Origin of the sequence: Nocardiopsis oceanisediminis (genome assembly GCF_048595525.1) — a bacterium.
GTDB classification, from domain to species: Bacteria; Actinomycetota; Actinomycetes; order Streptosporangiales; family Streptosporangiaceae; genus Nocardiopsis_A; species Nocardiopsis_A oceanisediminis.
Genome location: NZ_JAFMZJ010000001.1, coordinates 5335992 through 5795406 on the forward strand (window position 1 = coordinate 5335992; position 459415 = coordinate 5795406).

At 74.5% G+C, this 459415-nt stretch carries 395 protein-coding genes, 3 tRNA genes, 3 pseudogenes, 1 CRISPR repeat array and 1 riboswitch (1 of these 403 running past the window's edge); of the genes and pseudogenes, 187 read left to right on the forward strand and 214 right to left on the reverse strand.

Translation table 11 applies throughout. From position 1 onward, the window contains the following. The first annotated feature begins 52 nt into the window (after positions 1–52). Positions 53–715, forward strand: a complete 663-nt coding sequence (gene trhA, locus J0910_RS23300) for a PAQR family membrane homeostasis protein TrhA (protein ID WP_420162063.1) — start codon at positions 53–55, stop codon at positions 713–715. Positions 716–989: 274 nt separating this feature from the next. Here trhA and J0910_RS23305 read toward each other — a convergent pair whose 3' ends face one another. Next, positions 990–2378, reverse strand: a complete 1389-nt coding sequence (locus tag J0910_RS23305) for a glycine--tRNA ligase (RefSeq protein ID WP_420160673.1) — start codon at positions 2376–2378, stop codon at positions 990–992. Between the two features lie 195 nt (positions 2379–2573). Beyond that, positions 2574–2873: an antibiotic biosynthesis monooxygenase family protein gene (locus J0910_RS23310; RefSeq protein WP_420160674.1), complete on the reverse strand. Its 300-nt coding sequence runs from the start codon at positions 2871–2873 to the stop codon at positions 2574–2576. Between the two features lie 140 nt (positions 2874–3013). On the opposite strand from J0910_RS23310, the gene J0910_RS23315 reads away from it, so the two are divergent. Beyond that, complete coding sequence (locus J0910_RS23315; RefSeq protein ID WP_420160675.1) at positions 3014–3784, forward strand: copper homeostasis protein CutC; 771 nt, start codon at positions 3014–3016, stop codon at positions 3782–3784. Between the two features lie 127 nt (positions 3785–3911). Here J0910_RS23315 and J0910_RS23320 read toward each other — a convergent pair whose 3' ends face one another. After that, complete coding sequence (locus J0910_RS23320) at positions 3912–7604, reverse strand: CDP-glycerol glycerophosphotransferase family protein (RefSeq protein WP_420160676.1); 3693 nt, start codon at positions 7602–7604, stop codon at positions 3912–3914. A gap of 598 nt (positions 7605–8202) precedes the next feature. On the opposite strand from J0910_RS23320, the gene J0910_RS23325 reads away from it, so the two are divergent. From J0910_RS23325 to J0910_RS23340, 4 genes are all read left to right on the forward strand, one after another. Next, complete coding sequence (locus J0910_RS23325) at positions 8203–8583, forward strand: DUF6703 family protein (protein WP_420160677.1); 381 nt, start codon at positions 8203–8205, stop codon at positions 8581–8583. Positions 8584–8688: 105 nt separating this feature from the next. Next, on the forward strand, positions 8689–9540 hold the full coding sequence (locus tag J0910_RS23330) for a metal ABC transporter ATP-binding protein (protein WP_420160678.1): 852 nt from the start codon (positions 8689–8691) through the stop codon (positions 9538–9540). Continuing rightward, positions 9533–10441: a metal ABC transporter permease gene (locus J0910_RS23335; RefSeq protein WP_420160679.1), complete on the forward strand. Its 909-nt coding sequence runs from the start codon at positions 9533–9535 to the stop codon at positions 10439–10441. The genes J0910_RS23330 and J0910_RS23335 overlap by 8 nt, the downstream gene beginning before the upstream one ends. After that, positions 10438–10842 carry a Fur family transcriptional regulator gene (locus J0910_RS23340; protein WP_420160680.1) on the forward strand — a complete coding sequence of 135 codons (405 nt, stop codon included), beginning with the start codon at positions 10438–10440 and terminating at the stop codon, positions 10840–10842. The genes J0910_RS23335 and J0910_RS23340 overlap by 4 nt, the downstream gene beginning before the upstream one ends. Before the next feature lie 115 nt (positions 10843–10957). Here the strand turns inward: J0910_RS23340 and J0910_RS23345 are convergent, their stop codons facing one another. From J0910_RS23345 to recO, 4 genes are all read right to left on the reverse strand, one after another. Next, complete coding sequence (locus tag J0910_RS23345; RefSeq protein ID WP_420160681.1) at positions 10958–11755, reverse strand: SGNH/GDSL hydrolase family protein; 798 nt, start codon at positions 11753–11755, stop codon at positions 10958–10960. Positions 11756–11883: 128 nt separating this feature from the next. Further along, on the reverse strand, positions 11884–12675 hold the full coding sequence (locus J0910_RS23350) for an SGNH/GDSL hydrolase family protein (RefSeq protein ID WP_420160682.1): 792 nt from the start codon (positions 12673–12675) through the stop codon (positions 11884–11886). Next, complete coding sequence (locus J0910_RS23355) at positions 12672–13511, reverse strand: isoprenyl transferase (RefSeq protein WP_420160683.1); 840 nt, start codon at positions 13509–13511, stop codon at positions 12672–12674. Before J0910_RS23355 ends, J0910_RS23350 begins: the two co-directional genes overlap by 4 nt. 387 nt (positions 13512–13898) lie before the next feature. Beyond that, a complete protein-coding gene (recO, locus tag J0910_RS23360; protein WP_420160684.1) occupies positions 13899–14642 on the reverse strand; it encodes a DNA repair protein RecO in 744 nt (247 codons plus the stop codon). A gap of 160 nt (positions 14643–14802) precedes the next feature. Here recO and J0910_RS23365 point away from each other — a divergent pair, with 160 nt between their 5' ends. Then, entirely contained in the window at positions 14803–15603 is an 801-nt protein-coding gene (locus tag J0910_RS23365; protein ID WP_420160685.1) for a CAP domain-containing protein, read from the forward strand. Between the two features lie 99 nt (positions 15604–15702). Here the strand turns inward: J0910_RS23365 and J0910_RS23370 are convergent, their stop codons facing one another. Beyond that, a complete protein-coding gene (locus J0910_RS23370) occupies positions 15703–16029 on the reverse strand; it encodes a putative quinol monooxygenase (RefSeq protein WP_420160686.1) in 327 nt (108 codons plus the stop codon). Between the two features lie 57 nt (positions 16030–16086). Here J0910_RS23370 and J0910_RS23375 point away from each other — a divergent pair, with 57 nt between their 5' ends. Continuing rightward, on the forward strand, positions 16087–16380 hold the full coding sequence (locus tag J0910_RS23375) for an ArsR/SmtB family transcription factor (RefSeq protein WP_420160687.1): 294 nt from the start codon (positions 16087–16089) through the stop codon (positions 16378–16380). Between the two features lie 78 nt (positions 16381–16458). Here J0910_RS23375 and leuA read toward each other — a convergent pair whose 3' ends face one another. From leuA to J0910_RS23395, 4 genes are all read right to left on the reverse strand, one after another. Continuing rightward, positions 16459–18171, reverse strand: a complete 1713-nt coding sequence (gene leuA / locus J0910_RS23380; RefSeq protein ID WP_420160688.1) for a 2-isopropylmalate synthase — start codon at positions 18169–18171, stop codon at positions 16459–16461. Between the two features lie 430 nt (positions 18172–18601). Further along, the gene (gene gcl / locus J0910_RS23385; protein WP_420160689.1) at positions 18602–20320 is read right to left on the reverse strand and encodes a glyoxylate carboligase; all 1719 of its coding nucleotides are present in this window, start codon (positions 20318–20320) and stop codon (positions 18602–18604) included. 171 nt (positions 20321–20491) lie between these two features. Beyond that, positions 20492–21382: a 2-hydroxy-3-oxopropionate reductase gene (locus tag J0910_RS23390; protein WP_420160690.1), complete on the reverse strand. Its 891-nt coding sequence runs from the start codon at positions 21380–21382 to the stop codon at positions 20492–20494. A 68-nt stretch (positions 21383–21450) separates the two neighbouring features. Further along, positions 21451–22251: a hydroxypyruvate isomerase family protein gene (locus J0910_RS23395; RefSeq protein WP_420160691.1), complete on the reverse strand. Its 801-nt coding sequence runs from the start codon at positions 22249–22251 to the stop codon at positions 21451–21453. A gap of 445 nt (positions 22252–22696) precedes the next feature. Here J0910_RS23395 and uraD point away from each other — a divergent pair, with 445 nt between their 5' ends. From uraD to J0910_RS23420, 5 genes are all read left to right on the forward strand, one after another. Further along, positions 22697–23245, forward strand: coding sequence for a 2-oxo-4-hydroxy-4-carboxy-5-ureidoimidazoline decarboxylase (gene uraD, locus J0910_RS23400; RefSeq protein ID WP_420160692.1), 549 nt, complete (start codon positions 22697–22699; stop codon positions 23243–23245). Further along, positions 23242–23586 (forward strand): hydroxyisourate hydrolase, encoded by a 345-nt coding sequence (uraH, locus tag J0910_RS23405; RefSeq protein WP_420160693.1) that lies wholly within the window; start codon positions 23242–23244, stop codon positions 23584–23586. The genes uraD and uraH overlap by 4 nt, the downstream gene beginning before the upstream one ends. A 232-nt stretch (positions 23587–23818) precedes the next feature. Beyond that, positions 23819–24715 carry a factor-independent urate hydroxylase gene (gene pucL, locus J0910_RS23410; RefSeq protein ID WP_420160694.1) on the forward strand — a complete coding sequence of 299 codons (897 nt, stop codon included), beginning with the start codon at positions 23819–23821 and terminating at the stop codon, positions 24713–24715. 249 nt (positions 24716–24964) lie between these two features. Continuing rightward, positions 24965–26431, forward strand: a complete 1467-nt coding sequence (locus J0910_RS23415; protein WP_420160695.1) for a nucleobase:cation symporter-2 family protein — start codon at positions 24965–24967, stop codon at positions 26429–26431. Between the two features lie 251 nt (positions 26432–26682). Beyond that, positions 26683–28287, forward strand: coding sequence for a nucleobase:cation symporter-2 family protein (locus J0910_RS23420; RefSeq protein ID WP_420160696.1), 1605 nt, complete (start codon positions 26683–26685; stop codon positions 28285–28287). A 1444-nt stretch (positions 28288–29731) separates the two neighbouring features. Here the strand turns inward: J0910_RS23420 and allB are convergent. Both allB and J0910_RS23430 read right to left on the reverse strand, forming a co-directional pair. Further along, positions 29732–31084, reverse strand: a complete 1353-nt coding sequence (allB, locus tag J0910_RS23425) for an allantoinase AllB (protein ID WP_420160697.1) — start codon at positions 31082–31084, stop codon at positions 29732–29734. A gap of 48 nt (positions 31085–31132) precedes the next feature. Further along, complete coding sequence (locus tag J0910_RS23430; protein WP_420162064.1) at positions 31133–32395, reverse strand: DUF6986 family protein; 1263 nt, start codon at positions 32393–32395, stop codon at positions 31133–31135. Between the two features lie 451 nt (positions 32396–32846). On the opposite strand from J0910_RS23430, the gene J0910_RS23435 reads away from it, so the two are divergent. Beyond that, on the forward strand, positions 32847–33581 hold the full coding sequence (locus J0910_RS23435; RefSeq protein WP_420162065.1) for an IclR family transcriptional regulator: 735 nt from the start codon (positions 32847–32849) through the stop codon (positions 33579–33581). Positions 33582–33978: 397 nt separating this feature from the next. On the opposite strand, the gene era is transcribed toward J0910_RS23435, so the two are convergent. From era to J0910_RS23465, 6 genes are all read right to left on the reverse strand, one after another. Then, on the reverse strand, positions 33979–34947 hold the full coding sequence (gene era / locus J0910_RS23440) for a GTPase Era (protein WP_420160698.1): 969 nt from the start codon (positions 34945–34947) through the stop codon (positions 33979–33981). Positions 34948–35037: 90 nt separating this feature from the next. Further along, positions 35038–35388, reverse strand: a complete 351-nt coding sequence (locus J0910_RS23445; protein ID WP_420160699.1) for a cytidine deaminase — start codon at positions 35386–35388, stop codon at positions 35038–35040. A 60-nt stretch (positions 35389–35448) separates the two neighbouring features. After that, complete coding sequence (locus J0910_RS23450; RefSeq protein ID WP_420160700.1) at positions 35449–36867, reverse strand: hemolysin family protein; 1419 nt, start codon at positions 36865–36867, stop codon at positions 35449–35451. Continuing rightward, positions 36813–37301: an rRNA maturation RNase YbeY gene (gene ybeY / locus J0910_RS23455; protein ID WP_420160701.1), complete on the reverse strand. Its 489-nt coding sequence runs from the start codon at positions 37299–37301 to the stop codon at positions 36813–36815. Before ybeY ends, J0910_RS23450 begins: the two co-directional genes overlap by 55 nt. A 19-nt stretch (positions 37302–37320) precedes the next feature. Beyond that, positions 37321–38334 (reverse strand): PhoH family protein, encoded by a 1014-nt coding sequence (locus tag J0910_RS23460; protein WP_420160702.1) that lies wholly within the window; start codon positions 38332–38334, stop codon positions 37321–37323. Between the two features lie 131 nt (positions 38335–38465). Beyond that, entirely contained in the window at positions 38466–38819 is a 354-nt protein-coding gene (locus J0910_RS23465; RefSeq protein ID WP_420160703.1) for an HIT domain-containing protein, read from the reverse strand. 439 nt (positions 38820–39258) lie between these two features. Here J0910_RS23465 and J0910_RS23470 point away from each other — a divergent pair, with 439 nt between their 5' ends. Together J0910_RS23470 and J0910_RS23475 are read left to right on the forward strand one after the other, a co-directional pair. Next, complete coding sequence (locus J0910_RS23470) at positions 39259–39789, forward strand: SigE family RNA polymerase sigma factor (RefSeq protein ID WP_017594620.1); 531 nt, start codon at positions 39259–39261, stop codon at positions 39787–39789. Beyond that, the gene (locus tag J0910_RS23475) at positions 39786–40535 is read left to right on the forward strand and encodes a hypothetical protein (protein WP_420160704.1); all 750 of its coding nucleotides are present in this window, start codon (positions 39786–39788) and stop codon (positions 40533–40535) included. Before J0910_RS23470 ends, J0910_RS23475 begins: the two co-directional genes overlap by 4 nt. 154 nt (positions 40536–40689) lie before the next feature. On the opposite strand, the gene J0910_RS23480 is transcribed toward J0910_RS23475, so the two are convergent. The 3 genes from J0910_RS23480 to hrcA all read right to left on the reverse strand — a co-directional run bounded on the left by J0910_RS23480 (position 40690) and on the right by hrcA (position 43734). Continuing rightward, positions 40690–41436, reverse strand: a complete 747-nt coding sequence (locus tag J0910_RS23480; RefSeq protein ID WP_420160705.1) for a 16S rRNA (uracil(1498)-N(3))-methyltransferase — start codon at positions 41434–41436, stop codon at positions 40690–40692. A gap of 138 nt (positions 41437–41574) precedes the next feature. After that, a complete protein-coding gene (gene dnaJ, locus J0910_RS23485) occupies positions 41575–42717 on the reverse strand; it encodes a molecular chaperone DnaJ (RefSeq protein WP_420160706.1) in 1143 nt (380 codons plus the stop codon). Positions 42718–42720: 3 nt separating this feature from the next. Continuing rightward, positions 42721–43734 (reverse strand): heat-inducible transcriptional repressor HrcA, encoded by a 1014-nt coding sequence (gene hrcA, locus J0910_RS23490; protein ID WP_420162066.1) that lies wholly within the window; start codon positions 43732–43734, stop codon positions 42721–42723. 164 nt (positions 43735–43898) lie between these two features. Between hrcA and J0910_RS23495 the strand changes: the two genes are divergently transcribed. The 4 genes from J0910_RS23495 to J0910_RS23510 all read left to right on the forward strand — a co-directional run bounded on the left by J0910_RS23495 (position 43899) and on the right by J0910_RS23510 (position 46841). Then, complete coding sequence (locus J0910_RS23495) at positions 43899–44525, forward strand: hypothetical protein (RefSeq protein WP_420160707.1); 627 nt, start codon at positions 43899–43901, stop codon at positions 44523–44525. A gap of 78 nt (positions 44526–44603) precedes the next feature. Further along, entirely contained in the window at positions 44604–45410 is an 807-nt protein-coding gene (locus J0910_RS23500) for a DUF3097 domain-containing protein (RefSeq protein WP_420162067.1), read from the forward strand. A 92-nt stretch (positions 45411–45502) separates the two neighbouring features. Continuing rightward, positions 45503–46192 carry a DUF4870 domain-containing protein gene (locus J0910_RS23505; RefSeq protein ID WP_420160708.1) on the forward strand — a complete coding sequence of 230 codons (690 nt, stop codon included), beginning with the start codon at positions 45503–45505 and terminating at the stop codon, positions 46190–46192. A gap of 67 nt (positions 46193–46259) precedes the next feature. Further along, entirely contained in the window at positions 46260–46841 is a 582-nt protein-coding gene (locus J0910_RS23510) for a DUF4870 domain-containing protein (protein ID WP_420160709.1), read from the forward strand. Between the two features lie 54 nt (positions 46842–46895). Here J0910_RS23510 and hemW read toward each other — a convergent pair whose 3' ends face one another. The 5 genes from hemW to J0910_RS23535 form a co-directional block, all read right to left on the reverse strand. After that, positions 46896–48128: a radical SAM family heme chaperone HemW gene (gene hemW, locus J0910_RS23515; protein WP_420160710.1), complete on the reverse strand. Its 1233-nt coding sequence runs from the start codon at positions 48126–48128 to the stop codon at positions 46896–46898. 50 nt (positions 48129–48178) lie between these two features. Next, the gene (locus tag J0910_RS23520; RefSeq protein ID WP_420160711.1) at positions 48179–49051 is read right to left on the reverse strand and encodes a sugar ABC transporter permease; all 873 of its coding nucleotides are present in this window, start codon (positions 49049–49051) and stop codon (positions 48179–48181) included. Continuing rightward, positions 49051–50634 (reverse strand): ABC transporter permease subunit, encoded by a 1584-nt coding sequence (locus J0910_RS23525; RefSeq protein WP_420160712.1) that lies wholly within the window; start codon positions 50632–50634, stop codon positions 49051–49053. Before J0910_RS23525 ends, J0910_RS23520 begins: the two co-directional genes overlap by 1 nt. A gap of 3 nt (positions 50635–50637) precedes the next feature. Continuing rightward, positions 50638–51906, reverse strand: coding sequence for a sugar ABC transporter substrate-binding protein (locus tag J0910_RS23530; RefSeq protein WP_420160713.1), 1269 nt, complete (start codon positions 51904–51906; stop codon positions 50638–50640). A 257-nt stretch (positions 51907–52163) separates the two neighbouring features. Further along, positions 52164–53780, reverse strand: coding sequence for a glycoside hydrolase family 13 protein (locus J0910_RS23535; RefSeq protein WP_420160714.1), 1617 nt, complete (start codon positions 53778–53780; stop codon positions 52164–52166). 103 nt (positions 53781–53883) lie between these two features. Here J0910_RS23535 and J0910_RS23540 point away from each other — a divergent pair, with 103 nt between their 5' ends. Then, positions 53884–54924, forward strand: a complete 1041-nt coding sequence (locus tag J0910_RS23540; protein WP_420160715.1) for a LacI family DNA-binding transcriptional regulator — start codon at positions 53884–53886, stop codon at positions 54922–54924. Positions 54925–54986: 62 nt separating this feature from the next. Here the strand turns inward: J0910_RS23540 and lepA are convergent, their stop codons facing one another. Next, positions 54987–56828, reverse strand: coding sequence for a translation elongation factor 4 (lepA, locus tag J0910_RS23545; protein WP_420160716.1), 1842 nt, complete (start codon positions 56826–56828; stop codon positions 54987–54989). Positions 56829–57029: 201 nt separating this feature from the next. Here lepA and J0910_RS23550 point away from each other — a divergent pair, with 201 nt between their 5' ends. The 7 genes from J0910_RS23550 to holA all read left to right on the forward strand — a co-directional run bounded on the left by J0910_RS23550 (position 57030) and on the right by holA (position 66145). Continuing rightward, the gene (locus J0910_RS23550; RefSeq protein WP_420160717.1) at positions 57030–58055 is read left to right on the forward strand and encodes a hypothetical protein; all 1026 of its coding nucleotides are present in this window, start codon (positions 57030–57032) and stop codon (positions 58053–58055) included. A 209-nt stretch (positions 58056–58264) separates the two neighbouring features. Continuing rightward, on the forward strand, positions 58265–58534 hold the full coding sequence (rpsT, locus tag J0910_RS23555; protein WP_017594605.1) for a 30S ribosomal protein S20: 270 nt from the start codon (positions 58265–58267) through the stop codon (positions 58532–58534). A 154-nt stretch (positions 58535–58688) separates the two neighbouring features. Further along, positions 58689–59696 carry a hypothetical protein gene (locus J0910_RS23560; protein ID WP_420160718.1) on the forward strand — a complete coding sequence of 336 codons (1008 nt, stop codon included), beginning with the start codon at positions 58689–58691 and terminating at the stop codon, positions 59694–59696. Between the two features lie 503 nt (positions 59697–60199). Beyond that, the gene (locus J0910_RS23565) at positions 60200–61411 is read left to right on the forward strand and encodes a ComEA family DNA-binding protein (RefSeq protein WP_420160719.1); all 1212 of its coding nucleotides are present in this window, start codon (positions 60200–60202) and stop codon (positions 61409–61411) included. Positions 61412–61884: 473 nt separating this feature from the next. After that, positions 61885–64233, forward strand: coding sequence for a ComEC/Rec2 family competence protein (locus tag J0910_RS23570; protein WP_420160720.1), 2349 nt, complete (start codon positions 61885–61887; stop codon positions 64231–64233). A gap of 103 nt (positions 64234–64336) precedes the next feature. Then, a complete protein-coding gene (locus J0910_RS23575; protein WP_420160721.1) occupies positions 64337–65119 on the forward strand; it encodes an alpha/beta fold hydrolase in 783 nt (260 codons plus the stop codon). Positions 65120–65176: 57 nt separating this feature from the next. Next, positions 65177–66145 carry a DNA polymerase III subunit delta gene (gene holA / locus J0910_RS23580; RefSeq protein WP_420160722.1) on the forward strand — a complete coding sequence of 323 codons (969 nt, stop codon included), beginning with the start codon at positions 65177–65179 and terminating at the stop codon, positions 66143–66145. Between the two features lie 248 nt (positions 66146–66393). On the opposite strand, the gene J0910_RS23585 is transcribed toward holA, so the two are convergent. Further along, positions 66394–67602, reverse strand: a complete 1209-nt coding sequence (locus tag J0910_RS23585) for an amidohydrolase family protein (RefSeq protein ID WP_420160723.1) — start codon at positions 67600–67602, stop codon at positions 66394–66396. A 545-nt stretch (positions 67603–68147) separates the two neighbouring features. Continuing rightward, a complete protein-coding gene (gene hflX, locus J0910_RS23590) occupies positions 68148–69572 on the reverse strand; it encodes a GTPase HflX (protein ID WP_420160724.1) in 1425 nt (474 codons plus the stop codon). 312 nt (positions 69573–69884) lie between these two features. Between hflX and aceB the strand changes: the two genes are divergently transcribed. The 4 genes from aceB to J0910_RS23610 all read left to right on the forward strand — a co-directional run bounded on the left by aceB (position 69885) and on the right by J0910_RS23610 (position 76429). Next, entirely contained in the window at positions 69885–71489 is a 1605-nt protein-coding gene (gene aceB, locus J0910_RS23595) for a malate synthase A (protein WP_420160725.1), read from the forward strand. Between the two features lie 94 nt (positions 71490–71583). After that, entirely contained in the window at positions 71584–73077 is a 1494-nt protein-coding gene (locus tag J0910_RS23600; RefSeq protein WP_420160726.1) for an FAD-linked oxidase C-terminal domain-containing protein, read from the forward strand. Positions 73078–73599: 522 nt separating this feature from the next. Further along, the gene (locus tag J0910_RS23605) at positions 73600–74898 is read left to right on the forward strand and encodes an FAD-binding oxidoreductase (RefSeq protein ID WP_420160727.1); all 1299 of its coding nucleotides are present in this window, start codon (positions 73600–73602) and stop codon (positions 74896–74898) included. Positions 74899–75121: 223 nt separating this feature from the next. Next, on the forward strand, positions 75122–76429 hold the full coding sequence (locus tag J0910_RS23610) for a (Fe-S)-binding protein (RefSeq protein WP_420160728.1): 1308 nt from the start codon (positions 75122–75124) through the stop codon (positions 76427–76429). Here the strand turns inward: J0910_RS23610 and J0910_RS23615 are convergent. The 4 genes from J0910_RS23615 to dapF all read right to left on the reverse strand — a co-directional run bounded on the left by J0910_RS23615 (position 76426) and on the right by dapF (position 80838). Continuing rightward, a complete protein-coding gene (locus tag J0910_RS23615; RefSeq protein ID WP_420160729.1) occupies positions 76426–76869 on the reverse strand; it encodes a hypothetical protein in 444 nt (147 codons plus the stop codon). The genes J0910_RS23610 and J0910_RS23615 overlap by 4 nt on opposite strands. A gap of 370 nt (positions 76870–77239) precedes the next feature. After that, on the reverse strand, positions 77240–78916 hold the full coding sequence (locus J0910_RS23620) for an ABC transporter family substrate-binding protein (RefSeq protein WP_420160730.1): 1677 nt from the start codon (positions 78914–78916) through the stop codon (positions 77240–77242). A gap of 144 nt (positions 78917–79060) precedes the next feature. After that, complete coding sequence (locus J0910_RS23625) at positions 79061–80029, reverse strand: ABC transporter permease (RefSeq protein ID WP_420160731.1); 969 nt, start codon at positions 80027–80029, stop codon at positions 79061–79063. Continuing rightward, complete coding sequence (dapF, locus tag J0910_RS23630) at positions 80026–80838, reverse strand: diaminopimelate epimerase (protein ID WP_420160732.1); 813 nt, start codon at positions 80836–80838, stop codon at positions 80026–80028. Before dapF ends, J0910_RS23625 begins: the two co-directional genes overlap by 4 nt. Positions 80839–80915: 77 nt before the next feature. Between dapF and miaA the strand changes: the two genes are divergently transcribed. Next, a complete protein-coding gene (gene miaA / locus J0910_RS23635; protein WP_420160733.1) occupies positions 80916–81923 on the forward strand; it encodes a tRNA (adenosine(37)-N6)-dimethylallyltransferase MiaA in 1008 nt (335 codons plus the stop codon). A gap of 58 nt (positions 81924–81981) precedes the next feature. Continuing rightward, the gene (locus J0910_RS23640) at positions 81982–82734 is read left to right on the forward strand and encodes a VOC family protein (RefSeq protein ID WP_420160734.1); all 753 of its coding nucleotides are present in this window, start codon (positions 81982–81984) and stop codon (positions 82732–82734) included. A 22-nt stretch (positions 82735–82756) separates the two neighbouring features. Here the strand turns inward: J0910_RS23640 and J0910_RS23645 are convergent, their stop codons facing one another. Continuing rightward, positions 82757–83437, reverse strand: coding sequence for a class III extradiol dioxygenase subunit B-like domain-containing protein (locus tag J0910_RS23645; RefSeq protein ID WP_420160735.1), 681 nt, complete (start codon positions 83435–83437; stop codon positions 82757–82759). A 158-nt stretch (positions 83438–83595) separates the two neighbouring features. Here J0910_RS23645 and J0910_RS23650 point away from each other — a divergent pair, with 158 nt between their 5' ends. Together J0910_RS23650 and J0910_RS23655 are read left to right on the forward strand one after the other, a co-directional pair. Further along, complete coding sequence (locus J0910_RS23650) at positions 83596–84339, forward strand: TetR/AcrR family transcriptional regulator (protein ID WP_420160736.1); 744 nt, start codon at positions 83596–83598, stop codon at positions 84337–84339. A gap of 54 nt (positions 84340–84393) precedes the next feature. Then, a complete protein-coding gene (locus J0910_RS23655) occupies positions 84394–85683 on the forward strand; it encodes a cytochrome P450 family protein (protein ID WP_420160737.1) in 1290 nt (429 codons plus the stop codon). A 72-nt stretch (positions 85684–85755) separates the two neighbouring features. On the opposite strand, the gene miaB is transcribed toward J0910_RS23655, so the two are convergent. Continuing rightward, positions 85756–87228 (reverse strand): tRNA (N6-isopentenyl adenosine(37)-C2)-methylthiotransferase MiaB, encoded by a 1473-nt coding sequence (gene miaB / locus J0910_RS23660; RefSeq protein ID WP_420162068.1) that lies wholly within the window; start codon positions 87226–87228, stop codon positions 85756–85758. A gap of 232 nt (positions 87229–87460) precedes the next feature. Here miaB and J0910_RS23665 point away from each other — a divergent pair, with 232 nt between their 5' ends. Then, a complete protein-coding gene (locus J0910_RS23665; RefSeq protein WP_420160738.1) occupies positions 87461–89620 on the forward strand; it encodes a S9 family peptidase in 2160 nt (719 codons plus the stop codon). 17 nt (positions 89621–89637) lie between these two features. On the opposite strand, the gene rny is transcribed toward J0910_RS23665, so the two are convergent. From rny to J0910_RS23700, 7 genes are all read right to left on the reverse strand, one after another. Beyond that, a complete protein-coding gene (gene rny, locus J0910_RS23670; protein ID WP_420160739.1) occupies positions 89638–91224 on the reverse strand; it encodes a ribonuclease Y in 1587 nt (528 codons plus the stop codon). A gap of 336 nt (positions 91225–91560) precedes the next feature. After that, a complete protein-coding gene (locus tag J0910_RS23675; protein ID WP_420160740.1) occupies positions 91561–92115 on the reverse strand; it encodes a regulatory protein RecX in 555 nt (184 codons plus the stop codon). Then, positions 92108–93250, reverse strand: coding sequence for a recombinase RecA (recA, locus tag J0910_RS23680; RefSeq protein WP_420160741.1), 1143 nt, complete (start codon positions 93248–93250; stop codon positions 92108–92110). Before recA ends, J0910_RS23675 begins: the two co-directional genes overlap by 8 nt. Positions 93251–93483: 233 nt before the next feature. Beyond that, complete coding sequence (locus J0910_RS23685; protein WP_420160742.1) at positions 93484–93678, reverse strand: DUF3046 domain-containing protein; 195 nt, start codon at positions 93676–93678, stop codon at positions 93484–93486. Next, complete coding sequence (locus J0910_RS23690) at positions 93675–94808, reverse strand: MFS transporter (RefSeq protein ID WP_420160743.1); 1134 nt, start codon at positions 94806–94808, stop codon at positions 93675–93677. Before J0910_RS23690 ends, J0910_RS23685 begins: the two co-directional genes overlap by 4 nt. A gap of 139 nt (positions 94809–94947) precedes the next feature. Next, on the reverse strand, positions 94948–95172 hold the full coding sequence (locus J0910_RS23695; protein ID WP_420160744.1) for a DUF5957 family protein: 225 nt from the start codon (positions 95170–95172) through the stop codon (positions 94948–94950). A 334-nt stretch (positions 95173–95506) separates the two neighbouring features. Beyond that, entirely contained in the window at positions 95507–96712 is a 1206-nt protein-coding gene (locus J0910_RS23700) for an ROK family transcriptional regulator (RefSeq protein ID WP_420160745.1), read from the reverse strand. A gap of 266 nt (positions 96713–96978) precedes the next feature. Between J0910_RS23700 and J0910_RS23705 the strand changes: the two genes are divergently transcribed. From J0910_RS23705 to J0910_RS23725, 5 genes are all read left to right on the forward strand, one after another. Then, positions 96979–98265, forward strand: coding sequence for an extracellular solute-binding protein (locus J0910_RS23705; RefSeq protein WP_420160746.1), 1287 nt, complete (start codon positions 96979–96981; stop codon positions 98263–98265). 147 nt (positions 98266–98412) lie between these two features. Then, complete coding sequence (locus J0910_RS23710; protein ID WP_420160747.1) at positions 98413–99405, forward strand: carbohydrate ABC transporter permease; 993 nt, start codon at positions 98413–98415, stop codon at positions 99403–99405. Then, positions 99402–100313 (forward strand): carbohydrate ABC transporter permease, encoded by a 912-nt coding sequence (locus tag J0910_RS23715; RefSeq protein WP_420160748.1) that lies wholly within the window; start codon positions 99402–99404, stop codon positions 100311–100313. Before J0910_RS23710 ends, J0910_RS23715 begins: the two co-directional genes overlap by 4 nt. Positions 100314–100470: 157 nt before the next feature. Next, positions 100471–101940, forward strand: a complete 1470-nt coding sequence (locus tag J0910_RS23720; protein WP_420160749.1) for a glycoside hydrolase family 3 protein — start codon at positions 100471–100473, stop codon at positions 101938–101940. A gap of 281 nt (positions 101941–102221) precedes the next feature. Continuing rightward, positions 102222–102674 (forward strand): RrF2 family transcriptional regulator, encoded by a 453-nt coding sequence (locus tag J0910_RS23725; protein ID WP_026120536.1) that lies wholly within the window; start codon positions 102222–102224, stop codon positions 102672–102674. A gap of 156 nt (positions 102675–102830) precedes the next feature. On the opposite strand, the gene J0910_RS23730 is transcribed toward J0910_RS23725, so the two are convergent. From J0910_RS23730 to dapA, 8 genes are all read right to left on the reverse strand, one after another. Continuing rightward, positions 102831–103187: a helix-turn-helix domain-containing protein gene (locus J0910_RS23730; protein ID WP_017594566.1), complete on the reverse strand. Its 357-nt coding sequence runs from the start codon at positions 103185–103187 to the stop codon at positions 102831–102833. Between the two features lie 157 nt (positions 103188–103344). After that, a complete protein-coding gene (locus J0910_RS23735) occupies positions 103345–103845 on the reverse strand; it encodes a CinA family protein (RefSeq protein WP_420160750.1) in 501 nt (166 codons plus the stop codon). Between the two features lie 4 nt (positions 103846–103849). Then, positions 103850–104434, reverse strand: a complete 585-nt coding sequence (pgsA, locus tag J0910_RS23740; protein ID WP_420160751.1) for a CDP-diacylglycerol--glycerol-3-phosphate 3-phosphatidyltransferase — start codon at positions 104432–104434, stop codon at positions 103850–103852. Further along, the gene (rimO, locus tag J0910_RS23745; protein ID WP_420160752.1) at positions 104431–105867 is read right to left on the reverse strand and encodes a 30S ribosomal protein S12 methylthiotransferase RimO; all 1437 of its coding nucleotides are present in this window, start codon (positions 105865–105867) and stop codon (positions 104431–104433) included. The genes pgsA and rimO overlap by 4 nt, the downstream gene beginning before the upstream one ends. A gap of 1530 nt (positions 105868–107397) precedes the next feature. After that, positions 107398–110046 carry a RodZ domain-containing protein gene (locus J0910_RS23750; protein WP_420160753.1) on the reverse strand — a complete coding sequence of 883 codons (2649 nt, stop codon included), beginning with the start codon at positions 110044–110046 and terminating at the stop codon, positions 107398–107400. 208 nt (positions 110047–110254) lie between these two features. Beyond that, entirely contained in the window at positions 110255–112774 is a 2520-nt protein-coding gene (locus tag J0910_RS23755) for a DNA translocase FtsK (protein WP_420160754.1), read from the reverse strand. 115 nt (positions 112775–112889) lie between these two features. Next, on the reverse strand, positions 112890–114575 hold the full coding sequence (locus tag J0910_RS23760) for a ribonuclease J (protein ID WP_420160755.1): 1686 nt from the start codon (positions 114573–114575) through the stop codon (positions 112890–112892). Next, a complete protein-coding gene (gene dapA / locus J0910_RS23765) occupies positions 114572–115549 on the reverse strand; it encodes a 4-hydroxy-tetrahydrodipicolinate synthase (RefSeq protein WP_420160756.1) in 978 nt (325 codons plus the stop codon). Before dapA ends, J0910_RS23760 begins: the two co-directional genes overlap by 4 nt. Before the next feature lie 170 nt (positions 115550–115719). Here dapA and J0910_RS23770 point away from each other — a divergent pair, with 170 nt between their 5' ends. The 3 genes from J0910_RS23770 (at position 115720) to J0910_RS23780 (ending at position 117993) form a co-directional block, all read left to right on the forward strand. After that, a complete protein-coding gene (locus tag J0910_RS23770; protein WP_420160757.1) occupies positions 115720–115998 on the forward strand; it encodes a type II toxin-antitoxin system Phd/YefM family antitoxin in 279 nt (92 codons plus the stop codon). Next, positions 115995–116414 (forward strand): type II toxin-antitoxin system VapC family toxin, encoded by a 420-nt coding sequence (locus tag J0910_RS23775; RefSeq protein ID WP_420160758.1) that lies wholly within the window; start codon positions 115995–115997, stop codon positions 116412–116414. The genes J0910_RS23770 and J0910_RS23775 overlap by 4 nt, the downstream gene beginning before the upstream one ends. 232 nt (positions 116415–116646) lie before the next feature. Continuing rightward, positions 116647–117993: a short-chain fatty acid transporter gene (locus tag J0910_RS23780; RefSeq protein WP_420160759.1), complete on the forward strand. Its 1347-nt coding sequence runs from the start codon at positions 116647–116649 to the stop codon at positions 117991–117993. A 73-nt stretch (positions 117994–118066) separates the two neighbouring features. On the opposite strand, the gene J0910_RS23785 is transcribed toward J0910_RS23780, so the two are convergent. Continuing rightward, positions 118067–118450 (reverse strand): phage holin family protein, encoded by a 384-nt coding sequence (locus J0910_RS23785; protein ID WP_420160760.1) that lies wholly within the window; start codon positions 118448–118450, stop codon positions 118067–118069. A gap of 163 nt (positions 118451–118613) precedes the next feature. On the opposite strand from J0910_RS23785, the gene J0910_RS23790 reads away from it, so the two are divergent. Together J0910_RS23790 and J0910_RS23795 are read left to right on the forward strand one after the other, a co-directional pair. Continuing rightward, positions 118614–119183, forward strand: a complete 570-nt coding sequence (locus tag J0910_RS23790) for a GNAT family N-acetyltransferase (RefSeq protein ID WP_420160761.1) — start codon at positions 118614–118616, stop codon at positions 119181–119183. Between the two features lie 412 nt (positions 119184–119595). Further along, positions 119596–120477, forward strand: coding sequence for a 1,4-dihydroxy-2-naphthoate polyprenyltransferase (locus J0910_RS23795; RefSeq protein WP_420160762.1), 882 nt, complete (start codon positions 119596–119598; stop codon positions 120475–120477). A 533-nt stretch (positions 120478–121010) separates the two neighbouring features. Here J0910_RS23795 and J0910_RS23800 read toward each other — a convergent pair. The 11 genes and pseudogenes from J0910_RS23800 to J0910_RS23850 all read right to left on the reverse strand — a co-directional run bounded on the left by J0910_RS23800 (position 121011) and on the right by J0910_RS23850 (position 132271). Next, positions 121011–121850 (reverse strand): urease accessory protein UreD, encoded by an 840-nt coding sequence (locus J0910_RS23800; RefSeq protein WP_420160763.1) that lies wholly within the window; start codon positions 121848–121850, stop codon positions 121011–121013. Next, entirely contained in the window at positions 121850–122623 is a 774-nt protein-coding gene (ureG, locus tag J0910_RS23805) for an urease accessory protein UreG (RefSeq protein ID WP_420162069.1), read from the reverse strand. The genes J0910_RS23800 and ureG overlap by 1 nt, the downstream gene beginning before the upstream one ends. Before the next feature lie 10 nt (positions 122624–122633). After that, positions 122634–123326 carry an urease accessory protein UreF gene (locus tag J0910_RS23810; RefSeq protein WP_420160764.1) on the reverse strand — a complete coding sequence of 231 codons (693 nt, stop codon included), beginning with the start codon at positions 123324–123326 and terminating at the stop codon, positions 122634–122636. A gap of 66 nt (positions 123327–123392) precedes the next feature. Continuing rightward, the gene (locus J0910_RS23815) at positions 123393–125105 is read right to left on the reverse strand and encodes an urease subunit alpha (protein WP_420160765.1); all 1713 of its coding nucleotides are present in this window, start codon (positions 125103–125105) and stop codon (positions 123393–123395) included. Further along, on the reverse strand, positions 125102–125791 hold the full coding sequence (locus J0910_RS23820; protein WP_420160766.1) for an urease subunit gamma: 690 nt from the start codon (positions 125789–125791) through the stop codon (positions 125102–125104). The genes J0910_RS23815 and J0910_RS23820 overlap by 4 nt, the downstream gene beginning before the upstream one ends. Positions 125792–126165: 374 nt before the next feature. After that, positions 126166–126909 (reverse strand): 4-hydroxy-tetrahydrodipicolinate reductase, encoded by a 744-nt coding sequence (gene dapB / locus J0910_RS23825; RefSeq protein ID WP_420160767.1) that lies wholly within the window; start codon positions 126907–126909, stop codon positions 126166–126168. A 296-nt stretch (positions 126910–127205) separates the two neighbouring features. Continuing rightward, positions 127206–128171, reverse strand: coding sequence for an L-histidine N(alpha)-methyltransferase (gene egtD, locus J0910_RS23830; protein ID WP_420160768.1), 966 nt, complete (start codon positions 128169–128171; stop codon positions 127206–127208). Between the two features lie 104 nt (positions 128172–128275). Then, positions 128276–129025, reverse strand: a pseudogene (gene egtC / locus J0910_RS23835) (ergothioneine biosynthesis protein EgtC); the annotation flags it as partial. Continuing rightward, complete coding sequence (egtB, locus tag J0910_RS23840; protein WP_420160769.1) at positions 129025–130407, reverse strand: ergothioneine biosynthesis protein EgtB; 1383 nt, start codon at positions 130405–130407, stop codon at positions 129025–129027. The gene egtB and the pseudogene egtC, both read right to left, overlap by 1 nt. After that, entirely contained in the window at positions 130404–131696 is a 1293-nt protein-coding gene (gene egtA, locus J0910_RS23845; protein ID WP_420160770.1) for an ergothioneine biosynthesis glutamate--cysteine ligase EgtA, read from the reverse strand. The genes egtB and egtA overlap by 4 nt, the downstream gene beginning before the upstream one ends. Before the next feature lie 119 nt (positions 131697–131815). Beyond that, positions 131816–132271: a GNAT family N-acetyltransferase gene (locus J0910_RS23850; RefSeq protein WP_420160771.1), complete on the reverse strand. Its 456-nt coding sequence runs from the start codon at positions 132269–132271 to the stop codon at positions 131816–131818. A 204-nt stretch (positions 132272–132475) separates the two neighbouring features. Here J0910_RS23850 and J0910_RS23855 point away from each other — a divergent pair, with 204 nt between their 5' ends. After that, positions 132476–134452: an acyl-CoA dehydrogenase family protein gene (locus J0910_RS23855; RefSeq protein ID WP_420162070.1), complete on the forward strand. Its 1977-nt coding sequence runs from the start codon at positions 132476–132478 to the stop codon at positions 134450–134452. A gap of 618 nt (positions 134453–135070) precedes the next feature. On the opposite strand, the gene J0910_RS23860 is transcribed toward J0910_RS23855, so the two are convergent. Together J0910_RS23860 and J0910_RS23865 are read right to left on the reverse strand one after the other, a co-directional pair. Next, positions 135071–136159 carry an acetate/propionate family kinase gene (locus J0910_RS23860; RefSeq protein WP_420160772.1) on the reverse strand — a complete coding sequence of 363 codons (1089 nt, stop codon included), beginning with the start codon at positions 136157–136159 and terminating at the stop codon, positions 135071–135073. A gap of 130 nt (positions 136160–136289) precedes the next feature. Beyond that, positions 136290–138668: a phosphoketolase family protein gene (locus J0910_RS23865; RefSeq protein ID WP_420160773.1), complete on the reverse strand. Its 2379-nt coding sequence runs from the start codon at positions 138666–138668 to the stop codon at positions 136290–136292. A 175-nt stretch (positions 138669–138843) separates the two neighbouring features. Between J0910_RS23865 and J0910_RS23870 the strand changes: the two genes are divergently transcribed. Then, positions 138844–139407, forward strand: a complete 564-nt coding sequence (locus J0910_RS23870; RefSeq protein ID WP_420160774.1) for a hypothetical protein — start codon at positions 138844–138846, stop codon at positions 139405–139407. 57 nt (positions 139408–139464) lie between these two features. Here J0910_RS23870 and J0910_RS23875 read toward each other — a convergent pair whose 3' ends face one another. The 5 genes from J0910_RS23875 to J0910_RS23895 form a co-directional block, all read right to left on the reverse strand. Next, positions 139465–140112: a TetR/AcrR family transcriptional regulator gene (locus J0910_RS23875; protein WP_420160775.1), complete on the reverse strand. Its 648-nt coding sequence runs from the start codon at positions 140110–140112 to the stop codon at positions 139465–139467. Between the two features lie 425 nt (positions 140113–140537). After that, a complete protein-coding gene (locus tag J0910_RS23880; RefSeq protein ID WP_420160776.1) occupies positions 140538–141695 on the reverse strand; it encodes an acyl-CoA dehydrogenase family protein in 1158 nt (385 codons plus the stop codon). Positions 141696–142146: 451 nt separating this feature from the next. Continuing rightward, positions 142147–144150, reverse strand: coding sequence for an ATP-binding protein (locus J0910_RS23885; RefSeq protein WP_420160777.1), 2004 nt, complete (start codon positions 144148–144150; stop codon positions 142147–142149). Positions 144151–144448: 298 nt separating this feature from the next. Next, the gene (locus tag J0910_RS23890) at positions 144449–146044 is read right to left on the reverse strand and encodes an acyl-CoA carboxylase subunit beta (protein ID WP_420160778.1); all 1596 of its coding nucleotides are present in this window, start codon (positions 146042–146044) and stop codon (positions 144449–144451) included. Further along, complete coding sequence (locus J0910_RS23895; protein WP_420160779.1) at positions 146041–147774, reverse strand: acyclic terpene utilization AtuA family protein; 1734 nt, start codon at positions 147772–147774, stop codon at positions 146041–146043. The genes J0910_RS23890 and J0910_RS23895 overlap by 4 nt, the downstream gene beginning before the upstream one ends. A gap of 148 nt (positions 147775–147922) precedes the next feature. On the opposite strand from J0910_RS23895, the gene J0910_RS23900 reads away from it, so the two are divergent. Then, complete coding sequence (locus J0910_RS23900) at positions 147923–148474, forward strand: isochorismatase family protein (RefSeq protein WP_420160780.1); 552 nt, start codon at positions 147923–147925, stop codon at positions 148472–148474. Positions 148475–149945: 1471 nt separating this feature from the next. Here the strand turns inward: J0910_RS23900 and J0910_RS23905 are convergent. The 11 genes from J0910_RS23905 to J0910_RS23955 all read right to left on the reverse strand — a co-directional run bounded on the left by J0910_RS23905 (position 149946) and on the right by J0910_RS23955 (position 162064). Beyond that, on the reverse strand, positions 149946–151247 hold the full coding sequence (locus J0910_RS23905; RefSeq protein WP_420160781.1) for a thymidine phosphorylase: 1302 nt from the start codon (positions 151245–151247) through the stop codon (positions 149946–149948). 132 nt (positions 151248–151379) lie between these two features. Continuing rightward, positions 151380–151784, reverse strand: coding sequence for a cytidine deaminase (locus J0910_RS23910; RefSeq protein WP_420160782.1), 405 nt, complete (start codon positions 151782–151784; stop codon positions 151380–151382). Then, complete coding sequence (locus J0910_RS23915; RefSeq protein ID WP_420160783.1) at positions 151781–153040, reverse strand: ABC transporter permease; 1260 nt, start codon at positions 153038–153040, stop codon at positions 151781–151783. Before J0910_RS23915 ends, J0910_RS23910 begins: the two co-directional genes overlap by 4 nt. Beyond that, entirely contained in the window at positions 153037–154602 is a 1566-nt protein-coding gene (locus tag J0910_RS23920; protein WP_420160784.1) for an ABC transporter permease, read from the reverse strand. The genes J0910_RS23915 and J0910_RS23920 overlap by 4 nt, the downstream gene beginning before the upstream one ends. Further along, positions 154599–156461, reverse strand: coding sequence for an ABC transporter ATP-binding protein (locus J0910_RS23925; protein ID WP_420160785.1), 1863 nt, complete (start codon positions 156459–156461; stop codon positions 154599–154601). The genes J0910_RS23920 and J0910_RS23925 overlap by 4 nt, the downstream gene beginning before the upstream one ends. Before the next feature lie 112 nt (positions 156462–156573). Continuing rightward, positions 156574–157638: a BMP family lipoprotein gene (locus J0910_RS23930; protein WP_420160786.1), complete on the reverse strand. Its 1065-nt coding sequence runs from the start codon at positions 157636–157638 to the stop codon at positions 156574–156576. 313 nt (positions 157639–157951) lie between these two features. Next, a complete protein-coding gene (locus J0910_RS23935) occupies positions 157952–158737 on the reverse strand; it encodes an alpha/beta fold hydrolase (protein WP_420160787.1) in 786 nt (261 codons plus the stop codon). 228 nt (positions 158738–158965) lie between these two features. Further along, on the reverse strand, positions 158966–159298 hold the full coding sequence (locus J0910_RS23940) for a biotin/lipoyl-containing protein (protein WP_420160788.1): 333 nt from the start codon (positions 159296–159298) through the stop codon (positions 158966–158968). Further along, on the reverse strand, positions 159295–160278 hold the full coding sequence (locus J0910_RS23945; protein ID WP_420162071.1) for an alpha-ketoacid dehydrogenase subunit beta: 984 nt from the start codon (positions 160276–160278) through the stop codon (positions 159295–159297). Before J0910_RS23945 ends, J0910_RS23940 begins: the two co-directional genes overlap by 4 nt. A 65-nt stretch (positions 160279–160343) precedes the next feature. Further along, positions 160344–161375, reverse strand: a complete 1032-nt coding sequence (locus tag J0910_RS23950; protein WP_420160789.1) for a thiamine pyrophosphate-dependent enzyme — start codon at positions 161373–161375, stop codon at positions 160344–160346. Positions 161376–161707: 332 nt separating this feature from the next. Continuing rightward, on the reverse strand, positions 161708–162064 hold the full coding sequence (locus tag J0910_RS23955) for a hypothetical protein (RefSeq protein WP_420162072.1): 357 nt from the start codon (positions 162062–162064) through the stop codon (positions 161708–161710). A gap of 266 nt (positions 162065–162330) precedes the next feature. Here J0910_RS23955 and J0910_RS23960 point away from each other — a divergent pair, with 266 nt between their 5' ends. After that, positions 162331–162864, forward strand: a complete 534-nt coding sequence (locus J0910_RS23960) for an Lrp/AsnC family transcriptional regulator (protein ID WP_420160790.1) — start codon at positions 162331–162333, stop codon at positions 162862–162864. A 172-nt stretch (positions 162865–163036) separates the two neighbouring features. Here J0910_RS23960 and J0910_RS23965 read toward each other — a convergent pair whose 3' ends face one another. The 6 genes from J0910_RS23965 to deoC all read right to left on the reverse strand — a co-directional run bounded on the left by J0910_RS23965 (position 163037) and on the right by deoC (position 170232). Next, on the reverse strand, positions 163037–164719 hold the full coding sequence (locus tag J0910_RS23965; protein ID WP_420160791.1) for a phospho-sugar mutase: 1683 nt from the start codon (positions 164717–164719) through the stop codon (positions 163037–163039). Between the two features lie 258 nt (positions 164720–164977). Then, the gene (locus tag J0910_RS23970) at positions 164978–165775 is read right to left on the reverse strand and encodes a purine-nucleoside phosphorylase (protein ID WP_420160792.1); all 798 of its coding nucleotides are present in this window, start codon (positions 165773–165775) and stop codon (positions 164978–164980) included. A 349-nt stretch (positions 165776–166124) separates the two neighbouring features. Further along, on the reverse strand, positions 166125–166721 hold the full coding sequence (locus tag J0910_RS23975; protein ID WP_420160793.1) for a GNAT family N-acetyltransferase: 597 nt from the start codon (positions 166719–166721) through the stop codon (positions 166125–166127). 75 nt (positions 166722–166796) lie between these two features. Beyond that, positions 166797–167771 carry an aldehyde dehydrogenase family protein gene (locus J0910_RS23980; RefSeq protein WP_420160794.1) on the reverse strand — a complete coding sequence of 325 codons (975 nt, stop codon included), beginning with the start codon at positions 167769–167771 and terminating at the stop codon, positions 166797–166799. Then, a complete protein-coding gene (locus J0910_RS23985) occupies positions 167764–169188 on the reverse strand; it encodes an aldehyde dehydrogenase family protein (RefSeq protein ID WP_420162073.1) in 1425 nt (474 codons plus the stop codon). Before J0910_RS23985 ends, J0910_RS23980 begins: the two co-directional genes overlap by 8 nt. A 102-nt stretch (positions 169189–169290) precedes the next feature. Next, complete coding sequence (gene deoC / locus J0910_RS23990) at positions 169291–170232, reverse strand: deoxyribose-phosphate aldolase (RefSeq protein WP_420160795.1); 942 nt, start codon at positions 170230–170232, stop codon at positions 169291–169293. A 328-nt stretch (positions 170233–170560) separates the two neighbouring features. Here deoC and J0910_RS23995 point away from each other — a divergent pair, with 328 nt between their 5' ends. From J0910_RS23995 to J0910_RS24005, 3 genes are all read left to right on the forward strand, one after another. Beyond that, positions 170561–171967 carry an APC family permease gene (locus J0910_RS23995; RefSeq protein WP_420160796.1) on the forward strand — a complete coding sequence of 469 codons (1407 nt, stop codon included), beginning with the start codon at positions 170561–170563 and terminating at the stop codon, positions 171965–171967. A gap of 101 nt (positions 171968–172068) precedes the next feature. Next, entirely contained in the window at positions 172069–172752 is a 684-nt protein-coding gene (locus J0910_RS24000) for a hypothetical protein (protein WP_420160797.1), read from the forward strand. Between the two features lie 212 nt (positions 172753–172964). Next, complete coding sequence (locus J0910_RS24005) at positions 172965–173435, forward strand: PTS sugar transporter subunit IIA (protein ID WP_420160798.1); 471 nt, start codon at positions 172965–172967, stop codon at positions 173433–173435. Positions 173436–173528: 93 nt separating this feature from the next. Here the strand turns inward: J0910_RS24005 and J0910_RS24010 are convergent, their stop codons facing one another. Beyond that, positions 173529–175130 carry an MFS transporter gene (locus J0910_RS24010; RefSeq protein ID WP_420160799.1) on the reverse strand — a complete coding sequence of 534 codons (1602 nt, stop codon included), beginning with the start codon at positions 175128–175130 and terminating at the stop codon, positions 173529–173531. A 237-nt stretch (positions 175131–175367) separates the two neighbouring features. Here J0910_RS24010 and J0910_RS24015 point away from each other — a divergent pair, with 237 nt between their 5' ends. Continuing rightward, on the forward strand, positions 175368–176054 hold the full coding sequence (locus J0910_RS24015) for a TetR/AcrR family transcriptional regulator (RefSeq protein WP_420160800.1): 687 nt from the start codon (positions 175368–175370) through the stop codon (positions 176052–176054). Positions 176055–176413: 359 nt separating this feature from the next. On the opposite strand, the gene J0910_RS24020 is transcribed toward J0910_RS24015, so the two are convergent. Then, positions 176414–178903, reverse strand: coding sequence for an ABC transporter permease (locus tag J0910_RS24020; RefSeq protein ID WP_420160801.1), 2490 nt, complete (start codon positions 178901–178903; stop codon positions 176414–176416). A gap of 2 nt (positions 178904–178905) precedes the next feature. Beyond that, entirely contained in the window at positions 178906–179109 is a 204-nt protein-coding gene (locus J0910_RS24025) for a hypothetical protein (protein ID WP_420160802.1), read from the reverse strand. Positions 179110–179329: 220 nt separating this feature from the next. On the opposite strand from J0910_RS24025, the gene J0910_RS24030 reads away from it, so the two are divergent. Beyond that, entirely contained in the window at positions 179330–180100 is a 771-nt protein-coding gene (locus J0910_RS24030) for an enoyl-CoA hydratase-related protein (protein WP_420160803.1), read from the forward strand. 55 nt (positions 180101–180155) lie between these two features. Here the strand turns inward: J0910_RS24030 and J0910_RS24035 are convergent, their stop codons facing one another. The 7 genes from J0910_RS24035 to J0910_RS24065 form a co-directional block, all read right to left on the reverse strand. Further along, on the reverse strand, positions 180156–180341 hold the full coding sequence (locus J0910_RS24035; RefSeq protein ID WP_420160804.1) for a hypothetical protein: 186 nt from the start codon (positions 180339–180341) through the stop codon (positions 180156–180158). A gap of 134 nt (positions 180342–180475) precedes the next feature. Then, on the reverse strand, positions 180476–180694 hold the full coding sequence (locus J0910_RS24040) for a hypothetical protein (protein WP_420160805.1): 219 nt from the start codon (positions 180692–180694) through the stop codon (positions 180476–180478). 160 nt (positions 180695–180854) lie between these two features. After that, the gene (locus tag J0910_RS24045; protein ID WP_420160806.1) at positions 180855–182105 is read right to left on the reverse strand and encodes a heparan-alpha-glucosaminide N-acetyltransferase domain-containing protein; all 1251 of its coding nucleotides are present in this window, start codon (positions 182103–182105) and stop codon (positions 180855–180857) included. A gap of 100 nt (positions 182106–182205) precedes the next feature. Beyond that, a complete protein-coding gene (locus tag J0910_RS24050) occupies positions 182206–184179 on the reverse strand; it encodes an acetoacetate--CoA ligase (RefSeq protein ID WP_420160807.1) in 1974 nt (657 codons plus the stop codon). Positions 184180–184377: 198 nt separating this feature from the next. Continuing rightward, positions 184378–184710: a CRISPR direct-repeat array (repeat unit 28 nt; unit sequence GGTCCATCCCCGCATGCGCGGGGCTCAC). Positions 184711–184946: 236 nt separating this feature from the next. Further along, positions 184947–185333 carry a hypothetical protein gene (locus tag J0910_RS24055; protein ID WP_420160808.1) on the reverse strand — a complete coding sequence of 129 codons (387 nt, stop codon included), beginning with the start codon at positions 185331–185333 and terminating at the stop codon, positions 184947–184949. Between the two features lie 884 nt (positions 185334–186217). Beyond that, positions 186218–186397: a DUF397 domain-containing protein gene (locus J0910_RS24060; protein ID WP_420160809.1), complete on the reverse strand. Its 180-nt coding sequence runs from the start codon at positions 186395–186397 to the stop codon at positions 186218–186220. Then, positions 186394–187170, reverse strand: coding sequence for a helix-turn-helix domain-containing protein (locus tag J0910_RS24065; protein WP_420160810.1), 777 nt, complete (start codon positions 187168–187170; stop codon positions 186394–186396). The genes J0910_RS24060 and J0910_RS24065 overlap by 4 nt, the downstream gene beginning before the upstream one ends. 111 nt (positions 187171–187281) lie before the next feature. Between J0910_RS24065 and J0910_RS24070 the strand changes: the two genes are divergently transcribed. From J0910_RS24070 to J0910_RS24090, 5 genes are all read left to right on the forward strand, one after another. Then, positions 187282–187596: a hypothetical protein gene (locus tag J0910_RS24070; RefSeq protein WP_420160811.1), complete on the forward strand. Its 315-nt coding sequence runs from the start codon at positions 187282–187284 to the stop codon at positions 187594–187596. Between the two features lie 327 nt (positions 187597–187923). Further along, entirely contained in the window at positions 187924–188220 is a 297-nt protein-coding gene (locus J0910_RS24075; RefSeq protein WP_420160812.1) for a hypothetical protein, read from the forward strand. A gap of 276 nt (positions 188221–188496) precedes the next feature. Next, positions 188497–189921, forward strand: a complete 1425-nt coding sequence (locus J0910_RS24080; protein WP_420160813.1) for a replication initiator — start codon at positions 188497–188499, stop codon at positions 189919–189921. A gap of 406 nt (positions 189922–190327) precedes the next feature. Then, the gene (locus J0910_RS24085) at positions 190328–190507 is read left to right on the forward strand and encodes a helix-turn-helix domain-containing protein (protein WP_420162074.1); all 180 of its coding nucleotides are present in this window, start codon (positions 190328–190330) and stop codon (positions 190505–190507) included. Next, on the forward strand, positions 190504–191976 hold the full coding sequence (locus J0910_RS24090; protein ID WP_420160814.1) for a tyrosine-type recombinase/integrase: 1473 nt from the start codon (positions 190504–190506) through the stop codon (positions 191974–191976). Before J0910_RS24085 ends, J0910_RS24090 begins: the two co-directional genes overlap by 4 nt. Before the next feature lie 403 nt (positions 191977–192379). On the opposite strand, the gene bioD is transcribed toward J0910_RS24090, so the two are convergent. Both bioD and J0910_RS24100 read right to left on the reverse strand, forming a co-directional pair. Beyond that, on the reverse strand, positions 192380–193057 hold the full coding sequence (gene bioD, locus J0910_RS24095) for a dethiobiotin synthase (protein WP_420160815.1): 678 nt from the start codon (positions 193055–193057) through the stop codon (positions 192380–192382). After that, the gene (locus J0910_RS24100) at positions 193054–194469 is read right to left on the reverse strand and encodes an adenosylmethionine--8-amino-7-oxononanoate transaminase (RefSeq protein ID WP_420160816.1); all 1416 of its coding nucleotides are present in this window, start codon (positions 194467–194469) and stop codon (positions 193054–193056) included. Before J0910_RS24100 ends, bioD begins: the two co-directional genes overlap by 4 nt. Positions 194470–195005: 536 nt before the next feature. On the opposite strand from J0910_RS24100, the gene J0910_RS24105 reads away from it, so the two are divergent. Continuing rightward, entirely contained in the window at positions 195006–196211 is a 1206-nt protein-coding gene (locus J0910_RS24105; RefSeq protein WP_420160817.1) for an aminotransferase class I/II-fold pyridoxal phosphate-dependent enzyme, read from the forward strand. 693 nt (positions 196212–196904) lie between these two features. Here J0910_RS24105 and J0910_RS24110 read toward each other — a convergent pair. Continuing rightward, a complete protein-coding gene (locus J0910_RS24110; RefSeq protein WP_420160818.1) occupies positions 196905–197423 on the reverse strand; it encodes a Uma2 family endonuclease in 519 nt (172 codons plus the stop codon). A gap of 315 nt (positions 197424–197738) precedes the next feature. Between J0910_RS24110 and J0910_RS24115 the strand changes: the two genes are divergently transcribed. Continuing rightward, positions 197739–198842, forward strand: a complete 1104-nt coding sequence (locus J0910_RS24115) for an SGNH/GDSL hydrolase family protein (protein ID WP_420160819.1) — start codon at positions 197739–197741, stop codon at positions 198840–198842. A 58-nt stretch (positions 198843–198900) separates the two neighbouring features. Here the strand turns inward: J0910_RS24115 and rocD are convergent, their stop codons facing one another. Beyond that, positions 198901–200178 (reverse strand): ornithine--oxo-acid transaminase, encoded by a 1278-nt coding sequence (gene rocD / locus J0910_RS24120; RefSeq protein ID WP_420162075.1) that lies wholly within the window; start codon positions 200176–200178, stop codon positions 198901–198903. Between the two features lie 428 nt (positions 200179–200606). Here rocD and J0910_RS24125 point away from each other — a divergent pair, with 428 nt between their 5' ends. The 3 genes from J0910_RS24125 (at position 200607) to thiD (ending at position 204529) form a co-directional block, all read left to right on the forward strand. Beyond that, positions 200607–202316 (forward strand): acyl-CoA synthetase, encoded by a 1710-nt coding sequence (locus J0910_RS24125; RefSeq protein ID WP_420160820.1) that lies wholly within the window; start codon positions 200607–200609, stop codon positions 202314–202316. A 304-nt stretch (positions 202317–202620) separates the two neighbouring features. Next, positions 202621–203580: a DUF368 domain-containing protein gene (locus J0910_RS24130; protein WP_420160821.1), complete on the forward strand. Its 960-nt coding sequence runs from the start codon at positions 202621–202623 to the stop codon at positions 203578–203580. Positions 203581–203637: 57 nt separating this feature from the next. Then, positions 203638–203736: riboswitch (TPP riboswitch) on the forward strand. After that, positions 203726–204529 (forward strand): bifunctional hydroxymethylpyrimidine kinase/phosphomethylpyrimidine kinase, encoded by an 804-nt coding sequence (gene thiD, locus J0910_RS24135; RefSeq protein ID WP_420160822.1) that lies wholly within the window; start codon positions 203726–203728, stop codon positions 204527–204529. It overlaps the preceding riboswitch by 11 nt. A 145-nt stretch (positions 204530–204674) precedes the next feature. Here the strand turns inward: thiD and J0910_RS24140 are convergent, their stop codons facing one another. Together J0910_RS24140 and J0910_RS24145 are read right to left on the reverse strand one after the other, a co-directional pair. Beyond that, complete coding sequence (locus J0910_RS24140; RefSeq protein WP_420160823.1) at positions 204675–204923, reverse strand: DUF6457 domain-containing protein; 249 nt, start codon at positions 204921–204923, stop codon at positions 204675–204677. A 381-nt stretch (positions 204924–205304) separates the two neighbouring features. Beyond that, the gene (locus J0910_RS24145; protein ID WP_420160824.1) at positions 205305–206579 is read right to left on the reverse strand and encodes a pyridoxal phosphate-dependent aminotransferase; all 1275 of its coding nucleotides are present in this window, start codon (positions 206577–206579) and stop codon (positions 205305–205307) included. A gap of 131 nt (positions 206580–206710) precedes the next feature. Between J0910_RS24145 and J0910_RS24150 the strand changes: the two genes are divergently transcribed. Next, complete coding sequence (locus J0910_RS24150; RefSeq protein ID WP_420160825.1) at positions 206711–207658, forward strand: LysR family transcriptional regulator; 948 nt, start codon at positions 206711–206713, stop codon at positions 207656–207658. 417 nt (positions 207659–208075) lie between these two features. On the opposite strand, the gene J0910_RS24155 is transcribed toward J0910_RS24150, so the two are convergent. The 3 genes from J0910_RS24155 to J0910_RS24165 form a co-directional block, all read right to left on the reverse strand. Continuing rightward, positions 208076–208405, reverse strand: coding sequence for a hypothetical protein (locus J0910_RS24155; protein WP_420160826.1), 330 nt, complete (start codon positions 208403–208405; stop codon positions 208076–208078). A gap of 162 nt (positions 208406–208567) precedes the next feature. Then, positions 208568–209881 carry a glycosyltransferase gene (locus J0910_RS24160; RefSeq protein ID WP_420160827.1) on the reverse strand — a complete coding sequence of 438 codons (1314 nt, stop codon included), beginning with the start codon at positions 209879–209881 and terminating at the stop codon, positions 208568–208570. Then, entirely contained in the window at positions 209826–210809 is a 984-nt protein-coding gene (locus J0910_RS24165) for a DMT family transporter (protein WP_420160828.1), read from the reverse strand. The genes J0910_RS24160 and J0910_RS24165 overlap by 56 nt, the downstream gene beginning before the upstream one ends. A 596-nt stretch (positions 210810–211405) precedes the next feature. On the opposite strand from J0910_RS24165, the gene J0910_RS24170 reads away from it, so the two are divergent. Both J0910_RS24170 and J0910_RS24175 read left to right on the forward strand, forming a co-directional pair. Beyond that, a complete protein-coding gene (locus J0910_RS24170; RefSeq protein WP_420160829.1) occupies positions 211406–212311 on the forward strand; it encodes an Lrp/AsnC family transcriptional regulator in 906 nt (301 codons plus the stop codon). A gap of 169 nt (positions 212312–212480) precedes the next feature. After that, positions 212481–214358: a serine/threonine-protein kinase gene (locus J0910_RS24175; protein WP_420160830.1), complete on the forward strand. Its 1878-nt coding sequence runs from the start codon at positions 212481–212483 to the stop codon at positions 214356–214358. A gap of 179 nt (positions 214359–214537) precedes the next feature. Here J0910_RS24175 and J0910_RS24180 read toward each other — a convergent pair whose 3' ends face one another. After that, positions 214538–216724, reverse strand: a complete 2187-nt coding sequence (locus tag J0910_RS24180) for a hypothetical protein (protein WP_420160831.1) — start codon at positions 216722–216724, stop codon at positions 214538–214540. Between the two features lie 172 nt (positions 216725–216896). Here J0910_RS24180 and J0910_RS24185 point away from each other — a divergent pair, with 172 nt between their 5' ends. Next, entirely contained in the window at positions 216897–218486 is a 1590-nt protein-coding gene (locus tag J0910_RS24185) for a beta-N-acetylhexosaminidase (protein WP_420160832.1), read from the forward strand. Positions 218487–218588: 102 nt separating this feature from the next. On the opposite strand, the gene J0910_RS24190 is transcribed toward J0910_RS24185, so the two are convergent. Continuing rightward, positions 218589–219494 carry a glycerophosphodiester phosphodiesterase gene (locus J0910_RS24190; protein WP_420160833.1) on the reverse strand — a complete coding sequence of 302 codons (906 nt, stop codon included), beginning with the start codon at positions 219492–219494 and terminating at the stop codon, positions 218589–218591. A 271-nt stretch (positions 219495–219765) separates the two neighbouring features. Between J0910_RS24190 and J0910_RS24195 the strand changes: the two genes are divergently transcribed. Next, entirely contained in the window at positions 219766–221226 is a 1461-nt protein-coding gene (locus tag J0910_RS24195) for a hypothetical protein (RefSeq protein ID WP_420160834.1), read from the forward strand. An 812-nt stretch (positions 221227–222038) separates the two neighbouring features. On the opposite strand, the gene J0910_RS24200 is transcribed toward J0910_RS24195, so the two are convergent. The 6 genes from J0910_RS24200 to J0910_RS24225 all read right to left on the reverse strand — a co-directional run bounded on the left by J0910_RS24200 (position 222039) and on the right by J0910_RS24225 (position 230688). Next, complete coding sequence (locus J0910_RS24200) at positions 222039–223148, reverse strand: hypothetical protein (RefSeq protein WP_420160835.1); 1110 nt, start codon at positions 223146–223148, stop codon at positions 222039–222041. Beyond that, the gene (locus J0910_RS24205; RefSeq protein WP_420160836.1) at positions 223148–224317 is read right to left on the reverse strand and encodes a homogentisate 1,2-dioxygenase; all 1170 of its coding nucleotides are present in this window, start codon (positions 224315–224317) and stop codon (positions 223148–223150) included. Before J0910_RS24205 ends, J0910_RS24200 begins: the two co-directional genes overlap by 1 nt. A gap of 174 nt (positions 224318–224491) precedes the next feature. After that, on the reverse strand, positions 224492–226219 hold the full coding sequence (locus J0910_RS24210; RefSeq protein ID WP_420160837.1) for an FAD-dependent monooxygenase: 1728 nt from the start codon (positions 226217–226219) through the stop codon (positions 224492–224494). A 539-nt stretch (positions 226220–226758) separates the two neighbouring features. Continuing rightward, positions 226759–227940 carry a C40 family peptidase gene (locus J0910_RS24215; protein WP_420160838.1) on the reverse strand — a complete coding sequence of 394 codons (1182 nt, stop codon included), beginning with the start codon at positions 227938–227940 and terminating at the stop codon, positions 226759–226761. 220 nt (positions 227941–228160) lie between these two features. After that, entirely contained in the window at positions 228161–229828 is a 1668-nt protein-coding gene (locus J0910_RS24220) for a bifunctional 3'-5' exonuclease/DNA polymerase (protein ID WP_420160839.1), read from the reverse strand. A 341-nt stretch (positions 229829–230169) separates the two neighbouring features. Then, positions 230170–230688, reverse strand: a complete 519-nt coding sequence (locus J0910_RS24225; protein ID WP_420160840.1) for a MarR family transcriptional regulator — start codon at positions 230686–230688, stop codon at positions 230170–230172. 70 nt (positions 230689–230758) lie between these two features. Between J0910_RS24225 and J0910_RS24230 the strand changes: the two genes are divergently transcribed. Beyond that, on the forward strand, positions 230759–231967 hold the full coding sequence (locus J0910_RS24230; protein ID WP_420160841.1) for an FAD-dependent oxidoreductase: 1209 nt from the start codon (positions 230759–230761) through the stop codon (positions 231965–231967). A gap of 107 nt (positions 231968–232074) precedes the next feature. Here the strand turns inward: J0910_RS24230 and J0910_RS24235 are convergent, their stop codons facing one another. Continuing rightward, positions 232075–232980: a 2-hydroxyacid dehydrogenase gene (locus J0910_RS24235; protein ID WP_420160842.1), complete on the reverse strand. Its 906-nt coding sequence runs from the start codon at positions 232978–232980 to the stop codon at positions 232075–232077. A gap of 178 nt (positions 232981–233158) precedes the next feature. Here J0910_RS24235 and J0910_RS24240 point away from each other — a divergent pair, with 178 nt between their 5' ends. Next, positions 233159–233788: a PadR family transcriptional regulator gene (locus tag J0910_RS24240; RefSeq protein ID WP_420160843.1), complete on the forward strand. Its 630-nt coding sequence runs from the start codon at positions 233159–233161 to the stop codon at positions 233786–233788. 43 nt (positions 233789–233831) lie between these two features. On the opposite strand, the gene J0910_RS24245 is transcribed toward J0910_RS24240, so the two are convergent. Both J0910_RS24245 and J0910_RS24250 read right to left on the reverse strand, forming a co-directional pair. Next, positions 233832–234674 carry a TrmH family RNA methyltransferase gene (locus J0910_RS24245; protein ID WP_420160844.1) on the reverse strand — a complete coding sequence of 281 codons (843 nt, stop codon included), beginning with the start codon at positions 234672–234674 and terminating at the stop codon, positions 233832–233834. Positions 234675–234715: 41 nt separating this feature from the next. Next, positions 234716–235273: a hypothetical protein gene (locus J0910_RS24250; RefSeq protein WP_420160845.1), complete on the reverse strand. Its 558-nt coding sequence runs from the start codon at positions 235271–235273 to the stop codon at positions 234716–234718. Between the two features lie 316 nt (positions 235274–235589). On the opposite strand from J0910_RS24250, the gene J0910_RS24255 reads away from it, so the two are divergent. The 8 genes from J0910_RS24255 to J0910_RS24290 all read left to right on the forward strand — a co-directional run bounded on the left by J0910_RS24255 (position 235590) and on the right by J0910_RS24290 (position 245009). Further along, on the forward strand, positions 235590–237320 hold the full coding sequence (locus J0910_RS24255) for a substrate-binding and VWA domain-containing protein (protein ID WP_420160846.1): 1731 nt from the start codon (positions 235590–235592) through the stop codon (positions 237318–237320). A gap of 182 nt (positions 237321–237502) precedes the next feature. After that, positions 237503–239266, forward strand: coding sequence for a substrate-binding and VWA domain-containing protein (locus tag J0910_RS24260; RefSeq protein ID WP_420160847.1), 1764 nt, complete (start codon positions 237503–237505; stop codon positions 239264–239266). Between the two features lie 214 nt (positions 239267–239480). Then, positions 239481–240197, forward strand: coding sequence for a hypothetical protein (locus J0910_RS24265; protein WP_420160848.1), 717 nt, complete (start codon positions 239481–239483; stop codon positions 240195–240197). Positions 240198–240268: 71 nt separating this feature from the next. After that, positions 240269–242230 (forward strand): hypothetical protein, encoded by a 1962-nt coding sequence (locus J0910_RS24270; protein ID WP_420160849.1) that lies wholly within the window; start codon positions 240269–240271, stop codon positions 242228–242230. Between the two features lie 218 nt (positions 242231–242448). After that, positions 242449–243054, forward strand: coding sequence for an oligoribonuclease (orn, locus tag J0910_RS24275; protein WP_420160850.1), 606 nt, complete (start codon positions 242449–242451; stop codon positions 243052–243054). 73 nt (positions 243055–243127) lie between these two features. After that, positions 243128–243203 (forward strand) — tRNA-His (locus tag J0910_RS24280). 261 nt (positions 243204–243464) lie between these two features. Continuing rightward, positions 243465–244667, forward strand: a complete 1203-nt coding sequence (locus J0910_RS24285; RefSeq protein ID WP_420160851.1) for a hypothetical protein — start codon at positions 243465–243467, stop codon at positions 244665–244667. 30 nt (positions 244668–244697) lie between these two features. Then, positions 244698–245009, forward strand: a complete 312-nt coding sequence (locus J0910_RS24290) for an Rdx family protein (RefSeq protein ID WP_420160852.1) — start codon at positions 244698–244700, stop codon at positions 245007–245009. Positions 245010–245075: 66 nt separating this feature from the next. Here J0910_RS24290 and J0910_RS24295 read toward each other — a convergent pair whose 3' ends face one another. Continuing rightward, a complete protein-coding gene (locus J0910_RS24295) occupies positions 245076–245345 on the reverse strand; it encodes a hypothetical protein (protein ID WP_420160853.1) in 270 nt (89 codons plus the stop codon). Positions 245346–245782: 437 nt separating this feature from the next. On the opposite strand from J0910_RS24295, the gene J0910_RS24300 reads away from it, so the two are divergent. The 20 genes from J0910_RS24300 to J0910_RS24395 all read left to right on the forward strand — a co-directional run bounded on the left by J0910_RS24300 (position 245783) and on the right by J0910_RS24395 (position 263735). Continuing rightward, positions 245783–246886 carry a hypothetical protein gene (locus tag J0910_RS24300; protein ID WP_420160854.1) on the forward strand — a complete coding sequence of 368 codons (1104 nt, stop codon included), beginning with the start codon at positions 245783–245785 and terminating at the stop codon, positions 246884–246886. Positions 246887–246959: 73 nt separating this feature from the next. After that, positions 246960–247733, forward strand: a complete 774-nt coding sequence (gene cpaB, locus J0910_RS24305; protein WP_420160855.1) for a Flp pilus assembly protein CpaB — start codon at positions 246960–246962, stop codon at positions 247731–247733. Continuing rightward, positions 247733–249409, forward strand: a complete 1677-nt coding sequence (locus J0910_RS24310; protein ID WP_420160856.1) for a CpaE/TadZ family protein — start codon at positions 247733–247735, stop codon at positions 249407–249409. Before cpaB ends, J0910_RS24310 begins: the two co-directional genes overlap by 1 nt. 105 nt (positions 249410–249514) lie before the next feature. Beyond that, positions 249515–249907, forward strand: coding sequence for a TadE/TadG family type IV pilus assembly protein (locus J0910_RS24315; RefSeq protein ID WP_420160857.1), 393 nt, complete (start codon positions 249515–249517; stop codon positions 249905–249907). 72 nt (positions 249908–249979) lie between these two features. Then, positions 249980–251311, forward strand: a complete 1332-nt coding sequence (locus tag J0910_RS24320) for a TadA family conjugal transfer-associated ATPase (RefSeq protein WP_420160858.1) — start codon at positions 249980–249982, stop codon at positions 251309–251311. After that, entirely contained in the window at positions 251308–252237 is a 930-nt protein-coding gene (locus J0910_RS24325) for a type II secretion system F family protein (RefSeq protein ID WP_420160859.1), read from the forward strand. Before J0910_RS24320 ends, J0910_RS24325 begins: the two co-directional genes overlap by 4 nt. An 18-nt stretch (positions 252238–252255) precedes the next feature. After that, positions 252256–253164, forward strand: a complete 909-nt coding sequence (locus tag J0910_RS24330) for a type II secretion system F family protein (protein ID WP_420160860.1) — start codon at positions 252256–252258, stop codon at positions 253162–253164. 7 nt (positions 253165–253171) lie between these two features. Beyond that, a complete protein-coding gene (locus J0910_RS24335; RefSeq protein WP_420160861.1) occupies positions 253172–254404 on the forward strand; it encodes a sensor histidine kinase in 1233 nt (410 codons plus the stop codon). A 79-nt stretch (positions 254405–254483) separates the two neighbouring features. After that, positions 254484–255182 (forward strand): response regulator, encoded by a 699-nt coding sequence (locus tag J0910_RS24340; protein ID WP_420160862.1) that lies wholly within the window; start codon positions 254484–254486, stop codon positions 255180–255182. Between the two features lie 183 nt (positions 255183–255365). Then, complete coding sequence (locus tag J0910_RS24345; RefSeq protein WP_420160863.1) at positions 255366–255656, forward strand: Flp family type IVb pilin; 291 nt, start codon at positions 255366–255368, stop codon at positions 255654–255656. Between the two features lie 134 nt (positions 255657–255790). Continuing rightward, positions 255791–256915 carry a VldE C-terminal domain-containing protein gene (locus J0910_RS24350; RefSeq protein WP_420160864.1) on the forward strand — a complete coding sequence of 375 codons (1125 nt, stop codon included), beginning with the start codon at positions 255791–255793 and terminating at the stop codon, positions 256913–256915. Positions 256916–257055: 140 nt separating this feature from the next. Further along, complete coding sequence (locus J0910_RS24355) at positions 257056–258078, forward strand: OmpA family protein (RefSeq protein WP_420160865.1); 1023 nt, start codon at positions 257056–257058, stop codon at positions 258076–258078. A 10-nt stretch (positions 258079–258088) separates the two neighbouring features. Next, a complete protein-coding gene (locus J0910_RS24360) occupies positions 258089–258616 on the forward strand; it encodes a hypothetical protein (RefSeq protein WP_420160866.1) in 528 nt (175 codons plus the stop codon). A gap of 195 nt (positions 258617–258811) precedes the next feature. Next, entirely contained in the window at positions 258812–259252 is a 441-nt protein-coding gene (locus J0910_RS24365) for an aggregation-promoting factor C-terminal-like domain-containing protein (RefSeq protein WP_420160867.1), read from the forward strand. A gap of 100 nt (positions 259253–259352) precedes the next feature. Next, positions 259353–260558 (forward strand): ICP22 family protein, encoded by a 1206-nt coding sequence (locus tag J0910_RS24370; protein WP_420162076.1) that lies wholly within the window; start codon positions 259353–259355, stop codon positions 260556–260558. A 2-nt stretch (positions 260559–260560) separates the two neighbouring features. Continuing rightward, on the forward strand, positions 260561–261037 hold the full coding sequence (locus J0910_RS24375; protein WP_420160868.1) for a hypothetical protein: 477 nt from the start codon (positions 260561–260563) through the stop codon (positions 261035–261037). 22 nt (positions 261038–261059) lie between these two features. Then, positions 261060–262004, forward strand: coding sequence for an FKBP-type peptidyl-prolyl cis-trans isomerase (locus J0910_RS24380; protein ID WP_420160869.1), 945 nt, complete (start codon positions 261060–261062; stop codon positions 262002–262004). 218 nt (positions 262005–262222) lie between these two features. Beyond that, positions 262223–262465 (forward strand): DUF7683 domain-containing protein, encoded by a 243-nt coding sequence (locus J0910_RS24385; protein WP_420160870.1) that lies wholly within the window; start codon positions 262223–262225, stop codon positions 262463–262465. Between the two features lie 50 nt (positions 262466–262515). Continuing rightward, complete coding sequence (locus J0910_RS24390; protein ID WP_420160871.1) at positions 262516–262884, forward strand: hypothetical protein; 369 nt, start codon at positions 262516–262518, stop codon at positions 262882–262884. Further along, a complete protein-coding gene (locus J0910_RS24395; protein ID WP_420160872.1) occupies positions 262881–263735 on the forward strand; it encodes an HTTM domain-containing protein in 855 nt (284 codons plus the stop codon). Before J0910_RS24390 ends, J0910_RS24395 begins: the two co-directional genes overlap by 4 nt. A gap of 71 nt (positions 263736–263806) precedes the next feature. Here J0910_RS24395 and J0910_RS24400 read toward each other — a convergent pair whose 3' ends face one another. The 3 genes from J0910_RS24400 to J0910_RS24410 all read right to left on the reverse strand — a co-directional run bounded on the left by J0910_RS24400 (position 263807) and on the right by J0910_RS24410 (position 264651). Then, on the reverse strand, positions 263807–264004 hold the full coding sequence (locus J0910_RS24400) for a hypothetical protein (RefSeq protein WP_420160873.1): 198 nt from the start codon (positions 264002–264004) through the stop codon (positions 263807–263809). 130 nt (positions 264005–264134) lie between these two features. Next, entirely contained in the window at positions 264135–264275 is a 141-nt protein-coding gene (locus J0910_RS24405) for a hypothetical protein (RefSeq protein ID WP_420160874.1), read from the reverse strand. A gap of 154 nt (positions 264276–264429) precedes the next feature. Further along, positions 264430–264651, reverse strand: coding sequence for a transposase family protein (locus J0910_RS24410; RefSeq protein ID WP_420162077.1), 222 nt, complete (start codon positions 264649–264651; stop codon positions 264430–264432). A gap of 102 nt (positions 264652–264753) precedes the next feature. Here J0910_RS24410 and J0910_RS24415 point away from each other — a divergent pair, with 102 nt between their 5' ends. The 5 genes from J0910_RS24415 to J0910_RS24435 all read left to right on the forward strand — a co-directional run bounded on the left by J0910_RS24415 (position 264754) and on the right by J0910_RS24435 (position 267485). Beyond that, entirely contained in the window at positions 264754–265293 is a 540-nt protein-coding gene (locus tag J0910_RS24415; RefSeq protein ID WP_420160875.1) for a hypothetical protein, read from the forward strand. 4 nt (positions 265294–265297) lie between these two features. Next, complete coding sequence (locus J0910_RS24420) at positions 265298–265834, forward strand: hypothetical protein (RefSeq protein WP_420160876.1); 537 nt, start codon at positions 265298–265300, stop codon at positions 265832–265834. Positions 265835–266046: 212 nt separating this feature from the next. After that, complete coding sequence (locus J0910_RS24425) at positions 266047–266283, forward strand: hypothetical protein (protein WP_420160877.1); 237 nt, start codon at positions 266047–266049, stop codon at positions 266281–266283. A 43-nt stretch (positions 266284–266326) separates the two neighbouring features. Continuing rightward, positions 266327–266860 carry a hypothetical protein gene (locus J0910_RS24430; protein ID WP_420160878.1) on the forward strand — a complete coding sequence of 178 codons (534 nt, stop codon included), beginning with the start codon at positions 266327–266329 and terminating at the stop codon, positions 266858–266860. 145 nt (positions 266861–267005) lie between these two features. Further along, positions 267006–267485 (forward strand): hypothetical protein, encoded by a 480-nt coding sequence (locus tag J0910_RS24435; protein WP_420160879.1) that lies wholly within the window; start codon positions 267006–267008, stop codon positions 267483–267485. Between the two features lie 127 nt (positions 267486–267612). On the opposite strand, the gene J0910_RS24440 is transcribed toward J0910_RS24435, so the two are convergent. The 3 genes from J0910_RS24440 to J0910_RS24450 form a co-directional block, all read right to left on the reverse strand. After that, positions 267613–268098, reverse strand: a complete 486-nt coding sequence (locus J0910_RS24440) for a hypothetical protein (protein WP_420160880.1) — start codon at positions 268096–268098, stop codon at positions 267613–267615. Positions 268099–268185: 87 nt separating this feature from the next. Further along, on the reverse strand, positions 268186–268383 hold the full coding sequence (locus J0910_RS24445) for a DUF397 domain-containing protein (RefSeq protein ID WP_420160881.1): 198 nt from the start codon (positions 268381–268383) through the stop codon (positions 268186–268188). Further along, positions 268380–269228, reverse strand: coding sequence for a helix-turn-helix domain-containing protein (locus J0910_RS24450; RefSeq protein ID WP_420160882.1), 849 nt, complete (start codon positions 269226–269228; stop codon positions 268380–268382). Before J0910_RS24450 ends, J0910_RS24445 begins: the two co-directional genes overlap by 4 nt. A gap of 146 nt (positions 269229–269374) precedes the next feature. Here J0910_RS24450 and J0910_RS24455 point away from each other — a divergent pair, with 146 nt between their 5' ends. From J0910_RS24455 to J0910_RS24475, 5 genes are all read left to right on the forward strand, one after another. Then, entirely contained in the window at positions 269375–269854 is a 480-nt protein-coding gene (locus J0910_RS24455; RefSeq protein WP_420160883.1) for an ATP-binding protein, read from the forward strand. Positions 269855–269932: 78 nt separating this feature from the next. Next, complete coding sequence (locus tag J0910_RS24460; protein ID WP_420160884.1) at positions 269933–270376, forward strand: hypothetical protein; 444 nt, start codon at positions 269933–269935, stop codon at positions 270374–270376. 986 nt (positions 270377–271362) lie between these two features. Further along, on the forward strand, positions 271363–272118 hold the full coding sequence (locus J0910_RS24465; RefSeq protein ID WP_420160885.1) for a polymorphic toxin-type HINT domain-containing protein: 756 nt from the start codon (positions 271363–271365) through the stop codon (positions 272116–272118). A 125-nt stretch (positions 272119–272243) separates the two neighbouring features. Beyond that, positions 272244–272621, forward strand: coding sequence for a hypothetical protein (locus J0910_RS24470; RefSeq protein WP_420160886.1), 378 nt, complete (start codon positions 272244–272246; stop codon positions 272619–272621). 271 nt (positions 272622–272892) lie between these two features. Continuing rightward, positions 272893–273123: a polymorphic toxin-type HINT domain-containing protein gene (locus J0910_RS24475; RefSeq protein WP_420160887.1), complete on the forward strand. Its 231-nt coding sequence runs from the start codon at positions 272893–272895 to the stop codon at positions 273121–273123. A 332-nt stretch (positions 273124–273455) separates the two neighbouring features. Here the strand turns inward: J0910_RS24475 and J0910_RS24480 are convergent, their stop codons facing one another. After that, complete coding sequence (locus J0910_RS24480) at positions 273456–273641, reverse strand: hypothetical protein (RefSeq protein WP_420160888.1); 186 nt, start codon at positions 273639–273641, stop codon at positions 273456–273458. Between the two features lie 316 nt (positions 273642–273957). Between J0910_RS24480 and J0910_RS24485 the strand changes: the two are divergent. The 3 genes and pseudogenes from J0910_RS24485 to J0910_RS24495 form a co-directional block, all read left to right on the forward strand. Beyond that, positions 273958–274020: pseudogene (locus tag J0910_RS24485) on the forward strand (hypothetical protein); the annotation flags it as partial. Continuing rightward, positions 273998–274462, forward strand: coding sequence for a deaminase domain-containing protein (locus J0910_RS24490; protein WP_420160889.1), 465 nt, complete (start codon positions 273998–274000; stop codon positions 274460–274462). The pseudogene J0910_RS24485 and the gene J0910_RS24490, both read left to right, overlap by 23 nt. After that, complete coding sequence (locus J0910_RS24495) at positions 274459–274917, forward strand: hypothetical protein (RefSeq protein WP_420160890.1); 459 nt, start codon at positions 274459–274461, stop codon at positions 274915–274917. Before J0910_RS24490 ends, J0910_RS24495 begins: the two co-directional genes overlap by 4 nt. A 7-nt stretch (positions 274918–274924) precedes the next feature. Here J0910_RS24495 and J0910_RS24500 read toward each other — a convergent pair. After that, positions 274925–275128 (reverse strand): annotated as a pseudogene (locus J0910_RS24500) (transposase family protein); the annotation flags it as partial. A 155-nt stretch (positions 275129–275283) separates the two neighbouring features. On the opposite strand from J0910_RS24500, the gene J0910_RS24505 reads away from it, so the two are divergent. Then, a complete protein-coding gene (locus J0910_RS24505; protein ID WP_420160891.1) occupies positions 275284–275781 on the forward strand; it encodes a hypothetical protein in 498 nt (165 codons plus the stop codon). A 96-nt stretch (positions 275782–275877) separates the two neighbouring features. On the opposite strand, the gene J0910_RS24510 is transcribed toward J0910_RS24505, so the two are convergent. Further along, on the reverse strand, positions 275878–276114 hold the full coding sequence (locus J0910_RS24510) for a hypothetical protein (RefSeq protein ID WP_420160892.1): 237 nt from the start codon (positions 276112–276114) through the stop codon (positions 275878–275880). A gap of 211 nt (positions 276115–276325) precedes the next feature. Between J0910_RS24510 and J0910_RS24515 the strand changes: the two genes are divergently transcribed. From J0910_RS24515 to J0910_RS24525, 3 genes are all read left to right on the forward strand, one after another. Continuing rightward, positions 276326–277552 (forward strand): hypothetical protein, encoded by a 1227-nt coding sequence (locus J0910_RS24515; RefSeq protein WP_420160893.1) that lies wholly within the window; start codon positions 276326–276328, stop codon positions 277550–277552. A gap of 11 nt (positions 277553–277563) precedes the next feature. Beyond that, positions 277564–278052 carry a hypothetical protein gene (locus J0910_RS24520; RefSeq protein WP_420160894.1) on the forward strand — a complete coding sequence of 163 codons (489 nt, stop codon included), beginning with the start codon at positions 277564–277566 and terminating at the stop codon, positions 278050–278052. Positions 278053–278445: 393 nt separating this feature from the next. Further along, the gene (locus tag J0910_RS24525) at positions 278446–279501 is read left to right on the forward strand and encodes a hypothetical protein (RefSeq protein ID WP_420160895.1); all 1056 of its coding nucleotides are present in this window, start codon (positions 278446–278448) and stop codon (positions 279499–279501) included. A gap of 85 nt (positions 279502–279586) precedes the next feature. On the opposite strand, the gene J0910_RS24530 is transcribed toward J0910_RS24525, so the two are convergent. Then, positions 279587–279919, reverse strand: coding sequence for a hypothetical protein (locus tag J0910_RS24530; protein ID WP_420160896.1), 333 nt, complete (start codon positions 279917–279919; stop codon positions 279587–279589). 5 nt (positions 279920–279924) lie between these two features. After that, complete coding sequence (locus tag J0910_RS24535; protein ID WP_420160897.1) at positions 279925–281133, reverse strand: hypothetical protein; 1209 nt, start codon at positions 281131–281133, stop codon at positions 279925–279927. A gap of 238 nt (positions 281134–281371) precedes the next feature. Here J0910_RS24535 and J0910_RS24540 point away from each other — a divergent pair, with 238 nt between their 5' ends. The 9 genes from J0910_RS24540 (at position 281372) to J0910_RS24580 (ending at position 289278) form a co-directional block, all read left to right on the forward strand. After that, a complete protein-coding gene (locus J0910_RS24540; protein WP_420160898.1) occupies positions 281372–282808 on the forward strand; it encodes a C2 family cysteine protease in 1437 nt (478 codons plus the stop codon). Positions 282809–282817: 9 nt separating this feature from the next. Further along, positions 282818–283483 carry a hypothetical protein gene (locus J0910_RS24545; protein ID WP_420160899.1) on the forward strand — a complete coding sequence of 222 codons (666 nt, stop codon included), beginning with the start codon at positions 282818–282820 and terminating at the stop codon, positions 283481–283483. 120 nt (positions 283484–283603) lie between these two features. After that, on the forward strand, positions 283604–284728 hold the full coding sequence (locus tag J0910_RS24550; protein WP_420160900.1) for a hypothetical protein: 1125 nt from the start codon (positions 283604–283606) through the stop codon (positions 284726–284728). Then, positions 284722–285123: a hypothetical protein gene (locus J0910_RS24555; RefSeq protein WP_420160901.1), complete on the forward strand. Its 402-nt coding sequence runs from the start codon at positions 284722–284724 to the stop codon at positions 285121–285123. The genes J0910_RS24550 and J0910_RS24555 overlap by 7 nt, the downstream gene beginning before the upstream one ends. A gap of 320 nt (positions 285124–285443) precedes the next feature. Next, entirely contained in the window at positions 285444–285704 is a 261-nt protein-coding gene (locus tag J0910_RS24560) for a hypothetical protein (RefSeq protein WP_420160902.1), read from the forward strand. Beyond that, positions 285701–286225, forward strand: a complete 525-nt coding sequence (locus tag J0910_RS24565) for a hypothetical protein (RefSeq protein WP_420160903.1) — start codon at positions 285701–285703, stop codon at positions 286223–286225. Before J0910_RS24560 ends, J0910_RS24565 begins: the two co-directional genes overlap by 4 nt. A 119-nt stretch (positions 286226–286344) precedes the next feature. Further along, positions 286345–286785 (forward strand): hypothetical protein, encoded by a 441-nt coding sequence (locus tag J0910_RS24570; RefSeq protein WP_420160904.1) that lies wholly within the window; start codon positions 286345–286347, stop codon positions 286783–286785. Positions 286786–287096: 311 nt separating this feature from the next. Further along, positions 287097–288548 (forward strand): hypothetical protein, encoded by a 1452-nt coding sequence (locus tag J0910_RS24575; protein ID WP_420160905.1) that lies wholly within the window; start codon positions 287097–287099, stop codon positions 288546–288548. Between the two features lie 316 nt (positions 288549–288864). After that, the gene (locus tag J0910_RS24580; protein ID WP_420160906.1) at positions 288865–289278 is read left to right on the forward strand and encodes a hypothetical protein; all 414 of its coding nucleotides are present in this window, start codon (positions 288865–288867) and stop codon (positions 289276–289278) included. A 2-nt stretch (positions 289279–289280) separates the two neighbouring features. Here the strand turns inward: J0910_RS24580 and J0910_RS24585 are convergent, their stop codons facing one another. Then, positions 289281–289433 carry a glycine zipper domain-containing protein gene (locus J0910_RS24585; RefSeq protein ID WP_420160907.1) on the reverse strand — a complete coding sequence of 51 codons (153 nt, stop codon included), beginning with the start codon at positions 289431–289433 and terminating at the stop codon, positions 289281–289283. 261 nt (positions 289434–289694) lie between these two features. Between J0910_RS24585 and J0910_RS24590 the strand changes: the two genes are divergently transcribed. Beyond that, a complete protein-coding gene (locus J0910_RS24590) occupies positions 289695–291020 on the forward strand; it encodes a C2 family cysteine protease (protein WP_420160908.1) in 1326 nt (441 codons plus the stop codon). A gap of 42 nt (positions 291021–291062) precedes the next feature. Further along, a complete protein-coding gene (locus J0910_RS24595) occupies positions 291063–291506 on the forward strand; it encodes a hypothetical protein (RefSeq protein WP_420160909.1) in 444 nt (147 codons plus the stop codon). 482 nt (positions 291507–291988) lie between these two features. On the opposite strand, the gene J0910_RS24600 is transcribed toward J0910_RS24595, so the two are convergent. The 3 genes from J0910_RS24600 to J0910_RS24610 form a co-directional block, all read right to left on the reverse strand. Then, the gene (locus J0910_RS24600) at positions 291989–292396 is read right to left on the reverse strand and encodes a hypothetical protein (RefSeq protein WP_420160910.1); all 408 of its coding nucleotides are present in this window, start codon (positions 292394–292396) and stop codon (positions 291989–291991) included. After that, positions 292393–293934 (reverse strand): hypothetical protein, encoded by a 1542-nt coding sequence (locus tag J0910_RS24605; RefSeq protein ID WP_420160911.1) that lies wholly within the window; start codon positions 293932–293934, stop codon positions 292393–292395. The genes J0910_RS24600 and J0910_RS24605 overlap by 4 nt, the downstream gene beginning before the upstream one ends. Before the next feature lie 158 nt (positions 293935–294092). Continuing rightward, the gene (locus tag J0910_RS24610) at positions 294093–294887 is read right to left on the reverse strand and encodes a hypothetical protein (protein WP_420160912.1); all 795 of its coding nucleotides are present in this window, start codon (positions 294885–294887) and stop codon (positions 294093–294095) included. Between the two features lie 181 nt (positions 294888–295068). Between J0910_RS24610 and J0910_RS24615 the strand changes: the two genes are divergently transcribed. Next, positions 295069–295959, forward strand: coding sequence for a hypothetical protein (locus J0910_RS24615; RefSeq protein ID WP_420160913.1), 891 nt, complete (start codon positions 295069–295071; stop codon positions 295957–295959). Positions 295960–296189: 230 nt separating this feature from the next. Then, entirely contained in the window at positions 296190–298424 is a 2235-nt protein-coding gene (locus J0910_RS24620) for a fused MFS/spermidine synthase (RefSeq protein WP_420162078.1), read from the forward strand. Between the two features lie 144 nt (positions 298425–298568). Here J0910_RS24620 and J0910_RS24625 read toward each other — a convergent pair whose 3' ends face one another. The 6 genes from J0910_RS24625 to J0910_RS24650 form a co-directional block, all read right to left on the reverse strand. Then, entirely contained in the window at positions 298569–300014 is a 1446-nt protein-coding gene (locus tag J0910_RS24625) for a WGR domain-containing protein (protein ID WP_420160914.1), read from the reverse strand. 205 nt (positions 300015–300219) lie between these two features. Continuing rightward, positions 300220–300582, reverse strand: a complete 363-nt coding sequence (locus J0910_RS24630; RefSeq protein WP_420160915.1) for a hypothetical protein — start codon at positions 300580–300582, stop codon at positions 300220–300222. Positions 300583–300623: 41 nt separating this feature from the next. Then, positions 300624–301190, reverse strand: coding sequence for a hypothetical protein (locus J0910_RS24635; protein ID WP_420160916.1), 567 nt, complete (start codon positions 301188–301190; stop codon positions 300624–300626). Positions 301191–301559: 369 nt separating this feature from the next. Continuing rightward, the gene (locus J0910_RS24640) at positions 301560–302210 is read right to left on the reverse strand and encodes a hypothetical protein (protein ID WP_420160917.1); all 651 of its coding nucleotides are present in this window, start codon (positions 302208–302210) and stop codon (positions 301560–301562) included. Between the two features lie 89 nt (positions 302211–302299). Further along, entirely contained in the window at positions 302300–303247 is a 948-nt protein-coding gene (locus J0910_RS24645; protein WP_420160918.1) for a saccharopine dehydrogenase, read from the reverse strand. Next, positions 303244–304704: an MFS transporter gene (locus tag J0910_RS24650; protein WP_420160919.1), complete on the reverse strand. Its 1461-nt coding sequence runs from the start codon at positions 304702–304704 to the stop codon at positions 303244–303246. The genes J0910_RS24645 and J0910_RS24650 overlap by 4 nt, the downstream gene beginning before the upstream one ends. A 39-nt stretch (positions 304705–304743) precedes the next feature. Here J0910_RS24650 and J0910_RS24655 point away from each other — a divergent pair, with 39 nt between their 5' ends. Then, positions 304744–305433, forward strand: coding sequence for a TetR/AcrR family transcriptional regulator (locus J0910_RS24655; protein ID WP_420160920.1), 690 nt, complete (start codon positions 304744–304746; stop codon positions 305431–305433). Positions 305434–305461: 28 nt separating this feature from the next. Here J0910_RS24655 and J0910_RS24660 read toward each other — a convergent pair whose 3' ends face one another. The 7 genes from J0910_RS24660 to J0910_RS24690 all read right to left on the reverse strand — a co-directional run bounded on the left by J0910_RS24660 (position 305462) and on the right by J0910_RS24690 (position 314364). Further along, positions 305462–306790, reverse strand: a complete 1329-nt coding sequence (locus J0910_RS24660) for a hypothetical protein (RefSeq protein WP_420160921.1) — start codon at positions 306788–306790, stop codon at positions 305462–305464. A gap of 640 nt (positions 306791–307430) precedes the next feature. After that, positions 307431–308426, reverse strand: a complete 996-nt coding sequence (locus J0910_RS24665) for an alpha/beta hydrolase fold domain-containing protein (protein WP_420160922.1) — start codon at positions 308424–308426, stop codon at positions 307431–307433. A gap of 557 nt (positions 308427–308983) precedes the next feature. After that, positions 308984–309883, reverse strand: coding sequence for a phosphotransferase (locus J0910_RS24670; RefSeq protein WP_420160923.1), 900 nt, complete (start codon positions 309881–309883; stop codon positions 308984–308986). A gap of 489 nt (positions 309884–310372) precedes the next feature. Beyond that, positions 310373–311704: a tetratricopeptide repeat protein gene (locus tag J0910_RS24675; RefSeq protein WP_420160924.1), complete on the reverse strand. Its 1332-nt coding sequence runs from the start codon at positions 311702–311704 to the stop codon at positions 310373–310375. Positions 311705–312151: 447 nt separating this feature from the next. Continuing rightward, positions 312152–312751: a mycothiol-dependent nitroreductase Rv2466c family protein gene (locus tag J0910_RS24680; protein WP_420160925.1), complete on the reverse strand. Its 600-nt coding sequence runs from the start codon at positions 312749–312751 to the stop codon at positions 312152–312154. Positions 312752–312800: 49 nt separating this feature from the next. After that, entirely contained in the window at positions 312801–313598 is a 798-nt protein-coding gene (locus tag J0910_RS24685) for an SDR family NAD(P)-dependent oxidoreductase (protein ID WP_420160926.1), read from the reverse strand. Positions 313599–313863: 265 nt separating this feature from the next. Next, on the reverse strand, positions 313864–314364 hold the full coding sequence (locus tag J0910_RS24690; protein WP_420160927.1) for a hypothetical protein: 501 nt from the start codon (positions 314362–314364) through the stop codon (positions 313864–313866). 154 nt (positions 314365–314518) lie between these two features. Here J0910_RS24690 and J0910_RS24695 point away from each other — a divergent pair, with 154 nt between their 5' ends. Then, on the forward strand, positions 314519–314911 hold the full coding sequence (locus J0910_RS24695) for a MerR family transcriptional regulator (protein ID WP_420160928.1): 393 nt from the start codon (positions 314519–314521) through the stop codon (positions 314909–314911). A gap of 53 nt (positions 314912–314964) precedes the next feature. Here J0910_RS24695 and J0910_RS24700 read toward each other — a convergent pair whose 3' ends face one another. Both J0910_RS24700 and J0910_RS24705 read right to left on the reverse strand, forming a co-directional pair. Further along, the gene (locus tag J0910_RS24700; protein ID WP_420160929.1) at positions 314965–315477 is read right to left on the reverse strand and encodes a GNAT family N-acetyltransferase; all 513 of its coding nucleotides are present in this window, start codon (positions 315475–315477) and stop codon (positions 314965–314967) included. Between the two features lie 555 nt (positions 315478–316032). Then, positions 316033–317655 carry an OmpA family protein gene (locus tag J0910_RS24705; RefSeq protein ID WP_420160930.1) on the reverse strand — a complete coding sequence of 541 codons (1623 nt, stop codon included), beginning with the start codon at positions 317653–317655 and terminating at the stop codon, positions 316033–316035. 163 nt (positions 317656–317818) lie between these two features. On the opposite strand from J0910_RS24705, the gene J0910_RS24710 reads away from it, so the two are divergent. Continuing rightward, a complete protein-coding gene (locus J0910_RS24710) occupies positions 317819–318772 on the forward strand; it encodes a DUF1152 domain-containing protein (protein WP_420160931.1) in 954 nt (317 codons plus the stop codon). A 317-nt stretch (positions 318773–319089) separates the two neighbouring features. On the opposite strand, the gene J0910_RS24715 is transcribed toward J0910_RS24710, so the two are convergent. Then, a complete protein-coding gene (locus tag J0910_RS24715) occupies positions 319090–320691 on the reverse strand; it encodes a PepSY-associated TM helix domain-containing protein (RefSeq protein ID WP_420160932.1) in 1602 nt (533 codons plus the stop codon). A 243-nt stretch (positions 320692–320934) separates the two neighbouring features. Further along, positions 320935–321537 carry a hypothetical protein gene (locus J0910_RS24720; protein ID WP_420160933.1) on the reverse strand — a complete coding sequence of 201 codons (603 nt, stop codon included), beginning with the start codon at positions 321535–321537 and terminating at the stop codon, positions 320935–320937. Between the two features lie 266 nt (positions 321538–321803). Between J0910_RS24720 and J0910_RS24725 the strand changes: the two genes are divergently transcribed. The 5 genes from J0910_RS24725 to J0910_RS24745 all read left to right on the forward strand — a co-directional run bounded on the left by J0910_RS24725 (position 321804) and on the right by J0910_RS24745 (position 326802). Beyond that, complete coding sequence (locus J0910_RS24725; RefSeq protein ID WP_420160934.1) at positions 321804–322703, forward strand: DUF3592 domain-containing protein; 900 nt, start codon at positions 321804–321806, stop codon at positions 322701–322703. A 193-nt stretch (positions 322704–322896) separates the two neighbouring features. Then, a complete protein-coding gene (locus tag J0910_RS24730; RefSeq protein WP_420160935.1) occupies positions 322897–323739 on the forward strand; it encodes a nitrilase-related carbon-nitrogen hydrolase in 843 nt (280 codons plus the stop codon). 75 nt (positions 323740–323814) lie between these two features. Further along, positions 323815–325221 (forward strand): dihydropyrimidinase, encoded by a 1407-nt coding sequence (gene hydA / locus J0910_RS24735; protein ID WP_420160936.1) that lies wholly within the window; start codon positions 323815–323817, stop codon positions 325219–325221. Positions 325222–325258: 37 nt separating this feature from the next. Next, the gene (locus J0910_RS24740; protein WP_420160937.1) at positions 325259–326269 is read left to right on the forward strand and encodes a TIGR03842 family LLM class F420-dependent oxidoreductase; all 1011 of its coding nucleotides are present in this window, start codon (positions 325259–325261) and stop codon (positions 326267–326269) included. Between the two features lie 314 nt (positions 326270–326583). Next, positions 326584–326802: an EF-hand domain-containing protein gene (locus J0910_RS24745; protein WP_420160938.1), complete on the forward strand. Its 219-nt coding sequence runs from the start codon at positions 326584–326586 to the stop codon at positions 326800–326802. Positions 326803–326960: 158 nt separating this feature from the next. On the opposite strand, the gene J0910_RS24750 is transcribed toward J0910_RS24745, so the two are convergent. The 3 genes from J0910_RS24750 to J0910_RS24760 all read right to left on the reverse strand — a co-directional run bounded on the left by J0910_RS24750 (position 326961) and on the right by J0910_RS24760 (position 330294). After that, positions 326961–328556, reverse strand: coding sequence for an alpha-amylase family glycosyl hydrolase (locus J0910_RS24750; RefSeq protein WP_420160939.1), 1596 nt, complete (start codon positions 328554–328556; stop codon positions 326961–326963). Between the two features lie 257 nt (positions 328557–328813). After that, positions 328814–329356 (reverse strand): isopentenyl-diphosphate Delta-isomerase, encoded by a 543-nt coding sequence (gene idi, locus J0910_RS24755; protein ID WP_420160940.1) that lies wholly within the window; start codon positions 329354–329356, stop codon positions 328814–328816. 383 nt (positions 329357–329739) lie between these two features. Then, complete coding sequence (locus J0910_RS24760) at positions 329740–330294, reverse strand: RDD family protein (RefSeq protein WP_420160941.1); 555 nt, start codon at positions 330292–330294, stop codon at positions 329740–329742. A 534-nt stretch (positions 330295–330828) separates the two neighbouring features. Between J0910_RS24760 and J0910_RS24765 the strand changes: the two genes are divergently transcribed. The 4 genes from J0910_RS24765 to J0910_RS24780 all read left to right on the forward strand — a co-directional run bounded on the left by J0910_RS24765 (position 330829) and on the right by J0910_RS24780 (position 335676). Beyond that, positions 330829–331476 (forward strand): response regulator transcription factor, encoded by a 648-nt coding sequence (locus J0910_RS24765; protein ID WP_420160942.1) that lies wholly within the window; start codon positions 330829–330831, stop codon positions 331474–331476. Between the two features lie 179 nt (positions 331477–331655). After that, positions 331656–332981: an outer membrane protein assembly factor BamB family protein gene (locus tag J0910_RS24770; protein WP_420160943.1), complete on the forward strand. Its 1326-nt coding sequence runs from the start codon at positions 331656–331658 to the stop codon at positions 332979–332981. Between the two features lie 186 nt (positions 332982–333167). After that, the gene (locus J0910_RS24775) at positions 333168–334628 is read left to right on the forward strand and encodes an SDR family NAD(P)-dependent oxidoreductase (RefSeq protein WP_420160944.1); all 1461 of its coding nucleotides are present in this window, start codon (positions 333168–333170) and stop codon (positions 334626–334628) included. Positions 334629–334737: 109 nt separating this feature from the next. After that, positions 334738–335676 (forward strand): exonuclease domain-containing protein, encoded by a 939-nt coding sequence (locus J0910_RS24780; protein WP_420160945.1) that lies wholly within the window; start codon positions 334738–334740, stop codon positions 335674–335676. Positions 335677–335777: 101 nt separating this feature from the next. Here the strand turns inward: J0910_RS24780 and J0910_RS24785 are convergent, their stop codons facing one another. From J0910_RS24785 to J0910_RS24805, 5 genes are all read right to left on the reverse strand, one after another. Next, positions 335778–337502 carry an ABC transporter family substrate-binding protein gene (locus J0910_RS24785; protein ID WP_420160946.1) on the reverse strand — a complete coding sequence of 575 codons (1725 nt, stop codon included), beginning with the start codon at positions 337500–337502 and terminating at the stop codon, positions 335778–335780. Between the two features lie 65 nt (positions 337503–337567). Then, complete coding sequence (locus tag J0910_RS24790; RefSeq protein ID WP_420162079.1) at positions 337568–339703, reverse strand: dipeptide ABC transporter ATP-binding protein; 2136 nt, start codon at positions 339701–339703, stop codon at positions 337568–337570. A gap of 20 nt (positions 339704–339723) precedes the next feature. Beyond that, the gene (locus J0910_RS24795) at positions 339724–340629 is read right to left on the reverse strand and encodes an ABC transporter permease (protein WP_420160947.1); all 906 of its coding nucleotides are present in this window, start codon (positions 340627–340629) and stop codon (positions 339724–339726) included. Positions 340630–340669: 40 nt separating this feature from the next. Beyond that, positions 340670–341653, reverse strand: coding sequence for an ABC transporter permease (locus tag J0910_RS24800; RefSeq protein ID WP_420160948.1), 984 nt, complete (start codon positions 341651–341653; stop codon positions 340670–340672). Between the two features lie 478 nt (positions 341654–342131). Beyond that, entirely contained in the window at positions 342132–343247 is a 1116-nt protein-coding gene (locus J0910_RS24805; RefSeq protein WP_420160949.1) for an NDMA-dependent alcohol dehydrogenase, read from the reverse strand. 625 nt (positions 343248–343872) lie between these two features. Between J0910_RS24805 and mftE the strand changes: the two genes are divergently transcribed. Both mftE and mftF read left to right on the forward strand, forming a co-directional pair. Then, positions 343873–344598, forward strand: coding sequence for a mycofactocin biosynthesis peptidyl-dipeptidase MftE (mftE, locus tag J0910_RS24810; RefSeq protein ID WP_420160950.1), 726 nt, complete (start codon positions 343873–343875; stop codon positions 344596–344598). Between the two features lie 1214 nt (positions 344599–345812). After that, the gene (gene mftF, locus J0910_RS24815) at positions 345813–347246 is read left to right on the forward strand and encodes a mycofactocin biosynthesis glycosyltransferase MftF (RefSeq protein ID WP_420160951.1); all 1434 of its coding nucleotides are present in this window, start codon (positions 345813–345815) and stop codon (positions 347244–347246) included. Between the two features lie 192 nt (positions 347247–347438). Here mftF and mgrA read toward each other — a convergent pair whose 3' ends face one another. Both mgrA and J0910_RS24825 read right to left on the reverse strand, forming a co-directional pair. Continuing rightward, on the reverse strand, positions 347439–348518 hold the full coding sequence (mgrA, locus tag J0910_RS24820; RefSeq protein WP_420160952.1) for an L-glyceraldehyde 3-phosphate reductase: 1080 nt from the start codon (positions 348516–348518) through the stop codon (positions 347439–347441). Between the two features lie 166 nt (positions 348519–348684). Continuing rightward, positions 348685–350745 (reverse strand): PhoX family protein, encoded by a 2061-nt coding sequence (locus tag J0910_RS24825; RefSeq protein WP_420160953.1) that lies wholly within the window; start codon positions 350743–350745, stop codon positions 348685–348687. Positions 350746–351375: 630 nt separating this feature from the next. Between J0910_RS24825 and J0910_RS24830 the strand changes: the two genes are divergently transcribed. Next, positions 351376–351831 (forward strand): ATP-binding protein, encoded by a 456-nt coding sequence (locus J0910_RS24830; RefSeq protein ID WP_420160954.1) that lies wholly within the window; start codon positions 351376–351378, stop codon positions 351829–351831. 85 nt (positions 351832–351916) lie between these two features. Here the strand turns inward: J0910_RS24830 and J0910_RS24835 are convergent, their stop codons facing one another. The 3 genes from J0910_RS24835 to cmtR form a co-directional block, all read right to left on the reverse strand. After that, positions 351917–352090, reverse strand: coding sequence for a hypothetical protein (locus tag J0910_RS24835; protein WP_420160955.1), 174 nt, complete (start codon positions 352088–352090; stop codon positions 351917–351919). Positions 352091–352275: 185 nt separating this feature from the next. After that, on the reverse strand, positions 352276–355509 hold the full coding sequence (locus J0910_RS24840) for an efflux RND transporter permease subunit (RefSeq protein ID WP_420160956.1): 3234 nt from the start codon (positions 355507–355509) through the stop codon (positions 352276–352278). Positions 355510–355891: 382 nt separating this feature from the next. Next, on the reverse strand, positions 355892–356239 hold the full coding sequence (gene cmtR / locus J0910_RS24845; RefSeq protein WP_420160957.1) for a Cd(II)/Pb(II)-sensing metalloregulatory transcriptional regulator CmtR: 348 nt from the start codon (positions 356237–356239) through the stop codon (positions 355892–355894). Between the two features lie 106 nt (positions 356240–356345). Between cmtR and J0910_RS24850 the strand changes: the two genes are divergently transcribed. From J0910_RS24850 to J0910_RS24875, 6 genes are all read left to right on the forward strand, one after another. Then, complete coding sequence (locus J0910_RS24850; RefSeq protein ID WP_420160958.1) at positions 356346–357269, forward strand: cation diffusion facilitator family transporter; 924 nt, start codon at positions 356346–356348, stop codon at positions 357267–357269. A gap of 325 nt (positions 357270–357594) precedes the next feature. Next, complete coding sequence (gene nhaA, locus J0910_RS24855; RefSeq protein ID WP_420160959.1) at positions 357595–358851, forward strand: Na+/H+ antiporter NhaA; 1257 nt, start codon at positions 357595–357597, stop codon at positions 358849–358851. 148 nt (positions 358852–358999) lie between these two features. Beyond that, positions 359000–360412: a TrkH family potassium uptake protein gene (locus tag J0910_RS24860; RefSeq protein WP_420160960.1), complete on the forward strand. Its 1413-nt coding sequence runs from the start codon at positions 359000–359002 to the stop codon at positions 360410–360412. Between the two features lie 48 nt (positions 360413–360460). Next, complete coding sequence (locus J0910_RS24865) at positions 360461–361129, forward strand: potassium channel family protein (RefSeq protein WP_420160961.1); 669 nt, start codon at positions 360461–360463, stop codon at positions 361127–361129. A 65-nt stretch (positions 361130–361194) separates the two neighbouring features. Further along, on the forward strand, positions 361195–362160 hold the full coding sequence (locus J0910_RS24870) for a metal ABC transporter substrate-binding protein (protein ID WP_420160962.1): 966 nt from the start codon (positions 361195–361197) through the stop codon (positions 362158–362160). A 220-nt stretch (positions 362161–362380) separates the two neighbouring features. Beyond that, positions 362381–362614, forward strand: coding sequence for a DUF397 domain-containing protein (locus J0910_RS24875; RefSeq protein ID WP_420160963.1), 234 nt, complete (start codon positions 362381–362383; stop codon positions 362612–362614). 154 nt (positions 362615–362768) lie between these two features. On the opposite strand, the gene J0910_RS24880 is transcribed toward J0910_RS24875, so the two are convergent. The 4 genes from J0910_RS24880 to J0910_RS24895 form a co-directional block, all read right to left on the reverse strand. Next, a complete protein-coding gene (locus J0910_RS24880) occupies positions 362769–363638 on the reverse strand; it encodes a helix-turn-helix domain-containing protein (RefSeq protein ID WP_420160964.1) in 870 nt (289 codons plus the stop codon). A gap of 218 nt (positions 363639–363856) precedes the next feature. Further along, positions 363857–364480, reverse strand: coding sequence for an ATP-binding protein (locus tag J0910_RS24885; RefSeq protein ID WP_420160965.1), 624 nt, complete (start codon positions 364478–364480; stop codon positions 363857–363859). 365 nt (positions 364481–364845) lie between these two features. After that, entirely contained in the window at positions 364846–365607 is a 762-nt protein-coding gene (locus tag J0910_RS24890; protein ID WP_420160966.1) for a glycerophosphodiester phosphodiesterase, read from the reverse strand. 328 nt (positions 365608–365935) lie between these two features. Continuing rightward, positions 365936–366688, reverse strand: coding sequence for an amidohydrolase family protein (locus J0910_RS24895; RefSeq protein ID WP_420160967.1), 753 nt, complete (start codon positions 366686–366688; stop codon positions 365936–365938). A gap of 329 nt (positions 366689–367017) precedes the next feature. Between J0910_RS24895 and fabG the strand changes: the two genes are divergently transcribed. From fabG to J0910_RS24915, 4 genes are all read left to right on the forward strand, one after another. Next, the gene (fabG, locus tag J0910_RS24900; RefSeq protein WP_420160968.1) at positions 367018–367779 is read left to right on the forward strand and encodes a 3-oxoacyl-ACP reductase FabG; all 762 of its coding nucleotides are present in this window, start codon (positions 367018–367020) and stop codon (positions 367777–367779) included. 42 nt (positions 367780–367821) lie between these two features. After that, the gene (locus J0910_RS24905) at positions 367822–369027 is read left to right on the forward strand and encodes an acyl-CoA dehydrogenase family protein (RefSeq protein ID WP_420160969.1); all 1206 of its coding nucleotides are present in this window, start codon (positions 367822–367824) and stop codon (positions 369025–369027) included. Continuing rightward, positions 369024–370130 (forward strand): acyl-CoA dehydrogenase family protein, encoded by a 1107-nt coding sequence (locus J0910_RS24910; RefSeq protein ID WP_420160970.1) that lies wholly within the window; start codon positions 369024–369026, stop codon positions 370128–370130. The genes J0910_RS24905 and J0910_RS24910 overlap by 4 nt, the downstream gene beginning before the upstream one ends. A gap of 98 nt (positions 370131–370228) precedes the next feature. Continuing rightward, complete coding sequence (locus tag J0910_RS24915; protein ID WP_420160971.1) at positions 370229–371050, forward strand: SAM-dependent methyltransferase; 822 nt, start codon at positions 370229–370231, stop codon at positions 371048–371050. Between the two features lie 160 nt (positions 371051–371210). Here the strand turns inward: J0910_RS24915 and J0910_RS24920 are convergent, their stop codons facing one another. The 6 genes from J0910_RS24920 to J0910_RS24945 all read right to left on the reverse strand — a co-directional run bounded on the left by J0910_RS24920 (position 371211) and on the right by J0910_RS24945 (position 378068). Continuing rightward, positions 371211–372233 carry a threonine aldolase family protein gene (locus J0910_RS24920; RefSeq protein ID WP_420160972.1) on the reverse strand — a complete coding sequence of 341 codons (1023 nt, stop codon included), beginning with the start codon at positions 372231–372233 and terminating at the stop codon, positions 371211–371213. Between the two features lie 110 nt (positions 372234–372343). Further along, complete coding sequence (locus J0910_RS24925) at positions 372344–372943, reverse strand: energy-coupling factor transporter transmembrane component T family protein (protein WP_420160973.1); 600 nt, start codon at positions 372941–372943, stop codon at positions 372344–372346. Continuing rightward, a complete protein-coding gene (locus tag J0910_RS24930) occupies positions 372940–373650 on the reverse strand; it encodes an energy-coupling factor ABC transporter ATP-binding protein (protein ID WP_420160974.1) in 711 nt (236 codons plus the stop codon). The genes J0910_RS24925 and J0910_RS24930 overlap by 4 nt, the downstream gene beginning before the upstream one ends. Positions 373651–373738: 88 nt before the next feature. Beyond that, positions 373739–374410: a biotin transporter BioY gene (locus J0910_RS24935; protein WP_420160975.1), complete on the reverse strand. Its 672-nt coding sequence runs from the start codon at positions 374408–374410 to the stop codon at positions 373739–373741. A 1057-nt stretch (positions 374411–375467) separates the two neighbouring features. Then, complete coding sequence (locus J0910_RS24940; protein WP_420160976.1) at positions 375468–376520, reverse strand: lactonase family protein; 1053 nt, start codon at positions 376518–376520, stop codon at positions 375468–375470. A 516-nt stretch (positions 376521–377036) separates the two neighbouring features. Then, the gene (locus tag J0910_RS24945; RefSeq protein ID WP_420162080.1) at positions 377037–378068 is read right to left on the reverse strand and encodes an Lrp/AsnC family transcriptional regulator; all 1032 of its coding nucleotides are present in this window, start codon (positions 378066–378068) and stop codon (positions 377037–377039) included. A gap of 201 nt (positions 378069–378269) precedes the next feature. Here J0910_RS24945 and J0910_RS24950 point away from each other — a divergent pair, with 201 nt between their 5' ends. Both J0910_RS24950 and J0910_RS24955 read left to right on the forward strand, forming a co-directional pair. Continuing rightward, positions 378270–379832: an AbgT family transporter gene (locus tag J0910_RS24950; protein ID WP_420160977.1), complete on the forward strand. Its 1563-nt coding sequence runs from the start codon at positions 378270–378272 to the stop codon at positions 379830–379832. 71 nt (positions 379833–379903) lie between these two features. Beyond that, positions 379904–381067, forward strand: a complete 1164-nt coding sequence (locus tag J0910_RS24955) for a M20 family metallopeptidase (protein ID WP_420160978.1) — start codon at positions 379904–379906, stop codon at positions 381065–381067. A 372-nt stretch (positions 381068–381439) separates the two neighbouring features. Here J0910_RS24955 and hrpA read toward each other — a convergent pair whose 3' ends face one another. Together hrpA and dhaM are read right to left on the reverse strand one after the other, a co-directional pair. Further along, positions 381440–385390, reverse strand: a complete 3951-nt coding sequence (hrpA, locus tag J0910_RS24960) for an ATP-dependent RNA helicase HrpA (RefSeq protein ID WP_420160979.1) — start codon at positions 385388–385390, stop codon at positions 381440–381442. Positions 385391–385494: 104 nt separating this feature from the next. Then, on the reverse strand, positions 385495–385893 hold the full coding sequence (gene dhaM / locus J0910_RS24965) for a dihydroxyacetone kinase phosphoryl donor subunit DhaM (RefSeq protein WP_420160980.1): 399 nt from the start codon (positions 385891–385893) through the stop codon (positions 385495–385497). A 129-nt stretch (positions 385894–386022) separates the two neighbouring features. Between dhaM and dhaK the strand changes: the two genes are divergently transcribed. Both dhaK and dhaL read left to right on the forward strand, forming a co-directional pair. Then, positions 386023–387021 carry a dihydroxyacetone kinase subunit DhaK gene (dhaK, locus tag J0910_RS24970; protein ID WP_420160981.1) on the forward strand — a complete coding sequence of 333 codons (999 nt, stop codon included), beginning with the start codon at positions 386023–386025 and terminating at the stop codon, positions 387019–387021. 108 nt (positions 387022–387129) lie between these two features. Continuing rightward, entirely contained in the window at positions 387130–387762 is a 633-nt protein-coding gene (gene dhaL, locus J0910_RS24975) for a dihydroxyacetone kinase subunit DhaL (protein ID WP_420160982.1), read from the forward strand. 190 nt (positions 387763–387952) lie between these two features. Here the strand turns inward: dhaL and J0910_RS24980 are convergent, their stop codons facing one another. After that, a complete protein-coding gene (locus J0910_RS24980) occupies positions 387953–388822 on the reverse strand; it encodes an arylamine N-acetyltransferase family protein (RefSeq protein WP_420160983.1) in 870 nt (289 codons plus the stop codon). A gap of 103 nt (positions 388823–388925) precedes the next feature. Between J0910_RS24980 and J0910_RS24985 the strand changes: the two genes are divergently transcribed. Continuing rightward, positions 388926–389369 (forward strand): MarR family winged helix-turn-helix transcriptional regulator, encoded by a 444-nt coding sequence (locus J0910_RS24985; RefSeq protein WP_420160984.1) that lies wholly within the window; start codon positions 388926–388928, stop codon positions 389367–389369. 15 nt (positions 389370–389384) lie between these two features. Here the strand turns inward: J0910_RS24985 and J0910_RS24990 are convergent, their stop codons facing one another. After that, a complete protein-coding gene (locus J0910_RS24990; protein WP_420160985.1) occupies positions 389385–390590 on the reverse strand; it encodes a DUF418 domain-containing protein in 1206 nt (401 codons plus the stop codon). A gap of 98 nt (positions 390591–390688) precedes the next feature. Between J0910_RS24990 and J0910_RS24995 the strand changes: the two genes are divergently transcribed. Further along, positions 390689–391336 carry a TetR/AcrR family transcriptional regulator gene (locus J0910_RS24995; protein ID WP_420160986.1) on the forward strand — a complete coding sequence of 216 codons (648 nt, stop codon included), beginning with the start codon at positions 390689–390691 and terminating at the stop codon, positions 391334–391336. Between the two features lie 462 nt (positions 391337–391798). Here J0910_RS24995 and J0910_RS25000 read toward each other — a convergent pair whose 3' ends face one another. Both J0910_RS25000 and J0910_RS25005 read right to left on the reverse strand, forming a co-directional pair. After that, positions 391799–392821: an NADP-dependent oxidoreductase gene (locus J0910_RS25000; protein ID WP_420160987.1), complete on the reverse strand. Its 1023-nt coding sequence runs from the start codon at positions 392819–392821 to the stop codon at positions 391799–391801. A gap of 154 nt (positions 392822–392975) precedes the next feature. Further along, the gene (locus tag J0910_RS25005; protein WP_420160988.1) at positions 392976–394001 is read right to left on the reverse strand and encodes an LCP family protein; all 1026 of its coding nucleotides are present in this window, start codon (positions 393999–394001) and stop codon (positions 392976–392978) included. A 320-nt stretch (positions 394002–394321) separates the two neighbouring features. On the opposite strand from J0910_RS25005, the gene J0910_RS25010 reads away from it, so the two are divergent. The 3 genes from J0910_RS25010 (at position 394322) to J0910_RS25020 (ending at position 399779) form a co-directional block, all read left to right on the forward strand. Further along, positions 394322–395878 (forward strand): MFS transporter, encoded by a 1557-nt coding sequence (locus J0910_RS25010; RefSeq protein WP_420160989.1) that lies wholly within the window; start codon positions 394322–394324, stop codon positions 395876–395878. 226 nt (positions 395879–396104) lie between these two features. Further along, positions 396105–398663, forward strand: coding sequence for a PEP/pyruvate-binding domain-containing protein (locus J0910_RS25015; protein WP_420160990.1), 2559 nt, complete (start codon positions 396105–396107; stop codon positions 398661–398663). 429 nt (positions 398664–399092) lie between these two features. Next, positions 399093–399779, forward strand: coding sequence for a TetR/AcrR family transcriptional regulator (locus J0910_RS25020; protein WP_420160991.1), 687 nt, complete (start codon positions 399093–399095; stop codon positions 399777–399779). Positions 399780–400322: 543 nt separating this feature from the next. Here J0910_RS25020 and J0910_RS25025 read toward each other — a convergent pair. The 4 genes from J0910_RS25025 to J0910_RS25040 all read right to left on the reverse strand — a co-directional run bounded on the left by J0910_RS25025 (position 400323) and on the right by J0910_RS25040 (position 403227). After that, on the reverse strand, positions 400323–401168 hold the full coding sequence (locus J0910_RS25025) for a polyphosphate polymerase domain-containing protein (protein WP_420160992.1): 846 nt from the start codon (positions 401166–401168) through the stop codon (positions 400323–400325). Continuing rightward, positions 401165–401773, reverse strand: coding sequence for a DUF4956 domain-containing protein (locus J0910_RS25030; protein WP_420160993.1), 609 nt, complete (start codon positions 401771–401773; stop codon positions 401165–401167). Before J0910_RS25030 ends, J0910_RS25025 begins: the two co-directional genes overlap by 4 nt. A 132-nt stretch (positions 401774–401905) precedes the next feature. Next, complete coding sequence (locus J0910_RS25035; RefSeq protein WP_420160994.1) at positions 401906–402586, reverse strand: TetR/AcrR family transcriptional regulator; 681 nt, start codon at positions 402584–402586, stop codon at positions 401906–401908. Beyond that, positions 402583–403227, reverse strand: a complete 645-nt coding sequence (locus J0910_RS25040) for a TetR/AcrR family transcriptional regulator (protein ID WP_420160995.1) — start codon at positions 403225–403227, stop codon at positions 402583–402585. Before J0910_RS25040 ends, J0910_RS25035 begins: the two co-directional genes overlap by 4 nt. 131 nt (positions 403228–403358) lie before the next feature. On the opposite strand from J0910_RS25040, the gene J0910_RS25045 reads away from it, so the two are divergent. Then, positions 403359–403775 (forward strand): VOC family protein, encoded by a 417-nt coding sequence (locus tag J0910_RS25045; protein WP_420160996.1) that lies wholly within the window; start codon positions 403359–403361, stop codon positions 403773–403775. A gap of 52 nt (positions 403776–403827) precedes the next feature. On the opposite strand, the gene J0910_RS25050 is transcribed toward J0910_RS25045, so the two are convergent. Next, on the reverse strand, positions 403828–404877 hold the full coding sequence (locus J0910_RS25050) for a 5'/3'-nucleotidase SurE (protein ID WP_420160997.1): 1050 nt from the start codon (positions 404875–404877) through the stop codon (positions 403828–403830). Between the two features lie 261 nt (positions 404878–405138). Here J0910_RS25050 and J0910_RS25055 point away from each other — a divergent pair, with 261 nt between their 5' ends. Then, a complete protein-coding gene (locus J0910_RS25055) occupies positions 405139–407160 on the forward strand; it encodes an oxidoreductase (RefSeq protein ID WP_420160998.1) in 2022 nt (673 codons plus the stop codon). Positions 407161–407266: 106 nt separating this feature from the next. Next, complete coding sequence (locus J0910_RS25060) at positions 407267–407854, forward strand: PadR family transcriptional regulator (protein ID WP_420160999.1); 588 nt, start codon at positions 407267–407269, stop codon at positions 407852–407854. A gap of 842 nt (positions 407855–408696) precedes the next feature. Here J0910_RS25060 and J0910_RS25065 read toward each other — a convergent pair. The 3 genes from J0910_RS25065 to J0910_RS25075 form a co-directional block, all read right to left on the reverse strand. Further along, a complete protein-coding gene (locus J0910_RS25065; protein ID WP_420161000.1) occupies positions 408697–409521 on the reverse strand; it encodes an aldo/keto reductase in 825 nt (274 codons plus the stop codon). A 90-nt stretch (positions 409522–409611) separates the two neighbouring features. Then, on the reverse strand, positions 409612–410625 hold the full coding sequence (locus J0910_RS25070; RefSeq protein WP_420161001.1) for an NADP-dependent oxidoreductase: 1014 nt from the start codon (positions 410623–410625) through the stop codon (positions 409612–409614). A 63-nt stretch (positions 410626–410688) separates the two neighbouring features. Then, complete coding sequence (locus J0910_RS25075) at positions 410689–411270, reverse strand: TetR/AcrR family transcriptional regulator (protein WP_420161002.1); 582 nt, start codon at positions 411268–411270, stop codon at positions 410689–410691. A 255-nt stretch (positions 411271–411525) separates the two neighbouring features. Here J0910_RS25075 and J0910_RS25080 point away from each other — a divergent pair, with 255 nt between their 5' ends. The 5 genes from J0910_RS25080 to J0910_RS25100 all read left to right on the forward strand — a co-directional run bounded on the left by J0910_RS25080 (position 411526) and on the right by J0910_RS25100 (position 415225). Beyond that, positions 411526–412284, forward strand: coding sequence for an IclR family transcriptional regulator (locus J0910_RS25080; RefSeq protein WP_420161003.1), 759 nt, complete (start codon positions 411526–411528; stop codon positions 412282–412284). Between the two features lie 143 nt (positions 412285–412427). Next, on the forward strand, positions 412428–412754 hold the full coding sequence (locus tag J0910_RS25085; RefSeq protein ID WP_420161004.1) for a putative quinol monooxygenase: 327 nt from the start codon (positions 412428–412430) through the stop codon (positions 412752–412754). A 144-nt stretch (positions 412755–412898) separates the two neighbouring features. Continuing rightward, positions 412899–413483, forward strand: coding sequence for a TIGR03086 family metal-binding protein (locus tag J0910_RS25090; protein WP_420161005.1), 585 nt, complete (start codon positions 412899–412901; stop codon positions 413481–413483). A gap of 349 nt (positions 413484–413832) precedes the next feature. After that, positions 413833–414471 (forward strand): DUF998 domain-containing protein, encoded by a 639-nt coding sequence (locus J0910_RS25095; RefSeq protein ID WP_420161006.1) that lies wholly within the window; start codon positions 413833–413835, stop codon positions 414469–414471. Then, on the forward strand, positions 414455–415225 hold the full coding sequence (locus J0910_RS25100; RefSeq protein WP_420161007.1) for an alpha/beta fold hydrolase: 771 nt from the start codon (positions 414455–414457) through the stop codon (positions 415223–415225). Before J0910_RS25095 ends, J0910_RS25100 begins: the two co-directional genes overlap by 17 nt. Before the next feature lie 338 nt (positions 415226–415563). Here the strand turns inward: J0910_RS25100 and lysX are convergent, their stop codons facing one another. Then, a complete protein-coding gene (lysX, locus tag J0910_RS25105) occupies positions 415564–418824 on the reverse strand; it encodes a bifunctional lysylphosphatidylglycerol synthetase/lysine--tRNA ligase LysX (RefSeq protein ID WP_420161008.1) in 3261 nt (1086 codons plus the stop codon). A 566-nt stretch (positions 418825–419390) separates the two neighbouring features. Here lysX and J0910_RS25110 point away from each other — a divergent pair. Then, positions 419391–420128 carry a CPBP family intramembrane glutamic endopeptidase gene (locus J0910_RS25110; RefSeq protein ID WP_420161009.1) on the forward strand — a complete coding sequence of 246 codons (738 nt, stop codon included), beginning with the start codon at positions 419391–419393 and terminating at the stop codon, positions 420126–420128. A gap of 75 nt (positions 420129–420203) precedes the next feature. Here the strand turns inward: J0910_RS25110 and J0910_RS25115 are convergent, their stop codons facing one another. The 4 genes from J0910_RS25115 to J0910_RS25130 form a co-directional block, all read right to left on the reverse strand. After that, the gene (locus tag J0910_RS25115) at positions 420204–420854 is read right to left on the reverse strand and encodes a class I SAM-dependent DNA methyltransferase (RefSeq protein WP_420161010.1); all 651 of its coding nucleotides are present in this window, start codon (positions 420852–420854) and stop codon (positions 420204–420206) included. 104 nt (positions 420855–420958) lie between these two features. Continuing rightward, the gene (locus J0910_RS25120; protein ID WP_420161011.1) at positions 420959–421720 is read right to left on the reverse strand and encodes a class I SAM-dependent methyltransferase; all 762 of its coding nucleotides are present in this window, start codon (positions 421718–421720) and stop codon (positions 420959–420961) included. A gap of 79 nt (positions 421721–421799) precedes the next feature. Then, entirely contained in the window at positions 421800–422492 is a 693-nt protein-coding gene (locus J0910_RS25125; protein ID WP_420161012.1) for a response regulator, read from the reverse strand. Then, a complete protein-coding gene (locus J0910_RS25130) occupies positions 422489–424189 on the reverse strand; it encodes an ATP-binding protein (protein WP_420161013.1) in 1701 nt (566 codons plus the stop codon). Before J0910_RS25130 ends, J0910_RS25125 begins: the two co-directional genes overlap by 4 nt. 183 nt (positions 424190–424372) lie before the next feature. Here J0910_RS25130 and J0910_RS25135 point away from each other — a divergent pair, with 183 nt between their 5' ends. The 5 genes from J0910_RS25135 to J0910_RS25155 all read left to right on the forward strand — a co-directional run bounded on the left by J0910_RS25135 (position 424373) and on the right by J0910_RS25155 (position 428570). Continuing rightward, entirely contained in the window at positions 424373–425362 is a 990-nt protein-coding gene (locus J0910_RS25135) for a Bug family tripartite tricarboxylate transporter substrate binding protein (protein WP_420161014.1), read from the forward strand. Beyond that, the gene (locus J0910_RS25140; RefSeq protein WP_420161015.1) at positions 425362–426006 is read left to right on the forward strand and encodes a tripartite tricarboxylate transporter TctB family protein; all 645 of its coding nucleotides are present in this window, start codon (positions 425362–425364) and stop codon (positions 426004–426006) included. Before J0910_RS25135 ends, J0910_RS25140 begins: the two co-directional genes overlap by 1 nt. Beyond that, positions 426006–427562, forward strand: a complete 1557-nt coding sequence (locus J0910_RS25145) for a tripartite tricarboxylate transporter permease (protein ID WP_420161016.1) — start codon at positions 426006–426008, stop codon at positions 427560–427562. Before J0910_RS25140 ends, J0910_RS25145 begins: the two co-directional genes overlap by 1 nt. Before the next feature lie 135 nt (positions 427563–427697). Further along, positions 427698–427826 carry a hypothetical protein gene (locus tag J0910_RS25150; RefSeq protein WP_420161017.1) on the forward strand — a complete coding sequence of 43 codons (129 nt, stop codon included), beginning with the start codon at positions 427698–427700 and terminating at the stop codon, positions 427824–427826. Positions 427827–428030: 204 nt separating this feature from the next. Next, positions 428031–428570: a hypothetical protein gene (locus J0910_RS25155; protein WP_420161018.1), complete on the forward strand. Its 540-nt coding sequence runs from the start codon at positions 428031–428033 to the stop codon at positions 428568–428570. A gap of 27 nt (positions 428571–428597) precedes the next feature. Here J0910_RS25155 and J0910_RS25160 read toward each other — a convergent pair whose 3' ends face one another. Continuing rightward, positions 428598–429230, reverse strand: coding sequence for a GNAT family N-acetyltransferase (locus tag J0910_RS25160; RefSeq protein ID WP_420161019.1), 633 nt, complete (start codon positions 429228–429230; stop codon positions 428598–428600). A gap of 121 nt (positions 429231–429351) precedes the next feature. Here J0910_RS25160 and J0910_RS25165 point away from each other — a divergent pair, with 121 nt between their 5' ends. From J0910_RS25165 to J0910_RS25180, 4 genes are all read left to right on the forward strand, one after another. Then, positions 429352–430518 (forward strand): sensor histidine kinase, encoded by a 1167-nt coding sequence (locus tag J0910_RS25165; protein WP_420161020.1) that lies wholly within the window; start codon positions 429352–429354, stop codon positions 430516–430518. 482 nt (positions 430519–431000) lie between these two features. Next, positions 431001–431702 carry a carbonic anhydrase gene (locus J0910_RS25170; RefSeq protein WP_420161021.1) on the forward strand — a complete coding sequence of 234 codons (702 nt, stop codon included), beginning with the start codon at positions 431001–431003 and terminating at the stop codon, positions 431700–431702. A 380-nt stretch (positions 431703–432082) separates the two neighbouring features. Next, a complete protein-coding gene (locus J0910_RS25175) occupies positions 432083–432253 on the forward strand; it encodes a glycine zipper domain-containing protein (protein WP_420161022.1) in 171 nt (56 codons plus the stop codon). A gap of 59 nt (positions 432254–432312) precedes the next feature. Then, entirely contained in the window at positions 432313–432660 is a 348-nt protein-coding gene (locus J0910_RS25180; RefSeq protein WP_420161023.1) for a VOC family protein, read from the forward strand. A 10-nt stretch (positions 432661–432670) separates the two neighbouring features. Here the strand turns inward: J0910_RS25180 and J0910_RS25185 are convergent, their stop codons facing one another. From J0910_RS25185 to J0910_RS25210, 6 genes are all read right to left on the reverse strand, one after another. Beyond that, complete coding sequence (locus J0910_RS25185) at positions 432671–433375, reverse strand: response regulator (RefSeq protein ID WP_420161024.1); 705 nt, start codon at positions 433373–433375, stop codon at positions 432671–432673. A 110-nt stretch (positions 433376–433485) separates the two neighbouring features. Then, positions 433486–434055 carry a K(+)-transporting ATPase subunit C gene (gene kdpC / locus J0910_RS25190; protein WP_420161025.1) on the reverse strand — a complete coding sequence of 190 codons (570 nt, stop codon included), beginning with the start codon at positions 434053–434055 and terminating at the stop codon, positions 433486–433488. Position 434056: 1 nt separating this feature from the next. After that, positions 434057–436240, reverse strand: a complete 2184-nt coding sequence (kdpB, locus tag J0910_RS25195) for a potassium-transporting ATPase subunit KdpB (RefSeq protein WP_420161026.1) — start codon at positions 436238–436240, stop codon at positions 434057–434059. A 13-nt stretch (positions 436241–436253) separates the two neighbouring features. Next, on the reverse strand, positions 436254–437966 hold the full coding sequence (kdpA, locus tag J0910_RS25200; protein ID WP_420161027.1) for a potassium-transporting ATPase subunit KdpA: 1713 nt from the start codon (positions 437964–437966) through the stop codon (positions 436254–436256). Continuing rightward, positions 437966–438055 carry a potassium-transporting ATPase subunit F gene (locus J0910_RS25205; protein WP_420161028.1) on the reverse strand — a complete coding sequence of 30 codons (90 nt, stop codon included), beginning with the start codon at positions 438053–438055 and terminating at the stop codon, positions 437966–437968. The genes kdpA and J0910_RS25205 overlap by 1 nt, the downstream gene beginning before the upstream one ends. Beyond that, a complete protein-coding gene (locus tag J0910_RS25210) occupies positions 438052–438204 on the reverse strand; it encodes a hypothetical protein (RefSeq protein ID WP_420161029.1) in 153 nt (50 codons plus the stop codon). Before J0910_RS25210 ends, J0910_RS25205 begins: the two co-directional genes overlap by 4 nt. Positions 438205–438426: 222 nt before the next feature. Here J0910_RS25210 and J0910_RS25215 point away from each other — a divergent pair, with 222 nt between their 5' ends. Further along, a complete protein-coding gene (locus J0910_RS25215; RefSeq protein ID WP_420161030.1) occupies positions 438427–441009 on the forward strand; it encodes a sensor histidine kinase in 2583 nt (860 codons plus the stop codon). 258 nt (positions 441010–441267) lie between these two features. Here the strand turns inward: J0910_RS25215 and J0910_RS25220 are convergent, their stop codons facing one another. Beyond that, entirely contained in the window at positions 441268–442065 is a 798-nt protein-coding gene (locus J0910_RS25220) for a hypothetical protein (RefSeq protein ID WP_420161031.1), read from the reverse strand. A 152-nt stretch (positions 442066–442217) separates the two neighbouring features. On the opposite strand from J0910_RS25220, the gene J0910_RS25225 reads away from it, so the two are divergent. Continuing rightward, positions 442218–442751: a DinB family protein gene (locus J0910_RS25225; RefSeq protein WP_420161032.1), complete on the forward strand. Its 534-nt coding sequence runs from the start codon at positions 442218–442220 to the stop codon at positions 442749–442751. A 161-nt stretch (positions 442752–442912) separates the two neighbouring features. Here the strand turns inward: J0910_RS25225 and J0910_RS25230 are convergent, their stop codons facing one another. Further along, entirely contained in the window at positions 442913–443305 is a 393-nt protein-coding gene (locus J0910_RS25230; RefSeq protein ID WP_420161033.1) for a hypothetical protein, read from the reverse strand. A gap of 392 nt (positions 443306–443697) precedes the next feature. Between J0910_RS25230 and J0910_RS25235 the strand changes: the two genes are divergently transcribed. After that, positions 443698–444033, forward strand: a complete 336-nt coding sequence (locus J0910_RS25235) for a YnfA family protein (RefSeq protein ID WP_420161034.1) — start codon at positions 443698–443700, stop codon at positions 444031–444033. 196 nt (positions 444034–444229) lie between these two features. Here J0910_RS25235 and J0910_RS25240 read toward each other — a convergent pair whose 3' ends face one another. The 11 genes from J0910_RS25240 to J0910_RS25290 all read right to left on the reverse strand — a co-directional run bounded on the left by J0910_RS25240 (position 444230) and on the right by J0910_RS25290 (position 457774). Next, positions 444230–445585 carry a tetratricopeptide repeat protein gene (locus J0910_RS25240; protein WP_420161035.1) on the reverse strand — a complete coding sequence of 452 codons (1356 nt, stop codon included), beginning with the start codon at positions 445583–445585 and terminating at the stop codon, positions 444230–444232. A gap of 54 nt (positions 445586–445639) precedes the next feature. Then, positions 445640–446629 (reverse strand): LysR family transcriptional regulator, encoded by a 990-nt coding sequence (locus J0910_RS25245; RefSeq protein ID WP_420161036.1) that lies wholly within the window; start codon positions 446627–446629, stop codon positions 445640–445642. A gap of 13 nt (positions 446630–446642) precedes the next feature. Beyond that, a complete protein-coding gene (locus J0910_RS25250; protein WP_420161037.1) occupies positions 446643–447857 on the reverse strand; it encodes an acyl-CoA dehydrogenase family protein in 1215 nt (404 codons plus the stop codon). A gap of 11 nt (positions 447858–447868) precedes the next feature. Continuing rightward, the gene (locus J0910_RS25255; RefSeq protein WP_420161038.1) at positions 447869–449125 is read right to left on the reverse strand and encodes a CaiB/BaiF CoA transferase family protein; all 1257 of its coding nucleotides are present in this window, start codon (positions 449123–449125) and stop codon (positions 447869–447871) included. After that, positions 449122–450552: an MFS transporter gene (locus J0910_RS25260; protein ID WP_420161039.1), complete on the reverse strand. Its 1431-nt coding sequence runs from the start codon at positions 450550–450552 to the stop codon at positions 449122–449124. The genes J0910_RS25255 and J0910_RS25260 overlap by 4 nt, the downstream gene beginning before the upstream one ends. A gap of 173 nt (positions 450553–450725) precedes the next feature. Then, positions 450726–450798, reverse strand: a tRNA-Lys gene (locus J0910_RS25265). A gap of 98 nt (positions 450799–450896) precedes the next feature. Next, on the reverse strand, positions 450897–453905 hold the full coding sequence (locus J0910_RS25270) for an AfsR/SARP family transcriptional regulator (RefSeq protein WP_420161040.1): 3009 nt from the start codon (positions 453903–453905) through the stop codon (positions 450897–450899). 444 nt (positions 453906–454349) lie between these two features. Continuing rightward, positions 454350–454422: transfer RNA gene (locus J0910_RS25275), tRNA-Lys, on the reverse strand. 106 nt (positions 454423–454528) lie between these two features. Beyond that, positions 454529–454714 (reverse strand): AbrB/MazE/SpoVT family DNA-binding domain-containing protein, encoded by a 186-nt coding sequence (locus J0910_RS25280; protein WP_017594757.1) that lies wholly within the window; start codon positions 454712–454714, stop codon positions 454529–454531. Positions 454715–454815: 101 nt separating this feature from the next. Beyond that, positions 454816–455775: an N-acetylglucosamine kinase gene (locus J0910_RS25285; RefSeq protein WP_420161041.1), complete on the reverse strand. Its 960-nt coding sequence runs from the start codon at positions 455773–455775 to the stop codon at positions 454816–454818. A gap of 379 nt (positions 455776–456154) precedes the next feature. Next, positions 456155–457774, reverse strand: coding sequence for an AfsR/SARP family transcriptional regulator (locus J0910_RS25290; protein WP_420161042.1), 1620 nt, complete (start codon positions 457772–457774; stop codon positions 456155–456157). Positions 457775–457929: 155 nt separating this feature from the next. Here J0910_RS25290 and J0910_RS25295 point away from each other — a divergent pair, with 155 nt between their 5' ends. Then, complete coding sequence (locus tag J0910_RS25295; RefSeq protein WP_420161043.1) at positions 457930–458883, forward strand: MurR/RpiR family transcriptional regulator; 954 nt, start codon at positions 457930–457932, stop codon at positions 458881–458883. 16 nt (positions 458884–458899) lie between these two features. Here J0910_RS25295 and J0910_RS25300 read toward each other — a convergent pair whose 3' ends face one another. Then, positions 458900–459415, reverse strand: the end of a protein-coding gene (locus tag J0910_RS25300; protein WP_420161044.1) for a DUF885 family protein. It continues 1035 nt past the right edge of the window; only the last 516 of its 1551 coding nucleotides appear in the window; its start codon lies beyond the right edge, outside the window; it ends in the stop codon at positions 458900–458902.

Sequence of the window (459415 nt, forward strand, 5' to 3'; positions counted from 1 at the left end):
AGAGCGGAGCGGAACCGCGACAGAGCGGGCGCCCGCCGCCCCCGACACCCCTCTGGACAAGGCCGCCGAGCTGCTCGACGCGGTCAAGCCCCGGCTCCGGGGGTGGCTGCACCTGGGCACCGCGCCGCTGGCGCTGGCCGCCGGCATCGTCCTGGTCTGCCTGGCCCCCACCACCGCCGGGCGGATCGTCAGCGCGGTGTACGCGCTCACCGCCGTACTGCTCTTCAGCACCTCGGCCGTCTACCACGTGGGCCGCTGGTCCCGGCGCGGGGTGGCGGTGCTGCGCCGGCTCGACCACGCCAACATCTACCTGATCATCGCGGGCACCTACACCCCGTTCGTGATCCTGGTGCTGGACGGTGCGCTGCGCACCGCGATGACCGCGCTCATCTGGGGCGGCGCCCTGGCCGGGGTGCTGTTCAAGATGTTCTGGCTGAACGCGCCGCGCTGGCTGTCCACCGCGCTGTACCTGGCCATCGGCTGGGTGGCGGTGCTCTTCATGCCGCAGCTGGTCTCCGGGGTGCACCCGGCCGCCTGGATCCTGGTGCTCGCCGGCGGCCTGCTGTACAGCGCCGGCGCGGTGGTCTACGGGCTGAAGCGGCCGGACCCCGCGCCGCGCTGGTTCGGCTTCCACGAGATCTTCCACTCGATGACCGTGGCGGCCTACATCTGCCACTACATCGCAGTGTCCATGGTGGTCTACGGCCAGGGCTGAGCCCCGCCGACCGCCCGCGAAAGGGCCCCGGCGGAACCTGAACGGGTTCCACCGGGGCCCTTTCCAGGTCGGCTCCCGGCGCTCTGCAGACGGTCGCCCGGGAGTCACGATTCGCTTACGCGGTCGGACACCTCGCCCCGACCCCCTTACCAGGCGGGGCCGCGCGGGTTAGCTTTAGAACCAGTTCTTCCGAGCGGGTAGCGCCGGAAGAGCGAACCGCGGAGGCGGCCGGAGACCAATCCCCCCGGGTCCGGCCGCCTCCCCCGTGCGCCGGTCAGCAGCCGGGCAGCCGCTCGATCAGGTAGGTCTCCACCCGGTCCAGGGAGACCCGCTCCTGGGCCATGGTGTCCCGCTCGCGCACGGTGACCGCGTCGTCCTCCAGGCTGTCGAAGTCGACCGTGACGCAGAACGGCGTGCCGATCTCGTCCTGGCGGCGGTAGCGGCGGCCGATCGCGCCGGCGTCGTCGAACTCCACGTTCCACCGCTTGCGCAGCCGCGCGGCCAGGTCGCGCGCCTTGGGCGACAGGTCGGCGTTGCGGGACAGCGGCAGCACCGCGGCCTTGACCGGGGCCAGCCGCGGGTCCAGGCGCATCAGCGAGCGCTTCTCCATCTTGCCCTTGGCGTTGGGCGCCTCGCCCTCGTGGTAGGCGTCCAGCATGAACATCAGCATGGCGCGGTCCACGCCGGCCGCCGGCTCGATGACGTAGGGGATGTACCGCTCGCTGTTCTCCTGGTCGAAGAAGGACAGGTCGGTGCCGGACTTCTCGGAGTGCGTCCGCAGGTCGTAGTCGGTCCGGTTGGCGACGCCCTCCAGCTCGCCCCACTCGGCGCCCTGGAAGTTGAACCGGTACTCGATGTCGACGGTCCGCTTGGAGTAGTGCGAGAGCTTCTCCTGCGGGTGCTCGTACAGCCGCAGGTTCTCCTTGTCCACGCCGAGGTCGAGGTACCAGTTCATCCGGGTGTCGATCCAGTACTGGTGCCACTTCTCGTCGTCGCCCGGCTTGACGAAGAACTCCATCTCCATCTGCTCGAACTCGCGGGTCCGGAAGATGAAGTTGCCCGGGGTGATCTCGTTCCGGAACGACTTGCCGATCTGGCCGATGCCGAACGGGATCTTCCGGCGGGCGCTCTGCTGCACGTTGAGGTAGTTGATGAAGATGCCCTGCGCCGTCTCCGGGCGCAGGAAGGCCAGGCCGCCCTCGTCCTGCACCGGGCCCAGGTGCGTGCGGAGCAGGCCGTTGAACATCTTCGGCTCGGTGAAGGAGTGCTTGGCGCCGCAGTTGGGGCAGGCCAGGTCGGCCAGGCCGCCGGCGGGCTCCTTGCCGTGCTTCTCCTCGTAGGCCTCGATCAGGTGGTCGGCGCGGAACCGCTTGTGGCAGGACTGGCACTCGGTCAGCGGGTCCACGAAGGCCTGCACGTGGCCGGAGGCCTCCCAGACCTCGCGGGCGAGGATGACGCTGGAGTCCAGGCCGACGATGTCCTCGCGCTCCTGGACCATCGCGCGCCACCACTGCCGCTTGATGTTCTGCTTCAGCTCCACGCCCAGCGGGCCGTAGTCCCAAGAAGCGCGCAGGCCGCCGTAGATCTCGCTGGAGGGGTACACCAGACCCCGTCGCTTGGCGAGATTGACGAGCTTGTCCATTGCCTCAGATTTAGCGGCCATCTCTCTCAGACTCTCCATCCGGCTGGCGGTCGGCGGATCGCTCTTCGGCGATTCTCGGTCGTTGAACAACGAACGGGCCCACCCAGGGGCCCGAGCGGCACCGTGCGCGGGCCGCGTCCCCGCAGCCCGCGGGGGCCGCTGCGGCCCCGGGTGCCCCAACGACGATACGCCTGCCAGGGGGCCCGTGCGACCGTTTCACCCGCACCCGGGCGTGGGGACCGACACGATCTCGTAGGCGCTGGGCTCGTCGAGGGCCGTGGCGAGCAGCGGGACCGCGGCCGTCTTGACCTCGAAGTCGCTCAGCGCCCGGCGGTAGTGGCCGGCGCCCTCCCACTCGGTCACCACGGTCCACAGCCCCGGGTCGTCGGCGGCCCGCCCCACCCGCGAGGAGATGAAGCCGGGGCGCGCGCCGAGCACCCGCAGCGCCTCCGCGGCGCGGGCGGTGAAGTCCTCGGCGTCGGCGGGGTCGACGGTGTGGCGGGTGATGACGATCACCGGACCATTGTCGCACCGCCGGGCCGGGGCCGGGACGCGCGGGGGCGGGTGCGGGCGCCCCGCCCCGGCCGCATGGTCTACTGGTCTAGACCGCGGCGGGGGCCGCCCCGTCGGAACCGAGCAGAACGGGGGCCCCGCCCATGTCGGAGAGAGTCCGGTTCGAGATCGTCGTCGAGGGCGCGGCCGGCGCGATCACCGCGGAGCGCGCCGGAGCGGACCGGGTCGAGCTGGTCAGCGCACTGGTCGACGGCGGCCTCACGCCCAGCCTGGGCACCGTCAAGTCGGTCATGGAGGCCACCGCGCACATCGGGGTCTTCCCGATCATCCGGCCGCGCGGCGGCGACTTCGTCTTCGACCGGTACGAGGCGTCCGCCATGGAGTACGACGTCCGCGTCCTGGCCCGCGCCGGGGTGGACGGGGTGGTGATCGGCGCGCTCACCCCTGAGGGGCGGGTGGACCGGCCGGTGGTGCAGCGCCTGATGGAGGCGGCCGAGGGGCTGTCGGTCACCTTCCACCGCGCCTTCGACGTGGCCGCCGAGCCGCTCGCCGTGCTGGACGAGCTGATCGAGCTGGGCGTGGACCGGGTGCTGACCTCGGGGCAGGAGGGCACCGCGGCCGAGGGCGCGCCGCTCATCGCCGAGCTGGTGCGGCGCGCCGAGGGGCGGATCGCGGTGATGCCGGGCGGCGGGGTGCGCGCCGGGAACGCGGGCGAGATCGTCGCCCGCACCGGCGTGCGGGACCTGCACTTCTCCGGGATGGACACGGTCCCCTCGCCCTACCGGCACCGCAATCCGCGGGTGTCGATGGGCGGCGGCACCGTGCCGCCGGAGGACGTGCGCACGATCAACTCCGCGGAGAAGATCGTGCCGGTGATGCGCGCCGTCCGCGAGGTGCCGGCCGCCAGCGCCTGAGCCCGCCCTCCCCGATGATCTCGACGTTGCGGGGGTGTCAGAGCGCTCTGACACCCCCGCAACGTCGAGATCATCGCCCGGTCCGCCCGGCCGCGGACCCCTGCGGGCCCGCGGCCGGGCGGTGCGCTCACTTCTCGCCGAACACCCGGTCGACCACCCGGGCGGCGGCGTTGCCGTCGTCCAGCGGGCAGAACCGCTCGGTGAAGGAGCGGTACCGGTCGGCGTGCGCCTCGGCCACCTCGCCGATGTCCTGCAGCGCCCCGATGACGTCGTCGGACTCCAGCAGCAGCGGGCCGGGGGCGGTCTCCTCGAAGTCGAAGTAGAACCCGCGCAGGTTGTCCCGGTAGCCCTCGATGTCGTAGGTGAAGAAGAGCATCGGGCGGCCGGTGTTGGCGAAGTCGAACATCATCGACGAGTAGTCGGTGATCAGCACGTCGGTGATCAGGAAGAGCTCCATGATCTCCGGGTAGAGCGACACGTCGTAGACGAAGTCGCGGCCGACGATGGGCACGCTGTCCACCACGCGCGGGTGCCGGCGGACCAGCAGCACGTGGTCGTCGCCGAGCTTGTCGTACATGCGCTGCAGGTCCAGGTGGAGGTCGAGCTTGTGCTTGCCGCGCGTGTAGTACTTGTCGTCCCGCCAGGTCGGCGCGTAGAGCACCACCTTCTTGCCCTCGGGCAGGCCCAGGGCCCGCCGGGTCCGCTCGGCGACGGCCTCCCGGTCGGGGGAGAAGAAGATGTCGTTGCGCGGGTAGCCGGTCTCCAGGATCTCCCCGTCGAAGCGGAACGCGCGGCGCAGGATCGGCGTCGCCCACGGGCTGGGCGAGACCAGGTAGTCCCACTGCGCGGTCTCCCAGGCCAGCTTCTCGTGGTAGTCCCGGGACTTGCCGCGGATGTTCTCGATGTCGAAGCCGATCCGCTTCAGCATCGACCCGTGCCAGGTCTGCACCACCACCTGGTCCGGGCGGCGGGCGAACCAGGCGGGCTGGCGGGAGTTGGTGACCAGGTAGCGGGAGCGGGCCAGCGCCTCGTAGAAGCCCCGGCCGTTGTGCCGGACCGCGGACAGGTCCGCGGGCAGGTTCACCTGGCCGTCCTTGACCAGCCAGGACATCGGGTAGTCGGCCCACCGGCCGCCGCGCCGGCGCAGCTCGGCGTAGATGCTGTGCGGGCTGTCGGAGAACTGCCGGCCGGTGTAGCTGTCGAACAGCACGCCCTCGGCCACCGGCTCCTCGCGCAGCGCCGGGTAGACCGTCTCGCGCAGGGTGCGCTGGGCGAACGAGCCGCGCTCCTCCGGGCGCAGGTCGCTGCCGACCCGCAGCACCGGGGTGTCGAACCCGGAGTCGCCGAAGGAGTACTCGCGCTCGGGCGTCTCCAGCCGCAGCGGGAGGCTGCGCACGAAGCCCGGGTCGAGCTCGGCGCCGACGTCGCGGGTGCCGCCGTCGGTCGGTTCGACCCGGCCCCACAGCTGGTAGGAGCCGGCGGACAGGGGCAGCGTTCCGGAGAGCGTGGCGATCGCCGAGGGGGAGAACGAGGCGGTGAACTCCGCGCCGTCCCGCTCCAGCGCCACCCGGTGCTCCTCGTCCCGGCCGCGCGCCTTGAAGACCAGCTTCATCGGGGAGCCCGCGGAGTAGCGGCCGCGGAGCACCAGCTCCTCGCCGCGCCACTCGGCGCCGTCCACCACCGGGTGCGACCAGCCGGCCCGGAGCCGCAGGTGGCCGGTGTTGGTGCGCTGCACCGCCACCTCGCGCTGGCCGTCGCCGACCGGGTGCGGGCCGGTCTCCGCCTCGTCCGGGAGCACCAGCGGGAGCTCGGAGCCGTCCGGGGCGACCAGCGACGCCCGCCAGTGCTCCTGGCGGAGCAGGCCGGGGCCCTCGTCGACGGCGGCGGAGAGCAGGTCCGCCGCGGGCACCCGGGCGGTGAACCCGGCGTCGCCGGGGACGACCGGGTACTCCAGCGCCGCGGTGCCCGGTGTCCGGCAGAGCCGCAGGGTGCGCGCGCCGGCCGCCGGGGGCGTCACGAACTCGCCGCTCAGCTCCAGCTCGGGGCGGCCGCCCGCGGCGTCCAGCCGGTGCCCGGTGACCCGGGCGCGCACCGGCGCGACGGCCAGCGCCAGGTGGCCGTCGCGGTTCCACTGCGGGCGCACCCACACGTCGCCCTCGACCCGCCGGTAGGACGGCCGCTGGGCGGGGCCGGCCACCGGGTTGGCGATGATCCGGCGGCGCACCAGGCCGCGGTTGACCACCACCAGCTCCAGCTTCCAGTCGGTGGCCCGCCACTCCCCGGAGAGGCGGAGCCGGGCCGGGTCGACGGTGATCTCGAAGCCGCCGTAGTCGTGCCGGGCCGCGTCGGGCACGTCGGGCAGCCGGTACTCGGCGGCGCGCAGCACCTTGACCGGGACCGGCAGCCGGCGCCCGGTGTCGGAGTTGACCGCGAACGCCACCACCTGCTGCTGCCAGCGCCGGCCGGCGCGCAGGCCGAGGATGCCCACCCGGCCGCCGACCACCAGCCTGCCGTCGCGCCACTCCACCCGCTCGGTCTTCTGCCGCACCTTGAGCTCGTTGCGCAGCCGGTAGACCTCGCGCGGCACCCCGGCCTCGGGGTCCTCGAAGAACGGGTAGCGGATGAAGTACTGCAGCCCGCGGCGGACCACCGGGGCCTTCTTCAGCTCGACGCTCTTCTGGAAGGTGACGGCCTCCAGCAGCCGCTCGGTCTGCCGCTTGCGGACCAGGAAGTAGTTGAGCCGGTGCAGCGGGGCGAGCCGGTCCAGGACCGCGCGCGAGACGGTGTCCAGGTAGGCGTTGGCCAGGTCGAGGAAGCGCTCGCGCCCCTCGTCCTCGGCGTCGTCCAGGAGCAGCAGGATGGAGCGCACGTCGCTGCGGAGCGCGCGGGAGTCCCACAGGTCGCGGTCGGCCGGGTCGAGCGAGGCGGCCAGGGCGGCGAGGGCGCGCAGCCGCTCGCCGATCCGCTCGGTCCCGCTGAGCCGGGAGGCCTGCTCGCGGTCGCGGCGGAGCAGGACCGGGGCGGGCAGCACGTCGACGGTGCGCGCGGCGATCATCCGGCGGACCACCTCGAGGTCCTCGTCCTCCTCGCCCAGTCCGAGGGGGGCGGTGCCCTCCCAGAACGAGCGGCGCCACAGCTTGTTGCCGAGCAACCGGTCGCCGAGGAGCGAGGAGGTGGCGTGCACGTCGACGCCGGTGCGCGCCTTGCCGAAGATCTTGCGGTGCGCCGCGGACTGCCGGGCGCCCAGGTCGTTGAAGCGGTAGACGTTGCCGGTGACCACCTCGGAGCCGGAGTCGTCCAGCCGGCCGGCCAGGTAGTCCAGCGCGTAGGAGGAGAGGGCGTCGCTCCCGTCGAGGAACATCAGGTACTCGCCGGCGGAGGCGGCGGCGCCGGCCTCGCGGGCCGCGGCGCGGGAGGCGGCCGGCTCGTCCAGCAGCACGGCGGAGGCCCCGGCCGGCGGCTCGGCGGCGAACTCCCGCGCGGTGATCAGGCCCTCGGCGCGGGCGGGGCCGACCGACTCGCTGTCCGCACCGCCGTCGGCCTCGTCCTCGCCGCCCTCTTCGGCCTCGGAGTCCTCCGGCTCCTCCTCGTCGGCGGAGCCGTTGTCGACGGCCGCCTCGTCCTGGTCGCCGGAGCCGTCCGCGGCGTCCTCCCCGCCGGGCCGGCCGGACTCCCGCTCCCCGGCCTGCCCGGCGGCCACGGGGGCGAGCACGATCTCGACGCCGCGGCCCCCTGCGTCCTGTCCCGCCAAGGAGTCCAGGCAGTGGCGCAGATGCGGCTCTGTGACGTCGAAGGCGACGATGACGCTGAGCTTCGGCACGGAAAAACAGTCTCCCGGTATTCATCGCTGCGGAGCGGGGGCACAGACAGGGGCGGCCGGATCGCACGGGGCCGCCGGATCGGCGGCGACCCTAGGGCTCCGGGCCTAAACGGCCGGTAAGAACGCGGTCGCGGTACGCGCCCGTTCCCGCCGGGCCGCCGCCCGCGGCCCACGGGCCCGCCTTTCTCCCTATCCGAGGATCCTAGCGAGAACTCCCGGCTGTTCACGCCCGCCGCCCCCGGTCCGGCGCCGGAAACGCCTCTGCGGCGGGGGCTCCGGATCCGGTGTTCCGCCCCCGCGGGCGGCGGCGCCGGGAGCGCCGGAGGAGCGGCGGGCCCCGCCGCCCCTCGCCCCCTTCGGCCCCTCCCGCAGGCGCCCTCGGGCGCCCCGCCTTCGGGCGGACCCGGCGGGGCGGCGCGTTTCCCGGCGCCGGGGCGGAGCCTGCGGGCGCCGCCTCCTCCCCGGCCCGGCCCGCCCCCGGACCTGCGGAGGCCCGGGGGCGGGCCGGAAGGGGCCGGGATGAGGGGCCGCGCCGGGCCTTGCGGTATATAGGCTGCCTCCAGGGGACGGTGCGACAGCGATCGGGCGGAGGAGCCGCGTGGTGGCCAAGGGCGACGGCAGGGATCGGCGCGGCGGCCGGGAAGGCCGGGGCTCCCGGCCGCTCCCGCAGGGCGATTCGTTCTACACCCCGGGCGCGGGCCGGCTCCGCCGGGAGATCGAGCGGCGCAGCGCCGTCCCGCTGGTCTGGCTGCACCAGGCGCCGCGGTGGATCCTGCCGGCCGGCATGGCCGGGGTGTTCCTCGCCGGGCTGCTGCTCTCCGGGCCGGCCGGCGCGCTGCTGCTGGGCCTGCTCGCGCTCTTCTTCTCCTGGCTGGCGTTCCTGGCCTGGCCGTCGCTGGGCGGCGGGGAGCGCGCGATGCGGGTGGTGGTGATCGGCGTGCTGCTGGTCTTCGGGGTGCTGCAGAGCGGCGCGGTCTGAGGGCGGCCGGGGGCCGGTCCCAGGGGTCCCGGCGGCCCCTCCCGCACCGCGGTGCGGCACCGGCCGCTTTTTGACAATCATTTTCATTTTCGGCATACTTGGCCGGTGACCTCAGAAACCACCACCGCGCGCGGGACGGCCGCCGGGGACCCCGCGTCCGCGCCCCCCGCCTTCCGGGTGGAGGGGGCCGTCGTCGCCTACGACCGCGACCCGGTGCTGCGCGGCGTGGACCTCACCGTGCCGCGCGGGCAGACCCTCGCCATCCTCGGCGCCAACGGCTCGGGCAAGTCCACCCTGATGCGGGCCATGCTCGGCATCACCCCGGTCGCCGCCGGCGCGGTCGAGGTGCACGGCACCCCGCTGCGCCGGTTCCGCGACTGGGGCCGGATCGGCTACGTCCCGCAGCGGCTCTTCGTCGGCGGCGGCGTGCCCGCCACGGTGCGCGAGGTCGTCGCCTCCGGCCAGATCGCGACGCGGCGGCGGCTGCACCGGGCCACCCGGGAGGAGCGCGCCGCGGTGCAGGAGGCGCTGGAGGCCGTCGGGCTCGCCGACCGCGCCCGCGCCGCCGTGCACGAGCTCTCCGGGGGCCAGCAGCAGCGGGTGCTGATCGCCCGCGCGCTGGCCGGCCGCCCGGACACCTTCCTGATGGACGAGCCGATGGCCGGGGTCGACGCGGAGAACCAGCTCGCCCTGGCCTCCGCCATCGCCCGGCTGCGCGAGGACGGCGCCACCGTGGTCCTGGTGCTGCACGAGACCGGCCCGCTGGAGACGCTCATCGAGCGGGCCGTGGTGCTCTCGCACGGGGAGATCTCGCACGACGGGGCCGCCCCCCGCCCCACCGGCGACTGCGCCCGCCCCGGGCACGACCACGTCCACCCGCACGAGGACGGCGCCGGGCCCGCCGGCGGCGTCGCCCTGCCCATGGTCACCGGCGCCGAGGTGCCCCGCCGTGACTGAGATGCTCTCCTACGACTTCATGCAGCGGGCGCTGATCGCGGCCGCCCTGGTCGGCCTGGTCGCCCCGGTCATCGGCACCTTCCTGGTGCAGCGGCGGCTGGCGCTGCTCGGCGACGGGATCGGCCACGTGGCGCTCACCGGTGTGGCGCTGGGCTTCCTCACCGGCACCTCCCCGGTGCTCACCGCCCTGATCGTGTCCGCGCTGGGCGCCGCCGCCATCGAGCTGGTCCGGGTGCGCGCCCGCACCGGCGGCGACGTGGCGCTGGCCCTGCTGTTCTACGGCGGCATCGCCGGCGGCGTGCTGCTCATCGGCCTGGCGCCGGGCGCCAACAACGCCACCCTGACCGCGTTCCTGTTCGGCTCGGTGAGCAGTGTCAGCGAGGAGGACATCGCGGTGGTGATCGGGCTGGCGGTGCTCGTCGTCGCCCTGATCGCCTACTTCGGCCGGGAGCTCTTCGTGCTCTGCATGGACGAGGACACCGCCCGCGCCGCCGGGCTGCCGGTGCGCTTCCTGAGCCTGCTGGTCTCCATCACCGCCGCGGTCACCGTGGTCATCTCGATGCGGGTGGTGGGGGTGCTCATGGTGAGCGCCCTGATGGTGGTCCCGGTGGTCGCCGCCCAGCAGCTCACCCGGAGCTTCCGGGTGACCGCCGCGCTGGCGGTGGCGATCGGGGTGCTGTCCGCGGTGGGCGGGCTGAGCACCGCCTTCTACGTCGACGTGGCCCCCGGTGCGGCGATCGTCCTGCTCACCCTGGCGGTGTTCGCGGTCGCCGTGGCCGCCGGCCGGCTGGTGCGCTCCCGGGGCGGGCGCGCCGCCGGGGAGCGGGCCGCCCCCGGAAGCGGGAAGGGCGCCGCGGTCGGTACGATGCCCCAGGACGAGCCGGGGAGCGTAACCACGTGAGTACACGACGAGAGGCAGTCAAGCAGGCCCTCGACCACAGCACCGGATTCCGCAGCGCCCAGGACCTCTACGCGGACCTGCGCGCCGAGGGGTCCAAGATCGGACTGACCACCGTCTACCGGGCGCTGCAGAACCTGCACGACTCCGGTGAGGTCGACGTGCTGCGCAACGACGACGGCGAGGCGGTCTACCGGGCCTGCGCGAGCGAGAGCCACCACCACCACCTGGTCTGCCGCGGCTGCGGCAAGGCCGTGGAGGTGGAGGGGCCCGCGGTGGAGAAGTGGGCGGAGAGCATCGGTGCCCAGCACGGCTTCACCGAGGTCACGCACACCGTGGAGGTCTTCGGGACCTGCGCGGAGTGCGCCTCGGCCCGCCGGGAGGGGTCCGAGAAGCGGACGTGAGAGGCGGGTCCGCCCCGGGGCGCAGGCCGCCCCGGAGGCGGAGGCGGCTGAGCCCGCCCGGTCGGCGACCGGGCGGGCTCAGCCGCCTTCCGGGGCCGTGTCCCGGCCCGCCCGCTCAGCGCAGCGGCTCCAGCCGCGGGCGCTTGGGCTCCAGGCCGTCGCCGGAGGAGCGGCCGGTCAGCCGGCGGCCGATCCACGGCACCAGGAACTCGCGGGCCCAGTGCAGGTCCTCCTGGCGGGCCGAGCGCCAGTCCTTCGGCGGCTCGTCCGGCCAGGGGGCGTCCCAGCCCGGCTCGACCTGCAGCCCGAGGATCTCCGCGACGCGCAGGCCGAGGCGGCGGTGGCCCTCCTGGGAGAGGTGCAGCCGGTCCCAGCTCCACGCCCGGTGGTCGTGGAGCATCTTCATCGACCACAGGTCGGCCACGGTGCAGTCGTAGCGGTCGGCGACCGCCCGCACGTGCATGTTGTAGGTGGCGATCCTGCCCCGGAGGTGCCGCATGACCGGCTGGAACCCGGTGTCGAAGCCGGTGAAGACGACCACCGAGGCGCCGGTGGCGCGGAGCCGCCCGACCGCGCCCTCGAAGACCTCGGCGACCTGGTCGGGGTCGGCGCCGGGGCGGATGATGTCGTTGCCGCCGGCGCAGATGGTGACCAGGTCCGGCCGGAGCTCCACCGCGCGCGGCAGCTGGTCCCGGACGATCTGGCCGATGAGCTTGCCGCGCACCGCCAGGTTGGCGTAGCGCACCTCGGGGACCTGCCCGGCGAGGTGCTCTGCGAGCCGGTCGGCCCAGCCGCGGTAGCGGCCGTGCGGCGTCCGCCCGCTGTCCGGATAGGGATCGTCCATGCCCTCGGTGAAGCTGTCACCGAGAGCAACGTAGGAGAGGATGTCCTGCCCAGTGTCGATGCCGCTCATGGGTACCGATGATGCCTCCCGGACCCCTGGTTACGCGACAGTAGGTTACGGTCGCGCGGCCTTTTGTAACAGCCGTCACGGTCCCCCGGCGCCCCGGGCCGGCGGCCGGGGGCGGTCGGGGGCGCCGCTCACTCCCCCGCGGCCGGGGGGACCGGGGCCGGGTCGGGCCGCTTGGCGGTGACGCCGTCACCGGAGGACCGGCCGGTCAGCCGGCGGCCGATCCACGGCACCAGGTACTCCCGGGCCCAGCGCAGGTTCTCCCGGCGGGCCCGGCCCGGAGCGGAGGGCGGGACCGGGGGCCAGGGCGCGTCCGGGTCGCCGTCGGCGGGCACGCCCAGCGCCCGGCAGACCTTGAGGGCGAGGCGGCGGTGGCCCTCGGGAGACATGTGCAGGCGGTCGGCGTCCCAGGCGCGGGGGTCGGTCAGCGCGGTCATCGACCACTGGTCGACCAGGTGGCAGCCGTACCGGTCGGCGATCGACCGGACGTCCAGGTAGAACCGGGCGAACAGCCCGATCCGGGCGCGCATGTACCCGCCGGCGATGTTCACCCCGGTGAACAGCACCACCTCGGTGCCCTGCGCGCGCAGTCGCCGGACCGCGTGCTCCAGGATCCGGGCCGGCGGCTCGGGGCGGGCGCCGGGGCGGAGCAGATCGTTGCCGCCGGCGCACAGGGTGGCCAGGTCCGGCCGGAGCTCCAGGGCCCGGGGCAGCTGGTCGGTGATGATCTGGCGGATGAGCTTGCCGCGCACCGCCAGGTTGGCGTAGCGCACCTCGGGGACCTGCCCGGCGAGGTGCTCGGCGAACCGGTCGGCCCAGCCGCGGAACCGGCCGTCCGGGCCCGGGTCGCCGACGCCCTCGGTGAAGCTGTCCCCGATCGCGACGTAGGTGAGCGTGCTCCGGTCCAGGTCGAGGCCGGTCATGCCCGCTCCTCCGGGACCGGCGGCGCCGGGTCGGCCGGGACCGGGTTGGGCACGGCCCCGCCGTAGCGGCGGTCCCGGGAGGCGTAGACCTCGCAGGCGTGCCAGAGGTGCCGCCGGTCGAAGTCGGGCCAGAGGGTGTCCAGGAAGACGAACTCGGCGTAGGCCGACTGCCAGAGCAGGAAGTTGGAGAACCGCTGCTCGCCGGAGGAGCGGACGAACAGGTCGACGTCGGGGACGTCGGCGGCGTACAGCCGGGAGGAGAGCGCGTCCTCGTTCACCTTGGACGGGTCGATCCGGCCCTGGGCGACGTCCTCGGCCAGCCGGGCGGCGGCGTCGGCGATCTCCGCGCGGCCGCCGTAGTTGACGCAGAACTGCAGGGTGAGCGCGGTGTTGTCCTTGGTCATCTCCTCGGCGTCCTGCAGCTCGGAGATGACGCTCTTCCACAGCCGGCCGCGCCGCCCGGACCAGCGCACCCGGACGCCCATCGCGTGCAGCTCATCGCGGCGGCGCCGGATCACGTCCCGGTTGAAGCCCATCAGGAAGCGGACCTCCTCCGGGGAGCGCTTCCAGTTCTCGGTGGAGAAGGCGTAGGCCGAGAGGTTGGAGATGCCCATCTCCAGTGCGCCCTCGATGACGTCGAACAGCGACGCCTCCCCCGCCTTGTGCCCTTCGGTGCGGGGCAGGCCGCGCTGCTTGGCCCAGCGGCCGTTCCCGTCCATGACGATCGCGACGTGCTTGGGCACCAGCGCCTTGGGCAGCTCCGGCGGGCGCGCCCCGCTCGGGTGCGGCGAAGGCGCGGCGTAACCGCGACCGGAACCGGACGTGAAAAGGCTCACTTGGCTTCCTCCCGGGACGGCGGCCCTCGATGGCTGGGATGTCGGACGCCGGAACGGCCCTCGGTTCCGGAAGGGGCCGCGCCCCCGGAACCGGGCGGCTCCGCCGGGGCGCCCGGCGGCCGCTCGCCCTCCGGGCCGCGCCGGCACCGGTTCGGAGCCGCCGCCCGCGGCCTCGGGGCGGTGCTCGCACGATACCGCACCCGGTGCCCCGCTCCCCCGCCGAGGGCGGCCGCTCCGCCCCCCGGACCCGCGGTTCATCACTCTCCGGAGCGGGACGGCGACCGCTCCCCTCCCCGGTCGGCGGCCGCCCGGCCGGGGCGGTGCAAGCCCCCGCGGGGCCGGTCGCGGAGGACGCGGGGCGCCGCCGGTGCCCCGGGCCGCTCCGGGTCACTCCGCCGGGGCCGAGCGCTCCACCAGGCGCAGCGAGCGGATGCCGTTCTCCAGGTGCCACTGGAGGTAGGCGGCGACCAGGCCGCTGCATTCGGAGCGGTGCCGCTCCTCGCTCGCGTCGGCGGCCGGCCAGTCGCCGCCGAGCAGCGCGCCCATCAGCCGCACCGACTCCGGGGCGGGGTTCACCGCCCCGTGCGGCCGGCAGACCGAGCAGACCGCCCCGCCGGCGTGCACCGCGAAGCCGCGCAGCCCGCTCCGGGCGCCGCAGCGGGCGCACTCGTCCAGTGCGGGCGCGTAACCGGCCACCGCCAGCGAGCGCAGCAGGAAGGCGTCGAGCACCAGCCGGGGGGCGTGCCCGCCCTCGCCCAGGGTGCGCAGCGCCCCGATGAGCAGCAGGAACTGGCGGAGCGCCGGGTCCTTCTCCACTGCGACGATCTTCTCCGCGGTCTCCAGCATGGCGGTCGCCGCGGTGTAGCGGGCGTAGTCGGCGACGATCGGCTCGCCGTAGGCGCGCACCGTCTCGGCCTGGGTGATGACGTCCAGCGTGCGGCCGGTGTAGAGCTGCACGTCGACGTGGGTGAAGGGCTCCAGGCGGGCGCCGAACCGCGACTTGGTGCGGCGCACGCCCTTGCCGACCGCGCGCACCAGTCCGGTGCGCCGGGTCAGCAGGGTCACGATGCGGTCCGCCTCGCCCAGCTTCTGGGTGCGCAGGACGACGCCTTCGTCACGGTAGAGGCTCACCCCGCCATTGTCCCGGATCCCGCCGACAGCGGGCGACCGGCGCCCGCACCCCGCTGAACTGGCACATCTCCAAAGAAGGTCGGCAAACCGAGCATATTGCCCTACATTGCTCTACGATCACGCACACCCCGCTGATCCACCAGACCCCTGGAGACCTCTCATGGGACGAGGACGTCGAAGGCACCGGCACCGGGAACCCCGGCCGCCGCGCCGCGGCAGGAGCGCGCTCATCGCCGCGGCGCTCGCCCTCCCCGTCGGCCTGGGCACCGCCGGCGCGCTGGTCCTGGCCGACCTGTCCGAGGACGGCGGCGCCCTCTCCGCCGACCCGGGGCGGGCCGCCCCGGACGCGGCGCTGCCGCCGGCCGCCGGCGACTTCTTCGACGGCGGCTCCGAGGCGCCCGCCGCGGACGAGGGCGGCGGCGCGGAGCGGCCGGAGCGGGGCGGGCAGGGCGCCTCCGCCGGGAGCGGCGAAGCGCAGGGCTCCGTCTCCGCCTCCGAAGAGCCCGAAAGCCCCGAGGAGGACGGGTCCGGCTCCGGGTCGGACGGCGGCTCCGCGGACGGGGGCGGCGGGGGCGGCTCCTCGTCGGCCTCGGGCTCCGGGCAGGGCGGCGAGGTCGTCTCCCTGGTCAACGAGGAGCGCGCGGAGGCCGGCTGCGGCCCGGTCAGCGTCGATTCCCGGCTCACCGACGCCTCGGAGAGGCACAGCCGGGACATGGCCGACCGCGACTACATGTCGCACCACACCCCGGAGGGCATCGGCCCCGGCGAGCGCGCCGAGGAGGCCGGCTACTCCGCCTGGGGCGGGGAGAACGTGGCCGCCGGCTACTCCTCCCCGGAGGCGGTGATGGAGGGCTGGATGAACAGCGAGGGCCACCGCGCCAACATCCTCAACTGCGACTTCGTCTCGATCGGCGTCGGCGAGGCCGACGCGCACTGGACGCAGAACTTCGGCTACGAGTGACGGCGGCGCGATCCACCGGGGACCGGCGCCCGTGACGGGCGCCCGGCCGGGGCCGGCCGCTCCGTCCGGCGTACCGGCGCGGATGCGCCGGTCCCGGGGTCAAGGGGTCGCGCTGAGCGGCGTGAGCCAGTGGATCTCCAGGTCTTCTCGCAGGTAGTCCATGCGGTGTCGCTGGAAGTGCGCGAGTTCGGGACGCGCGAGATGCGCGCGCAGGTCGTCGGCCGAGCGCCACAGTTCGTAGAACACGAACGTGCCGGGATCGGCCGCGTCCCGGTGGACCTGGTACTGCATCGAGCCGGGCTCGGCCCTGGTCGGCTCCACGAACGACAGCAGCAGCCGCTCCAGCTCGTCGGCGCGCTCGGGCTTCGGCCGGGCGAAGCCGTAGATGCCGACCGGCCCATCCCCATCAGGTACGACGATTTTCATACCTGCCGACGGTAGCCGCCGGCAAGGTATGATGCAAACCGTACCTAGGAGTGAGCCATGGATCTGGGCAAGGTGTTCCGCGCACTGGCCGACGACTCCCGCCGCCGGGTGGTGGTCGAACTCGCCGCCGACCCCGAAGGCCGGGAGCGCGCCTGCGGCTCGTTCGACCTGCCGGTGAAGAAGGCCGCGCGCACGCACCACTTCCGGGTGCTGCGCGAGGCGGGGCTGATCGTGCAGCGCGACCACGGCAACGGGAGCGCCGTCTCGCTGCCCAGGCAGGACATCGAGCGCCGCCTGCCCGGTCTGCTGGAGCTCCTGTCCGAGGAGTCGGAGTCCGGCGGCCGCGCATGAACGGGGGCGCCGCCGATGTGGTCGGCGGCGCCCCCGTGCGCTCGCCGGCCGGCGCTCCGCCGGCCGGCTCCGCGCGGATCAGCCCTGGGCGGCCCGGGCGCGGTTGACCGCGCTGCACACCGCGCGCAGCGAGGCGGTGGTGATGTTGTGGTGCATGCCCACGCCCCACACGGTCACCCCGTCGACGTCCGCCTCGACGTAGGCGGCGGCGCGGGCGTCGGTGCCCTCGCTCAGCGCGTGCTCCTTGTAGTCGACCACCCGGAACTTGACGTCGACCCCGGTCAGCGCGTCGCAGAACGCCGACAGCGGGCCCTGGCCGGTGCCGGTGATCTCGCGGATCTCGCCCTCGACCCGTACGTCGGCGCTGATCCGGTAGCCCTCCTCGGTGTTGGTCGAGCGGTGCGCCAGGATCCCGACCGGGCCGTCCTCGCTCAGGTAGGCCTCGGAGAAGATCTCCCAGATCCGCTCGCCGCCGAACTCGCCGCCCTCGGCGTCGGTGTGCTTCTGGACCTCGTGGGAGAACTCGATCTGCAGCCGGCGCGGCAGGTCCAGCGCGTGGTCCCGCTGCAGGATGTAGGAGACGCCGCCCTTGCCGGACTGGCTGTTCACCCGGATGACCGCCTCGTAGTCGCGGCCCACGTCCTTGGGGTCGATCGGCAGGTAGGGGACGCTCCAGGGGTGCTCGGAGACCGGGACCCCGGCCGCCTCGGCGTCGTCCTCCAGGGCGTTCAGCCCCTTCTTGATCGCGTCCTGGTGCGAGCCGGAGAAGGCGGTGTAGACCAGGTCGCCGCCGTAGGGGTGGCGCGGGGCGACCGGCAGCTGGGTGCAGTGCTCCACGGTGCGCCGGATCTCGTCGATGTCGCTGAAGTCGATCATCGGGTCGACGCCCTGGCTGTACAGGTTCATGCCCAGGGTGACCAGGTCGACGTTGCCGGTCCGCTCGCCGTGGCCGAACAGGCAGCCCTCGACCCGGTCCGCGCCGGCCATCACGCCCAGCTCGGCGGAGGCGATGCCGGTGCCGCGGTCGTTGTGCGGGTGGACCGACAGGCACACGTGCTCGCGCCGGGTCAGGTTCCGGCTCATCCACTCGATCTGGTCGGCGTAGACGTTGGGGGTGGCCCGCTCGACCGTGGCCGGCAGGTTCAGGATGATCTCCCGCCCGGGGCCGGGGTTCCAGACGTCCATCACCGCCTCGCAGACCTCCAGCGCGAAGTCCAGCTCGGTGTCGATGAAGATCTCCGGGGAGTACTCGTAGCCGAAGTGCGCGGTGTCGCCCAGGTACTGCTCGGCGAAGCGCATCACGTGCCGGGTGCCCTCGACCGCGATCGCCTTGCAGGCCTCGCGGTCCACCTTGAACACCACCCGGCGGAAGAGCGGCGCGGTGGCGTTGTACAGGTGCACGGTGGCGCGCTCGGCGCCGACCAGGGACTGCACGGTGCGCTCGATCAGGTCCTCGCGGGCCTGGGTCAGCACCGAGATCTGCACGTCGTCGGGGATGCGGCCCTCTTCGATCAGGGACCGGACGAAGTCGAAGTCGGTCTGGCTGGCCGACGGGAAGCCGACCTCGATCTCCTTGTAGCCCATCCGGACCAGCAGGTCGAACATCTCCCGCTTGCGGTCGGCGTCCATCGGCTCGATCAGGGCCTGGTTCCCGTCCCGCAGGTCCGTGGAGAGCCAGCGCGGGGCGGCGTCGATGGTCTTGGCGGGCCAGGTGCGGTCGGGCAGGTCGACCGGCTTGAAGGGAGCGTAGCGCTGGAAGGGCATACCACTCGTCTGCTGCTGCGGCACCATGGAGAAAAGGCTCCTCATAGGACGTTTCCCCGGATTCGGGGACACGGGGTCGTGGCCGACCTGAACACGCCGAAGCCCCGCGGCGAGGGAGCCGACCGTTTAACGACCCCCGCCGCGGCCGCTAAGGAGGAGCAGCTCGCGCAGCATAACGTGGGCCACGTTAGCAGACTCCCCGAGCGCGGGGCCGCACCGGCCCCGCGGAACCCCCGGCGGAACCGGAACGCCTCCGGTCCCCGGTTCCTTCCCGGCCGCCCGGTGCGCGGGCATGCGTGCGGGGCGCAGCGGTGGTCCGGCCAAGTGACCACCGATGCGCCCCGCCGGGTCCGGACCGCAGCGGTGGCCCGGCCAAGTGGCCACCGTTGCGCCCGGTGCGGGGAGACCGGCCGGGCCCTGCGGCGCCGGCGCGGCTCCCCCGTTCATGTGCCGCCCGTCAGGCGGTCTCCGGCTCCGGCTCGAACTCCTTCACCGCGTCGATCGCCGGACCGTGCGGCGTGTTCGCCTCGCGCTCGATCATGATCTCCACGAGCACCGGGCGGGAGGTCGCACGCGCCTCCTTGCGGGCCCACTCGATCGCGTCGCGGACCTCGGCCGGCTCGAAGACCCGGCGGCCGGAGCAGCCGTAGGCCTCCATCACCTTGACGTTGTCCGTGCCGTAGTCGTCATAGTGGATGTCGACCTGGTAGTTCATGTCGAACGGGATCTCGGCCTGGCGGATGAGGCCGAGGTACTCGTTGTTCAGCATGATGATCACGAACGGCACGTTGTACTGCGCCGCGACCGCCAGCTCCTCGACCATGTACTGGAAGCCGTAGTCGCCGACGATGCCCACGACCTCGGCGTCCGGCTCGGTGTCCTTCAGCGCCTTCTTCACGCCGATGGCCGCCGGGATCTCCCAGCCGAGCGGGCCGGCCTGGCCGCAGATCTGGTAGTGCCGCGGCTTGTAGGCCTTCTGGTGCTGGCCGCCCCAGATCTGGTAGAGGCCGATCGCGGTGACGAAGTAGGCGTCCTCGTCGAAGGCCTCGTTGATCTCCTTGTAGACCCGCGGGGCCTTGATCGGGACGGAGTCGAAGTCCTCCTTGCGGCCCAGCGTGCGCTTGAGCTCGCCGATCCGCTCGATCCAGGCGCCCACGCCGGCCTCGGCCTTGCGGCGCTTGGCGGCGTCGATCAGCGCGCGCAGGAACAGCCGGGCGTCGGAGACGATGCCCAGGTCCGGCTCGAAGACCTTGCCCAGCTGGGTGGCCTCGATGTCGACGTGGATGAACGTGCGCTCGCCCCGGTAGACGTCGATCTTGCCGGTGTGCCGGTCGGCGAACCGGGCGCCGACCGCGAGCACCAGGTCGGACTCCAGGAAGGAGGCGTTGCCGTAGCGCTGCGAGGTCTGCACGCCGGTCATGCCCGCGTACAGCTCGGAGTCCTCGTCGAAGGAGCCCTTGCCCATCAGGGTGACCTGGACCGGGACCCGCAGCAGCTCGGCCAGCTCGGCCAGCTCGGCGGAGGCCTCGGCGAGGATGATGCCGCCGCCGGCCAGGATCAGCGGGCGCTCGGCCTCCAGCAGCAGGTCCAGCGCGCGCTCGACCCGCGGCTGGTGCGGCCGCACCTCGTTGAGCTGCAGCGGCGCGTCGATCTCCGGGTCGTACTCGATGAGCTGCTGGGCGACGTCCAGCGGGATGTCGATCAGCACCGGGCCGGGACGGCCCTCCTGGGCGATCCGGAACGCCTCGCGGAAGACCCACGGAGCGCTGCCGGCCTCCTTGATCTGCACCGCCCACTTGGTGACGGGCTTGGCGATGGAGACGATGTCGACCGCCTGGAAGCCCTCCTTGTCCAGCAGGTCGGTGCGGTTCTGGCCGGTGATGCACACGATCGGGATGGAGTCGGCCATCGCGGTGTACAGGCCGGTGATCATGTTGGTGCCGGCCGGGCCGGAGGTGCCGATCGCCACGCCCACCTTGCCGGTGGTGCGGGACCAGCCGTCGGCCATGTGGGTGGCGCCCTCCTCGTGCCGGACGGTGAGGTGCTCGATCCCCCCCACCTGCTCCATGGCCTTGTAGAGGGGCAGGATCGCGGCGCCGGGGCAGCCGAAGGCGGTGGTGACGCCCTCGTCCTTCATGACCTCGACGGCCGCGTTCATCGCGGGCATCTGTACCATTTGCTTGAACCCTTCAGTGCTAGGGGGGTCATGGGCCCGCAGGCGGGACATCGGGTGCGGCCAACACCCGGGCCTGGGGCGGACGCGCGTATCACGGCTAAGCCGCGACCGCCTTCGGCCGTCCCGCCCGCGGGATCCCTTCCGGAGCGTTCCGGGCGGCTCCGCCCGCGCTTACTTCTCCTGGCTGGAGAGCTGCTCGACGATCTTCAGCAGCGCCGAGTGGTCCAGGCCGCCGTGGCCCTGGGCCTTGAGCGCGCCGATGAACTGGGCCACCACGGCGCCGAGCGGGATCGCCACGCCGGCCTCGCGGGCGGCGGTGGTGACGATCTTCATGTCCTTGTCGTGCAGCGCGATGCGGAAGCCCGGGTCGAAGGAGCGGTTCCGCATCCCCTCGCCCTTGCGGGTCAGCACGGTGCTGCCGGCCAGGCCGCCGTTGAGCACCTTCAGGCCGGCCTCGGTGTCGACGCCGTGCGCCTCGAGGAAGACCAGGGCCTCGGCGACCAGCTGGATGTTGCCGGCCACGATGAGCTGGTTGGCGGCCTTGACGGTCTGGCCGGCGCCGGACGGGCCGACCAGCACCGGGGTGGTGCCCAGGACCTCGAAGATCGGCAGGGCCGCGTCGAAGTCCTCCTGGGCGCCGCCGACCATGATGGACAGCTTCGCCTCGATGGCGCCGGCCTCGCCGCCGCTGACCGGGGCGTCGAGGACCCGGAAGCCGCGGCGGGCGCCCTCCTCGGAGACGGAGCGCGAGACGTCGGGGCGGATGGTGCTCATGTCGATCACCAGCGCGCCGGCCGGGGCGTTGGCGTAGACGCCGTCCTCGCCGAGCAGGGCCCCCTCCACGTCCGGGGAGTCGGGGACCATGGTGATGACGACGTCGGCGCCGGCCACGGCCTCGGCGATCGAGTCGGCGGCCTTGCCGCCCTGCTCGGCGAGCTTCTGGGTGCGGTCCGGGGTGAGGTTGTTACCGGTCACCTGGTAGCCGGCCTTGACCAGGTTGACGGCCATGGGCAGGCCCATGATGCCGAGGCCGATGAAGGCGATGTTCTGCTTGGCGGACATGTGGCTGGTTCCTTCCTGGGGAGGTCTGGTTCGGGGGCCGCTCGGACCGCTGGGGGCGCTGGGGCCGCTCAGCGGCCGAGCCAGCCGAAGCTCTCCGCGGTGGGCACGGTCGGCTTGTACTCCAGGCCGACGAACCCGTCGTAGCCGCCGGCCTGGGCCGCCTCGAGCAGGTCGAGCAGCGGGAGGTCGCCGGTGCCCGGCTCGCCGCGCCCGGGGGCGTCGGCGATCTGGATGTGGCCGAATTCGGCGGCGTGGTCCCGGACGGCCGCGGCGACGTCGTCGCCGTTGACCGCGAGGTGGAAGAAGTCGGCGAGGAGCGCGACGTTGCCCGCGCCCGCGGCCTTGGCCCGCTCGACGACGGCCAGGCCGTCGGCGGCGGTCTTGATCGGGTAGGCGTCGGAGCCGCTGACCGGCTCGATGAGCACGGTGCCGCCGATCGCGGCGACCGCCTCGGCGGCGGCGGCGATGCTCTCCAGGGCGACCGCGTCCTGCTCGGCCGGGTCGACGCCCTCCTGGCGCAGGCCGTAGAGCGCGTTGAACGCCTTGGTGCCGGTGCGCCGGGCGATGCCGACCACGACGTCCAGGTTGTCGCGGAACTCTCCGGCCCGGGAGGGCTGGGAGAGCACCCCGCGGTCCGGGCCGGGCAGCTCGCCGGCGAAGAAGTTCAGCCCGGAGAGCTCGACCCCGGCGTCGGAGATCGCGGCGACGAAGGCGTCGACCTCGGTGTCGGAGGGGACCGGGGAGGCGAACGGCCACCAGAACTCGACCGCGTCGAACCCGGCCTTGCGGGCTGCGGCGGGGCGCTCGTTCAGCGGCAGCTCGGTAAAGAGCAGCGAGCAGTTCACCGTGTAGCGCAGCGAGTGGCCCATGGCTTGCTCTCCTCAGCAGAGTCGGTGGCGGTGAATTTCATGATGCGGAATCTGTTTTTCGCTTGAAGGAATGATGCGAGTCTGCGCCGCGAACCGCGGCTTGTCAACCGCCCCTCCGCCGGACACTCCACCCGCACCCCCTCCACCCCCCTGGCGGACAAGGGGTAGCCAGTGGGATCTAGCTCACAGAAACTCACACACACGGCGCTCACCTGCCGCGCCTCCCCCGCCCGCCGGCGGGGCGATCCGGGAAGTGGTGTTGACAACCACACTGTGACCGGGGCTACAGTCCAACATGTAAAAGAAAGTTTCTGCACTACGAAATCCGACCGTCTCCCCTGTGGCCGCCGCGTTAACGCGCGCTCCAGCCACGGCGCGCGGCCGCACCGCGCCACCGGATCGGGGCCCGGCCCCGGCAGACGGACGGAACAGGACAGAGGGGACCATGTCCGACACCTCTTCGGGCTCCTCCGCAGCGGACCGGAACGGCGGTCCGGGGCTGGCGCGCATCAACGCGCTGACCTCGGACGACTTCCGCGCGGAGTTCGCCCAGTGCCTCAACGTGGACCGATGGACCGCGGCCCTGGACGCGGAGCGGCCCTTCGCCTCCCGTGAGGCCCTGCTCGCCGCCGCGGACGCGCACGCCGCGCAGATGAGCGACGGCGAAGTGGACACCGCGATCTCCCGGCACCCGCGGATCGGCGAGAAGGCGAGCGGCTCCGACACCGAGTCCCGGTGGTCGCGCGGCGAGCAGTCGGCCGTCACCGCCGGCGGCGACGCCGCCGCGCAGGCCTTCGCCGAGGCCAACGCCGCCTACGAGGCCCGGTTCGGCCACATCTACCTGGTGTGCGCCTCCGGCCGCTCCCCGGAGGAGCTGCTCACCGACCTCAAGGAGCGGATGGGCAACTCCGCCGAGCAGGAGAAGCGGGTCGTCGCAGGAGAGTTCCGCAAGATCGCGCTGCTGCGCGTGGAGAAGGTACTGGACAACTCATGAGCCACGTCACCACACACGTCCTCGACGCCGCCCTGGGCCGCCCGGCGACCGGCGTCGAGGTGAGGCTGGAGGCCGCCGCCGACGAGGCGCGGACCTCCTGGAAGCCGGTCGCGACCGGCGCCACCAACGAGGACGGCCGCGTCCCGGACTTCGGTCCGGACCAGCTGGAAGCGGGCGTCTACCGGGTCGTCTTCGACACCGCCGGCTACTTCGAGCGCACCGGCCAGCGCGGGTTCTACCCCGACGTGACCATCGCGTTCGAGCTCGCCGACACCGGGGCGCACTACCACGTCCCGCTGCTCCTCAGCCCGTTCGCCTTCTCGACCTACCGGGGGAGCTGAGGCCTCAAGGAGTCGACCGGAATCGACATCCCATCCGAGTGCGGTGACAGGTCCTTCCGCATGACCACAGCGGTCCTCCCTCGTCGCACGCCGCGCGACCCCGCGACGGCGCCCCCGGGCGCCCCGGGCGCGCAGGCCCTTTCTGTGAACCGCCCCGCGCCACTTCCCGCGCGAACGCGGACGGCGGCCGGGCGGCGAAGCCTCATCTCGACGCACAGGACGGAGACGATCCATGGGGATCCGACTCGGAGACAACCAGTACGGCAAGGCCGAGGTGCGCATGGTGCACGTCGACCGCGGCACCGCCGTGCACAGCATCAAGGACATCAACTACACCTCCCAGCTCCGCGGTGACCTGGAGTCGGTGCACACCGAGGGCGACAACTGCAAGTGCCTGCCCACCGACACCCAGAAGAACACCGTCTACGCCAAGGCCAAGGAGTGGGGCGGCGTCGGCGCCATCGAGGACTTCGCGCTGAAGATGGCCCGGCACTTCGTGGACGAGCACGAGTACGTGTACGGCGCCCGCCAGGAGGCCGAGGAGTACTCCTGGGAGCGGATCGCCACCTCGGCCGGCCCGCATGACCACTCCTTCGTCCGCAGCGGCGGCGAGGTGCGCAACACCGTGGTCAACAAGGACGGCGACAAGGAGTGGGTGGTCTCCGGCTTCACCGGGCTGACCGTGCTCAAGTCGACCGGCTCGGAGTTCCACGGCTACCCGAAGACGAAGTACACCACGCTGCCGGAGACCGACGACCGGATCCTGGCCACCGACGTCACCGCCCGCTGGCGCTACATCGGCACCGACGTCGACTGGGACAAGACCTATGCCTCGGTGAAGGCCCTCATGCTCGAGGCCTTCGCGAACACCCACAGCCTCGCGCTGCAGCAGACGCTGTACGCGATGGGCGAGGCCGTCCTCGAGGCGCACCCGGAGATCGCCGAGGTCAAGTTCTCCATGCCCAACAACCACCACTTCCTGGTGGACCTCTCCGCGTTCGGCCTGGACAACCCGAACGAGGTGTTCTTCGCCGCGGACCGCCCCTACGGCAAGATCGAGGCCGTCGTCGAGCGCGACGACGCCCCCGACGCGGGCCGCGCCTGGGAGGCCGTGCCGGCCTTCGTCTAGCCGAGGCTCCCCCTCCCGGTCCGGGCCCCGCCCCCTTCGGGGCCCGGACCCCCGTCCCGGCCTGGGCGGCGCCTCCGCCGTCCCCGACCGCCAGCCGTCGGCGCGCGAACCGCACCGCGACAGCCGCACGGCCGCGACGCGTACCCGCATCCCGGATGCGCGCCCCTCACCCGACGCACACGGGCCCTGCGCCCCGCCCAGGGGCGCCGGCCCGCACCCACTGACCCAGTAGGGGCCCGGTCAAGGAACATGCGAAACGACAACGACGGCGGTGGAAACGACCCCCGCGCGCAGCACGAACCCACCGCCACGGCGACCCGGGACCGCTCGGCCCCTCCGCCGGGGCAGGGCGCCGAAGAGCGCCCCGAGGACTGCCGGCACACCACCGGCCAGTACCTCATCGGCGGACTCCAGCACCTGCTCACCATGTACGCGGGGCTGATCACCCCGCCGCTGATCATCGGCACCGCGGCCGGCCTCGACGGGGCGCGGACCGCGACCCTGATCGCCGCCACCACGCTGCTCGCCGGCGTCGCCACCCTGCTCCAGACGCTCGGCGTGCGCTGGCTTCGGCTCGGCTCCCAGCTGCCCATCGTGGTCGGCGCGACCTTCGTGCCGGTCGGCGCGATGGAGTCGATCGCCGCCGGCGGCGGGCTGCCCGCGGTCTTCGGGGCCTCGCTCGCGGCGGGCCTGTTCGGCCTCGCCATCTCCCCGTTCTTCGGCTCCCTGGCGCGGTTCTTCCCGCCGATCGTCACCGGGACCATCGTCACCGTCATCGGGCTCTCGCTCTTCCCCGTGGCGCTGGGCTGGATCGTGGGCGACGCGCCCGGAGGCGTGCCCGCCTCCGGCGACCTGCTGCTGGGCCTGGGCACGCTGGCCCTGGTGCTGCTGCTCAACCGGATCCCCGGCGTGATCGGCCGGTTCTCCATCCTGATCGGCCTGGTCACCGGGACCGCGGTGGCCGCGCTGACCGGGCGGGCCGACTTCTCCGAGGTCGCGCCGGGCCCGCTGTTCGCCCTGCCCGAGCCGTTCCACTTCGGGCTCCCCACGTTCCAGCCCGCGGCGATCCTGACCATGTGCATCGTGATGCTCGTGGTGCTGACCGAGGGCACCGCCAACATCATGGGCGTCGGCGCGGTCGTCGGCGCCCGGGTGGACCGGCGGCGGATCTCCGAGGGGCTGCGCGCGAGCGCGCTGGCCACCACCATCGCACCGCTGGTCAACACCTTCCCGGTCTCCTCCTTCGCGCAGAACATCGGCCTGGTGGCGATGACCCGGGTGCGCAGCCGCTACGTGGTGGCCTGGGCCGGCGGCCTGCTGGTCCTGCTGGGGCTCTTCCCGGTGCTGGGCCGGCTCGTCGCCGCGGTGCCGATGCCGGTGCTCGGCGGCGCGGGCCTGGTGCTCTTCGGCACCGTCGCGGCCAGCGGCATCAAGACGATCGCCGAGGACGACCTGACCGACCAGCTCAACCTGGTGCTGGTCGGCGCCTCGCTGGGCGCGGGCCTGATCCCGCTGCTGTTCCCGCACTTCTACGCAGGCCTGCCCGGCTGGGCCGCCACCGTGCTGCACTCCGGCATCGTGGGCGCCTCGCTGGTCGCCATCGTCCTCAACATCCTGTTCAACGCGGGCCGCCGCGGACGGAGCGCGGATGCGGGAGGGCACGACCACGACGCGGACCGGCCGCCCGCCGGGCCGCACCCGGAACCGGGGGCCTGACACCTCCCCGGCCGGACATCCAGACCACCCCTCCCCGGTGCCCCCGGGGAGGGGAGCGCGGACGGTGAGTCCGCGCGACCGGCCGCCCGCGCTGCGGCCGGAGCAGGACAGGAGCGGCCCCTGAAGGGCGCAACGGGACCGCTCCCGACCCGACAACCGGTTCGACCGCACCCCGGGACGGTGTCCCCCAGGGTGGAGTGCCCCGCACCTCGGGACGGTCGCACCAAGACCCCAAGGGGCTGACACTGGCCATGCAACACGGAAAGTCGGAAGACGGCACCCCGGCCACGACGAACGCCGCCGCCCACGACGGGGACACCTCAATCCCCCCACGCCCTGAAGACGAACGCCTCCCCGCGAAGCTGCTCGGCCTCTACGGCCTGCAGCACATCCTGACCATGTACGCCGGGGCCGTCGCACCGGCCCTGGTGATCGGCGGTGCGGCCGGCCTCAGCCCTGCCGACCAGGGGATCCTGGTCAGCGGCGCGCTGCTGGTCGCCGGCATCGCCACCCTGCTGCAGACGCTCGGCCCGTGGCGCACCGGCGCCCAGCTGCCGATCGTGGTGGCCGCCTCCTTCGTCCCGGTCGGCGCGATGACCACCATCGCCACCGACCAGGGGCTCCCGGTGGTCTTCGGCGCCTCCCTGGTGGGCGGCCTGTTCGCCCTCTGCCTGACGCCGTTCTTCGGGCAGCTCGTGCGCTTCTTCCCGCCCGCGGTCACCGGCAGCATCATCACCGTCATCGGCCTGTCGCTGATGCCGGTCGCCGCCGGGTGGATCGTCAACAACAACCCCTCCGGACACCCGTCGCTGAGCGACATCGGGCTCGGTGCGGCGACGCTCGCCCTGGTCCTGCTCTTCTCCCGGGTGCTGCCGGGCCTGCTCGGCCGGGTGGCGGTCCTGCTCGGCCTGGTCGCCGGCACCCTGATCGCGCTGCCGCTCGGCAAGACCGACTTCAGCGCGGTCTCCGACGGCGCGTTCTTCGCGCTGGGCTCGCCGCTGCACTTCGGCATGCCGGAGTTCGAGCTCGCGGCCATCCTGACCATGTGCGTGATCATGCTGGTGGTGCTGACCGAGGGCGCCTCGCACATCATCGCGGTCGCCGAGATCACCGGCTCCAAGGTGGACGCCAAGCGCATCTCGGCCGGCCTCCGCGCCGACGTGAGCGCCTCCATCATCGGCCCGATCTTCAACACCACCCCGGGCAGCTCGTTCGCGCAGAACATCGGCCTGCTGGCGCTCACCAAGATCAAGAGCCGCTTCGTGGTGGCCAGCGGCGCCGGCATCCTGATCGTCCTCGGGCTGTTCCCGGTGCTCGGCCGGGCGGTGGCGGCGATCCCGATGCCGGTGCTGGGCGGCGCGGGCCTGGTGCTCTTCGGCACCGTCGCGGCCAGCGGCATCCGCACCCTGGGCAAGGTCGACTTCGACAACAACCTCAACCTGATCCTGGTGGCGACCTCGCTCGGGTTCGGCATCCTGCCGATGGCGGTGCCGGACTTCTACGAGGGCTTCCCCGGCCCGATCGCCACCGTGCTGCACTCGGGCATCGTGGGCGCCGCGATCGTGGCGATCGTGCTGAACATCTGCTTCAACGTGATCGGCCGCGGCAAGAGCCCGGCGCCCTCCGCCGAGATCGACCGGGACGAGCTGAAGACCGCCGGCCCCGGCGAGGCCAAGTACACCGAGGCCGCCGACGCCGCCTACCGCTCCGGCAGCGACGACGGGCGTCGACCCTCCGGCGGCGGGGAGGCCGACGGGAAGCACCCCTCCGGGCGCGGGGAAGCCGGCGGGAACGCCGGCGCCGACGGCGGTGAGCCGGCCGGCGAAGAGGGGGAGCTCAGCGCCAAGAGCGACTGACCTCCTCCACCCCCCACCCCCCAGGAACGGCCCCGGGCACCGCGCCCGGGGCCGTTCCCCGTCCGCAACGGCCCAGGCAAGGTTCCCGCGGCCCCACCCGAGCCCGAGCGCGGCACCCCACAGGGCCGAGCTTCAAGCAGGCGGCGAGAGTAGGAAGGGGGGTGTACCAGCCAGTCGGTCGGGCGCGGCGCCCCACGGAGCGAAGGTTCAAGCGGGCAGCGACGGCAGGGAGGGGAACCGGCCGGTCGATCGAGCGCGGCGCCCCACGGGGCGGGGGTTCAGACCGGCGGCGACGGCGAAGGTGGGGGCGGGGTGCAGCTGGTCGCCCGGGCACGGCCTCTCGCGGGGTCGGGGTTCAAGCCGGCAGCGAAGGCGGCGGTGGGCACCGGCCGGTCGGTCCGGCGCGGCGCCCCACGGGGTGGCGGTTCAAGCCAGCGGCGACGGCGAAGGTGGGGGCGGGGTGCAGCTGGTCGCCCGGGCACGGCCTCTCGCGGGGTCGGGGTTCAAGCCGGCAGCGAAGGCGGCGGTGGGCACCGGCCGGTCGGTCCGGCGCGGCAGAGCGGGCCGGGACGGCAGATGTGGGGCCGGTGGCGGGTTCGCCGTGCCCGCGTCGCCCGGGCGCCGGGGCCGGCCGCCCCTGAAACCACCACACCTCTCTGGCCTAGGCGAATACGCAAGGTGATGGCGGGGTGGGGTGCCCTGCGCACCGCGAGAGCACCCCGGTGATTCCCGGGCGCGCATCCCGGGCCGGATCGGGCCCCAGAAGGCCCGAATCGCCCTGACCGGGCCGGTGATCGGGGGTTCGAGCCACCTGCAAGGCCGCAAAGCAGAGGACCGGAACCCGGGAAGGGCGGAGGCGGGGGGCGAGATGTCGCTTTTGTTCTCCTGGGAGGCTCTGCTTGGCCACTCTGGGTAACCGGTGAGGGGGTATGGGGGGCTTCGGGGCTTACTACTCGCTGGTAGATGTAATCGGGGTGCCGCCGGGGTGCGCAGGGCGCCCGGCCCCTGCCCGATTCCCGCCGCAAACCCGGCATATGGGATACGGCCCCTGGTCGGCGCGGGCCGGGCCGGTGAACGCGGCGCCCCGCCCCCTCCCGCCCTCGCCGCCCGCCTGAACCCCGGCCCCGTGGGGCGCGCGCCCGGGCGAGGCCTGCACCCCGCCCCTACCGCTGCCGTCGCCGCCTGCTTGAACCTCCGCTCCGCGAGGCGCCGCGCCCGACCGACCAGCCGGTCCCCCTCCCGCCGTCGCCGCCCGCCTGAACCCCTGCCCCGCGAGACGCCGCACCCGGCCGGAGCCGCCTGCCCGGGACACGCCGGAACGCCCGGCCGGAACATGGCGGAGGCCCGGCCCCCGCTGCGGGGACCGGACCGGAAGTCGGGGCAGGGCCGGAAGTGGGATCAGGGCCGGGGAGGGGTGCGGCGGCCCTCCCCGGCCCTGGGCCGGTCAGGAGCGGCGGAGCAGCCGGCCCTTGGGCGCGGCCGGGTCGATCCGCTCGCCGCGCAGGTAGGTCGCGCGGACGACGCCGGTGAGCTCCCGGCCGTCGTAGGCGCTCAGCGGGTTCTTGTGCTGCAGCGTCCGGGCGTCGATGCGGGTGCGCGCCTCAGGGGCGACCACGGCGAAGTCCGCGTCGTTGCCGACCGCCAGCGCGCCCTTGCCGGTGATACCGGCCACCCGGACCGGGCCGGAGGCCATCCAGCGCACCACGTCGGCCAGCGAGTGGCCGCGCGCGCTCGCCTCGCTCCACACCGCGGAGAAGCCCACCTGGAGGCCGGAGACGCCGCCCCAGGCGGTGCCGAAGTCACCGGTGTCCAGGTCCTTCAGGTCGACGGTGCTCGGCGAGTGGTCGCTGACCACGCAGTCGATCACCCCGTCGGCCAGCGCCCGCCACAGCGCGTCGCGGTTGGCCGCGCCGCGGATCGGCGGGCAGCACTTGAACTGGGTGGCGCCCGCGGGCACCTCCTCCGCCGCGATGGTCAGGTAGTGCGGGCAGGTCTCCACGGTCAGCGGGACGCCGTCCGCCCTGGCCTTCTCGATCATCGGCAGGGCCGTGGCGGTGGACAGGTGCAGGATGTGCGAGCGGGTCCCGGTCCGCCGGGCGGTCTCGATGACCAGGCGGATCGCCTCGTGCTCGGCCTCGTCCGGGCGGGAGGCGAGGAAGGAGGCGTACTCCGGTCCGGAGGCGGCGGGCGCCGACTCCAGCAGCCCGGGGTCCTCGGCGTGCACGATGATGGTGCCGCCCAGCTCCCCGATGGCCGCCGCGGCGGAGCGGTACAGCTCCGGGGTGAGGTGGCCGAACTCGTCCACGCCGGAGGGCGAGAGGAACGCCTTGAAGCCGTAGACGCCCTCCTCGTACAGGGCGGCCAGCTCCCCGGTCTCCCCGGGGGCGCTGTTCTCCGGCACCGCGCCGCCCCAGAGGCCGACGTCCACCGCGAGCTGGCCCTCTGTGGCCTCCCGCTTCACCCGCAGCCCCTCGGCCGTGGTGGTCGGCGGGATGCTGTTCAGCGGCATGTCGACGAAGGTGGTGACGCCGCCGGCGGCGGCCGCCCGGGTGGCGCTGGCGAAGCCCTCCCAGTCGGTCCGGCCGGGCTCGTTGACGTGCACGTGGCTGTCGACCAGGCCGGGCAGCAGCACCTCGTCCTCGGCGGTCTGGACGGTGCGCGCGCCGTCCAGCGGCGCGTCGGCGCCGGCGATCTCGGCGATCCTCCCGCCGCGGACCCCGATCGCCACCGGGCGCTCGCCCTCCGGGGTGATGGCCCGGCGTGCGCGTACGACGAGTTCGTAGTCGTGTTCAGGCATGGTTCTCCTGTTCCCGCTGGTGTTGACGGTTCCGTGCCGCCGGGCGGTTCAGCCGACCCTCCGGTCGGCGAAGCCGCGCAGCACCTCGGAGCCGACCCCGGTGGCCGCCTCGACCTCGGACTCCTCCAGGGCGCCGCAGTTGCAGCCGCGCACCAGGGCGGAGGCGAGCGCCTGCGCGGTGGCGGGCTCGTCCAGCACGCCGCCGCCGGCCGCGCCCAGGTAGGCCTTGAGCCGCGCGGCCGCGGGCCCGAACGCCTCCCGGTAGAAGGCGTAGGTGGCCAGGTAGCGGGTGGGCAGCTGGTGCGGGTGGAGGTCCCAGCCCTGGTAGTAGGCGCGTTCCAGGGAGCGGCGGACCAGGCCCGCGTGGAGCGCCCAGGCGGCGTGCACCTGCTCGCGGCCGCCCACCGGCACCACGTTGGTGGAGCCGTCGGAGAGCCACACCCCGGTGCCGGCCGCGGCGAGCTGCATGACCGCCTTGGCGTGGTCGGCGGCCGGGTGCGCCATGCTCTGGAAGGCGGCGGTGACGCCCACCGCGGCGCTGTAGTCGTAGGTGCCGTAGTGCAGGCCGGTCACCCGGCCCTCCCCGGCGTGCACCATCCGCGCGACCGCGGCGGCGCCGTCCGGGGTGAGCACCGACTGCGGGGTCTCGATCTGCAGCTCGAAGCCGAGCCGGCCGGCGGGCAGCCCGAACCGCTTCTCCAGCTGCTCGGACGCCCAGACCATGGCCTCCACCTGGTCGACCGAGGTGATCTTGGGCAGGGTGAAGACGAAGCCCTCGGGGAGGCGGCCGGCGGCGTCCAGCAGCCCGCCGATGAACAGGGCGAGGCTGCGCAGGCCGCGGCGGCGCCCGGCGGACTCCATGCCTTTCATCCGCACCCCGAGGTAGGGCGGGGCCTGGCCGGACTCGAGGTCGGCGGCGAGCGCGGCGACGGCGGAGGCGACGTGGCCGTCCTCCTCCTCGTCGGAGCGGGCCCCGTAGCCGTCCTCCAGGTCGATGCGGAGGTCCTCGATCGGCTCCGCGGCGAGCTTGGCGCGGACCCGCGGGAGCGCGTCGGCCACCGCGCCCGGGTCCATGCCGACCGCGGCGGCCAGCGCCTCGGCGTCGGGCGCGAACTCGTCCAGGGAGGCCAGCGCCTGCTCGCCCCACTCGGCGCAGATCCCGGCGCGCACCTGGTCGGCCGGGACGTAGACGGTGTGCACCGGCTGGCGCCGGCCGGAGTCCCCGGGGTACTGCGCGATGAGCCGCGCGTCGGCGTCCGCGAGCCGCGCGTCGAGTGCGTCGGCGAGCTCGCCGAGGCCGATTCCGGCCAACCGCCGCCCGCTCTGCGCGGCCTCCTGCTCTCCCACTTGGTACTTCCCTTCCGTGGCTGTCACCGGATGGCGCGAAGAGGAAAACGCCACCCGCTAGATCTTTTATATAGCGGACACTAACTTCTACAATTCGGAAGAACAAGGGGTTCGGTGCGGGCTTCCCGGCCGGACCCGCGGACCCGAGCACCGACGAGGAGCGGAACGCCGCCGAAGACCTGCGGCGGGGCACCGGTTCGCGCACCGGAGGGCGCGCGGGCGGGAACCGGGATGCGGCTGCGGGGCGCCATTGGCGTCCCTCTACTTCCGTATCGCAGAATGAGACCGGATGATCCTGACGGCCGCCGCACGACCGCGGAGGCCAGGCGATGGGAGCTGGAGACCTTTGGCAACGTCACAGACCTCGATCGAGGGCGCCCCCTCTGGCGACGTCCCCCGGGCGAGAGCGGGCGGGGTGCAGTCGCTCGACCGCGCGTTCGCCCTGTTGGAGATCATGGCCGACGCCGGCGGGGAGATCTCGCTGAGCCAGCTCGCCGACTCCTCCGGGCTGCCGCTCCCCACCATCCACCGCATCATCCGCACCCTGGTGGACAACGGGTACGTGCGCCAGCTCCCCTCGCGCCGGTACGCGCTGGGGCCGCGGCTGATCGGACTGGGCGAGAGCGCGTCGCGGATGCTCGGCACCTGGGCCCGGCCGCACCTGGCGCAGCTGGTGGACGAGCTCGGCGAGACCGCCAACCTGGCGATGCTCGACGGGGACAAGGTGGTCTACGTCGCCCAGGTCCCCTCACCGCACGCGATGCGGATGTTCACCGAGGTGGGCCGGAGGGTGCTGCCGCACTCCGCGGGCGTGGGCAAGGCGCTCCTGGCCCAGCTGCCCGAAGAGGAGGCGCTGGCCACCGTCGGCCGGACCGGGATGCCGGCCGCCACCGACCGCACCATCAGCACCCCTGAGGCCTTCGCCGAGGAGATGGTGCGCATCCGGGAGCGGGGCTACGCCATCGACGACGGCGAGCAGGAGATCGGGGTGCGCTGCCTGGCCGTCCCGGTGCTCGGCGGCCCCGCCATGATGGCCGTCTCCATCTCCGGCCCGGAGGCCCGGGTCAGCTGGGACTTCGTGGACAAGGCCGCGCCGATCGTGCAGCGCGCCGCCCTCGCCCTGGCCGGCGACCTCAACCACCAGAGCTGACGGGCCGCCGCCCCGCCCGCGGGCCCGGGGGGGGGGAGCCCCTCCCCGGGGCCGCGGAGGCGGTGACCGCCCGCCGCGGCGGGCGGTCGCCGTCCCGGCCGGGACGGCCCCCGCGATCCCTCCTCCGCCCCGCGCGGCCGGCGCCCGAGCGGGCGGACCGCCCGGGGCGCGGCCCTCTCCCGGGCCGCCCGTCCGCAGGCCGCCTGGGCCTCCCCCCGGCCGCTGCGGACGGCCGCACCGGCCGCCGCACGGCCCGGGCGCGGCGGGGCGGTGCCCCGCTCCGCCCGTCGCCTCCGCGGGCCGACCGGTCGGCCCGAGTGCCGGCGGAGGCCGGGACCGCGGGCAGGGCCCGGCTCCCCGGCGGGGGCTCTTCTCCTCCGCCGGGGCGTCCGCGCGGTCAGGTCTGCTGGTCGAAGCCGAGCCGGCGGAGCTGCTTGGGGTCGCGCTGCCAGTCCTTGGCCACCCGGACCCGCAGGTCGAGGTAGACCCGGGTGCCCAGCAGCGCCTCGATCTGCTTGCGGGCCGCCGTGCCCACCCGGCGCAGCCGCTCGCCCTTGGCGCCGATGACGATCGCCTTCTGGCTGGGGCGCTCCACGTAGAGCGAAGCGTAGATGTCGGTGAGCTCCCGGCCCTGCCGGGCGCCCTCGCGCGGGCCCATCTCGTCCACCATCACCGCGATCGAGTGCGGCAGCTCGTCCCGGACGCCCTCCAGGGCGGCCTCCCGGACCAGCTCGGCGACGAGCATCTCGTCCGGCTCGTCGGTGAGGTCGCCGTCCGGGTAGAGCGGCGGCCCCTCCGGCAGGTGGCCGCAGAGCACGTCCGCCGCCCGGTCCAGGTTCTCCCCGTTCTCCGCGGAGACCGGCACGATGTCGGTCCACCCGCCCAGCTCCTGGACGGCCAGCAGCTGCTCGGCGACCTGCTCCCGGGTGGCCTTGTCGGTCTTGGTGACCAGCGCGACCACCGGGGTATCCCGCTGCGCGGCCAGCTCCCGGGCGATGTAGGTGTCGCCGCGGCCGATCGGCTCGTCGGCCGGCACGCAGAAGCCGATCACGTCCACCTCCACCAGGGTGGAGCGGACCAGGCTGTCCAGCCGCTCGCCCAGCAGGGTGCGCGGCTTGTGCAGGCCCGGGGTGTCCACGATGATCAGCTGGGAGTCCGGGCGGTGCACGATGCCGCGCACGGTGCGCCGGGTGGTCTGCGGGCGGTTGCTGGTGATGGCGACCTTCTGCCCCACCAGCGCGTTCATCAGCGTCGACTTGCCCACGTTGGGGCGGCCGACGAAGCACGCGAAACCGCTGCGGAAGCCCTCCGGGTAGGAGAGCGGCGGCAGCGGCGTGCGGAGTCTTTCGAGGTCGAGCTCGTCCATGGATGTCTCACGTTCATGCGGTGCGGGCGGGCCGCGCGGTCGGTGCGGCGGCGCCCCGGTGTCCCCGGTGCGCGGCCCGCCCCGTCCGCGTCAGGAGCGGGTGACGGCGGTGGGCGTCCCGTCCGGGGCCGCCAGCACCACCAGCGGGGTCTTCAGGTCGGCGGCGACCGCGAGGTCGTCCGCGCTCAGTTCGCCCCCGGCGCCGACGACCACCGCCGCCTCCAGGGCGGCGGCCTCGCTGGAGACCGCGGCGGCGACCGCCGCCTGCAGCGCGGTCAGCCTGAGGCTGGGCAGGGCGACCGTGGCCGCGGTGTAGGTGCGGCCGGTCTCGTCGCGCACCGCGGCGCCCTCGGCCGCGCCGGTGCGGGCGCGCGAGGCGCGCGCCAGGGTGATGAGCTTCTCGTCCTCGGCCCCGATCTCCGGGCGCTGATCGTCGGTCACTGGTCTCCTTCGCAGGGGTGTCGGCACGGCCGGGCGCGCCGTGTCGGCGCAGGCGGGGGCTCAGTCCCGCGGAACGCCCGGCCCGGCACCGCCGTCCCCGCCGATCCGCTCCACCAGGATCGTCGCGGTCCGGTTGCGCCGGCCCGCGGGGTTCTCCGCGGTGAGCCTGAGACCAGCGTAGTCCGCCTTGGAACCGGTGATCGGCACCCGGCCCAGCGCGTAGGCGAGCAGCCCGCCGACGGTGTCCACCTCCGGGGCGTCCACCTCGGTGCCGAAGAGCTCGGCCAGCTCGCCCAGGGGCAGCCGCGCGGTGACCCGCGCCCGGTCCTCGCCGAGCCGCTCGATCGGCGGGATCTCGTCGTCGTACTCGTCGGTGATCTCGCCGACGATCTCCTCCACGATGTCCTCGATGGTGACCAGCCCGGCGGTGCCGCCGTACTCGTCGATGACCACCGAGACGTGGATCCGCTGCCGCTGCATCTCCCGGAGGAGCTCATCGATCGGCTTGGAGTCCGGCACGTAGCTGGCCGGGCGCATCACCTCGCGCGCGGCGGGCACCGGGCCCCGCTCGCCCTCCCCGCGGGCCCACCGCTCCTGCATGAGCGCGGCAGCGTCCTTCAGGTAGACGATGCCGATCACGTCGTCCTCGTCCTCGCCGGTCACCGGGATCCGGGAGAAGCCGCTGCGCAGCGCGAGCGACAGGCAGTCGTCCAGGCCCTCGTCGCCGCCGATGAAGACGATGTCGGTGCGCGGCACCATGACCTCGCGGACGACGGTGTCGTCCAGCTTGAACACCGAGTGGATCATCTCCCGCTCCTCGGCGTCGATCACGTGCCCGCGCTCGGCCAGGTCGACCAGGCGGCGCAGCTCCTCCTCGCTGCTGAACGGGCCGCTGCGCTCGCCCTTGTTCCGCGGGGTGAGGCCGCGCCCCACCCGGACCAGGCCCTGGGCCACCGGGCCGAGGACCACCGCGACCGGGGCCAGCAGCGCCGCCGCCGTGCCCGCGACCGGCACGGAGAACTGCCGCCCCAGGATCCGCGGGGTGACGCCCATCAGCACGTAGTCCACCGGGATCACCACCACGAGGGTGAGCAGCAGCGCCGGCCAGCCGGCGCCGAGCAGGCCCGCGAATCCAGCCGCGGCGGCGACCACCGCGGCCACCTCGAAGGCCACCCGGAGCATCAGGACGAGGTTGAGGAACCTGCCCGGGTCGGCCGCGACGGCCTGCAGCCGGGACGGCTCCCTGCCGCCGGCCGCCCCGGTGCCGCCCGCGGCGACCCGGGTGACCGCGATCTCCGCGGCCACCAGGAAGGCGGAGAGCAGCCCGAACACGGCCGCGGCCAGGAGGCCGGCGATCGCGGCGGGCGGCGACGGGAACAGGGCCGCCCCGGCGGCCAGGGCGCTATGGTGCGTCGGATCCACGGTCAGTCTTCTCGCGTCTCGGCGGTCCGGGAGGCGGCGGCCGCGCTCGGCCGCCATCCCATCAGCAGCTCGGTCTGGAGCCCGAACATCTCGGTGCGCTCCTCGGGCTCGGCGTGGTCGTAGCCGAGCAGGTGCAGGATGCCGTGCGCGCACAGCAGGTCCAGCTCGTCCTGGACGCTGTGCCCGCCCTGCTCCGCCTGGCGCTCCGCCACCTGCGGGCAGATGATCACATCGCCCAGGGTGCCCGGCTCGGAGGGCCGGTCCGGTCCGCCCGGACGCAGCTCGTCCATGGGGAAGGACATGACGTCGGTGGGACCGGGCAGGTCCATCCAGCGCATGTGCAGCTCCGCCATGGGCTCCTCGTCCACCAGGACGACGGACAGCTCGGCGAGCGGGTGTATCCGCATCGCGTCCAGGACGTACCTGGCCAGTTCGGACAGGGCCGATTCGTCGACCGGGACGCCGGACTCGTTCGCGACGTCGATGCTCATTGCTCTCGTGCGCCCATCCTCATCGTTGCGGACGCTCGGAGCGGCGCCCCGAGCGCTGTCCCCCGCCGTCGTACCTGCCGTAGGCGTCCACGATCTCGCTCACCAGCTTGTGCCTGACGACGTCTTCGCTGTTCAGCTTGGAGAACCAGATGTCGTCGATGCCGGTGAGGATGTCCTCGATGGTGCGCAGCCCGCTGGAGGTTCCGCTGGGCAGGTCCACCTGGGTGACGTCTCCGGTCACCACGATCTTGGAGCCGAAGCCCAGCCGGGTGAGGAACATCTTCATCTGCTCGGGAGAGGTGTTCTGCGCCTCGTCCAGGATGATGAAGGAGTCGTTCAGGGTACGGCCGCGCATGTACGCCAGGGGGGCGACCTCGATGGTGCCCGCCGCCATCAGCTTGGGGATGCTGTCCGGGTCGAGCATGTCGTGCAGCGCGTCGTAGAGCGGGCGCAGGTAGGGGTCGATCTTCTCGTAGAGCGTCCCCGGCAGGAACCCCAGCCGCTCCCCGGCCTCGACCGCGGGGCGGGTCAGGATGATCCGGTTGACCTGCTTGTTCTGCAGCGCCTTGACCGCCTTGGCCATGGCCAGGTAGGTCTTGCCGGTGCCGGCCGGGCCGATGCCGAACACGATGGTGTGCCGGTCGATCGCGTCCACGTAGCGCTTCTGGTTCAGCGTCTTGGGCCGGATGGTGCGCCCGCGCGACGACAGGATGTTCATGGTGAGCACGTCGGCGGGGCGCTCGCTCACCGAGGGGGAGCGGAGCATGGCCAGCGTGCGGTCGATCGCGTCCGGCGTGATGTGCGTGCCGTTCTTGACCAGCTCCAGCAGCTCCTCGATCAGCCGGACCACCACCGAGGTCTCCTCGGGGCTGCCGCTGATCGTGATCTCGTTGCCGCGGACGTGGATGTCGCTCTCGAACGCGCGCTCGACCGTGCGCAGCAGCTCGTCGGAGGACCCCAGCAGGCTGACCATCATGTGCTCTTCGGGCACGACGATCTTGACTTGCGTGCTGTTCTGTGTTGATTCGACCATGGGTTGGGCCTGGCGGCCGTCTCGCCCCTGTCTACTCGCGTCCATGGGGATTCGCCCGAAGCGGCTCCCCCACTTTATCCCAACGGGACCTCCGCGGGCCCGGGCGCGGACCCGCGCCCGGGCGCGCGGGCTCACCCCGGAGGCCACTCCATCCCGCGCCCGCCCAGAACGTGGGCGTGCACGTGGAAGACGGTCTGCCCGGCCCCCGAGCCCGTGTTGAACACCATCCGGAAGGCGTCGCCGATCCCTTCCGCCTCGGCCGCCGCGGCCGCCTCCGCCGCGATCGCGTCGACCAGCCCGGCGCCCGCCCGGGCCGCGGCGCCCACGTCCGGGACGTGGTCGCGCGGGATCACCAGGACGTGCGTGGGCGCCTGCGGGTTGATGTCGCGGAAGGCGATGGTCCGCTCGCCCTCGCGGACGATCTCGGCGGGCACCTCGCCCGCCACGATCTTGCAGAACAGGCAATCGGGGTCCCTCTGCGCCACCTGCGTCCTCTCCCTCTGCGTACGCCGTCCGCCGGCCGCGGAGCGGCCCTGCCGCCCCCCATCATGCCGCAGCACCGGCCCCTCGGGCCTCCCGATATCCCGGGCCGGGCGACATCGGCCGTTCGGGTCGCCCCCGCGCGCCGGCTCTTCTACGGTGGACCCTGGCCGGGGCGGCCGGTGCCGGACGGGCGGGTTTCGGGGAACTCGCCGCCGGGGAAGCCTTATCCCTGAATCGTCCGGCGATGACCGCCGTATCGGGCTATCGTGTGCTCCACGTGATATCGCCCGTGCCTTCCGGTTTCTCCGCTCCCGCTCGACGGGGACTGCGGCACGGCGGCGCGGAGGATGTGCCCTACCACACGACTCAACGAGAAGAACAGGTATGCCCTTTCGTAAACCCGGCGACAAGGGCGCGCGTCAAACCGACGTGACGGAGACCATGGTCGCGGGAAGGACCGCGGCGCCGACGACGATCGAGTGGAACGCCGACCAGGCCGTGACGCAGCTCTACAGCGAGCACTACCGGCCGCTCGTCAGGCTGGCCGCGCTCCTCGTGCGCGATCACGCCACCGCCGAAGAGGTGGTGCAGGACGCGTTCGTTGCGATGCACGGCGCCTGGCGCAGGCTGCGGGACCCCAACAAGGCGCTGTCCTATCTGCGCCAGTCGGTGGTCAACCGGGCCCGCTCGGTGCTGCGGCACCGGGCCGTCGTGGAGAAGCACGCCCCCAAGGCCCTGCCGGACGCCCCGAGCGCCGAGCACGGCGCCATGGGGGAGCTGGAGCGCGCCGCCGTGATCGAGGCGCTCCGCAAGCTGCCCACCCGGCAGCGCGAGGCCATCGTGCTGCGATACTACGGTGACCTGTCCGAGGCCCAGATCGCGAACGCGATGGGGATCAGCCGGGGCGCCGTCAAGAGCCATACCGCCCGCGGCATCGCGGCTCTCCGCTCGGTTCTGGAGCAGACGACATGACCGACCCGTTCGACGAGGGGATCGAAGAGCGCCTCCGCGCCGCACTGCGCGCCGAGGCCGGCTCCGTCGAGCCCTCCCCCGAAGCCCTCGCGGCGATCCGCGAGCGGACCGAGCGGCGCCTGCGCACCGGCTGGCTCGGCCTCCCCTGGCTGCGCCCCGCGCTCGCGGTCGGCGCCGCCGCGGCGATCGCCGGGACCGTGCTGATGGGCACCCCGCAGTTCCGCGACCAGCTGCTGCCCGCCTCCTTCGACACCCGTGCCGAGCAGGACCAGGAGGGCCCCCGCGACCTGGCCGTCTCCGAGCACGAGGCCAACGACGACACCCGGCCGGAGTCCGACCGCGAGTCGCCCGGCGCCGAGGACCCGGCCGACCGCGGGGAGGAGGACCGCCCCGGCGGCTCCGAGGACCCCTCCGAGGGTGAGTCCGGCGGCGCCTCGATCGCCTGTGTGACGCCCGAGCCGGACGGCACCGAGCCGTCCCCGTCGGCCTCCTCCCGGGACGGCGCCGAACAGGACCGGTCCACCCCGGAGGCCCCGGCGTGCGACCCGGAGGAGGGCTCCGGCGGCACCGACGGCGGGGGCGACGGCCACCCCGGCGAGAACCCCGACCCCGGCGGTGACGACGGCGGCGGAGACGGCGGCGGGAACCCCGAGCCCGGCGACGGCGGGGACGACGGCTCCCCCTCCCCCGACCCGGGCGGCGGCAAGCCCGACCCCGGCACCCCGCCGGACGTCCCGGTGGAGTAGCCCCGGACGGCCCCGCCTCCGTCCCCGGTGCCCGGAGCGGGCGCCCCGGGCACCGGGGAACCCCGGCGGGAGGCCCTGCTCCGGCCGGAGCGGCCGCCTGGGCCGGGGAGAGGCCTGCGGGCGGGAAGCCCGCCCCTCTGTCAGCGCCCCGGTCTCACCAGCGGCCGCAGCGGGACTGGAGGACCGAGAGGGCCGCGACGCCCGCGGTGGAGGTGCGCAGCACCGTGGGGCCGAGCAGCACGCGCACCGCGCCCGCCGCGTCGAAGGCGGACAGCTCGTCCGGGGAGACGCCGCCCTCGGGGCCGACGACCAGCACGGCCCCGCCCCCGGGGCCGGAGAGCCCGTCCGGGAGCGGCAGCGCGGAGAGCCGCTCGGCCGCCTCCTCGTGCAGGACCGCGCCGAGCGCGGCGCCGCCGAGCAGTTCGGCCACCCGGGCGGTGCCGGCCGGCGCGGTGACCTCCGGGACCCGGCTGCGGCGGGACTGCTTGGCCGCCTCCCGGGCCGCGGCGCGCCACTTGGCCAGGGCCTTCTCCGCGCGCTCCGGCTTCCACCGGGTCACGCAGCGCTCCGCCGCCCAGGGCACGATCCGGTCCACCCCGGCCTCGGTCATCATCTCCACCGCGAGCTCGCCCCGGTCGCCCTTGGGCAGCGCCTGCACCACGGTGATGCGCGGCGCCGGCTCGGGGTCGGTCCCCCGCTCCAGCACCTCGCAGACCACGGTGTCCTTGCCGACCTCGGCGACCGTGCACCGGGCCCGGGTGCCGGCCCCGTCCACCAGGTGCACGGTCTCGCCGACGGAGATCCGCCGGACCGTGGCCGCGTGCCGCCCCTCCGGGCCGCGCAGTACCGCCCGCGCGCCGTCGAGCGCACCTTCCTCGGCGAGGAAGACCGGAGCCGTCATCGTGTCGGGAACCTCCGTGCCGGTCCCGGGCGGAGCCGGGAGGAGATGGGAAGCGGGATGGGGGGAGCGGGGCGCCGGAGACGCCGAGGGGACCCGCCCGGCCTCGGGCCGGGGGATCCCCTGGGTTCCGGCGCCGGCTCAGCGGGCGCCGAAGGCGTCCCGCAGCCGGGAGAACAGGCCGCCGTGGCCCGGGCTGAACTTGCCCGGGGGCTTGTCCTCGCCGCGCAGCTCGGCGAACTTGCGGAGCAGGGCCTCCTGCTCCTCGTCCAGGCGGGCCGGGGTCTCCACGTCCACCTGGATCATCAGGTCGCCGCGGCCGCCGCCGTTGAGGTGCTTGACGCCCTTGTCCGCCAGCGTGATGACGTGCCCGGAGCCGGTGCCCGGCCGGAGGTCGATCTCCTCCGTGCCGTCCAGCGTCTCGAAGGTGAAGGAGGCGCCCAGCGCGGCGGCGGTCATCGGCACCGTGATGGTGCAGTGCAAGTCGTCGCCGCGGCGCTCGAAGACCGGGTGCGGTCGCTGGACGATCTCCAGGAAGATGTCGCCCCGCGGGCCGCCGTTGGGGCCGATCTCGCCCTCGCCGGCCAGCTGGATCTGGGTGCCGTCCTCGACGCCGGCCGGGATCTCCACATTGCGGGTGACCCGCTCGCGGATCCGGCCCTCGCCGGCGCAGTCGGCGCAGGGGTCGGTGATGACCGTGCCCATCCCGCTGCACTGCGGGCACGGCCGGGAGGTGCGGACCCTCCCGAGGAACGACTCCTGCTCCTGGATGATCTCGCCGTGCCCGTGGCACATGCCGCAGCTGGTGCGGGAGGTGCCGGCGGCGGTCCCCTCGCCCTGGCAGGTGCCGCAGAGCACCGCGGTGGGGAAGGCGATGTCCTTGGCCACGCCGAACGCGGCCTCGGCCAGGTCCAGTTCGATGCGGATCTTGATGCTGCGGCCGCGCCGCATCCGCTCCCGGGGGCTGCGCCGCGCGCGGGCCTGGCCGCCGAAGAAGGCGTTCATGATGTCGTCGAAGGGGGAGCCCGCGGCGCCGAAGCCGCCCGGTCCGAACCCTCCGCCGCCGGGCGCGAACGGGTCGGCGCCCAGGTCGAACATGCGGCGCTTCTCGTCGTCGGAGAGGACCTCGTAGGCCTGGGTCACCTCCTTGAAGCGCTCCTGGGTCTCAGGGTCCGGGTTCACGTCCGGATGCAGCTCCCGGGCGAGCCTGCGGTACGCCTTCTTGATCTCGTCCTTGGACGCGTCCCGGCGCACGCCGAGGATCTCGTAATAGTCTCTAGCCACTTACTACTGCCCCGCTAGTATCGAGCCGACGTACCGAGCCACCGCGCGTACCGCTCCCATCGTTCCCGGATAGTCCATTCGTGTCGGTCCCACGACGCCGAGCTTGGCCAGTGTCTGGTCGCCCACTCCGTAGCCGGCGGACACGATGGAGGTGCTTCTCAGGCTCTCATGGGAGTTCTCCGCACCGATGCGTACCGTGAGCATGGAGGGATCGCCCGCCTCCCCCAGCAAACGGATGAGGACCACGTTTTCTTCCAGCGCTTCGAGTACGTCCCGCAGGCTAGCGGAGAATCCCATGCCCGCGAGATTGGCGGTGCCGCTCATCACCACCTTCTCCTCGTGCCGCTCGACCAGGCTCTCCAGCAGGACCGACAGCACCGACGCCGCGAGCGGGCGATCCTGCGGATCGAGGGTCTCGGGCAGGTCGGCCACCGCGTCGGGGACCTCGTTCAGCCACTTGCCGGCCAGGGCCTGGTTGAGCGAGCGCCTCAGGTGCTCGACGGAGCCCTCGGAGACCCGGTCGAGACCGTCGATGACCCGCTGCTCGACCCTGCCGGTGTTGGTGATGAGGACCATCATGACCCGCTGCGGGCCGAGCGGAACCAGCTCCACGTGCTGCACCGACGACCTGGTGAGCGAGGGGTACTGCACGATCGCCACCTGCCGGGTGAGCTGCGCGAGCAGCCGCACCGTGCGGGCGACGATCTCGTCCAGGTCGACGGCCCCGCCGAGGAAGGTCTCGATCGCCCGGCGCTCGGGCGAGGACAGCGGCTTGACCGTGGACAGCCGGTCCACGAAGAGGCGGTAGCCCTTGTCCGTGGGGATCCGGCCGGCGCTGGTGTGCGGCTGGGCGATGTACCCCTCCTCCTCCAGCGCGACCATGTCGTTGCGGATGGTGGCCGGGGATACCCCCAGTGAGTGCCTATCGGCCAGCGCCTTCGATCCGACGGGCTCGTCCGTGGAGACGAAGTCCTCGACGATGGCGCGCAGGACCGCGAGCTTCCGGTCGTTCAGCACGCACTCACCTCCTGGCACTCCGTGGTCTTAAGTGCTAATTCTATGCCGCTTGGCAAAGCGGCCCTTGTCAAGCTCCTGGCCGGGCGTTGCCAGGGGCGGCCGGTACAGGCCGATCCGCTCTCCGGGTGTTGTACCTCACCGGGACGCGGCGGGATGATCCGGGCATGGTCCACCACCCCGCGGGAGGCCGTCCGACTCCGCCCCGGATCGACCCCTCCGAGCTCCGCCCCGGCCGCGCCCGGTACTGGATCGGCGGCGCCGCCATCGCGCTGGGCGGCATCGCCGGGCTGGTCGGGCTGGTGATCGGGGTCGTCATCGCCGCGCGGCCGCCGGACTTCGCCGGCCGGGCCGGACCGGGCGAGAGCACCTCCTTCGAGGTCGGCCCGGAGCAGGCCGGCTCCTCCTGGCCGCTCTACGCCGACGCCCCCGGCGCCGACCCCGCCTCCTGCTCGGTGGTCGACCCGGAGGGCGTCGACGTGCCGCTCGCCCCCTCGGCGGTGAGCCACAGCGTCCAGAACGGGGAGCAGTACTGGGAGAGCGTCGCGGCCTTCACCCCGCCCGACGCCGGCGCGTACACCCTGGGCTGCTCGGACGAGGCCGCGACCTACGCGGTCACCACGGGCGGCGGTGCCGCCGGGACCGGACCGGGCGTGCTGGGCGGCCTGGGCGCGGTGCTCCTGCTCCCGGTCGCCGGCCTGGCGGTCGGCCTGTTCCTCATCATCACCGCCCGCACCGGGCGCTCCCGGCACCGGCGGCGGCTGCTCGCCGAGCGCGGGCACCCGCCGTACTGACCCGGTTCGGGCTCCGCGGCCGCCCCCGGCACTACAATCCGGCGCGTGCCCAAGAGAAGCGACAGATACCGCGGCGACGTGCTCGCCGGCGACCCGCGGCGGCCCCGCAAGGGCGCCGTCGCCGAGGTCCCGCTGGAGGCCGGGCTGGTGCTGGAGACCGCCGACGAGGGGTTCTGCGGCGCCGTCACCGGCTGGGACAAGTCCACCGTCACCCTGGAGGACCGGCACGGCGCCACCCGCGTCTTCGACCTGGCCCCGGCGGCGTTCCTGCTGGACGGAGCGGTGGTGACCGCGGTCCGGCCCGCGGCCGCCGCCCCGTCCGGCCCGCTGCGGAGCGCCTCCGGCTCGATCGCGGTCCGCGGGGCGCGGGCCCGGGTCGCCCGGGAGAGCCGGATCTACGTCGAGGGCGCGCACGACGCCGAGCTGGTGGAGAAGGTCTGGGGCCACGACCTGCGCGTGGAGGGCGTGGCCGTGGAGTTCCTGGAGGGCGTGGACCGCCTGCCGGAGATCGTCGCCGAGTTCGCTCCGGGCCCGGAGCGCCGGCTCGGCGTCCTGGTCGACCACCTCGTCCCCGGCTCCAAGGAGAGCCGGATCGCGGAGCGGGTCTCCTCCCCCCACGTCCTAGTGACCGGCCACCCGTTCATCGACGTATGGCAGGCTGTGAAGCCGTCCGCGCTCGGCATCCGGGCCTGGCCCGAGGTGCCGCGGGGCGTCCCCTGGAAAGAGGGGGTGCTGCGGGCCCTGGGGAGCCGCGAGGAACCCGGGGAGGCGTGGCGGCGGATCCTGGGATCCGTGCGATCCTTCACCGACCTGGAACCAGAACTGCTCGGGCGCGTCGAAGAACTGATCGACTTCGTGACCGCGCCCCACGTGGTGGAAGATTAGGGGCCGGGACGGCGCAACCGCGCGGACGGCCCGCGGCGGCCGCGGGAACCGGCCCGGCCGCCGCCGATGGAAACGGCAAGCCAAGGGACGAGATGAGCGAGACCCCGCCCAACCAACCACAGCCCCAGCAGCCCCCGCAGGGGCCCGGGCCCGCCCAGGGCGGCGCGCCTGGACCGGGCACCGGCGGCCGGCCGGGGTACGCGCCGCCCCCGGCCCCGCAGCCCGGTCCGCAGCAGCCCGCCGGCCACCGGCCCCCCGGCGTCCCGCCGGGCTCGGGTCCGCAGCGGCCGCCGCACCCGCAGGGCGCCCCGGCCCCCCAGGGCGCACCGGGGTACGCCCCGCCGCCCGGTGCGCCCTACGGGGCTCCCCCGCAGGGGGCGCCGCTGCCGCCCCCGGGCGCGGCCCCGGCCCCCGGCGGCCCGGCGCCGTCCGCCGAGGACCCGGTGTGGGCGATGGTCGCCCACCTGTCCGGGTCCCTCGTGGCCTGCCTGGGCTGGGTGCCGCCGCTCGTCGTGTTCTCCAGCCGGAAGGACCGCTCCCCGTTCACCCGGCAGCACGCGGCCGAGGCGCTGAATTTCCAGCTCACCCTCTTGATCCCGTACGCGGTCTCGTGGATCGTCTACATCGTGCTGGCCCTGGTGGCACCGGAGGTCTCCTGGATCGGGTCCGTGCTGATCGCTCTGGTCTGGGCCCTGTCGATCGTGTTCGGGGTCCTCGCCGCCGTCCGCGCGAACAAGGGGGGTTGGTACCGCTATCCGGTGTCCCTGCGCCTGCTGAAGTGACCCGAGAAGGCGCGTACATCCCCCTTCCCCCGACCCGACCCGTTGTTGCTCCGAGGAGAAGCGAGCCATGTCCTACCCGCCTCAGCCCGGCCCCTACGGCGGCCAGCCCGGTTACGGCGCCCCCTCCGGCGGCCAGCCCGGCTACCCGCAGCAGCCGGGCCACCCCCCGCAGGGCTATCCGCAGCAGGGATACCCGCAGCAGGGCCAGCCCGGCTACCCCCAGCAGGGGTACCCGCAGCAGGGCGGCCAGCTGCCCCAGCCCTACCAGCAGCAGGGCGGCTACCAGCAGTACCAGCAGCAGGGCGGCGGCTACGGCCAGGGCCCCGGCCAGATGAGCCCCGACGAGCAGGGCACGGTGGCGCTGTGCCACATCGGCGGCGCGATCATCCCGCTGATCCCGATCATCATGTACTTCGTGAAGGGCGACGCCTCGCCGTTCGCCAAGCACCACCTCGGCCAGGCCGCCAACTTCCACCTGCTGATGGGGATCCTGCAGTTCATCAACGGGCTGCTGATGATCGTCCTGATCGGCATCCTCACCTGGATCATCACCCTGGTCGTCGCGATCATGCTGGGCGTCAAGGCGAACAACGCCGCCAAGCAGGGCGAGTGGTACAAGTACCCGATGGGCATCCCGATCGCGAAGTGACGGGCGGCTCCGCGGCGCCCGCACCGGGGCCGCCGCGGAGCCGCCGGTCCCGGCTCAGGTGAGGTCGCGGACCACCGCATCGGCCAGCAGGCGGCCGCGCCGGGTCAGTACGGCGCGGCCGTCGGCGTGTGCGGCGGCGTCCAGCAGCCCCTCGGCCACCGCCCGCTCGGCGGCGGCCCGCCCGGACCCGTCCAGCAGCTCCAGCGGGCAGCCCTCGGCGATCCGCAGCTCCAGCAGGATCCGCTCGAACCGCCGGTCCTCGGCGCCGAGCACCTCCCGGGCGTGCCCGGGCGAGGCGCCCGCGGCCAGCCGGGCCGCGTAGGCGGCCGGGTGCTTGACGTTCCACCACCGGGTCCCGCCGACGTGGCTGTGCGCGCCGGGGCCGACCCCCCACCAGTCCCCGCCGGTCCAGTAGAGCCGGTTGTGCGCGCTGCGCGCCGCGGCGCCGCGGGCCCAGTTGGACACCTCGTAGGCGCGCAGCCCGGCCTTCTCCAGCATCTCGTCGGCGATCAGGTACCGGTCGGCCAGCACGTCGTCGTCGCAGGGGGACAGCTCGCCGCGGCGGACCCGGGCGGCCAGCCGGGTGCCCTCCTCCACGATCAGCGAGTACGCCGAGACGTGGTCCGGGCCGGCCTCCAGCGCCGCCTCCAGCGAGGCCCGCCAGTCGTCGTCGGTCTCCCCCGGCGCCCCGTAGATGAGGTCCAGGTTGACGTGCTCGAACCCGGCCTCGCGCGCCCACTGCGCGCACTTCTGCGGCCGCCCGGGGGTGTGCGTGCGCTCCAGCACCTTCAGCACGTGCTCCCGCGCGCTCTGCATGCCGAAGGAGACCCGGGTGAAGCCGGCCTCGCGCAGCCGCGCCAGGTAGCCGGCGTCCACCGTCTCCGGGTTGGCCTCGGTGGTCACCTCGGCGCCGGGCGCCAGGCCGAACTCCTCGCCGATCGCGCGCAGCACCCGGCCCAGGTCCTCGGGGGGCAGCAGGGTGGGGGTGCCGCCGCCGACGAACACGGTGCGCACCGGCGCCCCGGCCGGCCCGAGCGCCCTGCGGGCGAACCGCACCTCCTGCTCGGCGAGGGCGGCGTAGCCCTCCCGGGTCGCGGTGGCCGATCCGTCCCGGGAGACCAGCTCCTCGGCGGTGTAGGTGTTGAAGTCGCAGTAGCCGCACCGGGTCACGCAGAACGGCACGTGCACGTAGACCCCGAAGGGGCGGTCCCCGAACCCGTCGAGGGCGGATGCGGGCAGGGCGCCGTCGGCCGGGACCGGCTCGCCGTCGAGCACTACAGAAGGCATGCCTCCAGTCTCCGCCATCCGCGCCGGTGCCCGGGACCGGCGCGGGCCGCTCACCCCTTGACGGCGCCCGAGGTCAGCCCCTCGGCGATGTGCCGCTGGAGGTACCAGAAGACCGCCAGGACCGGGGCGGCCAGCAGCAGGGTCCCGGCGGCGAACATCCCGAAGTCGGCGTCGCGCCGGTCGGCGACCATGGCGTACAGGCCGAGCGCGACGGTCTTGGAGTCGCCGTCCCGGAGGAAGACGCTGGCCATGATGAACTCGTTGACGGTGGAGATGAAGACGAGCAGCCCCACGATGGCCAGCACCGGGGCCACCAGCGGCAGCAGGATCCGGAAGAACAGCTGGGCGTGCGAGGCGCCGTCCACCCGGGCCGCCTCGTCCAGTTCGGCCGGGACCGTGTCGAAGAAGCCCTTCATCAGCCAGGTGTTGATGCTCAGCGCGCCGCCCAGGTAGACCAGGAGCAGCCCCCAGTGGGTGTCGAAGCCGATCTCCGGGCGCAGCTCGGTGACGGCGGAGAACATCAGGTAGATCGCGACGATCGCGAGGAACTGCGGGAACATCTGGATGACGAGCAGCCCGTAGAGGCCCGCCCGGCGGCCGGCGAACCGGAACCTGCTGAACGCGTAGGCCGCCAGCGCGGAGAGCAGCACCGTGGCCGCCGCGTTGCAGACCGCCAGCAGCAGCGAGTTGAGGTACCAGCGCGGGTAGCCGGTCTCGGTGAGCAGGCGCACGAAGTTGTCCGGGCCGACCCGCACCGGCAGCGGCTGCGAGCCGCTCAGCGTGCCCAGCGGGTCGAGCGCCGCGGAGACCACGAACAGGATCGGGAAGAGGGCGAACGCGGTCACCGCGAGGAGCAGCGCGTGCCGCCAGAGCCGGTCCAGGGTGCGCCGGGAGGGGCGGGCGGGGCGGGCGGTGGCCGCCATCAGCGGTTCACCTCTTCCAGGGAGGCGCTCTTGCGCAGGCCGGCGTAGGAGATCAGGGTGACGATGAGGAAGATGAGCACCGACACCGCCGCGGCGTAGCCGTACTCGGCGCCCTGCCCGCCGAAGGCCAGCCGGTAGGTGTAGGTGATCAGCAGGTCGGTGGAGCCGGCCGTCGGGCTGTCCGGCGGGAACGGCCCGCCCTCGGTGGTCAGCCAGATCGCATTAAAGTTGTTAAAGTTGAACGCGAACGTCGCGATCAACACCGGCGCCACCGCCACCATCAGCAGGGGCAGGGTGACGTGGCGGAACGCCTGCCGGGCGCCGGCCCCGTCGAGCCGCGCCGCCTGCACCAGCTCGCGCGGGATGGCCTGCAGCGCCCCGGTGCAGATCAGGAACATGTAGGGGAAGCCCAGCCAGATGTTGACGGTGAGCGCGACCGCGCGGGCGGTCCCGGTGCCGCCCAGCCAGTCGACTTCGGTGCCGAGCACCCGGTTGACCAGCCCGAAGTCGGCGTTGAACATGTCCCGCCAGAGCAGCATCATGGCGAACGCCGGCATCGCGTAGGGCAGGACCAGCAGCAGCCGGTACAGGGTGCGCCCGCGCAGCCGGTCCGGGGTGTGCAGGGCCAGTGCGACGGCCAGGCCGAGCACGAAGACGCCCAGCGTGGTGCCGGCGGCGAACGCGGTGTTCCAGCCGAGGATGGAGAGGAACGCCGAGGCGATGCCGGGGTCGGCGGCGATCCGCGCGTAGTTGTCCGCGCCGACGCCGACCCGCCACCCCTGGGAGAGCCGCTCGCCGCCCTCGGCGGCGAACACCCCGCGCCCGTCGTCGGCGGTGTAGACGGTCCCGGTCTCGGAGTCGGTGACGCAGTCGCAGCCGGCGCCGTAGACCCGGGCCGCGCGCCCCTCGTAGGCGGCGGAGAGCCCCTGGGCGCGGATGCCCGCGCCGTCGCCGGTCGGCACCGCGAGTCCGGCGACCTCCGCGCCGCGCCCGTTGGCCTGGGCGGCGGTCAGCGGGGTGTAGCCGTCCGCGTCCAGCACCCGGCCGGTCGGTCCGGTGCGCGCCCCCGGCAGCGGGGTCAGTCCCCCGGCGTCGCCGGCGTAGACCGCGCCGTCCTCCCCGGCCAGCAGGAAGACCAGCTCGCCGGAGGGGGAGTCGCCCTCGGCCGCGATGGTGAGGGCGAACTCGCGCCCGTCTGCGGTCCGGGTGACCGAGGAGGCCTCGATCCGGGCGATCGCCTCCTCCTTGGTGCCGCGGTGGCCGTCGCCGTGGTTGGTCGCCGAGGTGGCCACGGTGTACACCACCGGGACCACCTGGAAGGCGGTCAGCAGCAGCAGGCCCGGCAGCAGGTACTTGGCGGGCACCCGGCGCTCGGACAGGTAGACCCACCAGACGGCGCCGGTGACGGCGGCGGCCAGGCCCAGGCCGATCCAGTTCCGGGCCTCGTACAGCGGCCAGGCCGCCCAGGCGGCGATGCCGGACGACAGCGCCAGCATCGCGGCCTTGGCCAGGTGGCCGCCGAGCGGGCCGCGCGGTGCCAGGCCCCCGCCGGGCAGCGGCGGGGGCGTCTTCTCCGTCGCCACCGGTCAGCCGATCTGCTCGGAGACGGCCTTCTCGGCGGCGGCCACCGCCGATGCGGGGTCCTCGCCGCCGATGACCGCGGCCTGGGCCTTGCCGAACGGGTCCCACACGGCGCTCATCTCCGGGATGACCGGCATCGGGACGGCGTTCTCCGCCGCCTCGCGCATCGCCGCCAGGTCGGGGTCGGACTCCTGGTAGGCCTCGGAGACCTCGATCAGCGCCGGGGGCCGCGGGTCGGCCTCGTAGAGCGCCGAGGCCAGCTCTGGGGCGCCGACGCCGTTGACCGCGAACTCCTCGGCGAGCACCTTGTTCTCGCCCCCGGCGGCGACGAAGAAGGCCTGCACGCCGAGGAAGGGCGCGGCCTCCTCGGCGCCCTCGAAGCCGGGCACCGGGGAGACCGCGTAGTCGATCCCGGCGTCCTCGGCGCCGGCCAGCGACCACGGGCCGGTGACGTAGTAGGGGACGTCGCCGCCCTCGAAGAGGGAGGTGGCGTTGTCCGCGTCGATGGAGCGCTTCAGCACCCCCTCGCCCTCCTCGCCGAGCTCGGCGATCCGCTCCATCGCCTCGACCGAGGCGTCGGTGCCCACCCCCAGGTCGGCGGGGTCGGGGTCGCCGGCGTCGTCGGTGCCGAACAGGTACCCGCCGGCCGAGGTGTACAGCGGCTGCAGGTGGAAGGGGTCGCCGGTCTGGCCGACCTGGAGGGCCAGCGCCTCCTTCGCCTTCCCGTCCTCCCGCAGCGCCTTGCCGGTCTCCACCAGCTCCTCCATGGTGGCGGGGGCCTCCGGGGCCAGCTCGGTGTTGCGGAGCAGCAGCAGCGACTCCATCGCGTACGGCACGCCGTAGACCTGGTCCTGGTAGGTGACCGCGCCGATGGCGGCCGGGTCGTAGTCGGCCTCGGCGCCCTCGGGCAGCCGCACCGGGTCGATCGCGCCGTTCTGCACCAGGTTGCCGATCCAGTCGTGCGCGCCGACCACGATGTCGGGGCCGGATCCGGCCTCGTGCGCGGTGACGAAGTCGCCCTGCAGGGCGTCGGCGGGCAGCGCCTCGACCTTCACCTCGACCCCGTTGGCCTCGCCGAACTCCATCGCGAAGGGCTCCAGGACCTCGGCGCGCTCCGGGTCGGACCAGATGGTCAGGCTCCCCTGGGCGGCGGTCTCCCCTCCGCCGCCTCCGCCGCAGGCGGCGGCCGCCAGCAGCAGGGCCGCGGCGCCGGCCGGGGCTCCGGCGCGCCGGAGGGGCGCGGAGGGGGTCGTTCCGGGGGTTCGCAGTCTCATGGCTCTCCCTTGTCAAGGGCACCGCCGCGCGAATCCCCCCGAAATCGCACGGTCGTCGCTTTTTGCGGTGAAGTGACGCTAGCAAGTTTCCGCAAGATTTGAAAGAAATTGCAACGCCGTGGCGTCACGATCCGGAAACGGCACCGCGGCCCGGCGGGCCGCGGACCGCCCCGCCGCACCCTCCGGACACGCGAAGGCGGGGGCGCGGCGCGCCCCCGCGTCCGCGTCCTCCCCACCGCCGCGGCCCCCGCGGACCGCTAGCCCCGCCCGGCCTCCGGGACGAACCAGAGCGCCGTGTCCGGCGGCAGCAGCACCGCGCCGCCGCGCTCCTCCAGGTCACCGCTGGCCAGCAGGACCCGGTCCACCCCGGTCAGCTCGGCCTCCTCCGCCGAGAGGTTCACCGCGCAGCCGAAGCCCGCGCCGCGGCGGAACCGGAGCACGCCCTCCGGGGCGCCCTGCCACTCCAGCCCGTCCATGGCCGGCGCCCTGCCCGTCACCTCGCGGCGGATCCGCAGCGCCTCGGTGTAGAGCGCGAGGACCGATCCGGGGTCCTCGCGCTGGGCCGCGCGGCCCAGGCCGGCCCAGGCCGCGGGCGCCGGCAGCCACGGGCTGGAGCCGTCCGGGCCGAAGCCGTACGGCTCCCGGCCGCCCTCCCAGGGCAGCGGCACCCTGCAGCCGTCCCGGCCGCGCTCGGTGCGCCCGGACCGCTCCCAGGTCGGGTCCTGCAGCACCTCCTCCGGAAGGTCGGAGACCTCCGGCAGGCCCAGTTCCTCGCCCTGGTAGAGGTAGGCCGAGCCGGGCAGGCCGAGGGTGAGCAGGGCCGCCGCCCGCGCCCGGCGGAGCCCGCCGTCCGGACCGCCGAAGCGGGTCCGGTGCCGCACCACGTCGTGGTTGGAGAGCACCCAGGTGGTGGGGGCGCCGACCGCGGTGTTGGCCGCCAGCGAACCGTCGATCACCCGGGCCAGCGCCTCCGGGTCCCAGCCGGCCGAGAGGTACTCGAAGTTGAACGCCTGGTGCAGCTCGTCCGGGCGCAGGTAGCGGGCGACCCGCTCGGCGTCCTCCACCCACGCCTCGGCGACCAGCGCCCGCTCCCCGCCGTACGCCTCGACCAGCGCGCGCCACCTGCGGTGGATCTCGTGCACGCCGTCCTGGTCGAAGTAGGGCAGCCGGGTGCTCCCGTCCAGCAGGTCGGGCCGGGCGTCCTCGGCGATGTCGGGCAGGTCCGGGTCCTTGGCCATGCCGTGCGCGACGTCGATCCGGAACCCGTCCACCCCGCGGTCCAGCCAGAACCGGAGCACCGCGTCGAACTCCTCGCGCACCTCCTCATCGGTCCAGTCCAGGTCCGGCTGCTCGGGTGCGAACAGGTGCAGGTACCACTCCTCGGGGGTGCCGTCCGGCCGCTCCAGCCGGGTCCAGGCCGGGCCGCCGAAGATCGACCGCCAGTTGTTCGGCGGCTCCGCTCCCCCGGGTCCCCGGCCCGGCCGGAACACGTAGCGGGACCGCTCCGGCGACCCCGGTCCGGCGGCCACCGCCTCGGCGAACCAGCGGTGCTCGGAGGAGGTGTGGTTGGGGACGATGTCGATGATCACCTTGAGGCCGAGCCGGTGCGCCTTCTCCAGCAGGGCGTCGAAGTCCTTCAGCGTGCCGAACCGCGGGTCGACGTCGCGGTAGTCGGCCACGTCGTACCCGCCGTCGGCCATCGGCGACACGTAGAAGGGGGTGAGCCAGACCGCGTCCACCCCCAGTGCGGCCAGTTCGCCGAGGCGGTCCGCGGCACCGGCCAGGTCTCCGTCGCCGTCCCCGTCGGAGTCGGCGAAGCTGCGCACGTAGACCTGGTAGATGACGGCGTCCTGCCACCACTTGCGCTCGGGCATGCGGGGGTACCTCCATGGTTCGGCCGAACTCGCGAAAGATCTTGCGCAAGCTTACCGATCCCTTGCGTTCGGGCGAAGGGGCTTCTGCATTAGAGTGCTGCCCATGGCTCCACGACTCACGGACATCGCCCGGCACGCCGGCGTCAGCGAGGCCACGGTGTCCCGCGTCCTCAACGACAAGCCCGGGGTCGGAGCCGAGACCCGCAGGGCCGTCCTCACCGCGCTGGACGTCCTGGGCTACGAGCGGCCCGCGCGGCTGCGCAAGCGCTCGGCGGGGCTGGTCGGCATGGTCGTCCCGGAACTGGACAACCCGGTGTTCCCGATGTTCGCCCAGGAGGCGGAGAAGGCGCTGGGCCAGCACGGCTACACCCCGGTCCTGGGCACCCAGTCCCCCGGCGGCAACACCGAGGACGAGTACGTGGAGATGCTCCTGGAGCGCAACGTCGCCGGCATCGTCTTCGTCTCCGGCCTGCACGCCGACACCACCGCCGACCACGACCGGTACCGCCGGCTGGTCTCCCGCGGGCTGCCCATCGTGCTGGTGAACGGCTACGCCGAGGGCATCGGCGCGGCCTTCGTCTCCTGCGACGAGCGGGTCGCCGCGCGGCTGGCCGTGGACCACCTGGCCGCGCTCGGGCACACCCGGATCGGCTTCGCCAGCGGCCCGGAGCGGTTCGTCCCGGTGCAGCGCCGCCGGGCCGGCTACCTCGCCGCGATGGAGCGGCACGGGCTCGATCCCGAGGGCCTGGTCGCCCTCTCCCAGTACGGGGTGGAGGGCGGCTACGCCGCGGCGGTCCGGCTGCTGCGCGCCGGCGCCACCGCCATGGTGTGCGGCTCCGACCTGATGGCGCTGGGCGCGATCCGCGCCGCCCGGCAGCGCGGGCTCGCCGTGCCCGGCGACTTCTCCGCGGTCGGCTTCGACGACTCGGCGCTGATCGCGTTCACCGACCCGCCGCTGACCACCGTCCGCCAGCCGGTCAAGGCCATGGCGCACGCCTCGGTGCGCGCGCTCACCGACGCCATCAACGGCCACGAGGTCTCGCACGACGAGTACCTCTTCGACCCGGAGCTGGTGGTGCGCGCGTCGACGGCCGCCCCGCCCGCGTCCGCGCGCACCGCGGACCCGGCCGGAACGGCCGTCTGAGACCGCCCGCCGCCCGGCCGGGGCCGGGCGGCGGGGAGGGGCCCTCCCCGGAGGGGGCGCCCCTACTTCTTCTTCGCGTCCTCCTTGGCGTCCCCGCCGGTGGACAGCGCCGAGATGAACGCCTCCTGCGGGACCTCCACCCGGCCGACCATCTTCATCCGCTTCTTGCCCTCCTTCTGCTTCTCCAGCAGCTTGCGCTTGCGGCTGATGTCGCCGCCGTAGCACTTGGAGAGCACGTCCTTGCGGATGGCGCGGATGTTCTCCCGGGCGATCACCCGGGAGCCGATGGCCGCCTGCACCGGCACCTCGTACTGCTGCCGCGGGATGAGCTCGCGCAGCTTCTTGGTCATCTCCACGCCGTAGGAGTAGGCGTTGTCCCGGTGCACGATCGCGGAGAACGCGTCGACCGGCTCGCCCTGCAGCAGGATGTCGACCTTGACCAGGTCGGAGGCCTGGTCGCCGGTGGGCTCGTAGTCCAGCGAGGCGTACCCCTTGGTGCGCGACTTGAGCTGGTCGAAGAAGTCGAAGACGATCTCGGCCAGCGGCAGGGTGTAGCGCATCTCCACCCGGTCCTCGGAGAGGTAGTCCATGCCGAGCAGGCTGCCCCGCCGGGCCTGGCACAGCTCCATGATCGGGCCGACGAAGTCCGCCGGGGAGAGCAGCGTGGCCTTGACCACCGGCTCGAAGACCCGGTCGATCTTGCCCTCCGGGAACTCGCTGGGGTTGGTCACCACGTGCTCGGCGCCGTCCTCCATGACCACCTGGTAGACCACGTTGGGGGCGGTGGAGATGAGCGCCAGGTCGAACTCGCGCTCCAGCCGGGCCCGGGTGATCTCCAGGTGCAGCAGGCCGAGGAAGCCGCACCGGAAGCCGAAGCCCAGCGCCGCGGAGGTCTCCGGTTCGAAGACCAGCGCCGCGTCGTTGAGCTGCAGCTTCTCCAGGGCGTCGCGGAGGACCGGGTAGTCGGTCCCCTCGATCGGGTAGAGCCCGGAGAACACCATCGGCTTGGGGTCCTGGTAGCCGGAGAGCATCTCGGTGGCGCCGCCCGAGGCCGAGGTGACGGTGTCGCCGACCCGGGACTGCCGGACGTCCTTCACCCCGGTGATCAGGTAGCCCACTTCGCCCACGCCCAGGCCCGCCACCTTGGTCGGCTCCGGGGAGATGACCCCGACCTCCAGCGACTCGTGGGTGGCGCCGGTGGACATCATCTCGATCCGCTCGCGGGTGCCGAGGTGGCCGTCGACCACCCGGACGTAGGTGACCACGCCGCGGTAGGTGTCGTAGACCGAGTCGAAGATCATCGCCCGGGCCGGGGCGTCGGCGTCCCCGACCGGCGGCGGGACCTGCCGGACCAGCTCGTTCAGCAGCTCTTCGACGCCCTCGCCGGTCTTGGCGCTGACCTTGAGCACGTCGCCCGGCTCGCAGCCGATGATGCCGGCCAGCTCCTCGGCGTACTTCTCCGGCTGGGCCGCGGGCAGGTCGATCTTGTTCAGCACCGGGATGATGGCGAGGTCGTTGTCGAGCGCCATGTACAGGTTGGCCAGCGTCTGGGCCTCGATCCCCTGCGCCGCGTCGACCAGCAGGATCGCGCCCTCGCAGGCGGCGAGCGACCGGGACACCTCGTAGCTGAAGTCGACGTGCCCGGGGGTGTCGATCAGGTTCAGCACGTACTCGGTGTCGTCCAGGGCGGTGAACGGCAGGCGCACCGCCTGGGACTTGATGGTGATGCCCCGCTCGCGCTCGATGTCCATCCGGTCGAGGTACTGGGCGCGCATCTGCCGGTCCTCGACGATGCCGGACAACTGGAGCATGCGGTCGGCCAGCGTCGACTTGCCATGGTCGATGTGCGCGATGATGCAGAAGTTGCGGATCAGCGCGGGATCGGTCCGCTTCGGCTGTGCCACCGTGCTCCGTTCACGTCGTCGGCTTCCGCCCCCGCCCGTGCTCCCGGCCGCCGCGGGGCGGCACCGTGCACTGATGCGCGGGCACTGTCCTTCATGATCCCATGTCCCCCGGGACCGGGCGCCCGGGCGGGCGGCCGGCGGTATCCGGCGGGCGGGCGTCCGCTATCAGGCTATGGCACGGCCGAAGGGCGGGAGACACCGGTGAAGTGGCTGCTGAAGCGCGTACTGGCCGCATGTGCGGCGGTACTGGTCGTCGCGGTGGCCGCGGGAGCGCTGCTCGGCATGCGGTTCTCCGGCGAACCCGCGGCCTGGGCGGCCTCCGGCGGTGAGAACGGGGCCTGGCTGAGCGCCTCCTGGCTCTCCGGGGAGCGGAGCGCGGCGGACCGCGCGGAGCTGCGCGACCGGATCGCCCGGGGCGGGATCGCCGAGGTGTACGTGCAGGCCGGGGAGATCGGCGCGGACGGCTCGGTGCAGGGCGCGTACGGCTCCGCCGAGGCCCGGGACTTCCTCGCCTGGGCGGAGGAGGAGCTGCCGGAGACCGCGGTGCTGGGCCGGCTCCGGCACCGGGCCGACGGCTCCTCGCTGGTCGAGGACCGGTTCGACGAGGAGGCGCGGGCCCGGGTCGCCGCGGCCGCCGGCGAGGCGGCCGGGGCCGGCTTCGACGGGGTCCACCTGGACGTCAGCCCGGTGTCGGTGAACGACCCGTCGATGCCGCGGCTGCTGGACGCGGTCCGCGAGGAGATCGGCGGGGACTCGGTGCTGTCGGTGCAGGCGCTCCCGGTGGAGCTGGTCCCCGGCCTGCGGGTGCCCTACTTCGCGATCGACCGGGGCGAGCGCTACTGGTCCAAGGGCTACCTGCGGCGGATCGCCGAGCGGGCCGACATCGTGGTCGTCCCCGGGCACGGCTCCGGGATGCCGGTGTCCTCGATGTACGGCGGGTACATGGTGCGCCAGGTCGAGGAGGCGGTCGCGGCGCTGGAGCAGCGCGAGGGATCGGCCGGGACGGCGCTCCGCTTCGGCGTGCCCGGCTACGGCCCCGACGCGGCCGGGGAGTGGGGCGAGCCCTCCGGCGGGGAGAGCACCGAGACCGCGGTGCAGGCGGTGCGCATCGGCCTGACCAGGGCGGACCGCCGGGAGAACGTCGGCACCGCGCTCTATCCGCTGGACACCGCGCACGACGCGCAGTGGCGGGTTTATCTGGAAGAGTGGGTCGAACCCGCCGAATAGGGTCCGCCCCGGGGCCGGCGATGGTCCGGAACACCCCCGCGGCCGTTGCATAATGGAAGTCCGTGTCTCGGACGGTCCACGTTCGATCGAGCCCTTCGGACTCACAAACTCGGTGCCGGTTCTCGCCCGGCCTCCCGCGGAACGGCTGCCCGCGGACGGGGCCGCGTGTGTCGCCTCACTGATCGAAAGTTACTGGAGCACGTTTTCGCATGGCCAACATCAAGCAGCAGAAGAAGCGCATCCGGCAGAACGAGAAGGCCCGGATCCGGAACCGCGCGGTCAAGTCGTCCCTGAAGACGGCCGTCCGCAAGTTCCGCGAGGCCGCCGAGGCCGGGAACGTGGAGCAGGCCACCGAGCTGCAGCGCGCCGCCGCCCGCCAGCTGGACAAGGCCGCCAGCAAGGGCGTCATCCACAAGAACCAGGCCGCGAACCGCAAGAGCGCCATCGCCAAGCGCCTGGAGCAGGCCAAGAGCGCCTGACCTCGCACGTACCGCCGCGGGCGGGCCGCACCTCTCCGGTGCGACCCGCCCGTCGCCGTTCCGGCCCGGGGCCGCCCCCCTCCCCGGACGGGTTCTCTCCCCGGTTCCCGCGCGGCCCAGGACTCCCGGCCGGGGCTGATCTAGCCTGGGAGGGGTGGACGGCGTCGACTACACCCGGCTGCGCCTGGCCCTGTGGGAGGAGCCCGGAGCCAGGGGCGAGCTGTCCGCGTGGATCGAGGGGCGGCTGGCCGAGCGCGGCATCGAGCCGCTGCACGCCCCGCCCCGGGTCCGGGTCCGGCCCTGGTCGACGACGGCCCGGTTCGCCACCTCGCACGGCCCGGTCTGGTTCAAGGCCGACCCGCCCGAGTCCGCCTTCGAGGCGGCGCTGCTGGGCGCGCTGCACGCCTGGGTCCCCGGCAGGGTGCCCGCCCCCATCGCCGTGGACGCCAAGCGCGGCTGGTCCCTGCTGCCCGACGGCGGGGCCCCGATGGTCGGCCAGATGCGCTCCCTGCGCGACTTCGCGGTCTGGGAGTCGGTGCTGCGCGGCTACGCCGAGCTGCAGCGGGGGCTGACCGGGCGGGTCCGCGACATGCTCGTGCTGGGCGTCCCGGACCTGCGCCCGCCCGTGCTCGGCCACCGCCTGGACGGGCTCCTCTCCGACCCGGGCGTCGCCGCCGAGCTCGGCGAGGACCTTCCGGCGGTCGCCGCGTTCCGCGCCGGCCTGGACCGGTTCGCCGGCGCGCTGGCCGGCTCCGGGGTCCCCGCCTCGGTCGACCACTCCGACCTGAGCATGGGAAACGTGTTCCGGCACGCGGGCGGCTACCGGTTCATCGACTGGGGGGACGCCGCGGTCGCGCACCCGTTCACCAGCCTGCTCATCCCCTTCGACTTCATCTCCGCGGAGCTCTCCCCCGGCGTGCGGGTGCTGCGCCGGCTCCGCGACGCCTACCTCGAACCGTGGAGCGGCACCGCGCCGCCCGCGGACCTGCGCGCCGCGGTCCGCCGCGCGCTGCGCCTGGGCGCGATCTCCAGGGCGCTGGCCTGGACCCGCGTCTTCCCCGAACTCCGCGACGAGGTCCGCGGTGCCCACCTCCGCCAGACCGCCGCCTGGCTCCGCCGCCTGACCCGGCAGGACCTCCCCCCGGTCCCGGACCGGGCGTGACGGCCGCGGGGTCCCGCCGGACGCCGCCGCCCACCGGGCCGGTCCCGTGCGTTCGGCCGAGGCCCGCACGGCCGGGCCGGTGCGGCCCCTCATCTGCGGCACCCGCTCGAGACCGCCCGGCCTGCGGGGGCGTCCGGCCGGTCGGGGCGAGGGGGAGCGCCGTCCCGCCCGAAGCGCGCGGCGGCCGGCGCCGCCCGGGCGGCAGACCGGCGCGGGCGCCCCGTTCATCCTGGAAGGCGGCCGGCGGCCTGCGGCGGCAGACGCCCCGAGGCCGCCCGGACCGGGCGAGGCCGCCGGCTCCACGGGGCCGGAGGGAGGCTCGCGGGCCGGCCGGCCCGGGCGGGACGGTCCGGGCCCGGGGCCCGCCTCTCCTCCGGCGGAGCCCCGGGGGGCAGAGGCGGGACCGGGGCGGCCGTCCACAGGGGCTCACCGTCCACAGGGCTCTGTCCACAGCCGGAGAATCCGCTCCGCCACCGGGGCTCGGGGTCCTTAGCGTTGCCGGCATGCCGCTCTTCACCGACCGCCTCCGCCGCCCCCGCTCCGAGCCCGCCCCCTCCCGGGGCGACGACCCCGTCGGCGCCGCCCTGCGCCGGCTGCGGGCCGCCGCGCCCCGGCCGCTGCCCGGCCCTCCCGGGGAAGAGGGCGGGGCGCCCCCGACCGCCGAGGCCGCCGCCCCGGACACCTCCGCCATCCCGGCACCGCCCTACGCGGTTCCCGCCCGGTCCGCCCCGGTCTCCGGCGGCCTCCCCGCCGAACCGCTGCCCCGGCCCCGGCCCCGGCCGCCGCTGGACGCCCCGGACCGGGCCTCCCGCGGCAGACGCCCCGCCCGCGCGGAGCGCTCCGCCCGGGCCGCCCCGGATGCGGCCGCCGCCCGCAGACGCGCCGCGCCACCGGACGATGCCCGCGAACCCGCCGCACCGCCGGGCGGACCCCCGGGGCCCGCCGGAGGAGATCCGCCGCTCCCCCGCGGGTACGCCGAGGCTCCCTCCCGGGGCTCCCTGCTGGAGGAGGTCCTCGGCCGCCTCCCCGGGCGGGCGGAGGGCGAGCGCCCCCGGCTGGGCCGGCACGGCCTGGTCGCCCTCGCCGCGCTGTGCGCGCTGGCGGTGGCCGCCACCGCCTGGTTCGCTCTGCGCGCCCGCCCCGACGCCGAGGCCCTCCCCGGCCCGCGGGCCGACCCGGCCGCGGCCTCCTCAGCGCAGACCGCCCCGCCGCCGGACGGGCCTTCCGCGCCGGCCGCCGGCCCCGCGCCCCCGGCCGCGAACGGCAAGGTGACCGTGCACGTCGGCGGGGACGTGCGGAAGCCGGGGGTGATCACCCTCCCTGCCGGATCGCGGGTCACCGACGCGATCGACGCCGCCGGCGGCCTCGCCCCGGACGCCGATCCCGGGTCGCTGAACCTGGCCCGCCCGGTCGCCGACGGCGAGCAGATCCTGGTCGGCGAGGAGCACCAGCCGGAACCGCCCCCGCCGGGCGCTCCGGGGCCGCCGGGCGCGCCCGCCGGCCCGATCGACCTGAACACCGCGACCCCGGAGCAGCTCCAGGAACTCCCCGGCGTCGGACCGGTGCTCGCCGAGCGCATCATCGCCTTCCGCACCCGGAACGGCGGATTCGCCTCCGTCGGCCAGCTCCGCGACGTCAGCGGCATCGGCGAGAAGCGCTTCGCCGAACTCGAACCCCTGGTCCAGGTCGGCGGCGCCCCTCCCGCCCCGCCCTGACCCCCGTCCGGTCCCGCAGCGCCCCGGTCCCACCCCGGAGGAGAGGTAGAGAAGCGTGGAGCGTCCTCCCCGAGCAGCGCAGAAGGCCGCCGCCCACGTGGCGCCTCGGCCCCGCGCCTGCCTCCGTCGGGCCCCGACGCCCGCCTTCATCGGGAAGCCCCATCCCCACGACGACGTCGGGCTCCGGGCTGTCGCTTTCCCCGGCCCTGGACGCGCGTCCCGTGCGGGGCTGCAAGGCCGGCGGGCCGGGGCAAAGGCAACGGCCCGGAGCCCGACAAGGACGGGCGCGGGGCGGGCCGGCTGCAGGGCGGCCCGCGGCCGGACACTCCGGGCGGCCGGGCGCATATCCAACAGCCTCGGAGGCGGCCGGGGCGCCGGGGACCGCGCGGGGAGGGCGGGCGGCCCGCCGCTGCCGGGAGCGCCGCTCCGCGGCCGGGCGGCCCGCCTCGAGGGAACCGTCCGAAGGGAGTCCGATGAACCTGTTCGGGACCGATGCCCCGACCCGGGAGCGGGTGGCCGATGTCCGGCTGGCCGGTCCGGCCCTCGGGGTGTGGGCGGCCGCCGCGCTGCTCGGCGGCGGGAGCGCCCGGGCGGCGCTGTGCGCGGCCGGGGCCCTGCTGGCGTGCGCGCTCCTCGCCCTGGTCCCCGCGGTACGGCGGGCGGGGTGGGCGGCGGCGGTCGCGGCGGCGGCGCTCTGCTCGGCGACGTCCGCGCTGGCCTGCGGGGGGCGGCTCGCGGCGGTGGAGTCGTCCCCCGTCGCCGCGCTGGCGCGCACCGGCGGGGAGCTGACCGCCGAGGTGGAGGTCGCCGAGGTCCCGCGCCCCCGGAAGGGGCCCTCGTTCGGCGGCGGCCCCGGGTTCACCGTCCCGGCGCGCACCGTGTGGGCCGCCCCCGGCGAAGGGGCGGGGCGGGCGGCGATCCGGGTGCCCGTGGTGCTGCTCGTCTCGGGCGAGGAGTGGCGCGCCGTGCTGCCGAGCGAGCGGGTCCGGGTGAGCGGTCCGGTGCTGCCGGCCGGGCCGGGGACCGTGCACGGGCTGCTCCCGGTGCGCGGCCCTCCGGCCTCCACCGCCCCTCCGGTGCCGGCCCAGGCCTGGGCCGGCGGGTTCCGGGACCGGCTGCGCGCCGCGTCCGCCGGGCTTCCCGCCCCGGCCGACGCGCTGCTGCCCGCGTTCGTGGCCGGCGACGCCTCCGCCGTCCCGGAGGAGACCGCCGAGGACTTCCGGGCCGCCGGGATGACGCACCTGATGGTCGTCTCCGGCTCCCATCTGGCGCTGCTCACCGGTGCGGTGCTGGCCGCCGGGCGGTGGCTGCGCTGCCCTCCGTGGCCGACCGCGCTGGCCGGCGCGGGGCTCATCGGCGCCATGGTGCTGGTGGCGGGCCCCGGGCCCAGCGTGCTGCGGGCCGCGCTGATGGGGCTGATCGCCCTGCTGGCGACCGCGCTCGGCCGGGACCGCACCGGGCTGGCCGCGCTCTCCGCCGCGGTCATGGTCCTGGTGCTGTTCGACCCTGCGCTCGCCGTGTCCTACGGGTTCGCGCTGTCCGTCCTGGCCAGCGGCGGCATCATGGTCCTCGCCCCGGGCTGGAGCCGGCTGCTGGCCGCCCGGATGCCCGCCGCGGCGGCCGACGCGCTCGCCGTGGCCGCCGCCTCGCACCTGGCCTGCCTGCCGGTCCTGGTCCTGCTCCGGCCGGAGGTGGGCTGGGTGGCGGTGCCGGCCAACGCCGTTGCGGCGCCGCTCGTCCCGGTCGCGATGGTCGGCGGCTTCGGCACCGCCGCGGCCGCCCTGCTCTGGCCGGCCGGGGCGGCCGCCGCGGCGTGGGTCCCCGGCACGGCCGTGCTGCTGATCGCCCGGATCGCGGACGCGGCCTCCGGGGTCCCCTTCGCGGCGGTGCCGTGGCGGGGCGACGCCGTCGGCGCCGCCGGGCTCGCCGCCCTGGTCTCCGTGCTCCTGGTGGTGCGCGGGCGGGCCAGGGCGGCGCTGCTGGCGGTGGTGCTCTCCGCCGCGGCCACCACCTGCGCGGTGCCCGCCTGGCCGCCGCGCGGCTGGGCCGCGGTCCTGTGCGACGTCGGCCAGGGCGACGCGGCCGTGCTCTCCGTGGCTCCGGGGCGGGCCGCGGTGGTGGACACCGGCCAGGACCCGGGGCCGGTCGACCGCTGCCTGTCCGACCTGGGCGTGGACGGGATCCCGCTGCTGGTGCTCAGCCACGGCGACGCCGACCACGTCGGCGGGACGCCGGGGGCGCTGTCCGGCCGCCCGGTCGGCGGCGCGCTGGTCCCGGACGGCTTCGACGCGCCGGCGGCCTCGGCCGCGCTGGCCGCCTCGGGTGTCCGCCCGCGCACCGCCGCCTCCGGCGACGCCTGGACGCTCGGCCCGTGGACGCTGCGCGCGCTCTGGCCCCGCCCCTCCCCGGGAGCCGCCGATCCGGAGGACGGCAACGCGCGCAGCATCGTGCTGCACGCCCGCTGGGAGCCGCCGGGCGGCGGGGCGGCCGCACCGCTGACCCTGCTGCTCACCGGGGACGTCGAGGAGAGCGCCCAGCGCGCGCTGATGTCCGAGCCGCTGGTGCGCGGGGTCGACGTGCTCAAGACGCCGCACCACGGCGCGGGCGCCCAGGACCGCGGCTTCCTCCGGGCGACCCGGGCGCGCGCCGCCGTCACCTCGGTCGGCGCGGACAACCGCTACGGCCACCCGGCCCCGGAGACGGTCCGGGCGCTCGAATCGCTCACCCCCGCCCACTACCGCACCGACCTGCACGGCGACATCGCGGTCCTGCCCGGACCGGGCGGCCCCCGCATCGCCGCCCGCGGCCCGCTCGGCGGGTGAGACCGGCGGGGCCCACGCCCCCGGGGAGCGGCGGTTGATAGGGCTGGAGAGGTCCCCGTCCGCTCCCGCGGCCGGCCCGGCCGCCGCCAGGAGGTGCGTCCCCGTGCCCGACATCCGGATCGGCGGAACCGTGATCGGCTGCGAGGACCGCGGGTCCGGCCCGGCGCTGCTGCTCCTGCCCGGCCTGGGCTTCGACCGCGCCCTCTGGGCCGCGCAGGTCGAGCGGTTCTCCGCGGACCACCGCGTGATAGCGCTCGACCCGCGCGGCGCGGGCGGCTCCTCCCCGCTGCGGGGGTGGCGGAACGTGCTGTCCCGGCAGGCCGCGGACATCGGCCCGGTGCTGGACCGCCTCGGGGTCGGGCGAGTCGTGGTCTGCGGGGTGAGCTACGGCGGCGTGCTGGCGCAGCGCTTCGCCCTCGACGCCCCCGACCGGGTGGCCGGGCTGGTCACCGTGGACTCCTTCGCCGGCACCCGGCCCCGCTCCCCCGCCGAGGCCGCCAACCTCGCCCTGCTCTACGCCACCGGCTGGCTGTGGCTCTTCCCCGGCCTGCTCCGCCCCGGGATCCGGCACCAGTACGCGCGGTGGCCGCACGCCCTGCGGCACCTGGAGGCCGGCCTGGCGCGGATGCGGCGGCTGGAGACCGTCAAGATCCGCTACGCCCTCAACCGCGTCGACCACCTGCCGGAGCTGCCCGCCCTCGGCTGCCCGGTGCTGGCCGTCGCCGGCGACTCCCCCTGGCTGGTGCCGATGTCGCGGCGGATCGCCGAGGCGGTGCCGGACGGCCGGCTCGCCGTGGTCGAGGACTCCTTCGACCCCTCCAACCTGTGCCGCCCGGAGGAGTTCGACCGGGTCCTCGCCGGCTTCCTCGACGGCATCGGATGGTGAGCCGGGCCGCGCTCCGATCCGCACCGTCCGGTCCCCGGCCCATGGCATGCTGCTGTCATGGCTTCCACCCCTGCCGCTCCGCTGACCCTCGTGGTCGGCGACGAGGAGCTCCTGGTCGACCGGGCCGTCGCCGCGCTGGTGGCGCAGGTGCGGGCGGAGGACCCCGAGGTGGACGTGCACGACCTGGTGCCGTCGCAGGTGAGCGCGGGCAAGCTCGCCGAGGTGGTCTCCCCGTCGCTGTTCGGCGAGCGCCGGGTGGTGGTGCTGCGCTCCTCCCAGGACCTGGTCAAGGACCTCGCCGCGGAGGTGACCGGCTACCTCAAGGACCCCGCCGACGACGTCTCGCTGGTGCTGGTGCACGCCGGCGGCGCCAAGGGCAAGGCGCTGCTGGAGGCGGCGAAGAAGGCCGGCGCGGCCAGGGTCGACTGCGCCAAGCCGACCAAGCCCGCCGAGCGGCTGCGCTTCATCAAGGACGAGTTCTCCCGCGCCGGCCGGCAGATCACCGCGGACGCCGCCCAGGGGCTGCTCGACGCGGTCGGCAACGACCTGCGGGAGATCGCGGCGGCCTGCACCCAGCTGATCGCCGACACCGAGGGCCGGGTGGACGCCGCGGCGGTCGCCCGGTACCACTCCGGCAAGGCGGAGGCCAGCGGCTTCACCGTCGCCGACCGCGCGGTGGAGGGCCGGCTGCCCGAGGCTCTGGAGCAGCTGCGCTGGTCGCTGTCGGTGGGGACCGCTCCGGTGCTGATCAACAGCGCGCTGGCCGGGGCGGTGCGCGGGCTCGCAGTGGCCGCCCAGCCGCCGCGCGGCGTCCCCGAGGCCGAACTGGCCAAGCGCGCCAAGGTGCCGCCGTGGAAGCTGAAGACCCTCCGCCAGCAGGCCCGCGGCTGGACCCCGCAGGGCGTCGCGCACGCCATGCGGATCATCGCCGAGACCGACGCGCTGATCAAGGGCGCCGGCCGCGACCCCGCCTATGCCCTGGAGCGGGCCGTCATCGAGATCGCCACCAACCGCGCCAAGCGCTGACCCGGCCGCGCGGGACGAGGGGATCCCCGCCGGCCCGCCCCGCGCCGATCGGGGCACCGCTCCGCCGGGCGCCCGCCCGGCCCGCGCACACCGGCCCCGCATCGGCGGCCCGACAGAGCCCCTCCGGCCGCGGCCGCGTCGCGGACCTGCTCGCGGCGGCGCGGAGATGCGGCCGGTCGCCCGGGAGGCGCCGGCCGCGTCCGGCTCCGGCGCCGCCTCCCCCGGACCGGTTTCCCGGCGGCGCGGGGTCAGCGGATGGTCTCGCCGCCGCGCCACACCCGGATGGTGTTCAGGCCGTAGGACCAGGCGAAGGCGCCCTCGTGGTCGGCGTCCCACTGGACGATGTCGGCGTAGCGCCCGGGGGCGAGGACCCCGACGTCGGTGCTGCCCAGGGCGAGCGCGCCGCCCGCGGTGGCGGCGCGCAGCGCCTCCAGCACGCTCATCCCGAACATGGAGACCGCCAGGGAGATGGCCAGCGGCAGCGAGGTCGCGCCGGACTGGCCCGGGTTGTGGTCGGTGCCCAGCGCGACCGGGACGCCGTGGTCGAGCAGGGCGCGGATCGGCGGCCGGCGCTGCTCCAGCAGCGAGGTGGTGGGGCAGGCGACCACCGGGGTGCCGGTCTTGGCCAGCGCGAGGACGTCGTCCTCGTCGGTGTCGTGCAGCAGGTCCACCGAGTCGCACTGCATGTCGGCGGCCATCCGGACGGCGCCGTGCCGCGGTTTGGCGCAGGCGTGCACGTGGGTGCGGAGGCCGGCGGTGCGGCCCGCGGCCAGCAGGCGCTGCGCGTCCTCGGCGGTGAACTGGTGGTTGTCGCAGTAGACGTCGACGCCCTCCGCGCCGGCCTGCGCGGCGTCGCCCAGCCAGGAGGCGACCGCCTCGACGTAGTCGTGCGGGCGGCCGAAGTACTCCGGCGGCACCGCGTGCGCGGCGAAGAAGGTGACGTGCAGCCGGGGCATGCCCGGCTCCTCCTCCAGCGAGCGGAGCAGCCGCACGTCGGCCAGCTCGCCGTCCCGGGTGAGGTGGTAGCCGGTCTTGGTCTCCACGGTGGTGCACCCGGAGAGCACCCAGCGCCGCAGCCGCTCGCGGACCGCGTTGCACAGGGTCCACGGGTCGGTCCCGCGGGTCACCGTGACGGTGGAGGCGACCCCGCCGCCCGCCCCGCTGATCTCGGCCATGGTGGCGCCGCCCGCGCGCATCGACACCTCGGCGTAGCGGTTGCCCGCGTAGACCGGGTGGCTGTGCGCGTCGATCAGACCCGGGGTCACCAGGCCTCCGCCGAGGTTGTCCACCTCGTCGACGTCGACGATGTCGTCGATCACCCCGGGCAGGCTCTGCGGGAGGTCGGCCGCGGCGCCGACCCAGGCGACCCGGTCGTCGCTCAGCAGCATCGCGGCGTTGCTGAGCAGGTCCGTCCCGGTCCACAGGCGGCCGATATTGGTGAGGAGTCGTACGGTCATCGTCTCGCCCCGGCCGGGGTCACGGCCGCGGGTGCGCGGCCGGCTCGGAAGGGCTCGACGGCAGGGCGTGCATAGGCGACCTCGATCTCAGCTGGTCCGGCCGGGAGGACGGCGGTGCGGCCTGGGGAGGCCGGCGGCGCAGGCGTGCCGCGCCGATGGTCGTAGAACCTAGTTCATCGGCTGGGGCGTGTACACCTCTGCCGCCGGTGGTCGGGCACCCGCGGGTCCCGGTCCGAAGGGGCACCCCCACGATAGGCCCAACGGCGGAGCCCCGTGCGGGGTTCCGCCGCCGCGCCGCGCCTCCGGCCGCTCCGGCGGGGAGGCCGCCGGGGCCTTCGCCGGGATCGCCACGTTTTCGCCGCGCCCCGGTGCCCGGCCGCTCCGCCGGGCGGAGCGGCCGGGCACCGGGGCGCTCTCTTCCGGGGCGTCCTCCGGCGCGCCGGTCCGGGCGGGCCCGGACCGGCGGGAAAAGGGGCGGGGCGGGCTCCGGGGCGCGTTCCCCGGTGCCCGCCCCGCCCGTGCGGCCGGCGGCCCGTTCCGCCGGTTCAGGCCCCCGCGTACGCCGCGAGCTTGCCGGCCAGCCGCTCGGGCACCCAGGCGTGCAGCGACGTGCCGTCCGCGGTGTGCTCCTCGGCGACGACGCGCCCCTCCTGGTGCACCCTGGAGACCAGGTCGCCCCGGTGGTAGGGGACGACCGCGCGGACCTCCCGGTCCAGCTCCGGCAGGGCCTCGGCGACCGCGGCGACCAGCTCGTCGATGCCCGCCCCGGTGCGCGCGGAGACCTCGACCGCGCCGGGCTCGCGGGTGCGCAGCGCCTTGACGGTGAGCTCGTCGGCCGCGTCGGTCTTGTTCAGCACCACCAGCTCCGGCACCTCTCCGGCGCCGATCTCGGCGAAGACCTCGCGGACCGCGGCGAGCTGGCTCTCCGGGTCGGCGTCGGAGGCGTCCACCACGTGCAGGATCAGGTCGGAGTCGGCGACCTCCTCCAGGGTGGAGCGGAACGCCTCGACCAGCTGGTGCGGCAGGTGCCGGACGAACCCGACGGTGTCGCTGAGGGTGAAGCCGCGGCCGTCGGGGGTTCGGGCCTGGCGCACGGCCGGGTCCAGGGTGGCGAACAGCGCGTCCTCCACCAGCACCCCGGCGCCGGTGAGCCGGTTGAGCAGGCTGGACTTGCCCGCGTTGGTGTAGCCGGCGATCGCCACCGCGGGCACCTCGCGGGTCCGGCGGCGGTCGCGCTTGACGTCGCGGGCGGTGACCATCTGGGCGAGCTGGCGGCGCAGCTTGGCCATCCGGGTGTTGATCCGGCGCCGGTCGGTCTCGATCTTGGTCTCGCCGGGGCCGCGCAGGCCCACGCCGCCGTTGCTGCCGGCGCGCCCGCCGGCCTGCCGGGACAGCGATCCGCCCCAGCCGCGCAGCCGCGGCAGCAGGTAGCTGAGCTGGGCCAGTTCGACCTGGGCCTTGCCCTCGCTGCTCCGCGCGTGCTGGGCGAAGATGTCCAGGATGAGGGCGGTGCGGTCGATCACCTTGACCTTGACCACGTCCTCCAGCTGCCGGAGCTGGCCGGGGGCCAGCTCGCCGTCGCAGATGACGGTGTCGGCGCCGGTGGCCTCCACGATGCCGTGCAGCTCCTCGGCCTTGCCGCGGCCGATGTAGGTGGCCGGGTCGGGCTTGGAGCGGCGCTGGGTGACGCCCTCCAGGACCGCCGCGCCGGCGGTCTCGGCGAGGTGCTTGAGCTCGATGAGCGAGTTGTCCGCGTCGGCCTGGGTGCCTCTGGTCCACACCCCGATCAGGACGACGCGCTCCAGCCGCAGCGAGCGGTACTCGACCTCGGTGACGTCGTCGAGCTCGGTGGAGAGGCCGGCCACCCGGCGCAGCGCGTGGCGCTCCTCCAGCTCGAGCTCGCCCTGCGCGGGCGCGCCCGCGGCGGTCTCGTCTTCACGGTCGATGTCGTGGTCGTGAGCAGTACGCAAATATCCCTCCAGCCAGGGCAACGCCCTGTCCGCACACGATGTTCCCGGGATCGTCGCACGGCACCGATCGGCGGGCATCAGGTTTTCACACCGCGCCCCGGAGCGGCCCCGCCGCAACCACAGACAGAACACACCGTTTCTGCCGTCTACCGAAGATCACGACGACCTTCACCGGAAAGAATCGATATCTTTACCGAGATCCAAAGGTTTTCCCTGGTGTGAGTGGCGCACAACATTGACCACCGGCCGAACCGAAGAGTAGCGTCATATTCCGCATTCCAAAACCAGCTTTCGCTTCGTGGAAGGTTTCTCATGGGCGCCACGACCGGGGTCGAGATCACCGGCCCCCTGCACGACCGGTACGACGAGATCCTCACCGATGACGCGCTCGCGCTCATCGCCGACCTGCACCGCCGTTTCGAGTCGCGCCGCCAGGAGCTGCTCGCCGCGCGCAAGGTCCGCCAGCAGAAGGTCGCCGAAGGCGCCGACCTGGACTTCCTGCCCGAGACCCGGGCCGTCCGCGAGGACCCCTCCTGGAAGGTCGCGCCGCCCGCCCCCGGCATCACCGACCGGCGGGTGGAGATCACCGGCCCCACCGACCGCAAGATGACCGTCAACGCCCTCAACTCCGGGGCGAAGGTCTGGCTGGCCGACTTCGAGGACGCCAACACCCCGCTGTGGGAGAACATGATCGGCGGCCAGCTCAACCTGCGCGACGCGCTGGACCGCGAGATCGACTTCACCTCCCCCCAGGGCAAGACCTACGCCCTGAAGGACGACGCGGAGCTGGCCACCATCGTCGTCCGGCCGCGCGGCTGGCACCTGGACGAGAAGCACATCCTGGTCGACGGCGAGCGCACCTCCGGCGGCATCGTCGACTTCGCGCTCTACTTCCTGCACTGCGCCCAGCGGCAGCTGGACAAGGGCAAGGGCCCCTACTTCTACCTGCCGAAGATGGAGAGCCACCTGGAGGCCCGCCTCTGGAACGACATCTTCGTCGTCGCCCAGGAGCGGCTCGGCATCCCGCGCGGCACCATCCGCGCCACGGTCCTCATCGAGACCATCCCGGCCGCGTTCGAGATGGAGGAAATCCTCTACGAGCTGCGCGAGCACTCCGCGGGCCTGAACGCCGGCCGCTGGGACTACCTGTTCAGCGTGATCAAGTACCACCGCACCCGCGGCCGCCGCTTCCTCCTCCCGGAGCGCAACGCGGTCACCATGACCGCGCCGTTCATGCGCGCCTACACCGAGCTCCTGGTCAGCACCTGCCACCGGCGCGGCGCGTTCGCCATCGGCGGCATGGCCGCGTTCATCCCCAGCCGCCGCGATCCCGAGGTCAACGAGCGCGCCCTGGCCAAGGTCCGCGACGACAAGTCCCGGGAGTCCGGCGACGGGTTCGACGGCTCCTGGGTCGCCCACCCCGACCTGGTCCCGGTGGCCAAGGAGGTCTTCGACGGCGTCCTGGGCGGCAGCCCGAACCAGATCGAGCGGCTCCGCGAGGACGTCTCGGTCAAGGCCGGCGACCTGCTCGCGGTGGACGCCACCGAGGGCGGCGTCACCGAGGCGGGCCTGCGCGGCAACATCAACGTGGCGCTGCAGTACCTCGCCGCGTGGATGGGCGGCAACGGCGCGGTGGCCATCCACAACCTGATGGAGGACGCCGCCACCGCCGAGATCTCCCGCTCGCAGATCTGGCAGTGGCTGCACAACGGCGTCACCCTGGACGACGGCCCGAAGGTCACCGCCGAGCTGGTCGAGCGGCTCATCGCCGAGGAGCTGCAGGCGATCCGCACCGCGCAGGGCGAGGCCTTCGACGCCGACCTCTTCGCCCAGGCCGAGGAGCTGTTCAAGGAGGTCGCGCTGGCCGACGACTACGCCGACTTCCTCACCCTTCCCGCTTACGAGCGGATGCCGTAACGTCGGGCCCAACGGCCCCGGCCGCGCGGGGCGGCACCCCCCGCGCGGCCGGGGGCACGGCCGTCTCGACGGATGTGGGGGAGGGCGGGTCCCGATGCCGGACGCCCCGACGCGGACCGACCCGGACCGGCTGCGGTCGCTCGTCCCGCGGCTGCGCGCGATCTGCGGTGAGGACGGGGTCGTCACCGACGCCTCGCGCCGCCGCACCTACGAGAGCGACGGGCTGACCTACCACGCCGAGGTCCCCGGCGTCGTGGTGCTTCCGGGCACCGCCGAGCAGGTCGCCGCCGTGCTGCGGCTCTGCTCGGAGGAAGGGGTGCCCTTCGTCCCCCGGGGAGCGGGGACCGGGCTCTCCGCCGGGGCCCTCCCCCGCGCCGACGGCGTCCTGGTGGTCACCTCCCGGATGCGCCGCATCATCGAGGTCGACATCGGCAACGAGTGCGCCGTCGTCGAACCGGGCGTCGCCAACCTCGACATCACCCGCGCCGCCGCCCCGCACGGCTACTACTACGCCCCCGACCCCTCCAGCCAGCAGGTCTGCTCGGTCGGCGGGAACATCGCGGAGAACTCCGGCGGCGCGCACTGCCTGAAGTACGGGTTCACCGTCAACCATGTCCTCGGCCTGGAGATCGCCACCCCCCGGGGCGAGCTGGTCCGGCTGGGCGGCAAGGCCCCCGAGGCCCCCGGGTACGACCTGCTGGGGGCCTTCATCGGCTCCGAGGGCACCCTCGGCATCGCCACCGAGGCCACCGTGCGGCTGCTGCGCGCCCCGGAGAAGGCCACCACGCTGCTCGCCGCGTTCGACACCGTGGACGCCGGCGGCGCCGCGGTCTCCTCGATCATCGCCGCCGGGGTGCTGCCCGCCGCGATCGAGATGATGGACGCGCTCGCGATCGAGGCCGCCGAGGCCGCGGTGGCCTGCGACTACCCGCCCGGCGCGGGCGCCGTGCTCATCGTCGAGCTGGACGGCCCCGCCTCCGACGTGGACGCCGACGCCGCCGAGGTCCGCCGGCTGTGCACCGGCTCCGGCGCGTTCGAGATCCGCGAGGCCAGCGGCGCCGCCGAGCGGGCCCGGATCTGGAAGGGCCGCAAGTCGGCGTTTGCCGCGGTCGGACGGATCAGCCCGGCCTACATCGTGCAGGACGGCGTGGTGCCGCGCACCGCGCTGGGCGAGGTGCTCGGCGCCATCGCCCGGCTCTCCGCGGAGTCGGGGATCCGGGTCGCCAACGTCTTCCACGCCGGCGACGGCAACCTGCACCCGCTGGTCCTCTTCGACGACGCCGAGCCCGGCGCGGGCGACCGCGCCGCCGAGGTCTCCGGTGCCATCCTGGACCTGTGCATCCGGCACGGCGGCTCGATCACCGGCGAGCACGGCGTCGGTGTGGACAAGGCCTGCCAGATGCCCCGCATGTTCGGCCCGGCCGACCTGGAGACCATGGACCTCTTCCGCGCCGCCCTGGACCCGGGCGGCACCGCCAACCCGGAGAAGCTGCTGCCCACCCCGCGCCTGTGCGGCGAGCGCCCGGGCGTGGTCAAGGGCGCCCACCCGCACCCCCTGGTCGCCGAGGGCAGGGCCGAGCTGTTCTGACCGGCCCGGCAGAGGAGGAAGGAGAGCCGATGCCCCGGACAGGCCCCGCACCGCGCCCCGCACCGCCCCGGCGGGCCCCGACTCCCCGAGGCGCCGCGCCCCTCCGCCACCGCCTCCCCGGCGCCCCCGCGCCCGCCCGCCGGCCCGCCGCCGGGTCCCCGCTCCCATGCCCGGCCGCACCGGATCCGCTGGGCACCGCCGCCTCCCGGTCCCTTCCGCCGAGGTGCGCGCTCCGCCTTCGAGCGGGCCGGGCGGAGGCAGCGGTGCCCGCCCGCCTCCGGCCGGCCCCGACCCGAGGCGCATACCCCGGCACCGGCCCCGAGCAGGGACCGCCGCGGAGCCCGCTGCGGTGGCGCGGCGGGACCGGGCGGCCCCGGCGCCTCCGCGGAGCGGAGGCGGCTCCGGAGCCGCGCTTCCCCGCCCGCCCCTCGCACCCCGCGCCCGGGCGGGCGGAGAAGAGCGGCGCCCCCGGACCGGGCGCCGGTCCGGCACGCGCACTGGAACAGTGTGAAGAAGAGAGGGATGCCGATGGCACCGGCAGGCGAACCGGCGGCGGAGGCCGCACCCGCGACCGCAGGTGACGCCGCCGCCGAACTCGGCGCCGGCGGCTGCGAGGTCCGCGCGGGCACCGGGCGCGACGCGGTCGGCGGCACCGTGCCGCGCTGGGTGGTGGCGCCGCCGGACGCCGGGGCGTGCGCGGCCGCGGTGGCCGCCGCGGCCCGGCTGGGGCTGGCGGTGGTGCCGCGCGGCGCCGGCACCAAGATCGACTGGGGTGCGCCGCCGGACCGCTGCGACGTGCTGCTGGACACCTCCGCGCTGGACGCCGTCGAGCACGCCGCCGGGGACCTGATCGCCACCGCCGGCGCCGGGACCCCGCTGGCCCAGCTGGCGTCGGAGCTGGCCGGGGCGGGGCAGCGGCTGCCGGTGGAGGAGGTCGTCCCGGGGTCGACGGTGGGCGGCGCGGTCGCCGCCGGGCTGTCCGGTCCGGGGCGGCTGCTGCACGGCCGGCTCCGCGACCTGATCATCGGCATGGAGTTCGTCCGCGCCGACGGGACGGCCGCCCGCTCCGGCGGCCGGGTGGTGAAGAACGTCGCCGGCTACGACCTGGCCAAGCTGCACACCGGCGCGCTGGGCACGCTGGGCGTCGTCACCTCGGTGACGTTCCGGCTGCGCCCGCTGCCGGCCGCGGTGCGGGTGGTCTCGGCGACCGCCGCGGACCCGGCCGGGCTCCGCGCCCGCGCCGCCGCCGTCGCCGCCTCACCGGTGGTCCCGGCCGCGGTGGAACTGGACGCTCCGGTCGGCGGGCCGCTCCGGCTGCACGTGCTGCTGGAGGGCCCGGCGGAGGGGATCGACGCGCGCGCCGAGCGCACCGCCGACCTGCTGGGCGCCGACAACACCGGCGACGCGGTGCCGCCCGGGTGGGGCGCCCTGCCCGGTTCCCCCGGGGACACCCTGCTGAAGGCGGTGCTGCCGCCGGCCCGGCTCGCCGAGGCCCTGGAGGCGCTCGCGGCGGGCGCCCGGGAGGCCGGCCTACCGGTTCCGGTGCGCGGCTCCGCAGGTTCGGGCGCGCTGTTCGCCGCGGTGCCCGCCGGGGCCGACCCGGCGGCGGCCGCCGCGCTGATCGGCTCGGTCCGCGCCGCCCTGGTCCGCGCCAGCGGCGGGCACGGCTCGCTGACGGTGCCGCACGCCGCTCCCGCGCTGCGCCGGCACGGGGTCGACCTGTGGGGCGAGGTGCCGGGACTGCCGCTGATGCGGGCGGTCAAGGACGCCTTCGACCCGCACCGCCTGCTCTCCCCCGGCCGCTTCGCCGGCGGGATCTGACCGCCCGCCGCACCGACCAACCGGAAGGATCCGACCGCCCGCCGGTCCCGGCGCCGCAGGCCCGAGGAACCCGCCCCGCCGACCCGGCGGCGGGCCCCGGTCCCCTGCCGCACCGGACCGGGAGGCCCGACCCGAACAGCCCGCCCCGCCCGATCCGCGAGGCGGGGCCCGACCGCCCGTCCGGCGGCCCCGGCACCGCCGCCGGCATCGAGGAGGACGCCCCATGACCGAGAGCGTGGACCAAGAGCGCGGTTTCTCCGAGCTGCTCGGCGATTGCGTGCACTGCGGCTTCTGCCTGCCCACCTGCCCCACCTACGTGCTGTGGGGCGAGGAGATGGACTCCCCGCGCGGCCGGATCCACCTGATGGGCCAGGCCGAGAAGGACGACGTGCTGACCGAGGCGGCCGTCGGCCACTTCGACAACTGCCTGGGCTGCCTGGCGTGCGTGACGGCCTGCCCCTCCGGGGTGGCCTACGACGCGCTGATCGAGACCACCCGGGCCCGGGTGGAGGAGCGGCACGAGCGCCCCCTCACCGAGCGGCTGCTCCGCTCGGCCGTCTTCGCCCTCTTCCCGTACCGGGACCGTCTGCGCCTGCTCCGCGGCCCGCTCCGCGCCTACCAGGCCAGCCGCCTGTCCGGACCGCTGCGCCGCTCCGGGCTGCTGGACCGGATCTCCCCCACCCTGGCCACCATGGAGCGGGTGGCCCCGCCGATCCGCGCCAAGGTGCCGGCCCTGCCGGAGCTGGTCCGGGCCCGCGGCGGGCTCCGCGCCCGGGTGGGCATGCTCACCGGGTGCGTGCAGGGCGCCTTCTTCCCCCAGGTCAACACGGCCACCGCCCGGGTACTGGCGAGCGAGGGCTGCGAGGTCGCCATCCCCCGCTCCCAGGGCTGCTGCGGCGCGCTCTCCGCGCACTCCGGCCGCGCCGCCGAGGCCGCCCGGCTGGCCGAGGCGACGGTGCGCACCTTCGCCCGGGCCGGGGTGGAGGCGGTGGTGGTCAACTCCGCGGGCTGCGGCGGCACGATGAAGCACTACGGCCGCCTGCTCCGCGAGGCGGGCGCCCCGGCGGCCCTGGTGCGCCGCGCCGAGGCGCTCTCCGAGCGGGTGGTCGACCTGTCGGAGTTCCTCGCCGACCTGGGCCCGCGCGCCGAGCGCCACCCGCTGCCGGTCCGCGCCGCCTACCACGATGCCTGCCACCTCTCGCACGGCCAGGGCATCACCGCCCAGCCCCGCGAGCTGCTCCGCGCGATCCCCGGCCTGGAGCTGGCCGAACTCCCCGAACCGGAGATCTGCTGCGGCTCCGCCGGCGTCTACAACCTGCTCAACCCGGAGCCCGCCCGCGACCTGGGCGACCGCAAGGCCGCGGGCGTCGCCGCCTCCGGCGCCGACCTCCTCATCGCCGGCAACCCCGGCTGCACCCTGCAGATCGCCTCGTCCCTGGAACGCACCGGCCGCCCGATCGCCGTCGCGCACACCGCCCAGGTCCTCGACGCCTCCCTCCGCGGGCTGGGCCCGGAGGCGCTGCTGGGCTAGTCCCGTCCCTGCTCCACCGGCTCTCCGCTCGGATCGGGGGAGGGCGCGCGGTGCAGGAGGTAGGCGCGGGAGGCCTTGCGGGTGGTGAAGACCGCCAGCAGGAGCGGCCAGCAGATGTGGAGGACCCAGGCGGGGTCCCTGCCGATGTTCCCGAGTGCGGAGAAGGTCCAGAACACGCACATGGCGATGAGCAGCCAGAAGACGACCGGGCCGCCGCGCGGGAGGAAGAGTGCGAGCAGGAGGGAGACGGCTCCGGGGGTCAGGATGAAGAGGAGGGTCGGCGCTATCGCAGCCGCGGAGGAGAACCCCGTGGAGAAGAGGTTGTTTCCGCCGCTGAGGAGGGAGACGCCGGTGAACGCGAACAGCAGGATGCGGGCGCCGGTCAGGCTTGTGGGGAAGGGCCCGCCCACGAAGGGCTTGACCACGGGGGGCTTGCTCACGGGGGAACGACCATCCGTTTCACGGTAGGGATGCACGGAACGGGCATCGGAGGCACATGGGCGGCGAGAGGGGGCCTCGGTTCCCAGGGCTCCATCGCTCGGATCCTGCCTGGCCGGCATTCATGACCAGAAAGGAGGTAAATGTCCGTTTCTAGGCACATGATGGTAATGGCGCCCGTACGAGGGAAACTCGAGAAGCGCGTTCCCGCACCGCCCGGCGCCGCTGGATCATTGATGGGAGTCGGGCGATGATCTTGGAGTTGCGGGGCCGTCAGAGGGCTCTGATGGCCCCGCAACGCCACGATCATCGGGGGAAGGAATCGGGTGTTCTTCTGCGCCCGCCGCCTTTTCCCATCACCCCGTCGACGATCTAGCCCTTCTTCAGGTAGCCGATGTCGGCGTAGTCGAGGGGGCGGAAGCCGGGGGCGCCGATGTTGGCCAGGTCGGTGCGGACGGCCATCAGCTGGGGGCGCTGGTAGAGGGGGAGGGTGTGGCCGGCCTCCCAGAGCAGGCGGTCGGCCTCGTTGACGGCGGCGGTGGCGGTCTCGGCGTCCGGGGCGGCCAGGGCCTCCTCCATGGCGGCGTCGATCTCCGGGGAGGAGATGCGGCCGACGTTGGAGCGCCAGTCGGGGTCGCCGGAGCCCTCCGCGCCGCCGGCCGGGGAGGCCCACTGCGGGAGGGAGGCGGAGACCGGGAAGTCGCCGCCGGTGTTGACGAAGGAGACCAGGTCGTAGTCGCCGGGCAGCACGTAGCGGGAGAAGAGCTCGTCGCCGCCGACCGGTTCGATCTCCACCGCGACGCCGATCTCCTCCAGCATGGCCTGGACCATCTCGGCCTCGCTCTGCGCCGGGGCGTGGCCGCGGGGGACCAGGTAGCGCAGGGTCAGGGGCTCGCCGTCCTTGGTGCGCGCCCCGCCGTCGCCGGCCTTCCAGCCCGCCTCGTCCAGCAGTTCGGCGGCGCGGCCGGTGTCCCGCTCGCCCCACTCGCCGCTGTTGTCGGTGTAGCCGGGCAGCCCCTCCAGCAGGAAGTGGTTGCCGAGCGGCTCGGCCGACCAGTCCACGCCCTCCAGGGCGGCGTCGGTGATGGCCTCGCGGTCGATGCCGAGGAAGAGCGCGTGGCGGACCCGGACGTCGGACAGGGCCGGGCTCTCCCCGTTGAGGGTGATGTGCCGGTAGTCCGGCCCCAGGGCGGTGCGCACCTCGCCGCCGTCGGCCGAGGAGGCCCGCTCGAAGGCGGCGGCGTCGATCGGCAGCCCGAAGGCGTCCACCCCGCCCTCCAGGAAGGAGGTGGTGAGCGCCTCGCCGTCCATCGCGCGGAAGACGATCCCGTCGAGCTTGGCCGGGTCGCCCCACCAGTCGTCCGAGCGCTCCAGCGTCACGGTCTGCCGCTTCGGGTCCATCCCGGCGAAGGCGAACGGGCCGGCGGTCAGCGGGACGTCCTCCAGGTACCCGCTGTCGAAGGACTCCGGGTCGCCGGCGTAGCGGGCCGGCAGCAGCGGGTCGAACAGCGACGGGTACTCCGAGAACGGCTCGTCGAAGGAGACGACGGCCTCGAACCGGTCGGCGCCGCGCTCCACCGAGGCGATCCGGTCGTAGCCGACCTCGCCGCGGACCTTGTACCCGTCGGCCCCGCCGGCCAGCGCCTCGGCGGTGGCCCGGTAGTCCTTCCAGGTGATCGGGGTGCCGTCGGACCAGTGCGCCTCGGGGTTGAGCTCCAGGGTGAGCACCTGTCCCCCGCCGTCGCGCCGCACGTCGGCGCCGAGCAGGTAGTCGGGGTCGGGGCGGGCGCCGCCGTCCGGGCCGGGTTCGAACGGCGCGGGCAGCAGGGCGTCCATCACCGTGTGCACCGTGGCCAGGTTGCCGTCGGCGTGGTGCGGGTTCCACTGGGCGGGGAACTCGTTGATGCCCCACTCCAGTGTGCCGCCGTCGGCCAGCTCGTCCCGGTCGGCGGCGTTGATGTCGGCGGCCTCCGCCGACGCCGCGGTCCGCTGCTCGTTCTGGGTTCCGCCGGTACAGGCGGAGGCCGCCAGGAGAACCGCGGACAGCACGACGAGACCTCCGCGAGCCCGTTCCTCGCGCACCTGGGCCCCCTCTCGGGAAGTGACCGGACAGCCGCCGGAACGAAAGCCACTATTGGAACAATCCGGGAATACTACTCTTCCCGTCCGGCCGGGGCGGCCGCTCTCCCCTGTTCAGGCCCTGACCCGGGGGTCCAGCACCACCCGGAGCGCGTCCGCGGCGAACCCCGCGACGGTCACGCAGAGTGCACCGAAGACGCACACCGCCGCGGCGGCGTTGGCGTCGCCGGCCTCGATCGCGTCGATCAGCATCTCCCCCGTCCCGTGCCTGCCGAAGACCTTCTCCACGAACACGGCCCCGGTGAACAGGGCCGCCGTGGTGTAGGCGAAATAGGCGGCGGTGGGCGCCAGGCAGGAGCGGAGCGCGTGCCCGCGCAGCGCCCGCCCCCGGCGCAGCCCCTTGGCCCGCGCGGTGCGGACATAGTCGGAGCGGACCTCGTCCGCCATCAGCGCGCGCTGGTACCGGCTGAACACCGCGGCCAGCGGCAGGGCCAGGGCCAGCGTGGGCAGGATCATATGGGCCAGCACCTCCCCCGGCGGCGCCCCGGCGTCCGGCTCGCCCACCGCGGGCAGCAGCACGCCGCCGGCGGACCGGTTCAGCGCGATCGCGAGCGTCTGCAGCACCAGCGCCACCACCACCGGCGGGACGGAGAGGAGCAGCGCCGCCCCCGCCGCGGCCGCGGTGTCCCACCGGCCGCCGCGGGCGCCCGCCCAGGCCCCCGCCGCGACGCCGCCGACCGCGCCGGCCACCGCCCCGGCGGCCAGCAGCCGCAGGCTGGCCCCGGCCCGCAGCGCCAGCTCCTCCGAGACGCTACGGCCGTCCCAGGTCCGCCCCAGGTCGCCGGTGAGGGCACCGGAGGCCCAGACCAGGTACCGCTCGGCCAGCGGAGCCCCGGGGTCGAGGTTGTTCTCCGCGAGCATCCGCGACACCGCCTCCGGCGGGGGCGGCGGGCTCATCGCCTGGTAGTTGCCGCGCGGGTCGAGCACCGCCGCGCAGAGCAGGTAGGCGCAACTGGAGGCGGCCACCAGCAGGCACACCCCTCCGACCAGCCGGCGCAGCAGGTACCCCGCCGCCGGGCTCACCCCGGTTGGACCTCGCCCTCGGCCACGATCACGGCCGGACCGCGCAGCCGGGCGCCCCGGGCGTCCAGGAAGACCGTGCACTCCCCGCCCGGCACCCGGACCCTCCAGGTGGCCGGGGTCCCCGCGGCGCCGGTGGCGGCGACCGCCGCCGCGACGATGCCGGTGCCGCAGGAGCGGGTCTCCCCGGAGCCGCGCTCGTAGACCCGCATGTCCAGGGTGCCCGGACCGGTCTCGGCGACCACCTCGACGTTGCCGCCCTCGGGGAACTCCGCCGGGTCCAGCTCGGGCGCCGCGCTCAGGTCGAAGCCGGCCACCGGCCGGTCCAGCACGCACGCCAGGTGCGGGTTGCCCACCGAGACGCGCATCCCGCGCACCTCCTCGCCGCCGGCCAGCCGGGCGGCGCCCGCGCCGAGCACCTCGGGGAGGCCCATGTCGACGGTGATGTCGCCGTCGGCCTCCACCTCGACCCGGCGCGCCCCGGCCCGGGTCCCGACGGTGATCGGCCCCCCGCCGGCCAGCCCCGCGTGGAGCAGGTAGCGGGCGAACACCCGCACCCCGTTGCCGCACATCTCGGCGATGCTGCCGTCGGCGTTGCGGTAGTCCATGAACCACTCGGCGTCCGCGGCGCCCCCGGTCACCGGCTCCCCCAGGGCCGCGGTCCGCACGACCCGCAGCACCCCGTCGCCGCCGATGCCGGCGCGCCGGTCGCACAGTCGCGCGACCTGGTCGGCGCTGAGGTCCAGCGCACCGTCGGGGTCCGGGAGAATCACGAAATCGTTCTCGGTTCCGTGGCCTTTGGCGAAACGCATGCGGCTCATCCTAAGCCGCCCGAACGGGGCCCGGGGCACGTCCGCGAGCACTGCTCCGGCGCTGCCAGACTGGAGGGATGGGCAGCGGTAGAACACACCCGGAACCGGGGAGAGGCGTCGTGGTCTCGGTGGTCGGCCCGACGGCGGCCGGCAAGTCCGACCTCGCCGTCGGCCTCGCGCTGAGGCTGCGGCCGGCCGAGATCGTCAACACCGACTCCATGCAGCTGTACCGCGGCATGGACATCGGCACCGCCAAGCTGCCCGAGGACGAGCGCCGCGGCGTCCCGCACCGCCTGCTGGACGTCTGGGACGTCACCGAGCCGGCCGACGTGGCGCGCTACCAGCGGCTGGCCCGCGGCCTGGTCGACGGGATGCTCGCCGCCGGGACCGCGCCGGTCCTGGTGGGAGGGTCGGGCCTGTACGTCCGCGCGGTCCTGGACGAACTGGAGTTCCCCGGCACCGACCCGGAGATCCGGGCCCGGTTGGAGGCCGAGCTCGCCGAGCGCGGCCCGGCCGCCCTGCACGCCCGGCTGGCCGGGTGCGACCCGGCCGCGGCGGAGGCGATCCTGCCGAGCAACGGGCGCCGCATCGTCCGCGCGCTGGAGGTGGTCGAGCTGACCGGCCGCCCGTTCACCGCGACCCTGCCCCGGCACGAGTCCCGCTACCCGTCCGTGCAGATCGGCCTGGAGGTCCCCCGCCCCGAGCTGGACGAGCGCATCGCCCGGCGGGTCGACCTGATGTGGGAGGCCGGGCTGGTCGAGGAGGTCCGCGAGCTGTGCCGGCACGGCCTGGCCGAGGGGCGGACCGCCCCCCGGGCCCTCGGCTACGCCCAGGTGCTGCGCTTCCTGGCCGGCGAGTGCGACGAGGAGGCCGCCCGCGAGGAGACCGTCCGCGCCACCCGCCGGTTCGCCCGCCGCCAGGAGTCCTGGTTCCGCCGCGACCCGCGGGTGCACTGGCTCCGCTACGACGACCCGGACCTGCTCGAACGGTCCCTGGAGCTGGTCGCCGCGGCGGCGCCCGGGGAGGCGGAGCCGGGGACGGGCGGAATCGAGGAGAGCGCCCGGAGAAGCCCGATGGACGCTTGACGCCCCCTTTACCCGGTTTTCCGGGGTGATGCGGCCCCTGCTCAGGGACAATCGCGCCATGACGACTTCCGTGGAGTACCCCTCCGGGGCGCCCGCCTGGCTGGACCTGACGGTCCCCGATGTCGGCCGCGCCGCCGGGTTCTACGGGGAGCTGCTCGGCTGGGAGTTCGACACCGGGCCCTACACCACCGCGCTGCTGGACGGGGAGCGGGTCGCCGGGCTGAGCGCCGCCGCGGACCCGGCCGGGCCGGCGTACTGGACCGCGCACCTGGCCACCCCGGACCTGGGCGGCTCCCTGGAGGCCGCCGCCGGGCTGGGCGGCCGGGTGCTCTCCGGCCCGGAGGACGTCGCCGGGCTGGGCACCCGCGCCGTCGTGCGGGAGCCGGCCGGGACGGAGTTCGCGCTGTGGCTGCGCGGCTCGCTGGGCGGCGCCGAGGCGTTCGGCGTTCCCGGCGCCCCGATCTGGGCCGAGGCGACCAGCGCCGACGTGCCGGCCACCGCGGACTTCCTGGTCCGGTTGTTCGGCTACGAGGCCGAGCGGATCGCCGACGCGGAGTACGTGACGCTGTACAGCGGAGGCTCCCCGGTGTGCGGCGTCTACGCGGGGGCGGCCGAGCGCACCGCCTCGGGCCGCGGCGCCTGGCTCTGCTACCTGGTGGTGCGGGACGCCGACCGGACCTCGGAGCGCGCGGTCGGGCTCGGCGGCGCGGTGCTCCGCCCGGCCGGCGCCTCCGGCTACGGCCGGTGGGCCCTGATCGCCGACCCGTTCGGCGCCCGGTTCGCCGCGATGGAGGTCCCGAACGGCGACTGACCGGATCGCGCGGGGCCGGCGCTCAGCTCCAGCGGGCCACGAAGTAGCCGACGCCGTAGGGCGCCTCGTGCGCGAGGAGCTCGCCGGAGAGGCCGGCGCCGGCGGCCGCGCCGGCCAGCACCTGCCAGGCCGGCCGGCCCGCCGCCATCAGCTCGTCGGCCCGGGCCGGGTCGAGCGCGGCAAGCGCGCCGGTGTCGGCCCGGTCCAGCGCGGCGGCGACCCCGGTGTCGAAGGCGGGCGCCCGGTCGTCCGGGCGGCCCGGGGAGGCCGGGGGCCTGCGGGCGCTGCCGTCCCCCATCACCACCAGGGCCAGCCGCGGCACCTCGGCGGCCAGCTCCGCGCCGATCCCGGCGCAGCGCCCCGGGTCGGCGTCCGCCGGGACCTCCAGGTAGCGGTCGGGGCGGAGCCCGGACCGCTCGGCGAGCCAGCGGCCCACGGTCAGCGCCAAGGGCAGCTCGGCCGGTCCCGGCCCCACCCGCAGCGCCGCCCCGAACGGCGCCAGGTCCCCGCCCGCGTCCGGGCCGTGCGTCCGCTCCCGCTCGCCGGCCCCCACCACCGCGACCAGGTCGGCGCCGGACTCGGCGACGGTGGAGAGCGCCGCCCCGCACAGCTTCCGCACCCCGTCCAGCTCGGCCGCGGCGCCCTGGGCGACCTCGGGGACCAGCAGGGGCGGGTGCGGGCAGACGGCGGCGGCGATCAGCATGGCTCACCACCCTATGGCGGCCCGCGGCCCCGCCCCTCCGGTGAGGGGGCTCTTCCCTCCGCGGGCCTGTACGGGCGGCCGCCGGCGGGCTATCGTGACTGTATGACCAGATTGGTCGATCCGGTCACGAAAGAGCGTCGCACAGGAGAGCGGGGAGCATGGCGGGCAGCGGAACGGAACAGCGCACCGGGGGGCGGCCGGGCGCCGGGGGCGGGCGCGAGGAGCGGGCCGACCGGATCCTGCAGGCCGCCGGGGAGCTGCTCACCGCCCTGGGGTACCGGCGGGTCTCGGTCAGCGAGGTCGCCGAGCGCGCCGGCGTCGGCAAGGGCACCGTCTACCTGCACTTCCCCACCAAGGAGGCGCTGTTCCTCAGCGTGCTGATGCGCTCCCAGGAGCAGATGATCCGGGCCGAGGTCGCGGAGATGCGCGCCGACCCCGCGGCGATCCTGCCCGGCCGGGTCGCATCCGCCGCCTACCTGCTGGTCGACCGGGACCCGGTCGCGCGCACCGTGATCACCGGCGACACCGAGACCCTCGGGGTGCTGGCCCGCACCGCGGCGACGGAGGTCGCCGAGCTGTCCCGGCTCCGCTTCGAGACCCTGGCCGCCTACTTCCGCGTCCTGGACGGCCACGGCCTGCTCCGCCCCGGCGGAACCGCCGAGGAGCGGCTGTTCGGCTACTCCGCGACGGTGACCGGGTTCCTGGTCACCGGCTCCCTCACGCCGTTCGCCCCGGCCGACGCCGAGGCCGCCGCCCGGCTGCTGGGCCGGACCGTCGGCGACGCCTTCGAGGCCCCGGCCGACCCCGAGCGGCTGCGGGCCGCCGCCCCCGCCGTCATCGACCTGTTCCAGAACCTGCTGGACCGGCTCGTCGAGGAGATCGCCCGGCAGAAATCGAGCTGAGGCCGGCCCCGCCGGGTCGCGGCGGGGCCGGCACCGATGGAGAGAGGACCCGACATGTCCGCGCCCACCGAGAACACCACGAGTGCCGCCAGCGCCCCGGTCGACCTCGGCGACCCCGGCTTCCACATCGACCCCTACGCCAGGTACGAGGAGCTGCGCGCCCGGGGGCGGCTCGTCCCCGCCTCGCTGCCGATCCCCGGCGAACCGGACGTCCTGCTGGTCACGCACTACGAGGACGCCCGGGAGATGCTCGCCGACAAGCGGATGCTCAACGACCCGTCCCCGCTCTCCCCCGGCGGGGACGACGGCCAGAACCTCCGGCTCCAGGCGATGAAGGCGGCCGGGGTGCCCCGGGAGTACGCCCGGTACATGGTCGACGCGAGCATCCTCGACATGGACGCCCCCGACCACACCCGGATCCGCAAGCTCGTCTCCCGCGCCTTCACCGTGAAGCGGGTCAACGCGCTGCGCCCCCGGGTGGAGGAGATCACCGGCGCCCTGCTGGACGCGCTGCCCGACCGCGCCGAGGACGGCGTCGTCGACCTCATCGAGCACTTCGCCTACCCGCTGCCGATCACCGTCATCTGCGAGCTGGTCGGCGTCCCCGATGAGGAGCGGAACGCCTGGCGCGACTGGGGCAGGAGGCTCTTCACCAGCGACCAGGGGGTCCGCGGCGAAGCCCTGATCGGCATCGCCGACCAGGCCAAGGCGCTCATCGCCGAGCGCCGCAGCGCCCCGGCCGAAGACCTGATGACCGCGCTGATCCGCACGCACGACGAGGACGGGGACCGGCTCTCCGACGACGAGCTGGTCTCGCTGGTGCTCACCCTGATCCTGGCCGGGCACGAGACCACCGCGCACCTGATCGGCAACGGGACGCTGGCCCTGCTCACCCACCCCGAGCAGCTGCGCCTGCTCCGCACCGAGCCGGGCATCGGCCCGCGCGCGGTGCACGAGCTGATGCGCTGGTGCGGCCCGATCCACGGCACCCGGATGCGCTACGCCTCGGAGGACCTGGAGATCAACGGGCTGCGGTTCGCCAAGGGCCAGGCCTGCATGGCGCTGCTCGGCTCGGCCAACGCCGACCCCGCCGAGTTCCCCGACCCCCGCCGGCTGGACCTGGCCCGCGAGCCCGCCGGGCGGCGCGAGTCGCACATGGGCTTCGGGCACGGCGCGCACTACTGCCTGGGCGCCGCCCTGGCCCGGCAGGAGGGCGAGGTGGCGTTCACCCGGCTGTTCGACCGCTACCCGGGCCTCTCGCTCGCGGTGCCCCCGTCCGAGCTGCGGCGCGAGCGGATCCCGCTCAGCTGGCGGCTGGCCGAGCTGCCGGTCCGGCTCGGCTGAGCGGCCCGAACGGGCGGAGCCGCCCGGCCCGGTCCCCCGGGGCGGGCGGCTCCGCCGCGGTGTCCGGGGCGGTCAGGCGTCGCAGCAGCCGCCCGCGGCGGCGGCCGGCGCCGGCGCCGGGGCGCCGATCGACGGCATGCCCAGCATCACCCCGGGCCCGGCCTGCTTCTCGGCGACGCCGTTGCGCGCGGCCCAGGCGTCGCCGGCCCGGGTGCGGCGCAGCGCGCGCACGCCGGAGTCGGCGACCAGGTGGTGCGGCGCGGCGTAGGTGATGCCGACCCGGACCATGTCGCCGGGGCGGGGCTCCTCGGCGCCCTCCTCCACCGCGAAGTGGACCAGCCGGTTGTCCGGTGCGCGTCCGGAGAGCCGACGGCGCTCGCCGTCCTTGCGCCCCTCGCCCTCGGCGACGAGCAGCTCGGTCTCGGTACCGACGAGCTTGGCGTTCTCCTCCGCGGAGATCCGCTCCTGGAGGGCGATGAGCCGCTCGTAGCGCTCCTGCACGACCTCCTTGGGCAGCTGCCCGTCCATCTCCGCGGCCGGGGTGCCCGGGCGCTTGGAGTACTGGAAGGTGAACGCGGAGGCGAACCGGGACTCGGCCACCACGTCCAGGGTCTCCTGGAAGTCCTCCTCGGTCTCACCGGGGAAGCCGACGATGATGTCGGTGGTGATGGCCGCCTCGGGCATGGCCGCGCGGACCTTCTCCACGATGCCCTGGAACCGCTCGCGCCGGTAGGAGCGGCGCATCGCCTTGAGCACCCGGCTGGACCCGGACTGCAGCGGCATGTGCAGCTGCGGCATCACGTTGGGGGTCTCGGCCATCGCCTCGATGACGTCGTCGGTGAAGTCGCGGGGGTGCGGGGAGGTGAACCGGACCCGCTCCAGCCCCTCGATCCCGCCGCAGGCGCGCAGCAGCTTGGAGAAGGCCTGCCGGTCGCCGAACTCCGAGCCGTAGGCGTTGACGTTCTGGCCGAGCAGGGTCACCTCGACGGCGCCCTCGCCGACCAGGGCGCGCACCTCGGCGAGGACGTCGCCGGGGCGGCGGTCCTTCTCCTTGCCGCGCAGCGACGGCACGATGCAGAAGGTGCAGGTGTTGTTGCAGCCGACGGAGACCGACACCCAGGCCGCGTAGGCGGACTCCCGGCGGGTGGGCAGCGTGGAGGGGAACGCCTGCAGCGACTCCTCGATCTCCACCTGCGCCTCGCGCTGCACCCGGGAGCGCTCCAGCAGGATCGGCAGCGAGCCGATGTTGTGCGTGCCGAAGACCACGTCCACCCAGGGCGCGCGGCGGACGATCTCGCCGCGGTCCTTCTGCGCCAGGCAGCCGCCGACGGCGATCTGCATGCCGGGGCGGGCGTCCTTCACCGGGCGCAGGTGCCCGAGGTTGCCGTAGAGGCGGTTGTCCGCGTTCTCGCGGACCGCGCACGTGTTGAAGACGATGACATCTGCGGTGCTGTTCTCGGCTGCGCGCTCGTACCCCGCATCCTCCAGCAGACCGGACAGGCGCTCGGAGTCGTGCACGTTCATCTGGCAGCCGTAGGTCCGCACCTCGTAAGTACGACTCTGGCTCACCTCTCCAGGCTAGTGGCCCGCGCGACCCGCTCGGCCCTGCGCCGGGGCCGGTCCCGGCCGCGCCGCGCGGGGGCTTCCGGGGCCGTCCGCTCAGGTGATAGGGGGTGGGGACGGGGCCGCGGCGGCCCGGCCGCGATGCGCGTACCCCCTCCCGACCACTAAGGTCGACTTGTAGGTCTTCACCCCCGCGAGCACAGAGATCTCCGTTATGACCGACCGCGTCACGGCCCCCTACGGCGCCTGGCCATCGCCGATCGCAGCGAGCGACGTCGCCCGAGGAGTCCGACGGCTGGGATTCCCCTCGGTCGCCGGCGAGGAGGTCTGGTGGGAGGAGGCCCGCCCGGACGAGGGCGGCCGCACCACCGTGATGCGGCGCGGCGCCGACGGGGCCGACACCGAGCTGCTCCCCGCCCCGTGGAGCGCCTGCACGCGGGTGCACGAGTACGGCGGGCGCTCCCACCTGCCCGTGCCGCGACGCGACGACAAGGCCCGCACCCGGTACGGGATCGTCTTCGCCAACGCCGCCGACCAGCGGCTCTACCTGCTCGAACGGGACTCCCGGACGCCGGTCCCGCTCACCCCCGCCCCGGAGGCCCCGGCCGCGCTGCGCTACGCCGACCCGGCGCTGTCCGCCGACGGCAAGCGGGTGGTGTGCGTGCGCGAGGAGCACGGCGCGGACGGGTCGGTGCGGCGGGCCATCGTCTCGGTGCCGCTGTCCGGCCGGGCCGCCGAGGAGCCCGATGCGGTCTCCGTGCTGGTCACCGGGGCCGACTTCTTCGCCTCCCCGGTGCCGTCCCCGGACGGCGGGCACCTGGCCTGGGTGGCCTGGAACCACCCGCGCATGCCGTGGGACGGCACCGAGCTGCGGGTGGGCCGGCTCGGCCCGGACGGGGTGACCGGCGCCTACACCCTCAAGGGCGGCGTCTCGGAGTCGGTGCTGCACCCGGTCTGGAACGGCCCTTCCCGGCTCTGCTTCGTCTCCGACTGGCCCGGGTTCTGGAACCTCTACGAGATCGGCCTGACCGGCCAGGCGATCGCGCTCTACCCGGACGAGAGCGAGTTCACCCCGGGTCCGGCGCGGCTGGGCACCCTCCCCTACGTGCGGCTGGACGACGGCCGCCTGGTGGTGCTGCACGGCGGCGCCGACCTGGTCCCGGCCGTCTACGACCCGCGGACCCTGGAGCTCGCCCCGCTGGACACCCCGTTCACCAGCTGGGAGACGCTCGGCGGGGACGGAAGCCGGGTGGTCGGGCTGGCCTCGGGGCCGCGCACCCCGCAGAGCCTGGTGCTGCTGGACCCGGACACCGGCCGGGTGCGGACGCTGCGCGCCTCCCTGGACGACCTGCCCGACCCCGGCTACCTGCCGGAGCCCGAGACGGTCGAGCTGCCCGGACGGTACGGCGGCACCGTGCACGCCAACCTCTACCGGCCGGCCAGCCCGGAGGCCGCCGCGGACGGCCCGGCGCCGTACGCGGTCTGGGTGCACGGCGGCCCGGTGGCCCGCGCCACCACCGGCCTCGACCTGGCCAAGGCCTACTTCACCAGCCGCGGCATCGGGGTGGTCGACGTCAACTACAGCGGCTCCATCGGGTTCGGCCGCACCTACCGCGAGCGGCTGCACGGCATGTGGGGCGTGCTGGACGTGGAGGACGCCGAGGCGGTGGCCCGGGCGCTGGCCGCCGACGGCACCGCCGACCCGGACCGGATCGCGGTGCGCGGCGGCAGTGCGGGCGGCTTCACCACGCTGCTCGCCGCCGCGGGCGACGTCTTCGCCTGCGGGACCTCCCTGTACGGGGTGACCGATCTGCTCCGGCTGGCCGCCGAGACGCACGACTTCGAGTCCCGGTTCCTGGACTCGCTGCTCGGCCCGCTGCCCGGCTACTCCGCGACCTACCGCGAGCGCTCCCCGATCAGCAGGGCGGACCGGGTCCGGGTGCCGCTGCTGCTGCTCCAGGGCACCGAGGACCGGGTGGTACCGCGCGCCCAGGCCTCGGAGTTCGCCGCCGCGCTGGCCGAGGGCGGGGTGCGGCACGCGCTGATCGAGTTCGAGGGCGAGGGGCACGGCTTCCGCGCCGCCGAGTCGGTGCAGCGCGCCCTCGAGGCCGAGCTGGCCTTCTACGGCGAGGTCTTCGGCTTCACCCCGCCGGGGGTGCCGCCGGTGGAGCTGGTCACCGAGTACCCCGACCCCGAGCTGGAGGCCGAGCCGCTGCCGGAGCTGGACGAGGAGCCCGCCCCCGCCGCCGGGGCCCCCGGGGGGCCGGCCGCCCCCGCGGCCGGCGGAGACCCCGCCGGGCCCGCCGCTCCGGCTCCCCCCGGCCCCGAACCGATCTGGCCCGGCAGCGCCCCGAGCGGAGCGGAGCAGGGCTGAGCCCGCCGGGCGGGCGCTCAGCGGGCGGTCTCGGTGGCGCGGGACTCGCGGACGACGGTGACCCTGATCTGGCCGGGGTAGGTGAGCTCCTCCTCCACCCGTTTGGCCACGTCCCGGGCGATGACCTGGGACTGGACGTCGTCGACGTCCTCCGGCCGGACCATGATGCGCAGTTCGCGGCCGGCCTGCATGGCGAAGACCTTCTCCACGCCGGGGTTGGAGCGGGCGATCTCCTCCAGCCGCTGCAGGCGCTCCACGTAGGCCTCCAGGGACTCCCGCCGGGCGCCCGGGCGGCCGCCGCTGATCGCGTCGGCGGCCTGGGTGAGCACCGCCTCGACGGTGCGCACCTCCACCTCGTTGTGGTGCGCCTCGATCGCGTGCACCACGTCGTCGGACTCGCCGTAGCGGCGGGCGATCTCCGCGCCGATCACCGCGTGGCTGCCCTCCACCTCGTGGGTGAGCGCCTTGCCGATGTCGTGCAGCAGCGCGCCGCGCTTCACCGCGGCCGGGTCCATGCCCAGCTCGGCGGCCATCATCCCGGCCAGGTGCGCCGACTCCACCAGGTGCTCCAGCACGTTCTGGCCGTAGGAGGTGCGGTAGCGCAGCTGGCCCAGGAGGGTGACCAGTTCCGGGTGCACGTCGGCGACGCCGGTCTCCACCAGGGCGTCCTCCCCGGCCCGCACGCACAGCCGGTCCACCTCGGCCCTGCTGGCCTCGTGCACGTCCTCGATGCGCTGCGGGTGGATCCTGCCGTCCTGGACCAGCCGCTCCAGGGTGATCCGGGCGGCCTCCCGGCGCACCGGGTCGAAGCAGGAGAGCAGGACCGCCCCGGGGGTGTCGTCGATGATGAGGTTGACCCCGGTGACCGACTCGAAGGCGCGGATGTTGCGCCCCTCCCGGCCGATGATCCGGCCCTTCATGTCGTCGGAGGGCAGGTGGAACACCGAGACCACGGACTCACTGGTCTGCTCGGTGGCCAGGCGCTGCACCGCCAGCGAGATGATCTTGCGGGCCCGCTTCTCGCCGTTCCGGCGCGCCTCCGCCTCGATCTCCCGGACGGTCAGCACCGCGTCCCGCTTGGCCTGGGCCTCCGCCGCGGCGACCAGCTCGGCCCGGGCCTCCGCCGCGGTGAGCGACGCGGCGGCCTCCAGCGCGCTGACCCGTTCCTGCTCCCGGTCGGCCAGGTCCCGTTCGAGCCCGGCCAGCCGCTCCTCTCGCTCGTCCAGCCGCCGTCCGGCGTCGGTGACCCGGCGCAGTTCCCCGTCGAGCCGGTGCTCCCGCTCGTCCAGCCGGGCCTCGCGCCGCTCCACCTCCGCGCGGCGCTCCTCGATCCGCGCCCGGTCGGCGGCCCACTCCTCCTCGGCGGCGGCGCGCCGCGCCGCCAGCCGGGCGTCCAGCTCCCCGGTGCGCCGCTCGGCCTCCGCCTCGGCCTCGGCGCGGATCCGCTCGACCTGCTCCCTGGCCTCGGCGAGCTCGCGGCGGATCTCCCCGGCGCGCCGCTCCCGGGCCGCGAGCAGGACGCGGACCAGCAGGAGCAGGGTGATCGCGGCGAGGACGGCGAGCGCGACCGCTCCGGCGGCCAGCGGGCCGGTCGCAGCGCCCATGCCCTTCCCCCAACCCGTCTCCGCCGCCGGGGGCGGACCGCGCGGCGCGCGGCGCCTCCGGACCGCGGCCGCCCGGGACCGGGCGCCCCGGCGTGCTCTCCGCCGTTCCCGGTGTGCGGGTGGCCCGCTGTGGATAGGGCTACCCGAGGCGCGCGGAGTTAATACGCCTGTGCGGCGAGGTTAGGGCTCCCGTCACATGACGGGCAAGTGAGGGCCGGTGACGCACTGTGGCGGCGCCCGGAACGGCGGACCGCAGGGCAGGCTTCGACCTGGGAGAACGCCCGGCGGCGAGATAGTTGATCACTGAACGATCACGATCGGGCCGGTGCCCGGCGGTCAGCCCAGGTCCGGGTCGGGCAGCTCCAGGTCGGAGCCCTCCGCCTCCAGTTCCTCGCGGACCAGCCGGTAGGCCGTCCCGCCCGGGAAGCCCCGGCGGGCCAGCATGCCCATCACCCGGCGCACCCGGACCGCGTCGTCCTTGCCCCGGGTGGCGGCGAGCTTGCGGCGGACCAGTTCGCGGGCGGTCTGCTCCTCCCGGTCGGCGCTGAGGTCGTCCACGGCGGCCTGGACCGTCTCCGCGGCGACCCCGCGCCGGCGCAGCTCGGCGGCGAGGGCGCGGCGGCCCAGTCCCCGACCGGTGTGCCGGGACTCCACCCAGGCGGCGGCGAAGGCCTCGTCGTCGATCAGCCCCACTTCACCGAAGCGGCCCAGCACGGTCTCCGCGACGCGGTCGTCGATGCCGCGCCGCTGCAGCGCCTCGGCCAGCTGCGCGCGGGTCCGCGGTGCGGTGGCCAGCATCCGCAGGCAGACGATGCGCGCCCGGGCCTCGGGGGCGTGCTCGTGGTGCTCCCCCTCGGCGGGGGAGCCGGACTCGGAGTGCGGCTCAGGCATCCGTCGCGGCGGCGGTCTTGGCCTTGGCTCCGCGCTTGGCGGCGGCCGGGACCGCGGCGGCGGGCTCCTTCTCCTTCTCCGGTTCCTTGACCGGCTCCTTGGCCGCGGCGTCGGCGGCCGGCGAGGCGGAGTCGTCCCCCTTCATCGGGACGCCGAGCTTCTCCTTGATCTTCTTCTCGATCTCCAGCGCCATGTCGGAGTTGTCCCGCAGGAAGTTGCGGGCGTTCTCCTTGCCCTGGCCCAGCTGGGTGCCCTCGTAGGTGTACCAGGCGCCGGACTTGCGCACGATGCCGTTCTCCACGCCGAGGTCGATCAGGCCGCCCTCGCGGGAGATGCCGACGCCGTACAGGATGTCGAACTCGGCCTGCTTGAACGGCGGGGCGGTCTTGTTCTTCACGACCTTGACCCGGGTCCGGTTGCCGACCGCGTCGGTGCCGTCCTTGAGCGTCTCGATCCGGCGGACGTCCAGCCGGACCGAGGAGTAGAACTTCAGCGCCCGGCCACCGGTGGTGGTCTCCGGGGAGCCGAACATCACGCCGACCTTCTCCCGGAGCTGGTTGATGAAGATCGCGGTGGTGTTGGTCTGGTGCAGCGCGCCGGCGATCTTGCGCAGCGCCTGGGACATCAGGCGGGCCTGCAGGCCGACGTGGCTGTCGCCCATCTCGCCCTCGATCTCGGCCCGCGGCACCAGGGCCGCGACCGAGTCGACCACCAGGATGGAGACCGCGCCGGAGCGGATCAGCATGTCGGCGATCTCCAGCGCCTGCTCGCCGGTGTCCGGCTGGGAGAGCAGGAGGTCGTCGGTGTTCACGCCGATCTTCTTGGCGTACTCGGGGTCCAGGGCGTGCTCGGCGTCGATGAAGGCGGCGATGCCGCCCTCGCGCTGGGCGTTGGCGACCGCGTGCAGCGCGACGGTGGTCTTACCGCTGCTCTCCGGGCCGTAGACCTCGACGATGCGGCCCCGCGGGATGCCCCCGATGCCCAGGGCGACGTCCAACGCGATGGCACCGGTCGGAATGGACTGGATCGGCGGGCGGTCGTCATCGCCGAGGCGCATGACGGACCCCTTGCCGAACTGGCGCTCGATCTGCGCGAGCGCGGTCTCGAGAGCCTTGTCTCTGTCAGCAGCTGCCACGGGGAACCCCTGTTGGGTCGGTGTCTTCTTCTTCATCTCGGAAGTGACGCTACGCCCTCGCCGTGACATTTCACGACGGCTTCCGCCACCTGTGGACGGCCGGGGGCGCGGCGTCGGACGTATGCGCGCCGCGTGTCTTCGACCACTCTCGCGGGCCCCGGTGTCACCGACAAGCCTACCCGAACTTCTGTTCGATTACCGGCACCTCCGCACGATCGGCGCGCCCCCGGCCGCTACCGGACCGCCTCCGGCAGGTCGAAGGTCTCGCAGACGCGGCGCCACACCTCTTTGGCGGCGATCCCGTCGGCGAGCGCCTGGCGGACCGTCCGCGACCCCAGCCCGTCGATCACGTAGTCCTGGGCCAGGCTCTCCGCGTAGGCCTCGCCGAACTGCTCGTACATCCGCTCCCAGAAAAGTGTCAGTCTCATCGCCTCCAGTATCGGCCCCGCCGGGCGCGGCCGGGGCCGGTGCGGACCCGCAGCACCGGGGCGATCAGCAGGAACACCGGGGCGGCCAGCGCGAACAGCACCCCCGGGCCGGCCGCCTGGGAGCCCAGCCCGTAGCCGGCGCAGGCCAGGACCGCCACCGCCTCGGCGCCCAGCCCGCCGAGCGACAGCACGGTGGCGCGCGCCGGGCCGGCCACCGCGTCCTGCACCCGGGTCTCGGCGGCCACCGAGGCCCACTCGAACGCGCCGAAGGCCGCGCCGACCAGCACCATCCCCACCGGGTGCCCGATCAGGGCGCCCGCCGCCAGCAGGACCGCGGCCGCGGCGAGCACCGGCGCCGCCCGGCGGGCGCCCCGCCCGGCCGCCCACTCCCCCGCGGCGGCCAGCACCGCGGCCGGGACCAGCAGCAGCGGGACGGCCGCCGGGCCGGCGGCCAGCGAGGCGGCGAGCAGCGGCAGGAACTCGTCCAGCGCGGTCGCGCCCATCAGCACCGCCATCGCGAGCAGCCCGGTGCGCACCGCCGCCGAGCGGCGCGCCTCGCCCAGCGCGGCGCCGAGCACCGCCGCGTACCGCCGCCGCCAGGGGCCGGCCGCCGGGGCGGCGCCCTCCCCGCCCCCCTCCGGGCCGGGGGTCCGCCGCGCCCGGGGGAAGGTGAGCGCCACCAGGGCCGCCGCGAGCATCGCCAGCACGCTGCCGGCGCCGACCGCGAGGTAGCCGCCGGCCGCCATCACCGGGGCGGCCAGCGCGGTGGAGACCGCGGTCGCGGCGGTGCCCAGCGCCCGGGAGCGCCCGATCAGCCGGGCGTAGGCCCCGGCCGCGCCGGCCGCCGCCAGTTCGTCGTGGACCAGCGCCTGCAGCGTGCCGGAGACCAGTGCGAGGCCGACCGCCCAGAGCACGAAGCCGGCGGCGAAGGCGGGGTAGGCCGGGACCAGTGTCCACAGTGCGAAGGCGGCGGCGGAGAACAGCGGGGCGGCGGTGAGCAGCGCGCGGCGCGGAAGGATGTCGGCGAGCACGCCGGTGGGCACTTCGAGGGCCGAGACCGCGACCGACCACAGGATCAGCAGCGCGGAGATCTGCCCGGTGGAGAGCCCGCTGTCGGCGAAGAGCAGCACGTACAGCGGGTAGAGCAGGACGAGGTCGGTGAGGAGCGCGTAGCCGTAGAGGCTGCGCGCCGTCCGCGCCTCGGGGCGGGATCAACATCGCCGGAACATGGTCCGAGGATAGGCCGCCCCCGTGCGGCGGACAAGGCCGCTACCGGTCGTCGCCCTCCTCCGGCCGCTTCGCCGCGATGACCGGGACCGCCACCGCCCCGATGAGCGCCGTCGCGTAGGGCACCAGCCCCACCGCGACCGCCGCACCGGTCCCGTCGGACCCGCCGCCGGTGTAGTGCAGCGCCATGTGCACCGCACTGGACAGCAGGAAGCCCAGCAGCCATCCGCCGAACAGCCCGGCCGCGGCGGCGCCGAGGATCCTCATCTCCGCTCCCCTTCCGTTCCCGTGCCGCCCCTTACCTCCCCGGGGCCCCGGAGGGGCGGTTCCCTGGCGTGCGGGGCCTTTCCACCGCGACACTAGGGAGCGGTCCGCGCGCCCCGCGTCCGCCGCACGGGCGAACCCGCCCTGCATCCTCCGGGGTACGCGCCGCGGGCCGGATACCGAGCCGGAGCCCCGCCGGACCCGCGCGGCGCCGCCCGGCGGGGAGCGGACGGGCGCCCCGCGCGGTGCGGTGGACCGCCCTCGGGAGACCCGGCCGGCCGGGCGGAGGCGGCCGCTCCGGGGCCGGGGGCGGCGGACGGCCGGTTGCGCAGGCGGGCTACTCCTCCGCCGTGGCGGCGAACAGCTCCTCGCGGGCGTTCTGCACGGCGAGCAGCAGGGCGCCGCGCAGGACGGGGTCGGGCACCTGGCCGATCGCGACGTCGGGGGCGTTGGGGGCGACCCGGGGGACCGCGGCGGCCACCCGGCGGGCGAGGTCGTCGCCGCCGGCCTCGGCCACGGCCCCGGCGAGCACCGCCAGGCCCGGGTCGAGCACCACGCTGACCGTGGCGACGCCGAGGGCGATCCGCTCGGCGAGCTCGTCGAGGAAGGCGTCGCCGCCGGACCCGGCCTTGCGCGCCGCGGCGATCACCTCGGCCGCGGTGCCCCCCTCGAAGCCGTGCCCGTTGCCGAGCACCACGATCTCCCGGGCGTTGACCAGCGACTGGAAGCCGTGTGCGATGGTGCCCTCCGCGGTGCGGAGCGACTGGTAGCCGCCGGGCAGGCCGACGTCGCCCGGGAGCGGGGCGCCGGGGACCGGGAGGTAGCCGATCTCCCCGGCCCCGCCGGAGCGGCCGTTGTGGACCCGGTCGTTGAGCACGATGGCCATCCCGACCCCGCGGCCCAGCCACATCAGCACGAAGTCGGAGACCTCTTCGGCGGCGCCCTCGGCGTGCTCGGCCAGCGCGGCCAGGTTGACGTCGTTCTCTATCGCGACCGGGCGGTCCAGCTCGGAGCCGAGCGCGTCGAACACGCCCTCCAGCCAGGCGTGCAGGTCGAAGGAGAAGCGGACCGCCCCGGTCCGGGGGTCGACCACGCCGGGGGTGCCGATGACGCAGGCGTGCAGCCTGCCCCGGGGCACGCCGGCCCGTTCGATCAGGCCGGTGACGGCGGAGCAGACCGCGCCGACCGGGTCGGGGGCGGCCGTCGGGTCCACCGAGTCCTGAGCGACGACGGTGCCGGAGACGTCGGCCAGCACGATGTCGACCTCGGTCGCGCTGACGTCCAGCGCCACCGCGTAGGCGCTGGAGGGGACCACGGCGTACAGCGCGGCGTTGGGCCCGCGGCCGCCGGCCTGGCTGCCCACCACCTGCACCAGGCCGCGCTCCTCCAGCCGGGCGAGCAGCTGCGATGCGGTGACCTTGGACAGCCCGGTCTCCTGGCCGAGCCGGGTCCGCGTCAGCGGTCCCGACGCCAGCAGCAGCTCCAGTGCGGCACGGTCGTTCAGCTGCCTCAGCAGCCGCGGAGTCCCCGGACGCCGAGACATAACCGTGACACCCCCGTCCCTATTAGTTAGGAAAGTTTCCTGTTAGTTTAGCGCCAACGTGAACCAGGTCTCGTTTTCCGGGCGCCCCCGCCCGCTGCCGGGCGGCGTCGGAGAGCGGAACCAGCGGATGCACGAGTGCTATATCAGCACACCCCCGCACCGAACACGAAGCCCGCACAGCGTTCGTAGCCGACCCAGAGATGACCGGGGGGCGTCTTCACCGACGCGACGGCGCACGCGTGGCGACGCGTGAAGGGAGAGAACGAGTGAGATTCCCGAAGATCGCGGCCGCCTCCACGGCGGTCCTCCTCGCCACCGCCTGCGGAGGCGGAGGAGGTGACGCCGCGGACCCGTCCGAGGCCCCGGGGAGCCTGACCGTGTGGGTCATGGGCACCGCCCAGGACCCGCTGGTGGAGTACTTCGACGGCATCGAGAAGCGGTACCAGGAGACCTACCCCGACACCAAGGTCGAGGTGGAGTTCATCCCGTGGGAGGACGCCCAGCAGTCGATCACCAACGCGGTGGCCGGCGGCGACGCCCCCGACGTGCTGGAGGTCGGCAACGACCAGACCGGCAACTGGGCCAACCAGGGCGCGCTGCTCTCCCTGGACGAGTACATGGGCGACTGGGAGGACGCCGCCGACCTGGACCAGAACGCGCTGGAGTACGGCCAGTTCGACGGGGTCCAGTACGGCGTCCCGTGGTTCGCCGGGGTGCGCACCCTGTACTACCGCGCCGACTGGCTCGAGGACCTCGGTGTGGCCCCTCCGGCCAACTGGGAGGAGCTGGTCGACGTCTCCAAGGCGATCGAGGAGGAGCACGACGTCCCCGGCTTCGCCGCGCCGACCGACTTCACCAACGGCATCGCCAGCTTCATCTGGAGCAACGGCGGCGAGATCGCGGTGCAGAACGGCGAGCAGTGGGAGGGGAGGCTGACCTCCCCGGAGACCAAGGAGGCCATCGACTTCTACGCCTCCCTCACCACCGAGGAGAAGATCTCCCCGCAGTCCTACGTCGGTGAGAACGAGCTGATCCCGCTGGCCGACATGGCCAACGGCAAGCTCGGCATGTACATCGACGGCTCCTGGGCCATGGGCCAGATGGAGGAGCAGGCCGAGGACCCGGAGCTGCTGGAGGAGATCTCCGCCGCCCCGATCCCCGGCGCCGAGGGGATCGCACCGGCCTTCGCCGGCGGCTCCGCGCTCACCGTCTTCTCCACCACCGAGCACCCCGAGCACGCCTTCGAGCTGCTGAAGCTGATGGGGGACAAGGAGGGCGGCAAGGGCTACGCCGACGCCGCCGGCTACTTCCCGGCCTACCCGGAGCTCCTCGACGACCAGAGCTACCAGGAGGACCCGGTCACCGCCGCCGGCGCCGAGCAGATGAAGAACACCCAGTTCTTCCCGTCGACCCCGCGCTGGACCACCGCCGACCAGGACCAGAAGATCCTGCCGGCCGCCGTCCTGGAGATCGTCAAGGGCGAGGACGTCGACACCGTCCTGGAGAAGGCGAACAAGGACCTCACCGAGACCCTCAACGAGGAGACCGAGTAGTCCGGGCGCAGCCCCCGTGACCTGGGGCGGCCGGTCCCCTCTCTCCTCCCGGCCGCCCCTTCCCCCACCCCTCCGACGAGCCCGCCCCGGGACGCCGGCCGACCGCCCGTTCCCCCCGTCCCGGCCCTCCAGATTGAGAAGCCAGTCATGGCACAGACCATCGAAGCGGCACCGCCCGGCCGCACCGGCGGAGAGCCCGGCGCCGAACGCCCGCCCCGGGCGAAGCGGCGCCCGCGCCTCCCCGCGCCCTACCTGCTCATCGCACCGGCCCTGATCATCCTCTCCGGGGTCCTGCTCTGGCCGATCGTGCAGATGGTGTGGTACTCGCTGCACGGGTACAGCACCCGGCACCTGATGCCGAACGCACCGGCACCGGAGTTCAAGGGCCTGGAGCACTACCAGACCCTGCTGAGCGACCCCGCCTTCTGGCGCATCCTGGCCAACACCGTCGTGGTGTGCGTCCTGATGGTCGGCATCACCCTGGCGCTGGGCACCCTGGTCGGGATCCTGCTGCACAAGCTGCCCAAGTGGTTCTCCACCACGGTCGCCATCGGCATGATGCTCGCCTGGGCCACCCCGGCGATCAGCGCCTCGCTGGTGTTCCGCTGGCTGTTCATGCCCGGCCGGGGCCTGGTGAACGTGACCCTGGACCGGATGCCGGACTGGCTGGTCGGCTCGGGCTGGCGGGACTTCAACTGGTTCCTGGAGCCGGTGCCGCTCTTCTCCGTGCTGATCATGGTGATCGTCTGGCAGGCGTTCCCGTTCGTCGCGGTCTCGGTGCTGGCCGGCCTGAAGAGCATCCCGCACGAGCTGTACGAGGCGGCGAAGGTGGACGGCGCCAACGGCTGGCGCAGCTTCTGGAGCGTCACCTTCCCGATGCTGCGGCCGCTGTTCGCACTGCTGCTGATCCTGCAGATCATCTGGGACCTGCGGGTCTTCACCCAGCTGTTCATCCTGGCCAACAGCTTCCAGAACAAGTCCGTCTACCTGCTCTCGTACTACATCTACCAGCAGGGGTTCAGCGCGAACCCGCCCAACTACGGCATGGGTTCGGCGATCGCGGTGGTGATGACCCTGATGATCCTCGCGGTCACCGCCTACTACCTGCGCATCATGATCCGCCAGGGGGAGACCCGATGACCGCCTCCGTCAGCACGCACCGCCGCCGGCGCCGGCGCCGCCCGCCGATGGTCCTGGCCCGCCGGGCCGGCCTCTACCTGGCCGGCGTCGCCGTGCTGCTGTTCTCCGTCTTCCCGGTCTACTGGATGGTCGCCACGGCCTTCCGCCCCCAGGGCGAGATCTTCTCCGCCGAGCAGACGCTCTTCCCGCGCTCGCTCACCCTGGAGCACTTCGACCGGGTGGTCAACGGGCGGCTGCTGCCCGGCGTCGACTTCTGGCAGTTCCTCGCCAACAGCCTGATCGTGGCCCTCGGCTCGGTCCTGCTCGGCGCGCTGTTCTCGCTGCTCGCCGCGGTCGCCGTGGCCCGGTTCCGGTTCCGGCTGCGCACCGCCTTCATCGTGCTGCTGATGATCATCCAGATGGTTCCGATGGAAGCGATCATCATCTCCATCTTCATCAACTTCCGGAAGCTGCAGGACGCCTCCGGGATCACCATGCTCGGCAACCTGACCGGCATCCTGATCGTCTACACCGCGGTCTCGCTGCCGATCACCATCATGATGCTGCGCGGCTTCGTCGCCGCGGTGCCCAAGGAGCTGGAGGAGGCCGCCGCCATCGACGGCGCGACCAACGCCGTGGTGTTCTGGCGGATCCTGATGCCCCTGGTGGCGCCGGGCCTGGTCGCGGCGAGCATCTTCGCCTTCATCACCGCCTGGAACGAGTTCGTGGTGGCGCTGACCTTCCTGGGCCGCAGCACCGACAGCTTCACCCTGCCGCTGACCCTGTCCTACTACTTCGGCCGGACCGGGACCGAATGGGGACCGATCATGGCCGCCTCCACCCTGCTGACCATCCCCGTGATGATCTTCTTCCTCTTCGTGCAGCGGCGCATGGTCTCCGGACTCACCATGGGCGCGGTCAAGGGGTAAGCCCCCTCCTCAGCCCCTTGCACCGCGGCGGCGCCGCGCGGCGCGCCCGGCCCGGATCGGCTCATCCGGCCGGGACCCCCGCCCGCGCGGCGCCGCCCCTCCCCTGCCGTCCTCCGCCTCCGCGCCCCGCGCGCCCGCAACGAACGGAGAGCCCTCCATGCCCGCGGACCACTCCCTGGACCGCCTCGCCAACGCCACCCTGCTGGTGCCGTTCGAGTCCACCTCCGCCCCCCGGTGGATCCTCGACGGCCTGTCCGACGGCATCGCCGGCGTCTGCCTGTTCCACAACAACATCGACCTGTCCGGCGGCCCCGACGCGCTGATCGCGCTGAACCGCGCGCTCTCCTCGGCCGCCGCGGCCCCGCTGATCTCCCTGGACGAGGAGGGCGGCGACGTCACCCGGATCGGCCAGGCCGCGGGGAGCGACTACCCCGGCAACGCCGCACTGGGCGCCATCGACGACGCCGCGCTCACCCGCGACGTGCACGCCGCGCTCGGCGCGGAGCTGCGCCGCCTCGGGTTCACCCTGGACCTCGCCCCCTCGGTGGACGTGAACACCGAGGACGACAACCCCACCATCGGCACCCGCTCGTTCGGCTCCGACGCCGCGCTGGTCGCCCGGCACGCCGCGGCGGCCGTGCGCGGCCTGCAGGACAGCGGGATCGCCGCGACCGCCAAGCACTTCCCCGGCCACGGCGCCACCAGCCAGGACTCCCACGTCGACCTGCCCGTGGTGGAGGCCTCCGCCGAGCTGCTCCGCTCCCGGGAGCTGCTCCCCTTCCGCTCCGCCGTGCAGGCCGGCACCCGCGCCGTGCTGACCGCCCACATCACCCTGCCCGGCCTGGGCGTCACCGGGCCCGCCACGCTCAGCAGCACCGTCCTGGTCGACCTGCTCCGCGGCGAACTGGGCTTCGACGGGACGGTGATCAGCGACGCCTTGGACATGGCGGGGGTCAGCGGCGAGATCGGCGTCCCCGAGGCCGCGGTGCGCTCCCTGGCGGCCGGCTGCGACCTGCTCTGCCTGGGCCGGTTCTGCTACGCCGAGGAGGTGGCCGCGGTGCGCGGGGCGATCACCGCGGCGGTGCGCGAGGGGCGGCTGCCCGGCGAGCGCCTGGAGGAGGCGGCCGAGCGGACCGCCGCGCTGCGCGCCTGGACCGCCGACCGGCCCGCCCCGGAGCCGCCCTCCGCCTCCGGGCTGGACGGGGCCCGGCGCGCGGTCGGCGTGGACGGCCTGCTCCCGTCCCCCTCCGAGCTCGCCGACCCGGTCGTGGTGGAGCTGGACGTGCCGACCGGGATCGCGGTGGGCGAGGTCCCCTGGGGGATCGCGCCGTGGTTCCCCGGCACCGAGCGGCTGGACGCCGCCGCGGCCGACCCGGAGCGGGTGCTGGCCGCCGCGGCGGGGCGGCCGCTGGTGGCCGTCGTCCGCGACGCGCACCGCTACCCGGAGGTCCGCCGGTTCGTCGAGGCGCTGTGCCTCCGCCGCCCGGACGCCGTGGTGGTGGAGATGGGCCTGCCGGTCTGGCGGCCCGAGTGCCGGGCGCACGTCCGCAGCTACGGCGCGGCCCGGGTGAACGGGCTGAGCGTCGCCGAGCTGCTCGGCGGCGAGGTGCGCGCCCCCGTGCGCTGAGGCGGCGGGCGGGCCCCGCGCGCGCCTCGGGGCCGCCCTCGGCTCCGCGGGCCCTCCAGGACGCTCTGAGGGCCCGCGGAGCCCGTCCGCCCCGGTGGGAGGGCGTGGCGCCGGGGCGCGCCCGGTGCCGCGCCTCGGTAGGGTGAAAAGGCGGCCCGCACCGGGCCGCGTCCTCGGAATCCGGCAGGAGCAGCCTGGCATGACCCCGAACCGAAGGATCCCGGCGGCGCACCGCTGCCCCTTTGCACCGTCCTCCTCTCGATTCACGGCATAATCGCAGCATGCGCCTTTCTGCCCGGGTCGATTACGCGTTGCGCGCCGCGGCCGAACTCGCAGCCGCCAGTGGCGGCCCGGTTACGGCCGAACAACTCGCGCGCGCCCAGGCCATACCCGGAAAATTCCTGGAGAACATCCTCACCCAGCTGCGCCGCGCCGGCCTGGTGCGCAGCCAGCGCGGCCCGGTGGGCGGCTACTGGCTGGCCCGCGCCGCCTCGGAGATATCGCTGGCCGACATCATCCGCGCGGTGGACGGGCCGCTGGCCAACGTCCGCGGCGAGCGCCCGGAGGACGTCGACTACGACGGCGCGGCCCGCAGCCTGCAGCTGGTCTGGATCGCGCTGCGCGCCAGCGAGCGCTCCATCCTGGAGAGCGTGACCCTGGAGCACCTGTCCACCGGGGACCTGCCCGGCCCGGTGCGCCGGCTCGCAGAGGACCCCGAGGCCTGGGCCAGCTGACCCTCCCCGGACGCGCACAGGGCGGTGGCGGCCCCGGAAAGAGGGGCCGCCACCGCCCTGTCGTCCGGCTGCGGAGCGTCCGTTGTTCGGCTGCGGAGGGGGCGCGGTGTCCGGTTCCGGCCCCGCCCCGCTCCGGGGAGGGCCGACCGGGAGGCGTCAGACGCCGACCATGTCCACCACGTCGGGGACCCGGTCCGGCACCTGGTCGATGTCGATGCGGCCGTCGGACACGGACTCGGCGGGGACCGATCCGCTGAGCAGGGCGGCCTCCTGCAGCTCCGCGAGCGCGAGCTGGTCGGCGACCTCCCGCAGCACCTGGGAGAGCGGAACGCCCAGCGCCCCGCAGATCGAGGAGAGCAGCTCGGAAGAGGCCTCCTTCTGCCCGCGCTCGACCTCCGACAGGTAGCCCAGCGAGACCCGGGCCTCGGCCGACACCTCGCGGAGGGTGCGGCCCTGTCGCTGCCGAAGCCGCCGTAGCACGTCACCGAGCAGGTGACGAAGCAGGACCATCATTCGCGCTCCCTCCCAGCGGTAGCGACCATCATGAAAACACCGTACCTGCCCACCGCCTGATCGTCGCACCTCATGACCAGCTGTTCGCTGGAGGGGTAACACGATCTTGATGTCGATTTGTTCCCCACGGCGCGCGTCTTGAACGGCCCCGGACCCGTTATTTCCCGGGCTCGCCGGTGATGGTCGAGGTCAGCAGGGAGAGCGCGGACAGCGCGGTGTGGAACCTGATCCGGGCCCGATCTCCGCCGAGGTCCAGGCGGAGGCCGGCGGCCCGGCCGCCGGGTCCGGCCACCGCGATGTAGACCCGGCCCACCGGCATCCCGTCCTGGGGGTCCGGGCCGGCCACCCCGGTCACCGCGAGGCCGGTATCGGCCGCCAGGGCGCTCCGCGCGCCCTCGGCCATGGCCGCCGCCACACCGGGGTGGACCGCCCCGTGCCGGGCGAGCAGGCCCGGGTCGACCCCCAGCAGGCCCGCCTTGACGCCGGTGGCGTAGGCGACGACCCCGCCCCGGTAGACCGCGGAGGCGCCGGCCACCGAGGTGACCGCCGCGCCGATCATGCCGCCGGTCAGCGACTCCGCGGTGGCCAGGGTCAGGCCCCGCTCGGCCAGGGCGCGCAGCGCGGCCCGGGCCTCCGCGCCGAGGCGTGCGGCCTCCACCCGGCTAGCCCTCCGCGCTCCGGCGGGCGGCGCGGCGCAGCCGGATCGCCTGCAGCACGTAGTCCGCCCCGGTGACCAGGGTGACCACCAGTGCGGCGGCCATCACCACGTGCGCCACCAGGTGCAGCGGCTCGGGCAGCGGGAACAGGTACACCGCGATCGCCACGACCTGCAGGACCGTCTTGAGCTTGCCGCCCCGGCTGGCCGGCATCACCCCGTAGCGGATGACCGCGAAGCGCAGCGCGGTGATGCCCCACTCGCGGACCAGGATGGCGATGGTCACCCACCACCACAGCTCGCCGAGCAGGGAGAGGACCACCAGCGCGGCGCCGGTCAGCGCCTTGTCCGCGATGGGGTCGGCGAGCTTGCCGAAGTCGGTCACCAGGTTGCGGCGCCGGGCCAGCTCCCCGTCGATCCGGTCGGTGACGGCCGCGAGCACGAAGACCCCGAACGCCGCGTAGCGCCAGCCGGGCTCCGGCAGGAACATGAAGACCACGAACAGCGGCACCATGACCAGCCTGCTCATGGTGAGGATGTTCGCGATGTTGAACACCGGGACCGGCGGGGAGGGCGACTCCGGGGCGCTCATCGGGTGTCCGGCCGCTCGTCGGGGGCCTCGGCGACCAGGTCGACGCCGTAGGCCTCGGTCACGGTGGCGCCGACGATGTCGCCGACCCGCAGCCCGGTGCCGTGCACCACGGTGCTGCCGTCGACCTCGGGCGCCTGGTGCGCGGCGCGGCCCTCGTAGGCCCCGTCGCCCAGCTCGGACTCGATGAGCACCTCGACGCGGGTGCCGATGCGCTCCTCGGACCGCTGCGCCATGAGCTCCTCCGCCAGCCGGTTCAGCCGGTCCACCCGCTCCGCGACGACCTCCTCGGGCAGCTTGCCCTCGTGGCCGGCGGCCTCGGTGCCGTCCTCGTCGGAGTAGCCGAACACGCCGATCGCGTCCAGCCGGGCCTCCTCCAGGAACGCGGTGAGCTCGGCGAACTCCTCCTCGGTCTCGCCGGGGAAGCCGACGATGAAGTTGGACCGCGCACCGGCCTCCGGTGCCTTGGCGCGCACCGCGGAGAGCAGCTCCAGGAAGCGCTCCCGGTCGCCGAAGCGCCGCATCCGGCGCAGCAGCGGCCCGCTGGCGTGCTGGAAGGACAGGTCGAAGTAGGGCACCACGCCGGGGGTGCCGGTGAGCACGTCGACCAGGCCCGGGCGGACCTCGGCCGGCTGCAGGTAGCTGACCCGCACCCGCTCGATGCCCTCCACCGCGGCCAGCCGCGGCAGCATCTTCTCCAGCGAGCGCAGGTCGCCCAGGTCCTTGCCGTAGGAGGTGGAGTTCTCGCTGACCAGGAAGACCTCGCGGACGCCCTGACCGGCCAGCCACTCGGCCTCGCGCAGCACGTCGTCGGGGCGGCGGGAGATGTAGGCGCCGCGGAACGCGGGGATGGCGCAGAAGGTGCAGCGCCGGTCGCAGCCGGAGGCGATCTTCAGGTTGGCCACCGGGCCGCCGCTGAGCCGCTTGCGCGGGACGCGCGGGCCCGAGGCGGGCGCCACGCCCTCCGGCAGCGGCTCGAACGCGGCGTGCCCGGGGACGTGCGCGTCGGAGCCGGGCCGCTCCGCGGGCGAGATCGGGAGCAGGGTGCGCCGGTCCCGGGGGTCGTGCGGGACGAGCTTGCGCCCGGCGACGACGTCGTCCAGCCGGCCCGCGATCTCGGTGTAGTCGTCGAACCCGATGACCTGCGCCTCGGGCAGCGCCTCGGCGAGTTCGGAGCCGTAGCGCTCGGCCATGCAGCCCGCCGCGACGACCTTCGCGCCGTTGTCCGCCGCGCTGAGCAGCGCGTCGATGGAGTCCTGCTTGGCGGCCTCGATGAAGCCGCAGGTGTTGACCACGACGACGTCGGCGTCCCCGCCGGCGTCCCCATCGACGAGGTCCCACCCGCCGGCCGCGAGCCGGCCGGCGATTTCTTCGGAGTCAACCTCATTTCGCGCACACCCGAGGGTGACGAGCGAAACAGTACGGCGCGATGACATAGCTTCCAAGGTTAAGGGAGATCGGGTGCCCGGAGTGACCCGGCTTGGCTACCAGCCTAGATCCATTCCACTCGGGCTCCGGCCCGGACCCCGCCGGAACCGCCCCTCGCACCGCCCGGACCGGCGTTCCCACACCCTGGGTGACCAGGCTCACCCCGCCGCCGATCCCGCCCGACACCCCACGGGGCGCGGAGATCCAAGCAGAGCAGGCAGGGGCGGGGCCGAGCGTCTCACCCAAGCGCGGCGCCTCGCGGAGCGAAGGCTCAGACCGGCGGCGAGGCCAGGGGGCGTGCCAGCCGGTCGGTCGGGCGCGGCGCCCCACGGGGCCGGGGTTCAGACAGGCGGCGACGGCGGAAGCAGGGGCGGGGCCGGGCACCCCGGCCGGGCGCGGCGCCTCGCGGAGCGAAGGTTCGAGCGGGCGGCGACGGCGCAGGTAGGGGCGTGCCGGCTGGTCGGTCGGGCGCGGCGCCTCGCGGGGCCGGGGTTCAAGCGGGCGGCGAGGGCGGGGAGGGAACCGGCTGGTCGGTCGGGTGCGGCAGAGCGGGCCGGGGCGGCGTTCACCGGTCCGCCCCCGGGCGCCCGGCGAGGGGGAAGAGGAGGAAAGCGCTGTTCCGGTGGTGGGTCCGGGCCCGCCGCGCCACTGGAGGGGGTTGTGTCCGCTATGCCGGATCGCCGGCGGGGATCGGGCGGGCCGGGGGCGCCCTGCGCACCCCCGCAGCAGGCCCGATGACATCTACCGGCGAGTAGCACCCCCGGAAGCCCCGCCACCCCCTCGCCGGTCACTCAGAGTGGCCGAAGCGGGGCCCGCCGGGAGGACGAATGCGACATCCCGCCCCCTCCCCGCACTCCCCGGGGGTTCCGGCCCCACCTTTCCGACCTTCCCGGCGGCACGGATCCCCGGCCGCCGCCCCGATCAGGGCCGTTCCGGCCTTCCGGGGCCCGTTCCGGCCCGGGATGCGTGCCCGGGAATCACCGGGGTGCTCTCGCGGTGCGCAGATCGCCCCCCACCACCGTCACTGCCCGTATTCGTCCAGGTCAGAGTGGTGCCGGTGGTCGCCGGGCGGCCCGCCTCGGCGCCGGGGCGGCGCGGGAACGGCGAACCCGCCCCCTCAGCCGCCCCACCCGCCCCACCGCCCTGCCGCAGGCGACCCGCCGCCCCCGGCCCACTCCCGCCCTCGCCGCCCGCTTGAACCTCGGCCCCGCGAGGCGCCGCGCTCGACCGACCGGCCGGCACGCCCCTTCCCCTCGCCGCCCGCCTGAGCCTGTGCCCCGTGGGACGCCGCGCCCGGCTGAGGTGCTGTGCCCCGCCCTTACCTGCGCCCTCGCCGCCCGCCTGAACCCCCACCCCGCGAGACACCGCACCCGGACAGGGCGCCCGGCCCGTGCCTGCCTCCGCCGTCGCCGCAGGCCCCCGCTCTCTCCTTTTCCGGGAGCGGTCGGCCCGCGGTCCCGGACACGGAGGCGGCGGGGCCGGTCTCGGCCCCGCCGCGCTCGTCGTGCTCCGCCGCCTCGGCGGCTCCCTGTCAGAGGTCAGGGATCGAGTTCGTCCGCCCGGAAGGTGAGGCGGGTCATACGGCCGGTCTGCCGCTCCTCTCCGTTGACCGCGACGCGGACGCTCGACGGGTCGCCGAGGTGAAGGTTGAGCTCGTCCGCGTTGGTCCACTCCCGGCTGGTCCCCTGGGGGACGGTCCCGGTGTAGACCACGGCCCCGCTGGCGTCGGTGACCTCCACCCAGGTGCGCTCGGTCGCGTGCAGCTTGACCCGGACCTCCTCGGCCCGCTGCAGGGCCTGCGTGGTGTCGGTGACCTGCTGCGGCTCCTGGGCACGCGTCACCGGGTGCTCCTTCGCGGCGGTCCCGGCCCCCTCGGCGGCGCTCTTCTCCTCCGCGCCACCGCCGGAACGGTCCGAGCCGTCCGAGCCGTCCGCTCCCCCTTCTCCGGCCACGGCCCCGGTCTGCCCGCCGGCCTCCTGCTCGATGCCGGCCTCGCGCACCTCCTGGATGCCGCCCTCCGGCCAGGCCCGGATGCCGGCGATCACCGCCGCGGCGACCAGGCAGGCGGCCACCCCCAGCGGCCAGTTCCGGCGCAGCCACCCGGGGCGCTCGGTGCTCGCGCCCAGCTCGCCCCGGCCGTCGACCGGCGCCGCGCCCTCCTCGTGCCGCCCCTGGCCCGGCGGGTAGGGCGTCGCGTACTCCCAGTCGCCGGTCGCCGCGGTGAGCACCGTCCCGTCCCCGGCCAGCCCCAGGGCGCTCCACGGGGAGCCGGCCCGCAGGGCGGCCGGCGCCGCGCCGGTCCGGCCCGCCTCGGCGCTCCGGGCGTCCCTCGGTGCGGGCACCTGCGCCGCGGGCGGCTCGGCCGGGACCGGGGGCCGGGCGCTGCTCCCGGAGCGCCGGAAGCCCCTGGCCGCGGACTCTCCGCCGCTCTCCGGGGCGGGCAGCCCCAGGACCTCGTGGAGCGCGAGGCCGGGGTCGACCGGGCGCCCGGTGCTGCCGGCGCGGACCGGCCGACCGCCGCGGTTCCCCTCGGGCGCCGCGCCGAACGGCTCGGCGCCGCCGGCGAGGGCCTCCGCCGGCCGGTGCCCGGCGGTCGCCGCCGGGTCCGAGGCCGGGCGCCGCTGCTCCTCGGGGGCGTACCGGTGCGGCTCGCGGTACTCCGCCGCGCCGCCGGCCACCGGCCGCCCGAACTCGTCCGGCGCCGGCTGCGCGGCCGGCGGGAGGCCGTGCTCATCCGACGCGGCCCCGCGCCGACCGAAGCCCGCCGCGGGCACCGCCCCGTCGGAGGGCCGGTGCTCCGGTCCGGCGCCGACCGGTCCGGCCGCCGCCTGCTCGTCCGCCGCCCGCTCCGGTGCGGCCGGCTGCTCGGGCGCCGCGCGCTCCCCGATCGGGGCCTCCCGGTGCTCCGGCTCGGGGCAGGCGGCGCCCGCACCGAGGATCCCGCCGTTCGAGCGGCGGGAGCGGAAGGCGCCGAGCCCGGCGGTCTCCAGGTTGATCGGGGGGCGGTCGCGGCCCTCGTCCCCGTCCTCCCTTCCGGCGTCCGGGCCGGGGAGCTGGGGGGCGCCGCGCAGCGACGCCTCGCCGTACTCCTCCGCCGCGTCCGCGGCCGACTCCCGCAGGCCGTTCTCCGGCACCGGGCCGGGGAAGGGATCCCACGGCTGCGTGTCGGGGAGGGGTGCGGGCCGGTCCGCGGGCGGCTCCGGCCGGTACTCCTCGGCGGCCCGGACGGGTTCCGCGGGCTCATCCGCCGGGACGGGCCGGTACTCCTCGGCCGGCTCCGGGACCGCCTGCGGGGCCGCCGCCTCGGGGTGGGCGGCCCACTCGGCGCCGGCGCCGCCGGCCGGCTCCTGCGGCTCCGCGAACGCCGCCGCCTCCTCGGGGCGGGCGGCGGGCTCCGGGGCCCCTTCAGGCGGTGCCGGGGGCGGCGCCGGGACCGGTGCCGGCCGGCGGCCGTGCCCGGCCTCCTGCGGGTACCCCTGCGCCCACCGGTCGGGCTCCGGCCGGGCCTGCTCCGGCAGGTGCTCCTCCGGATACGGCTCGACCCTCGGGTACGCCTCGGCCTCCGGGTACGGTTCGACCTCCGGATAGGGCTCGCGGTACCCCTCCACCGGGTAGGGGGCCTCCGGCTCGGCGCCCTCCTCCCGGTATCCCTCCGCCGGGTGCCCGGGCCGGTCGGCGGCCGGCCGCCGCTCCCCCGGAGCGCTCCGCCGGTCCTGGCCGGCGTCGGCGGTCTCCGCGGTGAAGGCGCCGACCGCCTCGGCCATCGCCGAGCGCAGCGGGGCGAACAGGCCGCGGCGCTGCGGGCGGCCGTCACCGCCGCCCTGGGCGCCTCCCGCGCTCCCCGCGTCCCCCGCCCCGCCCGCTCCGTCCGGCGGGTCGGCGTTGGCGCGCGCCCCGCCGCGGACCGGGCGGGCCGGCCGGCCCGCCCCCTCGCCCAGCGGTGAGGAGGCGCTCGAGGAGTGCTCCGCGTCGTACCGCGCGACCAGCTCGGTCGGGTCGACGCCGAGCTCCCGGCAGACCGCCTTGATGTGCCCCCTGGCGTAGAAGTCGCCACCGCACGGGCCGAAGTCGTCGTGCTCCATGCCGTTCAGGACGATGTCCCTGATGCAGGTGCGGGCGCTCAGCTCGGCGATGGTGTACCCGGCCCGGTCCCGGGCCGCGGTGAGGATCTGTCCGATCGTGCTCATGGCCGCTGCCTCCGGCTGCTCCCCTGTGTCCACCTCAACCACTGTGCACCTCACCGAGAGTGATCGAGTGGTGACACTCCAGGGCAACGGGTTAAAAGTGAGTCAACGCGGCCGCGCGGGGCGGATCTGCCCGCCCTTCGTCGCCTTCCCGACGAATCGGACCTTCCGCCCCCGCGCCGCCACTTCCCCGCCTTCCGGGCGGCCGGGGTCAGCCGCCGCGCAGCTCCGCCAGGACGCCGGGCAGGTCGTCCGGCTGGACCAGGACGTCGCGCGCCTTGGAGCCCTCGCTGGGGCCGACCACGTCGCGGCTCTCCATCAGGTCCATCAGCCGGCCGGCCTTGGCGAAGCCGACCCGCAGCTTGCGCTGGAGCATCGAGGTGGAGCCGAACTGGGTGGTGACCACCAGCTCGATCGCCTGGACCAGCAGGTCCAGGTCGTCGCCGACCTCCTCGTCGATCTCCTTCTTCTTCGCCTCGGCGGTGCCGACGTCCTCCCGGTAGCTCGGTTCGGCCTGCTTCTTGCAGTGCTCGACGATCTGCCGGATCTCCTTCTCCGAGACCCAGGCGTTCTGCAGCCGGATGGGCTTGCCCGCGCCCATCGGCAGGAAGAGCGCGTCGCCCTTGCCGACCAGCTTCTCCGCGCCGGGCTGGTCCAGGATGACCCGGCTGTCGGAGAGGCTGGAGGTGGCGAACGCCAGCCGGGAGGGCACGTTCGCCTTGATCAGGCCGGTGACCACGTCGACGCTGGGCCGCTGGGTGGCCAGCACCAGGTGGATGCCGGCCGCGCGGGCCAGCTGGGTGATGCGCACCACCGAGTCCTCGACGTCGCGCGGGGCGACCATCATCAGGTCGGCCAGCTCGTCCACGATGACCAGCAGGTAAGGGTAGGGCTCGTACTCCCGCTCGCTGCCGGGCGGGGCGGTGAGCTTCCCCTTGCGCACCGCCGCGTTGAAGTCGTCCACGTGCCGGTAGCCGGAGGCGGCCAGGTCGTCGTAGCGGCGGTCCATCTCGCCGACCACCCACTGCAGCGCGTCGGCGGCCTTCTTCGGGCTGGTGATGATCGGGGTGATCAGGTGCGGGATGCCCTCGTACATGGTGAGCTCGACCCGCTTGGGGTCGACCAGGATCAGCCGCACCTCGTCCGGGGTGGCCCGCATCATGATTGAGGTGATCAGACCGTTGATGCAGGTCGACTTGCCCGCCCCGGTGGCGCCGGCGACCAGGACGTGCGGCATCTTCGCGAGGTTGGCCACCACGTTGGAGCCCTCGACGTCCTTGCCCAGGCCGACCAGCATCGGGTGGTCGTCGCCGGTGGCCGCGCTGGAGCGCATCACGTCGCCGAGGCTGACGATGTCCTTGTCGGTGTTGGGGATCTCCACCCCGATCGCGGACTTGCCCGGGATCGGCGACTGGATCCGGACGTCCGCGCTCTTCACCGAGAGCGAGATGTTCTTGGTGAGCGCGGTGACCTTCTCCACCTTGACCGCCGGGCCGAGCTCGATCTCGTAGCGGGTGACCGTCGGACCGCGGGTGAACCCGGTGACCTCGGCGTCGATGTTGAACTGCTCCAGCACCCCGGTGAGCGCCTCGACCACCTCGTCGTTGGCCCGGGTCCGGGGCTTGGGCGGGGTGCCCGGCTTGAGCAGGAGCGGGGCCGGCAGCTCGTAGTCGCCCTCGATCACCCGGGACGGGATGGACAGCTGCTCGGACTCGGCCGGGGCCGGGGTGGGCTCCGGCGGCGGGGGCGGCGCGGCCTTGGCCTTCGCCTTGGTCTTGGGGCGCGGCTCCGGTTCCACCACCGGGGTGTCGTAGGGGCGCTCGTTCTCCCCGCCGACCGGCTCCTCCGGCGCGGCCTCGGCCGCCTTGGCCTTGGCGCGCGGCTTCCGCTTGGGCTTGGCCGGCTCCTCCTCGCCGCCGAGGATGCCCAGCCCGGAGTGGGGGCCGCCGTCCGGCTCCATCAGGCCGCCGAACAGCTGGCGCATCCGCTCCGGGATGCGGTGCACCGGGGTGGCGGTGACCACCAGCAGGCCGAAGACCATCAGCATGCCCAGCAGCACCCCGGTGACCCAGGGGGTGATCAGCGAACTCAGCGGGCCGGAGGCGGCGAAGCCGATCATGCCGCCGGCGTGCCGGATGGCCTCCTGGCCGTCAGAGGGCCAGGGGATGCCGTGGCCGATGTGGATCAGCCCGAGCAGCCCGGCCAGCAGCGCGGCCGAGCCGATGAACAGCCGCCCCACGTCGGTCCGGCCGGTGCCGGGGGTGCGCATCAGGCGCCAGGCGAACGGCAGGAAGAGCAGCGGCAGCACCGGGGAGAAGGTGCCGAAGGCGCCCACCACCACCGTCCGGGTGACCTCGGGCAGCGGGCCCTCGGTCTCCCACCACACCGCGGCCGCGATGAGCAGGCCCGCGGCCAGCAGCACCAGGCCCAGGCCGTCCCGGCGCAGGTCCGGGTCGAGGTCGCGGGCGCTGCGCCCGGCGGCGCGGGCGATGCCGCCGACGGTGTGCGCCAGCAGGCGCCACAGCAGCAGCAGGGCCCGTCCGACCCAGATGAACAGCACGGCGACCGGCCCCTGGACGGGGGCGCTCTTCGCGGACGGCTTCCTGGCCGGGGCGCTCTTCCGCGCCCCGCCGCGGGACCCGGAGGCCTTCCCGCTGCCTTGGGAGGAACCGCCGCCGCCCCGGGAGGAGCCGCCGCTTCGCCGGGAGGAGTTGGGCGCACGCGTGGCCATGGTGCGCAGCTTACTAAGGAACACCGCGCGGAACGGCCGCGGAGCCGGGCGTGTCGCGCCCGGCCGCACGGCACCGGCCCCGGGCGCGTGCGCCGCGGGGCCGGTGCCGGCTCGGTCAGACCTCGACGACCACCGGGATGATCATCGGGCGGCGCCGGTAGGACTCGTTGACCCACCGGCCGATGCCGCGCCGCACCAGCTGGCGCAGCTGGGCCGGGTCGGTGACGCCGTCGGCGGCGGCCCGCTCCAGCGCATCGGCGATCTTGGGCAGCACCTCGTCGTAGGCGTCGGCGTCGATGCCGGAGCCGCGGGTGTGGATCTCCGGATCGCCGAGGATCTTGCCGGTGGTGGAGTCCACCGCCACCACGATGGAGATGAACCCCTCCTCGCCGAGGATCCGGCGGTCCTTCAGCGCCGACTCGGTGACGTCGCCGACCGAGGTCCCGTCCACGTAGACGTAGCCCGCGGGGACCGCGCCGGTGATCCGCGCCCGCCCCTTGTGCAGGTCGACCGCGACGCCGTCCTCGGCGATCACGACCCGGTCGTCGGGCATCCCGGTGAGCTTGGCGATGTTGGCGTGCGCCCGCATGTGCCGCCACTCGCCGTGCACCGGCATGAGGTTCTTCGGCTTGACCATGTTGAGCACGTACATCAGCTCGCCGGCCGAGGCGTGCCCGGAGACGTGCACCAGCGCGTTGCCCTTGTGCACGATCTTGGCGCCCCACCGGGTGAGCCCGTTGATGACCCGGTTCACCGAGTTCTCGTTGCCCGGGATCAGCGAGGAGGCGAGCAGCACCGTGTCGCCCTCCTCGATGCGGATCTGGTGGTCCCGGTTGGCCATCCGGGTCAGCGCCGACATCGGCTCGCCCTGGGAGCCGGTGGAGACCAGCACGGCCTCCTCCGGGCGCAGGTCGTCCAGGCTCTTCACGTCGACCAGCAGGTCGCCGGGGACGCGCAGGTAGCCCAGGTCGCGCGCGATGTTCATGTTGCGCACCATGGAGCGGCCGACGAAGGCGACCTTGCGGCCGTGCGCGTGCGCCGAGTCCAGCACCTGCTGCACCCGGTGGATGTGCGAGGCGAAGCAGGCCACGATGATGCGCTGCTCGGCCTTGTCGAAGACCTTGTCGATGACCGGCGAGATGTCCCGCTCGCTGGTGACGAACCCGGGCACCTCGGCGTTGGTGGAGTCGGAGAGCAGCAGGTCGACGCCCTCCGCCCCGTACCGGGCGAACCCGGGCAGGTCGGTGAGGCGGCCGTCCAGCGGGAGCTGGTCCATCTTGAAGTCGCCGGTGTGCAGCAGGTTGCCCGCGGGCGTGCGGATGCCCACCGCCAGTGCGTCCGGGATGGAGTGGTTGACCGCGAAGAACTCCAGGTCGAACGGGCCGAAGGAGCGCCGCTCGCCCTCGGCCACCTGGACCGTCTCGGGCTTGATCCGGTGCTCGCCGAGCTTCGCCGACAGCAGCGACAGGGTCAGCCGGGAGCCGACCAGCGGGATGTCGGACCGCTCGCGGAGCAGGAACGGCACCGCGCCGATGTGGTCCTCGTGGCCGTGCGTGAGCACCAGGGCCTCGACGTCGTCCAGGCGGTCCCGGATGTAGTCGAAGTCCGGCAGGATCAGGTCGACGCCGGGCTGCTCCTCTTCGGGGAAGAGCACGCCGCAGTCGACGATCAGCAGCCGGCCGGCGTACTCGAAGACCGTCATGTTCCGGCCGATCTCACCGAGTCCGCCGAGGGCGACGACTCTCAGCGCGCCTTCGGCGAGCGGCGGCGGAGGCCCCAGTTCGGGGTGCGGGTGGCTCATGCGGATCCTTCCGTCAACCGTTCGACTCCCACGGCGCTGGCCGGGACGGCCTGGTGCGGGGCGAGCCCGATCGGGCCCTTGACCCCGGCGGCGGCCAGGTCCTCGCGGAGCAGCGCCTGAAGTTCAGAGGAGGCGTCGGCCAGCGGGGTGCGCACCGGCCCGCCGGGCAGGCCGAACATGTTCAGCACCGCCTTGGTGGTGATCACGCCCTGGGTGCGGAAGATGCCGGTGTAGACGGGGGTGAGCCGCCGGTGGATGGCCAGGGCCCGGGCGACGTCGCCGCTGCTGTAGGCGTCGATCATGTCGTGCAGGTCGGCGCCGACGATGTGCCCGACGACGCTGACGAAGCCGGCCGCGCCCACCGAGAGCAGCGGCAGGTTGAGCATGTCGCTGCCGCAGTAGTAGGCCAGGCCGGTGCGCTCCATCACCCAGGAGCTGGCGCCTATGTCGTCCTTGGCGTCCTTGTTGGCGACGATGCGCGGGTGCTCGGCGAGCCGGACCAGCGTCTCCGAGGCGATGGGGGTGCCGGTGCGGCCGGGGATGTCGTAGAGCATCATCGGCAGGCCGGTGGCGTCGGCGATGGCGGTGAAGTGCCGGAGCAGCCCCTCCTGCGGGGGCTTGTTGTAGTAGGGCGTGACGGTGAGCACGCCGTGCGCGCCGGCCCGCTCGGCCGCCTTGGCCAGCTCGATGCTGTGCCGGGTGTCGTTGGTGCCGACACCGGCGACGACGGTCGCCCTGTCCCCCACGGCCTCCAGCACGGCACGGAGCAGCCGGTCTTTCTCGTCGTCGCTGGTGGTCGGCGACTCACCGGTGGTGCCGCTGATGATCAGGCCGTCGTTGCGCTGCTCGTCGACCAGGTACGACGCGAGCCGGGCGGCGCCGTCGTAATCGACGTCGCCGTTCTCCTGCATCGGGGTGACCATCGCGGTCGACATCTGGCCGAACGGCGCGTTCGGGGTAGTGCTGGCTCCCATGATGCACAACGTACCGCGATCGGGCGCACGCTGCGGCCACGCCACCCCTCCGAAGTGGATTTTCCGCCCCTAACCACCCTCTCCGCCCGGGCTCGGACAACTCGCCCTCGCTTCCTTCGTCGCCCTTTCAAGTCTAGACTGTCTGGACAGATTGAGAGAGGACGAGCGGCATGCACTGGCAGGTACAGGAGGCCAAGCAGCGCTTCAGCGCACTGCTCAGATCCGCGCAGACCGACGGCCCCCAGTTCGTCACCAGACACGGAGAGGACGTCGCGGTGGTCATCGACGTCGAGGAATACCGACACCTGCGCGGCCAGGAGCGGGATTTCAAGGATTTCCTGCTGGACTCCCCGGACTGGGACGACTTCGCCGATGTCTTCGACGAGGTGGTCGCCGAGCGAGACCTCCCCCGCCAGGTCGACTTGGGCACGGCAACGGAGGAACCGTGAAATACCTCCTGGACACCAACGTCCTGGCGGAACTGCGCAAACGCAAACCGAACGAGAACGTGGAGGCCTGGATCCGATCGGCCGACCGGGGATCGCTGTACACCAGCGTCCTCGTCCTCGGCGAGATCCGCCGCGGCTGCGAGTACCTGCGCCGGCGGGATCCGGCGCAGGCAGCGGCGCTGGACCGCTGGCTCTCAGAGCTCTGCTCCGAGTTCGCCGACCGAATCCTTCCGGTGACCCTCCCCATCACCGAGAGCTGGGGGCGCCTGTGCGCACCGGACCGCCTCTCCACGGTCGACGGCCTCATCTCCGCGACGGCTCTCGCACACGGGCTCACCGTCGCGACCCGGAACACCGAGGACTTCATTCGCTCCGGCGTCCCCTGCGTCGACCCGTTCGCCCCGAGCAGGGGGTGACGAAAACGCGGCGGGCAACCTGCTCGCCGAGATGCCCGAAGAGAGCGCCCCCTGACATCGGAACCCTCCGCACCGCCCCGTCCGTCCCGGGCGGCGGAGAGGAAGACTGAAGAAGCGGCGGGACCGGACCTGATGTCCCCCTTGACCGATATGTGACGGGCGTTACAGACTTTCGCTCCGTCGGCCGCTGGTCAGGGCCGTCCTCCCCGGACACGGACAGGATGCATCCCCCATGCGCAGGTTCGGCAACGCGCTCGCGGCGTTCAGCACCCGCTGGATCCCCGACGCCTTCGTCTTCGCCGTCGGACTGTCGGTCCTGGTCTACCTGCTCGCGCTCGGGCTGACCGACCACGGGCCGGTGCGGCTGGTCGGCGACTGGTACGCCGGGTTCTGGGGGCTGCTGGAATTCGCCATGCAGATGGCGCTGGTGCTGGTCACCGGGTACGCGCTGGCGTCCTCGCCGCCCGCGGAGCGGGCCATCGCCCGGATCGCCGCGATGCCGAAGAGCGCACCGGCGGCGTGCGCCCTCACCGCGGTCGGCGCCACGCTGCTCGGCATGGTGCACTGGGGCCTCGGCCTGATCGCCGGAGCGATGCTGGCGGTGCGGGTGGCCCGGTCCTGCCGGGAGCGCGGCGTCAAGGTGCACTTCCCGCTGCTCGCCGCGGCCGGCTACACCGGCCTGATGGTCTGGCACAGCGGCCTGTCCGGCTCCTCCCCGCTGCTGGTCAACACCGAGGGCCACTTCCTGCAGGACGCCATCGGCATCATCCCGCTCAGCGAGACCGTCTTCCAGCCGTTCAACCTGGCCTTCCTCGCCGCGATGCTGATCGGCGCCCCGCTGCTGCTGATGAGCATGCACCCGGCGCGCGAGGACGCCGAGGAGATCGGGGCGGAGGACGAGGGGGCCGCCCCGGCGGGCGCCGCGCCCGCCAAGGCCGCCCGGCGGGCCCTCTCCCCCGCCCAGCGGCTCATGCACAGCCGCGTTCCGGTGCTGGTCGTGCTGGTGGCCGGGCTGGTGCACATCGTTCCCGCGATCATCGGGAACGGCCTGGTCGGCCTCGACCTGAACCTGCTCAACTTCGTGTTCCTGATCGCCGGCCTCGGGCTGCACGGGACCCTGGCGGGCTATGCGGCCGCGGCCGCCGAAGGGGCGAAGAGCGCCGCCTCGGTGATCGTCCAGTTCCCGTTCTACGCCGGCATCATGGGCATCATGGAGCACTCGGGGCTGCTGGAGGTCGTCGCCGACTGGTTCGTCTCCTTCTCCACCCCGGCCACCTACCCTTTCTGGGCGCTGATCAGCGCCTGCCTGGTCAACCTGGCCGTGCCCTCCGGCGGCGGGCAGTGGGCGGTGCAGGGGCCGATCGTCGTGGACGCCACGGCCTCGCTCGGCCTGGACCCCGGCGTCGGGGTCATGGCGGTGGCCATGGGCGACCAGCTCTCCAACGGCATCCAGCCGTTCTGGGCGCTGCCGCTGCTCGCCCTGACCCGGCTGCCGGCCGGCAAGGTGCTCGGCTACAGCGCGGTGGTGATGGTCTACGGGATCGCCGCGGCCTCGCTGTGCATCTCGTTCCTGAGCTGAGCGGCCCGGAACGCGCGGGAGGGCCGCCGCGCGGTGCGCGCGGCGGCCCTCCCGCACCGGATGTCCTGCCGGATCAGTCCTCGGAGTCGGGGACCAGGAAGCTCAGCAGCCAGCTGACGACCGAGATCACCAGGGCGCCCAGCACCGCGGAGGGCCAGAAGTCCGCGATGGTGAAGTGGAAGCCGAGGACGCCCGCCCCCCATGCGGTGAGCATGAGCAGGAGCGCGTTCACGACCAGGGCCACCAGGCCGAGGGTGAGGATGTAGAAGGCACAGCCGACCGTCTTCACGATCGGCTTGATGACCGCGTTGACCACGCCGAAGACGATCGCGATCACCGAGTAGGTGAGGATCTGCTCCGAGGTGGACCCAGTGGGGGCGATCTCGATGCCGTCGATCAGGTAGGCGGCGGCCGCCAGCGCCAGGGCGTTCACGATGATGCGGATGAGGATGCTCACGCCACCGATGGTCCCACGGCGCCGGGCGGCGGCGTACGGGCCGGGGCGTGATTCCGGGAAAACTCAGAGGCCCGCCCCCGCGGCGCCCGGGGCCGGTGGGTGGTCTCCCCTACGGGTCCGGGTGCGGTTCGCCACACCGGGCTCCTGCTGCCACGATGGCGCCATGTCCGCTGAGCGTTTCGTCCGCGCCGCACGCACCGCCGACATCGACGACGTGGTGCGCATCCAGGTCGCCGCATGGCGCGCCGCCTACGGGCCGCGCCTGCCGGCGGCGGTCCTCGAGGAGATCACCGGTGAGGAGGCCGGGCGCCGCTTCCGCGAGCAGTGGCTGGCCGCGGTGGGCACCCCGCCGACCTCGCGGCACCGGGTGATCATCGCCACCGACACCGCCGGCGGGGAGGGCGCCGCGCCGCACCGGATCACCGCGGGGTTCGCCGCCCTGGGCCCGGCCACCGACCCCGACCTGTGGCCCGCCACCGACGCCGAGGTGTACGCGCTGCACGTGGACCCGGAGCTCGCCGGGGCCGGGCACGGCAGCCGGCTGCTCAACGCCGCCGTCGACCACCTCGTCGAGGACGGCTTCCGCACCGCGCACCTGTGGACCCTGGAGGAGGGCGACCCGCTGCGCGCCTTCGCCGAGTCCTCCGGCTGGCGGCCGGACGGCGCCCGGCGCACCGTGGACGCCGACGGCCTGCTTCCGATGGTCCGGCTGCACGTCGCGATCGGCGACTGACCGGGGCCGGGCGGCCCGGCCTCCGGGCCCGGAGGCCGCCGGGCATCCGGAGGGCGGCCCGGCCTGGCCGATGAGGCGGCCGGCCACCGGGCTCCGGCCCGCTCTTCCCGGCCGGCGTCCGGCCGGCCCTTCCCGCCGCGGTCGCCGCGGGAAGCGCCGGAGGCCGGCCGCCTCCCGGTGCGCGCCCTTCTCCCCGCAGCGGCCCCGCGCCGGCCCCGGGGGGCACCGGGCGGTGCGCCGGCGGCGCTCCCCGCGCCGCCCCGAGGGCTCCGGGAGGAGCGGGCGGCCGCGCTTCCGGGCGCGGGGGCGGCGCTAACGTTGTCGGATGAACTGCGCGCCCCGCGCCGCGCCGCCCGTCCGGCGGCGCGTCCGGCCGGGGCGCGCCGGAGAGCACCGAGAGGAAGTCGCGCGCGTGGCCACGGTCAGCGAGTGGGTCGCGGGGGCCCGCCCCCGAACTTTGCCGAATTCGATCGTCCCCGTCGCGGTCGGGACCGGGGTGGCGATCGGGGCCGGCGGGGCGGTGTGGTGGAAGGCCGCGCTGGCCCTGGCGGTCTCGCTGGCCCTCCAGGTCGGGGTGAACTACGCCAACGACTACAGCGACGGCGTGCGCGGCACCGACACCGCCGAGCGGGTCGGCCCGATGCGGCTGACCGCCACCGGGACCGCCCCGGCCCGCCAGGTGCTCATCGCCGCCTGGGCCTCGTTCGGCGCCGCCGCCGTGCTTGGCCTGGTGCTGGTCGCCACCTCGTCGTGGTGGCTGCTGCTGATCGGCGCCGCCGCGATCGTCGCCGCCTGGTACTACACCGGCGGCCGGACCCCCTACGGCTACCGCGGCCTGGGCGAGGTCTCGGTGTTCGTCTTCTTCGGCCTGGTCGCCGTGGTCGGCACGGTCTTCGTCCAGCTCGGCTCGGTGCCGTGGCAGGCGTGGGCGGCCGCGGTGCCGATCGGGCTGCTGTCCTGCTCGGTCCTGGTCATCAACAACCTGCGGGACATCGGGACCGACTCCCGCACCGACAAGATCACCCTGGCGGTTCGGTTGGGCGAGGCCCGCACCCGGCTGCTGTACCAGGGCTGCATCGCCGCCGCCTACCTGATCGCGCTGGCCGCCGTCGCCGCCACCCCCTGGGCCGCCCTGGTGCTGCTCTCGCTGCCGCTGGCCGTCCGCCCGCTGGGCCGGGTCCGCGGCGGCCAGACCGGCGGCGACCTCGTCCTCGGCCTCGGCGAGACCGGGAAGCTGCAGATGGCCTTCGGCGTGCTGTTCACCATCGGGCTGTCCCTGGGCGCCCTGGGCTGACCGGCCGGGGCGCGACCGTGCCGGGCGGCGGACCCGAGGTCCGCTCCGAAGGGCCGCCGGGGGCGCCCTTCCCACCGGCCCCGCCCCGTCCGCCCGCGGCTGCGCCCGCTCCTCCGCCGCCGGGCCGCGGCGGCCGCCCAAGGGCCCCGAAGGCCGTCAGGGCCGTCGCCCTGGGACCGCTTCTCCCATCGGCGGCCCGGAGGGCGGCATCGCCGGGCTCACCGGGCGGGCGCCGCCCCGTGGAGAACGGGGCCGCTCCGAGCCCCCTGGACGCGAAGGGGCCCGGCGGCCGCCCGGTTCCGGGGCGGGGGCAGCGGAGCGGACGCGTTCCGGCTCGGCGGGCCTCCGGCCGGGCGGGCGGACAAGACTGCGGCGGGGCTTTCCGACCAAGCTCCTATGAGGCCACGGGCGCCCGTCCGGTCGCGTGCAGCGGCTCCTCCGAGCGGGCCGACGAATCCCGTAAAGGACGACCTTGCGGTGTCGGTCAGGCGGTGGGTCAGACCCGTCGGAGAAGCCATGACGCATCCTCACCGTCAGGCGTGGCCGCCCCAGGCGCGCCAGATGCGGGCCAGCGGGGCCTCGGAGCGGTAGGGGTGGTCACCGGTCCAGCGCCACAGGGCCCCCGGGCCGGCCAGGTCCAGGCGGTCGGGGCCGGCGGGGCCTCCCGGGGCGCGCCCGAACAGGCCGACCTGGCCGACCACCCGGGCGCCGCCCAGTACCCCGGGCAGCGCGCGCAGTCCCGCGTCGCGCAGGTCGAGGTCCTCGGCGAGCAGCTCGCGCCCGGCCAGCCGGACCCGGGTGCTCGCGAGCAGGGCGCCGCCCCGCTCTCCGGTCCGGCCCAGCACCAGGGCCTCCCGCCAGAGCAGCTCGGCCCCCTCGGCGAGGTCGGCGTCGATCTCGCGCAGCACGTCGGCCCCGTCGGAGACGACGAACGACGGCTCCGTCCAGCTCATCCTGGCCCCCTCGGCCAGCCGCACCGACGCCCGCCAGGCGGCCCGGCCGCCGCGCGCGTTGTAGGCCACCGTGCCGTTGGGGTCGACCAGCTCCAGCTCGGCGCCGGGGCCGACGTCGATCCGGAGCCGCACGTCGTCGCCGGCGCAGAGCGCCGCGCGGACCGCGGCGAGCGCGACCCGGAGCGCCGTTCCGGGCCGCCGCATCACCCGCGGCCGCAGGAAGGTCCCGGTCTCCAGGGCCACCGGAACCGTCCGCGCGCCGACCCGGCGCACCGCGATGACCGCGGGCTCGGCCGGGTTCAGGCCGCCCCGGCCGGATGCCGGGGCCGGCGCCGCGCCGGGGCCGGGAGCCCCGGCGGAGGCGGGCGCCCCGGCCCCCGGGTGCGGGAGCCGGGGCGCGGCGGTGTCGGTCCGCGTCATCAGTGCCCGTGTCCGTGGCCGTGCCCGTGGCCGGCCTCGTCCGGGCCGTGGCCGTGCGGGGCCATCGGGCCCGGGTCCTGCGGGGTGTGCGCGCCGCTGCGGTGCGCGGTGAGGACCTCGCGGACCCAGGAGCAGAGCCGGGCCACCGAGTCGGCGTCGGTGCGGGACAGCGCGAGCACCGGGCGGCCGTCGCGGGCCTTCTCCGCGTCGGCGACCATCTGCTCCACGTCCACCCCGACGTGCGGCGCCAGGTCGGACTTGTTGACGATGAGCAGGTCCGCGCCGCCGATGCCGGGGCCGCCCTTGCGCGCCACGTCGCCGCCGCCGGCCACGTCCAGGCAGAAGATCTGGGCGTCGATCAGGGCCGGGCTGAAGGTCGCGGTGAGGTTGTCCCCGCCGGACTCCACCAGGATCAGGTCGACCGGGGCGAACTCCTCCTCCATGTCCTCGACCGCGTCGAGGTTGGCGGTGATGTCGTCGCGGATCGCGGTGTGCGGGCAGGCCCCGGTCTCCACCGCGCGGATCCGCTCCTCGGCGAGCACGCCCGCCGAGCGCAGGAACCGGGCGTCCTCGTCGGTGTAGATGTCGTTGGTGACCACCGCCATGGACAGCTCGCCGGAGAGCTCCCGGCAGAGCGTGGCGATGAGCGAGCTCTTGCCGGTGCCGACCGGCCCGGCGACGCCCAGCCGCAGGGTGCGGCGGGCGCCGCCGTCGTGGTCCGCCGTGTTCTCGGGCGATGCGGTGTTCTCAAGCGATGCGTTGTTCTCGGGCAACGCAGTGTTCTCAGGCAACGAAGAGCCTCCTTGTCGTGTGCGCGTGCGCGCCGGCCCAGTGGTCGATCAGCGGGGCGGAGCACGCGGGGATGTCGCGGGGAGTGGCGGTCGCGGCGGCCTCGCGGACCACCTCCTCGATCCGAGGAGCGGCGGCGAGGAGCCGGTCGACCGCGGCGAGAGGGTCGCCGGGGCGGAGCTTGAGCGCCGCGGCGGTGACCGTCTGCACGTCGTCGTAGAGCGAGGCGCGCGCGGTCTGCTCGGCGGTCATGCCGAACGCCGCGCCCAGCGCGCCGAGGGCCACCGGGCGCAGCACCCGCAGCCCGGGCACGGCGCGGCCGGCGGTGTCCAGGGCGCGGACCGCCGGGTGGTCGGCGGCGACCCGGCGCGCCAGCCGGGCCAGCCCGCGGCCGAGCGCGGCCGAGGCCTCGCGCAGCGGGGCGCTGGGGGTGCGGGCGGCCAGCGCGGCCTGCACCGGCCCGAGGTCGACCGGTTCGCCGCCGGCGGCGCGCAGCGCCGCGACCGCGGCGGCCGCCTCGGTGCGGGCGACGGTGGCCAGCCGCGCCCGGATGTAGTCGGGGATCCGCTCGGCCGGCATGCCGGCCTCCAGCGCCGCCTCCAGGGTCGCCGAGTGGGCGTGCCCGCCGACGGGCAGCCGCGCGTCGGCGAGCAGCAGCGCGCCGAGCGCCCCGGTACCGCCTTCCATTCCCGTCCTTCCTCGCCCGTGTCCGCCTCCGCGCCCCTCCCCGGCGGCGCCGGGGAGGGGGCGGGGTCAGAACAGGTTGTAGCGCTGGGCCAGCGGGAGCTCGGCCACCGGGCCGTCCGCTCCGTGCGGGTCGACCCGGTAGCCGTCCACGGTGACGTCGAACGTCTCCGGGTCGACGCCGATCTCCGGCAGAGCGGTGTTGTTGGGCATGTCGGCCTTGGTGACGCCGCGGGTGTCCTTGAGCGCGGAGAGCCGGCGGCGCAGGCCCAGGCTCTCCTCGAGCCCGGAGTCCAGGGCGGCCTGGGCGACGAAGCTCACCGCGAGGTCGGCCGCGGCGCCCGCCGGGGTTCCCGGGCGGAGCAGCATCGGCTGCGCGGTGGGGATGGAGGCGTTCAGGTCGCCCTGCGGGGCGATCAGCACGGCACCGCCCTTGACCACCGCGGCGGGGCGGATGCCGAAGAACGCGCGGTCCCACAGGACCAGGTCGGCGAGCTTGCCGGACTCGACCGAGCCGACCTCGTGGTCGATGCCGGCGGCGATGGCCGGGCAGATCGTGTACTTGGCGACGTAGCGGCGGGCCCGCTCGTTGTCGGCGGGCAGCTCCGAGGAGCGGCCGTGCCGGTCCTTCATCACGTGCGCCACCTGCCAGGTGCGGGTGACCACCTCCCCGGCGCGGCCCATCGCCAGCGCGTCGGAGGAGGTCATCGAGATCGCGCCGATGTCCTGCAGGATGTCCTCGGCGGCCATGGTGGTGTCGCGGATGCGCGAGTCGGCGAACTGCACGTCCGCCTCGACGTCGGGGTTGAGGTGGTGGCAGACCATGAGCATGTCGTGGTGCTCGGCCACCGTGTTCACCGTGAACGGCAGGGTCGGGTTGGTCGAGGAGGGCAGCACGTTGGGCTCGCCGGCCACCACGATGATGTCGGGGGCGTGTCCGCCGCCGGCGCCCTCGGAGTGGAACACGTGGATGCCGCGCCCGGCGACGGCCCCCAGGGTGTCCTGCACGTAGCCGGCCTCGTTGAGGCTGTCGGCGTGCAGCGAGACCTGGATGCCGAACGACTCGGCGGCGCGCAGCGAGGCGTCGATGGCGCCCGGGGTGGCGCCCCAGTCCTCGTGGATCTTGAGGCCTCCGGCGCCGGCCAGCACGTGCTCTTCCAGCGCGGCCTCTCCGACCGTGTTGCCCTTGCCCAGCAGCAGGACGTTGACCGGGACGGCGTCCAGGGCGCGGTGGGTGAGGGCGAGGTTCCACCGGCCGGGGGTGACCGTGGTGGCCTTGCTCCCCTCTGCGGGCCCGGTGCCGCCGCCGATGGCGGTGGTGATGCCGGAGGCCAGCCCTTCCCAGAGCTGCTCGGGGTTGATGAAGTGCACGTGCGAGTCGATGCCGCCGGCGGTGAGGATGCGCCCCTCGCCCGCCAGCACCTCGGTGCCCGGGCCGATCACCAGGTCGGGGTGGACGCCGTCCTGCACGTCGGGGTTGCCGGCCTTGCCGACGGCGGTGATCCGGCCGCCGCGCACGCCGACGTCGGCCCGGACCACGCCCCAGTGGTCGAGCACCACGACGTTGGTGACGACCAGGTCGAGGGCGCCCTCGGCGGAGGTGGCGGTGGACTGCAGCATGGACTCGCGGATGGATTTGCCGCCGCCGAAGACCGCCTCGTCGCCGCCGGCGCAGCGGTCCTCCTCGACCTCGATCCATAGGTCGGTGTCGCCGAGGCGGACCTGGTCGCCGGCGGTCGGGCCGTACAGCGCCGCGTAGTCGGCGCGCGCGATGCCGGTCATCGGGCCTCCTCCTGCTTCTCCTCGAGGCCGGCGCCGGCGGGCACCCGGATGCCGGGGACCTCGCGCCGGCCGCCCAGCGCCACCGCCTGCACCGCGCGGGAGTCGCCGGGCTGGAAGCGGAGCGACGTCCCGGCCGGGATGTCCAGCCGGAACCCGTGCACCAGGGAGCGGTCCGCGGCGTCGCCCTCGGGCAGGGAGAAGGAGATCGCGGGGTTCACGTCGGCGAGGTGGATGTGCGAGCCGATCTGCACCGGGCGGTCGCCGTCGTTGACCACCACCACCGTGCGGACCTCCCGGTCGGTGTTGATCTGCACCTCGCCCTCGCCCACCCGGATCGCGCCCGGCTCCTCGCCGGGTTCGGCGACCGCCTCGGCGTCGGCGGCGGGGCGGATCGGGCCGCTCAGCGTGACGAGCTTGCGCCCGTCCGGGAAGGTGGCCTCGACCTGGAGGTGGTCCACGAGCTCGGGGACCCCCGGCATGACCTGGTCGGCGGTGAGGACGTGCACGCCCTCGGCCATCAGCTGCTCCACGGTGGCGCCTTCTCTGGCCCGCTCCAGCGCCCAGCAGGACAGCAGCGCGATCGCCTCGGGATGGTTCAGCCGCACCCCCCGCTCCAGGCGGTCGCGGGCGACCATCCCCGCCACGCTGAGCAGCAGTTTCTCCCGATCGGACGGGGTCAAGAACATCGGACCTCCACAGCGCACGACGAACACGCCTTCCAGGCAATGCTGCCCGAAGGCGGGAAAACGACGTTTCAAGCCCATTGCAGGGCTGTTAAGAAAGGCCAGTGAAGACGAGCGGCTCAGCAGGGGACGGGAAAGAAGACCACGTCAGAGCACCATGCGAGTCATCGGATCATTGGCTTCTTGAAGATAGCATGATCCATGGAGAAATCTTCATCCGCCTCCCCGGAACGCCGGAAGCCTTTTCCGTGAAGCACTCCGGGGCATGAATTCCAATCGGTAGCAAAACGAATACCCCGCGCACACGGCGCGGGGTATTCGTCTTTTGCCACGAATCCGGCGGACGCCCCGGGGCGCGAGCGCCGGGGCGGGACGGCTCAGTCCAGGCCGAGCAGCGGCTCCAGGCCCAAGGTGAGCTGCTCGGGGAGGCCGCCGACGCGGCGCACGCCCAGCAGCACGCCCGGCATGAACGACTCCCGGTTCATCGAGTCGTGCCGGATCTTCAGGGTCTCGCCGTGCGTGCCGAAGACGACCTCCTGGTGGGCGATGAGGCCGGTGATGCGCAGCGCGTGCACCCGGACCCCGTCCACGTCGGCGCCGCGGGCGCCGTCGATCTCGGAGGTGGTGGCGTCGGGCATCGGCGCGCTGCCGGCGTCCGCGCGGGCCCGGGCGACCAGCTCCGCGGTGCGGTACGCGGTGCCGCTGGGGGCGTCGGCCTTGTTCGGGTGGTGCAGCTCGACGATCTCGGCGGACTCGAAGTAGGGGGCCGCCTTGGCCGCGAAGTTCATCATCAGCACCGCGGCGATGCCGAAGTTGGGCGCGATGAGCACCTTCACGCCGGGGTGGGCGGCGAGGATCTCGCGCACCTCAGCGAGCCTGGCCTCGTCGAAGCCGCTGGTGCCCACGACGGCGTGGATGCCGTTCCCGGCCAGCCAGCGCAGGTTGTCCATCACCGCGTCGGGGTGGGTGAAGTCGACCACCACCTCGGCCCCGAGCACCGCGGAGCGCTCCTCCGCCGTGTCGGCGACGCCCGCCAGAACGGTGTCCTCGGCCTGCTCGACCGCCTTGACGACTTCCGACCCCATGCGCCCGCGGGCGCCGAATACTCCTACCTTGATCACGGGGGCAAGCCTACTGCCGCCCGGCCCCGGAGCCGCGGACACACCGCCCGGAAAGCACCGCCCCGAGCTGAGACGATCCCCTCGGACCGCCGCCGGAGAACGGCCTTCCCGAGGACGGCGGGCGGCGCCGGTGGACGCCGATGGACGGGGCGCAGGCCCCGCCCCCTCCTCCGCCGCCGCTCCCGCCCGAACCCCGCCCCCGCGGGGCTCCGCGCCCTGCTGGGACGCCCGCCCCGGCCATCGGCCGCGGGTGCCGCCGATGGCCGGGGCGGGCCGGCCGCGTACCCGGTGGCCGCTCAGTCCGGTTCGGCCAGGAGCAGGGCGAAGTCGCCGTCCGGGTCGGTCCACCAGTGGGTGAGGGCGAGGCCGGCCCGGGCGAGTTCGGAGCGCAGGCCCTCCTCTCGGAACTTGGCGGAGATCTCGGTGCGCATCTCCTCTCCCTCGGCGAAGTCGACCTCCAGGTCCAGGGCCTTGACCCGGACCCGCTGGGCGGTGCGGGAGCGGAGCCGCATCTCGATCCACTCCCGCTCCGGGTCCCAGAGCGCGACGTGCTCGAAGAGGGCCGGGTCGAAGTCGGCCTCCAGCTCGCGGCCGATGACGCGGAGCACGTTCCGGTTGAACTCGGCGGTCACCCCGCGGGCGTCGTCGTAGGCGGCGACCAGCCGCGCCGGGTCCTTGACCAGGTCCGCGCCGAGCAGCAGGGACTCGCCGCCGCCGAGGACGCCGCGCAGCCCGGCCAGGAACCCCGCCCGCCGCTCGGGCGGCTGGTTGCCGATGGTGGAGCCGAGCATCGCCACCACCCGGCGCCCGCCGGCCGGCAGCAGGTCCAGATGGCGCTCGAAGTCGGCGACGACGGCGTGCACGTCGGCGCCCGGGTGCTCGGCGGCGATCCGGGCCGCGGCCTCCTCCAGGAAGTCGCCGCTCACGTCGACCGGGACGAAGCCGGCCAGCCCGTTGGCCTCGTGCAGCGCGTCCAGCAGCAGCCGGGTCTTCTCCCCCGAGCCCGCGCCCAGTTCGACCAGGGTGTCGGCGCCGGTGGCGCGGGCGATGTCGGCCGCGCGGGCGCGCAGGATGGCCCGCTCCGCGCGGGTCGGGTAGTACTCCGGGAGCCGGGTGATCTCCTCGAAGAGCACGCTGCCCCGCTCGTCGTAGAACCACTTCGGCGGGAGCTCCTTGGGGGTCGCGGTGAGTCCTTCTGCGACGTCGTGCCGGAGCGCCTTGGCCAGGTCGTCGTCGGTCAGATGGCGATCGGTGCGGAGCATGTGCCCTCCTCGTCCCCGGTGTCCCCGGTCCCCGCGGCGGCCCGGTCCCCGCCGGGGCCGGCCTCACCGCCCTGACCGGCCTGCCCTCCGGGCGCCGCCGGCCGGTCGAGCGGGACCACTCGGACCCCGCCGGAATCGGCGACGACCAGGGAACGCTCCGGTATCCGGCGCCATTCCGGGCCGCCGTCCAGCGGCTCGGAGGCGATCACCGTGCCGCCGCCCCCGGGGCCGCCCGGCAGCCGGCCGGCGTACAGGCTGTCGCCGCACGCCGTGGCGGCCAGCGTCCGGCCGTCCGAGGCGAGCAGGTTGTACCGGCCCGGGGAGGCCTGCTCGGCCCGGCGGACCGTCTCGGCGAGCGCCTCGGCGGTGCCCGCGCCCTCCCGCCACAGCCGCACGGCGTGCGCGAACAGCGGCGCGGAGTCCACCGGGGTGCGGGCGTCGAGTGCCCCTGCGGGCAGCGGTGCGGCGAGCGCCGCGGTGAGCGCCGTGTCGTCCTCGGCGGCGCCGTTGTGGCTGAACAGCCGCCCCTCGGCGCGGAACGGCTGGGCGCACGACTCGTCCGGGCCGAACCCGGGGGTGGCGTCGCGGACCGCCGCCACCGCGCATCCGGTGGTGATGGCGCGGGCGGCGTCGGCGAAGGAGGAGTCCGCCCAGATCGGCATGGCGCGCCGGTAGCGGAGCGGCTCCGCGTCGGGGCCGCCCGGGTACCAGCCGGCGCCGAACCCGTCGGCGTTGACCGTCCCGTGCCGCTGCTCGCGCGGGGCGTAGGACTGGCGGAGCAGCGAGTGCTCCGGTTCGAGCAGCAGCCGGTGCAGGGTGACCGGCGGGCCCAGGTAGGCCAGGTGGCGGCACATCAGGGCGCCACCCGCCCCTCGCCCGGGGCGGCGTCGCGGGCCAGCCGGAACCCGCTGAAGATCTGCCTGCGGGCCGGCAGGTCCCAGTTGCGGAAGGTGCCGCGGGCGGCCGCCGGGTCGGTCGCCCACGATCCGCCGCGCAGCACCCGGTGGCCGTCGGCGAAGAACACCTCGGAGTACTCCCGGTAGGGGAAGGGGGTGAAGCCGGGGTAGCCGTCGAAGACGGTGGAGGTCCACTCCCAGACGTCGCCGATCAGCTGGCGCACCCCCAGCGGGGAGGCGCCGCCGGGGAACGCCCCGGCCGGGGCCGGGCGCAGCCGGCGCTGGCCCAGGTTGGCGCGGTCGGGCCCGGGGTCCTCGTCGCCCCAGGGGAACCGGCGGGAGCGGCCGGCGACCGGGTCCCAGCGGGCGGCCTTCTCCCACTCGGCCTCGGTGGGCAGCCGCCGGCCCGCCCAGCGGGCGTGCGCCTCGGCCTCGTGGAAGCAGACGTGCTGCACCGGCTCCTCGGGCGGGACCGGTTCGATCCGGCCGAACCGGCGGCGCATCCACCGGTCCCCGTCGCGGAACCAGAACGCCGGGGCGCGCTTGCCGCTCTCGGTGCGCCACCGCCACCCCGCCCCGCTCCACCAGCGCGGGTCGTCGTAGCCCCCGTCGTCGATGAAGGCGGCGTGCGCGGCGTTGTCCACCGGGCGGGCGGAGATCCGGAACGCGGGCAGGTGCACGGTGTGCGCGGGGCGCTCGTTGTCGTAGGCCCACGGGTCGGCGGTGGTGCCCATGGTGAACGGCCCGGCCTCCACCAGGACCTCGTCCGGGCCGGGCGGGACCCGGTCCGGGGCCGCGGGCTCCGGGTCGGGCAGCACCGGGGCGCCCTTGCGGAGCTGGTGGGTGGCGAGCATCGTCTCGTCGTGCTGGTGCTCGTGCTGGACCACCATGTTGTAGACGAACCCGTGCGCGCTCAGCCCCTCCCCGTCGGCCAGCGGGGCGTGCTCCAGGGAGTCCAGCACCGCGCGCCGGACCCGGGCGTTGTAGGCGCGGGCCTCCTCGGGGCGGAGCAGCGGAAGGGAGACCCGGCCTGCGCGCGGGTTCTCGAAGGCGTCGTAGAGGACGTCGATGTCGGGGCGGAGGGCCTCCCGCCCGGCGGCGGCGCGCAGCAGCCACTGCTCCTCGTAGTTGCCGACGTGGGCGTAGTCCCACACCAGGGGGGACATCAGCGGCGAGTGCTGGGCGAGCAGCTCGCCCTCGTCCAGCGCCGCGACGGTGAGGCCGTCGCTGCGGCGGCGCACCTGCTCCAGGTCGGCGGCGATGCGCTCGCGCAGCCGGTCCTCCTCTGCGGGTCCTGCGGGGGCGGGCCCGGCAGCGGGCCCGTCGGGCTTCGGTGTCATCGCGGCCTGCCTTTCGCGGTCGGTTCGGCGCCCGCCCCCGGCGGCGGGGGGTCGTCGGCCCTCTGCTCGGGGACGGCGCCCGCCCCTTCCGCGGGGGCTCCGCCCATGTCGTCGGCGGGGCAGCGGCCCCGCTCGGTGTAGCGCTCCCGGTAGGCGTCGACGGTCGCGGCGAGCCGGTCGGCGCCCATCCGGGGCAGGGCCCGGCTCGCGGCGGCCGTGCAGGCGCGCGCGCACGCGGCGAGCGCGGGGTGGGTGAGTGCGTCGCGGGCGGCGGCCAGCCACAGCCGGCCGGGGTCCGGTTCGGAGCGGTGCAGCTCCGCCACCGCCCGCTCGGCCTCGGCGGAGGCGTCCGGGTCGTCCAGGAGGGCGGCGGCGACCGCGGTCGGCACCGGCCACCAGGGCTCCGGCAGGGCGTCGATCATCCGCAGTTCCAGCCAGCCCCGCGGCCGCACCGGCGGGAACAGCGTGCTCAGGTGGAAGAGGAGGTCGTCGTGGTCGGGCGGGCGGGGTCCGGCGCCCGCGAGCCAGTCGGAGAAGGCCATCCGGGCCGGCGGCGGGCAGGGGCCGGTGTCGCCGCGGACCGCCATCAGCCGGGCGCCCAGCGCGTAGGCGGCCCAGGCGGCCGCCGGGTCGCCGCCGCCGACCGGGCGGGTGCGGGTGGCGTCGAGCCCGGCCCACACCGCCCACCGCGCCGAGCGCCAGCCGGTGCGGCGGCCGCGCCACACCGGGGAGTTGGCGAAGAGGGCGGTGAGCACCGGGCCCAGCCGGTGCACCAGGCGCCACCTGCGGGCGGCGTCGGCGGCGTCGGCCCCGATGTCCAGGCACACCTGGATGGAGGCGGTGCTGCACATCATGGTCCGGCCGCCGGGCCACCGGCCGGTGTCGAAGTGCCGCTCCATGGCGGCGTAGCGGGGGAGGTCCAGCTGGCGGCGCGGGGGGCGGTGCGGGTCGAGCCCCCGGCCCTCCAGGCGGAGTCCGGCGTCGGCCAGGGGTTTTCCGACGTGCGCCAGGTCCGCGGCGAGCGCGGCGTGCGCCGCGGCCGGTCCCGGCAGGGGCGGCGAGCTGAGCTCCAGCTGCCCGCCGGGCTCGTAGGTGATCGCGCTGCCGGCCGGCGGCGGGCCGGCCTGGTCGACCAGCGAGCGGAGCAGTTCGAGGGGGACGGTTCGGTCGGGGTCCGCGGGATCGGTGACCAGCCATTCGGTCTCGATCCCGACCCGGCCCGGGGGGCCGTTCTTGAAGCAGATGCCGCGGATGTAGTGGTGGACGTCGCTCTCGGTGAGTCGAGTCATCGCTCACTCCCAATCGTCACGCACCGACTACACATGCCCCGCGGCCCGCGCACTCGAAACGTCTTCGATCTTCGCCGTCGTCCGGGCGGGAGGCCCCGGCGGCCCCTCCCCCGGCGGTCTCAGCGCAGTTCCTCCTGGTAGGACTCGGTGACCAGGGTGAGGCCGCAGCGCCAGAGGAAGGCCTGCTTGGCGGGTTCGCGGGCCGAGGTGGTGACGATGAGGCGGACCGCGCCGGCGGCGCGCAGCCGGGACCGGGCCTCCTCGATCAGCGCCGATCCGACCGGCCACCAGTCGTGCGGGTCGGCCACCGCGAACTCCTCGATCCGGGCCACCTGGCCCTCGCCCGGGCGGGTGGTGGAGCGGGCGGTGCCGCCGACCAGGTAGCCGCGCACCACCTCCTGCTCGGTGGCGACCAGGGTGGTCGTGGAGGGGTCGCCGACCAGCGCGGCGATGCGGGAGCGCAGCGTCTCCGCGGTGCCCGCCGCGGCCGGGTCGTCGCGCTCGGACAGCGCGGCGATCGCCGCGGCGTCGGTGGGCAGGGCCTTCCGGACGGTGAGTCGGGTTTCGGTCGTCATGGTCCCCCGTTCCGTGCGTCGCCGCAGCGGTCCCTAGTGGTGTTCCCCCCTGTGCCGGGCATCACCCCCTTCGCGGTGATCCGGGGTGGTTCGGGGTGATCTGCGGGTGGTAGGCCCAGGTAGACGGCACCGGACCGAGCGAGGGGGCAGCGATGGCGGACGAGCGCGGAGCCAGGAGCGGGGTGGGGGGGCGCACGGGTCGGCCTGGAGCCCCCGGACGGCGGCGCCGCACTGCGCGAGCTGCTCGACGGGCGCTGGCGCGAGGTCCGCGAGCGGGCCCGGGAGCGGCTCACCGGAGAGCTCTTCGCCCCGGTCGCCGGGCTGTCCGTGGAGGAGCACCGGACCCGGGTGGCCGAGCAGCTGGCCGCGCTGGCCGCCACCGAGGTGTCGGGGTACGGCTTCCCGACCGCGGTGGGCGGCTCGGGCGACCTCGGCGCCTCCGTGGCCGCCTTCCAGATGCTGGTCTGCGACATGTCGCTGATGGTCAAGGTCGGCGTGCAGTGGGGGCTGTTCGGCGGCGCGATCCACGCGCTGGGCTCGGACCGGCACCACGCCGAGTACCTTCCCCGGGTCATCTCGCTGGAGCTGCCCGGCTGCTTCGCGATGACCGAGACCGGGCACGGCTCCGACGTGCAGCGGCTGCGCACCACCGCCGACTACGACCCGGCGACCGGCGAGTTCACCGTGCACACCCCGGACGAGGCGGCGCGCAAGGACTACATCGGCAACGCCGCCCGGGACGGCCGCGCCGCGGTGGTCTTCGCCCGGCTGCGCACCCTCGGCACCGACCACGGGGTGCACGCCCTGGTGGTGCCGGTCCGCGACGCCGAGGGGCGGCCGCTGCCCGGCGTCACCCTGTCCGACTGCGGCCCCAAGGGCGGGCTGAACGGCGTCGACAACGGGCGCATCTCCTTCGACCGGGTGCGCGTCCCGCGCGAGGCGCTGCTCGACCGGTACGGCTCCGTCGCCCCGGACGGCACCTACACCAGCCCGATCGAGAACCCGAACCGGCGGTTCTTCACCATGCTCGGCACCCTGGTGCGCGGCCGGATCAGCGTCGCCGGGGGCGCCGGCACCGCGGCCGAGGCGGCGCTGGCCATCGCGGTCCGCTACGCCGGGGCGCGCCGCCAGTTCGAGGGCCCGGACGGCGAGGTCCTGCTGCTGGACCGCCGCTCCCACCAGCGCCGCCTGCTGCCCCGGCTGGCCCGGAGCTACGCCCTGCACTTCGCCCAGGAGGAGCTGGTCGCCGCGCTGCACGACGCGGAGACCGGGGAGCGGCCGCTGGACGAGCACGGCCGGCGCGAGCTGGAGTCCCGCGCGGCCGGGCTGAAGGCGGTGGCGACCTGGCACGCCCTGGACACCGTGCAGGCCTGCCGGGAGGCCTGCGGCGGCGCCGGCTACCTGGCGGAGAACCGGCTGACCCAGCTGCGCGCCGACGCCGACGTGTTCACCACCTTCGAGGGCGACAACGTCGTCCTGCTCCAGCTGCTCGCCAAGGCGCTGCTCACCGAGCACCGGGACGCCTTCGGCGACCTGGACGCGCTGCGCATGGCGCGGTTCGCCGCCGGGCAGGTGCTGGAGGGGGTCATCGAGCGCACCGCCGCCCGCTCGCTGATCGAGCGGCTGGTCAGCGCCGCTCCGGGCCGCGGCGACGAGGCCGACCTGTACGACCGCGGCTGGCAGCTCAAGCTGCTGGAGGACCGCGAGGAGCACACCGTCGCCGGGCTGGCCCGGAGGCTGCGCCGGGCCGGCGGCGGGGGCCCCGAGCGCGCGTTCCGGGTCTTCGACGACGCCCAGGACCACGTGCTGAAGGCGGCCCGGGTGCACGTGGACCGGGTGGTGCTGGAGGCGTTCGTCGCCGCGATCGAGCGCTGCGCCGAACCGGTGACCCGCAAGCTCCTGGAGCGGGTCTGCGACCTGTACGTGCTGTCGGTGGTGGAGGAGGACCGCGCCTGGTTCCTGGAGCACGAGCGGCTCTCCGGCACCCGCGCCAAGGCGGTCGTGCAGGCCGTCGACGACCTCTGCCGCGGCCTGCGCCCGCACGCCCGGACCCTGGTCGACGCCTTCGGCCTGCCCGACGCCTGGCTGGCCGCCCCGATCGCCCTGGGCGCGGAGGACCGCCGCCAGGAGGAGCAGCTCCGCCACGACGCCGAGCAGGAGGCCCCGGCCCCGGCCCCCTGACCGCCCCGGAGCGCGCCGTCCGGGACGAGGGCCGCTCCGCCGCCTTCCGCCCGCCCGGTGTGCGCACGCCCGCCGGACCGCCCGCGCCCCGGGCCTCCGGCGCGCGGCCGGCCGTCGGCGGGCCGCCCGTGCTCCCACTCCGCCCGGGAGTTCGCGGGGTCGCGGAGGCCGCCGGGCCGTGAGGAGCCGGCCACCGCGTGCGGGAGGGAGCGGCCGCACCGGTCGAGCGGGGCCGAGCCGCGTCCGCCGTCCGGAGAACCGGGCCGGAGCGGCGGCGCCCCCTGGCGCTCCGGCCGTCCCGGCCGCAGCGGGCCCGGCGCGGTCCGGGGCCCGAAGAACCGGCGTCGGACACCGCGCCATGACGCGGGAAAGACAGCCGAACGCGCCATAGGCCTGAAGGAGCACCACACCCGCCCAGGTTGAAGAACAAGCTCAGAGGCCGTCGGGTGTCCGGCCGACCGCCCGGTGGGGCCGCCCCGCGCTTCCCCGCCCGCCCCCGGTGCGGTAGGCCGCCCGCCGCGGCCCGCCCCCGCGAAACCTCCCCGCGGCGGCCGCGGCGGCACCGGGCCCCGGCCCGCGCCCGGACACCCCGGGCGACCGCTCGCGCACCCGGGCCTCTCAGGGCTCCAGGACCTCGCGGACGCCGCGGGCGATCTCCAGGTCCTCCCGGGCGGTGATGACCAGGGTGCGCACCCTGGCCCCGGGGGCGGTGACGTCGGCGTCGCCCTGCGCCGCCTCGTTGGCCGCGGTGTCCAGGGCCACGCCGAGGAAGCCCAGGCCGTCGGCGGCGCCGGAGCGGACCCGCGGCTGGTGCTCGCCGACGCCGGCGGTGAACACCAGGGTGTCCAGGCCGTTCAGCGCGGCCGCCATGGAGGCGATCCTGGCGCGCAGCCGGTGCAGGTAGACGTCGAGGCCGAGCCGGGCCCGCGGGTCGCCGGCGTCGACCTGGTCCATCACGTGGCGCATGTCGGAGTCGCCGGTCAGGCCGGCCAGGCCGCCGCCGCGGTCCAGGCCCTCGGAGACCTCCTCCGGGGTGAGCCCGGCGTGCTGGATCAGCCAGAGCAGCATGCCCGGGTCGGTGTCGCCGCTGCGGGTGGCCATGACCAGGCCCTCGGTCGGGGTGAAGCCCATCGTGGTGTCGATGCTGACGCCGTCGTGCACGGCGGCCAGCGACGCGCCCGCGCCGAGGTGGGCCACGACCAGGCGGCCCGCCGAGCGGCCCAGCATCTCCGCGCTGCGCCGGGCGGAGTAGGAGTGCGACAGGCCGTGGAAGCCGTACCGGCGCACCCCGAGCCGCTCCCGCCACTCCCGGGGGACCGCGTAAGCGGTGGCGGCCTCGGGCAGCGTCGCGTGGAACGCGGTGTCGAACCCGGCGACCTGCGGGAGGTCCGGCAGCGTCTTGCGGGCGGCCTCGATGCCGGCCAGGGACTTGGGCAGGTGCAGCGGGGCGAGGACCGCGAGCTCCCGCAGGCGCGCCACCACCCGGTCGTCCAGCAGCACCGGGGCCCGGTGGTCGGGGCCGCCGTGCACCACCCGGTGCCCCACCGCGTCGACCCGGGGCAGGTCCGCCAGGGCCCGCTCCATCTGCTCCGCGGTGACCGCGCCGCCCTGCAGCTCGATGGTGTGCCGCCCGAGCGGCTCGTCCCCGGGGCCGAGGACCGATAGTTTCACGCTGCTCGATCCGGTGTTGACGATCAGCACCTGCATGCGCCGCCCGCCTCTCCTCCGCGCGCGCCGTTGCGCGCTCCGCTGAGCCGTTCTCCGCAATGTCCCCCGCGCCCGGTGCCCGGGTCAAGGAGGGGCGCGGGCGCCGCACCGCCCGCCCCCGCCCCCGGCCTCAGGAGGTCCAGGTCCAGTCCCGGATCTCCGGAGCGTCGTCGCCGTACTCGCGGGTGTGCGCCCGGCAGCGCAGCCGGGCGTCGTGCATCCGCTGGCTGAGGTGCGCCGCCTTGACCGCCAGCCCCGGCACCCGGTCGATCACGTCCATCACCAGGTGGAACCGGTCCAGGTCGTTGAGCATCACCATGTCGAACGGCGTGGTGGTGGTGCCCTCCTCCTTGTAGCCGCGGACGTGCAGGTTGTCGTGGCCGTTGCGGCGGTAGGTGAGGCGGTGGATCAGCCAGGGGTAGCCGTGGAAGGCGAAGATGACCGGCTTGTCGGTGGTGAACAGCGCGTCGTAGGAGCGGTCGGTGAGCCCGTGCGGGTGCTCCTCGGCCGGCTGCAGCCGCATCAGGTCGACCACGTTGACCACCCGCACCCGCAGCTCCGGCAGGTGGGTGCGGAGCAGGTCGGCGGCGGCCAGCGTCTCCAGCGTCGGCACGTCCCCGGCGCAGGCCAGCACGACGTCGGGGTCGGCGCCGCCGTCGGTGCTGGCCCACTCCCAGATGCCCAGGCCCCGGGTGCAGTGCGCGATGGCCTGGTCCATGGTGAGGTAGCCCAGTGCGGGCTGCTTGCCGGCGATGACCACGTTGACCGTGTCGCGCATCCGCAGGCAGTGGTCGGCGGTGGAGAGCAGGGTGTTGGCGTCCGGCGGCAGGTAGACCCGGACGATCTCCGGCTTCTTGTTCACCACGTGGTCGATGAAGCCGGGGTCCTGGTGGCTGAAGCCGTTGTGGTCCTGGCGCCACACGTGCGAGCTGAGCAGGTAGTTGAGCGAGGCGATCGGGCGCCGCCACGGGATGCCCCGGGTGACCTTGAGCCACTTGGCGTGCTGGTTGAGCATGGCGTCCACGATGTGGATGAACGCCTCGTAGCTGTTGAACAGCCCGTGCCGGCCGGTGAGCAGGTAGCCCTCCAGCCACCCCTGGCACAGGTGCTCGCTGAGCACCTCCATCACCCGGCCGCCGGGCGCCAGCGACTCGTCGGTGGGCAGCAGCGGCAGGTCCCAGGCGCGGTCGGTGGCCTCGAACACCGCGTTGAGCCGGTTGGAGGCGGTCTCGTCCGGGCCGAAGATGCGGAAGTCGTCCGGGTTGGCCCGGATCACGTCGCGCAGGTAGCCGCCGAGCACCCGGGTGGCCTCGTGGTGGTCCGCGCCGGGGCGCGGCACCTCGACCGCGTAGCCGCGGAAGTCGGGCAGGGTGAGGTCCTTGAGCAGCAGCCCGCCGTTGGCGACCGGGTTGGCGCTGATCCGGCGGTCCCCCTCCGGGACGACCAGCCCGGTGGTCTCCGGCAGCGGGGCGCCGTCCGGGGCGAACAGCTCCTCCGGCCGGTAGGAGCGCATCCACCGCTCCAGCTGGGCGAGGTGCCCGGGCTCGGTGCGCACCTGGGCCAGCGGCACCTGGTGGGAGCGCCAGGTGCCCTCCACCGGGAGCCCGTCCACCTCACCGGGGCCGGTCCAGCCCTTGGGGGTGCGCAGCACGATCATCGGCCAGCGCAGGCCGCCGCGGTCGGCGCCGTCCCGCGCCCGGCGCTGGATCTCGGCGATGCCGTCCAGGGCCCGGTCCAGCACCTGGGCCATCTCCCGGTGCAGCACGGCGGGGTCGTCGCCGGAGACGAAGACCGGCTCGTGCCCGTGGCCCTCCATCAGCGCGGCCAGTTCGCGCTCCGGCATCCGGGCGAGCACCGTGGGGTTGGCGATCTTGTAGCCGTTGAGGTGCAGGATCGGCAGCACGGCGCCGTCCGCGGCCGGGTCGATGAACCGGTTGGCGGCCCAGCTTCCCGCCAGCGGGCCGGTCTCGGCCTCGCCGTCGCCGACCACCGCCGCCACCACCAGGTCGGGGTTGTCGAAGGCGGCCCCGTAGGCGTGCGACAGCGCGTACCCCAGCTCGCCGCCCTCGTGGATCGAGCCGGGGATCTCCGGCGCGTAGTGGCTGGGCACCCCGCCGGGGAAGGAGAACTGGCGGAAGAGCCGGCGCATCCCCTCGGCGTCCCGGGTGACCTCGGGGTGGATATCGGTGTAGGTCCCGTCCAGCCAGGCGGTGGCCACCCCGGACGGGCCGCCGTGCCCGGGGCCCATGATCCAGATCATGTCCGTGCCGCGCCGCCGCACCTGCCGCTGGAGGTGGGCGTAGACGAAGTTGAGCCCCGGCGTGGTCCCCCAGTGCCCGAGCAGCCGGGGCTTGATGTGCTCGGGGGCGAGCGGTTCGCGGAGCAGCGGGTTGTCCAGCAGGTAGATCTGCCCGACCGAAAGGTAGTTGGCGGCCCGCCAGTAGAGGTCGACCGCGCGGAGCTCCTCCTCGGTCGGGGTCCCCCGGGGCCCGGTCTCGGTCGTCGTCATTCCTGTCCCCCTCGATCTGCGTCGGCAGCGGAGGTTCTCCTACCCGGCGGGCCGTCCGGGTATGGGCGGAGGGAGGTCACCGGATGCCCATCCGTCCGTCCCGATTCCCCCATCCCGCGCCCCGCCGGACGCGGCCGGGACGCGACGCTCTGCGGGGCGGGTAGGTTGGCCCGCGATGAATAACGATTCCGAAGACGGCGACCGGACCGAGACGAGCGGCGGCGAGGGGGCGGACGGCCGAGGCGGGCCCGCAGCCGCCGCACCGGACGCCCCGGACCGGGCCCGCGATGAGCGCCCGGCCGAGGAGGGCGGGGCCGGGGAGGCCGCGGAGGACGGCGTCCTCCCCGAGGACGGCGACGCCGGTGCGGAGGAGCCCGACGAGGCGCCGGCCGGGCCGGCCGGCGCACTGTCCACCGAGACGTTCGGCATCGCCGGCCTGCTCGCCCTGCTCGGCTCCCTGGTCGGCACCCGGGTGGTGGACCTGCTGGCGAGCACCACCGCCGCCTCCCAGGAGGGCGCGCTGAAGGCCGTCGCCCTCGGCGACGGCGTCTTCGCCCTGGTCGCGGTGGCGCTGTCCGCGGCCGGCCTCACCGCGGCCGGCCCGGCCACCCGGCCCTGGGCCCGCTGGCTGTCCACCGCGGTCCTGCTGGTCGGCGTCCTGCTGGTCGCCGCCGCGGCCGCGGCCTACCTGACGGTCCCGCCGCCGGCCCCGCCGCAGCCGATGATCCCGGGCATGTGACCGGCTCCGCCCCGCCCCGGGCCGCCGGGGCGGGGCGGCCCGCCGGCGACCGGCCGGTCAGTCCGTGCCGAGCTCGCGGCGGAGGATCTCCGCCCAGCGGGCGACGATCCGGCGGCGGCGCGGCTCGTCGTCGGTGAGCAGGCCGGCCAGGCCCAGGCCGCGGGCGAGGTCGAGGGTGGCCTGCACGGTCTCCCGTACCCCCGGGGCCGACTCGTCGGCCCCGAGCAGCTCGACGGCGGCGCGGTGCGCGGTCCGTCCGACGTGGTCCTCCAGCGGGATGATGTGGGAGCGCAGCCGCGGGTCGCTGGCGGCCGCCGCCCAGAGCTGCACCGCCCCGGCGAACACCGGGCCGCTGTAGGCGTCCACCATCATCTCCACCACGGCGGTGGTGCGGTCGGCGCCGGCGGGCAGGTCGCCGGCCCGGCGGCGCAGTTCGGCCATCCGGGTGTCGCTCATGTGCCGCAGCGCGGCGGTGAACAGGTCCTCCCGGGTGGGGAAGTGGTGCTGGGCGGCGCCGCGGGAGACGCCCGCACGCTCCGCGACGGCGGCCACCGTGCTGCCCGCCACGCCGCGCTCGGCGAGGCAGGCCGCGGCCGCCTCCAGCAGCCGGCGCCGGGTCGCCCGGCTCCGCTCCTGTCTCGGCTCGTGCGGCCGCGGCCCCTGGTCGTGCCCGGTGTCCACCTCGGCCCCTTCCCCCGCTCGCATCGCCGACAACCTATCCGGTCCCGGCACCGGCGAACGCCCGCCCCGCTGCACCCCGCCCGGAGGGCGCATTGCCCGCTCCTCTTCGCGAAGGGCCCGGACGGCCCGCCGGCGGGGGACCGCCCCGTCCCGCCCCGGGGGCTCGCACCGCTCCGCGGCACCGGCACCCGCACGCAGGGGCGAAAGCAGGCGCCGCCGGGCACCCCGCCCTCCCTCACCGGCCGCCCGGGGACGCGCCGGGGCTCCTCTCTCTCCTCGTGGAAAGGCCGGGCGAGCGCACCGGCGGGACGGCCCCGGGGCGCTCCTGCCGGCCGCTCCCGTCCGCGTCGCCTCGGTGGTCCTGCCCTTCCCGGGGGTGCTCCCGGCGGCTGCGGGGAGCGCCTCCGGGGAAGGCCTCCGGAGGCGGCGGCCCCCGGCTCCCGGCAGGCCTAGTAGGACTTGGGCAGGCCGAGGGAGTGCTGGGCGACGTAGTTGAGCACCATCTCCCTGCTGACCGGGGCGATCCTGCCCAGCCGGGAGGAGGCGATCGCCGCGCCGAGGCCGTACTCGGAGGCCAGGCCGTTGCCGCCGAGGGTCTGCACGGCCTGGTCGACGGCGCGCGCCGCCGCCTCGCCCGCCGCGTACTTGGCCATGTTGGCGGCCTCTCCGGCGCCGGCGTCGTCGCCCGCGTCGTAGAGCGCGGCGGCCTTCTGCGTCATCAGCCGGGCCAGCTCCACCTCCACCTTGATCTGCGCCAGCGGGTGGGCCAGGCCCTGGTGTGCGCCGATCGGGCGGCCCCACACCTCGCGCTGCCCGGCGTAGCCGACCGCGGTGTCCAGGGCGTGCCGGGCCGACCCCAGGGCCAGCGACGCCGCCATGATCCGCTCCGGGTTGAGCCCGGCGAACAGCTGCAGCAGGCCGCTGTCCGGGTCGCCGACCAGGGCGTCGGCGGGCAGTCGGACGTCGTCCATGAACAGCCCGAACTGGTGGTCCGGGCTGACCAGGTCCATCTCGATGGGGCGCGCCTCGAAACCGGGGGCGTCGGTGGGGACGGTGAACAGCGCGGGCTTGAGCCGGCCGGTGGCGGCGTCCTCGGTGCGGCCGACGACGAGCACGGCGTCGGCGACGTCCACCCCGGAGATGAAGGTCTTGCGGCCGGTGAGCAGCCAGTCCCCGCCGTCCCGGCGGGCCGTGGTGGTGATGTTGTGCGCGTTGGAGCCGGCGTCCGGCTCGGTGATGGCGAACGCGAGGATGCTCTCCCCGGAGGCGATGCCGGGCAGCCAGCGCCGCTGCTGGGCTCCGGTGCCGAACCGGGCGAGCACCGTCCCGCAGATCGCCGGGGAGACCACCATCATCAGCGTGGGGCAGCCGCCGGCGCTCAGCTCCTCCAGCACGGCGGCCAGGTCGCCGATGCCGCCGCCTCCGCCGCCGTGCTCCTCGGGGATGTTCACCCCGAGGTAGCCGAGCTTGCCGGCCTCGGTCCACAGCTCGCTGAGGTAGGCGCCGGCCTTGGCCTTCTCCCGGTAGTAGCGCGGACCGTAGCCGGCGGTGAAGGCGGCCACCGCCTCGCGCAGCGCCGTCCGCTCGCCGGGTTCGGTGAATCTCATCTGGGACCTCCGAGGTGTCGAGGGGCCGAGGCCCGGGGAAGGGCGCGGACGCGCCCGGGAAGCGCACCGCCCGGCGGCCGGGGGCGCGTACCGGTCCGGCCTGCACCGGACCGCGCGGAGCGGCCGCCCCGGCGGCCGGCCCCGCCCGCGTTCTCCTCCGGGGCGCGGCGGCGGGCCCGGCGCCGCCTCCGGAGCGGCGGGCCGCCCGGGCGGACCGGCGCGGACGGCACCGCGGGCAGCACCGGAGCGGCCGCGGGCCCGGGGCGCTCCGCCGGGCGGGGCGGGCGGGAAGGGGCCGGCACCGGAGCCGCTCCGAAGGCGGTGGCACGGCCGCGCCGGGGGCCGGCGGCCCCGTGGCCGGGTCCGGCGGCGACGGCCGGAGCGGAAGGGCGGCCGCCGGCGGGCGGTTCCGCCGGGAGCCCGCCCTCTCCGGGCCGCGTCCGGGCGGAGGTCACCTCCGCTCCCCGTCCGGGGCGGGGGCGCCGCCTTCGGCGGGGGCGACCACGGCGAGGACGTCGCCGGTGTCGACCCGGGCGCCGGCGGCGGGCAGGCCGGTGACGGTGCCGGCGGCCGGGGCGGTGATCCGGTGCTCCATCTTCATCGCCTCCAGCCAGAGCAGCGGCCGGCCCGCCTCCACCCGCTCGCCCTCGGCGGCGGCGACCCGGACCACGGTGCCCGGCATCGGCGCGAGCAGGATGCCCGGCGGGACGTCGCCGGCGCCGTCCGGGAACCGGCTCAGCGGGGTCAGGGCCACCGGGCCCAGGTCCGAGTCGACGTGCACCTCTCCCCCGGGCAGCCGGTGCACCTCGAAGGTCCGGAGCACCCCGTCGGCGGAGAGCCGCACCTCGTCGGAGGCGGCCCGGTGCACCCGGACGTCCCCGTCCCCGGTGGGCAGCGGGACCGGGCCGGTGCGGCCCGCGGTGTAGCCGGCCTCCACCTCCTCTCCCGCGCCGGTCCGGTACCGGCGGACGTGCGGTGCGGAGGGGAGGTTGCGCCAGCCCGCGGGGAGGCCGCCGAGGACCGGCGCGGCGGCGCGGTTCGCCTCGGCGGCGGCCAGGGCGGCGGCGAGCGCGGACAGCCGGACCGCCCTCCCGTCGGCCAGCGGCCGGCCCAGTTCGGCGGCGCCGTGCAGGTCCAGGAACCGGGTGTGCACCTCGCCGGCGGCGAACGCCGGGTGGCGCAGCACCCGGACCAGCAGGTCGCGGTTGGTGCCGACGCCGTGCAGCCGGGCTCCGGCCAGGGCCGCGGAGAGCCGGCGCAGCGCGTCGGCGCGGCTGCTCCCCCAGGCGATGACCTTGGCGACCATCGGGTCGAAGTCGGTGCCGACCTCGGTGCCGTCCTCGACGCCGGCGTCCACCCGGACGCCGTACCGGTCCGGCGGGGCGAACGCGGTCCGCGCGGCCGGGACGGCGAACCGCGCCATGGTGCCGGTCTGCGGGCGCCAGTCGGCCAGCGGGTCCTCGGTGCAGATCCGGGCCTCCACCGCGTGCCCGCGCGGCTCCGGCGGGCCGCCGGCCGGCAGCGGCTCGCCCTCGGCGATGCGCAGCTGCCACTCCACCAGGTCCAGGCCGGTGACGCACTCGGTGACCGGGTGCTCCACCTGGAGCCGGGTGTTCATCTCCAGGAACGAGACGGAGCCGTCCTCGGCGACGAGGAACTCGGCGGTGCCCGCGCCGGTGTAGCCGATGGCGGCGGCCATCCGGCGCGCCGCCTCGTGCAGCCGCTCGCGCAGCCCGGCGGGGAGCCCCGGGGCGGGGGCCTCCTCGATGAGCTTCTGGTGGCGGCGCTGCACCGAGCAGTCGCGGTCGCCGACGGCCCACACGGTGCCGTGCGCGTCGGCGAGGAGCTGCACCTCGACGTGGCGGCCGCGCTCCACGTACCGCTCGCAGAAGACCGCCGGGTCGCCGAAGGCCGCGGCGGCCTCGGCGCGGGCCGCCTCCGCCTCGGCCGGCAGGTCGGCGAGGTCGCGGACGATGCGCATGCCGCGCCCGCCGCCGCCGGCCGACGCCTTGATCAGCACCGGCAGGTCGGCCTCGGCGGCCTCCTCGGGCGGCACCGAGCGGAACACCGGGACGCCGGCCCGGGCGGCGAGCTCCTTGGCGGCGATCTTGGCGCCCATCGCCTCGATCGCCTCCGGCGGGGGGCCGACCCAGGTCAGCCCGGCCTCGACCACGGCGCGGGCGAACGCGGCGCTCTCCGAGAGGAACCCGTACCCGGGGTGCACGGCGTCGGCGCCGGCCCGCTCGGCGGCGGCGACCAGCAGGTCGGCGCGGAGGTAGGTGTCGGCGGGGGCGGTGCCGGGCAGCCGGACCGCGGCGTCGGCCTCGCGGACGTGCGGCGCGTCGGCGTCGCCGTCGGAGTGGACCGCGACGCTGCGCACGCCCAGGGCGCGGCAGGCCGCGATGGTGCGGCGGGCGATCTCGCCGCGGTTGGCGACGAGCAGCGTGGTGATCATCGCGGACCTCCGGGGTGGGGGGCGGGGGCGTGGTTCGCCGGGACCCGGCCCGCGGCGGTGCCCGGGGGCGCGGAGTACCGCGGTCCGGGGCGGCCGGGTCCGAACCACTCGGGCGCCGTGCGGTCCCCTGCGGGGGCGGACGGAGCGCGCGCGGGCGAGGGCGGCCGGGCTTCCGTCCCTCCCGCCGCGCGAGGCCGGCGGGCGACCGCCTCGGCGGCGGTGCCGTTCCGCGCGCGGTGCCCCATGCCGGGCTGCGGGGACGGAGCGGGGTCGGGGGTGGTCTGCACGGCTCGCCCCTTCACATCCGGAAGACGCCGAAGCCGTCGGCGCCGCGCACCGGGGCGTTGTGCACCGCGGACAGGCAGAGCCCGAGCACGGTGCGGGTGTCGCGGGGGTCGATGACGCCGTCGTCGTAGACCCGTCCGGAGAGGAAGAGCGGGAGCGACTCGGCCTCGATCCGGTGCTCCACCATCTCCCGCATGGCGGCGTCCCGGTCCTCGTCGTAGGGGCGGCCCTTGGCCTCGGCGGAGGCGCGGGCGACGATGGACAGCACCCCGGCCAGCTGCTTGGGCCCCATCACCGCGGACTTGGCGCTGGGCCAGGCGAACAGGAAGCGGGGGTCGTAGGCCCTGCCGCACATCCCGTAGTGCCCGGCGCCGTAGGAGGCGCCGATGAGCAGCGACAGGTGCGGCACGGTGCTGTTGGAGACGGCGTTGATCATCATCGCGCCGTGCTTGATGATGCCGCCCTGCTCGTACTCCCTGCCGACCATGTAGCCGGTGGTGTTGTGCAGGAACAGCAGCGGGGTGCGGGACCGGTTGGCCAGCTGGATGAACTGGGCGGCCTTCTGCGACTCGGCGCTGAACAGCACCCCCTGGGCGTTGGCCAGGATCCCCACCGGGTAGCCGTGCAGCCGCGCCCACCCGGTGGCCAGGCTGGTGCCGTAGGCCGGTTTGAACTCGTCGAAGTCGGAGCCGTCCGCGATGCGCGCGATCACCTCGCGCGGGTCGAACGGGACCTTGAGGTCGTCCGGGACGATCCCGGCGAGCTCCTCGGGGTCGCAGAGCGGGGGTTCGGCCGGGGCCGGGGCGGGGCCGGCCTTGCGGTGGTTGAGCCGGGCCACGATGCGGCGGCCGATGCGCAGCGCGTCGTACTCGTCGGCGGCCAGGTGGTCGGCGAGGCCGGAGGTGCGGGCGTGCATCTCCGCGCCGCCGAGCGACTCGTCGTCGCTCTCCTCCCCGGTGGCCATCCGGACCAGCGGCGGCCCGCCGAGGAACACCTTGGAGCGCTCCTTGACCATCACCACGTGGTCGCTCATCCCGGGCACGTAGGCGCCGCCCGCGGTGGAGTTGCCGAAGACCAGGGCGATGGTGGGGATGCCGGCCGCGGAGAACCGGGTGAGGTCGCGGAAGAGCCGGCCGCCGGGGATGAAGATCTCGCTCTGGCTGGGCAGGTCGGCTCCGCCGGACTCGACCAGGTTGATCAGCGGCATCCGGTTCTGCTCGGCGATCTCCATCGCCCGCATGGTCTTCCGGCCGGTCCAGGGGTTGCTGGCGCCGCCGCGCACCGTGGGGTCGTTGGCGATGATCACGCACTCGGTGCCCTCGACCGCGCCGACGCCGGTGACCACGCTGGCGCCCACCGGGAAGTCGCTGCCCCACGCGGCCAGCGGGGAGAGCTCCAGGAACGGCGCGTCCGGGTCGAGCAGCAGCTCGATCCGCTCCCGGGCGAGCAGCTTGCCGCGGCCGCGGTGCCGCTCGACGTACTTCTCGCCGCCGCCGGCCAGCGCCTTGGCGTGCTCGGCGTCGATCTCGGCGAGCTTGCCGAGCATCGCCTCGCGCGCCCGCGCGTAGCCGGGGGAGGCGGTGTCCAGGCGGGATCGGAGTACGGTCATGGCAGCAGCGCCTCCGGGACGTCCAGGTGCCGGCCGCGCAGCCATTCGCCGAGCGCCTTGGCCTGCGGGTCGGATCGGGTGTTGCCGCCGGCGCCGTCGCCGAGCAGCCCCTCGACGACGAAGTCGGCGGCGCGCAGGTGCGGGAAGAGGTGCCGGGTGACCGGCAGCGGGGCGGCCTCGGGGATCAGCCGCTTGAACTCCTCCACGGTGAGGGCGTGCGCGAGCCAGCTCCAGGCGGCGTCGTCGCGCACCCACACCCCGACGTTGGCGTCGGAGCCCTTGTCCCCGCTGCGCGCGCCGGCGACCAGGCCGAGCGGGGCCCGGCGCACCGGGCCGGCCGGGGGCGGCGGCGGGAGCGGCGGCTCAGGCACCGGGGCGGGCTCGCGGGCGGCGGGGGCGGGCGCGATGCCGACCCGCTCGCCGCCGGGGAGCACCGCGGTGTGCGGCACCCGGCCGGCGGGGACCCGTCCGGCGGTGAACGCGACCCCGTCGGGGCGGGCGTCACCGGGCGGGGCGGTGGCGTGGAACCCGGGGACGCTGGAGAGCGCGAGCTCCACGCAGGCGGCGCTGAACGCCCGGCCGACCTTGCTCCGGTCCGGGTCGGAGGCGGTGATGCGGAGCAGCGCGGAGGCCCCGTCCTGGGTGGGCGCGTCGGGATCGGCGGCCTCCGCGCCGACCAGCCGGAAACTCAGCCGGGCGGGCTCGCGGCCGCGCAGCGCGGCGCGGAGCTGCCGCTCCGCCAGCTCCGCCTTGGCCTCGATGTCCAGCCCGGTGAGGACCAGCTCCATGCCGTTGCGGAAGCCGCCGATCCGGTTCATGCCGACCTTGAGGTCGGGGGGCGGCGCCTCGCCGCGCACCCCGTGCAGCCGGACCCGGTCCGGGCCCTCCTCGGTGAGCCGGGCGGTGTCCAGCCGGACGGTGGCGTCGGGGTTGGGGTAGCGGGCCCCGGTGATCTCGTAGACGAGCTGGGCGGTGACGGTGCCGGCGGTGACCGCGCCGCCGGTGCCGGGGTGCTTGGTGATCACCGCCGACCCGTCGGCGTGTACTTCGGCGATGGGGAAGCCGGGCCGGGTGAGGTCGCGCCCCTGCTCCTGCAGCTCGGTGAAGAACGCGTAGTTGCCGCCGGTGGCCTGGGCTCCGCATTCGATGACGTGGCCGGCAGCGACCGCCCCGGCGATCGCGTCGAAGTCGTCCGGGGCCCAGCCGAAGTGCGCGGCGGCCGGGCCGACCACCAGCGAGGCGTCGGTGACCCGGCCGGTCACCACGATGTCGGCGCCGGCCCGCAGGCAGGCGGCGATACCGAAGCCGCCCAGGTAGGCGTTGGCGGTGAGCGGCGCGCCCAGCCCCAGCTCGGCGGCGCGGGGCAGCAGGTCGTCCCCTTCGACGTGGGCGATCCGCAGCTCGACGCCGGCCCGCTCGGCGAGGGCGCGCAGCGCGTCGGCGAGCCCGGCCGGGTTGAGCCCGCCGGCGTTGGCGACGACCTTGACGCCGCGCTCGGCCACCGCGCCGAGCACGCCCTCCATCTGCCGCAGGAAGGTCCGCGCGTATCCGCGGGAGGGGTCCTTGAGCCGGTCCCGGCCGAGGATGAGCATGGTCAGTTCGGCCAGGTAGTCGCCGGTGAGCACGTCCAGCGGGCCGCCGTCCAGCATCTCGGCGACCGCCTCCGAGCGGTCTCCGTAGAACCCGGAAGCGTTGCCGATCCGCAGCGGTGTGACCCCGGTCTCCGTCATGCGCACGAGCGTGCCACGCCCCCGGAGGAAAAACAAGCGCGGATGATTGTTTTTCTGCTGGGGTGTCCGGGGCGGCCCCGACGGCGGTGCGCGGGGCTCTCCGGGAAAAGGACGGCACCGCCCGCCGCCCGCCCCCTAGGGTCGGGGCATGGAACGGGCGCTGCTCATCATCGACATGCACGAGTTCCTGGTCGAAGGGCTGTGGCAGGGGGCGGAGACGGCCCGGCGGATCGGCGGGATCGCCGACCGGGCGCGCCGTCGGGGCGTCCCGGTGCTGGTGCTGCACCAGGTGGACGACGACCCGGGCGGCCTGTTCGCCCCGGAGCGGCAGGGGCGCGGGGTCAGCCCGCTGATCGGGGTGCGCGGCGGCGACCGGGTGGTCCCCAAGTGGGCGACCGACTCCTTCTACCGGACCGGGCTGGCCGAGGTCCTGCGCGACCTGGGCGCCGACACCCTGGTGGTCACCGGCGCCGCCACCGACTACTGCGTGGACGCCACCGTGCGCTCCGCCGCGAGCCACGGCTTCGACGTCGACCTGGTGGCCGATGGCCACGCCCCGATGTCGGTGGGCGACCCGGAGGCCGGCCTCACCCCCGAGCAGGTGGTCGCGCACCACAACGCGGTGCTCAGCCGGGCGATCCACCCCGGCGGGAAGGTCCGCCTGGTCAAGGCGGCCGAGCTCTTCCCCCGCGAGGGTTGACAGCCCAGTCGGTCGAGCACAGCACCCCACGGAGTGAAGGTTCAAGCGGGCGGCGACGGCAGGAGGGGCACCGGCCACCCGGGCGTCGGGCCCCACGGAGCAAAGGTCCAAGCCGGCAGCGAAGGCAGGGAGGGGCACCGGCCGGTCGATCAGGCGCGGCGCCCCACGGAGCGAAGGTTCATGCCGGCAGCGACGGCAGAGGTGGGGCGGGGTGCAGGTGTCGCCCGAGCGCGGCGTCTCGCGGGGTGAGGGTTCAAGCGGGCGGCGAAGGCGAGAGGGCGTGCCAGCTGGTCGGTCGGGTGCGGCGCCCCACAGGGCGAGGGTTCATGCCGGCAGCGACGGCAGCAGCGAGGGGACCGGCCGGTCGGTCGGGCGCGGCGCCCCACGGAGCGAAGGTCAAGACGGGCGGCGACGGCAGCGGTAGGGGCGGGGCCGGGCGTCTCACCCGGGCGCGGCGCCTCACGGGGTGAGGGGTCAAGCAGGCGGCGAAGGCGGGAGGGGCCGGGTGCCGCGTTCACCGGCCCGGCCCGCGCCCACCAGGGTGGCTTTATCCCTTAAGCCGGGTTTGCGGCGGGGCTCGGGCGGGGCGGGGGGTGCCCTGCGCACCTCCGCAGCACCCCGATTACATCTACCAGCGAGTAGTAAGCCCTGAGACCCCCATTGCCCCCTCGCCGATCACCCAGAGTGGCCAAGCAGGGCCTCCCAGGAGAATAAAAGCGACATCTCGCCCCCGTGTTGCCCCTGCCCGGGTTCCGGCCCCCTGCTTCCCGGCTTTGCGGGCGGCTCGAACCCCGATCACCGGCCCGGTCAGCCCCGTTCGAGCTGCCAGGGGGCCGGATCCGGGCCGGGATGCGCGCTCAGGAATCACCGGGGTGCTCTCGCGGTGTGCAGGGCGCCCCTCCCTGCCATCACCCTGCGTATTCATGCAGGTCAGGGGGGTGTGGCAGTTTCAAGGAAGGCCGGCCCCGGCGCCGGGGCGACGCGGGCACGGCGAACCCGCCCTCTCCGCCCCCGACCATTCCCGCCCTGCTCTGCCGCGCCCGACCGGCCGGCCGGTCCCCTCGCTGCCGCCGTCGCCGCCCGCTTGAACCCTCACTCCGCGAGACGCCGCGCTCGGGCGACACCTGCACCCCGCCCCACCTCTGCCGTCGCTGCCGGCATGAACCCTCGCCCTGTGGGGCGCCGCACCCGACCGACCAGCTGGCACGCCCTCTCGCCTTCGCCGCCCGCTTGAACTCCGGCCCCGCGAGGCGCCGCGCCCGGCTCGGATGCCCGACTGCGCCCCTTCCTTCGCCGTCGCCGCCGGTCTGAACCTTCGCTCCGTGGGGCGCCGCGCCTGATCGACCGGCCGGTGCCCCTCTCTGCCTTCGCTGTTGGCTTGGACCTTTGCTCCGTGGGGCCCGACGCCCGGGTGACCGCCTGCGCCCCCTGATCCCTGGAGAGGCGGGCCGTCTTTCTTCAGTCCGGTGGGTCAGCCGAGGCGTTCGATGATCAAGGGGAGCGGTTCGGTGCCCGGGGCGGGCGGGGCGTCCTCGGGGGTGATCCGGGCGGCGCCGGCGAGTGCCTCGGCCGCGGGCTCGAAGCGGTCCGGGTCGTCGGCGCACAGGGTGAGCAGCGGCCGGCCGGCGCGGACCCGGTCGCCGGGTTTCGCGTGCAGCACGACACCCGCTCCCGCCGAGACCGGGTCCTCCTTGCGGACCCGGCCGGCGCCGAGGCGGCGGGCGGCGATGCCGACCGCGTAGGCGTCCAGGCCGGTCAGCACCCCCGTGGCGGGGGCGGGCACCTCGCGCCGCTCGGCGGCCTGCGGCAGCGGGGCGTCCGGGTCGCCGCCCTGCGCGGCGACCATCGCCCGCCAGGCGTCCATCGCGCTGCCGTCGCGCAGCGCGTCCGCCGGGTCCTTGGCGCCGGGCATGCCCGCGGCCGCCAGCATCTCCCGGCCCAGCTCCACCACCAGCCGGACCAGGTCCTCCGGGCCGCCGCCGGCCAGCACCTCCAGCGCCTCGGCGACCTCCAGGGCGTTGCCCACCGCCCGCCCCAGCGGGGCGTCCATCCCGGTGATCAGGGCCCGGGTGCGCACCCCGTGGTCGGCGCCGATGTCGACCATGGTGCGGGCCAGCCGGCGCGCGCTCGCGGTGTCCTTCATGAACGCGCCCGACCCGGCCTTCACGTCCAGCACCAGCGCGCCGGTCCCCTCCGCGAGCTTCTTCGACATGATCGAGGCGGCGATGAGCGGGACCGACTCGACGGTCCCGGTGACGTCGCGCAGCGCGTACAGCCGCCGGTCGGCCGGGGCCAGGCCGGGCCCGGCGGCGCAGATCGCGCCGCCCACCTCGCGCAGTCGGCGGAGGAGCTCGCCGGGGGCCAGCTCGGCGCGCCAGCCGGGGATCGACTCCAGTTTGTCCAGGGTGCCGCCGGTGTGGCCGAGCCCCCGCCCGGACAGCTGCGGGACGGCCGCCCCGCAGGCCACCACCGCCGGGGTGAGCGGGAGGGTGGTCTTGTCGCCGACACCGCCGGTGGAGTGCTTGTCCGTGGTGGGGCGGTCCAGCCCGGTGAGGTCGAGGCGGTCGCCGGAGCGGAGCATCGCCCCGGTCCAGCGGGCGACCTCGGCGCGGGTCATCCCGCGCCACACCACGGCCATGCAGAGCGCGGCCATCTGCTCGTCGGCGATCCCGCCGGACGGCCCTTCGGCGTAGCGCGCGATCAGCCAGTCGATCTGCTCGGGGGTGAGCTCGGCCCCGTCGCGCTTGGCCGTGATGATGTCGATGACGTCCACTCTGCCTCCGTGCCGGCCCGGCGCCCCGCCGGACCGCTGGTCGGTGCTCCGGCCGCACGCGGCGGCCCCGTGCTCGGGCCCCCGCCCGCCGCCCGCGGCTCCGCGCGGGGCCGCCGAGGGGGCGGGGCGGGGTCAGTCCTGCAGGTCCTGCGGGCCGAACGGCTGCGGCAGCAGCCGGGAGAGCGGCAGCACCCCCTCGGGGGTGTCCACCTCCAGGTCGGGCCCGCCGTGCTCGTAGAGGAGCTGGCGGCAGCGGCCGCACGGCATGAGCGGCGCGCCGTCGCCGCCGGTGCAGCTCAGCGCGGTGAGCCTGCCGCCGCCCTGGGCGTGCAGGGCCGAGACGAGACCGCACTCCGCGCACAGCGTCAGCCCGTAGGAGGCGTTCTCCACGTTGCAGCCGACCACCGTGCGCCCGTCCGCGGTGAGCGCCGCCGCGCCGACCCTGAACCCCGAGTAGGGGGCGTAGGCGCGCTGCGCGGCGGCGTGCGCCGCGGCGCGCAGCGCCGCCCAGTCCGCGCCCGGTCCTCCCTCGCTCATCCGCTCTTCCTCCGCCACTGCCGTCCGATCGCGGCCGGGGGCCGCAACCGCTGCGAGGCCAGCGCCAGCACCAGCAGGGTGGCGATGTAGGGGCTGGCGATGACCACCTGGCCGGGGACGGTGTCGGTCAGCGCGTACCAGGCGCCCAGCAGCACCGCCACCGCCAGCGAGGCGACCGCCGCGCCGATCCGCCGGCGCCGCCACTGCCAGACCGCGACCGCCGCCAGCGCCACCGCCATGAGCAGCAGCAGCGCGTGCACCGCCGGGCCCTGGCCGCGGACCTGGAGGGCGTCGGTGAAGCCGAACAGGCCGGCGCCCATCGCCAGGCCGCCCGGCCGCCAGTTGCCGAAGATCATCGCGGCCAGCCCGATGTAGCCGCGCCCGCCGGTCTGGCCCTCCTGGTAGACCGAGGAGGCCACCATGGCGAGGAACACCCCGCCCATGCCGGCCAGGCCGCCGGAGACCAGCAGCGCCGCGTACTTGTGCCGGTAGACGCCGACGCCCAGGGACTCGGCGGCGTCGGGGTTCTCCCCGCAGGAGCGGAGCCGCAGCCCGAACCGGGTGCGCCACAGGATCCAGTAGCTGGCCGGCAGGAGCAGCAGCGCGATCAGGGTGATCGCGGACATCCCGGTGGTCAGCCCGATCACCGCCCCGGCGAGGTCGGAGACGAGGAACCAGCCGGTCCGGTGGACCGGACCCAGCACCGACTCCACCAGCGGCAGCCCCACCCGGGGGAAGTCGGGCAGCGGCGGCGACTGGCCCGCGCCGCCGCCGGGGGCGTCCATGAAGTACAGCACTGACAGGTAGCGCATCGCACCGACGGACAGGATGTTGATCGCCACGCCGGAGACGATGTGGTCCACCCCGAAGGTGACCGTGGCGACGGCGTGGATCAGCCCGCCCGCCATGCCGCCGAGGATGCCGGCGGCCAGGCCGGCCCAGGGGTTCCCGGTGCTCCAGGCGGCGAACGCCCCGAACCAGGTGCCGAACACCATCATGCCTTCGAGGCCGATGTTGATGATGCCGGCCCGCTCGGCCCACAGGCCGCCCAGGGCGGCGAGCCCGATCGGCACCGCGTAGGCCAGCATGGTCTGCACGGTGCCCGCCGCGGTGAGCGCGTCCTGGCCGCTGAACAGCCGGACCGCGGAGAGCGCGGCGAACGCGGCCAGCGCCAGGCTCAGCAGCCGCCAGCGGCGGTGGGAGCGGGGCCGGGGCGGGGCCGCCTCGGGGACGGCGGCGGTCATCTCCTGGCTCACTGGGCCACCTCCGCCCGGCCGAGTTCCCGGCCGACCTGCTGCTGCTCGTAGCGGCGGCCCCACCGGTGCACGACCTCGTAGACCACGACCACGGTGAGCACCACCGTGGCCTGGGTGACCACCGCCATCTCCTTGGGGATCCCCTCGAAGTCGAGGATCTGCGCGGACTGGTCCAGGAAGCTCCAGAACAGCGCGGCCAGCGCGATGCCCACCGGGTGGTTCCGGCCGAGCAGGGCGATGGCGATCCCGGTGAAGCCGAGCCCCACCGGGAAGTCCAGCGCGTAGTAGTGCGAGTCGCCGAGCAGCTGCGGCATGCCGACCAGGCCGGCCACCATGCCGGAGATGACCATCGTGAGCAGCACCATCCGCTTCACGTCCACCCCGCTGGCCCGGGCGGCCTCCGGCGCCTGGCCGGTGGCGCGCAGGTCGAAGCCGAACCGGCTGCGGTTCAGCATCCACCAGTAGCCCGCGCCGACCGCGGCCGCCAGCAGCACCAGCCCGAACAGGTCCACCCGGGCGCCCATGAAGCCCATCGGGACGCCCGGCACCCAGCCGGACTCGGCGATCTGCGGGGTGCCGATGTTGTTGGTGCCGATCTCCACCGCGAGCCGGTCGGTGGTGAGCAGGTAGGCGGTGATCCCGGTGGCGATGGAGTTGAGCATGATCGTGGAGATCACCTCGGAGACGCCGCGCGCGACCTTGAGGTAGCCGGCCAGCCCGGCCCACATGCCGCCGACCGCGACGGCCACGGCGATGATCACCGCCTGGTGCAGCACCGGGGGGAGCGACACCGCGCCGCCGACCGCGGCGGCGAGCAGCGCGGCCAGCCGGTACTGGCCGTCCACCCCGATGTTGAACAGCTTCATCTTGAAGCCGATGGCCACCGCCACCGCGGACAGGTAGAGCGTGGAGCCGTTGTTGGCGATGGTGACGATGCTGTCCGGCTTGGTGCCGTGGTCCAGCATCGCGGCGAACGCGAACAGCGGGTCCACTCCGGTGGCCACCAGCACCAGCGCGGTGGCCAGCAGGGCGAGCAGCACCGCGACGACCACCGCGGACATCGCCAGCGCCAGCATCCGGCCCAGGGTGCGGTGGATCAGCGGGGCCGCCGCACCGCCTGCGGCGGCGCCGATGCCGTAGGCGGCCGGTTCGATCAGCCACAGGTCGGCGACGGCGGCGGTGACCAGGCCGGCCGCCGCGCCGAGCAGCGGTGCCAGCACCTCGGTCGCGGCGCGGATCAGCGGCGGTTCCGCGCCGCGCGCGGCCGGCGCGCCGCCGCCGGCCGGTGGCAGGTGCCCGAGCAGGTGGCCGGCGAGGACACCGGCGGCCAGGGCGGCCGGGGCGAGCAGGAACAGGTCCAGCAGCACGGCGGCGATCGCGGCGGCGGCCGCACCGGCCGCCGCGGCCAGGGCGAGCGCGGACGGCCGGGGGGCGCCGGAGCCGCCGGGGGCACCGGAGGCGTCCGCGGTGTCGAGGCGGCCGCCGGAGCCGCCGGGGGTGCCTGCCGCTTCCGGGCGGTCAGGGGTGTCGGGGGCGCCCGAGGCGGACGGGGAGCCGGTCATCGCGCGCCTCCGCCCTCGGCGCCGGAACCCGGTTCGGGGCCCTCATCACCTGGGTCGTCCGGGGAACCGGAGCCGGCCTCCGGCGGGCCGGGCTCGGCGTCCCCGCCGCCGCCCGGACCGGCCGCACGCCCCGCACCGCCCCGGCCGGTCGGGCGGCCCTGGTCGGCCGTATCCTCCGGGCCTTCCGGGCCCTCGCGGGCCTCCGTGTCGGCCGTAGCGGCCAAGCCGGCCGCACCGTCCCGCTCGGCGGCGCTCTCGGGGGCCGCCGTACCGGTCGTGCCGGTCCGGGCGCCCCGCTCCCCCGGGGCGTCCGGGGCGTTTCCGGGGTCCGGCCCGGCGGCGCCGGTCATCGCGGAGCCGAGCCGCTCGGGGGTGACCGTCGCCGGGTCGGCGTCGGCGACCAGGGCGCCGCGGAGGATCACCTTGAGCGTGTCGGACATGCCGATCAGCTCGTCCAGGTCGGCGGAGACCAGCAGCACCGCCAGTCCCGCGGCGCGCGCCTCGCGCAGGTGGTCCCAGATCGCGGCCTGGGCGCCGACGTCCACGCCCCGGGTGGGGTGGGCGGCCAGCAGCACCGCCGGGTCGCCGCTCATCTCCCGGCCGACGATGAGCTTCTGCTGGTTGCCGCCGCTCAGCGCGTCGGCGAGCACGTCGATGCCGGGGGTGCGCACGTCGTAGGCGTCGACGATGCGCCGGGTGTCGGCGCGGGCGCCGGCCGGGTCGATGCGGACCCCGCGGGAGTTGGGCCGCTCGCGCTGGTGGCCGAGGATCCGGTTCTCCCACAGCGGCGCTTCCAGCAGCAGGCCCTGGCGGTGCCGGTCCTCGGGGATGAAGCCGACGCCGGCCTCGCGGATCTCCCGGGTGGAGCGGCCGGTGACGTCGGTTCCGCGGAGCAGCACCCGGCCCGCGGCGATCGGGCGGATGCCCATCACCGCCTCGATCAGCTCGGCCTGGCCGTTGCCCTCGACCCCGGCGATGCCGACGATCTCGCCGCGCCGGATGCGCAGCGACACGCCGTCCACCACCGGGCGGCCGTCGGCGGCCTCCACCCGCAGGCCGTCCAGTTCCAGCACGGTCTCGTCGGTGACGGTGGACTCGCGCAGCTCGGGCAGGGGCAGCACGCCGCCGACCATCAGGGAGGCCAGCTCCCGGGCGGTGGTGGCGGCCGGGTCGGCCGTGCCGACGGTGGTGCCGCGCCGGATCACCGTGATGGTGTCGGCGACCCGCAGCACCTCGTCCAGCTTGTGCGAGATGAAGATGACGGTGAGGCCCTCCCGCTTGAGCTCGCGCAGGTTGGCGAAGAGCTCGTCGACCTCCTGGGGGACCAGCACCGCGGTGGGCTCGTCCAGGATGACGATGCGCGCGCCGCGGTAGAGGACCTTGAGGATCTCCACCCGCTGGCGGTCGCCGACGCCCAGCTCCTCGACCAGCACGTCCGGGCGGACGTTGAGGCCGTACTGGTCGGAGAGGGCGCGCACCCGCGCGCGGGCGCCCGAGCCGATGCCGTGCCGGGCCTCCGCGCCGAGCACGGTGTTCTCCAGCACGGTCAGGTTGTCGGCGAGCATGAAGTGCTGGTGCACCATGCCGACGCCGTACCGGATCGCGTCCGCCGGGGAGCCGAGCACCGCGCGCTCCCCGCCGATGCGGATCTCGCCCTCGTCCGGGCGGTGCAGCCCGTAGAGGGTCTTCATCAGGGTGGACTTGCCCGCCCCGTTCTCGCCGACGATGGCGTGCACGGTGCCCGCGCCGACCGCGATGTCGATGTCGTGGTTGGCCACGACCCCCGGGAACCTCTTGGTGATCCCGCGCAGCTCGACCGCGGGAGGGGTTCCCTCGCCGGCCGCCTGCTCCTTGCTCATCGTGCTCCCCGTCGAAGTCCTGGTAGTGGTGCGGGGCGCGGCGGCTCCGGGATCCCCGGTGCCGCCGCGCCCCGGCCGGCCCGTGCGCGGGCGGAGGCGTCCGCCCCGCGCGCTACGGCTCCGTCGGGACCTCGATCTCGCCGTCGATGATCTGCTGCTCGGCCTCGTCCAGCTCCTCGCGGACGTCGGCGATCTGCTCCTCGTTGGAGTCGGCGTAGCCCACGCCGCCGCTGGCCAGGTCGAAGCGCTGCACCCCGGTCTGCGGCTCGCCCTCGGCGACCGAGGAGACGAAGTCGAAGACGGCGTTGTCGACCCGCTTCATCGCGGAGGTGACCACATAGGGCTTCTGCTCGTCGGAGGCGTTCTCGTACTGGTCGCTGTCGACCCCGATGAACAGCGCCTCCTCCTCGGCGACGGCCTCCAGCACGCCGGTGCCGGAGGCGCCGGCGGCATGGTAGACGACGTCGGCGCCGCGGTCGATCTGGCTCTTGGCGGCGGACTTGCCCGCGCCGGGGTCCTGGAAGCCCTGCATGTCCGGCGGCTGGGTGAGGTACTGCCGCTCGATCTCGATGCCGGGGTCGACGTGCTCGACGCCGGCCGCGTAGCCCGCCTCGAACTTGTGGATCAGCCGGGTCTCCACCCCTCCGACGAACCCGACGTGGTCCTCCTCGGTCTTCAGTGCGGCGGCCACCCCGGCCAGGAAGGACGCCTGCTCCTCGGCGAAGACCAGGCTGGTGACGTTGTCGACGTCGTCGATCTCCTCGTCGACGATGGCGAAGTGCGTGTCCGGGAACTCCGGGGCGACCTCGCGCATCGGCTCGGCGTAGGCGTAGCCGACGCCGATCACCACGTCGAACCCCTGGTCGGCCATGAGGCGCAGCCGGTCGATCTTGGCGCTGTCCGGCTCGTCGGGGTTGGGCTCCAGGTCCTTGACCTCGCCGATGCCGAGCTCCTCCTCCACCCGCTGGAGCCCCTGGTAGGCGGAGTCGTTGAACGATTTGTCCCCGCGGCCGCCGATGTCGTAGGCGAGGCCGACCCGGATGTCGGCGCCGCCCTCCCCCTCTCCTTCCCCCTCTGCGGAGCCGCCCTGCTGCGGGTTGTCGCAGGCGGTCAAGGCGAGCGCGACCGCGCCCGCGGAAGCGGCGGCGGCGAGCCTGGCCGCGAATCTGCTTCTCACGTGAGCATCTCCCCTTCGAGCACCGGTCCGGCACGCGGTCGGCGAGTCGGCGACCGGGTCATGCAGCCGGACGATAACCCCGGCGGGGATTTGCGACCAATGGCCATGGAGGGGTTGTTATGAAGGCGAGAGACGACCGTTGTCGGGAACGCGAAAGTTTCCTCCGACTTTTCCTTGACAGGGGACGGGGCGAACGGAAGGCGGCCCGTTCCGCGCCGTTCCGTCACCGCCCGCCTACCGCAATTCCGTTAATCCCTGCTTTCCCGGGAGTTTCACTCTGCTTACCGCTCCCGGGGCCGGTCCGGGGACGAGGCTACGCCTGCGGCGCGCCGCCCCGCGGCTCCGACACGGCGCCGCTCGGCTCCCGGGCCAGGAAGTCCCGGACCGCCTCCTTGAAGGCCCGCGCGGAGACGGCGTTGGCGTGCGTGCGGCCGGGCACCCGGACCGCCCGCGCCCCGCACCCGGCGGCCAGCTCCTCCACGCCCTCGGCGATGGCGTCCCGCTCACCGGCGACGAACAGCAGCGGCGCCCCGGGGGCCGGTTCGGGGGTGAACGGGTGCGCGGCCTGGCCCCGCGCGCAGGCCGCGAGCGCCTCGGCCTCGTTGCCGGGCACCTCCAGCACGCTCTGGAAGAGCCGCCCGAACGGCGACGGGTCGGTGTCCAGCCGGTCCAGGTCGGCGCCGGCGAAGGGGTCGCGCGGGCCGAACCCGGCGAGCACCGCGCGCCGGACCCGGTCCGGCCGGCGCAGCGCCAGCTCCCAGGCGTTGCGCGAGCCCATCGAGTAGGCGAGCAGGTCGGCCCGGGGGACCTCCAGCGCGTCCAGCACCCGCTCCGCGTCGGCGGCGATCTCGGCGGGCGCGTAGGCGCCGTCCCGGTGCGGCCGCCCGCTGCCGCCGTGGCCGCGCAGGTCGAGCCCGATCAGGGTGCGACCCTCCAGCGCCGCGGGCCATCCGGCGCGCACCCAGTTCAATTCGTGGTGGGACCCGAAGCCGTGCATGAAGAGGACGGGCGGAAGGCCGCTCTCCGGATCGCCGTATTCCACCGTGCAGCGCAGGGGGACCTCCCCCGGAATGAACCGCTCCATTTCCCACCGTTTCATATTTCCATGGACGTGGATCGCCCTTCATCGCCGAAAGGGCGTTTCTGGGCGCCGCACGTATCGATCATGTCCGTTCGCCCGTTTCACCGCCCTTTTCCGAGGCGGCCCCGGCGCCCGCTCCCGCAGTGCGACCGGAAGGGGCGGGGCGCCGGGGCCGCTCCGGCCGGAGGGGGCTCCCTCCGGCCGCCGGTCCCCGAGGCGCGGCCTGCGGGGCCGGTCCTCCGGCGCTCAGTCCTCCGGCGGGCGGAGCCGGACCCGGCGCCGGGCGGCCTTCTCCTCCTTGGGCACCGTCCCGACGATCCCGGCCTCCCGCGGCACCTCGAAGGTGACCAGCGCGGCGCCGACCGGCACCACGTCGTCCACCTCCGCGTGCAGCCGCAGCACGGTGCCGGAGAAGGGGGAGGGCACCTCCACCGCGGACTTGGTGGTCTCCAGCTCCACCAGGGGGGCGTTCCGCTCGATCCGGTCGCCCGGAGCGGCCAGCCACTCCAGCACGGTCGCCTCGACCAGCCCCTCGCCCAGGTCGGGGAGGGTGAAGGTGCGCTCGGTGGTCTCGGTCATCGGCGTCGGTACTCCAGGGTCCTCTGGACCGCGAACAGGATGCGGTCGGCGGTGGGCAGGTACTGCGGCTCCAGCGGGCCGGCGGGGTAGGGGACGTCGAAGCCGGCGACCCGCTCCACCGGGGCGGCCAGCTCGCCGAAGGCCCGCTCGGTGACCAGCGCCGACACCTCCGCGCCCAGCCCCGCGGTGAGCGGGGCCTCGTGCACGACCACCACCCGGCGGGTGCGCGCCGCCGAGGCCGCCAGGCCCTCGGCGTCGATCGGCTTCAGCCAGCGCAGGTCCAGCACCTCCAGCTCGACGCCGTCCTCGGCGGCCAGCTCGGCCGCCTGCAGGCAGCGGTGGACCATCGCCCCCCATGCCACCAGCGTGGCGTGCCGGCCGGGCCGGACCACGCGGCTCCGCCCGATCGGCGTGTCGTCGGCGGCCGCGGCGCGCGGGTCGACCGGGCGGCGCTCCCAGTAGCGCGCCTTGGGCTCCAGGTAGACCACCGGGTCGTCGCAGCGCACCGACTGCACCAGCAGCCGGTAGGCCTCGGCCGGGTCGGAGGGGGCGGCGACCTTGAGCCCGGGGACGTGCGCGAAGAGCGCCTCCAGGCTCTCCCCGTGGTGCTCGGGCGCCTGGATCCCGCCGAAGCTGGGCAGCCGGAGCGTGACCGGCATCGGCAGCGCGCCCCGGCTGCGGTAGTTCATCCGGGCGAGCTGGTTGACGATCTGGTCGACCGCCGGGTAGGCGAACCCGTCGAACTGCAGCTCGGGGATGGGCCGCCAGCCGTTCATCGCCAGGCCGACCGCCATCCCGGCGATCGCGGACTCGGCCAGCGGGGTGTCGAACACCCGGTCCGGGCCGAACTCCGCCTGGAGCCCGTCGGTCACCCGGAACACCCCGCCGAGCCGCCCGACGTCCTCGCCGAAGACGAGGGTGCGCGGGTCCTCGGCGAGGACGGTGCGCAGCGCGGCGTTGATCGCCTGCTGCATGGACATCTCCCGGGGGGAGCCGGGCTCCTCGCCCGGCGCCTCCTCGCGGGCCCCGGTCTCCTCGGTCACGGTCACAGCTCGACCTCCTCGCGCCAGACGCGCCGCTGCCGCGCGAGCTCCTCGGTGGGCTCGCGGAACACGTGGGTGAACAGATCCGAGCCGTCCGGCTCGGGCGCGGCGGCGACAGCGTCGCGCACCGCCTCGGCGCGCTCCGCCGCCCGCTTCTCCGCCTCGGCGAAGAACGCACCGTCGCCGCTGCCGTCGGCCTCCATCCGGGCGCGCAGCGCCGGGATCGGGTCGCGCTCCCGCCAGGCGTGCTCCTCGGCCAGGTCCCGGTAGCGGGTGGGGTCGTCGGAGGTGGAGTGCGGCTCGACCCGGTAGGTGAGCGCCTCGATCAGGGTGGGGCCGCCGCCCGAGCGGGCCCGCTCCAGCGCCTCGGCCATCGCCGCGTGCACCGCGGCGGCGTCGTTGCCGTCCACCTCGGCGCCGGGCATGCCGTAGCCCGCGGCCCTGGCGGCCACCGATCCCCCGGCGACCTGGCGCTCGTTGGGCACCGACAGCGCCCAGCGGTTGTTCTGGCAGAAGAAGACCACCGGGGCCCCGTAGACCCCGGCGAAGTTCATCGCCTCGTGCACGTCGCCCTCGGAGCTGGCCCCGTCGCCGAAGTAGGCGACGGCGCAGCCGGGGCCGCCGCGCAGCCGCTCGCCGACCGCCCAGCCGACGGCGTGCGGCACCGGGCCGCCGACGACCGCGTTGATCGGGGCGAAGCGCGAGGCCGCCGGGTCGTAGAGGCCGCCGTGCCACAGCGCGCGGTGGCTGGCCATGTAGCCGGGCATGTCCACGCCCATGGCGAGGGCGACGCCCATCTCCCGGTAGGTGGGGAAGGCGAAGTCGCGCTCGGCGTCGATCGCCAGCGCGCCCGCGACCTGGGCGGCCTCCTGGCCGCGCAGCGAGACGTAGGCCGGGAAGACGCCCTGGCGCTGCAGGGCGACGGCCTCCTCGTCGATCCTCCGCGCGGTCAGCATGTCGAGGTAGCAGCGCCGCGCGAGCTCGGGGTCCAGTGCCGGTCGGGCACCGGCGCCGGATGGCTCCGTGGTCGGCATGGGGGTGGGCTCCCTGTCACCGTCGTGGCTCCCCGGGGCGGTGGGTGCCGCCCCGGGCCGCCGCACCGGGCTCCCCGGAGGGCCGGACGGGCCCCGGAGGGCCGCGGCGCGACCTGGTGCGCCCGATTCTGACCATGGAGTGAACGTTTGCGCTAGATATCCGAGAAAAGTCGATACAAAACGGCACGGCCGCGGTTATGCTGTGCGGAATCGTCTAAGTGCAGGCGGCGGTTTCCCGCCCGGACGGGCTCCCCCGCCGGACAGGGCCCGCCCGGAGCGAGGGGGGCCGCATCGCAGCAGCAGCCGGCCGGCCCCTCGGGGCGCCGCCCGCCTCACAGCTCCGGGAAGGGGTCCCGGGGCAGGTCGCCGCCGTCCAGCTCGGCGTCGCAGGCGTTGATCACCGAGACGTACTCGTCCTCCACCTCGAAGGTGTGCCCGCCCAGCTCGAAGACGGGGATCAGGTTGGTCTCCACCGGCCCGAGGCGCACCCCCCGGGGGAAGACGTGCCAGATCCGCTTGGGCCTGGTGCGGCTCCAGAACCGGTTGGACAGCACGGTGACGGCCGAGTCGGTCACCACGAAGACGAAGTAGACGGTCTCGTTCCAGGAGGCCGGGAAGATGTAGCGGATCTCCTCCCCGGCGGGCAGGAAACCGCGCACCCTCCGGCGCATCTCGGCCGAGACCGGCATCCGCTCCACCCGCCCTCCGCGGCCGCGGATCGCCCCCGGCTTCCGGGGCGCGGCCGTGATCCCATGCTAGGCCGGACCCGCCCCGGGCGCCCGGGCCGAGAGCACCGAACGGAATTCCGAAAGGTTTCTCCGCCCGCCCGCACCCCACCGAAAAATACGGACGAAACACCCCAATCTTCCATCTCAGCATTCAAGATAGGAATGGACTATTCCGTCTCATAACTGGTAACCCGTTACATCGAACCTGCAGAACATGGAGACGCCGCATGGCCCACGGGGAACCCCGACCCGGTCCAAACGCACCACCCGCCGACGAGGAGAGGCCGCGGCAGCGCCGCCCGGCCCGCCTGCCCGACCCCACCGACGAGGTGATCATCTCCGCGCTGGCCGAGGACGCCAGGACCGGCATCACCGAGATCGCCGCCCTCGCCAACGTCTCCCGCGCCACCGCCTACAACCGGATCAAGCGGCTCACCGACGACGGCATCATCCAGGGCTACTCGGTCATCGCCGACCACGCCCGGATGGGCCTGGGCGTCACCGCGCTGGTCCTCATCTCCGGCAGCCAGCCCGACTGGCGGGCCAACCGCGAGGTGCTCTCCTCCTACCCGGAGGTCGAGTACTGCTGGTACGTGGTCGGCTCCGCCGACATCGTGCTGCTCGTCCGGGTCGCCGACACCGACCGGCTCCGCGACCTCATACTGACCCGGCTGCAGTCCCTGCCCGGCGTCACCGCGACCCAGACCCTCACCGTGATCGACGAGGTCGTGCACCGCCCCGTGGTCCGCCCCGACCAGTGACCGGGCGCCGCACCGCGCCCGCCGCTCCCCTCCCCTGACCCCTTCCCCCGCACCGGCGGCCACCGGCGCGCCCCTGCCCCCGGCGCGCGCCCGCCCCGGAGCACCGGCTCCGCCTCCCCCTTTCTCCCCCGCTTCTCCGCCGGCCCGCGGCCGCACCCGCCCGCAGGGCGCCCTATCCGGCCCGGAACAGCTCGGCCACCGCGCCCTTCAGCTCCTCCAGCCGCTCCCCGGCCCGGGTCCGCGCCTCCTCGACCTCGCCGGCCACCGGCAGCACCACCTCCAGGTAGGCCTTGAGCTTGGGCTCGGTCCCCGACGGCCGCAGCGTGAGCCGGCCCCGGGCGGGACCGGACAGCCGGTAGCGCAGCGCGTCGGTCGGCGGCAGGCCGCGCAGCCCCGGCGCGAAGTCCTCGGCCTCCTCCACCGCCATCCCGCCGAAGGAGTCCGGCGGCCGCTCGCGCAGCCCGCGCATCACCCCGGCGATCTGCCCGGAGTCCCGGGTGCGCAGCGAGGACTGGGCCGTGGCGTGCAGCCCGTAGGACCGGGCCTGGTCGTCCAGCAGGTCGAGCAGGGTGCGGCCGTCCCGCTTCGCCTCGGCCGCCAGCGCCGCCGCGACCAGCGCCGCGCCGATGCCGTCCTTGTCCAGCACCGGCCGCCCGCCGTCCCCGCCCAGGCAGTAGCCGAGCGCCTCCTCGTAGCAGAGCACCTGGCGCTCCCCCGGGCGCACCGCCCGCACCAGCCACTTGAAGCCGGTCAGCGCCTCGGCGCAGCGCACCCCGTGCGCGGCGGCGATCTTGGGCAGCAGCCCCGCCGAGACGATGGTGGTCGCCACCGAGCGGTCCGGCCCCGAGGTGCGGCGGAGCACGTACTCGGCGAGCAGCCCGCCCAGCTCGTCGCCGGTGAGCATGCGCCGGCCGGGCACGCCCACCGCCAGCCGGTCGGCGTCCGGGTCGTTGGCGATGACCAGATCGGCGCCGGTCCGCTCGGCGTACCGCATCGCCGGGTCCATCACCCCGGGCTCCTCGGGGTTGGGGAACGGCGCGGTCGGGAAGTCCGGGTCCGGATCGGCCTGCTCGGGCACGGTCAGCGGCGGCGCGAACCCGTGCGCCGCGAAGGCCCGGCCGAGGACCGCGCCGCCGACGCCGTGCAGCGGGGTGTAGGCGGTGCGCAGCTCCCGCTCCTCGCCCAGCGGCAGCCCGCCGAGCGCGGCGATGTAGTCCTCCACGACGCCGTCCGGCAGCACCGCCCAGTCGCCGCCGCGCGGGATCAGGTCCACCGGCGGCGCGGCGTCGATCGCCGCGGAGATCAGGGCGTCGTCCGGCGGGACGATCTGGGCCCCGGCCGGCTCGGGCCCGGGGCCCCCGGTGGCGCCCCGGTAGACCTTGTAGCCGCTGTCCCGGGCGGGGTTGTGGCTGGCCGTCACCATCACCCCGGCCGCGGCGCCGGTGCGCCGCACCGCGTAGGCCAGCACCGGGGTGGGCAGCGCCCCGGGCAGCAGCAGCGCCCGGCAGCCCGCCCCGGCCAGCACCTCGGCGGTGTCCCGGGCGAAGTCGGCGGAGCGGTGCCGGGCGTCGTACCCGATCACCACGCCCGCGCCGGGCCCGGCCCAGGCGGCCACCCCGGCGGCGGCCCGCGCCACGGTGGCCCGGTTCATCCGGTTGGGCCCGGCCCCCAGCTCGCCGCGGAGCCCGGCGGTGCCGAACTCCAGGCGGGCGCCGAACCGGTCGGCGAGCGCGGCGTCGTCCCCGGCCTCCAGGAGGGCCGCCAGCTCCGCGCGGGTCTGCGGGTCCGGGTCGCGGCGGAGCCAGTCCCGCGCCCGCTCGCGGAGCCCGGCGGGCTCTTCCGCCCGGCCCGTCACCGGGCGCCCCCGGGAAGGGGGCCGGTGCCGGGCCGGGCGGGCGGAGCCGCCGCGGTGCGGGGCCGGCTTCGGGGGTACCGCGGACTACCTGGCGAGAAACGGGCGCGCATGTGGATTCCCAAGGGACTCGCGCCCCTTCCCCGGCGGGCCCGGTGCCGCTCCGTCCGAGGCTGCGGTGCGGCGGCGCCGGGCCCGCCGCGGAGGGAGCGGGCGGACGGCGGGAGGGGGAGGACGGGGCGCGGAGGGCGCCCCCGGGGGTCAGATCCTGCGGACGACCCCGGCGAGCAGCCCGCCGACGCCGGCGGCCGCCCTGCGGCCCTCCTCCAGGACCTCGGTGTGGTCCAGCGGCCCCTCGGCCAGCCCGGCGGCGACGTTGGTGACCAGGGAGAGGCCGAGCACCGGGGCGCCCAGGGCGCGGGCGGCGATCGCCTCCAGCACGGTGGACATGCCGACCAGGTCGGCGCCGAGCGCGCGGAGCATCCGGATCTCCGCCGGGGTCTCGAAGTGCGGTCCGGGCATCGCCGCGTAGACCCCCTCCGGCAGGGACGGGTCGATCTCCTTGGCCAGCGCCCGCAGCCGGGGGTCGTAGGTGTCGCTGAGGTCGACGAACTCCGCGCCGCGCAGCGGCGAGCGCGAGGTGAGGTTGATGTGGTCGCTGATCAGCACCGGGGACCCGACCGGCACGTCCGGGCGCAGGCCGCCGGCGGCGTTGGTGAGCACCACGGTGCCCGCCCCGGCGGTGACCGCGGTGCGCACCCCGTGCACCACCGCGTCCGGCCCGTACCCCTCGTACAGGTGGGTGCGGCCGAGCATCACCAGCACGTCGGCCTCGCCGGCGCGGACCGAGCGGACGGTTCCGGCGTGCCCGCCGACGGTGGGCGCGGGGAAGCCGGGCAGCTCGGTGACCGGGAACTCCTCTTGGACCTCGCCGAGCGCCTCGGCGGCCGGCCCCCACCCCGAGCCGAGCACGATCACGGCGCGGAACGCGTCCTTTCCGGTGCGGTTGCGCAGCTCGTCCGCTGCTTTTCGGGCCAGGACGGTCGGATCGGTGGTCAAGGTCGCCTCTCCTCGCGGTCGTCGGTGCCTGCCGTGATCCTTCCCCCACACCGGCCCCGATGGCAACGGTCCGCGCCCTTTCCGCCGCGCCGGTCCCGGGTTCCGGCCGGCTCCGCGGCGCCCCGGCGCGGGCCCGGCGGCGGGGGCGGGGACCCGCCTGCAGGCTCCCCGCACCCGGACCGACCGCGCCGGCACCGCCCCCGGACCGCGGCGGAGAGCGGCGCGGCCCCGGTCTGAACGGGCCCGCGCGGGCGGGCGGAACGGCGGGGACGCCCTTCATCGGAGAACCACCGGAGCGGCTGCGCCGGCGGCCTCCCCGAGGGGCGGGGGCCGGGTCCCGCCCCGGCCGTCACCGGGCCGGCGACGCGGGCCCCGGGGCGGGCGGCAGCGGCTTGGCCAGGACGTGCTGGGGGCCGGCGGTGCCGCCGAGGTAGAGGCGGCCGGTGTCGGCGAAGCCGCCGGCCAGGTAGGCGCGGCGGGCGGCCGGGTTGGCGGTGTTCACGGTCAGCAGGATCTCCCGGGCGGCCGGCGCCACCTCCCGGGCCAGCGGGTCGAGCCGGGCGCAGGCGGCGCGGCCGATGCCCTGCCCCTGCCGCTCCAGCGCGATGAGGAACGAGCGGAGCAGCACCGCGCGCTCCGGGGCGTCGGTGATCGCGGTGCCGGGGACCACGCCGGTCCCGGAGGGCACCGAGGTGTCGAGGATGCCGAAGCCGACCTCCTCCCCGCCGCTCAGCACCGCGAACGGGACCTGGCCGGCGGCGGCGTCGGCCTTGGGCAGGGTGGCGGCGACCGGGGCGACGAAGCGGCGCTGCCCCGGGGCCGGGCGGAGCCCGCCGACCCGGGCGCGGGCCCGCTCGGTCCGGGGGCCGGGGCGGTCCAGCCGGAGCAGCTCGACCGGGGCGCGGTGCGGGGCGGCGCCGCCGGGGGCGGTTCGGGGGACGGTCATGGGGTTTCGAGCCTCCTCCTCCCGGCCCGCGCCGCGGCCCCCGGGCCGGGCGCTGCGGCCCGGCCGGGTGCGGTTCTACAGTCCGACCGGGTGCCAGACGGTCTTGGTCTCCAGGAACGGGGTGATCCGGGAGAGCCCGGGGTCGGCGGACCAGTCCGGGGCCTCCTGCGGGCGCAGCACCCGCTTGAGGGTGTCCGCCGCGGCCTCCTCCAGCTCCGCGGCGAGGTCCCCGGCGCCGGCCAGGTCGAGCGCGTTGACGTCGGCGTGCGCGGCCAGGTGCGGGGCGAGCTCCGCAGTGCGGCCGGTGAGCAGGTTGACCACCCCGCCGGGCAGGTCGGAGGTGGCCAGCGCCTCGGCCAGCGCGACCGCGGGCAGCGGCGCCCGCTCCGCGGCGACCAGCACCGCCGTATTGCCGGTGGCGATCACCGGGGCCAGCACCGAGACCAGGCCGAGCAGCGGCGCGTCCTGGGGCGCGAGCACCGCGACGACGCCGGTCGGCTCGGGGACGGAGTGGTTGTGGTAGGGCCCGGAGACGGGGTTGGCGCCGCCGACGACCTGGGCGACCTTGTCGGTCCAGCCGGCGTAGTAGACCCACCGGTCGATCGCGGCGGAGACCTCCGCCTCGGCCTCCGGGCGGCGGGCGCCGCGGGCCGCGGCGGTCTCGGCGGCGAACTGGGCGCGGCGGCCCTCCATCATCTCCGCGACCCGGTAGAGGATCTGGCCCCGGTTGTAGGCGGTCCGGCCGGACCAGCCGCCGAACGCCTTGCGCGCCGCCGCGACGGCGTCCCGGGCGTCCTTGCGCGAGGCCAGCGCCGCGTTGGCCAGGTGTGCGCCGTCCGCCGAGGCCACGGAGTAGGACCTCCCCGATTCGGAGCGGGGGAACGCCCCGCCGATGTAGAGCTTGTGGGTCTTGCGGACCGCGAGCCGCTCGCGGGGGGTGCCCGGCTCGGGCCGCTCCCGGCGGGCGCCCTCGGCGCGGGCGGGCCCGGCCGGCGCGCCCTGGCCGGCCGCCTTCCCGGTCCGCTTCTTCTCCGCCCTCTTCTCAGCCAAGGTAGGCCTCCAGACCGTGGCGCCCGCCCTCCCGGCCGTAGCCGGACTCCTTGTAGCCGCCGAACGGGCTGGCCGGGTCGAACTCGTTGAAGGTGTTGGACCACACCACTCCGGCGCGCAGCCGCTGCGCGGTCCACAGCATCCGCGACCCCTTCTCGGTCCACACGCCGGCGGAGAGCCCGTAGGGGGTGTTGTTGGCCTTGGCCACCGCCTCGTCGGGGGTGCGGAAGGTCAGCACGCTCAGCACCGGGCCGAAGATCTCCTCCCGGGCGATCCGGTGCGCCTGGGTGACGCCGGTGAACACCGTCGGCGGGAACCAGTTGCCGCGCTCCGGCAGCGCGCAGGGGGCGGTCCAGGCCTCCGCTCCCTCGGCCTCGCCGGCGGCGGCCAGCTCGCGGATCCGCTCCAGCTGCGCCGCGGAGTTGATCGCGCCGATGTCGGTGTTCTTGTCCAGCGGGTCGCCCAGCCGGAGCAGGGAGATGCGGTCGCGCAGCCGGTCCAGGAACTCCTCGGCGACCGACTCCTGGAGGAGCAGCCGGGACCCGGCGCAGCAGACGTGGCCCTGGTTGAAGAAGATCCCGGTGACGACGCCCTCGACGGCCTGGTCGATCGCGGCGTCGTCGTAGACGATGTTGGCGCCCTTGCCGCCCAGCTCCAGGGTGAGGCGCTTGCCGGTGCCGGCGACGGCGCGGGCGATGCCCCGCCCCACCGCCGTGGAGCCGGTGAAGGCGACCTTGTCCGCGCCGGGGTGGCCGACCAGCAGCCGGCCGGTCTCGCCCGCCCCGGTGACGATGTTGACCACGCCCGGCGGGAGGTCGGCCTCCCGGCAGATCTCGGCGAACAGCAGCGCCGACAGCGGGGTGGTCTCGGCGGGCTTGAGCACCGCGGTGTTCCCCGCGGCCAGCGCCGGGGCGATCTTCCAGGCCAGCATCAGCAGCGGGAAGTTCCACGGCACGACCTGGGCGCACACCCCGACCGGGCGGGGGTCGCGGCCGAGCCCGGCGTAGGCCAGCTTGTCGGCCCAGCCGGCGTGGTAGAAGAAGTGCGCGGCGGCCAGCGGGACGTCGGCGTCCCGGGTCTCCTTGATCGGCTTGCCGTTGTCCAGGGTCTCCAGCACCGCGATCTCGCGGGAGCGCTCCTGGATGATGCGGGCGATCCGGAACAGGTACTTGCCGCGCTCGGCGCCGGGCATGTCCCGCCAGACCGTCTCGTAGGCGCGGCGGGCGGCGGCCACCGCCCGGTCCACGTCGGCCTCCCCGCAGACCGCCACCTCGGCCAGCGGCTCGCCGGTGGCCGGGTTCGACGTGGTGAGGTACTCGCCGGTCTTGGCCGGGGCGAACTCCCCGTCGATGAACGGCTCGTAGCCGGGCTCCAGTACGACCTGGGCGCGCGACTCCGGTGCGGGCGCGTACTCCAGGGGCGATCCGGTGCTCGGCGCACCGGCGTCCGCGCCCCCTGCGGGCGGCCGTCCGTCCACTGCGGTCCTCTCCTCTCGTCCCCCGGCGGCGCCGGGCGCCGGTCAGTCGATGGTGAAGTAATCCGGCCCCGGGTAGGTGCCGGTGCCCAGCCGGGTCCGCTGCATCAGCAGGTCGTTGAGGAGGCTGGAGGCGCCGATCCGGAACAGGGCGGGGTCCAGCCACTCGGGGCCGGCGGTCTCGCCGACCATGACCAGGTTGCGGATGGCGTCCTTGGTGGTGCGGATGCCGCCGGCCGGCTTCACCCCGACCAGGGCCCCGGTGCGGTCCCGGTGCTCGCGGACGGCCTGCAGCATGACCAGGACGGCCTGCGGGGTGGCGGCCGGGCTCACCTTGCCGGTGGAGGTCTTGATGAAGTCGGCGCCGGCCCGGATCGCCAGCCAGGAGGCGCGCCGGACGTTGTCCAGGGTGGCCAGTTCGCCGGTCTCCAGGATCACCTTGAGGTGGGCGGGGCCGCAGGCCTCCTTGACCGCGCGGATCTCCTCGTCGACCTTGAGGTAGTCGCCGGCGAGGAACGCGCCCCGGTCGATGACCATGTCGATCTCGGCGGCGCCGTCGGCGACGGCGCGGCGGGTGTCGGCGAGCTTGGCCTCCAGCGGCGCCCTGCCGGCCGGGAAGGCGGTGGCGACCGAGGCGACGGCCACCCCGCTGCCGCGCAGCGCCTGCACGGCGGGGGCGACCAGGTCGGAGTAGACGCAGACCGCGGCGACCGGCGGCGCGGTGGGGTCGGCGGGGTCGGGGCGCCGGGCCTTGGCGGCCAGCGCCCGGACCTTGCCGGGGGTGTCGGCGCCCTCCAGCGTGGTCAGGTCGACCATGCGGACGGCCAGGTCGATCGCGGCGGCCTTGGCGGTGGTCTTGACCGACCGGGTGGCCAGCCCGGCGGCGCGCTTGGCGACGCCCACCTCGTCGACGCCCGGCAGCCCGTGCAGGAAGTCGCGGAGGGCTCGGTTGGAGGCGGGCGCCTCGGCGATCGCGGTCTGCTGCACGGTCCACCTCACCGGCTGGTCGTCGGTCCGCCCGGGGGTCCCCGGGGTTCGCCTGGGGCCACCCTAACGCGCCGCGCGCCCGGCGCCGCGGGGCCGGGGATCCCGGCCTCCGGACGGCCCCGGGACCCGAGCCGGGAAGGTAAAGATTCACGTTCACTCCTTCCGTCGCCCCCGGGGTGATGTGATATAGATTTCACGTTCATTGCCCGAGAAAACCAAGGATTCCGTTGCAGACCTCGGTTATGACGACGGATTTCCGTTCACGATCCGCGAAACGGCGGTGTTAGCAGCCTCTGCCCGCTCGACCCAGGAAGACCCCCCGTCTCTCATGCCGGAAGCCCGCACCGAACTCAAGCGCGTCCTCGGACTGCCGCACCTGGTCCTCTTCGGACTCTCCTACCTGGTCCCGACCACGATCCTGACCATCTACGGCGTGGCCACCGCCATCTCCGGCGGCCGCCTGCCCAGCGCCGTCCTGGTCGCCCTGGCGGCCATGCTGTTCACCGCCTACTCCTACGGCCGGATGTCGAGGGTGTACACCTCAACCGGCTCGGCCTACGTCTACGCCCAGCGCTCGATCGGCCCGCGCAGCGGCTTCATGGTCGGCTGGACGATGATGCTGGACTACCTGTTCCTGCCGCTCATCAACTACGTCACCATCGGGATCTACCTGAGCGCCCAGTTCCCGTCGGTGCCCGCCTGGGCCTGGGTGGCGCTCTTCCTCACCGCGATCACCCTGCTCAACGTGCGCGGCATCAAGGTCGTCGCGGGCGTCAACACCTTCATCGTCGGGGCGCAGGCGCTCTTCATGGCGCTGTTCTTCGCGCTCAGCCTGCGGCACCTGCTCGGGCAGGGCGACATCCACCCGCTCGCCCCGTTCGTCGGCTCCGGCCTGGAGGTCCTGCCGGTGATCGCCGCCGCGGCCATCCTCACCGAGTCCTTCCTCGGCTTCGACGCGGTCACCACGCTGGCCGAGGAGAGCAGGAACCCGCGCCGCGACATCCCCCGGGCGATCATGCTGGTGACGCTGCTCGGCGGGCTGATCTTCCTCACCGCCGCCTGGTTCGGCCACATGATCCTGCCCGGCCACGGCTTCGCCGACCCCGACGCCGCCTCGCTGGACCTGATGGGCGTGCTCGGCGGCCCGCTGCTCACCGCGCTGCTCACCACCGCGCTGATCATCGGCGCCTGCGGCTCGGCGCTCAGCTCCCAGGCCAGCGTGGCCCGGGTGCTGTACGCGATGGGCAGGGACGGCGCGCTGCCCCGGCGCGTCTTCGGCCGGCTCCACCCCCGGTTCCGCACCCCCGACCTGAACATCCTGCTGGCCGGCGCGGTCGCGCTCGGCGCGCTCTTCCTGGACATGGAGACGGTCGCCTCGTTCATCAGCTTCGGGGCGCTGTTCGCCTTCTCCGCGGTGAACCTCTCGGTGATCGCGCACTTCCTGGTCCGCGAGCGGCTGCGCTCCCCGGCCGACCTGCTCCGCTACGGACTGCTGCCCGGCGTCGGCCTGGCCTTCACCCTCTACCTGTGGACCAACCTCAGCGGCCTCGCCTTCGCCGTCGGCGGGGTGTGGATCGCGCTCGGCACGGTGCAGCTGGCCCGGATCACCGGCGGGTTCCGCCGCCGCCCGCCGGTGCTGGACTTCTCCGAGCAGGAGGACGGGCCCGCCGCGGAGGAGGGCGGCGCCGCCCCGGACGGCGGCTCCCCGGCCGCCCGGGACACCGGCCGGGGCTGAGGCGCCCGCCCCTCATCCGCCGTAGTCTGGACGTCCGGGCCGGCCGCCGCGGCCGGCCCGGACGGAGACGGCACCGGACGGCGCTGAGCAGGGGGGCGGCCATGGCCGAGCTGCGGATCACTTCCACCGACGGGCTGGACCTGCGCCGGCTCGCCTGGGCGCTGGCCGAGTCGCAGGGCTGGCCGCGGGACCGGATCGGCATCTGGGAGAACCGGCGCGACCGCGAGGTCGTGCTCACCGTCGACGACGAGCTGCTCGCCCCGCCGGCCGAGCCCGACCCGCTGACCCGCCCGCTGCACACCCCCAGCGACGTGCACCGCGCCTGCGAGGTGGTGCGCCGGCGGGACGCCTCGCTGCGCGGCGTGGACTTCGCCGCGCTGCGCGGCGAGGCCGCCCGGTTCTTCTCCGCCGGCTGGTCCACCGCCGACCTGCTGCACGCGCTGAGCCACCGCCCCGACGGGGTTCCCTGGCCGCTCGGCGAGGGCTACCAGGGCGTCGAGTGGCTGGCGCACCGGCTGCGCGCCTGGAAGACGCCGACCGGCGACATCCGCCCCTCGGTCTCCCAGGAGACGGTGCAGCTGCGGGTGGTGAGCCGGGCCGGCCTGCCCGGCGGCATCGGCCTGCCGCCCGAGGAGGAGCGGCCCGGCCGCCGCGCCGCCGCGCCGGACGCGGTGCGCGCCGCCGCCGACGACGCCCGCCGGCTGATCCGCTCCACCACCCGCACCACCAGCGACGGGATCGAGCACCGGGACCGCACCGCGGCCCGGATGAACCGCCGGGACTGACCCCGCCCCGGTGCGATACCGGCCACCGCCCCGCAAAGCAGCCGCAAAAAGGACACGAAACCCCACTTCGGGATCGGTTGCATTCCGGCGAACGGGATTTACCTTTGTTGTGCGGTCCACCGTCCGGACCGCCGCGCCGCGCCGCTTCGCCGGGAGCGCCCCGCCAGGCGGCCCGCGCCGCGCCGAACGCGTGACCGGTGCCGGGAGGGCCCATGGCCGAAACGTCGCTGTCCCAGCTCCTGCCGGTGGAGGCGATCGTCACCGGCATCGAGGCCCAGGACTGGCGGTCGGCGATACGGGCCTCCGGGGAGCTGCTGGTCGCCGACGGCGCCACCACCCCCGACTACATCGGCCAGATGCTCGCCGCGGTCGAGGAGTACGGCCCCTACATCGTCATCGCGCCCGGCCTGGCGCTGGCGCACGCCCGCCCCTCCTCGGCGGTGCTGCGCACCGGGATGTCCTGGGCCGGCCTGGCCTCGCCGGTGGAGTTCGGCCACCCGCAGAACGACCCGGTGGAGCTGGTCATCGGGCTGGCCGCGATCGACCACGACGGGCACTCCGGCGCCCTGTCCCAGCTGGCCCGGATGCTCGGGGAGCCCGCCCGGCTGCGCGAGCTCAAGGAGACCGGCGACCCGGCCGCCATCCACGCGATGATCTCCGACTACGAGAAGAGCGGGGCCTGACCGCGCCTCCCCCGGCACGCCGCCCGGCGCCGGCCCCGAGCGGGCCGCCCGGGAGCCGGGGCCGGGCGGAAGGGCGCCGCCCGGCCGCCCGCGTCACAGGTGCACGACCGGCTCCGCCGACCCGGCGCCGCCCTCCTTGGGCGCGGGCTTCATGAACAGCGCGAGCACCGCGGCGAACGCCATCACCCCGGCCGCGACGCCGAACGCGGTGTGCATGCCGTCCAGGAAGGCCAGGTTGCTGGCCTGGGTGACGGCCTGCACCACGTCCGGCGAGGCGCCGTCCGGAACCGCCGCGCCGCCCTGGGAGACGGTGCTCTGCATGGCCGCGGTCTCCTCCGCGCCCGGGGCGTCCAGCCCGGCGCCGGTGTAGTGGCCGGGCAGCGTGGCGACGATCCGCGCGGACAGGATGGCGCCCAGCACCGCGGTGCCCAGCGATCCGCCGAGCTGCATCGCCGCCTGCTGCATCCCGGAGGCGACCCCGGCCAGCGACATCGGGGCGCTGGTCAGGATGGCCGCGGTGGCGCCGGTCATCACCATGCTCAGCCCCACGCCCAGCAGCACGAAGGCGACCGAGGTGTAGGCGATCCCGGTGTCCGGGGCCAGCCGGGACAGCATGAACAGCGCGACGGCCGCGCTGACCAGGCCGGCCACCGTCGGGACCCGGGTGCCCACCCGGTCGATCAGCCGGCCGGAGGGGGTGGCGAAGACCGCCATCATCGCGGTCAGCGGCAGCAGCTGCAGCCCGGTCTCCAGCGGGGTCAGCCCGCGGACGCCCTGCAGGTAGAAGGTGATGAAGAAGAGCGAGCCCATCAGGCCCAGCGCCATCAGCACCATGAGCACCACGCCGATGGAGATCGGCGCGGAGCGGAAGATGCCCAGCGGCAGCAGCGGCGAGGAGGCGCGGCGCTCCCAGAGCACGAAGGCGGCGGCGAACACCGCGGCCACCCCGAGCACGGTCAGCGTCTCCGGGTGCGTCCAGCCCTTCACCGGCGCCTCCACCAGCGCCCAGACCAGGGCGAACATGGCGACGCTGAGCAGGCCGATGCCGGGCAGGTCCATCCGCGAGCCGGGGTCGGTGGAGCGGTTCGGGCCGAGCAGCCACAGCCCCAGGCCGAGCGCGGCCAGGCCGACCGGGATGTTGATCAGGAAGGCCGCGTGCCAGCTGAACGCGGACACCAGGACGCCGCCGACGATCGGGCCGGCCGCGGTGGCGCCGCCGAGCAGGCTGCCGAACACGCCGAACGCGCGGCCCAGCCGGTCCGGCGGGAAGCTCGCCCGGAGCAGGCCCATCGCGGCGGGCGCGATGGTCGCGCCGAAGACGCCCTGCAGGATCCGGAAGGCGACCAGCGGGGCGACCGCCGAGGAGAGCGCGATCGCCACCGAGGTGAGGGTGAAGCCGACCACCCCGATCAGGAAGACCCGGCGGTGGCCGTAGCGGTCGCCGAGCTTGCCCGCGGTGATCAGGAAGACCGCCAGGCCGAGCAGGTAGCCGTGGGTGACCCACTGCAGCTGGGCCAGGGAGGCGTCCAGATCGGCGCCGATCGCCGGGTTGGCCACCGCGACGATGGTGCCGTCCAGCGCCACCATCATCACGCCGAAGGCGATCGCGACGAGCGTCCCCCACGGGCCGCCGCGCAGGCCCCTGGGGCCGCCCCCGGTTCTCTCCGGCGCCGCTGCCTCGACGGTCGCTGTCATGGTCCCCCACCTCTCGTCACCGGTACTGATCGGCGCTCCCGGCGGTCCACCGGGCACCCCGGATCAAATTAGTGGCAGCGACTGACAATCGGCAATCACTGACAAGTTTTGCCTCCGGCGGTATCCTCGCTCAGGAGCGCCCCTGAACCGGCGCGCGCACGACCCGAACACGGAGGTGGGCACCATGGACGAGGACGACCCGAGGAGGCCCGCCCGCCCGCGGCCCCGGAGGCCGCGGTGACCGGGATCACCTCCGCGCCGGAGCGCCCCGCCGCCGGGCTCCGCGAACGCAAGAAGGCCCGCACCCGCGCCGCCCTGGTCTCCGCCGCACTCGATCTGTTCTGCGCCCGCGGCTTCGACGCCGCGACCACCGAGGAGATCGCCGCCGCCGTCGGCGTCTCGCAGCGGACCCTGTTCCGCTACTTCGCGTCCAAGGACGAGATCGTCCTGTCCATCCAGGACGACATCGAGGGCACCTTCCTGGAGAAGGTCCGCGCCCGGCCGCTCTCCGAGCACCCCTACACCGCCCTGGTCAACGCGGTGCGCGACGCCCGCCGGGAGCTCGACCCCGACCTGGTCGTGGGCCTGCTGCGGATCATCCCGCTCTACGCGGAGTCGCCCCGCCTGCTGGCCGCCCGGCTCGCCGCCGGGGACCGCCACGTCGAGCGGCTCACCGCCCTGATCGCCGAGCGCTGCGGCGTCGACCCGGTGGCCGACCCCCGCCCCGCCCTGCTCGCCGGAACCTTCGGCGCCGCCATGCACACCGCTTCCACCACGATCTGCCGCCGCGCCCGACCGGACGCCGACACCCTCCTCGGCTCCATGGAGGCGCACCTGGAGGCGCTCGTCCCGGCCCTCACCGAGCCCTGGCACGCCCCCGCCCCGGAGCCCTCCGGAGCGGCCCCCGCCCCGCGGACCGACTGACCCGGGCCGGAGCGGCCGCGCCCCGGCGGAGCATCCTGCCACGCCCGCCGCTCCGCAGGCCACCGGTTTTCCCGCCGCGCCCGGGAGGAGCGGGCCGCCGGCTCCGCACGGCGGGCACGGCCCGCTCCGGGGCGGAGCGCCCCACGCCGACCGGCCGGGATGTGCCCCGTCCCGGACCGCCCCCGGGCAGCGCCCGCGGGGCGGCCGGCGGGCTTGCCCCGGGCAGGACGGCCCGCCCCTCAGGCCGCCGGCAGGACGGCCCGCCCCCTCACCGGCGGCCGCCGTCCCCCGGGGAACGGCTCTCCGGAGGAGAGGCGGGCCCGGTGCCGGGCCCGCCCGCCCTGCGCGGCCGGGGCCCGTCACTCCGCGGCGAGGGAGGCCGTGATGGAGGTGCGCCCCGCCCGGCGGGCCGGGAGGAGGGCCGCCGCCATCGCCGCGGCGGCGGCCGCCGCGACGATCAGCGCGATCCTCCCGTAGGGCACCACCATCACCAGGTCCTCCCGGATCACCGAGACCGCCGCCAGCCCGAAGGAGACGCCCAGCAGCACGCCGATGCAGGCGCCCACCGCGCCCAGCACCAGGGCCTCCACGGTGAGCATCCGGCCCAGCCGGCGCCGGCTCAGCCCCAGCGCCCGGAGCAGCGCCGACTCCCGGCTCCGCTCGATCACCGACAGGCTCATCATGTTGGCGATCCCCACCAGGGAGACCAGCACGGCCAGTCCGAGCAGTCCGGTGATGACCATGACGAAGTCCGACAGGGTCCCCTCCAGCTGGGCCCGGGCGTCGTCGGTCCCGGTGATGGAGGCGGTGGGGAACTCCTCCGTCGCCTCCTCGACGATCGCCCGCGCCTCCTCCGGGGCCAGATCGGGCGAGACGTCGAGCATCACCGCCCCGTAGCCCCGGTCCCCGAAGCGGGAGACGTGGCCCTGCTCGCTCATCGAGAACGGCGGGAACGGCTCGCCGCGCACGATCGAGCCCACCTCCAGCTCGAACGCGTCCCCGCCGGTGCGCACCTGCACTTTGTCGCCCGCCTCCAGCCCGAACTCCTCGGCGCGGTCCGCGCTCACCGCCAGCCGGTCGGCGCCCAGTTCGTCCAGGGGCGCCCCGTCGACCACCTCCGCCTGATCGATCGGGCCGCCGGCGGCCAGGTGGGCGATGGAGGCGTCCCGGCCGTCGAGCTCCACCAGCGCCTCGCGCTGGCCCGCCACCTCGGTGACCCCGTCGGCGGCGCGCAGCCGGTCCACCACCGAGGCCGGGATCTGCTCGCCCCGGCCCCCGCCCGGCGCGGTGATCACGTAGTCGACCGGGACGGCCTTCTCCACGCCCACCGCGGCCGACTCGGAGAAACTCTCGATCACCACGGAGACCCCGGTCATCAGCGTGACCCCGACGGCGAGCGCGACCGCGGTGGCCGAGGCCCGCCTGGGGCTGCGCCGGGCGTTGGCGACCGCGAGCCGGCCGGGCGTACCGAGCAGCCGCCCCGGCAGGAATCCCACCAGCCGCACCGCCGGGCCGATCAGCGCCGGGCCCAGCGCGACCACGCCGAGGAAGAACAGCATCCCGCCGCAGACCACCAGGGTCAGCGCCGGCGGGCCGCCGCCGATCACCACCGCGCCCGCCGCGGCCACCGCCGTACCGAGCGCGCAGGCCGCAGCGCCGGCGGCCACGCGCACCGGCCCGATCGGCCCCGACGCCCGCTCCTCGGTGCCGTTCAGCGCCGCGATCGGCGGCACCCTGGTCGCGGCGTGCGCGGGCGGCACCGCGGCCGCCACGGTGACCAGCAGGCCGGCGCCGAACCCGAGCACCAGGGAGAGCGGGGCCACCGTGACCATCGAGTAGGGGATGTCGTTGCCGAACGCGTGGAAGACCGGGATCGCACCGTAGCCCGCGGCCACGCCGAGCACGGCCCCCAGCGCGGAGGCGGCCGCGCCGACCGCCGCGGACTCCGCGAGCACCCGGCCGAACACCTGCCCCCGGGACGCGCCGACGCAGCGCAGCAGCGCCAGCTCCCGCGTCCGCTGGGCGATGAGGACGCCGAAGGTGTTCTGGATGACCAGGCCCGCGACGAGCAGGGCGACCAGGGAGAGCAGGAGCAGGCCGGTGGCGAGCAGCGCCGGGTCGATGCCGCTGCCCTGGGCCTTCATCTCCGCCCACTGGCGGCCGGTGAGGACCTCGTTCCCGCCGTCCCCGAGCGCGGCGGCGGCCCGGTCCCGCAGCTCCTCCGGCGCGGTCCCGGGGGCGGCGTCCAGGTAGATCCCCGCGTACCCGTCCCGGCCGGTGACCTCGCGCGCGGTCCGCTCGGTGAAGACGGCCGCGCCCTGCAGCGCGAGGTCGCCCTCGCCCTGGGTGTCCACCAGCCCGGTCACGGTGACCTTCCGCTCCCGGCCCTCGGCGTCCAGCACCCCGATCCGGTCGCCGACGGCGAAGCCGGCGTTGCGCGCGGTCTGCTCGGCCAGCGCCGCCTCGCCGTCCGCCTCCGGCGCGCGGCCCTCGGCGATCGAGGTGCGCACGGTCGCCGAGACCGCCGCGGGCTCGGTGCGCAGCGGCCGCCCGTCCCGGCCGAGCAGGGTGGCGGTGCCCTGCACCGCCCCCTGCGCCCCGGCGACCCCGTCCAGCGCTTCGAGCTCTTCCAGGGCCGAGCGGGGCAGCGGGCGCAGCCCGCCGGGGGCGAGCACGGCCACGTCCACCTTGGCGGTGTTGGCGGTGACCGCCCGCTCGGTGTCGGCCTTGAGGGTGTCGCCGAGGATGAGCGTGCCGACCACGAAGGCCGCCCCGATCACCGTCGCCAGCGCGGCCATCATCAGCCGGGCGCGGTAGGCCCGCATCCCGGCGAGCATCGTCCGCCACACGGTCAGCCCTCCGGCTTCAGCATCGCGGCCGACACCGGGTCGGCCGTGGGGGCGCCGATCTCGTCCTCGGCCCTGCCGCCGCGCCCGAAGCCGACGTCCGCCCCGCGCGGCCTGTGCACCGCGGCGCCGCCTTCCCCGTACGTCTTCACCGGCCCCGCCGCTTCGACGGCGACGGGGGGTCCGCTCGATTCCGGAGGGTTTCGCATACCGCGACCCTAGGAATGCGCCCTTCCCCGGAAATCGGCCGAACGGCCGACCCACTCCCCCCGACTTTCAGCCGGGCCCATTCCCCGTCCGCCGCGACCAGAGCCGGGACCTGCTGATTCATCCGCCGAAAACGGAGAAGAAAGCCGCCCGGGACGCAAAGGCGCCCCGGAGGAGAACGGAGGCGTGACGGGCGCGCCCCCGCGGCGTAGCGTCGGGGCCATGAGCAACGACCGCGTTCTCGTGGAGCGCTCCGGGGCCCGCGCCACCGTGACCATGAACCTCCCGAACCGTCGCAACGCCCTGTCCAAGGCGCACATGCTCGATCTGATCGCCGCCTTCGAGGAGGTCGCCGCGACCGACGCCGCCGGCGTCGTGCTGGTCGGGGCCGGGCCGGTGTTCTGCGCCGGGCACGACTTCGCCGACCTCGCCGAGGCGGACCTCGATTCCGCCCGCGACCTGCTGCTCACCTGCACCCGGCTGATGCGCACCGTCCAGTCCGTCCCGCAGGTGGTGATCGCCCAGGTGCACGGGCTGGCCACCGCGGCCGGCTGCCAGCTCGTGGCCGCCTGCGACCTGGCGGTGGCCGGGTACGACGCCGGCTTCGCCGCGCCCGGCGGCAAGGGCGGCTGGTTCTGCCACACGCCGATGGTGGCGATCTCCCGCGCCATCGGCCGCAAGCGCGCCATGGAGATGGCGCTGACCGGGGACGTCGTCGACGCCTGCACCGCCGCCGAATGGGGCCTGGTCAACCGGGCCGTCCCCGAGGCCGACCTCGCCTCGGCCACCCGCGACCTGCTGGACCGCGCCACCCGGGGCGCCCCGCGCAGCAAGGCGCTCGGCAAGCAGGCCCTCTACGCCCAGTTCGACCGCCCCGAGGCGGACGCCTACACCTACGCGGTCGAGGTCATGGCCGCCACCAGCCAGACCCCCGAGGCCCGCGAGGGCATCGCCGCCTTCCTGGAGAAGCGCCCGCCGAAGTGGCCCGCCTAGACCGCCGCGGCCGGGCCCGCTCCGCGAGCGGCCCGTTCGGCCGACGGCTCCGGGATCACCACTGCGGAGGCGGCCCCGGCGGCCCGGGAGGAGGACCGGGCGGAGCCTGCCACTGATTCCGCGGAGGCTGCGCCTTCCGGCGCTTCGACGACGCGGAGACGGCCACGATCACCACGGCGCCCACCGCGATGAGCACGAGCAGGAGGAAGCCCACCATCAGCAGGAGAGAGACACTGACCATCGGGACATCGTTCCGCCGCCCTTTTCTCCGCGTCAAGGCGGACGCGGAAGGAGAGGGAGGGGCCCACACCGCCGTCCCCGCGTACGCGGGCTCACGGCGGACCGCCTGGGGCGGCGCCGGCCATCATCGGTACGTCATCCGCCGTCCGGCCCTTCAGGGGCGCGGACCCGCAGCTTGCGCCGGAACCTGAGGCACTCGGTCTTCTCCCGGTAGAAGCGCGGGCGGTCGGCGTCGCAGTAGAGGCTCCGCACCTGGTGGCCGCCGCCTGCGCCCGCGTTCCCGCCGGGGCGCATCCGCGCGGCGGACTCCTCCCGCCCCCGGTCCGCCCCGGTCCGCCTCCGCTGCTCCGCCATGGCCGTGTGCTCCTTCCGTCCGGTGACCACGGGGTGAACGGAAGCGGACGGAGCCGGGAGGAGTCCGGGGAATCCCTGGGAGAGTCCTGGGAGCCCGCGACGGAACCGCAGCCGGGGGCGGCTTTCGCGGGGAGGGTGAGAGCCCGGTCGGAGGAGCGGCTCAGCGGCGCCGGGCGGCGGGCGGCTCCTGGTCCGGCACCAGTGAGGCGCCCGCGTCGGCCAGCCGGCCCAGCCCCCGCTCCAGCGGGCCGCGGCCGAGCAGCAGCCGCCACAGGGTGCACAGCACCAGGGCGGTGCCGACGAACAGCTCCCACCGGAACGGGGCGGTGTCCATGTGCGACATGCCCTCGGAGGCCATCACCAGGATGTGGCCGGCGTAGACGGTCAGCGCCATCGCCCCGGCGGCGGCGAACGGGTACATCGGCGCCCTGGCCCGCTCCGCGGCGACCAGGCAGGCCGCCAGGACCAGCAGCGACGAACCGACCGCGCCGACCGCCTCGAAGGTCGTGCCGCTGTGCGGAGAGGCGATGAGCAGCCAGGACGGGGAGTCCACCGGCACCTGGCCGTGCATCTCGCCCAGCTGCTCCTCCGCCCAGGTGCGCATGGGCGCCGCCATGGCCGCGCCGTGCTCCCCGGCCAGGTCGGCCGCGATCCGGTCCAGCCCGCCCAGCGGGTGCAGCAGCAGCCAGGACCCGCCGTAGCCCAGGGCGGCCAGGCCCGCGCCGGCGCCGGCCAGGCCCAGCCGCACCCGCGCCGAGTGCAGGTCGAGCCGGCCGACCGCCATCCCGGCGGCGACGAACGCCATGAAGGTGGCCGCCGGGTAGTAGCCGGTGAGCAGCAGGTCGGCGATGCCGCCGATGGAGTCCTCCCGGACGTCGTCGCCGGCCATGCCCGAGCGGATCAGGTAGGACAGCTGCGGGCCGGCCAGTGCGACCGCGGCGGCGATCGCGGCCAGCGCGGGCGCGCCCAGCGGCAGCATCGGCAGCGCCAGCAGGAAGAACCCGGCGTAGTAGGTGAGGATGACCGCGACCGGCGCGCCGAGCAGGTCGAGGAACCCGCCGAGCAGCGCCAGCGCCAGCGCCCGGACCAGGATCCGCGCGATCGGGCGGCGCAGCTCCCAGCCGCGAAGCGGCACCGTGCGCCCGGTCATCAGCGCCAGGGAGAGCCCGGCCAGGAACGCGAAGAGCGCCGAGGAGCGGCCTCGGGTGAGCCCGTGGAACGCCTCGGCGGCGTCCTCCCCGGCCAGCCCGGCCAGGCCCAGCGAGCCGACGCCCAGGTGGACGGTGAGCATGCCGAACACGGCGAGGGCGCGGGCCGCGTCCACCCCTTCGACCCGCCGGGGGCGCGGCGCGTCCCCGGCGGCCGGACCGAGGGGGCCGCGGTCCTGCGGCTGCGGTTGCTGAGGGGTCACGCCGCCAGAGTAGACGGTTGCCGGGCTGATCCGCTTTCGCCCCTCTTCGCCCCGCTCCCCTCGGCCGGGCGGCCGGCGGGAGCGGGGCGGGACCGCCGGGTCAGCCGTCCTCGCCGGCCAGCCCGGAGAAGTAGTCCAGCGCCGCCGGGTTGGCCAGCGAGTCGCGGCTGGCCACCCGCTCGGCCGGCTCGCCCATCAGGATGCGCTTGACCGGCACCTCCAGCACCTTGCCGGAGAGCGTGCGCGGCACCTCGGAGATGGCGCGGACCGCGTCGGGGACGTGCCTCGGCGAGCAGTCCTCGCGGATGCGGCGGGCGATCGCCCGGGTCAGCGCGTCGTCCAGCTCGGCGCCCTCGCGCAGCACGGTGAACAGCTCGATCCGGGAGCCGCCGTCCGGCTGCGGGACGTCGACCACCAGCGCGTCGACGACCTCGTCGAGGGAGAGCACCGCGCGGTAGATCTCGCTGGTGCCCATCCGGATGCCGCCCCGGTTGATGGTGGAGTCGGAGCGGCCGTAGATGATCGCGGTGCCGCGCTCGGTGATCTCGATCCAGTCGCCGTGCCGCCACACCCCGGGGTACATGGAGAAGTAGCTGTCCCGGAGCCGCTCGCCGCTCTCGTCGCCCCAGAAGTACAGCGGCATGGACGGCGCGGGCTCGGTCAGCACCAGCTCGCCGACCTGGCCGACCAGCTCCTTGCCGTCGGGGTCCCAGGAGGCCACCGCCATGCCGAGCGAGCGCGCCTGGATCTCGCCCTCGTAGACCGGCAGCGTCGGCACCCCGCCGACCAGGCAGCTGCACACGTCGGTGCCGCCGCTGGTGGAGAAGAGCCACAGGTCGTCGCCGAACTCCCGGTAGCACCAGTCGAACCCCTCCGGGCTGAGCGGCGACCCGGTGGAGCCGATCGCGTGCAGCGCGGACAGGTCCCGCCCCTGCCGGGGGTGGACGCCCTGCTTCATGCAGCCGGACAGGTAGCTCGCGCTGGTGCCGAAGACGGTCACCCCGGCGCGCTCGGCCAGGTCCCACAGCGCGCCCATGTCGGGGTGGCCGGGGCTGCCGTCGTACAGCACGATGGAGGCCTTGGTGAGCAGCACGCTCACCAGGAAGTTCCACATCATCCAGCCGGTGGTGGTGAACCAGAAGACCCGGTCGTCCTCCTGGGCGTCCAGGTGCAGGTTGAGGTTCTTCAGCTGCTCCAGCAGGATCCCGCCGTGCCCCTGCACGATGGCCTTGGGCAGCCCGGTGGTGCCGGAGGAGTAGAGCACCCACAGCGGGTGGTCGAAGGGCACCGGCTCGAACTCCAGCTCGGCGCCCTCGCCGCTCTGCTCCAGCTCCGCCCAGTCCAGGGCGCCCTCCACCGGGGACCCGGCGCCCAGGTAGTCCAGGACCACGGTGTGCTCCAGGGTGGGCAGCTGCGCGCGCAGCTCCTCCAGCACCCCGGTGCGGTCGAAGTCCTTGCCGCCGTAGCGGTAGCCGTCCACGGCCAGCAGCACCTTCGGCTCGATCTGCGCGAACCGGTCGATGACGCTGCGCACCCCGAAGTCGGGCGAGCAGGACGACCAGACCGCGCCGATGGAGGCGCAGGCGTAGAACGCCGCGACCGCCTCGGCGATGTTGGGCAGGTAGGCGACGACCCGGTCGCCCTTGCCGACGCCCAGCCGGCGCAGCCCGGCGGCGATCGCCGCGGTGCGGCGGCGCAGCTCGCCCCAGGTCCACTCGCCCAGCACCCGCAGCTCGGAGGCGTGCCGGATGGCGACGGCGCCGTCGTCGCGCCCCTCGAAGAGGTGCCGCGCGTAGTTCACCCGGGCCTCGGGGAACCACACCGCGCCCGGCATGGCCCGCTCGGCCAGCACCGGCCCGCGCGGCGTGTCCGGCCGGACCCCGTAGTAGTCCCAGATCGCGGCCCAGAACCCGTCCAGGTCGGTGGTGGACCAGCGCCACAGCGCCTCGTAGTCCCCCTCCGGCGCGTCCACGCCCCGGTTCTCCCGCGCCCACCGCGCGAAGGCGGTGATGCCGGCGCGCTCCTTCCGCTCCTCACTCGGGGTCCAGAGCACCGGGGGCCGTGCCTGCGTCATCGTCCGCGCCTCCTCCGTACCGCACTGCAGACGGCCCCGCGGACGCCCGCCGGCCGCCGTGATCGAGGCCATCTAACAACACCCGCACTGTGCCCTGCATCACCGGGGGCGCCGCGCCGCAGGAGAGAGACTTTCCGTGACCGCCCCCGCACACGCAGGGCTCACAGCGCGTACTCGACCTGGAGCGGGACCACGCCGGAGCCATCCCCGCCTGCGCGGGGCTCACGCCCCAGAGGAGGTCCGCGGCTACCAGGAGGGCGGTCCATCCCCGCGTGCGCGGGGCTCACGCTCCGATGCTCTCCATACGGTCTCGGCCTGGAGGTCCATCCCCGCATGCGCGGGGCTCACCCGACCAGCAGCAACCCCCGCACCCGGAACGCGGGTCCATCCCCGCATGCGCGGGGCTCACTACGCCCTGCTAATGCCGCTTGCCGTCGACGGGGGTCCATCCCCGCATGCGCGGGGCTCACCGGCGGTGCGGCCCGGCGAATCCGGTGGGCGGCGGTCCATCCCCGCATGCGCGGGGCTCACGATGCCGTCATGTTCGGCACCTACTGCCGTGCAGGTCCATCCCCGCCTGAGTTGAGCTCTAGGGTCGGGGCGGCATCCGGTGGGGTGCCGCCCTTTCGCATGTCAGAGGGGGTGGCGCTGACCTGCGGCGGGGCGGGGCCGGTGGTGTGGGCCGGTCGGCGGTGTGTCGTGGTGTGCCACCGTGCGACGGGGTTTTCCAGAAGATTCGGGCCAGTGGCGGGCCAGTGCGGGCCGGTTCAGTCGGGCGGTTGGGGGCCGGTGAGCGGGCCCATGGCGCGCAGCGCCTCGTCCAACCGGCGGTCGGCGCGGCGGGCGTCCAACCTCACCTGTAGCGGGTTGGTGTGGCGGTCGGGCTCCCAGACGGCGACATCGCCGGTCTCCAAGACCATGGTGCGGATGCGGTGGCCCCGGATCCTTCCGGCGCGGCGCCCGGCGCGGCGTGAGGCCTCGCGCTGGTCGTCGTCGGCGCAGGTGATGACCACGGCCCCGTCGCGGTGCAGGAACTCGGCGATGCGCTGGGCCTGGGCGTGCTGGGCGCGGTCGGCCTGGTCGGCGTCGAACGCCTCCTTGGCGGCGCGGCGGCGCGCAGTGGGGGCGGCCTCGATGCGCGCGACGTTGTCCATGCCCGCACGCTACCCGGTGAGGGGCGGTCGGGTCTGCCGTCCCGTGGAAGCGGCGGGGAGGGGGCCCGGGGCGCGGTTCGCCGGCGGGCCCGACCGGCCCGGAACCGCCCGGGTGCGACCTGTGGCCCCGGTGGCGTTGGGCGGACGCCTCGGCGGGGCTCGATGCCCCGGGCGCGGCGTGACCCGCCGCGAAAAGCACGCCCCTGGCCACGGGTCCTCCCGCGTCTCCCTTCGCTCCGCGTCTCCCGGCGGGCCGGGCACCCCACGGGAGCGGGTACGGGTCCGGTCGCCGGGGAGCAGCGGCGCGGGAGCCGGGCGGCCTTAAGCTTGCCCGGCGCGTCGGGGCCCTCCGGGGCTCCACCGCGTCTTTGCCCGCCGGGCCGCCCGGCTTGGGGCCCCGCGCCGATGCGGAGTGGTGGACGGACCCGGGCGCGCGCAGCGGGCAGGCACCTCCCCCGCGCGGCGGGCGTCCCGGGCGGGCCGGTCAGAGCGGGGCGCACACGGCCGGGCGCCTCCCCGTCCGAGTGGGAGAGGTGTTCCCGGCGCGGGCGGGGTCCGCGCGTCGGCCGGGGCGCGGCGGGGTGCGCGGGCAGCCGGGGGAAGGGAGGCCGGGGAGGGGCGCGGGGCGGGTGCCGCGCGAGCACCCGACGGAGGAGGGCGCGCAGCGCGGATGCCCGCCCAAGCGCACCCGACCTCGGCCGACCAACCGCCCGGGGGACGCGAAAGCCCGCCCGCGCCCATGGCGCGGGCGGGCTGCCTTGATCGCGTAGGGAAAGTTCTCACAGCCACCGGCTCCGGGGGGCCGTCCGGGCTACTGGCACTTCCGATCCGGCTCGTCCGCTTCGGCGCCGTGGCCGCGTCGGGGGGCTGCGCGTGCGGCGCGGTTAGATGTGTCCGGCCCGGATGTCTGCGATCAGGGCGGCCCACTCGCGGGCGGGGACGGCGATGTGCCCGTGCTCGCGGTTCTGCGTGTCACGAACGGCGACTGTGCCCGCATAGGTCCTACACTCCACGCACTGACCACCGGTGTCGCTGTAGCTCGACTTCCGCCATTCGGACGTCATTGCATGTCTCCTAGCAGGTTGCGTGACTGGTGGGAGGGGAGTGCAACGGCGAACGCCTGTTTGGCAAGCTGGTCCAACCGCGCCCAGTCAGTGGATTCTTCGTCCAAGAGGACGTTACCTACGATGTGATCGGACGCAGCAGCTCTCCCCCCGTCCGCCAGTCTCACCATGAGCAGCGGAGATGTGATGCCCACGAGTAGCGTTCCTTCCGGGACGAGACAGACGGTCACGCGGCTGGTGTCTACTATCCCGCACAGGTGGGCTGCTTGCGCCTTGCGGGGGCCCTCTGGCACACACGTGAGTGCACTCATGGGGAAGACAGCACTTATCTGGGGATCTCGTCCATGTCGGAGCTGTTCGTAACGGCTGCTTCGAGCCATCGCCAGCCGCTGCACTTCTTCGACCGGTTCTAGTGGTTGACCGTGCCGGAACACCATCTCGGCATATTCCGGACACTGCAACATGCCCGGGACAAGAACCGGTGAAAAGTACTCGATAGTGACAGCTTCCGCCATAAGTCGTGCAGTGTCTTGCATCCATGGCGGCAGCGTGGATCCCGACGTTTGAGACGTCCACAAGCGCAGCAACTTCCCCTGCGCACCTAGCACAGCATCAAGTTTTTCCACGTCATCGCGCTTGGGAGTCGTTTCCTCGCGTTCCCAGCGAGAGATGGTGCTAGCCGTAACTCCCAGCTCCTCGGCAAGGTTGCGTAACGTCAGCCCCGCAACGTCGCGCAACATTTTAAGACGAGATGCAAACTGGGAGGTCGCCATGTGCCGATACTAAACGTCTTTTTGCATCTTGGCGGCACTTGCTTGGGGACATGGACACATCCGGCCACGCTCAGACGCATGAACATTTCGGATGCGGAACGAGACGGGGTAATGGAAGCCGCCGTGAAGGCGTTCCGGGAGGCTTCGATCCCCCTCGATGTTCACAAGCGGGTGACCAGGGCGGGGGATGTGCTGCCCTGCATCGTGGCCGGTGCGCGCTGGGATGCGGTGGTGGTCGCGCTGGCCGGGGATGAGCTGGGGCGGCCCCGGTGGGCCTTCGTGTGGGGGCAGCCGGACGAGCGGGCGCCGGTCACCGACGTGACGGTGACCGATATCCCGGCCTGGGATGCCGGGGAGCTGGTCCGCCGGGTGGCCAACGTGCTCGACGTGGCGGCGGTGGCCTGGGCCGGCCGCGAGGCGGGGTGAGCCCCGGTGAGGTGGTGCAAGTGGTGCCGCCGGGTGGTGCCCGCGCCGCACACCTCCTGCCCTAACGAACCGACCGGCCCGCCGCCGAGCGCGGTACCCGATACCGCTGCGGAGAGGGCGGCGGAATGGGTGGCGCGGATGGCCGCACCCCGGGTGCGCCCGGCTCGCGCTGCCGTCCCGGCGCAGCGCCCGCCGCTTCCCCGGCGATCCCGCAGCACGGACTGAACCCCCGGCCGCCGGTCTCCGGCTGGCGTAGACGAGCAAGGCTCCCGCGACCGTTGCAGCGGCCCGGGAGCGCGGCCTACCTGAACAGGAGGACAGGTAAGCATGAACAGAATAGGGGCTCTGGTCGCCCTGGTGGCCCGTTTGGTGCGCCCCACGCGCGGCTTGCACAACGCCGTCTGGCACGACCGCCCTGAACGCCCTTCGTTCCGGCCCGTCCGCTCTGCAGTGCGGCGCCCTGCAGGCTCCCGGGTCCGCTCCTATGTACCCCGGCACGCCGCCCCGGTGGGGCCGGTGGTGGATGCTTCGGCCCTGGACCCTCCGGCGGCCCTGGTGCGAGGGCACTACCTCGACTATGAGCGCAGAAAAGCCCTGGCGGCGGCCTCGCCGGTGGGCGTCTGAGCTTCACATGCCCCCGCCCCGTCGCGGTTTCCAGCGCCGGGCGGGTGCGGGGCCATAAGGGGGGAGCGGGCCGGGGCACCGTCAGAGGGGGGGTGCCCCGGCCCGCCGCTGTCCTCTCTTCCCCTTCACCTACCGCTTCCTGCTGTGTTCAGCGAGGGGTTGTTCGCGTCCCTGGGGTGCTGCTCTAAACCCTGACACGATTTGTGACGCAAACCGGCCGGATCGCCTGAGGATTGGTGGTGGAAGCGGAAGGCGGGCGGTTGCGGGGTGATGCGAATGGACGCGTTGGAGGCTCGGGCGTGCCGACCTGATTTCGCGGTGTGGCGTGGCCAGGTGGCGCGTGCGGGGTTTTGTGTGCGGCCGGTGCGGGTCTCGGGCCGGGCGGCGGCGGTGGACACCTCCAGTGGTGAGGTGCTGGCCCAGACCTCGACGGCGGATGCTCCGGACGGGGTGCTGCTGGTGGCCTGTGGGGATCGCCGGGCTGCGGTGTGCCCGCCGTGCTCGCGCACCTATCGGGCCGATGCGTGGCACATGATCGCGGCGGGGATGCGGGGCCGGACCCCCACCGGAGAAGACGACGCGGTGCCCTCCTCGGTCGGGGAGCATCCGGCGCTGTTCCTCACCCTGACCGCCCCGGGCTTCGGCGCGGTGCATGCGGCCCGGGACGGCGGAGCGCCCTGCCGGCTGCCCCGCGGCAGAAAGAAGACCTGTCCCCATGGGCGGCCGGCGGGGTGCGGCCTGGTCCACGAACCGGATCACCCGGCGGTGGGCACCCCGGTCTGTCCGGACTGCTGGGACTACACGGGGGCGGTGCTGTGGAACGCCTCTCTTGGGGAGTTGTGGCGGCGGACCCGGATCGGGATCGAACGCGCGTTGGCTCCGGCGGCCTCGGCCGCGCTGGGGCGCAGGGTCGGCGTGCGGGAGGTCTCCCACCTGCTGCGCGTCTCCTACGTCAAAGTCGTGGAATTCCAGCGGCGCGGGCTGGCGCACGTCCATGCGGTGCTGCGGTTGGACGGGGTGGTCCCGGGCGACCGGTCGGCGCTGCTGGCCCCGCCCTCCTGGGCCACGGCGGAACTGCTGGCCTCGGCGGTGCGCTCGGCGGTGGCCTCGACCGCGTTCGCCCTGCCCTCCCCCGATGGTGTGGCGCGGGTGGCGGAGTGGGGTTCCCAGCTGGACGTGCGGCCTCTGGATGACCCGGCCAAGGCGGCGGGGTATCTGGCCAAGTACGCGACCAAGACCGTGGACGCGGACTCGGATGCGCTGGCGCGGCGGTTGCGGCGACTGGACCGCGCCGCACTAACCCGGGAAGTCGGGCCGCACCTGGCGCGGATGGTGGCGACCTGCTGGGAGTTGGGCAAGCGGCGCGACCTGTCCGGTCTGCGGTTGCGGCGGTGGGCGCACTGCTTGGGCTACCGGGGCCACTTCACCACCAAGTCGCGGGCCTATTCGCTGACGCTGGGCGTGCTGCGGGCGGTGCGCCGCGCCTGGCGCGCCCGCCAGTCCCGCAAGGCCGGGCGGGCCGACGTGTGGGGACTGGAAGGCGCGGAGGTGGTCGGGGCGTGGGCCTACGCCGGGTCGGGCTACCTTGGCGCGGCCGATGTGCTGATCGCCCACCGGATGGCCCAGGACCACGCCGTCGCGCGGGCGGAGTACAAGGCGGTGCTGCGGCGCGAGGCGCAGATGGCGGTGTGGGCGGCGTGATGGCGGGGTTGTGCCGTCGGGAGGAACGACCGCCGGCGGGTTCCCGCCGCATCGACCTGCACGTTCCCGGTGGCGGTCACCACGGCGCCCCTGGGAGGGCTGCGCGCGGAGCGCGTCCGTTCATGCCTGAAGCTGCACACGGGCGCCTCCTGCGCCCACCGGCGGAGAAAACACCTCGCGCGTAGCGCGCCGATTGCGCCCTTCGGCGCAGCCGGGGCGAAGGGGAGGGTGGTCGGGGGATTTCGGTAGGTGGGGCAGCCGGCACGATTGCCGTCAAGGGAATTCCAGTGAATACCTTTCTTTGTTTTGGCCGGTTGCGGTCGTTTTTAGGTGGCCCGCGACTGGCCCGCAGGAATGGCGTCGTATTGGTTTGTGAGGGGTTGGCTAATTGACTGCGCGTTCCTCCTTGTCTCCGGCCGATGTGGCTGCTGAGCTGGGTTTCAGCCGCCGCACCATCTACCGCTGGATTTCTCTGGGGAAGGGGCCTCGGGTGTTTGTTTCCCCTGGCGGGCATCTGCGTGTGCGGCGGGCCGATTTTATAGAATGGGTTCAGGAAAACGGACTCGAGACTAAGGGGAGACAGTGACCGAAGCACAGGACATCACTTTCTGGGAGCCCCGCAAGCGCCCCAACCGGAAAAAGGCGTGGGAGGTTCGGTGGACCATTGACGGAAAGCAGTTCTCCCGGTCCCGCGTCTCCTCGGAGCTGGCCCGCGATTTCCTTAAGGATCTGCGGGCGGCGGCGAAAAAGGGGGAGCGGTTCTCGCCGGTGAACGGGGAACCGGAGTCCTGGGCCAGCGCATCGGAGACGGTGCTGTCGGTGGTGCGCTCGTACCTGCGGACGGTGGCGGCCTCGCGCCCGGCGGCCAACACCTGGCGCACGGTGCGCGACGCCTGCGTGCTGGTGGCCATGGCCTGCATCGATGACAAGGCGGCCGCCCGGCTTCCCGCTCCGGCGCCGGATGCGCGGGTGCGCTCGGCCCTGCACGCCGGGTTCGGCTACCGCTTCGACTCCTCGGCTTCCCGGCCCGACCGGGCGGTGCTGGACCCGGTGGGGCTGGACGCGGACGACCGGGAGTGCCTGGCCTGGCTGGAACGGGTGTGCAAGCCGATCGGGGCGATGGACGCGCCCGGCGCCGGGGCGGTCCTGGAGCGCCTGGGCGTGCGCGTGGGCGGCGGGGCGCCGCTGGCCGCCGACACCGTGCGGCGGCGCCGCACCGTCTTCACGGCGATGCTGGACCACGCGGTCAACCGGCGGCTGCTGGCCTCCAATCCGCTGCTGGGGCTCAAGGTCGCCCGGACCCGCGCGGCCGACGCGGTGGACCCCCGGGTGGTGCCCGACTATGCGCAGACGGGGCGGCTACTGAAGGCCGTCCGGCACAGCCGCAAGGGCGGCGACCGGTTCCTGTGGGCGTTCTTCTCGCTGTGCTACCTGGCCGGGCTGCGCCCCGGTGAGGCGCGGGCGGCGCGCTCCCAGGACATCACTTGGCCCGGCGACGTCCGCGCCGCTGACGCGGTGCCCGGGTTCGGGGTGCTCACGATCGCGGAGTCGCGTACGGAGTCCGGCGACACCGCGACCCTGAAGCACCGCCGGAAGGGGGAGGTGCGGCTGGTGCCGCTGCCTCCGGAAGCGGTGGCCGTGCTGCGCGAGCACCTGGCCGACTGGGGCACCGCCCCGGACGGTCGGCTGTGGTGGGGCCGTACGGCCGCTGAGGGCGAGTACGGCACCCTGACGGGCAAGTCCTACCGGGCGGCCTGGGCGCGGGCGCGCAAGGCCGCGCTGACGCCTGCCGAGCTGGAAGCGGGGCTGGCCCAGCGGCCCTACGATCTGCGGCACGGCTGCGCGAGCCTGCTCCTCTACATCGGGCTGGCTCCGCCCGAGGTCGCCCGGCGCCTGGGCCACACGGTAGAGGTGCTGATGCGCACCTACACCCACTGGTTCACCGGCCAGATCAACGCGGCCAACGCCAAGCTGGGGGCCGCTCTCGATGAACTCGGGCCCCTGACGGGCCACGGGCCAGACGACGGCGACGATTCCCCGCATGACCCCAGGTGAACGCGGTGACTGCGCGGGATCGGCCCATCCCCGCCTGCGCGGGGCTCACGGCGCCGGGAGGGGGCGGGGCGAGTGGAGAACAGGTCCATCCCCGCATGCGCGGGGCTCACCCGCCGACCGCAGTGTGGCCGGCGTCGGCCACGGGTCCATCCCCGCATGCGCGGGGCTCACCAAGCGCCGCCGCACCTGGCCCATCACCCGCTAGGTCCATCCCCGCATGCGCGGGGCTCACCCTTGGCGACCTGCGGAGTCGCAGGGCGTTATCTTTTTGAGACTTCCTCCGAGGTGCGGGCTTTCACGTTCTCGCCCCATCTCTAACGCCTCCGGGTGATCGCTTGCCAGGGGCGCGGGCCCCTTTCCTTCTCTCCTCTTATATAGGGGGACCCTATGGGTGCCGGGGCGGTCAGCGGTGCTCCGGGATGCCCAGCGCTTCGACCGAGGCCGTGGCGAAAGCGGCGGGCGGCAGGGCGGTGATGCCCTCGGGGAGGGCGCCGAGCAGTGGGGCGCGGCCCTCGGTGGGGAGGTCGTCGAGGTTGCAGCGTTCGGCGAGGCCGGGGAAGGCCGGCCAGCGGCCGATGACCAGGCCGGCGCAGGTCAGGCCGCGGGCGGCCAGGGCCTCGGCGGTCAGCGCGGTCTCGTTCAGGGTGCCCAGGCCGGGGCGGACCACCAGCAGCACCTGGGCGGAGAGCTCCGCGGCGACGTCTGCGATGGTCTCGCCGCGGTCGTTGAGCCGGACCAGCAGCCCGCCCGCGCCCTCGACCAGCACCAGGTCGTGCTCGGCGGCCAGGTCGGCGGCGGCCTCGGCGGCCTGCCGGGCGGTGACCGGGGGCAGGCAGGAGCGGCGCGCCGCGGTGGCCGGGGCGAGCGGTTCGGGGTAGCGGGCGAGCTCGCGGACCTCCGCCTCCGGGACCAGCCGGGCCACCTCGTCGGCGTCGCCGGGCTCGCCGGGGCGCACCCCGGTCTGCGCCGGTTTGAGGGCCGCCACCCGCTCCCCGGCCGCCGCGGCGGTCGCCGCGTAGGCCGCGGTGCACGCCGTCTTGCCGACGCCCGTCCCGGTTCCCGCCACCACCAGCACCGTCACCCTGCGGCCTCCACAGACGCCCGCGCGGCGGCGATCATGCCGCCGCTGATCCGCTCGATGTCCGCGCCGCCGCACACGTACGGCGGCATCGCGTAGACGTTGTTCCGGAACGGCCGCAGCCAGCAGCCCGCGGCCAGCCCGGCCCGGGTCGCGGCCGGCACGTCCACCGGCTGGTCCAGTTCGATCACCCCGATCGCGCCCAGCACCCGCACGTCCCTGACGCCGGGCAGGTCGCGCGCCGGGGCGAGGCCGTCGGCCAGGCCGCGCTCGATGCCGGCGACGGCCCCGCGCCAGTCGGCGTCGAGCAGCAGCCGGACCGAGGCCTCGGCGACGGCGCAGGCCAGCGGGTTGCCCATGAAGGTCGGGCCGTGTGCGAGCACCGGGACCTCCCCGCCGGCGATGCCCTCGGCCACCTCCGGGGTGCACAGCGCCGCGGCGAGCGTCAGATAGCCGCCGGTGAGCGCCTTGCCCAGGCACATCACGTCCGGGGTGACGCCGGCGTGGCCGGCGGCGAACAGCTCGCCGGTGCGGCCGAAGCCGGTGGCGATCTCGTCGAACACCAGCAGCACGCCGTGCTCCCTGGTGATCTCGCGCAGCGCGCGCAGGTAGCCGGGGCTGTGGAAGCGCATCCCGCCGGCGCCCTGCACCACCGGCTCCACGATGACCGCGGCCAGTTCCCCGGCGTGCCGGGCGACCAGCTCCTCCAGGTGGGCGAGGTAGCCGGGGTCGGGGTCGGCGCCGAACCCCTCGGGCGGGGCGTCGGCGAACACCTGGCGGGGCAGCACGTCGCCCCAGAGCGCGTGCATGCCGCCCTCCGGGTCGCACACCGACATCGCGTGGAAGGTGTCCCCGTGGTAGCCGCCGCGCCAGGTCAGCACCCGGCGCCGCTCCGGGCGGCCCAGGGAGCGCTGGTACTGCAGGCACATCTTGAGCGCCACCTCCACCGAGACCGATCCGGAGTCGGCGAGGAAGACGTGGCGCAGCGGGTCGGGGGCGATCTCGGCGAGGAGCGCGGCGAGCCGCGCCGCGGGCTCGTGGGTCAGCCCGCCGAACATGACGTGGCCGAACCGGTCGAGCTGGTCGCGCAGGGCCGCGTCCAGCACCGGGTGGCGGTACCCGTGCACCGCCGACCACCAGGACGACATCGCGTCCACGACGTCGTGCTCGGCTCCGTCCGGCCCGGTCATCCGGAGCCGGGTGCCGGACGCCCCGGTGACGACGTAGGGGGCGTCGGCGCCGTCGGCGGGCCCGGTCCGCACCGAGGCGTAGGGGTGCCACAGGTGGTCGCGGTCGGCGCGGCGGACCCAGTCGACGGCGGGGGAGGCCCCGGGCGTCCGCGCACCGGCCGCTCCGGGGGGCGCGGCGGCGGTGCGCACCGCGCCGGCGGCGCCGTCCGCGGCGGGGACCCGCATGCTCCTGCGCCCCTCCGGCCCTCTCGGCCCCCTGGGCGTCCTCATCACTGCCCGCCTCCGTTCGTCCGCTCGGCGCTCATGCCATACCGGCACATCCTTCCCAACTCTCGCTCCCGGTGGGGATGCCCCCGGTGCACAGACTTCGCCGCGGTTCTTTGTCGGTTCCCCGCATGCCGCCCCATCTGCGCCCATGTGAAGGTCGTCCGGGCGCACCGCCGGGCCCCGGCGGACAGGGCGGTGCGGGTCCGGGCGCCGGTGAGGAGGGGCCCCGGATCCGCGCCGCCCGCCCGAGCGGGGCGGCGGGCGCGTCCGCCGGCCCCCCGGGACCGCCGGGGGGAGGCGGGCGGCGGGGTGCGCTCCGGTGCCCGCCGGCCTCCGCCCGGCGGGGGTGCGGGCCCCTGGCCCCGGGGGATCGCGGACAGTACGCTGACGCGGCCGCGCGGCGGGGCCGAGAGGCCGGCGCCCCTGCCGTCCGCGCTTGCCCGCGCGGAAGGCGGGAGCGGCCGATCGGGCCATGTACGAGGAGGGAGCAGCGTATGACGGCGACCGGGGAGGAGACGGCCCCGCCCGCGTCCGGGCGCGGCGCCGGGGCGGGCGGCCCGTTCGGCTGGCTCGCGGCGGCGGCCCGGGAGCGGGAGGCGTCCGGGCTCCGCCGGGTGCTGCGCCCGCGCCGCCCCGAGGAGGACCTGCTCGACCTGGCCTCCAACGACTACCTGGGGCTGACCCGGCACCCCGAGGTGGCGGAGGCCGCCGCCGGGGCGGCCCGGCGCTGGGGCGCGGGCGCCACCGGCTCCCGGCTGGTCACCGGGGACACCCTGCTCCACCGAGAGCTGGAGGAGGAGCTGGCCGGCTTCTACGGCGCCGAGGCCGCGCTCGTCTTCTCCTCCGGCTACGCGGCGAACCTGGCCATGGTCACCGCGCTGGCCGGCGCCGGCGCGCACCTGGTGTGCGACCGGGGGAACCACGCCTCGCTGATCGACGCCGCCCGGCTGGCCAAGGCGGCCGGGGCCCGGGTGTCGCTCTTCGGCCACGGCGACCCCGCCGCGGCGGCCGCCGCCCTGGCCGCCCCGCCCGCCGAGGGGCTGCGCCCGGTGGTCCTCTCCGACACGGTGTTCTCCGTCGACGGCGACCTCACCGACGTGCCCGCGCTCGCCCGCGCCTGCCGGGGCGCCGGGGCGGCGCTGCTGCTGGACGACGCGCACGGGCTGGGCGTGCTGGGCGAGGGCGGCGCCGGCTGCCTGACCGCCGCCGGGCTGCGCGGGGACCCCGGGACCGCGGTGTCGGCCACCCTGTCGAAGTCGCTGGGCGCCCAGGGCGGCGCGGTGATGGGGCCCGCCGCGGTGGTCCGGCACCTGGTGGAGACCGCGCGCACCTTCATCTTCGACACCGGGCTGGCGCCGCCGGCCGCGGCGGCGGCGCTGGCCGCGCTGCGCGTGCTGCGCGCCGAGCCGGAGCGCCCCGCCCGGCTGCGCCGGTTGGCCCGGGAGCTGGCCGCGGGCCTGGCCGGGCGCGGGCTGGAGGCGTCCGTCCCGGACGCCGCCGTGGTCTCGGTGGCCGCGCCCTCCCCGGAGGCCTGCGTGGAGTGGGCCCGGCGGTGCGGCGCGGCGGGGATCCGGGTCGGCTGCTTCCGGCCGCCGTCCGTCCCCGACGGGCGGTCCCGGCTCCGGCTGACGCTCCGCGCCGACCTCGGCGACGCCGATCTGGCCCGCACCCTGGACACGGTGGCGGCGACCCGGCCCTGACCCCGGCCGCCGCAGGGGCCGGCGGTCCCGTCCTCCGCAGCGGCTCCGGCGGGGGCGGACCGCGCCGCCCGCCTCCGAGCGGGGCGTCGCCGCCTACCGGATCGGCGCGGGCGGTGCCGCCGGGCAGGGAACGGCCGCGCCGCCCCGTCCCGATCGGCCCGTCCGCCCTGAGCTTGTTCTTCAACCTCGGGGGCGGCCGGAGCATCGGGGCGGCCGACCGGTGGACCTGGCCTGTGACCGCCGCCCGTACCCGGCTTCACCCGTCCCGCTGCCGAGGACCTGCACCGCCCCCGGGAGCCGCCCCGGCCACCGGGGCGGTCGGGCCCGGCGCGGGCGCGGCGGGGCCTTCGCAACGCCCGCGCGGAGGCGGCCCGTCCCGCCGGCGCCCCCGAACCCCCCGCTCCGGGCGCCCCCGGGGCCCGAAGAACCGGCGCCGGGCACCGCGCCATGACGCGGGAAAGACAGCCGAACGCACCATGAGCCCGAAGGAGCACCCCACCCGCCCAGGTTGAAGAACAAGCTGAGGGGCCGTCGGGCATCCGGCCGGTCACCCGGTGAGGCCGCCCCGCACGGCCCGTCCGGCGGGCCCGGGGCGGTGCCGGCCCGGCCGTCCGGGTCGTTTTCCCGTCCGGGAGCGGGCCCGGCAGGGCCGGCCGGAACCGGCGCCTCGCGAAAGGCCCGGGGCCCGGGACGTCAGCCGTTCATGTACCGGTCCAGGGTCCAGGTCCGCAGCGTCCAGGGCAGCGAGGGGACCGGGACGAAGTCGCCCATCGGGCCCTCGATCAGCCGGGTGTAGCCGGCGCCGGCCGGGGTGTGGTGCAGGGTCCACAGGTCGCCGGTCTGCTGGACGATCAGGTAGGCGGGGACCCCGAGCCGGGCGTAGAGCTCCCTCTTGGCCACCTCGTCGTGGAGCCGGGAGGAGGGCGAGACGACCTCGACCGCCAGCAGGACCCGCTCCCCCGGCCGGTCGCCGGCCCGGGGGAGGACGGTGTGGTCGTCGTAGACCGCGACGTCGGGCCGGAACTCGTCCTCGCCGCCGGGGAAGGAGATCGAGGCGTCCATCGTCGCCGGGAAACCGACCCTCCTGGCCTGCATGAGAATGTCCAGCTGGATCTCCTGGTGCAGCTGGTCCGCCGGCGGCGCGATGACGATCGCACCGGTCAGCACCTCATAGCGGATCTCGTGCGCGTCCAGTAGTTCGGTGGTCTTCATGTACGGCGCCCCCCACGCCAATGCCGCGTCACGGCGCCCCCACGCCCGTTCCGACGGGGACATGCTAGCGGCGGCGCCCCTACCGCGAGGGCGGTTTCCGGTACCGGTGCGCCCCCGGTGCCGGAGGCCGGTTCCGGCCCCGCCGCGTTCCGCCCGGTTTCGGGGGTGTATGCGCCGGTCAGCGCGGAGCGGGCCGGACGCGGGCGGCGGCGCGCCCGGGAACGGGCGCCGGGCGCGGGTAACCTGCCCCTTGGGCCTGGACTCCCCGCGCCGCCGGAGCGGCGCGGGGCGCGTGTGCGAGAGGGGGTGCGGCCGGTGCGCGGACCGGACCTCGGGCGGCGCGGCCGCATCATCGCGGCGGCCGCCGTCGCCGCGGCCCTGCTCCTGCTGGCCGCGCTGGCCGTGCCGCCGGCCCGGGACGGCCTGACCGGCGCCTGGTGCGCCCTGACCGGCTGCCCGCCGGGCATCCCCGGCCCCGGGAAGGGCTCCGAGGACGACTGGCGCGTCCGGCTCGACCCGGTGGAGGCCGCCACCTGGGGCCACTACATCGCGCTCGGCGACTCCTACTCCTCCGGGGACGGCGCCGGCGACTACCTCAACGGCACCACCGGCGGGGACGGCTGCTGGCGCTCGGCCAACTCCTACCCGTCGCGCACCGCCGAGGCGTTCGACTTCGCCGGCGGGTTCGGCTTCGAGGCGTGCAGCAAGGAGCGGGCCGACCGGATGCTGGAGGAGGCCGGCGACGGCTCCCAGCTGGACCGGGTCACCGAGTTCGCCTCGCTGGTCAGCATCGGGATCGGCGGCAACGACCTCGGTTTCACCCCGGTGCTGCGGACCTGCCTGGTGCGGATGCCGCTGCTGTCCAGCGGGGTCTGCACCGGCCAGGAGGAGAGCATCGACCGGCGGATGGGGGCGGTCGGGTCCTCGGTGGAGGAGATCCTCGCCGAGGTGCGCGACCGGGCCCCCGACGCGCGGGTGCTGCTGCTCGGCTACCCGCGCCTCTTCCCCGACGAGCCGCCGGGCATGTACTACACGCTGACCGTGGAGGACCAGGTCTGGCTGAACGGCACGGTGGAGCGGTTCAACGACCGGCTGCGCCGCGCCGCGGAGGAGGCCGACGAGGGCATCGCCGAGGACGGCGGGACGGGCAGCGTGGAATTCGTCGACGTCTACGACACCCTCGACGGGCACGAGGTCAGCGCGGAGGAGTCCTGGCTCAACGGGGTGGTGCTGCGCAGCCTCACCGAGGGCATCTCGGTGGACCGGAGCAGCTTCCACCCCACTTCCGCCGGGCAGGCCGCCTTCGGCGAGCGGGTGCGGGAGGCCGTCTCCGAGGGGCCGGGCCGCGACCTGTACGCGGCGCGCGAGCGGGTGGACGACGCCGACCCCGAGGCGCTCGCCCGCGACCTGGCGGAGTGACCCCGGCGGAGCGCGGGCGGGCGGCCGGGCCGGCCCCGCAGGCCGGCCCGGCCCCCGGTCAGCCCCGCTCCGCGCGCAGGTCGGCGAGGACCGCGCCGAGCTGGTCCATCCCCCAGTTCAGGTCCTCCTCGCTGATCACCAGCGGCGGGGAGAACCGGATGGTGGAGCCGTGGGTGTCCTTCACCAGGACGCCGCGCCGGAGCAGCCGCTCGCACATCTCGCGCCCGGTGGCCAGCGCCGGGTCGACGTCGATGCCGGCCCACAGCCCGATGCTGCGCGCCGCGACCACCCCGTTGCCGGTGAACTCCTTGAGCCGGGTGCTCAGCACCTCGCCGAGCCGGCGGGCGTTCTCCAGGTAGGGGCCCTCCTTGAGCATCCGCACCACGGTGCGGCCCATGGCGCCGGCGAGCGGGTTCCCGCCGAAGGTGCTGCCGTGCTGGCCCGGGTGGATCACGCCGAGCACCGACTCGTCGGCGACCATCGCCGACACCGGGACGACGCCGCCGCCCAGCGCCTTGCCGAACAGGTAGGCGTCCGGCACCACGCCGCTGTGCTCACAGGCCCGCACGGTGCCGGTGCGGCCCAGTCCGGCCTGCACCTCGTCCGCGATGAGCAGCACGTTCTCCCGATCGCACAGCTCGCGCAGCCGGGGCAGGTAGTCGGCGGGAGGGACGACGACGCCGGCCTCGCCCTGGACCGGCTCCACCAGCACCGCGGCGGTGGTGCCGTCCACCGCCTCGGCGACCGCGTCGGCGTCGCCGTAGGGCACCGAGCGGAACCCGGGGGTGTAGGGGCCGAAGCCGCCGTAGGCGTCGGGGTCGGAGGAGAAGGAGATGATGGTGGTGGTGCGGCCGTGGAAGTTGCCGCCCGCCACGACGATGGTGGCCTGGCCGTCCGGGACGCCCTTGACGTCGTAGGCCCATCTGCGGGAGACCTTGATGGCGGTCTCCACCGCCTCGGCCCCGGTGTTCATCGGCAGCACCCGCTCCTTGCCGACCAGGTCGGCGAGGGCGGTGACGAACGGCGCGAACTGGTCGTTGTAGAACGCCCGGCTGGTGAGCGTCACCCGGTCCAGCTGGTGGTGGGCGGCGGCGAGCAGGTCCGGGTTGTGGTGCCCGAAGTTCATCGCCGAGTACCCGGCGAGCATGTCGAGGTGGCGCCGGCCTTCGACGTCGGTGACCCACGCGCCCTCGCCCTCGGCGATCACGACGGGCAGGGGGGCGTAGTTGTGCGCCGAACGGGCTTCGGCGAGGGCGATGTGCTCGGCGGTCGAGACAGGGGGCCGGGAGGGGTCTCCTCCGGACTGCCTGTTCCCCAGAACGCGGGTGTCGCTCATCCAGGTGTCCCTTCCGATCGACATTGATCGTTTTTCGCTCTGTGGATACCCCGGGGCGGGTGTGGGGAAGCGCACCCGGAGCGGCCTCCAGAAGCAGAACAGATGCCCGTATCAGGACACAAGGGTCCGGAGGGGACGGGTTTCCCCTGCACCGCCCCGGCCCCTCCCGCCCCGCTCCGCGGGCGGCCGGGACCGCCCCGGGCCGCCCCCGGGCCGCGACTTCGGTCACAGGGACTCCGCTCGGAGGTCACACCCGAAACCCCCGGCCCCGGCCGGCGCCCCCGGATCCGCCGCACTGACCTGCGTTTTCGGCCGCCCCGCGCTGACCTCGGAAAGCGCCACCCCGACCGACTGTGACCGCCCGCACAGGTACAGGATCGGTCGCCATGGACGCGGCCGGGTAGACCGGCCTCAGGGAGGGACCAGCGTTGACCGAAACAGGACACCGGGCCGCCGCCCCGTCCGGGCCGGCCCCCGCATCGCCCGCCCCGGAACCCCGGGGCCTCGGCCTGCCCGGCCTGCTCTCCGCGGTCGCCGCCGCCGTCCCGGAGCGCACCGCGGTGGCCGCCGGCGGCCGCCGGCTGAGCTACGCCGGGCTGGAGCGCCGCGCCGGGCTGCTCGCCCGGCACCTGGCCGCCGCCGGCATCCGCCCCGGTGAGCACGTCGCCCTGCTCTCCTACAACCGCGCCGAGTGGCTGGAGTCGTTCTTCGGGGTGCTGCGCGCGGGCGCCGTCCCGGTGAACGTGAACTACCGCTACATCGCCGAGGAGCTCCGCTACGTGCTGGACGACTCCGGAGCGGCGGCGCTGATCGCGGAGCGGTCGCTGACCCCCGCCGTCGCCGCGGTCCGCGACCGCCTGCCGCGCCTGCGCCACGTGCTGCTGCTCGACGACGGCGCCCCGTGCCCGGAGCCCGGACCGCTGCCCGGCACCGGCTACGAGGCGGCGCTGGCCGGGGCGGAGGGGCTGCCCGACCCCGCCGCCGAGCCCGGCGGCGACGCGCTCTACCTGCTCTACACCGGCGGCACCACCGGCTTCCCCAAGGGCGTCATGTGGCGCCAGGAGGACATCTTCCACGCGGCCCTGGAGCGGCGCGGGCCCGGCGACCCGCGCATCCGGCGCGCCGCCGACGCCGGGGAGCGCGCCCTGGGCTGCTCGGCCCACCGGATGCTGGTGCTCGGCCCGCTGATGCACGCCGCCGGCCAGTGGAACGCGCTGGGCATGCTGTTCTCCGGCAAGACCGTGCTGCTCAACACCGACCGGGTGTTCGACGCCGACCGGGTCGCCGCGCTGGCCGACCGGGAGGGCGCGCAGTCGGTGCAGCTGGTGGGGGACGCGATGGCCCGGCCGCTGGCCCAGGCCCTGCTCTCCGGCGGGCGCGCCTGCGCCGACCTGCGCACGGTCGCCTCCGGTGGGACCCCGCTCACCCCGGCCGTCCGCGCCCTGTGGCGCACCTGGCGGCCCGGGATCACGCTGCGCGACAGCTACGGAGGCTCGGAGACCGGGGTGTGCGGCGCGGCCGCGGAGGGCTCCGGCGAGCGCCGGTTCGCCATGGGCGCCAGCGTCTCCGTGCTCGACGAGCGGATGCGGCCGCTGCCGCCCGGTTCGGAGGCGGCCGGCCGGATCGGCCGGATCGCCCGCACCGGCCGGATCCCGCTCGGCTACCTCAACGACCCGGCCAAGACCGAGCAGACCTTCCCCCGGGACCCGGACGGCCGCCGCTGGGTGATGTCCGGCGACTACGGCACGGTGGCCGAGGACGGCTCGATCGTGCTGCTGGGCCGCGGCTCGGCGGTGATCAACACCGGCGGCGAGAAGGTCTACCCCGAAGAGGTCGAGTCGGTGCTCAAGGCGCACCCCGACGTCGCCGACACCATCGTGGTGCCCTCCCCCGACGAGCTGCTCGGCCAGCGGGTCACCGCCGTGGTCGCGCCGGTCCCCGGCCGCTCCCCGTCCCCGGAGCGGCTCCGCGAGCACTGCCGCACCCGGCTCGCCGGGTTCAAGGTGCCGCGCGCCTTCCAGGTGGTCGACCGGGTGCGGAGGACCGCCGTCGGCAAGCAGGACTACCGGTGGGCCGCGGCGGTGGCGCGCGGCGCCGCCCCCGCCGGGGCCCGCGAGGGGGCGCCCGCCGGCCGCTGACCCGGCCGGGGGCGCGCCGCCCCTCCTTCTCTCCGCGCCCCTTCCGCCCGGCTCCCCCGCCGCCGCGGCGCGGCTTCTCGACCGCGCCGCGGCGGCGGGGTGCCGGAAACCGCGCCGGTTCCGGGAACCCGCCCGCGCCGCCCGCACGTTGCCGGGGTGCCGCCCGGGACGGGCGAGCAGGCCCGGCGGGCCCGCGGAATCCCTAGACTGTGAGGCTCGCGCCGCCGCTCGGAGTCCCGGCCGTTCCCGCCTCCGGCACGTTCGCGGCACTCCTCCTCGATCCCTCGAAGACGAAACACGAGACATGGCGAAATCCATCGGGACCCATCTGTTCAACGTCGTCCGCGGAGGCCTCATCGGCACCGCGGAGGTCGTTCCCGGCGTCAGCGGCGGCACGGTCGCGCTGATCGTGGGGGTGTACGAGACCCTCATCACCTCGGCCGGGCATGTGCTCTCCGGGCTCCGGGCGGCCGTCTCCGACCTGCCGCGCGGCCGGGGCGCCGGCCGGGCCGCGGCGGAGTTCCGCCAGGCCGACTGGGCGGCCATCGGCGCCGTGCTGGTCGGCATGGTCGCCGCCGCGCTGCTCGCCGCGAAGATCATCGCCCCGCTGGTCGAGTCCGAGCAGCAGCGCTCCTACGCCCTGTTCTTCGGCCTGGTGCTGGCCTCGCTCTGGGTGCCCTACACCGCGGCCGGGCAGCGCTGGAAGGCCTGGCACTACCTGCTGGCCGCCGCGGTCGGCGCGGTCGCCTTCGTGGTGACCGGCCTGCCGCCCGCGCACGTGGAGCCCTCGGCCCCGGCCGTGATCGCCGCCGCGGCCGTCGCGGTCTCCGCGCTGATCATGCCGGGGATGTCCGGCTCGTTCATCCTGCTCACCCTGGGCCTCTACACGCCCACCATGGACGCGCTGAACAACCGCGACTTCGGCTACATCGGCACCTTCGTCCTCGGCGCGTTCATCGGCGGCGCGCTCTTCGTGAAGCTGCTCCAGTGGCTGCTGGAGCACCACCGGATGGTGACCCTGGTGGCGCTGACCGGTGTGATGGCCGGTTCGCTGCGCGCCCTGTGGCCCTGGCAGGACGAGGAGCGCACCCTCTACGCCCCCTCCGGGGACGTCCCGTTCACCCTGGCCATGGTCGCGGTCGGGTTCGCGGTCGTCGTCGCGGTCCTGCTCATCGAGCACCTGGTCAAGGGCGGCGGCCGGAAGAGCGGCTCCGGCGGCGGCCGGCACGCCCGGCCCGCCGTCCGGGAGTCCGCCCGGCTGTGACAGGCTGAAGGCCCGGCCGCCGAGGCGGCCGGGCCGCTCCGGTCCTTCCGGAGCGGAAGCGACGGCGCGGGGTGCCGGTGCACGCCACCGGCTGAGAACACACCCGTCGAACCTGATCTAGCTCGCACTAGCGAAGGGACGCCACATGGGCTCCTTCAACATCCTGTCCATCGCCGGCACCGACCCCAGCGGGGGCGCGGGGATCCAGGCCGACCTGAAGGCCTTCTCCGCCCTCGGGGGCTACGGCACCACCGTGGTGACCGCCCTGGTCGCGCAGACCACCACCGGCGTCGCCGCGGTGCACCCGGTCCCCCCGGAGTTCGTCACCCGGCAGCTGACCACCCTCCTGGACGACGTCCGCATCGACGCGGTGAAGATCGGCATGCTGGCCGACACCGGCGTCATCGAGGCGGTCGGCGCGGCGCTCGACGCCTACCGGCTGCGCAACGTGGTGCTCGACCCGGTGATGGTGGCCAAGAGCGGCGACCGGCTGCTGGCCGCCGAGGCGATCGAGGCGCTGCGCACCGTGCTGCTGCCCCGGGCCGACCTGGTCACCCCGAACCTCCCGGAGGCCGCCGACCTGCTCGGCGAGGACGAGGCGGCCGACCTGGAGGAGATGGAGGAGCAGGCCCGCCGCCTGCTCAAGCTCGGCCCGGCCCGGGTGCTGCTGAAGGGCGGCCACCTCTCCGGCGGCGACAGCACCGACCTGCTGGTGGAACCGGACGCCGCGGCCGTCCCGTTCACCGCGGAGCGGGTCCCGACCCGGAACACGCACGGCACCGGCTGCACCCTCTCGTCGGCGATCGCGGCCCTGCTCCCGCAGCGCGCCGGGGTCGCCGAGGCGGTGCGGGACGCCAAGTCCTACCTGACCGAGGCGCTGCGCCGCGCCGACGAGCTGGAGGTCGGCCGCGGCATGGGGCCGGTGCACCACTTCCACGCCTGGTGGTGACCGCCGGGCCGCGGCCGGGCCTCCTACCGGGGCAGGGGGCGGCGCGCGCCCGCCCCTGCCCTCCGTACCGGTCCCGGCGCCCCGGCGGGCCCCTGGGAGGACCGTCTCGGCGGCGCTCCGGGGCGCCGGGGCTCCCCGCCCGGGGTCAGCCCTCCCCGCCTCCGTCCGCCTGGGCCAGGGCGAGGCGGCTGAGCGCCGCGGCCGCCTCGGCCGGGTCGGCGCCGCGGCCGACCGCGATGCCCATCAGGTAGGCGGTCAGCGGGGCCGCCGGGCGGGCCACCGAGTGCGCGGCGTCCCTGGCCAGGTCGAGGATCCGGTCCACGTCGGCCTTGTCCGACTCTTCGGGCAGGTCCAGTTCCGCGCTGACCAGCCGCGCCCACTCCACCAGCGTCATCGTCGCTCCCCGGCTCCGCCTGCTCTGCTCTGCTCTCGCCGACGATCCTAGATCCCCGGTGGGGAAGACGGCCGGCGCGGGGATGCGCTCCGCCGCACCCGCCCCTCCCCACGGCGCCGGTCGCGTGTCCGGGCCTCCGGCGCGCACCGCCCGGAGCGGTCGGCGCCCGTTCCCCCTCTTCCCCAGGCCCCGCGGGGCCGGCGCGGGAGGGGCGGTGCGGCGGCGGGGACCGGGGATCGGGAGGGTCCCGGGTGCGGCGGGGTCCGCGGGGACGCTAGCCTGGCCCGGCGGCAAGGAGCGGGACCGGCCCTTCCGCGATGACCGGTCCCGCTCCTCCGTGTCCGCCCCCGGGCCTCCCCCCCCCGGAGGGCCCGGAGCCGCTCAGGCCGCTGCCGCCACCGGGGCGGCGACGTCGGCCAGCACCTCCTCCAGGCGGTCCAGGTGCGCCTGGATCCACGGCAGCCGGGTGGGGTCGTCGACGGCGAGCGCCGCGTACCGCTCGGCCTCGGTCTCCCCGTAGAGCAGGCTGGTGGCCACCCGCATCCGCAGCGCCTCGGCGCTCTCGCCGAACTCCACCGCGGGCAGCACGCCCATGCCGTACCGCTCCAGCAGCAGCCCGCACAGCCCGGGGCCGGTGCCGACCCCGTGGTCGGCGGCGAGGCGCTCGCGGTGCGCCTCGAAGTCGGGGTAGAGGTAGAACGCCGCCTGCGGCGCGGCCACCGACGCCCCGGCCGCGGTGAACCGCTCGGCCACCGCCCGGGCCACCGTCCCGTGCAGCCGGCGGCTGCGCTCGATGTGCGCGGTCAGCTCGGCGGGCTCGGCGAACGCCAGCGCGCCGGCCCGCTGCACCGGCCCGGTCGGGCTGGACCAGATCTCGCTGGCCACGCCGAGCAGCTCGGCCCGGATCCGGCGGCCCAGCGGGGAGTCCGGCAGCCGGGTGACGCCGAGCCGCCAGCCGCCCAGGGCCAGGCTCTTGCTCAGCCCGGTGGTGACCACGGTGCGCTCCGGGGCGAACTCGGCGGGGCTGCGGACCTCCGCCGCCGGGTCGTGCACCAGGTCGCGGTAGATCTCGTCGGAGATGACGACCAGGTCCAGAGCGCGGGCGACCTCGGCGAGCCGGCGGACGGTGTCCTCGGAGGCGACCGTCCCGGTGGGGTTGTCCGGCAGGGTGGTGATCACCGCGCGGACGTCCCGGCCCTGCTCGCGGGCGGTGCTGACCGCCTCGGCCAGCAGGTCCGGCTGGGGCACGCCGCCCTGGCCGCGCTCGGTCGGCACGAACAGCGGCCGGTTGCCGGCCAGCCGGCTCTGCGCGGCGTAGCTGACCCAGCTCGGCGCGGCGATCGCGGTGTCGCCGCCGATGGCCAGGAGCAGCGCGTACAGCAGCGGCTTGCTGCCCGGGCCGGCCGCGACCATGTCCGGGTCGGTGGGCAGCCCCCGCCGGCCCCAGTAGCCGGCGGCGGCCTCGCGCAGCACGGCGCTGCCGGCCACCGGTCCGTAGGCGTTGTCCCCTCCCCCGGCCGAGAGGGCGTCCCGCATCATCTGGTGGACGGGAAGCCCCGCCTCACCGAAGCCGAGCGGGAGCACCTGCAGGCCCTGGCGGCGCTTCTCGGCGAGGGCTTCGTTGACGGCGAGGGTCGCTGAAACGGCGACTGTCATGGAGGAATCAACTCCGCTGATCCAGGTGGCCGGTCTTGAGGCCGACTTTCCGGTGCCTTCACTCTTCAGCCTGCCCCGCCCGACGCGTTACCACAAGCGACTCTTTTCGATGGTGAGCGTAAGCTGTCCTTATGCTCGATCTGAGAAGGCTCCAGCTGCTCCGGGAGTTCGCCGAGCAGGGCACCATCGCGGCCGCCGCGGCGTCCCTCGGCTACACCCCCTCGGCCGTCTCCCAGCAGCTCGCCGCATTGGAGCGCGAGGTCGGCGCGCAGCTGCTGGACCGCAGCGCGCGCAGCGCCGAGCTCACCGAGACCGGCCGGCTCCTCGCCGAGCAGGCCGAGCAGATCCTCGCCATGGTGGAGGCGGCCGAGTCCGTCCTGGCCGAGCAGCGCGGGGTCGTCACCGGCAGGGTGACCGTGACCGCCTTCCCCACCGGCGCCGTCGCGTTCGCGCCGCGCCTGGCCGAGCGGCTGCGCCGGCACGACTCGATGCAGCTGGTGCTCCGCCAGACCATGGAGGGCTCGGGGGTGCGCCAGGTCAGCGCGGGGGAGGCCGACATCGCCCTGGTCGACATCTGGACCGGCCGGTCTCCGGACACCGGCGCCGGCAAGATCCGCCACGAGCTGCTGCTGCGCGACCCGATGGTGCTGGCGGTCCCCGAGGACCACCGGCTCGCCGACCCGGCCCTCCCGGTCGAGCTGCGCCGGCTGGCCGGCGAGTCGTGGATCGCGGCGCCGCAGGGGGAGCCGTCCCGCTACGGGACCGACGCGGTGCTCGCCGACGTCGGCGGCGCCCCCGCGGCGGCCTGGGAGTTCGAGGGCCTGGCCACCATCCTGGGGCTGGTCTCCCGGGGCATCGGCATCGCCGCGGTGCCCGCCCTGGCGCTGACCGCGGGGACCGCGGGGCTGGCCTTCCGGCGGCTGCCCGGGGAGGCCCCGGCGCGCGGCGTCTACGCCTCGGTCCGCGCCGCCAGCCTCCGCCGCCCCGCCATCGACGTCACGCTCCGCGCCCTGCGCCGGGCCGCGGCCGACGTCCAGCGCGACCTCGCCGAGGTACTGGACCGGATCCCCGGCGCCTGAGCTTGTTCTTCGACCTCGGGGACGGCCGGGGCATCGAGGCGGCCGATGGGTGGACCTGGCCTGTGATCGCCGCCCGCGCGAAGGCGGCCCGTCCCGCCGGTGCGCCCCAACCCCCGGCTCCGGACCCCGGGCGCCCCCGGGGGCGAAGAACCGGCGCCGGGCACCGCGCCATGACGCGGGAAGGACAGCCGAACGCACCATGAGCCTGAAGGATCACCCCACCGCCCAGGTTGAAGAACAAGCTGAGAACGCTGACGGAAAAGGGGCGGCCGCAGAAGCCCCCACCCCCGCCCCCGATGATCTTGGAGTTGCGGGGCCATCAGAGCGCTCTGATGGCCCCGCAACTCCAAGATCATCGCCCTGGGGCGGAATTCCCGGCAACGATCCGGGCCCCGCCCGGGGCGGCGCAGGCGGGCGTCAGCCGGTGCTCGGCTCCTCGCCCGCCCTGCGGTTGCGGAGCTCGCGGCGGGCCGCCCGGTGCAGGCGGCGGCGGAGCCTCCGGGCGATGTGCCGGGCCCGGTCCCGGTCCTCCCGGCAGTTCCACCAGCGGGTGAAGGCCTCCAGGCGCTCCTGGCGGGCCGCGGTGAGCTCGCTCTCCAACCGCGTCACCCGCTCTTCCAGGTCGCGGTGGGCGCGGTCGAGTTCGGCGAGGCGGCTCTGGTACTCCTCGGCCTCGCACTCGGCAATGTTCAGACGGGCGGCGACGCTGTCGGCGTACGCCGCCCCATCCGTTCGGCTGGACCCCACGAACCACACACTTCGTGTGTTTCCAGCAAAGGCGATAGCCCATCAGATCGTGACGCAAAAACCACGGAAAGTCACCATACGGTCGGCGGGCATGGAAACGGCCCGCCGGGGCCCGCTCCCCCTGGGAGAGGCGCCCTCCGGCGGGCCGCCGCCGCGCCCGGGTCAGACCGGGACCGGGTGGCGCCGCGGCCGGGCCGGGCGCCCCGCCGCCTCCCCGCCGCGGCCGGGCAGCGGCCCCTGCGGCCCGCCCCCGGTCGGCCGGACCCCGGTGTAGATCTCCTCGAAGCGCGCCAGGGAGCGGCGGTGGTCGTGGGTGAGCGCGATCTCCCGGGAGGCGGCGCCCATCGCCTCCCGGCCCGAGCCCAGCACCGCGAGCATCCGGTCCGCCAGCCCGGCGACGTCGCCCGGCCGGTACAGGTAGCCGTTGCGGCCGTGGTCCACCAGGTGCGGCAGGGCCAGGGCGTCCGCCGCGACCACCGGCAGCCCGGTCGACATGGCCTCCAGGGTCGCGATGCTCTGCAGCTCGGCGATGCTCCCGATGGCGAACAGGTCGGCGGCCACGTACACCCGCGGCAGCTCCTCGTCCGGCACGAAGCCCAGGAAGTGCACCCGGTCGGCGACCCCCAGCCCGGCGGCCAGCTCGCGCAGCTCCCCTTCGCGCTGCCCGGTGCCGGCCAGCACCAGCTGCAGGTCCCGCTCCCGGTGCACCAGCGGCAGCGCCCGGATCAGCTCGTCGATCCGCTTCTCCTCGTCGAGCCGGCCGACGAAGGCCACCGTCTCCCGGTCCGGCAGGCCGAACCCGGCGCGGGCACCGGCCCGCTCGGCCGGGCGGGGGTGGAAGCGCTCCAGGTCGATGCCGCAGGAGACCGCCTCGACCGGGCGGCCGTAGCCCTTCTGGGCGAGCAGGTCGGCCGCGCGCCGGGTGGGCGTGGTGACGTAGTCGGCCTCGTCGGCCACCCGCACCATGTCCCGCCAGGCCAGCCGGCCCGCGAGGCCCTGCAGCCGCTCCGGGATGTGCGCGTGCGCGAACAGGTTGTCCGGCATGAAGTGGTTGGTCAGCACCACCGGGGTCCCGGAGATCCGGCCCTGGCGGACGGCCGCCCTGCTCACCGTGAAATGGCTCTGCGCGTGCACCACGTGCGGGGCCAGCCGGTCCATGATCCGCGCGACGTGGCCGGCGACGCCGAGCGGGACGGCGGTGCGCATCGTCGGGTGGACCAGCACCGGGGCGGAGCGCAGCCGGTGCAGCGTCACCTCCCCGTCGTAGGCGATGCCGGGCGCGCCCTCCTCCGAGGCGCAGACCACGTGCACGTCGTGGCCGCGCTCGGCGAGGCCGGTGGCGAGCCGGTGGGTGAAGTAGCCCGCCCCGTTGACGTCCGGAGGGTAGGTGTCGGTGCCGATGAGGACGCGCAGCCTCCGGTCACGCCCTGTGGTCCGTCGGCTCTCCGGTCCGGAGGTCCGAGGGGCTCTCTCCATCGGTGAGGACATCTCGCTTCTCCTGTCCTGGTTCGGGATCCGCGGCGGAACCCTCTCCGCGGGACCGGACGCCGCGGGCGGCCTCCGGGTTCTGGTTCTTCGACTTGGCCAGCACCGCGATACCGGCCGCGGCCACCACCGCGAACACCGCGGCGGCCGCCTGCTCCAGCGGCGACGAGGGCAGCCCTTCGCCGAGCAGCAGCGCGCCCAGCCCCGCCCCGACCACCGGGTCGGCGACCAGGAGGATCGCGTAGGCGGCCGAGAAGTGCCCGGTGCGGTAGGCGTTCTGCATCATCAGCCCGCCGAACAGCGCCACCCCGATCGCGATCGGGGTCAGCCAGGTGAGCACGGCCATCGGGTCGGCGGCGGTGCCGGACGCCACGACCCGGGCGATCGCCGAGGTCGTGCCGAGCGCGCTGCCGCCGACGGTCGCCAGGACCACGCCCCGGATCCCCGGCCGCACCTTGCGGGCGACCGCGAAGGCGACCATCCCGGTGCCGAGCACGCAGCCGGCCAGCACCAGGGCGGTGCCGACCGTCATCCGCGGAGTGTCCGCGGTGTGCGGGAAGAGCATGATGACGCCGACCAGGCCGACCATCACCGCCACGCCCGCGCCGATCTGGCCGGGGCGCACCCGCCGCCGGGTGAAGGCCATCGACAGCACGATCGCGAACAGCAGACCGGTGACGCCGATCGGCTGGATGATGGTGAGCGGAGCCCCGCTCAACGCGATGAGGTGCAGGGAGACGCCGGCCGCCGCGGCGATGGTGCCGATCAGCCACCTCGGCCGCTGGGCCAGGTAGACCAGCAGGCCGAACCGGGCGACGCTCTTGCCCGGCGCGCGGACCGCGTCGCGCTCCTGCAGCGCCGAGCCGAGGGCCATGCAGAACGCCCCGGCCAGCGCGATCAGGACCGACCAGATCAGCATGGCGCCTCCGCCCCGCGGGAACCGGGGACCCGGCCGGCCGGCTCCGGAACGTCCACGCTGCCCCCCTCCGTGCGGCGGCTCGTCCTCGCCGCGGTGTCGTCGTTGGAAACGTTACGGAGCGCCGTTCCCGGAATCGATGAAGGCACCACCCCGGTCCGGGTGGTGTTCGCCCCACCTCCGGGGGCGCCTCCGCACCACCCGCACCCGCTGGAGCGCATTCCGTCCGCCCCCGGCCTCCCCTTCCGCCCGCCTCCGCATGCTCTCTCTGCCACTCCTACCCGAACCATAGATAACAGCCCTCTTCTTCGCGTCCCCCAACAGACGGACATATGGCGGAAACGGTTGGTCAAAAGTCGGGGTACCCGTACCCGGATCCGGTCCGGACGTCCCCCTCCGGAAGTAGGAGGAAAGATCCCGCGCGCAGCGGAAGGGACCGGCCCGGCGACACGGCTCCGCAGAGCGGAAGGCGCGGCTCCGCGGCGGAAGATAGGACTTCCGCCGACTTGTCAACCCGAACACCCGCCGTCTCCCGGCGCGCCGCCGCGCACTTGTGCAGAATTGGGGGGAAATTCCCCCAGTGAGGTAGGTGAGCGCCGGTGGGCGCGGTGGAACTGGACGAGACGGACGGCGCGATCGTGCGTGAACTCCGGGCCGACGGGCGGCTGCCGTTCGAGGCCCTGGCCGCCCGGGTGGGCCTGTCCCGGGCCGCCGCACGGCTGCGGGTGCGCCGGATGCAGGAGGCCGGCCGCCTCAAGGTGGTGGGCGTGGTGCACCCCGCGGTGCGCGGCACGGACGCGCTCGCCCTGGTCTCGGTCGACGTGAACGGCGCGACCTCGGCGGTGGCCGGGAGGATCGCCGAGCTGCCCGGGACCGCGTCGGTGCACCTCACCGCCGGCCGGTTCCCGCTCGCCGCCCAGGTCCGCGCCCGCGACCTGGCCGGCCTGTCGGCCGCCGTGGCCCGGGTGCGCGGCCTCCCCGGCGTGGTGCGGACCGCCGCCGCGGTCTGCACCGAGGTGCTGAAGGACCCCAGGATGGCCGCGGCCGCCCCTCCGGACATCGTCCCCGACGGCACCGACCTGCTCCTGCTGGACCTGCTGGAGCGGGACGGCCGGCTGCCCTTCGCCGAGCTGGCCGGGCACGCGGGGCTCTCCGCCGGGGCGGTGCGCACCCGGGTGCTGCGGCTGCTGGACAGCGGCGCGCTCCGGGTGACCGCGGAGCTCGCCCCGGCCGCGGCCGGACTGCGCCGGCACGGCGGCTTCGCGCTGCGCCTCCTGGGCCCGGCGGAGACCGCCCTGCACCGCGCGGCCGAGTGGCGGGAGGTCCGCTTCCTCGCCCGCTGCCTGGGCGGGAACGACATGGTGGGAACGGCCGCGGCCGCCTCGCTGGAGGAGCTGCGCGACCTCTTCGAGCGGCTGCGCGGCCTGCCCGGGATACGGCTGACCGAGACCTGGGTCCACCTCTCCCGGGTGGAGGTGCCGGGGCTCCGCCCCGCGCTGCCCTGATCCGCCCGGCCCCGGTTGGCCGGTCCCGGACCCCCCGCGTCCGCGCACGTCCGCCGGGCCGTCCTCTTCCGGCCACCCGCCTCCCTTGCCGCGCGGAGCCCGCCCCGCGGCCGCGCTCCGGGGTCGGATAGCGTTGCGGTGACGGGCGTCGGAGGGAGCGGTGGCGGAATTGTCGGTACAGGAACGGCTGAACGTCCCGATCGGCCGCGCCGCGGAGAACTGGTCGACCCGGCCGGACTGCCGCCGCGTCCTGGTCGTGGCGCACACGGTCACCGCGATGACGCGATTGGCCGACATTCTTCCGGTGTTCGATTCCGACCTCCGCGTGCAATTGGTCTTCACCCGCGCCCGCACCTCGAATTTCCGCGAGGGCGTCACCGAATACCTGAACGACCTGGGCGTCGCCGCGGCCCCCTGGGAGCAGGCGGTCGAGGAGGATTTCGACCTGGCGCTGACCGCCAGCTACGGCGACGACCTGCACCTGATAAAGGCGCCCCTGGTCGCGGTCTCCCATGGCGCCGGATACAATAAGCTGGTGAGACCGGAAACCCGGAAACCCGGAAACCCGGAAACCCGGAAACCCGGAAACCCGGAAACCCGGAAACCCGGAAACCCGGAAATTCCGGATCCGGCCGCCGCACCGGGCGTGTTCGGCCTCTCCGGGGAGACTCTTTTCCGGGACGGCGTGCTCATTCCGTCGGCCTTCGTCCTCTCCCACGAGGAGCAGCGTGAGCGCATCCGCCGCTCCTGCCCGGAGGCGCTTCCCGCCGCGGTCGTGGCGGGCGACCCCACCTTCGACCGGCTGCTGGCCGGTCGGCGCTGGCGCGAGGACTACCGGGCCGCGCTCGGCGCGACCGGCGGCCGCCGGCTGATCCTGGTCAGCACCACCTGGGGCCCGACCTCCCTGCTGGGCCGGTTCCCCGAGGTGCTGCCGCGGCTGCTGCGCGAGCTGCCCGCCGACGAGTACCGCGTCGTGTTCGTCGCCCACCCCAACGCCTGGCACGGGCACGGGGTCTGGCAGATGCGGTCCTGGCTGGCCTCCTGCGAGCGCGCCGGGCTGGTCGTGCTGCCGCCCCGCTCCGGCTGGCAGGCGGCGCTGGTCGCGGCCGACCACGTCATCGGCGACCACGGCTCGGTGACGTTCTACGGGGCGGCCCTGGGCACGCACACCATGCTCGGCGCCTTCCCGCACGAGGACATGGACCCGGACTCCCCCATCGCGGCGTTCGGGCGGGCCGCCGCCCTGCTCGACGAGGACCGGCCGCTCGCCGACCAGCTGGCCGAGGACGCCGCCCGGCACCGGCCGGACCGGTTCGCCGCCTTCACCTCCCAGCTCACCTCGGTTCCGGGGGGATCGGCGGCCGCGCTGCGCACCCTGATGTACCGGCTGATGGAGCTGGACGAGCCGGCCGCCCCGGTGCGCACCGTGCCGCCGGAGGCGCCGGTCCCGGTGTCGCTCTCCTGGCCGGCCCGGGCCGGCATCGCACCGCTGCTGGTCGCCACCGAGGGGGACGCCGCGGAGGTCCGGGTCCGCCGGTTCCCCGCCGAACCGCGCGCCGGTGCCGGGGCCGGCCCGGCCGGCGCGCACCTGCTCGCCGACGCCTCCGAGCCCGAGCCGAGGTGGTACGAGAGCGCCGACGTGCTGGTCCGCACCGAACCGGTCCCCGACCCGGCGGCCTGGGCCGAGCGCACCCTGTCCGAGCACGGGGCCTGCCGGATCGCCGCCGCCGCGACCCCGGTCGAACCGGGGGCGGCGCCGGCGCTCACCGCGGCGGTGCGCGCGGCGGGCCTGCTCCGGCTGACGGTGCACGGCGCCCCGCCGGACTTCCCGGTCGAGGCCGCCACCGCCGCCCTCTGGCACGCCGCCCTGGCCGGTGCGGACCTCACCGCCCCGGCGACGGTCAAACTCCACCTCGGAGCGGCGCAGGCCGCGGTCGCCATCGAGCCCCTGCCGGACGGCCGGCCGGCCCGCGAGGACCCCGCCCGGGGAGGGACGGGGACGGCGGGCGCGACGCCCGCTCGCGCGGAGGACCGGCCCCGGATCTGAGGCCGCCTCCGGCCGGGAGGCCCCCGCCGTCCCACTGCGCCCCGCCGGAGGAGCGGGCCTCTCGGCCGGGGCCGAGGGGCTTCGTCGCCGGCCGGGGCCGCCGGAAGCGGGCCAGGGGCCCCGCTCCGCGAGCGGCTCCCCGGTGTGCAGCGGTTCGGCGCCGCGCCCGGCCCGGGGCGCTAGCGCCGGAGGCGGCGGTTGACCCGGTGCAGGTCGGCCACGCGGTCCTCGGCACGGTAGAGCTCCGCCGCCTCGCGCAGGTCGGCGCCGGCCCCGGCGGCGTCCCCCTGTGCTTCACGGAGGTCGGCCCGGAGGCAGAGCACGTCGGCGGTGCGCCGCCGGTGGGCGCCGCGGAAGCGCTCCAGAGCGGCCTCGATGTGCTCGCCGACCCGACCGGCCCCCGCCCCGGCCTCCAGTGCGCCCCGGGCGAGCTCCATCTGGACGCGCCCCTCGTTGTAGGCGTCCTTCGCCGGCAGCCTCCGCACTTCGTCCCAGGCCTGCTCCAGTTCGTTCCGCTCCCCGACCGCATCGCCGACCGCCCGCAGGCAGCGGGCCAGCTTCTGCCGCTGCACGACGACCGACCGCAGGTCCCCCGCCTCTTCCGAGAAGGCGACCGCCTGCCGCTGCAGGGTGAGCGCCCGCGCCCGCTCCTTCCCGGCCCCGGCGCCGTCCTCCGCCCGGTCCAGCAGCTCCGCGCGGGCCAGGTGCGCCTCGGCCCGGTGCTCCCGGGCGCTGGCCCGGGCGATGAGGACCAGCCGGGCCCGGGGGCCGCGCTCCTCGGGGGCGCCATCGGCATCGGCGATGGCGGCGCCCCCGTGCTCCTCCGCCGCCGAGACGCCCGCCTCCTCCCGCCCGGCGGTCTCCAGTGCACCGCGGACCGCCTGGACCCGGATCCTCGAACGGAGGAGCAGGTCGGGGCGGATGTCCTTGGCGAGGGCCGACAGAGCCCTGCGGTGCGTCTCGCACAGCGGGAGGTACAGGGACTCGGTGAAGTACAGCGCCCACAGGGCCTGGCAGATCCGCCCGGCGAGCCGGGCCTCCCCGAGGGCGACCGCGAGCTTCACCGCCTCGCCCAGCGCATGCCGCTCAGAGCGGAGCCAGGTGCGCGCCTCCTCCTCGTCCATCGGATGCCGCTGCTCGGTGCGCTCCTCGGAGACCAGCGGGCGCTGCGGCATGACCGCCAGGTGCGCGTCGAGCGCCAGCGAGTGGTGGACCTCGCAGACCGCCTTGGCGAGGTCGGCCGGGTCCTCCCCCTCCGCTGCCGCGGCCCAGCGGCCGGAGGCCCGCTCCGCCGCCGCGGCGGTGAGCCGGTAGCGGGGCTCGGATCGCCGCCCGGTGTCGTCCCGTTCCGCCAGCCCGTACCTGACCAGGTCCTCCAGGCTTTCGCGCACGTCCTTCCCGCGGCGCCCGGCCGTCAGGGCGGCGGCGGCCCGCAGCCCCATCCCCTCCGGGCAGTGGCCCAGGTAGCGCACCAGCGCCTGGTCCTCCTCCGGCAGCAGCGCGTAGGCGGCGTCCGGTGTACCGGCCATGCTCCTGTTCCCCTTTCCGAAGGCGATGGCGGCGGCGGTGTAGCCGATGGCGTCCGCTTCCCGGGCGGATTCCTCGGCGAACAGCCGCTCGATCTCGTCATCGGACGGCGTGCGGAGGGGGCGCAGGGCGGCGAGCCTCCGCCACAGCACCCCTCGGGCGTCCTGCACGGAGAGCGGCCCGGCCGGCAGCGGCTCCGCGACGCTCCACTCCCTCCGGAGGCCGCCGAGCCAGTGGAGCGGGCGCTCACTGGTGATGACGACGAGGCTCCCCGCAGGAGCGCTCAGCAGCGGTTCGACCGCCCCGATCCGGTCGCCGTTCTCCAGCAGCAGCGCCATGGGGTCGAGCCCCTGGACGGCCTTCTCCAGCACCGCCCCGGGGTCGTTCACCGTGTAGCTCTCGGGGATCCCCAGGTCGCGCAGGAGTTCCTGGGCGCCCATGCGGCCCGGGAACCGGTCCAGGTCGATGGCGCGCACCACCGGGTCGACCTCCGGCAGTTCCTCCTGGAAGGCGTGGCAGAGCCGGCGCGCGAACTCCCCCGACCATCCGCCTTTGCGCCCGTGGAGGTTGAGCAGGTGGACCCGGTCCGGGTCGGCCACCTTGCGGTTCCACAGCAGCTGGTAGCGGGACCTCATGTCGGGGCCTTCGAGGCCGGGCCGGGGCACCGCCAGCGCCGAGACCCGGCGCGGCGCGTGCGCGATCTCCGCTCCTCCGTCCATCCGGAAGATGTTGTAGACGTCGCCGTTGTGCAGATCGCCTTCGACCACCCCGACCTGGCTGACCGGCCCGGTGCTGTTCACCACCGAATTGACCGCGGAGACGGCGGCGTCGTCGGGCATGCGGCTGCTCCTCGGGAAGTGGGGGCTTCTCGTCCGGCGACGACCCTACCCCGCAGGGGTTCCGCCGATCCGCGCCTGTCCCCTTTCGGTCGGTGACCGATCGGGGCCTGCGCGTCGCGGGGTCGGCGTGGCACGATGGGGCCGTACTGGTCTAGACCGGATAGGAGCACCCGTGTCCGCTCTCCCCCTCGTTCCGCGTCCTGCCGAGATACACGTCGACCAGGAGGCCGGCCTGTCGCTGGACGCGGCGACGCGGATCGACGCCGATCCCGGCGCCGCCGGGACGGAGACCTGGCTCCGGGCCGAGCTCGGAGCCGCCACCGGATTCGCGTTCCCGCCCGGGAAGGGGGAGAACGCGCGGATCAGGCTGAGCATCGACCCCGACGCCGGGCTGGGCGCCGAGGGCTACCGGCTGATCGTGGACGGGGAAGGCGCCGTCGTCATCGGCCACGACCCGGCCGGCGTGTTCTACGGCGCGCAGACGCTGCGCCAGCTGCTGCCGAACGGGGCCTACCGGCGCGCGCCGCTGAACGGCGCGGACGGGGCCGCCGCAGAGTGGCCGCTGCCCAGCGTGGACATCACCGACCGGCCGCGGTTCGGCTGGCGGGGGTGCATGCTCGACGTCGGCCGGCACTTCATGCCCAAGCACGGGGTGCTGCGCTTCATCGACCTGATGGCCATGCACAAGCTCAACGTGCTCCACTTCCACCTGACCGAGGACCAGGGGTGGCGGCTGGAGATCAAGCGCTACCCGAAGCTGACCGAGGTGGGCGCGTGGCGGAAGGAGAGCCAGGTCGGCGCGGCGAGCGACCCCGGGTTCGACGGGCGGCCGCACGGCGGGTTCTACACCCAGGACGACATCAGGGAGATCGTCGCCTACGCCGCCGCCCGGCACATCACCGTGGTGCCCGAGGTCGACGTCCCCGGGCACTCCCAGGCCGCCATCGCCGCCTACCCCGAGCTGGGCGAGGGCGGGCCGCTGGAGGTCGGCACCCGGTGGGGGGTGATCGAGAACGTCCTCAACGTCTCCGACGCCACGCTGGAGTTCTACCGCAACGTCTTCGACGAGGTGATGGAGCTCTTCCCGTCCCCCTACATCTGCGTCGGCGGCGACGAGTGCCCGAAGGGGCAGTGGCGGGCCAGCGCCGCCGCGCAGGCCCGGATCGCCGAGGAGGGCCTGTCCGGCGAGGACGAGCTGCAGAGCTGGTTCATCCGGCGGTTCGACGCCTACTTCGCCGAGCGCGGCCGGCGGCTGCTCGGCTGGGACGAGATCCTGGAGGGCGGCCTGGCCTCCGGGGCGACCGTGCTCTCCTGGCGCGGCACCGAGGGCGGCATCGCCGCCGCGCAGGCCGGCCACGACGTGGTCATGTGCCCCACCCGCACGTCCTACCTCGACTACCGGCAGTCCGACTCCGGCGAGGAGCCGATCCCGGTGGGCACCCTGCTGACCCTCGCCGACGTCTACTCCGCCGAGCCGGTGCCGCCGGAGCTGGCCGAGAAGGGCGCCGAGCACGTGCTGGGCGCCCAGGTCAACGTCTGGACCGAGCACATGGACTCGCCGCGCACCGTGGACTTCATGGTGTTCCCCCGGCTGTCGGCCTTCGCCGAGGTGGCCTGGGGGCCGGCCGAGCGGGACTACCGGGAGTTCCTGCCGCGGCTGGAGGCCCACCTCGGCCGGCTGGACGCCGTCGGCGTGGAGTACAGGCCGCTGGACGGGCCGCACCCCTGGCAGAAGCGGCCGGGCGTGCCCGGCCGGGACTGACCCCCCCGCCCGGACGCGGCGGTGCCCCCGGCGCGGCGGTGGCCGCGGCGGGGGCGCCGGGGGCGGGGCGCCCGGACGCGCCGGCGCCTCTCCCCCGGGCCGCTACTTCGCGTGCTCCTGGATCACCTCGCGGGCGACGTCCGGGTAGTCGCTTATAAGGCCGTCCACGCCCTTGTCCAGGGCGGCCCGCATGTCGCCGCGGTCGTTGACGGTGTAGGTCAGCACTTCCAGGCCGGCGCCGTGCACGGCCTTCACGTAGTCGGCGGTGAGCTTGGTGTGGCTCGGGTTGATCTGGTCGGCCCACTTCGCGTAGTCGGCGATCTCGCCCTCGGGAACGGTGCCCAGCAGGCCGTGCGGGACCGAGGGCATCAGTTTGGCCGAGCGCTCCGCGGACTCCCAGTCGAAGCTCTGGACGATCAGGTGGTCGGCGCCGCGCTTGCCCGTCGGGGTCAGCCAGCCGGGGTTGCGCGAGACCACGCCGGCGATGTCGGACTCGATCCCCGGGTAGAGCGCCGGCGACTTGATCTCCAGGAGCAGGTTGAGACCGTTGTCGCGGAGGCGGTCGAGCGCCTCGTCCAGGGTCGGGATGCGCTCGTCCTTGTACTCCTTCCCGTACCAGGAGCCCGCGTCGAGCCTGCGCAGCTCCTTCAGGGTGAACTTCCCGACGTCGTAGGAGCCCCGGTCGGGGAAGACCTCCTCGGCGTCGGTGGTGCGCTCCAGAGTGGTGTCGTGGATGATCACCAACTCGCCGTCCTCGCTGCGCTGCACGTCGATCTCGACCGTCGTGGCGCCGCGCGCGTCCGCCTCGTCGATGGCGGCCAGAGTGTTCTCCGGGGCGTACCCCGCCGCTCCCCTGTGCGCGACGTCGAGCACCGAGCGCTTCCCCGGTTCCGCGGTGGTGAGCGGAGAGTCCTGCGAACCTGTGTCCTGGACCGCCACGGCGGTCCCCGACGCCGCCGGCATGGCGAGAGCCAAGGCGGTGGCGATGAACCCGAGCCGTCGGATCATGACACTCCATTCATCTCTGCGCGAGCCGTTCTCACCGGCCGTTCAAGAGTCGGCGCGCACGGTTACCGGCGGGTGTCGTCGAAGCGAGGTCGGCGTGCCGCCCCCAGGAACTCCCCCACGCGGCCGGAGGTGGATAAGAGATTCCTCGACACGATGCACTCCTTGTGACCGGTTCACTACTTCGTGTGCGACTTTTGTTGTCGGTGACCCTTTGGCCACCACTCACAGTGTCATTAACACGACACTAAGTAGTCAAACGAGAGGGCGCACCATGCGCAAGCACCACAGGAGATGGGCGGCGCTGGCCGGTATGACCGCCGCATCACTCACCGGTTTCGGGCTCCTCGGCGGCGCGTCGGCCGCGGCCGACGACCGCGAAGAGCTTCCCTGGCCGGTGATCCAGCAGCGGATCTCGACCTACACCCTGGACGGTTTCGAGATCAGCGACCTGCCGGCGGGCCTGGACGGATACGCGATCAGGGCCAGGTCCTTCACCAACGGCATGGGCGAGCGGCAGGCGCAGATCTCCTGGGTCCAGGGGCCCGAGTCGGTCTACGGCAAGGTGTCCGTGCTCCGTTCGAAGCGGTTCCGGTCACTGGAGGACCTCCGCGACCGCAACTACGATCACCTGAGCCGCAACTCGCTGAAGAAGGTCCAGGTCAACGGCAAGGAGGCCTACCTCTCCGAGACCAGCGGCGACCTGTTCCGGCTGGAGCGGCCGGGCGTGGCCGTCACCGTCTACCTCCAGCCGGACCGGTGGGACACCGAGGAGCTGCTCAGGTTCGCCGAATCGGTGCGCCCGCAGCGCGCCGCCCAGGGCGGCGCCGAGGCCCCGGTGGAGAAGCCGGCGGAGAAGCCCGTTCCCGAGGCGAAGCCCGCGGAGAAGCCGGCGGAGAAGCCCGCCGGCAAGCCGGTGGAGAAGCCCGCCGACAAGCCCGTCCCCGAGGCGAAGCCCGCGGAGAAGCCGGCGGAGAAGCCCGCCGCCGACACCGGCGAACCCGCAGAGAAGCCCGTGGAGAAGCCCGCGGAGAAGCCCGCCGCCGAGGCGGAGCAGGCCCCGAAGGGCGAGGGCTCCCAGCAGCAGGACGGGGCCCCCGCCCCGCAGCGCCCCGCCGGCCAGCAGGAGCCCTCGGCCCCCGAGACCGAGGTGCCCCCGAGGCAGGAGCGGCCGGGCGAGGCCCCTGCCGCCGAGAGCGGCGCCGAGCCCGTCGCGGAGGCCCCGGCCGAGGACCGGCCCGGCGACGCCCCCGCGGAGCAGAAGCCCGCGGGCGGCGCCGGCCCCGCGCTCCAGGAGGGGGCGCTGGACCTCCCCGAGGGCACCACGCCCACCGAGATCCGCGTCTGCCTGCTGGAGGAGCTCGGCGGCAAGGCGCTGACCGAGGAGGAGGTCGCCGCCTCCCGGGACGCCGCCGCGTTCACCGTGCTGTGGGAGAAGGCCGGCTCCGAAGCCCAGTGGGAGGCCCTGGAGACCTGCCTCGGCCGGCTGCAGAGCTCGAGCGAGCAGGTCGACGTCGTGTCCCTGGAGGAGGGGGCGCTCGCCGAGGAGCCCGCCGGCGCCGCTCCGGAGCCCGCGCCCGGTGAGGCCGCTTCCGGGGCCGGGACCGCGGAGGGCTCCGGCACCGCCGAGGGGACCCCGGCGGCCGTCGGGCCCCGGGTCCAGGTCAGCGGCCCCGACGCGGCCGCGTGGAACGTCGCTCCGTGGACGCTCCCGTCCGACCGCATGACCGATTGACCGCTCCGCGACGAGCCCCGGCGCCCCGCCCCGGCGGGCGGAGAGGCCCGGGCCCCGGTGCGGAACGGAGAGCGGTGGTCCGCCCCGTGCGGATCACCGCCGCCCCGCGGCCCCGGACGGCCGGGGCCGCCGGCGGCTCCTCGGGCGGACGGCCTGCTCCGTCCGCCCGCGGGCGCGCGAGGGCCGGTGCGCCCCTACCGGGGCTGCGGCCGGGAACGGCCCGGAGATGCGGGGCCCGGGTTCCAGCGGCCGCCGCGCTCCCCGGCCGGGGGAGCGCGATGTGTTCGGAGGCCCGGGACCGGCCCGCCGAGACCGCCACGGGCCGGAGGGCGGGCGGGCCCGTCCGCCCCGGGCTCACGCGCGGCCAGGGGCGGAAGCGAGGGGCGCAGGGCCCTCCGGGCTCGGCCGGCCGGCGGGCGGGCGGCGAAGCGGCCGCGCCCCTCCCGGTGGAAGCACCGGGTCCCCGCAGACCGGAGAGCCGGCGACCCGCCCGCCCCGAACCCGCGCGGCAGAGCGCCGGCGGTGAAGAGGCGCGGACCCAGCGGGATCGGCCGCCCGGCGGGCGGACGTCGGCGCGGCGGCCGCGCACCGTCCGGCGGGAGAACCGGGCCGCCGCCGATCGCGGTGGGACGGCGCCCGCCCTGGTACGCAAGGCACCGGTCCCGGCACCGTCTCGGCCGGGGCCCGGACCGCAGCGGCGCCGAGGGCGGCGCGGGAGGAGCGGCCGCGGAGAGGGCGGCCCCGGACCGGGCCCGTTCTCTCCTCTTCCCTCATCCCTCCTTCTCCCCTCCGCGCTCTCCCGCCTCCGCCCTTCATGCCGCCCAGGAACCGAGCAGGCCCAGGTCCGCGGTCTCCCGGACCGGGTCGGCGGTGCTGCGCGCGCCGATGCCGGTGAGGAAGCGCCGGGTGGTCAGCGCGGCCGCGGTGTCCAGGGCGGACAGCCGGGCGGCCAGCCGCGCGCCGTCGGTGGTGCGCAGCGCGCCGATCACCTCGTTGGTGCGGCCCCCGGCGGCGGCGACCGCGGTGGCCAGCAGCAGGTTGAGGAACCCGTGCCGGATCGGCGCGTCCGCCGCCGGCTCCGGCGCCACCGCCGGGTGCTCCCCGGAGGCCACCCGGAACGGCACGTCGTAGTGGACGCACGCGCGGATCAGCGAGGCCAGCTCGGCCCACCTGGGCGGCGGGGCGTCCGGGGCGCCGTGGCAGCGGACCAGGACGCCGAGCGGCCGGGCCCCGCTCAGCGCGGCGACCGCGTCCAGCCGCCACGGGCTGTCGGCCATCGCGAAGAAGACCGCGCGCGGTTCCCTCCTCAGCCCGCCGGAGTGCGCCAGGGAGGCGACCCGGCGCACCTCGTCCGGTCGGGCGGGCACCTCGAAGCAGGTGGGCACCAGCCCCGGCGCGTCCTCGGCGAGGGTGCGCGCGGCGTCGCCGTCCGGGCCGAGCACCACGCCCACCTCGACCGGGGGGCTCCCGGGCCCCGGCCTCGGCCGGGGGATCCGGCCGCCGTCCCCGATCGCGACGGCCCCGGCGAACGCCTCGCCCCCGCCGACGCCCAGCACCGACGGCAGGGCGCCGCCGGCCGGCCCGCCGAGCCCGGCGGCCGGCCCGGAGCCGTCCCCGCCGACCGCCCGGCCCAGCTCGGGCAGGAGGCCCGCCGGGCACATCAGGCGCAGGCTGTGCATCGGGTGCGCGATGATCCGGTCGGACCGGTTGCGCTGCGCGGCCTGGAACGGCGGCAGCGGCGACGGCGGGAACAGCCCGGCGTCGTCGAGCAGGCCGCGGAGCAGGATCTGGGTCGGGGCGAGCCCCGGCTCGGCGACCGGGTCGCGCCACCCGGCGCCCTCCTCCGGGGAGCGGCCCGCACGGCGCGGCCTGCGGCGGGCGGCGCCCCGCCGCGCGCGGGTGTCCGCGGACGCGCGCCCCATCAGCGGGCCCACGTCCAGGCGTAGCCGGGGTCCTCGCATGCGAGCCCGGCCGGGCCGAGGTCCAGCGGGCGGAAGGTGTCCACCATGACCGCCGTCTCGGTGGTGGCGGCCGCGCCGAGAGCCGCTTCCACCGCGCCGGGCTGCGGCCCGTGGGTGAACCCGGCGGGGTGCAGCGAGACCGATCCGATGCCGATGCCCGACCCCTTGCGCGCGGCGTAGTCACCCGCGACGTAGTACATGAACTCGTCGCTGTCCACGTTGTGGTGGTTGTAGGGGATGGGGACGGCCTGCTCGTCGAAGTCGAGCGGGCGCGGGCAGAACGAGCAGACCACGAAGTTCGGCCCCTCGAAGGTCTGGTGCACCGGCGGCGGCGCGTGGGTGCGCTTCACGATCGGCTCGAAGTCGGCGATGTTGAACGCGTACGGGTAGAGGCAGCCGTCCCAGCCCACCACGTCGAACGGGTGGTGGGCGAAGGTCATCGAGGTCAGCCCGCCGCGGGTGCGCACCAGCACCGGGGTGGGCGCCTCCGCGTCCGCGCCCTCGGCCAGCAGCGGCTCCCGCGGTCCGCGCAGGTCCCGCTCGCTGTAGGGGGCGTGCTCCAGGAACTGGCCGCACCGCGAGAGGTAGCGGCGCGGCGTGCGGATGTGCCCGGAGGCCTCGATGACCAGCGCGTCGACGGTGCCGTGCGGGACCCAGCGGTGGATGGTGCCGGTGGGCACGGTGACGTAGTCGCCCTGGGCCGCCTCGATCGCCCCGTGGCTCGACTCGAAGCGCGCCGACCCGGACTGCAGGTACACCGTCTCGTCGCCGGCGGAGTTCCGGTACAGCCCGCTGGGCCGGTCCACCGAGGCGTGGCAGAGCCGGACGTCGGCGTTGCCGGCCAGCAGCCGCCGCCCGGTGACCAGGTCGCCGCCGGTGGGCAGCTCCCGGGTGCGGAAGTGCCGGGGCGCCAGCGGCAGGTTCGGGACCGCCTCCGAGGCGGACCGCGGGTCCTCGACCGGTTCGGCCTTGACGATGGCGGTGGGCAGGTGGCGGTGGTAGAGCAGCGAGGAGTCGGAGGAGAAGCCCTCCTCCCCCATCAGCTCCTCGGCGTAGACGCCGCCGTCGGGGCGGCGGAAGACCAGGTGGCGCTTGCGGGGGATCTCGCCCACGGCACGGTAGTACGGCATGGCGCTCTCCTTCCCGGGGAGCCGTCCCCTCCCCTGGGTGTCCTCTACCCCTTCCGCGCCGCGCCCCATCCCGGCCGGCCGGGGCCCGTTCCGGCCGGGCCCGGCGGGGCCGTTGCGGGCGCCCCGGCGCCGGCCTGCGCGGGCGCCCCCCGGACCGGCCGTTCGGCCGGCGGGTCAACCGGAGCGGACCCGGGGCCGCGCCCCGCAGGCGCGGGCGAGCGCGGCGCGCACGGCCGAGGCCGCCTCCTCCGCGGCGGCCTCCGGCCCGGCCTGCCTGGGCACCCCGCCCGGCGGGGAGAGCACCGCGCACAGGTGGGCGTCGGGGCGGAGCACGAACAGCGTGCCGGGCGGCCGGCCCAGCGCCTCGGCGAGCCGGCCGTCCGGGTCCAGCTCGTCCAGGGCGTGCACGGTCAGCGGGAGCGGCAGCCCGGCGCGGCCGCGGCAGACCGCGCGGGCCTGGGCCGCGCCCGGGGCGAGCACGGTGAAGCCGGGGCCGAGCAGGCGGCGCAGCCGGGTGCGGTCCCGCCCGCCGCCGCCGACGCTGGCCGGCACCGCGCAGAGCGCGTCCGGGCAGATGTCGCCGGGGCCGGGGGCGCCCGGCCGGGCCTGCGCGGGGACCGCGCCGCCCGGGGTGGTCAGCGGGGAGTCCGCGTAGCGGAACGGTTCGGCGAGGCGGCCGGAGTCGATCTCGGAGCCGGCCGCGGGGTCGGTGAGGGAGCGCTCCAGGACCTCGGCCCGGCGCCGCCGGTCGGCGTCGGTCCGCGGCACCAGGAAGCGCATGGTCGCCGCGGTGACCCGGAGGTTCTCCCGGGCCGCGGCCCAGCGCTCGGTGTGGTAGCTCTCCAGCAGCGCCTCTTCGGCCGCGGCGCCGGAGCCGAGCGCGCAGGCGATCTTCCAGGCCAGGTTCTCCGCGTCCTGCACCCCGCTGTTCAGCCCGCGCGCGCCGAACGGCGCGTACAGGTGGGCGGCGTCGCCGGCGAGCAGCACCCGGCCGGCGCGCAGCCGCGCGGCGCACCGCTCGTGGAACCGGTAGACCGAGGTCCACAGCAGCTCGTAGCGGCGGTCGCCGGTGATCGCGCGGATCCGCCGGTCCAGGGCGCCGCTCTCCCGCTCGGCCTCCAGGTCGTAGCCGTCGGGCACCTGCCAGTCGATGCGCCAGGCGGAGTCGGGGCACTGGTGCACCAGCACCTGGCGGCCGGGGTTCCACACCGGGTCGAAGTAGAACCTGCGCTCCCGGGGGAAGGGCAGGTCGGCGCGGATGTCGCAGATGAGGAACCGGTCGCCGAAGGACTCACCGGGGAAGTCCGTGCCGAGCAGCCGGCGCACCGCGCTGTGCGGGCCGTCGGCGCCGACCGCGTAGCGGCCGCGCAGCCCGGCCGGCCCGCCGGGGGCGTCGGCCCGCAGCAGCACGCCCGCTTCGTCCTGGCGGAGCCCGGTGACCCGGTGCCCGAAGCGGATCCGGATGTTCGGCTCGGCCTCGGCCGCGGCCAGCAGCTCCTCCTCCACCCGGGCCTGGGAGATGTTGATCCACGGCGGGAGCAGGCCCCCGCCGCGCCCGGTGCCGCCGGGGAAGACGACGGTGCGCACCTCCTGCCCGCGGTAGTAGGTGCGCGCGGTGGTCCAGGTGGTGCCCTCGGCGATGATCCGCTCCCCGACGCCGAGCCGGTCGAAGACGTCGAGCACGTCGCGCTGGAAGCAGATGGCCTTGGAGCCGGTGCGCCGGAAGACGGCGGCCTCCTCCTCCGGTGCGGCCTCCAGGACCTGGGAGGGGACGCCGAAGCGGGCGAGCGCCAGCGCCGCGGTCAGCCCGACCGGTCCGGCACCGGCGATGAGCACCGGGGCGTCCTCGGCGGGTCTCCCGCGCGGGGCGCCGTCCCCGGAGCGCGGCTCGTTGAACGACATGGGGTCCCTCCCTGCGTCCGGCCCCGCAGGGGCGGCCGCGGGCGGCGTGCCGCTCCCGCCCGCCTCCCCGTCGATGCTAAATGTGACCTGCGCCACTCGCAACGGCGGCCCGGTTGCGGAGGGCGCACCGGCGCCGGGCCGCGCTCTTCGCACCCCCGGCCAAATTCCCCCGTTTCCCCCCGGACCACCCGCTTCTCGGTTACTTTGCGCAGTCAGGGCGTTGATATCCGGTCATCTGCTCCCTTGGCGAGCTCTTGCCAAAACGCCCCCGTACTGCTTACCTTGACCAGGTGTGCGGACGCCGCCCAAGTGCGGAGACGTGCGTTCCGACAACCGAAAAAGCCTCGCGCAGGGCCGGAATCGCTGACTCCCCCTCCCTCAGTGACACGCCCTGCTTCCCCTCCTGTCAGGGGGCCGGCCCTCCCCTCCCGGCCGGCCCCAGCGCCAGGAGAAGAGAAGGGGCGGTGCCGCTCGCGGCACCGCCCCTTCCTGCTTCCTCCGGCCCCGGGCCGCCGCCCTGAGGCCGCCCGGTCACCCGTTCAGAGGCGCACCCGGACCACGCCGGCCATCTTGGCGGTGCGCACCTCGGTGGTGCGGACGTTCAGCCCGGTGCGCGGGGCCTCCAGCATCATCCCGTCGCCGAGGTAGATGGCGACGTGCGAGATGTAGTCGGGCGCGGTGGGGTCGGTGCGCCAGAAGATCAGGTCGCCGCGGCGGGCGTCCTCCCAGGCGACGTGCTCGCCCGCGTACCACTGGTCGTGGGTGACCCGCGGGATGGCGACGCCTTCCTGGGCGAAGGCCCACTGGAGCAGGCCGGAGCAGTCGAAGCCGCCCTCCTCCAGCGACTCCCCGCCCCAGACGTAGGGCACGCCCTGCATGGTCTCGGCGCGCGCGATGACCCGCTCCAGGGTCTCCTCGGGGAGCTCGCTGCCGCGCGCGCCGGCCGGGCGCGGCTCCGGGTCCTCCGCGAGCAGCTGCAGCGAGGCGTCCTCGCCGAGGACCTCTTCCAGCCGGTCCTTGAGCTCCCACAGGTCGGCGTCGGGGGCGGAGACCACCAGGCCGTTGCCCTCCGGGAAGCCCAGCTCCGCGGCGAGGTCCCGGGAGACCAGCGCATCGATGCCGGCGACGCCGGAGGTGGCGTGCGTCCACACCTCGCGGGTCACCTCGCCCTCCGCCCCGTCGATCTCCACTTCGCCGCCGACGTCGAGGCCGCGCTGCCGGCCGGCCTCGTCGGAGAGCGCGACCCGGCCCTCGGCGATGCCCTGCCAGATCTCATCGGACTCGGCCGAGGGCTCGGGGGCGTAGTTGCGGAAACCGGAGGGGTCCACGCCGAGCACCGAGGTCTCCTCGCCCTCGACGGAGACCCGGGCGGCGTCGACCACCTCGACGCCGGCCACCCCGTCCAGGCCGCGGACCTCGCGCAGGGCCCGCTCGGGCACGGTGTCCGGGAGGACCGCGAAGTACTCGCGCGATCGGGGCTCGCCCAGCGGCGCGACCTCGGCACCGCCGGAGAGGCCGCCGGGGTCGGCGACCTTCGGCGCGGTGCGCCCCCCGGAGGGCTCCGCGGAGGGGGACGGCCGCCCGGAGCCGCCCTGCAGGTCGACCGGGGGCCGGTCGGCGATGCGGGGCTCCGGATCCGCCCAGGCGGGGGCCCCGAAGGCGGTGAAGGCCACCGCGAACGCGACCGTGGTTCCCGCGCACGTTCTCAGCCGGTCCCGCACGAATCGACCTCGCTCTCCCGCGCCCTGGATGACATCGCGTACAAGCATGAGTGCCCGGGGTCGCATTTTCAAGCGTCCCTGCGGTGAACTCGGAACCAACCGAATCCCCTGTGCCGCAGCGGAAACCGGCGCCGAACGCGCGCCCCGGGCGCCGGAAAGGGCAAAATCCTCTTAGAACGGCGTTGACCGGCCGCGGCTCCGCCCGCCGGTCCCGCCCCGGTCAGGCGTCGGCGTAGCAGTCCACCACGGAGACGTCGAGCGGGAACCGGACCGGGCTCTCGCCGAACATCACCCGGCCCGCCTCGTCGGCGGCCCGCCGCGCCAGGTCCGCGGTCTCCCCGGCCAGCCGCGCCGGGACGTGCATGACCAGCTCGTCGTGCTGGAAGAAGACGATCTCCGGGCGGCCGTCGGAGCCGTCCATCCCGGCCAGGCCCCGGCGGACCGCGGCCATGAGGACCAGCGCCCACTCCGCCGCGGTGGCCTGCACGGTGAAGTTGCGGGTGAACCGGCCGCGGCCGCGCGCGGCGCCGCCGGCGCCCGGGCCCCCCTCCGCGACGGTGCTCCGCCAGCCGGGCGAGGGCGGCGGGCAGGTGCGGCCGAGCCAGGAGCGCACCAGGCCGCCGCGCTCCCCCTCCTCGGCCGCCCGGTCCAGGAAGCCGATGGCCCGCGGGTAGGCCCGGCGCAGCACGCCCAGCAGCGGCGCGGCGTCCCCTCCGGTCTGGCCGTACATGGCGGCCAGCAGCCCGATCTTGGCGCGCTGCCGGTCCCCGCCGAAGGCGCCGGCCAGCCGGGTGTACAGGTCGTCGGCGCCGGCCGCCCGGGCCAGCGCGGCGTCCCGCGAGACCGCGGCGAGGATCCGCGGCTCCAGCTGCCCGGCGTCCGCACTGACCAGCCGCCACCCGGGGTCGGCGACGATGGCGCCGCGCACCGCCTTGGGGATCTGCAGGGCGCCGCCGCCGCGGGTGGCCCAGCGCCCGGAAACCACCCCGCCCACCACGTAGTCGGGGCGGAACCGGCCGCTGCGCACCCAGGCGTCCAACCAGGCCCACCCGTGCGCGGAGTGCAGCCGGGCGAGCTCCTTGTACCTGAGCAGCGGGCGGACCGCCGGGTGGTCCACCGCCCTGAGCACCTCGGAGCGGGTGGAGGAGACGTCGTGCCCGGCGGCCGCGAACGCCTTGACCAGCTGCGCGGGCGAGTCCGGGTTGACCTCCCGGCCGAGTGCCGCGGAGACCTCCTCGACCAGCCCAGCGAGGACCGCGGGGCGGGCCCCGGCCGGCGGCCGCGCGCCCAGCTGCGCGGTGAGCAGCCGGTCGTGCACGGCGGCGCTCCACGGGATGCCGGTGCGCCGCATCTCCGCGGCGGCCAGCGCGCCGGCCGACTCCACCGCGCACAGCAGCGCGAACCGCCCGGGGTCGGGGAGGCCGCCGATCCGCCGCCACTGGTCGGCGTGGACCTCGGCGAGCGCGGCCAGCCGGTCGGTGCCCGGCGGCAGGGTGCCGCTCTCCGCGGCGAACAGCGCCGGCTGCTCCTCACCGCCGCGGCCGGCCCGGCGGACCGGGTCCGGCGGGACCTCCCGGCCGTGCAGCCGCGCCCAGGCGGCCCCCAGCGAGTGCGGTTCGCCGAACCGGCCGGCGTGCGCGAGCAGCAGCGCCTCGACCAGTCCGACGTCGTGGCAGCGGCCGACCTGCACCCCGCGGCCGAGCAGCGGCGGGTAGGCCTCGGCGGTGTCCGCCCACACCCAGCGGACCGCCTCCGCGCCGCCGGCCTCCCGCTCCGCGACCGCGGCGGCGAGGTCGCCGGTCCCGGCGGCGGTGCCCCGCATCCCGGAGGGGGCGAGCTCGGCGAGCCGCCCGCCGCCCTCCCCGTCCGGGTCCACCGCGATCCGCATGCTCCCAGTCTGGTCCTGGGCACCGACGTTTTCCCACCGTCCGCCCGTTCTCTCCCGGTCCGCTCGGCGGGACCCCGCCCCGGGCCGCGGGCAGGCCGGCCAAGGCCGCCGGAACGCGGTTCCCGGCCGCTCCGTTCAGCGGCCGGCGGACGTCCGCGGCCCCCGCCCGCCGGCGCGCTCCGCGCACCAGGCCCGGGCGGGAACCGGGCGGCCCGCACGGCGGGGCGCCCGCTTCTTCCTCAGCGCTCCGCCCCCCACCGCCGATTCCCCCACCGCCTTCCGCCCGGTTCCATCCGCTCCGCCCGCCTCCGGGGCCCCGCACCGGCCCGGACCCGGAGGGGTCACCTCCCGGGCCGCTCCCGGCCCTGCAGTTCGGCGGTGGCCTCCAGCTGGCGCCGGGCGGCCTCCTCCATGAACCCCGCGACCAGTTCGAGCTCGGCGTCGGTGTAGTGGCCGCAGAGCTCGGCGAGGCGGCGCAGCAGCCCTTCGAACAGCTCGACCCGGCCGTCCTCCAGGCCCGGGGCCGGCTCGACCAGGACCCGGCGGCGGTCGGCCTCGTCCCGGACCCGGCGCAGGAGCCCGCGGCGCTCCAGCCGGTCGAGCACGCCGGTGATGGAGGCGGGCTTGAGGCCGGAGCGGCGGACCAGCTCCCCCGCGGAGACCGACCCGGCGGCCTGGACCAGGCCCAGGATCTTCCAGTCCGTGGCGCCCAGCCCCAGCCGGGAGCTGAGTTCGCCGTGGTAGAGCACGGCGGCGTCGCTCATCGCCCGGCCGGCCTCGGCGACCCGGTGCAGCACCCCTTCGCGCGGACCGGCGGTCCCCTCCCCCGGTTCCGGCCGCCCCTCTGCGGAATCGGCCATTGACGGCCCCTCCCCTTCGCCTTATATTTCGTTCGAACGAACTAAATAATAACACGAGGAGTGACCCGCCATGAAAGTCCTGGTCATCGGCGCCGGCATCGCCGGCCCGGTCACCGCGGCCGCGCTCGGGCGCGCCGGGATCGAGGCCGCCGTCTACGAGGCGCACGACGGCCCCGCCGAGCACCTCGGCTCCTTCCTCAACCTGGCCCCCAACGGCCTGGCCGTACTGCGCTCCCTCGGCATGCTCGGCACCGTCCTGGAATCGGCCGTCTGCCCCAGCACCGCCATCGAGTTCGCCAACGGCTCCGGCCGCCGGCTCGGCCGGCTCGAAGACGGCTCCACCGAACTGGAGGAGGGCCTGCAGACGGTGCTCATCATGCGCGGCGCGCTCCAGGCCCGGCTGGCCGAGGCCGCCGCCGCGCAGGGCGCCCGCCTGGAGTACGGCAAGCGCCTCACCGGTTTCGAGCGCACCGGTTCCGGGGTGTCCGCGCACTTCGCGGACGGCACCCGGGCCGAGGGCGACGTGCTGCTCGGCGCCGACGGGCTGCACTCCCCGGTCCGCACCGCCATGGACCCGGGCGCCCCCGCGCCCGCCTACACCGGGCTGCTCGACTTCGGCGGGGTGGCGCACGGCGCCCGCGCCGCGACCCCGCCCGGCACCGTCCGGATGGTCTACGGCTCCCGCGCCTTCTTCGGCCTGCAGACCGCGCCCGGCGGCGCCGCGTACTGGTTCGCCAACCTGCCGCACCCGGAGCCGCCGCGCGGACCGGAGGCCCCCGGCCCCGAGCACTGGCGCGCCCTGCTGCTGGAGCGGTTCGCCGGCGACCTGCCGGAGATCACCGAGGTCCTCTCCGCGAGCCCGGTGCGGGACTTCACCGCCCACGGGACGTACGACATCGCGTCCCTGCCGCGCTGGTGCGACGGCCCCGTCGGGCTGCTCGGCGACGCGGCGCACGCCGTCTCCTCCTCCAGCGGGCAGGGCGCCTCGATGGCGATCGAGGACGCGGCCACCGTCGCCCGCTGCCTGCGGGACGTGCCCGGCCCCGCCGAGGCGCTCCGCCGCTACGAGCGGCTGCGCCGGGACCGCGTCGAGCGGGTCGCCGCCGAGGGCCGCCGGCGCGGCGCGCCCAAGCTGGCCGCCGGGCGGCTCCAGGTGCTCCTCCGCGACCTCATGCTGCCGGTGCTGTTCCGGACGATCTCGCTGCGCAAGGGCCACTCGTGGATGTTCGACCACCGGATCGACTTCGACCGGGACGTCCGCGAGCAGCTCCCCGCCTGAGCCCGCCCCTGCCCGGGGAAGGCGCGGAGCGGCCGCCCGGGAACCCCGAAGGCCGCGGCCCCGGCGGCCGCCCGCATCGGCGCCCCGCCGAAGCCGCGCCGCCCCGCTCAGCGGGTTCCGGGCCGGACCACGTTCTCCAGCGGTTCGCCCGCGCCCCAGCGGCGGAGCTGGGCGTCGACGAACGCGCGCGCCCGGGGATAGAAGGTGTCCGAACCGCCCGCGACGTGCGGGGTGATGAAGACCCCGGGCGCCCGCCACAGCGGGTGCCCGGCGGGCGGCGGCTCCGGGTCGGTGACGTCGAGTGCGGCGCGCACCCGCCCGCCCTCCTTGAGCAGGGCGTCGGTGTCCAGCACCGGGCCGCGCCCCACGTTGACCACCAGCGCGCCGTCGCGCAGCAGCGCCAGCTCCTCCGCGCCGACCAGCCCGCGCGTCTCCTCGGTGAGCGGGGCGACCAGCACCACGACGTCGGCCTCCGGGAGCAGCCGGTGCAGCTCGGAGACCGGGTGCACGCCCTGCTCCGGCCGCGCGCGGCGGGCCACCCGGACCACCTCGCACTCGCACGGCGCGAGCCGCGCCTCCAGCGCCGCGCCGATGCTGCCGTAGCCGACGATGAGCACCCGGCTGCCCGCCAGCGAGCGGGTGTAGTGCGGCGCCCAGGTCCGCTCGGCCTGGTCCGCCGCCCACCTGGGCAGGTCCCGCTGGGCCGCCAGGATCAGCGCCAGCGCGTGCTCGGCGGTGCTGGCGTCGTGCAGGCCGCGCCCGTTGCACAGCTCCACGCCGTCGGGCAGCGCCGGCAGCACGTTCTCGTAGCCCGCGGTGAGCAGCTGGCAGACCCGCAGCCGCGGCATCCGGGACAGCAGGTCCACCCGCTGCGTCCGCCCGTAGGGCATCACGTAGAAGACCGCGTCGGACAGCCCGGCGGGCTCGCCCTCCCCGTCGAAGAGGACGCCCTCCGCCCCCTCGGGGACGCTGCCCAGGTTCTGCTTCCAGGGCACCAGGACCCGGTCGGCCATGCTCTCGTCTCCTCAGTCCTCGCGCTCTCCCGCTCCGGCGGAGCGGCACGGGCGCGGGGCGGCTCCCCCGCGCCCGGCCCGCGGTCGGCACCGAAGCTACCAGCGGCGCCCCGGACCTCCCCGGACGGCCCCGGAGAACCCGGACCGGCGGACCGCCGCGGCCCCCTAGAGTGATCGCATGCCGACCCGCGACGCCCCCGGACCGCGCGCGAACCTGCCCGTCAACGCCTGGGCCATCCTCGGACTGCTCTCCTTCGGCACCGAGCTCACCGGCTACCAGCTGCGGCAGTGGGCGGAGAACGTGCTGGGGTTCTTCCACAGCGTGCCGGCGATGAGCCAGATCTACACCGAGCTGCGGCGGCTGGAGCGGCACGGCTACGCCCGCGGGACCGAGGAGGAGGCGCCCGGCGGCCGGGCCCGGCGCGCCTACCGGATCACCCCCGAGGGGCGGGCCGCCCTCGCCGCCTGGATCGACGGGGAGCCGGTGGAGCAGCCCACCGCGCGCAACGGGGCGATGCTCCGGCTGTGGCTGGGCGCCCACGCCTCGCCGGAGCGGCTGCGCGGGATCCTCCGCGAGCACCGGGACCGCTCCGAGGCGATGCGCGCCGACGCCGCGTTCTCGCACCGGGTCACCGAGCAGGAGTACCCCGGGCACCCCTACGCCGCGCTGGTCACCTCCTGGGCGGAGCGGCGCTACGCCGCCGAGCGGGACATCGCCGAGCAGGTCCTCGCCGAGCTGGACCGGGTGGAGGCGGGCGGCGCGCCGCCCGCGGGCGGTCCGGCGGACCGCCCCGTCCCGGGGCGCTGAGAGGGCGCCGCCCTCCCCTCTCTCTCCTCCCCCCGGATCCCGCTCAGGGGGCGGGGAGGGGCGGGGCCGGAGCGGAGGCGGGGCGGACCAGCTCGTAGCAGGCGATCGCGGCCGCGGCGGTGACGTTGAACGAATCCACGTCGCGGCCGGCCATCGGGATCCGCACGCACGCGTCGGCCTGCTCCATCCAGCGGTGCGACAGTCCCTCGCCCTCGGTGCCCAGCAGCAGCGCGGCCGGCCGCCCCGCGCCCTCCGCCACGGCCTCGCCGATCGGCACCGAGCCGGGCGCCGGGGTGAGGGCGAGCGTGCGGAACCCCTGCGCCCTGAGGTGCGCCGGCGCGCCGTACCAGTCGTCCAGCCGGGCGTAGGGCTGGCTGAACACCGCCCCCATGGAGACCTTCACCGAGCGGCGGTAGAGCGGGTCGGCGCAGCGCGGCGAGAGCAGCACCGCGTCGACGCCCAGCCCGGAAGCGCTGCGGAAGATCGCCCCCACGTTGGTGTGGTCCACCACGTCCTCCAGCACGACGGCGGTGCGCGCCCCGCGCAGCACCTCCGCCGGCGAGGGCAGCGGCCGGCGGCGGAACGAGGCCAGCGCGCCGCGGTGCAGGTGGAAGCCGACCAGGCCGCGGGCCACCTCCTCGGAGACCACGTACAGCGGCGCGTCGACCCCGTCCAGGGCGCCGTCGAGGGCGGCGCGGCGCCGCTCGGTCAGCAGCAGCGAGCGCGGCTCGAACCCGGCGCGCAGCGCCCTGCGGATGACCTTCTCCCCCTCGGCCATGAACAGCCCGTGCTCGGACTCCAGGCTCTTGCGGAGGTTGACGTCGCGCAGGTCGACGTAGTCGGCCAGGCGTGCGTCGCGCGGGTCGGCGACCTCGATGGCGTGCATCCCCCCATTGTCCCGCCCCGCGGGAGCGGACCGGGGAAGGGTCACTCCATCGGTTCGAGCAGCGGGAGGAGGCGCTGCCAGCGGACCTCTTCGCAGGAGTCGGCGCGGTTGAGGGCGGTGTCGATCTCCTCGCCCTCCCACTCGCCGGTGATGCGCGCCTCGCCGGGCCCGTAGGCGCGGTCGGCGTCGCACACCGCCTCCGCCGGGACCTCGTCGAAGAGGCCGACCTCGGTCTCCTGCTCCTCGGCCTCCCTCTTCTGCTCGTCGGCGATGGAGGCCAGCTCCCGGCAGAGCGCGGGGTCCTCGACCGCGTCGCCGGTGCAGGTGAGGTTCTGGATGTAGGCGCGGTCCTCGGAGGAGACCTGGATCTGCAGGCGCCCTTCCGGGGACTCCACCACCGGGGGCGCGGCGTCGCTGGAGGAGCCGCTGACCATGTCGAGCTCGCTGCCCTGGGGCTGGTCGCTCGGCGTGCTCGCGGGCATCAGGGAGACGCCTGCGATGAACGCCCATACCAGGGCGCCTCCGGCGCACATGGCGCCCAGCACGGTGCTGCCGACGGCCCGCCGGGGGGTCCGGGGGCGGAGGTTCTGCTTGGCCATCGCCGCCACTCTTCGCGTTCGGACGTTCGGACACCGGCACTACAGCGGGAAGACTCCGCTCCGCCCGGTTTTGTTCTCGCGCCCCCCGAGAGCGCCGTGCGCGGGCCTGGCGCGGGCCGGTTCCGAGGGGTCCGGCCCTGCGCTCCACTGTCCGGCGCGGCGTGCTCTCCGCGAGATTCGGGCGTGTACCGATCCCGCATACTAACCGTCCCCGGGCCGAGCGGTGACACTCGGTCCGCTTCCCGCCCCGCCCTTCTCCTCGATGCCTACCAGGCAGTAGGGTCGCGCCAAGCACCGCGCACCCCCCGGAGAACATGTGTCAAGCGGCCGACACCGTCTCGAACGGCGCACCCCCTCGCGCTTCCGCCTCGCCCTGGCCTCCCCGCTGGGCATCGCCGCCACCGCGGTGGCGGCGATCGTCCTGCTCAGCATCGCGATCCCGGCGGGGATCCGGCTGTCCGGCTGCGGCCGCACCGACTACCTGCGCATCTCCGGGACGCTGAGCATGGCGCCGGTGCTGCGCGCCGCCGCCGACGAGTTCAACTCCGAGGAGCACGTCTACGACGGGACCTGCGTGCTGGCGCAGGCCGACGAGACCGCCCCGCACCGGATCATGACCGAGCTGGCCGGCGGCGCGATGGACGGCGCCTCCTCGGTCCGGCCGGACGTGTGGGTGCCGGAGTCCTCCGCCTGGGTCGAGCTCACCCGGGTCTCCGAGACCGGGGCGCAGAACATCGAGACCTCGCCCCGCTCGCTGGCCGGCTCGCCGGTGGTGCTGGCCGCGCCGCAGGGCGCCGAGGGCCTGCCCGGCCCCGGGGAGGCCGGGTGGGACCTGGTGCTGCCCGGCGGCCGCGAACCGGACCGGCCGCTGGTGATGGTCGACCCGAACCGGGGCGTGGACGGGATGACCGCCATGCACGCGGTCCGGCGCGAGCTGGGCACCGGGGACGACGCGGACGCCGACATGACCGACTTCGTGCGCGACGTCCAGCTGGACACGGCCTTCGGCGAGATCGACCCGGCCGGCGTCTACCCGCTCGGCGGGTCCCAGGGGGAGGCGGCGCTGACCGTGCTGCCGGAGCAGGCGGTGGCCGCCTACAACTCCCGCTCCCCCGAGGAGCCGCTGGAGGCCCTCTACCCGGAGGAGGGCACCGTGCTGCTCGACTACCCCTACGTCACCACCGGGGACGACCCGCGGATGCGCGCCGCCGCCGACGACCTCTACTCCATCCTGCGGCGCGACTCCTACCGCGAGCGCCTGCGCGAACTGGGCTTCCGCGACCCGGACGGCACCGCGGCGGGGGCGCTGGCCGGGCTGCCGGGGATCGACCCGGAGGGCCCCGAGACCCACGCCGACCTGACCGGCGACGCCCTGCTGGCCTCGCTGGACGACTGGAACCGGCTGTCCATGCCCTCGCGCACGGTGGTGCTGGCCGACGTCTCGGCGGCGATGTCCGAGGACCTCGACGGGGCCGGCCCGTCCCGGCTGGAGGTGACCCGGGACGCCGCGCGGCTGGGCCTGTCGCTCTTCCCCGACGAGACCGACATGGGGCTGTGGCTGATCTCCGACTCCTTCGGCGGGGACGGCCGGCAGGACGCCCAGGACCTGGGGCGGCTGGACGAGGCGGTCGGCGAGGGCGGCGCGACCCGCCGCGAGGAGCTGCAGGGGGTCGCCGAGGACATCGAGGTGGCCGGCGGCGGCTCCCGGCTCTACGACAACATCCTGGACGCCTACGAAGAGGTGAGCTCCGACTACGACGAGGACAAGATCAACTCGGTGATCGTGCTGACCGCCGGCGAGGACGGCGGCTCCAGCGACATCTCGCACGAGGAGCTGGTCGCCGAGCTGCAGGACCGGTTCGACCCGGAGCGGCCGGTCACCATGTTCATCATCGCGTTCGGCGAGCAGTCCGCCCGGGAGGAGCTGGCGGAGATCGCCGGGGCCACCAGCGGCACCCTGTCGGTGACCGACGACCCCGGGGAGATCGGCGACATCTTCCTCAGCTCCATCTCGCGGCGGCTGTGCGTCCCGGACTGCGGGGGCTGACGGGGCCGCGCGGCGGCCCCGGAACCGCCGCCCCTCACCCCCTTTTGACCTGACATTTCACCTTTTTTCGGACATTCGCTAACCTTTCGAGACGTACACCACACCGGCCCGCGGGGGCCGCCCCTCTCCCCTCTCCTCCCCGTTCCCCCGTACCGACTCACGAGCACACATCGAGGACGACCTTGGGACGCCATCGCGGAAAGTACGAAGACGAGGAAGGCGGCCGGCCCCGTGCGGAAGGCCGCAGCCGGCGTCGGAGGCGGCGCGGCGGAGCCTTCGCGGCCCTCGCGGCGGCGTTCGCGATCCTCGTCGCGGTCGCTCTGACCGGCACCTACATCTTCATGAACCAGAGCGGGTGCAGCGGCCAGGACATCACCCTCGACGTCGCCGTCAGCCCCGAGCTCGCCGCGCCCGTGCAGGCGGTGGCCGGCGACTTCAACGAGGCCAACCACGGCGTCGACGGCCAGTGCGTCCGCGCCAAGGTGCGCGGCGCGGAATCGGCCGACGTCGCCTACGGCATCACCGGCGGCGGCCCCACCATGGGCGACACCGAGTCCCAGGTGTGGATCCCGGACTCCTCGCTGTGGGTCTCCTTCGTCCAGGAGCAGTCCGGCGAGGGCGGCGTCACCGACTCCGGGACCTCGGTCGCCTCCTCCCCCCTGGTGCTGGCCCAGCCGCAGGACGCAGAGGAGAAGGAGAAGCCGTCCTGGTCGGCCCTGGTGCCCACCGCGGCGCCCACCGCCGGCTCCTCCGGCAGCGAGGTCCGCCTGGTCGACCCGGTGCGCAGCTCCTCCGGCCTGGCCACCCTGGCGCTGATCTCCAACACCATCGACGACGCCGACCAGGAGGGCCGCCCGCAGCTGGTCGCCGCCCTGCAGTCGCTGCAGGAGGGCGCCGCCCCCACCGAGGAGGCCGCGTTCGACGCCTTCGCCGAGCAGAGCGCCGGCGACGGCGCCGACCCGGTGCTGGTCCTCTCCGAGCAGGCCGCGCTCCGCTACAACCACGACCACGGCGACGCCCCGGCCCGGGTGAGCTACCCCAAGGGCGGCTCCTACAGCCTGGACTACCCCTACGTCACCCGGACCGACGACCCGCTGACCAGCCGCGCCGCCGAGGTGTTCCGCGGCGCGCTGACCCAGCAGGCCGCCCAGGACCGGTTCCTCGCCGAGGGCTTCCGCACCGCCGACGGCGAGGCCGACCCCGAGGCGCTCCCCGAGGACCAGGGCTTCTCCAGCAAGGCGCCGAAGAACCTGCCCACCCCCAACAACGAGACCGCGCAGCGGCTCACCCAGGCCTGGAACCAGTTCAAGCTCGGCACCCGGCTGCTCACCATCATCGACGTCTCCGGCTCGATGCTGGAGCCGGTCCCCGGGACCGGGACCAGCCGGATGCAGGTCACCGCCGCCGCGGCCAAGCAGGGCCTGTCCCTGTTCCCCGACTCGACCGAGCTGGGCACCTGGGAGTTCTCCACCGCCCTGGAGGGCGACCAGGACCACCGCGAGCGGCTGCCGATCAAGGAGCTGGGCAGCGAGTCCGAGAGCGGCGCCGACCACCAGGAGGCGATCGCCTCCGACCTGGACCGGATCGAGCCGGTCCCGAACGGCAACACCGGGCTGTACGACACCTACCTGGCCGCCTACCGGGAGATGGCCGCCTCCTACAAGTCCGACCGGGTCAACGCGATCCTGATGCTCACCGACGGCAACAACGACGACCCGGACGGGATCTCGCTGAAGCAGCTGCTGTCGACCATCGAGGAGGAGTCCAACCCGAACCACCCCATCCCGGTGTTCACCATCGCCTTCGGGCCCGGCATCGACCTGGAGCCGATGCGGAAGGTGGCCGAGCTGACCGGCGGCGAGGCCTACCAGACGGAGAACCCCTCCGAGATCGGCGACATCTTCCTGCGGGCGTTCTCCCAGCGGCTGGAGGGCTCCGAGGGCTGAGGCCCCGGCCGCACCGGGCCCCGGGCCCGCGCCTCCCCGAACGGCCGGGGGAAGGCGCGGGCCCGGGGCCCGGCCCGTGCCGCGGCGGCCGGAGATCCCTACCGATACATCACCCTTCCCCCTCCAATGGGGCCTATGGACTTCTCCTTCCCACTCGCGTAGGCAGAACGTACTCACAAGAGCGGTTGTGGCGTGCGTCTGGAGGGTGGCGACCATGGCCAACGCGTGGATGCCGGAAGCGGGGCGGGTGAAGTGCGGTTTCGCCGCCGGGGGAAGGTTCCTCGGCGGAGCGCCCCGGGCGGTCTGGCGCACCACCGAGACCGACCCCCGGGTGCTGTCCGCCCGCTCCGTCGCCCAGCGGCTGGACGGCGACGGGCACAGCGCCCACCTCGTGTGGAACCCGTTGCACGGCGACGTCGCCCAGCTCCTCCCGGCGACCGCCCCCGCGGGCGGCCAGCTCTCCCCTCCCCCCGGCGGCGGCCCCCGGTCGGTCCCGGTCGACACCTCCGCCGACCCCGCCTGCGAGGGCCGCACCTGCCTGGTCATCGTGGTGATCGGCCGCGCCGACGAGCCGTTCACCGACGGCCCGCTCGCCGGCGCCGGGGCCCTGCTGCGCTGGCTGGGCTCCTGGGGCGTCCCGCGGTCCTGGCCCGGCGGGACGCCGCCGCCCTCCACCGGTCCGCGGCCGGCACCGGCCGACGCGTGGAGCCGCGGCGGCCACTTCGGCGCCTCCCAGGTCCCCGGCTGCCCCGACCGCGGGCCGGGCGCCATCGACACCGGCCTGCTGCTCGGCGCGGCCTCCTCCGGCGGCGGGACCCCGGCCCCGCCGTCCGCGCGCCCGCTGCTCACCCCGGCCCTGCCCGCCCCGCCCTACCCCGCCGGGCACAGCGACAACGGCGCCGCGCCCCCGTCCTACGCGGCCCGGCACTGAGATGGACCCCCGCGGCGGCCGCCCCCTCCCACCGGACCTCGCCGGTCCGAAAACCCTCTAGTCTGTGCGCCATGGGTGGATCGATCGAGCCAGGCTGGTACCAGGACCCCAACGGCGGTGACGGCCGGCTCCGGTGGTGGAACGGCCAGGAGTGGACGCAGCACGTCCGCTCGCTGTCGGAGCTGCGGCCGGACCCGGGCGGCGCGGGCGGAGACGAGGGGCCCGCGGCCGGCCCGGACTCCGGCTCCCCCGGCGAGCAGACCATCCCGACCTCGGACGGCGGCCTGGGCGCAGGTCCCGGCGAGCGGACGATCCCCGCCTCCGACGCCGGCCTCGGCGACGAGCCGAGCACCATGCGCATCGACCCCGGCGCCGCCCACCGCCCCGCGGCCCCGCCCTCCTACGAGGAGGAGCCGAGCACGATGCGGATCGACCCGCCGCAGCGGCCCGGGTCCGCCCTCGGCGACGAGCCCAGCACCATGCGCATCGACCCCGCCTCGGTGCACCCGTCCCCTCCGGCGGCCCCCCCGTTCCCGCCGGACGGGCGGACCGTCCCCGGCTCCGACGCCGGCCTCGGCGACGAGCCGAGCACCATGCGCATCGACCCGGCCGCCGCGCACCGGCCGGCCGCCGACGAGGACGGGCCCACCGCCGACCTCGGCGGTTCCACCATGCGCATCGACCCCGGCGCCGCCCACCGCCCCGCCGACCCGCCCTCCTACGAGGAGGAGCCCACCGCCGACCTCGGCGGATCGACCATGCGCATCGACCCCGGCGCCGGGTACCGGCCCGGCGCCGACGAGGAGCAGCCGACCGCGGACCTGAGCCCGTCGGCCGGCTCCACCATGCGGGTCGACCCGTTCGCCGACAACGACGAGCCCACCAACGACCTCAGCGAGCACCGCTCCGGCTCCGGCGCGGGCACCGGCGGGCAGGCGGCGCCGAGCACCGCGGTGTTCGACCCCGGCGACCCGGAGCTCGCCGCGTTCGGCGGCGGGGCGCCCGCCGGCGACGAACCCAAGAAGAAGGGCGGCTTCAACCGCTTCCTCGGCGACCTCCGCGAAGGCTTCAGCGAGATCAGCGAGGAGCGCAAGAAGCAGCGGGAGGAGCAGCGCAAGCAGGCCGAGGAGGAGGCCCGCCAGAAGGCGGAGGAGGAGCAGAAGAAGGCCGAGGAGCAGCAGCGCCTCTACGAGGAGCAGCGCCGCGCCCATGAGGAGCGGCAGCGGGCCGCCCAGGAGGCGGGCGGCGCCGCCCCCGAGGGCGGACCTGACGCGGCGGGCGCGGCGCCCGCCGGCCTCCCCGGCCCCGACGCTCCGCCCTTCCCCGGCCAGGACCCCGCGCACTCCGGCCCCGGCGCGCCCCCGTTCCCGCCCTCCGGCGGGCAGCAGCCGTTCCCGGGCCCGCCCTCCGGGGCGCAGCAGCCCTTCCCCGGCCCGCCGTCCGGCGGGCAGCAGCCGTTCCACGGCGGCCCGTCCGGGCCGCAGCGGCCCCCGATGGGCGGCGCCCCCTCCGGCCCGCCCGGCTTCCCCGGCCCGGGACCGCAGCATCCGGGCGACCCGAACCTCCCGCCGCCCGGCCCCTACGGCCCGCCCGGCGGCCCGATGGCGCACCCCGGCGGCCCCGGCCCGCAGCCGGGGCCCGGCGCACCGCCGTTCCCCGGGCCCGGCATGCCGCCCGGCCCGCCGGACGCGGGGCGGCCCCCGTCCGGTCCGCAGCCGCCGTTCGGCGGCCCGTCCGGCCCGCACCGCGCCGACCCGTACGGCCCCCCGGCCCGCCCGGGCCCGGCTTCCCCCCGCACGGCCCCGGCCCGGACGGCCCCCCGCCCGGCTTCCCCGCGCCCTACGCGGGCCCCGGCGGCCCCGCCCCGGACGCCCCGCCGCCCGGCCCGTACGGGCAGCCGTCGCCCTACGGCCCGCCCGGGGGCCCGGCCCCCGGGCCGCAGCACGGCTCCTCTCCGGAGCGGGGCAGGCGAAAGAAGAAGAAAGGGGGCTGCGGCTGCTTCGGGTGCGGCATGTTCATCGTGGTACTTCTGATCGTGCTGTTCGTCGCCGGCGTGGTCCTGCAGTACACCGACACCCTCGACATCATGTGGCTGGTGTTCGGAGTGGACGTCTTCGAGTACCGGTAGGCGCACGCGCCGGGGCGGGGAGAGCGGCCGGCTCCCCGCCCCGCCCCGTCCGGAGCCCCGCGGCCGCCACCGGCCGGGACGTTCGGAGAGCCGGCCCTCCCGGCGGCGCATAAGCTAGCCCCTATGAACGACTGCTTGGTGTGGATCGACTGCGAGATGACGGGGCTCGACCTCGGTGCCGACGCGCTGATCGAGGTGGCCTGCGTGATCACCGACGGCCAGCTCAACCAGCTGGACGACGGGCTCGACATCGTCATCAAGCCCCCGAAGGCGGCACTCGACCAGATGGGCGACTTCGTCACCCGGATGCACACCGACTCCGGCCTCATCGAGGAGCTGGACAACGGGGTCACCCTGGAGGAGGCCGAGGAGCTCGTCCTCGACCACATCAAGCGGTACGCGCCGGAGAAGACCCCGCTGTGCGGCAACTCGATCGCCACCGACCGGCTCTTCCTCTCCCGCGACATGCCCCGCGTCGACGCCTACCTGCACTACCGGATGGTCGACGTGTCCAGCATCAAGGAGCTGCTGCGGCGCTGGTACCCGCGGATCTACTTCAACAGCCCGGAGAAGCACGGCGGCCACCGGGCCCTGGCAGACATCACCGAGAGCATCCAGGAGCTCCGCTACTACCGGGCCGCCGCGTTCGTCGCCCCGCCCGGCCCCGACACCGAGACCGTGAAGGGCATCGCCGCGGAGTACTCCACCCCCGCCCCGGGCGAAAAGTGATCGAAGCACCCTCCCGGGTCCGCTAGACTCTTACCGAACGCGGCGGAGAGCACCACTCGAAACCGCGTCCATGGTGGGTGTAGCTCAGTTGGCAGAGCACTTGGTTGTGGTCCAAGAAGTCGGGGGTTCAAGTCCCCTCACTCACCCCAGCAGGGAAGGCCCTGGTCACCGTATACGGCGACCAGGGCCTTCCGGCTTCTCAGGGCACTGTTCAGCGTCCCGGACGCCCGTTTCCGGGAGCGGTTCGGGAGCGGGCTCCCCTCAGAGCCCCTGAGAGGCCGCCGGGAGGGCGCCGGGGACCGGGGCGGCCGACCGCTCCGAGTCCCGTCTCCGGGGGCGCGAAACCTCCGTCGGCTACCATGACCGGACGCCCCAGCCCCGAGCGCCGACCTCTCCCCGGGAGCCCACCGGTGACGTCCTCCTCCGCCCCGGCCGCGGCCGACCGGCCCGGTGCCCGCCCGTGCACCGTCGCCCTGCTCGCCGACGCCCCGCCGACCGGCAGGGTCGGCGACGCCCGGGCGCGCAGGTTCCCGCTCACCGGCCGGACCGAGGGCGAGCGCTCGGCGGCCTTCGTGGAGTTCGCCGCGGCCGAGCTGGAGGCGGGGCGCAAGGTCGTCGCCGTGCACCCGGACTGGCGGAGCGGGGCCGCGATCCGCGCGGTGCGCTTCGCCCGGGCCCGCGGCCTCACCGACGGGATCGCCCCCGTCGGCCTGGCGCTGCCGCCGCTGGCGCTCTCCTTCCTCGCCGACCAGCTGGCCTACCTGGCCCGGTTCCTCCCGCCGGGCGCGGTGGCCGCGATGGCCGGCGAGCTGCCGCACCACATGTTCGCGGGGGCCTGCCTGCGCCGGGTGGGCGGCCTGTCCGCGCCGCCGGCCTCGCTCGCCCAGCACGCCGGGTCGCTCCTGCCGGGCAGCGCCTTCATCGCGGTGGGCGCCCCGGTGCACCGGCTGCTGACCCTGCGCCCGGGGGAACTGGCCGAGGACCTGCCCCCGCTGCCCGGGGCGCCGCTGCGGGTGGTCTCCTCCTCCCCCGGCGGCAAGGGCTCCCCGGTCTTCGCCGGCGACCTGCTGCCGGTGCTGCGCCCGCACTCCGCCGAGGAGGCCCCGGAGCAGCCGCTGGCCGCCGGGTACTGGGGCACGGGCCGGTTCACCGAGTTCGTCGCGTTCAGCGCCCACCCGGAGGCGCTGGCGTACGCGGCCCGCACCGTGCGGACGGTGCCCTGCCGCTGGTGCGGCGAGCACACCGCCGAGCCCCGCTGCCCCTTCTGCGGGCGCACCGGCCACCGGGTGCCGCCCCGGGAGCCGCCGCTCGGCGGCCCGCCGTCGCTGCGCCTCACCCCGGTCCCGGCCCCGCGCTCCTCCCCGGAGAACCTCTCCGTCCCCACCGGCCCGCTCCCCGCGAAGGACCGGCCCGTCCCCCTCCCCGCCGCCGCCCCCGAGGAGCACCCCGCGTCCCCACCCGCGGAGACGGCGGTCCCCCCGCTCCCCCTCCCCGGGGCGGCGGCGCCCGCAGGTCCGGGCGGCTGGCTCGAACCCCCGCCCGGCCTGCCGGTGGCGCCGAACGGGCGGCGCGGCGCGCACCCGATCACCGCGCCCGACGCCCCCGCGGAGTGACCCCGCGGCCCCGCCCGGCATACTGGTCCCGTGTCCGACCAGGAGAAGAAGCCCCGGCTGGAGATCGAGTACTGCACGCGGTGCCGCTGGCTGCCGCGCGCCGCATGGATGGCCCAGGAGCTGCTGACCACCTTCGAGGCGGAGCTCGGCGCGGTCGCGCTGGTCCCCGGCACCGGCGGCGTGTTCCAGGTCCGGCTGGACGGCGAGCCGGTCTGGTCCCGCGACACCGACGCGGCCTTCACCGATGCCGCCGACCTCAAGCGCCTGATCCGCGACCGGATCGCACCGGAGCGCCGGCTCGGCCACTCCGACCGCCCGGCCGACCCCGCCCCTCCCCGATGATCTTGACGTTGCGGGGGTATCAGAGCGCTCTGATACCCCCGCAACGTCAAGATCATCGCTTTGGGCTCAGCGGCCTCCCGGCGGGTCCTCCGCCTCCGGGACCACCGCCGCGGGCCGCGCCCGCTCCCGCTCCAGGTCCTCCAGCCACGGCTGGAGGCCGCGGTCCCGCAGATAGCCCAGCAGGTCCTCGGCGCGGTCCCGGTCGATGTCCTGCCCCTGCTCCCAGACGGCCTCGCACTCGCCGCACATCCGGAACGCGGCCCCGTCCAGCCGCGGCGGCACCCGGTACCCCGCGACCCGGCCGAGCCCGCACACGGGGCACTCGACTTCGCTCATGCCCAACGATCACCATCCGCCGCACCGGCGCGCAAGGGGCGCGGCCCGATCAGGGGGCGCCCCGGCGGACCGGCGGGACCGGGGAAGTGGCCGACTTCGGCCATCTCCCGGCCCGCACCGACCGCGACCAGGGCCGAAAACCGTTTTCTTCTGCATCCGAATGAATCCCGGGGCGACCGGAACCGTTTCCGGCCCGTCGGCGTCTCTTCAGCGTGAATCCGCTCTGTCCGCATCTCTGCCGCCTTGCGCCCCGCAGTGATACAGGACACCGTGGAGGGGGCGCCCGCCGCGCGGCCGCACCCCGTCCACAGGAAAGGATCGTCCTCACTGTGGACCGCCGCAGAGCAGTAGGCTGTACCACCACGGTTTCTCACATTGAGCGCTTTCGGTGCCCTTAATCCCCTAAATCCTCCGTCTGATTCCGGGAGCTCGCAGAAGTGACCACTGGCCCCTCCAGGACCGCCTCCGCCGTCGCCCTCCTCGGCGACTACCCCAGCAGCGGGCTGCTCGGCAAGTTCCAGGCCGAGCGCTTCCCGCTGTCCGGTGCGGACCATGGCGAGCAGGCCGACGCGTTCATCGACTTCTGCCGCGGCCGCCTGGACGAGGGGAAGAAGGTCCTGGCCCTCTACGCCTCGTGGAACTCCGGGCGCGCCGAGCGGGCGATCGCCTTCGCCCGGGGGGCCCTGCTGACCGACCACATCGGCGCCGTCCCGATGAACATCTCCCCGCTGGCGCTCTCCCTGGTCGCCGACCAGCTCTCCTACCTGGCCCCCTACCTGCCCTCCGGGGTCACCGCCGCGCTCACCTCCGAGCTCCCGCGGCAGATCCTGGCGGGCGCCTGGATGAAGCGGGTCAACAGCCTGTCCACCATCCCCATCACCTTCAAGCAGCACCTGGGCTCCTTCCTGCCCCGCACCACCTTCCTGGCGTTCAACGCCCCCGCGCAGCGGGTGGGCCGGGTGAAGAAGCGCGACCCTCGGCCCAACCTGCCCGGCCGCCCGCTGGACCCGGTCCAGGTCCTGGTGGCCCGCCCGGACGGCCTCAGCCTGGACGAGTTCAACGAGCAGCTGACCCCCGCCCTGCGCGCGGTGTCGCTGAGCGCCCTTCCCGAGCAGCCGCTCGGCTCGAAGTACTGGGGGATGCGCAAGTACATCGAGTTCGTCGTCTTCAGCGCCCACCCCCAGGCCCTGCCCGGCGCCCCCCGCGCCATCCGGCCCGGCACCTGCGCGTGGTGCCGGGAGCTGGTCGAAGGCCTGCACTGCCCGTACTGCGGCAACGTCAACCAGCCCATCGCCGGGAGGCCGCCGACCCGCGGCACCGACGTCCCCGCGCCCCCGACCAAGAGCACCGGTGAGCACATCCGGCCGGCCTGGGTCGGCGCGCGGAACCAGACCCCGCCCTCCGGCGCGGCCGCGGACGGCGCCGGACGCTCCGGCACCGGGCCCCGGCGGGGCCGCGCCCCCCAGTCGGTGGCCGCCGCCCCGCAGGAGGCGCCGCCGTCCCCTCCGCACGCCCCTCCCGACGGGCCCGTCGGTCGCTGAGCCCTGCACCGCGGCTCCGATCGGCCCAGAGGACTCCCGCCCCTCGAACCCCTCTCCCTAGGAACGGAAGCGTATGAACCCCCGTCAGCGACGCGGCCTGCTGCTGATGATCGTCGCCGGGATCGGCGCCGTCGCGGTCTTCCTGACCGTGGTCTCCTACGTGAACAGCGTCAACCGCGAACTCGGCACCTACCGCACCACGCTGCGCCTCACCGAGGACGTCGCGCCCTACCAGCCGATCACCGAGGAGATGGTCGAGGAGCACCAGGTCCCGGCCCGCTTCTTCGACGAGGACATCTTCATCTCCAACCTGGAGGAGGTCCTCGACCAGCCCGGCCGGCAGCCGGTCTCCTCGACCTACATCAGCGAGGGCTCCCTGCTGCAGCAGAGCATGGTGATCCCGGCCCCCGAGCTGGAGGCCGGCGAGCGGGAGATCGCGATCATGGTGAACGCCGAGACCGGCGTGGCCGGCAAGGTGAGCCGCCAGTCCCGGGTGGACATCTACGCCACCTTCCCCTCCGACGGCGACACCGACAGCTGCGCCACCCGGGTGCTGACCGACGTGGAGGTGCTGGAGGTCGGCCAGGTCGGCCAGAGCACCGACGAGTCGGGCACCACCTCCGCGGTGGTCCCGGTCACCTTCCGGCTCAACCCGCAGGACACGCTGCAGCTCACCTACGCCGAGGCGTTCTCCGGTTCGCTGCGGCTCGGCCTGATCAGCCCGGAGGGCTCCGGCGACCCCGGGGACATCCAGTTCTGCAGCAGCGACCAGGCCAAGCTGGAGCAGGACTCCGGCGGCCAGGGCGGCGACCAGGGCCAGGACGGCGCCGACGGTCAGGGCCAGTGATGAGCCACAAGATCATGATCGGCGTGCCCACCGCCGACCTCGAGACGTCGCTGATGGTCCGCTTCGACGAGCTGAGCGGATGCGAGATCGTCAGCGTCCACCGGGCCTACGCCGAGCTCAGCGAGACGCTGCGGTCCATCCCCGACCTCGACGTGCTGATCCTGCACGAGGACCTGGGGCCGCTGCCCGCGGTGGAGCTCATCCGCGACGTGACCCGCAACCACCCGCAGCTGGCCGTCCTGCTCATGGTGGACGAGCCCGACCCCGAGGTGTTCAGCCGCGCCATGGAGGCGGGCGCCCGCGGGGTGCTGCCGCACGACAGCACCATCGGCGACCTGGACACCCGGGTCACCCAGGCCGCGGAGTGGTCCCAGACGCTCCGCCGCCACTTCGAGGAGGCCAGCGCGAACGTGCCGGCCTCGGGGCGGCGCGGCTCCATCCTCACCTTCACCGGCGCCAAGGGCGGCATCGGCACCACCACCCTGGCGGTGCAGCTGGCCCGCGCCGCCGCGCAGGCCGGCCGCTCGATCTGCCTGGTCGACCTGGACCTGCAGAAGGGCGACATCCCCGGCTACCTCGACCTGAACCACCGGCGCAGCATCGTCGACCTGGTCCAGGCCGCGGACAGCATCAGCGCCTCCATGCTCTCCGAGACGCTGTACGTGCACCCGGAGGGGATGCACATCCTGCTCGCCCCCCGCGAGGGGGAGCGCGGCGAGGAGGTGACCGAGCTCGCCGCGCGGCAGATCCTGGCCAGCCTGAGCTCCCGCTACGAGCTGGTCATCGTCGACTGCGGCTCGCACATGAACGAGGCCACCGCGATGGCCTGCGAGCTGGCGCACACCTCCGTGGTCACGGTCACCCCGGACCTGCCGGCGCTGCGCGCCGCGCAGCGGCTGATCGCCATGTGGGAGCGGCTCCAGGTACGGGAGAAGAAGGACGTCCAGACGCTGCTGACGCGGCACAGCAAGAAGAACGAGATCCAGCCGGACTTCGCCCGCAAGCTGCTGGGCGTGTCCATGCTGCAGAACCCGATCCCGTCGCTCTTCCGCAGCCTGGAGGAGGCCTCCAACACCGGGGACCCCCGCCGCATCACCGACGAGAACCTGCTCAAGCCGTACAGCAAGGTCGCCGGCGAGCTGGGGGTGCTGGCCCCGCCGCCCGAGCCGGACCTGGCCCGGTTCTCCCCGCCGGCCCCCGGGGCCGACCCCGCCGTTCCGGCGCTCCCCCCGAAGAAGCAGAAGAAGGGCCTCTTCGGCCGGGGCGACAAGGCCGCGGCCCCGAAGAAGGAGAAGAAGGGGAAGAAGAAGGCCTCCTCGGACAAGGGCGCCCAGTTCATCGAGTTCGCCGCGGTCACCCCGCTGCTCCTGCTCGCCGCCCTGGCGGTCTGGCAGGTCCTGCTGTTCGGCATCACCAGCATGTACGCGGGGCACGCCGCCAACGAGGCGGCGCGGCAGGCCGCGGTGACCCCGAACGACCTCGGCAAGATCACCGGCGAGGCCTCCAAGCGGGTCAGCGCCCCCTGGGACAGCACCGACACCTTCCACGTCGACATCGAGCACCGCCCGGACGGCTCCTCCTACGCCAAGGCGACCCTCGCCATGCCGGTCGTCCTGCCGAACACGACCTCCCCCTGGGACGTGACCGGGCAGGCCCGGATCGTCTACGAGAAGTGACAGCGACCGACCGACCAGGCGCCGGAGACCGCGGCGGCCCGGCAAGGGGGCTCCCCGAGGCCCCCTGACCCCCGATGAGGACCACAGCGAGAAAGGCACACCGCCATGGCACGCTCCCGTGCGGGGTCCCCCCACTCCGCCCGCTCACGCGGCCGCAGGGGCGACCGGGGATCGCAGTTCATCGAGTTCGCGGCCTACTTCCCCCTGCTGCTGCTGATCTGCGTGATGGTGATGGAGTTCTTCGCCGGCTTCCTCGCCCTGGAGCGGCTCGGCAACGCCGCCCGCACCGGGGCCCGGGTCGCCTCCACCCAGGGGGCCGAGGCCGGCACCGAGGCCGCCCGGGACGCGCTCCCCGGCTGGCTGGAGCAGGCCGAGATCACCAGCGGCTTCAGCGACGGCTCGTACTACGTGCAGGCCTCGGCGTCGCCGCCGTTCATGTACCCGGCGGCCGACCTGGACTTCCAGCTGACCCGGCGGGTGCACATGCCCGACCTGTGACCGTCCCCTGATCCCGTACGCCCGTCCGGTGCGGCCGCCCGCCCACCCGCAGCTTGATGGAGTCACCACCACATGGGCCTGCGCAACCGCCTCTACGAGAACTCCCAGGAGAGCCGGGAGACCACCGACCGCAACAGCGTCTCGCACTGGCGCCAGCGGCTGCTGTCCGAGGTCAACCTGGACGACCTCGCCAAGCTCAGCATGCAGCAGCGCCGCATCCGCCTGGAGAAGGTGGTCGGCCACCTCCTCTCCCGCGAGGGCCCGGTCCTCTCCGACCGGGAGCGGAGCGCCCTGATCCGCAGGGTCGTCGACGAGGCGCTGGGGCTGGGCGTGCTGGAGCCCCTGCTGGCCGACGACAGCGTCACCGAGATCATGGTGAACGGCCCGAACGACATCTACGTGGAGCGCGCCGGGCGGGTGGAGAAGATCAGCACCACCTTCGCCAGCGAGAACCAGCTGATGCAGACGATCGACCGGATCGTCTCCCAGGTGAACCGGCGGGTGGACGAGTCCAGCCCGATGGTGGACGCGCGGCTGCCCAGCGGCGAGCGGGTGAACGTGATCATCCCGCCGCTGGCGCTCACCGGGCCCACCATCACCATCCGGCGCTTCCCCAAGCCGTTCACCATCAAGCAGCTCGCCGCCAAGGGCAGCCTCGACGAGAACACGGCCGCGCTGCTCGCGGCGTTCGTCCGGGCCCGGTTCAACGTCATCATCGCCGGCGGTACCGGCAGCGGGAAGACGACCTTCCTCAACGCGCTCTCCGCGTTCGCCCCCAACAGCGAGCGGATCATCACCATCGAGGACTCCGCCGAGCTCCAGCTCCAGCAGGACCACGTGATCCGGCTGGAGTCCCGCCCGCCGAACATGGAGGGCGCCGGCCAGATCACCATCCGCGACCTGGTCCGCAACTCGCTGCGGATGCGCCCCGACCGGATCATCATCGGCGAGGTCCGCGGCGCGGAGACCCTCGACATGCTGCAGGCGATGAACACCGGCCACGACGGTTCGCTGGCCACCGTGCACGCCAACTCCGCCGACGACGCCGTCTACCGGCTGCTCACCCTGGCCTCGATGAGCGAGGTCAAGATCCCCTTCGAGGCGATCCAGGACCAGATCAACGCGGCGGTGGACGTCATCGTCCACCTGTCCCGCTACGCCGACGGCTCCCGCCGCGTCGGCGAGATCGGCGTGGTCACCTCGTCCCGGCGCGAGGCGTTCAAGCTCTCCCCGGTGCTCCGCTTCGAGGCGCAGCCGCTCGGCCCGGACGGCCGCGTGCACGGGGAGTTCCACCGCTTCCCGCTGCTCGACCACATCGCCCAGCGCGTCACCAACGCCGGTGAGACCGTCCCTCCCGTCTTCACCGGCGCCCCGACCCGTACTCCCCTGGGAGCCGCCCCGTGAGTCTCGACACCCTGTCCCTCATCCTCGCCGCGCTGACCCTCGCGGTCGGGGTGTGGGGGTTCCGCGAATGGGCCGTGGGCGCCCTCGCCCGGCGGGACCTGGCCTCCCGCAGCGCCCTGGACGAGGTCGAGCGGCGGGCCAACTCCCCGCTGGCCCGGCTGGACGCGCTGATCCGCCCGACCGACATCGGCACCAAGATCGAGCAGCGGCTCCGGGCCGCCGGGCTGAAGATGAAGATCTCGGTCTTCATGATGATCGTGGCGGTGGCCTGCGTGGTCGCGGTCGTCTTCCTGTGGCGCGCGCTGGCGCCGATCTTCGGCATCCTGGCCGCGGTGGGCGTGGTCGCGGCCATCTTCGGCTACCTCAAGCGCCAGGAGGAGCGGCGCAAGGAGGCGTTCACCGCGCAGCTCCCCGAGCTCGCCCGGGTGCTGTCCAACGCGACCCAGGCCGGCCTGGCGCTGCCCACCGCGATCGACATGGCCGCCGAGGAGCTGGACGACCCGGCCGGCTCCGAGCTGCGCATCACCGCCCGCGCCATGCAGCTGGGCCAGCCGTTCGAGGAGGCCGTCGCCGACCTCCGGGACCGGATGCCCTCCCGGGAGATCGGGGTGCTGATCAGCACCCTGCTGGTCGCGTCCCGCTCCGGCGGCGCCCTGGTCACCGCGTTGCGCAACATCTCCGACACCCTGGACAGCCGGAAGGAGACCCGGCGCGAGGTGAAGACGATCCTCGGTGAGAGCACCGCCACCGCCTACGCCCTGCTCGCCATGGGCATCGGATCGTTCTTCCTGGTCAACGCGCTGATGCCGGGCTCCATCCAGAACATGACGGAGAGCACCGTCGGCTTCATCATCATCCTCGTCGCACTCGCCCTGTTCACCATCGGCTTCCTGGCGGTGCTGCGCATGACCAAGATCGACTTCTGAGGCTGGAGTCCCCTCCCGATGTCCCTCTCGCTACCGGTCATCCTCCTGCTCGGCCTGGCCGCCGCCATGTGCGTCGGCCTGCTCGTGTGGGGCCTGCACCTTCTCACCGCGAAGGCGCAGGTCGCCGCCGATCTCACCGCCGAGGCCCCGAAGAGCAGCGGGGACGAGGACCAGATCTTCATCCTGCACCGGATCACCCAGCGGCTCGGCTCGCCGCTGCTGCCCATGATCAGGGAGCGGCTCAAGCCGGAGCACATCCAGAGCCTGCAGACCCGGATCGACGCGGCGGGCCGCCCCGAGGCGCTCACCGTCGACCGGTACCTGAGCCGCAAGGCCGGCGAGGTCATGCTCTACGGCGGCCTCGCCATCGTCATGCTGCTCCAGGGCCGGATGCTCTTCGCCTTCCTGGCGCTGGGCTTCACCTTCATGACCGAGCTGACCCTCATCTCCGAGCGGAACAAGCGCCAGGAGCAGATCCAGAAGCAGCTGCCGGACTTCCTCGACGTGCTGGCGGTCACCGTGGGCGCGGGCCTGTCGTTCCGGCAGGCGCTCTCCCGGGTCGCCGACTCCATGCCCGGCCTGCTCGCCGACGAGTTCCGGTTCGCCCTGCGCCAGATGGACCTGGGCACCCCCCGCAAGGACGCCTTCAAGGCGCTGCGCAAGCGGAACAGCAACGAGTCGCTGGGCCGGTTCGTCACCGCGCTGCAGCAGGCCGAGGAGCTCGGCGCACCGCTCGCGGACGCGCTGATGACCATCAGCAACGACATCCGCCGGGACGACGCCCAGTTCCTGCGGCGCAAGGCGCAGAAGATCGCGCCGCGGGTCACCGGCATCACCGCCGCCACCATGCTGCCCGGCCTGCTCCTGGTGATCGGCGGCGGCATGTTCCTCGGCCTCGACATCGACCTCAGCTTCTTCGGCGGGTGAGGCACCGATGAGCGGCTCCGCGCACGCGACACTCCCCCGGCTGGCATCGCTGGTCCGGCTGCTGCTGCAGCTGCGGATGCTGCTGGCCGCGTTCGCGCTGCTGCTCATCCCCGAAGAGCGGCTCACGCCCCCCACCTTCCTGCTCATCCTCTCCTTCGCGCTGCTCTCCGGCCTGGCCGCGCGGTACTGGGAGCGGTTCGTCCCCTACTTCCGCGAGCACCCGCTGCTGATCACCCTGGACGTCTGCCTGACCTCCTCGGTGCTGGTGATCGAGGGCCCCTCCGGCCCGGTCTTCGTCATCACCGTCATCACCGCGGCCGTCTGCGGCATCCTGTACGGGGTGCGCGGGGCGACCCTGGTGGTCCTGCTCCAGATCCTCTGCTACACGCTGGCCGTGCTCCTGTACGCCCTCACCCACGGGCGGGACGCCCCGGTGGAGGTGATGAGCTTCCAGGCCCTCCTGGTCCACCCGGCGCTCTACCCGATCGCGGCCTACACCGGGTCGAAGGTGCGCGGGGTCCTCGCCGAGCTGGCGGAGGAGCAGGAGGCCCGCAAGCAGGCCGAGCTGGCCGCCGCCGCGGCCGAGGAGCGCGACCGCCTGGCCCGGGACATGCACGACTCGGTGGCCAAGACGCTGCGCGGGGCCGCGATGGCCGCCCAGGCGCTCCCGCTCTGGCTGAAGAAGGACCCCGAGCGGGCCGCGGGCATCGCCGCGCAGATCGCCGACGCGGCGGACACCGCCTCCACCGAGGCCCGGGACCTCATCGCCGACCTGCGCGACCAGGACGCCGGCTCGCCCTTCACCGAGCTCGTGGAGCGGGCCGTGCGGGACTGGTCGGAGCAGAGCGGGATCGCCGCCGCGACCGACCTCCCGGAGGAGTCCCCTGAGCCCGCGGTCACCGCGCGGCGGGAGTGCATCGCCGTGCTCAAGGAGGCGCTGACCAACGTCGAGCGGCACTCCGGGGCCCGGACCGTCTCGGTCTCACTGGCCGTGCACGAGGGGCGGTGCACCCTATCCGTCGCGGACGACGGCGACGGCTTCGCCGTCCCGCACGAGGAGGTGATGCGCGCCGAGCGCGGCGGAAACGGCCACTACGGCCTGCTGGGCATGGCCGAGCGGGCCGAGCGGGCCGGCGGCTCCCTCGACCTCTCCTCCGTCCCCGGCGAAGGGGCCGTACTGCGCGTCACGGTCCCCGTCATGTCGGCGTCCCCGCCCGCCCCGACCCCGGAGAAATCGTGAAGAAGACCCCATACGGAACCGAAAGCCGCGAACGGACATCTGAGAGACACATGTCCACCCTCTGCTCAGGAGCAACACCGTGACGCTCGACTCCCCCGACCGGGCACCGGCATCCCCCATCACCGTCCTGGCCGTCGACGACAACGTGATCGTCCGGGCCGGGCTGGTCGCGCTCCTGGAGGTCTCGGACGACATCGAGGTCGTCGCCGAGGCCGGCGACGGCGCCCAGGCCCTCGTCGAGGCGGAGCGGCACCGGCCCGACATCGTCCTGCTCGACGTGCGCATGCCGGTCCGGGACGGGGTGAGCACCATCGAGGAGCTCACCCGGTTCTCCAAGGTCATCATGCTCACCCACACCGAGGACGCCGAGGTCGTCAGCACGGCCCTGCGCCGCGGCGCCTCCGGCTACCTGGTGCACGGGAACTTCAGCGCCGAGGAGCTGTACCGCGCGCTGCACGACGTCGCGGAGGGGACGGGCACCCCGCTCTCCCCCATCGCCGCCACCGTCGCCCTGAACGCGATGCGCTCGGCCCCCGAGAAGCCCACCGAGGCGGGGGACCCCGCCGGCCTGGGCCTGACCCAGCGCGAGGGCGAGATCCTCGCCGCCGTCGCCCGAGGCCTGGCCAACAGGGCCATCGCCGAGGAGCTCTTCCTCACCGAGAAGACCGTGAAGAACCACATCAACCGCATCTTCCGCAAGCTCGGCGTGGCCAGCCGGGCGGAGGCGATCGCCCGCTGGAACGGCGTCCCGCCCCAGCAGAAGGCGGCGGCCGACTGACCCCGGACCGGCCTCCCGCCCACGGATCGCCCGGTCACAGGCCCAAGGAATTCTTGGGACCCGCCCCCTCGCGAAGTTGGGCCCCCGGGCCCTAGGCGCCCGGATGCCCGCCCCCATAAATTGATGAACGTCGCAAGGGCAGGAGCCCACCGGATAAGCCGGCGGAACGCTGAAGGAGTAGAAATGACGAACCCCCTGGTCTCCCTCCGCACCAAGACCTCTGACTTCATCGCGAAGCGCCGCGAGAACAAGAAGGACCGCGGTGCCGGCTTCATCGAGTACGGCGCGATCGTCCTGCTCATCGCCGCCATCGTCGGCGCCGTTTTCGGCTTCGGCATCGACGACAGGGTCAAGGCGATGTTCGAGTCCGGCTTCGACTCCATCTCCAAGGACACCGGCGTCGAGTTCGAGGGCGGCGGCGACAACAAGGAAGACGACGAGGAGAAGAAGGACGAGGAGAAGAAGGAGGAGTAAGGGGTTCCCCACCTCTCAGTGGGTCCTGGCGTCCTCCCTTCGGGAGTTCTCGTTTAAAGGGGCGGGGTCTGGAACTCCGCCCCTCCCTTCTACCCCCTAGTGAAGCTCATGAGTACACACAGATGAAACTCATAGTGACGTCGCGTTTCGCCGGCGATCAGGGACAGGCCAGCCTGTACCTGATCGTCGGCTTGGTGTTTTCCCTCCTCGCCCTGGCGATGCTCTTCTTGCGACTGGGTGAGGCCAACGACATGCGCACTTCAACGCAGTCCGCCGCGGACGCGGCCGCGCTCGCCGCGGCCGGCGACATCCAGCACCGGGTGGCGCAGACCATCGCCGACGGCAGCCTTCCCTGGGGGGTCAGCTGGCGGGCGAGCAGCGGCAAAGCTGCTGCGGAGGAGTACGCGAAGAAGAACGACGCCAAGCTCACCGATGTCCGGGCCAGTGACAACGACCAGGGCCGACTCGGCAATTTCGTCCGGGTCGAAGTCCGGGGGAACTCCTGCCAGCGCGAACTCCAGGGGGACGAGAGCGTCGGCTGGAACAAGCGCGACTGCCCCGACAAGGAGGAGCTCGAGGAGGCCGAGAAGCGCGACGAGACCATCCCGGTGACCACTGGGAACGCCTCGGCGATCGCCCAGGTCAAGATCCCCGAGTGCAAGTCGGTCCCCATCTTCGACATTTTCGGCATGGAGATCGGCAGCTACATCGCCTGTCGGCCGGCCGACGGCGGGGAGTTCCGCCGAATGTGGACCTATGCGCAGGCCAAGGCGATCACCGATGTCAAGCTGGTCGACCGGGAAGGCCAGTGGATCTACAGCGAGCTCTCCGGTGGGCCCGGCAGCGGCCGGTACCCCTGCACCGCGGTCGGCGGGCAGAACATCACCCGCCAGATGTGCGAGACGCACGAGGCGATCATGGACGAGTGGGGCGTCGTCTTCGAGAAGTACGGCGTCGGCTGCTACCGCTCCCAGGAGGACGGCGGCGAGCACCCTCGCGGCCGCGCCTGCGACTACATGGTCTCCGCCAACGGCGCGCTCCCCAGCCCGGACCTGAAGAAGGGCTCCGACCAGGCCGCACAGTGGATGATCGACAACCACGAAGAACTCGACATCTACTACATCATGTGGGACCACTACATCTGGAATCCGAGCCGAGACCCCGTCGGTCCGTGGGACCAGGTCAAGCGGTGGGTTCCGGAGCGCGGCGGCAACACCGTCAACCACTTGGACCATATCCACGTCTCGGTCAACTCCTGACGAGGCCTCACCCCCACAGCAAGCATCCCGCCTACCGCTGCCATCGTTCCTTCGCTAACCTCTGGTGCGGCACCCGCAATTTCACCAGAAAGGTGGACTCAGTGCGCAGAGCTACGATTAAGCGCTTGAGGGAGCGCAGGATGGCGTCTGCCGTCTCCCTCCTGGCAGCCTCGCTCCTGCTCACGTCCTGCGTGTCGGACGGGGGCGGCTCCGGTGGAGATGGAGGAAAGGACGATCAAGGAGGAGGGGGAAAGGGGTCCGGAGAAAGCGAAGCGAGCGCTCCGATCGCCTCCTCCTTGACGAGTGCCACCCCCAGCAAGGACGAACTGAAGTTCGACATCATGTCTCTTGAACGCCACGGCGAGGACATGGTCGTACTCAACGTCACCGTCACGAACGTCGGCGAGATGACGGCAACCGTCTCTAACGCTTTCAGAGACGCAAACCGTTTCGGTGGTGTCGACTACACCGCAGACGGCGTCTCACTCATTGATCCGATGAACAGCAAGCGCTATATGCCCCTCAACAACAAAGGCGAGGATCACTGCCTCTGCTCTGACTGGGAGGGGACGTCAAACATAGAGCAAGACGAATCAATTGATTTCTGGGTCGCCTATCCGGCACCGCCGAAGGATATTGATTCAGTGGTGATAACAACACCAGTGACTCCTGACATCATCGACGTCCCTCTCACCAATGCAGAGTCCCCTGACGAAGGAATAACGAAGACCCCTGTAGACGAGCCGGACATTCGAGAGCTGACGTCCTTCGCCGACGCACTGGACGAAGAAACCTCTCGAGAAGAAAGCGGATCAGAGACGAAGATCATGCTCTCTTCCGACGTGCTCTTCAAACTCAATGAATCCAAGCTGACAAGCAAGGCGAACGACGCCCTGAAGGACGTCGCAGAAGAGATCGACGCCAGCTCCGCGACCACCATCAGTATTGATGGATATACCGATAACAGCGGAGACGACTCCATCAATGAGCCTCTATCAGAAGACCGAGCAAAATCGGTCGAAGAAAAACTGAAGGATCTCGTTACTCGCGAAGGCGTGACCTTCGATGTCGCTGGACACGGCTCAAGCGACCCGGTCGCAACGAACGACAGCGAAGAAGGACGCAAGAAGAACCGCCGCGTCACCGTCAGTTTCGAGAAGTGAGGAAAACCTCATGAAAGCGGCCAAGCTAACACGTCGCACGAGTCGCGCAGCGGGGGTCTTCGCAGCAGCCCTGTCCTTCGTTTTCCTGGTCGGCTCTTCCTCCCATGCAGAAGAAGAACTCCCTGTTCTCGCAACCGGAGAGGCATCAAGCTCTTCCCTCGGCGACTCCTACGTTGAAGTCCATGAAGCGAAGCGATCCCCGGACAGCACCTACGTCCAGGTCGTCTGGACGATACGAGCGCGAGACGGAGAGTTCCTTTCCTCGCACGTTTCAAATGAAGTCTATGACTACGTCGGGGAGGGAATGAGTGGAATCACGACCCTCGACGAGAAGGGGAAGATGCGCTACCACCCCCTTCGGGACGACAATGAGATCTGCATATGCGCAGGGACCTACAGGCCCGTCGACTTCATCACGACCGTCGAGGACCAGAAGTCCTCTCCTTACTGGAACTCTTTCATGATTCCCAAAAACGTATCCGAGATCACGCTTGAAGTCCCGGGCTTCAAGCCCGCCCGGAACATCCCAGTGAAATAACCCCACCCCTCAGGGAACTGACAGGTACCCCCCATGCGCAGGGACATCCTTCACAGACTCCGTGCCCGCAGAGGCGACGACCGAGGTGGAATCCAATTCGCCGAGGTCGCCGGCCTCACGATTCTGGCCGCCTCCATCATCAGTGCCGTCCTTCAGACGGACCCCCAGGGCAAGTTCAACGACCTTGTCCGCGAGATGGTGTGTCTCGTCGAAGGCCCTGAGTGCGACGGAAAGACCTGGACCGAGGTCGACCGGCCGAAGAAGCCCGAGGAGTACTCGTTCAGCATCCCCAGCGGCGGCCGCGGGGGAGACAACGAGGAGAACAAGGCCATCGGCAAGGAGCTCGCCGCCAAGCGCGGCTTCACCGGCCGGGAGTGGGAGTGCCTGGAGACCCTGTGGAGCCATGAGAGCAACTGGAACCACAAGGCGGTGAACCCGAGCGGCGGCGCCGCCGGCATCCCCCAGCTCCACCCCTCCGCCCACGCGTTCCCGCCCGGGTACATGGGCAGCGCCGAAGTGCAGATCGAATGGGGCCTCGACTACATCGAGGGCCGCTACGGAACCCCCTGCAAGGCGTGGGCCTTCTGGCAGAACCCCTATCCGAAGAACCCCGGCTACAGCACCAACTGGTACTAAGCGGTTTCGTTCGGAGCGGCGCCGTACCGTCCCACCGCGGCGCGGCCCGTCGGCAGTGCCCCGTCTGCCGTCATCAGAGAGGTTGAGGCCATTGCACCGGGTGTGGCGGTCAGAGCACGGCGGGTTCAAGATCGAGTACGCCGCACTGGTGCTTCTCGCGGCGACCGTGATCACCGCCGTGTTCGCCTTCGGCCTACCGGCCGATGTACGTGTGCTCTACGCCGAAGGCCTCTGCCGCATCATGCCCGGTCAGGAGGACTGCGCCTCGGACGGGGAGGGGGGCGGGCAGCAGGCCGGCGGCGACGGACCGGAAACCGCTGATCCCGATACCCCCGACCAGCAGAACGGCGGCCAAGGGCCGGAAACCGTCGATACGCAGAACCAGCTCGACGACGGGTCGTTCCAGGTGACTCCGGCCCTCTACGAAGGGCCCGGCACAGGTGTCGTGGTCAACGCCTCGCACGGCGGCGACGGCCCCCCGACCGGGTTGGAGGACCCCAACGACCTCGACCACGACCGCCGCGACACCGGACGCGACGCCACCGGGCAGCGCGAGAGCGACAGTGGCCGACGCGACGACAACGAGAAACCGGATCCGGACCTGCCCGGCGGCGAGGCGCCTGCGGACGGCCTGGGCGACCCCGTCGACGGTGAGCAGGTCGATGTCCCCGAGCCGCCGCCATGGCAGCCGGCCGATGAGGGCGCGGGAGAGCACGGGTCCGACGGCTGGCCCGTCGACGATTACGCAGCTAAGGCCGCCGCCGAAGCCGGCGCGCACGCGATGGCCGGGGCCTGGCCCGAGGCCTCCCGCAACCTGCTCCACTTCATGGGGAACTCCGGCGAACCCCTGGAGCAGGACGTGGACCAGATGCTCGAAGACCTCCCCGGATTCCGGAACGAGGTGGAGGGGACCCGGAGGGGGCTCGGCGCGGCGGCGATCGAGCAGGCCCGGCAGGAGGGCGCGGACGGCCCCGTCACCTTCCCCGTGAACACCGCCTGGACCGGCCACTACATCGGCGAGGAACATGATAAGAACTGGTACCTCGCGACGGGCGGCATGCAGTACAACCTCAATGGATCGGTCACCGTGCACCCTCCGGAGGAAGAGGGCGGTGAGTGGACCTACACCATGACCACCGAGGTGAACTTCCGCGACCAGTACAACTGGGACGGCGGCAAGGGCACGGGCATCATCCCCGGCGTCTACGTCTCGGACGAGACGCTGGCCGAGATGCACCGGGCCGGCGTCGCCCAGGAGTTCCCCATGTACGGCACCTCGGACAGCGCGACCACGGAGGGACCCTAGTGATGCGGCATCGTTCCCGCGCCCGCGCCTTCGCAGCGGGGCTCGCGCTGACCCTGTTCGCAGGGGCATGCTCGGGCGGCGGCGAGGAGGAGCCCTCCGGTGAGATCGACACCTCCCCGGACGCCTACACCGAGTACTCGGGGGTGGCGCTCCCCGAGGGGGTCGAGGCCCCGGAGATCACCGCCGAGTACGACGAGTTCGACAGCCCCGTCTACAGCGTCGAGTTCTCCGGAACCCCGGAGCAGGCCGAGGAAGTGTGCGAGGGGATCGGGAACTGGCTTCCCCGCGTCGACGGGGTGTCCGAAGAGGAGCGCGAGCAGTTCGGTATCTCCGCCGAGGCCCTGGATGCCGCGGGCGAGGAGATCCGGGGCTGCTCGGCGATCGACATGGAGACCGGGGTTCAGAACGAGGGGATCGTGCTCTACCCGGACGAGGAGACCGCCGACGTTTACCTGCACTCTTACGACCTCCCTCGGTGACCGAACAGAGCAGATGAACCGAATGAAGCGGAACACCGCGGTCCTCGGAGTACTGCTGCCGGTCGCCCTGGCGGTGGGCGGGTGCGGGGCGGGCGCGGCCGAACTGCCCGCGATCGAGGGGGCCATCGGTGAACCGCCGTCGATGGGCGGTGGAGGGACGCGGCCCGAGGGCGTCCTGAGCGAGACGCTCATCGAGGGTGGCGGCTCGAAGATCGGCGTGAACGACCTGCTGGTCGCGGAGATGGCCTCCTTCCCCTGGGAAGAGGGCGGGGATCCGGGCACAGAGCCGAGTTTCTCCAGCTACGACCTGGACACGGAGGTGCTGCTGTCCATGCCCGAGTTCGCGTCCTCGTTCGATGGGGCCACGGACGCCTTGGTCGGCGTTCCGGTCGGCAGCAGGGTGGTCCTGTACACGCCGGAACAGGCCCCAGGCGGGGAGGCCGAGAACGGCGGAGGCGGAGACTCGGGAGCGCCGGGCGGGACGGTGAACGTCATCGACGTCCTCGACCGCTATGAGTCCGGGCAGACCGTCACGGGGAAGGCACGAGAGGTGGGCGACCCTGACCTGCCGCAGGTGAGCATGGGGGACCGGGGCGCCCCCTCCATCAGCGTCCCAGACACGGGCGCGCCCGATGAGGTGGTGGTGGAGGAGCTGGTCGAGGGCAAGGGTGATGGCGTCACCGATGCGAGCCGCATCGTGGTCCAGTACACCGGGGTGAAGTGGTCGAACGGTCGCGTGTTCGACACGACCTGGGGGGAATGGGACGGGCGGCCGACGGACTTCTCCCTGACCGTCGACCAGGTGGTTCCCGCCTGGAAGGAGGCCTTGATCGGCCGGAAGGCGGGAAGCCGTGTCCTGGTGGTGGCGCCCCCGGAGAGTGCCTTCGGCGAAGCGGGAAAGGAGTCGGCGGGCATCTCCGCCGACGAGACCCTGGTGTACGTGATCGACGTGCTCGGGGTGCACTGAACCTCGGAGCGCTGAGCGGCCGCATCATTCGGTGATTCTGCGATAGCAGATCATCGGAAACAACGAATACAGCATTGTCGAACGGGGCCACCGGTACGGCATCACAGATGAACACAGCGAACAAAGAGAGAAATGGGTCGGTTCATTTTCACCGCAGGGAAGAATGCGGCTCCTATCGGCCCAACGCACATGATCAAGCCCTACCGGGTAGGACTGACATGCCGCTGAGGCGCGAGGTGTGCGGTTACGACCGCGAGACCGAATGGCTGGTCTGGAGCATTCCGATCAGCGGCGAGGCGGTACGTTCACTTGCCCGTCTACTCGACACCGAGGGCGACGAAGACCTGGTCCACGTCTATGACCTGGAAGGTCATGCCCTCGAAGAAGCCGCCCGACTCGCGGGGTTCCGCCCCCGCCCCGACCTCGACCACACCCTCGAGGCGTTCGCCGCTGAAAGGTGACGGCCCCGAGCGGGCATGCACCAGCCTCACCGTCTCCCCACCGAAAGCCCATGACCGACGTTCCTCTCCCGGCTCCCGCCGCCACCGGGCGCAGGCGCCGCACCGCCGTCCTCGTCGCCGCCGCTCTCACCGTCCAGCTGGCCGTGCCGGCCGCCGTACAGCTGACCGCCGAGGACCGGCCGAACCGCTTCGGCTGGCAGATGTACTCGGGAGGGAGCCCGGATCCCGAGGTCGAGGCGGTCTCGGTCGACGGCGCCGTGGCCTCCTTCCACTATTCGGACATCGACGCCGACCGCTCGGAGATCAAGATCGACGAGGCCCTGCTGGCGAAGCTCTGCGCGGTGGAGCCGGAGGTCGCCGAGTTCCGGGTGCATCGGCCGGAGAAGTCCACCACCGTCGATTGCGGTGAGCACCGTTGAGCCTGCTCCCCTCCCCCACCGCCCTCCTCTCGCAGGTCGCGGGCTCCCGGGTCGGCGCCCGCGCCCTCGGCGCGACCCGTGTCATGATCGCCTGCGCCGCGATCGCCAAGGCGGGCCTCAGCGTCCCCTACTTCCTAGAGCTGGAGGCCCAGCGGCTCGCGCTCCCGGTCCTGCCGCTCCCCGAGATCCCGTGGGTGCTCGTCGTGCTGCTGTGGGCCGCGGGCGGCTTCCTGCTGCTCTTCGGTGCGGCGGTCCCGCTATCGGCCGGCCTGGTCTCCCTCTGCGCCTGGTACACGCTGCTCCTGGACGAACGGACCTACTCCAACCACCTGCTCCTCCTCGCCCTTCTGGCGTTGTTCCTCGCCGCCTCCGGCGGGGGCTCGCTGCGGGCGGGCCGGGGCGTGCGCGTCCCCGGGGCCGCGGCCTTCCTCGTGATGACCCAGGTCTCGACGATGTACGCCTTCGCGGGCATCGCCAAGATCAATCCCTCCTTCTTCGCGGGGGACGTGTTCGTGCGGAGTGTCGGCACCGACGCCGCGCTGATCTCCTTCGCCCCGGAGCGGTTCCCCTCCCTGCTCCTCACGGCCGGGGCGGTCGGAGCCGTCTGCCTGGAGCTCTTCCTCGCCGCCGGCCTCTGGTTCCGCACCACGCGCAGGTGGGCGTTCCTCGGCGGCGTTCTCCTGCACACGACGTTCCTGCTGACGATGTCGCGCCCGCTGCCCCTGCTCTGCTTCGCGCTGCTCTCCTGGTCGGCCTATCCGCTCTTCGCCTCCTGGAGACCTGCCCGGGCCCGGGGACCGGAGGGCCCGGAACCGGAGTTCTCCCCCGGTGAGCGCCGCCCCGAGGCGTGAGGCCCGCCCGCTGCTCTCTGCACCGCCCTGAGCGGCCCCGGGAGCGCTCTCCGGCGCGGCCTGATCGGGGATCATCGGTCAAGGTCGAGGCGGTCTCGGTCGAGGGCGACGTTGTCTCTTTCCACTACTCGGGCATCGACGCCGACCACGCGGAGATCAAGATCGACAAGGCTCTGCTGGCAAAGCTCTGCATGGTGGAGCCGGAGATCGCCAAGTTCCAAGGGCACCGGACTGAGGAACCCACCGCCGTCGGTTGTGGCGAGCACCATTGAGCCTTCTTCTCTCCCCGCTGCCTTACCCTGCACCGGTCGCCGGTTCCCAGGTCGGTGTCCGTACACTGGGCGCCACCCGCGTCATGATCGCGTGTGCCGCAATCGCCACGACCGACCTTTCCGCCTCCTACGACAGGGCCTTGGCGGTGCGGGTCTCGACCCGCCCATGAGCGCGGTGCCCCATGGTGCACCCGGTGGGCACCTGCCCCCAGGAAAGGCGCTTGACCTGGGCGAACAGGGCGGGCTGGTTGGCCTTGACGGTCAGCACGTAATCCGCGCGCAGATGTCGGGCGATCAGGCGGGCGGTGGCATGGTGGGGGTGCAGCGCGTCGGCGATGCCGTGTAGCGTCTTGCCGTCCAGGTGCAGACCTCGATGTCCTCCGGGCGGGCCAGGGACGTGAGGACCCCCAGGGCGCAGGCGGTCAGAGCTCGACGGATGGTCGAAGGGCTCGGAGCAGAGTGTGTTCCCAGTTCAGGGTTGGTGATCCGGGCACCGAGGCGGGCCAGGGCGTGCTGGGGTGCGACCTGGGCCACTGGCCGATCGCGCGCAGCGAGCGGGCTCCGCACAGCAGGGCGCACAGCGCGACAGCCAGGACGGTGCCGATCGAGTGGCGGCGGTCCCGCCGGGAGCGCGGGACGGTCACTGAGGCCAAGCGGGAAGGTCGGCGATCGGCGGGGCGGGGATAGCAGACTGGACGCGTAACAAGGACGAGAAATGGTCAAATTGTCGACCCCACTCTGCCGACATGCTGAACCACTTCGTCAACGGCTCAGGGGAAGCCGTCGACCTCGACATGGACGCATTCATGAATGAAATACCCGAGTTACAAGAAGAAGTGAAAAAGGCGCAGCAGAAAGTCATTGACAAAGTCTTGGCTGACGCAGAGGAGCGTGGGATCGACGGCCCCACCACCTATCCCATCAGGACGGGCCAGACCGGTTGGGGGTACCCAGAGAATGCAGTGAACGGACGAACCTACGTCTACGATAACCCCGACTGGGCCACCGCCCTTGGCAGCTTCCACTATTGGCTCGAGGGAGAGGTCACCGTCTACCCTCCAGATGAATCCGGCGGTGATTACACGTATTCGATGGACAACACTGTGCACATGAACAAGTGGTACAGCTGGGAACGAGGTAACGACGCTCCACTATTCGATACCAGCGGCTGGAGGTCCAAGATTGCCCAGGTGACACACTCTGACCTCGCGTTCCTGCACCAGGCAGGCATAGCCCAGGAGTTCTGGGTGCGCGGTGGGACCGACCTGCCGACAGTGGAAGGGTGATCTGATGCTTCGCTCTGCTGCGGCCTTAACGGTCAGCTTCACGGCCGTGCTCTTGGCCGGTTGCGGGCCGACCTCGGTCCCCCCGGAAGAGCCCAAAGCCTCCCCCTCTCCTTCCCCTATCGAAGGGGACACCTCCGAGCTCCAAACCGGCTTCGAGGAACTCAGCGGGCTCATCGTCCCTGCCGACGCTTCTGACATGGAGATCAAAGGGGAGATGATGGATGATCGCCCTCACTATGAGCTACGATTCGTCACTACACGCGGCGGCGCCGAGATCATCTGCACCGCGGACAACTTCGATGTCTATCCTAATGAAGGCCCCCCTCGATACGGGGAAGACGAGGTCTTCGACTACCGAGAAGAGGACTCCGAGATCGCTGAAAGCGTTCTCTGTGAAGGTAGTAACCCTCAGCAGCCACGCGTACAGCGAAAAGTTTCCGTTGTCTTTCCTAAGGATGGCCTAAAGAAAGGCCCGGGTGAACCTGACGGAAAAGATATAGCTGTCGTTTACGCCTACAGCGTCCTATGGCCAAGGCGCTGACAGGGCGCCGATCGATTCCCCCGGTCGGCACCACCGCCTTCCTCCTACCTCTCCATTCCTTATCAGGAGTACGCGTGCCCGCCACCACTCCCTCTCCCCGATCCCTTCCTTGGCTGAGGATCTGCCTGGCCGTCCTTTTCGCCACAGCTATGCTGCGCAGCTGGAGGCTGTACTGGGGACTCCCTGACCACCCTCTCTTCACTATGTTCGCGATGTCGACCGCTCTCCCAGGCATCCTCGCACTAGTACTCGCTGTTCTCTCCGGAAAGCAGAGCCGTCTCATCTACATAGGCATGCTGCTCACCTCGCTGGGACTCCTCTGCTGGACCATTTTGAACTTCGCTGCCTACTTCCGCCTCATGGTGGACATCGGGACCGCCCAGATTGCCGCTTCCGCCGCCGCCTTGGTCCTGCTCGCGGGAAATAACACCCGAGACTTCTGCCTCTGAGGTGCGGCAGAATCGGCCTGCCGACAGTGGAGAGGTGATTCCGATGTCCCGCACCACCGCGGCCGTGGCCGTCGGCTGCGCGGCCGTGTTCCTGACCGGCTGCACTACGGCATCCGTCCCGGGCGGAGAGTCCGAGGCCTCGCCCTCCCCCTCCGCCATCGAGGGGGACACGGCCGAACTCCAGAGGGGCTTTGAGGAACTCAGCGGTCTCACCGTCCCCGACAACGCCTCCGAGATGGACATCAAGGGGGAGATGACGGAGAACCGCCCCTACTACGAACTGCGGTTCGTCACCACCCGCGGTGGCGCCGAGATCATCTGCACCGGGGACAACCTCGGCGTCTACCCTGACGAGGGTCCTCCCCGGCACGGGGAGGAGGTCTTCGATTACCAGGAGGAGGATTCCGAGATCGCCGAGAACATCCGCTGCAAGGGAAGCAACCCGCAGCAGATGCGCGTCCAGCGCCTGGTCTCCGTGGTCTTTCCTGAGGACGGCCTGAAGAAGGGGGTGGGCGAACCCGATGGTGAAGACGTCGCCGTCGTGTACGCCTACAGCGTCCTGTGGCCGAGGCGCTGATGCGATGCCGAGCGGCGAGCCCGCGGGATCGGAGGCCCGGTCGATGAGCTGGGCCCCGACGACGGCGAGAAGGCGGACACGATCGAGATCCTCCGGTTCGGCCAGATCATCGCCGGCATCGGGTGGCCGGGGCGGAGGGCCGGGCGTGCGCCGGCCGGCGCTCTCGGTCTGCGCCGCCACCGCGCTGGTGCTGCTCGCCGGAGCCTGCGTCGGCGACTCCGAGGAGACCGGTCCGAGCAGCCCCCTCGATGAGGCGGAGGCCGGCGAGCGCGTCGAGAAGCACATCACCGACGCGGTCGGGGTCCTGCCCGGTGAGGTGGAGCTGGAGGACGTCGGGAACGGCCTCGTCAGCGCCTCTTGCGAGACCGACCCCCTGATCACGGTGAGCCGGTCCTACTGGCTCCGCGGCCTGCCCGAAGAGGACATCGAGCAGAACGTGGACCTGCTGGTCGGGCACTGGGAGGGCGGCGGTTTCGCGGTCACCGGCGACCTGCGCCCGGACGACGTCTTCGTGGCGGTCGAGAACGAGGAGGACGGCTTCACGATGACGGTCGCCGCCAGCGTTCAGGGCAGCCTGTCGATCGACGCGTCTTCTCCGTGCATCGATCCGAATGGAACGGACTGACCTGCGCGGATCTCTCCCCGGGCGGCTCTCGCGGCCTCGCAGGCGACAGGGTCAGAAGCGGACGGGAGAGACCGGAAGGGGCCCGTAGGCCGGCGCCGACGGCCACCTCCCTCGCTCAAGAAGGCGTTCACCGGGTGTTGAACCGCTCGGCCTCCAGAAGGACCTCGGCACTCTCATCATCGGGGAAGGTGATCAGCACCCTGCGCACCACGTTCTCCTGCCTGAGGTTGGCCCCGGAGCACACGGTGTAGCCGTCCACCGTATTCTCGGGGAATTCCCTGGTGATCCACTTCGGATCCTCCGGAGGGGCGAACCCTCGGTAGGACGAGAAGTTCTCCCCCGACTCGCAGAAGAGCTCGGCCCCCTCCGCCGAGGTGGAGAAGGTCGCGATATAGACCAGCCCTCCGCTGTCGTTGCGGGATCGCTCGATCTCCAGGTCATCGAGGTCGTCGGGGAGGGACAGCCCGGCGAAATCCGGCAGCTCCTCGACGGTGGGGGCTCCTGACGGCTCCGGCTCCGGTTCCGGGTGATCACTCCCGGACAAGGAACAGGAGGTCGCGAGCATCGCCGCCGCGGCGATCGACGCGGCGGCGAACAGCGAGTACGTCCTCATCTTCTACCTGCCATCCCGTTCCCAGCACTGCCCCGAACGACCGAAGGACGCCGGCGAGCAGGAGCGGGCAGGCGCCTTGCTCGGCCCCTACTCCTGTCCAGGACGCTTCTCCGATTTCAGGCCGCCGAGGAAAGCCCGCCACTCCCCAGCGGGGAAGCCCAGGTGCCCGAGCGAGGGGTGCTCGGAGTCTCGGACCAGGAGACGGCGGCCGTCGGCGGAGATCTCGACGCATGCCCCCTTCTGATGGCTGTAGGACGACTTCTTCCAGTCGAATCCGATGTTCAACCGAGCTCCTTGAGGATCGTCGAGATCAGCTTGGCCGACCCTGCCCTGTCCAAAGCGGCGCCGATCATGTGCTCGAAGGCTGTATAGCAGAGCCCCACCTCATCATCGCTTTCGAGGTAGAGGTCGCCGGCGACGGTCTCCAGGTAGACGATGCTCTTGTGGTTCGACAGCTCCAGCAGCATGAAGTTGCCGGCGGTGGCCGGATGGGCTCCCACTGAGAAGGGGACGACCTGGATCGTGACGCGTTCGCGCTTCATCGCCTCCAGCAGGGCGTTCAGCTGTTCTCGCATGACCTCGGTCCCGCCGATGTCGCGGCGGAGTCCGGCTTCGTCCATGACCGCCCAGAAGCGAGGCGCATCCGGCTTGGACAGGATGCGTTGGCGCTGCATGCGCACTTCGACCCTGCGCTCGATCTCGTCTTCACTGATCTCCTGCTGGCCGCTTGAGATAAGAGCGCGGGCGTAGGAGGAGGTCTGGAGCAGGCCGGGAACGACGCTTGAGTAGTCGCGGATCGTGGCCGCGTCGGATTCGAGGTCGATGAGCGCGGCGTATTCGGGAGGGATGATGTCGCGGTAGGGATACCACCAGGAGGGCTCGGCGGCGAGACGCCACAGAGTCAGCAGGTGGTCCCCCTCTTCCCGCTCCAACCGGTAGTAGGCGATCAGGTCCTTGAGGTGCTCGCGCTTGACCGAGCGCTTTCCGGACTCGTAGCGGCTCACCGTCGTCGAGTGCCATCCGAGTGCTCGGCCCACGGCTTCGCTGCTCTCGCCGGTACGCCTCCGGATCTCACGGAGGGCGGTACCCAGCCTCTGCCGTCGGACTTCGCTGGTCCTGCTCGTCGCCATGGCGGACATTCTGTCAGTTCCCCTTGTCGGAGAGTAGTCGATGACTCTATATTGGCAGCATGCCAGTTTAGAGCGTACTGCCATACACGGGCATTGCGCTTCTTTTTGGCGATTGTCCGCTTCTTGCCTCGATGAGGTGATCCCGTATGTCCGCATCACGGCCCGACGCGTCCGCTCTGCCGCTCCCGCGCACCTACTCCACGACCTTCGCCGGGCTCCCCGGCCAGGTCCGCGCCGCCCGCACCTGGCTGGACCACCTGCTCGCCCAGCCCGCCGCGCCCCCGGGCGCGGGGCATGCCCGCCCCACCGCCTGCCTGCTCCTCAGCGAACTGGCCACCAACGCCCTACGGCACACCGCCAGCGGCGCCCCCGGCGGCCTGTTCTCCGTCATCGCCACCGTCGACGCCTCACACCTGCGGGTCAGCATCCACGACCAGGGCGGCCCGAACATCCCCGCGCCCCCGGCGGCCGCGCTCCGCGGCGACGCCGATCAGGCCCTGCTCTCCTGCTCGGGGCGCGGCCTGCTCCTGGTCGCCGCCCTGGCCACCACCTGGGACACCCGGCCCGCCCCCACCGGCCGCACCGTCTGGTTCGAGCTCGCGCTCGCCACCGGCGTCCGGCCCTGACCCCCGAAGAGCGGGCCGCCGGCAGAGCCCGCCCTTCGCCTCTCCGACCGCTCCGATCCCACACGAGGAGAAGCCTCGATGCCCCCTTCGACTCCCCGGTCCCGACGCTCCCCGGCCCGCGAGCACGTACGCGAAGTACTGGCCGCGCCCCGCGGTGACCGCTTCAACCGGGCCCGCCCCTACGCCCCGCTGCGCACGCCCACCCCGCCGGACCGCTCCCCGACGGTCACGGCGAGCGCCCCCGGCCCCGCCGAGCGCGGCGCCCTGCCGCCCTGGCTGCACCGTCTGCACGCCGAGCTCGCCCCCGACGGCGCCCGCAGCACCGGCGGCGGCGCCGGGCCGGTCCGGCCGCACCCAAGGCCTCCGCGCCCGCCCGCATCCCGTCCGGCGTCCCGGCCGACCGCCCGCGCCGCCCGGCGCGCCCCGCTCCTGCTCCGCCACGCCGGCACCACTGACATCGCCTACCACTGCACGGTCATCGGCATGGTCCTGCTCTCCCACCTCCTCGGCCTCTTCGGCTGATCCGGGGTCTACGGCCCGCCCGGGACACGAGGAGGGGCCCGGGCGGGCCCTGCCATGCCCGCACTTCATTGCGGTCACCGCCGGTGCCGAAGGGCACACGGACGGAAACGGCCATTCGTGTTCCCGCTGGCCAGCAGCGTGCCCGACACTTGCTGGGTCCGGCTTGGGCCCCTGGACCCAATCATTTGTCGTTGGCGGTCCGCAATCTTCCTGCTACCCACAGCACCCGAAACGTCCGGAAGAAGATGACCACCGCCGTGCGCCGCCCCCTCCGACGGCGGCGCCGGAGAGGCTTCCGGGGCCCGTCCCATGCCCTCCCCGCCCTCGGAGGCGCAGCCGCTGGGGCTGGGCGACCCCGTCGGCTTCACCACCCGGCTCCACCCCGGCGCGGCCCAGACCGAGAAGGTCGCCTTCGACGAGTGGGTCGACCAGGGCCGCGAGCAGGCCCAGGGCTTCGGCGAAGAGATATGGGACATGGGAACCCAGGCCTGGGAGGGGGTCAAGGAGACCGCCAGGCAGGCCAAGGAGACCGCCAGGCAGGCCTACGACGACCCCGCCGGCACCATAGAAGAGACCATCAAGGACACCGCCAAGGGCGTCAAGGATTTCGTCCAGGGGACCATTGACGACATCAAGGGATCCGCCCGGGAGGACAGCGAGGACTTCTGGCGGACCTGGGAAACCGAGGGACCGGTCGCCGCCGCCTTCGGCTTCGCCAAGGACCTGGCCATCTTCAACAGCTGGGAATCACCGGTCAGCTTCGGCGGCCTGTTCGTTCCCGACGAGGCCCGCGAGTACTGGAGCGAGGGCGAGTACGGCCGCGCGGCCGCCCGGGTCGCCGTGAACGCCGTCACCTACCTCCCCGGCCTGTGGGGGGCCAAGGTCACCCGCTTTCTGCCCGACCCCAAGGGCCCCGACCGCCCCGGATCCCAGGAGGAGGGCCAGGGCGGCTCCCAGGAGACCAAGGAGGACAAGGACGGCATCACGTGTGCCTCCAACAGCTTCCTGCCGGGCACCCACGTACTGCTCGCCGACGGCACCACCGCCCCCATCGAGGACATCACCGCCGGCGAGGAGGTCTGGGCCTTCGACCCCCTCACCGGAGAAGAGGGCCCCGCGAGGTCACCGACACCATCACCGGCGACGGCCCCAAGACCCTCGTCGACATCACCACCGACGACGGTTCAGGCAACACCGGAACCGTCACCGCCACCGACGAGCACCCCTTCTGGGCCCCCGAACCCGCCCGATGGGTCGACGCCATCGACCTGCAACCCGGCACCTGGCTGCGCACCTCCGCCGGCACCTGGACCCAGGTCACCGCGACCGAGGTGCACAGGGCGGACGACCAGCAGGTCCACAACCTCACCGTCGACGACCTGCACACGTACTATGTGCTGGCTGACGGCATGCCAGCCCTCGTACACAATGATTACGAAGGCTGCACCCTCCTCCTTGAGTCAGTGACCGGGCCTAACAAAGAAACGCTACCCCTCCCCAAGGGGGCTACCGGAACTCTAACCAAAAACAAAAAAGGATGGATTTACCCTATTGAACCTGACACCGATGGACTCGACCCTCGAGTGACACATGTTCGAGTGATGAATCCCACCACTTCCGGAAAATATCAATACCCCAACGGATATGTGGTTTACATGAACATAGAAGAACAGTCAGTCAACCCCGTAACCGGGGAAACGATCAGCAAAACCGACCCCTACAACCACATTGAACTCCCATGATCTCGATAGAAAATCTCGTTAGAGCAAGAGACTCTTCACCGACACCCAGGCCACTCGAGATGGACCCTTTAAGAGAGGCAGACGCCCTACAGGAGGCCCAGCTGCTCGACTCGCGAGTGTACCCATTGACGTCCGTCGCAGCACTCCTCTTTGAAATGCGCACCGCTTTGCAGTTTAAAGATGGGAACGCCGCGCTGCTCGTAGTGCGGAACCTGCGCTCATTCGACTGGAGTTCGTCCGCAGCACGAACCCCCCTGAGGGCCCTGACAGCCCTCTCCAGCACCCCCGACCGCACCGGTAATTCATTTCACATAAAGCTGGATTTTCACCCGGAAGCAGAACTTGCCATCACAGGTGACCTGGCAGAATTTTATCTACTCGACGTAGAAAAAATAGGAGAAGTGCCGCCGAACTATTCAAATACAAACCGTGCTTACATTTACCAAAAATTGCCATCATGGACCTCCGCGTGCAACCTTCTTCAGACTTCAAGTTTGCACTGAGGTGGTGCGGTCAACGAGTCGACTACCAGGAGACATGTGGAATCCAATCACCAGAATGGATTGCCCTTCCCGGTCGGCCATGCAGAGAGGATCTCAAAGGCCCCTTGCTGCTTCGCCGCCCCTCCCCAGCCGGTAGTCAGCCCGCACCCGACCGAAAGAGCTCTGACCTTCACGTTTTTTGCTCGTAGGTCCTTCTTCGCATACTTCCTTGATGACCGACTCTCATCGACCTTCCCCGCCCCGCCGGTCTGAACGGCAGATACCCGAGTACGTGCGGAAGTGGGCCGAGCACCCCTTCTGGGCCCCCGAGGCCGCCCGATGGGTCGACGCCATCGACCTGGAACCCGGCACCTGGCTGCGCACCTCCGCCGGCACCTGGACCCAGGTCACCGCGACCGAGGTGCACAGGGCGGACGACCAGCAGGTCCACAACCTCACCGTCGACGACCTGCACACGTACTATGTGCCCCCCCGCACCACAGAACGATCTGCTCACACATAACGAAGCTCGGAACGACGATTGCAGGTTCACAGCAGAACAATGGGCGGACAGGATCGACGATGACGGCATAGAACATTCACTGTCACGCCACTCGCCCGACGGAGAAGAATACAGAGAAGGCAAAGACAGTGTATGGAGTGGAGATGTCGACGAAAAACGCTTGCAGGACCTCGTAAATGCAACAGAAAATGAGACAGGAAAAATTCAAAGAAATCCAAGAGGGGATGTCGTCGAGTTTGCGATGGATGCAGGATCAACGATCGGCAAGACTCCCAACGGGGAGTACACGAGCAAATATACGGTAATCCGGGATTGCTGGAGCGGCGACTTGATCACTGCTCACCCCGACCCACCAGTGAGGCCAGATTGATTTGATCGCCAGTCTGCGAAACCAAAAAAATGAAGAGATTGCTGCAGTACACCTGCGTGGAGGAGGGGGTTTGATGCAATTCCCCACCGACGCCTATCCCATGCTCGGTCATATCGACCCCTACGGAAAGACGGTCTTCAATCGACATCAAATGGTAACTCTCGCAGAGGAGATTGCCTCAGCGAAAAAGACTTTCGAGCTTTCCGTAGGGCAGTCTTCATTTCTTGACGAAGTGGCGGTCTTGTGCAGAAAAGGCCTACGGCCGCCTCATCGCCTTCTGTATTTCTTGGGAGAGTAATTTGGGAGAGTAACTTGCAAAGTCCGGGAGGTAGGAGTGGATCCCCAGGTCACAAGCCTGTGACGATGCCGGGAAGCCTCCGAGCGCAGCAGAAGAGCTCCTGTACAAGACGGAAGACCTACCACAGTCGACGTCGAGCACAGGAGCTCCGGTGCTCCAGTCTTCCATGCCCCGCGCGACCCGGGGCCGCCGCCACCCCCTGAGCTGTGTCGCCCTCACCGCGCTGTGCACCGTCCTGGCCGGAGCCCGCTCGTTCGCCGCGATCGGCCAGTGGGCCGGATTACTGGGCAAACAACGGGCAAACCATCAAAAAGAAACAGAACGTCGCAGTAGCAAATGTCGAGATCGAAGGACTACCCAAGCGGCAGCTGGTATCTGTCAGCGGCAAGGACGACAAGACCCCGCCAGGAACCGTCCGAGAACCCGCACAAGAGGATCGCGCATTCGAAACCACTGACCCAAACAACGAAAAAGTGTTCCGCCCAAACGACTCAGAAGTAAAAATTCTGGAAGAAATACCAAGTCAACTCGACAAGGCCGGCACCCCAAGACGGGCGGCCGAATTGAACTTTACAGCGAACTGCCAATCTGCGGCTCTTGTCGCAACGTTATACCAGAATTCAAAAAAGATACCCGAATATCGAAATAATCGTCTCTCAGGAGCGAGATGAACCTGTCGGAAAAAATAGAATCCCTTATCCTAGAAGCAAAAGAGAAAGAAGTGCGATTCCAATGCAATGGGTGCAATGAAAGCGAGATCAATGAAATAATATACGCGAACAACACTTTTCCTCCGCCCGATTCCTATCTGTCTTTCATGGAGAAAATGGGGAAGGGGGCGGACCATACATTCCTTGGGTCGTCTCTTTTCTATCCGGGCTGCTTGTCAACCTTTGAGGATATAGATGAAACTTTCTCCAAAGAAGAGCTGGAGGGAATGTTTCTTTTCGGACACCATCAAGGATACCAATATTACTTCTTCAAAAGAGGAGATGGCGGAGTATGGATGCGCACAGACCTCACCCCCGTCAAGGACGAACGCATAGCCACGTCATTCGAGGAGCTACTAGAAAAGGAGATCAGGGCAGCAAGAAAAATCCTCTGCAACCCTCAACAAGAGCACTGAGCCGTTTTCATCGTGCTTCGCGGTTTTGCAGGACCAGGACCGCTCGGGCGGTCTCTCCGGCACGGTAGGGGCAGCAGCGCAGTTTTCGCAGGATGTGCCAGTCCTTAAGCCGAGCGATCGCGCGCTCGCCTGGGCCGCGGAGCCGTGCGTGCTCGCGGTTGGCCTGCTTCTTCCACTCCGGCTTCCCGTGGCCCTTGAACGGGCAGGCCACGACCGGGGACAGGCCCACGCACCCCGTTCCATACACTCCTCTACAGCCATTTGACTTCACCCAGCAAGAGCTGACCGAACTTCACGACCACGGACTGTCCCGAGAGTTCTGGGGGCCGGAAAAACGAACGTCAGCAGCTCCGGGAGTTACCAGCCATGCGTCCCACACTGCTCTACGCAGCCGCTTTCTCGATATTTTTTGCCCTTGCCGGCTGCACCTCAGAAGACGACACCCCTCTAATGCGCCCCGCATTCCCTGAATCCCCTTCCCCCTTTCCAACTGAAAGCGATGAGCTCCTAAGCGACTTCGAAAGTCTCAGCGGCCTCACCATCCCGAAGGACGCGAAAGAAATCACGATAACCGCGGAGCACGTCGCCAACCTACCTGTTTACAGTGTCCGATTTCTTACTTCCCGAGGTGGAGCTGAACAGTTCTGCTCCGGCGAAAATTTCGCAGGCTCATACATTGGGGACACGCCCACCAAAGAACTCATCGACAAATTCGACATCAAAGATGAAACAGTGGACGGTGTAGTCAAGTGCAAAGGATCTTACTCAAACTCCGGAATCGTCAATCGAGAAGCTGTTGCACTTTTCCCTTCAGAGGAAACAGTGGCAATGTACGTATTGGTCGAAAAATGGCCCAATGACTGAGTTTCCTTGAATAAATCGAAGGAAGATCTCCCTCCGCCCGCTCTCATTCACGCATCCCTTCGAAATGCCTGAGAAGAAGGCAGAACTGGCCGGCGTTCATCCGCAGATGCAGGACAGCAGCGGCTCTTCCTCTTCTTCGGGGAGCGCCATGCTCGGCGGTTCGGCGTCCTCCATGCGCTCCTTCGTCCAGTATTCACCGGCCCTCTCCATCTCTTCTGGAGATACCGGGGAGGAGGTCACCTGCTCGGGATCGGCGGAACGAGGAGAGCAGGAGAACAGGATCGCCGCGCCGGCGGCCGCCGCCAGGATCGCCGTGATCGCGGCCGCTCTCACCGCCGTCTTCCGCCTCGGCTCAGGTAGAGGAGTCACGCCTCTTCCGTACCCCTCTCGGTCTGCGGGCGGGGCGGCCGTATCCGGACGCCGATCCGGTCGAAGTTGGGCCCCGGGGCCCAAGACGCCCGGTGTTACCGCTCCGTAGGCTTTCCCATTGCCCCATGACCGCGTTCAAGCACCGCCGGGGCATCCGGGGGAAGGGAAACGAAGCATGCGGTGGGTGTGGCGGGCCGAGGCCGGCGGGTTCAAGGTCGAGTACGCGGCCGTCGTCATCCTCATCGCCACCCTGGTCACCGCGGTCTTCGCCTTCGGGCTCCCCACCGACGTCAAAACCCTCTACGCCGAGGGCATCTGCCGGATCATGCCGAACAGCGAGGGCTGCGACGGCGAAGGAGAGGGCGGAGACCAGGACACCGGCGGAACCGACCAGGACGGCACCCCCGGAGAAGAGGACGGCGAGGGCCAGGAAGAGCCCTCCCCCTCTCCTTCCGCGCCTCCCGGTGGCGGCGGTGAGGACGAGGAGGGCGACGGCTCGGACTCCCCCGTCATGGAGCCGGCCGGCGCCTTCGACCAGGAGGCCGCCGACGACTACGCCGAGGCCCAGGAGGAGCTGGAGGAGGCCCAGGGGAAGCTGGACGGCGCCGATTCCGATCAGGTCTACGACGACCTGATGAACCTCCTCGGCGACATCGTCGGCTACAACGACGCCAAGGCCTGCCTCACCGAAGGCGACCTCATCGCCTGCCTGTGGACCATCGTCGGCCTCAGCCCCTTCGGCAAAGGCGCCAAACTCGTCAAGAACACCCCCAAGATCATCCGGCTCTGGAACCGCTGGCGCAAGGCCAAGAAGACCAAGGAAGGCCTCGAGAACGCCGTCGACACCGCCAGGGGCAAAGTCGACGACGCCATCAAGACCTGCGAGCGGGCCGCCGGGCTGAGCAACCGGTACTACAGCGCGGTCCCCGCCTCGCTCGGCGGTTCCTCCGGCGACGGTCTCCAGGCGGCGCCCGCGGTGTACGGCGGGGGCGGCGGGCCGTCCGGGACGTACGCGCTCGCCTTCGTGCCGGCGGGCAAGAAGAACAGGGAACCCGCCACTCCGTGCGAGCTCAACTGGGACCCGAAGAGCGGCAAGACCTTCGGGCACGTTTTCAGCAGGCACGGCGCCGGCACGAAGAACACCGATAAGCTGAAGGGCCGGGCCGCCTCCACGAAGAACCCCCAGGGGCAGTGGCTGGACGACCAGAAGGCCTCGGACCTCATCAAGAAGAGCTACAACCCCAAGGGGCCGTTCGCTCCGGACGATCAGGTCTTCGACATCCCCAAGGGGATGGGGCAGGTCATCATGCCGGACGGCTCCATCAAGGAGGCCACGCACTTCCTCGTCGTACTGAGGAAGGACGGCACGTTCAAGACCGGCTATCCGATTTTCAGGGAGTAGGAGCGGACGCGTTGTTCTCCATCATCCTCTCCGCGGCGACGCGCGCCGCCGCGCCCGAAGAGGGCGCGGTCCTCTCCGAGGACTACGAGACCGCCGTCATGGAGGCCTGCGAGCTGCTCGCCGAGACCGACTGCGAGTTCCGCGTCCGCGGTTTCGGCGCGGAGTGGCCGGTCGACGTCTGGGTCGACCTGTCCACCTTCATGGAGGACCTGCCCGAGGTGCTCGAAGCCCTCCGCGGTTCCGCCGAGGCGGTGTCGGACTTCTACGAGCAGGGCATCCAGCGGACGCTGTACTACCGCCCGGAGGGCGACCGGGTCCGGATCCGGTGCGAGTCCCGGACCGACTGGGTGCCCGACCCCGACACCGAGTGGGTCGGCCGGGACGAGCTGGACCGGATGCTCTCCGACGTCGCGGTCGCCTTCGCCCGCTCGCTCCGCCTGGTCGATCCGGTGGCCGCGGCCCGGGAGCCCTTCGCCTCCTGGGCCGAAGGGCGCGTCTGACCCGTTTCCGGATTCGACACCGGGCGGCCGACGGCATTCGCCCGCGGCCGCTTTCCACGAGGTCCCCGGTGTCGAGGGCCGTATGGGAAACCGCGATGCGGCAAAGGTCCGATGACCTGATTCGCGATTCGTCTTCCCGGACCTGAGCCGACCCGGCCGGACACCGGCACCGCGCAAAGGGATTCTTCACCGAAAAGAAGTTCAAGGATCGACTATTTGTCGGAGAATCCGCAGGTTAAACGATCCGAGCATTGAAGCCTCCGTCGCCGCCAGCCCCCCGTCACGCCCCTTTCCAAAATTGCGCTACCGTTTCCCGCGGCAACCCCCCTGGAAAGGACCCCCCAATTGTCCAGGATCAGCGCAGCGGCCGCCCCCTCCGCTTTCCGGAGAAGGGTGGCGGGCATCCTCCTCATCCCCCTCCTGGCCTCCTGCGGAGGCCAGGACGGAGGAGAGGCCGCGGAGGCCGGGCCGCCTCCCGGGCCGGCCCCCGAGATCGACTTCGGCGGCATCGTCAGCGTGGAGATGGGAGACCCCTCCTCCACCCTGACCGTCACCTCCCCCGACGACCCGTGCGGAGACCCGAAGGAGCGGGTCGAGATCGATGCCGTCGTCCCCTCGCTGAAGGTCGAGCGGGCCTGGTTCGCCCCGGACTGGTCGTACCTGGCCCTGCCCGCCGAGAACGGGATCACCGTCCTCAAGCTGGACCCGCGGGCCAAGGCCTACAAGGAGGCCTACACGCTCTCCCCCACCGGCGGCTATTCCGATGCCGACGCCTCCTTCACCGCCCCCCGCTTCTCCCCCGACGGCGGGAGGCTCTGGTTCGAGAAGCGGGCCGGCGGCAAGATCCGGCTGGTCTCCATCGAGCACGCCTCCTACGAGGAGGGCGGCGACATCGACGAGAGCGGGCCGGAGTCCGACGTGCCCGAGATGCCCGGGGACCCCGGCAGCGAGGTGCTGTGGGCCTTCACCCCCGAGGGCGAGCCGCAGTTCGGCGAGCTGGTCCAGGTGGAGGGGGCGGCGGACGGCGTACTCTCGTCCGAGCACCGCACCACCGAGGGCGGGCAGGTCGCCTACGCCTCGGTCATCGTCTCCGAGAACATCGACAAGTACGTGCTGCTGGACGGGATGCCCGCCTCCGAGGACGGGTTCTGGATGCGCGGGGCCGGCGCCCTGGCCGCACCGGAGACCACCACCCCCTACGGCGCCGTCGCCGAGGCCTCGATCGAGGAGGACGGGAGCATCTCGCTGAGCGAGGCCGTCCCGCTGGGCGGCGACGGGCAGTTGCCCGACGTCGCCGTGGCCGACGCCGACGAGGAGCGGGTCCTGCTCCAGACCTCTTCGGGCGTCTACACCACCTCTCTGAGCGGAGAGGAGGAGCCCGAGAAGGTCGCGGAGGAGCCCTGCCTGGAGCCGGAGCTCGGCCCGTACAAGACGCTCGCCTGGTCCTGAGCCCCGCTCGGCGGGGGCAGGCCGGGAGGAAGCGGGCGGCCCGCGCAGCGCCCACGGGGAAGGGGCGCCGCGCGGGCCGCGGCCGTCAGGCTCCCTCGAAGCGCTCCAGGGAGCGGAGGATCGCGTGCCGGACCCCGCCCGCGATGTCGTACCCCTCGGCGATCTCCCGGATCCCGTCGAGGAAGCCCTCGCCGGCCTCGACCGAGCCGTCCTCCGCCGCCCGGGTGCGCAGGGCGCCGGCCAGGTGGTGCTGGGCCTCCAGGTAGCCGGCGAGCCTGCGGCAGGTGGTCTCGCAGGGGGCGTCCGCCTCCGTCCGGGAGGCCCGCGCCGCGATGGTCAGCTCCCAGACCAGGTCGGTGAGGAAGGCGGCGCCGCGCCGCGAGGCGAGCAGGGCGCGGGTCCGGTCGGCCGTGTTCACCGGCGTCACTCCCAGAATCCGTCGTCGGGCAGGTCGGACCGGTAGATCTCGCGCGGCAGGCCGTCCACGTCGTAGCCGCGCTCCTGAAGGATCCTGATCCGGTGGTTCCCGTTCATGATGGTGCCGTCCGGTTTGACGATCAGGGCCTCTTCGCCGCCCGGTTTCAGCGAATCGACGATCTCATCGGTGCTCTGCTTGCGGAGCGCCTTGAGGGTGCTCTCCTTCATGGCCTTCTCGCTGTGCAGGCCCTTGAGCTCACCGGGCTTGCCGTCCGGCCCACGGCCCGGGTCGGGGTTGGCGCAGACCGTGCCCTCCGTGCTGGCGAGCAGCTCCTCCAGGCTGGGGGTCGGCTTGCTCGGCTTGTCCGCCTCCGCGAGGAGCTCCTCCAGTGTCGGCTTCCTCTCCCCGTCCCCGGCGGCCGGCGCCGCGTAGGCCAGGGTGAGCTCGGTGCCGTCGGAGAGCACCACCGGCCCGCCGAACGCGGAGCCCCCGTAGGCGCTGCGCCGGGGCTTCCCGCCCTTGCACTCCCCCACCGCGTCCCGGGTGCCGTCCTTGGCCTTGTCGAACCGCTTGAGGGCGGCGTCCTTGGCCTTCTTCAGCTTCCGCCAGCGGGAGAAGAGCTTGATGATCTTGGGGGCCTTCTTGACCAGCTTGGCGCCCTTGCCCCACGGGGTGAAGCCGACCACGGTCCACAGGCAGGCGACGATGTCGCCCTCGGTCAGGCACTTGCGGGCGTCCTCGACGCCCATCAGGTCGAGGAGCTCCGTCATCAGCTCGTCGTCGAGGCCGGCGTACTCGCTCTCCGCGTCCTCCTTGGCCTCCTTGGCGTCGGCCAGCTCGCCGTGCGCGTCGAGCAGCGCCTGGGCCGCGCCGGGGTCGTAGACGATGGTGTCCGCGTCGGCGGGCGGGTCCTCGGACTCCTCCGGGTCGCCGCCGCCCTCTTCCTCCCCGCCGCCGGATCCGCCGCCGTCCGTGTCGGAGCCGGAACCGCCGTCGCCGTCGTCTCCCCCGCCGGCCTGCTCGCCTCCGGAGCCGGCCTCGCCGCAGTCCTCATCGTCCCCGGTGATGCGGCACAGGCCGACTTCGTACATCCTGCGCACGTCGGTGGGAAGGTTGAAAACGGCCAGCGCGGCCACCAGGGTGGCCACCATCAGGACGAGGGCGCCGTACTCGATCTTCCCGGCGCCCTTCTCGGCCCGCGGGGCCCGGTTCACCGCATACCTCGTTTCCCGGAAAAGCGTAGAAAAGCCCGCCCGATGGAGGAATGTCCGGGCGGTGCTCCGGAATCCTAGAAGGCGGGACTTCTCCGGGGAAAGGGCCCGGGGACCCCGGACGGCCTCGGGCCGGAATGGGCCCCCGGGCCCTACCCTCCCCATTCCGGCGCGGCTAGCCTGCTGACCAGCCGACCCCTCCATCCCCCAGACGTCGGCCGGACAGGCGGTGCAGACGGCCGTGCCCAGGAGACCCCCCGCCGCGGACCGCGGCGCCTCGATGCTCGAATACGGGACCGTCGTCCTGCTGGTCGCGCTGATCGCGGGCGCGGTCTTCGGGTTCGGGGTCCCGGAGAAGGTCGCCCGGCTGTTCGAGGCCGGGTTCGACGGCATCGGGACGGCGACCGGCGGCGGGGACCGGCCCTCGGCCGGACCGGAGGAGGACGGGCGGTACTGGAACCAGTCCGACCCGGGCGATCCGGGCCACGAGGGCCCGCCGCCCGGGCACCCGGCCGGCCCGCCGGCCGAGCCGACCGACCCGGGCTACCAGGGGCCGCCGCCCGGCCACCCCGCCGGCCCGCCCGCCGATCCCTACGAGGGGCCGGAACCCGAGCACGCCGACCCGGAGAACGTGCGGGAGGCCCTCGGCGAGCTGGACGAGTGCCTGGAGCGGTGGAACGAGGACGCCCCCTGGTTCTCCGGCAGCTGCGCCTGGGACGTCTACCGGGACCTCTCTCCGGAGGACTTCGCCGGGGTGGTCGACGCGCTCTCCCCTCAGGAGCTGCAGCGCCTCTTCGAGTCCGGCCCGATCCCGCTGGAGCAGGAGTACTTCGACTTCATCGACGAGGTCATGGAGCTGGCCCACCTGGACACCATCCGCACGCTGCAGGAGAGCGGGGCGACGCCCTTCGCCCAGCCGGGGTTCGACAACGTCGGCGGCGACCCGGCGTCCGGCAGCACCCCGGGCAGCGTCACCTACCAGGAGCCCGGCTCCTACTCCCTCTACGGCTCTGCCGAGGACGGCGCCCCGGTGAAGTGGGAGCACATCGACCAGAACGCGCTCGGCGACTGCTGGCTGATGGCGACCATGGGCGCGATGGCCGTGCAGAGCCCCGGGATGGTCGAGGAGATGATCGAGGAGAACCCGAACGGCACCTTCACCGTCACCTTCCCCGGCCGGGACCCGATCACGGTCACCCCGGACCTGCCCACCAACCCCGACGGCACGCTCGCCTTCGCCGGCTCCCAGGAGGACCCCCCGGTCATCTGGCCGGCCGTCATCGAGAAGGCCTACGCCCAGATGGAGGGGAACGACTACGGCAACATCGAGAACTGGCACCCCGGCGGCGCGATGAACACCTTCAGCGGCGACGCGGGACCGGACTACGTCCCCGACTTCACCGGGACCGACATCGACACCCTCGCCGACGACTTCGAGAGCGGCGAGGCGATCACCTTCTCCACCCCGCCGAACGGCGACGACAAGGAGAAGAAGGAGCTGATCCAGGACAACACCCTGGTGAGCGGGCACGTCTACTTCGTGACCTCGGTCGACCGGGAGAACGGGACGGTGACGGTGCGCAACCCGTGGGGCCCCCACACCGACGACATCGTGATGACGATCGACGAGGTGAACGACAACATCGCCGCCGTCCACTCCATGGACCTCGACGAGTAAGGTACGCCCATGCCCTCCTCCCCTCCCCCGAGGCGACGGCTCGGGCGGGCCGCGCCCGCCCTGCTGCTCGCCCTGCTGCTGGCCGCCGCCGGGTGCTCCGACGGCGAGGAGCGGCCCCCCGCGGGCGAGAACGAGCACTACATCGTCCAGGGCAACCAGCTCGCCCAGGGCGACCTGCGGATCGGGCTGATGAGCGTCTCCGAGGACGAGGCCGTCATGGAGGTGTACGCGGAGGACTTCGAGACCGAGACGGTGCGCGCCGGGGAGGGCGACGCCTTCGAGGCAGGCCGCCGCACCATCACCGTGGAGCGCATCGAGACCGGCGGCGACGAGGGGGTCGCGGTGACGATCGACGACCCCGAGGCCCCGGCGGCCTCCGCCTCCCCGGAGGCGGGCGGCTCCCCCGGGCAGGGCGGGAGCGGCGCGGAGGACGGCGACCCGATGGAGGACCCCGAGGTCTTCTCCGTCCGCCTCGGGCACCAGAGCACCGAGTCGGGCGTCACCCTCGGCCTCGGCTCCACCGCCGGCGGCACCGCCCGGATGCTGGTGCAGACCGAGGACGGCGGCGAGGAGCAGGTCGAGGCCGACGCCGGCGACGAGTTCGCCGCGGGCGGCCGCACCCTGGAGGTCGTCGAGGTCGGCGACGGGATCGCCTACCTGAAGTTCACCGACTGACGAGACGCGTCCGGTTCCGGCCCCGCGCCGAACTTGGGTCTTCGGGCTCAAGACGCCCGGTCCCTCCGCTTTCTAGGCTTTCCCTCTGTCCGTAGGACGCTTGGGGGACGGGGGAGCGGGATGCGGTGGGTGTGGCGGGCCGAGGCCGGCGGGTTCAAGGTCGAGTACGCGGCCGTCCTCATCCTCATCGCCACCCTGGTCACCGCCGTCTTCGCCCTCGGGCTCCCCACCGACGTCAAGGTCCTCTACGCCGAGGGCATCTGCCGCATCATGCCGAACAGCGAGGGCTGCGACGGCGAAGGAGAGGGCGGAGACCAGGACACCGGCGGAACCGACCAGAACGGCACCCCCAGAGAAGAAGACGGCGAAGGGGAGCCGGAGGAGGAGCCCTCCGCGCCGCCCGAAGACGGCGGCGGGGATGAGGAGTCCGGCAGCAGGGAGGTCCTCTACGACCCGGAGCTGGCCGGGGACCTGGACGACGCCGAGCAGGAGCTCGCCGACGCCGAGAGCGACCTCGCCGGCGCCGATTCCGACCAGGTCTACGACGACCTGATGAACCTCCTCGGCGACATCGTCGGCTACAACGACGCCAAGGCCTGCCTCACCGAAGGCGACCTCATCGCCTGCCTATGGACCATCGTCGGCCTCAGCCCCTTCGGCAAAGGCGCCAAACTCGTCAAGAACACCCCCAAGATCATCAAGCTCTGGAACCGCTGGCGCAAGGCCAAGAAGACCAAGGAAGGCCTCGAGAACGCCGTCGACACCGCCAGGGGCAAAGTCGACGACGCACTCGAGGCCTGCGGGGTCCCCGGCAAGAAGAACAGGTCCGTCGTCAGCGTCCCGGCGCTCTTGGCCGGAGGCGGGGCCCTTCCCTCCGAGGACGCTTCGGCCTCCGGCCCGCCGTCCCACCGCGCCGCCGGCGGGCGGATCCGCGGCTTCACCGTCGACGGGCTGTACGCCTACCGTGTCCTCTCGGGAGGCATGAGCCCCTTCGCCGGCAGGAACGATCCTCGGAACAGCTGCGGCGATGCCGCCGAGGCCGCGAACGTCAGCCTCAACAAGCTCAAGGACAAGCAGCTCAAGAAGATCCTGGAGAAGTACGAAACCGATCCGCACGAGTTCAAGGAGGACTACGTGGGGAAGGGGGCCATCTCGAAGTTCGACGTGGCCAAGGGGGACGACGGATTCCTGTGGCTGGTCTCCAAGGACGGAAAGACGACGATCAAGACGTATGAGAAATGGTAGAGACTGAGCGCCCCTTCCGCCTCTCCGTCCGCATCGCCGCGGACCTGGGTGAAGCGGAGGCCGGGGAACTGCGGGCGGTACTCGCGGATCAGGGTTTCGAGGATGCACTGACCAGGAGGGGGACCCGCCGGGCCGGGGTTCAGTGGCGGATCGATCTCGGACGGGCCGGGCGGCCGGATTCCCTGTTCGACCGGCTGGTCGGCCTCGGCGAGCCGGTGGCGCGCATGGTCGGCCGGATCGCCCCGGAGGGGGCGGTGTCCGTCTCGCTCTGCCAGGAGATCGACGACGTCGACGATCCCGGGCAGAAGGGGATCTGGTTCGCCCCGGACGCCGTTCGTTGGGCGGCTCTCGCGGGTGCCTCGATCGACATCGACCAGTACATCTACACCGACTGAACAGGGCACCTCCTGAGGGTTCCGGCCCCGCCTCGAAGCTGGGCCCTCAGGCTCAAGACGCCCGGCACCTCTGCTTCTCAGGCTTTCCATCTGCCCGCAGGAGGCTCGGGGACCTGGCTGCGCACCTCTGCCGGCACATGGGCCCAAGTCACCGAGGCGGGTTCCTATAGCGCCGATGACCAGCGGGTCCATAACCCGACCGTCGCCGGTCTGCACACCTTTTACGTCGGTGAGGGACCGCTTCTCACCCTCGTTCACAACGACGACGGCGGCTGCGGTCTCACCTCCAGCGAGGGCTCCCCCCGTTCGAGAGCAAGACCGTGAAGAACGGCGAGTTCCAGGGCGGCCGATTCCGCTTGGACGTGGAGAACTCCCACCCCGGAACGCCGGGCGCCTCCAACGTGCACATCCGGCTCAAGGGACGCGGCTACGACGACAAGAAGGACAAGTACTTCTACAATCCCGAAGACGGGAGCCGGACCCGCAAGGACGGCACCAAGCTGCCGAAGAAGGTCCTGAAGCAGATCTCGAACAAGGACGTCGACAAGGCCCTGAGCTATCTCGGGTTGAAAAGGCCATGATCACCAACGAGCACATGCGGCGCCTACTGGACACCGCGACACCGATCAGCGGAGGAGAGGGCCTCCCCGGCCCACTGCAGGAGATCGCCGAGGCCGCGTGGGGGCGGGGGGCCTCCGGGGTCCTCTCCCCCGGCGGGCCCCCGCCCGCGTGGACGGAGGCGGAGGCAGGCGCCGGCCCCGAGGAACTCATGCGGACCGAGCTCGAAGTCAACGACTTCAAGATCGATGACGAGGACCTCGTCCCCGATCCCGACTCCTACCTCCGGCGGACCGTCTCCCGGGGCCTCCTCTTCGCTTCCGCCTGCCTGCGGCGGGCAGCGGATCTTCCGGAAGCCGGACGGCTTCGCGCCGTCGTCATCACCGGCGTCGATGACGACTTCCTCACCCACGGCACCACTGTGAAGTTCTTCCTCCACCGAGGCGGCCTCCCTTCCCGCTACCAGGATGTGGAGCGGTACATCCTCGAGGGCATCGCCGTTCTCGGCCCGGACGACCTGCCTTCCCTCGAACCGGCGCGATGATCCCGGGCGGCCGATCGATTCGTCGAGGCGAGCGGATTTCGGTACCAGGCATGATCCGGAAAGAAAACTCCGATGAAATCGACCGGCGAAATCCAGGAGGTTCCCGGATCGCAGAGCGAATGAATTCCCCGGACATTTCCCGAGAGGACCTGGAAGCGGCGTTCAGCGTCATCGACTCCCCGCAGGCATCCGACGACGAGGCCGGTGCCCTCATCAACGCGGCCGCCCGGTCGCCGCTCTCTGGGGAGGCGGTTCCGCTGCTGGCGGCCTCGCTCCGCTCCACCCGCAGTCCGAGCCGGGCCATCCTGATCATCCGGGCGCTCAGGGGGCTGGACGCCGCCGCGGGGAGCATTCCGGAGCTGCTGCACATCGCCCGCGGCACCGACTGGGACCCCGGGCGGGACGCCTGGTGGGTCGCGCTGGGCACGCTCTCCCGGCTGGCCCGGCGGGAGCCGGGGCTCGCCGGGAAGCTCCGTGCCCTGGCCGAGGACCCCCGACTCACCGAGCACCAGGCCTCGTGGGCCGCCAAGTGCGCCGACCGGGCCGGCGCCGCTTCCTGAGCCTCCGGGGCCGCCCCGAGAGGCGGATGATTCTTGGCCCAACCTCCGGGCTCCGAAAAGCGGCACCCCGGTTACGGGAAATGAAACAGGCCCAGCCCTCTGGGCCCCCCTTTTTCTCCGCCCTCCTCCCTCGGTACCGCGGGTGATCTGGGAGGACGCAAATGCTTTTCTCGGCCGCCATTCCACCGGGCGGCGCCGCGGTCCCATAAAGGTCCCCATAGGGCCCTGCTCCGCTGGGTCTGATGCCTTTTCCCCACCGCTCTTAGCCTCGGAACCGCTCGGACGGCGAAGAGGCGGGGGCGGGGAGTGCGGTGGAGTTCTTCGGCGGGAGGCGCGGCGGCGACCGCGGGGCATCGGCCACGGAGTACGCGGCCCTGGTCCTGCTCGTCGCCGCCCTGCTCGGGGCGGTCGCCGTGGTCTCGGTGCCGGCCCGGGTGACCGGCTTCCTGGAGTACGCCTTCTGCGTGATCACCGGAGGGGAGGACTGCGGCCCGGACCCCGGCGGGGACCGGGCCGACGCCCCCGCGGACGAGGACTACCTGCCGCCGCGCTGCGAGGTGTACCAGCTCCAGGACAAGGCCGGCTACTCCATGTACGTCGGCATCTTCAAGTTCGGCGAGGAGTACGCCTTCATGGAGCAGCAGATGGCCGACGGCACCTACCGCCTCACCCTCATGCCGCACAACGTGGAACTGGGCGTGGAGGGCAAGGCCTTCCAGGTGAAGGGCGAGGGCGGGAAGAACGTGCGGCTCGGCGCGGAGGCGAAGGTCGGCGCCTACCTGAAGGCCGGGGTCGGCGACACCTGGGTGTTCAAGGACAGGGCGGAGGCGCGGTCCTTCAAGGACGACATCATCGAGAACCAGATGGCGATGGACTCGATGGCCCGCACCCCGGGGGCCGGGCTCTACTACGCGATCAACCCGCCGCCGGAGATCCCCGACCCCGGGATCACCACCGCGACCCTGCGGCTGGAGGCCGGGGCCAACGCGGAGGCCGGCGCCGGGGTCAAGACCTCCTCCGGTGAGACCTACTGGGACAGCGGGACCGGCCTCAGCGGCAAGGTGCGGGTCGGCGGGCAGGCCGCGGTCCGCACCGACCGGCGCGACCCGGACAACCCCCTCACCGGAACCACCTACCAGCTGGACGGGCAGCTCGGCGTGGGCAGCGAGCTCGGCGGCGCCGGAGCCGAGGACCTGCGGAACTGGACGGGGGCGGTCCGGGTGATGCGCAACGGGAAGGGCGAGCCGGTGGAGCTCGTCTACACCACCTCGGTCGAGGAGTCGCTGGTCAGCAAGGACCGCCTGGGCAACAGGTACAAGGGCGGCAAGGGCGGGCTGAAGGACAAGGAGGGCGCGGGCATCCTGCAGGAGACCCGGACCACCCTCACCCTGGACACCCCGGAGGAGCGCGCGGTCGCCGAGCGGTACCTGGAGGAGCAGGGGCTGACCGGGATGCCCGCCCTCGCCTTCAGCCAGGTCTTCGACGACGGCGGCGACCTGCTGCGGGAGCCCCCCGAAGGGGCCGGCGAGTTCGAGCGGCTGCTGTACGACAAGGCCACCGTGGCCAACACCGTCCAGGAGAAGACCACCGACGCGGCCGTATTCGGCGGCAGGGTCGCGCTGGGGCTGGGCCTGGGGCTGAAGCTGTCCACCGAGTCGTCGGCCGCGCACACCGTGGAGGCCGAGTACCTGGGCGCTCCCCGGCCGGAGGGGACCCGCGGCTTCCGCGACTTCCCCGACTGCGTCTCCCGGGAGGGCCGATGACCGGCCGGACCGGCTCCGCCCCGGCCGCGCTCGCCGGGGCCGGGCGGGAGGCGCGCCGGCGCGGCCCGCCGGGCGAGGCGCCGGTTCCCGGCGCCGACGAAGCGCGCCGCACCGACTGCGGCTACATTTGCGATGATTCCGGCGGCGCGTGCTCCGGCGCCGCCTCCGTCCTGCTTCGCGGACGCGACCTCTCCCCGGTCCGGGTGGCCGGGCGGGACGGCCCCGTCCCCGCGGGGGAGGCCGACGCGGCGCAGGGGTCCCTGACCCGGACGAGTGAGGCCGCCCCGCCCGGGCGGGGCGAAGAGAGGCAGAACCGATGAGAGCCCTCCTCTGGTCGGCCGCGGTGGTGTGCGGCGGATGGCTGGTCACCGTGCTCGGCTACACCCTGATCGGCGCCGCGGCGACCGCCGCCGCGGTCGCCCCCTCCGACGGCACCGTCGTCGTGCGGGAGACCGTGACCACCGCCGACGTGCTGAGCGTCCTGGCGGTCCTGGTGCTGGTCGCCCTGGCCGTGTGGCCGGGCACCGCGGTCGCCGTGATCCGGGCCCGGCTCGCCCCCCGCGCGGCCGCCTTCGTCGGCGCGGCCGGCCCGGTCGCCGCGGTCGCCATGACCCTCGCCCTGTTCGCGTCGGACGGCGGCGGCGCGGGCACGGCCGCCGCGCACGCCGCGGCGGCCGCCCTGGGCTGCGCGGCCGGCATCGCCGCCGGCCGCTCGGCGAAGCCCGGCTGAGCTCAGCGCCGCTTGCTGAAACCGATGCCGAACGCCACGGCGAGCACCAGGCCGATCGCGATCCCGAGGCCGATGTTGTCGATGGAGACGCCCAGGGCGACCCCGATCACCACACCGACCGCCGGGCCGGCGCCCGCCGCCATGCCTCTCTTCATGCCGCCTCCGGTCTTCACGCCCCTCCTCGATGTCCGCATCCCCTGAGTGAGACGCCCCCGAGCGCCGCCCAGATCCCGCGCATACCGCCCGAACCACCGGATCGCGCGTCCGGTTCCGGCCACCGGACCCAGACCGCACTCCGCCCCTTTTGGGCCCCCGGTCTCACGACGCCCGGCCGCCCCGGCCCCTAGGCTCCCCGCATCGGATTGCGCCCCGCCCTTCGGCACCGACATCAGCCGACCTTGTGAAAGCAGCCCTGCATGCGCGCCCTTTTCCCTCCCCCTGCCGCGGCGGCCCGCCGGCGCCTCGACCGCGGTGCCGGCTTCACCGAGTACGCCGCCGGTGTCCTGGTGGTCGCCGCCCTGGTCGCGGCGGTCTTCGCGACCGGACTCGATTCCCGCATCGCCGACATGTTCCGCGAAGGCCTCTGCCGTGTCGCGGGGGCCGTCGAGCAGAGCGGCATGTGCGCGGAAGAAGGGGAGGGGGGAGACGGCGCCCCGAACTCACCCGGGCCCGACGTCACCACTCGGGAGCACCAGGTCGGCGGGGGCGGGAAGAAACCGGACGGCTCCGGCGGCCCCGCCTATGCCGACGAGGAGGCGATCCAGGACGAGCTCGCGGAGATCCGGGAGTCCCTGGACGACGGTTTCTGGGACTTCTGCCTCTTCAACTGCCCCCGGGACCCGGCCGAGGTCATGGAGGGGATGACCTCCGCAGAGCTGAACACCCTGATGTCCTCGCTCACCGAGGACGAGATCCGGAGGCTTCTCGATGAGGGCGGCGTCCGCGAGATCGTGCTCTCCAGGGTGGACCTGGAGATCCTCCGCGACCTGCGCGGCGTCGACCGGCACGGCATCGATCCGTCCTTCGACGACGTCGAGGGCGACAGCGCCAACACCGAGGACGGGAGGCGCACCGACCTGGGCTGGGCCGAGTACCCGAACGGCAGGCTCTGGGGCGAGGACGGGAGCATCGGCTCGGACGACCTCAACCAGGGCGCCCTGGGCGACTGCTGGTGGCTGGCCGGCATGGGCGCCATCGCCGACCAGAACCCCGAGATCATCAAGGACATGATCGAGCAGAACGCCAACGGCACCTACACCGTCACCTTCGGCGACGGCGAGCAGGTGACGGTCACCCCCGACCTGGTCGTCAACTCCAACGACAGCCCCGCGTTCTCCAACCCGAAGGGCGGGGTCATGTGGCCCGCCATCCTGGAGAAGGCCTACGCCCAGAAGGAGGGCAGCTTCGGGGAGATCGAGGGCGGCTGGCCCGGCGACGCGATGGAGACGATCACCGGCGACGACAGCGGCGAGATCCCGGGGATGCTGCAGACCGAGGAGTTCCTCAGCTCGATGATGGACGAGGGCGTCGCGATCGGCGTCACGACGCCCGGCGACAAGAAGGACTCCTACTATGAGCTGGAAAGCGGCGACAGCCTGGTCGGCAACCACGCCTATGTCGTGAAGGAGATCAAGGACGGCAAGGTGACGCTGTACAACCCCTGGGGCCGGCAGCACGCGACGCTGACCATGGAGGAGTTCCGCGAGAAGCTGGACACCGTGCAGACGAACGAGGCCGAATAGCCGGCCGCCCTGAACGGCCGCTCCCGGGAGAGAAGACGACCGATGCCCCACAGACCGAACCGCCGCCGCGCGCTGCCGGCCGCCGTCTGCTGCGCCCTCCTGCTGGCGTTCGGCGCCGCCTGCAGCGGGGGCGGAGACGAGGAGCCAGCCTTGGACCCGAGCAGTTCCCCCACCCGCCGCACCGTCGACCCCTCCCCGCCCCCGAGCGGGGAGGAGCGCACCCTGCGGCTCGCCCAGGGAGCCCAGGACCGCTCCAGCGACCTGGAGCTCTCGCTGTCCCGGGTGACCGACGGCGAAGCCCGGCTGACCGTCTCCGCCGGCCCCGACATCGACGAGCCGCAGACCCTCACCGGCTCCGAAGGGGACGCCCTGGAGCTGGAGAACGGCTACACGATCACCCTCGACAAGGTCGAGGACCCTCCCGAGGACCATGAGGGCGTCGGCAACGCCGGCTCCGTCACCCTGACCGTCACTCCCCCGGAGTAGGCGAGGCCGCGGAAGCGCCGGAGGGGCGGGCACGTGCCCGCCCCTCCGGCGCTTCCGCTCTTCTCCGGCCCTCCCGGTCCCGGCTCTGCGCGTTCCGGGGCCTCCCCGATGCGCCGGCGCCACCGGTCGCGCTCGGCGTCCCGGCTCCGGGACGGAGCCCTGCCGGAAGAGCGCCGGGAGCCGGGCCCCTGGACGAGGGGGACCCGGTCCCTTCTCCTTGGCCGCCTCGCCACCGTCCGGGATGCGGCCGCCTGAAAGGCTCCGCCGCACCGCACCGCACCGCAGCGGCGCGGCGGGCCTCGGGGCTCGGTGGTCGAAGCGGCCGGCACGGGCCGCAGGAGGCCCTGCCGGTACGGGGCACCGGGGTACGGCGGGGCCCGGACACGCGGCGCGGGCCGGACCGGCCGGCACGGGAAAGCCCCTCCTGCCTCGTTCGGCCGGAGGGGCGGGTGCGCGTTCCGCGGTCCGCCGCGGGCCGGAGGCTAGCGGCCGGCGCGGGCGAACACGTTCTGCTGCTCCCGGGCGGGGAGCACGAGCCACCAGGCGGCGGCGGCGCCGGCGACGAAGCAGAGCGCCCGGACCGCGATCACCGAGGCGGGGGTGTCGGCGCCCACCGAGAGCACCACGTCGGCGACCAGGTCCACCAGCGGCGGGGCGAGCACCACCGCCGCCCCGAGTGCGCCGCGCAGCCGGGAGCGGCCGTAGACCAGCGCCGTGGCCAGCACCATCAGGAAGGTGACCGGGAACTGCGGGAGCGCGTACCAGGCGATCCGCCCGACGTCGTCGGTGATCTGCTCGACCGGGGCGGCCGACTCGACCCCGAGCCCGACGGCGATGCTCCCGACGACCCAGACCCCGGCCGCCGCTGCGACGGCGAGTACGGCTCTCATCGGCCCTCCTCCTTGGCCTGGTCGGAAACGCAGTCAGCGTACTCGATGAACCGCCGGGGGCCGCCGTCCTCCGGACCGGCCAGCATCAGGGCGTCGGTGGTGTTCCGCTCCTCCAGCGCCCAGTTCACGCTGCCGCCGAACTGCAGGCCCATCTTGATCTTGGCGGCGAGCTCGCCCTGGTCGGTCTCCACGTCGGAGGCGTACTGCCAGGCCCGGCCCTTCTCGTAGAAGACCTCGTCCCACGGGGGCGCGTCGTCCGCGGGCTTCTCCGCGATGTCGCCGCCGTAGTCCTCCTCGCCCAGCTGGTCGGCCATGGCGTTGGAGACGTAGGGCGGGGGGACGAGGCCGTGCTCCTCGATCAGCTTCTCCCCGGCCGCCTTCTCCTCTGGGGTGTCGAAGTCGAGCTGGACCATCTGGGTGACGCTCTTGGTCTGCTTCTTGCCGGCGCTGATGCCGCCGCCGTCCAGGCCGTCCTTGTTCTTGCGCTCGTTCTGCTTGTCGATGCCGACGGTGTAGGAGCCCTCGGCGGCGGCGATGTAGCGGATGCTGTCCAGCGAGCCGTCCTCGTTGCGCATGATCCGGGTGCCGCCGCTCCAGCTCAGCTCACCGTCGGCGTGCGCGGCGAGCGCGGTGGCGCCGAGGCTCCCCGACCCCGTCCAGCCGTACGTCTCCGAGGTCTTGATGTTCTTCGGATCGTCGTACCAGGTGGACTTGTCGAACTTGCCGCTGACCGTGACGTTGCCCTGGGCGCCGAGGTTCATGTTCCACGAGTCGCCCTTCTCCGCGGCCGGCCCGGCCCACACCCCGATGCCCGCGTCGCCGGACGCCTCCAGCTGCAGGGTCGCGGTGCGGATGGTCGGCTGGACGGTGATCTCGGGGCGCTCGTAGACACCGAAGAACTCGGCGATCGCGAGCCCGGTCTGGCCCCGCGGGTTCATCTGCCGGTTCTGCTCCTCGGCGATGGCGGCGTCCACCTCGTCGGCGAACTTCTCGTACTCTTCCTTGCTCTTGAAGATGTAGGTCATGCCGGGCGAGAGCTTGGCGCTGACGCCGCCCTCCACGGTGGCTCCGGCGTGCGCGGGGGCGTCGGCGTTCTTCTTGCCGAAGTCCCAGCCGGCGCCGCCCGCGACGCCGACCTCGGTGGTGGGCACGAAGGTGACGACCACGCTGCCGTCGGAGAGGTTCTCCTTGGCGTAGCTGTACTCCTGGCCCCATTTGAAGATGCCGAGGCTGAGCGAGTACCCGTAGGTCTCCTTGGTGCCGTCCTTCACGCAGTAGAGCGGCGTGTAGTCGTACTCCGGGTCGGCTTCCTGGTCACCGCCGTCGCCCTCGTCGCCGCAGGGCCCCTCGTCGCCGGTGACCGCCTGCTGGATGCGGCAGAGCGCGGTGGAGAAGAGGTCGCCGGTCTTGCCCGGAACGGATACGAGGACCGCTCCGGCGATCGCCGCGATGCACAGCACGACGGCCGCGTACTGGGTGAAGGACGCGCCCCGGTCGCCGCCGGGCGCTCGGCGGCGGGCGGCGCCCTCCGGGGTCACCTGGAGCCGCCTTCCACCATGAGGAGGTGAAGACAGGGGAAACGGTTCGCGACGAGCAGCATTCCGGCATGCTAAGGAGCCCCGGCCCGGGCCGGGTAGAGGCCAGGAGCCCAACTCCGGGCCCAATCCGAGGGGGCCCAGCCGGGCCCGCCTCCCCGTCAGCCGCAGGGGACGTCGGTGTACTCGAACAGCGGGACGTCGTGCCAGCCGCCGCCCTCCACGTAGCAGAGCCGGCCGGGGATGTAGTCCTGCGGCGGGTTCACCTCGTGCCCCCACAGCTCCTGCGGGGTCTCGTAGCGCAGGTAGCGGCCGGTCGTGCCGTCCTGGTGCCGCTCGGAGTCCTGCTCGGCCGGCACGTCGGCGATCGCCACCGAGAACTCGGCGCTCGGCTCCTCCTGGGTGAGCTCGGCGAGCGGGCCCGCGTCGGCGGCGGTGTAGGTCGCGTAGCCGACCGTGGCGCCGTCCTCCGGCGGCTCCTCGATGTCCTCGGGGTCCTGCGGGTTCGAGCCGTCCGGCACCAGCACCGAGAAGTCCTTGCCGTGCAGCAGGTAGCCGCCCTCGTCGTGCAGGTAGGTGGCCTCTCCGGCGAAGACGACGTCGTCGCCGTCCCGCTCGGCCGAGGTGAAGGTGATGCTCAGCCGGGACGTCCAGTCCAGCGCCATGCTCCCGCCCTCGCCCACCTGCTCTCCGGCGGAGGGCGCGGTGAACAGCTCGACGGTGTCGTTGCCGGTCGCCTCCGTCTTCACCGCGCCGACGTCACCGGTGCCGCCCCCGATCGGGCCGCCCCGGTCCCCGCGGTCGGCGACCCCTCCGCCGGGGTCCGCGGCGGCGCCCGCCTCGGACGGGGACCCCTCGGGCTCCGGGCCGCTGTTCGGGTCCACGCACCCGGCCGCCGCCAGCAGGGGCACCAGCACCAGCACCGCGGGTTTCGCGCTCTTCATCCTCTGGGTCACCGGGCCTTCCGGTCTCGGGGGCGTCCTTCTCCGGCAGGCCGGATTATCGCAGAGGAACCGGCGGCCCCTTCGAGGGGAATTCCGGAAAAGGCGGCCCCGCCATTCTCATCCGCACCATTCCGCGGTATTCGCCGATGGGGAGGTTTCCGCCGGTTCGGGCGGTCGATAGGCTTCGGTCACTATGAGACTCCTCCGCTCGCAGATCGCGCTCCTGCTCCCCGCCCTCCTGCTGGCCACCGCCTGCCAGGGCGACGAGCCCGAGAAGCCCGAGGAAGAGCCCTCCCCCTCCCCGGTCGCCGCGGCCGACCTGGAGAAGGTCGAGGACCTTCCCGAGGACCCGGAGGAGCTGGCCGACCTGGTGCAGGAGCGGATGGAGAAGGCGCTCTCGGTGAAGGTCGCGATGAGCGTCGTCCCCGAAGAGGAGGAGGGCGAGGCCTCCATCGAGGACGTGGAGGTCAGCATGGTGCTGACCGATCCGCCGGCCGCCAGGATGACCGTGGTCGACAACAGCGAGGAGCGGCCCAGCACCGCGCACATCATCGTCACCGACAAGACGATGTACACCACCCTGGAGGAGGAGGCCCTCCTGCCGGACAAGGACTGGATGCGCCTCACCCAGGAGGAGATCGACTCCGCGGAGGAGGAGATCGGCCCGTTCGCCGAGATCTTCCGGGTCATGCTCACCGAGACCAACAAGTCCCTGGAGCAGGCCTCCGGCCGGGCCGGCCTCGACGTCGTCCGCTACGGCGAGCTGGAGGGCGACCCCGAGTCGGCCGACTCCGAGGACGGCGGCCCCCTGACGGTCTACGCCGGCACCACCCCGACCCGGGACCTGGCCGATGCCGGCCACGCCGATTTCAAGGCGGCCGCCGACGCCGGGCTGGAGGAGGTCTCCTGGGAGTTCTCGGTCACCGACCGGGGCCTGCCGGAGGAGTTCTCGGTCGAGATGGCCACCCCCGACGGGGAGAAGGCCCGCAGCACGGTGCACTACAGCGAGTGGGGGAGCGACATCGAGATCAGCGCTCCCGCCGAGGACAACGTCGGGACGATCATGGAGAGCCTCGACGCCTGACGCCGGGGCCGCGCCGCCCCGGCGCGGCCCACCGCACCGCCCGGCCCTGATTTGGGCCCCTGGGCCCACTTCGCCCGGGCCTTTCCTTCCCTAGGCTTTTCCACGTCCGTGTCCTCGCGCGGCCGGAGCTCCCGGGCCGAGCCCCGAGGCCGGACTTCCGCCCCCCGCCGCCGAGGACCCCCATGACGACGACCGAGCAGACGCCCCCCGCGAGCACTCCGGCCTTGCCCGTGCGGACGGCCCCCTACAACGTGCTCTTCACCGCCGCCATCCTGCTCAGCGCGTTACTGCTGTTCGCGGTGCAGCCGATGGTCTCGAAGATGCTGCTGCCCCCGTACGGCGGCGCCGCCTCCGTATGGACCACGTCGCTGCTGTTCTTCCAGACGGTGCTGCTGGTCGGCTACGCCTACTCGCACTTCGCCCCGCGGCTGCTCGGCCGATACCACCCGCTGGTGCACGCGGCGCTGGTCCTCACGCCGCTCGCGGTACTGCCGATCGCACTGCCCGCGTGGGCCTCCCCGGACGGCTCCGCGCCGGTCGCGGTCTGGCTGCTGCTGGTCCTCACCGTCATGGTCGGCCTCCCGTTCGCGGTGCTGAGCACCACGGGGCCGCTGATCCAGGCCTGGTACGCCCGGCTCGGGCTGCCCCGCTCCGACGACCCGTACTTCCTGTACGCGGCGAGCAATGTCGGCAGCCTCACCGCGCTGATCGCCTACCCCTTCGTCGCGGAGCCGCTGCTCGGCATCGGCCTGCAGGCCGGGTGGTGGGCCGCCGGGTACGGCGGCTTCGCCGTGCTGATGCTGGGCTGCATCGTGATCACCCTCCGGCGGGCGAAGCGGAGCGGAGAAACCCCCGCCCCCGTCGCGGAGGAGGCCGCACCCGACTCCTCCGAGGCCGCCCCGCCCGCCTCCGAGCGCGCCGTCACCTGGCGCCGCCGGCTGCTGTGGATCGGGCTGTCCGCGCTTCCCTCGTCGCTGATGCAGGGCGCGACCAGCTACATGTCGACCGACGTGGCGGCGGTGCCCCTGCTGTGGGTGATCCCGCTGGCGCTGTACCTGATGACCTACATCATCGCGTTCGGGGTCCGGCGGCACGGCTGGGTGAGCGGCACCGTGGACGTGGTCCTCATCGGGATGCTGCCGGTGCTGTTCCTCTCCCAGTCGTCCTCTCTCCTGTCGACCCCGCTCACGCTGCTGATCACGCTGGGCATGCTCACGGCGGTGTCGCTGGCCTGCCACGGGCTGCTCGCCGCGGACCGGCCGGCCCCCGCCCGGCTGACCGAGTTCTTCCTGATCACCTCGCTCGGCGGCGCACTGGGCAGCCTGTTCAACGGGGTCATCGCGCCGCTGGTCTTCGACCGGGTGCTGGAGTACCCGCTGGCGCTGATCGCCTCGGTGCTGCTCGCGCTCACCGTCGGCCGCTCCTCCCGCGTCATCTCGTTCCTGGCCGAGCGGCGCCCGGCCCGGCTGGCCGCGATCGCTCTCGCGGGAGGGCTGCTGGCGGCATACCTGACCAGCGGCACCTCCTGGCTCATCCTCGCCGTGGCCCTGGCGACGATGATCGCCGCGGTACTGGTCGTCCACGCTCAGCGGGCCCGCGCCATCGCCTTCGGGATCGCCGGTCTCGCCCTCTTGATCAACTCCCAGTTCGTGCAGACCGACGCGGTGGAGAGCGGGCGCACCTTCTTCGGCTCCTACATGATCCGCGAGGACGAGGACACCCGCCGCCTCACCCACGGCACGACGATGCACGGCTTCCAATCACTGGACCCGGAGCAGGCCTCCGAGCCGACCTCCTACTACTCCCGCACCGGGCCGGTCGGCGACCTGTTCGCCGCCTACGGCGGGGACGCGGGCACGGTCGGCGTGGTGGGCCTGGGCACGGGCGCGGTCGCCGCCTACGGCGAGGCCGGGCAGCGCTTCGACTTCTACGAGATCGACCCGGAGATGGTCCGGATCGCGAGCGACCCCGACCGGTTCACCTACCTGTCCGACTGCGCCTGCGAGGTCCGGACGGTCGTCGGGGACGGCCGGCTGAAGCTGGGCGAGGCGCCCGAGGGCGAGTACGACCTGATCATGCTGGACGCCTTCACCTCCGACGCCATCCCGACGCACATGCTCACCCGGGAGGCCCTCGCGGAGTTCGCCGAGCACCTGGCTCCGGGCGGCGTCCTCGCGGTGCACGTCAGCAACCGCAACCTGGAGCTGGCCCCGATGGTCGGCGCCACCTCCGCGGAGGCCGGCCTGGAGGGCATCGTCCGGTCCGACCACAACACCGGTGCCGACGGCGAAGACCTCAATCCCCTCGCGGCGTCCTCCGAGTGGATCGCGCTGGCCCCGGACGCCGCCGCCCTGGAGCCCCTCACCCGCTCCGGAGCCCCCAACGCCGAGCAGTGGGCCCCCCTGCCCGGTGACGGCCCGGTGTGGACCGACTCCTACTCCTCCCTGCTGGGGATCCTCAAGTGAGGCGGGGCGGCGGCCGGAGGCCGGGGGTCCGGCCGCCGGCACCGCCCGGTGGGGCCGCCCCGAAGCGGTCCGCTCCGAGCGGCACGGCACCGGTCTGATCGAGCGCGAACCCGGCGGCCTGCTCGTCTTCCACCGGTACCGGTCTCAGCCGAGGCGGCGGATGTCGCCGCGGACCCGGTAGAAGCCGCCGCGCTCGGAGGAGCGGAGCTCGTCCACCAGGAAGCGGGCGCCGGGGCGGCGGATGTCCTTGGGGAACTGGACCCGCCAGTCCTCGCGGAAGCCGGGCGAGGCGACGCGGACCCGCACCCGGCCGCCCTCCTGGACGCACTCCACCACGACGCCGCCGGCGGTGGAGACCTCCGCTGCGGCGACGGTCTCCAGCTCGGTGGAGGGGGTGGCCGCGGCGATGGCGGCCGCCTTGACGTCGACCGGGTCGGGGACGCTGCCCTGCTCGGCCGCGCTGATCGCCGCCTCGCTGGCGTCGATGCAGGCCAGCGAGCCGTCGGTGGTGACGATGTAGAGCCGGTCGCCGTGGAACTGCATGGAGAAGGCCGAGCCGCAGCCGGTCGCCAGCTTCCACAGCCGGCGCCCGTCGCGGGCGAAGCAGTACACCGAGGAGTGGTTGTCCCCGGCGAAGACGTAGCGGCCGTCGGGCGAGGCCGCGCAGGAGAACACCGAGCCGTCGCAGCGGTAGGTGGAGCGCATCGTGCCGTCCTTGCCGATGCGGTGCACCACCTGCCGGGAGGTGCCGGCGAACACCTCGTCGCCCTCCTGCCAGCCGAACAGCACCTGCCCGCCGGTGGGGAGCTCCCACAGCTGGTCGCCGGTGCGGGAGTCGTACATCGCCACCCCGGCGGAGTGGCCGTGGTAGACGCCCTCGTCGTCGCAGCGGACCATCCACGCCGAGCTGCCCGCGCTGCGCCGGGACCACTGGAACTCGTCCTCGTGGTCGATCATGGTGATGCCGCCCTGGGCGTCGGAGACGCCGAGCACGCCGTCGTGCACGTCCAGCCAGAAGATGTCGACGTTCTCGGCGATCTCGTAGGCGGCGTGCGGGATCTTGCCGCCCAGCTCGTAGACCTTGCCGTCGTCGCACCCGGCGTAGATCCAGAAGTCGTCGGCGACGATGCACTTGACGCCGTCGGGCAGCCCGTAGCGGGCGGTCACCTGGCCGGAGTGGGAGAGCGCGTAGACGTCCCCGGCCTGGTTGCCGACCCAGGCGCGCTCGTCGTCGACGAAGATCCCGAACGCGGCGCTGCCGGAGCGGAACCGCCACAGCACCGGCGCCTGCCGGGCCGACGAGCGGTGGCTGACGATCTGGCGCCGGGTCACCGGGCGGCGCTGCCGCCGCCCCTGCACGGCGGGCTCGTAGCCCTTGCGGAGCTTTTCGGCGATCTTCTTCGCCGCGGCGGCTTCGGCCTTGGCGACCGTGGCGTACTTCGAGGTGCGGCTCTGCCCCGGTTCTCCGATCCGCCCGTAGCGGATGCCCACCTCGGTGCCGTCCACGACGACCTCGTAGAACTTGTGCGCGCCGCCGCCCTCCTCGGAGAGTTCGAGGTAGGTTCGGGGCTCGATCGTGCGGTGGTTCATACTCACCCTTCGGGACGGCGGGCACCGGGGAACGGCAGCGCTGACGGGATCGGTGCGCGGAATCGGATTCCGCGGACTGTTCCGCGTTCGACGATGAAACTAGGGGCGGGCGCCGACATTCCGGCACCGGAGGGGGCGGACTCCGCACCGGGAGGGCGTCCCCCCGGTCAGAGCCTCCGGACCGGGCCCGCGGCGGGCGGCCCGGTCAGGGGCGCTCTGCGGTGCGGGCCGCGCTGATCCCCCTGGCCGCGCCGAGTGCGAGGAGCGCGGTGACGGCGCCGAGCGCGGTGAACATCGGGGCGGTGGCGCTCCCCGGTTCCGCCGCGAGTGCGGCCCGGGCGAGGAAGGCGGCCCCGGCGGCGAGCGAGGCCGCGGCGCCGGCCAGGAAGAACGGGCGGGCGCGCAGGTGGGCGGTGTGCCAGGCCTGCTCGGAGGCGAGGGTGGTGGGGACCCGCACCCCGGGGCTGGTGCGGATGTCGACGCCCGGCCGCACCGAATGCCGCGCCGTCCAGGCGAGGAAGCCCGCCAAAAGGATGAAGAAGGAACCGACCACCGTCCAGTCCGACATGTCTCCGCCTCTCTCCGCCGCTCTCTTCGGGGCCTTGCCCTTCACCGCTCGCCGCCTCCCGGAGGCGCCCACCGGACCTCCGTGCGCCCTCCCATGCTCTCCGCGCGGAGACGGCCGGTCCAGTGCTCGTAGGAGCCGTGCGCCCCGACCAGCAGCCCGTCCCACTCCGGCGAGACGAACAGGCATCCGTGCCCGTCGAAGACGACCTCCAGGCAGTCCGCGGTCCCCTTCTCCGGTCGGGAGTGCGGCCCGTGCACGTACCTCGCGCCGCTGACCCTGTGGACGTCCCGTCCGTCGGCGAGGAACCGGGATTCGAGGGAGGCCGCCATGAACTCCTCACCCGCTTCACGGTCGATGAACTCTTCGACGTCTCCTCGGGCGTCGTCCACGGAGTCGGCGAGGGACACGTGCAGCACCCCCGAGGCCTCCTTGTCCGCGATCCGCACGCACCCCTGGTCGGTCACCAGATAGAGGGCGGTGTTCCAGGGGTTGAAGAACGGCCTTCCCTCATGGAGGGTTCGGTCCACGTATCCCGGGACGAGGACGTCCTCCACCCGGCGACGCGCCAGCCATTCGAGTATTTCATCGACCGGTTCCGGCTGCGCCATGTCGATGCCGCCTCTTCCTGGGTGGATCGGTGATCTGAAGGCTCGTGTCGATGCCTTGCCCTGCTTCGAGGATGCTCGGCCGAGCACCGTCCTCTTTGAACGGCGCGGCGGCCCCCTTTCCCCCGGCAGACGCGGACCTTGGGCGCATCCTTTTCGAGAGTACCCATTCCCGCACAGGTCACGTCACCGGAGGCGAGCGGCCCGGTCGAATCGTTGAGGAACTCGCTACAGCCATGGTTCTTCTTCGCGGGCGGGCATTCCTTCCCCAGAACCTTCCCGAACAGGGCCCTGTTCCTGTTGCAGTGGCCCTTCGCCTTCTTGCCGCCGCCGGCCGCATTCTCTTTGGCCTGACCGCATTTCCCACCGCTTTCATAGATGGGATCCTCGTTGCGGACGAGCAGTGCGGCGTTGCCGGCCAGGACGCGGTAGGCGGGGATCCCCGAGGCCGAGAGGCCGTGGGTCGTCGCCCGGTGCGTCATGATCGGCCTCGGCATCGGCCGGCTCCTGTTCGGCGCCTTCGAGGTCCGTCCTCGCATCGACGACGGCCTGGAGCAGTTCGGGGTCGGGATCACCCGGCCCCGTCGCCGGGTCGTCGAAGTCCCCGCCCTCTTCCCCGCTTCCTTCATCGCCCTCTCCCGCACCGCCGGAGGATTCGGAGGAGGCGGCGTCCGGCTCATCGGCGGGCTCCTCCAGGTGGGTGAACCAGCAGATGTCGATGGAGTCGATGTCCTCCCGCAGGCCGTCCAGGCCGGCCCGGATGCGGGCCAGGGCCTCCTCTTTGGGCAGGTTCCAGGGGATGAACGGCGGGGAGTCGCCCTCGGTCAGGTCGATCGGGCGCACCCCGGCGTCGAACAGGTCGGCGGCCAGGCGGAGCACGGCCTCGGTGCGCTCTTCCCGGGTGGGCTCGCCGAGTAGGCCCTCCACGCCCCACAGCAGGACGCTGAACTGGACCCAGGAGCTCTTGCCGTACTCGATGCAGTAGTCGAGCCATTCCCGGTACTTCTCCTCGGTCCGGTCCACGGCTTCCTCCGTTCTCAGGGCTCCTCTCCATGGTGGGGGCGGCCGCCGGGGCCCGGGGTCGGGGGCCCGCGGCGGCCGCCCCGCCCGGGTCAGGGGGCGCGGTGGCGCACCTCGATCCCGGGGAGGGCCGCCGCGTCGGCGAGGGAGAGCACCCGGTGCAGGTGGTGCACGCCGGGCGGCAGCGCGGGGGCCGCCTCCGCGGCGAGGGCGGTGAGGGCCGCCGTCCCCTCGGACTGGCCGCGTCCGGTGGCGAGCAGCGCGGCCCCGGTGTCGGCCTCCGCGAGCAGCGCCCAGGCGTCGGAGCCGGGGAGGTGCAGGCCGGCCGGGGGGCGGAGGCGGAGCGCGGCGGGGAGCCGGGTGAGGCCGGCCAGTGCCGCGGTCGCCGCACGCGAGTCCAGCCCGAACCTGGTGCGCACCGGCAGGCCGAGGTCGCGGGTGAGGGTGTGCTGGTCGGAGAAGTCCGCCCGGTAGAGGCGCCGGCGCCCGTGGCCGGGGATCCGGAAGGTGCGCGCGCCCGTGAGGTTGCGGACCGGCTCCCCCGTGGCCGGGTCGGGGAAGTCCGTGCCGATGAGGCCGAACGACCACTCTTCCGCCGCCCTGCCGTGCGCGTCCCCGGCCCCGAGCAGTACCGCGATGTCGATCGAGCGCGGGCGCGGCCGGACCGCCGCCGCCTCGGCGGCGAGCAGGTTGGTCAGTCCTGGTGCCAGCCCGACGCTGAGCAGGACCGGTGCGGCCGGTGCGAGGCGCTCCGCGGCCGCGATGTAGCCCGTGGTCGCGGTGGCGTCGACGAAGGCGGCGCCGGCTTCGGCCGCGGCGGTGATCAGCGCCGGGTCCTCGGCGCCGGCGGTGTTCACCACGACGTCGGTCCCGCGGAGTGCGCGGCGGTACCCGCGCAGCCCGGTCTCGCCCAGGTCGATGCGGACGTCGGCGCGCGCGGCGTCGCGCCCGGCCGCGGCCGCCGTGTGGCCGCGGCCGCGCAGCAGGCGGACCACCGGCGCGCCCACCGCGCCGTAGCCGCCGAGCACCAGCGCCTTCATCGGCCGCCCTCCGCCGTCTCCGCGGTCTCGGGCTCCGTCTTCCGCTCCGCCGCCTTCGCGCCGGGTTCACGCGGCACCAGCAGCAGCGCGCAGAGCACGCCGGCCACGGCGAGCGCCGCCGCCCCGGCCAGGCCGAGGCGGAGCCCGTCCGCGACCGCGGCGGTCCCGCCGCCCGCGGATCCGGCCCAGGCGTCGGCGGCGAGCAGCAGGCCGGTGACGCCGAGGGCGGCGCCGACCCGCTGCGCGGTGTTGACCAGGCCGGAGGCGGCGCCGGTCAGGTCGTCGCCGGCCGCGCGCACCGCGGGCGCGGTGGCCGCGACGAAGACGGCCGGCAGCCCCGCCCCGATGAGCAGGGCGGAGGGCAGGACCGCGGTGAGGTAGCCGGCCCCGGGCTGCAACAGCGCCGCGTGGCCGGCGAGCCCCGCGGCGAGCAGCGCCATGCCGGCCGCCAGCACCGCCCGCGGCCCGAACCGCCCCATCGCCCACGGGACCGCGGTGCGGGCCGCCGCCAGGTTGGCCGCGGCGACCGGCAGCACCGCGAGGCCCGCCGCGGCCGCCGAGTAGCCCATCGCCTCCTGGAGGACCATGGTGAGCAGCACGAAGGCGGGGACGTGCACGGCGCCGACGAGGAAGCTCGCGACCGCCCCGGCCCGCACGTGGCCGATCCGGAACAGCGCGGGCGGGAGGACCGGGGAGGCGGAGCGCCGCTGGTCGACGGCGAACAGGGTGCCGGCGGCGACGGTGAGCAGCGAAACACCGGCGGTCAGCGGGTCCCAGCCGCGGGCGGGCAGTTCGGCCGCGACGTAGACCAGGCCGATCAGCGCTGTGGTCGCCGCGAGGGCGCCGGCGGCGCCGAGGGGGCGGCGGCCGCCGGCCGGGCGGGCGGGGTCGGCCGGGAGCAGCCGCCCGCTCAGTGCCAGGGCGAGCAGCCCGATCGGCACGTTGATCCAGAACACCGAGGGCCAGCCGAGCCAGTCGGTGAGCAGCCCGCCCAGGGCCACCCCGGCACCGGCGCCGAGCGCGGCCATCGCGCTCCACACCCCCATCGCGCGCCGGTAGGCGGCGGGGTCGGTGAAGATGCCGGCCAGCAGGGCGAGTTCGGCGGGGATGACGATCGCCGCGCCGAGCCCCTGCAGGCCGCGGGCGGCGAGCAGGACGGCCGCGCCGTCGGCGATCGCGGCGAGCAGGGAGCCCAGGATGAACAGGGCGAGGCCGGCCCGGAACATCCGGCGGCGGCCGAACAGGTCGGCGGCGCGGCCCGCGACCAGCTGGAACCCGCCGAAGGTGAGCTGGTAGGCGTTGATCACCCAGGCCAGGGCGGCCTGGCCGAGTCCGAGCGCGGCGGCCATGGCCGGAAGCGCGACGTTGACGATCGACACCTCCAGGAAGACGAGGAGCTCGACCGAGGTGAGCAGGATGAGGGCGGCGACCGCCCCCGGAGAGGTTTTTGTAGTCACACTCTAAAAATGTATTTAGAGTGCCGCTATAGTCAAGTCATGGCTCCGAACCAGCACCCCGCCCCCGAGGACGGCCGCGCCGCCCGGTCCCGCGCCACCCGGGCCCGCGTCGCCCGGGCCGCCGCCGAGCTCTTCGTCGAAGCCGGGTACTCCACGACCAGCGTGCAGGCGATCGCGGAACGCGCCGGGGTCAGCGCACAGACGGTCTACTACACGTTCAAGACCAAGTCGGCGGTGCTCACCGCCGCCCTGGACCTGGCGGTCGCGGGCGATGACGCGCCCCTGCCCACCCTGGAGCGCCCCTGGGTGCACGACGCGCTGGCCGTCTCCGACCCGCTCGACCAGCTCCGCCGCCAGGCCGACGGCGCCGCCGCGGTCTTCGCCCGGGTCGCTCCGCTGCTGGAGGCGGTGCGCAGCGCCGCCTCGGCCGACCCGGACCTGGCCGAGGTGTGGCGGACCAACACCGAGCAGCGCCTCACCGTGCAGCGGGTCTTCACGGACGCGCTCGCGGACAAGGGCGCCCTCCGCCCGGACCTCGCCCCGGACCAGGCCGCCGACATCGCGCTGGCCGTGCTCAGCCCCGAGGTCTACACGCTGCTCACCGCCGGCCGCGGCTGGACGGCGGAGCGGTGGCGGGAGTGGGCCGCCGACGCGCTCCGCCGCCAGCTGACCGACCTGCCCGCCCCGGAGGGCGGAGCGGGCGGGAAGGGTCCGGCCGGCGGCGCGTGACCCCGAGGCGGCCGCCGGGAACCGCGCCTCACCCGCGCAGGGCCCAGGCCAGGACCGGGACCGCCGCAAGGGCCGCGGCGACCGCGGCGGACAGGACCGCTCCGGAGCCGAGCGCCCCCGCCGCTGCGGCGCCGGCGGCCAGGCCCGCGGCGGAGCCGACCGTGTCGGCCACGCCGCCCAGGCTCTGCGCCTGCGCCCAGCCGGACGGCGGGGCAGCCCGGTCGATCAGCTGGAGGAAGAGGCTGAGCTGCGGGACCGCGCAGAGCCCCGCAGCGGCCAGGGCCGCCCCGGCGGCGGTGAAGCCCGGCCCGGTGGCGACCGCGGCCAGCGCCGCCGCTTGGGCGAGGCAGAGCAGGGCGATCGCCCGGCCGGGGCGGGCGGGCCGCCGGACGGCCGCGAACAGCAGCCCGCCGACCAGGCTGCCCAGCGCGAACAGGGAGAGCGCCGCGCCGACCGGGGCGACGGTGGCGGAGCGCTCGGCGGCGAGCCGGAGCAGGCCGGCCTCGACCAGTCCGAGCGGCGCCCCGGCGAGCGCGGCGGCCGGCAGGATCCGCAGGACCGCGTACCAGGGCCGGAGGCCCCGCGCCGGGGCGGGGCCGCCGGCACCGGCGGACGGCGGGGCGGAAAGCCTCCCCCCGGGCGGCGGGGCGTCCGCGGGCTGCGGGCCGGTGGACGCCGCTCCCCCTCTTTCCCCTCCGCGCCCGGCGCCATCGGCGCCCTCGGCCGCGGCCCCGGCGGCGGCCGCGGACCCCACCCGGTGCGCCGCGTGCAGGAACAGCGCCGTCCCGGCCGGGACGATCAGGGCGCCGCAGGCGAACAGCGCCGGGGCCCCGCCGGCCGCGGCCGCCGCCGCGGCGATGGCCGGCCCGGCGGCGAACACCGCCTCCAGCAGCACCAGGTCGGCGGTGAAGACCGTGTTCAGCCGGGCGGGGGCGACCGCCCGCTTCAGTACCAGCCGGGTCACCGCGGACACCGAGGGGATGCAGAACCCGGCCGCGGCCGCCGCCAGGACCAGCAGCGGCACCGAGGGGGACCGCGCCGCCGTCGCCGCGCTCAGCACCGGCAGCACCGCGGTCTGCGCGGCGGCGAACGCCCCCAGCACGGCCGCCGGCCGGTGCCGGTCGAGCAGGCGCCCTTGGACGAGCGCACCGGCGATGGCGCTCACCACGGCGGCCGAGGACACCGCCCCCGCCGGGGAGACCTCGCCGGTGGCGGTGTGCACGCCGAACAGCAGCGCGTCGGAGAGCAGCCCGAGCGGCAGCCGCGCCACCAGGGACCAGAGCAGGAGCAGGCAGAGCAGGAGCAGGGACGGCCCCGGTCGCGGCCGGGGAGGGAAACGGGTTTTCACGGTCGTCACGCCCATGGGTGCAGGGCGGCCCGCGCGGTCGGCGGGCCGCGTCCGGTCGGAGGGGACCGGCCACGGCGGCGGACGCCTCCCCCGCTCCGGGCCCGCCGCGGCACATCGACGGGCGTTGGCGGGCCGGGATCGTGGAGATCGGCCTGGGGAAGGGCGGGGCGCGGGTTCCGGGGCCCGCCGCGAGGGCGGCCGGGGCACCGGTGACCGGGCACGGCGTCCGGGCCGGCGGCCGGCGTCGGCCCTGGGGGGCCTGGCGCTGCGCACCACCGGTGCCTCGGTACCGGGTCACGGCGGAGTGGCGGCCACTCGCTTCCCTCCTGAGCGCCCCCGCGCGGGGCGTGGCGGCTTCGGGCGGAGCCGGGCTCCACCGGCCGCCCCGCCCCATCCTCCCGGATCCCCTGCCGCGCCGCAAGTGCCGGGCGCCCCGCCGCCGTCATGGGGCCTTTGCCCCGGCATCCCCGGGAGGTGTCGGTCCCTCCTCTTCGCCGAGCAGAGCGGGGCCGGCGGCTTCGCCGCTCGCTCCATCGATCCCCGGGTGGACCTGCGGTGCGGGCAGGGCCGCCGACCGGCGCCCCCGGCCGGCCCCTCTTGCGGAGGGCGGCCGCCCGGTGCGCCGCGGGCGCCCGGCGGGCCGAGCCGGTCAGCCGTCGAGGAGGCGGTGCAGCCAGGCGGCGCGGGCGCGGCGGGCATCGCGGGAGAGGGCGGCCTCGGGGAGCAGGGCGTCGAAGCAGTGCACCCCGCCCGGCCATACGTGCAGTTCGGCGCGGCCGCCGCAGCTCCAGATCCGCTCCGCGTACTGGACCACCTCGGTGCGGAACGTCTCGGCCGATCCGGTGTCCAGGAAGGCGGGCGGCAGCCCGGAGAGGTCCTCGGCGCGGGCCGGGGCCGCGTAGGGCGGCACGTCCGGGCCGCCGCGCCGGTCACCGAGCAGGGCGGTCCAGCCGACCCGGTTGTCCTCGCGGTTCCACGGCAGCGGGGAGCCGTCCAGCTGCGCGGCGGAGGCGGTCGCGTCCCGGTCGTCCAGCATGGGGCAGGCCAGCAGCTGACCGAGGAGGGCCGGACCGCCCCGGTCCCGGGCGAGCAGCGCGGTGGCGGCGGCCAGCCCGCCCCCGGCGCTGCCGCCGGCGATCACGATCCGGTCCGGATCGGCGCCGATCCCACCGGCCTCCTTCGCGGTCCACAGCAGGCCCGCGTAGCAGTCCTCGACCGGGGCGGGGTGCGGGTTCTCCGGTGCGAGCCGGTAGTCGACCGAGACCACGACGGCCGCGAACTCCTCGGCCCAGGCGAGCACCTCCTCCAGTCCGAAGAGCGGACCGCCGAGGAACATGCCCCCGCCGTGCACGTGGTACAGGACCGGGCGCGGGCCGCTCGCCCGGGCCGGCCTGCACACCAGCAGCCGGACGTCGGGCGCCCCGCCGGGGCCGGGGGCCGCCGCCTCGTGCACCCGGAAGGCCCCGCCGCGCTCCGGGTCGGGCGGGATGAACGCCGCCGCGTGCTCCGCACGCCGCTCCGGGATGCCCTCCAGGCTGAGCCGCGGCCCTTCCGCGAGCCGCTCCACGGCCGCCAGCGCCGCGGTGAACTCGGGGTCGACCGGGGGCGGCCCCTGGTCGCCGGCGGAGGGTTTCGACGTCGCCATCGCTTGCTCCCGTCTGTCGGTGTGCGCCGCCTGGCGCGCGGCCCAGGACCTCCGAGCCTGGCACACCGGCCGCCGCACCGCCCGGGGTCCGAGGGCGCGGGTCGGCGCGTCCGCCCCTCCCGCGCCGCTCCCGGCGCCCCGCGGAGCCGGGTCCGGCCCGGCCCTCCTCAATCCGCGCCGGAGACCTCTCTCCGAGACTGTCGGGGATGCGGGTGGTCGCCCGGAGCGCCCGGCAGCGGACCCGCCCCGTTGATCTCGGCGCTGCGGGGGTATCAGGGCGCCCTGATACCCCCGCAGCGCCGAGATCAACGGGGAAGCGGGACGGCGGCGCGCGGCCCGCAGCGGCCGCAGCGACCTCGAGCCCCCGATCCCCGCTTCTCCCGACCCGCGGCCGGACACTCCAGGCGACCGGCCGGATGCCCGACAGTCTCTGAGCACCCACCGCGCACCGGACCGGCGGGTCGGACCGAGACGCACGGCCTCGGTCCGGGCGGCCGTGCCCGGGGTGGGACCGGCCGGGAGGTCCAGGCGCCGGGGCGGCCCTCGCCGACGCCCGCTCAGGGGCGGATCCGCTTGAAAGCCTCCATCCGGCGCTCGTGGTATTCGACGTCTTCGGCGCTGTGCTCGACTCCGCGTTTCCGGGCCAGGTGGTAATAGACCGCCTCCCGGCGCAGCCGGTGCCGGACGAACTGGATGAGGACCTCGTCGTCGATCCGCCCGGCCGTGCCGCCGGCCGCGGCGTATTCGGCGGCGAACGCGCGCATCGCCGGCAGGTCGTCGGCGAACTCGTCGGCCCATTCCATCGCGGCCGAGGCCACCTCCGCCTCGGGTGCGGCGACGCACGCCTCGTCCCAATCGAGGACGGCGACCAGTTCCCCGCCGGCGGCGAGGGTGTTGCCGGCGTAGAAGTCGCCGTGCACCGGGTGCCGGCGCGGGCCGGAGCGGTGGAAGCCGGCCAGCCACCGGTCCAGGTCGGGGTCGCGCAGCTCCGGGTCGGCCGGCGGCGCCCCGCCGTCGATCCCCTCCTCCAGGAAGGACGGGACCGGCCTGGGCGCGGGGTCCATGTCGGACAGGGCGGCGTGCAGCCGGGCGAGCAGCCGCGCCGCCCGGGCCGCCATACCCGGCTCGTCCTCGTCCGGCCAGGCCCCGTCGATCAGCGGCCACACCGTCATCGGCCGGCCGTCGACCCGGACCACGGTGCCGCCGCCGGCCGCCGGCAGCGGGGCCACCGCCTCGGGGAGCGACGCCGCGGCGTGCAGGGCGACCGCGTGGCACCACTCCGCCTCCGCGGTGGTGCGGGACCGCGGGCCCAACCGCACCGCCAGCGCTCCGAGCGCGAACGCCGCGGACTCCTCGCCGCCGTACAGCCGCCGCGGCTCCGCCCCGGCCGGCACGCCCCAGTCCTCCGCCAGAGCGGTGCGGGCCGCCTCGGGGAATTCGATGTCGGTGAAGACCATGGGCCGAACCCTGCCACAGCGGCCCTGGCGGCGCCGCACGGTTTTCCGCCCCTGTGGAAACCCCGCACCGGGACCGGGCGGCGCCCCGGCCCCTTCCAGGCCCGACCGGCGCGGGATGCGGGCGCCGGCGCCGGGCTCCCGCTCCGCCGCGAAGGGCGCGGCGGGTGCGGGGCACGGCGTCCGCGCCGGAGGGCCGACCGCGAGCGGTGTCTCCGCCCCCGGAGACACCGCGACGCGAAAGGCACCGGCTCGGCGGACGGCGGGAACATGGTCCGGACCGCCGCCGGCGCGGAACGGTCCCGGCTCCGCTGCCGTCAGCGCGGAAGCCGCCGCCCTCGGGCGGGTCAGGCGGAGCGGTCACCAGGAACCGGACTCGGGGAGAGGCCACCGGCGGACGGCTCCCCGGCGGCCGACCGGGCCACCGCCGCCGACGCGGAACGGTCCCGGCTCCGCTCCCCGTCGGCGGCGGGGCCGCCGCGCCCGAGCGGATCAGGCGAAGCGATTACCTGGCACCGGGCCCGAGGAGGGCATCGGCGGGCGGCTCCCGGACAGCCAGAGGCCGGCGGCTCCGGTGGCGAAGGCCAGGAGGCGCTCTTCGGGGTCGAACCGCGCCTCGCCGCCCCTGCCCCCTCCGCTCTCCGGGCCGGCGGGATCCGGGGCGACGGAGGCCGCCGCGGCCGCGACGATGTCCTCGGCCAGCGCCTCGGCGGGGCGGTCGTCCGCGGGGATCCGCTCCGGCCCGGTCTCCGGGAGGAAGCGCATGCTCTCGGCCCACGGCGGCAGCACGGTCTGCGCCAGCCACCCGGTCACGTCGGCCGGCACCGGGGGCGGGTCGGTCCAGCAGGTGGCCCGCTCGAAGAGGACCTGCCCGGGGGCCCGCTCCCGGAGCGCCTCCAGCAGTTCCGGCGGGCTCTCGTCGAGGTCGTAGGCGACCACCAGCCGTCCCGGCCGCGGCCCGGTGAAGGGCTCCGCCGGGACGCCGAGGAGCCCGGCGGCGGCCAGCCCCAGGGCGCGGCTGGCGCGGTCCGGCAGCAGGTCCACCGCCTCCGGGCGCCGCCCGGTCGCCTCCAGCACCCGGATCAGCCGGTTCAGCACCCGGGCGCAGGAGCCGTGGTCGTCGCCGGCCATCGCGTAGCGGCCGTTCATCCCCTCGTCGTAGCCGAACGGGGAGAGCTCCAGCAGCAGCCCTCCGGTCAGCGCGAAGTGCCAACCGCGCAGGTCGCGCAGGTCGAGCCCGCCGTTCTCCCGGACCGCGAGGGCGCGGCGGACCATGGCGGCGAGCCGCTCCCGGGCGGGCAGCCAGGCGTCGTCCGGGGGCGGGGCCAGCGCTCCGGAGACCTCTGCGGCCAGATCGACCCGGCCCGCCAGCAGCGCGTTGTAGCCGAGCAGGTACCGGTCGGGCCAGTCCTCCAGCGGCGCCCCGCCCTCCTCCAGGGCCCGGTGCAGCTCGTCGGCCGCCTCGGCGTGCCGCTCCTCGTCCTCCAGGGCGGAGACCAGCTCGCGGAGGACCGCCGGGCTGCCGGGCACCTCCTCCCGCAGCTCCCGCAGGACCGGCACCGCGGCGAAGGCCGCGCCGCGCTCGACGCAGGCGTAGCCGAAGTCGTAGCGGGCCTGCAGGTCCGCCGGGTCGGCCGCCACCCGGCCGGCGCTCTCCGCGAGGTCCTCGAAGCCGGTCCTCTCCGCCAGCCGGGCGAGGACCCCGGCGAGTTCGGCGGTGCCGAACACGTCCAGGTCCTGCCGGAGGCGGCGCAGCACCGCCCCGGGGTCGCCCTCGTCCAGCAGCAGCATGACCTCTTCGTGCGCGTTTCGCGGTTCGCTCATGTCCGCGTCCTCCTCGCTGTCGGTTCGCCGAGCCGCCGCCGTCGGGCGGCTCCCCGGCGGCGCCGGCGGCGCGCCCAGGAGGTCTCGGACGCACCGGGGCCGCACTCCGCTCCCCCGTGGCCCGATCCGGCCAGGGGGGACGCCCGCCCGGCCGGAGGGACGTGGGGACGGACCGGCGGCGCGGGCGCCGGCGGCCGGGAGCGGCCCCTCGGAGCCGGACCGGGAGAGCGGCCTTCTGCCGAGCCCGGACCCCCGGTGGGAGGCGAGCCCGGAGCCGAGCGGGGACGCCCCCGTCGGCGCGGGAGCCGCCCGCAGAGCCCTCGAGACCGCGGCGGCCCCGGCCGCCGGCGGCCGGGAGCACGCCCTTCCGAAGGCGGGCCGGCGCCTCTCGACCGGGCCCCGTGGCCGCCGGAGAAGGAGCCCTCTCCCCTGGCCGCGGCGCAGGCGTCAGTCCGCGGGGCCCTTGAGTTCACGGAAACCGGGGGTACCGGCGACCAGGAGCAGGCCGTCCCAGAGCCGGCCGGCCTGCTCGCCGGAGGGGGCCTCGGCGACCACCGGGCCGAAGAACGCGGTGCGGCGGCCGTCCGGGGCGGTCGCGGCGATGATCGGGGTGCCCACGTCGCCGGGGACCAGCGCGACGCCGGCCTCGTGCGAGGCGCGCAGCTCGGCGTCGTAGGCGTCGCTCCGGCCCGCCTCGGCGAGTTCCGCGGGCAGGCCCGCCGCGGTGAGGGCCTCCTCGAAGGCGCCGATCCAGTCCTGCTCGCCGCGCTCCTGGCCGTCCCAGAGGGCGTCGTGGAAGCGGCCGAGCGCGTCGGACCCGTACCGCGACCGGACCGCCGCGCAGATCCGCGCCGGGATCAGCAGGTAGCCCTCGGGGTCGCCTTCCGGGTCGTCGTCGCGGTGCTCGTTGAGGATGGTCAGGCTCATCACGTGGCGGCGGACGGCGACGGGCCGCACCCGGGCGGCCTCCGCCAGCCAGCGGGCGGTGACCCTGCTGAGCGGGCAGGAGGGGTCGAACCAGATGTCCGCGGTCCATGTCTCGGCCATCGGTCCAGATTAGCCGGTGCGCCTGCGGCGCCGGGGCGGCCGGAGCCGGTCAGCCGAAGTACTGGCCGGCGTTGACGTCGATGACGGCGCCGGTGGTGGCGGCCGAGGCGTCGCCGGCCAGGAAGAGCACCGCTCGGGCGACGTCCTCCTCGGTGGCGATCCTGCGCAGCGCCATGCGCCGCACGTCCCGGTCGCGGATCTCCTGGTAGGTGGTGCCCTCGTCGGCGGCACGGGCGGCCATCCAGTCGCGGAGCACCGGGCTCTCGATCCAGCCGGGGGCGACGCAGTTGACCCGCACCCCGTGCGGCCCCAGCTCGTCGGCGAGGGACTGGGAGAGCAGGTGCACCCCCGCCTTGCCGGCCGCGTAGTCGCTCCGCCCGGCGTAGGCGGACCTGCTGGACATGGAGGTGAGGTTGACGATCGCGCCCGCCCCCTTCCGGACCATCTGCGGGGCGATCCGCCGGCAGCAGAGCAGGGTCCCGTAGACGGCGGTGTCCACCCGGTGCCGCCAGCCCTGCAGGTCCTCGGGGCCCATGTCCAGCACGTTCTGCCGGTGGCTGCCCGGGAACGCCGCGTTGACCAGCACGTCCGCGCCGCCGAACCGGTCGTCGACCTCCGCGGCCAGCCCGCGGACGGCGCGGTCGTCGGTGACGTCCGCGGGGAGCGGCAGCGCCTCCCCGCCGCGCGCGGCGACCTCGCCGGCGATCGCATCGAGGGTCTCCGCGGACCGCGCGGAGACCACGACCCGGGCGCCCTCCTCGGCGAGCAGCAGGGCGAGCGTCCGCCCCAGTCCGGGGCCGGCCCCGGTGACGACCGCGGTCCTGCCTGCGAGTGCTCCGTCCGCCATGGCTCCTCCGGTGCTCGGTCCCACCCGAGACAGTACCAAGCGCTCGCTAGGGAAGGGAGGGTCCCGGGCGGCCCGTCCGGCGGGACCGCCCCGATCGGAGGCGGCCGCGCCCCGGTCCCGGCGCGCCGGCCGTGCCGCCCGGCTCCGCGGACCGGCGGGAGGAGAGCGCCCCGAGGCCGGCGCCCGGTAGGAGGCCCGGCCGGATGTGCGCCTCGGGAGCCGGGCACACGCGCCGGTACGCCGCCGGGGCGGGGCCTCGGCGCGGTCAGCGCTCCCGCAGGGCGCCGTCCGCGACCTCCACGCTCGCCTGGGGGCCTCCCTCACCGCAGCCGGGGCCGTTGGCCTCGAGCATCTCGGGGGTGGCGGTGACCGCCTCGCCGAGCAGCTCCTCACCTCCGTCGCCGAGGAGCCTGACGCGGACCTCGACCGGGGCCTCCGGGAGGCCGTCGACGGCCGCGAAGGCGTGCTTCCCTCCGGTGGGCACGGACTCCGCGCTGCACACCCCGCCCTCGCACCCCTGGTCGACGCTCTCCCCGGAGTCGCTCAGCTCGATGTCGGGCTCCCGGCACTCCCCGTCCCAGCAGACCTCCATCTCGGCGGCGCGAACCCCGGCGGCGTCCTCGGGGGCGATGTCCAGGGAGACCCCGACCGGGACGCCCATCGCGGTGCACGTCCTCCCTCCGCCGACCGCCGCGCAGCCCGCGACCGCTCCGGCCAGGGCCAGCGCCCCGATCCGGAGGGCCCATACCGCCGTCGTGCCCCGCATCGGCACCGCCGCCTCTCTCCGTCCGGTGTTCCCGCTCCCCCGGCGCCGACTCCGACGGCCGGGCCCGGCCGCCCGTTCCCCGGGAATCACACCGACCCTCCGGGCATTGGTGATGGGTACAGCTCCCCATCCCCGGACCCGAACGGAGCCGCACGTGCGCATCGGAGAGCTCGCCTCGATCACCGGCGCCAGCCCCCGGTCCCTGCGCTACTACGAGCAGCACGGGCTGCTCACGCCTTCCCGGGACGCCAACGGCTACCGGGACTACGGCGAGGTGGACGCCGTCCGCGCGCGCAACGTCAGGGACCTGCTGGACTCCGGGCTGACCATCGACGACATCCGCCGCTACACCGAGAACGGCTGCCTGGACCGGCCGCTGCGCGAGTCGCCTCGGTGCACCCCCGAGCTGGAGACCGCGAAGCGGCGGCTGGCCGGGCTGGACGAGCGGATCTCCCACCTGCAGGGGCTCCGCGAACGGCTCGCCGCGCACAGCGCGGAGCTGGAGCGGGCCCTGTACCCGGCGGACGCTCTGCACCCGGCGGACTGAGCGCCCACCCCACCCTGCCCGGGTCCGCGACGCGGGGCGGGGCGGGCACCGGTTCAGCGCACCAGGTCCTCGGGGAGCAGGTCCATCAGCAGCCCGTCGTGCCAGGTGCCGTCGGTGCCGCGCTCATAGCGGCGCATCACCCCGACCGGTTGGAAGCCGACCTTGGCGTAGCAGCGGATCGCCGGGGCGTTGGCCGCGGCGGGATCGATCACCAGGCGGTGGTGGCCGTGGTCGTCGATGAGGTGCGCGGCCAGCGTGCGCACCGCGTCGGCGCCGATGCCCCTGCCGTGCACCTCGGGGTCGAGGAAGATGTCGATCCCCGCGTGCCGGTAGTCCGGCTCCTCCTCGGCGTACCACTGGATCTCGCCGACGATCCGGCCCTGGTACAGGATGGTGAAGTTCCCCAGGCCGGGGTCCTTGTGGTCCGCGGCGACCTCGGCGGCGAGGTCGTCGCCGCCCCGCCAGTGCTCGCGGACCTGCGGGGTGGCGCGGATCGCGGCGAGCGCGGGAACGTCGCCCTCCTCGGCGGGGCGCAGCGTGACGATATTTCCGGTGAGCACGGTCATGGGGCCGAACGTACAGCGCGGAACCGCGCCGGGCCATGGGCTCCCCGCGGCCGGGCGCGCGAAAGGGCACGAAGGGACGGGGCCGGACCGCACGGAGGGAAGGACCCCGCCGCGCCCTTCTCCCGGCGCACGCCTCCGTGCCATGTTGCCGGCACCCCACAGGGCCGAGGCCCGGACCGGTGGCGACGGCGCGGGCAGGAGCGGGGCACAGGCCTCGCCCCTACCCGCACCGTCGCCGCCTGCTTGAACCCCGGCCCCGTGAGGCGCCGCACCCGGGCGACGCCTGCGCTCCGTCCCTACTTGCACCGTTGCCGCCTGCTGCCGCTGTTCAACATGGCCAGCCGGTCGGTCTGGTCCAGCACCTCCGACATCGTCGGCCGCAGGCCCGTCCACCTGCTCCACCCGGGCGCGGGCACCGCCGCTCGTCGTGTCCTGGGCGATGGTCGGCGTGCTGCTCGGCCACGGCGTGCCGCGCATCCTGATCACCGCCGCCCGGCTGTTCACCGGGTGAGCGGCCGGGGCGCGGGCCCTCCGGGGTCCGGGAGGGCCCGCGCCTCACTCTCCGGGGACGGGCTCGATCGGCACGTCCTCGAAGGTGCCGAACGGCCCGGCGTCGAAGGTGACCTTCTCGACGTCCAGCGGCGGCGCGGGGAAGTAGAGGAAGCTCCGGTTGGTGCTGCCGGGCTTCTGCTCGTAGGGGAAGCCCGGGGGCTCGATGTAGTCGCGGATCTCGTCCGGGTCGTCGTCGCCGATCCGCACCGCCCGGTAGACGGTCTCGGTCTCCGGGTCGACCACGCCGAACGAGCCGAACCGGGCCCCGGTGAGGCCGTTGCCGCTGAAGTAGGGGCCGGAGATGGTGGCGATCCGGATGTCCTTGTCGCTGGTGTTGGTGAGGCGGAACCGTGCGACGAGGTAGGCGCCGTCCCGGTAGAGCGGGAGCAGCTCCAGGTCGTAGGAGTACCCCTTGTCGTCGGCGTACTCCCCGGTGGCGACGGGTTCGGGGTCCTTCTCCCGGAACGGGGCCGGCGGGGCGGTGTCGCCGGTGCGGCCGGCGGAGGCGGTCTTCTCCTCCGAGGCCTCCGCCTGGGTCTCGGCCACCTTGATGTTGTAGGAGATCTCGACGCGCCGGTTCTGGGCGCGCGCCTCCTCGTCGTCGGCCCCGCCCTCCTCGGCGACCGGCTCGGTGGCGCCCTTGCCCTCGGTCTCGTAGGCGTACTCGGAGCCGAGCTCGGCCTCCAGGTAGTCGCGGACCGTCTCGGCGCGCTCCTCGGAGAGCGTCTGGTTGTAGTCCTCGTCGCCCTTGCCGTCGGTGTGGCCGGTGATGGTGATCGGCGGCTTGTCCGGGTCGGCCTGCTCCTTGGTCTCCGCGACCACCTCGTCGAGCACCGAGGAGGCCTCGTCGGTCAGCTCCGCCTCGTCGAACTCGAACAGCACGTCGGCGTCGAGGTCGACCTGGCGGTGGGTGGCCGAGGTGTCCCGCTTGATCTCGGTGCCCTCGGTGATGCTGTACAGGTCCCAGCCGTAGCCGTCGGAGACCTCGCCGTCGTTGACCGGGGCCACCACCTCGTCGCCCGAGTTCAGCGAGTAGTACTTGGGCGGCTCCTCGTCGGGGACCTTCCGCTCCCCTTCGGCCTCTTCGACCGGGATCCCGGTGAACTCCGCCTGGGTGCCGGGGAAGACCACGGTGATCCGTTCGGTGCCGTCGGGCAGCCGGGGGAAGTGCGCCTCCATCTTGTAGTCCACCCCGCCGACGACGTAGGTCGGCAGCTCGGAGCCGACCAGGTCTCCGTCGTCGTGCGCCGGGTAGTACAGCTTCCGCCCCACCGGGTCGATCAGCCGGATGCCGCTGGGACCGCTGTCCAGGATGCCGCCGGAGTAGGCGTCGGGCGAGAGCTCCTCGTCCTCGCCCGAGGGCGCGGTGGTGAACCGGAGCACGGTGCGGTCCTCGTACCGCTCCACCTTGTCGATGCGGAAGGAGGACTCGAACATCTGGTGCATGCCGGAGACGCCCTCGCGCTCGAACGGGCCGTCCGAGTAGGTGGGCTTCTGCTCTTCCTCATCCTTTCCGCCGCCGTCGCCGCCGTCCGAGCCCGGTGAGCAGCCGCCTGCGAGCAGGACGGCGCCGGCGAACAGGGCACCGAGGCGCAGCGGGGTTCCGTGGACCGAAAACCGAATCATCGGGGGCTTCTCCAGAGTCGGGGGCAAGGGGGACGGGGCGGGCCCACCGTTCTCCGACGCCCTATGGCGCACCGTGGTTCCCGAATCGCGCTGTGTGTCCGGTTCCGGTCAGCGGCCGCGCTCCCGCGGAGCGGCCCCCGAGGCGCCGGATACCGTCCTCGGCATGGAATCTGTTCTGCGGAATCCGCTCGCGGAGCGGCTGGAGGGCGCGCGGACGGTACTGGTGGCCGGGGCCGGCGGCGGGTTCGACGTGTACGCCGGGCTGCCGATCGCCCTGGGGCTGGCCCGCGCGGGCAAGCGGGTACACCTGGCCAACCTGAGCTTCAGCGCCCTGGACGGGGCGCCGCACCCGCTCGGCCCGGACATCGCCGAGGTCGGGCCGGACACCCCGGGGCACCCCGGGTACTTCCCGGAGCGGACACTGGCCCGGTGGCTGGAGGGGCAGGGCCTGCCGCCGGTGGTACACGCCCTGCACCGGACCGGCGGGCGGCCGCTGCGCGACGCCTACCGGACCCTGGTGGAGCGGCTCGGCGCCGACGCGGTGGTGCTCGCGGACGGCGGCACCGACCTGCTGATGCGCGGCGACGAGGCGGGGCTGGGCACCCCCGAGGAGGACATGGCGAGCCTGGCCGCGGTGCGCGGCTGCGGGGCCGGCACCAGGCTGGCGGTCTGCCTCGGCTTCGGCATCGACGCCTACCACGGGGTCTCGCACGCGCTGTTCCTGGAGAACATCGCGGCACTGCAGCGGGGCGGCGGCTACCTGGGCGCGTTCTCGGTCTCTCCGTCCTCTCCGGAGGGGGCCGCCTACCTGGACGCGGTGGAGCACGCGCAGGCCGCCACACCGGAGCGGCCGAGCATCGTCAACGGCTGCATCGCGGCGGCGGTCCGCGGCGACTTCGGCGACGTGAGGTTCACCGAGCGGACCTCCGGCGGGGAGCTGTTCGTCAATCCGCTGATGAGCATCTACTTCGCCTTCGAGGCGGACGCGGTGGCCCGCCGCTGCCTCTATCTGGACCGGGTCGCCGCGACCGAGTCGTTCCGCGAGGTGCAGGCGGCGGTCCAGGCCCACCTGTTCTCGCTGGAGGCGCACCGGCCGGCGCGTCCGCTGCCGCACTGACCCGGCGCCGGCGCGGCCGACTCCGTCGCCCCTGCCGACTCCCGGCGCCGCCCCTGGCGGGAGCAGGGCCGCCCCGGGGCCGGCCGCGGCGAGAGGCGGAACCCCCCCTCCGGCCGCAGACCCGGCGGGCCGGGCAGGCGGATCGCGGGGACCGGGGCCGCCGCGCCCGCGCCGCCCCGGGCGCCACGGGGGCCGAGCCGGAGAGGCGGCAGGAGGGGGTACCGAGGTCGGCGGCGCATCCGCCGGGCGGGGCACGCGGCTCCCGCCGGGAAGGCGCGGTGCGCCCCGCCCGGTGGGGTGGGCGGGGCGCATCCGGGTCAGACCGCTCGGCCCCGTTTTCCGGCGGTTCGGGCGATGACCGTGTCGACCAGCACGAACGCCAGCAGGGAGGCGCCGAACAGCGGGAGGAACAGGCCGACCGCGACGGCGGCCGCGGCGACCAGGATCCGGGCCCGCCAGGTGAGCCGGCTCCAGGCGCCGCGCGGGATCGGGCGGCCGAACCCGGCGCGGCCTCGGGTCGGGCGCCGCTGCCACCACATCCGGTAGCCCAGCACGACCAGGGCCAGGGCCGCGACCGCGACCGCCGCCAGCAGCAGCTGGTTGGGCAGCCCGAACAGCAGGCCCATGTGCGCGGCGATGCCCCAGTTGGTGAGCTTGGCCATCAGCGGGAAGTCGTCGAAGCGCAGCTCCTCGACGACCCGGCCGTCGGCCGCGTCCACCGCGACCTGGTCCTGCTGGACCGGCCAGGCGCGCTGCGTCTCGGCGACCGTGTAGGGGGCGCCTTCCCCGTCCGGGACGCCGATCTCCACCGGGCCGTCCAGCCCGGCGGCGCGGGCCTCGACCAGCGCCTCGTCCGGGCCGATCCCGCCGTGGCCCGCGTGCTCCCCGTGCCCGGCGTGGTCCCCCTCGCCCTCCTGGCCGCCGTGGCCACCGTGGCCGGACCGGTCCGCGCCGTCCTCGGCGGCCGCGCCGTGGCCGGCGTGGCCGCCGCCGTCCGCGGCGGAGAGCGCGGGGGTCTCCCAGCCGAACGCGGAGCGCATCGCGCCGATGTTCTCCCCCGCATAGGCCGACCAGGACAGCCCGGTCGCGGAGAGGAACAGCATCCCGACCAGGGCCCAGATGCCGACCGCGCCGTGCCGGCCGAGCGTGCGCCTGCGGCCGCCCGCCTCGCGCCCGGGCAGCAGGAGGCGGCGGATCCGGCCGGGCCCGCCGGGGCGGCCGGGGCGGGTGGACCAGAGCAGCGCGCCGCCCGCGGCGACCGCCCACAGCCAGCTCGCCGCGAGTTCGGTGTAGATCCGGCCCGGCTCGCCCAGGTGCAGGTGGCGGTGGAGCTCGGCGAGCCAGGTGCGCACCGGCAGGGAGCCGCTGCTGCCGTAGACCTCCAGCTCGCCGAGGACGTCCGCGGTGTAGGGGTCGACGAAGACGCCCATCCGCTTGCCGTCGTCCTCGGGCTTGGTGAACAGCACCCGGGTGCTGTCGTCGGGGGCGTGCCCGGGGCGGACGGCGTCCAGCGTCCCCTCCGGGTAGGCGGCGGTGGCCGCCTCCACCTGGTCGCGCAGCGGGATCCGGTCGGTGCCGACGGCGACGTGCAGCCGGTCGGCGTAGAGGACCTGCTCCAGCTGCGGGGTGAAGGTGTACAGCAGGCCGGTCACCGCGGCCACCACCAGGAACGGGGCGACCAGTACGCCGGCGTAGAAGTGCAGCCGCAGCAGCAGCGCGCGCAGTGCGGCTCGGGAGCCGCCGGGCGGCGCGGCCCGGTCGGCCTCCGCCCCGGGTTCCGCTGCGGAGCGGCCGGGGGCGGGGTCGGAGGCGGGGTCCGGACGGCCCTGGGAGGGTTCCGGTTCCGCCGGGTGCTCGGGGGCGTCCGGTCCGCCCGGCGGCGGCTGCCGCCGGGACGTGTCGCCGGATTCGATGGACAAGGCTCTGCTCCTCGGGTTCGCGAAAGGGAACCGGGGCGGGGCGGCGGCCGGTGCGGGCGCGGGCGGGGTGGCCCGGGCGGCCGCACCGGAAGGGCGCGGCGGCGCGCACGGCGGCGCTCTGCTCCGAATCCCCCGGTTCGGGTCGGCGGCGCGGCCGACCGCACCGCTGATCGCACCCGCTCCTCGGGGAGCCGTGGCGCAGGGCACCGCGGCGTCGGGCGGACGCCCGGCGGGGAGGGCGGATCAGAGGCGGGTCGGCGAGGGGAGCGGTGGCGGGCCTCTCCGGACCACCACGTGCCGCAGCGCCCCCAGCGCGGGCGCGGGCAGGCCGGCGGGCTCCGCGGGCACCGTGACCGGGGCCGCGGGCGGCTGCGGGGCCACCGGGGCCGGCGGCAGCATCCGGGCGAGCAGTGCGCGGACCTGGCGGGCGAGCGCGAACGCCGCGGCCTCACCGCGCCGGATCCACCACCCTCCGACGGCGACGGCCGCGGCGTGCGCGGCGATCATGCTCCAGCCGCCCTGGGCGCTCGTCTCCGCCGCGGCGGACAGGTGCGCCGGCGCCCCGTGCCCGCCTCCCCCGGTGAGGGACTGCGCGGTGGAGAAGACCAGGTGCAGGGCGAGCTGGATCCAGGCGAGCCAGGCGGTGACGGTGCCCAGCCCGCGCTCGCGGGCCGTTCCGGCGTACCCCAGGGCGAACACCGGGACCGCCGCGGCGGCCAGGCCGGCGGCGGGGACGTGGTGCCCGCCGCTCAGCGCGTGCCCGACGGCGGACACCCCCACGCATACCGAGGTGAACGCGGCGGCGCGCGCTGCTCGGAGCGGGGACGTGTCGGTCACGGAGGACATCTTGGCCCACTTCTCGGGCGGTGTGTACCCGGGGTGGCCTCCCGATCCGGAGAGCCCGCGGGGACGGGGAAGCGGGGCCGGCGGCCCGGTACGGTCCGGTGCAGCCGCCCCGGTCTGCGGACGCGCCCGCGCGGTCCGGCCCGTTTCCGGGCGGCCGGGGAAGGAACCGGAGGCGTGGATTTCCCGTCGGTAGGGGGCCGGGTCCTCCGGGCCGCCCCCCGCCCGGAGGCCCCGGCCCCTTCTTCCCCGACTCGGAGCAGGCGACCATGCAGAACCAGACCTTCCTCTTCTTCGCCCTGGCGGCCGCCGGGATCTTCCTCTACCACCTGTTCGCTTGGGTCCGCGATGCGCTGCGGCGGCGCAGACGGGAGCGGGGCGGGGCCGAGGCGGAGGCCGTGGTCGACCAGGTCGGCCCGGTGGAGCCGCCGGAGGCGACCGAGCACCCGTTCGTGCTGCGCTACCGGCTGCCGTCCGGCGCCGAGCACGTGCAGCGCTTCGAGCGCGGCCTCGACGGGGCGGTGCCCGAGCCCGGCCAGCGGCTGCGGGTCCGGTTCGACCCGGCGGACCCCGCCAACGCGGAGGTCACCGGCGGCCCCTGCACCGGCCCGCTGCCCGGGGCGCCCGAGCCGAAGCGGCCGGGGGCGGTCGCCCGGGCGCTGCCTCGACTCGGCATGCTGCTGGTCGCGGCGCTCTTCACGGCGCTGTTCCTGGTCTCCGCCCAGGAGGGCGAGCTCTCCCTGCCGATGTTCGGGCTGCTCTTCGCCGCGGTCGGGCTGTTCACCGCCGCCGGCGGGACCGTGGCGCTGTACCGGAACGCGAGGCTGCGCCGCTCCCCGATGCACACCACCGGCGAGGTCACCCACATGTGGGAGGAGTGGCGCACCCGGGGCAGCGGGAACGACCGGCGCCGCTACCGGGTCCACCCGTACACGGTGCGCTACACCGTGGCCGACGGGCGCGTGGTGCACCGCCGGTCGCCGGAGGCCTCCTCTTCGCCCCGGTACCGGGTCGGGGACCTGGTGGAGGTGTACTACGACGCCTCCGAGCCGACCCGCTTCTCGCCGGGCTCGCCGGGCGGCGGCGCGTCGGTCGCCGGGTACATCGGGATCGGCATCGGCCTGCTCTTCGCCCTCGGCGGCGGGGCCGCGTTCTTCACCCTGCTCTGACCCGCGGGGGGAGGGGAATTCCCTCCCCTCCTTTCCCACCGGCCCCTCTTTTTTACAATTCCCGATAAATGGGGCGTTCCACTCCGCCCGGTGCGGCGGGGATTGACCGCGCGGCGGGCGCTACCTAGAGTTCATCGGCACGCGCCCCCGTTCACCGGTGAGCGGAGAAAGGGCCGCGCAACCGAGGAGGGCCATGTCCCGAACCGTTCGCGCAGCACTCGTCCAGACCGAGTGGACCGGCGACACCGCCTCCATGGTCGCGGCCCACGAGCGGTACGCCCGCGACGCCGCGGCGCAGGGCGCCGAGGTGATCGGCTTCCAGGAGGTCTTCAACGCCCCCTACTTCTGCCAGGTGCAGGACGAGGAGCACTACCGCTGGGCCGAGCCGGTTCCCGACGGCCCCACCGTCTCCCGGTTCCGGGAACTGGCCGCCGAACTCGGCATGGTCATGGTCCTCCCGGTCTTCGAGGTGGACGGATCGGGTTTCTACTACAACACCGCGGCCGTGGTCGACGCGGACGGAACATATCTCGGGAAATACCGGAAGCACCATGTTCCGCAGCTGAAAGGGTTCTGGGAGAAGTTCTACTTCCGGCCCGGAAACCTGGGCTGGCCGGTGTTCGACACCGCGGCCGGCCGGATCGGCGTCTACATCTGCTACGACCGGCATTTCCCGGAGGGGTGGCGCGCCCTCGGCCTGGCCGGGGCGCAGCTGGTGTACAACCCGTCGGCCACCAGCCGCGGCCTCTCCTCCCACCTGTGGAGGCTGGAGCAGCCCGCGGCGGCCGTCGCCAACGAGTACTTCGTCGCCGCGATCAACCGGATCGGCCGCGAGGAGTACGGCGACAACGACTTCTACGGCACCAGCTACTTCGCCGACCCGCGCGGGGCCTTCGTCGGCGCGCCCGCCTCCGACGCCAAGGCCGAGCTGCTCGTCCGCGACCTGGACTTCGGCCTGATCGACGAGGTCCGGCACCAGTGGGCCTTCTACCGCGACCGCCGCCCCGAGGCCTACCGGCCGCTGACCGAGGCGTGAGGACCGCCCCGCGCCGCGGGCGCCGGGGGACGCGGCGGTGCGGGGCCGCGCCGCTGGAGAGAGAAGGAGCCGCCTGTGAACCGCACCCTCGTCACCGGGGGACTCGTGCTCGGCGAGTCCGGGGAGAGCAGCGCCGAGGTGCTCGTCGAGGGCGAGAGGATCGCCGCCGTCGCCGCGCGGGGCAGCGAGGCCGCCGAGGCCTGGGCCCGGAGCGGGGCCGAGGTGATCGACGCCTCCGGGCACTACGTGCTGCCCGGCGGGGTGGACGCGCACACCCACATGGAGATGCCGTTCGGCGGCACCTACGCCTCCGACACCTTCGAGACCGGCACCCGCGCCGCCGCCTGGGGCGGCACCACCACCATCGTGGACTTCGCGATCCAGCCGGTCGGCGGGGCGGTCCGGGAGGGCCTGGACGCCTGGCACGCCAAGGCCGACGGGGTGTGCGCCGTCGACTACGGGTTTCACGCGATCCTCTCCGACGTGACCGAGGACTCGCTGAAGGAGCTGGACGCCCTGGTCGCCGAGGGCGTCACCTCGTTCAAGCTGTTCATGGCCTACCCCGGGGTGTTCTACAGCGACGACGGGAAGATCCTGCGCACCATGCAGCGCGCCGCGGGCAACGGCGGGCTGGTGATGATGCACGCCGAGAACGGCATCGCCATCGATGTGCTGGTGGAGCAGGCGCTGGCCGAGGGGCGGACCGATCCCCGGGTGCACGGCGAGGTCCGCCGGGCGCTGCTGGAGTCGGAGGCGGTGCACCGCGCGATACAGCTGTCCCGGGTGGCCGGAAGCCCGCTGTACGTGGTGCACGTGTCCGCCGAGGAGGCGGTGGAGGAGCTGGTCCGCGCCCGCGACGCGGGGCTGCCGGTGTTCGGCGAGACCTGCCCGCAGTACCTCTTCCTCACCGCGGACAAGCTGGCCGAGCCGGACTTCGAGGGCGCCAAGTACGTCTGCTCCACGCCGCTGCGGCCCGAGCACCACCAGCGCGCGCTCTGGCGCGGGCTGCGCACCGGCGACCTCTCGGTGGTCTCCACCGACCACTGCCCGTTCTGCTTCTCCGGGCAGAAGGAGCTGGGCCGGGGCGACTTCTCCCGGATCCCCAACGGGATGCCGGGCGTGGAGAACCGGATGGACCTGCTGCACCAGGCCGTGGTGGACGGTCGGATCACGCTGCGCAAGTGGGTGGAGACCGCCTGCGCGGCCCCGGCGCGGATGTTCGGGCTGTACCCGCGCAAGGGGGTGCTCGCCCCCGGCTCCGACGCCGACCTGGTGGTCTACGACCCCGGTGCGGAGCAGGTGATCTCCGCCGAGACGCACCACATGAACGTCGACTACTCCGCCTATGAGGGCACCCGGGTGCGCGGCCGGGTGCGCACCGTGCTCTCCCGCGGCCGGGTGGTGGTGGACGGCGGGTCCTACCTCGGCGCGGCCGGGCACGGCCGGTACGTCCCCCGCTCCACCTGCGGGTATCTGGACTGATCCGGGCTTCGGGGACCGACGACGAGAGGGGCGACGAGTGGACTTCGGACTGGTGCTGCAGACGGACCCGCCCGCGGGGGCGCTGGTGGAGCGGATGCGCCGCGCCGAGGAGGGCGGGTTCGGCTACGGCTGGACCTTCGACTCCTGCGTGCTGTGGCAGGAGCCGTTCGTCATCTACAGCCGCGTCCTGGCCGCCACCGAGCGGCTGCGCGTGGGCACCATGGTGACCAACCCGAGCACCAGGGCCTGGGAGGTCACCGCCTCGTCCTTCGCCACGCTCAACGACATGTACGGGGCGCGGACGGTGTGCGGGATCGGCCGCGGCGACTCGGCGATGCGCGTCGCGGGGCGCCCGCCGGCCACCCTGGCCCAGCTGGAGGCGGCGATGCACGCGATCCGCGAGCTCGCCGAGGGCCGCGAGGCCGAGGTGGACGGCGCCGCGATGCGCCTGCCGTGGGTGCGCGGCGGCCGGCTGCCGGTGTGGACCGCCGCCTACGGCCCGCGCGCGCTGGCCCTGGCCGGGCGCGCCGCCGACGGGCTCATCCTGCAGGTCGCCGACCCCTACCTGGTGGGCTGGATGGTGCACGAGGCGCGGGCGGCGGCCGCCGCGGCCGGGCGCGACCCGGCCGAGCTCACCGTGTGCGCGGCGGCGCCCGCCTACCTCACCGACGGGAGCGCGGAGCAGGCCGCGCACGCCCGGGAGCAGTGCCGGTGGTTCGGCGGCATGGTCGGCAACCACGTCGCCGACCTGGTGGCCCGGTACGGGGAGGGGTCCGGCGCGGTCCCCGAGGAGCTGACCGCCTACATCAAGGACCGGAAGGGCTACGACTACGGCCACCACGGCCGGGCCGGCAACCCCGACACCGCGTTCGTCCCGGACTCGGTGGTGGACCGGTTCTGCCTGATCGGGCCGCCCGACGCGCAGCTGGCCAAGCTGGCAGAGCTGCGCGCGGCCGGGGTGGACCAGTTCGCGGTGTACGCGATGCACGACGCGGTGGACGGGCTGATCGACGGGTACGCCCGGGAGGTCGTGCCGGCCGCTCCGTGACCGGACCGCCCCTGTTCCGGGGTCTCCGGGGGCGCGGCCGGTGCGCGCTCCGGCCGCGTCCCCCGCCGCCCGGGTCCGCCCCGGCGCCCGGCCGCCGGGGCGGGGCCGGCCTTCTCCCCGGAGGCGCGGCGGCCGTCCCGCCCGCGCGGGATGCGGCCGGAGCGGCGGCGCCCCCGCTGTTGCGGCGGTGCCGAGGCGCACCGTAGCCTTCCGCCGCACGGCACCGCGGCCGGACCGGCGCGGTGCGGCCCCGCGCGGGCCGGTTTCCGCCGGTTTCCGCCGGTTCCGCCCCGATACCTGGAGCGTGTCAGCACATGCCGGAGACGACCGAGTTCGCCCCGACCTTCTCCCTCGTCGACGCGGACGGCGACGGCCTGATCAGCGCCGAGGAGCTCACCCGGCTGATGGAGGCCCTCGGCTCCCCGTGCACCCCGGAGCGCGCCCAGGAGGTCGTCCGCGCGATGGACGGGGACGGCGACGGCCGCATCTCCCTGGAGGAGTTCTCCCGGTTCATGTCCGGCGACCGGGCCTGAGGACAGCGGCCGGAGGAAGGCGGCGGGCGCCGACACCGCCTGCCGCTCCCCCCTTGCTCCATGGTCTCGGCGCTGCGGCCCCGCCAGAGCGCTCTGGCGGGGCCGCAGCGCCGAGACCGTCGGAAGCCGGACCGCGCCGGCGCCCGGATGCACAGGGGTCAGAGTTCGAAGACGCCGAAGCCGAAGCCCCGCACCCGGACGCCCTCGGCGGTGCACTCGGCCCCCTCGGTGAGCAGCGGGCGGGCCCCGCCGTACCCGGCGACGGCGGCCTCGGCGGCGTCCCGGCGCGGGTTGACCGCGACCAGGTAGCGGCCGTCCCGCTCGTACACCAGCGGGTAGCCGTCCGCGACGACCTCCACCGCGCCGCCGGTGCCCAGCCCGGTGCGGGCCTTGCGGAGCGCGATCAGCCGGCGCACCAGGTGCAGCAGCGACCCTTCGTCGGCCCGCTGCGACGCGGCGTCCGGGCGGCCCGGGTCGGGGTCCAGCGGCAGGTAGAAGCGGTCCTCGGGGGCGGTGGAGAAGCCCGCCCCCGGGGTGGCGTCCCACTGCATCGGGGTGCGCGAGCCGGCCCGGTTCACCCCGGGGACGAGCTGGCTGCCCTCGGTGTCCGGCAGGTCCGGGACGAAGCGCATGCCGATCTCGTCGCCGTAGTGGATCGCGGGCAGCGCGGGCCAGGTGAGCAGGAACGCGAAGGCCGACCGGGCCTGCTCCGGGGTGCGCGGACCGCACACCAGCCGGGAGAAGTCGTGGTTGGAGGTGGGCAGGGAGATCCGCCCGCGCCCCTCGACCGCGGCGGATGCGCCGCGCCACGCCTCCAGGAAGGTGCGCGGGCTCCCGCCGCCCTCGGCGTCGAAGTAGCAGCGGCTGCCGCGGAAGTCCCAGGGCCGGCGGTCGGTGCCGGCCCGGGTGTCCCACAGCGACCGCAGCGCGGCGCCCCGCCAGGGCCCGCCGAAGTGCAGCAGGAAGTCGGCGTGGAACCCGGCGCCGACCGCCGTCGCCGGGTCGCCCCACTCCGAGACCAGCACCGCCTCGGGGTGGTCGGCCCGCAGCCCGGCCCGCAGCTCGTTCCAGAGCCGGCCCGTCTCCACCCACCCCGGGTCGTCCTTGACCAGCGAGTAGGCCATGTCCACCCGGAACCCGGAGACGCCCCGGCTCAGCCAGTGGTCCATGATCTCGGCGAGCGCCCTGCGGTTGGCCCGCGGCCCCTCGGCGTCCACCGGCAGCCGCCAGGGCTCGCCCTCCCTGGGGTGGGCGTAGCCGAAGTTCAGCGCGGGCTGGCTGGGGAAGAAGTTCGGCTTGTAGTAGCCCTCCCGGCTGCCCGGCGAGGGCCGGAACCCGGGCGCGGGCCGGTCCGCCCAGATGTAGCGGTCGTCGGAGGGGTCCGACGCGGAGTGCACGAACCACGGGTGCCGGTCCGAGGTGTGCCCGGCGACCAGGTCGAACAGGATGCGGATGCCCCTGCGCCGGGCCTCGTCCACCAGGAGCGCCAGGTCGTCGTCGGTGCCGTAGCGCGGCGCGACGGAGAAGTAGTCGGCGACGTCGTACCCGGCGTCGGTGAACGGGGAGGCGAAGCAGGGGTTGATCCACACCGCGTCCACCCCGAGCCACTCCAGGTGGTCCAGGTGCGCGGTGATCCCGGCGAAGTCGCCGATCCCGTCCCCGTCGGAGTCGGCGAAGCTCTGCGGGTACACCTGGTACAGCACGGCGTCGTCGAACCACTCGGGCACGGTGCTCCGCTCGGCGCTCGGGGTCATCGCGGGGCCTCCCTTCTCTCGGCGGCACGGGACTCGGCCGCACGAGACGCTTCCTCCCCGGCACCGGCCGCCGTCACCCCGGGACCGCCCGCGGCGCGGCGGCCGCATCCGGCCACCCCCGGGCCTTCCCGGCCCCGGCCGCCTCGGTGCGCCGGCCGCGCGGGGCGCGGGCGCCGGGAGCCGGGCTCGGCGGCGCCCCGGTCCGGTGGCGGGATCAGAGCTTCACACCGGCCGAGGCCAGTGGCCGCGCCAGGGGTTCACCAGCCGGTTTCCGGGAAGCGGCGGCGGATCTGCGGGGCGGCGGCCTCCAGCACGGTGTCGAACCAGACCGAGAACGGGGCGGCGGCGCGCATCGCGCGCAGTTCGGCGGGGCCGGCGAAGGCCGTCTCGGCGATCTCCCCGGGGTCCGGGGCGAAGTCGGCCGGGGCCTCGCCGACGAACAGGTGGTTGAACTCCCGCTCGACCAGTCCGGACCCGGGGTCGCTCAGGTCGTAGGCGACGGTGCCGGCGGCGGCGAGCATGGCGGGCGGCGCGCCGAGCTCCTCCGCGGTGCGGCGGGCCGCCGCGGAGAGCGGGTCCTCCCCCGGGAAGGGGTGCCCGCAGCAGGTGTTGGACCAGGCCCCGGCGGAGTGGTACTTGCCGGCGGCGCGGCGCTGCAGCAGCAGGCGCCCGTCCGGGTCGAACAGCAGGACCGAGAAGGCCCGGTGCAGCCTTCCCGGGGCGGTGTGCGCGGAGAGCTTCTCCGCGGTCCCCAGCGGGGCGCCGCCGGGGTCCACCAGTTCGACCAGGATCTCGGTCATCGTGCCTCCTTGCACGGGCGGGGCCGCGGGGAGGAGGCCGCCTCGCCCCGCGGCGCGGGTGCGCCGGGTCAGCGGCCGCGGCACGGGCACGGGACGCGGCCGCCCGCTCTCCGTTCGTCCAGGTGGGAGCGGCGTTCCCAGCATAGGGGCGGGGCGGGCGGCAGGGGGCCCGATCGCGATACGGGGCGGATGTCCCGTTCGGGGTGCCCGGTCCGCCGCCATTGCGGCGATATCTCCGCCCCTCAACGGGAGATCTCGCCCCCGGGCGATGATCTTGACGTTGCGGGGGTGTCAGAGCGCTCTGACACCCCCGCAACGTCAAGATCATCGGGAAGGAACGGGGGGGATGGGCCGGTCTCCGCCGCCGGGCGCGCGCTCCGGGGTCAGACCTCTTCCACGACCCGGGTCCCGGCGGCCTTGTCGTGCAGCGCCTGCCGGTCCGGACGGTCCTTGACCGCCCAGCCGATGTCGGCGATCCAGTACAGCCCGCTGACCAGGTTCACCCACGGGCTCCAGCCGAACAGCAGCGGCCCCGCCCAGAACAGGCCGCGGACCGCGGCCGCGCGGGTCGAGAGGAGGGGCTCGGCTCCGCGCAGCGGCACCACCCGGAGCCCCATCACCCTCTTCCCCGGGGTCGCCCCCCACTTGGGCAGGAAGAGCACTTCGTAGCCCCACCAGATCGCGAAGAAGAGCGCGGCGAACGACCCCAGCCCGGCGCCCTCGGAGAGCGGCCCGTCGGGGAGCGCCGAGCCGGCCACCATCAGCACGGCGAGCAGCGGCACCAGCGCGACCATGGAGACCGCCTGGACGATGACGCAGTCGATGAGCCGGGCCGCGAAGCGGCGTCCCAGGTCGGCGCTGCGCGGCCGCTCGGCGGGACCGGCGCCCCAGCCGTGCTGCGGACCGCCGCCCGGTCCGTGACCGCCCCCCTGCGCCATCGCCACTCCTTCCGCTCGCGCCCGCTCGCAACGTCCCCGCGCACACCGTCCGGCCCGGGTGCGACGCTACTCGATCGGCCTCCCCCGATTCACATCCGAGGTAACGGGCCCGGGGGCGGGCGACGGCCCCGAGGGCGGACGGGGGCGGGAAGAGCCGGCGCGCGGCGGAGCGGGGCCGGGCCCGCGCCGGGAGGCTCGGCGGAGCCGCGGGCCCCGTGGCCGGTTCCGGAACCTCCGCGCGCGTGTACGGCGCGCCGCGTGTACGTGCGGTTCCGGCGGATCCGGTACCGGCGGGGCCCTGGACGGCGGGCGAGAGGCCGGTTCCGGCCACGCCCTGATGCGGCATACCCGCGGACATTCCGGGGCAAGGTATCCGCAACACACGTCTCGCAGGACCCCACCCGCCCTTCAGCCCCCGACCGTCGCCCGCACCGGGGCGTCGAAACCCGCGGCGCCGGAAGACGCCCGAAACCGGCTGCGGAGAGTCAGCGACGGCTCACCCCAGCGGCACTAGCGATGACCAGGAGAGCCCCCATGACCCCGTCCTCCCCCCTCACCGTTCTGCTCGCCGGCGACAACGCCGTGATGCGCGCCGGGCTCGCCGCGCACCTGCGCAGGGCTTCGGGATCCACCGTCCTGGAGAGCCGGACCGGGGCGGAGGCGGTCAAGACCGCCGGGGAGGAGCTCCCCGACGCCGTCCTGCTCGATGTGCACATACCCGCCTCCGGCGCCGATCCGGTGCGGGAGCTGAGCAGGCTGGCGCCGGTCGTCGCGCTGGCCTTCGCCGGGGACCGGGAGGAGGGCCGGGCCGCGGTCGGCCGGGGCGCCCGCGCGTTCCTCCAGTACGGCTCGTTCACCCCGCCCGAGCTGGCCGAGGTGGTGGCGGCCGTGGTCCGGCCCGGGGGCGAGCCGGCCGGGCAGGCCGACGTGGACGCGCTCGTCGCGGCGCGCGGCCCGGCCACCGCCGCGGCGCTCCGCTCCGAGAGCGGCCTGACCGAGCGGGAGTCCCAGGTGATCCGGCTGGTCGCCGGCGGGATGTCCAACTCGATGATCTCCGACCACCTGGTGGTCTCGGAGAAGACGGTGAAGAACCACATCAATCACATCTACGCCAAACTGCACGTGCGCAACCGGGCCGAGGCGGTGCAGCGCTGGAAGGAGGCGGAGTCCGCCCTGGTCTGACCCCCGGCCCGCGGGACCGCCCGGAGAACACCCTCCCCCGGTACGCGGGGGCGGCGCGCTCGCGCTGCCCCGCAGCGGGTCCGGGGCGCGGCGCGGGTCCGCCGGATCTTCTCTAGAGTGAGGGCCGGAAAGCGCCGTGCAGGCGCCCCGCAGACCCCGCCCGCTCGAAGGTGTGCCCCGTGCAGATCGGACCGTCCCCGCGCCGCCGCGCGCTCCGACCGGTGTTCGCGGCCGCCGCCGCGGCGGTGCTCGCGTCGGGCTGCACCGGCCCGGCCGACGGCGGGGGCGGCGCCGAGCAGCAGCGCGCCGAGGAGGGGGTGTTCGACCCGCCCACCGAGTTCGACGCCTCGGCCGGGGTCCGGATCGACGTCGGCGCCCGCGAGGGCGTCCCGCTGCCGCCGATCGACGGCGAGACGGTCTACTACGCCGACGAGGACGGCCTGCACGCGCACGACGGGCTGGACGACCGCGAGCTGTGGAGCGCCGCCCCCGACCAGCCGGTGCACGGGGTCCGCCCGGACGGGGCGGTGCTCGCCGAGATCGACGACCGGCCGGTGGTGATCGGCGCGTTCCTCACCCGCAACCCCGGCGCGGGCGACGCGGTCGCCCAGGAGCGGCTGGAGGTGCTGGCGGTCGACGCCGGCGACGGCGAGCCCGTCTGGCACCGGGAGGTCATCCCCTCCCGCGGCGGGGTCCCCGACGCCGACGACGTGTTCGTGGTGGGCGCCGACGGCGACGCGGTGGTGGTCTCCTACGGGACCGCGTTCGCGTTCGACCCCGCCGACGGCGAGCCGCTCTGGTCCGACCCCGGGGTGCGCCCCGAGGTCCTCCAGGACGGCTCGGTGGTGGGCTGGGAGGCCGGCAGTGCCCCCGGCGCCCTCACCGCGCTCTCCGCGCGCGACGGCTCCCCGGAGTGGACCCTGTGGGGCGAGGACTCCGCCGAGGAGGGCCGCCCCCGCTACGCCGCCCCGATGGGCGGCGGACTGGTCCTGGTGGCCCGCGAGGCCCCGCCCTCCGGCGGCGCGGGACCGCCGGAGGCGGGGGGCGGCGGGGCGGAGCGGCCCGGGGGCGCAGGGGCGGAGGAGCCCTCCCCCGGGGAGCGGGCCGTCGAGTGGGCCGCGGTGCACGCCGGAAGCGGCGAGGTCGCCTACTGGCCGGACCCCCTCCCCGACCAGGTGTGCCGGTACGACGAGCAGTCCCTGCTGGCCTGCTGGTCGGACGGGACCTCCACCCCCGCGGTGCAGGTCTACACCGCCGACACCGGCGACCTGCTCTGGAGCGACGAGAAGCTCGGCGGCGGCGTGCCCACCTCGATCCGCGGCGTCTGGCACGGGCTGCTCTACGCCGACCGGGGGCTGGAGGGCGCCGCGGCCGGCATCTACAGCCTCGACTTCCAGAACGACCTCGGCCTCGACCCGGGGGTCGCCCCCGACTCCACCAACGGCGTCCTGGGCCTGCGCCGCGGCGGGGGCGGGAAGGTCACCGCCTACCCCGCCACCGGCTGACCCGCCTCCGCGCCGGGCCGGACCCGGAACACCGCGCCCTCCGGGGCGCGGCGCCGGGGGCGGCCGCCGATGTCCGCTCCGCTCCCCGGGGCGCATAGAGTTCCCCTGGTTCCGGTCGGCCGCGGCGCCCCCGCGCCGAGGCCCGGAACACGGTGGCCGGGAGCAGGACGCGGGGAGAGGACGGCGATGGGGCAGGACGGCCGGGACGGCGGCGCTCGGATCGATCCGGAGCGGCTGGAGGCGTGCCTCGCCGTGCTGGCCGAGGCGGAGGGGCTGCACCCCGAGCACCCCGACTCGCTGCGCGTGCAGCGCGCCACCGCCCGCCTGTTCAAAGAGGTCAAGCTGCGCCGCCGCCGGGAGCGGCGGGAGGAGCAGAGCGCGGCCGACGCCGCCGTGCTGGCCCGCACCGCGACCGCCGCACCGGACCGGATCGACGACGAGACCCGCGGCGCCGAGCTCGCCCCCGCCGCGACCGGGGCCAGCGCCGGGGTGCTGCACCGGGCCCGCCCCTGCTACATCTGCAAAGAGAAGTACACCGTCGTCGACGCCTTCTACCACCAGCTCTGCCCGGACTGCGCGGCGGAGAACCGGGCCCGCCGGGACGCCCGCACCGACCTGACCGGGCGGCGCGCGCTGCTCACCGGCGGCCGCGCCAAGATCGGCATGTACATCGCGCTGCGGCTGCTGCGCGACGGCGCGCACACCACCGTCACCACGCGCTTCCCCAACGACGCGGCGCGCCGGTTCGCCGCCCTGGCCGACAGCCCGGAGTGGCTGCACCGGCTCCGCATCGTCGGCATCGACCTGCGCGACCCCGCCCAGGTGACCGAGCTGGCCGACACGGTGGCCGCCGAGGGCCCGCTGGACGTGCTGATCAACAACGCGGCGCAGACCGTGCGCCGCTCCGCCGCCTCCTACGCCCTGCTGATCGAGGCCGAGTCCGCGGCGGCGGCGCTGCCCGGCTCCGGGCCGCGCCCCGAGACCCTGGTGCTCGGCTCCGCCCCCGGCGCCGGCGGCCTGCCCGCGGGCGCGGACGGCGCGGGCGGTCCGGCGATGGCGCCCGAGGCGCTCACCGCCCTCGCGCTGACCCGCGGCTCGGCCGCGCCGGAGCGGATCGCCGCGGGCACCGCGGTGGACGCCGGCGGGCTGGTGCCCGACCTGGCCCCGGTGAACAGCTGGACGCAGACCGTGGGCGAGGTCGACCCGGTGGAGATGCTGGAAGTGCAGCTCTGCAACGTCACCGCGCCGTTCGTCCTGGTGAACCGGTTGCGCCCGGCGCTGGCCGCCTCGCCCGCCCGGCGCGCCCACGTCGTCAACGTCTCGGCGATGGAGGGGGTGTTCGGCCGCGGCTACAAGGGGGCGGGGCACCCGCACACCAACATGGCCAAGGCCTCGCTCAACATGCTCACCCGGACCTCCGCCGAGGACATGTTCGCCGACGGGATCCTGATGAACAGCGTGGACACCGGGTGGATCACCGACGAGCGCCCGCACCCGGAGAAGGTGCGGCTGGCCGCCGCCGGGTTCCACGCCCCGCTGGACCTGGTGGACGGGGCCGCCCGGGTCTACGACCCGATCGTGCGCGGGGAGGCCGGGGAGGATCTCCACGGGTGCTTCCTCAAGGACTACCGGCCGTCCGGCTGGTGAGCGGGGCGGACGCCGATCCCCGGGATGACCGGCGGAACGTCGGCACGGTGCGCGAGAATCCGGAACATTACGCCGGCGAGGGACGTTCGGCCACGCGGGAGGTGCGGTGATGGCGGAGGAGTGGGTCGCACTCGACTTCGAGACGGCCAACGGCGACAACGGGAGCGTCTGCCGGGTCGGCATGGTGAAGGTCGCCGGCGGCACCGTCACCGACCGCCTCCTGGAGTACGTGCAGCCGCCCGAGCCGGTCTCCTGGTTCGACCCCGGGCTGGCCCCGTTCAACGGCGGGGTGACCGCCGAGGACGTGCGGGACGCCGCCCAGTGGCCCGAGGTGCTCAAGCGGATCCTGGCCTTCGCCGGCGGGGCCCCGGTCGTCGCCCACTTCGCCCCGATGGAGATGGAGGTCGTCCAGCGGGCCTGCATGCACAGCGGGATCCCCGTCCCGGAGATGGAGATCGCCTGCTCGGTGGTGCTGGCCCGGTCGGTGTGGACCGACAGCCCGGACCACAAGCTCAAGACGCTGTGCACCCGGATCGGCTTCGACCTGGACCACCACAACCCGCTCTCCGACGCCGAGGGCAGCGCCCGCATCGTGCTGGAGCTGATGCGCGAGCGCGGGGCGCCCACCCTGGGCGGGCTGTGCACCCGGGAGGACGTGGTGCTGGGCCGGATCGGCCCGGACCGCGCCCCGGCCTACTGCCGCAAGCGGCGCGGCCCCTCCCCCCGGTTCTCCCGGTGGAACGAGGAGAGCCGCGCCGAACCGCCCGCGCCCGACCTGGACAACGCCGACCCGGACGGCCCGCTCTACGGCGCCGTGGTGTGCCTGAGCGACACCTCCCGGGACAAGATCGAGCTGTGGGGCGAGATCGCCGCGGTCGGCGGGGCCGTCTCCAAGAACGTCACCAAGAAGGTCACGGTGCTGGTGGTGGGCGACCACTCGGCGGCCACCGCCAAGCGCCGCAAGGCCGAGGAGTACCGGGCCAAGGGGCAGCCGATCGCCATCATCGACGAGGCCGAGCTGGAGCAGATCCTCCGCGAGGGCGCCTGACCCCCGGCGCCGAAAAGGGCGGAGCGCCCGGCGCGGTGCCGGGCGCTCCACCGGGGCGCCGGGTCGGTCCCCTCCGCCGCCGCGGCGGCGGAGGGCACGGACTACTCGGTCCAGCCGATGTCCTCGTAGATGATCGAGGACAGGCCGTTGGCCCCCCAGTTGGCCAGCTTCTCGTTGACCGCGAAGGTGCCCGGGCGCTGGAACAGCGGCACCGCCATGGACTGCTCCCACAGCATCCGGTCGATCTCGTTGGCGATCTCGGCGTACTTCTCCGGGTCGGTCTCGGCGACCAGGTCCTCGAAGCCCTTGTTGATCCCCTCGGTGCTGGTGAAGGTGAGGTTGTTGCCCCAGACCGGCTTGCCGTCCTCGTCCTCGCCGTGCGGGCCGGTGAAGTTCTCCGCGGAGTCGCCGGAGTACGGGCTGGTCCCGACGAGGACGTAGGTGGTCGCGTCGTAGTTGCCGGGGATGACGTACTCGGTGAAGAAGGAGTTGTTCGGCACCGAGTTGATGTCCACGCCGACGTTGATCTCGGCCAGCTGGCTCTTGGCGATCTCCGCCTCGTCCGCGGTGTTCTGCAGGTCGGAGGGGATCACCCAGTTCAGGGTGAGCTCGTCGCCGTCCTCGTTGGTGCGGACCTCATCCCCCTCCTTGAGCGTCCAGCCCGCCTCGTCGAGCATCTCGGCGGCCTTCTCCGGGTCGTACTCGCCGTAGCCCTTGCTGTTGTCCTTGAACCCGGTCTGGGTGGAGCGCAGCAGGCGGTTGGCGGTCGGGTCGGTGGTCCACTCGACGCCGCCGAGGGTGGCCGAGGCCATCTGCGCCCGGTCGATGCCGTGCACCAGGGCGTTGCGGACCTCGACCTGCTCCAGCAGCTGGCCCTCGCCGCCGTTGAAGGTCATGTGCCGGTAGGCGTTGTCGATCGCCTCGGTGATCCGCGAGCCCTCCTTGTCCTTGAGGAGCTCGTAGTCGGCGGCCTCGTAGCCGAGGTAGTAGCCGTCGATCTCGTCGTTGTTGTAGACGCCGGACAGCGCGTCGTTGGCGTAGCTGTGGAAGATGATCGAGTCCAGCTTCGCCGGCTCGCCCCACCAGTCGTCGCTCTTGTTGACGGTGACGGTCTCCGCGGTGTCGTCGAACTCGACGTCGCCGAACGGGCCGGCGGTGACCGGGAAGTCCTTCTCGTAGCCCTTGTTGAACTCCTCGGGGTCCTCCATGTACTTCTTCGGGTACAGGATCTCGAAGAGGAGCGGCCACTCGCCGTAGGAGGACTTCATCTCAAGGGTGAACTCGTACTCGTCCGCGCCCTTGACGACCTTGTCGATCAGCTCGTAGCCGGACTTGTCGCCGATCTTGTACTTCTTGTCGTCCTTGCGCCCGCCGGAGAGGGTCTCCGCCTGCGCCTCGTAGTCCTCCCAGGTGATGGGGTCGCCGTTGGACCACTCGGCGTCCGGGTTGAGCTTGTAGTGGATCTCCAGGCCGTCCTCGCTGACCTCGGCCTCTTCGAGGTAGGGGGTGTTGGGGGAGAAGTCGCCGGACTCGTTGTAGACCATCGGCCGCGGCATCACCGAGGCGGCGATCCGCTGCACGTTGGCGAGGTTGCCGTCCACGTGCTCCAGGTTGTACTGGGTGGGGTACTCGTTGATGCCCCAGTTGAACGTGCCGCCGTCTTTGATCTCGGCGCGGTCGGTCTTGTTGATGTCCACGGCGGGGATGTCCGCGAGCTTCTTCTCCTCGCCGCCCTCGTCACCGCCGCCTCCGCCGCTGCACGCGCCGAGCAGCAGCGTGACCGCCGCGGCCGACGCGGCGAACGACGCCGAACGTCCGAGTCTCATATCGGGTTCTCCTCGCTTCTTCCTGGTCACGGGGGGATGGCCGGACGCTGGAGGTCCGGACGCTTTCAGGATCCGATCTCGCGGTCCGGGTAGTGGCAGGCCGCGGCGTGGTCGCCGCTCCCGCTTCCGGTGGGCTCGGCCACGGGCTGGACGCCCAGGCAGGCCTCCTTCTCCTCCGCCCCGAGGGCCGCGAAGACCGGGCAGCGGGTATGGAAGACGCACCCCCTCGGCGGGGACGCCGGGTTGGGCAGGTCGCCGGTGAGCACGATGTGCTCGCGCTCCCGCTCGACCCGCGGGTCGGGCACCGGGATCGCGGAGAGCAGCGCCCGCGTGTAGGGGTGCGCGGGGGACTCGTAGACCTCGTCCACGCCGCCGATCTCCACGATCTTGCCGAGGTACATCACCGCCACCCGGTCGGCGATGTGCCGGACCACGGACAGGTCGTGCGCGACGAAGAGGTAGGACAGCCCCAGGCGGGCCTTGAGCTCGTCGAGCAGGTTCACCACGCCGGCCTGGATGGACACGTCCAGGGCGGAGACCGGTTCGTCCAGGATCAGCAGCTTGGGCTCCAGGGCGAGCGCGCGGGCGATGCTGATCCGCTGGCGCTGGCCGCCGGAGAAGTGCTGCGGGTAGCGGGAGGCCTGCTCCGCGTCGAGCCCGACCAGTTCGAGCAGTTCGGAGACGCGTCCGGGCAGGTCCGCCTTGGGGAAGCCGTGGGTCCGCAGCGGCTCGGCGATGATCTCGAAGACCGGCATCCGCGGGTCCAGTGAGCTCATCGGGTCCTGGAAGACCACCTGGACGTTGCGCCGGATGGCGAACTTGTCCCGGGCGGTCCCGGTTCCCGACGCCCGGCCCAGCACCTCCACCCGGCCGCGCTGCGGGCGGTCCAGGCTGAGGATCTCCAGCAGCGTGCTGGACTTGCCGCAACCGGACTCGCCCACCAGGCCCAGGGTCTCCCCCTCGGCGATGTCGAAGCTGATGCCGTCCACCGCGTACACGGTGCCGACCCGGCGCTTGAACACCGCGCCCTTCATCAGCGGGTGGTGCTTGACCAGGTCCTCGACGGCCAGCACGGTCTCCCGCTCCGCGCGGGGGCGCTGCGCCGCCTCCGCCGGCGGGATCTCGGGAACAGGGTAGACGTCGGCGACGCCCCACCCCTGCTCCTCGATCTCGGCGGCCCGGACGCAGGCGGCGGCGTGCCCCTCGGTGCCGACCGGCAGCAGGTCCGGTTCGGCTTCGCGGCAGGCGTCCGCCGCGATCGGGCAGCGCGGCGAGAACGGGCAGCCCGGCGGGAGGTCCGCCAGCGACGGCGGGTTGCCGCTGATCGGCACCAGCGGGCGCTTCTCCTCCATGGTGACGTGCGGGACGGCGCCGTGCAGCCCCATGGTGTAGGGCATCCGGGAGCGGTAGAAGACGTCGTCGACGGAGCCGCTCTCCACCAGCCGCCCGGCGTACATCACCTGCACCCGGTCGGCGAAGCCGGCCACCACGCCCAGGTCGTGGGTGATCATGACGATCGCGGCGCCGGTCTCGCGCTGCGCCGTCTTGAGCACGTCCAGGATCTGCGCCTGGATCGTGACGTCCAGGGCGGTGGTGGGCTCGTCGCAGATGATCAGGTCGGGGTCGTTGGCGATCGCGATGGCGATCATCACGCGCTGCCGCATGCCGCCGGAGAACTCGTGCGGGAACGCCCGGTAGCGGCGCCGCGCCTCCGGGATGCCGACCAGTTCGAGCAGCTCCACCGCCCGCTCGGCCGCCTCCTGCTTGGTCGCCTTGGGGTTGTGCACCCGGACCGCCTCGGCGACCTGGTCGCCGACGGTGTAGACCGGGGTCAGGCCGGACAGCGGGTCCTGGAAGACCATGGCGATCGCGTTGCCGCGCTTGGCGGACATGGCCTGGTCGTCCAGGCCGAGCAGCTCCTCGCCGTGCAGCCGGATGGAGCCGGTGACCTGCGCGTAGTCGGGGAGCAGGCCCATGGCGGCCATGGAGGAGACCGACTTGCCGGATCCGGACTCGCCGACGATGCCCAGGACCTCGCCGGGGCGGACCGTGTAGCTCACGCCGCGCACGGCATGGATGTCGGGGTTGCGGACGCTCCCGGGGAAGACCACGTTGAGGTCGGTGACCTCCAGGACCGGGGTTCCGTCGTCGGCGCGCCCGGTGGCCTTCTCTGCCCCGGCGGCACTGGCGGTGCGGGTCATCTTCTTCTCGTCCATTCCTTCTACGACCTGCGTTTGGCCTGGGGATCGAGCGCGTCTCGCAGGCCGTCGCCGATCAGGTTGACCGCGAGGACCAGGACGACCAGCAGGCCGGTGCAGAACGCGAACATCCACCAGAACGCGAGGGCCTGCGGCGCGCCCAGGGCGATCAGCGATCCCAGTGACACGTCCGGCGGCTGCACGCCGAAGCCGAAGTAGGACAGGCTGGTCTCGGTGATGATGGCCGAGCTGACGTTGATGGTCGCGTCCACGATCAGCAGGGACGCCATGTTCGGGATGATGTGGCGGAAGATGATCCGCCAGGCGGGCACGCCCATGTACCTGGCGGCCAGCACGTACTCGCGCTCCTTGAGCGAGATCGTCATGCCGCGCACCATCTTGGCGGTGACCATCCACATGAACGCCGCGAGCAGCAGCACGAACATGATCCACCCGGAGTCCTTGAGGGACGGGTAGAGGATGGCCAGGATCAGGAAGCTGGGCAGCACCAGGGCCAGGTCGGTGACCCACATCAGGGCCTTGTCGGTGAGCCCGAGGAAGTAGCCGGCGAACGCGCCGACCACCGCGGCGACCGCGGTGGACAGTACCGCGACCAGCAGGCCGATGATGATCGACTTCTGCAGGCCCACCATGGTCAGGGTGAACACGTCGCGGCCGGTGTTGTCGGTGCCGAACCAGTGCTCGGGGGAGGGGCCGGAGCGGAACGCGGTGAAGTCCCGCTCCCCCATCTCCCACGGGCTGATCAGCGGCCCGATCCAGGCCATCAGGATCAGGGCGAGGATGAGCAGGATGCCGACCATGGCCCTGCGCGTGCGGAGCAGCTCCCGCAGAACGCCGCCCCAGCGCCCCTGGCCGGTCGCGGCGGTGCGCCCCGGCGCCTCCCCGGGCTGCTCAGTGGTCAAGGTCACGGTTTCCGCTCCATCGTGTGTGCCGTCGTCGGGATCGCCATCAGCTCACCCGGACCCGGGGGTCGAGCCAGGCGTAGAGGATGTCGGAGAGGAAGGACGCCGCCATCACGCACACCGCCATGAAGCAGGTCACCGCGGCCACGGCGTTGACGTCGTTCTGCACGATGGAGTCGACGACCCACGCGCCCATCCCGTGCCAGCCGTAGATCTTCTCGGTGAAGGTGGTCCCCGCCAGCAGCACGCCGAAGGTGAAGGTGAAGTAGGTGATGGTGGGGATGAGGGCGGTCCGCAGCGCGTGCTTGAACAGCGCCTTGCGCCGGGTCAGCCCCTTGGCCATGGCGGTGCGCACGTAGTCCGCGCCGAGCACGTCCAGCATCATGTTCCGCTGGTACCGGGCGAACGCCGCGAACAGCGAGATGGTCAGGGTCAGCGTGGGCAGCAGGGCGTGCTGGAGCCGGTCCAGCAGCGTGCCCCAGAACCCGGCGTCCAGGCCGGCCGTGTACTCTCCGCCGTACTGCAGCATCTGCGTTCCGGTCAGATCGTTGATCCAGACCGCGCCGACCTGGAGCGAGACCGCGATGACCACGGTCGGCACGGAGAGCACGATGAAGGCGGCCCAGGTGGAATAGCGGTCGAAGCGCTTGTACTGCCGCACCGCGGCGTAGGCTCCGACGGAGATGCCCACCGCGCAGCCCAGAACGGCCCCGACCGTGATCAGCCGCAGGGTCACCCCCGCTTTGCGGCTCATCTCCTCATTGACGCTCTGGTCTTTGATGGTCTGGCCGAAATCGCCCTGCATGACGCCGCTCACCCAGACGCCGTACCTCTGCGCCAGAGGCACCTCGTCGTTCAGGTTGAGGTCGTTGAGCTGGGCCTCGATCGCCTCCTGGCTGGGCGGCGGCTGGCGCTGCTCGAAATAGGCGCGCGGCTGCAGGGTGGTCGCCGCCAGCAGATAGGCGAAACTCGATGCTAAGAAGATCAGCACCACGTAGTTCACTAGTCGCCTGACCAGGAACATCCCCAAAGAGGGCCTCCTACCCTGCGCCAACCGCGCCACCCGTGCCGGCTCGGGGCGTCGCGCCCCGCGCACCGCGCGGAGGCCCGGCGCCCTCCAGCGAAGGACATCCGGTTCCCCTGCGGAGCCCGATGGGGTTCACTCCCGATGGCCACCGAAACGTACTTTCATCCGGTTCACGGTCTGTGACCCGAATTTCAACGAGTGTGCTGGATTTCTGAACACTAGCTGGTCACCATGACATCAAGAAAGCGCAACGAGAACACGATCGTCCAGGTTCCGAGCACACCCCAGGGGGCCGGAGCCGCACTTCCGCCGAGCGGTCCCATCATCGTCTACCCGCAGAGATCCACCGCAACACGGCCGAAACCGAGCGAAGGGGCGCCCTTTTCCGGGCACCCCTTGCCAAGTCTCATTCCGCAGGAGATAATCGCCTTTTTCGCCGTTGTTCCGGCCTGCCGACCGGGCGCCTGATCGACGTCCGCTTTCACGTACCGTGCACGACGATCCCGCGGATGTTCTTTCCGTCGTACATGTCCTGGTAGGCGGTTCCGATCTCGTCGAGCGCATAGCGCCGGGTGATCAGCTCGTCCAGTTTGATCCGCCCCGCCCGGTACATCTCCAGCAGCCGCGGGATCTCCCGGCCGGGCGTCCCCATGCCGAAGATGGTGCCCTGGATCCGCTTCTCCATCATCGCCATCTCCCAGAGGTTGATGGGCAGGCCGACCGCCGAGGACGGCCCGATTCCGGTCACCACGACGGTGGATTTCTTGGCGATGGCGGCGAACGCCTGGGCGACGTGCTCGGCCTCGGTCACCCCGACGCAGACGATCGCCGAGTCGGCGCCCTGGCCCCCGGTGGCCAGCCGGGCGAAGTCGGCGGCCTCCCCGATGTCGGCGAAGGCCGCGGTGGCGCCGAACTCCTTGGCCTTCTCCCGCTTGAACTCCACCGGGTCGACCGCGATCACGTGCGCGGCCCCGCGGGCCGCCGCCCCCTGGACCGCGTTCATCCCGACGCCGCCGGCGCCCATCACGATCACCGTGTCGCCGTGCGCGACCTGCGCGGCGTTCTCCGCCGACCCCCAGCCGGTGGCCACCCCGCAGCTGACCAGCGCGGCGACCTCGAAGGAGACCCCGTCGGGGATCTTGACCAGGGAGAACTCCGAGACCACCGCCCGCTCGGCGAAGGTGCCCAGCATCGTCATCTGGGCGACGTCCGCGCCGTCCAGCGAGGCCCGGTAGGTGCCGTCCGGCATGGAGCCGGCCAGCGCGAACATGCCCAGGTCGCACAGGTTCATCTGCCCGGCGTAGCAGGACGGGCAGTGCCCGCAGCTCGGCACGAACTGGGTGGCGACCCGGTCCCCCGGCGCGAACCGGGTGACCCCCGGCCCGACGTCCTCGACCACGCCCGCCCCCTCGTGCCCGCCGATGAACGGCAGGTGCGCGACCGGCATGTCCCCGGTGGCGGCGTGCTCGTCGGAGTGGCACAGCCCGGCGGCCTCGAACCGGACCCGCACCTCCCCCGCCTTCGGCTCTCCGACGTCGACCTCGATGACCTTCCAGGTACCGGGCTGCTCCAGCAGTGCTGCGGCTCGCGTCTTCATGGTGCGGACGACCCTTCCGTGACGGGGGACGGGGAGGAACTTCGCGCCAAGCAGATGCTCGGTCGGCAGGCCGTCATGTCAGTGCACCACCGCCCCCTCCCCCTGTCAACGGCCCTTCCACCGGTCCTCACCCTCCCCGCACCGGGCGGCTTCACCCCTCCCCCAGCTCCGCCCGGGACCCCAGACGGAAGACCCGACCGGCGCCCCCACCGAACACCGAAACCACCCGTCCCAAGGAACGGCGCTCTCCCCCGACACCTCACTCCGCCGCACCCGGACGACCGACAGCGGCGCAGAGGACCGCTCCCCGCCTCCCCATCCGGATCCCAGACGGAAGACCTGACCGGCCCCCTACCGAACACCGAAACCACCGGACGCACGGAACGGCGCTCCCCCGCTCCCCCGCCGAATCATCCGGCCGACGCCCCTGGCGAACATCAGGACGACGGGACACCATGGGCGGTGCGCTCGCCCGACGCCCCGGCCCGCCCGGTGGCGGCGAGGACCGGCCCGGCGGCGGCCGCCGCCCCTTCCCGGCCCCGGGCACGGCGGGAGGCGCCGCACCGCAGAGTCCGCCGCAGGGCCGGCCCGCCGGTGCGGCCCCACCCACGAGGAGGAGACCCCGATGAGCGGGACCGAGCAGGCGGAACCGGCCGCCGGCCGGATGGCCTCTCCGGAGGCCGCCGGCCTCCGGGTGCTGCTGGTCCCGCTCGGCGCGGTGGAGCAGCACGGCCCGCACCTGCCGCTCGACACCGACGTGCGGATCGCCGAGCACGTGGCGCACTCCGCGGCGCGGAGCCTCCCGGACCTCCGGGTCGCGGTCGCCCCCGCGCTGCCCTACGGGGCCAGCGGCGAGCACCGCACCTTCCCCGGAACCCTGTGGCTGGCGGTCGAGACGGTCACCGTCGCCCTGCTCGACCTGGCCCGCGCCGCCCGCCCCTGGGCCGGGCACACCGTGTTCGTCAGCGGGCACGGCGGCAACGCCGAGCCCGCCTCGGCGGCGCTGCGCGTGCTGCGCACCGAGGCCCCCGGCTCGGCCAGCGCCTGGTTCCCGCGCGCCGGCGTGCTGGCGGCGGCCGGCCGCGCCCCCGACGCCCACGCCGGGCGGACCGAGACCTCGATGCTGCTCGCCATCGCCCCGGACCTGGTCCGCACCGACCTGGCCGAACCCGGCGCCACCGCCCCGCTGGCCGACCTGCTACCCGCGATCCGCGCCGGCTCCATCGCCGACGCCTCCCGCAACGGCGTCCTCGGCGACCCCGCCGGAGCCACCGCCGCCGAGGGCCGCGCCCTCCTCCGCCTCCTCACCGAGGACCTGCGGGCCCACCTCGCCCGCGCCCTGAACCGCTGACCGCCCACCGCCGCCCGCAGCCAGGACAGCAGGGACCCCCAGGCCGGGGCGAAGGCGACCACCCGAGCGCGGCGCCCCACGGGGCCGGGGTTCAAGCAGGCAGCGACGGCGGCGGTGGAGAACCAGCCGGTCGGTCGGGCGCGGCGCCTCACGGGGCGGGGGTTCAGACGGGCGGCGAGGGCGGGAGGGGGCGGGGTGCCGCGTTCACCGGCCAGGCCCGGCGCGTGCTCCCGCCAGGGGGTGGCCTTATCCCCTATGCCGGGTTCGCGGCGAGGGTCGAGCGGGGGTGGGGGCGCCCTGCGCACCGCGAGAGCACCCCGATTACATCTACCAGCGAGTAGTAAGCCCCCAAGCCCCCACCACCCCCTCCCCGATTACCCAGAGTGGCCAAAGCGGGGCCTCCCGGCAGGGCAAAAGCGACATCTCGCCCCCACCCCTGCCCTTCCCGAGTTCCGGCTCCCTGCCTTGTGGTCTTGCGGGCGGCTCGAACCCCTGATCAACGGCCCGATCGGGGCCGTTCGGGCCTTCTAGGGCCTGTTCCGGGCCGGGATGCGCGCCCGGGAATCACCGGGGTGCTCTCGCGGTGCGCAGGGCGCCCCACCCCGCCATCACCCTACGTATTCACCCAGGTCAGGGAGGTGCGGCGGTTTCAAGGGCGGCCGGCCCCGGCGCCCGGGCGACGCGGGAACGGCGAACCTGCCGCCCCGGCCCACCTCGACCGCCCCTCCCTGCTCTGCCGCGCCAGACCGACCGGCCGGTGCCCCTTCCCGCCGTCGCCGCCTGCTTGAACCTCCGCCCCGTGGGGCGCCGCGCCCGGGCGGCCAGCCGGTCCCCACCGCCGCCCTCGCCGCCCGTTTGAACCTCCGCCCCGTGGGGCCCGACACCCGGGCGACCACCTTCGCCTCGCTCCCACCGCTGCCGTCGCCGCCTGCTTGAACCTTCGCTCCGTGGGGCGCCGCGCCCGGCTGGAACGCCCGACCGTGTCCCTTCCTGCGCCGTCGCCGCCCGCTTGAGCCCCTGCCCCGCGAGGCGCCGCGCCCGGGCGGCCACCTCCGCCCCGTCCCTGCCTCTGCCGTTGCCGTGCTCTGGAGGGCCGCCTCCTCTCAGGGCCTCGTGGGCCTCCCCTGGTCCTCCTTGATCGGGAAAAGTGGGCGCACGGAGCCGAGTGGGAGGAGCGCGCCGTAGTGCGAGGAGGACACGGCCGGGGCGGGCGAGTGGCGGCCGTGCCCGTCGGCGGGCCGCTGCCGGAGGGGATGAGGGTACTGCTGGACGCCGGGGTGCGGACCGCACTGGGCGGCCGGATGCTGATCGGCGGGGCGCCGGTCCGGGTGGTGCGGCTCTCCGCCGCCGGGGCGCGGGCGGTCGGCCGGTGGCGGGCCGGTACGGCACCTGCCGGCGCGGCGGAGCGGGCGCTGGCCCGCAGGCTGGTCGACGGCGGGCTGGCGCACCCGGTCCCGGATCCCGCCGCGCCGCCGCCCGGGGAGGTCTGCGTCGTCGTCCCGGTCCGGGACCGGACCCGCGCGCTGGCCCTGCTGCTCGCGGCGGTCCGGGCCGACCTGCCCGAAGCCGGCGTGCTGGTCGTGGACGACGCCTCCGCCGACCGCGCGGGCACCGCCCGGGTCGCGGCCGAGCACGGCGCCCGGCTGGTCCGCCGGGAGGCCTGCGGCGGACCGGCGGCCGCGCGCAACACCGGGCTGGCCGCCTGCCGGAGCCCGTTCGTCGCCTTCCTCGACTCCGACTGCGTCCCGGAGCCCGGCTGGCTGGGGCGGCTGCTCGGGCACTTCGCCGACCCCCGGGTCGGCGCGGCCGCCCCGCGGATCCTCCCCGCCCGGGACCGGTCCGGCGGCGTGCTCGCCCGGTTCGAGGCCGCACGGTCGCCGCTGGACATGGGCCCGTCCCCGGCCCGGGCCGCTCCCGGAGGCCCCGTCCCCTACGTACCGTCCGCCGCGCTCGCGGTGCGCCGGTCGGCCTGCCCGGGCGGCTTCGACCCGGGTATGCCGGTGGGCGAGGACGTGGACCTGGTGTGGCGGCTGGCCGACGCCGGGTGGGCGGTGCGCTACGACCCGGCCGCGGCGGTCCGGCACGCGCACCGGACCCGGCTCGGTCCGCTGCTCCGGCGCCGGTTCGACTACGGCACCTCGGCCGGGCCGCTCGCGCTGCGGCACGGCGCTCGGGTGGCGCCTGCGGTGGTGTCGCCGTGGAGCGGGGCGGCCGTCGCGCTGGCCGCGGCCGGGCGCCCGGCCGGCGCCGCCGCGCTGCTCGCCGCCGCGACCGCGCTGCTGATTCATAAGACGGGACGGGCGGGCCCTGCGGTCCCGGTGGCCGAGGCGGGCCGCCTGGTCGGCCTGGGCACGCTCGGCGCGGCCCGGTGGCTGGCCGCGTCGGTGGCCCGGACATGGTGGCCGGTCGCGGTCCCCGCCGCGCTGGCCTCCCGCCGGGCGGCGGTCCTGCTGGCGCTGGCGGCGCTCGCCCCGCCGCTGGCCGAGTGGGCCGACCGCCGCCCGGAGCTGGACCCGCTCACCTGGACCGCGCTCTGCCTGGCCGCCGACGGCGCGTACGCGGCCGGGGTCTGGACCGGCGCGTACACCTCGCGCACCCCGGTCCCGCTGCTGCCGGTACTCTCCTCCGCCCGCTCCCGAGTGCACTGACCCGGGGCGGACGGCGCTCCGCCGACCGGGACCGGGCCGGCCCCGGGAGCGGGCCGCCGATGCGCCCCGGTCGCCGCAGCGCGGACGGCCCCCGGGCCGACACCGCCGACCCCCGCACGGCCCCGGAACGACGGACCGCCGAAGCACCCCGCCGCCGGGCCGACGCCGCCGGACCGGCCGCGCGGGTCCGGATCAGCCGTCGCTGGAGCGCTTCCAGATGTTGACGCCGAGCTCCTTGGCGTGCGTGTCGATCTCGGAGAGCTCGCCGCCGGTGAGCTCGGGGCCGCGCACCGCGCCGAGGCTGTCCTCCAGCTGGGCGACGCTGCTCGCGCCGATGAGCACCGAGGTCACCCGCGGGTCGCGCAGCGCCCACTGCAGGGCCAGCTGGGCCAGCGTCTGGCCGCGGGCCGCCGCGATGCCGTTGAGCGACCGGATGACCGCCAGGCCCTCCTCGTCCAGCCAGTCCGGGTCGAGCGACTTGCCCAGGCTGGCCCGGGAGCCCTCCGGGACGCCGCCGAGGTACTTGCCGGTGAGCATGCCCTGGGCCAGCGGGGAGAAGGCGATGCAGCCCATCCCCTCCCGCTCCAGCGTGTCCAGCAGCCCGGTGTCCTCGATCCACCGGTTCACCATCGAGTAGGAGGGCTGGTGGATCAGGAGCGGGGTGCCCAGGCCGCGCATGATCGCGGCGGCCTCGGCCGTGCGCTCCGGGGAGTAGGAGGAGATGCCCGCGTACAGCGCCTTGCCCGAGCGGACCGCGGCGTCCAGCGCGCCCATGGTCTCTTCCAGCGGGGTGTCCGGGTCGTACCGGTGGCTGTAGAAGATGTCCACGTGGTCCAGGCCCATCCGGCCCAGCGACTGGTCCAGGCTGGCCAGGAGGTACTTGCGGGAGCCGCCGCCGCTGCCGTAGGGGCCCGGCCACATCTGGTACCCGGCCTTGGTCGAGATGATCAGCTCGTCCCGGTAGGCCCGGAAGTCCTCGCGCAGGATCCGGCCGAAGTTGAGCTCGGCCGATCCGGGCGGCGGGCCGTAGTTGTTGGCCAGGTCGAAGTGGGTCACCCCGAGGTCGAAGGCGCGGCGGAGCACGGCGCGCTGGGTCGACAGGGCGCGGTCGTCGCCGAAGTTGTGCCACAGCCCGAGCGAGACCGCCGGGAGGTCCAGGCCGCTGCGCCCGGTGCGGCGGTAGGGCATCCGCCCGTCGTAGCGTTCGGGGTCGGCGCGGTGGACCCCGGCGCTCGGGACGTCCAGCCGCGGAATGTCGGATTCTCGCACCATGGGCCCCATCATCCCACTTCCGTCCCGGGGCCCTCGGGGCGGGCGCGGGGCTCCGGGGCACCGGTGCGGCAGGAGCCGGCGGGGCGGGAGGCGTGCGGGTCCGCGCGGGTCCGCGAGGCGGCGCCCGGCGGGTGCGGGAGGGCGCGCCCTCCCGCACCCGCGCGGGTCAGCTGCCGATGTCCCGGCCCTTCCGGTGCCAGATGGAGACGACCGACGGCCGGGGGAAGCCGCCCCGGTCCGGCCAGGTGCTGGTGGGCTCCTCCACGGAGCCGTCCTCGCCCGGGTGCTGGGGGGCGATGAACACCGTCTTGTTGTCCCTGGTGATGAACGGGCCGCAGCACTCCGCCTCGACCGGGACCGTGGCGAAGGTCTTCAGCTCGCCCTTGTACTTGCCGTGCATCGGCACGGCGTGCAGCCCGTCGTTGATGCCGAGCGCGCCGGGCTGGCCGTCGGTGGAGATCCACAGGTTGCCGTGCTTGTCGAAGGTGAGGTTGTCCGGCGCCGAGATCGGCGCGACCTTCGACTTGTCGTAGCCGGCGAAGTAGGTGCTCGGGTCGGAGGGGTCTCCGCAGACCACCGGGACGTCCCAGGTGAACTCGGTGGCGCCGGCGTCGTTGCCGGCCTCGGTGATCTCCAGGATGTGGCCGTACTTGTTGGGGCCGCGCGGGTTGGGCTCGTCGGCCTGGCCGGGCTCGCGGGCGCTGTTGTTGGTCAGCGCGCAGTACACCTTGCCGGTGACCGGGTTGGGCTCGAAGTCCTCGGGCCGGTCCATCTTGGTGGCGCCGGCCCTGTCCCCCGCGATGCGGGTGTGCACCAGGACCTCGGCGACGGTCATCCCGTCGACGTAGCTCTCCTCGTCGGTGCAGAGCGGGATCCACTCGCCGACCCCGTCGAAGGCGCCGTCGGAGGGGAGCTTCCCGGAGCCGTCGAACTCCTCGGCGGGGCTGTCGCCGGTCAGCCGGCCGACGTACAGCGTCCCCGAGTCGAGCAGGGTGTCGTTGTGCCGGCGGGACCCCTTCCGGTACCGGTTCCTGCTGACGAACTTGTAGATGTAGTCGAACCGCTCGTCGTCGCCCATGTAGACGGCGACCCGGCCGTCGTCGGTGAGCCGGGTGTTGGCGCCCTCGTGCTTGATCCGGCCGAGCATGGTGCGCTTGCGCGGCTTGTATCCGGGGTCGGTCGGGTCGATCTCGACCACCCAGCCGAACCGGTTCGCCTCGTTGGGCTCCTTGGACAGGTCGAAGCGCTCGTCGACCCGGTCGAAGCGGCGGTTGTCCTTGCGGGTGTCGCCCTCGACGGGGACGCCGTACCGCTTCAGCGCGGCCTTGGCCTCCTCCGGGGCGCCCTCACCGCCGACGAAGTACTGGTTGAAGTTCTCCTCGCAGGTGAGGATGGTGCCCCAGGGCGTCATCCCGCCGGAGCAGTTGTTCAGCATGCCGAGCACCTCGGTGCCCTCCGGGTCGGCGCCGGTGCGCATCAGCGCGTCGCCCGCGGCCGGACCGGTGATCCGCATCGGGGTGGTGGCGGTGATCCGGCGGTTGAACCGGCGCCGGCCCCTGGACGGCCGCCAGCCGCCCTTGCGGTCCCGGACGATCTCCACGATCGAGCCGCCGTGCGCGGCCATCGAGACCTTGATCAGCTCGGGGTCGATGTCGGCGCCGTCGGTGTAGCCGGCGAACATCAGGTTCTCGTTGGTGTACTCGTGGTTGACCCAGAGCAGGCCGCGGTCGCGGGAGAGCTCGCGGAACCCCACGTAGTCGCAGTTGTAGCCGAACTGCTTCTCCTGCGCCTCGGCGGTCTGGTCCTCGAAGTCGAACTCCGGGGCGTCCGGGAGCACCGGGTCGCCCCACCGGATGACGATGTTGTGCTCGTACCCCTTGGGCACTTTGACGTCGTCGGAGGTGCTGGGCGGCAGGCCGTCGAACTTCAGCCGCGGGTTGCCCCGCCCCTTGCCGCCCTTGGCCGGGGCCGCGGCGGCGGCGGCCGGGGCGCCGAGCGCGCCCAGCCCCAGGGCGGCGGCGCCGGCGCCGACCGCGCCGGTGCGCAGTGCGGCCCGGCGGGAGACCATTCGGCTGAACACGTCGCCGAAGTAGGGGTTGTCACTGGTGTTGGGGGCGTCGTGGAAGCAGGCGTAGCCGCAGCGGAAGCGGCAGGTGGCGGCTGTTCTCCCTCCGCCGACCGGGCCGGCCAGTGGAAGGCTGCGGCGGTGGGGCGCGGATCCGGGCACCGATGTCCTCCTGGTGTTGCGCGGGGATCGTCACCCGGGTCCGCCGCCGGAGCGGCCGCCCCGGGCCGCCACGACCATGGCGAACACGGCGCTCCCGAGAGTTAACCCGTGGTGAACGCGGCGCCAAATCCCTGGCACGCGTTTCCCCTGCGACCATCTTCTCGATCACACTGTCCGCACAGCGTAGTGGCGTTCCACCGCAAAGTAACGGATGTCCCCACTCGACACCAGGGGTGCGAACGCCCCGTGTTCGGCGGGGACCGCTCCGGGCATCCGGCGGGCGCGGCTCCGCCCGCCCCCGGCCGGCCGCGCCGGGGCACCTCCCCCGATCCCGGGAAACCGCACGTCGGAGCGGTCTTGCCGCACCTGCCCGACCCCGCCGGATTCACCGGAGGTCAGCGAGCGTATCCTGTCCGTGGATTCACGTCTCTCACGATTCGGGACCGCCCTTCCCCACCGGCGGCCCGCACCGACAAGTCCACACCGTCCCCCATGATCGAGCGGTCCTCGGCCGATCTCCTCGCGCCGTGACCCGCGCCCGGCATCGGACGCCGCCCGGCGAGGAACCGCTCGCGCTGCGCCCCGTGTCCGGGCACGATCCACCCGTCCACCGATCGTCCGGCGAAGACCATGACAGAGCACACCCTCCCGCCCGATGTCCTGGGGGCACCGACCAGACGGAGATTCCCCGGTCTCGCCCACCAGGTCAAGCACGCACGGCGATTCGTCGAGCGGCTGCTCGCCGCCTCGCCCGAACTCACCACCGCGACCCTGCTCACCAGCGAGCTCGCCACCAACGCCGTCACCCACAGCGCCTCCGGCTCACCCGGCGGGAAGTTCGAGGTGACCGTCTACCGCGGGCCCGGCCGGGCCCGGGTGGAGGTGCGCGACCTCGGCGGCTCCGAGCAGCCCCGCGCCCAGCACAACGATCCCCGCGACATCACCGAGCACGGGCGCGGACTCGACCTGGTCGAGGCGCTCGCCTCGGCCTGGGGCTCCGACGACCGCTCCGACGGGCTCGGCCGCACGGTCTGGTTCGAGCTCGCCTGGGACCCCGGCGACGAGGGCCCGGCTCCGCTCCCTTGAAGGAGGTGCGGGACCCCCCGCCCCGCATGCGCTGATACGCGCCGGTCCCGGGCCCGCGCCGCCCTGTGCCGTCCGGCGGGGTCTGCTATTCGCCCTCCTTCACGCCGTCGGCGCCGTCGGCGCCGCCGCTCTCCGGCGCGGGCGCCGGAAGCCGGTACTTCTCGTACAGCAGGCGCGCGTAGTCCTTGGCCTCCTGCGACGGTTCCTCGCCGAGTTCGTCTCGGACCAGGTCGTCCAGGTCCCTCTCCTTGCCATCCATAAAATGCAGCTTGCCTGGCGCGGCAGCGGATCACAAATCGGCGCGGCGGGCATATCGCGTGCTCAGAGGTGCTTTCTCCGGTCATTGGCGGCGCTTTCCCAGCGCACAGCGGTGCCGCGCGGGAAAACCCGCGCGGCACCGTGCGAGAAGTGATCCCCGCCCCGCTCACCGGGGCGGGGGCGGACTCAGTCGACCTCGGCCGGCGACTCCTCGCGGTCCCCGTCCCCGGCCTGCTCGCCGGCGCGGTCCCGGCGGGCGGCGGCCAGCGCGGCCTCCCGCTTGGCGGCGCGCCGCTTGGCGCGGCGCTCCTTGCCGCCCTCCGCCATGGTGTAGAGCACCGGCACCAGGATCAGCGTGAGCAGCGTCGAGGTGAACAGGCCGCCGATGACCACCAGCGCCAGCGGCTGCGAGACGAACGCCCCGCCGCCGGTGATGCCCAGCGCCATCGGGGTCAGCGCCCCCATGGTGGCCAGCGCGGTCATCAGGATCGGGCGCAGCCGGTGCCGCGAGCCCTCCACGACCGCCTCGCGCAGCTCCATCCCCTGCGCCCGGTACTGGTTGACCAGGTCGATGAGGACGATGGCGTTGGTGACCACGACGCCGATCAGCATCAGCAGGCCGATCATCGCCGGCAGGCCCAGCGGCTGGCCGGTGAGCATCAGCAGGCCGAGCGAGCCGGTGGCCGCGAACGGGATCGACACCAGCAGGATGAACGGCTGGACCAGGCTCTTGAAGGTGGCCACCATGATCAGGTAGACGATGACCACCGCGGCCAGCATGGCCAGCAGGAGCTGCCCGAAGGCCTCGGTCTGGTCGGCGCTGACGCCGCCGATCTCGGCCTTCGCGCCCTCCGGCAGGTCCAGCCGGTCCAGCGCCTGAGTGAGCTCCGCGCTGACCTTGCCGAGGTCGTCGGCGGTCGGCGAGGCGGACACGGTCGCGCTGGTCACGCCGCCGGTGCGGTGCAGCTCCGGCGCCTGCATGACCTCCTCGACGTCGGCCACCTCGGACAGCTCCACGGTGCCGCCGGCCGGCGCGGCGATCTCCAGGTCCTCCAGCTCGGCGACGGTCTCCGGGCGCTCCTCCACCCGGACCACCATGTCCCGCTGCCGGTCCTCGACGGTGGCGGTGCCGACCGTCGCGCCCTGGAAGGCGTCGCTGACCGCCTGTCCGATCTGCCCCTCGGTGAGGCCCTCCTCGGCGGCGGCCTCGCCGTCGACCCGCACCTCCAGCGCGGGCATCTCGGCGGCGATGCTGTTCTGCACGTCGGCGGCGCCGTCGATGCCGGCGACGGCCTCCTCGACCTGGCCGGCGGCCTCCTCGAGGGTCTCCGGGTCGTCCGCGGTGACCTCGACCTCCAGCCCGGCGGTGCCGCTCGCGTCGGCCAGCGCCACGTCGGAGTCGGTGTCGACCTCGGTGAAGGCCTGGCGGAGCTTCTCCTTGTAGACCTCCTGGTCGCCCTCGGGGTCGGTGGTGATGGTGTACTGCGTGGCGCCGGCGCCGCCGCCCATCATCGCCGCCATCGGGTCGCCCCCGCCGACCGAGGCCTGGTAGGACTCGACCCAGGAGAGGCCTTCCAGCTTCTTCTCGACCTTCGCCGCCTCGGCGTCGGCCTCCTCCACCGAGGTGCCGACCGGCAGCTCCTGGGTGGCCTGGTAGGTGTTCTGCCCCTGGTCGCCGAGGAAGTTGGTCTTCAGCAGCGGGCTGAACGCCATCCCGACGGTGCCGATGAGCAGCACCAGGGACGCGGCCAGGGTGAGGAAGCGGTGCCGGGTCGCCCAGCGGATCACCGGCATGTAGGCGCGGGCCAGCGGCGCGTTGAGCTCGCGCCGGTTCTCCTCGGCGCGGACCTGCTCGGCCTCCTCCGGCGGGACCGGCTTGGTCTTCATGAACCAGTAGGCCAGCACCGGGATGATGGTCAGCGAGACCAGCAGGGAGACGGCCAGCGCCAGGCTGACGGTGACCGCGAACGGCTGGAACAGCTCGCCGACCATGCCGCCGACGAAGCCGACCGGCAGGAAGACCGCGATGGTGGTCAGCGTGGAGGAGGTGATCGCGACGGAGACCTCCTTGACGCCGGTGAAGACCGCGGTGAACTTGTCCTCGCCGTAGCCCAGGTGCCGCTTGATGTTCTCCAGCACCACGATGGAGTCGTCGACCACCCGGCCGATCGAGACCGTGATCGCGCCCAGGGTCAGGATGTTCAGGCTGTAGCCGAACACCTGCATGCCGATCATGGTGATCAGCAGGGACACCGGGATGGAGACCGCGGAGACCAGGGTGGAGCGGACCGACAGCAGGAAGACCAGGATGACGGCGACCGCGGCGATCAGGCCGAGCCCGCCCTCCTCCAGCATCGCGACGATGGAGTCGTTGATGTAGGGCGCCTGGTCGAACACGACGGTGATGTCGCCGCCCTCGCCGAGCATCGGCTTGAGGTCGGCCAGCTTCTCCTGGACCTCCTCGGAGATCTCGACGGTGTTGCCCTCGGGCGTCTTGGTGATCATCACGCCGAGGCTGGGGTCGCCGTCGGTCCGGGTGATGGTGGTGCTCTCGTCCTGGAGCAGCTCGACGTCGGCGACCTCGGAGAGCCGGACCGGCTCCGGTGCGGCCGGGGCCGCCCCCGGCATGCCGGCCGCGCCCGCGGCACCGGCGCCGCCCTGGGCGCCCGCGCCGCCGCCGGGCATCAGCCAGATGTCCTCGACGTCCTCCAGCGACTCCAGCTTGCCGCCGGTGGTCACGGTGAGGGTGCGGCCGTCCTCGGTGATGTCGCCGCCCGGCGACATCACGCCGCTGGACTGCAGCGCGGAGGTGAGGTCGGCGGAGGACAGCCCGGCGTCGGCCAGCTCGTCCTCGTCCGGGGTGATGGTGACCTTGGAGTCGACCACGCCGGTCAGCATCGCGGCGCGGACCCCGTCGATCGACTCCAGCTCCGGGATGACCTGCTCGCGCAGCGGTTCGGCGAGCGCCTGGGCATCGCCGTCGCCGGCGCCCGCGGCGAGCATCACCACCGGCATGTCGTCCAGGCTGAACGACTGCACGGTGGGGTCGACGTCCTCGGGCAGCGCGGCCTGCGCCTGGTCGACGGCCTTCTGCACGTCGCGCACCACGTCGTCGGTGCTGTCGCCGTAGTCGAACTCGGCGACCACCTGGGCGCTGCCGGTGGAGGAGGTGGAGTTATAGGAGGTGATGCCGGCGACGCCCTTGACCGCCTGCTCCAGCGGCTCGGTCACCTCATCCTCGATGACCTGCGGCGACGCCCCCTGGTACTGGGCGCCGACCATGACCATCGGCAGTTCCATCGAGGGCATCAGCTCGCGCTTGGCCGACCCTGCCGCGATCACGCCGAAGACCAGTGCCGACAGCGTGATGAGCAGGATGAGCGCGCGGTTGCCCAGGGAGATCTTGGCGAGCCGGTTCACCGCGCGCCTCCGCTCCGGGACGCGCCCGGTGCCGGGCGGTGGCCTGGGTGGTCGCCAAGGGGATTCTTGGCAGATGTGGACATCAGGGGCGTACTCCTCGAAGGAATGGATCGCGCTGCGGTCGGCGCCGCCGCCGAGGGCGGCGCGAAGTCGGTCCCCCCGCGAGCAGAGACGGGGCGCGGGGTCGTTACCGGGCACGCAAAACACACGATACTTCGCGTCTCACCGCGAGGGCAGACGAGCAGGCCCGAATTCAGGGTGCTGTCAGGGGGCTGTCAGTGGAATGTCAGGGAGGCCGCTAGCAGCCACCGCGGAACGGGCCGGAGCGGCGGCGCGTCGGTGGCGGCGCCCGGCGGAGCGGCGCCGCCGGGGCGCGGTCCGGTCAGCCGGCGGCGACCGGGGTGCTCTCCCCCGGCGGCACGTGCTCCTGGACGACGCCCCACACCACGCCGAGCAGGTCCTCCAGCGCGTGCGCGAGGGAGGCGTCGACCAGCTCGTAGCTGACCTGGCGGCCCTGCTGGCGGCCGTTGACCAGGCCGCATTCGCGCAGGCAGGCAAGGTGATTCGAAACATTCTGCCGGGTAAGACCCAACTGGTCCGCCAGCTCGGCCGGATGGCCCGGACCGTCCAGCAGGGCCAGCAGCAGCCGGCACCGCGTGGGGTCGGCGAGCGCCCTTCCGAGGCGCTGGATGGCGGACAGGCGCTGCTCCGAGGTCAACATGATAACCATTGTACACCGTTTGCTGTATAGACAGTCTTCGCTGTATAAACAGTGACGACTGAACCGTTCCTCGAGCCGTTCCGCGCCGGCCGACGTCTTTCCTCGGGAGGAATCCATGGGAGTTGGGCATGGCCACGGCCACGGGCACCCGCCGGCCACGGCGGGCGCCGCCTACCGCGGCAGACTCGCCGCCGTCCTCGGCCTGATGCTGGCCGTGGCGGCCGTCCAGGTCGCCGGTGCCGCGTTCTCCGGCAGCCTGGCCCTGCTCGCCGACGCCGGGCACACCGTCACCGACTCCGCGGGCGTGATGCTCGCGCTGTTCGCGGTCTGGATCGCCGGCCGGCCGCCGAACCCGAAGCGCACCTTCGGCCTGCAGCGAGCCGAGGTGCTGGCCGCCGCGGCCAACGCGCTCCTGCTCTTCCTGCTGTGCGCGTTCATCGCCTACGAGGCGATCGAGCGGCTCACCGAGCCGCGGCACGTCGCCGGCCCCTGGGTGGTCGCCGTCGCCGCCTTCGGCCTGGCCGCCAACATCGTCGCGCTGCTCGTCCTCCGCTCCGGCCAGCAGGAGAGCATCAACGTGCGCGGCGCCTACCTGGAGGTCCTCGGCGACGCGCTGGCCTCGGTCGGGGTGATCATCGGCGGCGCCGTCATCTGGTTCACCGGCTGGTCCCAGGTGGACACGGCGGTCTCGCTGATCATCCTCGCGATCATCGTCCCGCGCGCCTGGGGGCTGCTCCGCGAGGCGGTGCACGTCCTGCTGGAGGCCACCCCGCGCGGCGTGGACCTGGACGAGGTGCGCACGCACATCCTGCGCGAACCCGGCGTCATCGACGTGCACGACCTGCACGCCTGGACCATCACCTCGGGCGTGCCGGTGCTCTCCGCGCACGTCGTCGTGGAGGAGGGGCACCTGGAGCACAGCGGCCGGATGCTCGACCGGCTGCACACCTGCCTGGACGGCCACTTCGACGTGGAGCACTCCACCCTCCAGCTGGAGCCGGCCGGCCACGCCGAGCACGAGGGCGCCCGGCACCACTGAGCCCGCGCCCCGGGGACGGCGGCCCGCCTCCCGCACCGGTCCCGGCGCGGGAGGGCCTCCGGGCCGCCGCCGGAAGGGCCCCGCCGGCGCGGTGAAGGTCCGATGGTCCGACCCCGCCGCACCGGGAGTATCCTCGGTCCCGCTGAACAGCGGCTGAGCTCGCATCCCGCGGTCCCCGGACCGGGATCCGGCGGTTCCGGCCCCGGCGTCCGCCGGGCCCGCGGGGGACCGTGGGACCCTGGGTTTCCGTCGGGCGCCGCGGCGTGCCCGGCCACCGGTGCCCCGGCACCGGAACCGCCACCGGACCGTGCAGGGGGAGCGCTCCATGACCATCGAACGCCGCGGCCTGAGAGGCCTCGCGGACTGGCTCCGCGAGGACGTCGTCGCAGGGTTCCTGCTGATCGCCGGGGCCGCGGTCGCGCTGGTGTGGGCCAACTCCCCGGCAGGCGCCGGCTACGAGGCGCTGCGCGGCTTCACCTTCGGCCCGGCCGGACTGCACCTGGACCTCTCCGTGCAGGCCTGGGCCTCCGACGCGCTGCTGGCGGTGTTCTTCTTCGTCGTCGGCAACGAGCTCAAGCAGGAGTTCGTCCACGGCGAACTGCGCAACCCCCGGCGCGCGGTGCTGCCGATCGTCGCCGCGCTGGCCGGCATGGCGGTGCCCGCCGCCATCTACACCGCGGTGAACCTGCACCGCCCGGAGGCCCTGCACGGCTGGGGCATCCCGATGGCCACCGACATCGCCTTCGCCGTCGCCATCCTCGCGGTGATCGGCCGCTACCTCCCGCCCGCGCTGCGCACCTTCCTGCTCACCCTGGCCATCGTGGACGACCTGGGCGCGATCGTGGTCATCGCGGTCTTCTACACCGACCACGTGTCGTTCGCGCCGCTGCTCGGCGCGGCCGCGCTGCTCGGCGTCTTCGGCTACCTGCAGCGGGGCCGCGGGCTCGCCGCCCGGCTGAACGCCTCCGCGCTGCCCAACTGGGCGGTCTACCTCCCGCTGGCCGCGGCGATCTGGGCGCTGCTGCACGCCAGCGGGGTGCACGCCACCATCGCCGGCGTCGCGATGGGCCTGCTGATGCGGACCGTCCCGCTCGACGGCGAGACGCAGAGCCCGTCCCACGCGGTGGAGCACATCATCCGCCCGTGGAGCAACGCCGTGGTGCTGCCGGTGTTCGCGCTGATGTCGGCCGGCGTGGTGTTCACCGGCTTCGACACCATCCTCGCGGACAGCGCGGCGGTCGGCGTCATCCTCGGCCTGGTCTTCGGCAAGCTGATCGGCATCCTCGGCGGCTCCTGGCTCACCACCAGGCTGACCGCGGCGGAGCTGAGCCCCTCGCTGCACTGGATCGACATCGCCGGGATGGCGCTGCTCGCCGGGATCGGCTTCACCGTCTCGCTGCTGATCACCGAGCTCTCCTTCACCGACCTGCAGATGGTGGAGGACGCCAAGTCCGGGGTGATCATCGCCTCGCTGCTGGCGACCGCGCTCTCCGCGGTCGTGCTCGGCATCCGCAGCGCCCACTACCGCAGGCACGGCCTGCCCGTCCGCGAGCCCGAGCGGGGCACCGGGACCCCGGACTGACCCGCGCCCGGACCGACACGGCCGCCGGAGCCGTGGCGGCCCGGGCGGGCACGCGGTTTCATGGTGGCGCGGAACCGCTCTCGACGCCCCTCCGTCGAACGCGGGCGGACAGCGGGGCGAGAAACCAGGACGGAACGACGACGCGGACATGCAACGACGAACATCCGCTCTGCGCGGACTCCTCACGCGGGGCGCCCGGCGCCTGCCCCGCCCGCCGCAGAGCGCCCGCGCGCGCGGCCTGTGGCGGCGGCCGGCCAGCGTCTTCCTGCTGCTGATCATCGCCGTCGACCTGATCGGAGCCGGCCTGCTGACCCTGCCCGCCGCGCACGCCGAGGGGCACGGGCTCAGCTTCACCGACGCGCTGTTCACCTCCACCTCGGCGCTCATGGTCTGCGGCCTGGCCGTGATCGACCTGGGCGCCGACCTCTCCCTGTTCGGCCAGATCGTGGTGCTGGTGCTGATCCAGGCCGGCGGCATCGGCATCATGGCGCTGGCCTCGCTGCTCGGCGTCGCGGTGCTGCACCGGTTCGGCCTGCGGATGCGGCTCACCCTGCAGACCGAGACCCGGATCATGCAGGTGGGCGACGTGCGCGGCCTGGTCCGCCGGATCATCCTGGTCAGCCTGGCCTGCGAGGCGGTCGTCGCCCTGCTGCTCGCCCCGCGGCTCTGGCTGGTGCACGGCGAGGACCTCCCGGAGGCGCTGTACCTCGCGGTGTTCCACGCGGTCTCGGCGTTCAACAACGCCGGCCTGGCGCTCTACCCGGACAGCCTGGTCCGGTTCGCCGCCGACCCGGTGATGCTGCCCGCGGTCGCGATCGCCTCCGTCATCGGCGGCCTGGGCTTCCCCGTGCTGCTGGAGCTCCGCCGGCACCTGCACCACCACCGCCGGTGGAGCCTGCACGCCAAGCTGACCATCGTCACCACCGCGCTGCTCTACTTCGGCGGGGCGGCGGCGGTGACCCTGCTGGAGTGGACCAACCCCGCGACCCTGGGCGGGATGCCCTGGTGGCAGCGGGTGCTGGACGGCTCCTTCCACGGCGTGATGCCGCGCAGCGGCGGGTTCAACGTGGTCGACGTGGGCGCGATGAACGAGGCGACGCTGCTCGTCATCATGATGCTGATGTTCGTCGGCGGCGGCAGCGCGGGGACCGCCGGCGGCATCAAGGTGGCCACCCTGGCCGTCATCTTCCTCGTCGTCTGGGCGGAGATCCGCGGCCACCCCAACGTGCACGTGTTCGGCCGGAAGCTCGCCCCGGAGGTGATCCGCCAGTCGCTGAGCCTGCTCTTCCTCTCCATGACCGTGGTGGTGGCCTCCACCGTGCTGCTGCTCAGCACCACCCCCTTCGACCTGGTCCCGGTCATGTTCGAGGTCATCTCGGCCAGCGGCGTGGTCGGGCTGTCCACCGGGATCACCGCCGACCTCCCGCCCTGGGCGCACCTGCTGCTGACCGTGCTGATGCTGGCCGGCCGGGTCGGACCGGTCACCTTCGCCGCCGCGCTGGCCCTACGGGAGCGGACCCGGCGCTACGACTTCCCGGTCTCCCGCCCCATCATCGGTTAGAACAGCGCTCCGCCGCCGCGCGGAGCCGAAACCATAAGGAGTGCCCCGGTGCCCCGCAGCAAAACCGACGACAAGCGGGTCCTGGTCATCGGCCTGGGCCGGTTCGGCAGCTCGCTCGCCCTGGAGCTGGTCGCGCACGGCTGGGAGGTGCTGGGCATGGACTCCAGCCCGCGCCTGGTCCAGACCTTCGCCGACTCGCTCACCCACACCGTCGTGGCCGACGCCACCGACGAGGAGGCCCTGCGCCAGGTCGACGCGCAGGACTTCAACCGGGCGGTGGTCGCCATCGGCACCCACCTGGAAGAGAGCATCCTGGCCACCTCGCTCCTGGTGGACATGGGCGTCCCGCACATCTGGGCGAAGGCGATCAGCCGCCGGCACGGCCGCATCCTGCAGCAGGTCGGCGCGCACCACGTGGTCCTGCCCGAGCACGACATGGGCGAGCGGGTGGCGCACCTGCTCTCCGGGCGGATGCTGGACTACGTCGAGATCGAGGAGGGCTTCGCACTGGGCAAGACCCGGGCGCCCAACTCGCTCATCGGCAAGCGCCTCGGCGACACCCGGGTCCGGGCCCGGTACGGCATCACCGTGGTCAGCATCAAGCGGCACGGCGAGGAGTTCACCTACGCCACCGAGGACACCGTGCCGCAGAAGGGCGACGTGATCGTGGTGGCCGGCCGGACCTCGCACGTGGAGCGGTTCGCCGAGGTCGGCTGAGGTCCGAAGAATACGGACGAACCACACAAATTGACAACCGTTTTCATTTTCCCGATGATGGGGGCATGAGAACTGGGAAGTCGGTCAAGATCGCCGCGGCCTGCACCGCGGGCCTGCTGCTCGCCGCCGGGTGCGGCTCCGGGGACGGGGACTCGGGCCAGGGCGGGGACGGCCCGGCGATCGTCACCGGGGTCTACCCCCTGCAGTGGCTCGCCGAGCAGGTCTCCGGCGACCGGGGCGCGGTGAGCAACCTGACCGAGCCCGGCGCCGAGCCGCACGACCTGGAGCTGACCGGCCGGCAGACCGGCGAGGTCACCGACGCCGACGTCGTCTTCTACGTCTCCGGCCTGCAGCCGGCGGTGGACGACGCGGTCGCCCAGTCCGGCACCGAGGGCGCCCTGGACGTGGCCGACCTGGTCGAGCTCCGCCCTGCGGGCGAGGAGGAGGGCCACGACCACGACCACGGCGGAGAAGGCCACGAGCACGGCGGGGAGGAGCACGGCCACGGCGAGCTCGACCCGCACATGTGGCTGGACACCGGGCTGATGGCGGAGGCCGCCGACGGCCTGGCCGACCGGCTCGCCGAGGCCGACCCGGACGGCGCCGAGGCCTACCGGTCCAACGCCGAGCGGGTCCGCGCCGAGCTGGAGGAGATCGACGCCGAGTACGGCGAGGGCCTCGCCGAGTGCGACAGCCGCACCCTGGTGGTCAACCACGCCGCGTTCGGCTACCTGGCCGCCGCGCACGACCTGGAGCAGATCAGCGTCTCCGGCATCGACCCCGCGTCCGAGCCCTCCCCCGCGCGCATCGCCGAGGTCGCCGACCTGGTGAAGGAGCACGACGTCACGACCGTGTTCACCGAGACCCTGGTGAGCCCCGCGGTGGCCGAGACCATCGCCGACGAGGCCGGCGCGGAGACCGCGGTGCTCGACCCGCTGGAGGGGATCACCGACGAGTCCCCCGGCGACGACTACCCCTCCGTGATGCGCGGCAACCTGGAGTCGCTCCGCGGCGGCCTCGGCTGCTCCTGACCTGCTCCGCCGCACCGGCGACGGGCCCCGCCACCCGGCGGGGCCCTTTCTCGTGCAATCCCGCTCCCGTTCCTGCACGCACTTACAAGCCGCCTACTTCTGGAGAAAGCACCCCTCGCGCCGGATGCACGTGCGCTATCCTGATCAAAGTACGGTGCTAATGCACGTGCATAAGCACGTGAGGTACCCGCACTCACCGGAAGAAGGAGGATCGCACCAGATGAGCGCTTACAACGGCATCGCCGCGTCCGAGCTGCACAACGTCGCCTGGCAGAAGAGCCAGCGGAGCAATTCGCGCGGTTCCTGCGTGGAGATGGCCAAGCTCCCCGACGGCTCGATCGCGATGCGCAACTCCCGTTTCCCCGCCGGCCCGGCCCTGGTCTACACCCAGGCCGAGATCGACGCCCTGATCCTGGGCGCCAAGGACGGCGACTTCGACAACCTGCTCAGCTGAGAACCTGCTCCATCGGCCGCCGCCCCGGCCGGGGCGCGGAGGGCGCGGAACAGCTCTGCCGGGGGGAACGGGCCCGTTGGGGGGAGACCGCCCCGCCCCGCTGCACACCGGGGCGGGGTGTTCTGCTTTCCGGACCGGGCCGCCCGCGGCCGGCTCAGAACTCGTCGACCATCTCTTTGAGGAGGTCCTTGGTCTCCCCCGGAGGCCGGGCGATGACGCTCAGCTTCTCCATCGCCATGGTGTAGGCGTCGACCTCCTGGCGCTTGTCCAGGCAGAGCGAGCCGGTGAGGTGCTCCAGGTAGATGATGTCGGACAGCTCGAAGTCCGGGTAGCGCAGGATCGTGAAGGACCCGGCCTCGGCCGCGTGCGCGCCGGCGCTGAACGGGACGATCTGCAGCGTGATGTTGGGGTGGTCGCAGAGCCCGACCAGGTGCTCCATCTGCCGGCGCATCAGCTCGGCCCCGCCCACCGGGCGCCGGACGGCGGCCTCGTCGAGGATCGCCCAGAGCTTCACCTCCGGGTCGTCGAGCCGCTCCTGGCGCTGCATGCGGACCCGCACCCGGTCCTCGGTGGCCTGGTCCCGCAGGCCGACGCCGCCGGTGATCACGGCTTCGGCGTAGTCCTGGGTCTGCAGCAGCCCGTGGATGAACTGCGCCTCGTAGACCCGGATCCGGCTGGCCGCCTCCTCCAGGCCGACGTAGACCTGGAACCAGTTGGGCAGCGCCTCGCCGTACTGCTGCCACCAGCCGGGCCTGTTGGTGTCCCGGGCCATCTGCGCCAGCGTCCGGATGAGCTCCTTGTCCTCCACCTTGTAGAGCAGGAGCAGGTCCTCGACGTCGCGGGACTTGAAGCCGACCCGGCCCAGCTCCATCCGGCTGATCTTGGACTCCGAGCCGCGGATGTGGTGCCCCGCCGCGCCCCGGGAGACGCCCGCCTTCTCGCGGTACTTGCGCAGCTCGGACCCGAGCAGCATCCTGCGGACGGTGGGCCCGGCGCCCTGCTTGATGCGAGCGATGCCGCTCATGACCGCTGCCTCCCCACCCTTCGTCGGACGCTCCGGCCGGCCCCTCCCTCGCGGCCGCCACCGGTGCGGTGGAACTCAGTCCTGCACCCACCCACGATAGCGCCGCCGCGGACGGCCGTTCGGGCGGCACGTCCGCGAACGGGGGCCCACTCCGCCGCTCACCGGGGGCCGCCCGCTCCGCTCGAGCGGGGCCGGGGGGCCGGCCCGCCCGGCGGCGGTCAACCGAACAGAGCCCAGACGTACTTGCCGCTCGGAGGCGTGAGAACCACCCCCCAGCTGCGTGAAAAGCAGTCCACGAGGTGCAGGCCGCGGCCGGTCTCCAGCATGAGATCGGGCTCTCGGGGGGCCGGGACCCGCTCGCCGGGGTCGTGCACGGCGCAGACGACCTCGCTGTCGCGGCGAAGCAGGCGAACCCGGATAACGTTCCCATATCCGTAAGAGAGCACGTTCACCGCGGCCCCGGACGGCAGCCCGTGCCGCAGCGCATTGGTGACGAGCTCGGAGAGGACCAGTTCGACGCCGCCCGCGGCCTCGGACAGCCCCCAGCCGGAGAGGAGCTCGGTTCCGACCCGGCGGGCCGCAGCGGGGGCGCCCTGGTCCGCGGGCAGTTCGAAGAGGACGTCCTCGGTCCGGCACTCCGGTGCGCCGCCGGCCGGGACCGGGGCGCGCAGCGCCGCCGTCCACCAGGCCCCGCGCCCGCCTCCCGGGGCGCGCGCCGCCGGGAGCGGCGGTGCCTCTCCGTCGTCCCCCGCCGCCCGGGACCCCGCCGCCGCCCGCCCGCTCGGCGCGCCTTCGAGTGACGGTCCGCTCACCGCGATCCCCTCGCAGTCGTGTCGTTTCACGGCCCCTCTCTCGGGAGCCTGCCGAACACGCTCGGCACCTGCCGTCGAGGTGCTCCGCGCACGACCCATATGCACGTGCATCTTCCTCATGCACGCATCCTAGGACAGAAGACCGCGGCATTCAGGAGATTGGCGTAGTTGCTCACATGCATTCCCGCTCGGCGCGGAGAAGCCCCGGTGGGGGCGGGTTTCCGCGGTGACGATCCCTCCGCCGGGGCGGCCCTCGGGCCGTCCCGGGCACAGGTCCCGCCCCGCCCGGGGCGCCCCCTCAGACCGTTGACGGGAAAAGGCGGCGGGCGCAGAAGAACCCCGGCCCCCGCAACGTCAAGATCATCGCCCAGGGCGGGCTTCTTCCGTCAACGGTCTCAGGCGGCGAGGGCGCGGTACACGGCCACCCGGTCCGGGTAGTCGGTGATGATGCCGTCGACGCCGTCGCGGACCAGCCGCCTGATCGCGCTGGGGTGGTTGGCGGTCCAGCCGAACATGCGCATCCCCTGGTCGTGCACGCGGCGCACGTAGGCGGCGGTGACCCGGAGGTGGTGCGGGTGGAGCTGCTGCACGTAGCGCGCGACGCGGCGCAGCCCGTACCTGCTGTAGGGGCGCCCCAGTGCGGCGGTGCGCAGGCCGGGGACCTCGCCGGCGAGCACCCGCAGCGTCGCCCAGTCGAAGCTCTGCAGGATGAGCCGGCCGCTCCGGCCCGCGCCGAGCCAGTACCGGTCGTCCCGGACCGCGTCGGCCAGGCGGGCGCCGGCCTCCGGGTCGCGCCGCTCCACCTTCAGCTCCACCAGGGCGCCGATTCCGGTGGCGCGCAGCACGGCCAGCGCCTCCCCCAGGGTGGGGACCCGCTCCCCGGCGTACTCGGGGCCGAACCAGGAGCCGGCGTCGAGCCGGCGGATCTCCTCCAGGGTGAAGTCGCGGACCCGCCAGGGGCGCCGGCCGGGGAACCGCCGGACCGCGTCGGTGGTGCGGACCAGGGTGGGGTCGTGCATGACGACGAGCTCACCGTCCACGGTGGAGCGCACGTCGATCTCGGCCATGTCCGCGCCCCGGCCCCTGGCGATCGCCAGGGCGGCGAGGGTGTTCTCCGGCGCGTGGCCGGAGGCCCCCCGGTGCGCGACGACGATCACCGGTCCCACCCCTTCGCGGTTCCGGGCCGCCCGCTCCGACCGGCCCCGAAAAAACTCGTAGAGTAACGATACACCGCATTTGGTCGGATTTTCGCTACTTTCCGTATTGGCCAGCGGCCCCCACCCTCCGGGTGGTGCCAGCCCTCCATCGCCGGTGGCGCTCCCACCCCCGGCGCCGGGCGGCGCGGGAAGGGCGCCATCATACCGCTGCGCACGGTGATCGGAACAGTGCGGAGGGTTCCGGATCCGGCGGGCGGCGGGGGCCGGAGCGGGGCCCGCCGAGCGGCCGCGGCGGCCCGGCGTCACGCTGGGCCACCGCGCCGGGCGGTCAGGGGCGCGGGACGGGCACCCCGTAGAAGTCGAGCGCGTTCCGGGAGAGCACCCGCTCGGCCTGCTCCGGGCCGAGGGCCCCGGTCAGCAGGTCGACGTCGGAGGGGGCGAAGGGGCGCGGGGCCCGGGTCGAGGGCAGGTCGGTGCCGAACATGAGGGCCCCGGGGTTGACCTCCGCGATCGCGCGCAGCGCGCGGGCCGGGTCGACGTCGCCGCGGCCGAAGCCGGTCGCCTTGACCCGCGCCCCGGAGCCGACCAGGTCGAGCAGGGCGGGCAGCCCCTCCGCAGACAGGCCGAGGTGGTCGACCGAGATCCGGGGCAGCGGGGCGATCACCGGCGCCAGCTCGGGCAGCCGCCGGGAGTCGAGGTAGAACTCGGCCGGCCAGCCGAGCAGGTCGGCGGCGCGCAGGCCGAGCTGGACCTGGGCGTCGATGTCGTCGGCCGTGCCCCGGAACAGGTTGAACCGGAGCGCCCGCACCCCCGCCGCGTGCAGGTCGCGCAGGTCGGAGTCGGAGGTGTCCGCCGGGAGCTGGGCCACCCCCACGAAGGAGGGGCCCAGCTCGCGCAGCGCGGCGAGCAGGTGCGCCTGTCCGTAGCCCTGGAAGGAGGCGGCGACCACGGCCCCTCCGGTGACGCCCAGCCCTGCGGTGCGGGCCCGGTAGTCCTCGACCGTGAACGGATCGGGCCGGTAGCCCTGGCCGCCGTCCAGGGGGAAGCGGGGGTCGATGATGTGCAGGTGGGCGTCGAACAACGCCTTGGCCTTTCGCGAGCGCGGATGCGGGGCGGCCCCCGGGAGGGCCGGCCCGCGGGCGCGGCGCACCTCCGGCCGTCGGGACCGCCGCCTCCACCGTAGCGCCCGAGGGGGCGATGCACCGAACGCGGCGCCCGCCGCCCCCGCCCGGCCGGCCCCGCCGGGGCGGCGGCCCCGGCGCCGCTCCGCCGCCTCCGGGGCGGGGTTCCCGGTTTTCCCGCCCCCGACATACCACCTGGTCGGTCAGGGCGGTTAGGATCGGCCCGATGTGTCCTGGACCACTCGTCCGCCGCACGTCGCACAAGAGCACCGCACACAGGAGGTAACCCATGGCTGAGACCCCGCGCCGCGTCGCGATCGTGACCGGCGGCGCCCGCGGCATCGGCGCCGCCACCGCCCGCCGGCTCGCCGCCGAGGGCCGCGCGGTCGCCGTCGTCGACCTCGCCGAGGCCGACGCGCAGAAGACCGCGGACGCCATCACCGCCGACGGCGGCGAGGCCATCGGCATCGGCGCCGACGTCTCCGACGCCGACCAGGTCGCCGCGGCCGTCGCCGCCGTCGCCGAGCGGCTCGGCCCGCCGGCGATCCTGGTCAACAACGCCGGCGTGATCCGGGACAACCTCCTGTTCAAGATGACCGAGGAGGACTGGGACACGGTGATGAACGTGCATCTGCGCGGCTCCTTCCTGATGAGCCGGGCGGCCCAGGGGCACATGACCAAGGAGGGCTTCGGCCGCATCGTCAACCTGTCCAGCAGCTCCGCGCAGGGCAACCGCGGGCAGGCCAACTACTCCGCGGCCAAGGCCGGCCTGCAGGGCTTCACCAAGACCCTCGCCATCGAGCTGGGCAAGTTCGGGGTGACCGCCAACGCGGTGGCGCCCGGCTTCATCGAGACCGAGATGACCAAGGCCACCGCCGAGCGGGTCGGCATGGAGTTCGAGGCGTTCAAGAAGGCCGCCGCCGACTCCATCCCGGTGCGCCGCACCGGCCGCCCCGAGGACATCGCCAACACCATCGCCTTCCTCACCGGGGAGGACGCCGGCTTCGTCTCCGGCCAGGTCATCTACGTCGCCGGCGGACCGCTGGACTAGCCGGCCCCGCCCATCCCGAATCCGCGGTCTCACGGAGGTTCCATGACAACGGTCACCGACGGGGCGGCGCCGGACGCCGCCGAACTGCGGCGGCGGGTCGCCGGCTTCGTCGCCGAGCACGACCCGGACGCCACACCGCAGCAGGAGTTCCTGGCCGCACGCTTCGACGCCGGCCTGGCCTGGGTGCACTTCCCCGAGGGGGCGGGCGGGCTGGGCGCCCCGCGCTCCCTGCAGCCGGTGGTGGACGAGGAGTTCGAGCGGCTCGGCGCCGCCCCGGCGGGGCGCGAGGGCCTCGTCATCGGGCTGGGCATGGCCGCACCGACCATCCTCGCCTTCGGCACCCCCGAGCAGCGCGAGCGGTTCCTCAAGCCGCTCTACACCGGGGAGGAGGTCTGGTGCCAGCTCTTCAGCGAGCCGGGCGCCGGCTCCGACCTGGCCGCCCTGGGCACCCGCGCGGTGCCCGACGGCGACTCCTGGGTCGTCAACGGGCAGAAGGTGTGGACCTCGCTGGCGCACGAGGCGCGCTGGGGCATCCTGGTCACCCGGACCGACCCCGACGTGCCCAAGCACAAGGGCATGACCTACTTCGTCTGCGACATGCACGCCGAGGGCGTCGAGGTGCGCCCGCTCCGCCAGATCACCGGCGAGGCCGAGTTCAACGAGGTCTACCTGACCGACGTGCGGGTGCCCGACGGGCACCGGCTGGGCGCCGTCGGCGAGGGGTGGAAGGTCGCGCAGACCACGCTGATGAACGAGCGGGTGGCGATCGGCGGGCACGCCGACCCGCGCGAGGGCGGACTGATCGGCGTGGTCGCCGACATCTGGCGGGACCGCCCCGAGCTGCGCACCCCCGGTTCGCACGACGCGCTGCTGCGGCTGTGGGTGGACGCCGAGGCGGCCCGGCTCACCAAGGAGCGCCTCCGCCAGCAGCTGGCGATCGGCCAGCCCGGCCCGGAGGGGTCCGCCGCCAAGTACGCCTTCTCCCGGCTCAACCAGGAGATCTCCGGTCTGGAGGTGGAGCTCCTGGGCCAGGAGGGGCTGACCTACGACGACTGGACCTTCCGCCGCCCCGAAGGGGTGAACTTCACCAAGCGCGGCGCGGGCTTCCACTACCTGCGCAGCAAGGGCAACTCCATCGAGGGCGGGACCACGGAGATCCTGCGCAACATCATCGCCGAGCGCATCCTCGGGCTGCCGGGCGAGATCCGGGTGGACAAGGACGTCGCGTGGAAGGACCTGCCGAAGTGAGCGAAGTGGACCTGCTCTACACCGAGATCGAAGAGGAGCTGCGGGCCAGCGTGCGGGCGCTGCTCGCGGACAGGTGCCCGCCGGAGTCGGTGCTCGCCCGGGTGGAGACCGACGAGGTGGCCGACCTGGAGCTGGCCAAAGAGCTCGCCGGGCTGGGCGCGACCGGCCTGCCGGTCCCCGAGGCGCTCGGCGGCGCCGGGGCGTCCTGGCGGGAGGCCTCCGTCGTCGCCGAGGAGCTGGGCCGGGCCGCGGCCCCGGTGCCGTTCCTGGGCGGGGCGGTGCTGTCCGCCGCGGCGCTGCTGGAGGCCGGCGGACCGGGCCGGGAGGTGCTCTCCGGGATCGCGGACGGAACGGCCGTCGCGGCGCTGGCCGTCCCGCTGGGCACCCCGCCCGGCGCCGGTCACCCGTCGGCGGTGCGGGCCGAGGGCGGCCTGCTCACCGGTTCGGTCCCCGGGGTGGCCGACGCGCTCGCCGCCGACGTGCTGGTGGTCCCGACCGCCGGCCCGGACGGCCCCGCCCTGTACCGGGTGGAGGCCGCGGACGCCGCGCGGGCGGCCGTGGTCAGCCTGGACCTCACCCGGCCGCTGGCCGACCTCGTGCTGGACGGCGCGCCGGGCACCCTGCTCGCCTCCGGCGCCGACGCGGAGCGCGCGCTGCGCACCGCGCTGTCCACCGGCGCCGCCCTGCTCGCCGCGGAGCAGCTCGGCGTCGCCGAGTGGGCGCTGTCCACCACCGTCGACTACCTCAAGACCCGCACCCAGTTCGGCCGGCCGGTGGGCTCCTTCCAGGCGCTCAAGCACCGCCTGGCCGACCTGTGGGTCTCCATCTCCCAGGCGCGCGCGGTGGTCCGGGCCGCGGCCTCCACGGCCGGCACCGGGGGCGCCGAGGCCGAGCTGAACGCCTCCCTGGCCCAGGCCTTCGTGTCCGGTGTCGCGGTGAAGGCCGCCGAGGAGGCCGTCCAGCTGCACGGCGGCATCGGCTTCACCTGGGAGCACCCGGCCCACCTCTACCTGAAGCGGGCCAAGAGCGACGCCATCGCCCTGGGCACCGCCGACCGGCACCGCCTGGCCCTGGCGTCCCTGGTGGACCTGGCGCGGGCCTGACCGCGCCGGCCGCGGCCGGTGCGGGACCGGCCGCGGCCGGCGCCCCGGTCCGGGGCAATAGGCTGGCCCGGACCCGGACGTCCGACGCAGGAGAACCCATGAACGACGAATCGGCGGCCCCCGGCGCACCCACCCCGACCGGGATCGACACCTCCGTCTCCCATGTCGCCCGGATCTGGAACTACTGGCTCGGGGGCAGGGACAACTACCCGGTCGACCGGCAGGTCGGCGACGAGATCCTGCGGATCCTGCCCGAGGTCGCCGACCTGGCCCGCGCCTCGCGGGCGTTCCTGGTCCGCGCCGTCACCCACCTGGCCCGGGACGCGGGGGCCCGGCAGTTCCTGGACATCGGCACCGGGCTGCCCACCGCGAACAACACCCACGAGATCGCCCAGGCCGTCGCCCCCGAGTCGCGGATCGTCTACGTCGACAACGACCCGCTGGTGCTGGTGCACGCCAACGCGCTGCTCACCGGCACCGCCGAGGGCGCCACCGACTACGTCGACGCGGACCTGCGCGACCCCGCGGCGATCCTGGAGAAGGCCGCGGACACCCTGGACATGTCCCGGCCGGTGGTGCTGCTGCTGATGGGCATCGTCGAGTTCGTCACCGACGACGCCGAGGCGCAGGCGGTCGTCGAGCACCTCACCGGCGCGCTGCCCTCCGGGAGCCATGTGGTGTTCTACGACGGCACCGCGGTGATCCACCCCGAGCGCTCCGCCGAGGTCGCCGCCGCCTGGAACTCCACCGGCAACGCCCCGCTGGTACTGCGCTCCCCCGAGCGGATGGCCGGGTTCTTCACCGGCCTGGAGCTCCTGGAGCCCGGCCTGGTCCCGCTGAACCGGTGGCGGCCCGGCCCGGTCGAGGTCGGCGCCGACCGCGACGTGGACGCCTACTGCGCCGTCGCCCGCGTCCCCTGACCGCGCTCCCCCGGCGCGGGCGCCCGCGCGGCCGCTCGCGCCGCCCAGGGCACCGGAGGCGGGGGCGCGGCGCGGCCGCGTCCCGCTCATGGCGGGGCGCCCCGGCGGGGCGGGGCCGCTCGGACGCCCCGTCCGCGGCCCCGGCGGCGGGCGGCGGTCCTCAGCCGCGCAGGGCGGCGGAGGCCTTGGCGATGCGGCCGACCGCGTCGTCGATCGAGGAGTCCGGGACGTCCAGGTGGACCACCAGGCGGACGGTGTCCGGGCCGATCGGGACGGAGCCCACCCCGGCGGCGGCGAACGCCTCGGCGTACCGGCCGGCCTGCCCCTCGGGGGTGGTCAGCAGCGCCATGTTGGTGTGCGCCGCGGCGCTCAGCCCGGGCAGCGCGCCGATGCCGGCGGCGAGCCGGGCGGCGCGCGCGTGGTCCTCGGCCAGCCGGTCCAGGTGGTGGTCGAGCGCGTACAGGGCGCCGGCGGCGATGATGCCGACCTGGCGCATGCCGCCGCCGAGGAGCTTGCGCACCCGGCGGGCGCGGCGGATCGTCCCGGCGTCGGACGCCAGGGCCGCGCCGACCGGCGCGCCGAGCCCCTTGGAGAAGCAGACGGTCACCGTGTCGGCGCCCTCGGCCGCCGCGGAGAGCGGGACGCCCAGGGCGGTGGCGGCGTTCCACAGCCGGGAGCCGTCCAGGTGCACCCGGAGCCCGTGCTCGCGGGCGAACCGGGCCGTGCGGCGCTGCCCCTCCAGCGGCATGACCCGGCCGGTGAACGTGTTCTCCAGGGTGATCAGCGCGGGGGCCGCCCGGTGCACGTCGTCGGTGCCGGCGATCCAGGCGTCCAGCACCTCCTGCGGCGGGGTGCTCTCCGGCCCGCCGAAGGTGCGCGGCAGCACCCGGGCCAGCACCGAGATCCCGCCCTGCTCGTTGGCGACGACGTGGGAGAGCTCGTGGGTCCAGACCTCTTCGCCGCTGCGCGCCGAGAGGTGGACCGCGATCTGGTTGGCCATGTGCGCCGACGGCGTGTAGAGCGCGGCCTCGGCGCCCAGCAGCCCGGCCGTGCGCTCCTCCAGCTCGCGGACGGCGGGGTCCTCGCCGAAGACGTCGTCGCCGACCTCGGCCCCGGCCATGGCGCGCCGCATCCCCGGGGTGGGCCGCGTCACGGTGTCCGAGCGGAGATCGATGTCGGGCATGGGGTGCTCCCCGTCCTTCCTCGGCCCGGTGCGCCCCGCCCCGGGGCGCCCCTCCTGGATGCGCCCCACCCTATTCGCGGAGGGGCGCGGGGCCCGGCGGCGGGGGCGGCTCAGTCGATGCCGCGCGCGGTCATCGCCTCGCCCATCGCCTCGGCGGAGCGGATCATGCCGACGATGACCGGGACCACCAGCAGGTGCGGGCGTCCGCGCAGGCCGCGGGCGATGTAGGCCTCCTTGGAGGCGCGCCAGGAGTCGGCGACCAGCGGCACGGAGCGCACGGTCAGCGCGAGGACCAGGGCGATCCGGCGGGGGTCGGCGCCCAGCCGGCCCAGCGGCCGGGCCAGCCGCTCGAACAGCGCGAGCATCTCGGCGACCCGGGTGGTCAGGGTGACCAGGCCGGCCAGCAGCACCGCGGAGGCCATCAGCAGGCAGACCCGGAGCGCCGCGCGGCCGTCCCCGGCCAGCAGCTGGAACAGGCCGATCAGGGCGAGGAAGGGGATCAGCGGGCGGAGCAGGCCCAGTGCGCGGCGCAGCCCCAGCCCGGAGAGCGGGTACAGGGCCAGGGCGGCCAGGGAGGCGGCCAGCCCGGCTCGGGGGTCGCGGACCGCGACCACCGCGGTGACCAGCACGAGCAGGGCGAGCAGTTTCACGCCGGCCGGCGCCCGGTGCAGCGCCGACCCGCCGGGCACGTACAGGCCCAGGACGTTCACCGCCCGGCCTCCCCGCCGGCCGCCGGCTCCCCGGCCTCCGCTGCGCGCCGCTCCATTAGGGCGGTGTAGTGCGCGGCGGCGGGCTCCGGTGCGCCGTCGAAGACGATCCGGCCGCCGTCCATCACCAGCACCCGGTCGAAGCCGGCGAGCGTGTCCAGCTGGTGGGTGAGGAGCACGACCTGCTGCGGCAGGGCGCGCAGGGTGCGTTCGATGACCTTGGTGTTGTGCAGGTCGAGCAGGGTGGTGGGCTCGTCGCAGACCAGGATCTCCGGCTCGGTGACCAGGACCGAGGCCAGGGCGAGCATCTGCTTCTGCCCGCCGGACAGCAGGTGCGCGGGGTGGTCGCGGTGGTCGGCGAGTCCGTGCCGGCGGAGGATCTCCTCGACCCGCCGCTCGGCGTCGCCGCCGCGGACGCCGAGGGCGACGTCCTCGGCCACGGTGGGCATCAGGATCTGCGTGGCGGCGTCGGAGAAGACGAACCCGACGCGGCGCCGGACCTCCTTGGCGTGCCGGCGGGTGTCCAGGCCGTCCAGGAGCACGCTGCCCGAGTCGGGCACGACCAGGCCGTTGAGGGTGCGCGCGAGGGTGGACTTGCCGGAGCCGTTCGCGCCGATCAGGCCGATGCGGTGCTCGGCGAGGTCGAGCGTGACGTCCCGGAGGACGGTGCGCCCGTCGTAGGCGTGCGTGACGCTGCGCAGCTGGAGCATGGGGTCGGGGACTCCTGGGGTCGGGGCCGTCCGGGCGGCCGGTCCTGCGCCGCCCGGACGGCGGTGCCGGGTGCGGTCCGGGTCCGCGTCAGTCGGTCCCGTTCCGGGCCCCGGCGCCGTTCTCCTCGTTCTGACCGGTGCTCCCGGCGCCCTCGCCCGCCGCGGGCGCCGCCTCGACCCGGCGGCCGGCCGGGGGCACCGGGTAGGCGCGGTGCACGGCCGCGGCGATCGCGGCGGCCAGCACGGCCTTCACCAGGTCGCCGGGGAGGAAGACGCCGACCCCGAGCACGGTGGCGACCAGGGCGTCGCCGGTGTAGACCGCGGTCCAGGGCACCCCGACGAGGTAGACCACGCCGATGCCGCCGGCGATGTTGCAGAAGAACCCGCCCCAGAACCGGTACTTGGCCATGAAGGCGCTGGAGAGCAGGCCGATGACCAGCGCGCCGGCGACCCAGCCGAGCATGTAGCCGCCGGTGGGGCCGACGAACGGCTCGACGCCGCCGCGCCCGCCGGGCAGCAGCGGCAGGCCGGCCAGGACCAGCGCGAGGAAGGTGAGCACCGACAGGGTTCCGCGCTTGGCGCCGAGGATCGCGGGGGCGAGCATGACGCCGAGCGTCTGCAGGGTGATCGGGACCGGGCCGACCGGGATCGCGAAGGGCATGCTGAGCACGGCCAGCAGCGCGGCGAACACCGCGACCAGGGCGAGGTCCCGGGCGGTCAGGCCGCGGTAGCGGGCGGGGGCGGGAGAGGTGTCGGGCATGACTCTTCCTGTCGTCGTGGTCGTGCAGGTCAGAGAGGAGATGCCCACCCATTGTCCGCTATGCCCTGTTCCCCGGTCGGCTGTGGGGTGGCACAGCTTTTCCACCCTGTTCTTTGTCCACCGCCCTCCCCGAGGCGCCGCACCCCCTGGGCCGAGGTTCAGGTCGGCGGCGGAGGAAGGAGCGAGGCGAGCGCCCCGCCCGGGCGCGGCGCCTCACGGGGCGAAGGTCCAGACCGGCGGCGAGGGCGGGAAGAGGCCGGGGCGGTGTTCACCGATCCGGCCCGCTCCTGCGGGGGCGGAAAGCGGCGTCGGGACAAGAGGCCGGGTCCGCCCCACCGACAGAAAGGGCACTGCATCCCCTTTTGTCCGATTCTCGGCGGCGGCCGGGGGCAGGGCGGCCTGCGCACCTCCGCGTCGGCCCGGATGACGCCTACGCGCGAGCAGCAAGCCCTGGGGGCCGCCTCCGCCCTCCATGGTCACCCGGAGTCGCGAAACAGGGCCTTCCCGAGGGGCGAGGGCGGCATCGGGCCTCTCTGCCGCCCCTTTCGGGGGTTCCGGTCCCCGCTCTCCCGCCTTCCGGGCGGCACGGAACCCCGATCACCGGCCCAAGCCAGGCGATCCGGGCCCCGGCCGGCCCGATCGGGGCCGGGATGCGCACCCCCGCGTCGAAGAGGCGGCGCCGCGGTACGCAGGGCACCCCCACCCACCCTCACCCTCCGCGTTCACCCAGGTCACAGGGTTCGGTGATTTCCGGGCCGGCCTGCCCGGGCGCCGGGGCGGCGCAAGGGCGGCGCTCCCGCCGCCGTGCTTTGGCCGCCCTGCCGCACACGACCGCCGACCCGGGCCCCTCCCGCCGTCGCCGCCTGCTTGAACCCCGGCCCCGCGAGACACCGCACCCGGGCGAGGCCCGCGCCCCGGCCCTGCCTCCGCCGTCGCCGCCCGTCCGAACCCCCGCCCCGTGGGGTATCGCGCCTCTTGCCGCGGGGCGCGGCCCTTCCCCCGTAGGGGGAGGGCGGTGCGCCGGGGTCGCGGAGGGCGGCTCGGGGGGGCGGCGGCCTCAGTCGGCGGCGGAGAGGACGCAGACCGGGTCGGGGACCTCCAGTTCGGAGACGGGTTCCCCGGGGACGCCGGTCTCCGGGTCCAGGGGCAGGGCGGTGAGCGTGCCGGAGTTCTGGTTGGCCGCGACCAGGTGGCCGTCGGCCAGGGCGAAGTGGCGGGGCCAGGCACCGCCGGTCGGGGCGTCGGCGAGGTGGCTCAGGGCCGCGCCGCCGTCCTGCACCGCGAAGGCGGCGACGGCGTCCAGGCCGCGGAGCGAGACGTAGAGCCGGTCGCCCGCCGGGGAGAGCGCGATCTCGCCCGGGTAGGCGGTGCCCGCCGATCCGGAGGCCGGGACGGCGGCCACCGGGCGGGCCCGGGCGGTCCGCGGGTCCCAGCGCAGCACGTGCACCCGGGCGTCCAGCTCGCCCGCGACGTAGATGTGCCCGGAGGGGTGCACCGCGATGTGCCGGGGGCCGGTGCCCGCCGGCAGCCGGGCGGCGGTCCCGGCCGGCCCCACCGGGTCGGCGCGGTCCGGGTCGAAGGGGTGGCAGCGCAGCTCGTCGGTGCCGAGGTCGGCGATGAGCAGGTGCCGGCCGCCGGGGGCGAGCGCCGTGCTGTGCGCGTGCGGGCCCGCCTGGCGGTCGGCGACCGGGCCGGAGCCGGTGTGGGTGATCCGGGCGACCGCCTCGCCCGGGGCGGGGCCGTCCAGCGCGTGCACGCTGACCGACCCGTCGGCGTAGTTGGCGGCGATGGCGTGCCGGCCCGCCGGGTGCGCCAGCACGTGGCAGGGCGATCCGCCGCCGGTTCCGGCCTGCCACAGCGGTCCGGCCGGGCCGCCCGCGCCGAGGGCGAAGCAGGCGATCCCGCCGTCGGCCCGCTCGGCGACCGCGAGCAGCCGGTTCCCGTCGGGGTGCAGCGCCAGGAAGGACGGGCCGACCGCACCGATCGCGGCCCCTCCCCCGGTGAGTTCCCCGGTCCGGGTGTCCAGCCGCGCGGTGTACACGCCCGCGCCCTTTCCCTCCGGCTCGGACCCGGGGGTGTAGGTGCCGACCCACAGCAGCCGCTCGCTCATCGAAAACTCCTCACCTGGGGCTCCCGGCCGCTGCCGGGAGGCGGAACGGGGTTCTTCGGATCCGGTGCGCGCCCGCCCGGCCGCATGCCGGGCGCGGTGCGGTGCGGCGGGCGCCGGCCGGGGCCGGCAGGCTCGGGGCGGCCGGGTGTCCAGGTGTTCGGCCGGTCCGGCCGCCTCGCGGACCGGACCGGCCGGGGGTGCGCTCCCCCGCCGGCCCGCGGCGCCGTCCGCCTTCCGCCGGCCGCGGGCGGCCCGGAGCGCCTCCGCACGGGCCGGCAGCGGCCCCGGGTCCTCCGGCGCCGGCGGCGCGGCCGCCTCCACCGGGCTTCTCACCGCCCTGTTCGGACCGGCCCGCCGGCCGGAGGGGCCGCCGCGGGCACGCGGGCCCCGGCGGCCCGGCCCGCTCTTCCGGCCCCGCCGGCACCGGTCGCGCCGCCGCCGGGGCGGGGGCGCCGGGCGGACCGCACCCGCGCCCCGCGCGGCGGGGAAGGGCGGTGGCGGTCATCGGGGTCCCTTCTACACGGCCGGCCGGGCCTCCGGGAGGGGCGGCCGCGCCTCGCCCAGCCGCCCGTCGCGGCGGTCGATCCAGTACCGGCGCAGGACGTCCAGCAGCACCGAGGATCGCACGTCGGCCGCCCCGGGCATGCGGGCGAGGTCCTCGGTGAGGAATCGCCCCAGGTCGTTCTCGTCGCGGAAGACCCCGTGGTGGATGACCGAGGCGGCGCCCGCCACCACCGACACGTAGCGCGCCGAGGGGTGCGCGGCCAGACGCTCCGCGGTCTCGGCGATGGCCCCGGGGGCGAGGGTGAGCGAGAGGACCGCTTCCAGGTGCATGCCGAGGACCACCGGCTCCACCTCGACCCGGGGCCGGACGACGCCGCGCTCCAGCAGGGTCTGCACCAGCCGGTAGGCGGTGGACTGGCTGGTGCCGAGCTCGCGGGCGACGTCCCCGGAGCCCGCCCGGGCGTCGGCGTAGAGCAGCCGGGCCGCGGCGGTCTCCTCCGCGGACAGCGGGGCGGCGCCCTCCCCCCGGTCCCCGGCCCCGCCCTCGGGCACGTGCAGCCGGTAGGGCTCCAGCGGGGCGAGCCGCTCGGCCGGCAGCCGGTCCAGCCGCCAGGCGTCCGCCCGGGTGACCGGCCGGAGCACCAGGTCGGACTGGGTGGAGCGGACGCCCTCCACCGAGGGGACGGTGCGGGTCAGCAGCTCGGCGACGTCGGCGCGGCCCGCGGGGTGCACCACGCAGTAGACATCGGCGCGGCCGGTGGCCACCGCGACGAGCTGGGTCTCCGGCCGGGCGGCGAGGCGGCGCGCCACGTCCGGGGCGGCACCGGGGACGGTGTGCAGCCAGATGTGGCTGGGGGTGGTGGCCCCGGACATCAGCGCCCAGTCGAGCTGCCCGATGACGCGGAGCAGGCCGTCGGCCTGGAGCCGGTGCAGCCGCCTGCCCACCGTGCTGGGCGAGGAGCCGAGCACCTCGGCGAGCGCGCTGCTGGGAGCCCTCGGCGCGTACTGCAGGGCCGCGACCAGGTCGAGGTCGCGCTCGTCCAGTTGCTCTTCTCGCACAGTCGGATCATAGCCACTATCGAGCCCGCCCGATCTGACTTAACCATGCATATTCGCGCGAATTCTTGACAAGAACCATCATCTGGCAGGACTCTGAGCGGAAGCGCCCGGCACCCCGCCCTCCCCCCCCCGCCCCACCGGGCCGCTCCCGTCCCCTTCCCGCTCTCCCGACCGAGGAGTCCGCCGATGGCCTCAGCCGGTGTCCGCCCGCAGCGGCGGCCGATGGCCGCGCTGATGCGCGCCCTGCAGTTCATCGAGCGCGTCGGCAACAGGCTGCCGCACCCGTTCTGGCTGTTCACGATCATGGCCGTGCTGACCGTGCTGCTCAGCGCCGCGCTGAACGCGATGGGCGCCTCCGCGGTATCGCCCGCCGACGGCGAGGCGGTCGAGGTGCGCAGCCTGCTCAGTGCCGAGGGCGCGCAGATGATGATCGGCGACGCGGTCGCCAACTTCGCCTCGTTCCCGCCGCTCGCGCTGATCGTGGTGGTGATGCTGGGCGTCGCGGTCGCCGAGCGGGCCGGGCTGCTCAACGCCCTGCTCCGGGGCAGCGTCACCCGCGTCCCCCCGCAGCTGCTCACCTTCGCCCTCGCGCTCGCCGGGATCAGCGGGAGCATCGCCTCCGACGCGGCCTACGTCGTGCTCATCCCGCTGGGCGCCATGGTGTTCAAGGCCGCGGGGCGCAGCCCGATCCTCGGCCTGGTGGTGGCGTTCGGGTCCATCTCGGCCGGCTACGACGCCTCGCTGCTGATCACCCCGGTCGACGCGCTCTTCGCCGGCCTGGTCACCAGCGCCGCCCAGGTCATCGACCCGCAGTACACCGTCACCCCGGTCGCCAACTGGTACTTCTCCGCGGTGAGCGCGATCGTGCTGGCGCTGGTCATCACCGCGGTCGCCGAGCTGCTGCTGTCCCGGCGCGCCGCGGCCATGGAGGCCGGCGGCTCCGGCGGCGGCGCGGACGAGGAGGACGAGCGCGAGCTGGGCGCCATGCGGCTCTCCGCCGAGGAGCGGCGCGGCCTGATCCGCTGCGGCATCGTGCTGGCCGCCGTGGTCGCGGCGTTCGCCGCGGCCCTCGCGCCGGCCGGCTCGCCGCTGCGCGGCCCGGAGGGCGGCGTGATGGACTCCCCGGTCATCACCGGGATCGGCTTCCTCATCGGCATCCTGTTCATGCTGCTGGGCGCGGTGTTCGGGCGCGCCGCCGGCACCCTGACCAAGGCCCGGGAGATCCCGGAGGCGATGGCGCAGGGCGTGCGCGACCTGGCGCCGGTCCTGGTGCTGTTCTTCGCCGCCTCCCAGTTCCTCGCCTACTTCGCCTGGACCGGGCTGGGCGAGGTGATCGCGATCAGGGGCGCCTCGGTGCTGGGCGACGCCGGGGTGCCCGTCCCGGTGCTGATCCTGGGCATGCTGGTGATCTGCTGCCTGCTGAACCTGATGATCACCAGCGGCTCGGCGATGCTCACCCTGGTCGCGCCGATCTTCGTGCCGATGTTCATGCTGCTGTCGATCCCCCCGGAGACCACCATGGCCGTCTACCGGGTGGCCGACTCGACCACCAACGTGATCAGCCCGATGAGCCCCTACTTCGCGATGGCGCTCGGCTTCCTGCAGCGGTACCGGCGCGACGCCGGGATCGGCACGCTGCTGTCGATGACCCTGCCGCTGTCGGTGTGCATGCTGATCGGCTGGACGCTGCTGCTCCTGGCCTGGTGGGCGCTGGGCGTCCCGCTCGGCCCCGGGGCGCCGGTGCGCTGACCTCCCCATCCCTCCCCGGCCGGGCGGCCCGGCCGGAGGACGACGCAACCCGAGAACGAGAAGGTGACGACGTGACCGAAGCCGCGGCCGGCATCGCGGACCTGGCCGGAATCGCCCGGCGCGACCTGCCCGAGGTCCTGGCGGACCTGCGCCGGCTGGTCGAGCACGAGACGCCCAGCAGCGACAAGGAGCTGCTGGACGCCGGCCTGGACGACATCGAGGCGTGGCTGGAGGAGCGGCTGGGCCCGCCCTCCTCCCGGGTGCGGCACGGCGGCGGCGCCCACGGCGACGTGCTGGAGCTCGCCTACCCCGGGGAGGGCCCGGGGACCGTGCTGCTGCTCTGCCACTACGACACGGTGTGGCCGCGCGGGACCATCCGGGAGTGGCCGGTCACCGTGGACGGCGACCGGTTCAGCGGGCCGGGCTGCTTCGACATGAAGGCCGGCATCGTGCAGGGCGTGTGGGCGCTGCGGGCGCTGCGCGAGCTCGGCCTGCCCGCGCCCCCGGTGCGCATCCTGCTCAACGGCGACGAGGAGATCGGCAGCCCGGCCTCCCGCCCGCACATCGAGCGGGCCGGCGCCGGGGCCGACCTGACCCTGGTGCTGGAGCCGAGCCGGGCCGGGAAGGTGAAGACCGGCCGCAAGGGCATGGGGCTGTTCGACGTGGCCGCGACCGGGATCGAGTCGCACGCCGGGCTGGACCCGGAGGCGGGGGCGAGCGCGGTGCACGCGCTGGCCGGCCTGGTCCCGGAGATCACCGCGCTGGCCGCGCCGGAGCGCGGCACCACGGTGAACGTGGGCCTGTTCTCCGGCGGGACCGCGCGCAACGTGGTCGCCGGCCGCGCCTCCTGCGAGGTGGACGTGCGGATCCAGGACCCGGCCGAGCAGGACCGGGTGGACGCCGGGCTGGCCGCGCTCACCCCGGCCGACGGCCGGGTGAAGATCGAGGTCGCCGGCGAGTGGAACCGCCCGCCGATGAACCCCGGCCCGGAGACCGAGCGGGTGTTCGAGCTGGCCGCGGGCGTGGCCCGGGACCTCGGCGGCGAGCTGGGCCAGATCTCGGTCGGCGGCGCCAGCGACGGCAACCTGGTCGCCGCGCTGGGCAGGCCGGTCCTGGACGGCCTCGGCGCCGCCGGCTCCGGCCCGCACTCCCGCGACGAGCACGTCCTGATCAGCGCCACCCCGTACCAGGTGGCCCTGGTCGCGGGCCTGCTGACCCGGTTCGCCCGGCCCTGACCCGCCCGGCCCGGGGCGCCGGGCCGGGCGCGGGCCTCCGCCGCCGCTCCCCCGCCCGGCCGGGGCGCGCCCTGCCCCGGTGGTCCGGGGCTCCGCCGGGGAGCCCCGGGACCGGGCGGGCCGGGCGCGCCCCGGGCTTCGGCTCCCTGGTCCGGCACGGCCGGTCCGCCGGCACCCCGCCGGCCGGGGCGGGCGCTCCGGCGGACGCGGCGGCCGGCCGCCCCCGGATCCGCGGACCGGCGCGAGGGGCCCGGCGCCGACCCGGATCGGCGGAAAAGGCGGGCGGGGGCGGGGCGGCCCCGGTTCCCGTGCGCGGCGCGGCCCGTCCTGCCGGGACCGGGCCGCTCGGGGCGGCCCCGGCAGGGCGGCCGGTCAGTCCTTGAGGGCCTGGATCGCCTTCTGGATGCGCTTCTCCGAGACCGGGTAGGCGGTGCCGAGCTGCTGGGCGAAGAGGCTCACCCGGAACTCCTCCAGCATCCAGCGGAGCTCGCGGGCGTCGGGGTCCTCGGCGCGGCCGGCGGGCAGGGAGCCGAGGGCGCGGTCCACCGCCTGCCGCATCTGCTCGGCCTTGGCCATGCCGACCTGGTCCCGGCGCGGGTTCTCGGCGAGCTTGGACAGCCGGTACTCCACCGCGCGCAGGTAGCGGTGCAGGTGCGGCAGCCGGTCCCGGCCCGCGTCGGCGACGAAGCCCGGCCGGATCAGCCCGGCGACCTGGTTCTGCGCGTCGTTGAGCGAGGGCAGCACCGCCATGCTGGTGGTGCCCTTCATCTTCTTGGCCGTCTTGTGCGACTCGGCGAGGATCCGGGCCGTCTGGCGGACCACGTCGTCCAGGACATCGCCCAGCTCGGCGCGGACGTACTCGCGCAGCGCCGCGAACGCGTCGGGGTCCCACACCCCGGCCCACTCCCCGCCCTCGGGGGTGTTCCGGGCGGCCCACTGCGCGGTCAGCGCGTCGACGGCGCAGTCCGCGCAGTCGTCGAAGAGCTTGTCCACGCCGCCGTGCGGGTTGTGCCCCAGCGCCAGCTTGGCCTGGTTGTCCAGCCCCCTGCGGATCACCGCGGCGGGCGAGGGGACGGTCAGCCGCAGCAGCCGGCGCAGTCCGCGCCGCATCGAGGCGCGCTGCTCGGCCTCGGTGTCGTAGATCCGGATCGCGACGCTGTCGCCCTCGTCCACCAGCGCCGGGTAGCCCTTGACCGTCGGCCCGGCGGACTTGCGCTCGAAGGTGCGCTGCAGCGGGCCGAAGTCCCACTGCGTCAGGCCCTTCTTCTCGATGCCCTTGGCCTCGGCGGAGATGGCCTTCTGCAGCCGGGGTTTGAGCTCGCCGCGCAGCGCGGACAGGTCCTTGCCCTCGGCCAGCCGGCGGCCGGTCCGGTCCACCGCCCGGTAGGTGATGCGCAGGTGGTCGGGGACCCTCTCGACGTCGAAGTCGCCCGGGGTGATCCGCTCGCCGCTCATCCGGCTCAGCTCGGCGGCCAGCACCTCGGTGAGCGGGGTGCCGTCGTCGGCGGGCAGCCGGCCGAGCACCTCGGCCGCGTGGTCGGGAACCGGGACGAAGTTGCGCCGCAGCGGCTTGGGCAGCGACCGGATCAGCGCGGTCACCAGCTCCTTGCGCAGGCCGGGGATCTGCCGGTCGAAGCCCTCGTCGCCGACCTGGTTGAGCACCTCCAGCGGGATGTGCACGGTCACCCCGTCGGCCTCGGTGCCCGGCTCGAACTGGTAGGTGAGCGGGAAGCTGAACTCGCCCTGGGACCAGGCGTCCGGGTAGTCCTGCTCGCTGACCTCCTCGGCGCCGTCGTTGATCAGCATGGACTTGGAGAAGTCCAGCAGGTCCGGGTCGGCGCGGCGGGCCTTCTTCCACCAGGCGTCGAAGTGCGCGGCCGAGACCGCCTCGGCGCCGACCCGCTCGTCGTAGAAGGCGAACAGCGCCTCGTCGTCGACGAGGATGTCCCGGCGGCGGGCCCGGTGCTCCAGGTCCTCCACCTCCTCCAGCAGGCGCCGGTTGGAGTGGAAGAACGCGTGGTGGGTGTCCCAGTCGCCCTCGACCAGGGCGTGCCGGATGAACAGCTCCCGGGAGAGCACCGGGTCGACCTTGGCGTAGCCGGTCTTGCGCTGGGCGACGATCGGCACCCCGTACAGGGTGACCCGCTCGTAGGCCATCACCGCGCCGCGCTTCTTCTCCCAGTGCGGCTCGCTGTAGGTCCGCTTGACCAGGTGGCCGGCGAGCTCCTCGGCCCACTCGGGTTCGATCCGGGCGCACATCCGCCCCCACAGCCGGGACGTCTCCACCAGCTCGGCGGCCATCACGTACCGGGGCTGCTTCTTGAACAGCGCCGATCCGGGGAAGATCCCGAAGCGGGCGCCGCGGCCGCCCAGGTACTCGTGCTTCTCCGGGTCCTTCAGGCCGACGTGCGACAGCAGCCCGGACAGCAGCGCCGCGTGCACGTTCGCCGGGTCGGGGGCGGCGGTGTTCAGCGTGATGCCCATGCCCTTGGCCACCTGCTTGAGCTGGCCGTAGATGTCCTGCCACTCGCGCACCCGCAGGTAGTTGAGGAACTCGGTGCGGCACAGCTTGCGGAACCGGTTGCCGGAGAGCGCCTTCTGCTGCTCCTTCAGGTAGGACCAGAGGTTGAGGTAGGCGAGGAAGTCCGATTCCTTCTCGGCGAACCGGGCGTGCTTGGCCTGCGCGGCCTGCTGGGCGTCGGCCGGGCGCTCGCGCGGGTCCTGGATGGACAGCGCCGCGGCGATGATCATCACCTCGCGGACGCAGCCGCGCCGCTCGGCCTCCAGCACCATCCGGCCGAGCCGCGGGTCGACCGGGAGCTCGGCCAGCCGGCGCCCGGTCTCGGTGAGCCGCTTGCGCGGGTCGGGCTCCTCCGGGTCGAGCGCGCCCAGCTCGTGCAGCAGGTGCACGCCGTCCTTGATCTGCCGGTGGTCGGGGCCCTCCACGAACGGGAAGGCCGCGACGTCGCCCAGGCCGAGCGAGGCCATCTGCAGGATGACCGAGGCCAGGTTGGTGCGGAGGATCTCGGGGTCGGTGAACTCCGGGCGGGAGAGGAAGTCCTCCTCGGAGTAGAGCCGGATGCAGATGCCCTCGGCGACCCGGCCGCAGCGGCCCTTGCGCTGGTTGGCCGAGGCCTGCGAGACCGCTTCGATGGGCAGCCGCTGCACCTTGGTGCGGTGGCTGTACCGGGAGATGCGGGCGGTGCCGGGGTCGATGACGTAGCGGATGCCGGGGACGGTCAGCGACGTCTCGGCGACGTTGGTGGCCAGTACGACGCGCCGGCCCCGGTGCGGCTGGAAGACCCGGTGCTGCTCGGCGGAGGAGAGCCGGGCGTACAGCGGCAGCACCTCGGTGTCGGGCAGCCGCATCTTGCCGAGCGCCTCGGCGGTGTCCCGGATCTCCCGCTCCCCGCTGAGGAAGACGAGGATGTCGCCGGGGCCCTCGCCGCGCAGCTCGTCCACCGCGTCGCAGATGGCCTGCACCTGGTCGCGCTGGTCGGCCCGGTCGTCGTCCGGGTCGCCGTCGCCCTCGATCGGGCGGTAGCGGACCTCCACCGGGTAGGTGCGGCCGGACACCTCCACGATCGGGGCGTCGCCGAAGTGCCGGGAGAACCGCTCCGGGTCGATGGTGGCCGAGGTGATGATGAGCTTGAGCTCGGGGCGCTTGGGCAGCAGCCGCTTGAGGTAGCCGAGCAGGAAGTCGATGTTGAGGCTGCGCTCGTGCGCCTCGTCGATGATGATCGTGTCGTAGCCGCGCAGCATCCGGTCCCGCTGGATCTCGGCCAGCAGGATGCCGTCGGTCATCACCTTGACCAGCGTCTCGTCGGAGGACTGGTCGGTGAACCGGACCTTGTAGCCGACCGTCTCGCCGATGCCGCCGCCCAGCTCCTCGGCGATCCGCTCGGCGACGGTGCGCGCGGCGATCCGGCGCGGCTGGGTGTGGCCGATGGTGCCGAGAACGCCCCGCCCCAGTTCGAGGCAGATCTTGGGCAGCTGGGTGGTCTTGCCGGACCCGGTCTCGCCGGCGACGATCACCACCTGGTTGTCCCGGATCGCCTCGGCGATGTCGTCCTTGCGCCCGCTGACCGGCAACTCGGGCGGGTAGGCCGGCTCGGGGAGCGCGGCCTTGCGCTGCTCCACCCGCAGTTCGGCGAGGTCGATGTCGGAGGAGATCCGGGCGGCGGTCTTCGCCCGCTTGCCGTCGTCGCGGATCTTCTGCAGTCCGTCGATACGGCGGCGCATCCGGTGGCGGTCGGCGATGGTGAGGTCGGCGAGCCGGCCGCGGAGGTCGGAGAGCGAGATGTCCGAGGGCGAGGTCAACATATCGGACCCTAGGATATGGGCCCCTGGCAAGGGGTTTTTCCGGTTCGGACCGGCGCGGCCGCGGGAGTTCCCGGCCCGGCCCGCCCGGCGGCGCCGGCTCGGGCTCAGGCCTGGAACTTCGGCACGGTGTAGGCCTCGCGCGCGGCCGCGACCACCGCCTCCAGCGCGGCACCGGTCGCGGCCAGCACCCCGGCGGCCACCGCGCCCTCGACGAACGGCGCGTCGACCAGGACCGCCCCCTCCCCCGGCCCGTCCTCCAGCACCAGCCGGGCGGTGAGGACCGCGCTGCCGATGTCGGGGATCACCACCACGCCGGCCCCCTGGTCGGCGCGGGCGACCGCCTCGGCGACCAGGTCCGGGGAGGTGCCGAGGCCGCCGTCAGGGCCGCCGCCCGCGACGACCACCGATCCGGGCCGGGCTCCGAGCTGCTCCAGCAGCTCCGCCACGCCCTCCGCGAGTTTGGCGCTGTGCGAGACGAGAACGATACCGACGGTGGCGTCCATGGAGGCTTACGCTAGCCGACAGAGCGCGCCGGCGTCAGTGGCGCGTCCCCGGCGTTTCGCCCGGGGCCGCCGCGCCGGTGCGGCGCGACCCGAACCACCGCCGATCCGCGGACGACCAGGGAGACCAGCGTGAAGAAGTTCCTCAACACTCCGGACGGATACCTCTCCGATGCGCTGGCGGGCTTCGCGGCCGCCCATCCCGACCTGCGAGTGGACATCGAGACCTCGGTCGTGTCGCGTGCCGGGGGGCCGGTGGCGGGCAAGGTCGGGCTGGTCTCCGGCGGCGGCTCCGGGCACGAGCCGCTGCACGCCGGGTTCGTCGGCGACGGCATGCTGGACGCCGCCTGCCCGGGCGAGGTGTTCACCTCCCCGACACCGGACCGCTTCCTCGGCGGGCTGCAGGCGGCCGACGGCGGCGAGGGCGTCGTGCTGGTGGTCAAGAACTACACCGGCGACGTGATGAACGCGCAGATGGCCGCCGAGATGGCCGAGGACGGCGGGCTGCGCGTGCGGCAGGTGCTGGTGGACGACGACGTCGCGGTGGAGGACTCCACGTTCACCGCCGGGCGGCGCGGCACCGGCGCCACGGTGCTGGTGGAGAAGATCGCCGGCGCGGCGGCGGTGCGCGGCGACGACCTGGACGCGGTGGCCGAGATCGGCCGGCGGGTCAACGCCGCGTCCCGCTCGTTCGCGGTCGCCCTCACCTCCGGGACCGTGCCGTCGGCCGGGCGCCCCGGGTTCGACCTGCCGGAGGACGAGATCGAGGTGGGCGTGGGCATCCACGGCGAGCCCGGCCGCCGCCGGGAGAAGCTCCGCCCGGCCCAGGAGCTGGTCGCCGAGATGCTCGGCGCGGTCCTGGGCGACCGCCCGCTGGCCGCCGGGAGCGAGGCGATCGTTCTGGTGAACGGCCTGGGCGGCACCCCGCTGAGCGAGCTCTACCTGGTCTTCGGCGAGGTGGTGAAGGAGTTCGGCAAGCGGGACCTGGCCGTCGCGCGCAGCCTGGTCGGCGACTACGTCACCAGCCTGGACATGGCGGGCTGCTCGATCACGGTCTGCCAGGCCGAGCCGGACCTGCTGGAGCTGTGGGACGCCCCGGTGAACACCCCCGCCCTGCGCTGGGGCGCCTAGCCGCCCCGGGCGGAAGCGGAGACGGGGAGCGGGGCGGCGCCGGGAGCGGAGCGGCCGCCCCGGCCCAGGACCGAGCAGAGCGGTTGGACCGAGGAGGATCGGCAGGACATGGACGCTTTCACCGCTGGGCAGGCCACCGCCTGGATCGGCGCCGCCGCGGAGGCGGTCGCCGAGGACAAGGAGCGCCTCACCGAGCTGGACGCCGCGATCGGCGACGGCGACCACGGCGCCAACATGGACCGGGGCCTGGGCGCCGCGCGCGAGGCCCTCGCCGTGCTGGACGCCGCCGGGCCCGGCGAGGTCCTGGTCAAGACCGGGATGACGCTGATCTCCAAGGTGGGCGGGGCCTCCGGCCCGCTGTACGGTTCCTTCTTCCGGACCACCGGGAAGAACCTGGAGGGCGCCGAGGCCGGCCTCGCCGGGCTGGCCGCCGCCCTCCGCACCGGCCTGGAGGCGGTGCAGCGGATGGGCGCCGCCCAGCCCGGCGACAAGACGATGGTCGATGCGCTCTCCCCCGCCGTCACCGCCCTGGAGCAGGCCGCGGAGAAGGGCGCGGCACTCGCCGAGGCCACCCGGAACGCCGCCGACGCGGCCTACGACGGCGCCCAGGCCACCATCCCCCTGCAGGCCCGCAAGGGAAGGGCCTCCTACCTCGGCGAACGCAGCATCGGCCACGAGGACCCGGGGGCCGCCTCCGCCGTCCTCATCTTCCGCTCCCTCGCGGAGGCCACCGCGACCTGAAGGACGGCCCCGGCCGGGTCGGCGCCACGGGCACGGACACCGCCCCCTCTCCACCGGAAGAACCCCGGGTCAGAGAGGGTGCTCCCCGCGCACGCGGGGACGGTCCGCAGTTTCGGCAGCTGGTCAGCACGGCAGCACTGTGCTCCCCGCGCACGCGGGGACGGTCCCTCCATCGGTCCGCCGTGCCCGGTCAGGCCTCTTCTTCGGTGAAGGCCGCCGCGGCCTTCGCCACGGCCTCGGCGTCGTCCCGGGTCAGGGTGATGCCGAAGACGTCGCGGATCGCCTCGGGGACCTCCTGCGGGGCGAGGTCGCGGCGGTCGGCGGTGCCGTCGGGGTGCTCCTCGGTGAGGGCGGTGTCCATCAGGCGGCGGCGGACCGAGGCCTCGGTGCGCTGGACCATCAGCCGGCCGGTGAACGGGGAGCGGGGCGAGGTGGAGAGGTAGTGGCTGAGGATCGCGTAGTCGCTGCGGTAGCGCGGGTCCTCGGTGAAGCCGTAGAGGTCGTCCCAGGTGTCGCCGGTGCGGGAGGACAGGGCCCAGACGCCCTCGCCCTCGTCGGTGAGGCGGTAGGACCAGTCGTCCTGGGCGGCCTCGGTCGCCGGGGTGCGCAGTGGGACCGGGTAGAGCGGGCCGCCGCCCCCGAAGCCGGTGTCGGCGAGCATGGTGCCCGAGGGCGTCTCGACGGTGAGCGCCATGTGGGTGGCGGGGCGCAGGCCGCCGCCGACCCGGACCCGGGCGGCGTGCCCGGTGACCCGCAGGCCGATCCGCTCCAGCGCCGCGGCGAGGAGGAGCCCGTGCTCGTAGCAGTAGCCGCCGCGTCCGCGGCGGACCATCTTGTCCTGGAGCGCCTCGACGTCCAGCGGGATCTCCCGCCCCAGCAGGACGTCGATGTTCTCGAACGGCACCGCCGCACTGTGCGCGCGGTGCACCGCCGCCAGGGTCGCCGCGTCGGGCGCCACCGGGCCGCGGTGGCCGATCCGCTCCAGGTACGCGTCGAGGTCCAGGGCGTCGCCGCCCCACCCCCGGGCGGGGTCGGTGGTGCTTCGGGCTCGCGAGGGCATGGCACCGCTCCTATCATTAGCCGGACAACGAACCGTCGAGAAACATTAGTCGGCTAACGAAATTGCCGTCAACCGGACATTCCGAGCAGGCCGAGGAGGGCGGATGCAGGACTGGCTGCGGGCCTGGGAGGACGGCTTCGTCCCGTCGTTCTGGTCCGCGAAGAACGCGATGCTGCAGGCGGCGGGGGCCGCGTTCGAGCGGCACGGCGTGCGGGAGGGGCAGCAGTTCGTGCTGATGTGCCTGTGGCGGGAGGACGGCCTCTCCCCCGGCGAGATCGCCCGCCGGCTCTCCCTGGCCACCCCCACCGTCACCCGGGCGGTCACCCGCATGGAGGGCTCCGGCCTGGTCGAGCGGCACCCGCACCCCACCGACGCCCGCCTGGTCAGCGTGCGCCTCACCGAGCGCGGCCGGGGCCTGCGCGCCGCCCTGGACGCCGAGATGAACGCCCTCTCCGAGCGGGCGCTGCGCGGGTTCGGCGACGAGGAGCGGCGCGCCTTCACCCGGATGCTCGACGCCCTCACCGCCAACCTGCGCGCGGAGCGGTGAGGGCGCCGGCCCCGGTCAGCCCGCCCGGCCCCCTTCGGCGGGGGCGGGCGCCGGGCGCCCGTAGGTCATCCGGCGCAGGAACCACTCGGCAGGCCCCTGCTTGAACCCGGCCCTGCGCATCAGGTCGGCCAGGACCACCGTGGCCAGCCAGACCGCCGCGCCCAGGCCGACCGCCTGCGCGTCGGTGAACGACCCGGCGACGCCCAGCATGTACGGCGGGATCAGCACCGCCCAGGCCACCGACTGGAGCAGGTAGCAGGTCATCGAGCGCTGCCCGGTGGCGGCGAGCGCGGTGACCACCGGGCCGCGCCGGTCGCCGATCCGGAGCGCGATGAGCGCGATGAGCGCCGCGTACCCGAAGCCGCCCGCGTAGCCGACCAGCAGGTGCACCCAGAAGATCCCGGCCGCACCCAGCGGCGGGACGGACCAGACCTCGATGTCGACCAGCGCCTGCGGGACGCCGCCGAGCACCGCCGCACCGATCCCGAAGAGCGCGACCCTGCGCAGCAGGGCGCGGTGCCGCTCGGGCTCCTCCAGCAGGCGGCGGCGGGCGGCCCAGACGCCCACCATGAACGGGAAGACCGAGACGGGGATCATCAGCGGCCAGAAGAACGGGAGCGTCATCAGGCGCATCGCCATGTCGCTCAGCAGGGTCGCCTCGCCGCCCTGGGCCCCGCTCTGCGCGGCGCCGAACGCCACGTTCTCGACCAGCGCGTAGACCAGGGTGCCCGCGGCCATCCAGGCGAAGGCGTGGGTGAGCAGCCGCCGGTCGGTGAAGCGCAGGACCCCGGCGAACAGCAGCGCGATGAGCCCGTAGACGGAGATGATGTCGCCGAAGAAGAGCAGCGCGGTGTGCGCGACGCCGATCGCCACCAGCCAGCGCCCGCGCCGCCGCAGCAGCCGGCGGACCCACGGCCACTCCCGCCCCTCGGCGGTGCGGCGGAGGTGGATCTGGGCGAGCCCGTAGCCGAAGAGCGCGGCGAACATCGGGTAGCCGCGGTTCTCCGCGAACAGCGCCATGAAGGCGGTGACCGCGACGTCCGGCGGCCCGTCCAGGGCGTACCCTTCGCCGGTCATGGCCAGGCGGAACATGTGCGCGTGCACGGTGGCGATGACCAGCAGCATGAAGCCGCGGGCCAGGTCCGGGGCGAGCGAGCGGCGCGCCGCGGGCAGCGCGGCCGGCCCGGGGGGCGCGGCGCGGGCCGCGGTTTCGTCGGTCATGGTTCCGTCCTTGATGGGGAGTGATAATTAGATACGATGCCGTATCCAATACGGAGAACTATAAGATACGAGACCGTATCCAAGAAAGCGAGTTCCGTGTGACCGACCGGAAGCGGACAGCGGAGGACCGCGAGGGTGCCGGGCCGCGCGCCAAGCGGCGGCGCGGTGAGGAGCTGGTCGCCGCGATCCACCGGGCCGCGATGGAGGAGACCGCCGAGCACGGCCTGGGGCGGCTGACCATGGAGGGGATCGCGCGCCGGGCCGGCACCGCCAAGACCTCGCTCTACCGGCGCTGGTCCTCCCCGGAGGACATCGTGCTCGAAGCGCTGTACCGGGTCTATCCGGTGGAGGAGCCCTCCCCCGGCGCCGACGACCTCCGCGGCGACCTGGTCTCCGCGCTCACCCTGATGCGCGACGCGCTCATGAGCCCACTGCACGGCAGGGTGATGGGGGCCCTGCTGGACGAGTCGACCCGCCGCCCCGACCTGCACGAGCGCCTGTACAAGGAGGTGTTCGACGCGCGCGGCGGCCGGTTCACCCGCACGGTCCTGCTGCACTACGCCGAGCAGGGGCGGATCGACCCGGCCCGGCTCACCCCGGTCGTCTTCGACATGGGCGAAGCGCTGCTGCTCAAGTACGGCGTGGACAACTTCGGCATCCCGGACGACGACTACATCGCCGCCATCGTCGACCAGGCGATCCTGCCCGCGGTGGGGTACGCCCCCGAGGACCCTCCGGCGGGCTGACCGGCGCGGCGCCGCCGAGGCGGGCGGCGGTGGACCGCGCGGCGGCCGCCCCGTACCGCTGGTTCTCCGGATGTGCGGGCCGGTTCCGATCCCCCTGTCCGCACGAGCCGCCGAAGAACCGCCGGCCGCCGCTCCGGCCGGGCGGGGCGGGGCCGGCCGCGCTCATCCCGATCCAGGGAAGGGCGGCGCCTTGAGCGCCCCTGAAACCACTGGTGGAGGGAGGGGAGAAGGCGAAGAGCCCTTCCGTCCCCGACATCATCGCGCCGGAGGGCCGCCTGCGGCCGCCCGCCGGCCGGGGAGCACGCCTCCCGCCACTGGACCGGCCCCGGCCCGCGCCCGGTCGGCCGGGACCGCCGTACCGGTCGGGCTCCCCGGGGGCCGGACACGGCGCGGGGGCGGCCCGGCCGAGCGGCCGCCACCGCCCCCGCCTGCGCCCCGGGCCGCCTCCCGGGACGGCCGCGTTCAGACGCGGACCAGCATCTTCCCGGTGTTGGCGCCGTCCATCATGCCGAGGAAGGCCTCCAGGGTGTTCTCCACCCCGTCCACCACGGTCTCGTCGTAGACCAGCCGCCCGTCGGCCAGCCAGGCGCCGGCCTCCTGGGCGAAGTCGCGCATCCGGTCGGTGTGGAAGCCGACGGTGAACCCGCGCAGGGTGAGGCCCTTCTTGATCACCTCGAAGAGGTTGTGCGGCGCGGGCTGCGGGTGCTCGCTGTTGTAGCCGGAGATCATCCCGCAGATCGCGGCGCGGCCGTCCCGGTTGAACGAGGCCAGCGCCGCCTCCAGGTGCTCGCCGCCCACGTTGTCGAAGTAGACGTCGATGCCGTCCGGGGCCGCCTTCGCCAGCTGCCCGGCCACGTCGCCCTGCTTGTAGTCGAAGGCCGCGTCGTAGCCGTACTTGCCGGTGAGCAGGTCGACCTTGGCCGGACCGCCGGCCGAGCCGACGACCCGGGCGGCGCCCTTCAGCCGGGCGATCTGGCCGGCCACGCCGCCCACCGCCCCGGCGGCACCGGAGACGAAGACGGTGTCGCCCTCCTTGAGACCGGCGATGTCGAGCAGCCCGACGTAGGCGGTCAGCCCGGTCATCCCCAGGACGTGCAGGTAGGCCGATTCCGGGACGCCGGGGGCCTGCGGGACCCGGCGGAACGCCGAGGCGGGCGCCTGGGCCAGGTCCCGCCAGGCGAGGTTGTGCAGCACCGTGTCGCCCGCGGCCAGCTCGTCCGAGCGGGAGGCGACCACCTCGCCGATCGCGCCGCCCTCCATCGCGCGGTAGAGCTCGAAGGGCGGGATGTAGGACTCGGCGTCGTCCATCCGGCCGCGCATGTAGGGGTCGACGGACAGGTAGTGGTTGCGCACCCGGACCTCGCCCTCGTCGAGCGGGCGCAGATCGCGCTCGACGAAGCGGAAGTCCTCGGGTACGGGCCGGCCGACCGGGCGGGAGATGAGCTGCCACTCGTGTGCGGTCGCGATGTCGTTCTGCGCGGTCATGCGTCTTCCTTCTCTCGGCGTCCCCGCGGCGGGCCGGGCCCGCCGCCCTCACCTGGAACAGGAACCGACCAAGTGGTCTGCAGCTTCCCGGGACAGGGGCGGAGTGATCCATCCGATACCCGGCGCCGAGCCGCTCCCGGGGCTTCGTCGCAGGTCAGCCGCCCGCCGGTGTACCGATCTCGATCCGCTCCGCCTCGTGCTCCAGATCGTGCTCGGCCATGTAGCCGGCCAGACCCCCTTCGCGGATCCGCTCGAAGACCCCGTCGGCGACCTCTTCGTCCAGGTAGACGACGTTCCGCTCGCCCTCCCACCCGGTCGCCTCCACCGGCAGGCTCATGAACGCGGTGTTCTCGGCGCCGATGCCGACCAACCGGAGCACCAGCGCGCGCATCATGCCCATGGTGGTGTCCTCGTCGACCGCGACCGCTCCGCTGGCCGCCAGCAGGAACGCGTCCAGCCGGCGCGGGTCGCCGCGGACCTCCTCGCCCGCGACCTTCTCCGCCATGGCGCGCAGGAAGACCTGCTGGCGCTTGATCCGGCCGGTGTCGCTGCCGTCCAGCCCCTTGCGCTCGCGCACGAACCGCAGCGCCTCCGCGCCGTCCATGTGGTTCTCGCCGGCCTCCCAGTACCAGCCGTTGGTGTGGTCGTAGACCTCGTGCGGCAGGTCGATGGTCACGCCGCCGAGCGCGTCGGTCATCTCCTCGAAGCCGGCGAAGTCGACGGCGGCGAAGTGGTCCACCCGGACCCCGCTCAGCTCCTCGACCGCCTCGGTGAGCAGCCTCGGGCCGCCCGCCCCCAGCGCCTCGGCGATCTTGTCCCGGCCGTGTCCGGGGATGTCCACCCAGGAGTCGCGGGGGATCGCGACGACGTAGGCGCGGTCCTCCTCCTCGGGCACGTGCAGCAGCATGATGACGTCGGCGTGCGCCTCGCCCGACCGCCACCGGCCCGGGGCGGTGTCGCCGCGCATGTCGGAGCCGATGAGCAGCCAGTTCTCCCCGGGGTCGTCGCCGGGCCGGCCCTGCTCCTCGGGGACGGCCCCGCCGAGGCGCTCGATGTTGCGGTCGTAGGTGTCCAGCCGCCAGGCCACCGCGACGAGGAGTGCGATGACGACCAGCGCGCAGCACCCGATGAACCTCAGGGCGAGGCTCTCCCGCCTCCGCCCGCGTTCCGATCGAGCCATATCCGGTCCCCGCTCGGCCTGCCGCCTCTGGACGACTCCCTACCCCGGAAGCGGGCTCCCGCACATCGCCCCGGCCCCCGCGCGCCCGGCGGCCCCGCTCCGGCAGCCGGTCCGCGGCCCCCGGAGCGGCCCGGACGGCCCGGCTCCGCAGAGGACGCGGGGGCTGCCCCGCGGCGCCGGGAAGAGCCGTCGGCGCTCCAGGCCGCGGCGGCGACAGAAAACCGGTTAAGGAACGTTGCGTTCCCTCTTTGCCCGCCGTACATTGGGAACGCATCGTTTCTTAATGCGGGCTTCACCCGCGCGCAGACCGGAGGCCGCCGATGTCGGGAAGCCGGGTTCCGCACCGCGGCGCCGAGACCGCCGCCGGCGGCGTGCGCGTCGGGCGCGCACTGCCGGGCCTGCTCATCGCGATGCTGCTCGGAGCCCTGGACCAGACCGCCATGGCGCCGGCGCTGCCCGCCGTCGCCGGCGACCTCGGCGGGCTCGACCTGATGCCCGCGGTGATCACCGCCTACCTGGTCGCCGCCACCGCGGTGATGCCGCTCTACGGCAGGCTGGGCGACCGCTACGGCCGGGTCCCGCTGCTGCACGCGGCGATCGCCCTGTTCACCCTGGGCGCCCTGATCTGCCTGGCCGCCCCGTCGATGGGCTGGCTGATCACCGGCCGGGTGGTGCAGGGCATGGGCGGCGGCGGGCTGATGATCGGCGCCCAGGCCACCCTCGGCGAGATCGTCAGCCCCCGCGAGCGCGGCCGGTACCTGGGCGCGATCGGCGCCGCCTACGCGGTCGCCGCGGTCGGCGGCCCGCTGCTCGGCGGGCTGATCGTGGACACGCTCTCCTGGCGGTGGATCTTCGTGCTCTACCCCCCGCTGGGCGTGCTGGCGGCGGTACTGGTCGCGACGACGCTGCGGCTGCCCCGACCCGACCGCGCCGCCGGGCGGCCGCCGGTGGACGCCGTCGGCGCGCTCGCCCTGGCCTCGGCGGTGGTGGGGCTGGCGCTGCTGGGCGGCGCCCCCGGCTGGGGCCGGGACCTGCCCGGCTGGTTCGTCCCCGCAGCGGCGGCGCTGCTCGTGCTCGGTGCGGCGGGCTGGGCGGCCGCCTCGCGGGCCGCCGCCGACCCGGTACTGCCGCCCCGGCTGTTCCGCGACCGCGCCATCGCGGCCTCCGCGGCGATGTCCTTCCTGGTCGGCTTCACCCTGTTCGGCACGGTCGGCTTCACTCCCGCGTTCCTGCAGATCGCGCTGGAGATGCCGGCGGCGGCCGCGGGGATGCTGCTCACCTCGCTGATGGCGGGGGTACTGGTGACCACCGTGGTGTCCGGGCGGCTCATCACCCGCAGCGGCCGGTACCGCGGCTACCCGGTGGCCGGGACCGCCCTCGCCACCGTCGGGCTCCTGCTGCTGTCCCGGCTGGACGCCGGCTCCTCCCCGCCTGCCGCCGCGGCGCTGCTCGCCCTGCTCGGGCTGGGCATCGGCCTGGTCATGCAGGTGGCGGTGCTGGTCGCGCAGAACTCCGCGGACCACGCCGACCTGGGCAGCGCCACCGCGGCGGTCACCTTCCTGCGCCAGGTCGGCGCCTCCGCGGGGGTCGCGGTCTTCGGCGCCCTGCTCAACCTGCGCTTCGCCGCGCTCCTGCCGGGGCCGGTGGCCGAGCGGGCGGGCGGCGCGGCCGGGCTCTCCCCGGAGAAGCTGGCCGAACTGGCCCCGGACGACCGCGCCGCCGTCGCCGCGGCCTTCGGCGACGCCCTCCCGCCGCTGTTCGCCTGGGCCGCCCCGCTGATGGCCGCGGCGTTCCTCTGCTCCCTCGCCATCCCCGCGCGCCCGCTCCGCGACACCGCCCACGCCGCCCCGCCCGAGACCCCCGGGGAGCACCGATGACGCCGCCGAGCGCCCTGGGATCCGGGGGCGGCGGTGCCGCCCGCCGGCCCCGGGCCGCCCTCGCCCCGCCGCGCACCGGCGCGGCCGCCGCCCGTCCCCGCTCCGGCGGCGCGGTGCCGATCGCGCCGCACCGCGCCGCCGGGGCGGCCCGACCTCCCCGCGCGGACCGGCCCCGGCCGGCCGCACCAGGCCCTCCCGGGCCCCGAGAGAAGGTACTGGAGAGACCATGACCGACGTCCGCAACGGCTCCGACCCCACCGCCGCCGACCCGGTGCCCGTCGCCCCGCTGGGCGAGTTCTGCCTGGAGGACCTGGAGGCCGTCGGCGGCAAGGCCGCCAACCTGGGCGAGCTGATCCGCGGCGGGTTCCCGGTCCCCGGGGGCTTCGCCGTCACCACCGCCGCCTACGCCCGCGTCGCCGCGCACAACGGCATCGACGCGCTGGTCCGGGAGCGGCGGGGCGACCTCGCCGACGAGGGCGCCGCGGCGTCCGCCGCCGCCGCGATCCGGGCCCGCTTCGAGAGCGCGGAGATCCCCGCCGGCCTGCGCGACGACGTCGCCTCGGCCTATGCGGCGCTGGGCGGCGGACCGGTGGCGGTGCGCTCCAGCGCCACCGCCGAGGACCTGCCCGGCGCCGCGTTCGCCGGCCAGCAGGACACCTACCTCAACGTCATCGGCGCGCACGACCTGATGGACGCGGTGCGCCGCTGCTGGGGGTCGCTCTGGACCGACCGGGCCGTCGCCTACCGGCGGCGGATCGGCATCGACCCCGCCGAGGTGCGGATCGCCGTCGTCGTGCAGGAGATGGCGCCCGCCGAATGGGCCGGGGTGCTGTTCACCGCCGACCCGGTCACCGGCGACCGGGAGCGGATCTCGGTCGACGCCGGGCGCGGCCTCGGCGAGTCGGTCGTCTCCGGCCTGGTCACACCGGAGCACTACGTGCTGGACCGGCGCGGCTCGGTGCTGGAGCACCGGGCCGGGCGCGGCGAGGTGGTGGTGCGCGCCGCCGAGGGCGGCGGCGTCCGGCACGAGGAGGGCGGCCCCTCCGCCGGGGGCCTGCCCGCCGCGGCCCTGGCCGAGCTGGCCCGGCAGGGCTCCCGGGTCGCCGAGCGCTACGGCCGGCCGATGGACGTGGAGTGGGCCCTGGCCGGCGGCCGGGTCCTGCTGCTCCAGGCCCGGCCGATGACCGCGGTCCCGCCCGAGCCGGTCCGGCTCGACCCCTTCCAGCGCAGGATCGCCCCGACCCTGCTGGACATGTTCCAGACCCGCCCCTACCCGCTCGACGTCACCACCTGGACCGCCGGGCTACTCGGCCTGGTCGGCGGGATGGCGTACGGCCTGGCCGGGATGCGGATACCGCCGATCGGGGCGATCCTCCCCGAGGAGGACGGGGTGGTCGCCCGCTTCGTCCCGCCCTCGCCGCGCCCCACCCCGGCCGCCCTGCTCCGCCCGTTCCAGCTGCTCGCCCGGAACGCCCGGTTCGACGCGGCGCGGTGGACCGACGATCCGCGGTTCGCCTCCTTCGAACGGGACCTGGCCGCGCTCGCCGCCCGCTCCCCCGCCGGGCTGGACTGGCCCGAGCTGCGTGCGCTGCCCGGCCGGGTGCTGGCGCTGCTCCCCCTCCTCACCGGCCTGCGGGTGGACTACCTGCCCTGCTGGTTCCTGCCGATGCTGCGGCTGCGGATCACCCTGGGGCTGCTGGGCCTCGGGGCGGACGCCCCCGAGCTGCTGTACGGGGCGCGCACCCGCACCGAGGACGCCAACCTCGCACTGGAGGCGCTGGCCGAGCGGGTCCGCGAGGACCCCGCCCTCGCCGGCGCCTTCGGCAGGCGCACCCCGGAGGAGCTCGCCGCCTCGCTCGGCGACGACCCCGCGTTCACCGGCTTCGCCACGGAGTTCGCCGCCTTCCTCGACGAGTACGGGCACCGCGAGACCGCCACCCCGATCTGCGTCTCCTCTCCGACCTGGAGGGACGCCCCGGCGACCGTGCTCGGGGCGGTGAAGCTGCTGGCCTCGCGGCCACCCGCGCGCGACACCGGCCGCGCGGACGCCGCCCTGGACCGGGTGCTGGCCCACCCGCTGATGCGGCTGCCCGGCGCGCGGCGGAGCATGCGCCGCCTGGTCGAGCGGGTCCGCGCCGGGGTGGCGCTGCGCGAGGACACCCACTTCCACTTCACCCGGCTCATCCCGGTGCTGCGCGCCGCGCTGCTGGAGACCGGCCGCCGGCTCACCGAGGAGGGGGTGCTCCGCTCCCCCGGGGAGGTGTTCCACCTGCGGCGCGAGGAGCTGGAGGAGATCGGGGACCTGCCCGGCCTGCCCGCGGAGCAGGCCGCCCGGCTGCGCGCCGAGGTGCTCCGCCGGGCGGCCCGGCGCGAGGAGCTGGCCGGGGTGCCGATGCTGGACCTGCGCGCCGCCGGGCTCGTCCGGGAGCGGGAGGGCGACGCCTTGGCGGCGGGCACCCCGGCCGGCGGCGGTGTCGCCACCGGGCCCGCCCGGGTGATCCTCACCCCGGACGACTTCGGCCGGATGCGCAGCGGCGACGTGCTGGTCTGCCCCTACACCAACCCGTCGTGGACGCCGCTGTTCCAGCGCGCCGCGGCCGTGGTGGTGGACTCCGGGGGCATCGGCTCGCACGCCGCCATCGTCGCCCGGGAGTACGGCATCCCCGCGGTGATGGGCACCGGGGACGGCACCCGGGCGGTGCCCGACGGCGCCCGGGTCACCGTCGACGGCACCGCCGGCCGGGTGCTCCCCGCAGCGGAGGAAGGCGATGAACAGGCCGGCTGACCTCTTCCCCGGCCGGCCCGCGGCGGCCGCGCGGGGGATGCCTCCCGGCGGACGGGGCGGAGCGGAGCGCCCGCCGGGAGAACGGGCGGAAGCCCGGCGGGCGGTCGGGACCGGGGCCCGCCGGTCCCGACCGGAACGGTCCCGGACCGCCGATTCGAGGCCCGGGGCCGGTGCCGGAGGACCGGCGCGGGAGGGAAGGGCCCCGTCGGCAGCTCCCGCGCCGGGCCGGACGCTCCAAGACGGCCCGGGCGGCTCCCGGAGCGGCGGGGAGGAGAACGCCGCCGTCCTGCCCGCGGCCCCGGCGGGACGGCGGGGCCGACCGGGCCCGGCCGCCCGCGGAGCACCGGGGCGGCCCGGGCGGCTCCGTAGAATCCGGGGTGCCCGCCCCCGCCGGGCGGGCGCCGAGCAGTGAGAGGTGGAAGACGCACCGTGGCCGACGACGCCCCGACGATCGAGAACGGCGCCCCGCCCGCGGAGCGGCAGGGCGCTCCCGGCGGACCGGACGCCCCCGGCAGGCGGTCGCGCCGCCGCGGCGAGGCGCTCAACACCGCCATCTTCGAGGCGGCCCTGGCCGAGCTGGCCGAGGTCGGCTACGCCCGGCTGACCATGGAGCGGGTCGCGGAGCGGGCCAAGGCCGGCAAGGCCTCGCTCTACCGGCGCTGGCCCAACCGGGCCCGGCTGGTCATGGACGCCCTGTACCACCTGATGCCCTCGCCCGAGCGGCCGGCCGACACCGGGTCGTTCCGGGGCGACCTGCTGGCACTGCTCCGCTCCACCTCGCGGCTGCTCGACGGCCCCGCCGGGGAGGCGATGCGCGGCCTGCTCTCCGAGGCCCTCGTCTCGCCCGAGCACGGGGCGGAGGTCCGCGCGCTCTCCCGCGGGGCCGGCGTGGCGACCATGCGCACCCTCGCCGAGCGCGCCGCGGCGCGCGGCGAGATCGACCCCGCCGCGATCACCGAGCGCCGCTTGGAGGCCGGCCAGGCGATGATGCGCCACCGCTTCCTCTTCCACGGCGCTCCCGTCTCCGACCAGGTGATCACCGGGATCGTGGACGAGGTGGTGCTGCCGCTGTTCGCCTCGCCGCCGCCGGCGGGCGGCGGGGAGCAGCCCGGCTGAGCTTGTTCTTCAACCTGGGCGGGCGTGGTGCTCCTTCAGGGGCACGGCGCGTTCGGCCGCCTTTCCCGCGTCATGGCGCGGTGTCCGGCGCCGGTTCTTCGCCCCCCGGGGGCGGCCGGGGCCCGGAGCCGGGGGTTCGAGCGCACCGGCGGGACGGGCCGCCTCCGCGCGGGCGCTGCGAAAGCCCTGCCGCACCCGCGCCGGGCTCGACCGTCCGTCCCGGTGACCGGGGCCGCTCCCGGGGGCGGCGCAGGTCACCGGCGGCCGGGCCGGGCGGAGCCGGGTGCGGGCGGCGGTCACAGGCCGCCTCCACCCATCGGCCGCCTCGGTGCTCCGGCCGCCCCGAGGTCGAAGAACAAGCTGAGAGCCTGTCCGGTGTGCAAGCGGTCCCCCGGAGTGCCCAGGTGCGGGCCGGGAGAAGCAGCGGTTCAGGGCCCGGCCCGCCGCGGCCGCCGCGAGGCGGCCCCACCGGGCGACCGGCCGGACACCCGACAGTCGCTGAGAGGCCTCCGGGCCCGGTCCGGGTCCGCCCGGGCGGCGGCCTCACACCGGGAGCGCGGCCCGCTCCGCCGCCGGCGGTGCGGGCTCCCGGACCGGGGCGGGCCGGCGAATCGGGCGGGGCGCGCCCTCGGGGCCGAACAGGTCGGTGAGGGTGCGCCGCCACGGGTTGCCCCGGATCCCCGGGTACAGGCACATCACCGCCAGGCAGTACTTGCTGATCGGCCGGGGGCGGACGCCCAGCGAGCGGAGCAGCCGGTCGGCCGGGGTGCCGCCGCCCGCCGACTTCGACTCGGCCAGGACCCAGCCGGGCGGGACCCGCACCGTGTCGGAGCCGACCCGGAAGACCAGGCCGTCGTCGAGGGTGAGCCTGGCCCCGCCGGAGCGGTGCACCAGGGTGCGCCTGCGGTACCGGGTCTCCGCGGCGGGCCGCAGGCCGCCGGGCGGTTCGATGCCGTACCCCCGGCGCAGCGCGGCGGCGAGGAAGTCCCGCGCCCCGGGGGTGAGCCCGTCCGGCCGGTCGGCCGGGTGGGCGGTGCGCTCCTTGACCGTGGCGCTGCGCGCGCCCTCCATCTTCACCTCGAAGGACGCGGTGCCGCTGTCCAGGTAGCCGCGGGTGCGGACCTTGAACCGGCGGCGGCGCCCCTGCGCGTGCTGCCGGTAGCAGAGCAGGTCGGGGGTGTCGAAGTAGACGGAGGAGTAGGCGAAGCCGCGGCGGCCGCCGATCTCCAGCTCGGCCCAGTTCCCGCCGCCGGCCAGGCCGCGCTCGAACGCGGCGAAGGCCCGGCGCGGCACCAGGTACTTGCGGTCGACCCGGGTCTGCAGCTCGGCCGTGCGCAGCACCTCCTCCAGCGCGATCGGGGCGAACCAGGGGCCGCCCGGGGCGCTCACCGCCGGCCGCCGAGGACCGTGCCGAGCCGGGCGGCCGGGCGGAGCGGCGGGGACCCGGCGTCACCGCGGAACCGCACGTCCACCGTCATCGTCTCGCGGACGTAGTCCGCCTCCTCGACGATCACCCGGAGCACTCTGCGGCCCAGCCTCCGCTCCAGGTCGGCGCGGAGCGCCGCGTCGTCGCGGTGGACGGTGTCCAGCACCATGGTGCGGCGCTCCGCCCGCCCGGCCAGCCGGGGGTGGTCGGCCAGGTACATCGCCGCGAGCAGCACCGCGCTGATCAGCGCCGCGGTCAGCGGCCGCGCCGCGCCGATCCCGTTGACCAGGCCGAGCGCCAGGGCGATGAAGTAGTAGCCCACCTCGCGCTGGGTGATCTCCCCCGACCGCAGCCGGATGATGGACAGCACGCCGAACAGGCCGAAGCCGACCGCGAGCTCCACCCGGTGGTTCATCAGCAGCACGCAGACCGCGAAGACGCCGGCGTTCAGCGCGGTGTAGGCGAAGAGCAGGTCGGTCCGGCGGTGCCTGCGGTAGTAGAGGGGGTGGACCAGCACGGTGATCGCCGCCAGGTCGACGGCGAGCGCGAGCAGCACGGACGGGGACACGGTTCCTCCTCGGTCGGAGCCTCCCGGGGCAGCGGTTCCCGGTCGTGGCTCCGATCCTGCGGGGCGTGCGTGAGGCCGCCGTGAGGCGCCGATGAGGGCCTTCTCATCCGCGTCCTGGGCGGCGGGGCGGGCTCAGCCCGCGGCGCCGCCCAGGTAGGCGCGGAGCAGGTCCTTGCACTCGGCGACCAGCTCCGGGGCGCCCTCGGGGTCGGCCCGGAAGGCCAGGGCCAGGACCGCGTCGGCGGCCTCCACCGCGACCAGCACCCGCCGGTCGGTGGCGGGGTCGCGCTCCTCGCCGAGGACCGCGGTGCCCACCTCCAGCAGCCGCTCGGCGACCAGGGCGTTGCCGCCCGGCCGGGGCATCGGCCTGCAGGAGGCGTCGTCCTCCGGTTCGGGCGGGTCGAAGTCGAGCACGCCGAACCCGGGGACGGTGCGCCGCATCCGGACGTACTCGTCGACCGCGAGCACCGCCACCTCGGTCCAGTCGGCGGCGCCGGCGGCGCGCAGGCTCTCCTGCAGCCGGTCGCCGTAGAGTTCCAGGTTCCGCGCGGCCAGCGCCCGGACCAGCCCGTTCTTGTCGGTGAAGAACTGGTAGAGGGTGCCGATCGGCAGGTCGGCGCGGCGCGCCGCCTCGGTGGTGGTGAGCCGGAAGTAGCCGACCTCGTCCAGCAGCTCCGCGCAGGCGTGCAGCAGCCGCTCCACCCGCTCCAGGCTGCGCCGCTGGGCGGGCCGGCGGCGCAGCGCCGAGGCGGTCCAGCGCGGCGCGGAGGCCCTCGCGGATGCGGGCTTCTCGGTCAGGTCGGAACCGGTCATCCCTCCATTGTGCTGCATCGGGACCGGCCCCGCCCCGGACCGGTCGGCCGGGGCCGGCCCCGGGTGCGCAGCCCTTCCAGCAGCCCGGTGAGCTCCCGCACCGCGTCCTCCTCGTCGGTGGGCCCGGTGGAGCGGGCGAGCCACAGGGCGGCCTCGTTCATCGCCCCGGACAGCAGGTGCGCCAGGGGCTCGACCGGACGGGGGGCGATGGCGCCGACCTCGACCAGTTCGGCCAGGGCGTCGGCGAGGTGCCGGGCCGAGGCCGCCTCGTCCATGGCGCGCCGCTCCTCCCAGCCGAGGACGGCGGGGGCGTCGATCAGCATGATGCGCCGGATGCCCGGGTCCGCGCCGGCGGACAGGAACGCCCTGCACCCTGCGGACAGCCGGTCCCAGGGGTCCCGCAGGGCGTCGGCGGCCCGCTCGATCCGGTCCGCGACGTCCCCCTGGACCTGCCGCAGCACCTCGCGGAAGAGCCCTTCCTTGCTGCCGAAGTGGTGGTAGAGCGCGCCCTTGGTGACGCCGGCGGCGCGCACCGGCTCGGCCAGGCCGACACCGGCGTAGCCGCGCTCGGCGAAGAGCCGCCGCGCCTCGGCCACCAGCGCCTTCCGGGTCGCCTCGCTCTGCTCCGCCTTGCCCGCCACCGCGGCTCCCCTCCACCCGGACACCTTTGACGTACCGTCGGTATGGATCTGGGTCAGCGTCACATACCGCCGGTATGCACCGCCGCGGCCGCTCCCGGCCCCGGCGCCCACCGCTCCAGGAAGGCACCGCCGTGAACGTGACCGGCTTCTACACCGTCATCGGCACCGAGCGCATCGCGGAGTCCCGGGACTTCTACACCCGCCTCTTCGGGTTCGAGGCCGTCTTCGAGGCCGAGTGGTACGTGAGCCTGCGCCTGGCCTCCGCGCCGCACTTCGAACTCGCCCTGCTCGATCCCTCGCACCCGACCGTCCCCGCCTCGCACCGGGGCCGGACGGCTCAGGGCATGCTGCTCAACTTCGAGGTCGGCGACGTCGACGCGGAGTACCGGCGCCTGGTGGAGGAGGGCGGCCTGAAGGCGCTGCTGCCGCTGCGCAGCGAGGAGTTCGGCCAGCGCCACTTCATCGTGTCCGACCCGAACGGGGTGCTGATCGACGTCATCACGCCCATCCCGTTCGGCGAGGCCTTCGCCGGGAACGTGGTGGCCTGACCCGGGCGGCCGCGGAGCGGCGGGAGGCCCCGCCGCTCCGCGGGCCCGGGGCCTACCGGTCGCCGTCCAGCGACTCGACCAGTTCGCGCAGGTCCTCCACGTCGTCCTCGTCCTCCTCCTCGTCGGGGGCGAAGGTGCGGTCGGAGCCGAGCACGCCCACGGAGACCGCGCCCTCCTCCAGGACGGCCGCCGCGTCGGCGTTCTCCTTGGCCTCCGGGACGCAGGCCGGGTCCCCGGGGGCGCACAGCCGGGGAGCGCGCCGGTAGGCCCCGTCCTTCTCGGTGTAGTCGACCGCGAGCACCGAGGCGGTGCCCTGCTCGGTCCAGCGCACGTCGGCGGCGGGCTCGCCGCCCGGGGCGTGCGGGTGGTTGACGTTGACCATGTAGGCGCCGCTCAGCAGGCCGTCGTCGGCCATCCGGGCGATCAGGCCGGCGCCGAACTCCGCCGCGGCGGCGTAGGTGCCGGGGTGGACCGCCATGTCCGCGCCGAGCGAGGCGCTGAACGCGACCGCCGGGACGCCCGCGGCCTGCGCCGCGGAGGCGGCCCCGACGGTGCCCGAGGCCGAGACCAGCGCGGCCACGTTGGGGCCGGAGTTGACCCCGGTCACCACCAGGTCCGGCGGGCCCTCCCAGCCGGCGACCGCGCCGAGCCCGTGGGCCAGGGCGAAGGAGACCGCATCGACCGGGGTGGCGCTGGGCGAGTCCGGCCCGCACGGGCCGTCCGCCAGGCACACCCCGTGGACCGCGCCGCCGCTCGGCGCGTCCGCGCAGTCGCCGGCGTAGCCGTCGGGGATGCCCGGCGGCGCGCCGAGGCCCAGCGGGCCCTCGGTGGTGACGCTTCCGCTCTTCCCGCTCTGCTGCCCCCAGGGGGCGAAGACCACCACGTCGGCGCCGGCCGCGCAGAGCTCGGAGCGGATCGCGTACAGGCCGAGGCCGTCCGCGCCGTCCTCCTCGGCGGCCTGCACGGAGTCGTCGTTGCCGAGGAGGATGCGCACGCCCTCCAGGGGCGCGGGGCCGGGTTCGTCCGCCAGGGCGTGGCCGGAGCAGCCCGCCGCCGCGAGGAGGAGGGCGGCGAGCGCGGCCGAGGATGTGATCGCTTGCATGGGGGATCCGATCCGTCGATGGGGCGGGGACCGCCGATCGGCGGTGCGGCGCCATCACCGCACCTGGTCTCGCATCCCCCTGTACAGGGGTGATTATTCGTTTAAGCTAAAACGGCTCCCCGGGCCTGTCAACGGGCGCTGCGCCGCCAGTTCTCCCCCGCCTCGCCCCACGGATGAAATTTGGCGTATATTCAAAAAACTGATTAGCAGTATCGTCACTCATCCGCGCGCGGCGGAACGCCGAACCGAGGAGACGCCGTCATGACCGACTACCCCCACCTCTTCTCCCCCCTCTCCCTGGGGCCGTTCACCCTGCCCAACCGGGTGATCATGGGCTCCATGCACGTCGGACTCGAAGAGGCCCCCGGCGGCTTCGAGCGGATGGCCGCGTTCTACGCCGAGCGCGCCCGGGGCGGCGTGGGCCTGATCGTGACCGGCGGCATCGCGCCCAACGCCGAGGGGCGCCCCTGGCACCAGGGGGCCGCGATGGCCACCGAGGCCGAGGCCGAGCAGCACGCCCCGGTCACCGAGGCGGTGCACCGCGAGGGCGGCCGGATCGCCATGCAGCTGCTGCACTTCGGCCGGTACGCCTACCACGAGGACCTGGTCGCCCCCAGTGCGCTGCAGGCCCCGATCAGCCCGCACGTGCCGCGCGCGCTCGCCGACGAGGAGGTGGAGCGCACCGTGGAGGACTTCGTGCGCGCCGCCGAGCTGGCCAAGGCCGCGGGCTACGACGGCGTCGAGGTGATGGGCTCCGAGGGGTACCTGATCAACGAGTTCGTCTCGGCCGCCACCAACCGCCGCGAGGACCGCTGGGGCGGCTCCTACGCCAACCGGATCCGCTTCCCGGTGGAGATCGTGCGCCGGATCCGCGAGCGGACCGGCCCCGGCTTCGCGGTGATCTACCGGCTGTCCATGCTCGACCTGGTCCCGGGCGGCTCCACCCTGCCCGAGGTGCTCCTGCTGGCCAAGGAGGTCGAGGCGGCCGGCGCGGACGTCATCAACACCGGCATCGGCTGGCACGAGGCGCGGATCCCCACCATCGCCGCGTCGGTGCCGCGCGGGGCGTTCAGCTGGGTGACCCGCGAGGTTATGGGCTCCGTCGGGGTCCCGCTGGTGACCAGCAACCGGATCAACACCCCGGAGACCGCCGAGCGGATCCTCGCCGCCGGCGACGCCGACCTGGTCTCGCTCGCCCGCCCGCTCCTCGCCGACCCCGAGTTCGTCGCCAAGGCGCGGCGCGGCCGCCCCCGCTCCATCAACACCTGCATCGGCTGCAACCAGGCCTGCCTGGACCACACCTTCAGCCTGAAGATCACCTCCTGCCTGGTGAACCCGCGCGCCTGCCACGAGACCGAGCTGGTGCTCGAACCCGCCGCCCGCGGCAAGCGGATCGGCGTGGTCGGCGCCGGACCGGCCGGGCTGGCGGTCTCCACCGCCGCCGCGGAGCGCGGCCACCGGGTGGTGCTCTACGACGCCGCGGACCGGATCGGCGGCCAGCTGGACGTCGCCCGGCGCATCCCGGGCAAGGAGGAGTTCGCCGAGACGCTGCGCTACTTCGGCGAGCGCCTGGAGGAGCTGGGGGTGGAGGTCCGGCTGGGCGCCCCGGCCACCGCCGAGGGGCTGGCCGCCGAGGGCTTCGACGAGATCGTGGTCGCCACCGGCGTCACCCCGCGGGTGCCCGAGATCGACGGCGTGGACCACGCCAAGGTGCTGGGCTACCTGGACGTGCTGCGCGGCACCGCCGAGGCGGGCGAGCGGGTGGCGGTGCTGGGCGCCGGCGGCATCGGGTTCGACGTGGCCGAGTTCCTCACCGACGACGGCGACGGGGCCGCGCTCGACCCCGCGGCCTACTTCGAGCGGTGGGGCGTGGACCCCGGCTATGAGCGGCCCGGCGCGCTGCGCGAGCCGCGCCGCCCGCGCCCGCCGCGCCGGGTGCACCTGCTGCAGCGGAAGGCCTCCAAGCCCGGCAAGGACCTGGGGAGGACGACCGGCTGGATCCACCGGACCGAGCTGCGCAACCGCGGCGTGCGGATGGTCCCGGGCGTCGCCTACCGGCGGATCGACGACGAGGGCCTGCACATCACCGTGGACGGCCGGGACGAGGTGCTCGACGTCGACACCGTGGTGCTGTGCACCGGGCAGGAGCCCGACCGCGGGCTCCACGCCGAGCTGCGCGCGGCCGGCCTGGAGCCGCACCTGATCGGCGGCGCCGACGTCGCGGCCGAGCTGGACGCCAAGCGCGCCATCGACCAGGGCACCCGGCTGGCCGCCCGGCTGTGAGCCCGGCCCGCCTCCCGCCCCGGCCGGGGCGGGAGGCGGAGCCTCCCAGGTCAGCGAGTTGAATAGTTCACCCGTCCATTAATCACCCCGCTGATACCGTTGCCGCATGGCACTGCGAAACGCCGTCATGGCCGCCCTGCTCGAAGGCGAGGCGTCCGGCTACGACCTGGCCAAGCGGTTCGACACGGCGACCGCCGACTTCTGGACCTCCACGCCGCAGCAGCTCTACCGGGAGCTGGAGCGGATGGAGTCGGAGGGGCTGATCCGGGCGCGCGTGGTCGAGCAGGAGCGGCGGCCCAACAAGCGGATGTTCTCGCTGACCCCCGCCGGGCGGGAGGAGTTGCACGCGTTCACCGCCCGCCCCGCCAAGCCCACCGCGATCCGGGACGAGCTGCTGGTCAAAGTGCAGGCGGTGGACTCCGGCGACGAGGCCGCGGTGCGCACCTCGATCATGGAGCGGATGGAGCGGGCCCGCGCCAAGCTGGCCCGCTACGAGCGCTTCCGCGACCGGCTGCTGGCCGGCCGCACCGAGGAGGAGTACCTCCGCGAGACCGGCCACGTCGGCCCGTTCCTCACCCTGATGCGCGGCCGCCTCTTCGAGGAGGAGAACCTGCGCTGGGGCGAACTCTGCCTGGAGATCCTGGACCGCCGCGCCGCCGAGCGCGACGGCACCGCGGCGGGCCCGCGCGGCTGACGCCCTCCGTCCGGCGCGCTCCGCCCCGGGGCGCTCGGCGCGGAAGGCCCCGGCGCGCTCCGCCCGGTGCGCGCCCGGCCTGAGCTTGTTCTTCAACCTCGGGGGCGGTCGGAGCACCGAGGCGGCCGATGGGTGGAGGTGGCCTGTGATCGCCGCCCGCACCCGGCTCCGCCCGGCCCGCCCCGGCCGCCGGAGCGGTCGGGCCCGGCGCGGGTACGGCGGGGCCTTCGCAGCGCCCGCGCGAAGGAAGCCCGTCCCGCCGGTGCCCCCGCCCCCCGCTCCGTGCGCCCCCGGGGCCCGAAGAACCGGCGCCGGACACCACACCATGACGCGGGAAAGACAGCCGAACGCACCATGAGCCCGAAGGAGCACCACACCCGCCCAGGTTGAAGAACAAGCTGAGGCCACCGCCGGCGGCGATGCCGGTCGGCCCCCGGCAGGCACCGGCCCCGGCCGGGAGCGCGGCGCCCCCGGGCCGGCCGCCGGAACAGGACCGGTGCGGGCGCGGACCGAAGCGCGGGCCGATCGGTCGGCGCAGCAGGCCCCAGGACGCGCGGCCGGTGCCCCGGACCGGCCCTCCGTCCACAGGACCGCTCGTCCACAGGCTCGCTCGTCCACAGGGCCGGAGATCCCCGTGGCGGCCGGTCCCCCCGATCGGCTTGGCTTCGGGGCATGGGAATCCTCAAGCTCATCCTGCGCCCCCGATCCACCGCCGGAGCACGCGGCGGGCGTGCGCGCTCCGCGCTCCTCTCCGCGCTGCGCACGGGCCGCGCCCTCGCCGCGGGGCCCCGCGGCGCCGGACGGCCGCCTCCCCGGGGGCCCGGGGGAGGCGGGCCGGGTCCTCAGCGGGAGTTCATCCGGTCCGGGTCCGGGCCCAGCCGGGCGCCGGTGTCCAGGGCCGCGATGCGCTCCATGTCCCCGGCGTCCAGGGCGAACCCGAAGACGTCGAGGTTCTCCGCGATCCGCGAGGGGGTGACCGACTTCGGGATGGCGATGTTGCCCAGCTGCAGATGCCAGCGGAGCACCACCTGGGCGGGGGTGCGGCCGTGCTTCGCGGCGAGCTCGGTCAGCACCGGCTCGTCCAGCAGGCCCTTGCCCTGGCCCAGCGGGCTCCAGGCCTCGGTGGCGATGCCGTGCTCCGCGCCGAGCGCGCGCATCTTCTCCTGGGCCAGCCGCGGGTGCAGCTCGATCTGGTTGACGGCCGGGACCGTGTCGGCCGAGGCCAGCAGGCGCCCCAGGGTCGCCTCGGTGAAGTTGGAGACGCCGATGGCCTTCGCCCGGCCCTCGGCGTGGATGCGCTCCAGCGCCTTCCAGGTCTCCACGTAGGCGTCCTGTTCGGGCACCGGCCAGTGGATCAGGTACAGGTCCACGTACTCCAGGCCGAGCCGCTCCAGGCTGGCGTCGAACGCGCGCAGCGCCCGGTCGCGGCCGTGGTCGTCGTTCCACACCTTGGTGGTGACGAACAGCTCCTCGCGGGGGATGCCGGACTCGCGCAGCGCGCGGCCGGTGCCCGCCTCGTTCTGGTACACCTTGGCCGTGTCGATGCTGCGGTAGCCGACCCGCAGCGCCTCGGCGACCGCGCCCTGCGCCTCGCCGTCGGGCACCTGCCAGACGCCGAAGCCCAGCCGGGGCATTTCAACGCCGTTGTTCAGCGTCACGAAATCCATGGTCGGGGATCTTCCTCTCGTTCTTCTTCGCACTCCCCGCGGCAGCGGGGCCGCGCCGCCCGGCGGCGCGGCCCGGTGCGGTCCGCGGGGTCAGCCCTGACCCAGGCGGATCAGCATCTTCCCGGTGTTGGCGCCGTTGAGCAGGCCGATGAAGGCGTCGACCGCGTTCTCAACGCCGTCCACCACCGTCTCCTCCCGGGGCAGGGAGCCGTCGGCCAGCCAGCCGGCCGCGAGCCGGGCGTACTCGCCGGCCAGGTGGCCGTGGTCGGTGACGATGAAGCCGCGCAGGGTGAGCCGCTTGCTGATGGCCAGCCCCAGGTTGTCCGGGCCGGGCACCGGACCGGTGGCGTTGTACATCGAGATCGCCCCGCACATGGCGACCCGGCCGCCCTGGTTCAGCACGGACAGCGCGGCCCGCAGGTGGTCGCCGCCGACGTTGTCGAAGTAGACGTCGACGCCGTCCGGCGCGGCCTCCTTCAGCGCCGGCTCCAGGCCGCCCTGCCGGTAGTCGACCGCGGCGTCGTAGCCGAACTCCTCCACCGCGCGGCGGGCCTTCTCCGGGCCGCCGGCCGAGCCGACCACCCGGGCCGCGCCCAGGTGGCGGGCGACCCGCGCGGCGACCGTGCCCACCGCACCCGCGGCACCGGAGACGAAGACGGTGTCGCCCTCGCGCACCGGGGCGATCTCCTTGAGCCCCACGTAGGCGGTCCGCCCGGTCATGCCCAGCGGGCCCAGGTAGGCCTGGGCGGGGGCGATCCCGGTGTCGATCGGCTCGGCCGAGGCGGCGTCCAGCAGCGCGTACTCCCGCCAGCCCTGGAAGTGCTGGACGGCGGTGCCCGCCGGCACCTCCGGGGCCTCGGAGGCGACCACGGTGCCGACCGCCCCGCCGTCCATCGGCGCGCCCACCTCGAACGGCGGGGTGTAGGACCTCACGTCGTTCATCCGGCCCCGCATGTAGGGGTCGACCGAGAACCAGTCGTTGCGGACCAGTACCTGGCCCGGTCCCGGGTCCGGGACCTCCGTCTCGACCAGCGCGAAGTCCGCCGGCACGGGCTCCCCCGAAGGGCGGGCCGCCAGGTGCACCTCACGGCTCTTCACGGGCATGGGAGTCTCCCTCGATGTCCTGGGCCGCCGCCCGGCGGCCGTCCGGTACTGCTCGTCGGGTGTTCAGCGGGCCCGGAGCAGGCCCGCGGTGATCGCGTCCGCGGCGGGGCCGAGCAGCCGCGCCGCGTTCTCCTCGCCCTCCAGGCCGACCACCACCGCGATGCAGATGTCCGCGGCGTCCCCGGGGTCGACGGCGGCCGTCCCCGCCTCGGTGAACAGCCCGGTGAGCAGGGCGCGCACCTCGGCGCAGAACTCGGTGCAGATGTCGCCGAAGAGCCGCGCCTTGGCGTCCAGCAGCTCGGCGGTGTGCGGGGAGTCGCCGTGCAGGCGCAGGACCAGGCCGAGCTTGGCGCCGAGCACGCCGCGCACCCGCCCCTCGACGGGGCCCTCCGCCTCGGCCGCGGCGCGGGCCCGGGCCAGCGCCTCCTCGTGGAACCGGCGGGCGAGCCGGCGGAAGGCGTCGTCCTTGCTGCGCACGTACTGGTAGAGGGCGGAGCGGGAGATCCCCACCGCCCCGGCGATGTCGTCCATGGTGGTCCGCCGGACCCCGTAGCGGACCAGGCAGTCGTAGGTGCCGTCGAGGATCTGGCCGAGGCGGCCGCCGTCCGCCGCTCCGCCCGGCCCGGGGGCCGGAGCGTCCGCCATCGCCTTCTCCTCTCACCGCCCGGTTCCGACGATCTGACATTCTGCACTCAGACCGTCAGTGCGTCGCTCTCCTCAGATCCTAAGCGCGCTCGGAGCCGCACGCCAATAGGGGTTCCGATGCCTCCCATCGGAACCCGGATCCCGGCGGCCCGCCGCCCGGGGACCGCGGCCGACCGGGCCGAGCGCTCTTCTAACCTGGGAGCGCCGCGGCGGGACGGCCGCGGCGGACCCGATGCGCAGAAGGCGGTGAGCCCCGTGCCCTCCCCCGTCCTCCCCTCCGCCGGGGACGGCCCGCGCTCGGTCGACCGGGCGCTGGACCTGCTCGACGCGGTGGCCGAGGCCGCCGGACCGGTCCCGGCCAAGGCCCTGGCCCGGCGGCTGGACTGCTCGCTGTCGACCGTCTACAACCTGCTCGGACCGCTCACCGAGCGCGGGCACGTGCTGCGCACCCCGCACGGGTACGCGCTCGGCCACCGCGTCCCCGACCTGCACCGCGCCTACGGGCGGCAGCTGGACGTCGCCCCGGGCCTGCGCGAGGCGCTGGCCGAGGTGCGCAGGGCCACCGGGGCCGAGGCCTACTTCACCGCCTACCGGGGCGGGGAGATCTCCGTGGTGGACAGCACCGTCCCGGTGACCGACGAGGCCGCCCCCTTCGCCGTCGGCCGGGAGCGGCGGGCGCACGCGACCGCGCACGGCAAGATGCTGCTCTCCGCGCTGCCCGCCCCGGCGCGCCGGCGCTACCTGGACCGGCACGGCATGCCCCGGCTGACCGAGCGGACCATCACCGCCCCGGACGCCTTCGAAGCCGAGCTGGCCGGGGTGCGCCGCACCGGGCTGGCCGTCTCCGTGGGCGAGGCCGAGCGCGGCTTCTCCTGCGCGGCGGTGCCGCTGGCCGGGGCGCTGCCGGGCGAGGCGCGGGCGCTGTCGGTGTCGCTGCCCGCCGAGGACTACCCGCGGCTGCGCGGCCGCATCGCCTCGGTGCTCGGCCGGGCCGCCGACCGGCTCTCCCGCTGACCCTCCCCGCCGTTTTCCGGCACGGCTGGAAACCCCGCCCCGGGGGTTTCCCCGGCGGCCCCGGCGCCGGGCACCATGGGCTCCGGAGGGGCGGAGCCGCGCCCCGACCCGCTTCCGAGCAGAGCCGACGCGAAAGGCCCGCAATGATCTTCATCGCCGTCAAGTTCCCGGTCCGCCCCGAGCGCAGCGCGGAGTGGATGGACCTGGTCGCCGACTTCACCGCGGCCACCCGCGCCGAGCCGGGCAACGTCTTCTTCGAGTGGTCGAAGAGCGTGGAGGAGCCGGACACCTTCGTGCTGCTGGAGGCGTTCGCCGACGGCGAGGCCGGCAAGGCGCACGTGGAGTCGGAGCACTTCGCGGCGGCGATGGCCTGGATGCCGCAGGTCATCTCCGCCACCCCGCGGATCATCAACGTCGACGCGCCGGTCGACGGCTGGGGCCCGATGGGAGAGCTCTCCCCCGCGGAGTGAGACCGGGGCCGCGCCCGGCGGAGCCTCCGCCGGGGCGGTTCCGCTCCCGCCGCGCCCACCGCCGGGCGCGGCCCCAGGTCCGCCCTCCGCCCGGGTCCGGTACCGCCGGCCCGCCCGTCGGCACCCCCTTGTACCGTCCCGGCCATGACGACAGAGCCGGCCCACGACCCGCGTCCGGTGTTCGCCAGGGCGCTCGATCAGACCGGGAGGCAGGTTGCGGCGGTGCGCCCCGGCGAGCTGGGCGGCCGCACTCCCTGCTCCGATTACGACGTCCGCGCTCTGCTCGGACATGTGCTCTCGGTGCTGCACAAGCTCGCCCGCGCCGGCGCCGGAGGGGATGCGCGCGAGGTCCCCGATGTGGTCGCCGGCATAGCCGACGACGGGTGGGCGAGCGCATTCGCCCGGGCCCGCGGCGAGGTCGAGGAGGTGTGGGCCGACGACGAGCGCCTCGACCGGATGACCGAGCTGCCGTGGGCCACGCTGCCCGGCCGGGACGTCCTGGAGGCGTACACCCACGAGTTCACGGCCCACTCCTGGGACCTCGCGCACGCCACCGGGCGCCTCGCCGGACTCGACCCCGATCTCGCCGCGCGGGCGCTCGAAGCGTTCCCGAAGTTCGCGCCGCCGGAGGAGCGCAGCGGGCAGGGCCCGTTCAGCCCGGCCGTGCCGGTGCCCGACGACGCCGACGTCTACACCCGGCTGGCCGCCTACCTGGGGCGCCGGCCGTAGCCGGCGGCACTCGGAGACGGCCGCCGCCGCGGAGCCGCGGTCCGGCCGCGCCCGCCCTGGGAAGGCAGGGCCCGGTGGCGCCCGGCCCGGACGGCCCCGCACCTGCGCGCCGCGCGGGTCCGTGCTCCGCCGCCGTACCGCGGGCCCCGGAGGGGGCCGGGCCGTCCGGGCCGGGCGGGTGTGCGGCGGCCTCCGGTGGGAAGATCCCGGGCCCGTTCGACGCGCCGCCGCGCCGGACGCGGGGTGTGCTGGGACGATGGCCCGCGGAGAATATCCGGAAAGGGGCGGGGACGATCCGGGGCGCCCGTCCGTTCTCCGCTCGGGGCCGGGGCGACCGGGAGGGGGGACGATGCGGCGCAGGACGGTGTTCGCCGCGGCGGCGGTGCTGTCCGGGGTGCTCTACTCCTCGTTCTGGCTGGAGGGTCTGCTCCCCACCGGGACCGACCCGGTCGCCGGGTACGCCAGCGAGCTGTTCGCCCGGGACCGGCCGCTCCGTCCGCTGTTCGCCTCGACCGAGGTGCTGGCCGGGCTGTCCGCCCTGGTCGCGGGGGCGGTGGGGGCGTTCGCGCCGGAGCGCCGCCCGCGGACGGCGCTCGCCGTGCTGTGCTGGGCGGGCCTGCTGCTGTTCGGTGCGATGACCGTGGTCGACGCGCTGGTGTTCCCGATGGACTGCGCGCCCAGCGCCGATGCCGCGTGCGCCCGCGCCGAGGCCGCGGGGCGGCTCTCCGCGTCGCACGCCATGCACGAGGCGGCCAGCTCGACAGCGGTCCTCGGCGGGCTGGCGGCGATGGCCGGCTCCGCCGGGGCGGTCCGCGCCGGGCTGCGCCCGGGGCTCCTGCTCCTGGCCGCCGTGCAGGCGGCCGCGACCGCGCTGCTGCTCTGGCTGATCGCCTCGGGCGGCGACGTCGGCATCGTGCAGCGGATCCAGATCTCGCTGTTCAGCGTCTGGCTGATCGTGCTGGGGGTGGCTCATGGCCCTGACGAGTGACACCGTGGTCTGCGCCTCCGGGCTGGGCGGCGCCGCGTTCGACTGGGAGGGGGTGCGGCGCCTGCTCCAGGACCGGTACCGGGTGGTCCGGTTCGACCGCAGGAACCTCCGGCCCACCCTGCGCTCGGAGGCGGCGCGGCTGGCCGGGCTCGCCGAGGCGGCGGGCGGGCCGGTGGTGGTGGTCGCGCACTCGGTGGCCGCGCTGCACGCCGAGGCGTTCGCCCGGCTCCGCCCGGAGCTGGTCTGCGGCCTGGTGCTGGTCGATCCGAGCTGCGAGATGCGCACCCCGTCCCCCTCCGCGCTGCGCTCGCTGGCCTGGCGGGTCGGCGGGAGCCTGGTCTCGCCGTTCGCCCGGGCCGCCGGTCCGGCGCTGCGCCGCTCGGTGGTGCGCCGCCAGACCGTCTCCCGCCGCGATCCGGCGCCCCGGGACGCGGTGCGCGGGCACTACGGCGACGGGCGGACCCTCCGCGCCGCCGCGGCCGAGCTGGCCTGCTACGACGCCATGGTCGCCGACCTGCACGCGCTGCGCCGGGAGGAGCCGTTCCCCCCGGTCGGCCTGGTGGTGCTGACCGCCCCGGACGGTCCGGCCTGGCGCGGCTGCCACGAAGGCCTGGCCGCGCTGAGCCCGCACGGCCACCGGATCGACGTGCCGCGCGCCGCCCACCTGCTCCACCTGGAGTTCCCCGAGGTCATCGCGGAGGCCGCGGACGACCTCGCCCAGGGCGGCCGGCACAGCGGCCTCGGCGGCCGCTGACCCGGAGCGAGGGTCCCGGCCCTGCGCCCCGGAGCGCCCCGGGCCGGTGGACCGGGGAGGCCGCCGGCCCCCTTCCGAGCGGCACGGGCGCCTCGACCGGCCGCGGTCGGGGCCGGACCGCGCCAAGGAGAGCGGGAGCCCCGGTCGAGTACCGACACCGGAAGACCGGTCATGCGGGAGGAGCGCCCTGAGCTTGTTCTTCAACTTCGGGGGCGGCCGGAGCACCGAGGCCGCCGACCCGCCGCCGGGCCCCCTTCCGGAGGCCGGCACCGCCTCGGCCCCTTCCCTCGCGGGCAGGGCCGGGGCGTCCCGGTCCGGGAGGCGGGCCCGGCGGCCTCTCAGCGCCCCGGGCGGACCGGGGGGAAGGCGATGGTGTCCCGGATGGGGCGGCCGGTGAGGGTGATGAGCAGCCGGTCGATGCCCATGCCGAGGCCGCCCGCCGGGGGCATGCCGTACTCCATCGCGGCGAGGAAGTCCTCGTCCAGGTGCATCGCCTCGGGGTCGCCGCCGGCCGCCAGCAGGGACTGGGCGGTGAGCCGGGCGCGCTGCTCGACCGGGTCGTTCAGCTCCGAGTAGCCGGTGCCCAGCTCCAGGCCCATCGCGATCAGGTCCCACTTCTCGGCGAGCAGCGGGTCCCGGCGGTGCCCGCGGGCCAGCGGGGAGGTCTCGGCCGGGTAGTCCCGGACGAAGGTGGGCGCCGCCAGGTGCTCCTCCACCAGCGCCTCGAACACCTCCTGGACCAGCCGCCCCTGCCCCCACTCCGGGTCGGCCGGGACGCCCGCGGCCTCGGCCAGCCGGCGCACCTCGCGCAGCGGGGTCGCGGTGGTGACCTCCTCGCCCAGCGCCTCCGACACCGACCCGTGGACGGTGGTCTCGCGCCACGGCTCGGCCAGGTCGAACTCGGTTCCGCCGCGCCGCACCACGGTGCCGCCGAGCGCCGCGCGGGCGGCGGCGACCACCAGGTCCCGGATGAGCCGGGCGACGGTGTCGTAGTCGCCGTAGGGCTGGTAGGCCTCCAGCATGGTGAACTCGGGGTTGTGCCGCGGGGACAGCCCCTCGTTGCGGAAGTTGCGGTTCAGCTCGAAGATCCGGCCGGCGCCGCCGACCAGCAGCCGCTTCAGGTACAGCTCGGGGGCGATGCGCAGGTACATCGAGGTGTTCAGGGCGTTCATCCGGGTGGTGAACGGCCGGGCCGCCGCGCCGCCGTGCACCGGCTGCAGCATCGGCGTCTCCACCTCCAGGAAGCCGCGGGAGCGCAGCTCGTCGCGGACCGCGGCCACCGCGTCGCCGCGCACCCGCAGCATCCGCCGGGCATCGTCGCTGACGATCAGGTCGACGTGGCGGCGGCGGGCCCGCGCCTCGGCGTCCAGGCTGCGGGGGAGCGGCCGCAGGCACTTGGCGGTCATCGCCCACCGCTCGGCGTGCACGGTCAGCTCCCCGGTGCGGGTGGCGACCACCTCGCCGGTGACGCCGACCTGGTCGCCCAGGTCCACCAGGCCGCCCCAGCGGTCGAAGTCCGCGGTGGCGTCGGCGCTGAGCATCACCTGGACGTCGCCGGTCTCGTCGCGCAGCACCGCGAAGCCGATCCGGCCGTGGTCGCGCTCGCGCACCACCCGGCCGGCGACGGTCGCCCGCCGGCCGGTGCGCTCGTCGGCGGCCAGGCCGGAGAACTCCTCGGCGAGCGCCGCGGCGGTGTCGGTGGGCTCGAAGCCCACCGGGTAGGGGTCGACGCCCTCGGCCCGGAGCCGGTCCAGCTTGGCGTGGCGGACCCGCTCCTGCTCGGTGAGCCTGCGCCGCGGGTAGCGCGCCGCCTCGGCCTCCTCCTCGATGGCGCGGATCCGCTCCAGCAGGTCCTGGGAGACCGCGGGGAAGCCGGGGCCGTGCCGGCGCGGTTCGGGCAGGAACCCCTCGGCGCGGCCGGCCGCGATGGCCACCGAGCCGATGTCGCCGCTGCGCCGGAAGCAGACGTAGCGCGGCACCCACTCCGGGTGGTACTTGGCGTTGGCCTGGTAGAGCGTCTCCAGCTGCCAGAACCGGGAGGCCAGCATGAGCACCCGGTAGACGGCGCGGAGCACCGGGCCGGCGCCGATCCGGGCGCCGCGCTCGAACACCCCGCGCAGCATCGCGAAGTTGAGCGAGACCCGGCGCACGCCGAGCCCGCCGCCCTGCTCGGCCAGCGCGGCGACCATGAACTCGTTGATGCCGTTCTCCGCCTCCGGGTCGCGGCGCATCAGGTCCAGGGAGAGGCCGGTGCGCCCCCACGGGACGAAGCCGAGCAGCCCGCGCAGCCGGCCCTCGCCGTCGAACGCCTCCACCACCGCGTAGTCGCCGTCCCGGGGGTCGCCGAGCCGGCCCAGCGCCATGGAGAAGCCGCGCTCGGTCTCCCCGTCCCGCCACCGGTCGGCCGCGACGATGAGGTCGGCGGCCTCGTCCGCGGGGATCCGCCGGGCGCGGCGCACCCGCGCGGTGTAGCCGGCCCGCTCCACCCGGCGCACCGCCTGGCGGACCGGGCGCATCGCCCTCCCGTCCAGCCCGAACCCGGCCAGTTCGAGGACGGCCTCGTCGCCCAGCTCCAGCGCGTCCAGGCCCTGGTCGGCGTAGGCCGCGGCGGCCCGCTCCCCGGCGCCGAGCACGCCGGGGGTCCAGGCGTGCGCCCGGCACTCCTCCAGCCAGCGGCGGATCGCCTCCGGCCAGGCCTCCGGGTCGCCCAGCGGGTCGCCGGAGGCCAGGCAGACCGGGCCGACCGCGCGGTAGGCGACCGCGGCGCGCCCGCTCGGGGCGAACACGACGTCCTTGTCGTCGCGGAGCGCGAAGTAGCCGAGCGAGTCCTGGTCCCCGTACTCGGCGAGCAGCCGGCGCGCGCCCAGCTCCTCGTCGGGGCTGAGCACCGCGCGGGCGCGGGAGGGGCGGAACATCACCCAGACGGTGGCCAGCAGCAGGCCGCTGCCGAGGACGCCGAGCAGCAGGTCGACCCAGCCGGGCACCAGGATGCCGAGGAACTCGCCGGTGACCCGGGGACCGAACACCGTCTGCAGCACCGCGTAGGCGACGTCGGCGGCCACCGGGCCGTCGGGGTCGCCGTCGTTCTGCGCGACCACGGTGGTGCCGAGCACCACGACGACCGCGAGCAGCACGCCGAACACGGCTGCGGCGACCTTGCGCCGGGCCGGGTCGGGGCGGGCGGCGAACTCCCGCCTGGCCGCGACCAGCCAGACGACCTGCGCCAGCACCAGCACGGAGGGGACGGCGAGCAGCGCCGCCGCGTCCAGCACCGGGACCTGCCGCCGCTCGTCGGGCGCCAGCGCCAGGTAGCCGACGAGGAAGAGCGCGGTACGGGCGAGCACCACCCCCAGCACCGCCAGCTGGATCCGCCAGGCCGACCGCTTGCCCCGGCGCAGTCCGACGGAGAGCAGCAGCATCAGCGCGGCGAACGGCAGGCTCGGCCACCAGCCGAGCGCGTAGACCACGCCGAGCCGGTCCACCCGCAGGATCCAGTCGTCCACCGCCGCGGACAGCCAGGTGAGCAGCGACAGCGCCGCCACCACCCGGGCGTACCAGCAGAAGAAGGCCGGCGCGGCCTTGACCATGCGTTCCTTCACGCCCCGCTCCCCCGATTCCCTCGGTCGCACCCGATCGAAAACTCCGCCCGCCCGCCGTCCGCCGGGTGCTCGCAGGGGGCACCGCGGCCCCGGCCGCGCTTCTGCCGCCGGGGGGAGCGGGGCGGTTCGCGGGCCGTCGGGGGGAGGGGCGCTCGCGCATCATAGGTGCTCAGAGCCGTTCGGCGACTCGACCGAAGGGACGAGATGGGCGGCCGGGGGATACGACCTTCCGCCGTATCTCCCGGTTGCGCGGCCCTCCTCTCGGACGAGGGGGCGCGCCGGCGGACCGCCGCGCATCCGGCCGGAAGCACGCCGTCCCTCGTCCCCCTCTCCCCGGACACCCGTCCACCCTGGCATTTCTCCGGATCGCAATGCGAGCATCACCGTCCGCGACATCGGCGTGCGCGCGCCCCCCTGCGCCCCGGCGGGCGGCGCCGGGCCGGGCATCGCGCTTCTCACAGGCGCTCGGGGCGCGGGAGCGGCCGCCTCTCCGGCAGAGTCGTAGGGAGCGGCCGGGCTCCTCCGCCGCCCCTTTTCCCTGCCTCCGCCCCGGAAGGAGCACCGACGTGCCCGCTCCCGCCGCTCCGCTGCTCGACACCCGGGTGCGGTTCCGCGACGCCGCCGCTCTGGCCGCGCTGACCCTGGTGTCGGGCGCGGTGGTGCTCGGGGCCGGACTGCTGTCCGCGACGACCTTCGCGCGCGACTGGCCCACCGCGGAGCGGCTCGCGCTGGCGGTCGGCCCGCTGGCCGCGCTCACCCCCTGCCTCGCCCTCGCCCTGGGCGCCGTGCTGCTGATGCGCCGCGGCCCCCGCCTGGCCCTGCGCGATCTGGGCCTGGTCCGGCCGAACAGGTTCCCCGCCGGGCTCCTGCTGTGGGTGCCGCTGGCCGTGCTGACCTCGATGCTGTCCACCGGCGCCGCCCTCGGCCTGGCCGCGCTCCTCGGGGGCGGGTCGAGCGGCGGCTCCTCTTCGTCCACGTCGGGGCTGGTGGCGGACCTGCCGCTCGGCCCCGCGCTGCTCATCGCGCTGGGCACGGTTCTGCTCTTCCCGCTGCTGGAGGAGGTGCTGTTCCGCGGCATGCTGCACGGCGCGCTCTCCCGGCGGCTGGCGCCGTGGGCCGCAGCGGCCGTCTCGGCGCTGGTGTTCTCCGCGGTGCACGTGACCCCGCTGGTCATGCCGTACACCCTGGTGCTGGGGCTGTGGCTGGCCTGGCTGCACCGGCGCTACGCGTCGATCCTGCCCGGCCTGGTGCTGCACTGCTGCAACAACGGCCTGGTCACCGCCGTCGCACTCGCGGGGCTGTAGCCCGAGCGGGGGAATCAGGGGCAGGAGCGGGCCGGGCCCACGACCCGGGCGCGGCGCCTGCCCTTGATCACCCCGTCACCCGTCCGCTACCGCCTTGCGGGCGATGAGGAACGCCTGCGGGGCGGTCTCGTCGGGCAGGCGCGCGCGGTCCATGCGGGCCTCGATCTCGAACCCGGCCTGCTCGGCCAGGGCGGCCATGCGTCCGGGCATCCAGCGGCGGAAGTCCAGCTCGACGGGGTGGCCGAAGGCCTCGGTGAAGCTCAGCGGCTCCTCGCCGACCTGGAAGCCGAGCAGCAGGCGGCCGCCCGGGACCAGCGCCCGGTGGAATCCGGCGAGCGCGCCGGGCACCTCCTCCGGCAGGAGGTGGATGAGGGAGTACCAGGCCACCACGGCTCCGAGGCCGCCCTCCGGGAGGTCGAGGTCGGTCATCGAGCCCTCCTCGAAGCGCAGCTCCGGGTGGAGGCGGCGGGCCACCGCGAGCATGCCCGGCGACAGGTCGACGCCGTGCACGTCCAGGCCGAGCGAGGCCAGGTGCGCGGTCACCCGGCCGGGGCCGCAGCCGGCGTCGACGACCGGTCCGGTGCCGCGCACCAGTTCGGCGAAGCCGGCGATCACCGCCCGGTCCAGCGGCTTGCCGGACAGCTGGTCCGCGAAGTGCTCGTCGTAGGCGGCGGCGATGGCGTCGTAGGAGGCCCGGGTGGCCTCCATGTGAGCGGGTCGGGTCATGGCCGGGCAGCCTACCGGGCCCGCCGGGGCGGCGCCGCCCGGGGAGGCGAGCACGGCGTTCCGGTCCTGCCCGGTTCCGCCGGCGCCCGCCGCCCGGAGCGGGCTCAGGCGGGTTTGCGCGCCTCGATGAGGAAGCGGGCGGTGGTGGCCGTGAAGGGGCCCTCCGCCTCGATCAGGGCGTGCAGGTCGCGCAGGCGCTCCCGGTGCTCGTCCACGGTGAAGCCGGGGACCATCCACACCACCTTGCGGAGGAAGTAGACGACCGCGCCGATGTCGCGGAACTCGGTGTGCAGCTCGGCGGTGCGCAGGTCGACCACCTCCAGCCCGGCCGCCTCGGCGGCGCGGCGGGCGTCCTCGGGGTGGCGGGCGCGCCGGACCTCCTCCGGCTGCGGGCCGAGGAAGAACTCCACCAGCTCGAAGACGCTGGCCGGTCCGACCTGCTGGGAGAGGTAGGAGCCGCCGGGGCGCAGCACCCGGGCGATCTCCGCCCAGTGCACGTCCACCGGGTGGCGGCTGACCACCAGGTCGAACGCCTCGGCGGCGAAGGGCAGCGGCGGCTGGTCGGCGTCGGCCACCACCACCGCGCCCAGCGGGTGCAGCAGCCGGGTGGCCTTGTCGACGTTGGGCGGCCAGCCCTCGGTGGCGACCATGGCCGGGGGGAGCCGGTCGGCGCCGGCCAGCACCTCTCCCCCGCCGGTCTGCACGTCCAGCGCGGCCCGGACCCCGGCCAGCCGCCCGCTCATCAGCCGCTGGTACCCCCAGGGCGGCCGCTCCTCCACCGCCCTGCCGTCCAGCCAGGAGAAGTCCCAGCCCTCGACCGGGGCCGCCTCGGCCTCCGCCACCAGTTCGTCGAACGTTCGCGCCATGCCCGGAGCCTCCCATCTCGGCGGCCGCTCGGACCAGCGGTTTTCCTCCGTGTCCCGGGTTCCGGCGGTGCGCCGGCGGTCAGCGCGCCCAGCGGTAGCGGTGCTCGGGGCGTCCGGCCGAGCCGTATCGCAGCCGCAGCTCGGCGCGGCCGTCGGCGCACAGGTGCTCCAGGTAGCGGCGGGCGGTGACCCGGGAGACGCCGGTGCGCCGGCCCACTTCGGCGGCGGACAGCTCGCCCTCGGCCTCGCGCAGAGTGCGGGCGACCAGTTCGCTGGTGGCCGCGGTGAGGCCCTTGGGCAGCGAGTGCGCGGAGGCCGGGCGGAGCAGGCCGAACAGCCGGTCCACCTCGCTCTGGGTGGCCTCGCCGGTGCCGGAGAGCCGGCGGCGGGCCACCGCGTACCGCTCCAGCTGGTCCCGGAGGGCGCTGAGCGGGAACGGCTTGAGCAGGTAGTGCACCGCGCCGCCGTGCAGCGCGGCGCGCACCTGCTCGATGTCGCGGACGGCGGTGATCACCAGGAAGTCCACCGGGTTGCGGCCCCGCCCGCCGTCCCGGTCGGCCGCGCGCAGCTCGCGCATGACCGAGATGCCGGGGGCGTCGGGCAGGTACAGGTCGAGCAGGACCAGGTCGGGGCGGAGCCGGTGCACCTCGGTGAGCGCGGACGCGGCGGTGTGCGCCTCGCCGACCACCTCGAATCCGGGCACCGAGGCCACCAGCTCCCTGTGGGTCTGCGCGACGCGCACGTCGTCGTCGACCACCAGGACCCGGGTCATCTTCCGTTCCCTCCGCTCGCCTCGCCGGCCGGCCCGCCCGCGGCCGCACGCTCTCCGGGCCGCGGTCCGCCGTCCGCCGGGAGGTAGGCCATGAAAACGGCGCCCTCGTCGGCGTCCTCGCCGGGCGGCTGCACCCGGACGCTGCCGCCGCGACTCTCGCAGACCTGCCTGACCAGTGCCAACCCCAGCCCCCGCTCTCCGTCGCGGGAGGCCTTGGTGGTGAAGCCGTATTCGAAGATCTCCTCGGCGAGCTCGGCCGCCACACCGCGGCCGGAGTCGGTGACCCGGACCTCCACCAGGTCGTGCGGGAGCCCGTCGCCGTGCCGGGGGTGCACCCGCACCAGCAGCTCCACCCAGCCGCCGGGCCCGGCGGCGGCCACCGAGTCCAGGGCGTTGTCCACCAGGTTGCCCAGCACCAGCACGATGTCGGAGCGGAGCGCGGCGTCCATCCGCTCGGGCACCAGGGTCATCGGCGAGATGTACAGCTCCGCGCCGCGCTCGGCGGCCTGGGCCGACTTGGCCAGGGTGATCGCGGCGACCGCCGGGTCGGCGATCCGCGCGGAGATGTCGCCGCTGGTGCGGGCGTGCGCGATGGAGACGTCCTCCAGGTAGGCGCGGGCCTCCTCGTGCGCGCCGAGCTCCAGCATCCCGGCCAGGGTGTGCAGCCGGTTGGCGAACTCGTGGGTCTGCGCGCGCAGCCCCTTGGTGGCGGTGCGCACCCCGTCCAGCTCGCCGGTGAGCCGGTCCAGCTCGGTGCGGTCGCGCAGGGTCACCACGGCGCCCGCGTCGCCGCCGCGGATCCGCACCGGCATCCGGTTGCACACCAGGACGCGCGCCCCGGAGAGCACGATCCGGTCCTCTCCGGCGTCGGCGCCGGAGACCACGTCGAGCACCCGGCCGGGCAGGCCGAGCCCGTCCAGCCGGGTCCCCTCGCAGTCCTCCGGCAGGCCGAGCATCTCCCGGGCGGGCCGGTTGACCAGCACCACCCGGCCGGCGGCGTCCACCGCGAGGACCCCTTCGCGGACCGCGTACAGCAGCGCCTCGCGCCCCTCCAGCAGGGTGGTGATCTCGGCGGGCTCCAGGCCGTGGGTCTTGGCGCGCAGCCGGCGGGAGAGCGCCCACGCGCCGCCCGCGCCGAGCAGCAGCGCGCCGCCGGTGGTGCCCAGGATCAGCGGGAACGCGGCGGCCGCCTCGGTCTCCATGTCGGAGACGAGGATGCCGACCGAGACGTAGCCGAGGACGCCGCCCTCCCCGGAGAGGACCGGGACCTTGGCGCGCACGGTGCGGCCCTGGGTGCCGGTCTGCACCCCGGTCCACTCCTCGCCGCGCGCGGCGGGCCCGGGCGGGGTGGACACCCGCAGCCCGACCAGCCTCGGGTCGACGTGGGAGTAGCGGATCCCCTCCGGGTCGGCCACCACGATGTACTCGGCGCCGGTGGCCTCGGTGACCCGGACCGCGATCGGGTTGATCACGGCGGCCGGGTCGGGCTCCCCGAAGCCTTCGACGATCTGCGGCATGTGCGCGACCGAGCGGGCGATGGCCAGCACCCGCTCGGTGTACTGCTGCTCCATCTCCCGGTCGTGGTGGGCGAACCAGAGCGCGCCGGTGGCGGCCAGCGCCAGGGTGAGCAGCAGCGCGTAGCCGATGAACAGGTAGCCGGTGAGCGACAGCCGGACGCGCGGGCTCGGCGGTGCCATAAGGGGTACTCCACGTGCGATTGCGCGGTCGGCGGGCCCTCGCCCGCGTGACCAATACGACCAGTATGACGCCAGTGTTAACAAATCCTTCACTTGCCTGTGTCCCCCCTCACACTGTCATGTGTCCCGCATTGCCCGGTCCTGTGACCGGCGCCGGGACCGATACACGGAGGAAGGATGCCGATGAGGATGCCCAGTGCCCTGGCCCGCATCGCGGGCGGGGCCGCCGCGGCGGCGCTCGTCGCCCTGGCGCTGGTCGACGTCTCGCGCGGCGCCGAGAGCGGCGACGGCGCGGCGGAGAAGATGCTGCTCGTGGCCCCGGCCGCGCCCGGCGGCGGTTGGGACCTGCTCGCCCGGGAGATGCAGAACGGTTTGCGCGAGGAGGAGCTGCGCTTCAACGTCGAGGTGCAGAACGCCGAGGGCGCGGGCGGCACCATCGGGCTGACCCAGACGGTCAACCGGGCCGGCCAGGCGAACATGCTGACCATGACCGGGCTGGGCATGGTCGGCGCGGTGGAGACCACCGGGTCGCAGCACACCATGGAGGACGCCACCCCCATCGCGCAGCTCGCCTCGGAGTACCTGGTGGTGGTCGTCCCCGCGGACTCGCCCTACTCCGACATCAACGAGCTGGCCGAGGCCTGGAAGGCCGACCCGGGCGGGATCCCGGTGTCCGGCGGCTCGATGGGCGGGGTGGACCAGATCTTCGCCGCCCAGGTCGCCCGGAGCATGGACATCACGCCGGAGGACATCAACTACCTGCCCTACGCGGGCGGCGGCGAGGTGCTCACCTCGCTGCTCTCCGGCACCTCCGACATCGGCTTCACCACGCTGAGCGACTTCGCCGACCAGATCGAGAGCGGCAAGGTCAAGGCCCTGGCGATCTCCTCGCCCGAGCGGCTGGAGGGCGTGGACGTGCCCACCCTGACCGAGTCCGGCTACGAGCTGGAGATGTCCAACTGGCGCGGGGTGATCGCCCCGCCCGGCCTCACCGAAGCGGAGACGGCGAAGCTCGAAGAGCTCGTCGCCGAGCTGCGCGACTCCCCCTCCTGGGCCGACACCCTGGAGCGCAACCGCTGGACCGACACCTATCAGTCGCGTGAGGAGTTCGAGGAGTTCCTCGACGAGGAGGTCGCCATGACCAAGGAGACCGTGAAGGAGCTGGGGCTGTGATGTCCGAGCGCACCGCCGAGACCGCGGAGGCCGCCTCCGGCGCCGGCGCGGAGGACGCCGCCTCGGGGGCCGGCGTCCCGGCGCCGGCCGCGCCCCCCGAGGCCTCCGCCGGCTCCCCCGAGGCCCCGCAGGCCGAGGAGCCCGCCGCGCCGGACCCGGAGACCGTCCCCTGGACCGGCCGGTCCGCCTGGGTGTTCCCCGGGGTGACCGCCGCGTTCGGCCTGCTGGCGCTCTCCGGTCTGGCCACCATCGAGCCGCCGCCGCACGCCACGCCGCCCGGTCCGACCGTGTTCCCCGCGGTCGTCGGGACGCTGCTGCTGGTGCTCTCCGCCTGCATGGCGGTGGTCAACGTGCGGGTGGCCCGCCGCGGCCCGTCCGCCGCGCCCCCGCTGCCGCCGGTGGCCTGGCGGCCGGTGCTGATCGTGCTGGGCGCGCTGGTGGTGACCGCCGCGCTGCTGCAGGTGCTGGGGTGGCTGCTGACCGGCGCCCTGCTGTTCTGGGCGGTCGCCTACGCGTTCGGCGCCCGCGACCACCTGCGCGACGCCGTGGTGGCGCTGGCGATGTCCGCGGCCGTCCAGGTCGGTTTCTCGCTCGGGCTGGGGCTGCCCCTGCCCGGTGGCGTACTGGAGTTGATGTTCCCGTGATGGAGTCGTTCTCCCTGCTCCTCGGGGGGTTCGCGGACGCGCTGAGCCCGGTGAACCTGATGTGGGCGTTCCTCGGGGTGCTGCTGGGCACCGCGGTGGGCGTGCTGCCCGGCATGGGCTCGGCGATGGCGGTGGCGCTGCTGCTGCCGGTGACCTTCCGGATGGACGCGACCTCGGCGTTCATCCTGTTCGCCGGGGTGTACTACGGCGGGATGTTCGGCGGGGCGACCACGTCGATCCTGCTGAACACGCCGGGCCAGGCGTCCTCGATCGCCACCACATACGAGGGCCACAAGATGGCGCTGGGCGGCCGGGCCGCCCAGGCGCTGGGCACCGCGGTGATCGGCTCGTTCATCGCGAGCATGGTCGGCACCCTGGTGGTGGCGCTGTTCTCGCCGACGATGGTGGCGCTGGCGCTGCAGTTCGGTCCGGGCGAGTACTTCGCGCTGACCGTGTTCTCCTTCGTGGCGATCGCCGCGGTGGTCTCCGGTTCGGCGCTGCGCGGCATGGCCGCCCTGCTGATCGGCCTGGTCATCGGGATGGCCGGGATCGACGGGCAGAGCGGCGCGGCCCGGTTCGACTTCGGCCTGCCGGTGATGCTGGACGGCATCGACGTCATCGTGGTGACGGTGGGGCTGCTGGCGCTGGCCGAGGTGCTGTACGTGGCGAGCCGGGGGGACAGGGCCCCGGACCTGAAGGCGATCAAGACCGGGACGCCGTGGCTGAAGAGGCGGGACCTGCGGCGCTCGGCCGGCCCGTGGGCCCGGGGCACCGCGCTGGGCTCGCTGTTCGGCCCGATCCCGGGGAGCGGCGCGGAGATCCCGACGTTCCTCTCGCTGGGGCTGGAGCGGAAGCTGGCGGCCCGCCGGGAGCGGCGCGGCGGCGAGCCGAGCGAGTTCGGCAAGGGCGCCATCGAGGGCGTGGCGGGGCCGGAGGCGGCCAACAACAGCAGCGCCTCCGGGTCGCTGGTGCCGCTGCTCGGGCTGGGCCTGCCGACCTCGGCGACGGCCGCGATCATGCTGGCGGCGTTCCAGCAGTACGGGCTGCAGCCGGGGCCGATGCTCTTCGAGCGCGACGCGGACCTGGTGTGGACGCTGCTGGCCAGCCTGTTCGTCGGCAGCGTGCTGCTGCTGGTGCTGAACCTGCCGTTCGCGCCGCTCTGGGCCAAGCTGCTGAAGCTGCCCAAGCCGTACCTGTACGCCGGCATCACGGTCTGCTCGGTGCTGGCGGTGTACGCGATCAACTCCTCGATCGCGCACCTGGTGATGGCGGTCGGGATCGCGGTGCTCGGGTTCGGGATGCGGCACTTCGGCGTCCCGGTCGCCCCGGCGCTGATCGGCGTGGTGCTGGGGCCGATCGCCGAGACTGAGCTGCGCCGCGCGCTGGCGGCGTCCTCCGGGGACCCGTCGATCCTGGTCGGCAGCGGCATCTCGATCGGCCTGTACGTGCTGGTGCTGGCGGCGGCGGCGTTCTCGGTCTTCTCGGCCGTGCGCAAGGCCCGCGCCCGCAAGGCCGAGCAGGACGCCCCCGAGAGCGAGGAGACCCCGGTGGCCTGACCCGTTCCCAGGCCCCTTCCCCGGCCGCACCACCGCCCCTCCCCTCCCTGCGGTGGTGCGGCCCTTCTATGGCCTCACAGGTCAAAGGCCCCTTACGGCCGCCTCTCCGACGCACTCAAGGAACGCGGCCGCACGGTGGCCGAACGCGCCCTCAACCAGCAGACCGCCGACGACGCCTTCACCGCCCTGGACGAACACCTCCGCGCCGGCGGCCGACTGCCCACCCCCTGGAAGACCGCCACCGGCCCACCGGGACACGGCTGACCCCCGACCGGGCCGCCCGCGCACGACTCTCCGGCCCTCCTCTCGCGCGGGCGGCCCGCCCCTTCTCCCCCATCAGCCGCACGGCTCACCGTCTTCGCAGGTCAGAGGCCGTATCCGGCCAGGCGGACCGGCCAACCCGGACACCCCGCCCGCTGTCCTAACGGCAACGGGCGGGCGGAGACCGCCCGGGATGGAGGGGGTTCCATGATCGGGACGGCGGGCGGCACCGCCCTGGAGAGCACCGCCCTGAAGGCGGCCGGAGCGGAGACCGAGGCGGAGAGCGGCGGCCGGGGCAGGGGCCTCGGGCCGCTCCCGGTGGCCGGGGCGCTGCTGGTGGCGGCGGTCGCGGCGGTGTGGGCCGCGACCGGGAGCGCCGCCCCCTCCGAGGAGCGGATCGCGGTGGAGGTCACCGCGCGGACCAACGGGGCCACCGGGACGGTGATCGAGGGCTACCGGGCCGAGGACGGCGGGATCACCCTCGTCTACGCCGCCCGGGACTGCACCGGCATCGGCCCGGTCCGGGTCTCCGAAGACTCCGCGACCGTCCGGGTATCGGTGACCGAGGTCTACAGCGAGGCCGGGCTGGCCGACTGCGCAGGGGGCATCACCCCGGCGGCCGGCGGGGCCGCGGGGCGGGGCACCGGGCACGCCGGACTGGAGAGCCCGCTCGGCTCCCGGGAGGTCATCGACGCGGCCGGCCGCCCCGTCCCCGAGTGCACCCCGCTGACCTGCGCCCTCCGCTGACGGTCGGCCCCGCGGCGCACCGCCTCATCACCGCGCCCCGGGGCGCCTGGACATGAACCAGTTCGGCACCCCGAGCACCGGGGCCTCCTCGGTGACCTCGTACCCGAAGCGCTCGTAGAACCGCACGTTGACGCCCTTGTCGGTCTCCAGGTAGCCGAGGGTCCCGGCCTGGTCCAGCCGGGCGCAGTGCTCCCGCATGATCAGCGACCCGATGCCCCGCCCCTGCAGGCCCGCGTCGACCGCCAGCGGACCGAGGTGCGCGTGCGGCTCGTCGGGGTCGCGGGCGCCCCAGGCCGCGGTCCAGGAGAGCACCCGCAGCGCCGCCGACGGGCCGAGCCGCGTCAGGTGCGGCAGCATGCGCAGCCGCTGCCCCGGGCTCATCCGGCAGGTCCCCGGCGGGGCGACCGCGGTGACGCCGAGGACGGCTCCGCCGCGTACCGCGCACAGGAACTCCAGCTCCTGCGAGACCGAGAACAGCCCGGCGACCAACCGCCCGTGGCTCAGCCAGCGCCGGTGCGGGTCCTCCCCGTACGCGGCGACGTGCAGCGGGTTGTCCCGCATCCCGCGCGCGAGCACCGCGACCGCCTCGGGCAGCTCGTCCCGGTGCATCCCGCGGACCTCCACGCCCTCCGCTCCGCTCTTCCGCCTCTCCTCGCCCATGGCGTCCCCCTCCCACGCCCCTGGTCTTCCCGCTCCGGAGGGCGGGGCCACGCGCCGGATACGGCGGGCCGGAAAGAAGGCCGCGTCCCCGCCGGCGGGCCCGGGTCACTACGCTGTCGGCGTGATCAGCCGAGAATGGCGCGGACCCCTCATCGACGTCTCGCTGGCGGTCGGGGTGACGGCGCTGATGCTGCTCGCCGCGGCCGCCTCCGGGGACCGGCCCTCCCGGCCGCTCGACGGGGCGGCCGTCGGCGCCCTCGCGGCGGTCGGCGCCTGGGCGGCCGCCGCCCGGCACGCGCCGCGCACCGCGCTGGTCGGCGCCGCCCTCGGCTACGCCGTGGTGATGGCGCTGGACGTGCCGGGCTTCTCCCCCGCACCCGCGGTCGGCGTGCAGCTGTTCACCGCCGCCCTCGCCGGGCACCGGTGGTGGGCGCTGGGCACCGCGGGCTCCCTGGTCGTCCTCGAACTGCCGGCCCGGATCCTCGGCGCGGGCCCGGAGACCCCGGTCGAGGCCGCGGCGGACATGGCGCAGCACGGCGCGATCCTCGCCCTGCTGCCGCTCCTCGCCGAGCTGGTCCGCGGCCGGCGGGCGCTGCGCGAGGAGACCGCGCGGCGGCTGGAGGCGGCCGAGCGCGAGCGCCGCCAGCGCACCGCGGCCGAGCGGCTGCGCACCGCCCGCGACCTGCACGACGTGCTGGCCCACACGGTGACCGTGATCGGCATCCACGCGGGCGTGGCCGCGCACAGCATCGACGGCGACCCGAAGCAGGCCAAGGAGGCGATCGAGCAGGTGCGCGCCGCCAACCGGGAGGCCATGCGCGACCTGCGCAGCACCATCCGGGTGCTGCGCGCCTCCCCCGGCGGGCGGGAGCCGGAGCCGCCGCCCGGCCTGAGCGGGCTGGACGACCTGATCGCCTCGGCCCGCGCCGCCGGCGTCGACGCGGAGCTGGAGGTGCGCGGGGACACCGAGGTGCTGCGCCCCGCCGCCGCGCTCACCGCCTACCGGGTGGTGCAGGAGGCGGTGACCAACGCCCTGCGGCACTCCGGTGCCGCGTCGCTGCGGGTGGAGGTGGCCGCCGAGGAGGACGCGCTGCTGGTCGCGGTCGCCGACGACGGCGCGGGCGCCTCCGCCGCCGGCCGCCCCTCCGAGGGGTCCGGTTCCGGGCTGCCCGGGATGGCCGAGCGGGTCGAGGCGCTGGGCGGGGCGCTGGCCTACGGCCCCGGCGACGGCGGCCGCGGCTGGTCGGTCCGGGCGCGCATCCCGCACCAGGAGCCGCCGGAGCGGTAGGCCGGCCGCTCGCCTTCCGGCGGGCCCGGCCGCGCCGCGCGCCCGGGGGCGCGGAATCGGACGGCTCCTTTTCCGGCATCCGCAACGGGCCTTACCCCGCCCGCGGAGCGGAATCCGAACGGATCGGCACTGGTCGCGGAGGAACACCGTGTCCGCATACGGCCACGCCGGGGGATCCCCTCCAAAGGAACGGCGGCGGAGAGGAGCCGAACGGCGCCTCTGTGTGACCGAAAAATGAACATGGACACCGATTCCACCCCCATTCTCACCGATTGCGCCCACCCGGTTGCGGAGTGCACTTGGCCCGGGAGCGCTCCCGGAACGCGACCCGCTTCCCGCTTACAGAATGTAAGAGCGGTTTTATTCCACACCCGAAGAAAGCACTGAATGCCGCTTTCGGGGCTTTCGGCCTAGATTTCCAACGCCATTCGCCCGCCCGGCCGATGGGCGGGCGATCCCCTGTTGGAAGGACAGGTACCCCCATGGCGGTATCACGGCGGAGCGCTCTGACCGCGTCACTGGCCGGCGGAGCGGGGCTGCTGTTCAGCGGCGGCCTCGGCGCGGCTCCGGCCTGGGCCGACGCCTCGGCCGGCGGAGCGGCCGGCCCCGGTGAGGCGCTGCGGCTGCTCAAGGAGGGCAACGAGCGCTGGCGGACCTACGCGCAGACCCACCCCAACGAGAGCAAGGCGCGCAGACAGGAGCTGGTCGCCGGGCAGAAGCCGTTCGCCCTGGTGCTCGGCTGCGCCGACTCGCGCGTCCCCGTCGAGCTGGTGTTCGACCGCGGGCTGGGCGACCTGTTCGGCGTCCGCTCCGCCGGCGAGGTGCTGGACTCCTCGGTGCTGGCCAGCATCTCCTACGGCGCGAACCACCTGCACATCCCACTGGTCGTGGTGCTCGGGCACGCCTCCTGCGGCGCGGTCACCGCCGCCGTGGAGGTGCATCGGGGCGCGCCGATGCCCGGCGGGCACATCGGCTACATGGTGAAGCGGATCCTCCCGGCGATCGAGTCGGTGCCCGACGACGGCACCGACGCCTTCATCGACGCCTGCGTCTCCGCCAACTCCCGCTACATCGCCGACGAACTGGCCGCCGACCCCGAGCTGAGCGGCGCCGTCGGCTCCGGCCGGCTCCGGATCTCGCCGGCCCGCTACGAGCTGGACTCCTCGAAGGTGAACTTCCTGTAGCCGACCGGGCGCGGGCGGGCCGCCCCGCCCGCGCCGCCCCACTTCCCCGGCAGGCTCTCGGCCGGGCGGCGGCCCCGCCCGTCAGGGGAAGAGCACCGGCGCCCGCGGCCGCAGCACCTCTCGCAGGTGGAAGCCGCAGGGGGCGAGGGCCGCCGCCGGAACGGCCCCCGAGATCAGCGGGCCGGGCTCCGGCCGAGCGCGTGCACCCGCCTCTCCGCGGCCACCTCCGTTCAGGCGATGAGAGGGAGGCCTGTCCTTGCTTCTCTCCGCTGGTCAGACTCTGCCCGGCGCCCGATGGAACCCGCGGCGGCCGGGCGGAGTCCTAGGAGGGACCGCGGCGCGGCGGAGCGTTCCGCCGGCGCGGAGAGAGAGGGGGACCTGTGAAGAAGAAGCCGAACCTCGCCCTCGGGCTGGGCGTCGGAATCGCCCTCGGCATCGCGCTCGGCACGGCGCTGGACAACATCGGGGTGGGCATCGCCCTCGGCCTGGCCTTCGGCTCCGCGTTCTCCTGGTGGGGCACCGACCGCGGGAAGGCGGACGGGGCGGAGTGAGCCCCTCCCCTGTCACACCCCCGGGGTAGGAAGGCGGCCCGCGACGGAAGGGGCGCCCGGTGGCCGTCCGGCGCATCGTGCCCAACGTGCAGACCGCAGACGCCGACCGCGGCAAGGAGTTCTACGGCCTCCTCGGCCTGGAGGAGGCCATGGACCACGGCTGGATCGCGACGATGGCCTCGCCCGAGGCGCCCGGGGCGCAGGTGAGCGTCATGACCTCCGACGCCACCGCGCCGGCCGTGCCGGACATGAGCATCGAGGTGGACGACGCGGACGCCGCCCACGCCGCGATGCTCGCCGCCGGCGCGGAGATCGTGCACCCGCTGCAGGACGAGGAGTGGGGCGTGCGCCGCTTCTTCGTCCGCGACCCCGACGGCAGGGTGGTCAACGCACCGGCCCACCGCTGACCGCGCGCGGTCACCGCCGCGGCGCCCCCTCGCCGGGGACGAAGCGGAAGCCCATGCCGGGCTCGGTGATGAAGTAGCGCGGCCGGTGCGGCTCGGGCTCCAGCCGCGCGCGGATCTGCGACATGAAGACCCGCAGGTAGTTGGTCTCCCGCCCGTAGGACGGGCCCCACACCTCCTGGAGCAGCCGCTCGTGGGTGACCAGCCGGTCGGCGTTGCGCACCAGGGTCTCCACGATGTGCCACTGGCGGGGGGTGAGCCGGACCCGCTCACCGTCCCGGAGCACCCGCTTGGCCGGCAGGTCCACGGTGAAGTGGGCGGTCTCCACCACCGGCTCCTCCTCCGGCGGGGCGGCGCGCCGCATCGCCGCGCGGAGCCGGGCGAACAGCTCGTCCATCGCGAACGGCTTGGTGATGTAGTCGTCGGCGCCGAGGTCGAGCGCCTCGACCTTCATCGCCTCGGTGTCCCGGCCGGTCAGCACCACGATCGGCACGTCCGACCAGCCGCGCAGCCCGCGGACCACGTCCAGCCCGTCCATCCCGGGCAGCCCGAGGTCGAGCAGGACGGCGTCGGGGTGCCGGCCGGCGGCCAGCTGGAGCGCCTGCTCCCCGGTGCCGGCGAAGTCCGCGGTGTAGCCGCGGGCCCGCAGGTTCACATCGAACGTCTTGCGGATGCGCGGGTCGTCGTCGACGACCAGCACCCTGGGTGCCGATTCCATCAGTCCGTTCCGTCCTAGCCGCCGGTACCGCGGGCGGTGCGGGCCCGGCGGCCTCTCGCCGGCCATCGATGCTATGCGCCGGGCGGGGGCGGCGCGCCGCCCCCGCCCGGTCAGCCGGCCGCCCCGTCCAGGGCCAGGTTCACCTTGAGCACGTTGACGCCCTCCTCGCCGAGGACGCCCAGCGCCCGCCCGTCGGTGGACTCCTCGACCAGCTCCAGCACCTCGGCCCGGTCGAGCCCGCGCGCCCGCGCGACGCGGTCGGCCTGGATCCGGGCGTTGGCCGGCGAGATGTGCGGGTCGAGTCCGGAGCCGGAGGCGGTGACCGCGTCCACCGGCACCTCAGCGCCGGCGGCCAGGCCGTTCTCCTCCCGGTAGGCCTCGGCCCGCTCCTCGACGCCGTCCAGCAGCTCCGGGCTGGAGGGGCCGAGGTTGCTCCCGCCGCTGTCCGCGGCGTCGTAGTCCACGGCCGAGGGGCGCGGGTGGAAGTAGCCGGGCCCGGTGAAGGACTGGGCGAGCAGTTCCGAGCCGACCGGTTCGCCCTCCCGTTCGAGGACGGAGCCGTTCGCCCGCTCCGGGAACAGGGCCTGGGCGGCGCCGGTCACCGCCAGGGGGTAGGCGGCGCCGGTGATCACGGTGAGGACCGCCAGCATCCCGGCGGCGGCGATCAGGTGGCGGAGCATGTCAGAACACTCCCAGCGAGGAGATGAGCAGGTCGATGAGCTTGATCGCGATGAACGGGGTGATCAGCCCGCCCAGCCCGTAGACGAGCAGGTTGCGGCGGAGCAGCCGGGCCGCGCTCTCGGCGCGGAACCGCACGCCGCGCAGCGAGAGCGGCACCAGGGCCGCGATCACCAGCGCGTTGAAGACCACCGCGGACAGGATCGCCGACTCCGCCGAGGCCAGGCCCATGATGTTCAGCCCGTCCAGGGCCGGCAGCACCCCGGAGAACATCGCCGGGATGATGGCGAAGTACTTGGCCACGTCGTTGGCGATGGAGAAGGTGGTCAGCGCGCCGCGGGTGATGAGCAGCTGCTTGCCGACCTCGACCACCTCGATCAGCTTGGTCGGGTCGGAGTCGAGGTCGACCATGTTCCCGGCCTCTTTGGCCGCCTGGGTGCCGGTGTTCATCGCCACCCCGACGTCGGCCTGGGCCAGCGCCGGGGCGTCGTTGGTGCCGTCGCCGGCCATCGCGACCAGGGCGCCCTCGGCCTGCTTGGCGCGGATCAGCGCGAGCTTGTCCTCCGGCCTGGCCTCGGCGAGGAACTCGTCCACACCGGCCTCGTCCGCGATGGCCTTGGCGGTCAGCGGGTTGTCGCCGGTGACCATGACGGTGCGGATGCCCATCGCGCGCAGCCGGTCGAAGCGCTCCCGGATGCCGGGTTTCACCACGTCGGCGAGGTGGACCAGGCCGAGTACCCGGGGTGCGGCGCCCCCTTCGGCCTCGGCGACCGCCAGCGGGGTGCCGCCGGCGCCGGCGATGGCCGCGGCGAGCTCGTCCAGCTCGCCGGGGACCGTGCCGCCGGACTCGGCGACCCACCGGCGCACCGCGTCCACCGCGCCCTTGCGGACGCGCCTGCCGCCGCCGTCCGCACCGCTCATCCGGGTCTGCGCGGTGAACGGGACGGGCACCTCGGAGCCGCCCGGCGCGGCGGGGCCGGTGACCGGTGCGATGCCGTACCGCCGCTCGGTGTGGTCGACGATGGAGCGCCCCTCGGGCGTCTCGTCGGCCAGGCTGGAGCGGTGCGCGGCGGCCGCGAGCCGCTCGGCGGGCACGCCGGCGAGCGGAACCAGGTCGGACGCCTGCCGGTCGCCCAGGGTGATGGTGCCGGTCTTGTCCAGCAGCAGGGTGTCGACGTCGCCGGAGGCCTCGACCGCCCGGCCGGACCTGGCGAGCACGTTCCGCTGCACCATGCGGTCCATCCCGGCGATGCCGATCGCCGAGAGCAGCGCGCCGATCGTGGTCGGGATGAGGCAGACCAGCAGCGCGATCAGCACGGTGACGCTCTGCTCGGCGCCGGAGTAGAGCGCGAAGGGCTGCAGGGTCACCACCGCGCCGAGGAAGATCAGCGCCATCCCGGCGAGCAGGATGTCCAGCGCGATCTCGTTCGGGGTCTTCTTCCGGTCCGCCCCTTCGACCAGCGCGATCATCCGGTCCAGGAAGGTGGAGCCGGGCGCGGCGGTGATCCGGACGGTGATCGAGTCGGAGAGCACGGTGGTGCCGCCGGTGACCGCGGACCGGTCGCCGCCGGACTCGCGGATCACCGGCGCGGACTCACCGGTGATGGCGGACTCGTCCACGCTGGCGATGCCCTCGACGACGTCGCCGTCGCCGGGGATGACCTCGCCCGCGGCCACCACGCACTCGTCGCCGACCCGCAGCTCGGTCGCGGGCACCTCCTCCAGGGCGCCCGCGCGGAGCCGCCTGGCCGTCGCCGCGGCGCGCGCCGTGCGCAGCGCGGCGGCCTGGGCCTTGCCCCGCCCCTCCGCCATCGCCTCGGCGAAGTTGGCGAACAGCACGGTGGACCAGAGGACCAGGGCCACCAGGGCCCCGAAGAGGTTCTCCCGCGCCGTGCCGCCGGGCAGCCCGGCGAGGAGGAGGACGGTGGTCAGCGCGCTGCCGGCCAGCACGGTGAACATCACCGGGTTGCGCAGCTGCACCCGCGGGTGCAGCTTCTTCACCGCGTCGGCCAGGGCGCGGCGCACGATCGGGCCGTCGAGCAGGGAGCGCCGGGGCAGCGGGGGCCGGTCCCGCTCGCCCCCGCCGGGGGCGTGCGCCGGGGCCGCGCCCGGGTGCGCCTCGGGGGGCTCCTGGGTCCGCACCGAGCCGGACGGCTCGGGGGAGGCCGGGTTCAGGTCGTCTCTCATGGGGTGCCAGCTCTCAGAGGGAGAGGTGCTCGACGACGGGGCCGAGCGCCAGGGCCGGGAAGAAGGTGAGGCCGGCGACGATCACCACGACGCCGACGACCATGCCGCCGAAGAGCGGCGTGTGGGTGGGCAGGGTGCCGGCCGATGCGGGGACGGGCTTCTTGCGGCCCAGCGCGCCCGCGACGGCCAGCACCGGGATGATCAGGAAGAACCGGCCGGCGAGCATGGCCAGCCCGGCGGTGACCGCGTACCACCAGGTGGTGGCGTCCAGGCCGCCGAAGGCGGAGCCGTTGTTGTTGGCGGTCGAGGCGTAGGCGTAGAGGATCTCGGTCAGGCCGTGCGGGCCGCCGTTGCCGAGCGAGGAGAGGGCCCCGCCGGACACCGCGGAGACCGCGGAGAAGCCGAGCACCACCGCGGGCATCGCCAGCAGGTAGAGCATGACCAGCTTGATCTCGGTCGCGCCGATCTTCTTGCCCAGGTACTCCGGGGTCCGGCCGACCATCAGCCCGGCGATGAACACGGCGAGGATCGCCATGATCAGCAGGCCGTTCAGTCCGACCCCCACGCCCCCGGGGCTGACCTCGCCGAACAGCATGTGCAGCAGGGCGGTGCCGCCGCCGAGCGGGGTGAAGCTGTCGTGCATGGCGTTGACCGACCCGTTGGACGTGCCGGTGGTGCTCGCCGCCCACAGCCCGGAGGCCGCCGGCCCGAACCGGACCTCCTTGCCCTCCATCGATCCGCCGGACTGCAGCGCGGAGCCGGACTGGTCCACCCCCAGCGCGGTGAGCAGCGGGTTCCCGGCCGATTCGAAGAGCATCGCGGCGGTGCTCATGGAGGCCCAGACGCCGAGCATGATCCCGAAGGCCGCGCGCCCCTGGCGCCGGTCGCCCACCAGGTGCCCGAAGGCGAACGCCAGGGCGAACGGGATGACCAGGATGGCCCAGGTCTCGACGAAATTGCCGAGCGCGGTGGCGTTCTCGAACGGGTGCGCCGAGTTGGTGTCGAAGAACCCGCCGCCGTTGGTGCCCAGCTGCTTGATCGCGATCTGGCTCGCCGCCGGGCCGCCCGGGATCAGCTGCTCGGCTCCCTCCGCGGTGGTCACCGCGACCTTGCCCGCGAAGTTCTGCACCGTGCCCTGGCTCACCAGGAAGAGCGCGGTCAGGAAGGACATCGGCAGCAGGATGCGCAGGGTGCCCCGGACCAGGTCGACCCAGAAGTTGCCCAGGGTGGCCGTGCCGCGCCGGGCCAGGCCGCGGATGAACGCGGCCATCACCGCCATGCCCGCCGCGGCGGACACGAAGTTCTGCACGCCGAGCCCGGCCATCTGGGAGAGCGGGCTCATCACCGCCTCGCCGGCGTAGGTCTGCCAGTTGGTGTTGGTGGCGAAGCTGACCGCGGTGTTGAACGCGATCCTCGGCTCGACCCCGGGCAGGCCCAGCGGGTTGAGCGGAAGCGCCCCCTGCAGCCGCAGCAGGGCGTAGAGGAGGCCGAACGAGACCGCGGTGAACGCCAGCACCGCCAGCGCGTACCCGGTCCAGTGCTGCTCGCGGCCGGGGTCGACCCGGCAGAGCCGGTAGACGGCCCGCTCCACCGGCAGCAGCACCCGGTCGCCCGGGGCGGTGCGCTCGTCACCGTAGACGCGGGCGATGTAGCGCCCGAGCGGCGGCGCCGTGGCGAGCACCACCGCGACCAGCAGGAGGAACTGGAGCCAGCCCTCGATCGACATCAGAACCTCTCCGGGTGCAGCAGGGCGTAGGCCAGGTAGCAGGCCACGGGGGCGGCGATCAGCAACGCCAGTGCGTTCTCCCAGCTCATGAGGGGTTCACCCCGGACTCCCGGGGGTCGGTGCCGGCTGCGCCGCCGGCGGCGGTGCCGCCGTCGACGATCCGCTCGCAGCCGCGGACGTAGAACACGCACAGGGCGAAGAACACGCCGGCGGTCAGCACGAGCACGATGTCGGCCATCTCGTCGGTCTCCTTCCGGCCGCCGGCACCGGGCCGGCGGCTCTCCATCGATCAGGGCGCCCGCAGGCGCCGGAGGAGACTCTGCTCCCGGCCGGAAGGGCGGCCGGGGCATCACAGCGCTCTCTTAGCGCCCGATAACGCCGAATTAGCGGCTTATTAGCGCCATATCGCCATCCGCCCCCGCCCCGAGCAGGAAGAATGGGCGCGGAAAGGGGGTCCGCAATGCCACGCGGGCAACTGCGCATCTACCTCGGCGCGGCACCGGGGGTCGGCAAGACCTACGCGATGCTGAACGAGGCGCACCGCCGCCGCGAGCGCGGTGCGGACGTGGTCATCGGCGTGGTGGAGACGCACGGCCGCCACCGGACCGCCGAGGCCGTCGGCGACCTGGAGGCCGTCCCGCGGCGGACCGTCCACTACCGCGGCGGCGCCTTCGAGGAGATGGACCTGGAGGCGGTGCTCGCCCGCAGGCCCCAGGTGGCCCTGGTGGACGAGCTGGCGCACACCAACGTCCCCGGCTCCGGCGCCGCCAAGCGCTGGCAGGACATCGACGCCCTGCTGGAGGCCGGCATCACCGTGCTGTCCACGCTCAACATCCAGCACCTGGAGTCGCTCAACGACGTGGTGGAGGAGATCACCGGCGTCCCCCAGCGGGAGACGGTGCCCGACGCCTGGGTCCGCCAGGCCGACCAGGTGGAGCTGGTCGACATGGCCCCCGAGGCGCTGCGCCGGCGGATGGCGCACGGCAACGTCTACCGGCAGGAGAAGGTCGGCGCCGCGCTGGGCAACTACTTCCGGGTCGGCAACCTCACCGCGCTGCGCGAACTGGCCCTGCTCTGGCTGGCCGACAAGGTCGACGACCAGCTCGACCGGTACCGCGCCGAGCACGAGGTGGCCACGCCCTGGGAGGCCCGGGAGCGGGTGGTCGTCGCGCTGACCGGCGGGCCGGAGGGGCGGTCGCTGATCCGGCGGGCCGCCCGGATCGCCGCCCGCGCCAAGAGCGCCGACCTGATGGCGGTGCACGTCACCCGGGGCGACGGCCTGGTCGGCGCGGACCCGCGGCTGCTCGCCGAGCAGCGGGGCCTGGTGGAGGACCTGGGCGGCAGCTACCACCAGGTGCTCGGCAACGACGTCCCCACCGCGCTGATCGAGTTCGCGCGCGGCGTCAACGCCACCCAGCTGGTACTGGGCGCGAGCCGGCGCAAGCGGCTCGCCCACCTGTTCTCGCCCGGCGTCGGCGTCACCACCGCCGCCATGTCCGGGCCGATCGACGTGCACCTGGTCACGCACGAGGAGGTCGGCCGGGACCTGCAGCCCGCCCCCGGGGAGGCGGTCTCCCGGCGCAGGCGGCTGGCCGGGTTCGCGCTGGCACTGGCGGTCCTGCCGGCCGCGCTGTTCACCCTGGAGATGCCGCACGCCGAGAGCTCGCTGGCCGCCGGGATCCTGCTGGTGCTGGGCGCGGTCACCGGGACCGCGCTGGTCGGCGGGATGTGGCCGGCGGTGTCGGCGGCGGTCGGCGGCTTCCTGCTGCTCAACTTCCTCTACACCCGGCCCTACCACTCGCTCACCATCGCCGCCGAGGTGAACACCCTCTCCCTGGTGGTCTTCCTGATCGTGGCGGTGTCGGTGAGCATCGTGGTGGACCGCGCGGCGCGGCGCACCCGGGAGGCGGCACGGGCCGGCGCGGAGGCCCAGACGCTGGCCGCCGTCGCCGGCAGCGTGCTGCGCGGGGACAGCCCGCTGCGCGCGCTGCTGGAGCGGCTCCGGGAGGGCTTCGGCCTGGACTCGGTCGCCCTGCTGGAGCGGCGGCCGGGCGTCCCGAAGGGGCCCGAGCTGCGGCAGGACCCGCAGTCGTGGGAGGTGGCGGCGTCCGTCGGCGGCCCGGTATGCGGCGCGCCGGGCGAGGGCGACGCCGAGGTGCCCGTGGACGACTCGCTCAGCCTGGTGCTGCGCGGGCGCCCGCTGGAGGCCGGCGACCGGCGCATCGTCGAGGCGTTCGCCGCCCAGGCCGCGCTCGCCCTGCGCCAGGAGCGGCTGGCCGCCGAGGCGGCGACCGCGAAGCCGCTGGCCGAGGCCGACCGGATGCGCTCCGCGCTGCTCGCGGCGGTCAGCCACGACCTGCGCACCCCGCTCGCCTCCGCCAAGGCCTCGGTGACCAGCCTGCGCAGCAAGGAGGTGCGCTTCTCCGCGGAGGACCGCGAGGAGCTGCTGTGCGCCGCGGACGAGTCGCTGGACCTGCTCACCCGGCTGGTCGGGGACCTGCTGGACATGAGCCGGCTGCAGTCCGGGGTGCTCGGCGTCTCCCCGGTCGAGCTGGACCTCGCCGACAGCCTGCCCTACGTGCTCGGGGAGTTCGGCGCGGAGGGCCGGGACGTCCGCGTGGAGCTGCCCGCGGGCCTGCCGACCGTGCGCGCCGACGCCGGCCTGCTGGAGCGGGTCCTGGTCAACGTGGTCCGCAACGCGCTGCGGTTCAGCCCGGCCGGCCGCCCGCCGCGGATCACCGCGGCCGAGGGCGACGACACCGTCGAACTGCGGGTGGCCGACCACGGACCGGGCGTCCCCGAGGAGCAGCGGGACCGCCTCTTCGTCCCGTTCCAGCGCCTCGGCGACAGCGACAACACCACCGGCCTGGGGCTGGGCCTGGCGCTCTCCCGCGGCCTGACCGAGGCCATGGGCGGCACCCTGGAGCCGGAGACCACCCCGGGCGGCGGCCTGACCATGAAGATCACCCTGCCCGCCGCGGACGCCGCCCCGGGACGCCTCGCCGGGAACCCGGCACCGACCCGGGACGCGGCCCGGGGCTGACCCGGCCGGGCCGCGGCCGCGCGGCCGGGGCGGGCGGTCCGGCGCCGCCGATCAGGGCGGAAGGCGGGGGCGGCATCGGCGCCCGCCGCGCTCCCGCCCGCCCCTCCGCCCCGCCGCGGGTGGAGCGGTCGGGGAGGAGGGGTGACCGGAAACGTCCCGCCTCCCGTCCCGCGTCCGATGGCCCCGGCAGCGCGGCTCTGCCGGCGGGCGGCCGGAGCGCGCCCTTCCCGCCGGCGCTCTCCCGGTGTTCTCGGCGGGCTAGAAACCGGGCGGCCCGTACCGCGGGTGCCCTCCGTCCTGCGGCGGGCGGCCCGGCGGAGGACCCTGCGGCGGATAGGGCCCCTGCCCCGGCGGGGCCTGCGGCGGACGGTGCTGCGGCGGTCCCTGCCGCTGCGGCCCGTACGGACCGGGATACGGCTGCGGCGGGCGGCCCTGGGGCGGTCCCGGCCACCGGGAGGGGGCGGGCGGAGGGGCCTGGCCGGGGTGGGGCTGCGGAGGACCGTGCGGCGGGCGGGGCGCCTGCCCGGGGGGTGCCTGCGGCGGCTGCGGAGCCTGCCGCCGCTCCGGTTCCGGGCTCGGGCGGCGGCCGCCGAACTCGGCGACGGCGGTGAGGATGCGGGCCTCCGGGCCGGCGATCTCGCCGGTCCGGCCGAGCAGGTAGGCGGGGCGGCCGTCGCGGCGGAAGCCCGGCTCGGCCCCCAGGTCGGCGCCGGGCGCCGGCCAGAGCAGCACGCAGGGGGCGGCCTCCTCCGCCTCCCCGGGCCCGCGCTCCACGGTCACCGCGGCGATGTGCGTCCAGGGCACGAAGGCGTCCAGGCCCTCCGGCGGGTTCCGGATGGTGATGCCGTTGGCGTCGATCCGCAGCCGGAACGGCCGCATGCCGTAGACGACCGCGGCCATGCCGGCCGCCAGGGCCACCGGCGCCAGGAACAGCGGGAGCGGCGGCTCCCCTCCGGCGAGGAACCAGCCCGCCAGCAGCACGGTCCCCAGGCCGCCGAGCCCTGCCGCCGGCAGGCCGATCCCGAAGATCGGCCCGCGCCTCTTCTGGAACTCCACGTCGCTCCCCCTGCGCCTCGGATGCGCGCGGCGCGGCGCCCCGCACCGCGTCCCCGGCCCGGTACCGCCCCATTCTCCCGCCCCTCCGGCGGTGCACCTGACGACCGGGGAAACGCGTTGCCCGATCCGGGGGGCGCTGCGATGCTCCGGCGGTGACCACTCTGAGAGCGGAGCTGCTGACCGGGCAGCTCGACATCGCCTGGGCCCTGTTCGAACACCACTCCGCCGGCATCGACGACGCGGCCTGCCTGTGGGAGCCGGCCCCGGGCGCCTGGACCGTCCGCCCGGACGCCGAGGGGCGCTGGCGGCCGGACTGGCAGGTACCGGAGCCCGACCCGGTGCCGGCCCTCACCATCGGCTGGCTGACCTGGCACATGGACTACTGGTGGACCACCACGATCGGGCACTGCCTGCACGGCGGCGCGCCCGAGCGGGAGGAGATCACCTGGCCGGGCGGGGCCGAGGCGGCCGCCGAGCGGCTGCACGGGCTGAAGGAGGAGTGGCGCGCCGGCCTGCTCTCCCTCTCCGACGCCGAGCTGGACTCCGCGGACCGGACGGCGGGCCTGCCTTGGGGCGCGGGGCGGCCGCTGTCCGCCGTCGCCGGCTGGCTCAACATCGAGCTGGCCAAGAACGTCGCGGAGATCGGCATGGTGCACCACCTCTACCGGCTGCGCCCGTCCGGCTGAGGTCCGGCCCGCGGTCCCGGCCATGGTGCGCCGCCCCGCACCACCGCGCCGGGGACCCGCCCGAAGACGGTCCCGAAAAGTCACCGCCGGCCCGTGCCCCGCCCTTCGCTCCCGTTCCGGCCGGGACGGGCCGGGGGCCGGAGGAGACCGCGGCCCGCGCCTCACGCCGCCGAGGGGATGAAGTACACGAGGATCGCCGCCACCGCCGAAACGACGGAGGCCATATCGGCGAAGAGGGCGAACGCCCCCTGCCAGAAGGCGACCACCTGCCCCATCGCATCCCGGACCCCCTTTCCCCCCTTCACCGGTTTGACCTTCTGCCATTTATGCGATTGCAGGTGGCACCCTTTGAGCAGACCGTAGGCGTTGTTCCGGCACCGCTCCTCGCCCCTCCGGGTCGGAGCGCCGCAGGGAATGGGGACCTGGAAGGTGAAATAGAATGTCGACACCACGGCCACCAGCAACCAGGAGAGCGGCGACGCCGCCGGATTGAACCAGAACAGTCCCGCACCGACCAGGAAGAAGTATCCCCAGTATTTCCAAGGCTTACTCACCCTCCGATTTCCCATACAGATGATCATGGCCCGGGCCGCCCCCGCGCGACAAGGCCGGGAAAGGAACAGAAGAGTGGCCCGAAGCGGGCACCGGAAGGAGATTGGGGAAGCCGCCCCGGGGGAACGTCCGGCAGTCCTCGAAAGACCTTGCGCCCGGGAATATCGGCGCCACCGGTTCACACGGTATGCGACAGAGGGAAAACGGAATCCCGATATAGGATAACGAACCCCTCATTCTCGCAGATGTCCGGTGGCCGCGGGCGGATCATCCGGCGGGCGGCCCGGGGAAAGGGAGGCGGCCCGCCCTCCGGCCTATCCTCGACGGGGGCGGGCGCACCCTGACCGGGGCGCCGGCCCGGTCGCCCTCTCGTCCCTTCCGGAAAGACCCGCGCATGCTCTCGGTGAAGTCGGTCCTGCTGTTCGCCATCGCCGCCCTGTTCGAGATCGGCGGGGCCTGGCTGGTCTGGCAGGGCGTGCGCGAGCAGCGCGGGCTGCTGTGGATCGGCGCCGGGGTGGCCGCCCTGGGGCTGTACGGGTTCGCCGCCGCGTTCCAGCCGGACGCGCACTTCGGCCGGGTGCTGGCCGCCTACGGGGGCGTCTTCATCGCCGGCTCGCTGGCCTGGGGCATGGTGATGGACGGGTTCCGCCCGGACCGCTTCGACGTGATCGGCGCGCTGATCTGCCTGATCGGCGTCGCGGTCATCATGTACGCCCCGCGCGGCGGCTGACCGTCCGCCCCGCCGGACCGCCGGGCCGAGGGGGCGCCCCGGTCGGCGGTCCTCAGGCCCGGGAGGGCCGCGGCCGCGCCGTCCGGCGGCGGGCCCTCCTGGGGGGCAGGGCTCGGCACCGGGCCCCGCGCCCCGTCTCGGCGGCCGGACAGCGGCGCGCCGGGACGGCCGCCGGGGCCGGCACCGGGCGGCGGGGTCAGCCCCGCCGCATCCAGCCCTTCCATCCCCGCGGCCGCTGCTCCGGGGCCTGCGGTGACGCCTGGGCCCGCTCTTCGGCGGCCTGCCGCTCCTGCGCCCGCTTCCGCTCCAGCTCCGCCACCGCTCTCTCCAGGTACTGCCCGGCCTCCCGGTCGCCGTCGGCGACGGCCGCGCGGAGCTGCTGCTCGGCCTCGTCCGGGCGCCCCCGGGCCAGCAGCGAGCGCCCGTAGAACCGCCTGGCGCGCGGGACGCCCCGCCCGACCGCGTCCCGGTACCACCGCTCGGACTCCTCCTTGCGGCCGGCGTCGGAGTGGAGCGTGGCCAGGTAGAGCGCGGCCTGCTCGTCCCCCTGCTCCAGGGCGGCGTGCATCAGGCGGATGGCGCCCTCCCGGTCGCCGCGCTTGTCGTGGCACATCGCGTAGCGGCGCATCGCACCGGGGAACCGGGCCTCGGCGGCGCCCCGATAGGCCTGCTCCGCCTCCTCCGGCCGGTCCAGCCCCTCGTGGAGGAGCACGCCGAGGATGTACAGCGCCTTGGCGCTGCCGGCGTCGGCCGCCTTGCGCAGCCACGGCTCCGCCTCCTCGAACCGGCTCCGGGCGAAGAGGAACCGGCCCAGCTCCAGCGCGGCCCCTTCGGCCTCCGCCTCGGCCGCGCCGCGGTACCACCGCTCGGCCTCCTCGTGCCGCCCGTCCTTCTCGCACAGGGAACCGAGCGCCTTGGCCGCCCGCCGGTCCCCGGCCTCGGCCGCGGCGATCAGCCGCTCCGCGCCCTCCTCCGGCCGGTTCCGCACCCCGTGGAGGAAGAGCCCCAGTTCCCGCTCGGCCCCGGGGACCCCGGTCCCGGCGGCCCAGCGGTAGAACGCCTCCGCCTCATCCAGGCGCTTCCCCCGCTCCGCGATCCGCCCCAGGTCCAGCAGGGACTCGGTGTGCCACATCCCGGCCGCGGCCCGGTGCCAGTGCTCGGCGTCGCCGTCCCGGCCCTGCTCCGCGCTGAGCCTGCCGAGCAGGTGGGCGGCGGTGGGCTCCCCGGCGTCGTAGGCCGCGCGGAGGCGCTGCTCCGTCTCGTCCGTCCGGCCGGCCTTCCGGCAGACCCGGGCGAGCTCGATCATCCCCCACGGGTCGCCGGCGTCGGCGGCCCACCGGAACCAGCCCTCGGCGTCCGCCGCCCTCTTCCGGCGGAGCAGCAGCCGCCCGAGGTTGAGCCCGGCCTCCCGCTCCCCGAGGTGGGCCGCCTGGGCCAGCCAGAGCTCGGCCTGGTCGAACTCCTTGCGCCGGTTGTAGGCCAGCCCCAGCCGGTACGCCGACCTCGGGTCCCCGTCCCGGGCCCGGCGCTCGATCTCCGCGATGTCGTCCATGCCGGAAGTGTGCCAGAGGGGCCGCCCCTCCCCCTCCGCCGGAGCGGTGCCGGGTCAGAACCCGTCGGTGTGGCCGGCGAGTGCCGCATCGACCAGGCTCATCCCGGCGGCCAGGCGGGCGTCGAGGTCGTCGAACCAGGCGCTGAGGGCGGCCCCGACCTCGGCGATCAGCCGCTCCGAGGCGGGGGCGGGCGGGCCGGCCCGGTGCACGATGCCGAACTCCGCCTCCAGCGTGGGCGAGGTCTCGATCAGCTCGGCGCCCGCGTCGTGCGCGGCCAGGGCCAGGCGGAGCGGTAGGAACGCCTGGAACCCCGCGCCGAGCACGAAGTTGAGCTGCGCGGTGCGGCTGGGCACGGTGGCGCCGATCGCGATGTCGGCACCGTGCTCCCGCAGCGCCGCGAGGACCGGGTCGGGCTCGGCCTCGTGGTCGCCGCGGTGCCGGGTGACCAGGGGAAGGTCGCCGATGTCGGAGAGCGGCAGCACCTCGCGGCCGCGCCCCTCCCCGGGCTCGCCGGCGGTCCGTCCCGCCCCGGGCCGGACCAGCAGCAGCCGCTGCACGCCGAGCGGGACGAACGCGACGTCGGGGCGCTCGGCCGGGCGCAGCGCGAAGCCGAGGTCGACCCGGCCGCCGACCACGGCGTCGACCATCTCCGCCTGCGAGGAGACGTCGGCGATGTCGAGCCGGATCCGGGGGTGCCGGGCGACGAACCTGCTGGTCCACGCCGCGACCGCCTCGGCCGACATCTCCGGCACGCACAGGACGCTGATCGCGCCCTCCTCCAGGGTGCGCACCCTCCCCATGGCGTCGCGGAGGGCGACGACGTCGTCCAGCACCCGCTTGGCGTGCGGGAGCAGCAGCTCGCCGGGGGTGGTGGGGGCGAGCCGGCGGCCGGTCCGGTGGAAGAGGGCCACGTCGAGTTCGCGCTCCAGGGCCCGGATCGACTGCGACAGCGCCGGCTGGGACATGAAGAGGTGCTCCGCGGCGCGGCTCAGCCCACCGCGCTCCACGACCGCGACGAAGTGCTCGAGCTGGCGGAGGTCCATGACCGGATCAGTATCACAGGGCCGCGTTCGGCCGGGTCGCCCGGTAGGTGTCGGGGAGCACGCCGTCCCGGGCGACCCTCCGGGTCACCGCGCGGCCGAGGTTGCGCTCGTGGATCGGCGAGGAGCCCTCGTAGATCCGCAGCGCCCGCACGTCGCGCCACATCCGCGGGACGGGGTGGGGGCCGACGATGCCGGCCCCGCCGAGCAGCTGGACGCAGCGGTCCCCCACCCGGCTCGCCATCTCGGAGCAGTAGAGCTTCGCCGCGGCGATCCGGTGCCGCGGCACCTCGCCGCCGTCGAAGGCGCGCGCGGCCTCCAGGGTCAGCGCGCGGCCGGCCTCCAGCTCGCTGAAGCAGCGCCCCAGTTCGGCCTGGACGGCTCCGAGCTCGCCGAGCGCGGCCCCGAACTGGTGCCGGCCGTTGACGTGCCGCGCCGTCTCCTCCAGCATCCGGGTGGCCTGGCCGATGCAGGTCGCCGCGACGTGCAGCCGGGCGTGGTTGATGCCGCGCAGGGCCATCGCGAAACCGCGGCCCGGCTCGTCGCCGACCAGCGCGTCGCCGCCGACGGCGACGCCGGCCAGGTCGATCTCGGCGACCGGCCCCTCGGCGTGGCCGTTCATCAGCTCGGGGACGCGGGTGGTGACGCCCGGGGCGGTCCGCTCGACCAGGAAGGCCGAGACGCCGTCGGTCCCGGACGACCCGGGGTCGCTGCGCGCGAAGACGACCAGGAGGTCCGCCCAGTGGGCGTTGGTGATGTAGCGCTTGCGGCCGTTGAGGACCCATCCCCCGCCGGCCGGCGCGGCGGTGGTCTCCAGGGCGCCCGCGTCCGACCCGGCCTCCGGCTCGGTGAGCGCGAAGGCGGTCACCAGCTCGCCGGCGGCCATCCGGGGCAGCAGCTCGCGGCGCTGCCGCTCGGTGCCGTGGTCGAGGATCCCCTGCGAGCACAGCCCGATCACGGTGGAGAACCGGGAGCGGTAGACGCACGAGGCGCGGGTGAACTCCATGGTCAGCGCGGTCTGCCGGCTCATCGACCAGCCGAGGCCGCCGTACTCGCGGGGGATGGAGACGGCGAAGAGGCCGTTGGCGGCCAGCGCGTCCATGACGCGGGGCGGCACCTCTCCGGTGCGCACCATCTCCTCCTCGGAGGGGATCAGCAGGTCGTCGGTGAGCGCCGCGACGCGGGCCAGGTACTCGTCGAAGGGCAGGGAGAGGACGTCGGGGTCGATCACGGCGGGGCCTTTCATTCGGTGGACGCGGCGGCGGATTCGGCCGGTTCGGCCGCGGACTCGGCGGCTTCGGCGGCGCCCGGGGCGGCCACCGCTCCGCTGCGGAGGAGTCCGCCGATCTCGGCCGGGGGGCGGCCGAGTTCGGCGAGGAGTTCCCGGGTGTGCTCGCCCGCGGCCGGCGCGGGCCGGCCGCACGGGTGGCGCTCGCCGCCGAGGGAGAAGGGGGCGCCGGGGGCGGTGTAGGCCGTCCGGCCGTCCCCTCCGACTGCGGTGATCAGGCCGGACGCGGCGAGGTCCGCGTCATCGACGAGCTCGGCGAAGCGGCGCACCGCGCCGCTGACGACGCCCGCCTCGCGGAGCAGCCGCAGCGCCTCGGGGCGGGTGCGCCGGCCGAGCGCGTCGTGCAGGGCGGCGAGCAGCGCCGGCCGGTTGCGCACCCGGGCGTCGTTGGTGGCGAAGCGCGGGTCGTCGGGCAGCTCGGGGCGGCCGATCGCCTCGCACAGGGCGCGGAACTTGGCCGGCAGGTAGGCCGAGAGCACGATCCAGCCGCCGTCGCCGGTGCGGACCAGGTCGGCGGCGGGCGCGGCGAGCGCCTGGCCGTTGCCGCGCCTGGTCGGCTCGGTGCCGCTGAGCCGGCGCTCCACCCAGGTGGAGGACTGGGCGTGCACCATCGCCTCCATCAGCGAGGTCTCCACGTGCGTGCCGCACCCGGTGCGCTCCCGGGCGAGCAGGGCCGCGAGCACCCCCGAGGTGAGCGCCTGGGCGGCCAGCACGTCCGCGACCGCGAAACCGACCCGCTGCGGCGGGCCGTCCGGTTCGCCGGTCAGCTCCATCACGCCGAACTCGGCCTGGGCGGCGATGTCGAGGCCGACCCGGGTGGCCGAGGGCCCGCGGGTGCCGAAGCCGGTGACCGTGCCGCAGACCAGCCGCGGGTGGGCGGCCAGCAGCGTCGCGGGGTCGAGGCCGAGCCGCCGGTCGACGCCGTGGCGGAAGTTGTGCAGGACGGCGTCGGCGGTGCCGAGCAGGTCGCGCAGGACGGCCGCGCCGCCGGCGGTGCGCAGGTCGACCGCGATGCTGCGCTTGCCCCGGTTGTTGGCCAGCACCATGGCCTCGCCGAACGCGCCGATGTGCCGGGCCTGGTCGCCGCCGGGCCCCTCGACCTTGATCACGTCGGCGCCGAGGTCGGCGAGGTTCTGGCCGGCCCCGGGGGCGGCGATGTACTGGCCGAAGTCGAGCACGCGCAGGCCGGCGAGGGGAGCCTGGGGGGTCATCGGGCCGCCTCCTCGGGGGCGGTCCGCGCCGCCCGGCGGCGCGCGGTCTCGGCGAGCAGGGCCCTCCGCGACTTCGCGGGGTCGAGCAGCGCGCCGCCGGCGATGGCGAAGGCGCAGATGGCGACGCCGACCACGAAGAACCCGTCGGAGTAGCCCTGCACGACCGTGTCGGCGGCGTCGACGATGGCGCCCAGCAGCCACGGGGCAACGATCCCGGCCACGCTGTAGGCGGCGATGATGCAGCCGAAGAAGCCCGCCCGGTGGCGCCGGGGGAGGAAGTCGGCGGCGCCGGCGAACGCGATCGAGAAGGCCACGCTGTTGATCGAGAACGCCGCCACGACCAGCACCAGTTGCAGGCCTCCCGGCGGCAGCCGGGTGAAGGCGACCATGGCCGCCCCGGCGAAGACCAGGTATCCGCAGGTCAGCCAGCCGCGGGCGACGTGGGAGGAGTGGCCGCGGCTCAGCAGCCGCCCGGACAGCAGGCCGGCGGTGAGCAGGACCGCGATCGCCAGCGCGTAGGGCACCGTGACCAGCCAGCCGACGGTGGACTGCGGATAGCCCATGCCGTCGTGCAGGAAGGACGGGAGCCAGGCGACCTTGAGCGAGGAGATGAGGTAGCCGGCGAAGGAGAGCATGGCCAGGCCCCAGAAGCTCCCGACCCGCAGCAGCGAGGTGAGCGGGACGTCGATGTCGCCGTTGGGGTCGCCGGCGACCGGCTCGGAGGCCTTCGCCGCCGCCGATCCGCGCGGGGCGGGGCCCATCCCCGGCTCCTTCCGGACGGCGAGCAGCCACAGGACGCACCACAGGGCGCCCACCACGACCAGCACCAGGAAGGCCGCGTGCCAGTTCCAGGTGATGATCACCCAGGTCAGAGCGGGGGCGGCGAGGAGCGGTCCGACCGAGGAGCCGGCGTTGACCACCGCGCCGGCGAAGGCCCGGCGCTCCGGTGGGAAGCGGTCGGCGACGATGCTCTGGCACAGCGCGTGCGCCGGCCCCTCGAAGAAGCCGAGCACGATCCGCGAGACCACCAGGACGATGAAGGTCGTCTGCACCACCAGCGGGAGCATGCTGGCGACCCAGGCGAGCATGAGCAGCGCCGCCGACCAGCGGAACCCCACCCGGCGGAAGGTGAGCGCGAGCAGCACCGCCCCGGCGGCGAAGAACCAGAAGAAGGCGCTCGAGACCAGGCCGTACTGTCCGGCCGTGAGCCCCAGGTCGCGCTTGATGTCCGGCGCCGCCAGGCCGATCGCGGCCTTGTCCGCGAAGTTGAGGGTGAAGAAGGCGAGCAGCAGGCCGATGACCAGCCAGCTGCGCCTGCCGAGCCGCCGGTCCGGTTTCTCGGCGGCGCCTTCCGCGTCCGCGCCGGCGTCCCCCGCGGTGGTGTCGGTTCCCATGTTCGCCTCCGGGCTGGTGATGACCTGCGTCACACCCAACTACCGGGGCCGGAGGGCAACAAGGCCGGATTCGGCAACCCTCCCTTCGGTGATTCGAAAGGGAGGCGCCGGAGGCGCGGGCCGCGCCGGCGCGCACCGGGGCCGGAACGCGAAGAGACCCCAGGCCGGAAGCGGATCCGGTCCGCTTCCATCCTGGGGTCCTGCTGTGCACCATCAGGGACTTGAACCCCGAACCCGCTGATTAAGAGTCAGCTGCTCTGCCAATTGAGCTAATGGTGCCAGCCGTTCCGGGGCGGTCCTCGCGGTCCCGCCCGGCGACGTCTCCAACTTTACCGGACCGGAGGGAGTGGATCGGACGGCCCGTTCCGATGCGCGGGTCACAGGCGGTCGCGGGCCGCGGCGCCGCGCAGGCGGGCGGCCTCGGTGCGGGCGGTGGAGGCGGCGGTGGGGCGGGACGCCGCGTCGTAGGCGCGGGCCAGGGTGTCCAGGGCGTCGGCGAGGAAGGACGGCCAGCCGCGGGTGCGCCACAGGCCGACGGACTCCTCCAGGACGGCGACCGCCTCCGGGATCCGCCCGGCGGACAGGTGGATGTCGCCGGCGAGCGCCAGCGAGTCGGCGAGGTGGTGGTTCATCCCGTGGCGGCGGCTGAGCCGGGCCGCGGACTCGGCGGTGGCCAGCGCCTCCGGGTCGCCCAGCGCGATGTAGAGCCGGGTGAGGTACATCAGCGAGAACACCTCGCCGTAGCGGTCGCCCATCGCGCGGGCCATCTCCAGCGAGCGCTGCAGGTGGTAGCGGCCGGTCTCGATCTGGCCGGACAGGCACTGGGCGGCGCCGAGGAACTGCATGGCGGTGGCCTCGAACCGGGAGTTGCCCAGCAGCCGGGCCAGCTCCAGGGCGTCGGTGAGGTGGTCGACGGCGCGGTCGACGCGCTGGTCCTCGTAGGCGGCGATGGCCATCACGTGGTAGGCGCGGGCCCGGCCGCCGAGGTAGTCGGCGTCCTCGGCGAGGCGGAGCGCCTCCCCGGCGCACCCGGAGGCCTCCTTCGGGCGGCCCTTGGAGACCAGCCCCCAGGTGCGCATCACCAGCGCGTCGGACATCCCCTTGGCGTCGCCGAGCTCGTTGAACATCTCGAAGACCAGGTCGGCCTGCTCCAGCATGCCGGTCATCGCGGCGCCCGCCTGCCCCGGTCCGACCCAGGTGTTCAGGTCGGCCAGGCCGCGGCGGAGCACCGCCTCGCCGCGCCGGTTCCCGGCCGCCCGGCAGGCCGCGATGGCGCACTCGTGGGTGCGCCGCCAGTCGTCGAACCGGCCCCGCACGTCGAAGTACTTCTCCAGGCAGCCGGCCAGGTCCCAGGCGGTCTCGTGCAGGCCGAGGGCGCACGCCTGGCGGACCGCCGCCGCCATCGCCGGCCACTCGGCGTCGAACCAGGCCATCGGGTCGCGCAGCTCCTCGGCGGCCTCCTCGGCCGGCAGCGGCCAGCGCTCGGCCGCCCCGTGCATGGTGGCGTAGCAGGGCCCCGGGATGTACTCGGTGGCCTGCTCGGCCAGCCAGAGCCAGCCGCCGAGCGCGCGGCCCACCGCGGCGGGCCGCTCCGGGTCGCCGGCGCCGAGCTCGCGCGCGTAGAGCCGGATCAGGTCGTGCATCCGGTAGCGCAGCCGCCCGGACGGCCCCTCCACGATGGTCAGCAGCTGCGCGTCGACCAGCGCCTCGGTGTGCTCCATCGCCTCCTCCAGCGGGACGCCGAGCAGCGCGGCCACCACCCATTCCGGGAAGTCCGGCACCTCCACCGCCCCGAGCAGCCGGAACGCCCTGCGCGCGGTCTCCCCCAGGGCGCGGTGGCTGAGCGCGAAGCAGGCCCGCACCTCGCGGTCGCCGGCGGCCAGCTCGTCGAGGCGGCGGCTCTCGTCGCCGAGCAGCCGGGCCAGGCGGGACGGCCGCCACTGCGGCCGGCCGGCCAGCCGGGCGCCCGCGATCCGCACCGCCAGCGGCGCGTACCCGCACAGCCGGGCGATGGCGGCGGCCGCGTCCGGTTCGGCGGCGACCCGCTCGGTGCCGGCGATCCGGCCGAGCAGCTCGACCGCCTGCTCCGGGTGGAAGACGTCCAGGGCGACCTGGTGCGCCCCTTCCAGGCCGGTGAGCCGGGTCCGGGAGGTGATCAGCACGGAGGCGCCGGAACCGCCCGGCAGCAGCGGGCGGACCTGGGCTTCGGAGGCCGCGTCGTCCAGCACCACCAGGACCCGCCGGCCGCCGAGGGCGGTGCGGTACAGGGCGGCCCGCTCGTCCACCGAGTCGGGGATCGCGGCGCCCTCCAGTCCCAGCGCGTGCAGCAGCCCGGAGAGCGCCTGGGCGGGCGGCAGCGGCTCGTCCTCGGCGCCGCGCAGGTTGACGTAGAGCCGGCCGTCGGGGTGGTCGGCGGCGCGCGCGTGCGCCGCGTGCAGCGCCAGGGAGGTCTTTCCGACGCCGCCCATCCCGGAGATCGCGACGACCGGTGCCGCGCCCGCGCGCTCCCGGTCGCCGTCCAGCAGGGCGTAGATCCGCTCCAGCGCCAGCTCGCGGCCGGTGAAGTCGGGGATGTCCGGGGGGAGCTGGGCGGGGACCAGCGGCGGGGCGGCCGGGGCGGCGCCCTCCGGGCCGGCCGGGTCCGGCGGGTCCAGGGAGGCGTCGCCGCGCAGGATCGCCGTCTCCAGGTCGCGCAGCTCCCGGCCGGGCTCCACGCCGAGCTCCCGGTCGAGCAGCTCGCGGCCGCGCCGGTAGACCTCCAGGGCCTCCGGCGAGCGGCCGGCCCGGTACAGCGCCAGCATCAGGGCGGCGCGCAGCCGCTCCCGGTAGGGGTGCTCGGCGACCAGCGCGGTGAGCTCGGCGACCAGTTCGGCGTGGCGCCCGAGGTCCAGCTCGGCCCGGGCCAGCTCCTCGGCGGCCGACCAGCGGCACTCGTCGAGGCGCGCGGCCTCCTCCCGGACCAGCGGCATGTCGGCCAGCCCGGAGAAGGCCGGCCCGCGCCACAGCCCGAGGGCCTCGCGGAGCAGCTCGGCACCGGTCCGCGGGTCGCCGGCGGCGATGGCCGCCCTGCCCTTCCGGTCCAGTTCGGCGAAGTGCTCGGCGTCGGCGGCGGTGGCGTCCAGCCGGTATCCGCGGCCCTCCCGGACGATCAGCTCGGCGCCGCCGAGGGCCTGGCGCAGGTGGTGCACGTACACCTGGAGGCTCTTGTGCGCCGTCCGCGGCTGGGCGCCCTCCCACAGGGCCTCGACCAGCCGGGCCTCGGGCACCGCGGCCCCGGAGGAGCCGAGCAGCACCGCGAGCACGCCGGAGAGCTTGGGTGACAGCCGAACCGGGGGGCCCGCCTCCTCGTCGCGGACCTCCAGCGGCCCCAGGACCGCGAAGCGCATGCACTCCCCTTCCGCCCGCGCCGCAGTCCGATCCGGCCCGCACCGCGCGCTCCAACAGGGATCCAACCGTAATGCAACCGGCCTCCATCCACGATCCGAGAGGCTGTTCAGGGATGGAGTCCCGGCCCCTCCTCAGGGGCGGGGCCGTGCCCCCACCGACAGAGGGAAGGGGAGAACCCCGAATCCGCCCAGGACGGCGGCCGGTGTCCGCACCGGCCGGGGCGGAGCGGGGACTCGGCGGCCGCTTCGGGCCCGGAGGGCGAATGACCCTGCGGAGCCCGGAGCGGCCGACTTTTTATCCCGTTTTCGCCCCATCCCATTCCTCGGCGGACGGCGCCGGCGCCTGGATCTCCACCGCTCCGGCGGAACGCGGGCGGGGGACGGCTGAGGAGCCCGGAGGAACGACGAAGGCCCCGGGCGGATGCCCAGGGCCCTGTCTCGGAGTGCACCATCAGGGACTTGAACCCCGAACCCACTGATTAAGAGTCAGTTGCTCTGCCAATTGAGCTAATGGTGCCGGTCGCTCTCGGCGACGTCGATGAGTTTAGCAGGAGTGCGGGGCGCAGGCGAACGGTTTGTGCCCCCACCTCCCGAGGCGGGCGGAAGTGGGGGCGCGGGAACCGTCAGCTCCACGTGAGGACCACGCCCACGATGATGGCGATGGCGACGAGGGCGCCGACGCCGGCCAGGACGTAGGGCGTGATCGGGCGGCGGGGCTCGGGCTCGCTCTGCTGGTTCTCCGCCACGAAGCGGCGGAACATCGTCGTCGACCCTGCGGGGTCGACGCTCTCTTCGTTCTTTTCGGACATGCGCCTGACACTAGCGACTCCCAAGGCGCCGCGCGCCCCCTCCGGTCCCGAAAAGGCCGATATGACCGGCTTCTCAGTGGCCGTCCGGGACGGATCGCAGGTCAGGCCGGTGCGGCGACGAGCCGGGCGTGCGCGGAGGCCGGCGCCCCGGCCCCGCGGAGCGCCAGCCCCGCCGCGCCCAGCGCGCCGTCGGCGGCGCTCAGCGGCTCGGCGCCGAACCGCGCCCGGACCCCGGCGCGCACCCGGTCGGCCACCGGGCCGGCGGCGAGCACCCCGCCGGCGAACACCACCGGCAGGCCGGGCGCCGGTTCGGGCACGGCGGCCGCCAGCGACTCCAGCAGCCGCTCCGCGGCCCGGGCGCAGACCCCGGCGGCCTCCGCGTCGCCGGCGGCCGCCGCCGCGGTGACCTCCGGGGCGAGCGCGCCCAGCTCGGCCGGGCGGCGGGCGTAGACCACCCGGATGACCTCCTGCGGGTCCCCGGGGGCGATGCCCAGCGCGGCGGCCAGCCGCTCGGTGAGCACGGTCGGGCCGCCCCGGCCGTCGACCGCGGCCAGGGCGGCGCGCAGCCCCTCCAGCCCGATCCACACCGCCGACCCGGCGTCCCCGAGCAGCCATCCGTAGCCGTCGCAGCGGCGGACCACCTCCCCGTCCCGGACCGAGGCGGCGACGGCGCCGGTGCCGGCGATGAGCACCGCCCCTTCGGCCGCGGCGCTGCCCGAGGCGAAGGCGACCGCGATGTCGTCGCTGACCCGCGGCTCCCCGTCCAGGCCGGCGGCGCGCCAGGCGCCGCGGGCGGTCTCCACCGCGCGGGCGCGCCCGGCGGCCGACGCCCCGGCCATGCCGAACACCGCCGAGCGCACGGCCAGCCCGCCGGTGCGGCCGCGGGCGTCCTCCACGGCCGCGCGGACCGCCCCCTCCAGCGCCGCCGCGGGGTCGGGGCTGGAGAACTGGTTGGCGCCGCCGCCGGTACCGCGCCCGAGGAGCCCGCCGTCCAGGCCCACCACGACGCAGCGCGTCGCGGTGCCGCCGGCGTCCACTCCGATCACCACCTCGCGAGTCATGGGGGAACAGTAAGCCGCGCCCCGCCCCCGCCACCAGTGCCCGCCCCGGCGGCCGGAACCGGCCCGCAGCGGCCGGGGATCCGGCCGGACCGTCCCGCGCGGGGGTACCGGGCGGGCCGGAAGCGGGCGGAAGCGGGCCGGTCCGGGTGTTGAAAGCAGACCGCCAGCATGCTGAAAGCAGGCTCGTGCACAGTGGAGGCACTCGGACGGTTCCGGCCGGTACTTCCCCGCGGCCGCGGTCACCGCCGAGGAGAGCGGGTCGATGCACGGCAGGGGGTCCGGCCCGGCGGGTCGGAGGCCGGGCCGGCCCGCGGGGGTCGCGGGCGCCCGTTCCGTACGGGGCGCCCGTGCCCGGCGGGGGTGGTCCGGAGGGGGGTGATCATCCCTGCCGGGCCCCTCCCCCGGAACCGTCCGCCCCCGGTCCGCCGATGAGGAAACGCGGATCGCCGCCCAGCACGGCGGCCATCCGCTCGGCGGGGGCCTCCTCATCGCGGGCCTCCACCCGGGACGCCAGGTCGTCCAGGCCGGCGCCCGGGTGGGTGGACATCCACGCCGCGGCCATGCTCAGCGGCAGCGGCATCCCGCGCACCGCCGCGGCCAGCCGGGCCGCGCCCTCCGGCTCCGCGTCCACGCGCGCCTCCCCCAGCCGCCCGCGGAGCAGCCGGACCGCCTCCTCCCGCGGCAGCGCGCCGACCGCGACCGCCGCCGCGCCGTCCCGGGCGAGCAGGTCGCCCAGCCAGTACCGGCTGGTGACGAGCACGCCGCACCCGGCGGCGCCGGGGAGCAGCGGACGCACCGCGGCGGCGTCCCGGGCGCCGTCCAGCAGCATCAGCACCCGCTGCCCGGCCAGCGCGGTGCGCAGCAGCGCGGAGCACTCCTCCAGCGACTCCGGCAGCGGGCCGGACACGCCGAGGGCGCGCAGGAACCGGCCGGCGACCTCCTGCGGGTCCGGGCCGCCGCCGAGGTCGGCGTGGAGGCTGCCGCCGGGGAACCGCTCCGCCGCCCGGTGCGCCCAGTGCAGCGCCAGCGCCGAGCAGCCCGCGCCGGGCGGTCCGCTGAGCAGCACCCGCCCGGCCCGGCCGCGCGCGTCCGGGCCGATCCGCGCGTCCAGTTCGGCCAGCTCGGCCCGGCGCCCCACGAACCCGGGGACGCCCGCCGGGAGCTGCGCCGGGACGGGCGGGCCGGTGCGGCCCGCGCCGCCGAGCAGCGGCGCGGCGCGCTGCCGCGGCACCCCGGGCCCCTCCCCCAGGTCGCCGCGGAGGATGCCCTCGAAGGTGCGGCGCAGCTCCGGCCCGGGGTCGACGCCGAGCCGGTCGGCGAGCCGCCGGCGGGTGCGGGCGAACAGCTGCAGCGCGTCGCCCTGCCGACCGCCCCGGTACAGCGCCACCATCTGGGTGCGGACCAGCCGCTCCCGCTCCGGGAAGCGCGCCGCGACCAGGCCGAGCAGGTCCAGGACGGCGTCGTGGCGGCCGAGGCGCAGCCCGAGCGCGCCCCACCGCTCGGCGGTGCCGAGCAGCTCGTCCTCCACGTGCCGCACATCGCTCTCGTACAGCTCCGGCGAGCGGGCGTCCGCGGCGACCGGCCCCTTCCACATCCGCAGCGCCCGGTGGAGCAGCCGGAACGAACGCTGCGGGTCGCCGTCCCGCTCGGCCCGGTCCGCCTCCCCGGTGGTCCGGCGCAGCCGCAGCAGGTCGAGCTGGTCCTCGGAGAGCTCGACCCGGTAGCCGCCGTCGCCGCCGGTGACCAGCCGCCCGCCGTACTCGAAGCCGAGCGCCGCGCGCAGCCGCACCACGTGCACCTGGAGCGCGCCGCGGCGCCGCTCCTCCTCGATCCCGGGGCCCCACATGATGCGGACCAGGTCGCGCCCGGGCACCGTGCGGCCGCAGCGGAGCAGAAGCGCGGCCAGCAGCGAGCGGCGCTTGTCCCCCCGGACCACCAGGGGCGTGCCGCCTTCCTGGACGGTCAGCGGCCCCAGAACGTCGAAGGAGATCTCTGCCACGCGGCCCCCCGCAGCTCCCGTTACCGCCCCCACCCTGCCGTTCCGCGCGCGAAGTGCGCAATCCGCCCCCGGTCGGCGGCGTCCCCGCACCGACTTGCGGTCCCGCCGGAACCCCCGCGTTGACTCCGCCCCCGCCCCGTATGAGACTTTCCCCGATGGTGAAATCGGCGAAATCGACCGACGGCGGGGCCGCGGAGGCCTCCCCGTCCCCCGGCACGGTGCTGCGCATCCGGGCCCTGCTGCCCTCGCTCCCGCCCGCCGAGCAGCGGGTGGCCCAGCGCATCGTCGACGATCCCGAGCGGGCCGCCGCCTCATCCATCACCCAGCTGGCCAAGGACTGCTCGACCTCCGAGGCGACCGTGATCCGGTTCTGCCGGACCATCGACTTCTCCGGCTACCGCGAGCTGCGGCTGGCCCTGGCCACCGAGGCGGGCCAGGCGCGCGGCGCCGGGCTGAGCACCCGCGCCGCCGTCGGCGACATCGACCCGGACGACACCCTGGTCACCGTGGTGCAGAAGATCGCCTACACCGACGCCCGCGCGGTGGAGGACACCGCCGCCCAGCTCGACGTGGACGTGCTGCAGACGGTGGTGGAGGCGCTGGCCGCCGCGCGCCGCACCGACATCTACGGGGTGGGCGCCAGCGCGTTCGTCGGCGCCGACCTGCAGCAGAAGCTGCACCGGATCGGGCTGGCCTCGTTCGCCTGGGCGGACAACCACGTCATGCTGACCAGCGCGGCACTGCTCCGGGAGGGCGACGTCGCGGTGGGCGTCTCGCACAGCGGCGCCACCATCGAGACGGTGCAGGCGCTGGCCGAGGCGCGCGCCCGGGGCGCGACCACGGTCGCCATCACCAACTTCCCGCGCAGCCCGATCAGCGAGAGCGCCGACCACGTGCTCACCACGGCCGCCCGGGAGACCACCTTCCGCTCCGGCGCCACCGCCAGCCGGCTGGCCCAGCTCACCGTGATCGACTGCCTGTTCGTCGGGCTGGCCCAGCTGCGCTACGCCGACAGCCGCACCGCCCTGGAGACCACCTACGACGCGGTGCGCGGGCTGCGCGTCGGCGAGCGGCGCACCGGCGGGCGGCGGCCCCGGCCCGCGGAGTGAGCCGGGGCCGCCCGGTTCAGGCCCGGTCCAGCGCGGCGCCGATCAGGCCGAGCGGCGGCGCGCCCAGGGAGAGCAGGTCGGCGTGGAACCGGGTCGGGGTGAAGCCGGCCCCCCACTCCCGGCGGGCGCGCTCGCGCAGCGCCTGGATCTCCAGCTTGCCCCAGGTGTACCGGCCGTAGGTGGGGTCGAAGGTGGCCCGCCGCGCCTCGGAGAGCGCCGCGGTGCCGGTCAGCGCGGTGTCGGCGGAGAACCGGGCGGCCGCGTCGGCGACCGTCATCTCCCCGGTGTGCACGCCGATGGCCGAGGCCAGCCGGGTGACCCGGATCAGCGCCTCCAGCCAGACGCCGGCCTCGAAGTGCGCGGCGGTGAAGGAGCCGCCGAGCGCCTCCTCGGCGTAGGCGCCGAAGCCCTCCTCCACGCACACCTCCTCCGCGTAGTGCGCCCAGCCCTCGATGAACGCGGTGGAGAAGAAGGTGCGGGCCACCGGGCCCCGGGCGCGGCGCAGCGCCCGGCCGTGCGAGTAGTGGCCCGG

Coding starts and splice junctions, on each gene's coding strand:
- J0910_RS23305 (WP_420160673.1), bottom strand. CDS start 2,378: ATGGCCGCTAAATCTGAGGCAATGGACAAGCTCGTCAATCTCGCCAAG.
- J0910_RS23315 (WP_420160675.1), top strand. CDS start 3,014: ATGTCGGAGAGAGTCCGGTTCGAGATCGTCGTCGAGGGCGCGGCCGGC.
- J0910_RS23345 (WP_420160681.1), bottom strand. CDS start 11,755: ATGAGCGGCATCGACACTGGGCAGGACATCCTCTCCTACGTTGCTCTC.
- J0910_RS23350 (WP_420160682.1), bottom strand. CDS start 12,675: ATGACCGGCCTCGACCTGGACCGGAGCACGCTCACCTACGTCGCGATC.
- J0910_RS23365 (WP_420160685.1), top strand. CDS start 14,803: ATGGGACGAGGACGTCGAAGGCACCGGCACCGGGAACCCCGGCCGCCG.
- J0910_RS23370 (WP_420160686.1), bottom strand. CDS start 16,029: ATGAAAATCGTCGTACCTGATGGGGATGGGCCGGTCGGCATCTACGGC.
- J0910_RS23375 (WP_420160687.1), top strand. CDS start 16,087: ATGGATCTGGGCAAGGTGTTCCGCGCACTGGCCGACGACTCCCGCCGC.
- leuA (WP_420160688.1), bottom strand. CDS start 18,171: ATGGTGCCGCAGCAGCAGACGAGTGGTATGCCCTTCCAGCGCTACGCT.
- gcl (WP_420160689.1), bottom strand. CDS start 20,320: ATGGTACAGATGCCCGCGATGAACGCGGCCGTCGAGGTCATGAAGGAC.
- J0910_RS23390 (WP_420160690.1), bottom strand. CDS start 21,382: ATGTCCGCCAAGCAGAACATCGCCTTCATCGGCCTCGGCATCATGGGC.
- J0910_RS23395 (WP_420160691.1), bottom strand. CDS start 22,251: ATGGGCCACTCGCTGCGCTACACGGTGAACTGCTCGCTGCTCTTTACC.
- uraD (WP_420160692.1), top strand. CDS start 22,697: ATGTCCGACACCTCTTCGGGCTCCTCCGCAGCGGACCGGAACGGCGGT.
- uraH (WP_420160693.1), top strand. CDS start 23,242: ATGAGCCACGTCACCACACACGTCCTCGACGCCGCCCTGGGCCGCCCG.
- pucL (WP_420160694.1), top strand. CDS start 23,819: ATGGGGATCCGACTCGGAGACAACCAGTACGGCAAGGCCGAGGTGCGC.
- J0910_RS23415 (WP_420160695.1), top strand. CDS start 24,965: ATGCGAAACGACAACGACGGCGGTGGAAACGACCCCCGCGCGCAGCAC.
- J0910_RS23420 (WP_420160696.1), top strand. CDS start 26,683: ATGCAACACGGAAAGTCGGAAGACGGCACCCCGGCCACGACGAACGCC.
- allB (WP_420160697.1), bottom strand. CDS start 31,084: ATGCCTGAACACGACTACGAACTCGTCGTACGCGCACGCCGGGCCATC.
- era (WP_420160698.1), bottom strand. CDS start 34,947: ATGGACGAGCTCGACCTCGAAAGACTCCGCACGCCGCTGCCGCCGCTC.
- J0910_RS23450 (WP_420160700.1), bottom strand. CDS start 36,867: ATGGCGGCCGAGCGCGGCCGCCGCCTCCCGGACCGCCGAGACGCGAGA.
- ybeY (WP_420160701.1), bottom strand. CDS start 37,301: ATGAGCATCGACGTCGCGAACGAGTCCGGCGTCCCGGTCGACGAATCG.
- J0910_RS23460 (WP_420160702.1), bottom strand. CDS start 38,334: ATGGTCGAATCAACACAGAACAGCACGCAAGTCAAGATCGTCGTGCCC.
- J0910_RS23470 (WP_017594620.1), top strand. CDS start 39,259: ATGGTCGCGGGAAGGACCGCGGCGCCGACGACGATCGAGTGGAACGCC.
- J0910_RS23475 (WP_420160704.1), top strand. CDS start 39,786: ATGACCGACCCGTTCGACGAGGGGATCGAAGAGCGCCTCCGCGCCGCA.
- J0910_RS23480 (WP_420160705.1), bottom strand. CDS start 41,436: ATGACGGCTCCGGTCTTCCTCGCCGAGGAAGGTGCGCTCGACGGCGCG.
- J0910_RS23495 (WP_420160707.1), top strand. CDS start 43,899: ATGGTCCACCACCCCGCGGGAGGCCGTCCGACTCCGCCCCGGATCGAC.
- J0910_RS23505 (WP_420160708.1), top strand. CDS start 45,503: ATGAGCGAGACCCCGCCCAACCAACCACAGCCCCAGCAGCCCCCGCAG.
- J0910_RS23510 (WP_420160709.1), top strand. CDS start 46,260: ATGTCCTACCCGCCTCAGCCCGGCCCCTACGGCGGCCAGCCCGGTTAC.
- hemW (WP_420160710.1), bottom strand. CDS start 48,128: ATGCCTTCTGTAGTGCTCGACGGCGAGCCGGTCCCGGCCGACGGCGCC.
- J0910_RS23520 (WP_420160711.1), bottom strand. CDS start 49,051: ATGGCGGCCACCGCCCGCCCCGCCCGCCCCTCCCGGCGCACCCTGGAC.
- J0910_RS23530 (WP_420160713.1), bottom strand. CDS start 51,906: ATGAGACTGCGAACCCCCGGAACGACCCCCTCCGCGCCCCTCCGGCGC.
- J0910_RS23535 (WP_420160714.1), bottom strand. CDS start 53,780: ATGCCCGAGCGCAAGTGGTGGCAGGACGCCGTCATCTACCAGGTCTAC.
- J0910_RS23540 (WP_420160715.1), top strand. CDS start 53,884: ATGGCTCCACGACTCACGGACATCGCCCGGCACGCCGGCGTCAGCGAG.
- rpsT (WP_017594605.1), top strand. CDS start 58,265: ATGGCCAACATCAAGCAGCAGAAGAAGCGCATCCGGCAGAACGAGAAG.
- J0910_RS23565 (WP_420160719.1), top strand. CDS start 60,200: ATGCCGCTCTTCACCGACCGCCTCCGCCGCCCCCGCTCCGAGCCCGCC.
- J0910_RS23570 (WP_420160720.1), top strand. CDS start 61,885: ATGAACCTGTTCGGGACCGATGCCCCGACCCGGGAGCGGGTGGCCGAT.
- holA (WP_420160722.1), top strand. CDS start 65,177: ATGGCTTCCACCCCTGCCGCTCCGCTGACCCTCGTGGTCGGCGACGAG.
- J0910_RS23585 (WP_420160723.1), bottom strand. CDS start 67,602: ATGACCGTACGACTCCTCACCAATATCGGCCGCCTGTGGACCGGGACG.
- aceB (WP_420160725.1), top strand. CDS start 69,885: ATGGGCGCCACGACCGGGGTCGAGATCACCGGCCCCCTGCACGACCGG.
- J0910_RS23600 (WP_420160726.1), top strand. CDS start 71,584: ATGCCGGACGCCCCGACGCGGACCGACCCGGACCGGCTGCGGTCGCTC.
- J0910_RS23605 (WP_420160727.1), top strand. CDS start 73,600: ATGCCGATGGCACCGGCAGGCGAACCGGCGGCGGAGGCCGCACCCGCG.
- J0910_RS23610 (WP_420160728.1), top strand. CDS start 75,122: ATGACCGAGAGCGTGGACCAAGAGCGCGGTTTCTCCGAGCTGCTCGGC.
- dapF (WP_420160732.1), bottom strand. CDS start 80,838: ATGCGTTTCGCCAAAGGCCACGGAACCGAGAACGATTTCGTGATTCTC.
- miaA (WP_420160733.1), top strand. CDS start 80,916: ATGGGCAGCGGTAGAACACACCCGGAACCGGGGAGAGGCGTCGTGGTC.
- J0910_RS23640 (WP_420160734.1), top strand. CDS start 81,982: ATGACGACTTCCGTGGAGTACCCCTCCGGGGCGCCCGCCTGGCTGGAC.
- J0910_RS23645 (WP_420160735.1), bottom strand. CDS start 83,437: ATGCTGATCGCCGCCGCCGTCTGCCCGCACCCGCCCCTGCTGGTCCCC.
- J0910_RS23650 (WP_420160736.1), top strand. CDS start 83,596: ATGGCGGGCAGCGGAACGGAACAGCGCACCGGGGGGCGGCCGGGCGCC.
- J0910_RS23655 (WP_420160737.1), top strand. CDS start 84,394: ATGTCCGCGCCCACCGAGAACACCACGAGTGCCGCCAGCGCCCCGGTC.
- J0910_RS23665 (WP_420160738.1), top strand. CDS start 87,461: ATGACCGACCGCGTCACGGCCCCCTACGGCGCCTGGCCATCGCCGATC.
- rny (WP_420160739.1), bottom strand. CDS start 91,224: ATGGGCGCTGCGACCGGCCCGCTGGCCGCCGGAGCGGTCGCGCTCGCC.
- J0910_RS23675 (WP_420160740.1), bottom strand. CDS start 92,115: ATGCCTGAGCCGCACTCCGAGTCCGGCTCCCCCGCCGAGGGGGAGCAC.
- J0910_RS23685 (WP_420160742.1), bottom strand. CDS start 93,678: ATGAGACTGACACTTTTCTGGGAGCGGATGTACGAGCAGTTCGGCGAG.
- J0910_RS23695 (WP_420160744.1), bottom strand. CDS start 95,172: ATGAGGATCCTCGGCGCCGCCGCGGCCGGGCTGTTCGGCGGATGGCTG.
- J0910_RS23700 (WP_420160745.1), bottom strand. CDS start 96,712: ATGTCTCGGCGTCCGGGGACTCCGCGGCTGCTGAGGCAGCTGAACGAC.
- J0910_RS23710 (WP_420160747.1), top strand. CDS start 98,413: ATGGCACAGACCATCGAAGCGGCACCGCCCGGCCGCACCGGCGGAGAG.
- J0910_RS23715 (WP_420160748.1), top strand. CDS start 99,402: ATGACCGCCTCCGTCAGCACGCACCGCCGCCGGCGCCGGCGCCGCCCG.
- J0910_RS23720 (WP_420160749.1), top strand. CDS start 100,471: ATGCCCGCGGACCACTCCCTGGACCGCCTCGCCAACGCCACCCTGCTG.
- J0910_RS23725 (WP_026120536.1), top strand. CDS start 102,222: ATGCGCCTTTCTGCCCGGGTCGATTACGCGTTGCGCGCCGCGGCCGAA.
- J0910_RS23730 (WP_017594566.1), bottom strand. CDS start 103,187: ATGATGGTCCTGCTTCGTCACCTGCTCGGTGACGTGCTACGGCGGCTT.
- pgsA (WP_420160751.1), bottom strand. CDS start 104,434: ATGAGCGCCCCGGAGTCGCCCTCCCCGCCGGTCCCGGTGTTCAACATC.
- rimO (WP_420160752.1), bottom strand. CDS start 105,867: ATGTCATCGCGCCGTACTGTTTCGCTCGTCACCCTCGGGTGTGCGCGA.
- J0910_RS23750 (WP_420160753.1), bottom strand. CDS start 110,046: ATGAGCACGATCGGACAGATCCTCACCGCGGCCCGGGACCGGGCCGGG.
- J0910_RS23755 (WP_420160754.1), bottom strand. CDS start 112,774: ATGGCCACGCGTGCGCCCAACTCCTCCCGGCGAAGCGGCGGCTCCTCC.
- J0910_RS23760 (WP_420160755.1), bottom strand. CDS start 114,575: ATGAGCCACCCGCACCCCGAACTGGGGCCTCCGCCGCCGCTCGCCGAA.
- dapA (WP_420160756.1), bottom strand. CDS start 115,549: ATGGGAGCCAGCACTACCCCGAACGCGCCGTTCGGCCAGATGTCGACC.
- J0910_RS23770 (WP_420160757.1), top strand. CDS start 115,720: ATGCACTGGCAGGTACAGGAGGCCAAGCAGCGCTTCAGCGCACTGCTC.
- J0910_RS23780 (WP_420160759.1), top strand. CDS start 116,647: ATGCGCAGGTTCGGCAACGCGCTCGCGGCGTTCAGCACCCGCTGGATC.
- J0910_RS23790 (WP_420160761.1), top strand. CDS start 118,614: ATGTCCGCTGAGCGTTTCGTCCGCGCCGCACGCACCGCCGACATCGAC.
- J0910_RS23800 (WP_420160763.1), bottom strand. CDS start 121,850: ATGACGCGGACCGACACCGCCGCGCCCCGGCTCCCGCACCCGGGGGCC.
- J0910_RS23810 (WP_420160764.1), bottom strand. CDS start 123,326: ATGGAAGGCGGTACCGGGGCGCTCGGCGCGCTGCTGCTCGCCGACGCG.
- J0910_RS23815 (WP_420160765.1), bottom strand. CDS start 125,105: ATGACCGGCATCGCGCGCGCCGACTACGCGGCGCTGTACGGCCCGACC.
- J0910_RS23820 (WP_420160766.1), bottom strand. CDS start 125,791: ATGTTCTTGACCCCGTCCGATCGGGAGAAACTGCTGCTCAGCGTGGCG.
- egtD (WP_420160768.1), bottom strand. CDS start 128,171: ATGCTCCGCACCGATCGCCATCTGACCGACGACGACCTGGCCAAGGCG.
- egtB (WP_420160769.1), bottom strand. CDS start 130,407: ATGACACCGAAGCCCGACGGGCCCGCTGCCGGGCCCGCCCCCGCAGGA.
- egtA (WP_420160770.1), bottom strand. CDS start 131,696: ATGACTCGACTCACCGAGAGCGACGTCCACCACTACATCCGCGGCATC.
- J0910_RS23850 (WP_420160771.1), bottom strand. CDS start 132,271: ATGACGACCGAAACCCGACTCACCGTCCGGAAGGCCCTGCCCACCGAC.
- J0910_RS23860 (WP_420160772.1), bottom strand. CDS start 136,159: ATGCAGGTGCTGATCGTCAACACCGGATCGAGCAGCGTGAAACTATCG.
- J0910_RS23865 (WP_420160773.1), bottom strand. CDS start 138,668: ATGACGACGACCGAGACCGGGCCCCGGGGGACCCCGACCGAGGAGGAG.
- J0910_RS23870 (WP_420160774.1), top strand. CDS start 138,844: ATGAATAACGATTCCGAAGACGGCGACCGGACCGAGACGAGCGGCGGC.
- J0910_RS23875 (WP_420160775.1), bottom strand. CDS start 140,112: ATGCGAGCGGGGGAAGGGGCCGAGGTGGACACCGGGCACGACCAGGGG.
- J0910_RS23880 (WP_420160776.1), bottom strand. CDS start 141,695: ATGAGATTCACCGAACCCGGCGAGCGGACGGCGCTGCGCGAGGCGGTG.
- J0910_RS23885 (WP_420160777.1), bottom strand. CDS start 144,150: ATGATCACCACGCTGCTCGTCGCCAACCGCGGCGAGATCGCCCGCCGC.
- J0910_RS23890 (WP_420160778.1), bottom strand. CDS start 146,044: ATGACCGTACTCCGATCCCGCCTGGACACCGCCTCCCCCGGCTACGCG.
- J0910_RS23895 (WP_420160779.1), bottom strand. CDS start 147,774: ATGACGGAGACCGGGGTCACACCGCTGCGGATCGGCAACGCTTCCGGG.
- J0910_RS23900 (WP_420160780.1), top strand. CDS start 147,923: ATGGAACGGGCGCTGCTCATCATCGACATGCACGAGTTCCTGGTCGAA.
- J0910_RS23910 (WP_420160782.1), bottom strand. CDS start 151,784: ATGAGCGAGGGAGGACCGGGCGCGGACTGGGCGGCGCTGCGCGCCGCG.
- J0910_RS23920 (WP_420160784.1), bottom strand. CDS start 154,602: ATGACCGGCTCCCCGTCCGCCTCGGGCGCCCCCGACACCCCTGACCGC.
- J0910_RS23925 (WP_420160785.1), bottom strand. CDS start 156,461: ATGAGCAAGGAGCAGGCGGCCGGCGAGGGAACCCCTCCCGCGGTCGAG.
- J0910_RS23935 (WP_420160787.1), bottom strand. CDS start 158,737: ATGAAACGGTGGGAAATGGAGCGGTTCATTCCGGGGGAGGTCCCCCTG.
- J0910_RS23940 (WP_420160788.1), bottom strand. CDS start 159,298: ATGACCGAGACCACCGAGCGCACCTTCACCCTCCCCGACCTGGGCGAG.
- J0910_RS23945 (WP_420162071.1), bottom strand. CDS start 160,278: ATGTCCATGCAGCAGGCGATCAACGCCGCGCTGCGCACCGTCCTCGCC.
- J0910_RS23950 (WP_420160789.1), bottom strand. CDS start 161,375: ATGCCGACCACGGAGCCATCCGGCGCCGGTGCCCGACCGGCACTGGAC.
- J0910_RS23955 (WP_420162072.1), bottom strand. CDS start 162,064: ATGCCGGTCTCGGCCGAGATGCGCCGGAGGGTGCGCGGTTTCCTGCCC.
- J0910_RS23960 (WP_420160790.1), top strand. CDS start 162,331: ATGGCCCACGGGGAACCCCGACCCGGTCCAAACGCACCACCCGCCGAC.
- J0910_RS23975 (WP_420160793.1), bottom strand. CDS start 166,721: ATGACCGTCCCCCGAACCGCCCCCGGCGGCGCCGCCCCGCACCGCGCC.
- J0910_RS23995 (WP_420160796.1), top strand. CDS start 170,561: ATGCCGGAAGCCCGCACCGAACTCAAGCGCGTCCTCGGACTGCCGCAC.
- J0910_RS24000 (WP_420160797.1), top strand. CDS start 172,069: ATGGCCGAGCTGCGGATCACTTCCACCGACGGGCTGGACCTGCGCCGG.
- J0910_RS24005 (WP_420160798.1), top strand. CDS start 172,965: ATGGCCGAAACGTCGCTGTCCCAGCTCCTGCCGGTGGAGGCGATCGTC.
- J0910_RS24010 (WP_420160799.1), bottom strand. CDS start 175,130: ATGACAGCGACCGTCGAGGCAGCGGCGCCGGAGAGAACCGGGGGCGGC.
- J0910_RS24025 (WP_420160802.1), bottom strand. CDS start 179,109: ATGCGAAACCCTCCGGAATCGAGCGGACCCCCCGTCGCCGTCGAAGCG.
- J0910_RS24030 (WP_420160803.1), top strand. CDS start 179,330: ATGAGCAACGACCGCGTTCTCGTGGAGCGCTCCGGGGCCCGCGCCACC.
- J0910_RS24035 (WP_420160804.1), bottom strand. CDS start 180,341: ATGGTCAGTGTCTCTCTCCTGCTGATGGTGGGCTTCCTCCTGCTCGTG.
- J0910_RS24040 (WP_420160805.1), bottom strand. CDS start 180,694: ATGGCGGAGCAGCGGAGGCGGACCGGGGCGGACCGGGGGCGGGAGGAG.
- J0910_RS24050 (WP_420160807.1), bottom strand. CDS start 184,179: ATGACGCAGGCACGGCCCCCGGTGCTCTGGACCCCGAGTGAGGAGCGG.
- J0910_RS24055 (WP_420160808.1), bottom strand. CDS start 185,333: ATGGACAACGTCGCGCGCATCGAGGCCGCCCCCACTGCGCGCCGCCGC.
- J0910_RS24060 (WP_420160809.1), bottom strand. CDS start 186,397: ATGACGTCCGAATGGCGGAAGTCGAGCTACAGCGACACCGGTGGTCAG.
- J0910_RS24065 (WP_420160810.1), bottom strand. CDS start 187,170: ATGGCGACCTCCCAGTTTGCATCTCGTCTTAAAATGTTGCGCGACGTT.
- J0910_RS24070 (WP_420160811.1), top strand. CDS start 187,282: ATGGAAGCCGCCGTGAAGGCGTTCCGGGAGGCTTCGATCCCCCTCGAT.
- J0910_RS24075 (WP_420160812.1), top strand. CDS start 187,924: ATGAACAGAATAGGGGCTCTGGTCGCCCTGGTGGCCCGTTTGGTGCGC.
- J0910_RS24080 (WP_420160813.1), top strand. CDS start 188,497: ATGGACGCGTTGGAGGCTCGGGCGTGCCGACCTGATTTCGCGGTGTGG.
- J0910_RS24100 (WP_420160816.1), bottom strand. CDS start 194,469: ATGCGGGTCCCCGCCGCGGACGGCGCCGCCGGCGCGGTGCGCACCGCC.
- J0910_RS24105 (WP_420160817.1), top strand. CDS start 195,006: ATGACGGCGACCGGGGAGGAGACGGCCCCGCCCGCGTCCGGGCGCGGC.
- J0910_RS24110 (WP_420160818.1), bottom strand. CDS start 197,423: ATGAAGACCACCGAACTACTGGACGCGCACGAGATCCGCTATGAGGTG.
- rocD (WP_420162075.1), bottom strand. CDS start 200,178: ATGAGCGACACCCGCGTTCTGGGGAACAGGCAGTCCGGAGGAGACCCC.
- J0910_RS24130 (WP_420160821.1), top strand. CDS start 202,621: ATGGCGAAATCCATCGGGACCCATCTGTTCAACGTCGTCCGCGGAGGC.
- thiD (WP_420160822.1), top strand. CDS start 203,726: ATGGGCTCCTTCAACATCCTGTCCATCGCCGGCACCGACCCCAGCGGG.
- J0910_RS24140 (WP_420160823.1), bottom strand. CDS start 204,923: ATGACGCTGGTGGAGTGGGCGCGGCTGGTCAGCGCGGAACTGGACCTG.
- J0910_RS24145 (WP_420160824.1), bottom strand. CDS start 206,579: ATGACAGTCGCCGTTTCAGCGACCCTCGCCGTCAACGAAGCCCTCGCC.
- J0910_RS24150 (WP_420160825.1), top strand. CDS start 206,711: ATGCTCGATCTGAGAAGGCTCCAGCTGCTCCGGGAGTTCGCCGAGCAG.
- J0910_RS24160 (WP_420160827.1), bottom strand. CDS start 209,881: ATGGAGAGAGCCCCTCGGACCTCCGGACCGGAGAGCCGACGGACCACA.
- J0910_RS24165 (WP_420160828.1), bottom strand. CDS start 210,809: ATGCTGATCTGGTCGGTCCTGATCGCGCTGGCCGGGGCGTTCTGCATG.
- J0910_RS24180 (WP_420160831.1), bottom strand. CDS start 216,724: ATGCCCGACGACGCCGCCGTCTCCGCGGTCAATTCGGTGGTGAACAGC.
- J0910_RS24190 (WP_420160833.1), bottom strand. CDS start 219,494: ATGATCCGACGGCTCGGGTTCATCGCCACCGCCTTGGCTCTCGCCATG.
- J0910_RS24195 (WP_420160834.1), top strand. CDS start 219,766: ATGCGCAAGCACCACAGGAGATGGGCGGCGCTGGCCGGTATGACCGCC.
- J0910_RS24200 (WP_420160835.1), bottom strand. CDS start 223,148: ATGGGGCGCGCGTCCGCGGACACCCGCGCGCGGCGGGGCGCCGCCCGC.
- J0910_RS24205 (WP_420160836.1), bottom strand. CDS start 224,317: ATGCCGTACTACCGTGCCGTGGGCGAGATCCCCCGCAAGCGCCACCTG.
- J0910_RS24210 (WP_420160837.1), bottom strand. CDS start 226,219: ATGTCGTTCAACGAGCCGCGCTCCGGGGACGGCGCCCCGCGCGGGAGA.
- J0910_RS24220 (WP_420160839.1), bottom strand. CDS start 229,828: ATGCGGATCGCGGTGGACCCGGACGGGGAGGGCGGCGGGCGGCTCGCC.
- J0910_RS24225 (WP_420160840.1), bottom strand. CDS start 230,688: ATGGCCGATTCCGCAGAGGGGCGGCCGGAACCGGGGGAGGGGACCGCC.
- J0910_RS24230 (WP_420160841.1), top strand. CDS start 230,759: ATGAAAGTCCTGGTCATCGGCGCCGGCATCGCCGGCCCGGTCACCGCG.
- J0910_RS24235 (WP_420160842.1), bottom strand. CDS start 232,980: ATGGCCGACCGGGTCCTGGTGCCCTGGAAGCAGAACCTGGGCAGCGTC.
- J0910_RS24240 (WP_420160843.1), top strand. CDS start 233,159: ATGCCGACCCGCGACGCCCCCGGACCGCGCGCGAACCTGCCCGTCAAC.
- J0910_RS24245 (WP_420160844.1), bottom strand. CDS start 234,674: ATGCACGCCATCGAGGTCGCCGACCCGCGCGACGCACGCCTGGCCGAC.
- J0910_RS24250 (WP_420160845.1), bottom strand. CDS start 235,273: ATGGCCAAGCAGAACCTCCGCCCCCGGACCCCCCGGCGGGCCGTCGGC.
- J0910_RS24265 (WP_420160848.1), top strand. CDS start 239,481: ATGGCCAACGCGTGGATGCCGGAAGCGGGGCGGGTGAAGTGCGGTTTC.
- J0910_RS24270 (WP_420160849.1), top strand. CDS start 240,269: ATGGGTGGATCGATCGAGCCAGGCTGGTACCAGGACCCCAACGGCGGT.
- orn (WP_420160850.1), top strand. CDS start 242,449: ATGAACGACTGCTTGGTGTGGATCGACTGCGAGATGACGGGGCTCGAC.
- J0910_RS24295 (WP_420160853.1), bottom strand. CDS start 245,345: ATGAGCGAAGTCGAGTGCCCCGTGTGCGGGCTCGGCCGGGTCGCGGGG.
- cpaB (WP_420160855.1), top strand. CDS start 246,960: ATGAACCCCCGTCAGCGACGCGGCCTGCTGCTGATGATCGTCGCCGGG.
- J0910_RS24310 (WP_420160856.1), top strand. CDS start 247,733: ATGAGCCACAAGATCATGATCGGCGTGCCCACCGCCGACCTCGAGACG.
- J0910_RS24315 (WP_420160857.1), top strand. CDS start 249,515: ATGGCACGCTCCCGTGCGGGGTCCCCCCACTCCGCCCGCTCACGCGGC.
- J0910_RS24320 (WP_420160858.1), top strand. CDS start 249,980: ATGGGCCTGCGCAACCGCCTCTACGAGAACTCCCAGGAGAGCCGGGAG.
- J0910_RS24330 (WP_420160860.1), top strand. CDS start 252,256: ATGTCCCTCTCGCTACCGGTCATCCTCCTGCTCGGCCTGGCCGCCGCC.
- J0910_RS24335 (WP_420160861.1), top strand. CDS start 253,172: ATGAGCGGCTCCGCGCACGCGACACTCCCCCGGCTGGCATCGCTGGTC.
- J0910_RS24345 (WP_420160863.1), top strand. CDS start 255,366: ATGACGAACCCCCTGGTCTCCCTCCGCACCAAGACCTCTGACTTCATC.
- J0910_RS24355 (WP_420160865.1), top strand. CDS start 257,056: ATGGCGTCTGCCGTCTCCCTCCTGGCAGCCTCGCTCCTGCTCACGTCC.
- J0910_RS24360 (WP_420160866.1), top strand. CDS start 258,089: ATGAAAGCGGCCAAGCTAACACGTCGCACGAGTCGCGCAGCGGGGGTC.
- J0910_RS24365 (WP_420160867.1), top strand. CDS start 258,812: ATGGTGTGTCTCGTCGAAGGCCCTGAGTGCGACGGAAAGACCTGGACC.
- J0910_RS24375 (WP_420160868.1), top strand. CDS start 260,561: ATGCGGCATCGTTCCCGCGCCCGCGCCTTCGCAGCGGGGCTCGCGCTG.
- J0910_RS24380 (WP_420160869.1), top strand. CDS start 261,060: ATGAAGCGGAACACCGCGGTCCTCGGAGTACTGCTGCCGGTCGCCCTG.
- J0910_RS24385 (WP_420160870.1), top strand. CDS start 262,223: ATGCCGCTGAGGCGCGAGGTGTGCGGTTACGACCGCGAGACCGAATGG.
- J0910_RS24390 (WP_420160871.1), top strand. CDS start 262,516: ATGACCGACGTTCCTCTCCCGGCTCCCGCCGCCACCGGGCGCAGGCGC.
- J0910_RS24400 (WP_420160873.1), bottom strand. CDS start 264,004: ATGGTGCTCGCCACAACCGACGGCGGTGGGTTCCTCAGTCCGGTGCCC.
- J0910_RS24415 (WP_420160875.1), top strand. CDS start 264,754: ATGCTGAACCACTTCGTCAACGGCTCAGGGGAAGCCGTCGACCTCGAC.
- J0910_RS24420 (WP_420160876.1), top strand. CDS start 265,298: ATGCTTCGCTCTGCTGCGGCCTTAACGGTCAGCTTCACGGCCGTGCTC.
- J0910_RS24425 (WP_420160877.1), top strand. CDS start 266,047: ATGTCGACCGCTCTCCCAGGCATCCTCGCACTAGTACTCGCTGTTCTC.
- J0910_RS24430 (WP_420160878.1), top strand. CDS start 266,327: ATGTCCCGCACCACCGCGGCCGTGGCCGTCGGCTGCGCGGCCGTGTTC.
- J0910_RS24440 (WP_420160880.1), bottom strand. CDS start 268,098: ATGAGGACGTACTCGCTGTTCGCCGCCGCGTCGATCGCCGCGGCGGCG.
- J0910_RS24450 (WP_420160882.1), bottom strand. CDS start 269,228: ATGGCGACGAGCAGGACCAGCGAAGTCCGACGGCAGAGGCTGGGTACC.
- J0910_RS24455 (WP_420160883.1), top strand. CDS start 269,375: ATGTCCGCATCACGGCCCGACGCGTCCGCTCTGCCGCTCCCGCGCACC.
- J0910_RS24460 (WP_420160884.1), top strand. CDS start 269,933: ATGCCCCCTTCGACTCCCCGGTCCCGACGCTCCCCGGCCCGCGAGCAC.
- J0910_RS24480 (WP_420160888.1), bottom strand. CDS start 273,641: ATGTCGATTGAAGACCGTCTTTCCGTAGGGGTCGATATGACCGAGCAT.
- J0910_RS24495 (WP_420160890.1), top strand. CDS start 274,459: ATGAACCTGTCGGAAAAAATAGAATCCCTTATCCTAGAAGCAAAAGAG.
- J0910_RS24505 (WP_420160891.1), top strand. CDS start 275,284: ATGCGTCCCACACTGCTCTACGCAGCCGCTTTCTCGATATTTTTTGCC.
- J0910_RS24515 (WP_420160893.1), top strand. CDS start 276,326: ATGCGGTGGGTGTGGCGGGCCGAGGCCGGCGGGTTCAAGGTCGAGTAC.
- J0910_RS24545 (WP_420160899.1), top strand. CDS start 282,818: ATGCCCTCCTCCCCTCCCCCGAGGCGACGGCTCGGGCGGGCCGCGCCC.
- J0910_RS24550 (WP_420160900.1), top strand. CDS start 283,604: ATGCGGTGGGTGTGGCGGGCCGAGGCCGGCGGGTTCAAGGTCGAGTAC.
- J0910_RS24555 (WP_420160901.1), top strand. CDS start 284,722: ATGGTAGAGACTGAGCGCCCCTTCCGCCTCTCCGTCCGCATCGCCGCG.
- J0910_RS24565 (WP_420160903.1), top strand. CDS start 285,701: ATGATCACCAACGAGCACATGCGGCGCCTACTGGACACCGCGACACCG.
- J0910_RS24570 (WP_420160904.1), top strand. CDS start 286,345: ATGAATTCCCCGGACATTTCCCGAGAGGACCTGGAAGCGGCGTTCAGC.
- J0910_RS24580 (WP_420160906.1), top strand. CDS start 288,865: ATGAGAGCCCTCCTCTGGTCGGCCGCGGTGGTGTGCGGCGGATGGCTG.
- J0910_RS24585 (WP_420160907.1), bottom strand. CDS start 289,433: ATGAAGAGAGGCATGGCGGCGGGCGCCGGCCCGGCGGTCGGTGTGGTG.
- J0910_RS24590 (WP_420160908.1), top strand. CDS start 289,695: ATGCGCGCCCTTTTCCCTCCCCCTGCCGCGGCGGCCCGCCGGCGCCTC.
- J0910_RS24595 (WP_420160909.1), top strand. CDS start 291,063: ATGCCCCACAGACCGAACCGCCGCCGCGCGCTGCCGGCCGCCGTCTGC.
- J0910_RS24600 (WP_420160910.1), bottom strand. CDS start 292,396: ATGAGAGCCGTACTCGCCGTCGCAGCGGCGGCCGGGGTCTGGGTCGTC.
- J0910_RS24615 (WP_420160913.1), top strand. CDS start 295,069: ATGAGACTCCTCCGCTCGCAGATCGCGCTCCTGCTCCCCGCCCTCCTG.
- J0910_RS24625 (WP_420160914.1), bottom strand. CDS start 300,014: ATGAACCACCGCACGATCGAGCCCCGAACCTACCTCGAACTCTCCGAG.
- J0910_RS24630 (WP_420160915.1), bottom strand. CDS start 300,582: ATGTCGGACTGGACGGTGGTCGGTTCCTTCTTCATCCTTTTGGCGGGC.
- J0910_RS24635 (WP_420160916.1), bottom strand. CDS start 301,190: ATGGCGCAGCCGGAACCGGTCGATGAAATACTCGAATGGCTGGCGCGT.
- J0910_RS24645 (WP_420160918.1), bottom strand. CDS start 303,247: ATGAAGGCGCTGGTGCTCGGCGGCTACGGCGCGGTGGGCGCGCCGGTG.
- J0910_RS24655 (WP_420160920.1), top strand. CDS start 304,744: ATGGCTCCGAACCAGCACCCCGCCCCCGAGGACGGCCGCGCCGCCCGG.
- J0910_RS24665 (WP_420160922.1), bottom strand. CDS start 308,426: ATGGCGACGTCGAAACCCTCCGCCGGCGACCAGGGGCCGCCCCCGGTC.
- J0910_RS24670 (WP_420160923.1), bottom strand. CDS start 309,883: ATGGTCTTCACCGACATCGAATTCCCCGAGGCGGCCCGCACCGCTCTG.
- J0910_RS24675 (WP_420160924.1), bottom strand. CDS start 311,704: ATGAGCGAACCGCGAAACGCGCACGAAGAGGTCATGCTGCTGCTGGAC.
- J0910_RS24680 (WP_420160925.1), bottom strand. CDS start 312,751: ATGGCCGAGACATGGACCGCGGACATCTGGTTCGACCCCTCCTGCCCG.
- J0910_RS24685 (WP_420160926.1), bottom strand. CDS start 313,598: ATGGCGGACGGAGCACTCGCAGGCAGGACCGCGGTCGTCACCGGGGCC.
- J0910_RS24690 (WP_420160927.1), bottom strand. CDS start 314,364: ATGCGGGGCACGACGGCGGTATGGGCCCTCCGGATCGGGGCGCTGGCC.
- J0910_RS24700 (WP_420160929.1), bottom strand. CDS start 315,477: ATGACCGTGCTCACCGGAAATATCGTCACGCTGCGCCCCGCCGAGGAG.
- J0910_RS24705 (WP_420160930.1), bottom strand. CDS start 317,655: ATGATTCGGTTTTCGGTCCACGGAACCCCGCTGCGCCTCGGTGCCCTG.
- J0910_RS24710 (WP_420160931.1), top strand. CDS start 317,819: ATGGAATCTGTTCTGCGGAATCCGCTCGCGGAGCGGCTGGAGGGCGCG.
- J0910_RS24720 (WP_420160933.1), bottom strand. CDS start 321,537: ATGTCCTCCGTGACCGACACGTCCCCGCTCCGAGCAGCGCGCGCCGCC.
- J0910_RS24725 (WP_420160934.1), top strand. CDS start 321,804: ATGCAGAACCAGACCTTCCTCTTCTTCGCCCTGGCGGCCGCCGGGATC.
- J0910_RS24730 (WP_420160935.1), top strand. CDS start 322,897: ATGTCCCGAACCGTTCGCGCAGCACTCGTCCAGACCGAGTGGACCGGC.
- J0910_RS24745 (WP_420160938.1), top strand. CDS start 326,584: ATGCCGGAGACGACCGAGTTCGCCCCGACCTTCTCCCTCGTCGACGCG.
- J0910_RS24750 (WP_420160939.1), bottom strand. CDS start 328,556: ATGACCCCGAGCGCCGAGCGGAGCACCGTGCCCGAGTGGTTCGACGAC.
- idi (WP_420160940.1), bottom strand. CDS start 329,356: ATGACCGAGATCCTGGTCGAACTGGTGGACCCCGGCGGCGCCCCGCTG.
- J0910_RS24760 (WP_420160941.1), bottom strand. CDS start 330,294: ATGGCGCAGGGGGGCGGTCACGGACCGGGCGGCGGTCCGCAGCACGGC.
- J0910_RS24765 (WP_420160942.1), top strand. CDS start 330,829: ATGACCCCGTCCTCCCCCCTCACCGTTCTGCTCGCCGGCGACAACGCC.
- J0910_RS24775 (WP_420160944.1), top strand. CDS start 333,168: ATGGGGCAGGACGGCCGGGACGGCGGCGCTCGGATCGATCCGGAGCGG.
- J0910_RS24780 (WP_420160945.1), top strand. CDS start 334,738: ATGGCGGAGGAGTGGGTCGCACTCGACTTCGAGACGGCCAACGGCGAC.
- J0910_RS24785 (WP_420160946.1), bottom strand. CDS start 337,502: ATGAGACTCGGACGTTCGGCGTCGTTCGCCGCGTCGGCCGCGGCGGTC.
- J0910_RS24790 (WP_420162079.1), bottom strand. CDS start 339,703: ATGACCCGCACCGCCAGTGCCGCCGGGGCAGAGAAGGCCACCGGGCGC.
- J0910_RS24805 (WP_420160949.1), bottom strand. CDS start 343,247: ATGAAGACGCGAGCCGCAGCACTGCTGGAGCAGCCCGGTACCTGGAAG.
- mftE (WP_420160950.1), top strand. CDS start 343,873: ATGAGCGGGACCGAGCAGGCGGAACCGGCCGCCGGCCGGATGGCCTCT.
- mgrA (WP_420160952.1), bottom strand. CDS start 348,518: ATGGTGCGAGAATCCGACATTCCGCGGCTGGACGTCCCGAGCGCCGGG.
- J0910_RS24830 (WP_420160954.1), top strand. CDS start 351,376: ATGACAGAGCACACCCTCCCGCCCGATGTCCTGGGGGCACCGACCAGA.
- J0910_RS24835 (WP_420160955.1), bottom strand. CDS start 352,090: ATGGATGGCAAGGAGAGGGACCTGGACGACCTGGTCCGAGACGAACTC.
- cmtR (WP_420160957.1), bottom strand. CDS start 356,239: ATGGTTATCATGTTGACCTCGGAGCAGCGCCTGTCCGCCATCCAGCGC.
- J0910_RS24850 (WP_420160958.1), top strand. CDS start 356,346: ATGGGAGTTGGGCATGGCCACGGCCACGGGCACCCGCCGGCCACGGCG.
- nhaA (WP_420160959.1), top strand. CDS start 357,595: ATGACCATCGAACGCCGCGGCCTGAGAGGCCTCGCGGACTGGCTCCGC.
- J0910_RS24860 (WP_420160960.1), top strand. CDS start 359,000: ATGCAACGACGAACATCCGCTCTGCGCGGACTCCTCACGCGGGGCGCC.
- J0910_RS24870 (WP_420160962.1), top strand. CDS start 361,195: ATGAGAACTGGGAAGTCGGTCAAGATCGCCGCGGCCTGCACCGCGGGC.
- J0910_RS24875 (WP_420160963.1), top strand. CDS start 362,381: ATGAGCGCTTACAACGGCATCGCCGCGTCCGAGCTGCACAACGTCGCC.
- J0910_RS24880 (WP_420160964.1), bottom strand. CDS start 363,638: ATGAGCGGCATCGCTCGCATCAAGCAGGGCGCCGGGCCCACCGTCCGC.
- fabG (WP_420160968.1), top strand. CDS start 367,018: ATGGCTGAGACCCCGCGCCGCGTCGCGATCGTGACCGGCGGCGCCCGC.
- J0910_RS24905 (WP_420160969.1), top strand. CDS start 367,822: ATGACAACGGTCACCGACGGGGCGGCGCCGGACGCCGCCGAACTGCGG.
- J0910_RS24915 (WP_420160971.1), top strand. CDS start 370,229: ATGAACGACGAATCGGCGGCCCCCGGCGCACCCACCCCGACCGGGATC.
- J0910_RS24920 (WP_420160972.1), bottom strand. CDS start 372,233: ATGCCCGACATCGATCTCCGCTCGGACACCGTGACGCGGCCCACCCCG.
- J0910_RS24930 (WP_420160974.1), bottom strand. CDS start 373,650: ATGCTCCAGCTGCGCAGCGTCACGCACGCCTACGACGGGCGCACCGTC.
- J0910_RS24935 (WP_420160975.1), bottom strand. CDS start 374,410: ATGCCCGACACCTCTCCCGCCCCCGCCCGCTACCGCGGCCTGACCGCC.
- J0910_RS24940 (WP_420160976.1), bottom strand. CDS start 376,520: ATGAGCGAGCGGCTGCTGTGGGTCGGCACCTACACCCCCGGGTCCGAG.
- J0910_RS24950 (WP_420160977.1), top strand. CDS start 378,270: ATGGCCTCAGCCGGTGTCCGCCCGCAGCGGCGGCCGATGGCCGCGCTG.
- hrpA (WP_420160979.1), bottom strand. CDS start 385,390: ATGTTGACCTCGCCCTCGGACATCTCGCTCTCCGACCTCCGCGGCCGG.
- dhaM (WP_420160980.1), bottom strand. CDS start 385,893: ATGGACGCCACCGTCGGTATCGTTCTCGTCTCGCACAGCGCCAAACTC.
- dhaL (WP_420160982.1), top strand. CDS start 387,130: ATGGACGCTTTCACCGCTGGGCAGGCCACCGCCTGGATCGGCGCCGCC.
- J0910_RS24980 (WP_420160983.1), bottom strand. CDS start 388,822: ATGCCCTCGCGAGCCCGAAGCACCACCGACCCCGCCCGGGGGTGGGGC.
- J0910_RS24985 (WP_420160984.1), top strand. CDS start 388,926: ATGCAGGACTGGCTGCGGGCCTGGGAGGACGGCTTCGTCCCGTCGTTC.
- J0910_RS24990 (WP_420160985.1), bottom strand. CDS start 390,590: ATGACCGACGAAACCGCGGCCCGCGCCGCGCCCCCCGGGCCGGCCGCG.
- J0910_RS25000 (WP_420160987.1), bottom strand. CDS start 392,821: ATGACCGCGCAGAACGACATCGCGACCGCACACGAGTGGCAGCTCATC.
- J0910_RS25005 (WP_420160988.1), bottom strand. CDS start 394,001: ATGGCTCGATCGGAACGCGGGCGGAGGCGGGAGAGCCTCGCCCTGAGG.
- J0910_RS25010 (WP_420160989.1), top strand. CDS start 394,322: ATGTCGGGAAGCCGGGTTCCGCACCGCGGCGCCGAGACCGCCGCCGGC.
- J0910_RS25015 (WP_420160990.1), top strand. CDS start 396,105: ATGACCGACGTCCGCAACGGCTCCGACCCCACCGCCGCCGACCCGGTG.
- J0910_RS25035 (WP_420160994.1), bottom strand. CDS start 402,586: ATGACCGGTTCCGACCTGACCGAGAAGCCCGCATCCGCGAGGGCCTCC.
- J0910_RS25050 (WP_420160997.1), bottom strand. CDS start 404,877: ATGCAAGCGATCACATCCTCGGCCGCGCTCGCCGCCCTCCTCCTCGCG.
- J0910_RS25055 (WP_420160998.1), top strand. CDS start 405,139: ATGACCGACTACCCCCACCTCTTCTCCCCCCTCTCCCTGGGGCCGTTC.
- J0910_RS25060 (WP_420160999.1), top strand. CDS start 407,267: ATGGCACTGCGAAACGCCGTCATGGCCGCCCTGCTCGAAGGCGAGGCG.
- J0910_RS25065 (WP_420161000.1), bottom strand. CDS start 409,521: ATGGATTTCGTGACGCTGAACAACGGCGTTGAAATGCCCCGGCTGGGC.
- J0910_RS25070 (WP_420161001.1), bottom strand. CDS start 410,625: ATGCCCGTGAAGAGCCGTGAGGTGCACCTGGCGGCCCGCCCTTCGGGG.
- J0910_RS25075 (WP_420161002.1), bottom strand. CDS start 411,270: ATGGCGGACGCTCCGGCCCCCGGGCCGGGCGGAGCGGCGGACGGCGGC.
- J0910_RS25085 (WP_420161004.1), top strand. CDS start 412,428: ATGATCTTCATCGCCGTCAAGTTCCCGGTCCGCCCCGAGCGCAGCGCG.
- J0910_RS25090 (WP_420161005.1), top strand. CDS start 412,899: ATGACGACAGAGCCGGCCCACGACCCGCGTCCGGTGTTCGCCAGGGCG.
- J0910_RS25095 (WP_420161006.1), top strand. CDS start 413,833: ATGCGGCGCAGGACGGTGTTCGCCGCGGCGGCGGTGCTGTCCGGGGTG.
- J0910_RS25100 (WP_420161007.1), top strand. CDS start 414,455: ATGGCCCTGACGAGTGACACCGTGGTCTGCGCCTCCGGGCTGGGCGGC.
- J0910_RS25115 (WP_420161010.1), bottom strand. CDS start 420,854: ATGACCCGACCCGCTCACATGGAGGCCACCCGGGCCTCCTACGACGCC.
- J0910_RS25120 (WP_420161011.1), bottom strand. CDS start 421,720: ATGGCGCGAACGTTCGACGAACTGGTGGCGGAGGCCGAGGCGGCCCCG.
- J0910_RS25125 (WP_420161012.1), bottom strand. CDS start 422,492: ATGACCCGGGTCCTGGTGGTCGACGACGACGTGCGCGTCGCGCAGACC.
- J0910_RS25130 (WP_420161013.1), bottom strand. CDS start 424,189: ATGGCACCGCCGAGCCCGCGCGTCCGGCTGTCGCTCACCGGCTACCTG.
- J0910_RS25135 (WP_420161014.1), top strand. CDS start 424,373: ATGAGGATGCCCAGTGCCCTGGCCCGCATCGCGGGCGGGGCCGCCGCG.
- J0910_RS25140 (WP_420161015.1), top strand. CDS start 425,362: ATGTCCGAGCGCACCGCCGAGACCGCGGAGGCCGCCTCCGGCGCCGGC.
- J0910_RS25145 (WP_420161016.1), top strand. CDS start 426,006: ATGGAGTCGTTCTCCCTGCTCCTCGGGGGGTTCGCGGACGCGCTGAGC.
- J0910_RS25155 (WP_420161018.1), top strand. CDS start 428,031: ATGATCGGGACGGCGGGCGGCACCGCCCTGGAGAGCACCGCCCTGAAG.
- J0910_RS25160 (WP_420161019.1), bottom strand. CDS start 429,230: ATGGGCGAGGAGAGGCGGAAGAGCGGAGCGGAGGGCGTGGAGGTCCGC.
- J0910_RS25170 (WP_420161021.1), top strand. CDS start 431,001: ATGGCGGTATCACGGCGGAGCGCTCTGACCGCGTCACTGGCCGGCGGA.
- J0910_RS25185 (WP_420161024.1), bottom strand. CDS start 433,375: ATGGAATCGGCACCCAGGGTGCTGGTCGTCGACGACGACCCGCGCATC.
- kdpC (WP_420161025.1), bottom strand. CDS start 434,055: ATGCTCCGCCACCTGATCGCCGCCGCCGGGATGCTGGCGGTCCTCACC.
- kdpB (WP_420161026.1), bottom strand. CDS start 436,240: ATGAGAGACGACCTGAACCCGGCCTCCCCCGAGCCGTCCGGCTCGGTG.
- kdpA (WP_420161027.1), bottom strand. CDS start 437,966: ATGTCGATCGAGGGCTGGCTCCAGTTCCTCCTGCTGGTCGCGGTGGTG.
- J0910_RS25205 (WP_420161028.1), bottom strand. CDS start 438,055: ATGAGCTGGGAGAACGCACTGGCGTTGCTGATCGCCGCCCCCGTGGCC.
- J0910_RS25210 (WP_420161029.1), bottom strand. CDS start 438,204: ATGGCCGACATCGTGCTCGTGCTGACCGCCGGCGTGTTCTTCGCCCTG.
- J0910_RS25215 (WP_420161030.1), top strand. CDS start 438,427: ATGCCACGCGGGCAACTGCGCATCTACCTCGGCGCGGCACCGGGGGTC.
- J0910_RS25235 (WP_420161034.1), top strand. CDS start 443,698: ATGCTCTCGGTGAAGTCGGTCCTGCTGTTCGCCATCGCCGCCCTGTTC.
- J0910_RS25240 (WP_420161035.1), bottom strand. CDS start 445,585: ATGGACGACATCGCGGAGATCGAGCGCCGGGCCCGGGACGGGGACCCG.
- J0910_RS25245 (WP_420161036.1), bottom strand. CDS start 446,629: ATGGACCTCCGCCAGCTCGAGCACTTCGTCGCGGTCGTGGAGCGCGGT.
- J0910_RS25255 (WP_420161038.1), bottom strand. CDS start 449,125: ATGACCCCCCAGGCTCCCCTCGCCGGCCTGCGCGTGCTCGACTTCGGC.
- J0910_RS25270 (WP_420161040.1), bottom strand. CDS start 453,905: ATGCGCTTCGCGGTCCTGGGGCCGCTGGAGGTCCGCGACGAGGAGGCG.
- J0910_RS25280 (WP_017594757.1), bottom strand. CDS start 454,714: ATGTCCGAAAAGAACGAAGAGAGCGTCGACCCCGCAGGGTCGACGACG.
- J0910_RS25285 (WP_420161041.1), bottom strand. CDS start 455,775: ATGACTCGCGAGGTGGTGATCGGAGTGGACGCCGGCGGCACCGCGACG.
- J0910_RS25295 (WP_420161043.1), top strand. CDS start 457,930: ATGGTGAAATCGGCGAAATCGACCGACGGCGGGGCCGCGGAGGCCTCC.